Below are 461373 nucleotides of genomic sequence, written 5' to 3'. Positions count from 1 at the left end.
TTGGCTATCCAAACTGACGAAAGATTCAGGTGATGAAAGAGAAGTAATCATTGCCCACGGTACGGAAGTAATCCTTAACACGGCAGGAACAAGAGATGTAGATTCTGTAAACTTTATGAAAATTGAACAAGCGCTAAAAGAAAACTCGGAACGCTATGAAATAATAGATCCAGATAACCACGTATGGCTAAAGGCAGATGAACAAGTAAGACCTCTTAAAGCATTACTAATACCAGAAGAAAATGCAGTTGATCCTAACATTTTATTAGCTAAACTTTCCAAAGCCATTCACAATCTTGGAGGAACCCTTTTCAATGAACATGCACTATCAGTAATTACAGAAGGCAATCAAGTTTGTGGGATTGAACTGAGCGAACAGAAAATTTTTGCAAAAAATATCATTATCGCTGCAGGGGTTCAGTCGTTAGATTTATTAGATTTCGATTTAGAATTGAAAAATAAAATACCGCCAATGTTTTCAGGGTACGGTGTATCAATACTTTTAGAATTAGATGACATAGAAAATTATAACAGGGTCATTCGAACGCCAAATCGAGCATTTGCCTGCGGTTTACATTGCGTTCCTCGAAATGGGAAAGAGCTTTACATCGGTGCAACCAATATACTATCGGATATTCCAAGGAAAAATGCCTATGTATCGGATGTACAATTTTTATTAGATTGTGCAGTAGAACAATTACACTTAGATCTTTTTAATGCCGACATTAAAAAAATTCAAGTTGGAAATAGACCGATACCAGCTGATGGATTCCCGTTAATCGGTCAAATTAAATATGATGGTCTTTGGTTGGCTACAGGAACATATAGAGATGGGTTACACCAATCTCCTTTAATCGCTGAACACTTAGCTAACGAAATAAGTGGGATTGTAAACGATATTGACCTTTCTGATTTTCATCCAATTCGAAAGCCTCTCTATAATACACCAAGACATGAATTGATTGCTAAAACAACATCCGAAATGTTCGCCACTGGTTACGAATATCGTTGGGACGTGCAACCTTATTGGCATCCTATTTTAGAAAAAGGAATGCTTCATAGTTTTGAAGAAATTTTAGACGAGCTACATAAGGAATTTGCTCCACCACCTGAAATCCTTTCTCTTTACCTGACACATCCTAAATCTTCTAAAGAACAGCTAAGAACATACTACAATGCGTGGAGTGAATGATGAAGACAAAAGATGATTATATTAACTTGTTAAAAAACGCAGGGGTTTGGGACCCTGTGGGAGACTACGAAAAAATATACAGTCAATATTATTTTACAGAAGCGGGACAAAATGACCCAATAGCAGTAAAGGAATTTGAGGCAGACATTCATGAAAGATGTAATAGAATTCCGTTGGAGCATATTGTAGGCTACGCAGAACTGAACGCTAATAGATATGTTGTTGGAACAGGCGTTTTTATACCGAGAATTCAAAGTTTGGGGATCGTTGAGTGGCTGAAAGAAAATAAAGCAATTGCTCCGAGTTCTTTCGTATATGACTTATGTTCTGGTTCGGGTGCAATCGGGATAGAAATTTGGAAAATGACAAATGCAAACATTGTCTGTATAGAAAAATCAGATTTAGCTACTAAGTATCTCAAGCGAAACATTTTGCGTCATAATGCCGAGAAGGTTGACGTTTATCAAGGAGACATCAAAGAATATTTTGATGATATGCCGCAAAAAGCAGTCGAAGCAGAGATTGTTATATCCAATCCCCCATATGTACCGAAAGAAATGGCGCAACCCCCTGAGTGGGGGGTGCATCATCCAGAAGAATCGGTCTATGCAGAGCAGGATGGCCTAGATATTATTTATGCGTCAGCTTTATTTGCCAATAGAGCATTAAAAAAAGACGGCGTTGTATTAATCGAACATGATGAAAATCAAGGAGAAAGCGTCAGTGCGATATTAGCAAGCAATAATTTTTATAACATCCAAACAATCGTAAGCGAGAAATATTCTGACGAGACAGGACTCTCCATCTTTACTATAGGTTATAAGCTATAAATAAATATCCAAGAAATATCTCAAATCATAAGGGTACAATCTTTTATCTTTATAAATCGTTCTCAATTTCAGATATTTGTCTACTATTTGCTATCACGCTATATCAAAGGCATTTTAAACAGATGCTCATCTTTAGCTAGAAATTTGTAGTAACGAAATGATTTCACTAGAGAAGGAGGATTAAATAATGAAAGAAGAGTTACTTGAAGAGTGGAGAGCAGAAATCGATACGATCAACACTAAAATTGTTGCACTGTTATCGGAAAGAATGGAAGTATGCACAGAAATAGCAAAATATAAATACAAATACAATGTGAATATGATGCAGCCAAAAAGGATTGAAGAAGTATTAAAGAAAACAAGCATCGTAGCAAAAGAAAACAATTTAAACCCAAAATATATTGAGGATGTATTTAAAATTATTATTAATGAAACGTGTGCGGTTGAAGATAAGTTAATCAAAGGAATGAAAGCAAACCAATGAAAACACTAATAATAGACAATTATGATTCTTTTACTAATAATATTGCGCAATATGTTTATAGAGTAACGAATGTTTCTCCTGTTGTCGTAACGAATGATTATCCTTTTCATAAAATTAATCTATCGGAATTTACTAATATCATTCTATCTCCTGGACCTGGAACGCCAGAAAAGGATGAAGATTTTGGTATATGTAAACGGATTATTAAAGAAGTGAATATGCCTATTTTAGGTATTTGTTTAGGGCATCAAGGGATTAATCATTGTTTTGGTGGCGAGGTTGGCAAAGCTCCAAAACCAGTTCATGGTTACAAAGAGCTTATTGTCAATAGTGGTGACAATCTATTTAAAGGCTTGCCAAATAGTTTTTTTGCAGTTAGATATCACTCTTTAATCTGTACTAAACTTGCGCCTTCCCTTGAAGCAACTGCTTATACTCAAGATGGTTTAATTATGGCGATTGCCCATAAAGAGTTACCTATTTATGGCGTCCAATTTCATCCTGAGTCCATTGATTCGGAGTTTGGCGTTGAATTAATTAAAAATTTTATTGATATTTCTGCGGAAAAATCCTACGGGAGGCCATTACATGTACGAGATTTCGCTTAAAGAAAAGCTAGAGGGTGTAGGGTGCCCAATGCTTGTGGCGCCAAAGAATATTGAAATAGAGTGGGCGTCTTCTCCTATCGATATCTATGAAAAATTATTTTATGGTTCAAAAGATAGTTTTTGGTTAGATGGAGAGTTATCAAGTGAGTTTGGCAGCCGATTTTCGATTATGGGAAATTGTGATATAGATGCTGCAATTTCTTTCATGTATTATGTTCAAGATTCAAGGTTGGATATAACTGGCCCTAAAGGACAAGAGTCGGTTTATGGAGATTTTTACGAAGTTATGGATTGCATATTTTCTTTAATAACCAATGAAATGCCTAAAGAGGTGTTACATCCATTTAATGGAGGAGTCATTGGCTATTTAGGATACGAGTTAAAAGCACTTCGAGGGATACCGAATAAACATAGTTCAGATTTGCCAGATGCTGTACTTTATTTACCTAAAAATATCGTAGTGTTTGATCATCGAGATCAGAAGCGTTATGTGTGCAACTTGTGGGGTGAAATTTTAACTGTATCAGAAGCTCTACTGCAGAAAAGTGAAGAGTCTATACAAAGAAAAACGGTCCAATTTTTAATACCTCCAACAGAAGATGAGATTGACTTAGAGATATCGAGTGATGACTACAAGGACAAGATAAAACAGTGTCAAACATATATTACTGAAGGTGAATCTTACGAAATATGTTTAACGAACCGTGCTTCCCTGCCTTATAGCTTTGATCCATTGCTGCTATATAAAGAAATGAGACTTTTGAGCCCGGTAAGGTATAGCGCTTTTTTCAATACCGAACGTTTTTCAATCGTAAGTTCTTCTCCAGAAATGTTTATAAGCATTGACGAAAACGGAAAAATGGCATCGAAACCTATTAAGGGAACTAGAGCAAGAGGGACTACTGAAGAACAAGATCGTTTGGAGAAAGAAAGTTTAATGACTTCCTCAAAGGATAGAGCAGAGAATTTAATGATTGTCGACTTAGTAAGGCATGATTTTAATGAAGTTTGCCATCCTGATACGGTGAGTGTACCAGAAGCTTTTGTTGTAGAAACCTATTCATCTGTACATCAGTTAGTTTCCACAGTCGTTGGCGAATTAAATTGGGATAATGGTATTTTTAAATCGATAGGTAAATGCTTCCCTGGGGGTTCAATGACTGGAGCACCAAAACTAAGAACGATGAGAATAATAGATGAATTGGAAGAGTCTCCTCGAGGGATCTATTCTGGATCTATTGGTTGGATTGGCTTTAATGGTTATACAGATTTGAGTATTGTTATTAGAACGGTCGTCATTAAAGATCAAATTGCAACTTTTGGCGTAGGAGGAGCTATTATAGAGGCTTCAGATGCAGAGGAAGAGTTCCGTGAAACATTAATTAAGGCAAGTGTTCCGTTTCAAAGTATAAGGAGGGTTCAAAAGCACAATGAAACATGAGACAATAATAGTATTGGGGGGAAATGGGTTAATTGGGCAATTTTTATCATCATTATTAATGAAGTCAGGGCATCATCTAGTCATTATAGACAAAGAGCCGTGTGAAGGAGATTCCTTAAGAGCTGCGTGTGGTAATCTTTACTCGAACCTAGAAATTATCGTATCTGATGTACTATCTGATGATATAAATGATCTTTATTCTTCGGGGGATGCAATTATTTTTGCATTACCCGAATCCTCCTGTTTAGATGTATTAGCATCAAAAGCTCATTTGATGAAGGAAGAAGTAAAAATCATTAATACATGTTCTATACAAAGCTCTTTTTTCAAGCATGGTAAAACCTTTTTACCGAATAACCCTATGGTAGGGATTAATTTTATGTTTTCACCTACTTTGCCTTATCAAGGAAGAGCGGTAGCGATTGTAAAAGAGGAAGAGTCAGAGGCATATACGATGATGAAAACTCTAATTGAATACAATGATATGGTAGTATTTGAGTTTGACCCGCATGGCCATGATGAGAAAGTTTCACTTGTGCAAGCACTTCCTCATATTTTAACGCTTTCATTGATTAGTGTATTAGGGGAGAAACATGATTTTTCAATAAACGAAATGATGCAGCTTTCTCCACCGCCTATGCAGATGATGTTATGCTTATCAGCCAGGCTAACACAAAATTCACCCGATGTGTATTGGGACATTCAAAAGTATAATCCTTATTCCGAGAAAATTAGAAATGATGTCATCCATTCTATAACGAATCTCAATCACATCATCGAAGAGGATTGCTTCAAAGACTTTTCTGTTTTGTTGAAAAACCATGAAGAGGTTTTAGGGGAATCTTTAAATGAGCTGAAAGAAAAGTGGAACCGATATTTTAATAGCAATTAATCTTATGCTTACAGTAAAAGGAGGCATATTATGGAAGAGAAGTCTGTGAGTCCTTTTGTCACCATTGTTAAAAGTAAACCAAAACTATTGGCGCTTTTAATCATTTTATTGCCAGTTTTGAGTGTTACAATTGATAATACGATCCTGTCATTTGCCTTACCACAGCTTACATATGCATTATCACCGAGTGCTGCTCAACAGCTCTGGATAATTGATGCTTACGCTTTAGTGCTGGCAAGTCTACTTGTTACGATGGGTGGTATTGGTGACCGTAAAGGACACAAAAAAGTACTTTTTATCGGTAGTCTTGGATTTTCGATTATATCTTTTATTGTCATTTTTTCGCAAAATGCAGGCCAAATTATTGCTGGTAGAGCGGCGCTAGGTTTTTTTGGTGCAATGATTCTACCTGCTACATTAGCCTTAATACGTTCAACTTTTCTTGACCGAGAGGAGAGAAGATTAGTAGTAGCGGCTTGGGCTACTTGCTTAACAATTGGTTCTGTACTTGGACCAATTATTGGTGGTGTATTACTTACTTTCTTTTCTTGGCACGCAATCTTTTTAATTTCAATTCCTTTTTTTATTCCTGTCATATTCTTTATTCGCAATTTTATTACCGAATCACAAGAAAAGTTAACTGGCAGAGTAGATTTCTTCAGTATTGGCATGTCTTTCATTGCCATGTTTGGTATTATGTTTGGATTAAAACAAGTTGCTACTGGTGGAGAATGGCAAGTAAGCTTACTAAGCATAGGGATTGGTGCTATTTTTGCTGTGCTGTTTGTAAAACGACAGCTTGTATTACCTAATCCTTTGTTAGATATGAGTCTGTTTAGAAATAAAAGCTTTTCGTCGCTTGTCTTTATCAATATGGTCAGCTTAGGTTCATTAATAGGATTTATCTTCTTTGCAACACAATTACTTCAAATATCTCATAGAATATCGCCATTAATTAGTAGCTTTATCCTTGTACCAGGTGAAATATTAGCGATTATTTCTGGAATAGGTATCGTTGTCATCGCGCAAAAGGTTAAGCCTAATTTTATTATTAGTGTGTCCCTTATTCTTATTGCGATTTCTTTTTTAGCCGTCTATAGTTTAACACTGACACCTCTAATTATTGGTTTAGCTTTTCTGTTCATTAGTAGTGGTGTGGGCATTATTACTACAGTATCCAATGACCTTATTATTTCATCAGTTATTCCTGAAAAAGCGGGTGGGGCCTCGTCGGTAAGTGAAACGGCCTATGAAGTTGGCGTTGTCCTTGGTACGACGTTAATTGGGGGAGCGATTACGTGGTGGTATAGACAATCGTTTTTACTACCTGATTATCTTCAGACCAAGATTTCAGAAGGTTCGACAGATACGCTTGCAGGTACTTTAGCCGTAAGTGAGTCGTTACCAAAAGATTTATCGACTGATTTGCTCAATATTGCAAACTCTGCCTTTCTAAAGGGCGTTGAATATACGAGCTTAGCAGCCTTTTGTTTCATTTTACTTACTGCTATTTTAACTTTCTTTTTTATTAAGGAAGAGCATCCCTCTAATCATTGAAATTAGGGGGATTTTTTAGTGGAGAACGAATTATTGGTAGGGTGACCAACATTAATTGCTAAAATCATGGCACTTGCTGAACAACTTAAAATGAAGGAATGATGATATATGAATAACAATATCGATAATATAATTGAAATAGAAGAGACAATGATGAACTTTATAAGAAAATTTTTATCAGATCAGCAAAATTTGCATAGCCAAAAAGTCATTGAATTCTCAAACGACAATGTATTTCAAATATTGGATGATTTAGCGATACCAAATGAAGGTAGACCGATGTGCGACGTTCTATCTGATGCAGTAGAATTTATTTATAAATATAGAGCTAAGCTAAATCATCCTCGTTATTTTGGTTTTGTACCAGGTCCTGCATCACTCATCTCTTGGGTAGCTGATGTTGTAACCAATGCTTACAATATGCATGCAGGAAGTTGGATGTCAACACCTACGGCTAGTTATATTGAAAAGGAACTGATCGCTTGGTTAAATAATAAAATTGGTTACACGGAACAATCTGGAGGAATTTTTGTATCAGGTGGTTCGATTGCAAATATTACTGCGTTAACAGTAGCGCGCGATAACAAATTAAATGGCGACCTTGCCAAAGGAATAGCCTATATTTCCGATCAAACACACTCATCCGTAAAGAAAGGTCTTAAAATAATTGGTGTAAGCGATCGTAATATTCGAATTATTCAAACGGATAATTTTAAATTAAATACAATGATGTTGAATGAACAAATAAAAGCAGACTTATCATTAGGCTTAAAGCCATTTATAGTAATTGCGAGTGCTGGTTCCACTAATACAGGAAGTATTGATCAGATGGAAGATATTCATCGCATTTGCCAAAAGTTTAATCTTTGGATGCATGTTGATGGGGCTTATGGTGCGACTGTCCTTTTGTCAAAAAAGCATAAAAGTAAATTAAAAGGGATTGAAAAAGCTGATAGCGTCAGTTGGGATGCCCATAAATGGTTATTTCAGACGTATGGTTGTGGTATGATTTTGGTTAAAAATAAAAACCTATTATTTCATAGTTTTCATACTAACCCTGAATATTTAAGAGATGCACAAATAAATAATGAAGAAATCAATTTTTGGGACTTCGGTATGGAACTGACACGCCCAGCTAGAGCGCTAAAGCTGTGGTTCACGTTGCAAGTTCTGGGGTCGGATAAGATGGAGGAATTTATTAATCATGGTATACGTCTAGCAGAATATGCAGAAAGTGAAGTATTAAAGTACAAGGATTGGAACATTATAACGAAAGCGAACTTGGCAATCGTCAATTTTCGATTTTCACCACCGCATTTTGACGATGAAATCATAAATAAAGTGAATACAGAAATTTCGAGAAAAATGGTTAGTAGTGCTTATGCCGGTGTCTTTACGACAATTTTAAACGGCCAAGTAGTTTTAAGAATTTGTACGATTAATCCTGAAACAACCGATATGGAAATAAAGAAGACGATTGCACTTTTGGATAAGTACGCAAGAGCCATTTCTGTCAAAATGCTTTCCGATGTCAATAAAAGCAAGGAGCTACAGACTGTCAAAAATTGAAGATGCTGTCTATTTGTTTTCGTATCATTTAGATGAAAGGTATTTATTTAATATAAAAAGAACATGTTTTGAAAATCAAAATATGTTCTTTTCTTATGGCCAAACGCATATAAACACCTTATTAGCTGTAGGTATTATACTTGTAAAAGTAGGTGTATTATTTTAATAATCAAACAAATAATGTTAACATAGAAAGATGTATATAATTGGTAATATTTACTTTGGTATAATCTAGGTGTAAAACGGTTACAAGCGAAAGAATACTTTCAATATAGGAGGATGAACAATGGAGACAAAAGAACAAATATTACACTTGTTATTGCAAAAGGGCTTTAAGTTTAGATTTTATGAAGATCAAAATTTACTTTTCTATACAAAAGAGATTACGGAACCTGTATTTGTTAAATGGTTTGCTGAAGAACACTGTCATTTGCCTGACTGTGATTTAACGCATGTGTCGATTTCCCTTGAAATTACGGATAATCTCGAACGTGCGCAATATACTTTCTTTAATGGAATTGATAAACAATATATTTTTAAAGACTTACTAGAGTTTAGAGAAGTATTGGAAAAGCTACCTAATTTAATTGAATTACGCTAATGGATAATTTTTTAATGAAAGAGTGAGCTTAATGTCAGAAGGAAAAATGCTTTCTGTCTTTACTAGAAACAGTTTGACATTGTCCATCGTTTTCTACTTAAACCAACTCAACGTTGACTTGAAGGATATAATCATGTAAAATATTCCAAAATTAATTAATAAATATACATTCTGTGAAAAAGACAGTAATTCATTTTGAGCTGCTAAGCGAGTTAGGGATGGTGTGAGCCTAATGCAGATCGTTTGAATGAAACGCACTTTGGAGAAGTTTCCCGAAATACTAGTAGGGAATACCGGGGCGTCACCCCGTTATCAATTGAAAGTGGTCATAATAATGGCAACTAGAGTGGTACCACGGGAATGCAATGCTCTCGTCTCTTATTTGAGACGGGGGCTTTTTTATTTGTAGAGGAGGGAATGGATATGATAACAGAAATTGCGAAAAGTTTAGCGATCGCATTACATCAGCAAGTAACAGTAGAGGACATTAAAACATTACTTGAAAAACCTAAAAATAGAGCAATGGGTGATTTTGCCTTGCCATGTTTTAAACTGTCTAAACAGCTAAGTAAATCTCCACAAACCATTGCAGTTGAAATTCAAAAAAATGTAACGTGTGAATTAATTCAATCCGTCGAGCTAGTTGGCGGATATGTCAATTTATTTTTAAATCAACCTCACATCACGCAACAAGTATTAAGTAAAATGATGATAGAGCAAAAATTATATGGAACAAGTCCGATAAGTAAAGGCAATGTTGTATTTGACTTTTCTTCCCCTAATATCGCCAAGCCTTTCTCAATGGGTCATTTACGTTCAACTGTTATAGGGAATGCGCTTGCCAATTTAGCAGAAAAAAATGGTTATAAGGCTATTCGTATCAATCATTTAGGCGATTGGGGTACTCAGTTTGGAAAGTTAATTGTCGCTTATCATCTATGGGGAAACCAACAAACAATTGAAGCAGCACCAATTAAAGAATTATTGAAAATTTATGTAAAATTTCATGAAGAAGCACAACAAGATGCAACGTTAATTGTACAAGCGCGAGCGGCATTTAAAGCGTTAGAAGATCAAGATGAAGAGGCGCTTGCTCTTTGGCAATGGTTTAGAGAGGTATCATTAGAAGAATTCAAGGGACTATATCAGCTGTTAGGTATTCAATTTGATCGTTACGAAGGAGAAGCGTTCTATAATGATAAAATGGCAACGGTTGTAAGAGAATTACAAGCAAAAGAACTACTAACACTATCAGAAGGTGCATATGTGGTTGAACTTGAGGATATGCCTCCTTGTATCATCAAGAAAACAGATGGAGCTACACTGTATGCTACGCGTGATTTAGCAGCCGCCTTTTATCGACAGCAACAGTATAATCCTGAAAAAATTTATTATGTCGTGGGCAATGAACAAACATTACATTTCCAACAGTTATTTCGCGTTATTGAAAAAATGGGGTACGCTTGGGCACAAGATTTATGTCATGTGGCTTTTGGAATGATGCTTCAAGAGGGAAAAAAGATGTCAACGCGAAAAGGGAAAATGGTTCTTCTACATGATGTATTGACAGAAGCGATTGAGACTGCAAAACAAAGTATTCAACTGAAAAATCCACATTTACAAAATAAAGAAGAAGTAGCGAGGCAGGTTGGTGTAGGTGCCGTTATTTTCAATGACTTAAAAAATAATCGCATCCATGATATTGAATTTTCTATAAACGACATGATGCAGTTTGAAGGGGAAACGGGCCCATATATCCAATATACGCATGCACGCATTCACTCCATTTTGGACAAAGCAGATGGTCCACTTGAGGAAGTGTCTTTCCAACCGTTAGGACAACAGGCCTGGCAGGTCTTGTTGTTACTTGAACAATTTCCTCGTGCAATTGCGAACGTGTATGAGCAAGTTGATCCTTCCATCATAGCTAAATATGCTTTACAATTAGCTCGTGCGTTTAATAAATACTATGCAACGAATAAAATTCTAGCAAAAGATCGCTTACAAGGTTGCCGTTTAACATTATGTCATTGTGTAGCTATGATTCTAAACGAAGCATTAGCTTTATTAGGAATCGAAGCACCGAAAAATATGTGATACTTCTCTAAGTTTATTGTGCCAAAAGCACAAATAAAGCAGGATGCATATAAAAATAATGAAATATTGACGGTAAGCACAGAAAATGCTAAAAGAAGACTAGAAGAAATCGGATGTCTGATAACACTATTTATCAAGGACAATGACATAGTAGTGAACTTGGCATTAGAAAGGTATTCAACGTTATGAATAATAAACAATGGACAGCTTCGACAATCGTCGTTGTTGTCAGTATTTTTTTCGTCGCTCTCAATATGCGACCAGCTGTAACTAGTATAGGGCCACTATTTAATGTGTTAATGGAGTCTCTTCAAGTATCCAATACGCAAATGAGTTTATTAACATCCATTCCTGTCTTTTGTATGGGGCTTTTTGCACCAATGGCTGTTCCGTTACAGCGACGTCTTGGTACGAAGTTTGCGATTGCGCTACTATTAACAATTATTGCGTTAGCCAATGGACTCCGATTGTTACAAGAAAGCTATGTTTTGCTTGTGGTCACTAGTTTTGCTGCTGGTCTTGCGATCGCTATTATTGGGCCGATGTTAAATGCATTTATTAAAGAAAAATTTCCTAATCGTTTCGCAACGGTAGTTGGGGTATATTCTTTTGGCATCGGTACAGGTGCAACATTAAGTGCGGCATTAACGGTATCATTTTATAATGGGTTTCATAAAGATTGGACCATTGCCCTTGGTAGTTGGGCAGTGCTGGCTGTGCTTGCTCTTATAATTTGGTTGCTTGTTATCCCAAATCAGGTAGAGCAGTCGTCTGTACAAAAGGATGAGCGAACAAAGGAAGCTGTACGTAATCCGTGGAACAACAGCCGTGCGTGGACGATTTTACTTTATTTTGGTTTTCAAACATCGTTATTTTTCTCGATGATGTCTTGGTTAACGCCTATTTTACAAGACAAAGGCTTAACACTCGTTGCTGCTAGTTCGATGTTAACTTTTCTGTCAATCGTTCAGATGATAGGGAATATTGTTGTCCCAATCCTAATGGAAAAATGGTCAAATCGTATTCGATGGCTATTGTCATTAGGAATCATCGGTGTCAGCGGGTTTGTACTTTTATGGTTCGGGACGGGCTGGCTATTATGGATTGGCGTTTTAATTATTGGGATTGTGCTAAGTGGGTTGTTTCCTATTGGTTTATTATTACCATTGGATGAGGCACGCACGCATGAAGAGGCAAATAGCTGGTCATCAATGGTCATGTCTGGTGGATTTATGATGAGCGCAATTATTCCTACACTAATCGGTTATTGTTATGATGTAACAGGCAACCATTCGTTTACCTTCGTTATCTTTTTGTTATTAATGTCTGGGATTATTGCTACAGCACTTGTATTAAGGAAGCAATAACTAGTATGTCTTATGGATGATGCACAAAGATAGAATGAAAAAGGCAGTAACGGCAAGCAAGTCCCCATGTCGTTACTGCCTTTGCTCGTTTAAAGAGTGCTTCTAATAACACTTCGCAAAAGTGTGAAAAATGCTATGTTTCTTTAAAATAAGTAGATAAATTATTATAAATACCTTTGATTTAATTAATATAAAACAATAATTATATTATGTAAACTTGAAACAAATGACGTCGTTGTTTATGATAGTAAAGAAAGAAGTTCGATAGAAAGTATTGGTGAACAAATGCGAAAAAAGATGCTTATCGTTGGAGCGGCAACCCTCCTGTTAACAGGCTGTGGCGATCAATCCGTTGCGGAAATGTTTAACAAGGAAAAAACAGCAATTAAATCTGACAAACCCGTGGAGAAACAGGAGGAAAAGCTCATTCCAGAGGTGAAGGTTATAGGGGAGAGCGCTATTGGTGCGGGTATTATTGTGAAGAAAGACCCTTCGATGCTCTATATTGTAACAAACGGAGCGTTGGTCGCATCAAAACCTACTGCCCTTGTGCAATTTAGTAACGATAAACTTGTAGAAGCTGATGTACGCTATATATCTACTGCTTATAATATTGCTATTTTACAAGTGAAGTATCCTGCGTCCGTCAATGTTCCAACTGTTTTCAATGGCAAGTTGGATCACTTAGCAGTGTATGTCGATGGCTTACCCCACACAATTAACAGATATAGTGACAAGGTAGCTGCTTATTATATAGATGTAGACCAAGCTTTACCACCCGGTAGCCCTGTGATGGAGGCAGAAAATGGTCAAATAGTGGGCATTTATTTTAATCGACAGCAACAGGGCGTTTCACAACCATACATATTGCCACTTCAAGATATAGTACAGTTACTTGATGAATGGATTACTGACGGCATGAAGGCAAAGGACCGTTTGTCTCAATCTAAAAATTTGTATGCTTATAGTGAAGTCGGTGACAAAGAAGCGGTGCAAAAAATGCTTGAAAAATACGGGAAGAATATTTTTGCCTATAATGAGGACGAGGTAAAAATATTTATTGATACATTTCATGAGCATTTAAAGGCGGCTGTGGGGATTAATGATGCCAGTGTGATGCAGTCTGTTACTGGTGCAGAGGATTTACAGCATACGCTTGAAGATATGGTTGCTTATTATGCGTCCAAGCAAGCCAAAATCCATTTTTCTAATACGACGATTAAACGGATAGAGAAAGTAGGGCAAAATATTATTGTGCGTGCAAAAACGGAATACGTGCTGACCAATTCAGCGGGACAGGAAGCACTTGCACATTCCATCATGACCTATGAGATTTTCAAAAATGATCAAGGCGATTACAAACTAATACGCCTTACAGCAGAGGAGTGAGAAAGAGAATGGAGCAAGCAAGACAAATGCTACAGCACCACTTTGGTTACGATTCGTTTCGCACCGGACAAGCGCAAATTATTGAACAAACATTAAGTGGACAGTCGAGCCTTTGCGTGATGCCGACAGGTGGAGGAAAATCGATATGCTATCAAATTCCGGCATTAATGCTTGAGGGTTTAACGATTGTGATTTCACCGTTAATTTCCCTTATGCAAGATCAAGTCGAGTCGTTGCGAGCAGCGAATATACCGGCAGCTTATATCAATAGTACATTATCAGCACAAGAAGTGGATGAAACGATGCAGCTAGCGAGTGGAGGTTATTTGAAGCTGCTCTATATTGCACCGGAAAGATTAGAAAGTGCTACCTTTTTACAAGCATTATCACAATTATATGTACCATTGCTAGCTGTAGATGAGGCGCATTGTATTTCGCAGTGGGGACATGATTTTCGCCCCAGCTATCGCGCCATTCAAAAACTGTTTACATTATGGGCTCAACAACCGACTGTGCTTGCCTTAACTGCTACAGCAACTCCTGCCGTCTGTGAGGATATCCGTCAATTATTATCGATTGACGAAAAGGCAACACTCATTACAGGCTTTGAACGTGAAAACTTAGCTTTTACGGTGTTAATCGGTGAAAATAAAGAGCGCTATATTAAAAATTATATTGAAAAAAATAAATCGGAAGTCGGCATTATTTATGCGGCGACACGTAAATCAGTCGACGCATTGTATGACTTACTGACACGTGCGGGTGTGTCGGTCGCAAAATATCATGCAGGACTGTCAGAGAACTTGCGTATGGCTGAACAAGAACGATTTTTAAAAGATGAGGCGCGCATTATGATTGCAACCAATGCGTTTGGTATGGGAATAGATAAAAGTAATGTTCGCTTTGTCATTCATTATCAAATGCCACGTAATATGGAAAGTTATTATCAAGAAGCGGGACGCGCAGGGCGTGATGGCTTGCCAAGTGCTTGTATTTTGCTCTACGCTTCAGGGGATGTACAAACACAACGTTTTTTAATTGAGCAGACACGTGATGAAGCGCGTATCGCACAGGAATTAGAAAAATTACAAACGATGGTCGATTACTGTCATACAGAGGGCTGCCTACAAAATGCGATACTAACATATTTCGGTGAACAGGCAGGTGCACCATGTAAACGTTGCAGTAATTGTCAAGATAACCGCGAAGTAAAAGATGTCACGGAAGACGCACAAAAGGTATTAGCTTGTGTTGTAAGAATGGGACAAAAATTTGGCAAAACAATGGTCGCGCAAGTATTAATTGGCTCCAAAAATCAAAAAGTCCTTGAATTTGGATTTTCTAGACTTTCAACCTATGGCATTTTAAAAGGGCAATCTTCGAAGGAGGTTTCTAACTTTATCGAATATTTAATTGCGGAAGGATTATTAGCTGTTAAGCATGGCACATTTCCAACGATTTACGTATCGGAGGAAGGGAAATCTGTTTTGTTAGGCAAGCGAACAGTTATGCGAAAACAAGCCGTGACAGTTCGACTACTTGCAGACAATGATCCATTATTTGAACACTTACGCATATTACGCAAAGAGATTGCCGATGAAGAAAAGGTACCACCATTCGTCGTGTTCTCTGATAAAACATTGCGTGAATTATGCGATAAAAAGCCTTCAGAGCTGGAAGGGCTCAGACAAGTGAGTGGTATTGGTGAAGTGAAATTCGAGAAGTATGGCAAGCGTTTCTTTGATGCAATGCAGTCATTTAGCTTAAAGTAATGAGAAAAGAATCCATCTAGTGTTTTTCACACGATGGATTCTTTTTGTCTGATTTAGGAAACTGTATTTTGAGAATCTATTATTTTTTCCAATGTTGCGCAATAAATTCATCACGTCCTGATACTGCTCGATCTTGTTTATAATGGTCTGGTTCTTTTTTGTAATAGTCTTGATGGTAATCTTCTGCTGGATAAAAGTGTTGAGCATCACGAATTGTGGTTACAATAGGTTTATCGAAGCGCCCGCTATTTGCAAGCTTATCTTTTGATGCCTGCGCAATTCTTTTTTGTTCTTCGGAATAAGTAAAAATGGCCGTTGCATAGGATTCGCCTCTGTCCTGAAACTGACCGAAGGCATCTGTAGGGTCGATTTGCATCCAATAAATATCAAGTAACTGTTCATAACTAAAAATAGAGGAATCAAATTCAATTTCGACTACTTCTAAATGGCCTGAGTTGCCTTTTTTAACGTCTTCATATGTTGGATTTTCTAAATGGCCACCCATATAGCCTGATGTAACCTTATGTATGCCGTCCCATTCTACAAATGGCTTCACCATACACCAAAAACAGCCGCCTGCAAACGTCGCTTTTTCAATCATATTCATCATCCTTTCTTTTGTGAAAATATTATAGCATTATTTTGTTCATTACTGGCAAATAGGGTATAAAATAACGAATAGATAGATGCTGATGAGGATAGTAGGAGAAAAATGAAACTTTCCTTACTCTCAATCGTTACATTAACTATAAAAAAATAGAGGAGTTATTTTGTTATGGAAGAGCAAGACTATACAAGACGCTCGCAACGTCCTAAGAAACGTCGATTGCGTAAAGGGAGAGCACTGTTTACGTTCTTATTACTCTGTGTCATTGTCATTGCTGGATACAGCATTATGCAATATCGAAGTGGCTTGCAATTAGCCACAGACACGTTGGTACCCCAAGAAGACTTTAGTGGAGACGAAGTAAAGGACGATATTGAGAACTATTTATTATTAGGAATCGATACACGCGGTGAAGAGAAATCGCGAACAGATACAATGATGGTATTATCTTGGAATAAGAAAACAAACGATGTGAAACTCGTATCATTTATGCGGGATATTTATGCAGACATTCCAGGCTATCAATCCTATAAACTAAACACGGCGTATTATTTAGGTGGTGTTCAACTGTTAAAAGACACATTAAGTAATATGTTTGGTTTACCAATTCATCATTACGCACTTGTCGATTTTAAAAATTTTGAATCACTTGTAGACATTTTAGCACCTAATGGTGTGGAAATGGATGTAGAAAAGGATATGTCTGAAAAAATTGGTGTTACCCTTACAAAAGGTACGCATAATCTAAATGGACAGGAATTGCTTGGCTATGCAAGATTCCGCCATGATGCTGAAGGAGATTTTGGGCGTGTTGCTCGTCAGCAAAAAGTAATTGAAGCATTAAAAAATGAACTATTAGCACCGCAAAATGTATTGAATTTACCTAAATTCATCGGTGCCGCACAAGGCTATGTGACGACTGATTATTCGTCAGCAGGAGAAATCCAACAAGTTTTAAAAATGGTGTCTAAAGGGAAAGTATCGATAGAGAAAGCGACAATACCCATTGAAGGTAGCTATGATTTCCAAAACTTTAGCCATGCAGGATCTGCTATTGTGATTGATGAAAAGGCAAACAAAGCTTTTTTAAGTAAATTTTTAGGAATTTCCTTGGAGTGATACTTCGCAAAAGCTAACATTATCCTGTAAAATATAGGTGAGCATTCGGATTGGGGTGAGTAGATGAGTGAAAAAAGACCGAAGGAGCATTCAAACTTCTTTTCGACGAAGTTTATCCGCTTTTTAGGTGGTAAAAATTTATTATTTACGTTAATTATTTTATTATTACTCGCATGTGTAATTTACATGTTTGGAAAAGTTTCCTTTATATTTACCCCGCTACAAGTATTATTTGAGGTTGTTATTTTACCAGGGGTACTAGCCGTAATCGGGTATTATTTATTACGACCATTATTAGGAATACTTGAAAAGTGGCGTATCCCAAGAATTTGGGGCATTTTAATTTTATATATTGGTGTAGTTGGCGTCATTACTTTACTTGTTGTGCTGGTCTATCCATTTTTACGAGATCAATTTACGAATTTAGCGCAGGAATTCCCTGTCTATTTTATGGCCCTAACACAAAATATAGTGGAATACTTAAATAACTCACGTGTTAATGAGTATTTAGCCAATATGGATTTTAATTATGAAAAAGTCGTGATGAATTTTACAACAGATATTATTGAAACAGTAAAAGATACAGCGGCCAATTTAGCACAAGGTGTTGCAACAGGAATAACAGGTTTCCTTTCAACCTTAACAGGCATTATTTTATCGCTTGTTACGGTACCATTTATATTATTTTATTTATTAAAAGATGGCGAGAAATTACCAAAATTTGTTATGAAAATATGTCCGCCTCGCATGCGTCCAGGTTTACATGATGTTTTACATGATATGGACAAGCAAATTAGTTCTTACATACAAGGGCAAATTTTAGTGTCAATGTGTATTGGGGCAATGGTCACAATTGGCTTCTTAATTATCGGCATGAAGTATGCATTGCTACTTGGTTTTTTAGCTATGATAACAAGTGTGGTCCCTTATTTAGGACCAGTCATTGCAATTACACCAGCAGCTATTATTGCGCTTGTTAATTCGCCATTTATGCTTGTTAAACTAGCCATCGTCTGGACGATAGTACAGTTAATAGAAGGGAAGTTCATTTCGCCACAAATTATGGGGAAATCTTTGAGCATCCATCCCATTTCGATTATTTTCGTATTGCTAACAGCAGGTTCATTATTTGGTGTACCAGGTGTAATTTTAGGGATTCCAGGCTATGCGATTTTAAAAGTACTTGTCACACATTTATTTAAACTATTTAAGCAACGATATAATCGCTACGAAGATGAAGTAGTACAAAAATATGATGTGTAACAAAAAGGGGCTGGGACATAACTAAAAAAATTTAAGAAACAGACGAAAGGTGTTCATAATTTTTTGTTATATGGAGACCTTAGCTATTCTTGCTTTTGCAATTAAAAAAATTAGAAGTGTTCACTAGTTGTTGGTAGCGAAGGCGGTGACTCCAGCGGGATCAGCACATAATGTTAGACGCAACAGACCGCGCGTTAGCGAGGGTTGCGGCTTACGGTGTGCCCGCGGAAAGCACCGCCGTAGCGGACAACAACGGCATAGCAAAAAAGTGTTAGATTGATGGCAGTCAATCTAACACTTTTTCTCTTATGTCCCAGCCTCTTTATTTTAGCAATATCAAACGGAAAAGATAAAAAGCATGTGCAAGGGAATCATCCTTATCACATGCTTTATTAAATATTAGGAAATGGAAACGTTTTTTAGACGATCTACTGCTTCTTGTAAGACCTCTTTTGGCTGAACAAGTGCCAGTCGTAGGTAGCCTTGTCCTGCTGTGCCAAACACTGTTCCCGGTACTGTTACAACACCAATTTGTTCAATTAGCTTAAATGATAAATCTGTACAGTCAATATCGTACGGATATTTTGCCCATACGAACATACCACCATCTGAAGGGGCTGCATCCCAACCAAGCTCACGTAAGCCATTCATTAACGTTTTGTGACGTACTGAGAATGTTGCACGTAAGTTCTCTGTAATTTCTTCCGCGTGGTCTAAAGCAACTACCGCTGCATCTTGAATTGGTTCAAAAATACCGAAGTCTAAATTCGATTTAAGTTGTTTTAAGACAGCAATCATGTCAGCATTACCAGCAATATAGGCAATTCGTGTACCAGCTAGGCTGAAGCTTTTTGATAAAGAATTAATCTCCATCCCTACTTCTTTTGCACCTGGTGCCGCTAAAAAGCTTATCGGACCGTCACCAGTAAAGTAAAACTCTGAATACGCCGCATCATGAAGCACAATCACGTTATATTTTTTAGCAAAAGCAATGACCTTTTCGAAATAGGCAAGAGAAGGCATAGCTGGTACAGGATTACCTGGTAGATTTAAGATAAGTAGCTTTGCCTTTTGTGCAACTTCTTCTGGCACTGCATCTAAATCAGGCAAATAATCGTTTTCTGCTGTTTGCGGCATATAGTAGGGTGTAGCACCCGCTAGATGAATGCCTGCATCGTAAGCGACGTAAGCTGGATTTGTTGAGAGAACGATGTCTCCTGGATCACAAAAGGCGATTGGTAAATGAACTAAGCCTTCTTGAGAGCCGATTGTTTGAATGATTTCAGTTGTAGGGTCTAAATCGACATTGCTACGACGTTTATAATAACGGCTAACTGCATCATAAAAACGTTGTGTGCCAGTTAATGTGTAGCCATATGATTCTGCCAAGCCCGCTCTGTATGATAAATGCTCACGGATTTTTGCATGTGGTGGAAGGTCAGGGCTCCCTAAACTTAAATCGATTAAAGACATACCTTTTGCTTGTTGTTGTTTAGCAAAGTGCTTTAAATCTCCGAAAATTGCTGAGGTAAATAGAGACATTTTTTTTGATGGTACGATTTTCAAACTAGTACACTCCTTATAGTTGTATAACAGAATAGTAGTACACATTTTATCATACTAAAGCACAGAAAGGGGAAGTTATTCTGAAAAAAGAATATATTCTTGTAATGGAGAAGATGCTTGCATAGGCTAGCGGAAAAAATTAAGCTTAAATGAATGTTTTTGCACAAAATAATTACGGGTAACGATGTTAAATGATAGTAGCGATACATTTCTGCTATTATTAAGCAAGGAGGGTGGTTTTTTAGATGAAGGTATGTTCTTTAAGTGGACCAAGTGGAACAGGAAAAAGTACAAGCGCGCTCGTTTTTGCACATAAAATAGGAGTGGAAGCCATTATCGATGACGGTTTACTCATTGTCAATGGCGTAAAAGTAGCAGGGATTTCTGCGAAGTTTGAAAAAAATACGATAACTGCTGTTCGACGCGCGATTTTTTCAGAAGAAGCGCATCGTGAAGAAGTCGTCAAAGCTCTTGATACATATCATGTTCAATCTATATTACTGATTGGTACGTCTGATAAAATGACCAATAATATTGCCAAGCGCTTGGAACTAGGGCCGATTGAGACGTATTATTATGTTGAGGATATTCGCTCTCAAAAGGAAATCCAAAAGGCGCGATTTATTCGCCAAACGCAAGGAAAACATGTTATGCCAATACCGTACCGACAAGTAGAGCAAAATTTCTTTAAACGACTGGTGCAAAAAGGGAAGGAAATTTTCACACCCAAACGTGAAAAAATCGGTGAAACAACCATTGTGCGTCCTGACTTCCAACAGGAATATATTGAAATAGAGAAGCAAGTCTATGTGCAATTACTAACCTATATTTGTAAACAGCAAGATATTGTGCAAAAAGTAGAACAAATACAGTTTAGCCTTGGAGAGCAGGCAAAGGTCATCATTTCTTTGCAATTAAAGATGCCGATAGATTATTCATTACCTCGCCGCTTATATCAGTTACAAGAAGACGTACAGCATTCTTTTTACCAGCATTTTGGCTACGAACTAGATGCTATCAATGTTCAAGTGCACTCTGTTGTACAAAAACGAAAATAAAAAACAGGTACTCTAGTCGCAATAGGGCGAGTGAGTACCTGTTTTCTATTTTGATGCGCGTGTAAATTGAGGTTGACGCTTTTCAACAAAGGCACGACAGCCTTCTGTAAAATCACTGCCTACAAATGGTGTAGAACCTTGCCATAATGTTGGTACACTATCGACACATTCTTGTACAGATTGCTTTACAGCAAGTAAAGATTCTGGTGACATACCGGCTACCAGCTTACCCATTCGAATCATAAATTTATTTAAATCTTTCTCAGTTACTAAATAGTTCAGCATACCCAGTTTAAAGGCTTCATCGGCTTTAAACATACGACCTGTAAATACCAAATCTTTCGTTGTAGATGGGCCAACAAGTTGAACAAGACGCTGGGCAAATTTATTGTTTAATGTGATGCCCAATTTGCCTACAGGAATGCCTAATTTTGCTTTTTCAGAGCCGATGCGAATATCACATGCTAAAGCAAGTTCTAACCCTGCTCCCATTGCAGGACCGTTAATAACACCAATTGTTGGAATCGGCAAACGTTCAATCGTTGATATTGTTTTTTCCATATGTAGAAAAGCTTCTTCTGCCTTTTCTAAAGAAATAGCGTTGAATTCTTTAATATCAGAGCCTGCTGTAAAATTCTCACCAGATCCTCGTAAAATGAGCACTTTATTTTTAGGATTATCTAACACTTTTAGTGCAATTTTAGCTAATTCATCCCACATATTTGCGGTAAGCGCATTTTTCGCCTGTGGTCGATGGATCGTAATAATTGCGAGTCCAGCCGTTTCTTGATAAATAATTTTCGCATCCTCAGCCTCAAGACGAGTTGTTCTTACTTGCATAATTGAAAAGCCCCCTACATTTAAATTGATACTTATATTATATAACACAAAGAGCAATAAACACTAAATAATACGAATTTTCATGTTTTTTCAACCTGTTACACAAGATTAATGGCATTTTATAGAGATTGTACTACAACAGATTATTGCTATTGTAATAAAGCAAAAGATATGAGAAACTACTATAGGAACATTTGTTTCTTTATTTCTTAAGGAGCATCGTCTACAGAAAGATAAGTCTAATTGATAATTACAGATTATCCGACACTACTATTTTTAAAGATAAATAATAACTTACGCACCATAAATAGTATAAAATAAAACTATCACACGCACAGTAAACAAGGAGGGAGCATGATGGTTCCATTAAAGGAAGCATGGCAAAGTTATTTATTACTATTAAATTCTTTAAAGAAAAGTACTGCTACAAAGAAACAATACAACCTTGATGGACAGCAGTTTTTAGCTTTTGCAAGTGAGCAAAATGTACAAATGCTGGATAAACAATTGAAAGAATTATTATTTATATATAGTAATTATCTAAAAGAAAATTATGAAAATGTTAATACTTTTAATCGGAAAATAGCGTCACTCCGTAGTTTTGTAGACTTTGTATTTTTGCGAGAATGGGTTGAACCGTTTGATTATGAAAGCATTTTACAGCCAAAAAAGAGGGGCAAGGATTCCTTAAAAGTGCTGACAAAAGAGCAATTGTTAAACATTTTAGAAGTATGGCCGACCTATTTTCAATATGCTAAAACACCTGAGCATGCGTGGCTTGCAAGACGGAATGGTTGTATTGTACAAATGTTTATCGAAACTGGTTGCAAGCCTGCTGAACTTGTCCGTATGAAATGGGGACATCTTGAGATTCCATCATCACATATTTCGATTTCAAACCAGAATGGCAGAAGGGAGATGAGACTTTCACCTATTTTGATGGAAATGTTACAGCATTATAAAAATGCGACGGAGGATATACATCAAGGGAATGTAGGGGAGTGGCTTTGGGTCAGTGAAACAAGTCTTACTAAATCGATCACGACAAAAACAATTGAACGGATTTTTCAAACACTATCAAAAGATATTGGCACAAATGTACGAGCGACAGATGTTCGTTACACGGTGCTACAAAGGGCGTTACAAAGTGAGGAAACGGTTGAAAACATACAACAAAAAATGGGATATGTTCGAAAATGGGTATTAACAGAACGAGGAGAACGTTTTAAGTAAGTGTGCAGCAATTGTCTATCAAGCACAAATTGCTGCACTTCTTATTAAAAATGCGTTAACGCTTTTACTTGAACTTTTACCGTTAAATCATGTTTACCACCTGTATAGACGCCTTCGACAGGGCTAATATCGGTATAGTCACGTCCGATACATAAAATAATGTGATTTTCTAGTACTTCCACATTATTAGTTGGGTCTAACCCAATCCAACCAATACCAGGAATCATCACTTCAACCCAGGCGTGTGTTGCTATATCTCCGATTAAACCTGAATTTTCATCGACATATAAATAACCGCTTACATAGCGAGCAGGTATTCCTTTAGCGCGTAGTATAGCGAGCATAACGTGGGTGAAATCTTGACAAACTCCTCGTTTTAAGTCAAAGGCTTGGCTTGCAGTTGTCGTAACATTTGTTGCTGTTGGATCATACTCAAATGTTGAATATAAATATTGCATTAAATTAAGCGAAAACAGCACTGGATTTTCTGCGTGACCAATCGCATGAAACACTTCTTCTATCTGAACATCTGTCATATACGTAAAGTTTGTTGATTTTAAATAGGGCAAATAATGTTCATAAAAGAGTTGGGAATGAAAAATCGTCTGCATTTCGGGTGAATATTGAATGCGATGAATAAATGGTGCACGCTGTATACTAACGATGGATGTTGTTTCTATTTCTAGTACTTGATGTTGCTCCGGGATATAAAATGTACCGACTGTATTCCCCCAAATATCTGCATGCTCACGCGTTAGTGAAGATGGTGAAATCGCGATACGGTAAGACAGCAAGCGTTGACGCTCATCACCCCGAGGTTTCAAGCGGATAGTATTCAAGCTTTGATCGACTTCAGATTCATATTGAAAAATATTTGTATGTTGAATTTCAAATTTCATCGTGTCCGCTTCCTTTTGATTACTGACTTGCGTGTTGAAAGGGAGCTGTAAGTGGTTCCTTTCAAGGTTGTAGGCTGGGTTCATATAAATGATAAATTGATGAAAATGTATGACCAAAATCAATACATTGACACAATCTTTCCTCCATTGAAAATATAGCTTCCTCTAAGGAAGATGCTGATAAATCGAGCTCGCTAATGGCCGTTAACAAAGCTCGTAACGGTGTATTAAGTGCTACAAATCGAGCAGTGAGATGGTCTTTTTCAATATGCATAAATGCTTCCTCTAATTTTTTTAAACAGACCTTCACGGAGCGTGGAAAATGCGCATCCTGTAATAAATATTGCATAACACATAGTAAATTTGTTTGATGGTGCTTACGTTTATAAGATTCTGTTGCTTTTGATAAATCAAGCAAAAATATCCCATCAGCTTCTTCAATATTGCTAGTCATTGGTTGTTGCTCTAGCATTATTAATATCATACGGATCGTCTTTTCTGCACGTTCAATCCATTTGCCGACTTGCATAAAATAAAAAGGTAAATCTCGTTCCATTGAGTCTTCAACTAGTCCTGTAACCGTTAAAGATGTCTTACGTACATTGTGTAAAAAATAATTTAGGGATATTAACGGAAATGGCCGTTTCTGCACCGTTACTTCTTGCTGCATATATAAATAAAAGGCATTGTGTAATTCCCAAAGCTCAATAGGGATACTATCCCGTGTTATTCGTGCATTTTCTCGAACGGCGCGCAAAGTTGCATGCAAAGCGTTGCTATTGTTCTCAGAGAACAACAAGTACTCAATAAGAGGATTCACTCGAATGACTTCATAGCATGCTAGAAATTCTTCTTTCGAAGCACAAATATCTAAAATAGCTTCCCAATGGTCGAGATAATCATGTTCCTTACCAGATTGCTCCAGCATATTCAACAGCTGTACTTGTAATATATGTGCATTCGTTTCTGTGCGTTCACTATATCTTGCCATCCAATATAGTGCGTCTGCTACTCGACTTAGCATGCGGCAATTCCTCCTTTAATATCCACGTATCTTTTGCTCCGCCTCCTTGTGAGGAATTTACGACTAACGATCCTTCTTTTAGCGCAACACGAGATAACCCACCTGGAAGGACAAATATCTCATCACCTGTAATGACATATACACGCAAATCGACATGACAAGGATAGAATTTACCATTCTGATAGGCAGGTGCACGTGATAACTGAATGGTCGGTTGTGCTATATATTGATTTGGTTGGTTTACTATTTTTTGTCGGAAGCTAGCGATTTCTTCAGCACTGGCATGTGGACCAATCAGCATATCGTAGCCACCTGAGGCACTTACATTTTTTATAACCAGCTCGTGTAAATGTTTTAGTACCCATGCCCGCTGATTTTCATCATCAAGATGGTAGGTTGTGACATTTTCTAATATAGGATCTTCATTTAAATAAAAACGAATCATATCTGGGACATAGGCATACATCGCTTTATCATCTGCGACACCGTTGCCCACTGCATTTAGTATTGCAATATTTCCTGCCTTATAAGCCTCGATTAAATAGGGCACGCCAAGTAAAGAATCTTCTCGAAAAGCAGTAGGATCTAAAAAGTCATCATCAATGCGGCGATAGATAATATCGATTTGCTCTAATCCGTAAATGGTTTTTTTATAAACTTTTAAATTTTGCACAATTAAATCGCGTCCTTCTACAAGCTGAATATTTAGTTGTTGCGCTAAAAAGACATGGTCGTAATAGGCTGAATTATACATACCGGCTGTTAAAAGGACTGCTTTCGGTTCAACATGAGCCTTTAAATTTCGTGGTCGATGTGAAAGTAGCGCTTTTTTCATATGGGTCATTTGTTTTTCAAGGGATTGAATCGTATGTTTGGAAAAAAATTCAGGATACACTTCCTTCATAACATAACGATTTTGGAATACGTATGAAATGCCAGAAGGATTACGTAAATTATCTTCCAATACGCGGTAAACACCGTTTTGATCACGAATTACATCAATGCCAGCTAAAAAAATATGATTATTTATTGGCACTTGAACACCCAACATTTCTCGACAATAATATGGATTTTGTTCGATAAGATTTTTGGGAATAATTCCGGCCGTTACAATTAACTGTTCATGATAAATATCATGTAAAAAACAATTTAACGCTTTGACACGTTGTTTCATACCGGTCTCAATCATCTTCCATTGTGCATGTGGGATAATAATCGGTACAAAATCAAAAGGCATTGTCCGTTCTGTCCCCCCTTGGGCACCATATACAGTAAATGTAATACCTTGTCTAAGGAAGCTCGATTGTGCTTGCTGGTATTTTTCTTCTAGCTGTTCTTGAGAAAAAGCACTTAGTTTACGATGGAAGGAGCGATAATGCGGTTTCGGCTGGTCACCATCTATCATTTCATCAAAAAAAGAACCCGAATCATATAATTTCATCATGTGAACCGCCTCCGAATTTAAGGAATAGTCAAAACATGTTACACTAAAAAGAATACATAAAAGGAGCTAGTAAAAAATGATAAACATTAACTTATTGCAAGCTTACGAGTTAGACAAGCTATCGAAACTAGGTATATCTGACGAGGAAATCCTACAGACATTGCGAACTGGGGAAGTATCGTCATGGCGTACAAAGAAACCTAATTATGAATTTCAAGAAACACTGGCTCTTTATCAAGAAGGGGAGCAACAATTTTTAGACGCGCTGCATGGTAATTATCGAATAAAATATGTAACATTACCTGGCATTCAGCGTTTACTACATCTTCGCTTTCAATTAGAAGAAACGAAGGACTTTCAATTGGCAGAAACAGGTATTAAGAATTTGGTGTGCGACGAAGCCATAATCTCGAAGCTTCATAGCATGTTATCGACGAACTGGAAAATTACACAACAAATGGATGGCACATATAGCATTTTCGCTAATTAACTACAAATAACCAAAAAATTCCACGCGCATTGTGAGACGAATCGACTCGTATCATTACCCATGGAATCATTTTTCGATTCGTCTCAGCGTATAGTAGTATACTAGAGTTTAATATTCATTTTGAGACGCGTTTATGCATAAATAAATAGACCTTGCAAAAAAATTTCAAAAAAAGATGATTTTTCATACTTAGAAAATCATCTTTTTTAATTACTAAAATAAGAACATATGTTCAAGAAAGGGGAAAAGGGCATTTTTTATCAATAATGTTCCCAAATTTATATTTGGGAACGTTTTTTATGGTAAAATAGAGAAAATAGAGGTGATTTTATGCAAAAGAATCCACAACCTAAAATAATGAAAGACTTCTTAGTGTACTTAACAACAATCAAAGGAAAGTCCCAACGCACTCGAAAAGAATATGAATACGATCTCACTTTATTCTTTCGTTTTCATTTAGCTATGCAAAATGATATAGATATCGCGCAATTAAACGAAGTCGATATTGCTACTATTACAATAGAAGAAATCCGTGACATCACTTTGGAAGATCTCTATTTATTTATGGAGTATTGTGAAGTACAACGTAAAAATTCTGCTTCCGCAAGGGCCCGCAAAGTCGCTACCTTAAAATCATTTTTCAAATACATTAAAGGAAAACGACGCCTTATAGAAGAAAATCCAGCGGAGGAGTTGGAAACACCAAAGATTGGACGCAGAAAACCGATATACATGAATATGGATGAGGCGACCCAGTTTATTGAGGGTATTCAACTGCATCGCGCATCACCACGGAATTATTGCATGATGATGTTTTTCTTAAATCTTGGTATTCGCGTATCTGAACTGTGCCAACTGAATACTTCATCCTTACAAGGTCGTTATTTGACCGTAATCGGAAAAGGAAATAAAGAGCGTACGGTTTACTTAAATGATAGTTGCATGCAAGCGCTAAATAATTATGAACAGAGTGGGAAAACACCATACAAAGGGGAAGGTGAAGAGCCTCTTTTTGTTTCGCAAAAAGGAACACGTTTTACACGACAAACCGTCGCTAAAATTGTTAAGCAAATCAATAAACAATCGGGTCTACAAAAGGACAGACTTACACCACATAAATTGCGTCATACATCGGCGACAATGATGTATAAAGCTGGGGCAGATATTCGTAGCTTACAGCATATACTAGGACACTCCAGTGTCGCTACAACCCAAATCTATACCCATATTGAAGATGAGCAATTGCAACATGTTTTGGAGAATAATCCTTTTAATATTGTTGATTAATAACTAGCGTAAAAGCATACGAACAAGTAAGATGCATATATACAGAGTAGGGTCAAAACTGAAGGGGGAAAATATATGATTTCAACATATCTTGAACAATTAAGTACTACGAGAGAACAACTATTAAAGGAAATAGAAGTATTAAACGATGCACAATTTAATCAAAAACCTGATACAAACAGTTGGAGCATTGCTCAAATATGTCATCATTTAGTGCTAGTAGAAACTTCAACAATGAAGGCCATTTCATGGGGGTTAGCCTCTCAAGAAAATACCAAACCTGAACCGATCAATGTTAAACTAATGAAAGATAGAACAAAGAAGCTCGCAGCACCAAAAATTGTGGAACCGGCAGAGGAAGCATTTGCTGTCCAGCAAATGGTGACATTATTATATGAAACAAGAGCGAAACTAACGACATTTTTGCTTCAACTAGAAGAGCCATCCTTACTTGCTAAAAAAGCTGTGAATCACCCAGCCTTCGGACCATTGCCACTCAATCAATGGATTGAGCAAGTGTATTTGCATGAACAACGACACATTGAACAAATACATGAAATGAAAGGAATTGTCATTTAACTTGGACTAGGAGTTACGATGAAGAAAAGAAAACTAAAGCAGATTATGAAAAACAATTTGAAAGAACTAAGAAATTGTGCGTTTATAGAAATTATTTGGAATATCATTCTATGGATTCCGAGACAAATTTTCCGTTTACTAAAAAATATACTATAAAATTGTATCGAAACTCGAGTTCTGACGTTGATTACGCAGAAGTCGGGTTTTTTAATTTACAATTCGTTATGAATATTTACTTGACGAACAACATAATCTGTTATATATTAAATAAAAATAAAAACAACTGTTATAAAACAGTTTGTGCAGGAGGAATTGTATATGTCAAAGTATCGAGATGGTTATGAGTTTTATTGTGAAATGTGTGAACGTTATGGGCTAGAGCCAATTTCATTCCGTTATTACATTATCCAATTATCACAGCAACAACTTTCAGCTTATAATATGCAAGCAAAACAACTTGGAATTTAAAATAATCGCTACAAAGGATGTGGTTATAACGGACGCCAAAGTGAATAGTTTATGAAAAGCCCAGCCATACTAAATACATGGACTGGGCTTTGATTAATATGAAAGAAATTTCAGAAATATTATTGACTTGAGTCGATATCTGTTATATATTATTTATACAAATAAACAACTGTTATAGTACAAAGAGAAGAGGGAAATGGATGGCACATTATAGAGAAGGTTATGAGTTATATTGTAAAAAATGCGAGCAGTTTAATTTAGAGCCTATTAATTTTTATTATTATATGAATAAGTTATCTCAGGAGCAATTAGCGTGCTACAATGAAGCAGCACACGAAAGGAAGTTATTGGCATGACGGACTATCGACAAGGCTATGAATTTTACAGACAGATTTGTGATCAACATGGATTAGAACCAATAAACTTTCACTACTATATATTAAACTTATCACAAGAACAACTAGATGCTTACAATGAACAAGCAAAAATTGTGGGAGGTCAAATTGAATATGAAGTGTCTTAACATGTAAAAATGCCTTGCTGCCAGCTGTGACAGTAAGGCATTTTTAATTTTTTATAAGAATCTATTTTATTGTTTTAAAGGTAAATAGTATAACGATAGTTTTAATAGTAGGACAAATGTAATTATTGAGATTGGTAAATTGTCGAATGAAGTGCGTTTAAAGTCATTCTTTTTTGTCTAATTTATTGAAATCTATAAAATTAGATAATTGTAGATTTTATATTTGGGTTGAATTAACTGCTTTTCTAAGACTATAATATAATTACATAAAAAAGGGCCAGCTACCACAACTTTATACCTCACTATTATGTAAAGAAAAAGTACTAAACCCTCTTATTTTAATGAACGGAGAATGAAAAATGATGAATATCACGCCTGGTAGTATTAATCAAGTTAACTACAGCCTGAAAGAATTACAAGATATTTTTTCAGCAATGAATAGTTCGATCATTGTTGCTATTACAGATCGGACCGGAAAAATAACATTTGTTAATGATCATTTTTGTAAAATCTCGAAATATAAGCGTGAAGAATTAATTGGACAAGATCACCGTTTACTAAACTCAGGTTTCCATCCTAAATCTTTTTTCAGAGAAATGTGGAAATCAATTGGTAAAGGAGATATGTGGAATGGTGAGGTGTGCAATCGCGCCAAAGATGGTAGCTTATACTGGGTGAAAACAACAATCATTCCTTTCCTCGATGATAATAACAAACCTTATCAATATATTGCCATTCGAGTAGATATTACTGCACAAAAGGATATTAAGAAAATTACCCATATTGCTTATCATGATGAATTAACAGGGTTACCAAACCGTCGTAAGTTAGAACAACGTTTAGAAAATGAATTCCATCAATCTCGACGTACAGGTGAGAAGTTTGCGTTATTTTTCATTGATGTGAATCGTTTTAAAAACATAAATGATGGACTTGGCCACATCATCGGTGATATGTTCCTTGTGGAAATGGCAAATCGTATTCGTAATGTAGACTACACATCTAACTCTTTCTATCGCCACAATAGTGATGAATTCGTTATGATATTAAATGATGTTTCACGAATTGAAGAAATGGCAAAAGAAATAATTGGGGTTTTCGATGATAGCTTCATCGTAGACGCTTACGAATTTTATGCAAGTATAAGCATTGGTATTAGTGTTTTTCCGGATCATGCCAATACAATAGAAGATTTATTAAAAAATGCTGATATAGCGATGTATGCTGCAAAATCAACTCGAGGCAATCAATATCGACTTTATAGACATAATATGGATGAGGCAAATGATAAGTGGTTACTACTTGAAACCAAACTACACCAAGCATTAAAAAAAGATATACTAGAACTACATTACCAGCCAAAAATTGATTTAAAAACAGATCGAGTTGTTGGGATGGAAGCTTTACTGCGTTGGTACGATCCTGAATTAGGACAAATGCCACCAGATCGTTTTATTCCGTTTGCTGAAGAATGTGGACTTATCAATGATATTGGTGTTTGGGTATTACATAAAGCTTGTGCACAAGTATGTGCATGGAACAAAACATTTCATTCAAATTTAAGCGTTGCTGTCAATATATCACCCATTCATATTAGCACACCTGGTTTTGTTGAAATGGTACGTGATGTCATTGCAGCTACAAAAATCGATCCGCATTTATTAGAAATCGAAATTACAGAGATGAGTATGCTAGACTATACGGAAGATTTAATTAATACTATTGAACAGTTAAGAGCATTAGGGATTACTATTGCGTTAGACGATTTCGGAACAGGCTATTCATCCTTAAATTATTTAAAAAAATTCCCAGTAGATGTGTTAAAAATCGATCGCGCGTTTGTTCGTGATATTTTACCAGAGAAAACAGGGATTGCAATGATTTCCGCAATGATTTCCTTGGCTCATGCATTAAATCTCCAAGTAGTAGCAGAAGGTGTCGAAGAAGAGGCTGAATTAAATGTACTGCGAGAGCATGGCTGTGATTTCGTACAAGGCTATTACTTTAGCAAACCACTATCGGTGAAAGATTTTACCACAATCATCTTAAATCAATCGCCAACAAGTAAATCTAACTCCTAAATGGGGCTAGATTTATTTTCTTAAATATAGTTTACATAATAATATTATTGTATGAATTGTTGCTGCAAGAAATTCATGGTATAATTTGGTTCTAACAAGTTGCATTCAGGGAAATTGCTTAAACACTTAATCAATTCGCCTTTGCTCTTGCTAAAAGAACGATAGACGTGCAAACAGCAAGCTGTTATCAGCTAAGATTGCTTGCATTAAATCTAAACAATAATGAAATGGGAGTAGCTGCCAATAATATATACCTATTTTAAAATTTTTGTCTAATAAAGATGTCAAAAATGATAATAGGAGAATCATGATGATTGAATTGAAAACAGCAAGATTAAGAATACTACCGCTAAGTGCAGATAATCTAAAATTACTTATTGAGAATCCAAAGAAGTTAGACCTACAATTTTCTTTCATTGAATCAAGTAGTTTTCTAAGTATGGAACTTCAACAAGCTATGGAAATTCGACTTTCTAAGTTACTACGTGATAAGGATAATTATATTTGGTATACCAATTGGTTCATCGTCTCGCATAGTCAAAATTGTAGTGTTGGGGGGATTATGGTAAAAGGACTTCCAAACAACAATGGAGAAGTCATAATTGGGTATTACACTTTACCTGAATATCAAGGAAACGGCTATATGACAGAAGCACTTGAAACAATGAAAAATTGGTTGTTAAATCAACCCAATGTGAAGTGTGTTATTGCGGATACGGAAAAAGACAATATCGCATCCCATAGAGTATTAGAAAAGTCCGGTGCGAAATTGTATAAAGAAACAGCTGCATTATATTATTGGAAATTTACCCAAAAATAGTGACTTAAAAAAGAGCCTTCATATCAAAAAATGAAGACTCTTTTTGCTATAGCAAAATATGAAATGAATTATAAAAATAATAATGAGGTGAGCTAATGGGCAAATTTTTTGTACCGTCAAAAGGCATACTGTCGTGGAAAGAATACCTTGCAGATCCTCTAAAGCAATGGAAAAAAGGATGCTCTGCTTTTGAATTAGCTGTTAGTTGGGAGAATGCGAATAATTTGCCATACACCGTGGACAATGTATTGAAAAATAGTAACATTACTTTATTTCACAATATTGAAGTATTATTTGGGTTTCCTGAATACAAGGTAGCTTTACCTGGAAGAAATGCAAGTTCACAAACGGACCTTTATATACTCGCAAAAGCGCATAATGAACTTATCCCGATGATGATAGAAGGGAAAGTAGCAGAACCTTTTGGAAAAACTGTTGATAGCTGGTTAGGAGACAACCCAAGTGAAGGAAAAAGGAAAAGATTAGCTTATCTACTCCAATTATTTGCTTTAGAAGAAGAGTCGGTGAAAAAGATAAGGTATCAGTTATTACATCGAGCAGCATCCGCTTTAATAGAAGCAAACCGAGTAAATGCTCATAATGCCCTAATACTAGTCCATTCTTTTAGCAAGACTGCCGCATGGTTTGAAGATTTCGTAGCATTTGTTGAGCTGTTTCATATATCCCCGAAGCAAAATACGATTGTTGGTCCAATACAGTTTAATCACGTAAATTTGTATTTTAGTTGGATAACAGATGTAAAAAGTATTTAAATGGGCGCTTTTGCGGACATATCATTAGCCGCACCCCCCACTCCTATCAACTCGAAACGGCATCGGTTTTTCGAGCCATTTTGCCTACACCCGAAGACCTCTTTATTTTCAAAGAGGTCTTTTCGTTTTTAATAGATACATAGTTACTTTAACACTATCTAAAATATAAATATAGAATATTCTGTTAATAGGTGTTAAAATGACCATTATACACATATAGTACAAGTTATAAGTCATCTGGGTTCGCATTTTTTCAAGGAGGTATTCATGATAAATAAAAATGATTACGACAATGTTGCCTTTAACCAATTGGAAATGCTACGAAATGAGATTAATCGGACTACAATGAATCGAAAGTTGGTCAATAAAATTGATAACTATTATGTACTTTGTATCTACGAACAACAAAAAATAGCGAGTAATGATCAAGCGACGAAAGAAATTACGTTGACAAAAAATGTGATGTCCAACTCGTTTGTTATTTGGGATCGTACCTATAAAGAGAGTGAACAGCTATTTATGAACTTACGAATTTCTTCTAGAAATCGTGTTATCACTGAAATTGCCAAAAACATCGTTTCGTTTTTACTGCAAAAATATGAGGACCAACTAAATGAAACGCAGAAGCGGACGTCAATGCATAATAACGGACTTCATTACGAGAGATATATTCATCGAATGGAGCAAATGATTAAGGCGAACACATTTCTAGGTGAAGATAATGCGTGGGAAGAGTTTTGCTCATGGTTTCAAGTCTACTTAACAGAGTGGGTACTGGAAGAACTAGAAAGTACGTTAGGCTCTGAAAAGGTGCATCAGTTGAGCAGTCAGGAATTAAATAACTTATTTTATCAGCAAATAACGAAAAATCTAGCATCTAATGCATCGTTTATTTCAAAATATACAAATATCGTCAATCATTATATGGCGCAATGGTTTCATACTATTATTGCATTAATGAAGCTCACGGATTTAAACGCTCAAGAAATTGCTTCCATGCTTCAAATCGCAAACTCGAGTAACGAGGATACCTTACCACATAGTAAAAATTTAATTTTTTCATTAGGGGTAGAACAGCACCTCCATGTCATGAATAATGCACCGTATCAGTATGTCCGAGAAGCATTATATAAAAATAGTTTTCAATCCATCGACACTACACCTTGGCCGACTACACCATTAGTCAAAGGACATGTAGAAGGCTTAATCCAATTACGCCCGTTTCAATATAATGACGGCCCTATCGACACACATACAATGATTGAACAAGCCCAAAATCTAGCACAAAGCTTAACGGATTTAGACGTTGATATGTTTGATGCCTTATGTAGTATCTTTCTATCTAAAGCAAGGTATGTTGAAGATATTATTGAAATCCACTTTAATGATTTATTGAGGATTCGTGGTTTAAAGCCGAAATTAGGAGGCGAAGGGCGAAGAGGTGGGTATGAGCAACAACAAAAAGACAAAGTTTTGCAATCGCTTACAAAAATTCAGAGCTTATGGCTCGAATTAAATAAAGCAACGATTTATGAAAAAGGCAAGCCTGTTCAAACACAACTACAAGGACGAACATTTCTTTTTGTCGATGAAAACCGAAATGAATATAATATTGCTCGTATAGACAATCAAAAAACATTTACGGTCACAGTCGATAAAATTTTTACAAAGTATCTTTATGGCTCTGGAAGGCAAATTGCCTTGTTACCGATTCAAACGTTGCATTATAACCCCTATAGTCAAAAATGGGAAAAAAGATTGGCACGCTATTTGAGTTGGCGTTGGCGAACGCAAGCAAGAAAGGGCGATTTCTTACAGCCAAATAAAATCCGAACGTTGCTAGAAGCAATTGGAGAAAATATCAATGAACGTACACCTTCTCGCACGAGAGATCGCTTAGAAAAAGCGCTAGACCAATTACTCGAAGATGGCGTTCTTGCTGCATGGCATTATCATAAATGGGATGAATCCATCGCCAATCATAAGGGATGGGTGCGCTTATGGTTAGATGCTACGATTCTTGTTGAACCACCTGAACTTATAAAAGAACAATACCGGTCCATTGAAAAGACAAGAAATACAACACATTCTATAAGTTATATCCAAGATAGCGTACAACATAAAGACAAGGGGGCTACTATTGGCAATCAATTGCGAGCCATACGCAAACAATTTAATCTATCGCTTTTACAAGTTTCTGAAGAACTTGAAATTTCACCTTCATATATAAGTAATATCGAGCGAGGCATCAAAACCCCTTCTGTCAAAATTCAAAACAACATAAAGCGATGGCTTCAAAAATTTCATTAAAAGAATATTGTATTAGCATAAAGCGACCTATCTATCGTTTGAATACGGTATATAGGTCGCTTTTTTTATTCCCACCTATATCCGCTTCTAATCTTCATTTATAGTTAGCTCCTATTGCCATTTTTACCGTTATCCTACCCTTAAGTCGAGGTCATCGTGTGTAGAAGTCGTGGTTAATGTGTGCATTAAAGAAAATAAAAATATTTTAGCCCTTGCCTTGCCTACGCTATTTACTTATTTTTCTTTTTTTCACTCCCTAATAATTAAATTATTTTACAGCTTCTTTTTTTCCTTGTCTTTAAAACGTGTTCGATACAATGGACAACATAATCAAGTGTTTTCTATTATTCGAAACCGAGGTGAAATAATGAAGAAAGAATTAAAGGCTTATGAAACGTTAGAACCTTTGTTTAATCCAAAGTCTGTGGCAGTACTAGGCGCCTCTACCAATCCATATAAAATTGGCTATATTCAATTGAAAGCGCTAATCGATGGTGGATTTAAAGGAGACATTTATCCAATTAATCCGAAAGCTAGTGAAATAGAAGGTCTGCCATGCTACCCTTCGATCACAGCTGTACCCGATGAAGTAGATTTAGCTATATTTTGTGTAGGGGCAGAGCAAATTCAGGATAATCTCCAAGTATGTGCTAAAAAGAAGGTGAAAGCTGCCATTATTTTCGCATCTGGTTTTGCTGAAATTGGTGAAGAAGGTGTCATGTTACAACAAGATTTAGCGACCATTGCGAAAGAACATGGCATTCGTATTATTGGCCCGAACTGTGTAGGGCTAGTGAACACAACGAATGGTATGATTGGCACATTTTCACCAGCGATTTTGGCAGTGCCATTGCATGAAGAAAAAGCAGTAGGCTACGTTTCGCAAAGTGGAGCATTTGGCGTTTTAACATATATGGCCGCTGCACAAAAAGGGTTAAGCTTTAATTATTTTGCAAGTGTCGGCAACGAAATGGAAACAGAATTTTCGGATGTAGTGGAATATATGATTCATGATCCTAAAACAAAAGTGATTACAGGCTACCTAGAAGGGGCCAAAGATATTAAGAAGCTTCGACGTTTAGCAAAAGAAGCGCTGAATCGCAAAAAGCCAATCGCGTTAATGAAAACGGGCAGAAGTACAGCTGGCAGTAGAGCAGCTGCTTCACATACAGGCTCCTTAGCTGGTTCAGATTTAATTTATGATGCATTTTTTAGACAAAGTGGCATTGTCAGAGTCGATGACTATGAAGATATTATTACTTTTTCAAAATTATTTTTATCCAATCGACTCCCACAAGGGAAAAATACGGTGTTAATTACTAGTTCGGGTGGACGGGGCATTAACGAAGCAGATCGCTGTGAAGGTTTAGGCTTAAACATTATACCACTAAGTGAAAAGACGAAGACTGAGATTAAAAAGCACATTCCTTCTTTCGGAAGTGCTAGCAATCCAATCGACTTAACGGCAGCCGCTTCAGTAACCAATCCCGAGCTGTATATAGCGCCATTACGAGCACTCATTGCTGATCCAGAAGTGCATAATATTATTTTAACGGAATTTCCATTGTACTGGGAGGCGGATAATCCATACCTTCAGGAGTTTATTGAGCTATGTAAAAACTCGGATAAATTCGTTTTTATTACAACATTCCCATTGGACGGTATGTCTGTTCCTAAAGGGAAAGAGACGCTTGAGAAAAATGGCATTCCCGTTATACCAGGTGATTTAAATCCAATTAAAGGTTTAGCGAAGCTTGTAGAATATAGCGAAAGTTATCGAAAGCATCAGCAAAAAACGCACCAACAAGAGGACACGACAATCAAACGGATAGACATTTCACATATTCGTGGAACAACACTAAGCGAAGCACAAGCTACGGACATACTCGATGTCTATGGCATTCCCACAACGAAACGTACGGTGGCTACTACAGCAGAGGAAGCGGTTCAATTTGCCAATGCTATTGGATATCCTGTTGTCTTAAAAGTCGATTCAGCAGATATCCCTCATAAAACTGAGGCCGATGCTATTCGTCTTAATGTGCAATCAGCGAACGAAGTAATGAAAGCGTTTACTGAAATTTATCACAATGCGAAAACCTATAAAGCCGATGCGCAAATCAATGGTATTGCCGTACAAGAAATGCTACCAGAAGGAACAGAGGTGATTATTGGCGCGACAAAAGATCCGAATTTCGGTCCTGTCGTTATGTTTGGATTAGGCGGTATTTTTGTTGAAGTCTTTAAAGATATTTCATTTAGGGTCGCACCACTAACGAGAGCTGATGCCGTTGAAATGATAGAAGAAGTAAAAGGGAAAGCGCTTTTAAAAGGAGCACGTGGCAAAGCACAGAGTGATATCGAAGCCATTATTGATGTCTTACTCAAGGTATCGCAGCTTGTTACGGAAAATGAAGCGGTGATAGAAGAATTAGACATCAATCCTTTAATTGTTTACGAAGACGGTGTAAAGGCGGCAGACGCGATGATTGTCATCAATAAAGATGTAATAGAAAAGTCAGTAGTCGGGAGGTAAATAGATGGAACTAGATCAACGTTTAATTGGCTTAACAGGACCCCACTATGTTTTTGAAGTAGAGAAAAGGCATATTCGACAGTTTGCACAAGCAATCGGCGATCCAAATCCATTATATGTGGATGAAGCCTTTGCTAAATCAACCAGTTACGGTGGTATTATTGCCCCGCCGAGCTTTCCAGTTGCGATAGGTGCTGACAGTGGACAAGGCATTAACTTGCCATTGGATTACAGTCGCATGCTACATGGTGAACAAGAGTTTATTTATCAACGTCCAATTCGCTCTGGGGATCGTTTGCATTGTCAGATGAAGGTAACAAATGTCTATGAGAAAGAAGGCAAAAATGGAACAATGCAGTTTTTAGTAATGGATACAGAAATGAAAGATGAAAACGGGGAGCTTGTCGTCATTAGTCGCACCAATATCATTTATCGCGCATTAGCCAGTGCTAAAGCGTAACGATACTGTTGAACGAAGATTTACGCTCTTCGTTCAGCTTTCACTCGATAACTAAGGGGGAAAAATCATGCTTCAATTGAAAGAATTACAACAAGGGCAAAAGCTGGCACCACTTGTGAAGCCTGCTGTTACGAAAGTTCAGCTTGTCAAGTATGCGGGTGCATCAGGGGATTTTAATCCTTTACATACGGATGATGCATTTGCTCAAAGTATTGGAATGCCTGGCGTGATTGCACATGGAATGCTTGTCATGGGCTTTCTAGGTCAATACGTTATGGAACTTGCTGGTACATCTGCTACGCTTACGAATTTTAAAATGCGTTTTGGTGCGATGACGAGACCTGGTGATGAAATTACCTGCTTGGCTATCGTCAAAAAAATTTACCAAGAACAAGCAAAACAATTCGTTGATTTGGATTTGTATGCGGAGAAAGCACCAGGGAAAATTGTAGGGTTTGGTGAAGCGACACTACAACTGATTGAACTATAGGAAACAAGGAGGTTGGCAATATGGCTACTATTAAAGATCGCTATGCCATTGTGGGGGTAGGCGAAAGTGAACGTTCAAAAAATTCGGGTACAACACCTTTACATTTAGCATTAGATGCTGCCCGAGCTGCATTAAAAGATGCAGGTTTAGAAGCGCGAGAAATTGATGGTTTTATGAGCTACTCGGAAAATGATTCTTGTACATCACATCAACTAGCAACCTATTTAGGAGTACGACCAAAATATGTAAAAGATATTATGGGCGGCGGCAGTAGTACAGAGATGTTAATTGCGGATGCCATTGGCTTAATCGAAACAGGTCAGGTCAATACCGTACTTATTTACCGTTCAATGAATGGCCGTTCTGGCGTTCGAATGGGCGGAGGTGGCTGGGATGTCAATATGCTACAAGGTGCGATGGATGGCGGAAGCTTTTTTATTCCGTATGGAGCTGGTGGACCAGGGCAATGGTTCGGTTTATTTGCAACGCGTCATATGCAACAAACTGGACTGACACATGAGCATTTAGGACATGTTTGTGTCAGTTTTTATGAGCACGCACAACGGAATCCGAAAGCCTTTTTCTATGGTAAACCACTTACGATGGAAGAGTATTTAAAGACACCACCTTTAAGCTACCCATTCTCAAAGCATGATTTTTGCCTAGAATCAGATGAAGCCAATGCGATTATTGTCACATCCGCTGAAAAAGCAAAGGATTGCAAGTCAAAGCCTGTCTATATTATGGGTATTGAAGCGAGACGCACGGTATCACATGCGCATTATTGGACGAATTTAGATGAAGTGGCATCTGACTTTGTAGCGCCTTCTCTTTATAAAAAAGCGGGGGTGACACCACAAGATATTCAGGTCGCTTCAATTTATGATTGCTTTAGTTGGGTTGTATTACGGCAGTTAGAAGCATATGGCTTTGCAGCACGTGGCGAAGTAGGTGATTTCGTGGCGAGTGGCAACCTAAAAATGGGAGGAAAGCTACCAACGAATACAGCAGGTGGCATGCTTTCAGAAGGCTATACACATGGTATGAACAATGTGCTGGAAATTGTTCGTCAAATTCGTCATGACTATCAAGGAACAGATCGACAGGTGAAAAATTGTGAAATCGGTATTTGTACGGGTTGGTCTGGCCCTGATATTGCAGGTGCAATGATTTTAAGAAATTAGGAGGGAAAGTCATGTATCAAAAACCAATTCCACTGAAAACACAAGATAATCAACCATATTGGGATGCGGCTGATCGCCATGAGTTAATGCTACAAAAATGTCAAACATGCCGTGCCTATAACCACCCGCCAGGTCCGGCTTGTGCAAAATGCGGGTCCACAGAACTGAACTGGGAAAGTCAAGGTTGTCATATTACAGGAACTATTTATTCCTATGTGGTGTCCTATAGACCTTTCTTACCGGGCTTTCAAGACGATTTGCCAACGATTATTGCGGTCGTACAGTTAGACCATTTACAAGAGGTAAAGATTATCGGCAATGTGCTGGAGTGTCCACCAGAGGAAATAAAAATCGGCATGCCTGTGAAAATGATATGGCAAGATATTACGGAAGATCGTGCGCTTCCTCAATGGATACAGGCTTAAGTAAATCTTAAATATTTATAGAAAGGGATGATTCGATGGATTTTTCATTTACGGAAAAGGAAGAACAATTTCGCCAAGAGTTAAGAACGTGGTTGGAAGCGAACTTACCTGATGGATGGTTGCAAGGAGACGTGCAACTTGATAAAGAATCGAAAGCATACGAGTTATTTTTAAGAGATTGGCAAAAGAAACTATATGCAGGTGGTTGGGCAGCGATTGCATGGCCTAAACAATACGGTGGCCGCAATGCAACGTTGATGGAAGAAATTATTTATCAACAAGAAATGGTACGGGTGAAAGCGCCACCGTTAATTAATTATGTGGGACTCCATATGGTTGCACCGACTTTAATGCAAATCGGTTCACAAGCACAAAAAGATCAATACATTGAAAAGATTATTACGGGGGAAGAAGTTTGGTGCCAAGGTTATTCAGAGCCAAATGCAGGTTCAGATGTAGCCGCTATTCAAACGACTGCAGTAAAAGATGGGGATCGTTGGATTATTAATGGACAAAAGGTATGGACGAGTTTCGGTCATGTGGCAGATCGTTGCTTTTTAATTACAAGAACGAGCCGATTGGAGAAAAAACATAAAGGTATTACGGTGTTTTTGTTAGATATGCATCAGCCAGGAGTGGAAACGCGACCAATTGTTTCAATGGATGGTCAAAAAGATTTTAATGAAGTGTATTTAAATGATGCTGTCGCTTACGATGCCGAAATTATCGGTCAAGTAGATGAAGGCTGGAACGTTATCATTGCACTGCTAATGCATGAAAGAACGGGAATTGGTGGTCAAGTATTTACGTTAGAACAACAATTTCATGATTTAGTTACATTAGCGAAGGACGTAAGTGATGATAATGAACCACTGATCAAAAATCCATTTATTCGAAAAACAATGGTGGATCTGTATACTCGTTCTCGTGGTTCCCTGTTAAATTATTATCGTAATTTAACGAAGCAATTAAAAAATGGTCATCCTGGTGCAGAAAGCTCGATGGATAAGCTGCTTGTAAGTGAATTGACGAAAGAACTGTTTGCTCAAGCCATTTCGATGCAAGGTCACCATGGCATCTTATGGAAAGAACATGCATTGATTGATCGCTCCTATTGGCAGGACAATTATTTATACTCTTTTGGTCAGACGATTGGTGGGGGCACAAGTGAAATACAAAAGAATACCATTGCTGAGAGAATACTAGGTTTACCAAAGGATATGGGTCGATAAAATAGCGGGGGTGGCTGATATGGATTTTTCGTTAAATCAAGAACAAGAAATGTTTCGAAGTTATGTACGCAAATATTTAGATGATGTCGGTCAAACAAAAGTGGCACGTGAGTTTACAGAAGGCAACACTAGCTCATTTCAGAAGCTGTATGCTGGCTTAGCTGAGCTTGGCTGTACGAGTGTCAATGTATCTGAAGCGCATGGCGGTATGGGGCTAGGTCAGTTAGATTTAGTGCCTATTCTAGAAGAGATGGGTCGCGCATTGCTACCAGGGTTATTTTTAGAAACGAACGCTTTAGTTGTACCATTATTGGAGCAATTCGGTACAGCGCAGCAAAAAGCGAAATATTTATCAGCGATCGCGAGTGGCAACCATACATTTACGGTGGCATGGTTGGAGCCTGGCGGTAACTACAAGCCTTCTAATGTGCAAGTACATGGCACATTAGAAGGCGACGTTCTTACGTTGAATGGGGTGAAAGCGTTAGTGCCTGATGTAGAGCTAGCAAATAGCTTACTTGTTGTCGTGCGAACGGCAGAAGGGCAAGACAAGCAAGGAATATCACTTGTAATTGTTGATTGTAATGTAGCTTCTTTGCAAGTGCAATGTCAAAAAAATATGGATGAAACACGTTTGCTTGCAGAAGTGACGTTTCATAATGTGCAAGTATCAAGTCAGCAAATTGTGGGCACTGTTCATCAAGGGTGGGACGCGTTGCAAGAAGCTTTATTATCGTTTAATGCAGCGCTTTGCTCTTCAATTGTTGGCAGTGTAGAAAAAATTGTAGAAACGGCAGTTGAATATGCCACGATTCGTGAGCAGTTTAATCAACCAATCGGCAGATTTCAAGCGATTAAACATCGTTTAGTCGATATGAAAATGGATTTAGAAACAGCTCGTTCATTAGCTTATTATGCAAACTGGACGATTGAAAGGGATGCGGAAGATAAAGTTGAAGCGGTTTCAAGTGCTCGCTTATTTGCAACGGAAGCATTTATAAAAGTTGCATCTCAAAGCATTCAAATTCATGGTGGCATCGGCTTTACAGAAGAAATTGATTGTCATCTTTATGTGAAAAGAGCGCGTTTCTATGAAAATTATCTTGGCACTACACAGCAATATTATGAGCAGACAGCAGTGGCATTAGGTTGGTAGCATCAAACCGATTTTCTTGCGTCTTAACCGTTGGCAACGGCATCGTTTTCCTAATAGAAAGTAAGTCATCTTGTATTTGAAAGGGTGGGAAAAACATTGAAAACAATGCATACTTTGAAAGACTATCAAAATGTCATTAATGGGAAAGTCATTCCATCATCTTCAGGTCATAAAATGGATAGCTATAATCCAGCAACAGGCAAGGTTTGGGCAACCATTCCTTGTAGCACGGTTGAAGATGTAGACGCGACAGTGCATGCCGCACGAACAGCCCTGCCAGATTGGTCAGCTCTTTCTGCTAGTGAAAGAGCGGGTTATTTACGACGTATTGGTGATGCCATAGCCCAATATGGAGATGAATTGGCTGAACTAGAAACAATAGATAATGGCTGGGTAATACGGGAAACGAAGTACGGACTTATTCCGGTACTTGCAAATATGTGGTATGATGCGGCCGCGGCTGCTATCCATGTAGGGAGTAAAGGTGAAACCGTGCAACTTGGGCCGAATACAATAGGGTTTACAACACGGGAACCTTTTGGCGTTGTCGTCGGCATTATTCCTTGGAATTCAGCTTTATGGACATTTACGGTGAAAGCAGCGGCTGCCCTTGCAGGTGGAAACACGGTTATTATTAAACCATCAGAGTTGGCAGCAGCAGCCCCGCTTCGCTACGGTGAAATTCTTCAAAGTATCTTACCACCAGGCGTCTTAAATGTTATTTCGGGCACAGGTGCGGAAGTAGGCGATGCGCTTGTAAAACATCCAAACGTGAACAAAGTGAGTTTAACAGGATCGGGAAGAACGGCGCAGGCAATTGCGCAGTCCACTGCACAAAACCCTAAGTCGATGGTATTAGAATTGGGTGGGAAGTCACCTAATATTGTTTTCGAGGATGCAGATTTAGCGAAAGCTGCCAATGGTGTCACGGTCAATGGGATTTTTACTGGTAATGCAGGTCAACTTTGCGTTGGCGGTTCTCGTATTTTAATTCAACGTTCTGTTTTAAATCAAATGATTGCTTTGATGAAAGAGGAAATTGCTACGCATATTCAGTTGGGGGATACTTTAAACATGCAAACACCTATGGGACCCGTTGCCAATGAGATGCAATATAAAAAAGTTTGTTCGTATATTGAGCTTGGGCAACAAGAAGGCGGAGAAATCCTGATTGGTGGACGCTTCGGCGGTGCTAACTTATTACCAGGTCAAGATACATTGGCTGAAGGCTATTGGATTGAACCGACCTTAATCAAAGTAGAAGGTAATAACTTACAAGTATGCCAAGAAGAAATTTTCGGACCCGTTGCCGTGGTAATCCCATTTGATACGGAAGAAGAAGCACTGGCAATTGCAAATGATACAGAATACGGATTAGGAGCTGGTATTTGGACATCCGATTTAAATCGTGCACATCGCATGATTCGCGCAATCGAATCAGGCAATGTTTGGGTCAATACGTATCGAATCGTTGGCACAGAATTACCATTTGGCGGTCAAAAAGCGAGCGGTTTTGGGACAGACTCTGTACGCGAATTTACACGTGAAAAAACGTGCTATATCCAAATTGGCTAGTAGGAAGCCAACACAAAAATAGACAAGAAAATATAATCCGTAGAACAAGAAAAATGAAATGGGGACGAGTATGCCACAACGGAATAATGGGCTATTTTATGGCTGGTATATTGTTTTAACGAGCTTCTTGATTATGTTTTCGGCATTTTCGATTGTCAATTCTCTTCACAGTTTATTTCTTGTACCGGTAACAACAGAATTAGGCTTAACGAGGACAACGTTTTCGATTGTTCTATCAGTAGGAGGTCTAGGTGTCGCCATCGCTTCTCCCTTTATGGGCAAGCTACTTGCAAATGGCAATATGAAGTTAATCATGTCTGTCTGCGTAATTCTTGCAGGGTGCGGCTTTATGTTATATTCTCTCGCACAATCGGCCGTTTATTTTGCCGTCATTGCCTTTTGTATCGGGATATGTGTTGCTGGATTTTCGAATATTCCTATTTCCATCATGCTAACGAATTGGTTTTATGAGAAAAAAGGGCTAGCTATGGGATTAGCATTTGCAGGTTCAGGCATTGGAACAGCTGCACTTAGCCCGATTTTAACCATGCTCATTTCAAATTTTGGCTGGAGAACAACTTATATTATTGCTGGGGTGCTAATTATAGTAATCTCACTGCCATTAATCTTATTTTTCACAAAGAAAAGTCCTGCTGAAAAAGGGACGATTGCGCTTGGGGCCAATCGTGTAGAAATCGCACAGGCAAATACGGAACAATCCGGTGTCACGTTAGCACAGGCAAAGAGATCGGGCATATTTTGGTTATTTATTTTCGGTGTCATCTGCTTTGCACTTGTTGCAGGTGGCGTACAAATGCATATACCCGCTTATTTAATAGATATTGGCCATCCAGCGCTATTTGCAGGAACAATTTTCGGGCTTTTATCTTTATCCAATACCGTTGGCAAGCTTATTCTTGGTGCTATTTTTGATAAGTTTAGAACAACCGGAGGCATTCTTTTTGTAGGCAGTTGTATGACGATCGCGATGGTGTCACTGCTGCTGGCAAACGCGAAGAGTTTTGCGTTCGTATTTGCTATCGCTTACGGTTTCAGTATTGTTATTGCGACAATTGGCCCTCCATTTATGACAGATGATTTATTCGGCAAAAAAGATTTTGGAGCTATTTTCGGTGTTGTCCAAATATTCTTCGTAGCAACGAGTTCACTTGGTGTTATTGTTTCCGGTCTTATCTATGATCTTACACAAAGTTACAAAGTAGCATGGTTCATATTTTTAGGCTTATTTATACTAAGTATGTTTTGTATTCTAATAGCAAATGGTATGAAAAAGAAAAAGCACTCAACTGTTGAAGAAATGGCTATAGAAGAAAGTATGGAAGGTATTTGATTACGGTTAACTTTAATGAAGAGAGATTGCTCCATTTAAAATAAGTAGTCAATTTACTTATTTTGTTCCAAGGGGGGAACTCTCTTTTTAGTGTGCATGTACTTCTTACAGAGGAGCAACTTTGAGCTTTCTAAAAAATAAATATCGAACTATTTTTATATAAACATTCATTAAAGTTCGTCTTTCAAACTAAGAAATGCACTTTGTTCAGCGGCTGGACAGATGGGATGTGCACTAAAATACGAACATTTAAAAGAATTGACTCATTTAGGTATGTAGAAAAGACAGAAAATTGTAGCCTACTCGTAATAGACTTCGGTAGAAAAAATTGCTGGAATTAATGCAAGAAGCGGTGGTAGCCGAGTAATAACAAGTTCGGGAATAGAAAAACCGGCAAACAAAGATTGCCGGCAAGAGATGATGATTATTTTGAATTGTTTTCGTTTGCAAAACGACCAGAAGCAAATTTTTTATTTGCTTCTGCTTGTTGGATTTGTTGTTTAATTTGATTTATGTCCATTTCATTTCCAAATTCTACATCCATTGCATTCGCTGAACCAGAAGCTTGTAATTTGTTCGCTTCTGCTTGTTGAATTTGCTGCTTTACTTGATTAACATCAGTTTTATTTTGATTGTTCATTAAAAATCACCTCCTGACATTAGTTTGTACAGAAGGTGATAATCTATCCTTTATTTTTTAGTTACTTACATTTTGGTGAGTATTTGTTTTTTGGCTCTTATAATTAAAAACGAAGGTCGCCGAAATTCTCTGTTTAAATTTTGTAAATTACTTACTGCATCTTTAGTTGGTATTGGCTCCACCATTTTTTCGATTTGTAAGCCATGTTCAATAAGTGTATTTACAATAGTTGATAGTGTACGGTGATATTTCACAACATTGTCAACTAACCAATGTTGCGTACGTAAGCCTTCCAATTGATAATTATCTATTGCAAAATAGAGTAAGTTTCCTTCTGCAGTGGTTATCCAATTGTCTTTTCCCATATTAGCACTTACAATCGGATGCTCTATTGAAAATAACAACACTCCACCTTCACATAACGCGGTACTAATCTTTTTTATAAGTAACTGAAAGTCTGCAATATAGTGAAAAGCTAAAGAACTTCCTATAAAATCAATGGTTTCCGCAGGCACTGTCATCTCTTCAAATGCAACCTGTTCAAAAAATAGATTGTCATGAACATGATGCTTTTTTGCATGCGCAATCATGTTGGAAGAAATATCAATTCCTGTAACGTATTTTGCACCGAGCTTAAGACAATAAGCTGCAAAATCTCCTACACCACATCCGATATCTAATACGATTTTATTTTTAAGTGACGGTAGTAATGCCAAAAAATTGGGTTGTTCCAATAAAATATTATAATTATGTTCTCGTGCTCGTATTTCTTGATATTTTCTAAAGAACGTATTGTTATCATATATATTCTGTTTCATTTTACCCTTCTATTCATCACAACGTTATGAAGTATTTGCGCAAACTCATTATCACACGCACTATCTAAAATAAATAGACTTATATTTCATTTTTTGTTAGGATGTAGATAGAGGCATGTCTTCTTTACTAAATCTATAAAAACATATGGAAAGGCAGAAATCCACATTGATTTCTGCCTTTTATTATTCCCTTATCCAATGGATAGTTGTTGCAATGACCTTCTACATTCGTCAAATTGGATTGTTTCATCACTATAATTTTGGACGTTTTTATTCCATCCAAACGTTGATAAGATTACATAATACTACAAGTAGGAGGGATATCAATGGTTGAGGTACGTTACAAAGTAAGAGAAGTATTAGATCAAAACAAAATTGATATATTTTTGAAGCAAGCTCGAATTGGGTATCTGGGAATGGCTGACGGTCATTTGCCTTATGTTGTTCCACTTAATTTTGTTTGGACAAATGGGCTGCTGTATTTCCACGGAGCTACTGGCGGAAGACGCAATCAAGTTATGGATGAAAATCAGGAAGTCTGCTTTACAGTATGTGAAGAATATGGAACGATTACTGATCCAGTGCCCGCAAAGACGGACACTGCGTATATGAGTGTTATCGTTTTTGGGAAGGCTCAACCCATCACAGATTTGGATGAAGCTACACATATGTTGCAAGAGATGCTAAATAAATATGTGCCTGGTTATTATAATCGTCCTTTATCTGAGCAACATGTGGACAAATATCGATCAGCCGTTTTCGGTGGTCCAGTTCAAGTTTATCGGATTGATCCACAACAAATGACCGCGAAAGAAAATCCAATTGAAGTAGGGAAAATGTTTAAAAGTTAAAAACATGTTTCGTACACTATATTTAATAATCCATTTAAACGCCACTTCCTATATCCCATAGGTAAGTGGTCTTTTTGATTTAACGAAAACGAGCCGTGCTATTCATGAAATACAATCATCCGAAGTAGTGAATGATCAACATTTATGGACTGGTGAAAATGGTGTTTTTGGATGTTTTATTACAGTCCGTTATTCGTTATGCTAAGAGCGTTCATTTTAATAAAACTAACAAAAGAGGGCAGAGCAATGAAGTATCTAACTGAACAATTACCTCTATTTGAAACATTACATATAAAAGACCTAATGATGGCATTGGAAAGTCTAATACACAAATAATAGCAAATCCCCGATGTATGGAATGGACATTCTGACAGGTAAGAATCACTGGAGTTTTCAAATTTGGTTTTAAAGAATGAACGCTATTTTTATGAGTAGAGAGAAAGTGTTTGACCACTATTGGAATGAAAGGTAGGGAAAGTGTATGAATACAACATCCGTTTCACTGCGTTTGCGTGATTTGCTATCACCCACCATAGCTGCTTTTATATCTGTGTTAGTAAACTATGGAGGTACTTTTATCTTGGTGTTTCAGGCTGCCAAGGTTGCTGGCCTGAGTCCTGAAATGACTGCTTCATGGATATGGTCGATTTCCATCGGTGTGGGAGTAACTGGTATTTGGTTAAGTTATCGATACCGCGAACCGATTATTACAGCTTGGTCAACACCAGGTGTGGCATTTCTTGTTTCCGCTTTGGCGGTCACTTCTTATCCTGAAGCAATTGGCGCATATATTATATCTGCTGTAGCATTTGTTTTTTTAGGATTATCTGGAATGTTCGAACGTTTTGTCCAGCTTATTCCACCAGGCATTGCTTCAGGGCTTTTAGCAGGTATTTTATTGCAGTTTGGTATTTCGGCCTTTGGTGGTGCGAAAGTTGATCCTTTACTTGTAATTGTCCTATTTACTGCGTATATCCTATTAAGAAGATTTACATCTCGCTATGCAATTGTCGGTATCTTAGTAATTGGATTGATTTATTTGATAAGTATGGGCAAGGTAGATTTCAGCAATGTCGAATTGGCTATTGCTTCTCCAGTATTTGTTGTTCCAGCGTTTTCTCTTCATGCCTTATTAGGGGTTGCTTTGCCGCTTTTTATTATTACTTTGACGGGACAATATATGCCAGGAATGTTAGTGTTGCGAAATGATGGATTTAAAACGAGTGCGAATCCGATTTTAATTGTAACAGGATTGGGTTCGCTCCTAACAGCACCATTTGGATCACATGCGTTTAACATTGCCGCAATTACAGCCGCAATTTGTACTGGAAAAGACGCTCATGAAGATTCAACGAAACGCTATATTGCAGGTATTGTCTGTGGTATTTTTTATATAATTGTTGGAATTTTTGGGGTAACATTGGCTGCATTGTTTTTAATTCTTCCTGCAACGTTTATTGCCACATTAGCTGGATTAGCATTGCTCGGTACAATTGGTAGTAGCCTTGCTAATGCTTTAACAAACCCGAACGGACGCGAAATTGCCCTCATTACTTTTTTGGCAACTGCCGCAAATGTTACATTACTTGGCGTAGGAGGGGCATTTTGGGGCCTTGTAGCTGGTTTAGCAGCACATTTATTAATTAATGTTCCATTTCTTAAAAAACCACAAAATATGAATGGGATACCACAAAAATAGTTTCATGTGAAAACTAAGTACATGTAACGTGACAAGTTTTAAAAAGCAAAATATTGGAGTCTTGTTTGTAGAAAAAAGGGGACAGTTGTTACAGAGATGTTTAAATAGAAAACGAATCAATTGATCCTCTAGATGAGCATATAGCTAATAGTTTTCTCTAATATGAAAGGTGGTTTTTAAAATCAATACACAGCAATCGACAGAAGCATTCGAAATAGCAAAACAACTAATGCCTGGTGGTGTAAACAGTCCAGTAAGAGCATTTAAATCCGTTGGAATCGATCCTATTTTTATTAGTCATGGAATCGGGTCAGAAATATATGATATTGATGGGAATAGGTATATAGATTATATCCTTTCTTGGGGACCATTAATTCATGGACATGCAGATAAAGATGTTGCGAGTGCATTACTCGAAGCAATAAAAAAGGGGACAAGTTTTGGATTGCCCACTTTGCAAGAAAATAAGCTAGCACAATTAATCACTACTCGGATTCCCTCCATAGAGAAGATTAGAATGGTTAACTCTGGTACAGAGGCAACAATGAGTGCCATTCGGCTAGCTAGAGGTTTTACAGGCAAAAACATAATTGTTAAATTTGAAGGAAACTATCACGGACACAGTGACCATCTATTAGTAAAAGCTGGTTCAGGCATAGCAACATTAGGCCTTCCAGATTGTCCAGGTGTACCGTTAGAAATCACAAAAAACACTTTATCCGTTCCGTATAACGATATTGAAGCACTTTATAGTGTATTTAATACATTTGGTTCAGAAATTGCAGCAGTGATTGTAGAACCATTTGCTGGTAATATGGCTGGCATACCTGCTGACCCCGAATTTCTTCAAGCTATACGTTTGTTCACTACAAAATATGGGGCGCTATTTATTCTTGATGAGGTAATGACGGGTTTTCGTATTGATTACCACTCAGCTCAAGGGCTTTATAACATTCAGCCTGACTTAACTTGCTTAGGGAAGATAATCGGTGGCGGGATGCCCGTTGGCGCATATGGTGGCAAAAAAGAAATTATGAATCTAATTGCACCGGAAGGGAATATTTATCAAGCTGGCACTTTATCGGGTAATCCAATCGCGATGGTAGCCGGTTATACTACAATAAATAAATTAACCTCTGATAGTTACAACTATATTGAAGAACTATCAGACAGACTAATTCAAGGATTAAAAACAGTAGCCCGTAAATCGAATATAGCACTGATGACAACTAAAGCTGGAACAATGATTGGATTGTCCTTTACAGATAATCCTTTACAAAATTTTGATGATGCACGCAAAATAGACTCAGAGATGTTTCGGCGTTTCTATGTCGAAATGCTAAAACAAGGGATCCTTTTACCCCCATCGCAATATGAAAGCATCTTTTTATCGACTGCTCATTCAATACATGATATTGATGAAACAATTCATGCTGCAGATGTAGCTTTTCAACGAATGTCATCGTTTCTTTAGAAAATATTTTAACCATCTTAAATACTGGGTGCGTCATAACAACTATAATGATGATGAACTGTATTAATGTTCGCATCATTTAACTGGAAGTGAATGAAAATGTTAAAAATAAACCGAGAAGATAAAATTCCGATATGGCAGCAGTTGCTTGATCAGGCTATTCACCATATAACAACAGGAAAATGGCCACCAGGTGAATTACTTCCTCCATCTCGAGAGCTTGCCTTATTAGTCGGCGTTTCACGCTCAACAATACAAATTGTTTATGAGGAATTATTTAGTCGAGGCTATACCGTTACTAATTGGCGTGGGGGAACAAGGGTAAGTGATTGGGGATTGAAAGCCAACTCAGCAGAAGAAACTACTCCTTATGGACCATCTACGCCAGCATTACCTTTATTAAACGCGGCAGTTGATGAATTAAACAGTTGGTTTGGAGGCGCCGAAAATCGAAACGTAGAAATCGATTTTTGTCCTCATGAGCCTTATTTGGACGAACATTTCCAAAAAAATTGGAGACAATCTTTTTTACAGGCTTCATCCGAAGCAGATTTGACCACTTGGGGTTATGGCAACCCCTATGGTTTTACTCCGCTCCGTGAACAGATTCAACGTTATTTAACATTTGAAAGAGGTGTTCATGTAGATATTGACCAAATCATTTTAACTTCTGGTGCACAGCATAGCATTGATCTTATTGCGCAAGCACTGTTAACGGAAGGAGAAACGGTTTCTGTTGAAGATCCTGGATTCCCCGCTGCCTGGACGACCATGCAATATCGACGGATGAATGTCGTTTCCGTACCGGTTGATAACTATGGAATACAAGTAAATCGTATTCATCCGCAAAGCAAGCTTACTTTTGTTACGCCTTCTCACCAATGTGCAGTTGGTGTGATTATGTCTGAACCACGTAGACAACAGTTGCTCCAAAAGTCAGCGCAAGAGCAATTTTGGATAGTAGAAGATGATTATGATGGTGAATTTAGGTACCGTGGAGGTCCACTTCCTACTTTGTTCAGCCAACAACCACAGAATACATTGTATATGATGAGTTTTTCCAAAATGGTGGCGCCTGGCATACGCATTTCGGCAGTGATTGGGCCAAAGAATGCCATTCGTCAGCTTGCTCAAGTACAAGCCTTAACCTATCGACATCTGCCGATAATGGAACAACTAACGCTTAGTCATTTTATTGAACACGGTCATTTTATGCGTCATATGAGGAGAGCAAGAAATGTTTATCGACGCAGACATGAAGCGATGACCAAGGCCATCATGGCAACTGGACTAGCTGACCGTTTTAAACTAAGTGGCATTGAAACAGGCTTGCATATGCTTCTTGAAGCTGAAGAATCGTTTGATGAAGAGGCTATGACAAACCTAGCGCTCGAAAAAGGAATTCGTGTATATCCACTTAGTAAGTATTGTTTGGAAACGAATCGAAAAGGATGGGTACTGGGATTTGCTAAAATGGATGAGAGCGCAATTGAAGAAGGCATTAACCGCCTTGCCAAGATACTTTTATAATCGAATAATACTATTAGGTTTTAACGTCAAGCCCATGAGGAGCAAACTTTTAGGCGACCATAGCGTTGCCAAGGGCATAGCCAACGATAAAAGTCGATGCCTTCAGTATCTAATGCGAAAAGAGGGAGGGGCATTCTAACATTGGCTCTCTTGATTTTCACCATTAACAATCGATTTATGAAGATATGCAAGTTTTTTTCATATCATGTATTTAACTGTTGTATTTCAAAACATAAAATCATAATATAAGAATATAGTTATATATAGTTAAAATCACCTTTTACTCAAGGTGATTTTATTTACAATAATATATAAGCAAATGATTATATAAGGAGGGCAAATAAATGGATTATATGCTAATTGAAAAACAATTAAAGGCAGCAGCAGATTTGAATCGCATGAAATTACTTGCGTGTATGAAAAATGGAGAGGTATGTGTTTGTGATTTTGTAGAGGTTCTAGGCATTTCACAACCAGCCGTTAGTCAGCATCTACGAAAATTAAAGGAGGCAGGTATTATTACAGAACGAAAAGTAGGGACTTGGAAACATTATCGTTTAGTAGAGGAACAAACGCCACTGATGAAGGGGATTTTAGAGCATATTCAGCCTTTAACTGGGTGCAACTGTGGCACAAATGGCTGCCATGTAGGGGGAACTGATAGTGAGTAATGAGTCTTTAACGAAACAGCTGTCTTTTTTAGATCGTTACCTTACTCTTTGGATATTTGTTGCCATGGGGCTAGGTGTCGTATTCAGTATCACAATGCCCAATATTGGAGAATCGTTAGAGTCCATGTCTCTTGGTACAACGTCCATACCGATTGCCATAGGTTTAATTGTTATGTTGTACCCACCATTAGCGAAAGTAAAGTATGAGGAAATGTGGCGAGTGTTTAAAGATTGGAAAGTGCTTTTACTATCCCTTTTTCAAAACTGGTTACTTGGACCATTCTTAATGTTCTTTTTAGCCATCATCTTCTTGCGCGATTATCCAGAGTACATGGCTGGACTCATTATGATTGGCTTGGCTCGCTGTATTGCCATGGTCATTGTGTGGAATGATCTAGCACGTGGAGATCGTGAATATGTAGCTGGCTTAGTTGCCTTTAACTCGATTTTTCAAATCTTAACGTATTCGATTTTTGCATACTTTTTCTTAAATGTATTACCTGGTTGGTTTGGTTTAGAGAATTTCAATGTTTCCATCTCCATGTGGGAAATTACAAAAAGCGTACTTATTTACTTAGGTATCCCATTTGCGGCAGGGTTCCTGACACGATGGATTGGGATTCAAACAAAAGGAAAACAGTGGTATGAGGAAAAATTCTTACCGAAAATTTCTCCACTTACTTTAATTGCACTTTTATTTACGATTGTTATGATGTTTGCTTTAAAAGGTGAGCAATTGGTTGAACTGCCACTTGATGTTGTACGAATTGCTATTCCATTATTTATTTACTTTGTCGTGATGTTTGCTGTTTCATTTTTCTCTTCCCGTAAAGCTGGCGCATCTTATCCGGTTACAGCTGCTCTTTCTTTTACAGCGGCAAGTAATAACTTTGAGTTAGCGATTGCGGTAGCAGTTGGTGTGTTTGGTCTTCATAGTGGCGTAGCATTTGCGGCAGTTATAGGCCCCCTTGTAGAAGTACCCGTTCTCATAGGACTTGTATGGGTTGCTTTACGTTGGCAGAAAAAATACTTTAAAACGATTAAATTATAAGGAGCAAACACTTATGACTAACACACTTTATTTCTTATGTACAGGGAACTCATGCCGTAGTCAAATGGCTGAAGGATGGGCTAAAAAATTGTTACCTACTAATTGGACTGTGAAAAGTGCTGGGATTGAGGCTCATGGCGTAAATCCAAATGCCATTAAAGCAATGGAGGAGGTAGGGATTGATATTTCAAATCATACATCTTATTTAATTGATTTTAAGACATTAAACAATGCCACATTAGTTGTGACGTTATGCGGGGATGCCGCTGATAAATGTCCGATGACGCCTCCGCATATTCGCCGTGAGCATTGGGGATTTGAAGATCCAGCGAAAGCAACAGGTACAGATGAGGACAAATGGACTGTCTTCCAAAATGTACGCGATGCTATAGGACAACGTATTGAAAAATTTGTAGGCGAGGAGCTGTAGTAAATTGAAAAAAATTCATATCTATGAGCCAGCCATGTGCTGTTCAACAGGCTTATGTGGCCCTTCTATAGAACCAGAATTATTACGTATGTCGTTTATAATGAATAATTTAAAAAATACAAACATTGAAGCTGTAAGATTTAATCTCACGAACGATCCAAATGCTTTTATAGAAAATGAAGCAATCAATCAACTTTTAATGGCACAAGGAATGGATGCCTTGCCTGCAACGTTTGTTGATGGGGAGTTACTTTGTAAAGGGATATATCCCACTAATGAGCAATTTTCACAGTGGTCAGGGCTTTCAGAAGAAAACTTACTACAAAAGCCAAAAGTACGCTTGTCACTAAAAGGAGATGCGTAAAATGGAACGCTTTACAAGAAGTCATTTCCCTGACACCCCATTTTTGTTTTTTACAGGGAAGGGGGGCGTTGGGAAAACGTCTGTTGCTTGTGCCCTATCAATAGCCATTGCAAATAAAGGGAAAAAGGTACTTTTAATTAGTACAGATCCCGCATCTAACTTACAAGATATTTTTGGTCAAACGCTTTCGAATAGTCCAACAAAAATTGAAGGCATAGACAATCTATTTGCGATAAATTTAGACCCTGAACAAGCAGCACAACATTACAAAGAACGAATGGTCGGTCCGTACCGTGGAAAACTACCTGATGTGGTCATTCAAAATATGGAGGAGCAACTTTCGGGGGCTTGTACAGTTGAAATTGCTGCTTTTAATGAATTCGCAACACTATTGACTGATACTTCAGTGATTGGAAATTTTGACACTGTCGTGTTTGATACAGCACCAACAGGTCATACATTACGCTTATTACAACTACCTTCTGCATGGTCTACATTTCTAGATGAAAATACGACTGGCACTTCATGTTTAGGTCCTTTAAAAGGGTTAGAACCACAACGTGAAGTCTATAAAAAGGCTGTTCATCGTTTAAAAGATGCGAATCAAACAACGTTAATGATAGTGACACGCCCTGAAGAAAACCCTTTAAAAGAAGCCGCTCGTGCTTCTAACGAGTTGTATGAAATTGGTATTCAAAATCAGACGTTATTAATTAATGGCTATATGCGTAATGTCAATTCTACTGATTGTACAGAAGAAGCATTCATTGCACGTCAATCGGATGCATTAGCCAGAATTCCAAAAGAACTAAATCGATTTGAACATTTCTACTTACCGTTTGTACCGTACTCATTATCAAGTATGGAATGTTTGCAAGCATGGATGACTAATCAGAAAATTTCACATACACATGCATCAAACGAAGAAATTAAGATTCCAGAAGTCGAGGAAATGATTGCTGATTATTTAGAACGTAAACCAAAATTGATTTTTACAATGGGTAAAGGTGGGGTTGGTAAAACTACGATTGCTTCTTATATTGCCTTACGCTTAGCCGAAGAAGGTATTCCTGTACATTTAACTACAACAGACCCTGCTGCGCATTTAAATTGGACATTTGGAAACGAACAAGTCAAAAATTTAACGATAAGTCGAATAGATCCGAAAGAAGAAGTTGCAAATTATGAAGCTGAAGTGCTGGCAAAGGCAAGTGAAACAATGAACGAAGAAGGTTTAGCGTTTGTGAAGGAAGATTTAGCTTCTCCCTGTACCGAGGAAATTGCAGTATTTCGTGCATTTGCAAATGTGGTAGAAAATCATCAAGATGAGGTCATTGTTATTGATACAGCACCAACAGGGCATACGTTACTTTTACTAGATGCAACAGAAGCTTATCATCGCGAAATAAGCCGTTCACAAGGGGATATTCCTCCAGCTGTTTCTAACCTGTTACCAAGGTTGCGTGACGCTTCTTATACCAGTGTTGCCATTGTAACACTTCCTGAAGCAACACCTGTTTATGAAGCGACACGCTTACAGGAAGATTTACAGCGTGCTGGATTATCTGTTGATTGGTGGGTTGTCAATCAAACCTTTTCTTCAATCCATACAACAAGTGCCATATTAATTCAAAAACAACAAGCAGAAACAAAATGGCTGAATGCAGTACAATCCATCAGCAACAATCAATTCGTAGCCATTCCATGGATAAAAACACCACCAGTCGGAACAAAAGGCTTACATGAACTAAAAGGAGAGAAAATCAAATGAAAATGAGTCCAGAAGGCAAACATTATTTAGAACAGGTAATAGCTGATTCGGAGGTTAAAACACTTCGTTTCTTTGGTATTGCAGGCTGCTGTGGGGTTAATTTAGGTGTAGGCTTAGAAGCACCAGCAGCAGAAGATACTATTCAAACAATCGAAGGTATCCAAGTCGCAATCCATCCTGATATTGCACCACAATTAACAGATGTAACAATCCATGCCGAAGAAGAGAATGGTGAACTTGGTTTAGTATTGGAAGGATATTCTCCGACCTCTTGCTAATTAAAAGCCGACAGGAATAGGGGCTACAAAAGTTTGCTTATGTTACAAAGCAAAAAATATCTTTTATATAAGTAATTACTTATGTAAATGACTAAAAAGGAGAAGTAAGATGAACACGCTAAATGTAATGAAACAAAATACATCTTGTTGCACCCCTGCAAAGAGCATTGAAATTCAACAGATTAATCCCAATGCCAATAAAAATTTACCCGTCGTAATAATTGGCGCAGGTCCAATTGGTTTAGCTGCTGCTGCTCATTTAGTGGCACAAAAACAAGCCTTTATTGTACTAGAGGCAGGGCATGAAATAGCACATAATATGCGTAGTTGGGGGCATATTACGTTATTTTCTCCATGGCGTTATAACATCAATAAAGCAGCCAAAGCTTTATTAGAAACCTCCGATTGGGTAGAACCTAATTTAGATACATTACCAACAGGAAATGAATTAATTGATCTCTATTTAAAACCTTTGACTGAGTTAGTACAAATAAAGCCTAACATTCAATTGAACGCAAAAGTAGTGGGTATTTCACGACAATTTAATGATAAGATGAAGACGAAAAATCGACTAGAACAACCCTTTACTATTTATGTTGAACGAGAGAATGACATTCATATCATTGCGGCAAGAGCTGTTATTGATGCAACTGGTACATGGGGAAATCCAAATCCGGCGAATTCTACAGGTGTTTGGCTACAAAATGAAAAAGCATTAGCAAATCACATTGAGTATGGTATTCCTGATATAAATTCAAATGCTAAGAGATATGCAAATAAGAAGATTGCTGTTATTGGTGGTGGCCATTCAGCGATTAATACCTTATTGACACTTGCGGCACTACAAGAAGATAATCCTGCAACAAAATTAGTATGGATAATGCGGAAAAAATCTGTAGAAGAAGCCTATGGTGGTGAGGAAAAAGATGCATTAGCTGCACGAGGCGCACTGGGAATACGTATTCACGAATTAGTTGAGACAGGTAAGGTTGAGGTCGTTACACCTTTCTATATCTCACAGTTGCGTCAAGATGAGAACATCCAAATTATTGGTACTATTAACGGGGAAACAAAAGTATTAACAGGATTTGAAGAGCTAATTGTTAACGCAGGTAATCGACCTGATTTTACGATTAACAGCGAACTACGCCTTTCTATTGATGCAGCAACAGAAAGTGTGCAAGCATTGGCGCCTTTAATTGACCCGAATGAGCATAGTTGTGGAACAGTAAGAGCGCATGGAGAAGAAATACTGAGACAACCAGAAAAAGACTTCTATATTGTCGGTGCTAAAAGCTATGGTCGCGCACCAACATTTTTAATGGCAACAGGTTATGAACAAGTCCGTTCCATAACGGCATACTTATGTGGTGATACAGAAGCTTCAAAACGTGTGGAATTAGAGTTACCTGAAACAGGTGTATGTAGTGCTCAACTTGGTCAACCATCCAATACGTGTTGTTAAAAAATTGACTGTTAGCGAAAGCTAGCAGTCTTTTGCACTAGTATTAATTCCTATTGTGCAAGTTGCTGGAACCGTCTTCGGAATCCTATGTTGACGAAAAATAATGGCATAAATATAATTGACAACCAATAATGCAAAATGGTATTTTTGTTTAAGAAATTTTTAATTGAATAAGGCGACATGACTTTGGATGTCATGTTAGCGAATTGACAAAGAAAATGTTTTAATGCAGCGCCTCCTAAACTGGGGGCGCTGCTTTTTGTATTTTTTTAGAGGAGTGAAATGATGGATAAAAGAATTTACCTATTATCGACGATTGCCTTTATAGTTGGTCTAGTTGAATTAGTAATTGGAGGGTTGCTTCCACTGATTGCGGAAGATTTAAAGATTTCGTATGGCAAAGTAGGAATGTTAATCTCCATGTTTTCATTAAGTTTTGCCATATCAGGCCCTATTTTATTATCTTTAACCTCAAAGATGGAGCGCAAAAGATTATTTCTCATTGTTTTGTTTATTTTCTTTGTCTCGAATATGATCATTGTGTTGAGTGATATGTATACTGTTCTTTTGGCTGCTAGAATATTATCAGCTATGTGTGCGTCGCTTCTTGTTTCGTTATGTATCACCATCGCTTCTCAAATAAGCGATGATGCATATACAGCAAGAGCAATCGGCCTTGTATTAATGGGGGTTAGTGCTTCCCTGGTGTTTGGTGTTCCGTTTAGTTTATGGTTAGGTAGCGAATTAGGTTGGCGGGCCCCATTTCTATTTATTGCTATTTTGACATTATTGCTTATGTTAATTGTATTTTTTGCATTGGGGAAAATCGAGCCAAAGAAGAAGTTACCTTTAAAAGCACAAGTAAAGGCGTTAAAGGAACGAAAGATTTTACTTATTCATTCAATTTCCATCATATTTTTTACAGGGCATATGACTTTGTATGCATACTTAACACCATTTCTTCAGTCAACGCTACATTTGTCAGAGAAGTCTCTTAGCCTAATGTATTTAATCATTGGTATATTCTCCATATGCGGAAGTTTATTAGGTGGATATTTTACTGATCGTATTAGTGCAAAACGAACAATTTTCTCCGTACTATCCTTATTTACACTAACGATTGTTGCGATACCGTTCTTAAAATTTTCCGTCGTGCTGTTCGTTGGGGCAATATTATTATGGAGTTTACTAAGTTGGTCACTACAACCTGCGATTCAAAGTTATATTGTTTCTTCTGCATCGACTACATCAGATATCCATCAAAGTTTAAATAATTCTAGTGCCCATATTGGTATGGCATTAGGCTCCACGATAGGGGGCATAACCATTGACGCATATACTGCTGAAATAAATGCGATAATCGGTGGCACAATTGCCTGTATCGCATTGATAGTGGCCATACTAACCTTTAAATGGCAAAGAAACTAAATAAATATATGGTCAATTTTTGTCCAATTAAGCCTAAAGGATTAATACAATAAATAGAAAATATATCATATATTTGTAAAATAGATTAAAATAAAACTAGCCCCGTAACATTGCAGGCTAGTTTTATTTTGATTGTATGAAAGAAGAACTAAAGCACCATAAGTCAGTTAGGCATTTTCACATTTTCATTTGAATATATTTAAGTAATAGCTAATATGAATAGATTAAATATAATGGTGAGGGAGATTGGATGGACACTTCGACAAATACGCATCAAGAGGATGTAATCATTTCTATTATTATACCCGCCCATAATGAAGAAAAGTACATTGGAAAATGTTTAGAATCCATTTCAAAAGCGTCAAAATTACTTCAAAATCAAGTTGAAATCATTGTTGTGCTAAATCGCTGTACAGACAAAACGGAAGAAATTGCAAAATCTTATAATTGTATTACAGTAAACAATGACGATAAAAACCTTTCTAAAATTAGAAACACAGGCGTTGAAAGAGCTAGGGGCGAAATCATCGTAACGATAGATGCAGATACACAGATGAATGAGCATATGCTTACAAAGGTAGTACAAAACTTGAGCTCGGGAAAGTATATTGGCGGAGGAGTTACAGGGAAATTTGAAAGAATGTCTTTAGGGATTTTCGTTTCAACTATGTTATTAATAGGACCTTTACTTTTTAAATATGGCGCCATATCCGTGGGGATTTTTTGGTGCTACAAAGAGGATTTTAAGTCCATTAACGGATTTAATGAAGCCATGCTTATGGCGGAAGATGCTGATTTTGCCAAACGCTTAAAAGTGTGGGGAAAAAAGAAAGGAAAAAAATACGGAACAATTCAAAATGGTATGATAACTTCCAGCCGAAAGTTTGATAAACACGGAGACTGGGTGTTACTTAAACGTCCGAAATTAATTTTAGCTTATCTGAAAGGAACAGATAAACAATATGCAGATGAAGCCTATTATGAAAATCATGATCGATAATCTATCAAGTTGAGGGAAAAATAAAGATTCTGATTGTCAAGCAGCTATTAAAATTTACAGAGACGTTAATCGAAGCAGGATTAACGCTTTTTTTATTGAAATTATTTATTTATAGCTAAAAGAGAGGGGCAACAGATATGAGTAAACAATTAATCATCGGCGACGTAACGCAAGAACTAGCTTCTACACGTCGCATATTGGAACGCTTACCCGAGGAGCATATGTCATGGCGACCACATGATAAATCAATGACCCTCGGTGGACTAGCCACACATCTAATCAATCTGCTAAACTGGCAAATCACAATTATTCAGCACACGGAGTTGGATCTTTCAACAGTACCACTTCGACGAGAAGCAATAGAAAAACAATCTGACATTCTAGAAGAATTTGACGCCAACGTCTCCAAACTCGATAAGTTGCTTGCCGAATGTGACGACAAAGCGCTCGGCGATGAATGGACACTTCGCCATGGCCAGCATATTATTCGCCAAGAGCCGCGAGCACTTGCGTTACGTACTTTTGGAATTAGTCATATGGTTCACCACCGTGCACAACTGGGCGTATACTTACGCCTTCTTGATATTGCGGTGCCAGGCTTTTATGGACCATCAGCCGATGAAGAAGCCCCATTACGTAACTTGGTGTAAGGTTGTAAAGTTGAAAGAGTTGCATAATGCAGCTCTTTTTTCATTTTCTGTAGGCTGATTACTACTAAAAGGCTTTTGGGCGAGGTTTTTTTAAAATCATCCTACAGCTTTCGATTTATTTAATTTTAAAAATATTCTATTTATTTAAAATAATAGTATTTTTCTATGAGGGTAGACTCATTTTTTATGAATCGTCCTAAAATAATTGAATTCAATTAAAATCCTTTATAAAATGAAAGCGAATTCACACTTTAGTGCATGCACGCTTGTTAATTAAAATGATTTCTTACATTTAAGGAGGCATGTTAATTATGATAGCAGCAGTTGTAACGAAAGACAAAAAAGTAAGTGTAGAGGAGAAGCAACTAAGACCATTAAAACATGGTGAAGCATTAGTACAAACAGAATTTTGTGGTGTTTGTCATACGGATCTACATGTCAAAAATGCAGATTTCGGTGATGTTACAGGGATTGTATTAGGTCATGAGGGTATTGGTAAAGTGATTGAAGTTGCAGAAGGGGTTACGTCACTAAAAGTTGGTGACCGAGTATCTATTGCTTGGATGTATGAGAGTTGCGGACACTGTGAATATTGTACGACAGGTCGTGAAACACTTTGTCGCGATGTTAAAAATGCAGGGTATACAGTAGATGGTGCTATGGCCGAGCAAGTGATTGTATCAGCTGATTATGCAGTTAAGGTTCCAGCTAATTTAGATCCAGCCGCCGCTTCTTCTGTCACTTGTGCAGGTGTGACAACTTACAAGGCTGTGAAAGTGTCAAATATCCGTCCAGGACAATGGATTGGGATATTTGGTATTGGTGGTCTCGGCAACTTAGCTGTGCAGTATGCTAAACATGTTTATGGTGCAAACGTTGTGGCGTTCGATATTAATGATGAGAAGCTAGCATTTGCTAAAGAGGTAGGGGCAGATGCTATTGTCAATTTATTAAATGAAGACCCAATTGCTAAAGCGAAAGAACTGACGAATGGGAAAGGCTTAGATGCAACTGTGGTTACAGCTGTAGCTAAAACACCGTTCAATCAAGCGATTGATGTGGTAAAAGCAGGCGCACGAGTAGTAGCAGTTGGTTTACCTGTAGATAAAATGGATTTAGATATCCCTCGTTTAGTACTGGATGGCATCCAAGTGATTGGTACATTAGTAGGTACACGCCAAGACTTACAAGAAGCATTCCAATTTGCTGCAGAAGGTAAGGTAGTGCCGAAAGTAACATTGCGAAAAATCGAAGAAATTAACGAGATTATGGAAGAGATGGAACAAGGTAAAATAACAGGACGTATGGTAATTGACTTTACAAATTAATAGCTTGTTATCTATTAATTTATAAATAACTAAACTAGGCACTTCCGCTACAAAGGAGGTGCCTTTCTTTTATCTTTACAAATACCTGTGTTTTTTAGTGAAAGGAAGCAATTGACTTTCATCTAGATTCATATTTTTTATGCACAAAGGCGTTTCTAAGTTAATTGAATTAGAAAATTGCTTCTGTCATAGTTACTTAATTTTCATAACTTCAATATATCTATACATTCCTTTTAACATAACAGGGTCATCCTTTATAATTTTAAGCCTTTGTTTTTGTTGGCTAAACATTTCCTCAAAACTTCGACCAATATCAGTACCTAATAGGCTTATAAAGGGCCTTAACAGCTTTTTGGTTACAGTTATTCGTTGATGTTTAGCAGCAAATTTATCAAAAATTAGTATTTTTCCATTCAGCTTTAAAACGCGAATCATTTCTTCAAAGCATTTATGTTCATCAGGCACGACAGAAAGAATTAAACTCGCCACAATATAGTCAAATGATTCATCTTCAAAAGTCATTGTTTGCGCATCCATTTCGATAAATTGGATAGCAGAGTGCTCGAATTTACTTTTAGCGATAGCTAACATATCAGGCGAATAATCAATGGCTGTAATATCATAATTCATAAAGTCAATGTATTCTAAATCAGCTCCAGTACCGATCCCAACAAATAAGATTTTCTGCTTGCTTTGAAAAGGGACTTGTTGAAAAATCTTTTTTCTCGTCTTCAAAAAAACACCAGTATTAAAAAATCTATCATAGAAAGAAGAGCCCACTTTGTAGACAATCTTATTCCACTTATTATTCAATCGGTCATCCCATCTTTCATCCATAAAATTAAAGGAAAGTCATTTTAAATTGCTTAAGGAAGGTAACTCCGTACAGCGCAAGCATTGTCACTAAATATTCCTTGTATACTAAACTATAGCTTCGAACATATCCTCCTTAGACATCTAGAGCTAGCGACATAGGTGTCTAATAAAGTGGGATGAACACACAGATTCCAGCTATTTATTACAGAAAAAAATTGAAGACAATCTACCTTGACTTCAGTCTGAAACCAGTAATAACAACGATGCCTCCTACTTACATATGACAAAGACATTTAACTATAATCAGAACGTTATCAGTATAGAACACGCCATAAATAAAAGGTAGCGTATGATTCCCAATTTTTCCAGTTGACTGATAGTGCTAAAATTTCATCTTTTGTAGGCTTTTGCGTCATATTACGTAATACTTTTATCGAATTAATCAGACCGACATCATCAATTGGAAAAGCTGTTTGGAATCTCAGGCAGCGCATCAGCACGTAATTGGCTGTCCATGGACCGATGCCGCGTATTTGAATTAAGCTTTTTTCGGCATCTTTAAAGTTCATTGCCAGTAATTTTTCCTTCAATAATGTACCATTTTCCATCAATTTGGCAATACCAATGATATATTCACTTTTTTTTGCCGTCATTTTGATATCTGCTAGGTCGGATGGTGTTAACTGTGCAATGCGCTCGTACGTTGGGAACACCCAATATTTTTTACCTCTCCATTCGATAAAATCGCCAAAGCTTTCTACAAATTGTTTCTTTAAGGAGTAAGCAAAGGCTAAATTAATTTGTTGCCCTATAACGCCCCAGCATAAAGCTTCAAATAAATGAGGAATGCCGACTACACGCAATCCATAAAATTTTCGGGCGGGCATTTCAAGTAATGGGTCTGTAGTTGCCATGTCGTAAAATGGCGTTAAATCGTTCTCAAGGTCAAACCATTCATAAATATAGTGTACAATTTGTTGTCGTATCCGCTTATCATTCGGTCTAGAATCATTTAGGAATTGAACAATCATTTGGTTATGTTGGCTTACGCTAATCTGCACTAAGGAGCGCATTTCTCCTATCGCAATAACCTTTGTAATAACATTGTTCTCAACTTCATACAGACATTCATTTTTTTCTCGTAATAGATAGTTTAGATTTGCATTCATATCGAAATGGTTAGGTAATGGAATGACCATCTCATCATTATTTTCATGCCATCTCACTTTTGCATTCTCCTCTACAAACTTATTATTAGGAAACATACACGATTAAAATTTACTTTACCATATCATAATCGAGACGAATTTTGTTATCTTGCTATTACATTCTAAACACCTTATGTTTTTCTACTGATGCGGTTATAGTGTTAGTTATCAAGAATGCGAATAGGAGGGTGTAACAATGGTTCAAGATATTAAAACAAGAGTGGAAAACTTAGATTGGGACACCATTCAAAATGAATTAGATGCACAAGGGTTTGCAAAGCTTCCAGTGATTTTAACAAAGGCGGAATGTGAATTTCTAAAAGCGTTGTATCTTGAGAAAGAGCCGTACAGAACAACAATCAATATGAAACGCTATCGCTTTGGCCATGGGGAGTACAAATACTTTTCCTATCCACTACCTGATATCGTCCAAAGTTTAAGAGAGGTCTTCTATGTAGAATTGTCAAAAACAGCGAATCGTTGGTTGGGGTATTTACGAAAAACAGCACAGTTTCCCAACAACCTTCAAGATTTTTTGACCATCTGTAAAGAAAATGAGCAAACAAGACCAACACCTTTACTATTAAAGTATGAAACAGGGGGCTTTAATTGTTTGCATCAAGATTTATACGGCGATATATTTTTCCCATTTCAAGTAGTCTTTGTCTTAAATCAACGTGAAAAAGACTTTTGCGGTGGAGAATCGCTATTAGTGGAACAAATTCCTCGTGCTCAAAGTAGAGGACATGTTATTACTTTAGCTCAAGGCAGTGCGCTCATTTTCCCTACGAACTATAGAGTTGTTCTTGGTCAAAAAGGGTATTACAAAAATAAGGTTCGTCACGGAGTAAGTACAGTTACTTTAGGGGAACGTTTTGGTCTTGGAATCATTTTTCATGATGCGACATAAAAACTACTTCAATATCTTGCTATTCTATTTCAAGCGTCTTACATTGGGAATTTCTAAGGAGTATAGTGTAAAGAGAGGTGAGCGTAATGCTAGATAGGTTCAATCACGCGTGTCATGATAAAACTTCAAATGATATGGAACAGATAACAGATGAAAAGTGGCAAGCAATAATAAATAATGATCCAACGTATAATCATCAATTTTTCTATGCTGTCAAATCAACAGGGATCTTCTGTAAACCATCTTGTAAATCGCGCGTCCCTAAAAAAGAAAATGTCTGTATTTTTCAAAACGCAGAACAAGCTCTACGCGCAAATTTCCGGCCTTGTAAACGTTGCAAGCCAACTAATGAAAAATTACCTGATAGCGAATGGGTCGAGCTAATTACTGCCTACATTGATAAAAATTACACAGAAAAATTAACCCTAGAATCGTTAGCTACAATTTGCCATGGGAGTCCCTATCATATGCATCGCACATTTAAAAAAATTAAGGGTATAACACCGGTTGAGTATATACAACGAGTTCGCGTACATGAGGCTAAACAATTATTAATGCAAACAAATAAAGCCATCGGAGATATCGCCATCTGTGTAGGAATGATGAATACGCCTTATTTTATTACGTTATTTAAAAAGAAAACTGGATTGACACCAGCACAATTTCGACAAATGCATATAACTGGAGGAAAAGATAGTGGTAACAAACAATAAAACAACGCTCTATTGGGCTTTACTAACATTTGAAGATTGGCATTTTTATATTGCTTCCACTTCTAAAGGGTTAGTGTATGTAAGTTCACAGAACAGCGCATTCAAGGAGTTAATCGAATGGGCCAAGAAGCGCTTTCCAGGAAGTCCACTAATTGAAGATAATAAAAAGCTAGAACCCTATATGGTTGAATTGATTCAATACCTACAAGGAAAGCGAAAAACATTTACTATGCCATTTGATTATGTAGGGACACCATTTCAGATAGCAGTGTGGAATGCACTTTGTGACATTCCTTATGGACAGACGAAATCCTATTCAGAAATTGCCAATGCTATTAATAAACCAGCAGCTGTGCGCGCGGTTGGCACAGCGATTGGAGCCAATCCAGTATTAATTACTGTACCGTGCCATCGGGTAATTGGCAAGAATGGCTCATTAACAGGCTATCGAGGAGGATTAGAAATGAAAACACAGCTCCTAGAGTTAGAAAAGGGAACTTCAACTAGCTACGAGTAATTATGAATGGAGGGGGACGGTGATGAAAAGTGAATTATTCTATAAAAATCCAAAAACGATTCTGAATAAAGGAACTGGTTTTCTTGCTGGCTATACGCATTCACTAAATCCTTATACAGGCTGTTCATTTGGGTGCTCCTATTGTTATGTACGAGCAATGCCTGTGGCACTTTTTCGAGATGGTGAATGGGGCAATTGGGTCGATATAAAAAACGGAGCTGCAAATTTATTAAAAAAGGAGCTTCAGCGCGCCAAAGCTAAAGGAAATGTGACCATTTTTATGTCATCAAGTACAGATCCTTATCAGCCAATCGAGCATAAGGAAAAAGTGACAAGGTCCTTACTAGAAGTGATGGTCGCAGATCCCCCAGACTTCCTTTTAGTGCAAACTAGAAGCCCTCTTGTAAGCCGTGATATTGATTTGCTACAGCAATTTAAAGAGAAAGTTCGAGTAAGTGTAACGATTGAGACAGATTCCGAAACAATACGTAAACATTTTACGCCAGATGCACCACCAATTCAGGCGCGTTTTAAGACATTAGAAACATTAGCAGCCAACGGAATCCCGACCCAAGTGGCTATAGCCCCCATTTTACCAAGTGGGGAATATTTTCCTGAGAAATTGAAACCATTCGTCGATCGAATATGTTTGGATGACTACTTTTTAGGAGATGGCAGTGGAGGAAATCGCACAAGAAAACTTGGCATGGAGGAGAAATATGCCCAACTTGGTTTAGAAGATTGGTACGGACCACATGTAATTAATAATGTCTATAATCGATTTATTAAAATCTTTCCAGAAAGTGATGTTTATCTAAGTCAAGCAGGATTTGAGCCGTAAAAGTAATAGCACATTGGCTATCACAAATGGAGCTTTGCAAATAACGGAACGACCATTACAAGCATCCTTGCTGAATTTTACATAAACGATGCTTGTGCGCTGTGAGAGCTATCGAGATGGGCAACTGTATGTGTGGTTGAATCTCGATATGTTTTACAGTGTAATTTTTATGGGAAAATCCGTAAAAGCAATGTGTAATAATCTACCCTAATATAATTACTTTTGTCACAATTTTCTAGTTATCGAAAGTATGGAAATGGGTCCAAGCGGATTGTGGAGCATCATATAGTGCATTAAAAGGGGCTGGGACATAAGAGAAAAAGTGTTAGATTGCCATCAATCTAACACTTTTTTGCTATGCCGTTGTTGTCCGCTACGGCGGTGCTTTCCGCGGGCACACCGTAAGCCGCACCCCTCGCTAACGCGCGGTCTGTTGCGTCTAACATTATGTGCTGTTCCCGCTGGAGTCACTGCCTTCGCTACCAACAACTAGTGAACACTTCTAATTTTTTTAATTGCAAAAGCAAGAATAGCTAAGGTCTCCATATAGCAAAAAATTATGAACAGCTTTCGTCTGTTTCTTAAATTTTTTAGTTATGTCCCAGCCCCTTTTTTACAATATATTAACATACCAAAATATAAAGCATGACTTATTTAAACTATTTATAAATTTAATCCAAATCGCTTTAATTCAATGAAAACACCTTCCAACTGTTTTCCTTTGTCTGTTAACGTATATTCCAAACGAGGGGGAACTTCTGGGAAAACCTTTTTAATCAAAATCCCATGATCTTCTAGTGTTTTAAGACGGAGGGAAAGTGTTTTCGGACTAATTCCATCCATAGATTTTAATAGGTCACTGAACCGCATTGTTCCTTCTATAAGTAAATCGCGAATTATTAAAAATGTCCATTTAGTTCCAATTACATCGAGTGTTTTCGCAATGGGGCAAGCCTCACCTGGTACTCCTTTGGTCAACACTACTGGCTCAATCACACTCATTTGAAACATCCTCCCTCAAAATTTTTGAGCAATTTACCTCATCATAGCACAATAGTATACTTTCAGAAACTTAATGAATTAAATATCACTACTTTCCTAAAGGAAGTTACTATATTTATAATATTATTGTATTTATTAATTTCATCCTTAATTGAGGAGGTGCTCAAAATTATTGTCAGAAATCAACGAAATAAGCTACAGTTGCTATTACTATTTGTACAACACTAAGGGATTTTTCCCGCTGTAGCAAACGGTTAGTAGAACATTGGCAAGACACTAGGTTTGTTTTAAGAGATAACAGAATTGAAGGAGCCAGAAAAAGATGAAAAATATACTTATTATTAACGGTCATCAGAAATACAGTTCAGCTGAGGGGAATTTGAACCAAACATTGATGAACAAAATGGTTAGTTTTTTAGAAAAAAAAGAACAATGTAAAAACAACAATTATTCAAAACGGATATAAAATCGAAGAAGAACAACAAAAATTTATATGGGCTGATATTGTCATTTATCAAACACCTATTTATTGGTTCAGTGTCCCCGGCTTATTGAAGACGTATATGGATGAGGTATATGCCTATGGTTTATTTTTTAGGGGTGCTGATGAGTATGGGAAAGGTGGATTGTTGACTGAAAAGAAATATATGTTTTCGCTTACCTGGAATGCCCCTGAAAAAGCATTTAACAATCCAAGTGAATTTTTTGAAGGGAATACCCTAGAAGATGCAATAATGCATTTACATCTTATACAGAAATTTCTCGGAATGAAACCATTAAAGAGTTTCTCTTGTTATGACGTAGTCAAAAATCCAAAGATTGAAAAGTTTATATCCGAACTTGATTTACACCTGCAAGAGATATTGAATTTTTAAACTTATGTAAACGAATAAGGGGAGAGAAATATGTTAAAAGATAAAAAAGTTGTAATTATCGGTGGAAGCTCTGGGATTGGTTTGGCATCAGCTAAACAGCTAGTAGCGCAAGGGGCAGAAGTAATCATTGCCAGTCGCTCCGAAGAGAAATTGCAGAAGGCAAAAGAGCTATTAGGAGTTAGGGCAACAACTTATATTCTAGATACAACACAAGAACAGCAAGTACAATCTTTCTTTGAAAAGATTGGTCATGTCGATCATCTGGTGATAAGCGCGGCAGAAACATCCAGCGGGGCATTCCTCCAAACGGATACAGCACAAGCACGAAAACTGTTTGAAAACAAATTTTGGGGACAATATTATGCAGCCAAATACGGTGCTTCTAACATTTCACCAAACGGATCAATTATTTTATTTTCTGGCGTTGTAGCCTACAAGGCTATGGTGGGCTCAGCAATACTAGGTGCCGTTAATGCGGCTATTTCCAATTTAGGTCAGACTTTGGCATTAGAACTTGCTCCTATCCGAGTAAACATCGTTTCACCAGGTATAATTGATACACCATCCCGTAGCAAAATGCCAGAAGAAGCACGGAATCACTTCTATAATACAGTGGAAAATAAACTCCCTGTGAAACGAATAGGGCGAGCTGATGATGTTGCACAAAGCGTACTATATTTGCTACAAAATAGTTTCGTGACTGGAACGGTTCTTCATGTAGAAGGCGGCCACATGTTAACTTAAGACAGCAGCAGAATATATTTCTTAAACAAACTTTTGTAGAACTAAAACTGACCTAACAAATAAAACACCTTTCGCGTTGACTAACGAGTATTGTATATATCAATTAACGCGGAGGTGTTTAGTTAGTATTCTTTTTTACAACAGTGTGTGGACGATTTTAAGCACCAACGCCACAAATGAATAATTGCGTGCTGTACACGTAATCTCAATTTGTTAGGTAGAGGTGACTTTTACATAAAAAAAGTAGCGTCGTCACACGCTACAGCAAATTATTGAACAGTAAAGATATTGTTCAGGATGGCTAATACATAACAAGGATTTAGAACGAAATGTCCCTATTACTTTATATGTGAGCTAACAATGATAAGTGTAATTCCAGTAAATAAGCAAATAATTCTCGCCACAGGAATTTTATCAGCTAGTCCAAATAATGCAATTGCTGTTGTTACGATTAAAACTGTTGGACCAACCAATGCAAGCATTGTATTAATATAGAATGCTTTTTCTAAATTGTTCAACTTTAGCATCAACAAACCAGCACTTACTTCAATACTCCCAGACAATACACGTAAAATAACCATAGCTAGAACCGATTTTTCAATAATGGTCATCATCCTATCTTTATAGATAATATTCGCATATCTTATAAATCCATCTCAGTCTAATTATAGAATTCTGTTTGAATGAAATACTAACATCACTATATGTATCATTCGTATGAGATATGCTTGTAATCGTATGCTTGATAGTGTTAATTACTATGTTGATTATCTAGTTAAAAGTGCAAAAAATATTAATACAATCAGTTTTATAAATCTATTTTCTGTATTGTAAAATCCTAGGGAAGTTAGTACTTAAAGAGAGGTTTATCAATTTATCAAATGAGACTGGAAGGCTACGCTAAGATTTTTAAAATTTTATATTTGGAGTAGATATTTAATAAAACGTCAGCCTTATTCTCTTTTGGAACAATGGTCTTTTTTAGTTAAATGAATACACTCAGCAAGTTTATAAAATAATGAAGATTTTTCTTATTTTATTATATTCTGAAAATAAAATTGACGTAAACTTTCGTGCATGTTATGTTTAATACTAATTTCATAGCAATTATTACAAGTTTGAGTGAAATGAACTTTCATTCAATTAAAAGGAAAATGGGTGTAAATCCCATGCTGTCCCGCAACTGTAAATGAGGAGTTTTGTTTCCATTGACACAGAGTTATTACTCGTGAAGGTGAAACAAAATAATGATTCATGAGCCAGAATGCCTGCTTGTAAGAAGATTCATTGATGATCTACGAAAGATAGGGAGATGGATGGAGACTTACTTTTTGTAAGCTTATCTATCCTTATTCTTTTTGAATAAGGTTTTTTTATGCTTTCTTTTATCTAATAGTAGATGCTTTTGAACCAAGATAGGAGATAGGAGACAGAAAATGAGATTGACAAAGTATTTACTTCCTTTTGTACTTTTTTTGACTTTCGGTGTTCTTGCAGGTTGTACAAACACTGATACAGAAAAGGGAAAAACAACAACACAAACAAATGACGAAAAAATGATAACGATTGGATGGCCTTTAGATGTCGGTCCATTAAACCCTCATACATATTTACCTAATCAAATGACTGCACAAGCAATGGTCTACGAATCTTTGGTTGAGTATAACGATGATGGGACTATTACACCTAAGCTAGCAGAAAGTTGGGACATTTCAAAGGATAAGACTTCTTACATTTTCCATTTAAGAAAAGACGTTAAGTATTCAGACGGAACTGCTTTTAATGCGGATAATGTCATTCGTAACTTCGATGCCATATTAGCAAATCGGGAAATACATTTTTGGATGGGCATGGTCAACCATATTGTTGAGGTTGTAAAAGAAGATGATTATACAATTCGTTTGCAATTAGATGAACCTTATTATCCAGTATTAAACGAACTGGCCTTTGTACGTCCATTCCGTTTTTTAGGGGATAACGGATTCCCTGAAGGAGATGCGACGCAAGATTCCATCAAAGCACCAGTTGGGACAGGTCCATGGGTATTAACAGATTACAAAAAAGATGAATATGCTTTATTTAGTCGCAACGAAAACTATTGGGGGGAAAAACCTCTCTTAGAACAAATTAAAGTAAAAATCATCCCTGATTCTGAATCGATTTCGTTGGCATTTGAAAACGAAGAGTTAGATTTAATTTATGGTCGTGGCATCATTAGTTTAGATAACTATTCGTATTTAAAAGATAGTGACAAATATAAGACGGCTACCTCTGAACCATTGTCTACAAAAGCGTTATTATTCAATACGCAGTCAGGACCGTTAGCAGAATTAAAGGTACGTCAAGCCATTCAATATGCTATCAATAAGGAGCAAATGGTTGATAGTATTACACATGGTACAGAAAAAGTGGCCGACACACTATTTTGGGATGCAATTCCTTTTGCCAATATTGATTTAGAACCAATCTTGTATAATCCAGAAAAAGCGCAACAGCTACTTGATGAAGCTGGGTGGACATTACAAAAGGGCGATAAAATTCGTACAAAAAACGGACAACCTTTATCATTAGATTTAATCTATATCGCAACAGATGCCATTCAAAAGCCAATGGCTGAATTGATGCAAGGTGAACTAGCAAAAATAGGGGTACAGTTGAATCTAGAAGGTGCAGATGTAATGGTTGGCCTTCAAAAATTAATGGATAATCAGGTGGATATTAATTTTTGGCGTACAAACGGACCACCAACAGATCCACATGGCTTTGCTAATGAATCAGCTACACCAAATGCTAGTGGTGTTTATGAAGCAAAATTAGGTTTACCAAACACCAAAGAAATTGATACTAAAATTCACCAATTATTAGTTGGAACAGATGAAGAGGAACGAGTGCAGCTCTATACGGATATTTTAACTATGTTCCATGATCAAGCACTATTCTATCCGATATCTTATGAAACAAATAACGTGATTTATCAACCATATATGAAGGATTTTGTGCCTCGTGCATCTGAATATGATATTCCATATGCACAAATGGATACAGAGTAATACAAGTAGAAGAGAGAGTGTCTTACAAAGACAGCTCTCTCTTTATCATAGGATTGGGTAGGAGGTGACAGCATGTACGAATCGACATGGATGTTTTGTTTAAAAAGAATTTTAACGTTACCGTTTGTATTATTAGGGGTATCTATATTGACGTTTGTATTTATTCGCTTCGTTCCAATAGAGCCTGCGGAGGTTATTTTAAGATTGGCTAAAGTTGTGCCAACGGAAGAGGCAATCCAGGCATTACGTGAGGAACTTGGGACAGACAAACCTTTACTTATTCAATATCTGCTATGGTTAATAGGAGTTTTGCAGTTTGATTTTGGTACTTCTTTTGTTAGTAAATTACCAGTGGCACATGAGCTATTCGCTAAATTACCAGCAACTATCGAATTGGCTGTTGCTGCATTTGTGTTCATTCTTGTTTTTAGTATCCCATTAGGTATGATAAGCGCACTGTATAAGTGTGCCATAATCGATAAAATAATTAGATTGTTTTCTATCTTGAGTGTATCAATTCCAACATTTTGGTTAGGTTTTTTATTACTATATCTATTTAGCTTAAAATTTGGTATTTTCCCGACTAATGGGAAGGGGACACTTGCTCATCTTGTTTTACCTGCGCTAACACTAGCCTTACCGACAATTGGATTATTTGTTCAGTTAATTCGTGCAACGATTATTGAAGAATTGCATAAGCATTATGTTCAATACGCTCAGTTAAGAGGATTAAAAAATTCTGTCATACTCATGCAACATGTAATGAGAAATGCTGCGATAACGTTGACTACGATGCTGGGCTTGACACTTGGTAATTTACTCGGTGGTGCGGTAATTGTGGAGCAAGTCTTTAGTTGGCCAGGACTCGGTAGGTTTTTAATTGAATCGATTATTAATCGGGATTACCCGGTTGTTCAATGCTATGTTCTAATTATTGCAGTCATCTATGTACTTTCTAATTTATGCGCCGATGTATTACATCGGGTATTGGATCCTCACCTGATGATGAAGGGCAGGAGAGATTGAAGTGAGTCTAGTAAAGAAACTAAGTCATGTAAATTATAAAAAATCGTTTAGTTTAACAATACTTGTAATCATTGGTTTGTTGGGGATTTTTGCACCATTATTAATGCCCCATGACCCTTTTGCAGTCGATATTACAAGGCGATTTTTAGCTCCTACTTGGCAATATCCATTAGGAACTGATCATTTAGGAAGATGTGTCTTTTCTCGAATACTTTTAGGTATTCGCTATTCTTTAGGATCAGCTCTTTTAATTCAAATGATAGCGATTATACTAGCTATCTTTCTAGGAGCATTTGTTGCTTTAAAAAGAGGTATGATAGATTTCCTATTCATTCGGATATGTGATATTTTATTAGCTTTTCCTACACTTGTACTAGCATTTGGGCTTTTAGGTTTATTAGGTCCAAGTTTGAAAAATGTGTTAATTGCACTTATTTTTACGCAGCTTATTTATTATTCAAGAATGATAAGAAGCTTATTTATAGGGATGAATGAAAAAGAATTTATTCAAGCAGCTAGAATTAGTGGAACTACAGGAGTCGGTTTAATCGTACGTCATTATGTCCCCAATGTGCTACCTATCATCGTAACAATGGTTGCACTGGATGTAGGGAAAGTCATTTTGGAAATTGCCGGCTTTTCATTTATCGGACTTGGCGTGCAGGCCCCCATCCCTGAATGGGGAATGATGGTGAACGAAGGGAAGCAGTACATTCGCCAACATCCTGAATTAATGCTTTATCCGGGACTTGCCATTGTTCTGGTTGTTCTATTGTTTAATCGTTTAGCAAGTAGTCTAAAGAAATTTGAGTAAAGGGGAAGTTATGGACAAAGAGAAAGTGTTAGAAGTGAAAGATTTAACGGTGAAAATCGGCGAAAAAAATGTATTGTCCTCTATTAATATGACTGCCTATAAAGGGCGTGTCTTAGGAATTATCGGGGAAAGTGGTAGTGGAAAAACAATGCTTTGCCATGCCATGATGCAAACACTCCCATCTTTGGCGCAGATTACACAAGGTCAAGTTCTATATAGACAAAAAGATTTACTGGCTATGACAGCTTCTACATTAAGAGCTTATCGTGGAAGGCATTTGTCTATGATTATGCAAAATCCAGCCACTGCCTTCGATAGTATTCAAACAATTGAAAAGCATTTCCTAGAAACATTAAAAGCTCACTTTGTGATGACTAAAAAAGAAATGAGACAGATTGCAATTGATACCATGTATAAGGTCAATTTACCCAACGCAGATGAGCTATTGCACTATTATCCATTTCAATTAAGTGGTGGCATGTTACAGCGAGTGATGATTGCTTTGTCATTGGCGATACAATCCACCCTATATATTGCAGATGAGCCAACGACAGCTCTAGACACAGTCAATCAAAAACAAGTGTTAACATTATTTGATCGTATTTGCTCAGAAACGGGGGCTGCTATTATTCTTGTGACTCATGATTTAGGTGTGATTGCTGAACTGGCTGACGATGTTGCCGTAATGTATAAGGGAGAAATTATTGAGCAGGCAAATGTCTTTGATTTTTTTGATGCCCCTCAGCATCCTTATACAAAAAAACTTTTACAATCAAGAATTACTTTTTAGAGGTGAAAAATATGACACTACTAGAAGTGAAGAATATTGAGAAGTACTATTCTCAAAGACAGTTTATGTTTAGAAGAAAGCAGGAAGCACCTATAATACAAAAGGTGTCATTTTCACTTCAAGAGGGCGAGTGTTTAGGCATAGTTGGGCAAAGTGGTTCAGGAAAAAGTACATTAGGTCGCATTATTTTAGGTGTTGAGCGACCAACAAATGGTGAGGTTTTATTTCAAGGTGTCAATCTTTATGAAGCAACCAGCAAGGATAAAATAATGGTACGGAGAGATTTGCAGGCTGTCTTTCAAAATAGCTACGATTCATTTAATCCGAAGCAAACGATTTTTGAAATATTAGAGGAACCATTACTTAATTTCGAACATTACAGCAAAATAGAAAGAAAACATAAAGTGATGGAATTACTAGACTGTGTGGAATTAGCGAACACCATTGCCCAACAATATCCTGCACAGCTTAGTGGAGGACAACAGCAGCGTATCAACATTGCTAGAGCGCTTGCCTTAAATCCTAAGTTAATCGTATTGGATGAGGCAATTAGTAGTCTAGACATGATACTTCAGAAACATATATTACAGTTACTTCAAACACTACAAAAAGAAAGAAAGCTAGCATATATTTTCATTTCCCATGATTTACAGGCGACACATTTTATGTCTGATCGAATACTAGTTATGCAACACGGTCAGCTTATGGAGGAAATCCAGAAAGGACAAACATGTCAACATCCCGTTTCTCAAGAACTTTACAATGCAATTTTGCCATCGCATCCACGGGAAAGAAATAAAATGAAATATTAACAAGATGAAATAGTGAAGTATAAATCAAAAGAGCATGAAAACATGCTCTTTTGTTGTTAGGTCATTATATAAACGTTTTGGTCTTACTAAGGATTTAAAGTAAGTTGGTTAAAAATAAAAAACTTTTTCTACAAAGCATTACTGTAAAATCCCATATTTATTTTTTATTCGGTCTAGTTTTTCACTAATCGGTTTAGCTAACAATAGTAAAAAAATTACATTAGAAATACAGTAGATTATCATAAAAGGGACTGCAGAAGTCAATGCAAGTGCGTAAGCTTTCCAGCTAAAAACACCGTACATTGATATTGTTCCCCAAACATCCATACCAAACGAAAAAAATATGCCTGCAAAAATACCAAATAATATAAGTGGTATTTTTTTATGCATTAAACGAGTTTTACCTAACAAGCCAGCAATAAAACCAATCATTCCCCACATAAACATTTGGAAGGGTGTCCAAGGACCTTGTCCAAAAAACATATTGGATACTAACGCAGAAATTGCCCCTGTTAAAAAGCCTGCTTCTGCTCCAAGTGAAAAGCCAGTAATCGCTGTAATAGCTGCGACAGGTTTAAAGCCAGGTGTAACAACAAATAAAGCACGACCTGCCACTGAAATAGCAGACATCACTGCTATGACTAAAATTTCGCGTGGCTGTGGCTTTCTACGCTCAAATGAAAGGAAAAAGGGGACACACGCTAAAATCATAATGACAATCGATACAAAATAATATTTTCGATCAGCAAAAATTGTAATACCAGTATATAAAGAAAGTGGAATGAAAACTAGAATGACAATAAATGAAATAATTAATCGAATGTTTTTTTGCATAGAGTAACGACATCCTCACATGTAATCGCATTGCTCAATATATCTCTTGATATTCGATGCGCAGCAGTTGTATAAAAATTATTTCCACTATAAAATGCTCGTGGTTCGTCCTCTGATACGATACTACCATCGAAAAACAGAGCGCATCTATCGCTGTATTGTGCAGAAAATTCTATATCGTGTGTCACCATAATGATTGTTGTCCCTTTAGTTTGTAAATCTTTTAATATTTCTGCGAGCTCTTCCTTTGAATGTGCATCAAGACCTTTTGTCGGCTCATCTAGTAGCAGTATTTTAGGTTCTATTAATAAAATTTTTGCAAGCGCTAATTTTTGCTGCTCACCACCACTTAAATCATAAGGATGTCGATTTAATAAATGAGTTAAATTGAATAATTGAACAGTTTCTTGAATTTTTGCTTCTGTTACTTTATGTAATTGAGCCATGTCATTTAACTCTAGAAGTACTGTTTTTTGTACAAATAATGATTTCGGATTCTGTGGTAATACAGTTAAAAATTGTTGGTACAATTGTTTACTACTGTAGCTTTTCAGGGCTTTACTGAACAAAAATATTTTTCCATGATAAGGCTTTTGTAGCCCAGATAAAATAGCAAGAACGGTTGATTTTCCAGTGCCGTTTCCACCTATTATCGTTAAAAATTCCTGTCCCTTCACTTGCAAATTAAAATGATTGACAATATCCCTGCCTTTCTTTTCATACCGAAAAGCAACATCCTTTGCCTCTAATACAACATCTGATTTATTTTGAGTTATTGTATGAGGTGTGTGTAAGGGAGAACAGTTATATTGTTGGTTACTAAGCCAGCGTTGTCCCTCACGAATAGTAAGAGGAATAGGACCTATACCGTTTAGTAGGTGGAAAATCTTTGTAGCTGCCGGCAGTGCTGTAATCATAGCGTGATTTGCTGGTAAAGAGTTTAAAATTTCCTTAGGTGGTCCATCAAATAAAATACTGCCTTCATCCATAATAAGTACGCGATCAGCAAGAGGCAACACTTCTTCGAGACGATGCTCAATTAAAATTATCGTAATACCTAATTCTTTATTTAAACGATGCAATGTCTGTATAAACTCCAATGCAGCTATTGGATCTAATTGTGATGTTGGCTCATCTAACAGTAGCAATTTGGGCTGCATCACCATAATGGAGGCTAAATTTAATAATTGTTTTTGTCCGCCAGAAAGCTCGATTGTTTTTTGATGAAACCATTTTTCAATACCGAAGAAATTGGCCATTTCGGCTACCCTGCGGCGAATTGTTGGTGAATCTAGACCTAGGCTTTCTAGTCCAAAAGCAAGTTCATGCCATACTTTATCTGTAACAATTTGATTATCAGGATTTTGAAATACATAGCCAATGTCAGTAGCAGCTACTTCAGCATTTAGCTTCTCCAAGTCACAATCTTTGTAGAAAATATTACCCGTCACCGTGCCATGTGGGCGCAATTCTCGTTTGAAATGGCGAAGCAATGTACTTTTCCCACAACCAGATTGGCCTATTAACACGATAAACTCGCCTTGCTGAATAGTTAGATTAATATTTTTTAAAATAGGAATTGCTTCATTAGGATAAGTAAAGCTTACATTGTCGATTTTAACGATCGCCATTTTAATGCCCCCCAGATTTCAAATACTAATGGAATAGAGAGTAGAATGACATAGCTAATATAAAACAGAATGCTTGCTATATCCCATTTAACTGCTCCGAAAGTTGGATAAAAATAATATGTGGTTGTACCAATAAAGCTTGCAACTAAATTGCTAAAAAAAAGCAATATAATCATTGCCAAAACAAAGCCGTCACGACGCTCGAAAATAAAAATAGAAAAGGCAGTCCGCTTTTTGACACCGTAACCACGAGCTTTCATAGAATCAGCCGTATCAATGGCGTTATCCAATGCCCATGTAATCAAAATTGATAAAATTTGCACGGTACATTTAATACGGTGCCATAGTGAGCCAGTTGTAAAATCCATGCCAATTACTTTTTGCGCTTGTACAATTTGCGTTAACTGATGTCTAAAGCGCGGAACTAATCGCAATGAAATCGACAATGTTAATGATAAAGATGGCGATACTTTTCCAAACAGATAAATAAACTTATCAGATGTCATCATGACATTGTAGCAGCTGAACCATAGCATAATCGCTACAATCATTGTGGCGATTGCGATACCATACAAAATGGCCTCTACAGTAATGGCGTTACCATTTACATAAAGTAATACGAGTTGACCATTATGGCTAATCATTGGATTAATAATCGCCATTAAGAAAAACAAAGGTACATATAACTTCCAGTCCTTAAAGAAAAGTTGTCTGCGTAAAGCTATATTTAAGCTGATTGCTGAGAAAATTGTAATAGTTAAATAGATTGGATGCATAAAAATCATGGATAAGCCGATAGTAGCTACAAAAAAAGAAAAAAGTACGATAGGGTGAAATGTTTCAAATGTCTTCATTAGTTACCATCCCAATGATGTCCTAGGTCGCGACCTAAATCGACCGTGTAGTTCCATTCAATGACATCGCCATCTTTTAATACGTATTGATTGCAACCATAATTTGGATAAACACCATTTACTTTGTACATCCAGCCACTTAATTCACCAGCACTAAATTCATATAAATGATTAATACCTTCTATATAAACACTGTTATAAATATTTTCGTTTGCTCCTTGATATTCCATTTGAATTTTATGCTCCTTCGTTGCGCGCTGTAATACATCCCAAACAGTATCCTTCTCTGATAGTAGCTCGTATGTTGTTGTCTTTAAAATGATGCCGTTCTTGGGCACATATCTCTCACTTTGTAGGGAAGAGTCTAACTTTTCCCAATGCTTTAGTAATGTATCAACACGGATTGAAATTTTTACAGTGCGTTTTTTAGGTTCTGCATTTTTTTGCTTATCTGTAGATGAGTTAATTGTTTTTGTTTGTTGTTTATTATCAGCTTGTTTAGTAGTAGACAAATCAGTTATTGTACTTGGTAATTTGGTGTCTTCTTGCTTTTTGTCCGCTTCATGTTTTGGTTGTTGTTTTCCATCTATCGTTTCTTGCTGTGCTTTTTGCTGGGAATTTTTATCTATTTCCTCCAGTGGGGCCTTGTCATCTATCTCAGACTCCTTCACTTCCTTCTTTTCCTCAGCAGTGTCATTTTCTACTGAGGGAGTTTGTTCTTCCGCTTCAAGTTGTTCAGAGGGAGGGAGGGAGTCAGCGCTTCGGTCCTGATCTTCCATTTGCTCGAATTGCTCAACTGTTTGAATATTGCACGCAGTTAAAAATAGAGCTAACAACGATACGAGTAAGCAGTGTAAAATTTTATTCATATTATTCTTCAACAACCTTTAAGAAATTAATATACATTTTAGCTGCATGTGCACGAGTAATAAAATTAGTAGGATTAAACGAGCCATTTGCGCCCTGTGCTATGTCAAAATCATACAAGAAAGTAATTGCCTGCTGAGATTCCTTTGATAGCTCCGCAATATCATTTAATGGTGCAATGTTTGTTGGTATATAAGGTCTGCCTGTTTTATATGTATAGGCATTTGCTAGCATAACCGCTAATTCCTTACGTAAAATAGGGGAGGAAGGTGCAAACTTCTCCGACTTTACTAATAAATTTGCCTCGTAAGCAGCAGCAATCTCCTGTTTTGTTTCATCATTATAGGAGCTAATGTCTGTAAAAGGTGCATTTTTGGAACTTGTTAAATTAAAAGCGCGAACTAAAATTGATACAGCCTGAATACGAGATAAATTGTTATTTGGCCTAAATGTATTATCGTCATAGCCTTTTAATAATCCTTTAGCTACTGCAGCTTCGATATCAGACTTTGCCCAATGAAATTCAATATCCTTAAAGCTCACTTTAGTAGGGGGAGCTTTAGGATGATTTGACTGAACCTGTGTTGATGGTTTATTTGTTATTTTATCAGACGTATCATATAACTTTGTTTTGCTCTCAATCAGTCGGTTATATGCTGCTAATGTATAAGACGCCTGCTCTGTTGCCATACCATTCGATACGGATTCTGTTAATACATGCTTGAAGCCGCCATCTTTTACATTATAGAAGGTGAAAAAGCTCGTAAATAACTTATGAAAGCGCTGATCTTTGTTGGCATCAATATTTAAACTAGCAAGTGCTGTAATAACTTGTGCTACACTTTCTAAGTTTGTTGTTCCCCAGCTTTGGTAACTACCATTAGCTCCTTGTAAGTTATTTAATGTATCAAGTGCTTTATTAATAGATGCCTTAACATCCTCTCTATCCCTATAAGTTGAAAGAGCTTGAATAGCCATTGCTGTCATATCTGGATCAGCTTTCACTCCTGATAAATTCCATCCACCATCAGGCAATTGCTTTGATAGTATATGTTGAATAAGTTTTTCGCGTGTAGTTGTTGCTTTTTTAGGAAGCTCGAAGCCCCATGTGTCTAAAGCGATTAAGGCAAAAAAAGCACCATTTGTGCCTTGCCATACTACTTTGTCAAAGTCACTTAATTTTTCTACTAAATTAAAGCCGCCTACATTTGTAGGGTCTTTACCGATAGCAGTGAGTGCAATAATTAAACGAGAATAATCAGTATACTTACGATTGTGTAAATTACCCTTTACGGATTGTACATGCTTCGTGACATTTTCATAATATTTATCATAATAGCCTTTCGGAACATTATATTCACCACGTGTAAGTGCCATAATAATCCACTCATCACCAAAAGAAGGGTTTGTTGCTTTATTTACTAAAAACTGACCTGTTGTATCATAAGCATCTACTGTTGATACTTGCTGTGCAGAGACTGGAACCACAATTAACAACAAAGCAAGTACCATTATAAACATCGATAATTTTTGTTTCATTTGAAAAACAACCTCCATTCTATAAAAGATACTAACCCAAATGCTGTGATCACTTGGGTTAGTAGGGAAAATTACATGATGCCTGCGATATTTAACGTACGTTTTAAAATTTTTGCTGTTTGTCCACGTGTTAAAGAAGCACGTGGATCAAATGAACCATCCGGCTTACCTGTCATAATATCCAGGCTATTTAATAGCTCGATATAAGGCAAGTATTCAGCGCTAATATTGCTAGCGTCTGTGAAATTAACCTCTCCTGTGGCTTTCACATCAGCATTTAAATATTCTAAAATGCGTGCCATAAATGCCGCTGCTTGTTGACGTGTAATCGGTGCTTCAGGATTAAATGTTGAAGAAGTTGTGCCTTTTGTAATACCTGCCTCGAACAGAGCTTGAATATCTGTTGCATACCATTTGCCTTCTGTATCGTTAAATGGATTTTCACCTTTTGCCTGTAAACCAAGTGCACGGCTGATTAATACTGAAAATTGCGCACGAGTAATTGGTTTATATGGCTCAAACGTCTCTGGTGTAGTTCCTTTGATTACAAGACGGCTCGCTAAAAATTCAATTTCTTCTTTATTAGCTAAATGGGCAATATCGTTAAATGTTACTGTACTTTCTGTTACAACGAATGTACCACTAGATTTTGTGAAGAGAACAATTTCACCGTTCACAATTCTATGTGGAACAGGCTTGTATTCACTACCATCAAGCTGTAAAACGACCATATTCGGTTTTAACTCGTTGGCAAGTAGCGTAACTTTTAAATATTCTTTATCTATAGTAATTGACTTTGTTTTACCATTAGTAGCCTCAATACCGAATTTGACAGTGAATTGTTTATTTTTAGCTTCTTTCGTTACCGAGGCAATTATTTGCTCACTTTCTGTAAGCTTAATTCTAGTAAATATAGAAGTTGGAATTTCTATTTTGAAATTATTTTTGCTTTGAATAACAAACTTTTGTACATTCTTTTCAAGATATTCTTTAATATGTTTGGATGTAATAATTGCTTTGTTACTACCATCTTCAATAGTAATTTCAGCAACTGGATTATCTACATTTCCTCTGTTTCCTTTGTTTTCTTCATTTCCTTTATTCCCTTTATTCATTTCTTCAGCGCATTGTGTATCTGCGCCTGCACAATTCTTTTCTGTCTCTTTGCAATTTTCTGTATTTTCACCCTTGCATTTTTCTTTGTTTTCTTCAGCTGGAGGGCCACTTTTTTCGCTTCCATCTTCTACATATCCACCGACATCTTTACCTAAATCGGTCGTATAAAGCCATTCAACTGAATCACCAGGGGATAGTGTGTAAAGTGCCGCAGAATAAGAAGGGTATTGACCATTTACACGATACATCCAACCACTTAAAGGACCTCGGTCAAATTCATAAACACCCGCAATTCCGTCAATATATGTTCCATATTCTGTTTGACGATAGCTTAAGGCAACACTGTTTTCCGATGTTACTCGTTTTAAAACGTCAAAAGCAGTTTCACCAGCAAATAATTTAGTTGATGTTGATTTTAATGGCACTTCAGAAGACGAAATTCGAATTGAGAATGTCGTATAACCAATTTCTTCATTATCAGAAGGTTGTCCATCAGGGTTAGAAGGTTGATTTCCTTTATCATCAGGGTTGGAAGGTTCTTCTCCATCGCTTCCATTGTCAATATCTCCTGGATTATTTCCAGTATTATCTGACTTTGTATCTGACATATCGTAAAGAGCAGTTTGATTATTTAATAAACGGTTGTATGCTGCTAATGTATAGCCAACCTGAACCGTTGCCATGCCATTTGCTTTGTTTTCGATTAATACATGTTTAAAGCCACCATCTTCTGAGCTATATGTCATGATATTAGAAATGACTTTATTAAAACGATTATCGTTGTTAGCATTTATCCCTAAGCTTGCTAGAGCAGTCACAACCTGTGCTGGACTTTCAGCATTTTCAAAGTTATCTGACTTATATCCGCCATTAGGTAATTGAATAGCTGCTAATGTATCAATTGCACGATTAACGGCTGTTTTTACTTCTGCATTACTTTGATAGTATGGAGCGAGTGATTGAATGACCATTGCGGTGATATCAGGGTCAGCTTCAGTACCAGCATAGGCAAAGCCACCATCGTTTAATTGTCTTTGTAAAATATATTTAATTAATTTTTCACGTGTTGTTGTAGCTGTTTTAGGTAATTCAAAGTCCCATGTATCGAGTGCAATTAAAGTGAAGACGGCAGAGTTGATGCCTTGACGTGTTACAAAATTAAAATCTGTTAATTTTTCAACTAAATTATAGCCAGCGACATTTGTAGGATCTTTCCCGATAGCTGTAAGAGCTATTATTACCCGAGAGTAATCTGTTGCTTGAGAGGCGATTACGCCACTGTTTGATTTTACATGATTCTCTATATTTTTATAATATTTACTATAATAACTATTTGATAAATTGACATAACCACCACGTGCAAGTGTTAAAATAGTCCACTCTGATTGATAGACAGGCTGCGGTGAGCTTGATACTAAATATTGACCAACAGAGTTATAGGCTTTAATCGTTGTTGGTCTCAATTCTACTAATCGCTTTTGTAAAGTCTCTAGCTTATTATAATTTGATACAGATTGTTTTTCTTGAGCTGACAAATTATCATAGGCTTGTTGTGCTGCATTAACTTTCAAATGATCCGCCCATGTAACCGAGGCTATAGGGGGGAGCACGTTTATTTTAAATATCACTTCTTGAATCCGAGGGGCTGTTGTGAAAATGTTTTCTTTATCTACAAGCTCTTGATAATTATTTATTTTAGTTTTTTGATTTTTATCTAAGGCATTGTATGTTGTCCGAGCTTCTTCTAATTGTTTTTTTGTTGCCTCATCAGCAATCTGAATTGTTTCAGGAAGAGAGTCAATTAAATATATAACATATTCGATTTCTTTATCTACAAGATATTGGTAATTTGTTACATTTACTTTTTGCTGTGCTGGTATTCCTTTGTATATTTTACGAGTAGTATTGAATAGTGAACCTAACTCTTCATTGCTTATTTCTAATGACGAAATAGTAGAAATTAAAAGTCCGACGTATTTCAGTTCCTTTTCTATTAAGATAGCCTCTATTTGCACTAGTTTCTTTTTTTCATTTAGTAGTAAAGCGTTCCATTTCGTACGAGCATTTATTAATTGTTGAGCAATTGTTTCATCGAATGTATCAAATGAAGGAATAGAATTAATGAAGGCTTCTACCAGTTGGCCTTCTTTTTCACCAAGTTTGTTATTGTAATTACTTATTAATGCTTTTTTCTTTTGATCTAGTGTTAATGCACTATATGTTTTGCGAGCTGCTGTTAATTGTATAGCTGTTACCTCATCAGCAACTATAATTTCTGGGAGGCTATTCACCAAATTTATAAAGTTTTGTTCTTCAGGTGTAATAACATATACATAAATTGCCTTAGATACTTCACCAACTTTTGCGTTAATCTGAGCATCCCCAATTGAAATCGCTGTAACTAATCCTTGATTGTCAACTGTTGTAATTGTAGGAGCACTCGATGACCATTCAATTAGGGTACTATTTTCTGTTGTTGAGCTAGCTACAGCAAGTTGCGATGTTTCTCCAATTGTTAAAAATAAAGGTCCTGTGGTATTTAATTGAATATCACTAATTGTATTCGGCGCATTCTCTATTAATGGCGTCATAGTTAATTGTTCATTTGGATAGTCTAATTCTGTGTTATTTATGTCTGAAGTGTTTTGCTCGTATGTTTCTCCTTCAAGATGCTGTGCTTTGCCAGTGGCAGCAGGGGATAATAGCGAAAATATTAAAATAAAGATAATGACTAAATGTATTTGCTTTTTAAAAATATCCATTTGAAAACTCACTTCCTTTAGAGATGTTGCTAGTAATATCTAAAAAAACAATAGTACTGAAAAAGTGCATTTCTTTAAAATGGATTCACTTTTTCAGTACTTAATTACTTAGTTATTGGGTGTTACGTCAATCGTTAATGGTTCACTTGTTGAACCACCAAGTAGTGCATTTGCAGAGGCTGTAATCGAGATACCACCTTCTGCAGCTTGACCAGAAAATGTGATAACTGCTTGTTGATCTGTGTTGACAGTAATTGATTGAGCTGTTAACGCTGTAGTACCTGTGTTAATTGTCCAATTAGCAATATTAGAGGCATTTGTTAGAAATAGGTCACCCGTTAAATCCACAGTAACCTTTGGATTTATTTGTCCTACATCCACTGTGCTAGCAGTGCCCAGCTTAGCCCATGTCGTATAATAAATATGAACTTTATCATCAGGCTCTAATTTATAAGCATCTAAACCAACAGTTGGGCTAATACCATTTACAGTGTATACCCAACCATCCCAACCATTTAAGCTGCCACTAGCTCGCCCATCAACGGATTCAAGATAAGGACCATAGATAGGATGAATAGTAACTATATATGGAATACCGTTTGCTGTTAATGTATTTTCCATTAGTGATAATGCCGTAGTGCCAGTTGAGGCAATTTCCGTTGTTGCTGGTAGGATGGGACCATGCAAACCGTCAACAGATAATTGGACATCGAATGTTGCAATTTGTGCCTCTTGTTTTGTAGGTTGTAATACTGTTGTTGCACTTGCTGTCGGTGATAATAGCGAAACAGCTAAAAGAAAAGCGAACGCTATATGCCACCATTTTTTAAAAGTAACCATTTTGAAAACCTCCTAATTTTATTGTAGTGAAAGTTTTTGCGATTAACTCCAATAAAAAAGATGCTTCTCTTAAAAAAGGGAAGCATCCAAGGTAAACAGAAAAGGAGCATAATAAAATAATATGCCTGTCCATCTATTTGCCGTAAGTTCTCCTAGCTTCCGAAGAGAGTTAATACGATGGAATAAAGGCAGGTCTCCTGGCTCGTGTATCCTATTCAGAACCTTCCCATCTACTGGGGGCATTTTTCCCCGTTTGACAGTGGTATTTTCTGTAGTCATCTACACTTACAGTTGCGGAAACAGCTTCGGCTTTGCACCGAATTCCCTATTAAGCTCTTAAAAGAGCACCTTTATTCTGCAATTGCTATTCACTTGATGTTTAGTTTAACATATTTTCCTCATTTTCCAAATAGTTAAATAAAAAGGATAGATATTCCTTATCGAATAATGGAGTTACCTCCATTATTTTTGTTTATGTATATAAGTTATAATCGCAAGAAGGAACCGATAGATATCTCACTCTTCCGATTGTTAAAGCTATTACAAGTTATGTAGTAGATCGCAATATTGAGAAAAACTAGGGACAGATTTCTAAAATATTGTAGGGAAGAGAAGGGAGATAAGCTTTACTACTCAGGGAATACGAAGCTTTTTGAGGAGAAGCAGTTATCTTTAAAGATAATCCTATGAAATTTATCAATCAGGAAGTTTCTTTATTTTTTTATGATAAACAGAAGGTAAAATCATAGCATATAGTACATTTTCTTATCATATTTATTATACATTGAAGTGTAATAATGATATTTTATAAATAGATAGACTTTTCACTCAATTTAGAATAAGTAAGGAGTGTTGAATTTGATATCTTTTTCTAAACCAGATGTAGAACAGTTTTTACGAACATTTTCGATTGGTGATTTCGCGGTGAGTCCAGATGAAAAACAGCTAGTTTTCAGTACAAATTTAAGTGGCAAGTATAATTTATGGGCGATGAATTTACCAAATACGTTCCCGACACAGCTTACTTTCATTGACCAAAGCTGCCAAGGGCTTATCTATGACAAACAAGGACGGTTTATCATTGCTGGTTTTGACAGGAATGGGGACGAAAATACGCAATTTTATGGAATTCCACTTCAAGGTGGAACAATGAAAAAAATTATTTATGAAGAAGGAACTCGCAATTCTGTGCCCATTTTATCTGAAGATGGGCACAAGCTTTATTATACATCTTCGAAAGAAAATCCAACGTATTTAAATGCATATGTCTATGACTTGGTGACAGGTGAGGAAAAAACAGTTCTTGTGGGAAAAGATGCGCCCACTTTTTTACTCGATTTTAGCCCGAATGAAGAGGTAGCCCTCTACTATAAACATTTTGCTAATACGAATACACTACTATACGCTAAACGAGGAGAGGAGCATATTCTCCTGACTCCGCCAACAGATCAGCAACATACGGTCGGTGACGCAGTGTTTGTATCCGATAACCTCATCTATTTATTAACAAATTACAATGCTGATTTTACGTATTTGGCTTCCTATAATTTAGAGACAAATGAGTTTGTAAAATTGAAAGATTTAGAGAATGAAAGCTTTACTACGTTGAAATATAACAAAGAAAAGCAGTGTCTGTATGTCATCAGTGAAAAAGGTGTAGAAGATCATTTGTATAAGCATGATTTGTTATTGAATAATTGGGAAGAACTCGATTCACCATGCAGTATTATTGAAAAACTTATCGTCACAAAATCCGATAATTTGTATTTATTAGGAAGAAGTGCGACGAAGCCACATAATATCTATTATTTTAAGGAAAATGGATGGACTTCTTTAACGGAATACACAGTTCCAGGCGTAGATCAAAGTGAATTAGTGGAGCCAGATGTGATTACGTATTCTTCCTTTGATGGACTTGAAATAGAGTCCTTATTTTTCAAAGCTAACAAAGAAAATGATAATGGTGAAATCATTTTTTGGCCGCATGGTGGTCCGCAAGCCGCAGAGCGAAAATTTTTTAGAGCTTCCTTCCAATTCTTTTTAAATAATGGGTATAGCATTTTTGCGCCAAACTTCCGTGGATCAACAGGCTATGGATTAGCTTTCACAAAAATGGTAGAGGGAGATTGGGGACACGGTCCAAGACTTGATAATGTAGCTGGTCTCGACTGGCTCATTGAAAATGATTACGCGAAAAAAGGCAATATTCTATTGATGGGCGGAAGTTACGGAGGATACATGGCCTTATTGCTCCACGGTAGACACGCTGATTATTTCAAAGCCGTCGTGGATATATTTGGTCCATCTGATTTGTTCTCATTTATCAACTCAGTTCCTGAAGACTGGAAGCCCATTATGGATCAGTGGGTGGGAAACCCGGAAAAAGACAAGCAAAAACTCATTGAATACTCACCAATTACTTATTTAGAAAACATGGTGAAACCAATGCTAGTTATCCAAGGAGCCAATGACCCGCGTGTTGTAAAAGAGGAATCTGATCAAATCGTGCAGGCTTTAAAAGATAAAGGTCGTGAGGTCGAGTATATGCTTCTTGAAGACGAAGGACATGGCTTTTCTAAAAAAGAAAATGAAATTGCTGTTTATCAAAAAATCCTGTCATTTTTGAATCAGTTCGTTGAATCTAAAGTGAAAGCATAATGATACGTATGATAAAAGAAAAATAAGCCCAACTGGGAAAAAACCTAAAGAGTATTAACAATTCTTTCTTTAAGTAATGAGGGCGTAAGTTGATGGAAATATTAGTTGAAGTGAAAAAAGACTAGATTCTACATCAGTAGACCCTAGTCTTTTTTCATTTATCGTCCGTTTATAAGGGTAAAGAGAACATTGTATGTGCTAGTGCACGAATTTAAATCCTCATTCTCGGCAAATCATTTTAGTTTACATAATATAATACTAGCGAGGGAATATATGAATTGCTCCTGGAGTTACAAAGCGAAACACCTAGTTGCTGCGACTGCTTTTTTTACGTTAAACAAACGAGTACAGAGCGAGGCATAATTAGATTTTCGTATTGAAACCCCCTGACCAGCTTCAGGGGGTGTATTGACTACTAAGCATTCGCAATCCATTTCTGTTTTGTACAGCATAAAGCCGCATTCTCATGTTGAAAAATGCGGCTATTTCAAAAAAGTCGTTTGTTTGAATCAACTGTGTATAGTAGCTGAAAACTAGTTACTAATTAATGGGCGATCGACAAGGACCTACCTTTATACCAAGGGAATTGTAATGTTTTTTTATGTTGATAACGGCTTGATAATGTGTCACTTCGTCAATTAGTTGATTTATTTTATGAACATCAACTGGTTTTTTCATTAGTAGGTCATTTAAAATTTGCTTAATTTCTTTAGGGTAAACATTGCCTACCATACTGGAAAGTCCATTGCAGCCACCGAGTATTTTTTCTATGAGGTCAACATCTCCTCCAGCAAACATAATGAAATCATCGGGTAACTGTGTATTTTTATGACGCTTCACATTGTACTCTTCTTTAAGGCCGATAAGGTTCGGGTGTTGTTGAGAAACAAGTTCATTCAGGGATTCAACACTTAGGTTAAATCCAGTTCGGGCAGGATTATTATATAGCACAACTTTTTTAGTAGTATGTGTTAGCAATTCATTAACATAAGCAATGGCTTGTTTTTGTGATGGTTGAATATAAAGTGGAAACTGGACAAGAATGGCATCAAAAACAGATTTCTCAAGTGCTTGAATTAGTTTTATCGCATCTCTCGTTCTCGCACCTGAAACACCAAACATTAGTTCAATATTTTGAAAGTTTTGCTTATTAAAGTAATCAATGATTTGCAATCGTTCATCAATGCTCATTGAATTTTGCTCACCGGTAGAACCAGATACAAGTAGTGACTCAATTCCGTTATTCTTTAAATGTTCAACAATGGGGTTGAAACCTTCTAAATATAAGCTTTCATCATCATGAAAGGGGGTTGGAATAGCAACATTTAGATTTTTCATCAATTATATCCTCCAATTATTTACCCAATAATATTAATATAGAACCAACGTAATACCACCACTTTGTACGGATAAGAGGATGAACTATCTCTCCACGTGTGTTCACGAATCTGTACAAACTTATTGTCAGAGGTATGAGTAAATTCATTGCTGGCAGGAGCTTGTTATTTTACTTTTCTGGTAAAATATCATTCTTATTAGTGATATTTTCTTTAACAACATGTTTTGCTCCTGACCCAACAGGTTCTTCCAAAAACCATGTCCCCATACCGGAGACAGTAGGTACATCCTGGATAGTATAAAGAACAGCATTATCATGATCAGACGTATTGCAATGTTCGTGTGAAAGCCAAGCAGGAGATACAAATACATCGCCTTTTTCCCACTCAATTTTCTCGCCATTAATGATACTATAGCCTTCTCCTTCAAATACAATAAAGATAGCCAAATTACTGTGTTTGTGTGGGTTATTATGTTCACCTGGCGCCAATACTTGGACCACTGCGTTTATAGTAGGGGTCACACCGTATTTATCACCAGTATCTTTATTTATCAGCGAAACTGCGCCTCTGCCATCACCCATAAAATCGCTAGACAATGAATCATCTAATTGTGCCTTTATATCTGTTCCTTTCCAAATACAAGGACGAACAGTCGACTTGGTACTTTTTTGTAAAAAATCTTTGTAACTAATAATATCCGTTCTTTGATCGCTCATTTTAATAACCTCCTAGGTTTTTTGAGAATTTTTTAACCTTCCTGTGCTTCCATCGCCCTATCAAATCTTAAAGGCACCTCCTTTCAGGACTAAGTGAATTTAAAGCAATACAGCGTTGGAAAGGGAAACCCACTTTATTAAATACTGTTATAAACTGGGCTTGTAATTACAGTTTAGGGCACCTCAAACCATAGTTCAATTCAATTATTTATATAGTAATAATAGGTTAAAACTATGATACAATACATATTGCCATAAATTGATTTATGAGGGGGACCCTAGAATGGAATTAAGACAACTTGAATATTTTCGTTCAGTATGCCAGGAACTTCACTTTACAAGAGCTGCAGAAAAGATTGGAATTTCCCAACCATCTTTAAGCCAACAAATTCGCCTATTGGAGCATGAGATTGGAGCACCTTTATTTGATCGAATTGGTAAAAAGACGGCACTTACAGAATCAGGAAGACTACTTCTGAAGTATACTCAGAATATTTTCCATGAAATAGAACAAGCACAAACTGCTATAAAGGAATTAAACGGACTCCAAAGAGGAAATATTTCTATCGGAACATTGTTAACAGTTGAAAATTACCTAATTCCACCGACATTACTTAATTTTCATCGTTTATACCCTGCTATTAAAATTTCTGTGTTTGGACTACGCACGGAAGACATTAGGATAAGCTTGTTAGAAAATAAATTGGATATAGGGATTGTTTTTTTACCTATGAAAGATAGAGAATTAGAATCGATTTCTTTGTACAAGGAGGAACTGGCTCTTGCGGTACCCAATGGGCATCCATTAGAAGAACAGGAAATGGTCCATTTGGATGTTTTGCGGACAACAGCGTCCGTTTTATTTCCTGAAAACTACTTTATAAGACAACTTATCAATAAATCTTGCAATGACTTGGGATTTCTCCCTCAGCCCGCTTTTGAAATAACAACGATGGAATCGTTAATTGACATGGTTGAAAAAGGAGTAGGAGTGACTATATTGCCTAAACCTTATTTAGAGTGCCTTAGCAATAATAAAATAAGAGTCATTCCAATTGTAAATTCTAATCTTTCCCGAGAAGTAGGAATCGTCTATAGGAAAGATAAATATATGGGTGCTGCTACACGTATGTTTATTGAACAGCTAAAGGCTACCACGATTAATTTGAATTATAAAACCAATAAAGATACTGATTAAAGATTACCTAGTTGAACCTAACGAGGTGGTGTTGCAATGGATAACAGGCTAAAACAACAATGAATTCTCTTAAGGTCCATTTTTCAGGAAGTTCCAAAATCAAAACCCCCCTTGATGCTCAAGGGGGGTTTCGAATTGTTCATTTTTATCGTTTATACATGATTTTAAAGCAAAATAGATATTATAAAGGTTGTCACTTAACGATCGGAAGTGGTTAGGTTAAAAGTAGAAGACAGAAATAAAATTGGAGGTAGGATAATGGATAAAAGAGGGATGAGGAGGATGCTTTAGATGTTGTCCAGCAAACAGTGCTACCGGCGATTGAGTCCATTCATCGTGAAGCCCAAGTTCGCTTAGTGTATCCACCCAATCTCTTTGTAATTCTATACAAAAAACCACTATGCAAAGTAAAAACAATTAAAGTATAGCTTTTTTTATCAATTTTTTATTAAACTAACAAAAATACTTGCAACATCTGTTTTAGTACTATATAGTACTAATTATGACAAAAGGAAAATTAATGAATCAAAAACGTGTGATTGAAGTAGCTGCAACATTATTTTTAGAAAAAGGGTTTGCTTATACAAGCATGGATGAATTAGTTCGTGTAAGCAAAGTTTCAAAGTCTAATGTGTATTATCACTTTTCTAATAAGGAAGAATTGTTGGATGGGGTCGTCGATTATTGGATTGCAATGTATCAAGCTGCAATTGATGACTTACTATCTCAAAACCAATTATTAGTTGAAGATCGTATCCAACTTTTTTTAAAGCAATTATCACAAGGAGTACAGACGAGAGAATATAAGGGGGGATGTCCATTTATTACGCTTTATATTCAAAGCCCTACAAATGCCTCAAAAGTAAAAGAAAAAATAGGTCTTTTTTTCGTAGGATTACAAACGAAAGTTTCTCTATTACTTAAACAAGGGGTAGAGAATGGTGAATTTAAAAAGACAATTAATATTGACGAGGTTGCATCTCTTTTTATTACAAATCTTGAAGGAGCGCTATTTATTTCAGAAACACTAAAGGATGCAACTGTAATCATGAAAACAGCAGATCATTTGTTTAACTTGCTTCGATAAAAGAAGCATTTTTTTTACACCAAATTAGTACTAAATAGTACTAAAAGGAGGATTTATATGAGAACAGTATTTTTAACTGGCGGAACAGGTTTTATTGGAAAGGAATTAGTGAAGGAATTAGCCAAAGAGCAGGTTACAATTCTTCTATTAGTGAGATCGAAAAGCAAAGCAACACGCATTTATCAAGAAAGAGGCATCTTAAATGAGGCAGTTATGCACTTTATTGAAGGTGATTTGACGAAAATAGACTTAGGTCTAAGTGCTGAAGATAGGGAGTGGGTATTGAAAACGGATGTGATTATTCACGCAGGAGGCCCCATGGATATTCAAGCGACAAGCAAAGAGGCTGCTTCCGTATTTTTGAATGGTGCCAAACATATTAGTGAATTCGCTAAAAACATCCACCAATTGAAGGGATTGCAACAATTTATTCATGTTGTAGGCTATATGAGTCCCTTTGATGATAAAAATAGCAAAATTGCGATAGATGTGTTTAAAGAAGGAAACAATTTTTTGAAAATAAAAAATCCATATGAGAGAACAAAGTTTTTAGCAGATCTTTATATCCGTCAGCAGGCATCAACAATAGGTTATCCGCTTTCAGTAATTAATCCACCAACTGTAGTTGGTAGTAGTAAAACAGGGAGTACGGAGCAAACAGGAGGCTTAGGCTTGCTTGTGATGAGTATGCGAAAAGGGCTCATGCCAGTGATTCCTGGAGGTAAGAAATATAGATTACCACTTATTGCAAACGACGAACTAGCAAAGTTTATTGTGCAGGTTTTCAGATTGGAGCAACCAACTATACAAACATATACACTTGTTGAAGATAAACAACACGATCAAAATATTTCACAATTATTAGATGTTATGTCAGAAAGTATGAATATGACTGCACCTAAAATCTCTGCCCCATTGCCATTTATGAAAGCACTTATGAATAGTGGCGTAAGCAAAATAACCCAAATTCCTGCTGATGGGCTAAACTTTATTACAAATCGAACATTTTCAAATGGTTCAGTGAAAAAGATTATGGGAGAAGATTGGTTTAAGGAGACAAATGTAATGAAATTTTCCCCAGCCGTAATAGCTGATCTGGATTATCGCATGATGTATCAAAATGGCCAGCACAGTCATTTATTTAAACGAACATTATGTTACAATACTACCATTTACCAATCACAAGGAGAGGGTAAACCGTTTATTTTATTACATGGTTTATTAAGTGATGGAGAGGATTTATTTCCTTTAGGGAAAGAGCTTCATGAAAAAACGGGTCGACCTGTATGGATTATGGACCTTCCGGGTTTGGGACGTTCTCCTTTTAAACGAGAGAAAAATCTTTTAAATATCTATTTGAATGTATTGAAAAAGTTATTGGAGAAAGCTACTAATGGTGCCCATCTAATTGGCCATTCATTTGGTGCGTATATTCTTTTGGAAGCATTAGTACAAAAGCACATAGATAAGAAGTATACAATTACTTTACTTCAGCCACCTGTTGCTATAAAAAAGGCTAAATCGATAAATGTTCCTCAATTTATGAACAAATGGACATTGAAATTGGCAACTACTAAATTGATAGAGCGTTATTTATTAAGTAATGGTTTATTTGAAAGTACGGAGAGTATCCCTGAACATTACATTGAAAAAATTACTAGCAGTTTTACTTCTCCTAGAATTTTAAATACTACGGTTCAGCTTAACAGTTTACTATTGAAAAACGTTCAAGGTGATTTCAATGAAGTAACAAAGTATAACCTTCACATTATTTGGGGGGATTATGACAGAGGCTATTCTGCTCCTTCGCATCTTGGTAAGGTTGATTTTGTTCCATATGGACATCATTTTCCTCTTAACCATCCGAGTGAAACGGCTAATTTGGTAATAAAAAATAGTAGTACTAGCAGATGAGAGTGTATATCCGTATCCTAAGGTAGTAAAATGCGAATTGAACAAAGTATTGCTCTTTACGCATGGCATGTAATTACCCTTATCTTGACAAAGGATAAAGACTTTTATTATGCGCTGGGAGAGTAATCGAGATGGGCAACGGTACGCGTTTCTGAATCTCGATACGTCTCATAACTCTAATATTATTTTGAAAATTAGTAAATTACATCAATGAAATATCCCCATACGATGGTTTTGAACTTAAATCGTAAAAAACTAATAATTTTCATTTATGTTAATATTAAGGAAACTCTTTGAATATTAAATGGGGTGGAAATGTTGAAAAGATATTTTTACATAAGCATTTTATTTAGTTCATTGGCTTTATCAGGTTGTATTAATGGGGAAGCTGATAACAAAGAAGCAACTGCAGAATCGTTGACTACTAAAAATACCAAAACAATTAACATAGATGATAAAACTAAAAAGACAGAAGAAGTAAAAGAAGTTGAAAAAAAGGAACCTGTTATCTTAGATGTCACTGATATAGAGAAAGTAGCACCAATTAGAAGTTTTTATCCTATTGCGATTGATGCAGAGATAACATCTCCTATAGGTGAAAGTAAATCTTATTTTAATCATTCTGGTGATAGTCCATTTAAAATAACTGTATTAAATATTGGTACTGAAAGTTTTATATACAAAATTCAAAATGTAGATACAGAAACAAAAGTAGCAAATGGTATTTTAAAAAGTAATGAAAGTTATGAGAAGATATTTGATGGTTTCCCTAAAGGCGCTTATGTCATATCTTTCCTAATAGAAGAAGAAGGGTTGCCTACAGATATAAAGCTAAAGATAAAGGTAGAGATGCTCCGCTAACTAATTTGTTTTTTAGGTGTACAAACAAAACCTTGTTCAACTAACTGTAGCAGTAGTGAAACAAGGTGTTTCTAATGGAACTATCGCTTTAGTAACTAGGATCTTTTCTTTAATAGCATGCATATTCTTTTTCGAAATCTATTTTCCTTCTTTAACTATAACAAGGGGCTTTGTTGCACAAGTGAAAAAGTGAACACAATCGGGCGCAGTACCTTATGGAACAAGGAAAAACGTCTTTTTTACGAAAAAAGGTTGAGTTTAACGTCTTCTTTTGAAATAATTGGTACTAATCTAATTAAAGGATTAAGATTCGTTAGAAAAGAATTTTTAAAATATAGGGGGTCGCCCATGGATAAAAATGCATTAATCTCACTATTCCACAAAGAACTTCGACAAGAGGCTCGAGTAAAAGGTTACATAAGAGAGGAAACAGAACATGTCGTGCGTCACATTTCACAGTTTGGTGAAAAAGGGTTCATTATCTCATCTAATGTAAACGAAAGTGATGTAAGAGAAATTATTAAGAACGAGTTAAACTATTTTAGTAACCTTGAGCAAGATTTTGAGTGGAAGGTGTATAACTATGACAAGCCTACTAGTTTGAAAGATATTCTTGAACAAGAAGGATTCACAGTAGATGACCCTGAAGCACTAATGGTCATGAAGTTAGATGAACAGCATCCCTTGCTTAATTATGACCAAAACTTCAACTTAAAGGAAATAACAGATGAACAAGGCATTCAAGACATTATTGTTCTAGAAGATGCCATCTGGAATGTACCGCATGCTGAGCTGGGAGAAAGACTTTGGAGAGATAAACAGAATAATCCTGAATCCCTATACCTTTATGGAATTTATGAAGATGGTCAGCTTGTAAGTGCAGCTTGGATGTATTTAGAAGAAAACTCCTCCTTCGCCAGCTTATGGGGAGGTTCAACACTACCGTTGTTCCGAGGAAAAGGTTATTATACAGCACTTTTAGCTACTCGTGCAAAAAAGGCATATGAAAATGGGCATCCTTTCCTTACTGTTGACGCCAGTTCAATGAGTAGGCCTATCCTAGAAAAGAGTGGTTTTCTATGTCTTGCATACTCTTATGGCTGCCAGTCACCTTCTACCAAGTAGTAGAGCCTTGTACTTAAAAAACTAGCTAATAGAAGCTCATGTGTTATTCCGTTAAAGGGTGCGATTGTGGACTAAGCGTATTCAACTAATGGCGTGCGTTAGTATGGTACACTTTATCACACAAACTTAACAATTGACCAAATGATTGGAAATAGAAATTACCAGTGAAGGGAGAATAATTGGGTATTTGTGGTATTATATAGTGAGCGAAGAAACAGAATAAAATTTTCCACCGAGCTTCGCAAACAATTGAAATTACAAATAGGGGGTCTGCCGACAAAATTTAGAAGGATCAATCAGTTCCTACTTTTATAGAATAGGCTGAAATGGTATTTACTTAGGTTATAGTAACAGCTAGGTTTGAATAGCTGAGAATTAAAAGGAGAGATTTCAATATTTATGTTTAAAAATTTTTTTGGAAAGTGCTTAGTAACTTTTTTTGTTTTACTTTTACTTATCCCTGGTTTTACAAATCAAAAGGCTACAGCTAATTCACTACCTCAAAATGAAATGCGTGCAGCCTGGATTGCAACAGTTTCTAATATTGATATGAAGGCAGGTATGAGTAAAACCCAATATACTCAATGGGTTCAAAGTACTTTAGACAAATTAAAAGCTAATAACTTTAATACAGTTATTTTTCAAGTTAAGCCATTAAATGATGCACTGTACCCATCTAAGCTTGCTCCATGGTCATCGTATATAACAGGCAAGACACAAGGGACCAATCCGGGTTTTGATCCATTGCAAATAATGCTGGACGAAGCACATAAGCGAGGATTAGAACTTCATGCTTGGGTAAACCCATATAGGGTCACGATGCCATCGCAATCTTTGTCTAATCTTGCTGCCGATAATGTAGCCCGTAAAAATTCTAATTGGGTAGTGAAATACGGTAAACAATACTATTTAGATCCTGGTTTGCCGGAAGTTCAAAATTACTTATTATCAACCATAGAAGAATTAGTAAGCAACTATGATATCGACGCAGTACATATGGATGATTACTTCTATCCTTATAAAATAAAAGGAGAGACTTTTCAAGATCAACAAACTTTTAAAAAGTATGGTGGCTCATTCAATAATATTGAAGACTGGCGCAGAAATAATGTTAATGAATTAGTTAAAAAGGTTTATGCAAGCATTAAGGCAATTAAACCACATGTTCAATACGGAATATCTCCGTTTGGAATTTGGCGAAACAAAAAGCAAGATTCTACTGGTAGTAACACGAATGGAATGAGTAACTACGATGATCTTTATGCTGATACAAGACAGTGGATTAAAGATGGTAGTATCGATTATATTGCGCCTCAAATCTATTGGTCTAGAAATCATAAAGCAGCAAATTACTCGGTTTTATTAGATTGGTGGGGAAGAGAAGTTCAAACGTACGCAAAAGTCCATCCTGTTAATCTATATATTGGCATGGCCAATCATAAAGTTGGAAATGATTCTGATACTGCGTGGAATAATAAGACGGAAATTATCAGCCAAGTAAACGCCAACAGAGCAAATAATAATGCTCAAGGACAAATGCATTTTTCTCTAAGAAGTATAAACAATAACGCTCTTGGACATGCTTCTTATCTAAATCAGCAACTATACAATTATAAAGCTTTAACACCTTCAATTTATTGGAAAGACTCTGCAATACCTTTACGTCCAACTGATGTTAAATTGAGTAAAGAGTCTTTCGGCATGAAGCTTACTATTACAGATGAAAATAGTACTCAACCAAGGAAATATGTAATATATCGATTTGATGGAACAAAAGAAGGATCATATGAAGACGCTAAAAATATAGTGGACGTGGTTTATAACACACAAGGTAATACGATTTATGTAGATACGAAGGCAAATAAGAGTAAAGTATACACATATGGTATAAAGTCTATATCTGCTACAGGTGTGGAAAGTAAAACTGCTTTTGTTCTAAAAGACGGAATTCCTTACCAGTCAAACTGAAAAGTTTAATCATAACAACCTCGTAACTATAGCTTACGAGGTTGTTTCCATTAGTTAGTTAAACGCAGAGGAACATTTAGTTTTCCTTATTGTAAAGCAGCTCTATATACGGCCTGGAGATATATCAGTAAGGGGCAGGTTACGAACCATCAAAGGTCGTAACAGTTGCTACAAATGCTTAAAAACAAAAGAAAAGAGAATCACACCGTCACGCGTGAGAAACTTTATGTATCGTTAGTAATTAAAACCGATCTTTATGGGTAGTTGACGTATCCAAGCCCTCCTCCACGCAAAATAATTTTAGTTTACATAATATAAATTATAGGAAGTTACGTTTCATAGTTAAGTATACTTATGATAGTGAGACAGAATAGATGTTCTTGGACACCAAAGTCTAAACTTTACTTCAGTGTCAAAAAGTTTAGACTTTGATGTCTTCTTTATTTATTTCGCATAGGATTGTTTTAATGACTATAAAAATAAAAAAAATCCATGATAAATTGATTGATTAAGATCAGTTTTTAATTCATCCATTTTTTCTCGTTATTGTACTATCGGTTCTTCAAAAGCTAAATTTTTAGACATGTTGCACATCGCCATTTGTATGCATTTTTACAAGCATCGCTACTTGGTTTCGTAAATCCTTCCTATGGAAAACTGCATCAAGCTGACCATGCGCTAGTAAAAACTCTGACTTTTGGAAATCATTTGGTAATTTTTCTCTTAATGTTTCTTCAATTACACGGCGACCAGCAAAGCCAATCAATGCTTGTGGTTCTGCAATATTAATATCTCCAACAGAAGCAAAGCTTGCTGAAACGCCACCGTATGTAGGGTGCGTCATGATTGAAATAAATAATAGTCCTTCTTCACTATGACGTTTTAATGCCACACTCGTTTTTACCATTTGCATTAATGATAGAATACCTTCTTGCATGCGCGCGCCACCACTAGCAGTAAAGATAATAACCGGTACACGTAACTCAATAGCTTTTTCAACGGCACGTGTGATTTTTTCTCCTACAACGGAGCCCATTGAGCCCATACGGAAATGAGAATCCATAATTGCTACAACAATTTCTTCTCCATCAAGAGTACCTAACCCAGTCAGTACAGCTTCGCTTAATCCCGTTTGTTGTTTAGCCACTGAAATTTTTTCTACATAATCAGGGAAATTAAGTGGATTACTTGTTTGTAAATGATCATCCATTGAAACAAATGAACCTTCATCTAAGAAATAGGCTACGCGCTCCTGTGCAGTCATTTTGAAATGATGGTCGCATTTTGTACACACTTTATGATTTTTTTCTAATTCCTTTGTTAACTGAATATGACGGCATTCTGGACATTTTGTCATAAGTCCTTCTGGAAATCTCTTTTCCTGTCCGTCCTCTTTCTTTTTACTAAATAAGCTACGTATTGCCATGTTTTACTCCCCCTATGTTTGTCTAAATGCCTTGTTCAGCATTTTTGTTCGTAAGCTTTTAATGCTTCTTTTTCATAGCCAAGCTGCATCGATTTAAACGGTCACAGGCATAAACTGCTAATTGAAGCAGACTTTTAGTGAAAAACGATTATTTCTGACGTGATGATTATTTCTCGTAAAACATCCAGACAATTAGTCGTACCTCTATCTCTAGCTTTACAAAAAAACTGTCCCACACACTAGTGTTCGCAGAATCACTGTATAACTTATAGTGAATGGCTTCCTTTAAAAGAATTTGTCGTGTTAATTTGACATCCTTTTTTTGATTTTTCATCTTCTAATATAAACATTGACAATATTTCTACGATCTGATGCTTTTGTGTAGAAGCTAGAAACGTACTTCCCCTAAGTCTTGTTTCAATAAGACCTAACAACTTTAAACTTCCCAATGCCTCTATTTATAGAGGATGGCCAGACACCCTGACGTTCTGAAAGGGCTCGTTCGGTTGGTCCTTTTCATCAGCCTGTATTTTTTCCATTTTTATAAGCTGTCGTAATTGTTGGACGATATCTAAAAACACTTTCCTTTGTTCGGTTTTATTATCCATACGATTAACTCCTTGGTCAATCTATTCCCTTGGCATAATTATGTTGTCGCTTTCCTTTCGCGCTATAAACAATGCATCCAAAGGCTTTATCTTCATTCAGTAGGTGTTTGGATACCTAATTATAAAGAAACAATCTCCACCACCTTTAGATGATGGCGTCTCTTACGGAATGAATCCAAAAGTGGTCTGGCCACTTTTGGATTTGGCTTTATCTTACAAAACAATTATTTAAAAGTAAAGAAAAAACTGCATAAAATTTTATGCAATTTCTAAAATTCCTTCAATTTCATATTCTTTTCGTCGTTTGTGCATGTTTACTTTCACTTGTGGTCTACCAAAGCGCTTTTCAAGCGTTCTCTCAATGTAAAGCAATTCATCTTCTAGTAACAGCTCTTGAACAAGATGAAAAACTTTGCGGGAATAAGGTTACAGAGACCGTTCCAAACTCATCCTGAAGAGCTAATAATGACCATTTGTAAACGGCAAAGCATGTACCTGGCAACGTCCGTACGTGCCCACTGAGCCAATATTCAGGGTTATTAATCGTAACTTTTTTTAATTGTTACAACTTTACTAAATCAAGAGTTTTTCAGTATAGTTGTATATCGCGAAATATCAATAATTATGAACAAACTATCCGTATTAAAAAAACAAGGAAAGTTAAAAACTAGCTTGTTTGAAATTAACTTTCATATAAAAATCCAAATAATATCTAAACACAATTTATAAATCATCAAATATGTTTATTTTATTGGTTTATAGACTTTATGTCCTTTTCTAATAGAAAAAATAAACTCAGCTAATTGTTTAATCAACTGAGTTTATTTTGCGTTGTATTTAGTTTTTAGACAATGCTTTCATATCTGCTACGATTGTTTCAACCGGTACATCTGTCGTGCCATCATAATCTTTTACGACAACACCATCAGCATTTACTAAATAAAAACTCGACATATGTACTACTTGATCAGAATTCGGATCATTTTTTACTAATGAATTAAATGATTTTCGCGCAAATTGCTCAATATATACTTGCTTATAACCAGTCAGCAGCTGCCATTTGCTATCATCAACAACCGAGTACGTTTTTAAATAATTTTTTAATACTTCAGGTGTGTCAACTTCTGGATCTACGCTAAATGCTACGATTTGATAGTCCTTTACGCCTTCATCTTCTAATGACTTTTGCACATCTGTCATATTATATGTCATCGGCGGACAAATCGAATTGCAATTTGTAAATATGAACATGGCTAACCAAGGCTTTCCTTTAAAGCTATCAAGGTTCACTTGCTCATTGTTTTGATTTGTAAAAGAAAAATCTTGTACGTCAATACTCATTTCAGGTTCAAATTTATAACTACCACAAGCTGTTAATAAACTACTTATTACTAGTAATCCAACTAGTACGATCCATTTCCTTCTTAACAAAGTGTACACTTCCCTCCAACTTATCATCGTTTTTTATTGTATAAATTATAGATTACAAATACAAGATAATGGTCTTGAATCTTTTCCTTCTTTATGTCAAACTCCTTCATTTGTATGTTTTTGGTAGCTTTAAACCCATTTTATGCCATATTATTAAAAGTTTTTTTAAAAATTTTTTCAGCATTTTTTTACTAATTTTCTTATTTCCCAAGACATCATATAATTGTTATATAACAAGGTTTTTTTGCTATTCATTTATAGACTCTCTTTTATAGAAAAATAAGGAAAACACTAAATTTCTCTTTTAAGTTCATTTTTTCTTTTACATTCAAAATTATTATCAATAAGCTATTTCAACAATACTATTTCAAGAGTGAAATGCGTTCTCTTTCATACAGATAATTTCTATTAAATCCTTATTATTTCTACTTTATTTCGACTATCTAAATTTGACTAAAAATTTGAAAAACTAAAATTTTAGTATTGCATTATAGGATTCTTCCTCATAAAATAAGTGAATATAACGACGAGACAAAAAGAAATATGTCGTTTTAAACAGCAATATATAACTTTAGGGGGAATAATAATGGCTAACATTACTGAGAACAAAAACGTACAATCAGTTGACTATAATGCAATTGAAGCTATGGAATCGTTCAACAACTTCGTAAAAAAGAAAAATACTTTCCTTTTTTCGATCACAGCAGGGTTTTTAATTCTTTATATTTTACTACCAATCCTTGCTTTCCAGCCTGTACTACAACAAAAAGTTATTGGTAGTATTACGGGCGTTTGGATTTACTCAGCAGGACTTTTCATCATGACAATAGTTCTTTGTACAGTATATGTAAAAAAAGCTTCTTCATTCGATAAAGCTGCAGCTGCAGTTCTTGCAGAGTATCAAGCGAAAGGTGGAAAATAAATGAATTTAGTATCAGTAGGATTCTTCTTAGGAATCGTAGGTTTAACATTAATCGTTACGTATATCGCTGCGAAGCGTACTTCTTCTGCCAGTGATTTCTATACTGCCGGTGGTGGATTAAAAGGATGGCAAAATGGCTTTGCGATTGCTGGTGACTACTTATCAGCGGCTGCATTTCTAGGGGTTTCAGGTGCTATCGCATTAACTGGTTTTGATGGTTTCTTCTTCTCAGTAGGTTATGTTGTTGCGAACTTAGTTTTACTATATGTAATTGCAGAACCAATGCGTAATTTAGGACGCTATACATTAGCCGATATGTTAACAGCTCGCTTTAATGAAAAACGTATTCGTGGAGTAGCTGCTACAGGCACAATTATTATCGTTATTCTTTATATGATTGCTCAATTAGTAGGTGCAGGTGCTCTTATTAAATTATTATTTGGTATTGAGTATTGGGTTGCGGTGTTAATTGTAGGCGTTATGATGACTACTTATGTATTATTTGGTGGTATGACGGCTACTTCATGGGTTCAAATTATTAAAGCTGGACTTTTACTATTTGGGACAGGTTTATTAGCAACACTGGTATTAATGAAATTCGATTTCTCTTTAGTGAAAATGTTTGATACGATTTCAACTGATCACGGCGATAAGTTTTTAGTGCCAGGTATGAAATACTCAAGTTCAATTGATTCTGTTTCAATGATGATGGCACTAGTATTAGGTACTTCAGGTTTACCACATATCCTAATGCGCTTCTTTACTGTTAAAGATGCAAAAACAGCTCGTGCTTCTATTTCTTGGACAACTTGGATTACAGCTATTTTCTTCTCATTAACAATTTTCTTAGGTTTTGGCGCTATGCACTTTGTAGGGCTTGATAAAATCATCGCTGAAAGTAAAGCTGGAAATACGGCTGCTCCACTATTAGCTGAATTCCTTGGCGGAGATGTGCTTATGTCATTTATTTGTGCGGTTGCATTTGCAACAATCTTAGCGGTAGTTTCAGGACTAGTATTAACAGGTGCATCTGCAATTTCTCATGATATTTATGGTGAGATTATTAAAAATGGTAAATTAACTGAAAAGCAACAAGTTTTAGCTGCTCGTACAGGCTCAATTTCAATTGCCATTGTATCGATTATCCTTGCATTATTTGCACAAAGTTTAAACGTTTCATTCTTAGTATCATTTGCATTTTGTATCGGGGCTTCTGCCAACCTACCTGTTATTTTATATACAATTTACTGGAAAAAATTCAATTCAACTGGTGCGGTAACTGCCATGGTAACAGGTTTAGTTTCATGTTTAGTTCTAGGTGCTATGGGTCCGAACGTTTGGAGTCCAGTTGAAGGTGCAGCAATCTTTGTTGGAAATCCACTAGTGCCACTTGCAGTTCCAGCAATTATCACGATTCCTCTTGGCTTTATTGCTGGCTACTTAGGTTCTGTTCTTTCATCTAACAAAGTATCTCAGGCTGAGGCAGATCGTATTTACAAAGAAATCCGTGTAAAAGCAAATACAGGGGTATCTGTTTCAGATATTTCCCATTAATCAGATTAAGGTTTTAACGACCCCTTTTTATAGTAAAAAAAGACTCGACTTCGGTCGGGTTTTTTCTTTTTTATTATAAAAAATTAAACATTTTACTTATCGAACAATACTATTCTTTTTCCAAAAATAAGAAAATAACCATTTTCCACTAGAGAAATAGTGTTTATTTTTTCTAGAAAAAACGCATTTTTTCTCGGTTATTACAACTGATTTTTTGTCAAGAACCTAGTAATATCATCATCTTATAAATTTATCTGAATTTTCGAAAACCCTTTAATTTCTAGGCTTTGTCATGTATTTTCTGTTTAAAGTCTATTTTTCAGAAAATTTTTTTTACATAATTTTTCTGAAATGTATTGCAATTTCGTGAACTGTCTCATAAAATTAAGATGTGAATTCACTAAAGTAGCAAAAAATAGTATTTAAGCAGTAAAAATAAACACAAAATGGGGAATGTTTATGGCGAACAATCAAGCAAGCAAAAGCATTGTTATTGATTATGATGCAATTGCAAAACAAGAATCGTTTAAAGCACTTGTAAGAAAAAAGAATGCCTTTTTATGGTCAATCACTGTATTCTTTTTAGCAGCTTACATGTTGCTACCTATTCTTACATCTTACACAACAATCCTACACCAAAAGGCTATTGGGGAAGTCACTTGGGTATGGATTTACGCAGCAGGATTATTCATCATGACTTGGAGTTTATGTCATCTATATGTTGCGAAAGCAAATAGCTATGACAAAGAAGCAAAAGCAATTATAGCTGAATATGAAAACGGAGGTGGCCGCCTATGAGCTTTATCGCAATATTTTTCTTCGTAGCAATTGTTGGTCTTACATTAGTTATTACATGGTGGGCATCTAAACGTACTTCTTCTGCAAGTGATTTCTACACTGCAGGCGGTGGTTTAACAGGCTGGCAAAATGGACTAGCTATTGCTGGTGACTACTTATCAGCAGCTTCTTTCTTAGGGATCGCTGGTGCCGTTGCATTATTCGGATTTGATGGATTCTTCTTCTCTATTGGTTATTTAGTAGCTTACTTAGTGGTGCTATATATCGTAGCTGAGCCATTACGTAACCTTGGTAAATTTACATTAGCGGACATGATTACAGCACGTTTTAATAATTCTAAAGTTCGTGGTACAGCAGCTCTAAGTACCATTACAATTGTATTATTCTACATGATTGCACAACTAGTTGGTGCAGGCGCACTTATTCAATTACTTTTAGGAATTGACTATTGGGTTGCAGTATTAATCGTTGGTGTTATGATGACTACTTATGTTTTATTCGGTGGTATGACTGCAACTTCTTGGGTACAAATTATTAAAGCTTGTCTATTAATGTTAGGTACTGTCATTATTTCGTTCTTAGTATTAAAAGAGTTTGGCTTCAGTATTTCAACAATGTTTACAGAAATGTCTACTGCTACTGACAGCGGTGCGGCATACTTAAACCCTGGACTTAAGTATACAAACGGTATTGATACAATTTCTGTTTTAATTGCCCTTGTATTAGGTACTGCAGGTCTTCCACATATCTTAATGCGTTTCTTCACAGTAAAAGATGCAAAAACAGCTCGTTCTTCAGTTATTTGGGCTACTTGGATTGTAGGTCTATTCTATGTATTAACAATCTTCTTAGGCTTCGGTGCTGCTGCATTCGTTGGTAAAGAAGACATTATCGCTGCAAACGCGGCTGGTAACATGGCTGCTCCACTTCTTGCAGAAGCACTTGGTGGCGACATTCTGTTCTCATTCGTTTGTGCAGTAGCATTCGCAACAATCTTAGCGGTAGTAGCAGGTCTTGTACTTTCAGGTGCATCTGCCCTATCACATGATATTTATGGTCAAATTATTAAAAAAGGTAAGATTACAGAAAAAGAGCAAGTACTTGCTGCTCGTATCGGTTCTATTACAATCTCTATAGTATCAATCCTTCTTGCACTTGGTGCACAAACATTAAACGTTGCGTTCTTAGTATCACTAGCATTCTGTATTGCTGGTTCAGCAAACTTACCAGTAATTATTTACACAATTTATTGGAAACGCTTTAATACGGCTGGTGCAGTAACAGCGATGTTAACAGGTTTAATTTCTGCTTTAATACTTGTAGCTGTATCTCCAAACGTTTGGAATCCAGTTGAAGGTAAAGCAATCTTCGTAGGTAATCCGTTAATAATGTTAACGAATCCTGCAATAATTTCTGTACCACTTGGTTTCCTAGGTGGTTTCATCGGAACGTTACTTTCTAAAGAATCTGATGATGCGAAATATCGTGAAGTTGATGTAAAAGCAAACACTGGTATTTCAGTTCAAGACGTATCTCACTAATACTATCACTAAAACCCCGTAAACTTTATGCTTACGGGGTTTTACTTTTCTCCCTCTTTTCGGTAATATATTGGTAATGTGAAATGGAGGGATTAGCATGGCACTATCTAAAGCTAAAAAGAAACGTATGCATTTAAAACGGACGCAAGGTAAGGATGTTGAAAAAAAACGTCAAACTGCCCCTTTTAGTACGCATGAGCGCGTGACAAAAACGAAGCATGCTACATTAGAACACAATAGAACAAAACATAGGAAACAGCCACACGGAGACGATTACTCGCTCTAAATGTGGCTGTTTTTGTCGTGTCTTTATAAATCGTAAAATAATTTTGTGTATCGTGTCAAAGTATTGGCCGCTTCTTGCGTTGTTATACCTTTAAGCGTTGCAATGACTTCAATACTTTTAGCCATCATAGACGGCGATGTTCGAGCCTTGTCAAAAGGTCCTTCAAATGGCCAAGGTCCATCCGTTTCCACCATCATCAGTTCCAATGGATACTTTGTAATCAAATCTTGTATTTCCGCTTCATAAACACAATCAGGCGTAATGGAAATATAATAACCATTATGTATCATGCGCACAATTGCCTCTTCACTTCCCTTGAACCAATGAAAATGAGCTTTCTTTACACCATGTTTCTCAAGTAAATCACAAGCGATGAGTGCATCCTCATAAACAGCATGTAACACTATCGGTTTGTGAAGTTCTTGCGCTAACAAAATAAATTGTTCTAATAACGCAATATAAGGGCGCTCATCCAATACATGCGTCTGTTTTCGATAATAAGGTAAACCAACCTCTCCAACAGCAATCATCTCACTTGCGTGCAGTCGTATCCAATTAAATAAAGCTTCTTTCTCCTTATCATTAGGCAACGACTGTTCAGGATGAAAACCATATGCTGCCTTGACCTTCGCATAGGCTCTCGATAACTTCAGCGTTTTCTCACAAGATTGTAAGTCCGTACTGACCGCTATAACCGTTTGCGCCTCATCAAGTAGCAAAGGTACTTCTTCTTCTTGATACTGATCTAAATGAATATGTGCATCAATCAACATATGCATCGTCCTTTTCTTCCTTTAAATACTGAAAAAGTTGTTGTTTTAACTGTGTAAATTGAGTGGAATGACGAATTTCCTCGGAACGTGGTCGTGCAAACGGCACAATGATTTCTTCCTTAACCGTCGCTGGACGTTTCGTTAATACAATAATACGATCCGCTAAAAATAGCGCTTCTTCAATACTATGTGTCACGAATAGGATAGATTTTTTATGTTCCTCCCAAATAGATAACAACCATGCCTGCATTTCTAATCTTGTAAACTCATCGAGCGCTGAAAAAGGTTCATCTAAGCATAGTATCGGTTTCCCGCTGACGATAGCACGCAAAAACGATACACGTTGCTGCATGCCTCCTGATAATGCATGCGGATAAGCATTTTCAAACGAAGCAAGACCAACCTTTTCTAGCCACGCTTTGGCAAGCTCTTTATTCGGACGACGCTGCAATTCCTCAACAATCATGACATTTTCTAAAATCGTCCGCCACGGTAATAAGCAAGGTTGTTGGGGCATATAGCCAATGCTACCTGTTTTTCGTTGAATATTGTCTCCATTTAACAAAATAGCTCCGCGATCGACAGGCGTTATTCCTCCTATCAATTGAAAGAGTGTGCTTTTTCCGCTACCTGAAGGACCAATGATTGCCACAAATTCACCTTCCTGTACGGTAAAGGATAAATTATACACTACTTCAAGCGAGCCAAAGGACTTAGATATGTCTTGAATGTTCAGCATGTGCGCCCCTCCCCTTTACAACAATCTTTTCTACAAAACGAATCACACTAAATAACAATAAACTTAATAAGACAATCGCAAATATCGCTACAAAGACGCGATCCGTTCGAAACGATGATTGTGCGAGCGTCATATAAACACCAATTCCCTTTTTTGCACCAAGCCATTCAGCAATGACCGCTCCCATCACACTATAGGTCGCCGCAATCTTAATACCGGAAAAGATAGATGGATACGCATAAGGCCATTCTAATTTCCAAAATGTTTGCCCCTTCGTAGCACCAATCATTGCAAAATAATGTTTGAGCTCAGGAGAGGTTTGGCGAAACCCATCCATCGCCGCGATAACGATTGGAAAGAAGCAAACGAGACAAATAATAATCAGCTTGGGTAACAGGCCAAAGCCAAACCAAATAATTAATAATGGCGCTAAAACGAGCACTGGCACATTTTGAGACACAATAAGAATCGGATAAACAAACGCTCTAATGGTTGATGAGCGATGTAAAAATACCGCAACGCTTAAGCCACACATCACACCAATAGCAAGCCCTAATAATGCTAGCTGAATCGTGGCCCAAACATGGGGAATAAACGTTGAATACGATTCAATACCTTCAATCATAATGGCACTTGGCGCTGGCAATAGCCAATGCGGGATATCAGCTACACGTATAATAAGTTCCCATATGAATAAGAGGAAGGCGATAAAAATAATCGACCTTCCTTTCAGCATTACCTGTTTCACCCTCGATATTTCTCCGTTAATGTTCCCATTGTAATACCAGCTGGCTGATATAAAATTTTCACTTGTGTAATAACATTGATAGCGCCTAAGTCAATCATCTTTTTATTCATCTCTTCAATAATTTGTAACAAAGTGGATAATTCACCCTCCATTGTTGTTTCCAGTGGATGCACCTCATAGTGCACACCGGAAGCATCGATTACAGCAATTGCCGCATCTACAAATGGGATCACATCCTCATATTTTTCTGTTTTAGGTATGATTTGTACACTAATTAATGAATTCGCCATTTATTTTGCTCCTTTCTTTGGTAAGAAGTCGTTTGTAAATGCTTGTTGTGCATTAAAGTCGCCTTCTAAAACGTTATTCTGTGTCATCCAGTCCGCATAGTTTTCCCAAACTGCTAACTTTTGTTCTCCCCATTGCGCCGCATCATCTTGATATTTACCCGCTAACCATTCCTGACTTTTATGCACAAGCTCTTTATCCAAATCAGGTACCGCTTCAAGTAAAATATCAGCCGCTTCACTCGGATGCGCTATCGCATATTCATAGCCTTTGGCAGTAGCTGCGACAAATGCCTTTACGACATCAGGATTATCCTTTATCATTTTTTCATTCGTTGCCAATACAGGTGTGTAATAATCAAGCTGCTCACTATAGTCGGTTAAATACTGCATATTTAACTTTTCCCCACGAAGTTCTGCCTCAATACCTGTCCAAGCATAATAAATCCACGCAAAATCAATATCCTTTTGCATCATTGTGAAAAAGTCGATATCTCCCGCATTGACGATATCTAATTTGTTTATATCAGCATTTTCTGTTTGCATCAGTGACTGTAAAACAGCTTGTTCCACTGGAGCACCCCAGCCACCATAGGTTTTTCCTTCGTAATCTTTTGGTGATGTAATGCCTTTTGAAGCGAGTGATGCAAAACCTGAAGTATTATGTTGAATAATTGCCGCAATCGATACAAGTGGTACACCTTGTACACGAGCTTGTGTAATGCCTTCTTGGATGCTTACGCCAAACTCTGATTTCCCAGACGCCACAAGCTGATCAGCACCTGCATCACCTGGTAAAATAATCTCTACGTCTAAGCCTTGCTCTTTAAAATAGCCAAGCTTTTGCGCCACATAAAGTCCCGTATGATTCGTATTAGGTGTCCAGTCCAGTACAACTGATACTTTTTTTTCTGAACTGGCTTCCTCTTTTTTGTCTTCTTTTGCGCTACACCCAACTAATGTAATTAGGGCAGCAACCATAATGATTAACCATTTTTTCATGCTATATCCTCCTAGCAAGTAATTTGAAAGTGTTCATGATTGAATGTTTCACCAGAAGAAAAGCGTATGCTGTTTTTAATCCGTTTGCAGACGATGCTCATTGTTTTCTATCTACTTAAGGGAATTCATCATCCTTAAACAAAAAACGCCTAGGAATTATCCCAGGCGTTTGCAAACGGTATCAAAAAATAGTGTACGAATATTTTTGAATAGATGTTCCCTACGCTGGTACGAGCCAAATCAGGTTCAAAGGGTCAGCATCTGAACGGACGCAATCTCAGCTGGCAACTTCCAGCCCCCCTACATTCTTAACTTATGAACTTTTCGTTGATTATTATACCCCTATCTATCTTCAAATGACAAGCTCGTATTTTTAAACCTTTAAAATCAGCCTTGCTGTCGATGCCTATCATAAGCGAGCAAACTTCTTTCTAATTAGTAATTCGTTTTCCAAAGCATTTTGCTAGATGAAAAAAGCCCAGTTCTGTATAAGAACATGGGCATAATAAATTATTCTTCTTCTTTTTTCATTTTCATTACATGAGAAATGGTACCGTCTGTAGCGATATCTATTTTAAAGGAGCCATTCGAATGGCGATCTGCGCGCGTTAAACCTTTGACATCAATGATTTCTTTTACGCCTTTTTCTGTTTCAACAATGACTTGCTCCTGATCACTTGCTTTTACTACCGCAACAATACGATGTGGATTGGCTTTTAATTCGGTTAACACTTTTAAACCACGTTTTGCTCTACTTGCCATATCGACTTCAGCGACATTCATCTTCTTCACAGCACCTCGTTGGGTAACAATCACGACATACTCTGTATCAGACGGCTTTAATATTGTTACACCAACAAGTACTTCCCCATCTTTTAACGTGATACCTTTCACGCCACCCGTTTTAACACCTGTGACAGGAAGTTCTTCAATTGGGAAGCGGATAGCGTAGGCTGTATCAGTAATCAATAACAGCTCTGCCTCGTCTGAAACAATATCCGCCATGATCATTTCATCGCCTGATTTGACATTCATCGTCTTAATCGGCTTCGAATAACGTGTTACTGCATAATCTGGCAGTGGCGAGCGCTTAATTTGCCCTTCCTTTGTAGCGGTTAAAATATAGGTGTTTGGCTGTTCAAAGGAATCAAAACCATAGACGGCAATAATTGTTTCATCTTCCCCTGTTGGCACAATACTTGAGATATGCTGACCAAGATCTTTCCAACGAATATCCGGCAATTCATGTACAGGCTGATAAATATAATTCCCACGATTTGTGAACAACAACAGATGATGCTGGGTATTTAACGTTGCCTCATACAGTAAATAATCGGAGTCTTTCATGGCAAAATCTTGTCCATTAGATGCTGCATGCGAACGTGTGGATGTGCGCTTAATATAGCCATCCTTCGTCACTGTGACCACAACATCTTCACTTGGAACAAGCACGTCTAACGTAATTTTAATTTCTTCAATCTCTTGTTCGATTTTCGAACGGCGTGGTTCAGAAAAACGTTTTTTAATGTCGAGTAATTCTTGTTTAATGACACGTACAAGTTTCGCCCCGCTATGCAAAATACCTTCTAGTTTCGCAATCAGTGCATTTAATTCATCTTGTTCACGACGTAGCTCTGTAATATCCGTATTCGTTAAACGGTATAATTGTAAGCTCACAATCGCCTCCGATTGCACTTCAGTAAAGTCAAATTTCACCTGTAAATTTGTTTTTGCGTCGCGCTTATCATTCGATGAACGAATTGTTGCAATTACTTCATCTAAAATCGACAGTGCTTTAATCAAGCCATCAACAATATGAGAACGGTCTTTTGCCTTTTGTAAATCATAAATGGAGCGGTTTGTCACCACTTCTTTTTGATGGGCTATGTACGCATCAAGTAGCAGTGGCAATGTCATCATCGTTGGACGACGATTATGGATCGCAATCATATTAAAGTTATAGGCTACTTGCAAATCAGTAGTTTTAAATAAGTAATTTAAAATGCCCTGTGCTGGCACGTCTTTTTTTAACTCAATCACGACGCGTAAACCAGTACGGTCTGATTCATCTCGAATTTCTGCAATGCCTTCCAGGCGTTTATCGACGCGTTGTTCATCAATTTTCTTTACAAGATTTGCCTTATTCACATCATAAGGTAACTCTGTAATAACGATTTGCTCTTTCCCGCCTTTTAATGGTTCAATGGCTGCTTGAGCTCGAACAATAATTTTACCGCGTCCAGTTTCATATGCCTTTTTAATACCATCGACACCTTGAATAATCCCTCCTGTTGGGAAGTCAGGGCCTTTAATCACCGTCATTAGCTCATCGACAGTCGAATTCGGTTGATCTAAACGCATTAAAACGGCATCTAACACCTCATCAAGTGCATGTGGGGGAATATCTGTGGCATAACCAGCAGATATTCCTGTCGACCCGTTGACAAGCAAATTCGGAAAGCGAGCAGGCAATACTGTTGGCTCCATATCCTGATCATCAAAATTCGGTACAAACTCCACTGTCTTTTTACCGATATCACGTAACATTTCAGCTGCAATTGCTGACAATCTTGCTTCTGTATAACGCATCGCAGCAGGTGGATCTCCATCAACAGAACCATTATTTCCGTGCATTTCAATCAGCATATGGCGCGCTTTCCAATCTTGACTCATTCGCACCATCGCTTCATATACCGAACTATCACCGTGTGGATGGTAGTTACCGATTACATTCCCGACCGTTTTGGCAGACTTACGGAACGGTTTATCGTTCGTATTGCCTTCTGTATACATCGCAAATAAAATACGTCGCTGTACAGGTTTAAGACCGTCGCGCGCATCTGGCAACGCTCGGTCTTGAATAATATACTTACTATAACGACCAAATCGGTCTCCCATTACTTCTTCTAATGGTAAATCTTGAAACTTTTCCGTACTACTCATGCTTGGTCCTCCTCTTGTTGGATGAATTCATTGTCTAAAATGTTCGAATCATCCTCCATGCCGAAGTTAACATTTGCTTCGATCCATTTACGGCGCGGCTCTACCTTATCGCCCATTAACGTTGTCACGCGACGCTCAGCACGTGCCCCATCCTCAATCGTGACACGAATTAACGTCCGTGTCTCAGGGTTCATCGTTGTATCCCACAGTTGGTCAGCATTCATCTCACCAAGTCCTTTATAACGTTGTAGGATATAGCCTTTCCCCACTTTTTTAATGGCTTTTTGTAAATCATTTTCGGTCCAAGCATATTCAATGACCTCTTTTTTCCCTACACCCTTTGATACTTTATAAAGTGGTGGTAACGCAATAAATACTTTACCAGCCTCAATTAATGGGCGCATATAACGATAGAAGAATGTTAATAGGAGCACCTGAATATGTGCGCCATCCGTATCAGCATCGGTCATAATGACAACTTTATCGTAGGCTGAATCTTCTACTGAGAAATCCGCTCCAACTCCTGCACCAATAGCATGAATAATTGTGGAAATCTCCTCGTTTTTCATAATATCTTGGAGCTTCGCTTTTTCGGTATTAATGACTTTACCGCGCAACGGTAAAATCGCCTGAAACGTACGATCTCGCCCTTGTTTCGCTGAACCGCCAGCAGAATCACCTTCGACTAAATATAATTCGTTTTTCGCAGCATTGCGAGATTGTGCAGGTGTTAGCTTTCCTGAAAGAATCGTACTTCCTTTTTTACTTTTCTTCCCGTTACGAGCATCTTCGCGTGCTTTTCGCGCCGCTTCACGTACTTGTTGCGCACGAATCGCTTTTCGCACAAGCGATGCAGACAATTCCGCATTTTCTTCTAGCACATATAAAACTTGTTCAGAGACAACACTATCGACTACCGAACGCGCTTCACTTGTACCGAGCTTTCCTTTCGTTTGCCCCTCAAATTGTAGTAAATGTTCAGGAATACGGACAGAAACAATTGCTGCTAAACCTTCGCGAATATCTGTCCCTTCAAGATTTTTATCTTTATCTTTTAGTAATCCTATTTTCCGTGCATATTCATTGAAAACTCTTGTCAAGGCAGCTTTTGCACCGGTTTCATGCGTACCACCATCACGTGTACGGACGTTGTTTACAAACGATAAGATTGTTTCTGAATAACCATCGTTGAATTGGAAGGCAAATTCAACTTCGATATCGTCTTGCTCACCCTCTACATATTTGACAGGATGAAGAACATCTTTTTCCTCATTCAAATACGCAACGAAAGCTTCAATGCCGTTTTCGTAAAAGAAAACATCACCTTTGCCTTCCTCGCGTTGATCAATTAACTCAATTTTTAATCCTTTTAATAAAAATGCAGACTCACGTAAACGTTCTGCCAGTGTATCATAATTAAATTTTGTGACGGAAAAGATCGTGTCATCTGGCAGGAAATGTACAAGTGTGCCTGTTTGCTTTGTCTGTCCGATTTCTTCTAAAGTCGTCACAGGATGTCCACCGTTTTCAAAACGCTGTTTATATTTTTTGCCATCGCGATGAATCGTCACTTCTAAAAATGTCGATAAGGCATTAACAACGGATGAGCCAACACCGTGTAAGCCGCCACTCGTTTTATAGCCTCCTTGTCCAAATTTACCACCTGCATGTAAGACTGTGAAAATAATTTCAGGGGTAGGTTTGCCCATTTTATGCATACCTGTTGGCATTCCACGTCCAAAATCGCGAACGCTTAAACTTTGATCTTTATGAATTGTGACAATGATATGAGAACCAAAGCCAGCAAGTGCTTCATCCACCGCATTATCTACGATTTCATATACAAGGTGATGAAGTCCTCTGCCATCTGTGGAACCGATATACATGCCGGGTCGCTTTCGTACCGCTTCTAATCCTTCTAATACTTGAATTGCGTCATCATTATAGACGCTAGGTGACTGTTTATTCGCCAAAAGATTCCCCTCCAAAAAAACAAACGCATGTTCTGATTACGTTCTCATCCTAATAATAATAGCATTTCCTGTCAATAGCTAGTGACAGATATATATTTTTTTAATTACGCTACAACGTAATTGCTTCTATGAACTTTGTTTAGAGGCCAATCAAGGGCAGGCTGCTGTCATGAATGACGGCACTTATTTTAAGCTTACTGCCTTGTACGACCAAACAAAAATCCACGACAACTGTAGAGGCGCTATCTTCACTAAAGCGAGCATTGAACGCCTTCTAATTACTTAACATTACAGCCTACCAAAACATCATCGGTAGGCGTTTTCTGTTGAGTGATGATTTTTAATAGCTTCACAAGAGAAATTAAAGATAGACTTCTATTCTACCAAAGGAATGTATGATTGACAAAATTGCCATTTTACCTATATTTTAAGAAAGCACTTAGGTATTAATACAATACTAGTTCCGAATAACCGTACATAAGCTATCATAAGCCTGTGACTTTTGAAATCATGAAGTACTATTTCCTTTTGTATTGAATTCAAGGCTCATGATGAAATCTCCTTCATATCATTGTAGATTAAAGAGAAAAAGTGTAAAATACTTGTTACAAACTATTAGTACCAAGTGTTATTATTTGGATGAAAGGAGTCCACCTATGTTAAACGGACTTATTATTTTATGTGCCTATCTCATCGGCTCTATACCTTCTGGGTTATGGATTGGCAAAATATTTTACAAAACAGATATTCGCGAGCATGGTAGTGGCAATTTAGGGGCTACCAATACTTTCCGTATATTAGGAAAAAAAGCGGGTTTAGTGGTGACGGTGATGGATGTTTTAAAAGGAACAGCAGCCGTGTTACTAGTGACGCTACCAGTATTTGCTGATGTCACGATCCACTCACTTATTTTAGGGCTTGTTGCGGTCATTGGACATATGTTCCCAATCTTTGCAAATTTCCGTGGCGGTAAAGCGGTTGCTACTTCAGCTGGCGTCCTTCTAGGCTATTCTTGGCCTCTATTCATTTTACTATTCATCACTTTTATCGTAACATTAAAGCTCACGAAAATTGTCAGCCTCACATCCATGATTGCGGCACTCGTCGCATTAATTTATTCGATAATCTATTATTTTGTGACAGGCGACTTTGCATTAGGGATTTTAGTAGCCTTTTTATTTACCTTTATCATTTATCGACACCGAGCAAATATTTCGCGCATTAAAAATGGCACGGAGCCAAAAGTTAAATGGCTTTAAAAATGAAAGGAGTTCTCGCATGAATATCGCACTGACAGCGCAAGCTTTACAATGGTTTAAAAATGAAATGGAAGTCGAAAAAGGTGATTCAATTCGCTTTTATGCTAGATATGGCGGCTCAAGTCCATTTCATGAAGGTTTTTCCCTAGGGATGACACGTGAAGAACCGATTGAGATAGGCGTTCAAACTGTAGTAGACGATGTCACATACTATATTGACGAAAAAGATTTATGGTTTTTTAACGATTATACCTTACACGTTGATGTAGACGAACAACTTCACGAATTAAAGTATGACTATAAAAAATAACACAGTATTTCCTTTCGCTATTGAAAGGAAATGCTGTTTTTTATTTCAAAACTAAACCATCTTAAGTTGACTTGTTTTGGTTTAGCTCTCCGCAAAATTGACCATCCTCATACTAGTCAATCTATACTCTGAGGAGGAATATAAATGCCCGTTTCAGAAAACAACAATACCTCCCAACAGCCATTAACGAATTTACTGCACACTTCGCTTTCAGAAAATATTTTTACAATCAAAGAAGCACTTGGTCATAGTAATGATGTGATTATTCGTGAAATTATTATCGACAAACTTGATTGTTTATCTATCGCCATTATCAACATTGATGGTATTTCTGACAAAACTGTTATTACGGATTTTATACTTGAAAATCTACTGCTTGAAATTGACAACGAACCGGAAAATAAAATTGACAACATAAATGACTATATGAAAAAACATTGTTTAGCGGTAGGTGATGTAAAAGATCTTTTTGATTTTACCGCATTATTTACGTCCATTTTAAATGGTGAGACCGTCATTTTATTAGAAGGGCAATCCGTGGCAATTGGAACAGATACTAAAAACGCAAAAGATCGAGCCGTCACCGAGCCACAAACAGAATCTGTGATTAGAGGGCCCCGCGAATCTTTTACTGAAACATTGCGGACCAACACAGCACTCATTCGTCGCAAAATAAAAAGCCCTAATCTTTGGATAAAATCTCGGGTCATAGGAGAGGTAACCCAAACAGATGTAGCTGTTATGTATATCAATGGCATAGCCAATGACAAAATTGTACAAGAGGTGCTTGACCGACTAGATCGAATTAAAATTGATGGTGTATTAGAAACCGGCTATATTGAGGATTTTATTCAGGACTCGAAATATTCCATATTTCCAATGATTTATAATACAGAACGGCCAGATGTTATTGCCGGTGAATTATTAGAAGGTCGAATTGCGATATTAGTGGATGGAACACCTCTTGTGTTAACCGTCCCTGTCGTATTTACATCCTTTTTACAGGCTGCAGAAGATTATTACCAAAATTGGATTATTAGTTCCCTAATCCGCCTTTTACGTTTTTTTGGTATTTCGCTTGCATTAATTATGCCTTCTTTATATGTGGCTATTACGACCTTTCATCAAGAAATGCTTCCGACGCCAATGCTTATTAGTATCGCTTCACAGCGAGAAGGCGTGCCCTTCCCCGCCGTCGTTGAAGCACTAATTATGGAAGTTGCCTTTGAAATATTGCGAGAGGCAGGTCTACGGATGCCAAGAACGATTGGTCCAGCCGTATCCATTGTCGGTACGTTAGTAATAGGACAAGCTGCCGTGGAAGCTGGCGTAGTATCCGCGGTGATGGTCATTATCGTGGCATTAACAGCCATTTGTAGTTTCCTGTTTCCTTCTTACGGCTTATCAAATACGATTCGTGTCCTACGCTTCCCTCTTATGATATTAGCTGCGATTTTTGGTTTATTTGGGGTGATGTTCGGCATTATGATGATTATCCTTCATTTATGTAGTTTAAGATCTTTTGGTGTACCATATATGAGTCCATTCGGGCCATTAATTGTAAAAGACCAAAAAGATGCGATGGTCTTGTTCCCACGCAGAAAGTTATTGACAAGACCGCGATTGGTTAGTCAAAAAAATAATGTTCGAGAACAACAATATCACGAAAAAAAGAACTAAACATTAAAGTGCAAATGAGGAATCCATCATGTCAAACAGAAAGATGATTTTGTTATTCTTAATCCTCACTTTATTATTGAGTGGTTGCTGGAGTAAGCGAGAATTAAACGAATTAGCAATCGTCGTGGCACTAGGTATCGATAAGGTCGATGAGGATTTTGAAGTTTCCATTCAAGTAGTAGATCCGAGTCAAATTTCTTCAAAGCAACCATCCAGTGGACGCGCACCCGTTGTTACCTACCATGCTAAAGGAAAAAGTGTGTTTGAGGCCATTAGAAGAATGACAACGTTAACACCTCGGAAACCTTATTTTGCTCATTTGCAAATTGTCGTAATAGGTGAAGAATTAGCAGAGGCAGGCTTAAACGAACCACTAGATTTTATTGCAAGAGATCATGAATTTAGAAACGACTTTGATCTTGTAGTATCTCATAAAACAGCGGCAAAAGAAGTGCTGAATGTCTTAACACCCATTGAAAAAATGCCCGCCAATAAATTATTAAATTCGATCAAAGTGTCGGAAAAATCATGGGGCTCAACCTTATCTGTTCGCACAGATGAATTGCTCAACACCCTTAGTGGTAAAGAAAAAAGTGCCGTTTTATCAGCAGTTGAGATACAAGGAGATTTGCAATTAGGGATTGACCAAACCAATGTAGAAAGAATTAAAACACCTGTTATTTTAAAATATGCGGGTATCGCTATGTTTAAAGAGGATAAATTAGTCGGGTTATTATCAGAAGATGACAGTATTTATTTTAATTACTTGAATAACAAAATTAAAAGTACAGTAGAAGTTCTCGCGTGCCCTAAAGGTGGAGAGTTATCCACTGAAATTACGAGTTCGTCCTCCAAAATTAAAGGGACTTTCAAAAATGGTACGCCGCACATCACAATAAAAATTGATGTTACGCAAAATATTGGTGAAGTGAATTGTGCCATTAATTTAACCCAAAACCACACCATTCAACAGATCGACAAAAAGACAGCAGAAAAGATAAAAGCACATACAGAAAAAACTTTAGCTATTATTCAGAAAAATTATAAGCTCGATTTATTAGGTTTTAGCGAGGCACTCCATCGCAGCGATCCGAAAAAGTGGGAAAAGATTCATAAAGAATGGTCAACACTTTATCCAACTGTACCTGTTACGATTCATGTACAGGTCACAACCCAAGGATTAGGAACAATCCAAAACTCATTATTGTACAATTCAAAGGAGTAACTCACGATGTTTATTAGCATGATCGTCATACTTGTTTCGTTGATGATTGCTTATATTATGATTCCCCCATTGTTGAAAAAAGGCGAAAAAAAAACAATATTCGCCTTTTCTATTTTATTGTTTATAGGCGCCATTTTAAATATCGCCATTGGTTTAAAAATAAATATCCCTAGCCCATTAGATTTTATTACATTTATTTTTACACCTATTAGGAAAATGTTATTATCATTTTTTTAATAAGAATGACTAGAAAGGGTAGTGACTAATGGAAAAACAATTACTTAGTGCCAGACAATTTACAATCATTACCCTTCTCCATTCTATCGGGACGGCCATATTAATTGTGCCAGCGAGCATTACAAAGCAGCTTCATCAAGATGCATGGATTGGCGCAACTATTGGCGTCTTATTAAGCTTTTTAATTGTAAAATTGTATACAAGCCTTGGAACTCAAACACCGCACCTTACGTTTGTCGAAGCAAATGGAAAAATTTTAGGTAAATTTTTTGGAACTTTGACCTCTCTAGGGTTTATCACTCTCGCATTTTTTTCAGCTAGTGAATTGTTATATTTTATTGGCATCTTTATGCAAACAGAAGTAATGCCCGAGACACCTACTTTGTCCTTTGCTGTATTATTTACCATTATTCTTGTTTTTGCATCGTTTCTAGGCATTGAAGTGTTTGCACGGTCAGCAGAAATCCTATTTCCTATATTTCTATTTATATTTATTGTATTTCTTGTTTGTATTTCGCCTCAAATTAATATTGAAAATATCCAACCTATTTTTGAAACAAACACAACATCTTTAATAACCGGTATTCTTAAATTTATGAGTATTTTTTCATTCCCGCTCGTTATGTTACTTATGATTTTCCCTTCTGCTGTCAATATACCGAAAGCAGCACAAAAAGGATTTTATTTCGGCACGCTCTGCGGAGGAATTGTATTAATTATCATTATCGCCCTCTCAACACTCGTAATTGGTCCAACGAATACTTCCATTGAGTCATTTCCTAGCTATGCACTGGCTCAACGGATTTCTATAGGCAATTTCTTTCAACGTGTTGAAATTGTTATGGCTGTCATGTGGATTATCTCCATCTATATTCGAACTTTTCTCTATTTTTATGCTTCTGTAATAGGTATAGCACAAATCCTAAATATTAAAGATCCACGACCATTGATTTTGCCATTAGGAATGTGCATGATTGCGTTGTCTCAAATTGTTCATCCGAATATTGTGCATTCTAATAATTATAATCAAAAAATTTGGCCGCTGTATTCAGGCTTATTCACTGTCTTGTTAGCCCTCTTATTACTTGTCATTGCAAAAATGCGAAAGATAAAAAGCAAAACAGCCGGTGATTGTTCAAATCAACAAACTGACCAAAGTACATTGAACTCAAGTGAAACAACATAAAAAATCCAATTTCTCAGTATTTCGATTGAGAAATTGGATTTTTTAAATCTTCACAAAAGCAAATGGAAAGCGACAAATTAGATATGGTATTCAATTTCATCAACAAAATCCCATTCATACGGCGTTTCTTGATAAACATAGTAGTTTAGCCAATTGGAGAATAATAAATGGGTATGTGCTCGCCATGTATTAATAGGTTCTTTAGCAGGGTCATCATTTGGGAAATAGTTAACAGGCACTGCAATGTCGATTCCTTTTGCCACATCGCGACTATATTCATCGGCTAGTGTTGTCGCATCGTATTCTAAGTGCCCAGTAATCATAATATTTTTATTATCTTTTGATTGGACAATAAAAACGCCTGCATCTTCTGAATACGATAGTAAACGTAATTCCGGATGATTGCGTACTTCTTCGATTGAAACAGAAGTATACCGCGAATGTGGTGCTGTAAATAAATCACTAAATCCTCTTACTAAATCGACCGTTAAATCCGTAATCACATGTGAATATACACCCGAACACTTTTCTGGTAATTCAAATTTTCCGATGCCATAGTGATGATATAAGGCAGCCTGTGCACCCCAACAGATATGCAAGACAGATGTGACATTTTTAGCAGACCAATCCATTATCTCTGAGATTTCTTCCCAATAATTCACTTCTTCAAATGCCATTTTTTCCACTGGTGCACCCGTAATAATCATCCCGTCAAAGCGACGATGGCGTATCTCGTTAAATGTTGAATAAAAGAGTTGTAAATGCGATTTACTAACATTTTTAGACTCGTGTGTTGCCGTATTTAAAAATGTTATATTGACTTGTAATGGCGTATTTCCAAGCAATCGAAGTAATTGTAATTCTGTTTTCTCTTTTTCCGGCATTAAATTAAATATTAAAATATTTAACGGACGAATTTGTTGTGTTTTGGCACGATCTTCTTCCATGACGAATATTTTTTCCTCACGTAAATGTTCTCCAGCTGGTAAGTTTTTCGGAATATTAATTGGCATATTGTTGTCCCCTTTTCTTTCATTTTTTTCTCTCTATGTAAATTAAAAAATCCCCCTCATTCCATAAGAGCAAGAATGAGAAGGATAATTATCACGTTCACTCTTATCTCTCAAAGGAAAAATCCTTTGGTGGAATTAGCACCTTTCTAACAATGTTAGAGGTTGCTGAAGCGTCATAGGGCCAAATCCCTCAGCTTCTCTTGATAAGATTATTCAATTAAAAAGAATTGTATCATGAACAATTAAGAATTTCAATAATACATAGAATATTTTGTATTTAAACGAATGGAAGCTTATGAATTGTTAAACACTACTATCAAGTTATATTTTTGACAGCCAGTCCCAATTCTAATAGGCATACACGAAAATTAATGGAACCAATAAATCGTAATGGCAATCATAGAGGTATTATGTTAACATATACCTTTAGTAACAGAGAGGAACGTGAATATTTTGATTAAAATTGAACTCCCAAAACCAGACTTAGTAATTCGTCAACGTGAGCAAGTATTAAAACCAGGGGATGTAGAAATTACGCCTTTCCACGGTTTTATTGATTTCCATAAAATCACTCGCGAAAAAGGTGGCATTTTCTTATTTTATAATGAAAAAAATGAGCTATTATTTGTAGGGAAAGCACGTAAAATTCGCCAACGTATTAAAAAGCATTTTGAAGATAATGTATCACCAATGAAAAAATACCGTGATGAAATTTTCAAAATCGAAGTGTATGAAATTGATGATCCAATGGAACGTGAAATTTACGAAACATATGCGATTAACACATTCCGCGCAAAATATAATCTAGATAAAGTATTTTATTAAGATTCAAGCCGTTAGCATACATGATGCTAACGGTTTTTCTATTCTATAGTGGCAAAAAGAAAAACCCCAAGCGTTGTCACTCGAGGTTTTCATCATTAGAAAAATAGTTTTTCATCTTTAAATTTATGAGCTGTTAGCCAACTGACAATAACAAAGATAATCAATGAAGCTACTATCGGGATGGTCACCGTATGCATACCAAAAATCGTCGGATAAAAGCGATCAATCATAATATATAACGTCATGCCCGTAATCATGGACGCAATCGCCCCGTATTTATTGGCTTTTTTCCAATACAACCCTAGCACAACTGACCAAATAAAGACAGCCTCTAAGCCACCAAATGCAAATAAATTGAGCCAAACAAGTAAATCTGGCGGATTTAACGCAAATACAACGACTGCCAAACCAATCACCGTTGTTACCACGAAGCTAGCACGCTTAATTTCTCGATCATTGGCAGTGGGCTTGATATAGTTTAAATAAATATCCTTTACCACTGTTGAACTAACTAGCATAAGCAACGCATTCACGGTAGACATCGTCGCTGCCATTGGAGCTGCTAACACAATGCCCGCTAAAAACGGCGGCAGCACTTTTAACGTAAGCAACGGCATCACCTTATCACCAATTTCAATGCCAGGAATTACTGGACGGGCTAATACACCAATCAAGTGCATCCCGAACATAATTGTCCCAATAGCAATTGTGCCAATAATAATCGCTAAATGCATACTTTTGGAATCTTTATAGCTCATGGCGCGGACTGCTATTTGAGGAAGCCCTACCACACCAATGCCGATTAAAATCCAAAATGTTGAGACGTACAATGGTGTCAGTTCCCCTTCAGCACCAAATGGTGACACTAGGTTTGGATTTTCCGCAACAAGGGACGTCATAATTTGATCGATGCCACCACCGGCAACGATTGTCCCAATCAGTAAAATTACAGTACCAATCACCATAATGGAACCTTGAACCGTATCCGTTAACGCTACAGCACGGAATCCTCCGATAATCACATAAATTAATACTGAAACAGCAAAAATAAAGAGTGCTGCTGTATAGTTAAGACCTGTTAATGATTCAATTAAGCGCGCGCCCCCGACCCATTGTGCCATCATCGCAGAAAATAAAAAGACAATAATACTAATCGCTGACAATATAACGATGACATGGCTTTTGTAGCGTTCACGTAAAAAATCAATTAATGTAATCGCTTGATAGCGGCGAGCAATAATGGCAAATTTCTTGCCTAGTATCATCAGTACAAAATAGCCTGCTGGCAGTTGAGCCATCGCTAACAAGACCCATCCAAGCCCTTTATTATAAGCAACACCCGGTCCACCGATAAAGCTGCTTGCACTACCATACGTGGCAATCATCGTCATTGCTAGGATAAAGCCGCCCATTTCACGACCGCCAAGAAAATATTCCTGTAAAAATGAATTCGATGAACGAACATGCTTATTCGCCCATATGCCAATCCCAAAAATAATAATTAAAAAAACAAGAAGCGGAAAAATAACTTGCCAATGCATTATTCATCCACCTCCCCGTCATCAAATGGTACCTCTTTAAAAAAGAGCTTTAAGACGAGCCAGATTAATACAATCATAAAACCTGTTCCAGCGATGCAACTATAGAAAAACCACGCTGGGAAACCCAATACATACGAATACGCTGTTGGATCCCCCGAACCTAGACCATAGGCAAAGCCATACCAAATCGCAAAGTTGACAAATACAAGCCCAATGCCAATAAGCGCCTCACGATGCGCAATTTTAAAGCGTTGATCTTTCAAAATAGAATCCCCCTAACCTACTCTATTTTACTGTGATGTAGGACTAATGGGAAGCATTGTGAGAAAAGTAGATAAAAAAAGCAAAAGTTAGCGAACAATCCCTATCAACTGGGTATCTTACAAGGCTCCAATCCAAATACGCTTTCTGCCTTTTCGGACGATTGTTGTGATTTTTGTGGCGATTTCCCCCATCTTATTGGCGGTGTCGGCGTCTTTCGTGGCGATTTCGCACACCTTACCTATCTTCAAGAGCTTTTTAATTGCAATTGAAGCGCTTTTTTATCAATTTTCCCAACAATCGTTTTTGGTAATTCATCAATCATAATAATTTTTTTCGGGATTTTATAGTGACCTAAATAGCTTCGACACAGGTTTTCTACTTCGTCTACTAACGTATCTGACTTATGATGGCAGACAATAAATGCTGTGACAATTTCGCCCCAATAATTATCTGGTGCTCCAATGACTGCCGCTTCTTTTACGAGCTGATGACGAAGTATGCATTGCTCCACTTCTTGCGGATAGACGTTCTCCCCACCACTAATAATCATGTCTTTCCTACGACCGACGATATAAAAATACCCTTCTTCATCCATTGTCGCTAAATCACCAGTCCTTAACCAGCCATCTCGTATCGTATTGTCGGTTTCCTGCTGATTATTCCAATAAAATCGAAACATATGCTTGCCTCTAACGAACAGTTCGCCTACTTCATGGGCAGCGCAGCTTTCACCCGCTTGATTGATAATTTTCGCCTCATTAAATTGCATACTTTTACCCACTGCCCCCTTTTTGACATAGGCTTCTTCACGTGAGATATAAAAATTGTTCGGTCCAGCCTCTGTTAAGCCATAACCTTCTTTAAAAAAAAGTCCCTTTTTAAAAAACGCATCATATATCGGAAGTGGGCACGGTGCGCCGCCAGATAAAAACACTTTTACAGTGGGAAAACTACTTTTGTGAAAATAGTTTGTCGTTATCATGGCTTGATACATCGTTGGGACAAAAAGCGAAATCGTTGTCTTATAGAAATTAATTGCTTTGAGTGCTGTTTCCGCTTCAAACTTATCACCGATAACAACCGTCCCACCCGCCATTAACAATGGAATGGATAGTGCGTTAAGCCCACCCGTATGAAACATGGGCATATAGTTTAACGTACAATCGTCTTCACATAACCCCCAACTAATAATTGTATTAATTGCATTCCAATTTACAGAATTGAAAGACAACACTACCCCCTTTGCTTTGCCAGTTGTGCCACCTGTATAAATCATTAGCCAAGGTTCATTTAAATCCAGTTCTATTGAGCTCGCAATAGTCGCTGACGGCAGAACTTGTTGAATAGGGTACATCGTTGCAAGTTGTAAAGGGCATGGTATTCCTTGGTCATATAAAAGTAAAGAAGGTGTAGCATCTGCAACAATTTCATTTAACTCCTCTGCACTTAAGCGCCAGTTTAAAGGAACATAAATCAGCCCCCGTAATCCACAAGCAAATAATATAGCAAATAAGTGACTATTATTTCGAGAAAAAACCGCTACTCGGCTACCTGATTGTAATCCTTGAACTTCAAAAAAATGGCTCCATTTGGCGATTTCAAGTGTTAATTGCCGATAAGTCCATTGTTCATTTGTTTCTAAGTTCACTAATGCTGGCCGATTCGGTGTTAAAGATGCACGATTTAAAATCCAAGCTTGCTCTGCAAACATCTTGAACTCCTCCTTTATCACATCATAATAGCGCCATCCACATGGAGTGTATGACCGTGGACATAGGAAGCCTCTTCAGATGCTAAAAATAAATAAGCATTAGCAATATCCCTAGGTGTACCTAATCGTTGAAGTGGCACGATTGCACGCATTTTTTCCAGTACCGTTTCAGGCATCTTTTTGACCATTTCAGTTTCTGTAAATCCAGGTGCCACCGCATTTACATTGATGCCTTTACGCCCTAACTCTTTTGCCCATGTTTTTGTCATACCTACAATCGCCGCCTTTGAAGCAGCATAATTTGTTTGCCCTACATTTCCATATACACCACTTACCGAGGAGGTATTAATAATTTTTCCGTATCCAGCAGCTATCATATGAACACTAACTTCTTGCGTGCAGTGGAAAACCCCTGACAAGTTGACATCAAGTACTTGTTGAAATTGGTCTTCTGTCATTTTTGACAACATGGCATCGCGTGTTATTCCTGCATTATTTACTAAAATATCAATGCGACCAGCTTGCTCGATCACAGTTGTCACAAGCTTTTTCACACTCTCTCTATCTGCTACGTTAACCTGCACGAATATAGCTTTTTCACCTAGTTGATTGGCTGCCATTTTTCCCGCATTGTCATCAAAATCCGCAAGATATACAACGGCTCCTTCTTCTATGAATCGTTCTGCTGCAGCAAATCCTATCCCGTTTGCCGCCCCTGTAATAATGGCTACTTTATTGTTTAAGCGCATTGATTTTCCCTCCAAATTGTAAAAATGTTTCAATTTCAAATAGCAGTTGTTGTAAATCATCGATTAGCGGAGAATGCCCACAATTTTTTAAACTAACAAATTGTGCATGCTTTGCTAAATCGCCCATTGTTTCCTCATTCATTTGCTCCGTAATCACTAAGTCACGGTCTCCTCTTAACACTAAAATCGGAATGTTTAGTTGTTGTACTTCATTCGTCCCTTTCGCCACTTCATTATCTACTGCACTTAAATTAAAAGTATTTAACGCGTGGTAAACTTCGGCTAAATTTCTTTGTGTGAGCATATCGGCTACATAGGCATCATAGTGTTCAGGGTCGGGCTGACGATGGGTATAAATGAATGTATCCCAAATCGACTTCAGACCTTGGCTATTTTTTGTATCGTAGAAACCTTGTACCGTCTTTGTTTTCGACGTATCCATCAGTACTTCTTGATACGTGGCAGCTCTTTTGAATGCGGCTGGAATGCCCGTACCGAAATCACTATAAAATGGATACCCCCTTGTCGAAGCGGAAGCTAATAAAATCAGCCGTTGACAATAACCCGGATAATTTGCAACAAACTGCATGCATACTGCTCCGCCTGTGGACCAGCCAATCATGTCAAAATGGTCTAAGTCAATGGCATCCACAAATAGTTTGACATCATCACTAAAATCTTGAATAGCGCGAATAGGTTGATGATAAGATGAACCTCCAAAACCTCTTAAATCAATGGCATAAATCGTGTAGTTTGTATCTAGAGATTCCAACAGCACATCCCAATGTTTGGAGGAGGTCATATTACCATGAATACACAATAACGTTTGGTTACCTCCATCCCGCTTACGATAAGCCATTGTTTCCCCATTTTTTAGTTGAACCGTTTGTAACATCGTGCTTCCTCCCTATCCCCAGCGAATTGTTATAGCTCCCCATACATAGCCGATACCCGCACTAACAAGCGTGACAATGTCCCCATCCACAATACGCTTTTGCTCTAACGCAAGCTGTAATGATAATATTTGATCAATTTGTCCAATATGACCATAGTCTTGAAGATAAATGGATTGTTCCTCTTTCAAACCCAGTTCTGATAGGATATATGCGTGCGCAGAGCGCTTCATATGAAGCATGGCGATGTAGCGAATATGTTCTTCTTTTAATCCACTTTTCGCTAAAGATGTACGAATGACCTTTAAAAAATTATTTAAAGATTTTTGCTCAAGCCGTTCTTTCATACCGACTGGATCTAAAACATCTAATTGGTACAAGTTATTCGCTAAATCTTCTGGTGTCAGAGGCTTTTTAGTGCCTCCAACGGGGACAACAACATCCTCTGAAAAAGAACCATCTGTCATAATATCCGCCTCTAATAAATGGTTGTGCTTGTAATTTTTTTGTAAAACAATAGCACCCCCGCCAGCGCCCAAATTATACATAAAGCGTGTTCTCGGATTGCGATAATCGATAAAATCAACATTTCGATATCCTCCTGCAAGTAACACGGTGTGAATGCTGTCATCAGATTCCATTAAGCTTTTCGCTAACTTTAGTGCCATAATCGTCGTCCCACAGCGTAACTGCACATCGAATGCCCAAGCATTGACGGCACCAAGCTCTTCTTGCATTTTGATGGAAGCCGTCCAAAGTGGATATTCCTTATGTTCTTCCCCTATATACATCACGACATCAATTGTTTTAGGTTCAATCCCTGCTTTTTGTATAGCCTCTTGTGCAGCCCAAATGCCCATTTGCACCGTATGATCTTGTTCATCAGGAATTGGTTTTTCGTGTATACCCAATTTATGTCGAATAATGTGCTCAGGAATCATCGAACGCGCTGCAATTTCGGTTGCGGTCATTTTCCTTTTGGGCATATAGATTCCTGTACTGACAATACCTACAGTCATTCAAACCCCTCCTTTTCATGTGACAGGGCAGGTGGTGTTTTCCTTTTTGCTTTAAGCTTCCTTCTCCAATTCCAAATCATAAAACGGATGGAGCCTATAATCCCTTTTGGGAAAAAGATGACGGCTAAAATATAGAGAATGCCAAAGAAAATAATCCAACGTTCAAAAATTGGATAATCTCTCGCCATGCCTGAAAGTGTATGTTGTGCATACTCAATCACGGCAGCACCAAGCAATGGTCCAACTAATGTACCGACGCCTCCAATAATCGTCATTAATAATGCATCTAGCGTGATGTCCATCGTCATAACACTTGTATTAACAAATCGTAATGACAGCGCATAAAGTGAACCCGCTAAGCTAGCTACCGTCCCAGCTATAATTGATGCGATTACTTTATAATGTAAGGTCTGAAATCCTAATGATTTTGTTCTTTGCTCATTTTCGCGCACCGCGATTAAAATACGCCCGGTTGGTGACTGTACGAAGCGATAGAGCGTAATAAATACAACTACTAAACATGCGAGTACAAAGAAATAAAAGGTTATACGATCTTTAAACATTTCTGGCGCTCTAAATGTAAACCCGTCATTGCCATATGTAATGGAACGCCATTTTTCAGCAACAACTAAAAACAATCCAGAAAAAGCGAGTGTGAGCATCGCAAAAAAGTGACTTTTTAAACGCAAAGTTAGTAATCCAACAACAAAACTAACAATGCCTGCTAAAAACATCCCTACAACAATGGACAATAAAAAGATAGAAAGTGTCGTATCGACTTGCTTCAGCATGACTGCTGTTGTATAAGCACCTATTCCAAAGAACATGGCGTGCCCAAACGATACTATCCCTGTATAACCAAGCAAAATATCATAGCTCATTGCTAAAATACCAAAGATAAAAATTTGCGTTAATAAGATAATCAATGTCCTTGAATCATTGACGAATGGCAGAAGTACGAGGATGGCTAACATAAGAATAAAACTAAGATGCTTCCACGTCAGCTTTTTCATCATGTCGATCGCTCCTTCCCGATTGTAAATAAGCCTTGTGGTCGGAAAATTAGCACGATGGCCATGAGGATCATATTGACAGCAAGTGATAACACCGGTACATAATAAGCCATAAAACTACCAGCAAGCCCTACTAAAATTGCAGCGAGCAGCGAGCCTGAAAAACTTCCCATGCCTCCTATCACAACAACGATAAAGCCTAATATTGCATATTCCATCCCCATCTCGGCATAAATAACACCCGAATATGGTGCCATTAACATACCGCTCAATGCGGCTAAAGCAGCACCTACCATAAAGACATATAAGAATACTTGTTTAATATGAATACCAAGTGCTTGCGCCATTTCTTTATCCTGTACACCTGCTCGTACAATTAGCCCAATCTTTGTTCGCTTCAGCATGTATTGGAAAATCCCGAAAATCACAAAACCTACTACAATAATAAATAATCGATATTTAATTATAATGACATCGCCAAATTCCCAACTCCCTGCTAAATAGCTAGGCGTTTTCACGGACACACCATTTGGGCCAAACACGACCTTAATCATTTCTTGTAATACAAGCATTAACCCTAAAGTGATTAATATTTGTTGAATATGATTACCATATACTGGTGTAATAATAAACTTTTCTGTTAATAAACCTAAAATGGCACCTGCAACAAGCGCTCCAATAATGCCAATTAAGAAACTTTCTGTGTACATATACGTAAATATCCCTGCATAAGCACCCCAGACAAATAATCCACCATGTGCAAAATTCAAAACATCCATTAGCCCAAAAATTAATGTCAGCCCTGCTGCAAGCAAAAAGATTAACATGCCTGTAGCCAGCCCGTTAATAACCAAATTTACAATTAGCTCCAATAAACTACACCTCCTTTATCCAATGCCAAGATATTTACGCTTCAACTCTTCATTTTGAATAAGCTCTTTCATGTTTCCTGAATGTACTGTTTTACCATCATCAATTAATGTATACGTATCGCCAATTCGACTGGCCATCATAAAGTTTTGCTCCACAAGGACAATGGATGTTTGCTTCTTCATTTCAACAATGGCTTCCATCACTTTCTCCACAACAATTGGCGCAAGCCCTTTAGAAGGCTCGTCAATCAAAATCAATTGACTATCATTGATAAATGCTCTTGCCATTGATAGCATTTGTTTTTGACCACCAGAAAGATGGCCACCAGCTTTTTTCCAAAATTTCTTTAAATCCGGAAAAAGCTCTAGTACATATTGCTGTCGCTCCATAGCAGCCGTATTCTCTTTGCGCATCGCCACTTTCATATTTTCTTCTACCGTTAAATCGGAAAAGATTCCTTGGTTTTCGGGTACATAGCCAATACCTAATTTCGCCACTTTATGGGTTGGGCTTTTTTTTATCGATTGCATTTGAAATTGAACATCGCCTTGTGAAGCGGGTGTCAAGCCCATAATCGTTTTTAATGTGGTTGTTTTCCCCGCGCCGTTTCTCCCTAGCAGAACACTGACCTGCCCTGCCATCGCCTCAAAATTCACACCCTGCAAAATATGGTATTGCCCAATATGCGTATGAACATCATGTAATTTCAGTAAGGTGTTCATCATACAGACCTCCTAAATAAGCATTTTGTACGGTTTCATTTTGCATAATGGCATCTGGTGTTCCATCGGCAAGAAGCTGACCATTAAATAACACCATAATGGAATCAGACAAATCCAAAATCATATCCATCTTGTGTTCAATTAACAGAATGGTTTTATCCCCTTTATGTTTAATTGTTCGAATTACTTCTAAAATAGCTGGTACTTCTTCTAATGACATACCGGCAGTAGGCTCATCTAGCAGTAAAATTTCCGTATCCAGTGCAAGCAACATCGCAATTTCTAATTTGCGTTTTTCCCCATGCGACAGCATCGTTGTCAACGCATCTCTTTTGTTATGGAGTAAAACAAGCGTCAATAGCTCTTCCGCTTTTTCTGTAATTGCTTGATAACTTTTAAAATGACGAAACATTTGATAACGTATTTTTTCTTTAGATTGCACAGCTAGTCGCACATTTTCTAACACTGTTAAATTTGGAAAAACATTAGTAATTTGAAATGAACGGCCTAGCCCCATACGTGTTCTTTCAACCGAAGATGCTTGCGCAAGCGACTGTCCTTTAAAATACACATCACCAGCAGTGGGTTTTAACTCTCCACTAATTAGATTAAAGAATGTCGTCTTGCCTGCCCCATTCGGACCTATAATGGATTTCAAATGTTTTTCTGGCATCGTAAAGTTCACGTGATCGACCGCAATATGACCACCAAATCGAATCGTTAAATTTTCTGTTCGCAAAATAGGTTCCATATTAATCTCCTTTCCAATGTTTCTATTGCTCTTCACCTGCTCTTCCAAAGAAGAGATGAAGAGAGACAGAATGACATTGTTTTTCTGTCTCTCCAAGTAAAGGAAGGATCGTCTAATTCGAAATCGGTGGTGCCGTTTCCTCAGGACTAAGCTCACGAATTAGCACGGGCACTGGATAGTCAACACCCTCTTGTTGTTCTAAACGAATCGAATACATCGACTGTAAGGCTTGATGATCTTCTTTTCGGAAAGTCATTGTGCCTTTTGGCGTTTCAAATGACATTCCTTCCATAATGCCAATTAGTTTCTTTCCGTCCGCGTCCCCTTGCGATTTTTTCAACGCTTCTACAATCGAAATCGCGGCAGACATCCCACCAGGTGTAAATAAATCTGGCACTTCATCAAAGCGTTTTTGATGCTCCTCAACTAACCATTGATTCACATCATTTTGTGGCAACGTATGATAGTACACCGAGAACCCTTCCATTCCTATTAGCGGATTCATAAACTTTAGGGCAATAATATCTGGCGCGCCTGTAGAAATTTTAATGCCTTTCTCTTGAATTTTAAGATCGGCAATTTGATTCCAAGGCGAGTTAGCCCCAGCCCACACAACAAATAAATAATCCGGCTTGGCATCAATCACTTTTTGCAAATTAGATGTAAAATCCGTTGCTGCTGGATCGGCATATTCTTCTAAAACAATGTCTGCACCTAGTTTTTCCGCCGCTGTTTTAAATGCTTTTACCCCATCCCAGCCGAATGAGTAATCAGGAGCAAATGTTGCAATTTTAACGCCCTTGTTAGCGATAGCAGCCGCTGCAGCATATGCATCTTGTGAGGAGTTTCGCCCTGTACGGAATATATAGTCATTAAATTCTGCACCAGTAATACTATCAGCTACTGCTGGTTCAACGACCATAATTTTTTCGTATTCCTCTGCTAATGGCAGGACAGCGAGCGTATCACCAGAGCTAGATGAACCAACTAAAAAATCGACTTTATCATCTTCTAGCAGTTTGGTAGCCTTTTGTACGGCTACTTCGGGTTTCGTTTCTGTATCTTCATAGACAATTTCTATTTTTTTACCGTTTACCTCCATGCTACCGTTTGTTGCATATTCGATACCTAAGTCAAACCCACGCTGTGTTTGCTTTCCGTACGATTCTAAAGCACCTGTCAATGACGCCAGTACTCCGATTTTAATCGTGCCGCCTTGTTCTCCTTCCGCTTCCTTGGAAGCAGAACTGTCAGTGGAGCTTTCTTTTGCTCCTTCCCCATTACAAGCTGCTATCAACAAAGTCAAAACGGCTAACAGTAACACTAACCAATACTTTTTCATCCCAAAACCCCTTTCATTGTGAACTATAGAAAGCGCTTTCTTCGCCATGCATTTACTATATAAAAGTCCAGTTACAAATCAGTTACAAATTTGGGATATTAATTTAAAGAAAATAAAAAATGAGTTTGGCTCATGACCAAACTCATTCAAGTAATGTCTATACATTCCCCTCTTTTATACTAGTACTTGCGCTACAAGAAAAAAGAGCAATTCGTTTCTTCTACTCGATCTAACCATTCGCTAACAAGCACATGAAAAAGATGTGATTGTTCTATTTGGAGATTATGCCCTGCTCTATCTAAGATGGTGAATGTTGCTCTTGGGAAAAATTTAAGCAAGTCAAGGGCATCTTGATAGCCGACGACCGAATCTTGCTTGCCTACTAAAAACAGACTCGGTTGTTGGAAAGGAATGTCCTTTAAAGCAAAGGAAAACCCATAGTTTTGCAGGATTTTTTCAAGAAAAGCCTCATCTGCCAGTTGACAGCCAACTAATACTTCATTCGTATATCGATGCCAGTTATATGCATCTAAGACCACTTGATGGGTGCTGAAATCGTCTACTTCTTGTTTCGTCAATGTGGCTAAAAAAGGTTGATCAGTTGCAACAATCGTATGTGCTGGCACAATGCGATCTTGTTTTTCGGGTACAATCATCGGACAAATAAGGGCAACACCTAAAATACGATCCTCAAGTTTCTGCATTATACCTCTTGTTAAGTACCCACCATAAGATTCACCCGCTATAACAAAAGATTGACTCGGCAAAACTGTCTGGATAAATTCTACTACTGCTTCTAACATATCATCTGTATTATGGATGTGTTCATATTCTTTTGATTTACCCATACCTGGTAAATCAAGATAAATACGTTTCCATCCCTCTCGTTGCGTAAAAATCGGCTCCATACATCCCTTCATCAGTCGATGATCGGGAGTAAATCCGTGGAGCATAATAATAGGTTGTCCTACACCTATCTCTTCATAATAGATTGTTGCATTCGTTACTTGACAAAATGGCATTTGAGCTCCTCCAATAATTCGACAGATATTACGAAATTATTTAAATAACATTTACAGCTTTACCTATGCTTGCTAGCTCATTATTAAATCATACACAGCCATTGTTGATTCCAACGGCGTTGTTTTGAGCTCTGTTTGTAATTGTTGTACACATCTTTCATACCATTTCAATGCCAGTGAGCGGTTATTCAATTGGTAATAACTATACATTAAAAGACGATACCCTTCTTCCCAAAGTATATCTTCTTGAATTATTTTCTCTGCATAAAAAATGGCTTGTTTAAACTGATGTTGGCGCGTGGCATTTTGGGCTAATCGTTCAAGTACTTCAATATATAAAGTCTGTAATTTATCACGGTCTTGCGTCAACCAATCAATTTGCTTTTTTTCTGCATATAAAACATCTGTATAACTATGCGCAGCCAGTTGTAGCCACTCATCCGAAAAATGAGGGTCAAACTCCTCCATCCCTAATGCATAATAATAATAAAATCGTTCGACATCTATATGCAAAAACTGAATATGCTGTAGCTGATACATATTGTTTTTGCGATGAATAAAAAAGCTATCCTGACGGGCATTTCGCCTTGGTTCTAGCACTTTTAACAAAGTATTTAAAACAACTTTAAAATCGCGATCTACTGTCTCCACAGAACGTTCTGGCCATAACGCATGCGCAATTTCCTCTTTAGGCATATACCGTTGGCGATGACAATACAAATACACAAAGAGCTCCTTCGATTTTTCGCGTTGCCATTCTTTATCTCCCAGTTTCTTATGATTTCTGATTAAATTTAAACTACCAAATAAATTCACTTGTATGTCATCTGTAGGGTACACGATATTGCCTTCCATTTGAAAATCATTTCGCAATGTTTGAATTTCGGCATTGTCTAGCCCACAGTGTTCACTATACTGCAAAAGCTCATAAAAAATCATTAAATTTGCTGGGCCAAGAATCGATTTCCTTTGAAAAAAATAATGATAGCCATTAGCAATACAAGTACTAGCAAAGTGCTGAAAACATTGACAAAATAGATGGGCGTTTTTCTCTTGCAAGGCAATAACAGATTGATAGAAAAAAACATGCATCTCCCCATATTGATCGCCACAATCAAGAAATAGCTTATGTGCCTTCACTAATATTTGTTTGGCTTCCTGCCACTCCTGACATGAAATCATCACCTTCACTTCAGCAAGTAAAATAAGGGCTGTCATCCAAGCATCTTGTACTTGCTCCGTTTCCTGCAAACCTAAAGCTAAATATTTTCTGGCAGCAACGTTATCCCCTTGTGCATGTTTAGCAATGGCAAGTCCCATATAGGGTTCCGCCTTTACACGCGAAATATTAATGGTATTCATTAACGTAATCGCCTTTTCATAGGCTTCACAAGCTCCAGCATAATTCGGAAAATCTAATAATAGCAAGGCATGCGCTTTTCGATTGTAGCCTACTGCCTCAATAAAAATAGACTTTTCTCGCACCCCTCTTCGAATGCCATGCTGAGCGGTATACCACGCTTCTTTGCCTTGACCTAATAGGGAGAAAACAAAGGATGCTAAAAGTTCACTTTCCCTATGTGTAGCTACTAATTGCGGAGGCATTTCCAATCTTTCAATCAAAAGATTCTTTGCTTCCACTAGTTGACCCGTGCGTAATAAAATCCGTACATCTACATTTGCCCTATGCACCACAGCTTCATTTAACTTGACTTCATCTATAAATTGTTGTGCCTTTTTTGCCTTTCCTAAATTCACTAGATTCTCTGCATACTGACGTTGCAATTCTAAAAGTGCTTCCTCACTTAACGCAGCTTCCGGAGCCAATTGTAAGGCACGCTTTAAATAGGGTTCTGCTAATGCAGGTTGGATTGTATCAAGATAAATGTGCGCTAATCCAGCCTGTGCCTTTGTCATATAGAGCACATCATGATTGCTTTTAGCCATCTTTTCAGTCATTTCGTACGCATATTTAGCCTTTTCATAATAGGCTCGATATCGATGGCACTCTCCTTCAAAAAAATAGAGACGATAATACTTCACTTTTTCCGCCGCCGAAAAACGCTGAATTTTCTCTAATAGCCACTCAAACTGACCAGCTTTTACTAGATTTTCCGCATAATCTTGCAATAGTGTGCCACTAAAGTTCGAATCATTTGTTTTAAATGCATGATGTAAAATAGCATGCACATCGTTTTCTTGAACGTAAAACAAGGCAGCTTTTTCATGCAATTGAACAAATTGTTGCGGATTTTTCTGCCATTTTAATTCTAAAAATCGACGAAATAAAGCATGAAAACGGTAAAAGCCATTTTCAGCCATTGGTTGAATAAATAAATGTTTTTGCAACAACTGTTTGAATGTCTCAGCAGTTTCACTCTGATAAAACTGCGCAATTAACGCTTCGGAGAAAGTAGGAAATATCGCTAATTGAAGTAATGTCTTTTGCTCAAATTTAGGCATCTTGAAGAAAACTTCCTCCGATAAGTAAGTAAACAAGTCGTTTGAATGGATTGTTAACCAGTAGTCTAGCGCTTCATAGTTCCATTGTTCAGCTAGTAATGTGATGGAGATTGCCCAGCCTTCTGTAATGTCCAATACTTTTAGTATTTCATCTTGTGACAAGTGTGTGGCTACATAGTCTTCAAAAAACACAGCAATTTCTTCAGCAGAAAATGCTAAATCCATTTCTGTTATAAAATGAGCTTTCATCTGCATTTTTAATTTTCGAATGATATCCCATTTCGGTAGTGTTCTAGAGGCGATTATAAAATGAATATGAGGTGGCGAAAATTCAATAATTTTTTCCATAACATAGTTTATATGAAATTCATGGTCGACTAAATGATAGTCGTCAATTACTAGTAAAAAGGAGTGTTCAATCTCACATAAACTATTGACAAATATCTTATACCAACGATTCAATTCTTCAATTTTAGGAAAACGTGATACCTGATTCCAATTGTCAAATTGTACACCAAAGTGCGGTATCACTCGTTGAATACTATAAAGTAAATGTCTTAGAAAGGGTAATATATTATCATCCTCTTCGGAAACACTATACCAAGAAAACGGGCTCGATTCCGCATGTAAAAACTGTGCTAAAATTGTGGTCTTTCCGTAACCAGCACCACTATGAATAAAAGTACAGGTGTGTTCAAGACCTTTTTTTAGTTTTTTCATCAATACAGCCCGACGAATACAATGATTGGATGGAATTGGTGGAATACATTTCGATTGAATAATAATATCTGCTGTCATTTTTACACTAACCTCCCCATAAGAACGGTAAGACGGGTTGTGGAATAGACTACATTCCATTCTTTTTGAATAGTTAAATTATTGACAGTTTACCATATACTATATGTAGTTTTACATATTTCCAATAAATATTGCGACAAGCTATTATTTTATGTAGAAAATAAAAGATAGAGAAATAAAATAATCCCGATTATCATGGCTAGATAATCGGGATTGGGGCTTTATTTTTATAATAGTTCCTTACGTAATTGTGCAGCTGATTTTGGAGATAACAGACCGAACGGAATATCGAATACTGTTTTTGCACCTTTTTCACCCGCTTGACTTAAGCGGTGTGCTGCACGTGCATAAGCCACAAGGACACTTGACGTGAAGTTTGGATTACTTTCAAGTTTTAACGAGAATTCTAAAATTTGTTTATCATTAGCGCCGCTTTCACCACTACGAATAACGAAGCCACCATGTGGCATGCCTGTATGGTTGGCATTAAACTCATCTTCAGAGATAAAGTTTACAGTTGTGTTATACTCATCGAAATAGTTCGGCATTGTTACAATTTCTTGCTCTACTTTTGCCGCATCTGCACCTTCTTCAAGCACTACCCAGCATTCACGTGCATGCTTTTCACGTGTAGTAAGCTCTGGATTCTCACCATTACGAACACGTTCAACAGCATCTTTGATAGGTAATGTATACTGTACAGCATTTTTAACCCCTTCAATACGACGAACTGCATCCGAGTGACCTTGACTTAAGCCATCACCCCAGAATGTATACGTTGTACCTACAGGTAATACTGCCTCGCCTAAAACACGATTTAAAGAAAATAGACCTGGATCCCAACCTACAGAGATAACAGATACTTTACCAGATTTTTGAGCAGCAGCGTCAACCGCATCGAAAAACTCTGGAATTTTCGCATGAGTATCAAAACTATCAATTGTATTAAACCATTGCGCAAAGTGTGGACCTTGCTCAGGTAAATCTGTTGCAGAGCCACCACATAAAATCATTACATCAATGTCATCTTGAAATTTTTCAGCATCATCTACTAAATATACGCTCGCGTTACTTGCAACGCTCACTGTTGAAGGATCGCGACGAGTGAATACCGCTACTAATTCCATATCTGGATTTTGTGAAATAGCGAATTCAACACCGCGCCCTAAATTTCCATAACCGACAATACCTACTCGAATTGCACTCATTAAAATTCCTCCTCACGTTAACGTAACAATGTGAAACCTTTCACGTTAATTCTACTTACAATAATACTGTGAGTTAGAAAAATTCACAATAGTTTGAGTACGTGTTTTTCTTTAGAAATTATACAAGTTTTCTATGATTTCTATACACATATGGCATGAATGCGGTTACAAATTACTAAAAAACAAGGAGAACTGTAGCTTTTGAATATAGTTCGATTAAAAGTTAAGTTGCAAACGCTGATTTTATACAGAAAGAAGCCAACTGTTTTGAAACAAAGTTTGATTAAAACAGTTGGTTTCTTTTATTTATCTAGTTTGGCTTTTATAATAAAGATTGATTATTTCTGGATGCGAATCTTTAATTAAAGCCCCCGTTAGTTGAGTAACAACGATTTTAAATATGATGAACGTCCACTATTTCAAACCTTTGATTTTAATCTTATACCAATAATATTTTCTGCTTCTGGGGTACAATATAAAACTTCATTTGCATTACCATCAAATATACTTTCATCAGCACTAGGGGCATCAACCTAAACCACTATTCGCAAGTGTTCAATAGCTTTCTTCTCCATTCAGGCATGTACTACTTTTACTTAAAATTCAGTTGAACAAACTTTATTTGTTCTACTCATAGAAAAATCCCCTCCAAATAGGACATGTAATTGACTATTGAAAGGGTATAATACCAACCATCAGGAGTGGTCTTTAACATATTTTATAGTAGTAGGCTACTTCGTTTCACATAAATCATTCTACTTTTAGATTTACCCACCTAAATACTCTACCTCATTACTTTAATCAAAGCAGCAAGCTCTTCATTTCCGTAGCCGGCATCCAAAGCCCTTTGAAAAAGGCCTTGGGCAAACATCGGAAATTCATTGTTAATTTTAGCTTCTTGAGCTTGTGCCATGAAAAGTTCAACTGTAGTCATGCACATATTTATAGAACTCTGAGGGTTATCGTATGTTTCTGTTTGAATTACTTCACTCTCATTCTTCATAACCTCCCCAACAACTTGTGAAACATGGGCAATCATGGAACCGAAATCATCTATGCGTAGTCCATCTGATTCAAGGATTCGTGCCGCGTGGAAAAATCCTAAATATGAACCAAATAAGTATGAAAGAAAGGCTAAGTCTGTAGAAGATGCAGCACTAACTTGCTCTCCAAGATAAGGAACATTTCCAGCTAAGCATTTTAAAATTTGTTCACTCTGTTTATAGGCTATTAAGGAACCTGAAGTGAAAATTGTTGCCTCTAAATTACCTATTTGAAGTGGTGAAGCTGCTATTGCTCCATCAAGATATTTTACATTATTTTCTTGAGCCCATAATTCATTGTCACGTGCTTGCTGCGGGCTACCTGTACTCAACTCAATAAGTACTCGACCTGAGAGAGCCCGTTTGACCTCTTTTGTATCCAAAATACTAATGGAAGCTTTATAATCGGACAAACAAATAATGGACACCTCACTTGCACTTACGGCACTAGCGACACTGGTAGCTAGGATTGCCCCATCTTCTAGTAGAGATTCTGCCTTTTCTATGGATCGATTCCACACAGTCACTTGATAGCCTTTTTTTAGCAATACCCGTGCTAATGTTGCCCCCATTGATCCCAAGCCTATTACTGTTACATTATTCATCTATTGTACCTCCATATCCTATTATCATTTTTTGTGATACTTACTTTTCTTGTAAAAATTCTACGGTATTACTGATATAAAATTGTATTGCAGCTAGCTCTTTTCCATTTATTATGACTGCTAGCTTATGTTTACCTGGATAATGCTTACGGGTTGTCAAATCTTTAAAATGATGGCTCCGTATATATCGACGTTCTTCTTTTTCAAATATGCGTTCCGTCACTTTAAATAATTTTCTAGAAGTCGTTCCATTTGCTTTAACAAAATCAATCGCGTATTCTATACGAAGCTTCTGCGATTCAGAGGAATTAGTCTGAACGGAAAATGAAAAAATAAGCGTTTGTCCAATTTTCACTCTTTCCTCTTCTAGCGATAATTCAGTAACTGACACATCTGGAGAAATGTCAAAACCAAGCAGGAAAAGTACTTCCGAATCTCCCTTTCTTAATAAACCACGACATCCATGTTTAATAATCCAATCTGTAATGGCATTCTCCCCATACCAGTCGTGAGCAAGATTTTTCACTAAATCCGGATGATCTTTGGAAATATCATTCAAATTATTTGCCACACTTTTCTGTACATACACAGAAGTATCTTGTTTAAGCTGTTTTAAAATCGGTAAAATAGGTGATGGATTCAATTTAAATGCTTTCAACACAGGCGCCCAAGGTAATCTTGGGCGACACCCTTCGCTAGCTAACCGTCTAATATGATGATTGGGATGGATCGACCACTTCAACATTTGATCCATCATCTTTTCAGGATCTTTTAATATGAAAGAACGAACAGCAAACTCTGAACTGGAGAATTGCGTAAATATCTCTAAAGCATGAATGGAATCATCCCAATCACCTAGTCCATTCACTTCCACAAAATCTGGAAAGAATAAGTATTCCACTCCAATACACTTAGGTGCAATTCGAGTCAAAATGGATAATGCATCACTATAGGACATAGGTAAGGTCTTTCGTAAAGATGTGCTTATATGTCTGATACGTTGTTTGAATTGTTCCTTTTTCCAATGATTGTCGTAGATTAAACTCATAAACTTATTTGAATTAAAAGCAGGATATTCAAGTTTTACAATATACATAAATTCATTAAAAAAATCTAGTGTGTATTTACCCGCAAAAGTATCAGTCATGTTCTAGCTCCTTTCTGCTAGGTTAGTCCATCCTAATTGAGCAACGGTACTTAACTGTTTTTCACAACCCTCTACAAGTTAGTCGGGATTAAATGTCTTAGCGTAATATCTCGTGAATCAATCATCGACACAAAATTTTGAAACTCTGGTATAGACTTGAGTTGCTCCATCGCTGCCAATGCCTTTTCCATATCGCGCCAATATATTATGTCCGTCCATTGACTTTCATCTAATGTATGTAGCAATGTGCGCCCCTCAAATCCTGATATTTCAAATTTTAAGACTTTTGTAAGTGTGGCAGCTGCCTGACAAAAATGATGCTTGTCAGTCCCCTCCTTCAGCTCAAATAAAACAATTTCCATTACATATTTTTGATTTTCTGGTCCCATTTTTAGTCACCTTTCATCCTCTTATTAGTGAAGTCAACGTATTTCTAGTCTAGCTTCTCGTAGCTTCATAAACATTGACTTCTAGTTTTAATGTACGGGATAATAGTGACAACTATTGGCACTATTAATATTTTTTTAATAGAGGAGGACTATTTTATGCACAAAGCGCAAAGACTTATTCAGTTAATAATGAAGGTCAATGAACGTAAGAAATTTACCATCCAGGAGATGGCGGAAGAATGCGGTGTTTCACGCAGAACGATGATTCGCGATTTAATGGAGCTGAGTGAACTGGGTGTGCCACTTTATTCCGAAACTGGACCCAGCGGTGGTTATCGTGTTTTGCGTGAAAAAGTGTTACCACCAATAAGCTTTACAGAACATGAGGCAATCGCATTGTTTTTTGCTTGCCAATCGTTACGTAATTACAAAGCCCTCCCCTTCAAAAACGAAGTAAATACGGCATTAGATAAATTTTTCCACTATTTGTCGAATGGACTAAAGAAAAAGATTGAAAGTATGCAACAACGGCTTATATTTTGGGTGCCTCCACATGAGTTAAATGTTCCATTCTTAAAGGAACTACTTGAAGCTGCGTTGGAGCAACATGTTGTCACTATCCTGTACGAAGCTTCTATTGGCAAAAGTAGAGTAATTCAACCTCTCGGGATTTATACGATGAATGGGCTGTGGTACTGCCAGGCCTATTGTTTCTTAGCAGAAGATTATCGAGTGTTTCGTGTAGATAGAGTGAAGGATTTTTCTTTAGACGCAGACCAAAATTTGAAATTGAATATGACAAATGAGCATATAAAGTCGTGGATCATGCCAACAAATGAGGATAATATGTTAGATCTTGAGGTAGATTTAACAAAAGAGGGCGTAAGAAGATGTCAATCAGATGTATGGTTATCCCAGTGGCTTAAAGTGGAAGATGACGGATTTGGTACGATTCGAACAAAAATAAACACTTCATTTATACCCTGGATCGTTCATTTTTTCCTGGGCTTAGGTACGGAGGCCAATGTAAAACATCCCCAGGTAGTACGTGAACAAATAAAAAACAAGTTACAGGAACTAATCAAACAATACGACTGAAGACAACTTGTGGAGCGTTTTTCAGTTACTTAATTTAGTACTCTATTGGTCGATTTAAGATTGAGGGGGCATGATAATTTATTGACTGCTTTAATGTGTTGTCATGTGAAGCATGTAGGGGGCTTTGTGATGATTTAGGAATCATCACAAAAGGACTTGCATACATGAAATTCAATCATAAATGCAAGTTCTATTCTATCCTTATTAAACTAAGCACCCGTTTATTGATGTTATCACCTAAATTTCCAATAAATAAATTTCACCTTTAAAATCTATAGAGGTGAGATGTTTTTAATCACACTTTTTTATAAAGCTACACGAACTTTTAAGTTTTCGTAAAAGCCGTGTAAATCAAGACTTTTTACTCGCTAGGTCTTGTACAATATAAATAACGACGAAGGGGGCATGATGAATGAAAGGTTATGGTTTCTCACCTAGTACAACGAAGGTTTTTCTAAAAAACGATAAACAAGCCAAACAGCAATCGAACTCGGTATTCGTTAGACAATTGAGAATTCCCATTGCAACAAACATACAATGTACAGCAAAAAACCTCATCAATCACCAAACGGCACTAAAAGTAGCTTATTTTGTGAATATGCCTTTAGCACCAATAAATGACCTTCCTAACAGTGTAATAAAGAATGGTTACAAATTCCGTAACTGCTACCATAGTGAAAAGCAAATAGCCCGCTGGCTCGTTAAAAAAAGTGAGTACAACAGAGCAAGACACAAACTTCATTATTATTATTGAATTTCTTGTGCTAATTGCATCAGACGTTGCTCATCCATTATATGATAGCCGTTCTTTTTCTTTTCTAAAATGTTAGCTTCGCAAAATTGAGCAAGAACATATAGTAAATGCCGGTAAGAGACCCCTAAGTATTCACATATCTCTGTATGTTTTTCTTTATAAATGCCTCTGTCAGATGATAGCTGGATAAAGGCAGCTAACCGATTTTCCAGTGGATAAGCCTGATTTTGCGTATACTTAGATGTCATTTTGGAAGCTTTTTCCCCTAAAAAGACACATAATCGACGTAAAAACGGCGCATCTGCTAATAACATGTCTTTGCATCCCTGCGTCGCAATGGATAAACAGATTGTCTCTGTCACCGTTTGAATCCCCTTTGTATACCTCGCCTCATTCAACAATTCAATTTCTCCCATAAAACATGGCGCTTCTATATATTCAATCAGTGATACCTTTCCATTTTTATGGGTCATATACAACTTTGCTTTGCCTTCCATCATATAGTACAGCGTATCTGGAAAAGACCCTTCTTTAAAAATCCATTCCCCTTTCTCAAATTTACATATTTCTATATAAGGATGAATATTAAACGAAAAAAAATCTTCAATTTGAAAATTTTCTATATAGTAAGAACGTTCTTCACCTGTAAGTTTTTGCATTTTTTATGGACTCCTGTTCAAAATATGAGATATCTCACATTATTGTAGCGAGGAACGTGCTATTATTCAACATAGTTAAATGGAGGTACCAAATTTTATGAACAATCAACGATGGCTTTCTCAAAATTTCTTTGCTTTTTTTATTACATGGGGTATTTTCTTACCTTATTGGACAGGTTGGTTAGTCGATGCAAAGCACCTTACTGTATCTCAAGCGAGTGTTGTAATGGGCTGTGGTCTTTTAGCCCGAGCAACGTCGAATCTATTTTTCTTTCCAATCCTCGCAAAATATGTGCACAATAAACGACTGATTACGATATTAGCAATTGGTGCATTGCTGACGGCTTTACTTTACATTCCAAGCACAAGTTTTATCGCACTTCTTTTCGTTACCATTTTATTTAGTATTTTTTACCCTGCTCTATTGCCTGCGGTGGAAAGTAGTGCGGCAACACTTGTACAATATGGCAATGTCCATTACGGTAAAAGTCGCTCTTACGGATCATTTGGCTTTGTTATCGCTGTACTTATTATTAGTATGTTAACAGGTGTTTTCGGGAAGGAAATTATTTTTTGGAGCATGATTTTAGGGATTATCGGGATGTTATTCATGCAACAAATGGCAACACCAAAAGAATTGCTTATTGTACCTACGAAAGAACAACGTGCAAAATCACTATCAATGAAAACATTATGGAGCATTAAAGGGTTTCCGATTGTATTATTGATTGTTATTTTATTACAAGGTGCCCATGCATCCTACTATAGTTATGGTTATATCTATTTAGAAGATTTACACGTCGATCCATTCTATATGGGGATGATTATTAACATTGCGGTTGTTTGTGAAATTTTATATTTCATGAAAGCTGATACACTGTTTACGAAATGGCGCTCCTCTTCACTATTACTGTTAGCAGCTAGTGGATCGTCGTTACGTTGGTTACTCATCTTCCTTTTTCCAAACGTTTGGGTATTTATCGGCTCACAAGTATTACATGCCTTATCATTTGCATTAGCACACTTTGCCTTTATCGGCTATTTAACAAAGAACTTACCGAAGGAACAAATTCCTAATGCACAAGGCTTATATTCAGCACTGGCAATGGGTTTAAGCACTGCCATTCTCACATTTTTAGGCGGCTATTTATACGAAATATCCCCTGGTCTCGCCTTTGCTGCAATGCTGATTTGTACAGTACCAGCAATCGGTATATTGCTAGCTACTCGTAACAGATTCCAGTACTAAAATTAGAATAACCCCAATGGTTTGATTACCATTGGGGTTTTATTTATATACACTATTTTTCATTGATTTTATGCAAAGTAAACCCTCTAACCAATAACAGAATACCTAAGATAAAGAAAACGATACTGAAAAGAAATAATACATAGCCAGAATTAAAAAAAGAATTATAGAAAGTTTCCTGACCTACATACGTTAAATTTGAGACACTGATAGCCGTAACAATATACTGAGTTGAAATTAAAATAGCTGCAATAATTAAAAACAGGCAACCTACAATTTTGTCTTCCATAGTATCCTCCCTTTCAATGTTTAGAAAAGTGTATATTATTTTTACTTTTTTAAAAACAATATACACGAAATATTCAAAAAAAAAAAGTTGAAATTACTCTGATTTTTCTTAAAATTATTTATATATTAATTAATTTAAGGGAGGAAAATATATGAAATCTACTATTTTGACCTTATTACTAGCTTTTGCAGTATTTTCTACTACAGCACTTACTGTCTCAGCTTCAGGGAACGATAGTCCATTACAAAATATGCGTCAAACTACAAACCCAAATATTTTATATGATATGGAAACCCTTAAATACTTTGATATAAGAGAAAATGGTTATATCGACGAGATATACAGGGTTGAAGGCGGAAAAGTAGTTGAATCTATTTCTGTTGAAGAGTTTATTATAATGGAAGAAAATGATAAAAATGAATTCTCGAATACGCAAGAAGAACCTATTCCGAAAATTTCTCCTTTCGCTGTTGCTTGGAGCCATATTTACAATGAATTTAGTAACTACGAAACAAGGATATTTGGAAAACGCGCTAGTATAATTCAAGAAAATCCAGGACCTGGTTCTGATACTTTTACTCTCTCTTACGAATATACAGAAACTTTTTCTACTAGTACGAGCCTTACTCATTTGCAACTTCAATCAATAGAGAATGGAGTTTCATATACTTTTTCAAGATCTAGAAGTATTAACTCTTCACACACTATGACAATAGAACCTGGTTATTCAGGGTATTGGCGATTTGATCCAAAAGTAAGAAAATCAATAGGTAAAATACGTAACTTGCTTCATGGACAGTTTATATCAGAGACTTCCGTTACAACAATGTATCCTACCCATGTAAATGGTCAATTAGATGGGTGGTTAGTTGCTGTGAAAACTAAATTGTAAATAAAAAAAGCCTATTTAGGGCTTTTTTTATTTACATACGTATCTTATCACTAGCTATCGAATGGTAAAGTAACTCCTGCAAACAACATAGACGTAATTACTGTATATCCTATACCTTTTTTATTAATTTCATTATTAACACTCCTTGGCATTATTGGGGATTTTTCTTTTTGTAAAAAAACCCTTCGAAGGTCATATATAACGCGAGTGCAATCCAAAAGATAAATAACCATGTGTTATTTTCTTTAAGGTCTGTAAAAATTAACACTGCACCCAGCAACGTTATAAGTATTTTAATGATTAGTTTCATCAAAATAACCACTCCTCTCTATCCGATAGAAAATAAAGATATGCCCGAGCAAGTACAAATTAACATTTCCAAACGTCAAAATCAATACCATTTTCACGCCAATATTTGACGGTGTCAACGCCGAAAAATGGCGGTAATTATCCTTCTATTTGTATATCACGCCAAATCACGCCATTTAAAATGAGGATAAAAGTACCTTTTTTCAGAAAAAGTTATAATTTTATTTGACTTTTACAAAAAAACATTTCAGTTATTGAAAATAAATAATTCAAAAAAAATTCATTTTTTATCATTGCAATATCATATTAACTAGATTTTACAATTATCTCTAAATACCCTGATTACTTATAATGTTTTACAGCAGCACTTACATTATCCATTAGTTTTTTGTCCCTGCCTCAAACACGAAAAAATTAATAAAAAATTGATTTCAAGCTAAATTTTTATAATATTAATTATATATTATTCAATTTTAAGGAGGATTTAATATGAAATCTATTTTTAAACCCTTTCAACGGCTTACTACCTAGGTTCGCTGGCATGCCCAAACTAAAATCTTTTTATAAAAAACACCAAATTTCCGTTAATTTCTCAACTATTTTTATATTTACATGTTTAACCATGTATCATACCACACAAGCTATGTACCCTACTGTCATACTTTTTATTCTAATGGTGTTAAACATCTTTTCTTTTGAATATTTTTTGAATCGTAAATACGACACTCCACAAAAAAGAGCTATTCCTGCAACTTTGTATTTTATGATAACTGGTATTCTATCTATTTTAGGTTATTTATGGATAACAGATAATTTACTAGAGTAGCAGATGTCTATCCAAAGTGGTTGATTATAATTGAAAGTGTTTTGCATTGTTATTTTATCAATGCAAAACGCTTTTTCTTGTTTCAACTAACAAATTTAGTAAATTACTCCCCGTTTTTCGAATGCGACTTAGCTACTTGAACCAGCATCTCTATTCCATATTGCAATTCTTCTGGTGTTGCATACGCATATGAAAGTCGAATATGCTGTGTATCTTGCGCATCATAAATATAGCCTGGGTTAATCAGAACATTGTACTGCAATAACTTTATAAAAAATGCTTTATCCACGATTGGTGCGTGAAATTTTAGCCATATATAAAATCCACCTTTTGATTGTTCCCAACTCGCAATGGCCTTCAGTTTTTCATGTAATAACTGTTCAACAAAGTTTGCCCGCTGCTGAAGCGCTCGTCGTAAACCAACTATATGGCGTTCGTACTTTCCTGATTGGAGCCAATGCAAAACAATTTCTTGCGAGATAGCACTTGATCCATAATCTGTTTGCATTTTAATATCCGCTAAGCGTTCAATCACAGTTGTTGGCCCGATTAACCAACCGATGCGCAGTCCAGGACTAAGTGTTTTGGAAACACTGCCGATATATAAAACTTGTCCGCTATCATCCAGTGATTTTATAGATGGGGATCCTTCATTGAAAAGTAATTCATGATAGACATCATCTTCAATAATGGGAATGCGGCATTGTTTACAAGCCTCGTAGAGTTGCTTTTTTTCTAATGATGTCCATACGCCTCCAGTTGGATTATTTAGCGTAGGAACAGCATAAAAAACAGCCTGCCTTTTTCTTTTCTTGTGCGCTAATGTTTGAGCAAGCCCTTCATCTCGGTCAATCGCCACCATTTGCATCCCGACAGATTGGAATGGATGAACAGAATTTAAATAAGATGTTTGTTCCTGAAATACGATGGAACCTTGCTCTAGCAAACCAACTGCAATAAGCTGTAATGCTTGTAGTCCACCCGAAACAATGCAGACATTTTCGGGTTGTGCCTGTATGCCTCTTTTTTGTACATATTGGCAAATTGCTTCCCGCAGTTGCTTGTTACCTTGCGGAGATGAATAACCTAACACTTTCGGTAGTAAGGAGATTTCCTTTAAGGATGCTTCTATTTCTCTAGTAGGTAATAAGCTTGGTGCTAATTCTCCTGTTCCTAAGCGAATGATACTATCCCGTTGCTCATATTCGTTGATTAATTGAATCGTATGATAATTTGGTTTGTGGAGACTTGTTTCTATGTACGTCTGCCAATTCGGTTGTCTGTGTTTAATTAATGTGTGCCAAGAAGTGTTAGCAACATAAATCCCTGAGCCTATCGTCGTTTCTAGTATGCCCGCTGCCTTTAATTCCTCTAGTGCTTGCTGCACTGTACTGCGGTTAACCCCTAATTGCATTGCGAGTTGCCTTTGCGTTGGTAACTTTGTTCCTGCAACCCAATCCCCTCGTTCAATGCGCTCTGTAATCCATGTTACAATTTGTTGTTGTAATGTACGATTTCCTTGTCGAGTTGGTTGCCAGTTCATATGTTCACCTCGTAAATTGGGTGGGTAAAATACCATCCAATTGGTCGTTTTCTTTTAGTTATAGCACAGGTAGAATGTGAATGGAAAGGAGGGATTGTCATTGGAGGCATTTCTGCATGGTATGATTTTAGCATTTGGACTTATTTTACCTTTAGGTGTACAAAACGTCTTCGTTTTTTCACAAGGCGCTACGCAACAACGTTTAATATTAGCCCTACCAGCTGCTATTACGGCAGCACTTTGTGATACTTTATTAATTTTGCTTGCTGTTTTTGGTTTATCCGTTATTGTTTTGCAATTTGAATGGCTACGGCTTGTCTTAATGGGCGTCGGAATTGTATTCCTTTTATATATGGGCTATAGCATTTGGCATTCGGATTCGACAACTAGTCAAAAGAGCGAAACGTTGCCCGTTAAAAAACAAGTTTTATTCGCGCTGTCCGTATCCTTATTAAATCCACATGCTATTTTAGATACAATTGGTGTAATTGGCACCAGCGCATTAAAATATAATGGCACAGCACAAGGACTCTTTACTATTGCATGTGTGCTCATTTCGTGGTTGTGGTTTTTCGGTCTAACATTGGCCGGTGCTTCTTTCAAAAAGCTTGATGGCTCCGGCAAGCTGATGAATTTCTTCAATAAATGTTCAGCAATCTTTATTTGGGCAACTGCTATTTATTTACTGAGTGGATTACTTTAATCTAGTACATAATTTAGAGTTCATTGATTGATCAACGTTTTGCGTTTTATGAATTACGTTATAATAAACTAATCTTTTAATAAAGCTATTCATATTTATAATGTTGGTCGCTCCAAGTCGCCTATTATACTTCTTTAAATTTCATTAAGACCCCCTCGATGGAGTGGTCTTAATGTTTCAAAATCTTTAATTTACAATATATTTATTTACAAATCAATCCAAGTAATAGCTATTCTATATAGCCCCTTTTTGCTCACATTATTAATAAAATAGCTGTAGCGAGTGATAACAAAAATCATTAGCTAACGCAAAGACGGAATCTATATATTGAATTAAAACGTTTATTTTAACAATTAGAAATCTACATATGTGGTGTAAACTTTGTGAAAATCATCTCAATTTTTTTAAAATTATCTTGCGTATTTATCTAGCGAATTCTAATATATGAAAAAATATTTCTTTTATTTTACTTAGTTTTATTAAATTTAAGTATCTTCAACAGCTTTAATAAGAGCTTAGTATTTATTATTTTTCTACATTTAGAGGAAGCTACCCCCTCTTTTCATGTAATTATCTCATTTTAAAATATTATAATTTTTATAATAGTCTGACTTATCGCTATATACTTAAATTATTATAAGAGGGAGGGGTATAGAAATGAGCAACTTACAACCTATTTCTTCAGAAGAATTAGTAAAGTTTGAAGAAGTTCGTAACGGTGACAAAATTACTGTTATTCGATGCTAGTTTTAAGACACAAAGAACGAATATTATTCGCTCTTTGTGTTTTACTTTACGTTTGAGTTTTGATTAGGAAAAGTAAATTACAAATGATTTTCTTTGAAGGTTGGGGAAAATGATATTATTTTATCTATTTTTATTCTTTATAGTTTTTAATTTATATACGTATTTAAGTCTATATGTTCATGAATTTGGACATTTTATTGCTGCAAAACTTCTTGGAGCAACGCAAACAAGAATTATACTAAATATTAAAAATGTTAACCCTTGTACTACTTTCAGTTTTGGAAGGAAAATAAGCAATTTTGAAAATTGCATTATAACGCTCTCTGGGGTCATATTGCAACTAACGCTTTCCATACTGATTTTGTTACAAAACTATAGCTTATTCATAAAAATAGTTGCAGTTATTCATATACCGGCAATTTTAATTAATATTTTGCCTTTAAAACCGTTAGACGGATATTATTTATTGCCACTATTGAAAAATATAAAAGGTTCTATTATTTTCTTTTATTTGCTATTTATTTTATCTATCCTTATATCAATCTACCTCACATGGCAATATTTATTTTTACTATTCGATAGTTCATTCAATAATACATTAATTATTATGATATTACCCGCGCTAATACTATATAAAATTTTCAGAAAAATAAGTAAATATAGGAGGGTTGAATATGGAAATAACTCATAAAAAATATAAAGTAAGATATGGTAATTCCAAAATTCTTTTAACAAACGAGAACAACTCCTTATTTTGGGAATCTGAAATTTGCCATACAGAAAATACAGATAAAGAAGAAAGGAATTTCTTTACCGCCGCGGATAAAGCCTTCTTTTCCTACCCATTAAAAAAATTAGGGAATGTTCATTTATTTGGAATCCCTTTTAATAAAGGTTCTAATAAAAGTAATTCAAAAGTGAAAAATTTTGCTGCTGCTTTAAGGGAATCGAGCCTACGACTTCCAATATATTTAGATGAATATAATGAACAAACTTCAGGTATTTATGATTATTTAAGAGATAAATATTTGATGAAAAATTGTTTGTTAGTCGATCATGGTGATTTATCAATAGTCAACGATAGTTTAGAAGAAACTAATCACCAAATATTTCAAGTATTGAACTACATAGAACCTCAAAAAACAAAATTTTGTGTAGTAGGTGGAGATCATTCAATCACATATACTCTTGTAAAAAATCTAACAAAGATATTATTGAAAAGAATGCTTATTATTCAATTTGATGCTCATCATGACTGCGGATCGGATATTTTAAAAATGGATAAAGAGATTTGTCATAGCAATTTTGTTCGTTTTTTATTACAAGAGGAAATGATTGCTGGAATCATTCAAATAGGTGTTAGAGGGCTTAGATCATTAGGGCAATATTATAATCATCCTAAACTTTTTCAACTCAATTTTACTGATATAGATAAGCTTCATTCAATTGTATCTGAATTATTAAATACTGGCGATGAAATAATTGGGTATGTTTCATTCGATGTTGATGTATTAGAACCTAGAGATTTCCCTTTAGTAGATTTTCCAAAAATTGAAGGACCAAAATTACAAGAAGTTATCAATATGATACAGGAAATTTTTAAAATTGTACCTTCCATAAAAGCAGTAGATATAGTCGAAGGACAATCAGGTGGTGAGCCTGAACAATATGATTCGGTTCTTCATATTTTATTATATTTACTGGATGAATTAACTAAAAATGGAGATGAAAAGTAGTCATGTTAAAAAGTGAAGATCAAATTCAACATGATTGTATGCTGAAATTAAGTGAGGAATCGATATATGGTTCTGATTTTGATAATTTTATAGCATTAGTAAATTTATCAAAAGAACTACAACCTTTATTACAATATGATAAATTAAAAATAATACAAGTATGGGAAAAGTATCGCTTTAATAATGAAGTACAAAACTACTTAAGACAGGAGCCATTTGCTTTTTCGGGATTCAAGGAAAAAATAGGTATGGAGAATATTATTTCTTGCTTTGAAAAAGGCGGTATTTTTGCTACTTTTCATTTTGGCCATTACCGTCATGTGCCTCTTGAGTTAACAAAATCTTTGAATAAAGGTAACAATTTTTCATTGGATATTGTAGTAGACAGAGAATCTTATGATAGTGAATTAGAATTAACAAAGTGGAATGAAATTAAGCAAGAGAATAATATAAGTTACATAATAGCAGAGGAAAATATAAGTGGCTTAAAGTTGCTTCGCTTACTTAAACAAGGAGGCTCATTTCTATTATATTTGGATGGAAATACAGGAGCTGGTGAAGATTCAAAACCAATTGAAGTTCAACACATTACATCATTAATAAGGTTAAGAAGCGGTATTTTCCGATTGCTGCTGTTAACTAAAAAGCCACTGTGTCTTGTAATGGCAGATTTAAATTCGGATGGAGAACCTCGTTTGAAAGCTGAGAATCTAAGATACTTTAGAAAAGAGAACTTTGAGCAATCTGTAAATGAAATTTACACGATTTTTAGAAACACACTAATCAATCATCCTGAATTATGGAGGTTTTGGTATAGACATCATCTTTTTGTGAATAGTTGGATAGAAATAAACAATTCAATGACAAATAGTCCATCGATTGATTGGCGAAGTAATAATGGCTTAGGATTAGATATAACTACAGGAAATGTATACAAGTTAGATTATTAAACAGCAGATTATCTTAACTTAATTCAGCTAGTCAAATCTGTTCAGCATGTGGATACAAAGACAGCAAGAAACCGTTCGAAATTCTAGAATGGACTTGTCCTATTTGTCATGCATATCATGCGATATAGAAGCAAGTATCAATATTCTGACTGAGGTCTAAGAATGAAAGCCATTTGCTTAGCTAGAAATAGATACCATAGGAACTACGGAATAGCTTAGGAAATAATAGACACCACTGCAAGTAAAGACACACTTGCAAGTATGCTCTATCCCCAAGAAACGTCCACTTCAAGCGTTAAGAATTGTTATGTTTAACTGAGTGGTGAGTAGTTTACAAAGTAAAGATGACCAACCAGTAATCATTTGCCTAGGGGGACTACTATGTTTAAAAATCATAATTTTGTTTTACTGTTTTTCTCTCGTTTTTTTAGTGTATTTGCAGATGCTATGTTATTTATAATTCTATTATCTATGTTAGGCAATTTTGGTATTCGCGCTATCGGACTTTCAATTTTCTTTATTTTTTCTACACTTCCAGCAATAATATTTTCTTTGCCAGCGGGGGCAATTATTGAAAGAAAATACCTTCAAAAAGTCATGAGTTTTACTGACATAATACGATTTGTTTTAGTTGGATGTCTAGCATTAATTAACACAATTCATTTAACACCTGCTACCATTTATATATTTGTCTTTGCCATTGTCTTGTGTAATATATTTTACATCCCGGCCAATTCTTCTCTATTGCCCAAAATTGTTAAGAAGGAATATTTAGCAAATGCAAATAGTTATATCCAAATCACAATGCTCTTTGCAAAAATAGGTTCTTATAGCGTGGGGGCGTGGTCGATTAAAAGTGGATTGAGTTATTCTAATTTGCTACTTATCGTTGGCTCATTTTACATTATTTCGATGATTATGATTTTAGCAGTAAAGCCATATCACAAAAATTTATCAACCAACGAACCAAAAACTATTATACAGGACGTAAAAGCTGGATTAGCTTATATTAAAATAAATAAATTATATAGTAAGCTGTTTCAAATATTTGGTGCAGCATGGTTAGTTGGTTCGTCAGTGGATCTTTATTTAATATCGTATTTAGTGGAAGTATTGGAACGACCACATGAAGATTTATATATAATTACCACATATAGTTTGATTGGAATTGGTTTAGGATCTTTCATATCGCCTTACTTATACAAACGAATTAATCCTAAAATAGGGCTTTATGCTTCAAGTCTATTCTTTGGTATTATTATCGCTTTATTCTCATTGAAATTACCACTGGCGGTATTGTTAATAGGATTACTTTTCGGTGGATTTGCACAAGGTTTATTTTTAATTTTTATAAATACGTATTTACAAAGCAATGTAGAAGAGAAATATCTTTCACGAGTATACAGCTTATACCACTTCGTTTACACTGGAGTAAGCTTGCCAGGATATCTACTTTTCGGATACTTTATTGATCGTATCGGCATAATTAATACAGGTTTTATTATTGCATCCTATTTAATATTAATTGCTTTAGTAACGATTTTCTACTTACCATCTTTACGAGATAAAAAGGTAATCTTAGAAGAAAGGCATTCTTAAAAAAATCCAGCTATCTGTTTTTTTATTGATAGCTGGCTATTATATTATTATTCTTTTTTAAGCCTTTTTATATATGTTTGTAAGTATTCTTCATAATTTAGAGCATGATTCAAGGATTCAACCTTATGCAATATATATATTGATTCTTGAGCAAGTTCAAGACCTTGTTTATATTTTGTATGCATTTTAAATATACCAAAGTAAAAATTTAGAATTGTTTTTTCTAAAATAAAGGTTTCAGGTATATTTTGATTTTTTAATTCATATAAGTATGCTTCGGTTTCTTTCAACTTATTATGCTCCAGACATGTTCTAATAGTATTAAAATAAATATCAAATAAATTACGCTTGTAACTTAACATGTTTTTGAAATATATACTCTTTTTAATGACTTCTGATGATAGCATAATTACAACATCTATATCCAATAAATGTAACGTATTTCCATAAAGAATTATTTCATATTCTCCCCAGACCTCTACTTGCCATAAATAATCAACGAGTATTTTTAAATTTTCTTGTTTAACTTTGTTATCAGTAAGGTCCGAAATAATTGCTTCGATCATGATGCTGTTTAATTTATATGACAATACATTAGTTAGTTCAAATTTAAAAATTTCATCATTTCTTAACTTATTCAAAAACTTTAAATCTCCACGTAAATAAGATTCCTTCATGTTTATAATTAATTCTTCAAAATGCTCTACTTTAAATTCATTATTGATATAGATAAATTCTTCAAAACTTACATTAATTCGATTAAGTAACAATAATAACTTAGAAACAGTTATGCCAGTTTCATCTCTTTCAAATTTAGATAAATGAGAAACAGACATTATATCTTTTGCTGTATTATTAAGACTATAACCTTTGTGTAACCGTAACTTGCGAAAAGTATTACCTAAGTTATCCATAAAAATCACCTTTATCATGTATTAAAGTAGAAATTATTGATCAAATTGTCTAAAAAAATAATAATAAAGAAATAGTGAATAAATATTCTTTTGAACCTAATATTAAAGAATTAGCGTTCTTAATCAAAAAAGCAGGTCGTTCAATCAAAGCGCTTATACTAGGGAACCACTTTTCTGAATAGCTTACTTATATTTTCTACTTTTATTAATTTTAAAGACATTCTACCCACCCTCTTTGAAGATAAATATTATTTTTACAAATTAGTATAAAATGCCTTTTGCAAGATGAAAAGTGTCTATTTTTTGAATATTTTGTGAACAGAATTGATATATAATATAATTTAACAATAAAGAATATATACATTTTTAAAAGTAATTTATTGTTTGCTAGAGCTGATATCTTGAAAGGATTAATTATAAAAATCCTATTGAGGCAAGCTATCTATTTATCGGTGGAATATTTATAGTCTTAGATTTTTCTCAAGGTTTAATCTTCTTTCTAATAGGGGCACTTTCTACTGTTGTGGGCATTAAAGAAAACAATAAGCTTTCTTAAATAAAGAAAATATCTTAGTACTAAAACATTGTTTAATTTGTAATTATGTCTAAATATAAATAGTAAGAAAAGTCGATTAAAAGGTTTTAGCGCATCCTTTAATTGACTTTTCTTAAACTATATATAATTAGAAAATAAACGTAATCCCCATTTCCCTATCAAACAATTTCGCCTGAATCACATGTTCTCCAAATTGCACTTTCCCCGAACAAAATGTCATTTAACCATACATTAGCTTTTAATAATGCCGTATACTGTTGGATGATTTTCACTGTTTCAGCATCTGTAGAAATAGAAAGCGAGATATATTGTTCAACTGGTAACTGCCATTTTTTGCGGGTTTCTTGAATGGTACGTATTAACTCTCTTATTTGACCTTCCTGAAGTAAGTCTTCTGTTAAATATGTATCAAGTAAGACACGACATTCATTCTCTTTTGCTAACACATAATGCTCCTTCACTATGGACTCTTTTAACACATGTGTTATTTGCTGTAGGTGGTCCTTCGTAAAATACAAAGGGCTTACTAGCAGAACGATTACTGATGGATGCTTGAAACTTGAAACGTTCGTTCTTCCTCCCATATTTTACGAATTCTTGTTTCCCTTTCTACAGTTGTCTCTTTGTTGTTGTCAACTTGCATGTAAATTCCTCCTATACAGTCGTGTATAAAAGGCATACAAAAACCCCGTCCCAAGCAAGGGACGAGGTTAACCGTGAATACCACCCTAATTCTATTGAAACCCGCTCAATAGCACTTAGCAACGTACAATCATACGTGTTCACTTTAACGGTAGACACCCGAATTGGCTTAATTTATTTAACTAATCTTCTCAGAGAGGATCTTCATGAAACATTTGCACACCGACTTCCACCAACATGTGGGCTCTCTGTAGAACAAAATGTAACACTACTCTTTCTCATCAACGAATTTGTATGCTTTTATTGTGACTCACCTTAACAAACTGGCAATTACTTGTCAACTTTCAGACAATCCGCGATGCTTTGATGAAGGGCCACATATTGAGGACTGTTTGCAGTTTGAGTATAAAAACTTTTTAAAAATGATTTCCAGTTAAAGCGTAATATTCGATAGTGCCAGACATCAAGCTGTGCCTTTTGAGCAGATAGTATTTCCGTAGTTTCGCTTAATAATGTAATAATTTCTTGCGCCTGCAAACCTTGTTCTAGCATAGTGAATATAGGTACTAACAACCTTTCATCTTCATCATGAATAAAAGCATAATTTGTTTGTAACATCATTTGCCATAAAGGACGCAAAATATCTAGAAAAGAAGCTGTATTGAATTTAGGGCTTTTCACTAATTCATCTACTGCGTCCGAGACATGTGCTACACTATGCGCCCAGCCTTTATCCGGCACATATCCCCTTACATCTTTTTCAGCTAATAAATACGCGATCAACTTATGTGTTAATTCTTCTATCTTGTTCGCTTCAATAAAATCCGACTCATTATCTTTTGCTAATATTAGTGCAACTAGTAACATTGTAAAGGTTCTTGTAAAAACTGAATCGGATTCGCTCTCTCCAATGCCTTTATCTAGTAAGTCCGTTACACAGTATTGTAAAGTGTCGTTTAATAATGCAGGATGTAGTAAATCTTGTTCTACAATCATTGTATAAAAGCAACCATAGATTAGTCCGTCTCGTAGCTCACTATCAACTGAGCCAATATGCACTAGCATAGACTGTATAAGTTTATTTTGATCTACTTGTTGCCAAGCATTACTGTCATTTAGGAATGCTTGAAGTTCACATTTTAAATCCGCTTCACTAAATAATGTTTCATGTAATATCATATGTAGTAATTTCTCCTTATGTTTAGAATACATACAATTAATAACATTAATTGTACCTTAATCCATAAGAAAAAACAGCTTATCATGATAAGCTGTTTCCAAATGGTGTTAGTCTGAGATTTCAATCTTCTCCAAATTAGCAACAAAATCATATTGATTTAATGGTTCTTGCCAATTGTACGTGACATTTACACTTTGTCCAATTGCAATTTTATCCTGTACTTCCTGAAGTGGAAACCAGACTCCATTCGTGTGTTTAGTAATGATTTCTTCATTCGATAATTGCCCGATTTCCTCTTGCAATGCCCCTGTCACAACTAAAAATCGGTCTTCCTCCATAGCAACAACTGTCCCGTATTTGTATTGTGTAGAAATGTTAGGTTTAGACACGTTGTATTTGTTTTCTAAATAAGCAATTTGTTGGCCATATTTAGCAGTAAAATAATCCATCGCTTCTTTTTTCACTGCAAAGTAAGCATGCATTTGGTAACTATTTTCGTATTTTCGATAATATTCCTTCATTAGTTCTGCTTGGGCAAACCATTTAAGTGCATTTGCTTCCATATATTTATCGAAAAATTCATCTAATGTTAGATTGAGTTTTGTTAAACCATCTTTAAATACTGTACTCTCTTTATATGACTTTTCATATTTTTCTCTTTCCGCTTGCATCTGCTTCGCAATTGCCTTTTCGCTAAATTTGATGTTTTTACTTTCTGCATAAACATAATAAGCATCCAATTCGAATAATGATTGAAAAGTCATATTAATAGATTCTTGGCTTTCATTTGCCTCAATTGCATCTTGGAAAATCATATCATAGTATGTTTCATCTAATATCGGTACAGCATTTGCTGATAACTCGTCCCCATTGTTGACTTGTGTGTATATAAATAACCCTATACATATTGTCAGGATTACAGTATACATACTATACTGCCCGCGTCTCGATTTCATCGGGATAGCACGTTGTTCAATTTGCTTTACTACATTTGTCATCACACGTTTTTTACTTTCTGTTAAATCTCTTATTACTCGTACATCCATTTTACTCATGCAGCAACACCTCCCATTCAATATGCTCTAGCTTTGGCTTTAATAATTTACGTCCTCTGCGCAGCCTTGTTTTCACTGTACTGTCAGGGATCCTTAGAAGCTTCGCAATTTCAGCAACAGGCATGTCTTCAAAGTAAAAATAACTTAGTACCTCTCGTTGCTTTAATGGTAGTGAGAATATAGCATTTTCGATTAACGTTTGTTCATCTTGCTGAACGAGCATATCCCTTCTTGAGATTGTCTGCTTGGCAAAAATTTTCTGTTGCACTTGAATTTTGCGATAAGTCCAACTACGTAAATAATCTTTACTTTTGTTCATGACAAGCCTCGATAAATAAGCTTTTAATTCTCCACGTTCTTCATATTTTTGCTGATTGTCATAGAACTTAATAAACACATCCTGAACAATATCCTCTGCTTCTTGTAGGTCCTTTACATAATAAAAAGCAAGACGAATAAGTCGTTCCGTGTGCTGTTCCATTATTTCTTCTAGTTCCTTTACTTGCAACGTCTCGCGCCCCTTTCTGTACCCTATAAACGGTGCTCAGAAGCGAAAGGTTTGTTTTTTAGGGAATTATTATTATTTTTCATCAAAAAAAGGAAGAACCATCGTTTTTTCGGTTGAAGATAACACAATATTTGTAGAGGGTGTACCATAAGGCATTGCAGCATCAATAAACTGCTCTAATGTTTCGACAGAGTAAGTTGCGAGTTTAACAATATAACTAATTTCACCAGCTACTCGGTAACATGCCAAAACATCTGGATGGGCATTACAAAAGTCTGACAGGCTTTTACAGTCAATGGACTTAAACAAGACAATCGCTTGAATGGAGCGATCCATTTTCTTAAGATTTACTTTCGTTGTATAGCCTTCAATACTGCCTTGTTCTTCTAGTTTTTTAACGCGTTCGATAACAGCTGGTGAAGATAAATGAACGATTGTCGCTAGCTCCTTCATTGAGATTTTCGCGTTTAATTGTAATTGGCGTAAAATTTCTGTATCGATATTGTCCATTAGAATCCACCTTTTTTTATTAATTGTTTTTTAATTAATTCCTTTCGTTATAAGGAAAATAGACTTGATTACATTATATAACTTCTGTTATTCAGTTACTCCATTTATTACAATTAAAGCAATAAAGGAGGCATCAACCATATGAAAAAAATCTTACTACTTTTAGCAAATGGCTTTGAAGCGGTAGAAGCAAGTGTCTTTACAGATGTGCTAGGCTGGAACAAATGGGAGGGAGATGGCACAACAGAGGTTGTTACAGTAGGATTACATAACAAATTACAATGTACATGGAATTTTCAAGTTACGCCCGAAAAATTATTGCATGAAATTGCACTCGAGGACTTTGATGCGCTCGCCATTCCTGGAGGTTTTGAAGAAGCGGGATTTTATGATGATGCTTTTAGTGAAGCATTTCAACAAGTTATCCGCCATTTTAACGAACATAAAAAACCCATTGCGACGATTTGTGTAGCATCGCTGGCTTTAGGACATAGTGGCATTTTACAAAATAAGATGTCAACTACTTACAATCACCCAACAAGTAAACGATTAGGTCAGTTACAATCTTATGGAGCAGAAGTTATCAACAAACGGATTGTTCACACAGGACACATTATTACCTCTTCAAATCCAGGCACTGCGTTCGATGTCGCCTTTCACTTACTCGAAATGCTTACATCTACTCAAAATACATTAAAAGTAAAAGAACTAATGGGATTTAAATAATCTTTTTTACGAAATAGGATCAGCTTATATTGCTTTCGTCCATTCACTGTGCGAAGCCATATAAGAAGGTCCTATTTATTTTATATGACGAGTTATATTAAAAGCTATGTAAACATAACTTACTGTAAAGCGTAACGATTATCATTTATCGGATAATCGTTACTACCCGATTAAGTCAAAGAATTAGGAGGCAAATGTGAATCGTCCACTTTCCAAACAATTATTAAATGCACGATTTTTTCTGTTGCTCATGATTATTTTGTTTCTAACCCCATCTTTTTTTCCTAGTAGTGCCTGGCTCTTTTCTTTCGCAACGCCACTATTAAATCTCAATACTATATTTTTGAGTATTTTAATAGAAGCTTTACCATTTGTTTTAATTGGGGTTCTAATCGCTGGGTTTATTCAAATTTTTATTACGGAGCAACATATTCAAAAGTGTATTCCAAAAAATAAATTCCTGGCAATTATCATGAGCTGTGTCGTTGGTGCACTATTCCCCGCCTGTGAGTGCGGAATAGTACCCATTGTAAGAAGACTTGTATCAAAGGGGGTACCTATCCATGCCGCAATGGGTTTTATGTTAACGGGACCTCTTATAAATCCTATTGTCATTATTTCTACATATATGGCTTTCGGTAATGATCTAAAAATTGCAGGGTTGCGCATGATATTAGGCTTTATCATAGCCATTATCGTCGCACTGCTTATTAGTATGCTGTTTACTGGAACACAATTTAAAAAGGGTATTCGAACTAATCATGCCCAGCATGGTACAGCAAAACTATCATTCTTTAAAAAATGTTCAAACATGGTCAATCATTCGATTGATGAGTTTTTTGATATGGGCAAATATTTAATCATAGGAGCTTTTTTAGCAGCTTTTGTGCAAACCTTTGTATCTACTAAAACGCTTGTAGACATAGGCGATCATTTTACATCTTCTATGTTAGTCATGATGCTGTTAGCCTATATCCTTTCGTTATGTTCCGAAGCAGACGCCTTTATAGGTGCATCTTTTAGCTCTATTTTTCCAACGCCATCAATACTTGCTTTCTTAATTTTTGGACCTATGATTGATTTTAAAAACACGATTATGATGTTGGGCGTATTTCGATTGAAATTTGTCCTATCCGTACTAACAATCGTGTTTCTCGTTATCTTTTTTATAATATGGCTAATCGCACCTTTTCTTTAAGGAGGCAACTAATGAAATTTCACTTGCAACAAGCTGTAAAGGCCGTTATTTTATGTGCTTTCTCTGTTATGATTTTCAATTTACATGCAACTGGTGAAATAACGAAATTAATTAACCCAAAATATGAGATGTTAAGTAAAACCGTAGCGATTATATTTTTAGTACTGTTTGTAGCCCAATTAAAAAGAATTTTCTCTTTTTCTAATCATCGCAATCATAACGAGTTATGCGAGTGTTGCGCACATAACTTAGTCAACCCACCGTTTAATTGGAAAAGAGTATTATCGTATCTCATTTTAGTTGTTCCATTGTTTACTGGATTTACATTGCCTACAAAATTTTTAGATGCATCCATAGCGCAAAAAAAAGGCGCGACGCTAATGATGACCAATCAATCTCAAGCCTCAAAAAAAGATGAAGTGGCAAGTCGTAACGAAGTCAATAACGATGGTTTGTTGGTAGATCATCCTATTGATCCAAAACTATTAGAAGAAAAACAGGAAATGTCAAAAAAAGAATACGACCTTTTAAAGCAACAACTGGCCCAAAATCCAATTGTCGAGATGACAAATTATATATTCTCAGTATATTACGAGGATATTAATAATAATTTATCACAATATCAAGGCAAAAAAATACGACTAAGTGGTTTTGTGTTAAAAGAAACTGATTTACTAGAAAATCAATTCGTCATTTCCCGATTTTTAATTACGCATTGTGTTGCTGATGCAAGCATTATTGGATTTCTAACGGAAATGCCCGAAGCTGCGAGCTTACAAGAAGATAGCTGGATTGAGGCTGAAGGCACAATTGATATTGGTTACTATAATGGTGTTGAACTCCCTATCATTCGAATCGAACAATGGAAAAACATACAGGAGCCTGCTGAACCGTATATCTATCCAATTGACATTCTCATTAGTATGTGAAATCAGAACCACCAGTCTAACTGGTGGTTTGCTCTACGCGTGAAACGCTGGGGTACTGGCCCATGTCTAAAGACACACTGAAAGGTCCACCAACCGCACTCCGTTTTCACGCTACCACTAAAGTGGTTTTATTTATTTTCTCTTCTTATTTTTTATTTCCTCTCCTGTGAATGGGTCAATGAATTCTTTCATGCTCATTTGATCCTCAAGAATATCTTCTTGTAATTGATTTTTTATATATTCCTGAATAATTTTTCTATTTCTTCCCACGGTGTCTACATAATATCCTCGGCACCAAAACTTCCTGTTCCCATATTTGTATTTCAGGTTCGCATGTCGATCAAATATCATTAAACTACTTTTCCCTTTCAAATAACCCACAAATGATGAAACACTTAATTTTGGTGGGATACTCACTAACATGTGAATATGATCAGGACAGGCTGTTGCTTCAATTATTTCTACTCCTTTTCTTTCACATAACTGCCGAAGAATTCGACCAACATCTACCTTGATTTGTCCATAAATAATCTGTCTTCTATATTTTGGCGCAAAGACGATGTGATACTTACAATTCCATGTCGTGTGTGCTAAACTTTTATTATCCATTTAGATCCCCTTTCGTACGGAGTCGGTTGACCAGACCTGATTTCATTGTACGGCTGGGGGTTTTTTCTTGTCCATAGCTAGAAGCTCTTTAGAACCCCTCGCATAGCAAGGGGTTTTCAAAAAAATACAATAAAAAAAACCGACCTCCTAAGAGATCGGTTTTACTAAAATAATTATTCAGCAGCTTTCGCGCGAAGAACCATTTGTAGGATACCACCGTGACGGTAGTAGTCTACTTCTACTTCTGAGTCGAAACGAGCTAAAGCTTGGAAAGTTTTAACTGTACCGTCTTCAGATTTAGCAGTAACTGTTAAGATATCACGTGGTTTTACATTGTCAGTAATGTTTACAGAGATTTCTTCTTTACCAGTTAAACCTAGAGAATCAGCAGATTCGCCGTTTAAGTATTGTAAAGGAAGAACACCCATCATTACTAAGTTTGAACGGTGGATACGCTCGTAAGATTGTGCGATAACAGTTTTCACGCCAAGTAGGAATGTACCTTTCGCAGCCCAGTCACGAGAAGAACCCATACCATAGTCGTTACCAGCAAGTACTACTAAGCCAGTACCTTGCTCTTGGTATTTCATACATGCGTCATAGATGTACTCTACTTCGCCTGTTGGCCAGTAAGTAGTGAAACCACCTTCTGTACCAGGAGCTACTTGGTTACGGATACGGATGTTTGCAAATGTACCACGCATCATAACTTCGTGGTTACCACGACGAGAACCGTATGAGTTGAAGTCACGGATTGCAACACCGTTTTCGATTAAATATTTACCTGCAGGTGTATCTTTACCGATTGCACCAGCTGGAGAAATATGGTCAGTTGTAATTGAGTCACCGAACTTCGCCATAATGCGTAAGCCGTCTAAGCCTTTGATAGCTTCTGGCTCTTTTGCAAGACCTTGGAAGAATGGTGGGTTTTGGATGTAAGTTGATTTGTCATCAAATGTGTATAGAGACTCAGTTGATGTTTCAATTGCATTCCATTTTTCGTTTGCTGTGAATACAGTTTCGTATTCTTTTTGGAATAATTCACGGTTAACTACAGTACCTAATACAGCGTTAACTTCTTCAGTTGAAGGCCAGATATCAGCGAAGAATACTTCGTTTCCATCTTTGTCTTTACCGAATGAATCTTTTTGTAGGTCGATATCCACAGTACCAGCAAGTGCGTAAGCTACAACAAGTGGTGGTGAAGCTAAGTAGTTCGCTTTTACAAGTGGGTGTACACGGCCTTCGAAGTTACGGTTACCAGAAAGAACAGACGTTACGAATAAGTCGTTCGCTTTGATAGCTTCTTCGATTTCAGGAAGTAATGGACCTGAGTTACCGATACATGTTGTACAACCGTAACCTACAGTGTTGAAACCGATTTGGTCAAGGTATGTTTGTAAACCTGAATCTTCAAGGTAACCAGTTACAACTTTAGAACCTGGTGCTAAAGAAGTTTTCACCCATTTTGGTACAGTTAGACCTTTTTCTACAGCTTTTTTCGCAACTAAACCAGCAGCGATTAAAACGTATGGGTTAGATGTATTTGTACAAGAAGTGATAGCAGCGATTGCTACAGCACCTGTTGGAATTTCTACATCACCTTCAGCAAATTTAGCTACAGAAGTTTTTTCGAATTCATCTTCAGTTAAACCGAAACCTTGAGTTCCTTGTGGAGCCACTACTGCTTCTTTGTAACGAGAACGCATTTGAGATAGTGGAATTAAGTCTTGTGGACGTTTAGGACCAGAAAGGTTTGGTTCGATTTCAGCTAAGTTTACTTCTAATACGTCAGTGTAAACTGGCTCTAATGCTGGATCAAAGAACATGTGGTTCGCTTTTAAGTAAGCTTCAACAACCGCGATGTGCTCTTCGTCACGACCAGTTAAACGCATGTAGTTTAATGATTCTTCGTCAATAGCGAAGTAACCACAAGTAGCACCATATTCAGGAGCCATGTTAGAGATTGTTGCACGGTCAGCTAGTGGTAATTTAGATACGCCAGGTCCGAAGAACTCAACGAATTTACCAACTACGCCACGTTGACGTAAAACTTGTGTTACTTTTAATGCTAAGTCAGTAGCAGTCGTTCCGTTTGGAAGATCACCAACTAATTTAACACCGATAACTTCTGGAATTGGGAAGTATGAAGGTTGGCCAAGCATACCAGCTTCAGCTTCGATACCACCAACACCCCATCCAAGAACGCCGATACCGTTGATCATTGTTGTATGTGAGTCAGTACCTACTACTGAGTCTGGGAATGTTTCGAATGTACCGTCAGCATTTTCGTTTACGTGTACAACTGGAGCTAAATACTCTAAGTTTACTTGGTGAACGATACCTGTTGCTGGAGGTACAGCACGGAAGTTATTGTAAGCAGTTTGAGCCCATTTTAAGAAGTTATAACGCTCAGCGTTACGTTCGAATTCAAGGTCCATGTTAGCTTGTAATGCAGATGCATTACCGTATTTGTCAACTTGTACTGAGTGGTCAATTACAAGGTCAACTGGAATAGCAGGGTTGATTTTGTTTGGATCTCCGCCCATTTCTTTCATTGCTGAACGAAGAGATGCAAGGTCAACTACTACTGGTACACCAGTAAAGTCTTGTAATACTACGCGAGAAGGTTTGAATGGTACTTCAGCTTCTGGATCAGCACCGTTACCCCATTTTGCTAATTCGTTTACGTGCTCTTCTTTGATTACGTATGCATCATATTGACGTAAAACTGATTCTAATAATACTTTGATTGAGTAAGGAAGGTTTGAAACTTTTGCAACGCCAGCTTTTTCAATCGCAGCTAAGTCATAGTAATTGTAAGTTTTACCATTAACTTCGAATGATGCGCGGCTGTTGTGTAAATTACCTTGTGCCATTTGCGGATCCCCCTAAATATCTTTTTGAAAAGGCCTATGTAAAGCATCTTTTCTCCACCACCCATAATAACGTATTTATATTCATAAGTAAATTACATTAATATTATCTTTTTCAATAAGTATTTCTTATGACAAGTGATGTCTTTTATTTATTTTACATGAATGAGCGAATTTGTGACGAAAATGACATATTTCGGCCTGTTTTATTTTAGACATTTTTTAAAAAAATATGCACATTTAGTTTGCAACAATAATAAAATTAGTTGTTTACTATAAAAATACAGGCATTGAACCCCCGAAGCACCAAATAATAAAGGAAAATCAATCCATTCAGTTCGATACAGTATCCTTTGTGACCAGAGACTTTAACGCCATACTAAGCTCTTGAATTTGATCGGTTGTACTAGTCATCATTTCAAGCATTTGATGTTCGTCCTCAACCGAAAGTAAAATGTCACTAGTAGAAGCAGCATTTTCCTCCGTCATCTCATTCAACTTTTCAATTTGTTCTTGAATTTTTTCAAATTGCAAAATGGCACTACTTAATTCATTCATACCACTTGTTAAATCCGTATTGGTTATAGCAAAGGTATCTTTTAAAACGTTAAAGAAATGGCTGACATCCTGCAACAGCAATTCACCATATTGTAGTGCTTGTTCTCCATCATTCGAACGTTGTTGAGCTTCCGTTGATTTTTCGAATATTGTTTTAGTTACATTTGTAATGCTAACCGTAATGGCCGCACTTTCTTCTGCCAATTTCCGTACCTCATCAGCAACGACAGCAAATCCCTTTCCTTGTTCGCCTGCTCTAGCAGCTTCAATCGTGGCATTTAATGCAAGTAAGTTCGTCTGTTCTGCTATATGTTGGATACCTTTCAACAAGTTATCCACTGTGTGCAAACTTTGTTGCAATGCTTGGACGGTCTCGGCAGTTGAACCGATTGCATTGTTCATAACACTCATTTGAGCCATCGCCTCTTGCATTTTGCCCCACCCTGCTAATACTTCCTGTTGGAGATTACTAGATTTCGCTACCGTATCCTGTGATATGGAAAAGGTTTTATTAACAAATTGTACGGATTCCTTCATTGTTCCGTGAATCATTTGTAAACTTGAGGCTTCCTGTTGAATACTAGCCGCGATATCTTCTGTGGCTTGTAATATTTGCTTACTTGACCCCGAAATACTGTGCATAGTTTGTTGAAAACGTGTAATATGCTCATCTAGTCTATAGCTACTTTGTTCAATTTGATTGAAGGTCATCTGTAGTTGAGCGAGCGAAGCTTTTACTTCATTTTGCTGCGCCGCTGCATGTGTAATTAGCTCATTTCCCCATTTAGCCAGTAGAAAGAAAACAATCATAATGCCATTGGTAATGGCTAATAATGTAATGAATACAATAATATCGTTGAAAGGTCCCAAGAGTGATTCCGATTTCACTATATATAAAATCACGAAGCTTACGTTTAGTATGATCCCAAAAAAGATAATCAGTTCCTTTTTAAAGTACAACGCAATAATGGCAATTGTACAAAGCAAAATATAATGCTTGTTCAATGAAAAACTATCTAGTAAAAACAATGTGAAAACGATACTGGATGGGATCATGCCAAATATAAATCCTTTAATATATGTTTGGATAGGTAAAAAATAATTACATAAAGCGAAAGCAATTACCGCCAGACCAATAAATAAGAACATAATTCCTTTTGTAAGTATCATTGGGCCACAAATAAGAATAGCTAAAATTGAAATGATGGCTAAATTAACACGATGAACTTTCCGTGTATCATAGCGAATATTGACATCCATTATATTCCCCCTAAAAAATGAATAGACATTCAGTTTGTTTTTCTATTATTATATAGTATAAACATTGCTTTTTGTAGACAAAAAAGGTATTTTAGAGAGAATTTAGCTTTTTTAATCAGAAGGGAGATTTTTTAATGGAGAGCGTACAAAAAATAGCACCAAACTTTTTTTGCATTGATACGCACGATTTGAATCGGAAGGAACGCACCAGCGCTTATTTACTTATCGATGAGAAAATTGCGTTGATTGAAACATCTGCAAGTCCTTCCGTGCCCTATATAATAGAAGGTTTAAATGAATTGCAAATTACACTAGATGATATTGACTATGTCATCGTTACACATATTCATTTAGATCATGCAGGCGGGGCTGGTCTTTTTCTTCAAAGTTGCCCGAAAGCAAAATTAGTCGTACATCCCCGTGGTGCTGGGCATATGGTTGACCCAACCCGCCTAATTGCAAGTGCAAAGGCTGTATATGGTGAAGAATTCCAACGCCTCTTTGACCCAATCGTACCGGTTGCGCCTGAACGGATTATGGAAGCTAGGCATGGCGATATTTTATCATCGGGCAATCATCAACTAACTTTTTACCATACAGAAGGTCATGCCAAGCATCACGTATCCATGCATTACTCTGCGACGAATGGAATGTTTGTAGGTGATACAACAGGTGTCTGTTATCCAGAGTTGGCCGATGAAGCAATTGATTTAATTATCCCTTCAACTTCCCCGAATCAGTATGATCCGGATACGATGGAGCAATCGATTCAATTATACGAAAAACTTAACGTTCAGGAATTGTATTTCGGTCATTACGGTGCTTATCAAAATCCAACAGAAGCCTATCGTCAAGTTCGTTACTGGACGCCGTTATTTCTAGTTGAAGGAGAAAAGGCACTAGCTTCACCGGGTACTTTAGCACAGCAAGCTAAATTATTAGATACGAGATTACAAGCACTATTACATCAATATCTACAGAGAAATGGTATTGCAGAAAGCCATCCCGTCTATCAAACACTTCCTTTTGATACAGCAGTATCAGCAATGGGCATTCTTGATTATTTGCAAAAAAACAAACCATCTACTAGCAAATAGATAAAGAATCTGCTCATTTCTCACGATAACTTTGAGAAATGTTGCAGATTCTTTTATTGGTTATTTAAATGCTGAAGCACTGCCTGAAAGTCCTGTTCTTCCCCTATCGCTTGAAAATGGATCAATGGATTACCCACTCGTTTGATTCGCTCTATAACAGCAGGTATCGTAAATTGTTCCGGTGATAGTTTGTCGTTTACTTCATTCCAATGTAGAGGTGTTGCAACTAAGCCCATTTCGTTACCTCTGGTGGAAAACGGCGATATAATGGTTTTCCCTTCCGCATGTTGCACATAATCTAAATACAATCTATCTTTGCGATTTTTCTTTAAACGTTCAATCGTATATAATTCGGGTTTTTGCTCACATAAAAAACGACAGACAAACTCTGTAAAAAGGCGAACTTGTTCATAAGAAAATGTATTGAATGGTAATGGAATATAAACTTGCAAACCTTTGCCACCAGAAGTTTTAACAAAAGACTGTAGTTTAAAATAATCAAATATTTCTTTTAAGTGTAGTGCACCGCTTATGGCAAGTGAAAATGCGTCGACCGAAGGAGGATCTAGGTCAAAAACAATCTCTGTAGGCTTTTCAGTGTCAATCGTTTGAAAAGGGATGTGAAATTCTAATGCAAGTTGGTTCCCTAACCACAACAGTGTTTCAAGATTATTGCATAGGATACTATGATGTTCGCTCATTCTTTCTGTTTCGACAAATGCAGGTAGATGTTCCGGACTGCTTTTTTGATAGAAACTCTCTCCTGGTACCCCATGAGGAAAACGAATTAACGTAATAGGTCGATTTCGTAAAAATGGCAGTATAAAGGGTGATACAAGCTGTAAATAGTACAAATAGTCCTCTTTTGTAATCGCGATAGCAGGCCACACCGGCTTGTTGGGATGCGTGACTGGCACACTATCCGGTATTGGCATAAGCTGGCGTTGCATAAGTTGCCAATTACAGTACTGGTGTTCCATTTCTAATCGAAAGGCATGAAAACGAGGTTCTCTTAACTTACTACCATCAAAGTCGATACATGCGATATCAATACAGATGGATGGTTCTAATTGCCATGTTTCGTTGTTTTGTTGCCCGTTTGCTTGAAAAAATGTAATAAGGGTATTTAACTCGTCCTTTTTCATCCCATGCCTAAAAACAACCACTTCCGTTAGCACACCCTGTCGATGCACACAACCGTGAAAATATCCATTTCCTTTATCAAATTTGTTCACAATCACTGTGACAATTTTCCAATTCTTAATTTTTAGCCAATGTGTTGACCGTACAGCCTCCTGCCATTTACTCGTCTTTTTCTTGGCAATAATACCTTCACCATTATAAATTTTGATGAAATGCCACAAAGTTTGGCTATCTTCAAAAACATCAATTGCTTGTAAACGATGGTTTTCTTCATATTTAATAGCAGTCGGTAGCTTTAACGATGTAAAAAGAGTGTTTAGTTGCTGTTTTCGCGTTTTTAAATAGCGATTCATTTGACTTTCCCCTTGATAGGAAAGTAAATCAAAAACAATATAATGACAAGGAAAGGATGTGGCATGTTCAGCAATCACTTCTTTTTTTTGCATTCTTCCCCGTTGTTGCACGATTGCAAATTCACTTTTATAGTTGTTGATTAAATACACTATTTCTCCGTCAAATACTAACGGTAAAAATTCTTTGATCTGATTATAAAGACTTCTGCAATAATCAATAATTTCCGGAAACAAATGATTTAACACATTGCCATTTCTACTTTTCAAAATAGGCTCTTCACCAGTCCATTGTAATAGACAGCGGAATCCGTCATATTTCCCTTCGTAAAGCCAATCATCTCCTTTTGGCGGTTCATTTGCTTCTACTAATAACATTGGTTTAATCTTGTACACCTACTTTCTTATTTTGTACTGTTGACACTATTTTTATTTAGCATACATAAAACACATCAAATTATTACATAGTAAGAAAAACGAGGTGACAACATGCATACAGTTTGGAAAGGCAGTATTTCATTTGGTCTTGTCAACATACCAGTTAAACTACATGCTGCTACAGAAAATAAAGACATTAAATTACGACAACTTCATAAAGAATGCCATACACCTATTAGCTATAAGAAAGTATGTGAGGGTTGTAATCAAGAAGTAACGGAAGAAAATATTGTAAAGGCATATGAATATGCAAAAAATAAGTTTGTCGTTCTAGATGAAGAAGAGCTAGAGAACTTGCGTAAAGAAAACGAAGATAAGGCTGTTGAAATTATCGATTTTGTTAAATTAGGCGAAATTGACCCTATCTATTTTGAACGAACTTATTTCTTATCGCCTGATACTACAGGCAGTAAGGCATATGCCCTATTGCGACAAACATTAGAAGAGTCAGGTAAAATTGGCGTTGCTAAAATTATTATTCGTTCGAAGGAACAGCTTGCGATTGTTCGTGTTTATCAAAATGCCCTCGTAATGGAAACAATCCATTTTCCTGACGAAGTTCGTAATGTGCAAGATGTTCCAAACATCCCAAGCGAGCCAACCATTGTTCAAAAAGAATTAGACGCTGCACTGATGCTAGTTGACCAGTTAACAACTGTATTTAATCCAGAAAAATATACAGATGACTATCGCAATTCTTTAATGGAACTTATCGAAGAAAAGAAAGCGACAAATTCAGTATCTGCAAGTGATAAGCGTCCTCTACCTGACAACGTTACTGATTTGATGTCAGCACTCCAAGCTTCTTTAGATAAAACAAAAAAACCTACAACAAGAAAAAGAGCAACCAAAACGAAGAAAAATGCGTAATGCGGTGCTCACCAACCATAGAACAAAAGGCATCGAGAACTTGTATACTCGATGCCTTTTTCTTGTGATATAGCTACCCCCCCTTAAAAGGAAACGTATGTTTGTTCATCATGTTATAATTAGTATAAAAATTGATGGATGGTGTCTAATGACCAAAGTAAATATTGAGGAACGTATGAATCACTATCGTGTTCAAGGGTTAAGCCTTTTAGTAATTGAAAAGGGGCAAATTAGTCAAATAGAACATTATGGATATCTTATGGCAGGAACTAGGCAAAAAGTAAATGACCAATCTATTTTCAATGCCTGTTCTATAAGCAAATTTTTAACGAGCATGGTAGTAATGGTATTAGTAGAGCAAGGCTATTTAGATTTAGATGAGGATGTCAATCACAAACTGAAATCGTGGAAGGTACCGGAAAATCAATATACGAAGCTAAAAAAAGTAACATTACGAAACTTACTTTGTCATCAATCTGGCATTATAGATCCAGTGAATAGTTTTTCAACTTTAAACGCTGCTCATGCGAAACTGTCAATGGTAAATTTGTTAAATGGCACAACACCTTACTGTCAAAGCCCTATAGAAGTAAGTGGTGAACCTTGGCATGCATTTCATTATTCGGATGCTGGTTTTTGTATTATACAGTTATTAATAGAAGATGTAATGGCACAATCATTTGACTCGATTATAGAAGAGCATATATTTAAACCGTTAACTATGACACATAGCACACTTTCTACAACATTTGCATCATCAAAAGCACAATCTTTCGCTAGTGGTCACCACAAAAATGGAAAATCGGTGACAGATAACTACCCAATTTATCCTTACCCTGCTGCTTGTGGCTTATGGACATCCCCCGCTGATCTAGCTAAATTATTACTAGAGTTAATAAATGCTTTAAAGGGCTCTAGTAAAATCGGTATCTCTGCAAACCTAGTCGAAGAACTAATTCAACCACAAGGTGCTAAAGAATGGGCTGGTTTAGGGGTATTCCTTGAGGGCTCAGGACAAGAAGTAGAAATCTCCTCCCTTGGCTGGGGTATTGGGTTTCAATGTATGCTTGTATTTTTTCCTTATATAGAAAAAGGAATGATTGTTATGACAAATACTGATTTAGGCGTTCATCAAATGCAAGGAATCATAGGTGAACTATACAAATCACTTATCTCCTGTTCATAAACGACGTTTTTCCCTACCAAATCCAAACAAAACTAAGCAACCAGTCGTTGGTATAATACCGACAACTGGTTGGACAAATGCTTTTTTGACCGCCTTTTAGATATATCTCTTTATTGCTAAAACTTACTTAAAAAACATATGCGACAGCCAAAAAATCAACTTTCTTGTTTTACTTGATAATGCATTTGCACCATCTGTCCATAACATGTTGTCTTTATTAATTCTAGATTGATTTGCGGATTATCCTTTTTAAATAGGGCTATGCCAGAACCTAATATATGCGGGGTAATGGTAATAATGTATTCGTCAATTAGATTTTCTTTCATAAAAGCATCAAGAATCTCTGCTCCACCAACCATCCAAATATGTGCTCCTGATTGTTGCTTTAACTGTTGGGTAAACGATACAACATTTTCATTCACAAATTCCACATCGTCATTTTTGTTCTTTGCTGATTTCGAGAAAACATAACATTTTTTATCAGAATATGGAAAAGCATCAGAGTGTTCCATCACATAATCATAGGTGCGTTTCCCCATTATGATGGTATCAATTGTTTGATACATATCCATGTACCCATTATCCCCTTCCCCTTCTGATTCTAATAACCATTGTAAGTCATCATCCTCTTTCGCAATAAATCCATCTACACTAGTCGCAACAAATAAAACAATTTTTCTATTCATTAGGTGGTCTCCTTTTCTCATGAGCGTTTTGCTTTTGATTAAATCATTAGCACAAACTATACTAAACAGTAAACATGACAAGTAATGGCATGATTAAAAGAAAAGGTGAGAATATGTCTAAAGCAAAACGTTTATTAGATATTCTACTATTTGTAAATGCGAAAAGAAAATTTACAGCGCAAGAACTAGCCGATGAATTTAAAATATCCGTCCGAACTGTGCATCGTGATTTATTGGATTTAAGCGATATGGGTTTACCCATATATGCAGAACAAGGGAGGAATGGAGGATATACCGTTATTACAACACGTCTACTTCCACCTATGTTATTTACAGAAGAAGAAGTTGTATCCATTTTCTTTGCATTTCAAGCGCTCAATTATTATCGTGATTTACCTTTTGATGCTGAAATCCGCTCCGTCACACATAAATTATATCGTTCACTTCCAAAAGATGCCCAAGCAAAAGTAGATAAACTTCGCTCTTATATTGCCTTTTGGAATCCTAAGAGAACAATCGATACCCCTTTATTAAAAAATGTTTTAGATGCGTCGATTGAAGGAAGTCAGCTTCACATTCAATACCACTCAAAAAAAGCAATAACAACAAAGCATATTCGTCCTATCGGTGTATATGCTCATAATGGACTATGGTATATGCCTGCATACGACTTTCATAAAGATAAAGTTTTATTGTTTCGAGTGGATCGTGTCCATGCCATTATTTCAAGCATAAAAGACGACAGCAATTTTACAAACTTAGAAGAATGGTTTGATTCATATGAAGTAAAAACCCCTATTAGATTGCTTGTTGAACTGTCTAAAGAAGGCGTACGCCAATGTCTAAGTGAGCCAAATTTCCAAGGTTTCGTGACCATCAACGAAAATGGTACGGGTACTATCGATGCGATGATTGATGAAGGTGAGCTTCACTTTATCGCTCCTCTATTTTATAGACTAGGATTACATGCAAAAATTATTGAGCCAGAAGAATTAATCCAACATATGCGGAAACAGGCTAAAGAAATTTTAACGATGTATCAAGAAGGAAATTTATAAATGGCTCGTTCCAACTAGAATCTGCGTGGAAAATTTTTTGTTGGTCTGAAAATAAATATTTTATAGGTTATTAAAAATAAGGAAATGTAAGCAGTAAAATAGAGTTTGCGCCTTGCCCATATGTATACGATGTAACGTTGTTTGTGAAATCCTTAGCCTTGTTAATAGTAACTATACTGCCTCTCTCATTATGTATAGAGATGTTTCTTGGATAACAAGACCTTCTATGTTAACATTTACAAAAACCCCAATTAAGGAGTGAAATTATGGCGACCATTGAAGACTTTATGGCACTGGATATTCGAATCGGTACAGTTATGGAAGCGAAAGAATTACCAAAGGCACGAGTTCCCGCTATTAAAATGAGCATTGATTTTGGTGAAACATTGGGCATTAAGCAATCTTCTGCACAAATTACAAAACGATATACACCAGATGAAATCATCGGCAAACAAGTAGTAGCAGTTGTCAATTTCCCGCCACGGCGAGTAGCAGGTTTCAAATCAGAGGTTCTCGTAATCGGTGGTGTTCCAATAGAGGGAGATGTCATTCTATTAACACCCGATCAATCAGTACCCAATGGCACAAAAATTAGTTAAAGCACCCTATTCCCATTTTCACTGTCACTTTGCCATCCGTATAAAACATTTTATTTGATTGCACTGACAAATGGCTAAAGCTTGATAACTTCCTCTGCATATTCATAATAGTGTAAAGCTTAAAAAGCCTTTACAAAAACTCTCCTGTTTTGGGGTCACTTTCTTTAGGGAAGTGACTCTTTTCTATTTTTAGAATATTAAAAATCGCCCACAATAACGTACGCTTTTTTTGTTCATTTCAATTATTGATGAAGTTGTGATAGACTTGAAGTTTAGTGCCTAGAGACATCTACAATTATTTGACCAATATCAAGTGATCAATAATAGAAAAGGATGATAACCCATTGATTAACGAACAACATACCAATAAATATATATACACATATGTCCATCATGTAGATGAATACGATTTATGTAGAATGGAGATGCGCTCTTTTTTCGGTGTAGATTCCCCATCAAACTATATGATAAGCAATCTAGAAGTTGACCCTAGTCGTAGTCCTTTTATACAAGATCGACTTGCAGTGCTGTTTGAAGACCATAGCGTAGAAAATATAAAAAAATTAGTGAAGAATTTAATAGTTGGTGAAAAAACTTATAAGGTAGTTTGTTTAAATAATTTTGTTATAGGTCAAACAAAGAAAATTTCTCAGCCAGAGCGCCGACGAATAGAACGCGAGCTAGGATTATGTATCGAGGGAGACCCTGATCTAAATTATCCTGAAATTATTTTTGGTCTTATTTTAATAGATGGAAAATGGTATTTCGGTAAACATCTGAAAAGTGAGTCCATTTGGCGTAAACATTTACATAAACCAAATAGTTATTCAACAGCACTTAGTACAAGAGTTGCTCGCGCCGTTGCCAATATCGCCATTCCTCAGCCACAAAATATTCGTGCTATTGACCCTTGCTGTGGTATAGGAACGGTAATAGTAGAAGCTCTTTCTATGGGTATTGATATTGAAGGAAGAGATATCAATCATTTTGTTTGTAGCGGTTCTCGCGAAAATATAGCCTATTTTGGTTTACAAGGAAAGATTACTTTAGGTCCCATTTCAGAAGTAACAGAACACTATGATGTAGCTATTATTGATTTACCATACAATTTGTTTACGCATTCATCACGTGAAGATCAATATAATATACTTAAACACGCTCGTCGAATTGCGGATAAAGTAGTTGTCGTTACTATTGAAACAATTGATGATTTAATACATGATGCTGGTTTCATGATTGCCGATCGCTGCATTGCGAAAAAGCAGTCTTTCTTACGTCAGATTTTATTATGTCAATAAGCCTTCTCTATCACCATAAATGATTAATAACCCATTGGGGCTGATAGGAATTTCTTTCATCGGCCTGAATGGGATTTCAAAATAAACATCCCATATAGCCTATCAAAATTAAAAAGCACCTATTAGTCCTCACTAATAGGTGCTTGCTTGTTTACAATTTATTAAAAATAAGTATTATTTCTCGCCGCTTAATTCTACTAAAATTTTAGCTTGTGATTTATCGTTTGTTAAAGCTTCAAAGCCTTTTTCAACGATATCATCTAATTGAATACGGCCAGTAATAATTCCTTGAGGTTTTAATTGACCACTGCCCATTAAATCAACTGTTTGTTGGAATGATGTTGGTGTGTAAGCAATACTTGAAGTAATTTTCACACCTGTATTTGTTAAATGAATTGGATTCCATTCAATTGGACGAGCAAAGATTGATACAATAACCATAGTACCACGAGCTCTTGTTGCATCGATTGCTTGTTTAAATGTTGGCGCAACACCTGCAACTTCAAATGATACATCCACACCATCTGGAACGATTGCGCGAATTGCTTCTACACCATCTACTTCACCAGAGTTAATCACGTGCGTTGCACCAAGTTCTTTTGCTTTTTCAAGACGTGTTTCAGATAAATCTAATACGATAATTTTACTTGCACCAGCTGCTTTAGCTGCAATAGCAGTTAATAAGCCGATTGGGCCAGCACCAAAAATCGCCACAGTATCACCGAAACGTAAATTACCCTCTTTTACAGCTTGTACTGCTACAGCTGTCGGTTCAACAAGTGCACCGTCTTCAAGTGTCATTGTTTCAGGTAGTAAATAAACATTACTTTCAGGAGCATTTGCATAAGTAGTGAAGCCACCATCGCCATGTAAACCGATGAAGCTAAAACCATCATAAGCGTCCATATCTTCAGGTTTGTTACCGTGCGTTAATGTAGGGTTAATTGCAACGCGATCGCCCACTTTAAACTTAGTAACGTTTGCACCAACTTTTTCAATAGTTCCTGCAAATTCATGCCCCATAATCAGTGGAGCGATTTCACCAGTTAATTCATCTTTTTCTTTTGTTGGAATAAAGACAGGTCCTTCTTGATATTCATGTAAATCACTACCACAAATACCAGCCCAAGCTACACGAACTGTAACTTCATTATCTTTAAGAGCTTTTAATTCTCTGTCCTCAATACGAATGTCTTTTTCTCCGTACCAAACTGCTGCTTTCATAATGTCGAAACCTCCGATGGAATTTATGTCTTTTTGTCACAACTTCATTCTATCACTAAAATAAAATGATACAAATATAATGACTCAAAAAAATTATAGTAATCCTATTAATTTAGTATATAACTAAACAAAAACAATATATTGATGTTTTAAAACAAATAACACTATATATTGTATATCATAAACTTTGATATTTTCTCTATAGTAAAATACATATTTTATTAGTATATCAATAAACGTTTTAAACATTGAAATGTTTGCTGTTTAATTAGGGTGCGTTTTGCAGTGAAAAGAAGATTAACAATATGAATTGTTGTTAATCAAATCTTTTGGTTATGATAATCGAGGATTTAAGAAATGTCGTTTCCATCATTGTCGGGAGCGTTGGAAAGAATGAACACTCTCTTTCCAAATCTCGAATGAGAACGACACGAAATAATATAGTTTACAGAAGAATGATAATGCAAAAATTGTTTTCCTAATTGTCTTGCTTCTCTTTATCTTTTTTTATTTTTATCATAATCAAGGTAATGATGAAACCAACAAAAATAACAATCCAATTATCTATAGCAGAAAAAGAAAATATTTTAGATATTATAAAAAATCCTACTAAATATGCAGTAATTATAAATGAACCATAATCTGTAATAAACGAACCGAGATCTCTTCTTTTTTTCATAAGAAAAAACTTTCACATCCTGTAATTACAAAATAATTAAAATTATCGTGTTACTATATTTTTAATTAATATTTATGTGATTTTGCATATGCATAGATAGCCTATTTTCAACTAATGAGTTCTAATTAATTATTGTTTAGATATATAACAATACAGAACCAAATTTTAACAGACTGTAATATTCAATTATTATAAAATTATAAAAGTAACAAGTTGATTTAAACTCAACTTGTTACTTTTTATTATTATTTAGATCCTCTAATTACGTCATGATAAATATTAGTAGCAGATCTAAGACCAAATTCTAAAAGCATACCTGTACCAGCACCTTTTGCAGCACCTTTAAGTCCTCCACTAAATAATCCTTTTATAGCACCGCCGCCAGTTCCATATGGTGTTTCAATATTTCCATAAACAGTTTGTTGAGCTGCCTTATTAATTGCTTTTCCATAATCAACAAATACGTTACCTACTTTTTTCGCAGTACTATTAAATACTTGCCCTACTTTTGAATTATTTAATGTCTCTCCCATTGCTTTTCCTGTATTGTATGCGTCAGTACGAACTGCCATTGAAATCACACTCCATTTTAAAATTTATATTTTCCCACAGTAAAATTACATGAGTAGAATATACCTAATGATCTAATGATCCATTAGATTTTAAAATAAAATGAAAATCATATATTACAGTTATATCTTAAAATAGAATTAAATACACCCCGAGGTACTATTATGTTAATACTATACAAAAAAACTTGTCAATACTTTTTCTCTATTTTTCAAAAAAATATGTATCTTATTAACCATATTTTTTAGATAAATATATTCAAAAATCCACTATTTTTATAGTGAGTGACTTTCACGAAATCTGGTGATCCAGGGCATCAATTCAGACTAACTTCTAGTTTTTGAAGTACCCCAACGTAGTAGGAGTTTCTAACCACTAAATTTAATTGATGAATTGTAATATTAAGTGCAACACCTTTAAGACAAAATAAAAGAAACCCATAACGACCTCGTATAAAATGTAGTTACCACACCGACATTTTGAGGAGGAACCGTTATGAGCTATACTCATCTTACCATATCTGAACGCGCTAAAATAGAGGCCTATCTTGAATTAGGTTATTCCAAACGAGAAATTGCCAGGCAGCTAAAACGTAGTCCCTCCACCATTTCTAGAGAGCTGAAACGCCATACAAACTGGTCAGCTGAAGTAGCACACGATCACTATCAAACAAATAAATCGAACCTGTGGTGCGAAGTTAAAACTAACACCAACTTTAAAGGAAACGGGACACCTTTGGACATTGGGCGTTAGATACAATGGTTTCCGGACGTGGCCAAGCAAAGGGCTGTGTCGCTACATTTATTGAGCGTAAAACCCGTTGGTATACTGGCATTTTGATGCCAGACCGTTCTGCAAAATCAATGGAAGCAGCCATCAAAAAGTTACACCAACAATTGCCCAAAGGAACAATCCAAACGGCAACAACCGATCGAGGAAAAGAATTTAGCTGTTACAATGTGCTAGAAAAAGAACTAAACATCCAAGTCTATTTTGCGGATGCTTATTCTGCTTGGCAGCGTGGCAGTAATGAAAACGGCAACGGCTTACTGCGCGAGTTCTTCCCTAAGAAAACGAATTTCGATCACGTGACACTAGATGACATGAATCAAGTACTCCATTTCATCAACCATCGACCAAGGAAATGCCTTGGTTGGAAAACAGCATACGAGGCGTTTCGGGAAGAACTGTTGCACTTAATTTGACAAACAATCAATTAAAAAGCATTTCAAGGGAATAAATATCAACTCTAAAAAAGCAGAGACATAGCTAAAACTATGCATATGTCAAAAGTGTATGTATTTTTAATCAATTAACTTCCTTATATATAGAATTACCAATTGAAGATACACTGAAAAGTTTACTCCTAAAGAAGCACAATACGCGATTGATAATTTAGAATAAACTTAAACCCAAATCCAGGACTAATTTTTCCAACCTGTTCATTTCTTAAATGACAAATTAGTAATTCTTCTACTTCAGCTCTTACTGCCCGTTATTTGTATATTTACAATTCATTTTTTCATCCTTATGTACTGATACTGTGACATCATTAAAAAATTTAAGCTCCTTAGATTATCTTCCATAACAATAGTTTTTAATAAAAAGAGCCCCCGATTGTTCATATATCTAACAATCGGGGGCATTTTTTAATACCTTGTACTATATAATAGGCAATTTTTAGCTCATTACATTTACTTGATTTAATTGCTTAATATCTTGTTTACGATCCCACTCAAATGTAATTAAATCTTGACTATTTAAATTTTCAGCCATTAAGGAAACGGCTGAAATTCGACTATTGTCATACAGTTTAAAGTAATAGTTTTTACTTTGTGCACACATAGCTGAGGTATAGATGGTATAATCCGTTTTCCCCTCATTTGTCAAAACAACACCTTTTGGGATATTTACAGAAGATAGAATATGGAACAAGTTTGTTACGCCTTCTGTTTCATTTTTGGCTTTTTCAGTATATTTTTTCCAGTATGCTACCCGAAGAAAACGTGCTGACGGCGTAAAATCACCTGGTAATCCTAAGCCCCCTGCCCCTTGCCCAAACGGTGTCAAATCCAAGTCTCCCATCATAATATCTTGTGGCGGATTTGGTGTGACACCAATGTAAGCTCTTAAATTTGTCTGATGCCATTCATAGCCAGGGCTATTCGTCATGACGCCAATCGTTTTTCGATGAATGGTAATGCCTGTTTTATCCGGTTCAATAACAATCGATTCACCAGAAGCATCTGTAAATGTATAGTGAAGTGGGGGTGCAAAGCCAAGTATTATATTGGCCTCATTCAATAATGTATAAGAAGTTAATTTTTCAATAACATCATCGACAGTTACACAATTTCCTAAAACTTGAGAAATTACATACACGGGATTGATGCCTCTTGTGCCTTTTTTAGGTTCGTCAGCATAAGTCGCAAATGTAGCATAGTAAAGCATTGCGCCCATTAATCCCTTTTCGTTTACCCCATCATAGAGAACTGGTGATGTAATGTCAGTGCTTCCCATTCCAACAAAAGCATATGAATTGTTAATGACTACATTTTCTTTTTCTAACAATCGAATGCCGTAATTACGTGGGACAATAATCACTTTACTATCTGGTTCCATTGTAAAATCCATTGTGCGAGCGAATAAACTTTTATCATCTGTTGTACGAATTGATAAGCTACTGCAACCTAACATAAAAAACACTCCCTTGAAAAAGTATTTTAAAAAAATGTAACGGAATTATTTTTAAATCAACTAACGTATCTTCATAATAAAGAATTTACTTCACTTATCACGAGTACCATAATTAACTAAAAATAGATTTATTCCGCTTCCAAAACCATACTATCACTTCCATTAATGGAAATTCAAGGATAAATTTACGCCGTTTTTTGGCGGTCATACCACCTTTTTTTAAGACTGAAATTTCCAATCCCATGCAATAACGCCACATCGCGCCACATACACCGTCATTTTTTGGCGTTACTATTATTTTCTAATACTATGAAAGTAGTATTTTTAAAAAATCCACTGTCTAACAATTGACTTTCTAATAAAATTCATATTTTTATAGGCATGTATTTTTTCACTAAACTGTCAAATTTGATATACGTTTACATATATAAAAGACCCTCTTTGCTTAGCAACTGGTGCAAATATAACTATCTTTTATGATTAGGAGGTAGGTTAAAGGATATGCTATTGAATAGGTAACTTATTATGAACTACTAGTAAATTACAAAATCACCATTTAAGGTTACATTTCATAGAATGGCATTTAATTCACACGATTATTACTGACAACACTTACCAATATTGATACAATCTTAACAATGATGGCAATTATAGATTTAAGATAAAACATTACATATCTTCAATGTAATTTTTATAAATTAAAATAATAGGAGGATTTATTAGTGGGATTATTTGATATCTTTAAAGGGGACAAGGTTCATAACAAACAAGGTATGAATCCCCATTTTGCATTTGTAACTTCTTTACTTTATATGATGGGGGCAGATGGTGAATATGATAATGAGGAAATAGGTCAGTTGTTATCAGTTATTGGAGGTAAGAAAAAAGGCAGTACAGTTTATGTAGGTGGTAACAATAATGATTTAATGGACCAAGTTATTAAATACGTAAATAGAAATTCCGTAGACCAATTTTTACTTGAAGCGGCTCCAGCATTAACTGATGCTCAAAAGATGTGCATTTTAGTTAATATTATCGATTCATCTTTATCTGATGGTGAAGCTGAAATCCAAGAACAACAACTATTTGCTAAATTCTTAAAAGCTTTCGGGATTTCTGAAGAAAGATTCAAACCTTTCTTTGAAGTTATTGTTTTAAAAAATGATCGTTCAGTATTCTTAAATCCAAACCATGCGAAAAATCAAACTGGATATAAAGTAAATCTTTCAAAATAAAATCCCAGTCACTCATTTTAAATGAGTGACGTTTTTGTGTTTATAATAAAATCAAAGTTAAATTCATCTCGTTCTTTTGCTCGTGTAGATTAGGCTGCTGTATATGACAAGATTATCTTCCCTTACACAAAAGCATTTGTTGCAATAATTCCAGAACAACGTTTACACAAGTATAATTGGGCAAAAATAAATAACCAGATAATGAGCATCTGATTATTTAATCGACCCACCCGAAAATTTCATCAAATGAGTTTAATAGTATTAGATTTTTAAATTCCTGCTACTATTTAAGTGAAGTAAGAAATAAAATTTAATTACTATACTTTGATTTAAGAACGTTATTTGAAATATCTTTAAAAACCCGAGACAATATCAAAAGGCGTAGCGTATCCGTTTACTAACACTTGAACTGTGTCATATTTTGCATCACCATGAGTAATTTTAAATACGTACTGTTTTAACTCACTATTTTCTTGACTTACACTATCTAACTTTATGTCTAATATGTTCTCTCTCACTTCAAGCTGAGCTATAACTGTTTCTAAAGATTGAAAAATAATATAGGCGTCTCCCTTTTCACTATCATGAATGTATTGCAGTGTGGAATTAGGATTAATTCTTTCCGTTACTTTTGTTGGAACACTTTGAATTTCAATAATACTTAATTCTTTTGAATAACAAGCTGCTACTATGATTGCCGTAACTAACATTAAAGAAAATTGTCTCCTCAATTAAGCACCATATTTCTATTAGGTAACCTTGTTTTCACAAATATTATATAACTCAACATGCCGAAAGCGGATGGAGGACATTTTGCTCTTAACGCTGTATATCCAAATGAACAACAATAAGTATTTATTTTTTATTTTTTCGTTCTAATAGGATAGGTGCTATATTTAGTAAAATTGAAACAATGGTTAGTAACCATAACGTTTTTTCCATAGTCGGTACAACATCCAATAAAGCCGCCCAATCTTCAACTTTTACCCAATTAGATAAAAGGCTATGTTCTGCACAGAGTGTCAATGCTGTAAATGATAACCCCATTGCCATCGCAAGTTTATAATCTTTACCTGTTATATACCTATATAGATTGAAAAAAGTTGCTATTATAGTAATAAGACCTAATATTAACCACATAATGATACCTCCCTTTTTCAATATAGACACAAATTGTAATTAAATGGTTCCCACTTCCTCATTCGGACGCAGTATTGGCGTAAATTACGACACCATGGAAGGAAGATTTTAAACAACTATTTGAAAAAGAGCACCACAAAGGCACTCTTTAAAGATTCATTATTGCAGTTCAGTTGTTTCACACTTGCAAAAAGAAGCAGCAGATTAAACGATTCTCTGCACATGTACTACTTCACACTTATGTAAGTATTATAATTGCCGAAGGTATTCCCGTTACCAAGATAGCCAAAATGATCGGAGATACTCCAAAAATGGTTATGAAGGCATATGCTCAGTCGTTGGCATATGAAGAACTAAAACATGAATGACATTTGGTTAATTCCTATTTTTTACCTTTATTTGGGGTACAAACGATATTTGTACCCCTCCACTCTTGCTATATAAGCTTTTATTAGTCTATCTAAATATATTATGTTCATATAAAAAATCATAGGAAAGATCGACAAATAAATATTCGTGTTCATTAATGGCAATCGAAAATGTTCGCGTAATTTCTCCTGTCTCGATATCTCGATACAGTTCTGAAATTTCCCCATTTTGATCATTTCGCATTTTAATAATCGTTTGTAGGAAATACGGTCGCCAACTCCAATTTTTATTAATTGCATTTGGCTGTAATTCCCATATCCCTTCTACACGCATCACGTTAGGCGTTAATTGGAAACCATCCTCATTACAGATATATAATCGGAAAGAGTAATGATCTAAAAGCTCTGCTAAATGTTCTAATTGTGAAATATTATCGCTAGAAGGCTTTACTCGATGAACAATCGCTTCTAACTCTTCTCTTAATTTCTTCAACTCGAAATATTGTGCCTGAAGCATCTTCTTTTCAGATGTTATAAATTGCTGACATTCCTCTTTAAAACGTTCCTTTAATATATCTTTCTCCACAAATGTCTTTGCAGCATTTGCTAAATAAGAACCTTGATAGAATCGTCCCCCGTTTTTCCAAGCAAATTGCAATTGGTAAACAGTTCCTATTCCTTCAAACAATAAGTTAGCCCCGATTTTATAAGCTAAGCTTCCAATGGCTGAAATCATATCAGATTGTGCAGACCATGAGTCATAATTCAAATCACGTATATTAACCTTTAAAATTTGAGGTGATAATAATGCGATATGTTCTAAATGACTTTCAGCACCTACTTCTTGCACAGCAATTTTCATACCGAATGTTGTAAAATAGCGAAGAGCGTGGTGCAATTTATTAATATCGCCTAAAAATCGATGCTCGGAAACAACTAAGACAATACGATGTAAATCTTCTTCCCCTATATATTGTTGAATAATATTAAAATGACTTTCACCGAAATCTTGCATTAACAAGTTTGGATTACTTGGAATATAAATATCAATATCGGGTGCTACTGTGTCTATCTGCGTTAATGCAGCGTGTAAAATTTTATGCTCCATATCAATCCGATATTCTTCTGGAATATCTTCATTATTCACAAAATCTTTTAAATTGATTTGTTGACCTTCTATTTGTAACTGTCCGGAAATTTCGTAGGCAATCACCGTATGCGCATCAGCGCTAAATATAGGTTGAAAATACCCATGTATTTGATCTAAATTAGTTAACACTTCAATTGCGTCCATTGTCGAAACCTCCATACTTGAATAATCTATCATTATTCAAAAATAACATTACAACTACAGTTCATTTAATGAAAAAGCTCTCTGACTGTATAATAGTTTGTTTATAGGAATTTCGCAACTTCACATGCCATATTTTTGTTATTCGTTTGTTCGTTTAGACCGTCACTAATTCTTTTTCCTGTTGTTTTTGTGCGATTGTCTCCGGTCTGCGTACCCAACTCAGTCCAAGTGTTCCTTCCCCTGCATGCACACCGACACAAGCACTCAATGGCAGAACGTGAAAAATAATAAACGGATACGCTTTTTCTAGGGCTAATTTCCAATTCATCGCACCTTCTTCATTATTACAGTGAATAACAGCTACTTCTGGAATTTGATGTGAGTCTAAATCATTTATTAGAAGGTTTTCTACATATGCTTTTGCTTTTGCTAGTGCACGTACTTTTTCCTTCATGACAACTTTACCATTATCAAAAGAAATAACGACTTTTATATTTAATAGTTGACTCAAAAACGCCTGTGTCCCTGACACACGGCCACTTTTATGCAATTGTGATAAGCTCGCTGGGATAAAGGACAGCTCGCTATGATCTGCAAGTTCATTGATTTTTTCAACGATTTGTTGTGGTGGGACGCCTTCTCGTTCTAATTGCTGCCCGAGTTCTATCATTTTCATCATTGGGAATGAACCGATTTTAGAATCAACTGGATATACTTCAAATTGTGCTTGTTGTGCTGCTGTGAAAGCGCTTAAATAAGTGCCCGACAAATGTTGCGAAGTATGAATAGCAATAGCACAGTCATAGCCTTGCTGTTTTAACGATTTATATAACGCTACCACTTCACCAATGGCAGGTTGCGATGTCTTTGGATGTGTTTTAGTAGTACGAAGTTTGTCATAAAATTCATCATGTGTCATATCAACAGTTTCTCGTAATACGCCCTCTTCAAAAACAATATTGAGTGGTAACACGTGAATTTGATTGTCCTGTATGAATTTTTCATCTAACAATGCTGCTGTATCTGTAACCCATGCTATTTTCTTGTTCATTAAATGCTGTGCTCCCTGTCTATTGTAAAGTATTAATCCTTATAACTTATGCAACTATACATAGACAGAACCGTGATGAATAGTGACATTTATCATAATTGCACAATTTTTTTACAGCGTTCGACATTTTTTCGACAAAATTCACAATAAAAAACCGTGTCCTAAAAGTAAAAAATGTACACACTTCTAGGATACGGTTATTATTCGTTATTCATTCATAAAGAAATACCAGACTACTGCCGCAATCATTAACGATACAAGGACTGCAATTGTTACACGCAATGGCGAAATCGGTGCGTCTCCTCCAACACGACCTGTTTGACCATTCACCATAAATCGATAAATTTTCTCTTTATATCTAAAAGAAGAAAGCCATATTGGTAACATTAAATACTTATATGTAATGTCATCATGTGTTGTAGAAAATCGCAAATTGGAGACAACATCTGCAAATTTTTCTATACGAATCTTTGCCGTAATTTCCGCTTCTAAATGATCGTGAATTTCTCTCTTTGCTTGGTTCCAGCCATCCTGTAAACCAATACTATAGCGTTCTGAGAGAAATCCTGCTACATACTCTGGTTTATAGGATTTATTATTTAATAAGTTAAATGGCTCTATTTTTCGCATCATCTGACGATCATAGCGAGTTGTTGCACTAATTAAATAATCATCTATAAATTCCTGATAGAAACCACTGGTAGTATACCAATCTGTAACTGTACGCTGATTGCCATCCTTATCAGTGACCGTTCGATGCTTACCATAGCTTGCAGAATAGCGTGAGCTTGTTTTTGTATCAAACGTCCAATAAGGTAGATAAACACCTTTAAAAGCATCCGGCTTTGCACTAATTTTAGCAGCCTTTGGCGTAAACCATTTACTTTTAATCCACTTTTGAAAATTTTCGCCTGCTTGTTTATCTGTTACTTCAAATGTACATACGCCATTTGGTGCAAGTGTATTGGAAGCACTCGCTTCCATTACTTGATTTGAGCCACAATATGGACAGCTATCTGCTACTTGTAATGCATCATAAATCGTTTCAGCAGCACAAGCTTTACAAACAACCGTTTTTTTCTCTACACCCCAGTTAAAGTTTCCTCGCTCTTCGGCCTTTGCAAAATCCATTTCTTGGGCCACTTTTTCTTGTTCCTTTTCCGGTTTGGCAATCTCGGTTTCAAAGCCACAATATGGACAAGTTAGCTTGCCTGTTGCGGGGTTAAACTCAATTGATGCACTGCATGATGGACATTCAGCATCGAATTCTAACTTTGCCTCTTTGACGTTTTCCATTTCTTGCGTCGTCATCATCAGTCATCTCCTTACTTTAGATCATTATCATCGAAAACATCGCCACATTCAGGGCAAAATTTCGGAGGATTTGCAGGAGTTTCTGGCTGCCAACCGCATTTATCACAAGCATATTGCAATGCGCCAGACGGTTTTTTCGCCCCACATTCACTACAGAATTTACCTTTATTGATTGTGCCACATGAACATGGCCAGCCTTCTTCTACTGGCTTTGCTGCACCACAGTTTGAGCAAAACTTACCCGTATTCTCTTGTCCACATGAACATGTCCAAGCATTGGATGGGCTCGATTGTTGTGGCGTTGTTGCTTGTCTCTGTTTATTTTGCTCGCTCATTTGGAATAGTTGGCTTGCATTGACGCCACCCGCTTGTGTTGCCATATTCATCCCCATGAACCCAGCCATTGCACCGCCGTCATTGTGTGAAGCTGCAATCATCGCCTCTGCTTGTGCCCCAGTTAAATGCGCAGCCGCCATCCCAGGATCACGCATCACTGCATTGCGCTGTAGTTGTTTTATCATCGCTTCATCTTCTTCAGAAGCTTTTAATGAACTAATGCCAAATGATACGACTGCTAAACCACGTGTTGCCAACCATTTTTCAGATAACACTTTGTTAAGAGCATCTGCCAGCGCCACTGTATGCGCAGGGATTTCACTATAGCGCACGCCACTTGCCGAAATTTGAGCAAATGCTGGTTGTAATGCCGTCATAAGCTCTGTTTTCAATTGACTATCAATGGCATCCCGCGTATATTCACGCTCTACATTTCCACAGACATTTGTATAAAATAATAATGGGTCTACTATTTTATAAGAATATTCACCATGACAACGAATGGTAATATCAATATCTAAGCCAATATTGCGGTCAATGACACGGAAAGGAATTGGCGCAGGTGTTCCGTACTTATTGCCAACGATTTCTTTTTTATTGAAATAATACACACGTTGATCTTTAGCAGGCTCTCCACCAAATGTGAAACGCTTTCCAATTTGCTTAAACGTTTCCGTAATGTTTGCTGACAAATCATCCCCATACATAATAGATGGCTCTGTAGATGTGTCATAGACATATTCACCGGATTCGGAAGAAAACTCCACTACCTTGCCTTGCTCAACAATCATCATACATTGCCCTTCATTAATGGCAATAATTGAGCCATTACTAATCAGATTGTCATTTCCTTTATTTGAGCCACGTTTCGAAGTGCGTTTAATACCTTTAGCAACAAGGACATCTGCTGATAAGGACTCACAGTAGAAATACTCACGCCATTGATCTTCTAATACACCTGCTAATGCCCCAATACCTGCTTTTAATAAACCCATTCTATTTCCCACCTTTAAATAAATACTTAATGTTATTTTATCATTAAAAATATTGCCCTACCTATTGTACTACGCAAAAAAGGACAATTTGTTTCAAAATTTTCACTTGGGCATTAGGATGCTTATAACTTCCCTACTGAAAAACCGTCAAATAATTTTCCACCATATGGTGCAAGGCGAAGCCAAGCGAATTAATAATTTTCGCTAAAGGTCTTGCATAACTAATCTTTATAAGAGTTCGGAATATTCTTTATAATCATCATGTTACGATTAACTTTGCTCAACTACACATTTATTGCACATATAGTTTTAATTAATAGCAATAGAAAATGACCAAATTCAATATTAATAGAGAACTTGGTCATTTTTAAATGTTAAGTAAGTTAATCATAGTTATATTTATTTGTTAAATATAACTTCCCCTGTATCTGCTAATTTAATAATTACAGGTCTCTTATCACCTATTCCTATTTCGATATATTTGTTATTCGTCACCTCTTTCACCAATGCAACATGATATTCTTCATAGCCTTCGTCATGAAGTTCTAATCCGTTGTCTGTGTCATAAAATGTATCAATTTCGCATAAACTGGTCTGATTATTATCCCAAGTTATTTCTATTTTAGGCTTTGAAGTACTATACTCAAGTAATTTTAAAACTACATTATCAATAATCATTTTATCTAGCTCCTCATTAGGCTGTCTTTTGATTTTTATCAAAAACGACAATATCTAAATCCGAGGTCTCTATCGCCTCTCCCCGAATGACACTTCCAGCCAATAAAGCCCCATCGCAATGAGGGAAATGTTTTGTAATAAACTGAAGTGTTGCTTCGACTGCGTGATCCCTTTTTAAATAATCCAAATTGCCAACTCTTCCTGAAAATTACTGAATTACATAGAATATACTTTCTACACTTGCAGAAAATCTCCTGTTAAAGCGAATCAAATTTTTACAAAGGAATTTGTAATTAATAACAGATTGCTAAAATCATGTATAATAATATATAGCACGATGAAAAATGGTGCTAATACCGTTGTATGGTTAATTTTCTAAACAGAAAGGAGCTATAACATGGACCAACAAGAGATTTTAACGATTATGAACTTAACGAAGAGCTATGGCAGCAAAGAAATTTTAAAAGGAATTGACTTACATGTGTCAAGAGGCGAAATTATTGGCTACATCGGTCCGAATGGCGCTGGCAAAAGTACAACTGTCAAAATTATATTGGGGATTGAAGGGGAATATGGTGGTGAAATTAAGCTATTTGGGGAGGATATTAAACAAAATAGCATTGATTATAAACGGAAAATTGGCTATGTGCCTGAAATAGCCGATGTTTATGATAATTTAACTGGCTATGAGTATTTGACTTTCATCGGCCAGCTTTACGGATTGCATTTAGATGTAGCGACCGCCAAATCTAAATCATTAATGGAGTTGTTCGGTGTTGGAGAAGCCTATCATGCAAGAATATCTTCTTATTCAAAAGGCATGAGGCAAAAGCTATTAATTATCGCTAGCCTTATACATAATCCAGATTTACTGTTCTTGGATGAACCTATAAACGGCTTGGATGCGAATAGTGTCATGATTTTCAAAGAGATTTTAACGCAATTAGCAGCCCAAGGTAAAACGATATTTTATTCCTCCCATATCATGGATGTGGTCGAAAAAATCAGCAGTCGCATTATATTACTGAATGATGGAAAAATCGCTGCTGATGGAACATTTGCTCAACTACAAGCCGCTAATACGGCCGGAACGTTAGAGGGGATTTTCAACCAACTAACAGGTTTTCATAATCATAAAGAAATTGGTGAACAATTCGTAGCGGTTGTCCAGGAGGTGTAGTAATGAAAGATTTCAAAGTCCTGCAACTACTTGATAAAATGCAATTTATTTTTCGGAAAATGGGCATTGATTATTCGATTATGAGACAAATCCTCCATATTAAACTAACGATGGATGAACGAAAAGTACCAACCATCTTTAACCAAAATAAAAAAGATCAAAAAAATAGCTACTTCAAATCTTTATGGATTTACGCCCTTTATGGTCTTATACTCATTCCTTTTATGGGGTTTGGTGATAACTATCATTTTCAAATGAGCATTGCATACGGCATAGTTATCTTTATCGTGATGACTACTTTGATTTCCGATTTTTCTTCTGTACTACTTGATGTTCGTGACAGAAGCATCCTGTCAACGAAGCCGATTAATGCTAAAACGATAAATGCCGCTAAAATATTGCATATTCTTATTTATTTAACTTATTTAACAATTGCCTTAACGGCGATTCCCCTTTTAGTCAGCTTGTTTACACAAGGAATATTATTCTTTCTATTAACCGTATTCGCACTTATCTTCATCAATATTTTCATTGTCGTGCTTACAACTATTTTGTATATTGTGATTTTAAGATTTTTTGATGGAGAAATGCTAAAGGACATCATTAATTATGTGCAAATTGGCTTATCCTTAGTGTTAATGATTGGTTATCAAGTGCTTATTCGCTCCTTTGAGTTTGTCAACCTTGAAATGGTCGTAACGTTCAAATGGTGGAGTATTTTCATCATCCCTATGTGGTTTGCCGCTCCTTATGAGCTTATCTTAAATGGTAATAACTCTTACTTCACGTTAGTAGGCACTATCTTCTCCGTCTTTATACCACTTATTTCAATAGGGCTCTATATAACGTTAATTCCAAACTTTGAGCGCAATTTACAAAAGTTATTAAGTACGAGCAAATCAAAGAAGGAAAAGAAAAGTCGTTTAAAAGATTATTTCTTATCTTTTATATGCCGAACAAGTGAGGAAAAGGCATTTTATCGTTTTGCCTCTCTTATGATGAAACAAGAACGGGATTTTAAATTAAAAGTGTATCCATCATTAGGGTTTTCTTTCGTGATACCATTTATTTTTATGTTTAATATGATGCGGTCAGATCATGTTGACTACTCGACCAGTATAAGCTATTTAAATATTTATTTTAGTATGCTGATTATTCCATCTGCTGTGATGATGTTAGGTCATTCCGCAAAATATAAAGCGGCTTGGATCTACAAAGTCTTTCCAATTAAAGACTATACAGACTTACAAAAGGGTAGTTTAAAAGCCTTTTTAATAAAGCTATATATTCCGCTGTATCTCGTTCTTAGCATCGTATTTTGCTTTATTTATGGCCCGAGAATCATTCCAGATTTATTGATTGTTTTAGTAGCAAGCTGTTTGTACACAATCATTTGCTACATGGGCTTTGAAAACAAAGTTCCTTTCACGAAACCCTTTGACGAAATCGGTGATGGACAGAGTTGGAAGGCCTTAATATTATTTATTCCATTAGGTATACTTGCATTTATACACTATCTACTGGCAACAAGCATTTCTTATGGTACTTTTATTTATTTCTTTGTACTGGTCATTGTCAATTTCATTTCTTGGAAATTCTTGTTTAAACGAGCTAAGTAATACTTCAAGGAAATAGACATTGCTTATCTAGCTAGTAAAAATCCACTTTGCTTTAATGGCTCAGTGGATTTTTTGCAATTCTTTTTACAAATCGTAGCTCATAACGATTAATTCCCCTTTTATTCCCATCACTCTTACACCTTTATCGGTATAACCGCACTTCTTATATAGTCCTCGTGCCGCCTCATTCCTTACATTAACAGCCAATACAATTTCATTGATGTCACAGTAATGCTGTTTGACAAAGTCAGGTAATAACATTAAAGCTTTTTTTGCATAGCCCTTCCCTTGATGTCGATAATCTGTAGAAAAAGCTCTTATTAAAATGGCATCATCATTTTCACAATATGGCTTTACACCTTCTTTTCGATGTAACACAAAGAATACTACAAGCATCCCATCCTCAATTGCTAAAATGGCATGTCGATTGACATCCTCTTTAGCAAGCGCAATACTCTCTTGCGGTGTTCCTGTATATTCAAGTTGTTCAGCTGTTAATTGATACTGGTCAATGAACGCTTTAAAGCGATTATCGTATATGTATAGTTGCATAATTTCCCCCATCTCCATACAGAACATTCGTTCTAATCATAGCATATAACAAATTTTATGCAAGATAAAGAAACTGGGTGGATTTAACATGGTTAAAAGAAAAAAGACAGCACCAGTTATTATTCTGGTCCTGCCTTTGGCTTACTTCAATTCAATTAATGTAAACATCAAGCTGCTGATATTATTTTGTTGCCACTGCAATTTCTTTATATTTAGCATCCCAAACAGGGTCAATTTTACTTAAAGAAACAGGTCGTAATGTTTCTTTATGTGCTAGAATATGTACGGACTGTGCTGTTGCTGCAATCGTGCCATCTTCATGTAAAATTTCATAACCATATGTTGTACGTAGACGATCGTGTTTCTCTACCCAAGTACGCACGGTTGCCACCTGTCCATAGTGCATAGCAGCCTTATAGGAAATAGATAAATCCATTACTGGCGACACATACCCTTCCTTCTCTAATGCAGCGTACTCAAATCCCACATCGCTCACTAACTGCGTACGTCCAATCTCCATCCAAATGATGTAGTTGGCATGGTAGACAACGCCCATCTGGTCTGTCTCCGCATATCGAATCTCAATCTGTTTTTCACTCACAAACATTTTCTTCACCTCGTCCTACATTATAGCGTAAAAATGCTGATTTGGCGGGGTTTAGGCTCTGTGGATGAAAAATAAATAAAAATTTAATTTTACAAAATGTAGAAATTCAATTTTAATATTTTGTTTGGTAAAAAATGGTGGTATTCATTTTCACACTATGTACCCCACTTATTTGGGGTACAAATTGGGGTACACTGGGGTACAAAAAAATATAAAATAATATAGCACTGGGCAGGTGAAAAATACAAAAGTCACTCAATTTTTAGAATGAGTGACTTTTGTATGCCCTCCTAGCAATTCCTTTACTTGTGATTTCAGTGGATGCTGCGAGTACTTAAAAATCAGCCTCAATTCATCTATTTAAAGCCAAAATTAATACAACATATTTTTGTAAATTTTGTTTATATATTTTCCATTTTACGCAAGAAGGAATAACTATTTTCCAATTTGGAACTTACTTTGATATATGAGCACTTGATAGTATCAGTTGCATTGAGGGTTCAACCATCTATAAAAGATGTAAGTATTTTGAAATAATTATTGTTTTAAAAAATATTTAATTAGCGTTCCGATAACCAATATTATAATAAAAATTAAGAACCCTTTAAATGTAAATCCTTTCACTAAATTTCTTTCCGGAATCCAATTATCGTCATCATTACGTTTATTGTTATCCATGAATATGCCTCCTTTAAATAGCATGTTTTCTCCTAATTAAAATAATACATTAGAATTAGAGGATACTTAAAATTAATGTCTAATTTTTATATTATCAAGATAAGGTGAGAATTAATTTACTAAAGGAGGATCTATCATATGAAATTACTTTTATCGTTCATTTCAAGTTTAATTTTAGTAGTGTTTCTATTTATTAGTTCAAGTGCCTTAGCAGATTATAATATGGATACTTCATCTAATATACTAAAAGTTGAAGAATTTTCAACGCAACAAATATCTGATGATTTATTATTAGAATTGGCATTAGAAGGTCAATTAGTCAATAATGATTACACAACAGTAGAAGTAAAGGAAAACAGTGAAGATGATACACAAATTATTGAAATTACTAAGTTGTTAAGTAAAATGACATTGGAAGATGGTCAGGAACTTACTGAATATTCGAAGAGCGCTACAATTGTAACAAATGTATCAAATCAAACAGACGCTGCAAAAACTAATTATCCAAAAAGAACTACCCTTTTAGCAAGTGTTTCTAATCCAACAGGTGGTTCAAAATCTGAATATTCCGGAGATGGAAAGGTTAGTATTAAAGTAGATCTTAATTATTACAAAATAGTGGTGAATGGTACTAGTGCTTATAGATTAAACTTTTATAAGTTAACACCAGCAGTTAATGTTGCTCTAACTTCTATAACTTCAATTACCAGTGAGGCAAGATCCTATGGTACAGGATACTTAATAGACGGCACACCATATACAAAGACTGAAACTACGGGGATTAACACGTGGACAAATCCCACAGACTTTTATTCAATGGCAACTGGTTTTAGAAAATTTGTTATACCTAATACTTTTAGTGGTTCGGGAGCAGGCGTAAATGGTTTTGTGAATTATAAAAATACTAGATACGGTACTACTTATAGATTCCATTATAGTCTTAGTATCTAAAATATTCTTCAAACAAGCTGAAGCGATAGTACTTATGAATCCATTATTATATTTTAGTTCTCCCTTATCTTTATACTTCAGATTATATTGAAAAAACTTAATCATTTTTTACATACATAAAAAATTATCCACTCAGAAATAAACAGCATCAATTGATATAGCTATATAGACTTAATTAATTCTTAGTATAATTTTATGTTCATTTAATTTATAACTTTGTTTTTATAACAACCAACAGTTAACTACTTGCGCTGTCACTGAAATATCTGCCCTTTCACTGATTGTCAGTGTTTTAAATTACTCATTATTCTAGTTTGAGCCTTAAAGGGAATTTTTTCTTTTATCGCTTATTGCATGGATCCTTGTGAGAACATTTGCCTTCCTATACCTTTTCAAAAAGAAATTGTTGTATAAACCCCACGCTCAATTATTTGAGGATTTAGCACAGACTTTCACACTTTCCTTGTGCCGCTTCGTTTGTTAACATCTTCTAAATCCTTGTCCATCTTCGTATCATGTCCTTATACATATCGCTGTTGTATCCACTAATCGTGGTAAATCCTCGATGCCGGTTTAATTATCATTTCATGTGCACAGTGTCGTTTTGTACGTGTCCTTACTAAATACGGTAGATCACAATAATTTAAACATTCCTGTTATACCATCGTATCAGAGTTGTCGCATCTATATTTTTAATTTGTACATGTTGTAATCGCTCCGTTCTTCCACCCGGCACAAGCCCTGAGTAAAAGTGAAAGTCATTGAGATACGATTAATAGGTGCACCAATTAAATAGAAGTTTATTTTAATATAAAAAAGCCATTTCCGATTCGGAAACGACCTAAAAATTAATCGCACGAAGAACCTCCAGAATCACTGTTACTTGAAGTGGTGTCTGAACAATCATTTCTATCTGTATCTTGTAACGAAAAGACTGAACCTGATGAAATAAAATCAGTTGTATTATTTCCTGAATAGTTAGAACGGCTTCGATTGGTAGAACTATAGTTAGTACTTCTTATCTTTTTTAAGGTAATTATAATCCCTACTATCAAGACTAAAATTACTATTGCAATAAAGAACTCCCCCACGCATTACACCTCCTTTGTACAACAGTTTAATTTTACCATTTAAAAACAAATTAATCATTAGCTTACTCTCAAAAGCAAGTACCTGTAATTCAGCAGGGAGAGCTGTGGCTATATTTGCTATAATTTAATTAAAAATATTGGGAGGTATTACAATGGATTCTTCTGCTATATTTACTATTTCAATAGCGATTGCAGCTTTCTTCATTACTGGTATTAATGAAAAGAAAATTAAAAAATTAGAAAAACGAGTTGAAGAGCTTGAAAGAAACAAGGAATTTTAATTATATAATAGTATTTTAGAGCGATAGTAATCGCTCTATATTTTTTTACTTCCCCATTTGTTGAAAACCTTTGTGCTCACTGAAACCACTATGAACTTATTTTAAGAAGTCATTGCCTCCAAACTTATCAAGATTATATTTCTCAATTTGAACAAATTGACAATATTTCTGACAACACATCCACTGTCTTGAATTATGGCGGACTGCACCACTACACAACCTTCAGACGAATAGAATCATCAGTTTGAACGCCATCACTAACTATTGATAATTTTTTATATTTCCCTCTCACTAGTTGTTTCTATCAGGTATTATGCCTTGCTAGACAGTCTCACCTTTGTTTATATTTTCACTTAGTAGTTTTTCTATTTAATTTTTATTAAAAAAGACTTGGTTAATATGACTAGAGAATGTAACAGAGCATTGCATACTATAAAAATGTAATCTGCAGATTATAACTTTTTGTTTGAAGGAGGTGAATATATATGCCTTTAACTACTGGTCCAATTGAAAATACAGGTAATCTACCAGCTAATGCCTCTAGTGTGCGTGTCAAAGTTCTTAATCTAACTGGAGGTTCTCTATCTGGAGTAGTCCGCGTTTATCGACTTAATGGCACAAGACAATTACTATCTACAACTCCTTTTTTAGCCGCTGCAAATGCTTCTACTTTTGTAACACCAAGTGTAGCTGGTTCGTTCCAATATGAAGTTGAAATTGCTCCGAACCAAACTGGTGGATTATATAGCGTTTACGGGCGAACAGCATCAGGTGTTATCATTGATGCTCAAAGATTTGTGAACTCAGAATTAACACAAATTCTTTAATTTTATAAATCTAAGGGTTAAAAACGTATAAGCCCTATTTTTTACATGCTTATATTGTTGACCAAAAGGCATAAAGAAGTGCACTCTTTATGCTTTGTTATTTTTAGCTCTATTTGAACATTCCTAATGTCTTATTGGAAATATGGTTGTAAGGTCAGGAAATAAAAAAATTTCCCGGGTAAGCGCAAGAAACGACATGTTTTAGCTAAACTAGCAGAAGCATTGCTCAAGGATTCTTAAAAACCCCCTATCCCTGTTGATAAAGGCATGCAATTCTCTAAGATTCTAATGTCGATTTAGCTCACTTCTAGCATCCCGTTCCATATTTCTAGTGAATCAAAAAAGAACTTACGTTTGTTTATTACCCTTTTATCCGTAGTGAGCTTTAACTATTAATTTAAAGCAAAATTGTTAGATTGATCCACTACTAATGCCATCGCTAAAGCGTAGAATGCTCGTCGTGCTCCAGCACAGTTTGGAGATTCTTTATCAGTCGTAGTAAGGTCTGTAGCTAAATCAACAGTCCCATTTGTATTGCAAGCATCGGCTAATATATCTAGGCGGGCTAAATCCCAAAGACCTGAACGACCATGGGAAGGAAACTTACTTTGACCATGTAATGATTGCCCAATATCAAGTTGCAGTTTTATGGCCTTTGATACTTTATTATCAATGCTTGTAGAACCTTGCCCTGTAACGCCAGGATAAACATTAAATAATCCAATCATTGCTTGATTGATGCCCTCACCTTTATTAGGCATTTGCCATGGATTCTTCATTAACGCTGATGAACCCAACATGGCATTCTCAGGAATGTACATTCCCCAATATTTAGCATGGCTAAACAAATGACTAATTAGGTTATTTTTAATAATTGCATAGTTATCAAAAATAGCCTCGTAAGTATTAATTAACTGCGTAACCATAACTGCCGAATCCGAATCGTTATTAGGAACAAGACTGTTCCATGATGAAGCTGTCGGATTTTCTATTAAGCTTGCATAGATTTGCAAGAATGTTATAGCAAATGCATTATATGCTGGAGAATCGAATCGGGCACGTAACATATTATTTGTCAGGTTCACTTCAGAAAACCCATGCACTGGAAGAACCCTTTTTGCAAATAATGAATTGTTATAGGGCTCTTGCTGGAAACAACCTTTAGAGGCATTAGCCACTGAAGTATTGATTCCCCATTGAGTATAACTAAGTACATCACGAATTGCGTTTTTCAAATTATGTGCAGGTTCTAAGGAAGCTCCAGTCTCATGAACCTTTACATCATATATATGTGCTGCCATCCAACACGCAATCGCATTCAGTGAAGAATTCAGAATAAATCTTTGGTTTTTCGTATTAAAATCTGCATGATGGTTCAAATAATTTTTACTACTAGTCCCTGGTTGAATACCAGCAAACACAACCTTTCCTCCATCATCAAGAACTGTTTGTTTATCTAAGTAAGTTTTCTGTGGATCTGTTAATGGCTCTGCCGTTGTTATCCAATAGCCAATTTGACCGGCATATGGCCCCGTAGCAAAACGGTACGATTTTTCTACATCATCATATGTCCAAGCAGATGGCGTACGATAGTACATAATAATATGGTATTCTTTAGAATTTAATACTTCATTAGCAAAATGGTTTCGGTATTGCGCTAACAACGCATCTAAATTAGAAAAGGAAACATCGTTCTGTGTTTCATCTAACTTTTTTAGCATTGCTGCACCTAAATAAATTAAGCCTGCTAATTGATCAATTGGATTTGTTGGGAAATTTAATGCTTTATCGATTAGTTTTGGAATAATTATATTAACAATTTCCTTGTAAACTTCATCACGTTCTCCAGTTTGAGCCTTTTGTTGGGCGAACTGAGCACAAAACATCATTAATTGCCCAACACCTTGTTGTATTGGAGAGGAATTGAATGTTTCACTAGAACCATTTAATAAATAGTTTTGGATAAATTTTCGTACTCGTGGAAATCGACCTTTATCCTTTTTATAAGGATGCTTTAAAGTTGACGGCTCAGTAGTTAGTAGAAATGCCTCTGCGAAGGCATGAGCTTCTTGTAATGCTGTAAATTGTGTCAAATCAAATCACTCCTATTTTTTCATCGTTAATAAATATACATTTTGCCAAGATTTATAATTGTAGCGTACTGGTCAGTTATCATTCTATTATGAAGCTAATACATAAATAGAAATATTTACCTTAATACCCCTTTATTATACATGTTAAACTTATAAATCCATAATATGTAATATCATTAACCTAATCTCTCGAAGTTTTAAGCTTGACCAAGCAATACAAAAAACAGAATTAATCTATGTAGAATTAACTCTGTTTTTAAATCGAATATTTAATTCTAGCACTAGATTATAAAAGAGAAAGCGGTCGGTTTGCCCAAAATATTTCCAAACACTAGGGGTGTTATTAATTTTTATTGCGTTCCAGTTGTTTTTCCATACCAGCACGATCAATTTGAATCCAATATTCTGCTATTTTTTCATTTTCAATGCGGTATACAGCACTTGCTATTTCAATGACTGGAAGACCTGTAGGCTGAAATCCATCAACTTCACCAATATGCTTGCCAACCTGTTTCCAGCGAACATAAACTTTAAAATCTTGGACCATCAACTCTTGAATTTCTAATGAGAAGTCACCATAAGCCTCTATCATTTCTTTTACATGATCAGCGTATTCTTTAGGCGTTCTTAGTACTGTTAATTCCTCTTCAGAGATTACTTGATGGGCCAATACTTGCTCTGCCATTAATTCCACTGCGTAATCTGGATTACGCCCCGAACGTACTTCTTTAAAAAATTTCTCAACAATTTGCTTTGGTGTCATTTGAACCCTCCACTGAACTTTACTATATATTTTGGTGAAGATCATTAAATATTTCCATGATTAATCATAATGCGAACGCTTATAAATTGGAACGTTTATCTTGTTTTGTACTCAAAATCATCACTTTGTCCATTAGCAAAAGTGTTTAATATAGGAGCTAAACCATTTTATGCCTAACTTTTGATTTAAACTCTCGAATTAAAAAATGGATAAGGAATAAGATGTAATAAGGATTTTCGGTTAGGGAGGTGAAAAGATGAGTAAAAACAAGGATAATTTTACTGATCTTTTAGCGGGTATGGAAAATGATGCTGCTAAGCTAGCAGTTATTGCGGGAATTATTACTACATTAGGAGATGTCTTAGCTACTATCGCAGCAATAATGGCATTGGAGGAAGCACAGAAATCAAACAACAATAATAATAATAATTCAAACAAAATTGATGAATTAGAAAAACAAGTTCAATATTTAACAAAGGAACTACATAAACTTAAACATTCAAGAAAAGTTTAGTGTCAGGCACACAAACAATTCAGAATTGTTTGTGTGCCTGACACCCTAAAGCGTTGTTCCACGAATCGTTGCGTAACTTAATTTATTTGCTAAAATAGCGCGCTCGGCAATGATTTTTGCTTCTTCTATTGCGTTATACCAACCACTTATAAAACGCCAGCCATTTTCATTTGAGCTACCTTTTACTGGTTCTGCATACGCTAAATAATATTGTTTTAATGCGTCGTTCATCGCAGCTAACATTGCCTCTTGACTATTATATTTCCCACTTTGAATACGGAATTTCTTTGGCTCTTTGTCAATCTCAATATATTCTATTTTTTTACTTACATCTATTATAACAACAGGCTTTAAAAAAAGGGCAATTTCGTCTAGACGACGATTCACAAGCCCTTGTAGCTTTTTTCCACCAGCATTACAGTATAATAGCATTTCTTTGCTTACTTGTTCCCATTGCTTATTATTTAAATATACTAATAGGGCACTATTTCTTAAAATATATCGTCCTAAATTATATTGGAAACTTGCCAGTGCATCGTACTGATTTTGGTTAAGTGGCACTTTAACATAGTATTCAATGGTAGTAGCATGCTCTTGTGCTTGCTTTCGTAATAGTTCCCACGCATCTTCTTTTGTAATGGTTTGCCCCTTTTCAACTGCTTTGCCACTTGGCCATTTTGTTGTTCCGTAGCCGATGGTCCAAACATTGTCAGGACCTATATAGGCATCGGAGCGAAACCCTTCCCACTTCGCTATGAGATTTAGTGCATTATTTGAAATTTCCATCTATCTATTATCCCCCTTTCTTTTTCTGCACCTTCTCTAGTCTATTCAATTCTTAATATCCGAACGTTTACATAGATACAGAACAAGGAAATATAATCGTCATTTATACAATTAAGTAACAATATGAAGCTTTTGGAATACCCACATTCAAAATAAAAGCCCTCCATAATAGGAAGGGCTTTTGAAAATGTTAAAACCGCATTTTTCACTGTTTCAATATTAGTGTAAATTCAAAACTCTTTTTATATCCGACTCAATGCTTTTTGGCTTATCAGTTGGACCAAATCGAGCTACTACTTCTCCTTCTGGATTAACTAAGAATTTTGTGAAATTCCATTTAATATTACTTCCTAAGAAGCCTTTCGAATGCGTTTTTAAATAATTATAAAGAGGATGTGCTTCTTTACCATTTACCTTGATAATTTCATGCATAGGAAATGTAACGCCATACGTTAAACGGCAAGCTTCAGCGGCATCCAGCGCTGAAGACATTTCTTGCTTAAATTGATTAGATGGAAAACCTAGCACTTCTAACCCCATATCTCGATAAGTAGTATACAATTGTTCTAATTCTTCAAATTGTGGAGCTAAACCACATTTTGTTGCAGTGTTGACTATTAACAAAGCCTTACCTTTGTATTTTTCTAAACTATATTCTGAACCATCTTCTAATGTTACATTGATATCATAAATACTCATCTTTTACCTCCATGTTATTTAATTGAGTTAATAATTCATTTAAATTTTGCAACTGTGCCCTTAAATCACCGTCTATTACTGTCAAAGCATCACAATGTGCCATTTTCTCCACTAACTTTTCTGTAATCAACGTTTCAGTTGCTCTTGCCTTCTCAGTCAAAGAAATAATTACAGCACGTTTATCCTTAGACGATGTTTCTTTCGTCACCCATCCTTTATCAACAAGCTTATTTAATATTGGATTTAACGTGCCTATGCCCAAACTCAATTTTTCGCTAATTTGTTTCACCACTAGACTATCTTGTCCCCATAAAGCAAGTAGCACCAAATACTGTGGATATGTCAAACCAAATGGCTCCAGCACTTGCCGATATAACTTTGTAAATTGGTTAGCTGCCTTGTATACAGCAAAACATAGTTGATCTTCAAGTAAGAAAGCTTTAATTTTTTTCACCTCACAATATATCGCATACGATGTATTTTTATTTTATATCGTATGCGATGTATATGTCAATTTATTGAACTGTTTAACAATTGGACATTCGGATAATGGTGGAAATGCTAACTAAAAAAGACCGTTAAAACGGTCTTCGATACTGTTGAGAAAGAATTAAATTAAAGTACGGCGTATGGATTTACTTATGTTTATGCACACTTGGTTTCAAACTCTTCATCGCCTTCTTCTTGCTAGGGCTCTTTTAGCTCAATCCTTTGAAAGAGATGTAGGGTTTCTGATTACCACTGAAGATTCTTCTAAGCGGTTTTATATAGCCCACTCCACTTCATACTTGAGCTATGATAGTCTCACTGGACTTGAATGATATACTAACTCCCCTCCATCCATTTTATAAACCTCATCGCAAAGTAAGGCAATATCTTCAGGGTTATGGCTTGCTAAAAGGATGGTTATGTCCTGCTTTCTAAAGTTCAGAATCATGTCTCGCATTTCCGCTACACCCGATTGATCCAATCCATTCATCGGTTCATCCAATAATAGTAATTTGGGATTTTCCATAATTGCCTGTGCAATCCCTAACCTTTGTCGCATGCCCAATGAATACTTCCGTACCGGGCCTTTATCATTATAATCCAACCCAACTAACGTCAAAACGTTTTTGATATCTTGATCACTGATTTTATTCTGAATCGAGGCGAGTATCTTTAAGTTTTGAAAACCTGAATATTGGGTTAGAAATCCAGGCGTATCTAATAATGCACCAAAAGATTTAGGGAAATTCCCTGTGCCGATAATGTCATTAAACACTTTTACAGTACCGCCACTCGGAACATAAAGACCAGCAATTGTCTTAAATAATAAGCTTTTACCTGAACCATTTCTGCCGACAATCCCATAAATTCCAGGTTTATCAATGACTAATGTTATATTTTTCAGCAACTGACGTCCCTTTATGTTTTTATGTAAATTGTGTATTTCGAGTATGGTCATAAATACAACCTCCTTTTACCCAACTATTTTTTCTCTCAATTTAATAAAAAGGCCATAAAGCATACTATAGGACAACACAATACATAGCACGATTATAGTATTAAACCACGCAATGGATATTCCCTGTAATTCACTCAAGCCAAGCAAAAAATAAGTTAGCGGTAAAAACTTTAGAATAGGCGGAAATAAATAGCCAACAGCAACCGAAGAAATCATACTAATAATAACGAGAAACATTGCGAAGACTGCATTATTGATAATAAATAGAAAAATAGTGTGGATAATGAGTAATAACAATCCTGTTAAAATAAATAGGATAAAATGGCTCAATAGCACTTGCCATCCATCCGAATTGTGGAACAATGATAATGGTATTTCATTGTGACCCTCTATATTATTATTAATGAAGTAAACGAATATTGCTGTTACCATATACCCGATTCCAACATATCCAATCAAACTGATGCCTATCGCAATAAATATGCTATGAAAGCAATGACGATAACTTTTCATTCTTTGAATAAGATACGTTGGATGGGCACATAGCTCTCGTAAAATAAAGGAACTAAGCAATAGGAGAATAGGAATAAAGATCAACAACCAACGCAATAAGTCAAATTGGAAATTTAAAGGCATATAAAACATAAATACAATCTGATTTACATAGCCACTTAGGGTAATATCACCATATGAAGCATAAACAACAATGCTATTCAGCACAAAGATGCCAACACTACATAGAACATACTTCAGTTTAAAGAAAGAACATAAATAGTAAGTAAAGAGTGTTTTTAGCATTATTTTCGCTCTCCAATATACATATCCTTTTTATTGATACAGTAAAATCCAATTAAATAGAAAATCATAATTAACACAATCCAATATAATAGAATGGTAGATGGAAGTTCACTTATTTCAGAAATTACATTATAGGTATATTGAAAAATATTAATGTGGTCATAAAATAAATAGGAAGTCATCAGTGTTATTTTTGATAATGACACACCTATGTTGACTAGATTGACTAGAAGAACAGCTAAACAAGCTAATAAAATCCGTCCTGTAAACAAGTAGCTTATGTAAAAAAGCATTCCGAAAAAAAATAGAAACAACCATAGAAGAATGACTGACATCGCAGTCAAAACAAGAGGTGTATTGTTCTTCAATAGCTCCGTATGGTGTTTATAGTGCTGAACACTATAATTACTCCATTGGTTAGTAAAATCTAATACAAATGCAGCTTCGAATATCATGATAGCAACAAGCATTAGACAGAAATATGTAACGGACTTTGCTATTTGTAAAAGAATGACATGATACCATTGCCGTTTTGTATTAAATCGAATTAACAAATAGTTCTGCACATGCCCTAATGAAAATAACGATATTAGAATGATTAAAAATGCCGGCAAGATGAAATAAAACAGAGGATGAAATTCCGTAAGATGAAGTAATAAGTCAAAGATATTTCCTTCGACTACTTTTGTCGATTGTAATAAATTGAAAAAGTATAGCATCAACACAATATATACGAATAATACACTTTTTTTGGATAAGTATAACTTTAATCGTTTTTTACTCTTTAAACCGCTCTTCAATCTTTGCTGCCCCTCCTATAAAAAATAGTGTTATCCCTACTACAACAAGCACTACGCCATATAGAAAAGTTTGGCCTATTTGATATTGGTCAATTAGGTCCACATCAAACAATGCCATCGCATTGAAAGCAGGATGAATTTTCGCCAATACTGTGACAGAAAGAATCAAATAAATAAACGGTACAAAAATCGCAATATATTTATTTTGAATAATCGCTGATATCCCTAAACCTAGCGTTGCAAAAATTATGCCACAACAAAACATAATTCCAATCATTATAACCATCATCATCATCGGCGAACTTACACCCATACTTTGAAAAAAAACCACAGGGCCTAGTTGAGATTGGTCTCTGTGTCCTAACATCGGTACATTTAATAGAAGCTTTAACACCATTAAAAAAGCAAAAGCAATCATAGGACCAATTGCAACAGCTATTCCCCCAGTAAGTGCATTCACAGCTAAACGAATTGTCATATAGTGGCTTTTTTTCATACGGTATTGAATATAATGATGAAATCCTGTCTGAATATCTGTTCGATATGAACTAGCGAACGGCATACATGCGATTATTGGGAATGCTAGAACGATAAAGGATGCAGTTCCAGCGTTATACCCCTGCAAAAAAGAATAAACAATTGAAATCACTCCGCTATGAATCCATATTAATGATTCCAGCATACCAATAAACACGAGAAGAATAGACGTTGCCATTGTTGCCAGTCCCATTCTCGATATCAACGCTCTTCTAAACTCTTGCCTGATATACATTGTCAACGCAAACACCTCAACCTTCACCATTTAATCACTGGATTGAATGACCAAAAATTGAGTAGCTTTTTTGATTATCTATTAATTAGGTGTCCACGTTCCCACAGTATCTACTGTTTCTAATGTGCCAGGAGAAGTTGAAATATTTAAATGAACTTTCTCACCTACTAATGAACTTGCATTACCTAAATAATCCATCACAACAACTTTGCGCTCTTTGTATGCCACTTTATTCGTAACATTGCTAGTTCCCTTTTCAACCCATGACACTAATTTTCCTCTTTGAATATACGAAACTAAATTGTATGCACTACCTGTAGTTTCTTTAACAGCATCAAGGGTCTCTAAATCATTAATAATCGGAACTTTCCCTGAATACCCATGATATGTAGGGGATGCATTTGCAAATGAACCAAATCCTATAGTCAACAAACTAACAGCTACAATACTTGCAAAAAGTTGGTACTTCTTCATTTTGCTTTCCTCCAGATTGTAATTTGTTTCATTTTCGGTCATTCAATTATCTTAATTTTATTATTATTCTGTTTATTTTGTAAAGTGAATTTTATTAAAATAAATACATTTAATAGATCTAAAGATACTATTTGCTTTAAAGTTGATATATTTTCGTTTTATACAAAAACTGCTACTAATATTTAGATTAAGTAGCTGATCTTCGTTTACTCGCTTTATTTTTATATTGTTTAGCTAGTTTTACCATAGCCAATATCTAGCTCCCTGTGTAACAATAAATCTGTCCAGCCAAGTTTCAAAGTTCATAGGTAGCCTTTGAATGTCTCCTTCATGAACAAAGATAAGATAATTATCCTCCCCATTAGCAACTTTTTGAGAATCAACGAACATATAATCACCATATCCTCTATAATTACCCATCATAAACCAATTTTTATCATAGGCACTTTGATAGTATATATTGGTCTCATATTCATGGATATAATTTAATATCTGGCTTAAATTAAATATTTCAAAGAAATCATAACCAAGACCATTTTCATTAAATAATTTCGCTCCATTACTATGTTTTAAAAATAAGCACAATTCCTTCGGTAAAACATGCTGAGTTTCTAAAGTGAATTCCTGTAGTTCATGATTTGATATTGGACAATTCCAATCACAGGTTACATTTAAAATTTCTCCATTCTCCCTTTGTATGATAATGCTGTTCTCTTTATCTAACCTTTTATTTAATGCTGTTAATATTAATTCAATCGACATATTATCTTCACCTAATTTCTAATAGTTTACCCACCAAGGAGATACAGTACCTCTATGAAATGAATATGGCAAAGGAATTAAATTGCTATAATCCTTATTTCCTCCCCATTTACACGGTCTAATATGATGAATTTCATAATCATTCCAATTTAAAGATCCATAAGTTGCATCATACCATGTTCTATATGCTATCCTATCAGAGTTAGTCAAAGCACAAGAAGAACTAGAATTTGCTGACCAAGTTGTAGAAACTGGTTTAGTCATTACTTTTTTGGACTTAGGGTCTGTATATTCTGGATATTTCATTCCTTTTTTATTCAACAACCAAGGTCCTTCATTTTTAGCACTCGCACGATAAGATGCATTTGAATAATTAGCATATGCCATTGAATCAGATTTCCAATAATATGTTGAATTTATATAAGCAGAAATTGTAACTACTTGTTTCAAGGTTACTGTTTTAGTAATATTGTCCGCATTTATATATGAACCATTTTCACTTGTAGCTCTTTGAATACTTGCAATAATTGTATAATCTTTTGGTCTTGTACCTACCCCATATACTCCTGTAACCTCTGCTGAATGGTTAATTTTTGATGTTGTTGTACCAGCATTGCTAATCCACGTTTTAAATGCAACTGAATATACTAATAACGAATTATACTTACTAATGTTATCTGAATAAGCATTTCTTGAGAAAGTATTTTTTAGAGAATTGTTGTCAATTAACTCATTTATATCAATAATTTCATCAGTTTCAGTATCTAACGCAACTATATATGTTCCTTCACTTAATATATACTCATCGTTTATTACATTAAAGCTATCTTGAAATTCTGCTCTAAGATCTTCCTCAGTAATATATTCATCGATATATCCCAACTCATATAATTTTTGTAATTGAATAGCAGCTTCTAAATAATCTTCTTCATGACTTACGTGTTCTAACTCTAACACCGATGATCTTGCTAAAAAAGTTGGAGTAAATGAAACTAAAAGTAATAATATTAATAGTGATAGTGATAATACTATTTTTTTCATTTCGATTTTCTCTCTCCTTTTTAATTTTTAGTATTTTCTGAATTTATAGTTATTATTTTAGTGTGTTTATTATAGGAGGAATTTTAACCAGTGTCTGATTCATTATCACCTCAACCTTCACCATCTCTAATTAGTTGTTGAATGACCAAAATTTATTTGAACTTTCATGTTTCTATTTTTCAAACGAAACTAAATTGTAAGTACTACCTGTAGTTTCTTTAACAGCATCAAGTGTCTCTAAATCATTAATAATTGGAACTTTTCCTGAATACCCATGATATGTAGGGGATGCATTTGCAAATGAACCAAATCCTATAGTCAACAAACTAACAGCTACAATACTTGCAAAAAGTTGGTACTTCTTCATTTTGCTTTCCTCCAGATTGTAATTTGTTTCACTATTTTCGGTCATTCAATTATCTTAATTTTACTATTATTCTGTTTATTTCGTAAATTGATTTTTGTTAAAATAGATATATTTTATAGTTATAAATGTAAAATTTAAATTAAAATTACTATATTTTACCCATAAAAAAACCCAGTACCTTTTGTAGAAGGAACTGGGTTTTCTCTGTTGTTTTAATATGTTTAGCGTTTAATCTCAAATTCTTGTGGACCAGCATAGGGTGGAGCAATGTAATATTCATAGAAAAAGATGACTGGATTTCCTTGTTCATTAATATAGAAGTTTTTTGACGTATATTCGTCTATTCCACCATCTCCCTTTGAAGAATAATATTCTTGATAGTACGACCAAAGATTCTCATCGGTCTTCGCACGTTCCTTCACTTGACGCTCTATTTCTGGATCTACTATTTTTTCGTAATCTTTTCCTAGTAAATCTTCTAACGTTAGTTCCTTTCCTGTTGTTAAATCAATATTATAAAAATACTTTGTATCAAATGTTAATCCATTTGTAGTTTCTGTTTCATTAATGATAAATGACAAGATTTTTGCATTTGAGCTTTTTACTTCATAATCAAATTTGTATGTGCTAGGTGTATATTCATTAATATCCCTTGCATCCTCGCCCTCTCCAAGGAAGTTTTTCTTAAATTCCGCTGAGTCCTGTTTTGCTTTCGCAGCAAGGCTCTCAATTTTTTCCTTAATCATCGTATTAATCTGATTTTCTAATGATGGATTCCCTATATCAGAGAATTGAGGAATTTTAATATGTGCATCAATCGAATCTGTCTTTTCTATATATTCATCAATCGTAATCACTTTTACTACTGCTCCTAATACAGGAACCTTTGACATTGCCAGAGCAAAAGTCGGACTTAGATTTACAAAGAACATGAATAGTAGACAGGCCGTTAAAGGAATCACGATAAACTTCATTTTAAAAAACGTTAAAAAATCTTTCTTCTTGGGCATCGTTTCATTTTCAGCCATTGTTAATACTTTTTTTCGTATCCTTTCCTTATTTAATAAGTTTTCTTCTATAACACGTTTTAATACCTTTCGTTCATGCTGCTTCATAATCGCCTCAACCGTCCTTCCCAAACTTTTTTCGTATTTCATGAGTGGTGCGGTAAATATAATTTTTTATCGTGGATTGATTTAAATGTAGTAATTTTGCAATTTCAGGAATTGAAAGTTCAGCATAATAAAATAAGTAAAATACCTTTTGCACTTTTTGAGGTTTGGTTTGCAAAAAGCTCCAAATGTCAGATAATAATTCTTTGTTTTCTATTGCCATCTCTATCTCATTTTCATATTGCTCTATGTCCGTATCTGCATGATTATATTCTTCATCTTCTTTATTTATATCAAACAACGGTATGATACGCTTTACTTTTTCTTTTAAAGAATAATGTTGGTAGATTTTAGATTTAGCGATTCGTATGACATAAGCCTCTGGGTTCTTTAGATAATCAATGCCCTTGTCCTTTAGTATTCGATACAGCGCTATATAAGTTTCTTGTATTATATCCGGGATAACACTCGTATGATTGCATTTGCTAATGACATACACTACACATTGATGATAGGTTTTGTCATAAATTTCATTAAATTTCTCTTCGATTCTTTGAGTATTCAAAGGCTCACCTCCCGTTAAACGTTACTAGGGAATGCAATATACGAATGTTGAATAACATTGTTATTATGTCATGGTTTTATGGACTACATTCGTTTCCTTTGCACAATCAATTGCCGAAATAGGGATCGACTTTTTCACTTTTTAGCGATAACAGTTCTGATACTGTTACAAATTCATATCCTTCTTTTTTTAATGCCATTAATATTTCTGGTAAGGCTTCAGCTGTTGCTGTATGAATATCATGCATTAACACTACTGATTTATTTGCGATTTGATTTAAAATTTCGTTTTTTATAGCTGCTGGGTTGCGACTTTTCCAATCTAACGAGTCGACAGACCACATAATTGTAGTATAATTTTCTGACGCGGTATAATTTAGAATGTCTTGGTTGTATATCCCGTATGGAGGTCGAAATAAGGTTGGAGTTACACCTGTTGTTGCTTCAATAATTTTGTTTGTTTTATTGATTTCTTCTGTCATTTCATTGTGCGTCAATTTCTTTAAATTTGGATGACTAAAGGTGTGATTTGCTATTTCGTGACCTTCAGCAACGACTTGTGCCGCAATATTTGGATACATCTCAACTCTGCTTCCTAACATAAAGAATGTTGCCTTTGCTTCATGCTGCGCTAATGTTTGTAAAACGCGTGGTGTAACTTTGACACTCGGGCCATCATCAAATGTAAGTGCTATATATTTTCCGTCAGGATTCAATGCAACTGTTTCATTCTCTAATTCTTCTTCCTCTTCTTCTGTCCCTTCTTCCTCTATTACATCCTCACTATCATCATTTTCTTCAAATCTTGCCTTATCACTTGCAAGATTTTCAGCTTGCCCATGCTCTTCAACTTGTCCACCTAAAAAGTAGTATCCCGCACCTAGCATGATAGTAAAGAACAAAATGACCGCTACAAATCTTGTCCATCTAATTCTTTTCCTTGCTTTCATTCCAATACACCTTTCTTTGCTATTTTTTCTTTCTTAATATAGAAGAGAATTAGAGAGTTGAAAAAGTTTCAATGAAACTAAAAAATTTTAATTATTTTGTAGGACAATAAAAAAGCATGAAAAGTCTTGATAAATATCACGTGTTCATCATGCGCAGTGGATGCGGTCTACAGTTCGGTATATGATAGTGTGGGTAGTACGCGGCATTAATGGCGGACAGGCGTATAGTGGAAGAAGGGAAGATTAGAAGTAATGTAGAATATAAAAATGAATACTTTGCCAATCGTTTTGCCCCGTCACATGGGGTACGGGTATTAAAAAGTTGGCTCAAGGGGATGAATGCCTTTTTCGTGTTGTTCCCTTGAACCGAAGCAAAAGGAGTGAAATATGCATGAAAGAACCATCTGAACAGCTTATTGACATGCTTGGCCATCCATATAGTCCTAAAAATGTTCAAGCTTTGCTGCAATCATTCAATGTCAAGCGAATGCCTTCCCCGAACAGCTATTTCAACGACGATATTATTTGGTCTGTAAAAGCATCGATACGCATTGATATTTATCGTGCCTCAAAAATAAATGATTTGACTGGACTCCACTATACAAATCAAGATGAATGGATTATTGGTGCTATACATTTTCTTGCTCCTGGATCAGATGACCGAATTAAAAGGCCGTTTTCTGGAAAGCTTCCTAAGGGAATCACGATGTGCTCAACACCAGATGAGTCAATAAAGGCATATGGTCGACCTGAAATGGATGAAAAATGTGCGTGGCCTGGGTTCTCTGGTCAAATTTTGGCTTGGCGCAAGCCGAACATAAATATCGCAATTGAATATGCGGATAGTGCAATCGATTGCGTAATGAGAAGCTACACTGCCTGTTTAATTGGCTGCATAGGCGCATGGCGAGACGATAACCCTGAGGTCTTTTCTCCCTGATGGTCAGTCGATTACACCGTGCTACGGGTGGTAGTTCGTTCGCTCTCAAATAAATGGCACTCTTTATCAAACTTTAAGCGCATGTTTTGAAAAAAGATTTCAAAACATGCGCTTTACATTTGTTCTTGTATCAAGGTTGATATGGTTATGAAAACCTTCATTAATCCTTATGTCACGATTGAATTTTATCTTGCAAAGAATTGTCGATAATATAAAAAAGACACCGAGGTGTCTTATGTATTTTCAAGGCTTATGGACAATTTGAGAGTTAATTATAATAATGAAATGCAAAACCATCTTCTGGTTCGCCCACTTCATATCCCAATAATTTTGTAGCGCGTTTCTTAAATAATGTAATCCATTCATTCCATTCTTCTGATGGCAATTGAGCATAAAATTGTAGTCCACTTGATTCAATACTTACTTCTATCAATTTACCATCTGAACCATGCCACTGTGGACAGCCGTTTACAAAGTGGTTCCAGTTAGGCATTTCTCTATATAAACGCTCCAACTTATCCCAAACTTCTTGTGGTGCAGAATAATGAATATTCAAATTCATATTGTATATTTCCATATATTCTCCTTTAAATTTAGATTTATAAGTTGATTTGCGACTCTTTCAAATTATTGTTTTACTGTGGGTCAACTGTGATAAAAACACTTTTTAATCCGTTATCCGTATATAAAAACTCCATTTGTAAACACATATCTGCCCGTTTTGAATTTGAAGTTAAATCATAATCAACTGCAAATCCACTGTTGTCCTTGAATTCATAAAAGTTAATTTGTGCATATTCGTATTGGGGATGGAAATTACATGGAGCTCCATATTCATCAAATGAATCCAATCCATTTAAGTTTAATGTTTCTTGGACATAATGGAATAAATCACCAATATCATCCACTTTAGATTCATCCACATAATTTAATATTTTTTCATATTCTTTACGATGCATTACTTTTAATATATTGGTAATAACAGTTATGGCATATTGTTTATTTTCACTTTTCATATTGAACCTCCCAATTCTATTTTTCTTTCCATTCAACTGTATAATATCATACATTTTTGAGAAAATTTATTTGAACTGGAGATACCAGTGTAATGCCATTTTCGGTTTGCCTTAGCGAGTGTTTTAGTTGTATACGACTCTAATCAAATTTTATAAAATCTTATACTTAGTTAAAAATATTAACTCCATTTTGACAAATCTCTTTGCAAAATGGAGTATTTTCGGTTTTGCTAATAAATAAAGGTTGAAAGAATTTTTGTCATCACTCTTTATTCAACGCGCCGTATATGATTAATCAACAGCTTCTCCACCTGTGATTTAAGAGCTTGATTTGCATAACGGAGTACTACATCATTCCCTGCAGTAGCAACTTGTACGTCACTAAAGTATTCATCTATCGGTTGCCAACCTACTACTCGTATACGTTTTTGTGCAAGTTCTCGTTTGAGATTAAAATATTCTTGTCTTAGCTCCTTTAGTAATGAATCCATCATTGGAAGAAATACTGTTTTCATTTTAAACTGCTCTAATTTACAATAATCAACCTGTAATGATTTAACTGCTAGCTCTAACAAAAGATACTTATGAAGTAACTGTCTTTCATCGGCTTTAATCATAGTAATCAGCATCCAGTTGGGCTGATTGAATATTTGGGATGGGGATACTCTCCGTTTTAAGTAGCGTTTCAAGTATGAGGTCATTCGTATTCATCGATTTAACTATACCAGTCCATTGTGTGATTGTATGGTCCTTCCACACTTCTACTGTAACGGTCAACTGTTGATTAAAAGCTTGATTAATTGTTTTTTGTAGTTCTTCCAGTTCCCATTCAGTCAATTCTCTTGGCTGTTCCATATACTCTTCTTTGTACTCTCTGAGAAGCTCTAAATGTTCTGGCAACATCATCGATGCCCATTTAATCGTCCCTCTATCTTTTATCATTCCAATCACTCCTATGCCAAATGACCACCAACTAAGCGATCTCGTTTTATAGCTGTACCAGCTTTTGTATAAGAAACGGCTCTTAATATTGAGGTAGCTCCAAACCTGTTACGTATGGCATCCATTGTAGGACCAATTATCTGACGTTGTGGCTTGCGTTCATCAAATAAATCCAATTGAATGCTATGCTCTTTCTCTAGGTTGGATATTCTGACTGATAATTGTCGTGCTGGCTCTCCAGCAAAATGTTCATCCAGTAATTCAATACAAGCTTTATACATCACAAGCGTTTCACTTGTCGGCACTGCAATGGTTTTCGAACGATGAAACCCTTTGGTCATGGCATTATGACTATAGGAAAGACCTAAGCTAATTGTACGGCCAACAAACCCTGCATCACGTGTGCGCTTCATTACGTCTTCACACATTTCTAGAAGCACTACCGCAATCTCTTTTCGTGTGTGATAATCCCTCATCAGCATTTGACCCTTACCAAAACTTAATGCTCCGTTTGTTATTAACGGCTCCCCTAATTTAGATAGATCTATTCCCCATGCATGGTAGTAGAGTTGATTGCCCATTACCCCAAAGCACTTTTCTAATTCTGCTAAATCTGCATTAGCCAAACCACCAACTGTTTGTATTCCCATAGCATTTAGATTTGCCTCCATTCGTTTTCCTATGCCCCACATTTCAGATAAAGGTCGAACAGGCCACAGTTTCTTTGGAATATCCTCATACGTCCATTTAGCAAAACCTGTTTTCTTTGCTTCAAGGTCTAAAGCTAATTTGGCGATTAACATATTGGGTCCCATACCTACTGCACTAGGTATACTAAATTGGTCAAGAATAGCCTTTTGTATTTCCTTGGCCGTCTCTTCGGGTGAACCCCAAAGCTTTTCCGTGCCAGTTAAATCAACAAAACTTTCATCCACACTATACACATGTATCGCATCAACAGGTACGTAATTAGCGATCAATTTTGTAATCGTCATCGACATTTGAATAAAGAAACTCATTTTAGGCTCAAATAATCTAATGTCAGGATGTTTTGGTATCTCATAACGTCTACTGCCAGTTTTGATTTTATATTTCTCTTTCATTAATGGTGATGCAGCAAGCACTACGCTACCTGGCTGGTCAAAATTCGCTACTACTGCAACTGGTGTTTTTAAAACATCTAATCCATGTAACATCGCCACGATACTAGCGTAAAAACACTTCATATCGATACACATAATAGGTCTATTGGGCATCGCTTCATAATTCACACGACATCACGCTCTTGTGTTATAACTGGAATAATTGCAAGAACATTGCTGATAATAAAAGTACGCTTTGCTTGTCGTGTGAAGCAATATGCAGAAAAGCAGTTATTTACAACTTTTATGATTTTCACTTGCCTTTTTGTAATTTCACCGCATTTGGATACATACATCATATGAACTGACTGATTGCGTTGCATTGCTTTTATTAACTGTTCTTTCATCCAACATCCTTCTCCCCTCGTCCGTAACAAGAACGTTTGTTTGTATTTATATTTTACGCACGTACGTTCCTTTTTACAACTGGGAATTTAAAGAAATATTAAAAGTGTCAAGCACTATTTGGGTGCCTGACACTTTATGAAGTTGCCTTATTTACTTCTGACAAACAATAGTTTAAACCACTGATTAACTAAAAACGGCATAAACGATAAGCTATAAATAAAGCCTAATTGGGCGCCACTTAATGCGGCCACTTCGAAGATACCCGTAAATGATGGAACAAATAATACGGCATGTAAAGCAACAAAACCGATTAAAAATGCTAACCAAGTATATTTATTCGAAAATACACCAATGGCAAAAATCGATTGCTTCGATCTGGAATTAAAGCCATGAATTAATCTCGACAAACATAAAGTAGTAAACGCCATCGTACTAGCTGTTAAAGTATCTCCTGTTGACAATCCTATTTCAAAAGCAACAGCTGTAGCAATTGCAATTAATAAACCTTCCAGTATAACTTGCGTCGTAAAAGCTTTATTTAACAATGGTGTGCGAATATCTCTTGGCTTGTCCTTCATGGTGTTTTTATTATTTGGTTCCAGTCCAATGGCAATGGCCGGCAAACTATCGGTAAGTAGGTTAATAAATAATAGATGAACAGGTGCAAATGGAACGGGTAAACCTAATATAGTAGCATATAAAACGACAAAAATTGCCCCTGCATTTCCAGATAACAAAAATAAAATCGCATTTTTAATGTTCGTATAGATGCTTCGTCCATTCGAGATTGCTTTGACAATCGTTGAAAAATTATCATCTGTTAATATCATAGATGATGCATCTTTCGCTACTTCAGTACCGGTTATTCCCATTGCTACACCGATATCAGCTTGTTTTAAAGCGGGACCATCATTGACACCATCACCGGTCATCGCAACGACATTGCCCTTTTCCTGCCATGCTCTCACAATACGAATTTTTTGTTCCGGCGTTACGCGAGCATAAACTGAAACATCTTGAACTTTTTCTTGCAGTTCGCGATCCGTTAAACCTTCAATTTCAGCTCCTTCAATCGCTTCGGATGGGTCCTGTAAAATCCCGATTTGTTTGGCTATGGCAGTGGCTGTTATTTTATGGTCACCTGTAATCATTACAGGTTTAATACCTGCTTTAATACAGCTTTCAACGGCTGCCTTCGATTCCTTTCTAGGTGGGTCCATCATTGCTATTAATCCTACAAAAATTAAATCTCTTTCATCAAATACAGTAATTGGACGGCCTTCTCTTACTTCCTTATATGCAATGGCTAATACTCTTAAACCATTCATTGAAAAATCTCGATTCACTTCTTCGATTTTTTTTCGATGTTCTTGCGTCAGATTAACTAGACCTTGCGACGTATTCATTTTTGACATTTTGAATAGCAGAACGTCTAGTGCTCCCTTAGTAATCATAATACTTTGCTGATTAATCCGATTAACCGTACTCATAAGCTTCCGATCTGAATCAAAAGGAAGCTCTGCCACCCTTGGATAATGGTCTCTAACAAGTAATTCATCAAAATCATACTGCTTTCCTAATTTCACAAGGGCAATTTCAGTAGGATCCCCGATTTCCTTATGATCTCTTTCCAACGCATCATTACATAATAACGCCTTTAAAATCAGATCTTTCTCAATTGCATTTTTCATATATAGTTGATCGTGTGGAATCACCTTCTGATTAACGTATACATGTTGGACAACCATTTTGTTTTCAGTTAAAGTCCCTGTTTTATCTGAACAAATAACCGAAACACTTCCCAAACTTTCAACAGCAAAGAGCTTTCGTATTATAGCATTTTCCTTTGCCATTTTTTGTGTCCCAAAAGCCAAGACAATTGTGACAATCGAACTTAATGCCTCTGGTATGGCGGCAACTGCCAACGAAACAGCAAACATAAACGATTCTACTAATTCACGGCCTCGAACCAAATCAATTGTGAAAATAACAACACAAATCATTGTGATGCCTAAAGCTAATTTTTCTCCAAATTGATCTAGACTTACTTGTAGAGGCGTTTTCTTTTCTTTTGCAGTATCAAGTAAATTAGCAATTTTCCCAATTTCCGTGTCCATTCCGATAGCTGTCACAATAACAACGCCTCGTCCATTCGTGACAAAGCTTCCAGTGAAGACCATATTTTTCTTATCCGCAATGGTTACATCTTCCTTAATCGAATCGGCACTTTTTGCGACAGCTAATGATTCACCTGTCAACGAACTTTCATTAATATGAAGATTATGGCTTTCTAGTAATCTTCCATCAGCATTTATATAATCTCCAGCTTCCAAATATAGAAGATCTCCCACAACGATATCTTCAGAAGGAATTTCTATTATCTGATTATTACGCATTACTTTCGCTATGGGCGAAGACAGTGCTTTCAAATTACCTAAAGATTTTTCTGCCTTTACATGTTGAACAGTGCCCAGAACTGCATTTAAAATAATAACAATCAAAATAACAATCGTACTTTCTACTTCACCTAATAGAAATGAAATAAAAGCCGCTACCATTAAAATAATCACTAATAAATCTTTAAACTGGCCGAAAAAAACGGCAAGTGTACTTACCTTTTTACTTTCCTCTAAAACATTATACCCGTAAACCTCTTGCCTCTTTTGAACGTCATAATCACTCAATCCCTGATTGGTCACATTCAGTTTATTCATGACTTCAACGGACGACTGCTGATGATACTGTGTCATTTGATTCTCCTTCCAGTGTAAATTATTAATAATAGTTGTGTTATTCAACCTAGAGCGGACTATTGCAATAGAAGGAAAACAACTTTATCTTTATTGCACAGTCTTTTAGCTATCAAAATGTCGTTTCTATCACTTGGCCCCTTTTGACTTGTATTTTTTCTATTACAAGCCGTGATTTCTGTTACATAATAGTAAAAATTATGTGCTCTTTTGCTCTCGACTCCATATTCCTAATAGTAGAACTATAACAATCTATTCCGTGTCCTAATCCAGTATGATAATAATTGATAGAGAGATTAAATTTTTTGTCCGATTGACAAAGCTAACTTTGCTCTCGCAAATAAAATAACAAGCCCCTCTCGACGTTCAGCATCAAGAGGGGCTATGGGTAAAAAACTTATCAAGGACTAGATTTCCATAATATGTAGAAAGCTAATTACTAGTGACAGACACCTGTTATTGGCTATTAAAAATGATGACATCACGTACTTCCATTGATTTCAAAAGATTTATAATACATAAATATCACAATTATTTAGTAATCTATGGTATACTGCTTTCAGTAGCACCATCAAAGGGCACAAACCAATTCGAAGCTGTAGCGTATTTTATACGATGCAGCTTTTTTATTTTAGATTTACTCAATTCCCACTTTACAATATAATGGTTTAACTAGAAAATATTGAATACATACTTATTTAAATAACTTTACCAAATGAAAATTCCAAATCATTAAAACAACTTCGCCAAATGACAAGCAAAGGAGAAAATCCAATGAATGTAGAAAAAATCTTTGAAAGCTTCCCATTATTACATTCTAGCAACCTACAATTTAAACAAATAGAAGAAAGCCATTTAGACATGTTATTCGCTATCTACGATAATGAAAAAGTATTTCAGTATTGTGGCATTATCCCGAAACACAATATTCAAACTGTCCAAAAAATGATTAGTCATTTTGAACGTGACTTCACGAAAAGAAATAGAGTGAAATGGGGGATTTTTTATAAAGATCAACCAGATTCTTTAGTCGGTATAATCGAAGCGATGGATTTTAACCAAAAAGTAAATATGGTAACAATCGGCTACTATTTAGCAGAGGACTATTGGAATAAGGGCATTGCAACGGAATCTGTACAAACCATTTGTAAATTTTTATTTGATGAAGCGAACATTAATAGAATTCAAGCAGAGGTTATGCCGATGAACGATACGTCAAAAAAAGTGCTTTTAAAAAGTGGCTTTATGAAAGAAGGTTTATTAAGACAAGCTACATTCTGGTCTGGTAAAGGTATTGTTGATTTGGAAATTTACAGCATTTTGCACAAGGAGTACAATAAATAAATTGAAAAGGCACGCTAAACAGAACTATTCTATTTAGCGTGCTTTTATTTGTTTATCTTCATACATGTTTGTAGCGTTAAACGGTTCCATAAACCGAATTTACAATCGTTTAATATCTGCTCATCATCACCTACTATTAGTAGTTTAACAAGTCAGGCTTTGTAATCAACAAGAGTATCATATAAGCTTACCGACATTGTAAAAGCTATTGATTTCTGATGCATGTAAATCAATCTTTTCTTTATCTTTTAAAGCGTTTCTAAACGCTAAAAATCCCAATATTAGCATTGCTATACTTAAAGGCACATATAAGAGTAAAAACACCTCTTTGCTGACTTTATTTAGCTTTTTAAATAGCTAGCATTTTACAAATTTAACCAAAAGTAGCCACGCGCATATAAATGAACGTGGCTCTTCTTGTATAGCAGAACGTTATTTTAGTTAATAAATGTAGAAATCTTTCCACTATATGTAGCTAAATAACCCTTTCCCGCTGGCACAGCTCCTTGTAATCTTAGATTTCCTTTATATAAATATCCATCAATCCATTTTTCATAAGGATACAATGTTGGTATAGAGCTATTAAATGTATAGTATACTTGATGCGATGCATCTGCATAAAGATAAAAACCTCTTGGATTAATATCAGATTTAGTGATTGTCTCTGATATTATTTCGCCATCTTCATATTCTTTATTGATGTCAAAACCAAGAGGTAGTTCTGTTACTGGTTCTGCTATTGGTGTAAATTCCCCAACATCATTAAAGCTTGTTTCCTCTGCAGCTAAAGAGATTCCTGAAAATGCAAAAATTCCAAAAACTAATGTAAACGCGCACAACAAAATACTTAGTCTCTTCATTTCCTTCATCATCTCCTTTATATTATAAATCATCTTGATTATAACTAACAACCTCATTGTTTTCAATATTATAATAATTCAGACTACTATAAAAATTTACTATTGGTAAGTGTTATATTTCTTGAAATAAAAAATCCAGTCTGAATAATCTATATCACCACTTTTAAGTTAATTTCCAAAAAAATCCTCAACTATCATTGCTGAGCCATTTCCTTAGTGGCAGCTGTTATTATTTACGCCATACAGTTTAAAAAGTTCACCGGATTCATATTGTTCAAGAACTATGCCGGCATGAAAACCGGTCATATTATTCTGTTCGATTCCTGCAATCTTTTCAAGCATTTTTACAGCATCAGCTCTGCGATAGTCCACTATAATTGCATAGATACTGCAAACATATAGGACAAAAGAATTTTCATGTAAAAACAACTCATCTAACACGGCTGTTGCAAGTTCAGATGATTGCTTTAATTGATCCAAAATAGCTAGCAACGCCTTATTTGATTTATTTCCTCTTTTATAATCTCCAGTCATCTGTGTTTGTTCTGCTATTAAGGCATGTTTGATAAACTCTTCAACTAATATTTTCGTAGCTTTCATATATAAACACCTACTATATATTAGTTTAGCAAGGCTAACTTTGTATTAAATAAGCTTACCGACATTTACGAAAGCTGTTCTTTTCTATTGTATGAATACAGCCATACTACTTAGTTTTCATTCTATTTTTTAAATTTTCTTTTGATATCTGATGCATGTAAATCAATCTTTTCTTTATCTTTCAAAGCGTTTCTAAACGTTAAAAATCCCAATATTAGCATTGCTATACTTAGAGGAGCAAATAAGAGGAAAAACACCTCTTTGCTGACTTTATTAGTAACGAATAAAATTAGTACAAGGATTGCGATTGCAGTAATATAGTTTACATATTTATTATATTTGCAAGACATACGAGGCACCCTTTCTAGCTTTAAATTATTTGATATTTCAGTTAATTTAATCTAGTATATAAATTATAACACACTTAGGAGGTGCATGATATGAAATTGATACAAAAAATAACTAGTTTATTTGCCGCTTTTCTTTTATTGAGTGCAACTTTAAGTAGTGCTGCATATGCACATTCACTAGTTCCTTCAGCGGCTATTAAGACAGAAGAAATTACAGGTACTAATGATTTAATTAAAGCAAACGAAAATGGTGTTGCGGAAAATGATTTTAATATTATTAATCTACCAAGTGAGTTTGATGATGGAATTCTTCTGAAAAGTAAGGGGACCGGAGAAGATTTAAAAATTGGTGTACCGAATAATATGCAGTTAAGTAAACCTACAATTACAGAATCAGGCAGCTATGAGTATAAGAATAACGGTCCAGTAGACTTGATTTTGCAACCGACGGAATTTGGCGTTAGAAGTATTGTAAATATTAAAGATTCAAGTGCTCCAAAGGAATATAAATTTGAGTTGGATATACCAGCAGGACATAAGCTCATTTCATCTGCTGATTACTTTGGTGACGTCCCTGGAAATGAGTTAGATACAGAAGAAGTCTTTATTGTAGATGAAAATAACATTATTCAAAGTGTTTTTGGGAAAGCTTGGGCAGTTGATGCTAATGGTGTAGATGTACCTACTTATTATGAAGTGGTTGATAACACTTTAATTCAAACCGTGAATTTTAATGAAAATACTGCATTTCCTGTATTGGCAGATCCAGATTGGGTTGCGATAGGAGCATGTAGTGCAGCTTTAGTTTGGTTTGTTGGTTCAAATTTATTTGTAGCAGCTAAAATTATTAAAGTTAGAAATTATATTAAAGCTCTCGGCGGTTTTAAAGAAAGTGCAAAATTAATTGCGGGTGCTACATCTTGGGAAGAAAAATTACGTGTGGGTGGATCAGCTTTACGTAGTTTAGCAGCAGAAATTACAGGTGTTACAGGTTTGTATGCGTGTACTAGATTCTTTAATAAATGATGAAAATATTTTAAAATGACCTGAAGAAGAGTAGACAAAATCGTCTGCTCTTTTTTGTCGTACTGTGGAGGCGGAGAAGGATTACAATAATAAATCGTTATGGTTTTTTCATATTAATTGGCCTTGATTTTCCCCTGCAGTGTATGACAAACTCCAAAAACAGAACGCACATTCCCCTCTTTTATTTCTTTATCGTGAATATTTTGTATTGCATAATAAAGTTGGTGCGAGAGGATAATTTAAAACTACAAATTATAGTGTCGGATAATCTGTAGTTGTTATCTATCAATTAAATTAGCTACCATCAAAAAAAGATTGTAGATAAACCCGAATCGCAGGATTATCTACAATCAAACTGTAGCTATACTTCTATTTAATACTTTTAGCAGCTTGTTGTATAAGCGCAGCTACCATTGTATCCATTTGTGCGAAACGATCGTCCTTCGTTTGTCCGTTGACATAACGATAATAAATTTGTTGGCAAATGACCGCTAATTTAAAATAAGCAAACGTTATATAATAGCCGATTGTTGAGACATCTCGACCACTTTTCTCCGCATAGTGCGCGATAAATTCCTCTCTCGAATAAAATCCAGGATGAACCGTAATCGGTGGCTCCCCTAATGCATACAACAACATTTTTGGATCATCTGCATGCATCCAATAACTCATCGCAACACCGAGATCTGCTAACGGATCACCCACTGTTGTCATTTCCCAATCAAAAAGCCCAATCATTTCTGAGTAATCTTGTGAAAACATCGCATTGTTGAACTTATAGTCATAGTGAATAATTGTCGCTTCATTATTTGTCGGTATATTAGCCTTTAACCAAGCCGTTAGCGCTGCTACCTCTGACAGCTCAGCTGTTTTTGCTTTCTCATAACGGTCAACCCAACTAACCACTTGGCGTTCCATAAACCCTTCAGGCTTGACCATATCCTTTAAAGCCGTTTCCTTATATGGAATGGCATGGAGCGCTACAAGTGATTCCACCATTTTTTCAGACAATTGACGTGCGAGTGCTATTGTCGATTCTGTCCCTGATGGGAAACGTATGTCCAACACGACACCTTTTTTTCGTTCCGTTAAGAAAAAGTCACTGCCGATAATGCTGGCATCATCGACGTATACATATGGTTTTGGTACAACAGCTAAAAACGGATGAAGCGCCGATAAAATGGTAAATTCACGCTTCATATCATGCGCTTTTTTTGCCACTGGCCCAAGAGGTGGTCTTCGAAGTACAATTTCAAAATCCGCTATTTTTAAACAGTAAGTTAAATTAGAATGACCCGCACTAAATTGAGAAATTTCTAGTTTCCCCTCTGGTAAGTCTGGGAAATGTCGCTTTAAAAAAGCATGTAATTGCTCTGTATCGATTCGTTCACTTGCCCTTACTTGTATCGTATCCATAGGAACCCCCCTTAAATAATTGCACTCATTCCACCATCTACCACAATCACCTCGCCTGTAACATAATCCGAAGCTGCAGTTGCTAAAAATAATGCAACGCCCTTCAAATCATTTTCAGCACCTAGACGCTTTAAAGGTGTAGCCCCCATCAAATAATCTTGTCCTCGTTCTATTAAAACATTTGACATTTTCGTTGGGAAAAATCCAGGGGCAATGGCATTAATGTTTACGCCTGATGGTCCCCATTTCACCGCTAAATCTTTGGTTAACGTAATAACTGCACCTTTACTAGCGTTATAACCAATTGTATCCATAAAATCAGGGAGTGTACCACCAAGCCCTGCAATAGAAGCAATATTAATAATTTTCCCCGCTTTTTGTGCAAGCATCACTTTACCAACAGCCTGCGTCATTAAAAATGTACCGTTGACGTTCACATCAAACACCTTTTGCCATGCCTCGTATGGCATATCGACAGCCGGCGCCCCCCATGAAGCACCACTATTGTTTACTAAAATATCAATCTTACCAAAGGTCTCTAATGTTTTTGACACAACAGGGGCAATTTCCTCTGGTTTCGTCACATCACAGGCAAGCGCAAGTGTCTGGACACCTAATTGTGCGAGTTGTGTCGCCATTTCCTCACAAGCCTCCACTTTGCGTGAGCACAACACAACGTTGGCACCAGCCTCTGCAAAGCCTTGCGCAATTTGTGCACCAAGTCCACGACCACCACCTGTAACAATAGCGGTTTTCCCTTGCAAGCTAAATAGGTCAAGAACAGTCATTTTACCAGCTCCTTTTGCTTTGGGGCATGTTTTTTCAGTTCCAATTTCGCTACAGTATTACGATGCACCTCGTCTGGTCCATCTGCTAAACGCAATGTGCGTGAATTGGCCCACTGAGCAGCGAGCGTCGTATCAGGTCCAACGCCAGCAGCACCAAATGCTTGAATGGCACGGTCGATGACACGCAATGCCATATTCGGTGCGACTACTTTAATCATCGCAATTTCAGCCTTCGCCTCTTTATTCCCTACTGTATCCATCATGTATGCTGCTTTTAACGTAAGCAGCCTTGCCTGTTCAATATCAATACGTGATTCTGCTATTCGTTCACGCATCACGCCTTGGTCTGCTAGCGGTCGATGGAAGGCTTGACGCTCTAGTAAGCGGCTACACATTTCTTCTAAAGCGCGTTCAGCTGCTCCGATAAGACGCATGCAATGATGAATGCGGCCTGGGCCTAAACGACCTTGAGCAATCGCAAAACCTTTCCCTTCACCCCATAAAATATTGTCCACAGGTACTCGTACATTTGTAAACGTAACCTCTCCATGACCTTCAGGTGCATGGTCATACCCAAAGGCTGTTAACATGCGCTCTATTTTGACACCTGGTGTATCCATTGGAACTAGAATCATTGATTGTTGCTCATGGATCGAAGCCGTAGAATCCTTATGTTTTCCCATAAAAATCGCGACTTTACAGCGTGGATCGCCAGCCCCGGTTGTCCACCACTTATGACCGTTTAAAATATACTGATCACCATCTCGTTCAATGCTAGCCTCAATATTGGTCGCATCACTAGAGGCCACTGCAGGCTCCGTCATCGCAAAGCAAGAGCGGATTTCTCCACGCAATAGCGGCTCTAACCACTCTTTTTTTTGCTTATCTGACCCATAGCGTACAAGTACCTCCATGTTCCCCGTATCCGGCGCATTGCAGTTAAAGACTTCCGGCGCTATTAATGATCTGCCCATAATTTCACATAAAGGAGCATATTCTATATTCGATAAACCTGCGCCATACTCGCTATCAGGTAAAAATAAATTCCATAGCCCCGCTTCCTGTGCTTTACGCTTCAATTCTTCCATAATCGGAGGAATCGCTCCCCAACGATCCGCCATTGCTTCCACCTGTGCCGCATACAGTGCCTCATTTGGATAAATATACTGCTCCATAAATTTCGCCAGTTTTTCTTGCAGTTCTACTACTTTTTCACTATAAGAAAAATTCATATGAAAGCCCCCCTTTGATTGACAACACGAATGAAAAATGAATGATTATTCATTCTTATTCTTACATTAAATGTTACCGCTATACGGCATGTAAATCAATCATCTATTCCATAAAAATTTGAATAAAGGAGAAAATTCATATGCAAAAACAGCTAAAAAAAGCATCTCCATTATGTCTTCTTTTTACAGCCATAAAAAATAATAACTATATTAAAATATCGTCAACATTATCTTTTACTATCAAAATAATGTATAACACCATCAATGAATTGTCGGATCGCAAAGGGCAGATGTCGATTTTTTAAATACACTAAATAAACATTCCTTTGTAAATTAGGGCAATCAATTTCTTTTTGAACAATCGTCTTCGCGGTTGGCCCCTGTAAATAGTTTTCAGGCAGAATGGTAATACCTAGATTTTCGCGAACAAGGGATACAGCCGTTTCAAAACGTTCGATTTCAAATTGAACATTGATTGCTTGACCCGCTTGTTCAAATGCATTCAAAATATCCTGCCTTGTTTGAAATCCATCTGTACTAATAATGAAAGGCTCATTGCTTAAATCTGCAATGGTCAGTAAATCTTTCGTCGCTAACGGATGATGTAAAGGTAATACAGCGACAAGTCGTTCCTCATACAAACACTTCACTTCTAGCTCTTCATCGTCCATCAATTGATTGGTAATAATTACATGCGTTTTGTAGCCTTTCAGTGATTTCTTGACACGCTTGCTACCTAAAATATCGACTAAATGAAATTTCATCTGTGGATAGCGCTTTTTATATTCGACAATTGCTTTCGGTAACCAATGCTTAATCGACTCCATTACACCGATGGTCAAATCACTTGTACCATGTACAATGACCTCGTCCATTTCAATTTTTAGCACTTCCATATTTTTTAAAATAACTTTTGCTCGTTCATATAGAAGCTGACCTGCTTCGGTTAATTGCAAATTTCTTGTATTTCTTTCAAGTAAAGAAGAACCAACTTCTTGTTCTAATTTTTTAATAGCATTACTTAAAGAAGGCTGAGAAATATGCAATTTTTCAGCTGCTTTCGAGTAATTCATATGCTCAATAACAGCGATAAAATATTGTAATTGTTTTAAATCCAAAACAACCTACCCCCCATTTATAGTTTAAAACTATAGATTAATAATAATTATATATTAGTAAATATAATTATGTGAATATATAATAAATTAACACTACAAGAATAATGTTAATGGAGTTGATAAAGAGATGTATACAATGACAGATCAAAAACAATGGAAAGGTCGCATCGATTCAACTACTAATCCAAGTAGTTTCCGATTACATCAAAAAGTAAAACGATTGGCTATTAACGATGTAAGCGCTTCACAACAAAAAAATGCTGGGATTGTTGGGTTTATATGTGATGAAGGGGTACGCCGCAATCAAGGGCGTGTTGGTGCAGCGAATGGACCCAATGCACTTCGTGGTGCACTGGCAAGCTTACCGTGGACATTTGATGAGCAACAGGAAATTATCGATGTCGGTAACATTCTTTGCCTCAATCATGCGCTAGAGGATGCACAACAAGAGCTCGGTGAAATTGTTCAAGGTCTACGCGCTAAAAACATGCAATGTATTATCCTTGGTGGCGGTCATGAAACATTATATGGGCATTACTTAGGTGTTCGTGCAGCATTACAAAAAGATGCCCGTATCGGCATTATTAACATCGATGCACATTTTGATTTACGACCATATGATGAACAAACTTCATCCGGTACAATGTTCCGTCAAATTTTAGAACAAGATCCACATACAGACTATTTTGTACTAGGTATTCAACGTTATGGAAATACACAAGAGCTGTTTGATAAGGCACATGAGCTGCAAGTAAATTATGTGTTAGAAGAACAAATGACAGCAGACAACAACGCGCATATTATGAACGATCTACAGCAATTTATGGATAATCATGATTATATTTTACTTACTTTATGTATGGACGTTGTCAACACAGCTTACGCACCTGGTGTTAGTGCACCCTCTCCTTTTGGTCTAGATCCCAAAACGGTTCGAGCTGTAATTCAAAAAGTAGCATCCCATCCACATACCCATTCTTTTGATATATGTGAAGTGAATCCGTTACTAGATGAAAATGGTCAAACAGTCAAATTGGGTGCTTATTTTGTCTATGATGCACTCAACAACTTACTTAGGAGGAACGGTTCATGATCGAAATTAATCAAATTACAACAATATTTCTCGCAGTCGCGTTATTTGCATTCGGGAGCTTCCTTATTAATAAAATAAACTTTTTAAAGCGTTTCTGTATTCCAGCACCAGTTGTTGGTGGCTTACTTTTTGCAGCACTAGCCACAATATTAAAAACAACTGGCCTATTAGAAATATCTCTTGATACATCATTACAAAGCTTATTTATGATTACTTTTTTCACGACAATCGGTTTAGGTGCTAGCTTTAAACTGGTAAAACTAGGCGGTAAGCTATTAGTCATTTATTGGCTAGCATGTGGGTTCCTTGCGCTAATGCAAAACGTTATCGGTGTATCCCTTGCTTCACTAATGGGCATTCATCCATTAATCGGTATGATGGCAGGTGCAGTTTCTATGGAAGGTGGTCACGGTGCGGCGGCTGCTTTCGGTCAAACATTAGAAGATTTAGGAATTTCATCTGCTATGACAATCGGTGCGGCGGCTGCAACATGTGGCTTAGTGGCGGGAGGTCTAATTGGTGGACCGATTGTCAAATATTTAGTCGGAAAATACAATTTAACACCAGATGAACAAGAAGCAGAAGCTATTGAATATGAAAACAAACATGAACAAATTACATCGGATTCATTCTTTACACAAGTGGTAATCATCACATTTTGTATGGCTGTCGGAACGTATGTTGGAACTCTATTCTCCGAAGCTACAGGTTTCGTATTACCAGGTTACGTAGGTGCCATGTTTGTCGCTGTATTGGTCCGTAATATTTTAGATAAAGTGAAACCAAATGCCATTAACATGAAAAGTATTTCTTTAATCGGTGACGTCACATTAGGTGTTTTCCTATCTATGGCGTTAATGAGCATTAAACTATGGGAAATTGCCGATTTAGCTTTACCTCTATTTGTCATTGTTTTTGTACAAGTACTATTCATCGTTCTATTCTGTATTTTTGTATTATTTAAATTACTCGGTAAAAACTACGATGCAGCAGTTATGGTGGCAGGCTTTGCAGGACATGGCTTGGGTGCAACACCGAATGCAATGGCGAATATGTCAGCAGTTGTTCAACGCTTCGGTCCTTCTACAAAGGCATTCCTCGTTGTACCAATTGTAGGTGCATTTTTAATTGATGTCTTTGGTATTCCTATTATTATTACAACCATTAACTTATTTAAATAACATGAAAAAAGCCGTGCATAGTCTTTATAAGACCGTTGCACGGCTTCTTCTATTATAGAAAGAACTTCATAGAATGCATTATTGTAATATGTCACTTACCGTTACACATTCATAACCTTGTTTCTGTAAATAAAGAATAACATTTTCGAGCCCGTTGGCTGTCGTTTGATGAATATCATGCATTAAAATAATACTGCCATCTTTGACAGATGCTTTGACATACGTTAATATTTTATCGGCATTGCGATGCTTCCAATCGAGTGTATCAATCGACCATAAAATAGAAGGCATTGGGATAACAGAGCGCACTTGGTCATTTGTCGCTCCATATGGTGGGCGAAAAACAGTTGGATATTGACCAATAGCTGCGTAAATGGCGTTGCTTGTCCGATCCACTTCTTCTTTAACGCTTGTTTTGGCTAAATTAGTTAGCTTCGGATGATTCCATGTATGATTGCCAATTTCATGACCATCCTTATACACTTGCTCTACAATTTTAGCATTGCTAGAAGCATTTTTCCCAACCATAAAAAATGTTGCTTTTACATTGTATTTCTTTAAAATGGCTAATATTTGTGGCGTAACTTTCGCATTCGGTCCATCATCAAATGTTAAAGCCACCCGCTTTTTCGCTCCTTTTGCTACTGGTACTCCTTGGTTGTAAACTTTATTATTTACGGTTAAGTCCGTTAACTCTGAAGCCTTTATGTACCCTTTTTGATCGTCAGCTTCCACATACGCCCAGCCTGCTACTATTGTATATTGCTGCACAATGGTTTTATGCGCTAGCGTGCCTAGCACTTCACCGCTTGGGCTCGCAGTTAAATGAATAATAGCCCCTTTAGGTGTATTTACCTGCTTTTTTGTCGCAGTTGGTTTTTTCAGCGCATTTGTCGCGACATAGCCAAATTCATGTCCATATTGCACATATGACCAACCACCAGGTGCTATGCCATACACTATTAACATACTATTTTCATATAGCTGTCCAACTTTTTGTGCACTTGGACTTGGATAGGACAATAAGTTTAGGCCGCCTTTTTTCGCCACTACAGCTTTTTCTGGCGTTAGCTCTGCTAATGTTGAGGCTTCCACATACCCCTCTAACTGTTCCATTCGGATATGTATCCATTCCTCATTGAAAGCTGAGGCTTGCACAAAATTGCCTTGTTTAATATAGCCATTCACCTTGCTTTCTGTGGAAGCCTCTTCATACACCGTCGCATCCTTTAGAACTTGTTGGATAGCAGGCATACTAGCTTGAGCGGAAACATGATTCCCAATAGCCATACTACATAAAAATGCCCATAATAACGCAAAAGGTAATAATTTTTTCAATATTCTACACCGCCTTTTTACAATCACTGATGTCGTCTCCCGTGTAAAATATATACAAAACATAGGATTGAAATCTGATAATGTTATTATACCAGAAAATAGTAAGAATCAACTAGATTTGCTAATTGAAAAGTTCTGTAAGAATGATTTTTGATAATCCACATCGGCGGCATACTGTTAAATTCCTTCTTATACTTTTGCAAAAACTTTATTATTTCACTGTATTTCCATGCATACGTTAATCGCTAGCTTGCTAACCTTCACAGCATCCCCAACATATGTGCCAATCAACAGCTTCCAAGTGGTTTACTCTACTTTTGGTGCATAAGCCGTTCAGCTTGCTATGCCATATCTTCCTATAGTGCTTGATATGCAGCCATTGCATCTTCAACATGTAAAGGTGGCGTCCAAACATGCCCTTCCGCATTTGTCGTAACAAAAATATACACTTCGCCATTTTTTTCAATTAAAGAAGCTAAGCAAAGCCCTGCTTCAGGTGTATAGCCAGTTTTGCCACCAAGAATGGCACCTTCGACCCCATCCATTTTTGAAAATAAAGTGCTAGCAATCGTTAACTCATTTGGCACTTGCGTTGTGTAGCTTTTTGTCGTCATAATCTTATAAAAAGTAGGATTTTCAATCGCATATTGAAAGAGCTTGCTAATATCACGAACACTCGATATATGTGCTGGATCATGAAGCCCACTAACATTTTCGTAATGAGTATCATTTAACCCTAGTTCAAGTGCTTTATCGTTCATCAGTTCCACAAACGCTTTCTCACTCCCTGCAATGGCCGTTGCTAGCGTGGCTGTTGCATCTGCACCTGATGCAAGTAAAGTACCGTATAGTAAATCCTCGATCGTTACAAAATCGCCTGCCTGAAAGCCTGCCATCGAAGCATTTTGCGCAGTATATGTTGCAATTGTTTGTGGTGTAACCATCGTTTGCATTTGAAGATCTTTACTCGCCTCAATCGCTACAATGGCTGTCATAATTTTGGTTAATGATGCTGGATAGATAATAGCATCCGCATTTTTTTCATATAACACCTCTCCGCTATCGTTTACCAATAAAGCATTTTTACTATGTAACGAAGGTAGCTCAATATCCACTACTTGTTCTTTGGACTTATTCGTATAGAAAAAAAATGCGATGACACCAATACAACAAATTAATACAAACTTTTTCATAAAAAAACGCCTCCCACACATTATAATAGGAGGCAATTATGAATATTCCTGTAGGATATTTATGAAGAAATTCTTAAGGATTGCGCCAATATTTCTCATTACGTAATAAAAGCTACTATATATCAATAAAAATCATCGAACGCTAGAGAAATGTTTTGGATTTTCTTATCGGATAATTTAAAAAATACATCCTGTGATACATCTAACTTTAGTGCATGGTCCTTGGCTAATCCAGCATAAATGCCCCGTAAAATCCGCCCAGTTAGACCATGGGATATGACAATCACGTTTTGTTCATCTTTTACACTATCGAGCCAATCAGTCAATCTAGCAACAACCGAGTCGTAACTTTCTCCATTCGGTGCATTGAAATACCAATTATAATGGTCTGTGTTTTCTAAAAGACTTGGCCAAGACTTTTCAATTTCTTTTATTGTAAGTCCAGCCCAATCTCCAACAGCCACTTCGGCTAGTCGATGGTCCTTTACTACATCATTAAAATCATAGCCTATCGTTTCGCAAATAATTTCTGCGCTCTGCAATGCTCTTCCTAAAGAACTTGAAATAATTTTCCAATCTTGAGGATTGCCTAGTAAGCTTTTTAACATAACTGCGTTTTGTTGAACTTGTTCGATGCCAACATCGGTTAAGGGTGAATCCAACTCGCCTTGGTATCGTCCTTGTGTATTAAAAACCGTTTCTCCATGACGAAGTAAATAAATAATTTGCCTCAATCCCGTTCCTCCTCTATCTCTCTATTGCCAATTGCTAGTCAGATTGTACAAGCAAAGTTAAAAAAGTACAAATAAATACACTAAAGAAATGAAGAGACAGAGTGGGCTATACAACCATGTATCATTTCTTGCAAACTGTGAATGTTTTATTTTTTTAAAAAATCCTACATATTTAAAGTCGCCTATTGCTCGTATCAAGAATATAACTGCACAAACCGTACAACCAAGTGTAAAAAAGTTAAATTCTTGCACATTCCGTAAGTAAATCCCTTTTATTAAGAGTAGGAATGCTGCTACCACAAGAAGGAATGCTACTAATAACGTTCCTATTTTACGAGGAACGAAAGCCGGTTCTTGGCTGCCTTTCTTTATAGGGAGTACTACCATCACACCCCAACGACCACCAAATGCCCAATAGACGTGTATTATGCTTATCAAAAACAGAACACATACAACGAGTAGTAAACTGATCATTACCTATTCCCCTCCCACTTTGTATACTACATACCAAAACATACGATAACGTATGTTTTGGTCATTTATTTGTCCCTTAAGTTACTCAACTGCAAGGGACATGTTTCTTTTCTTGTTATATCTTTAGTAATAGTTCAAGCATTTTTCCTATCGTAAAATTAGGATTTTCTGTAAACCTTGTCATCCATCCTATATACGTTAAATAAGCAAGTCTTGCTCGTTCGACCGCTTCTAATTCATCACTTCCTTTTTTTTGATATAAATGAGCAATACAACGAATTCGCTGTTCCTCAATGTCGACTAACCGCTTTGCAACAACTTGGTTATATTTAGCCCAAGTATAAATGCCTATTTCAATTTTTTTATCACTACTAAAACTGATTGTAAAAAGCTCTTCTAATGACGAATCTTCCTGCTCCATACTATGAATAATGCGCTTTGTAGCAACCATTTCCCAATAATTGAACATAGCATCTAACAGTTCTTGATGGTCACGAAAATGGTGATAAAAACTACCTTTACTTATGTTCAGTATACGTGCGAGCGTTTCAATACGAACTTTATGTATGCCTGCGTCCGCTAATTGATGTAAACCAGCCTTTATCCAGTCTTCTCTTGTTAATTGCATCATTTCACCCTCCAACATACGCTATCGTATGTTTTCAACAGAATATAACATATTGTAAATTTTGTCAAACAACATTGGTACAGAATTTAAATGAGGATGGGACATAACTAAAAAATTTAAGGAACAGAGGAAAGGTGTTCGTAAATTTTCCCTATTATAGGAACTTGACTATTTTAAAAAAATAGAAGTGTTCACTAGTTGTTGGTAGCGAAGGCGGTGACTCCTGCTCAGAACGCATACAATGTAAGACGCGGGCATTCCGCGCGTTAGCGAGGGTTGCGGCTTACTGTGCTGAGCGGAAAGCAACGCCGAAGCGGACAACAACGGCGCAGCAAAAAAGTGTTAGATTGACTGCCATCAATCTAACACTTTTTCTCTTTTGTCCAAGCCTCATCGCATTCATATAAATAGCTAATCTTCTTTCTTACTACCCTTGTTGACATTGATGTTGTTATTAAAGGTGATTGTAATGTGTAAAAATGTTGGTAAAACACACCCAAGTAACAATAGTAACGGCACTATTTTTTTCATCAAACTCTCCCTACTATATAAAAATCATCTATTCACTATATGAATCGTTCATAGTGAATATGATGAATGCTTATAGGTCGTCAACTTCCTAGCTATTAAAACGTACTATCAAAAAGATTTTCCGCAATCGCTTGTTCAATATCTGAAGCCGTAAATTCCATCAGTTCATTTCTTGTAATAGTAGGCTGTTGGATTAAACGATTCGACTGGATTGTTACCAGCTTTTCAAAGACATTTCGGATATAACGTCCATTTGAAAAGTTCGGGATGGATTCAACAGGAATTTGAGTTAATTGTGCTTTCATATAGTGGGTAAAAGTATCACCATAACGATAATCGTTATTTTTACAGAGCATCGCAAAAATTTCATACAGCTCATCCGTAGTAAAATTATCAAACTGCACAAAATGATTAAAACGCGATTTAAAACCTGGATTGGCTTGTAAAAATGCCTCCATCAGCTCGGTATAACCAGCTACAATAATGACTAAATCATCCCGTAAATCCTCCATTGCCTTTAATAAGCTATCAATGGCCTCTTTACCAAATGCATCTTGTTTATCATGAATTAATGAATAAGCCTCGTCGATAAATAACACACCACCGGTCGCTTTTTTCACTACTTCCTGTACCTTTAAGGCGGTTTGACCAACATAACCTGCTACTAATCCCGCTCGATCGGTTTCAACAAAATGCCCACTAGACAATACACCAAGATGTTTGTATATTTGCCCAATAATGCGCGCAACAGTCGTTTTGCCTGTTCCAGGGTTACCGGAGAAGACTAGATGATACGTAATTGGAAAACTCGTTAAGCCATGATCGACACGTAAACTTTGAATTTTAATAAAGTTGATTAAATTATGTAATTCCTTCTTGGCATTCGGCAGCCCGACAAGGCCATCTAATTGCGCCTGTAGCTTGTTAATCTCTCTCTCTACTTCAGGCGTAATACGTAAACGTTCTCCGTGGATAAACTCCCCGCTATAGATAATTTTACCAGCCTCATTATAATAATCCCCGCGACCATGCTTTTCCCCATTTACAAGGTCGCCAATATAAGATGCCTGTCCATTGGCATAATAAAGAGTGCCTTTCCCTGTCATCGCATCCTCTTTAAATTGACCTTCTGCTTCTAGCACACCCTGTCTTGAATACACTTTTCCTTTACCATGCTTCATATCTTCAAAAAAATACCCTTCATAGTAAAGGGGGGTTAAAGCAGATTCAATTTCCACTGTGCTTGGTGTTTCGGGGGCATAGTTCAGCTTCCCTGCCCCTTGCATATGGTTCCACATAAAATCGCCTTCATATTGTAAAAAACCACTTGGGTAATATTGTGTACCTTTCCCTTTTTTCATGCCATGTACAAATTCACCTTCATAATGTGGTCGATTTAAATGCGGATATTGCGCCCGTATTTCTTTAAAAGGTGCAATGACAGTCTCTTCAAAATACAAAATACCATAGCCATCCATTAAATCATTGCGAAAATGGCCCTCGTAATAAATCTTTCCACCTTTATATAAAATACCATTGCCTTGTTTTTTATTTTGAATAAATTCGCCTTGATAAATCATTTGTCCCTTTAAATACATGATGCCGTTACCTTGCTTCATATGGTTAACAAATTCACCTTCAAATAATCGTTCACCTTCTTGATCAAAAATCGTCCCCTTGCCATCGTATATATCATGACCAAAATCATTTTTCTTAACGCCACCACGGTACATTAATGTCCCATCTGGGTAAAAAAGCTCTTTTTCTTGATGATTATCGTTCATTTTATTGCCATCCTTTATCATTTCAGTATATGCTCAATTATAGCGTGGAACAGAATACATATGTGCGAATTTTTAGAATTTAAGGAGAACAATATGAAAAAAAGATATAAAATACTTTTCACGATTCTATTACCCCTTATCATCCTTTATGTGGCGACAACTTTACTTACTCGAGATTCTACTTTTAATAAGGAAGTAATCGAACAACTCGATATTGAACAGATTAAGGAAATTGAAATTATCCGAGCATCTGATGAGAAAACAATTACAATAACAGATACAGCGAAAATCGATGAAATGATGCATTTGCTCGAAGATAAAGCGATTCGCAAAGTGCTTTTTGCCAAGTCTGACGTAAAAGAGGCATACTGGTTAACATTCAAGATTAATGATAATCGTGAAATCGGCATACGGATTGATGATTCAACCCACCTTTTTGTATATTTATATGAAGAAAATTATATGAAAGACTATAAGCTATTAGATAAATTGGACACGACGTATATTGAAAAATTATTTTAATATGACATAAAAATTAGCAAGAAGACCTAGTAACAGGAACAGCATATGTAGTAAGACGCAAACTGCGCCATCCAAAATATTGCGTCTTACACTGTACCTTAATATTTCCTTATTGACGTGATTAAACTAACTGTTTAACCATCGTGAAATAGCTACTTCCAGGCGGATAATCTTTTATTTCCCCAACAACTAGATAACCTCTTGCTTCATCAAATGTTCGCGCTTGAAAATCATAGGTAGTTAACAATGCCTTTTTAGCGCCCATTTTGATTGCAGTGGCTTCTGCTTGTAAAAGCAATTTTCCACCCAAGCCCTGTTTTCGATACTCCTTGCTAAACCAAAACTTATTGATTTCTAACCAATCCCAATAAACCTCTCGTTGGAAACAATAATATTTAAAGGCTGCACTGCACCCTTCTTTCGTATTTCTTTATGATAAGATGAATGTTCATCATTAAACTCTCTTAACTTAGTATTTAGAAATGTAACAAATGCTTCATGATTTTCTAATAAAACTTCTACATTGTCATTCATCTTTTTCACCCCAACTTAAAAAATAGTGACAATTGCGGTACCTATCGTTCTTTACGTTTCTTCATTGCCACGACCGTGACCATAATGACGCCCAATTTTACTATTAAAATAAGCACGTAGATACTAAAAGAAATCATCGCTGGCAACAGCACCAACCACCACGACCATGTTATAACCTCTGTTAGCTTGAGCACAATAAAAATAACCGTTAACACTTCTGCGATCCCCATGTTGTCACCACCATTGCTACTTATTATTGTAAAAAGTATAACCGTTTCCCTTTGTATTTTGGCATTGTATGGAACATAGCTTACCAAAAAATCGTTTGCATTCTATAGATAGGAGGTACTGTATGGAAGTAAATTCAAATCTAGCATCCATGGTACTATTCATTTGCACCCTCCTTTTATTTTTTATCATCAGTTCATCTGCCACATATTTAAATTTTTTTATAACTTACTTTCATTTTCACCCTTTAAGCGCTGTATTGCTTATGACAATCACTTGTTTTTTTCTAGCACTGATTGGTTTGAAAGATGTCAAAAATATACAGTCATTATTTTTAAGCTTTATACTAATCACATTAACCCTGATTTTTGCAGGAATCATCTCTTTTACATTATTCATTGGGCATATGTTCAGCTAATAGCCCCTGTTGTTTTAAAAAGACTAGTTTTAGTCTCCCTTCTATTCATTTACAATATAAGCGAAATAGACAAAAAAGGAGCTTGCAAATGAAAATTACACAGCTAGATCATTTAGTTTTAACTGTAAAAAATATTGAAGAAACATGTACTTTTTATCAACAAATATTAGGAATGGAAATCGTGTCATTCGGAGAAGGAAGAAAGGCACTTCGCTTTGGCCAACAAAAAATAAACTTACATGAAGTAGGTAAAGAATTCGAACCTAAAGCCATTAGACCTACATCAGGCAGTGCTGATTTATGTTTCATTACGGATGTACCTTTACCCGCTGTCATAAATCATTTACATCAATTTGCTATTCGAATAGAAGAAGGACCAATTAATAGAACAGGAGCTCTTGGCCCCATTACTTCAGTCTATATTCGTGATCCTGACAACAATTTAATCGAAATTGCTAATTATTAATTTGAGGATACAAACAACGAGGTATTTATGATACACAGAGTACACCGGAAAATAATTGCTATGCTGATATAGTTATAAGGCCAATCCTTTATTTCAAATATTGAATAAATCTTCAACTTACAATGACTTTAAACAGCACAGGAAAAATGAGCTTGGAATTGATTGTCCTAGCTCATTTTTTAACAAAGGACAAGTTGTTCTCTTTTTCTATAGTTACACTTTGTTTTACTATAAAAGCATAGTTATAGTCTTCGTCCTCACCCATTCACCACTGTAAGCTCCCAGGTAGTTGAATTCTCCATTGCGGATCATAACTCACAACCTCCTGTTAAATGTTCAACTGGCTTATTTAGCAAAATTCTAATATTGAAGGATGTCCCTCATCTTTTCAATCTTAGGGACTCTTGACACACCACACTCGAACATTAATAAAAATCACAGTACACAATCCAATCCCCTTTTTCTGGATTGTAGAAAAAATAAAAACTACCACTATCTATAATATTGAAGCGAGCCTTTTCATCAGAACTTATTTGAAATATAAATGGGTATTCTTCCCCGAAAGAAACGCCACTTTGAGTAAAAGAAGGATACCCGCCAATTTTATGCGTGGCATATATTTTTTCAACAATGTCATCGTAATATTCAATGTCCTCCTCAAATTCAAGCCGTAAAATTTCATTTTCAATTGCTGGGGTAATACTATCCGAATCTTCCCAAGCAGGTGCATCATTATTAATGAATACAGGGGTTAAAGGAAAAGGCTTTATTTTCTTAGATTGTTTATTTACCTTTTGTAATTCATCCAGTTCCGTATAACAATTTATCTTAAAAAATGAAACTAAATCATCTCTATCTAGATTATTGAATACATCGAAGTCCATATATAGGGTTAATAATTGATAACTTGTTAATTCCTTTGGTACATAAGGTAAATTATATAAAAACATTGTACAAATAGGGTCGAAATTAGATGGAATAGTTTCTCCTTCTTTTTCCCATACAACTTTGCCAATCCAACTTTCACCTAATTCCTCTGTTGGTCGGTATCCTCCTGTTTGAAAGATAGTAGCTTTTTTAAATAGTGCATGTTTAATTTGTGCAATATTCAATAATTTCACCTCCTAGTATGTTTGTTATCTATTATATTAAATATCCTAGAAATTCGAAAAGCCTTTTTACTGTTGTCTAACTATCCCGCTTCTGTAGAGACATGAAAAAATTTAATCTAAATGTTAATGACCTAAATATTAACATTTATCAGTATTGTATTTCCATTTATTGTTTTACAGTGATAAAGAGGTACTTATTAAATAGTAAGTATCAATAAATAAAATAGTAAAGGAGGTTCCTTGGTCGGAAGCATTCAATTTATCATCGAGGTAACTCGCACAAAGTACGTATATACTAGGAGGAAGATACATGACAACTCAACTAATTCGAGAAAAATTTTCGTTTGCAGATTTACCAGCAGTGAATTCAAGTTATGACAAAGTGAGAGAAGCATTCAAGGAAAAATTCAAAGTCAACCCTGATGGAATCGCCGTCAATAGTGAAACGTATTTTAAGGGGGTTAAGCCTGCAATCACTGAACAATATGGTCACCCATGTTTCAAAACACTTGGTGATTTTTCTTATACAAAAGGAGATGGGGCACCACCTAAGTCAGTCATTGTTGGGAGCAATATCGCAGTAAATCATGGAGATGAAGCAGCTACGATGACTTTAGAAGTTCAAGGTAGCTGGCAAAGTCAACAAACATGGTCTTCTGAAAGTACAACTGGATTAAATTTTTCCTCCAAATTTACGATTGAAGGAATTTTTGAATCAGGCATGGAGTTCTCTTTTAGTACGACTACAGGAGAATCAAAGAGTGAAACAGAATCTAAAACAGCCACTGCAAAAATTGAGGTGACAGTACCCCCAAGAAGTAAGAAGAAAATTGTAATTGTTGGTACATTAAAAAAAGAGACGATGCATTTCCGTGCACCTATTTTTGTCAACGGCATGTTTGGCGCAAATTTCCCAAAGAAAGTACAAGATCATTACTTTTGGTTCCTTAATGCAGCAAGTGTCCTAAAAAATACTTCCGGTGAAATAACTGGAACAATTCGAAACTCGGCTGTCTTTGATGTGCATACGGAGATTGGTCAAACAGAACCATTAACAGTTGAAGAATTAAACGAATTCATGGCATTGAACTAAATAGCTGGAAACTTTATCGGTGGGATCCTTCAACCCACCGATTTTCCATTAGTAGCCACTATCACCTTAGCTTCTTAGTTTACGATAATCGCCTTGTTATGCTATGATTTTTTTGTATTTTTAAGCATAAGGAGGAGAGATTATGTCAAAAAACACCATGATATGGACCATTATTACTGCTGTTCTGACTGCTATGGTATACATAGATGGCTATTACTTGTGGGGTATCTTTTTTGTCACTATTCCTTTAGCGGTTGTATCAGCTATCATTTCGATGGTTGTTACATATAAAGAACAACGACCTGTCTATATGCTTGTAAATGTATTGTTCAATTTTATTGCGATTATTGGTTTTTTTGTTTTACACAAATAACTTGAGGTAATAGCTATCTTAGCGCGTACACCCACTCGTAGAATTTAACTACTGCAGTTGATTTCCGCTACGTGCGGACGCTTCTCATTCAACATAGCGTTAGCCGCAACCCTCTGCTTGTAAGCGGTTTGATTGCGGCTAACGCTGTGTGTATTTTCCCTACTCTCCGCTAAAATCTCATGACCTTTTTCAGAAGAAGGTTAATCCTTTCCGTTCTTTGTCTACAAACATCATATACTCACCTACTCCAACCGTTCCAAATGAATCCTCATCAGCGCTATTAATTTGCCATATTCTATCAATTTCACCCTGTCTATTAAATGTTTGTAAAACTGTTAGCAAGAAGCTTAACAATTTCTCCAATGTATATCAAAAGGGCCTCTATACCAGCGTTTCTAATCGTTAAATTTTATCGTCCCTCCATCACTTTTTCATAAATGTTTACGGTGTCCGCACAAATTTTGACGGTCTCCGAAAGCAAAAATTTCGGAATCCCACCATTGTAATGTCGGAATTTGTAATGATAGGATTAAATTAACTCGAGGGTATATCTATTGCTGTTGCAGCAAACTTATGAAATATACAGATTCTAGCGATTAATAAAAATTTACATTGCTATTATTTTTCATCTTTCCATAAATTCGTGAAGGAAGGTTCGTGTGAGAGATTTAAAAAAGGGCACTATTTATGCAATTATTTCAGCTTTATGCTTTGGCATAATGCCTATTTTCGCAATAAAAGCATATAGCTTTGGTATGTCCGTTTATACATTACTCGTTTTAAGATTTTCAATAAGCTCTTTATTATTTTTTATATTTCTAATATGGAAAAAAACAACGTTTAAAATAGGCAAAAAGGATTTCAAGTTACTTTTTCTATTAGGTGGTGTGTTATTTACACTGCTTTCAGTCTTGCATTTTGAATCATTAAAATATCTAACATCATCGATGGCCGTCTTATTATTATTTTCATTTCCTATATTTGTATCAATTTTTTCTTTTTTTATCTACAAAGAAAAGTTAAAGATACAATCAATCATCGCTTTATTATTCACCTTTATTAGCATGATTTTTTTATTAGGGGTTTCTTTTCAAGGTATAAATATGAAAGGTGTAGCTTTAGCGTTACTAGCAGCTATTGTCTACGCACTTTATATGATCCTTGGAAAAAAAGTCACTGATAATAACTCCCCAGTCGTAACAAGTACGTATGTTACCTTATTTGCTGCACTAGGTGTAATTTTAATTGGCCTAATTAGAAATGAACTACATTGGAATTTTACTTCAAATGCATGGATTTACGTATTCTACATTGTTGTTATTTCAACTATTATTGGCGAAATAACGTTATTTAAATCTCTACAGATTCTTAATTCAACAAATGTTTCGATGATAAGTATGGTCGAACCGATATTTACTTCTATTTTTGGCTTACTATTTTTGCAGGAAGTTATGCAACCGCTTCAATTATTAGGAGGCTTATTTATCTTAATCGGATTAACTTTTTTAATATATTTTCAAAACAAAATTTAGTTCAATTCAATTACTCATCGAAAGGAAGATTCTAACATGGTTTTAAATCTAAGTGAACAGAAACTATCCATTCCTGAAGGAACCGAAGATGTTTTAGGGCTTGATATGAGATATCGAGAACACATCATCAATATTATTAAAGAAGTATATGAAAACTATGGTTTTAATCCACATAAAACACCTATTTTAGAATACTTAGAGACATTTAACGGACACCACGGAGAAGGAGAAAAGTTATTTTTTCATATAAAAGATAAAAACGACAAGGATTTAATTGCTCGCTATGATTTAACCGTTCCACTGGCTAGAGTAGCAAGTATGTATCCAGATTTACCAAGACCTTATAAAAGATATCAAATTGGTCCCTCTTTTAGAGATGACGAGCCTGGAAAAAGTCATTTTAGAGAATTTACCCAATGCGATGCTGATATAATTGGCGCAGACAGTTTATTAGCTGAAATCGACATTACAGTAATGGCACATGAATTACTAACTATATTAGGCATAAAAAACTTTGTTTTAAAAATAAACCACCGACTACTTATACAAGCTTTAGCACTAAAAGTCGGTTTGCAAAGCAAAGAAGAGCACCTCGGATTACAAAGAGCTTTAGACTATGCTGATAAAGTGTCTAAAGATGGATTACAAGGTGTTAAAAACAAACTATTAGAAAATAATATTCCTTTAAATATCGCAAATCAAACCCTAATGGAAATTGAGAGTTTTGCTAACCTTTTAACGCAATTTGATGATTTACAAAATCAAATCAATCAAATTGAAAAGTTCTTTGATAACTGCCCTTCCGCAGCAAAGGCGGCAGCCGATTTGAAATTTATCATGTCTTATTTGCCAAAAAATGTTCAATCCAATATAAAAATAGATTTAACATTAGCAAGAGGAGCAGATTATTATACAGGTTATATATTAGAGGGCGTTGCAATCGATACTGAAATCGGAGCAATTTTAGGCGGTGGACGATACAATCAGTTAGTTTCAGCTGTGGGCAATGCAAATGAAGCAGGCGTTGGCTTAGCCTTTGGTTTAGAAAGACTGTTATCCGTTTTGAAAAGCTTAGATTATATTGATAAAAATATCGAGCTACCTTCCAAAATATTGTTAGCTAATACCAACGTAGAATTCCATCCAAAACTATTTGTGATTGCTCGGGAATTAAGAAAATACTATGATGTGGATATTTATTATAATCAATCTCCATTTGGTGACATCGTCCATTTCGCTCAACAAAATAAGCATCAAATGATTATAGAACTTATTGGAAAACAACCATTAATTCACGCTGTCATAGAGAATGAGACCATGCAGTCGAAAGTGACTGATATTTTAAATAATTTAGACTGTATCTAATGATAACTACAAGATGTTAGGAACACGATTGTTAAACAACTTTTCTTGAACGCCAATTACTAAACATCCCCCCATGAAAATATTGATACTAGGATTGTTACGTTAACTTTTACAAGACGTAGCAATCCTATTTATATGTCATAAATGTCAATTCATAACCAAAACTTCACAAGGCATACTAAAGCTAGCCATGATTATTAATTAGCCACTTTTGCCGTCATTCACTGCGTAATTCCACTCATTTGGTATAACATAATTCTTTAAAATTACAGCCCTTACAGCGCCATTCATCCGTCGTTTGCTGAAAGTCTTCAATATCCACTGGCTCGTTCGTCAGAATATCTGCTTGAAACTTAATTTAAGCTCTCATACAGGTTCTGAGTAAATCAAAACCTTTATGTAACAACGGTTTTCAATTATAGCATTATCATTATTAATCGCTAACTGTTACTGTAAATCGTTTTTGGTCGCTTTTTAGTCACTTATTTTATAACGAAAGACCATTCATTCTCCCGGAGTGTTCTGTTCTATTAGCGTTACTCACGCCCCTATAAATTCAGTGTTTTTGATATTTCTAACAAATTTAAATATATTAATATCGGAATTAAGAAAAATTAAAATGAGGTTTCAAAATGAACAAACTAGAACAAACAACCCAAGAATTACTGAAAGTTGGTTATACGCTTGAGGAAATAATTGAACAAACTATTATGCAGCATGGAACCGCTAACTAATTAGTTGTCTGTTTTTTATATACTTTCCACTCTTTATTTCCTACAATAGGAACAGAGAAGGAGGATAAACAAACTCATGAAATTAAACAATAATATCCATATGAATAAATTCCGCATAAGAAGATGGGTAAACTTGCACCGTGAGCAAGAAATCCTTATTACAAGTGAACATTATAATCGTTTGGGTGATATAGGATTGCTGAAAATTATAAAAATAGCTTCATATAAAGATAAAATCATTTCATACGACCCGCAATTATTTGAGGTTATGCAATCTAATGTTGACCCTACATCTCTTTCAAAACTTACTAGAGACTACACACAATACACTAGAGAACGTTATTTAAATAATCAGAAAAAATCAACTCATTATATTTGAAAAAAGATTGAGGCTGAGACATAACTAAAAAAATTTAAGGAACAGAGGAAAAATGTTCATAAATTTTTGCTATATGGAGCAGAAAGCACCACCGAAGCAGACAACTACGGCGCAGCAAAAAAGTGTTAGATTGACTGCCATCAATCTAACACTTTTTCTCTTTTGTCCCAGCCTCTAGTTATTTATTTTGATGACTTAATAATAAGTACTCAACTTGTGTTTTAAGGGCTTGATTAACGTTCTGTGTTGCACTAATTTATACTGCACCAGTGATTTCTTTATAAACTCAAAAACTATTTACCTCAGCTATTAAACTGTCTACAAATTCGATAATTTGTTCCATTTTTACTTTTAGACATAGTGAAGGACCACTTTCTGATGCTCTATGACTATTCTTCTCCCCTGCATCTAATACAAAAATTAATCTATAATAAGGCTCCCACTCATCCCTTTCATGTTCGGGTACTTGAAGAAAACCATGTCCAGGATAATAATAATTACCAAATAGAGGAATGTGATAAATACACAAACCTGGATCGTGAGGCTCTAGCATACTTAGGTGCATAATATCAATTTGTTTTAAATCATCTAATAACCTTAAGAAATCTCTTTTTAAGCAAGCGATTTCTGTATGTACCTCTGGAAAAGCAGGTCCGTAGCGGAAATGAATGTAGAATTTTACACTCTCATCATTAACTAATTTTAAATTTATTTCAACTTCACAGCTAGGTTGACCACCATAATCTTTTAATAAAGCCATAAATAATTCCCCTTTACCCTTATTAACATTTGGTTATACTAGATAAAACACAACAATCTACAGTTACTATACCATGGCAGCCGAAATATAAACTTTAAGATTATCCAGGAGCAACTAGCTCACTCATATATAAAAATGATGCGTGCGACTATTTAAATTAATTGGTCTCTTGCGGTCACTCGCTCCATATTCCACTCATTTGGTATAACATAATTCTTTAAAATTACAGCCCTTACAGCGCCATTCATCCGTCGTTTGCTGAAAGTCTTCAATATCCACTGGCTCGTTTGTCAGAATATCTGCTTGAAACTTTTTCATTTCCAGTACACTACGTCGAAATGTATGTAAAATAGTGTCCATATCAAATGATGTAAATGTATATTGCTTTCGCTGCCCCGTTAGTAAATATTCATTGTATACCTCAATTTTCTCTAACGTTACCCCGTATTTTTGTTGGACGTAATAGGCATAGAGCGCTAACTGCTGACGATCATCATCGGATTTTCCTCCGGTCTTCCAATCGATAATAATCCATTTATCGGCCATATCATCGTAATAATGAAAGTCCATCACCACAAAAACCTGTGTATCCTCAATTTTCATTGAGCGAAACTGTTCGGGTTCACCAACCCGTAATGAACCTGTTTGCGCAGTTATTTGCATAAACGTCTCACTTAGAAGAAAGTTTGTAAATACTGCGTCCAACCTACTTTTATAGTCTGTTATCAATTCAGCATTTAGTTGACCGTCATAGTAAATTTCCTGCATCATGTAATACTTATTAGGCTGATGTCGCCACAAGTCTCCATGACGGGTTGAATCAATAAAGGCGGCATTTAGTTGACCACGAGCACGATTAACAAGCTCCGCAACTGACGGCACTGCCCCCGTTTGCAAATAATCAATAATGGTTTGTTCGATGAGCCGGTGAACAATTTGTCCAAATAAAATAGGCATCGCTTGCAACTTTTTTAAGCGATACACATGCTGATGAAAGGGCTCAACTTGATAGCTCAACCAGCCATTATGAGCAAAATAATATTCATATCCATATTTTCTGGCGCAGCTCGTTAACGTTTTATGGCGTGAAAATGACCAAGAAAAAGCTGGAAATGGTGATATGTCAAACATGGAAACCCTCCTTATAACTGGTGGAAGAAATCATAACAAAGTTGCAAAATCAACACAATTGTGACAACGCGTAACAGAATTTTTACTTGATTCGCTTTTACCTTAGTAGCTAGGATAATGCCTATTTGTGCACCAATAATGGAGCCTATCATTAAGACAATTGTTAGCGGCCATTCAATTTTTCCCGTTGCAATATACGTAATAGCTGCCCCAGCACACATGGCAAAAACGCCTACACGAGACAAACCTACTGCTTTTATATAGGAAAGTTTTTCATGGGCATAAGTATATAACGCTAACGTACTACTACCCGGACCAAATAACCCATCATAAAATCCTACCCCAAGCAAAATGGGACCTGTTTTTCGATTCATTTTAAAACTGTCCACTTCACCAAAATCAGCCCCACCGATAAAGGACATGATTAGTGCAAAGCCTAGTAAAATAATAGCAATTAGTGTTAACGTCTGACCATTCAGAAAGGAAGCAAAAAGCCCACCTAATGTTCCCCCAATTAAAGATACAAGCAAAACGGAACGCATTTCCGCCCATGACAATTCCTTTCTTCTATAAATCGTATAAAAGCTAGAAAAAGCACTGACCATATTGGAAACTTTATTTGCCCCAATCGCTGAGTGAACCGGCACGCCCATCAGCATCATCGTTGGCAATGTGATTAAACCCCCACCGCCGACTAATGTACCAATTAGATTTCCTGCAATACCGATCACTAAAAATAAAACGTATTCCATCTAATCCTTCTTTCTACATCCAAATGATGTTAATCTTATGTTACAGTATAACAGAATCCTATTTTGAAAGATGAACATATTGAGGTGATCTTCATGCATGCACAACAAAAAACACCCATGCCGCGGCTTTGTAAACAACTAACGATTGTTGTAGCAACCATTTTTACTGCTAGCATTACTGCAACGTTAATTCAATATCGTAAGCTCCCCTCATCCATTCCTGTTTTACAAAGCTTTACGACTGACCATGCACAGTTTGGCCCTAAAATCGCCATTTTCTATTTACCCTTTGTAGCGTTAATGCTTTTTTTACTTTTACACTACTTAGAAATAAAGGCTGCTTATCCAGTAGTACGAAAACACAAGCCATTCCTTTCTCATCTGGAGCGACAAAATGGTATGATTACTTTTTGTCTTATTAAAAACAGTATTTTGCTATATTTTACATATTCACTTTTTAATGATTTAACAGTGGCAATGGGACATCATCGTATTTTACAACAATGGCATGCATATGCATTTCTTGCTTTGTTATTCGTTATCTTTATCGCCGGCATTATTCGCGGGCTATTACTTCAACATAAAGCAAAAAGCTAGCTGCACAATCACCTTTGCGCACTAGCTTTTTCTTATAATAACACAGTGCCTAACTACTGATTTTAGCGCCCCTTTTTCCTTATCAACTATTAGCAAAAAAATAATAAAATTTCCCCATAAAACCATTGACCGAGAATGATTCTCAATGATAAAATTTCCGTAAAAAAACGACAAAGGAGGACGACTTATGTCGAGTTGGGGATCAAGTATTGTAAATGCTGCTAAAAAAACGGCTAAAGATCAGATTTGGCCCGTTACAACTATCGCTAGTGCGGTGGGTGGTGGATTGCAGGGTGCAAGTATTGCTAGAGAAACAGCCAACCAAAACAAAGCAAATGCACACATAAAAAATGTTGCTAATGTTCACTTACCAGTTAAAAATGTTGCCAAGACTGTTGTTTCAACAGCAGTAAAAACAACTGGTATTGGCTTAGGCGTAACACTTGGCGTAAACTTTGGCTATCGTTTAGGGCAAGAAAGAGGATGGTGGAAATAATCGCTTCTTTCAAACTTAATTTTTCTGAAAATATAAAACATTTGGATATTTGCTACAAAATACATGATGAGTTATTGACTCAACAATGCTTTTATAATGAAGTAAAAGAATATTGGGAAGTAAAGATTGAAAACTTTCCTAACAATACATTATATTACTTTCAAACAAAGGATAACTACTTTTTAGATCCGAGCAATCCAATAATTCACCAAGATGGGCAAATGATTTATTCTGTTTATACAGAAAAGCAAAAAACACAACAAGTTAATATGACAGCAAGTGTTACTATAAACAATCAAAAAATAGATGGTGTCAATATTACACCTACAGTATTTGTAAATGATGTTTTTATTTCATTGTCAATCACATTGCATTTCAATAAAATGGCGCAAACAACAGCGCATATTATCACAATTGAATGGATTAGTCCTGAAGAAACGTACTATATAATGGACAACCTTTTACGATTCGAAAAAGGCGCAACTAAAGTTCAGGCAAATCCTCATTTACGAATTGACCCTTCTACTATGAAACTAGGTATTTGGCATGTAAGAATTTTAATTAGTAACATTCTCGTGCAAAAAGTACAATTCAAGTTATCAACCATTTCATACTTCAAGGAAAGTTGGTGAAGTATTATGTGGTATTATCAATCACTCGCTTATTTTTTATATTTTACTTTAATAATATTTATACCTTCATTTGTAAGGGGTTCGCCTTACAAAGAGACCCCGAAGTCTTCTTATACAAGAAGGTTACTAGCCTCTATGGTAGTGGCTCTTATCATGACATGTATTGTTACTCTTTTAGATATAAGATTTCCTTTTGGATTTGATTAACTCACTCAATTACTACCCGATAATGCTAGGTATCTATTGAGGAAAGATTGGTATGCCAGCTTCTTGTGCAAAAAGTACAATTCAAGTTATCAACCATTTCGTACTTCAAGGAAAGTTGGTGAAGTATTATGTGGTATTATCAATCACTCGCTTATTTTTTGTATTTTACGCTAATTATTTTCGTATCTTTATTTGTAACAGGTTCGCCTTACAAAGAAACACCAAAATCCTCCTATACAAGAAGGTTATTCACGACTATGGTATGGGCTCTTTTCTTAACATGCATAGTTACACTATTAGATATAAGATTTCCTTTTGGATTTGACTAGTACTGCCCTTACTATGATGATAGTTTAAATACATTGCTATTGCATGCATCTTCTTCAAACAATCAGGAGGTGTTTCCAATTAGGAATACGTCAAAAAAAGATAAAGTAATAATCGCATCAGGCTTTTTCTTTCTTGTTTTTTTCATAAAGTTAGTGAAGGAAATGGATGATTTAAGTTTACTGGATTTACTAGCATCTTTTCTTTTAGCAGTAATAGGTACTGGGATATTTTTCATTCTTAAATATCCATTTAACAGCAAATAATCTCATTTTATACGATAATCAACCATAAAAAAGTCGATTGCATCCTAAAATTTTGGACCAAACGACTTTTACAATTTATATTACATCATTCATTTTCTTTTTATTGTGGGAGAAGATACTTTCAAAATATAAATTCATTAATATCAGCCCTAATGCAAAAGCAATAAGACCTCCACTAATAAATGCAAGTAACAGTTTATAAAATAATCCAAAGTCAGCTGTATATTGATAATAATTTAATATTAGAAAAATGCCTATTGTGCCAATAATCGAAGTAAAACTAGAAATACAATATGCCCATATAAATTGTTTTCTACTGTACAAAATATTCCCACATCCTTTCAATGTGCTTGTATATATTAGAATGAGAAAAATAAAGCAAAAATATGCATTTTATAAACATTTATTTGAAAATAACAAAGGTTTGTTTTTATTATAGAAATAGAAAGAAGCAGTACTTAACGCTCCCCCAACAAATTTTCCGTTTTTTGTACTGGGTTTCACAAATTACGGAAAATAGATTATACTGGAACTAACTATTAACAATCTTATTCAAAAAGGGGAATCTCCTATGACAGAAAATAATCAGACAGAAGCACCAAAAAAGAAAATGAGTCTGCAAGAAGCAGTAAAACAACAACTAGAAAATAAAAAGAACAAAAATGCTGCGACTAAAGGGAAAATGAATGGCGATACTTCTACAAAAAAAATGAAAAGTCAGCAAACTAAAAAAGCAAGTAATACGCGTAGAAAAATGGGCGTTTAGTGGACATAGCACGCTAGATCAACAATCATTGATAATTCCAGATCCACTATAAAAGAAAAAGCATTCAAGGAACGGCTATGTTCCCAGAATGCTTTTTCTCTTCTTAAATCTCTTGGCGTAAAGATTGAACTTCTTCAAGTGATAAGTTTGTTAACTCGATTATCTCTTCATTGCTGTTACCTTTTCTAATCATCTTTCTTGCAATGCCTTCTATACCTTGTTTCATTCCTTTTTTCATGCCTTTTTCTATGCCCTTTTCTATGCCTTCCTGTTCTGCATGATATTTTGCATCTTCGATATTAGCAGCTTCATCTAGCATATATTTGACCCTTGATTGATAAGCAAGAATGGTTTCGGGATCTTGACTAATTTCTTGCCATGCTTGAAACGCTTTACGTATGTTTTCATCTGTCATTGCGATGTCCTCCAATGCATTGTATATATCTTGACGAACTATCTTTTTACTGTCATCTACCATACCTAGCAACAGTAACCACCTGTCTAATTTATTAGAAGGATGTTGTTCCTTTGCCCATACCTTCAAAAACTTATCCATTTCAATAAAATGAATTTCTAACACATTGTCTTGTATACGTTGTAAAGAAATATCGTCATATAAATGATAGGTGCTATGATAATGGGCTGCATTTGGAAAAAAAGTAAAATCACAAATATTAATTGTAATGGTCGGGTTCAATGTATGGTATCCCTTTCCCTTTTGTAACTGTAGGTTGTACAATCTTGACCAATAAAATAAAGTACGTTTAAACATGTCTTTTTTATTGTTTATCCTCTATATATTCGCCACTGACTTCTTGAGTAATAAAAGTCACTTCATTTATAGGTACTCTGCCAGTACGTTGTAAAATAGCATTTAACAATGCGATTGTAAATTGCTTATTTCGTTCACTACCGAAAAGTTGCTTAAAAGCAAAATCGATCTTTAAATCCAATAATTTTAAAAGCGGAACTTGACTAAGTGTATTCAAATTATCATTCACCTCTGTATCGTTTGCTCTCAATGTTCTCGATTACTAGCTTGAACAGTTAAGACAAAGACGTTTTACTGAACTGAACGAATATTTGTATTAATCATAATTCGTAATAATATCGTCGAACAAATTATTATTCCCGCATACGGGTAAAATAACGGTACATGAATAAAACCCATTAAAGTCAAAGCAATGATGACGCCACAAAGCACTAAAATTAAGGAAAGAATGTTTTTCATTATTGATTGCCCCCTTTCTGTTTTGCTTGCATTGATTCTGTTACTGCTAGAGTAACTTGCCCATAACCGACATTTCAACCGACAATATTTTTGTCGGTTGTCGTTCTATATCGGAAGTACATCCTCATCTCTATTGCTAAATTTTGTAACATTCATTTTTTCTAATTTTTTATTATTGAATTCAAGTACCTCATCGCATATCAATTCAATATCTTTTGACATATGGCTCGTTAGAAGAATCGTCACACCTTTGTTCTTCAGTTCAAGTAATAATGTACGAATCTCTCGCACACTCGTTTTATCTAATCCGTTAAATGGCTCGTCAAGGATTAATAAATCAGGATCCTCCATAATAGCCTGAGCAATCCCTAATTTTTGTTTCATACCTAAAGAGTACTTTTTTACAGGTTGTCTACTTTCAGGATTTAGCCCTACCTTTTCAAGTGTAGACTTAATCGTTGCATCATTTATTTTATTTTGTATTGCAGCTAAATAGCGTAAATTATTAAAACCAGAATAGTCATCAAGAAAATGAGGCGTTTCTATCATGATGCCTGTATTTTTAGGAAAGTCTATTTCTTTTCCGAGCGTTTGTCCAAATACTTTTATTTCACCACTATCAGGGGAAAGAAAACCACTCAGTATTTTAAACAAAATTGATTTACCGCAACCATTATGACCGATAAAACCATACGCCTTACCCTTTTCCAATGAAAAAGATACAGCATGAAAAATGCACTGCTTTTTAAAAGTTTTTGAGATATTTTTTACTTCTACAATAAACTGTTGCATCATTTAACCCCTTTCCGAAAAAATTAACATATTTTTTTGGCTAGAAATGGAGAGATAGATCACGCTTCCTCCTATTACCAGTAACTGTGTTATCAGAAAGCGTATGTAAGTTACGTAATCTACTAGTATATTTGCAACAAATGTATGCTGTCCTATTATTATTGGGAAAACTAATTGTAAAAAATAGAGGATAACTACAAAAATAAACCCACTACTTAGTCGGTTAAATTTAATTGATACCGCAAGTTGCACACATGCAACACAAAAAGTACCGATAAATTGTCCAACAAATGCAGGAAGTATTAGCTTTAGAAACATGTTCTCTTGGGGGATTTCTATACCTGAGAACAGTGATTCAGTAATTGGCATTGAATGGTCATACAGCGTAAACGAACTAATCCATAATATGATTTGATAGACAAATAACACCAACCATAGTACAAAAGCGAGGGATACAACATGCGAAATAATAAATAGGTATCGCTTTTCTATTCTTAGCATACTAAAAATAGCTTGCTTCCCCATCATATGCGCTATGTATACATCTACTATCATGGCAATTCCAAAGTAGGGAAGCAATAGAATGAGGATTTGTATAACATGTAGCTTCTCCATTTGTATCATCCCTATACATACTAAATAAACATCTATCGCCGAATAGTTAGTATACCCCTGGTTATATAAAGTATGGAAAATCAAGGTTGCTGTTATCCAGCCTAAGAAAAGGAATACTCGTTTAGAGATAAAACGAATATTGTATCGTATAATCGACAACAAATGGAAAAACAACGTTATAAATTCACCCCCTTAGATAGATGCAACGCAAGAAAAAGAAGTCCAATACTTAAAAGACTTAGCGGAGCCTGTGACCTGAACAGCTGGAACAAAATTGAATTATCTTGCGGGTTCAAATAATAGATACTTACAAAACTTAAATCTAAAATATTCAAAAAAGGGATGTGATGAAAATTTACAATAGCATTAAAAAGCAGGAGAAAAAACATGATGCTCACGCCTAATCTACTGGATTGCCTTTTCGTTATACTTTGCCAATACAAATAAAAACTCCCTAGAAAAATAATTGTCATAAAAAACTTTATCGCAAAAAAGCTACTTATAAGCATCGGTGACAATTCCAAAGGAAAAAACGTATAAGGATCAAGTCCGAATGCGGTTTCGTTGCTCCATGCAAATGTTCCCCCAAGAATTAAAATAGCTTCTATAATAACAACGACAAAAACATAGATAGTTAGAAAGAAGCCATATAAAATCATTATTTTAATTTGAACTTTTATTATCGTAGCTTTTGTAAGTAACCTCCCCGCACAATAACGTAGGTTTCCTTCATTTGCAAGATCATATAGAAAAATAAGAAACACAGGCATAATGAATAAAAAATAGAGATACCTATTGCCAAAGATAAAAAATAGACCATTCCAATTGTTACTATCAACTGACCAGTCATTCATCAGCAAGACTATGAGGGGAAGAATGAGTAAATAAATTAAAATACATAGAAACTTTCTACTTTTTAAAATTCTTTTACAAGTGATTTTAAAGAAATTAGATACCATTTTTTAACTCCCATTGTCTATTTAAATAAAATGCTACTGTTCCTAAGAAGATTAAAAATAGATGCATCATCACTACATCATTCCCTTGTAAGTCTATACTTGACATGACGTAATAAATTTTAGTTAATGCGAATTTTTCTAGTCCATTAAAATTGGAAATAAAAATATCAAATGTTAAGTAAAGGGCAAAAGAAATAGCATAAACGTAAACAATTTTTGAAAAGAAACTTGTTATCCCCATAGCAAAAATAGCTATCGAAAAACCTAAAGAAAAATGCAAGGCTAAAACAAACAGAATATAAAACAAAGGAGTCGTAGCAAATAAATCTCCTAATAATCCGTCTGGTTGAAATTCAAATGGATAGAGAATTTTATTTTCGAAAAATGCACTCGTCCCTAAGAAAAAAAGAGCATTTGGTATAAATAATGCCAAACCACCAGCAACGCCATTGGCAAATAATTTAGTAAAACGATATTTTATATGCCCCATACGGATAACAGAAAAATAATGAAAATGTCCTCTTTTCTCATCTACAAAAGAGGCAGCGTAAGGATAGATGGCGGCTAATACAAATACTATTTGTGTATAATGGAAACCATTCAGCCAAATATGAAATGTATTCCCCCCTACTTCAAGAAGATGTTTTAGGCTTTCAGGTGTTAAGTCATTTGCATCCCTATCAATAAAAAAGTGTGAACTTAATAGATAACTATAAGCAGAAAAACAGGATAAAATAAACATAATTATAATAACTAAAACCATTCTTTTATTGAAGACAGCACGCCTTAATTCCCTCCTCAGCATAATCATCACCACCTATTTAAAAATAGTAGGCAAAAAGGTTTTCCTCCATGAAAATATGGAGGGAAACCTTTTTGTTAGATTCTAATAGGAATCAGGATTCCAGGCCCCCCTGACATTGTACCGATTATACCAACTTCCATCATCTGTTTGTATGCCCATCCGATATTGATGATTTTGAGCCATTCCTAGATTATTCAATAAACTAGAAGTAGCACTACGAGTTGTCAAAGTTGAGCTTCTGGCATCACCATTGGAATTAACAACTCCAAATTTTGTCCGTACACTCGATTCAATAAAATCCACTCTTAAAAATGGATCTTCGTCTTTTGTATACTTGTACGCTGGAGAAGTATAGACTTTTCCATTGAAAAGACCTGTATTCATATCAAAACTAAATTTAGCATTATATGCACTTACTCCTGTTACCCCCAAAAACATCATTACAGATACTCCTAATACTGATAAAGCTCTCTTCTTATTCATGAAAACTCCTCCTTATTAGCTCAGCGAATATTTTTTGATACTGCTGTTATCATATAGTTGTCATCTTGTTAATGAGTGGCTATAAAATTCGTCTTTTATTCTGTCCAGATATAAATTACTATCTTCCCCATCTTCTTGAGGGTAACGCGCCATTAAAACAGGCATTAGCTTATCCCATAATGTGTCCATCACATAAAAATCTCGATCAAAGCTATAATCTAATTTATAAAGAGATATCCCCAGTGCCTTTGCGTAGCGTTCCTTTTCTGGCAATACGATATCCGCAACATTTGTAGCAATATATTGATTGACTTCATCTTGGGAGATACTTACACCATAAATCGCTTTCGCAATTCGTATCGCATCTATATACCTTTCTGTTTCCTCTACAGCGGCTTTTTCCAAGTAAGCATTGTCATGTTTCAAATGACTCATTTCATTATGAACTTTTAATCTAAAATCTGCTTTTCTTTTATCCAACGATTCTTCTACTAAAGCTAAACCACTTTCTTTAGTAGTTTCTTGAAGTTTATGGGCTATATCAGGCATTTCGTCTAATACTTTAGCTACAGCATATTCATGCTCAATCCTCTCCCTACTTACAGCATTTTGTTCTTTACCAAATACAATTTTGCTACTAATGCCGATTGTTAACAGAAGTGCATAGACAGCAATCATAATTCTTTTCTTAGGGCATACAAATTTCTCCTTTCGATAAGCTGTTAAATTAATTTTATCTTGTCCATAACCGACATTTCAACCGACAATATTTTTGTCGGTACCGTCATAATTTCTGTCGGTCACGATTAAATTTCCTTTCTTAACAGTCTTCTAAATACCCCAAGTTCGAGCTTTTTCGCTTCTAGTAATTGCTAATGGCAAGTGATGACGTGCAATTGAAAAAACTAAAAAAGTGCCGATTTCCCTCGACACTTTTTATCATCAATTATCTTTCATTTCATTAAGCAATTGTTTCTCTTTTGCAACCTCAACCGCTTCTAATCGTGTAGACACACCTAATAGGCTAAAAAGCTGTGTTAAATGGCGTTCTACCGTACGTACAGAAACATTGCATATTGCTGCAATTTTCTTATTTGGGTAGCCCTTCATTAACATCTGCAGCAATTTTAGTTCTCGATGCGTTAACTTTAAATTAGCATATCGATCATTTATTTTGTCATTTACATAATCTAAAAAATCGGTTGGAATCACAATCTTCTCTTGAATGCTTAAACGAATTGTAGAGATGATTTGATCAAAAGGAGCGGTTTTTACAAGAATGCCCTCCACTTTTTTCTCAACTAATAGGGAATAATACGAACGAACACCATCAGTCGTATATAAAATAATAATTGCTTGTTCCTGCTTTGCTTTAATTTCTGTCATAAGTTCTAGATTGTTATTGGTGGCAATACAAGCATCAATTAAATATACCTGGAATTCTTCCTCTTGCATTCTATCAAGAACCTTATGAGGATTCTTCTCAATTTCAAAATTAAGATCTTCTATCTCCAGTGACAACGTTTTTAACCCTTTTAAAACAATTGGATGATCATCCACAACTAAAACTGAAATCAATCGTATCCCTTCCTTCGAAAAGTTTCATTTAAAGTTGCGACACATTTACAGTATCAACCACATTTTTTATGTAGTATTTCTATTATTATTTACTTACCAATCTTACTTAAATAGTATCTAGCATTAGCAAAAAAGATCGTTCCAAAAAAGAACAACATACAAATAATCCAACTAGCAATGGCTGAATAACGACCACCTAACATAAATTCACTAATCAAATTTACAAAAACAATAAGCATCATCATTACATATAAAGCGATTAAATATTTCATTTTATCCACCTCTAATTAAATTCATCGTAAGTCTAGTACATAACTTTCATACAAATTTTTCTAACCCCATAACATGTGAGCTTAGAAAACACGAAACGAATAAAAAAACAGTCAATTAAAGGGCTTTTACCTTCTCAATCGACTGTTTTCTTGTTTTCACACGCCATCTTACAATGTTAAGACATGGGATAAATTACGTTTCCAGCCTATTGATTGAATTGAAATTGTGAATACAAACATACCTATGTACTTGCCTCAACCTCTTCATAAGAATTAAACCTACTGTAACTTCTTGCGCATCCTTCTTGAGTATATAAAGCCTGCCCCAATAAAGAAAACGAGCATCATTCCTTTTATAATTGGAAACATAAATAGCTTACTTACAATAAAAATAACAAGGATATAATAGACGACCATGGCTATTAAAAATAATGTGAGTTTATTCAATCCATTACCTACTTTCTTTTAATGCCGCTTCTATTGCTGCGAGTGCTTTGGGGCCTATTCCATGTAGATTTTTTAATGTCGCTAAGTCGACCTCTTTTAATTGTTGCAATTGTGTATAGCCAGCAGCATTTAATGCTCGAATAGCTGGCTTAGCGACGCCTTTGGGCCATTCCGTCATAGAAGTACCACCCTTTCTTTTTCCGATGAGTCAGCTGTATTTAAGTATGACTACCATAGCCATATCTTAATCAAGAGTTTAAACATTGACAGTCTTTCTTAAGACTTATTATGCAAGTGGTCCTAATGAAATGCAATGATGTACTTAGTTTAGTATTGCTTTATTTCCTGTTCTACTAACTGTAATAACATGAATTGTTCAAGCGCCATCAAAATATTTTTCCCCTTTCGTATCCATTTTCCACCTGCTTGTCCGAGGTGATTCAGACAGATCCCCTTTCTGACATAACAAATACCCAATAAAATGAAATCATTTTCTGTTTTGCATAAAGATATCGCGTTTGAAATTTCTTTTTGTGCTTTTGAATATTTTTTATCTTGTATTAATAGCAAAGTAATATTCATCGAAATATTAATTTTCAAACGTGAAACATGACGAAAGTTTTTATACAAAGCAATATGCCGTAAAGCAAATTGTTTAATTTGAAGAACTGTTGGTAAAGGGAATAAAAATAAAATGGCATTTAACATATATAAATCCGCTACAAAAAGTTGGTTATATTTAGATAAGTCTTGCCAAACTGGTTCAACAATAGCCCTCGCTTGCTCCAAATCACCTGCTTTAGCTAGAATGATTAATCCATCTAAAATAGTAGAAATATGAATAATCTGTTGATCTTCCCTAGCTTCTTTTAAATAAAGTCTACATTTTTCCTTCAGTCTATAAAGTACTATTTCATTGTTATAGGGTAAACGAAAAAATTGGATGATTATATCATCCCGTTTACTATATTGATAGCCATTTTGAATATAAAAAAATTCCTCAAATGTAATACCTAGTTGATTTACTATCCCATGCATCGAGGCAAAGGTGATGTCCGTATTGTTATTCTCAAACTTTGAATACGCACCCTGTGTTAAAAAATGAGCTGCCACATGTTTTTGCGTATACCCTTTGCTAATCCTTATTTGTTTTGTAATCTCACCATAACCTTTCACGTTACCATTCACTCCTTACAAAATATTCTTTTATGAATATTTTTCTAAAATGATTGAAATGTATGTAATGATGTAGTTAACAAGGGGGTATTTAAATTGATCAATGAGGTCAAGATGGAAATAACAACTTCAACACTTTGGTTAATCGGTACTGGGAGAGGAGGCTAATTTGAAGAAAATCAAACTATTCTTAAAACCACTCTCCCCTGTTTCAAAATCGAGTAACGTACCAAATCTACCTTTATTGTACAATTAGCGTTTTTTTGTTGTCCATTAATAAAAGCCTTGCAAACCTCTTGAAAGAAAGGGGCTTGCAAAGCGTATTAATGGAAGTCAGAGCTTTCGCTCCATCAATTCGAATATTCGATTTTTTTCTTTTGTTCACGACCTAATACTTTTATTGAGACTAATGCAGTAACGACAGTTAGCAAGCCTAATATCCCCATAACAAGGTTTGGATTAATAGAATCTAATAACACACCCGTAAAAACTTGTCCGATTGGAATGGATATTAATAAGGCAGCACTTAAAAACCCAAAAAATCTTCCTTGCTTTTCAACGGGAATTTTTCTTCTATACATTATGCCAAAATAAGTATTCCCCATACCAAATGCTATTCCAGATAAAAAGTAAAAAATCGTTAGCACGAGTGGCGTATTAGCTAGACTCATCAATATATTAAAAAACCCCATGACCGCACAATATATAAAACCGTAAATAAATATGCTGGATTGTACTTTCCATTTCATTGACATAAAAGCCCCAATGATTACCCCAACAGGTGAGCCAACAAAAATAAGGCTCCACCATAATGAGCTTACTTCCATATTAATAACGATTACTCGTAGTGTTAACATAATTGCTGCACCTAAAATATTGATAATAGCCGCGCTAAAAAGAAAGGTTTTTAATATCTTATCTTGGAAAAGAATAGACACGCCTTCCTTTAAGTCTACTAGAAAAGATTGTTTCGCTTTAGCTTTATGCTGTTCTGTAATATTTGAAGTTAACAATATAAGAAGAGAAAGAACGAAGCACAACCCATTAATAAGAAAGAAGTTTCCTGGACTAAACACGCTAAATAACAGACCACCTAACGTTGGCGCTAAAACGCTCTCTAGCTGATTCGATGTTTGTCTAATAGCTACAGCCTCCTGTAGCTCATCATCATTGACAATAATTGTGAGCGCAACATTGGCTGCTGGTGAATGTAACGTACTACCAAATGAATAAACAATAAAAATAAGGAGTATATATAAAAAATCAAAATAGCCCAAAATTGTAATAACGGCAAGTAAAATCAATAACAAACAGCGTATACTGTTTGCGACAAGCATTAAATTTTTTTTATATAATCTATCGACAAAAGTCCCCATAAACGGAGAAAGAATCACGATAGCAATTGTACTGCAAGCACTTAAAATGGAAACGAAGATGGATGATCTTGTTACTTCTAAAATCCATAGAGGTAAAATAAAGAGGATAATTTTATCTGCCAGACCTGATAGAAATTGTGCATAAAAAATTTGTGTGAATTGTTTATTAATAAAATAGACTTTCGGAATGAATTTCATACTTACTCACTCCTCGATTTTCTCTACTTCATTTATATTTCAAAAAACTTCTACTACATTATGCCTAACCTCCCTTCCCCCATCATCCTGTACTAAATCTATCATGTTAAGTTTCTTTATTTATACAAATATACAAAAATTTTAACCCATATAATCAAAATATTCCTAAAAGAATACTAGAAAATAATATTCCATCTCTTCTTTCCTCCCACTATAAAATCGTAGGAACTTATCTTTAAATATTCTTTTGCGAATATTTTGAAATATCTAATCAATCATCACTTATTATAAAAATATCAAAATGAGGATATTAGTTAAGTCATCAATATCCAAATCTATCTAGAAGTCAGTTCTTAAGATTATTTGGAGATAAGAAAGGGTGATTGAAATATTAAAAAACGCATTTTAGTTGTCCTTGTTATGTTGTTACTAGCGTTCCTTATAGGTTATTCCATTCAAAAGTTTGCTCGATATGAAGACAGTGCAATTTGGGGGTATCATGCGATTCATTCAACTTCTGGAAAGAGCGAAAAACCAACTAATAAAAAGATTAAAGTAGCGATATTGGATAGTGGTATTTCCCATCATGCTGCTTTAAAAAATAAGATCGTTGCGTCGTATAACGCTATCGAAACGGACCAAGAACCAATTGATGAGTTAAACCATGGGACAGCCATTGCCGGGATTATCGGTTCATCTCATAATAAAATGGGCTTTTCTGGAATCGCAAAGGATAATGTAGAGATTTATAATGTCAAAGTTTTAAATACCCAAGGTAAAAGTGACTTTCAAACAGTTATCAACGGTATCGAATGGAGTATCAAAAATGATGTAGATATTATCAATATCAGCTTTGGATTTGAAACAAATAATCTGGAATTTGAAAAGGTTATAAAGAAAGCTTTAGCCGAAGGAATTATTATTGTAGCAGCTTCTGGTAACACACTAGGATTAAGGGTTGATTACCCAGCGAAATACGAAGGTGTCATTTCAGTTTCTGCATTAAAACCTGATTTCACAAGCTATAGCTACTCTGGAAAAGGCAAAATCGATTACGCCGCACCAGGTAAAAATATCTTATCTACTGACAAAAATGGTGGCTACAGCATATTTAATGGAACATCTTTTGCGGCAGCTTTCGTTACTGGCTCTATTGCTTATTTACTTGGAAACACTAATGAAAAGATTAATAGTACTAATTTAAATAGCTTTCTAGCACCTTACGTGAAAGATTTAGGACTACCTGGATTTGATGAAGAATACGGACATGGTTTTATACAACTTAATTAGGAAAAGGAGTAATGAATGATGAAAAAATTCTTAATTAAATTAATTGTAATAACAATGCTAATTTCACTTGTACCAAGTGTTGATCCACTCAAATCTTACGCAAATGATGAAGCGAACACGATCGAATATAATACGATTGAAGTCGAAAATGAAATACTACAAGAGCTCGGAATCGATGATACTGAACAATTTGATTTACATGTCGAAGAAGATAATGATTTGGTCACAGTATATACTGACATAAATACAACAGATGTTCATGTATCCACTGTAATATATTATGATACAATTACCGAATCCATTTTATTGCATGGTACAGTGGAAGAAGATGGAGAAAAAATCTCCCATGAATATGAAGTAATCGTTCATACAAATGAAGGACAGGAGTTCTCAGCAACTTTTGTCGATCAAACTGATGGCGAAATTTATGATATCGATACACTAGAAGCCCAATCTTCTGCTTTACCAGTAGTCATTATAGCCGCCGTAGCAAGATACGGTATTTCATATGCTATAAAAAAATACGGTAGAAAAGCTACAACGAATGCGATTCGCAGTAGAAATTTTGATAAAGTATTGTCTTCTGTATCAAGATTAGATGCTAATTCACGCAAGCACATCCTAGATCCAAAACATGATTGGCATAAAGTAACGAAGAATAATTGGGATGATGTAGCAAAGGTCATGTCCCACGTCATGCGTTACGGCAAAGAGGATCCTTATAAGAGCGCAAGAAAGAAAACGTTAATGATGAATGGTCATACTATAACAGTAACTTTTGTAAGAGAAAATGGTAAAATAAAAATAAGTAATGGGTGGGTGAATAAATGATGTTAAAAAATTTGGAAAAATTAATTTTGTCTGTCAATTTTAACGAAGCTGAAAAATTATATCAAAAAAGCGATTTCGAACAATTTCATAGTGAATTAATCTCCATTGCTTATGACAACCGCAATATGATTTACTATACTTTTTTGCATTATCTTATAATGAAGAAAGAAACCGCGGAGTTACATACTCTTGCCTTTTCATTATTTGTAAACTCTTTAACACCTATTGAAGGTGCCTATCATTGTGCTCTCTATCACGCACAAAGAGCTGTAGAACTGACAAATGAACAAGATGCAGGTGACTTAGAGAATTTATTATTTCTTAATATCGTTCCTGATAAATTAGTGAGTGATCAAGAAGCGATTGACATTTGCCATAAAATTTTAGCGTTAGACCCCTCTAATAAAATTGCGAAAAGTTCCCTTAAAGAATTACAACGTAAAACTAAGTAAAATATCGATTACATTTGTAAATAGATTTACAAGCATGAGGTTAAAACGAATCCTCGTTTTAACCTCATGCTATTTAAAAAGTTCAAGCACACTTCTTATAATGATGTTATATAAGTTTGAAACACCTATTGAAGGCGCCTATCATTGTGCCCTCTTTCACGCACAAAGAGCAGTTGAATTAACAAATGAACAAGATACATTTAGCTTAGAACATTTATTATTGCTTAATATTGTGCCCGATCAATTAGTGAGTGATGAAAAAGCGATTGACATTTGCCATAAAATTTTAGCGTTAGACCCTTCGAATAAAACTGCGAAAACTTCCCTTAAAGAATTGCAAAGTAAAATGAAGTAAAATTATTCATTACATTTGTGAAAAGACATACAAGCACTAGGTTAAAACGTTATAAGGATTCTTTTTAACCTAGTGATATTTAAAATGGTTAAGAGCCCTTCTTATCTATTTATGCGATTTAAAATGTTTAAATAGCTAAAAATTAGTAATATGTAGGTGTTGATTTCATGTTAAAAAATCTAGAGCATCAAATTCTATCATTCAACTTTAAAGAAGCTGAAGCGTTATATCACAAAAGCGATTTCGACCAATTTCAGAGTCAACTAATATCGATCGCTTACGATAACGGCAATATGATGAATTATACTTTTTTGCACTATTTATTGATGAAGGAAGAATCTGTTGAATTACACAATCTTGCATTATCTTTATTTATATGTTCTTTAACGCATATAGAAGGTGCCTATCACTGCACCCTCTTTCACGCTGAAAGGCTAGTAACTTTGCCAAATGAACAAGATCCCGATACGTTAGAACACTTATTATTCCTAAATTAGGTGCCCGATAAGTTAGTGAGTAATGAAAAAGCTCTTGAAACTTGTTATAAAATTTTAGCATTAGACCCTGCGAATAAATACGCTAAAGAAACATTGAAAAAATTAACAAAGAAAAATAAAACTTCTCTTAATGTGCTACAACGTAAGCTTAAGAAAAAGTTTTAATGCATCTACTTAAAATTAATTAATAAAAATGGAAAACTATAATACAAGCAATCTATTGAGACATGTCATTTCAATGTGTCAATAGAGTGATGCGCTAAAATTTTAATTTCTCCAATCACAATTGCCATTTAAACATGCTTCACCCTACTATAAAGCAATTTTCCCACCATGATAACAATAGTACGTGTCAGCTTGAAGGTTTTGAATTTTACGCAAAGAGTGTTTTGCGTTGTCCATGTTTAAACAAAAGTGTGGATTTGCAATAACTAATTGTTGATTTTCATTAGCAGCAGCATCCCCTGTAATAACACTATTTAACTTTGGAAAATATAATGAAATATGCCCTGATGTATGCCCAGGTGTTGCAACTACTCGACATTCGTTATGTAAAATCATGTCACCGTCATGGACCTTTTGATTGATTGCAATATGCTTTAAATCCTTTAGTTGTTTGATAAACCATTTGCCAAATTCCATTTCTTCAAGTGGCATATTTTCCAGTAATTCCTCCGCCTGAACTAATCTCTCAGACTTCATTTCGCCACTAATATATGATGATTCTATTTCACTAGCAATAATGTTTATCCAAGGATATTTTTCTTTGAAATCATGTAAAGAGCCGATATGATCATCATCATAATGCGTAATGATAATATTCTTTAAATATTTCATTTCATAGCCACGTTTAATAATTTCATTTTCAATCAATGGTAAAAAATTTATATACCCTGTATCGACCAATGTTAGTTCATTGTTCCATACAATTAAGCTAGGATATATCGTGTTCCTTTGTCCGTTAAATTCAAATTCAATCGGTAATTCTAAAATCTCCATTATCTTTTTCCCCCATACTGTCCGCTTCTATAAGAATCAATAGCATAATTTATACATTTATAATGCATTTGGATTTTTGCAAAGACAACTTGCATAAAGAAATGTACATTATTTTTTATTACCTTTCGCTAGATATAGTACCATTTGTCATCGTCTCCTTGAACTCATAAAAAAAGAGAGCCATTATAGCCCTCTTTTAGTTTCTTTTAAAAATTTTTACTTGCTCATATTTATGAACATAATCTTCTGGTAAAGGAAGTCTTCCGTTTTCATCCATTTTATACTCTTTCCCTTGAATTAAAAAAACTGTATTTTCGTCGTGACCATATTTGCGCCAATCTTGTTCGCGCATTCCTTTACTTTCTAAATCAACATTGTGCAAAATGCCGCTCGGACTAATTCGATATCGTTTAGACCCATTATTTATGGTAAAGGGTTCCTCAGTCGTAATGCCAAAACTTTCAAAGCCCTGTAAAATCTCACTATTATCTCTTGCAGTGTGTAACCATGAAGAACTACCTGTATGAATAAAAGTTTGGATGTCCTGTAACAATTGCCGTTTTCGCTCTAAATGAACACGTTTGTGATCGGATATTTGATTATCATAATGTAATAACTTTACATATCTAGATGACCCATCATCAATAAACTGATAATTAATAATCCCATAATCAGTTGGAATACCATAAACTTGATTGTTTTTGATAGTCAAATTAAAATTTGAATCGACATGGAGAACCTTCGCTTGGTATTGATTGTGAAAATTACTTTCTCTTGATGGAGATTCTATTATATTTGAGTTTAATTTAGTCTGTTTTTTTTGAATATGTAACTCCATTTTTTTCAAAGCTGAATCTACACTTCCTAAACTTTGAAACCCCTTTAAAACCTTATTCTTATCTCTTACACTATTTAGATAAGCAGGATTACCGGTATGAATATAATTTTGTATGCTCGCTAACATTTGGCTTTTTCCCTCTAAGGAGAAGCGTTTATAATTATTTGGATTACCTACAACTGGATGTTTCTCGATGGTCAAACGATTATCCCGCTTATGGTGATGTACTTCCCGTAATTGTGAGCCTAATTGATTTGAGTTTAAAGGAGCCTGTTGTTCTTTACGAGAAAACACCATTTTTGGATAAGATGGAGAGTTAAAAGTTTGTCTTTGAGAAATTGAACGTAATGAGTGCAACATGTTTAAATCCTCCTATTATTTCATTTCCCGTTTATAGCTTATTAAAACAAAGGGTTGTAAAGTATAGGTTCCCGGTAAATCGAAAGAAGCAGAGTATTTAAATGCATAAGGTTGCTTTACTTTTATTTGAGCATGCTTTGGAACAGCATCTAATTGTTTTGGATTATATAAAGGGAACGTAGCATCAATCCAAGAAAAACTAGATGTTGGACGAAGACTTCTCTTGATTGAATACAAACTAACTAAATAGCGATTTGTCTCCTTACCGCCTATTGTAAAATCTGTTAAAATAGCATCGTCAGGAATACTGCTAATATTCGTTAAATCAAAATATTGAATATCACTCGTTGTTTTTCTTGAAGATATAGAAGAAGTACGTAAATCTACTCGATAGCTTGGATTAGCATAAAGATAGACTGGCTCCCCTACAATTGTTCGTAAACTATAAGGATAATTATTTCTTCCATCTTCCGAAGGTTTAATTTGAATATAATATTCACCAACAATACTTGTTTCAAATTCTACTTGTCTATTACCCTCGTCCCCTAATCCCGTTTCTTGAACGATTCTATCACCATTTGGATCTGTAATAGTTACATCAAATGTTTTTCTAGTTACCAAGGTTAATTTCTCGCTTCTGTTCATACCAAGGGCAACTTTATAAATTTTACTATCCCCATCTCCCATGATTGATGTTAAATCGCTTTTTTCAGGAATAGAAAAGTCGGTTCTATCATTACGCTGAAGTTCTATGGCCTCTTCAGAAAGATCATTTGCGTTAGTGACCAAGGGCATAAATACAAACAAAGATAAAATAAACAACAGAGAGAAAAATTTCTTCATTTCTAATCATCCCATCCTTCTATTCTTTTTTATTGAAAATAACTATACAATATTTTTGGTTAAATCATTTAAAATATTCCTAATTGAATATTAAGAGAATGTAAACCATATAGTAGCGTCGATTTCAACACTTATAGATTGTTCCAAGCAACTCTTTTGGTTTTATCTTTATAACCACTCAATATTTAAACATGAAAAAAAAGCGCTTATCCCCTGTTGTAGGCAATCAAGTGCTTTTAATTTATATCTTCTCTTATGTAATAACAATCGTGATTTTTAAAATGCTCATAGTATTGACCATATGAATCTTTTATACCACATGTTAATTATGCTTAAACCATTCAACTTACATAAACTGGTTGTTTGTTTCTTGTGCAAATCAATCTCTTATATGTAAAAATAAACCTTATCCTGTTCTTGCTCTTATTGCTTTATTGTAAAAATAGCACTTCTCAATCGTGTAGGCTAAATGAGTCAAATACAAAGGGCTTATAGCGCACTCAATATCAATTAGTACAATGGTAATTTTCCAATCTTACAAATAGTCATAACTTTTACTATAGTGTCTTTTAACAAAATATAAATTTGTTCAAATAGGGCTTATGATTTAATTGTATTGCAACATTATATGGTAATCTTGCTTTTTTAGCAATTCATCTTATTTTTCACTTAAATTTTTCCAAATCATAATAAGGATTAGCAATATTCTCGCCAACTTCATTTATTGTTTCCTGAATTTCATCTAGGGTTGATTTATCTATAGTATTATAATGCCCCAGTGATTCTTTTATTTTCTTAAAACAAATTTCTAGCCCCAAATTTACTACAATAGAAAGAATAGTATCTACTTCATCATATGAATCTGTCTTCCATAATCTAGAGAGAGTTCTATCAATATCATTTCTTATATCACTTCTTAATAACTCGTATGTCATAGTTTGCCTGTCTGTTAGTTGACTAAGGGTTAATAAAAAATTATCTTTTTTAATTTCATTATTTTCAAATTGATTTAATGCATTTTGAAACATCGATATAAGTGTTTTAGTTGGTACTCTATCAGGTAGATTCTTAATTTCATTTATATCCATTATTTCTCCTTCTCCAGAAGTATTTGAGAAAACTAGAAGACATACTCTCTTCTCAATAATTCAATAGGATACTTTAAGCAGTATGTTTGTCCTCATAAATCGATTTAAATAACAATTACCTTCTAAACTTATGAAAGTGATACATGAAAAGCACTTGCTTCCTGCTAGTGACAAACAAGTGCTTCTTTTTAAACTTAGAAAACTTTTACAAACTAAATTCACTTCACACTTGAATCTTCTATTCCGGAACAACCCCCTATTAAATCACTTCAAAATTAAACATTTTTATTTCTTCTTTAATCTTCACAGCGGGGTGCTCCTACCACGTCCCATTTCAGTAACGTTCAGAAAATCGCTCATCTAATTCATTACAACAAATTTTTTTGCCTAAAATAATGCCTGCTCATTCCATGCGGGGAGAACTTGGGCACCAGCATATTTCTCGTTTACTTTGCAAAATGTATGTTGGTAATAAGTGATGTAACTCTTTCTTTATCATATTTAACCTAAGCTTTTTAACCACCTATAATAATATTTAAGCTGGTCTTCAATTTTAACAAACTTCAAATCATCTTCACACTCAAATATATCAACTATATCTTCTGATATAGCGGGTTTTCCAAATTTTAATTTATATGCCAAACGTCCACTCCCCATCGAAAGTTGCATTTGAGATGGATAGATATTTAGCGCAGCTCCATTACACATAATCTGTATTTTTTTCTCTTCTAAATTTTGACGCAAACTTTGAAGCGCTTGAAAAAAGTTCTCATGTTGATAACTTATTGTGTGCCCCAAAATAGATAACACTATTAAAACCATCTCTTCATCATCTGGAGATTCTTCATATAATGTTAAAATTCCATCAAAAATCTTTCCATCATTCATATATAGTTTGATATTTTTATTTTCACAATTCACAATAGCACCTTCCAAATAAAATATTAAGAATAGATTTACAAATCTGTATCGCATCCATTTTTACATGTGCTCTAACTGTTCCATTTTAACTGAATCTATGGATATTTTAATGTTTATAGGATTCACAATAAATCTTCTATTAAGCGTCGAACGTAAAGGGACAACTTTATTTGTTTATCTAAATAGCCTTCCTTTTCAATTTAAAGAATAAAACAAAAACCTTCTTTAACTTCTATATAGAGATACTAAGGCTAACTCTTTATGGATAACGCTCAAAATCAAGCGATTACCTCCTTAACTCCAATGATATCTTTGAAACAGACATTCTTCCATCCATTTATCATCCAATTCCTAACGGACACATTAATCCAATACTTCAGCTAATTGAAAAATAAAGTTTATTTTCTACAGTATTTGCGGCAATGAGTCTTAAATTAATCCCTTTATCATGTACATACTGCTTTTTGGCTTTTCATACATGTAACTTTTGTGACTATATCAATTAACTTTTTGATAAGGTACTTCAACACCTTCATCGATAAATAATTGATTCTCGATATTTACATAACTCATCGTATTACGTATCCAATAATACGACTCATCTATTTTATAAAGCGGCACAGGCAACTGATGTTCAAATGAAATCATAAATTGTCTTTCTTTGATAATCGTAAATCTTGTGCCATGTTCATCTCCTAATTCATATCGACCCGTAATATCATCATTTTTAGAGAGCGATAATATGTCGATATGTTTTGGTGCTTCAACAGAAGATTGTATTCCCATTAAGTAATTCATAATTTCTTGTTCATATTGAGGAAACACTTCTTGATTCGTTGCTAAAACGATCAATTCCGATGTGGATATGTTAATAAAAGCTTGTGCTGAACAACCAAGCCATCCTCCTGTATGACCAACCCAATCATCTTGAACAATAAAACCATAGCCATAATTATCAGCTAATTCTGTTGGGGTTAACATCAATTGGACATGCTCTTTGCTAATGAACTGACCTTGCAAAAATGCCTTTAAAAACTTAGCCACCTCTGCCACTGTTCCATAAATACCACCGTCACCATATGCATTATTATATTTTTCAATTTGATGAAAATACGGGTCATCAGAAACGTTTCTATATCGTTGCTCCTCATAATCATACGTTTGACCATGCGCTTCCCATTGTTTGGCAGGTTGAGTTGTTGTATAGGTAAGATTTAATGGTTCTGCAATATATTGTCGTAAATATGTTTCATATGATAAATTGCTAACTTTCTCAATTATTTTCGCAAGCAAAACATAATTCGTATTACTGTAATACCAGTACTCCTTTGGCGCAAATTGTGGTAGCCCTACTTCAATAAATGTTTCAACGCTTATTGTTGTATCTTCTACTATGTACTCTGGTATACCGGATGTATGTGTTAGTAATTGTGCTACTGTTACTTCGGTAAAATAAGGTGCATAAAACCAATTTGAAATTTTATCTTCTAACTGTAACCGTCCTTTTTCTATTAGCTGGAACGTCATTACGGCAGTAAACATTTTACTTAATGATGCTAAATTAAATTGTGTATTTTGGTTAATATTATGCTTCTTTTCGAGTTCTTGATATCCATCATAATAGTGCTTGATTTGTCCGTTTTTTTCATAATACACTGCACCTTTAAAAGCGATATTTTTAAGTATAATCTTCATTTGTTAACCTCCTAAATAAATTAGATATCTAACATATTTGGTATGAAGAAGCTTTATAATAACTCCTTCATCGAAATCTCCTTCAATTTTTCAACAATCCGTTCTAATTCATCTAACTCATCTGATGAAAGTTTGTAATAAATTTTATCAGCAATTTGTCGTTCTACATAATCTTGCTTCGAAAAATACTCTAAGCCATTTTCAGCTAACGTTATAAATACTTCACGCCGATTTTGTAAATTAATTTCTCGCTTGATATAATTATTCTTTTCCAACTTCGCTATTAATTGGCTAACTGCGCTAGAGCTAATATTCATTTCAATCGCAATTTCACCGACCGTAATACGTTTAGATAAGTATACAATATCTAATACAACCGCTTGTTGCGTTGTAATACCGCTATTTAAATATTGCTTATAATGTTTATAGATCAAACGGTTTATCGTATATTCTGCTTCATTAATGCGCTTAACCTGTTCGTATAAAGACAAAAAACCACCCACTAATATGTTAGATGTCTAATATATTAGCAAGTATTTTGTCAAACGTCAACTTTATATAGAAATGTCTTACCGTTAGGGCATACAGGAGGTAAAAGGCTGATTTAGTGATAAATGTCTTGTCACAATTATGTAGTACGTGTTGCAAAACGAAGGCCATAATCCAGGAATAACATGATTAATCAATCCTTTAATCTTTGCTCTTTTGATAAATGCTGTATATAAAAACTTTTCTTTCTTAGAGTTTATGAACGCCTTATCCATTCTAATCCTTTAAATTCTCAAAGATTACGGCCCAACCATCCATTGGGCTGCCATATCCCCATAGAGGCCCCGTCATTTTATCCAATTGATGAATCTTTTCCTGATATTGTTTCACCATCGCTTGACGCTCATCTTGTGTGTACGTATTCAAACGTTTTTCTCTTACTTTATGTCGCATATTGTGCAGGAAGTTAATCATGTCACAATAAAGTGAATTATCCTCAAATGTTATGAAATCTGGAAAAATTGCATAAACTTCGTCAAAAGCATGCTGCAAATGAAGCAAGCCAAATTTCGCCAAAACCTCTGATATATGCGGTACGAGTTCAGACTGATACGCAAAGATATAGTCCCAACCATCCGACTGCCAGTTGCCAATCGTATTGATGGCAATGTGAAGTTGAAATAACTCTGGCGAAACCTTCTCTTTAATCGTGTCCAGTCCGCCAATTCCCCATATTTTATCAGATAGCTCCACTAAAGCCATTTCATCTGCTGGGATTTCCCCATCCCATATCTCTTTCAAGCCAATACTCATCGTAACACCACTCCTGAAATTATAATTTTACTCGTTCGCACTGTGCTATTTTCATAGCCCTCCATAAATTCTTATCTTTGCTTTTTCAATCACTGTTTACATGTTCAGTTCTGCTATAATTTCCTTACAGTGTTTTGCAATTTCTCTCATATCATCTTCAGAACAAAACTCAGCCAAATCATAATGTAAAGGGTGATGAACAAAATCCTCTACTATTCCCCTTAACAGTGCAAGCTCTTCTTTTTCTACTTTTAAAGAAATAACAGCATTTTTGTCCAAGCTACCTCCATCCAAATCCACAAGACGAACCTTTTCGTTTTTTTGACATTCAACTATAATAGCCGTAACATCCATTATAAAATTGATTGCACAACCTATATCCTGACGATGACCGTTATCGTAACTAAAGTAAATGTCCTTCGTTTGACGAAAGTCTTTTATTTCCCGAGCATTAGTCAGTTGGAAGTCTTGCAACAAATTTTTAACGTCTATCTCTACGGGGATTTCTATCTCAAATTCTCTGTTAACCAAATAATCAATTAAAGTGCAAGTATCATCTGTTCCGCCAATATATTCTCCCCACCATCGTTCAATGTACATCCTCGCTTCCATTCTGATTCCCTCCAAAGCCTTGTTATTCAAAGTAGTTCTACAAATAGCCTATTACTGTCCACTATTACCTTTGCTTTGCATGAAGATGTTACAACCATTGCACCTTAAGAGGCAGATATCCCTCTACCATTTACAAAACGAAAAAAAATTATTTATTAACCGTATAAGTAATCAATTAAATTATCAGCGTATTCCTCTTTTTTCAAAATACTAATCAAAGAAGACTTTAACTTTTCAACAAAATCATCGTAGATTTCGAAAGTTTCTTCATCCATTATTTCTCCTTTGAATTTTTCATGTATTATTTCTAATGTCACCGAAAGAGCATCTAGAAAGACAGAAAAAGAATCCGCGATTGGAAATAAGGCACTCGTTTCATAACTTGCAAAAACAGGTGAATTTTCTTGGTTTGTGACAACTACAATTGGATCATCATCCTTATCTGCAACTACAAGCCAATTCGGATTCCAATTTGGATTTTCTTTTTTTTCGGTTCCAATCCAACGAAATCCTTCTTGTCTACGAACCAATTTATCTGCGGCATACAGAAAAAGGAGGCTATTTCCTAAATCAATATCTGTACAATCTAATTGATAGCCATCAGGACGTATATTACAAATTATTTCACACTGTTGATAAAATAATATTAATTCAGGAGAAAGATAGATTTTTTCATCTACATCAAGTTTTGCTAATTTGGACCTATAACGGACTCCTCCGTTTTTTTCAACGGGGGAGTCTTCTTTTGGATATTCATTCAACGCCTCTATGAATTTAAATATTGATTTTTCTAGTTGTTTCATAAAAAGCCTATCCTTTCGTTTCTATTTGATGTATTGCTACATCATTTTTTAATGGTCTTTTATTTTGCATTTTTTAACATATTCAAATAAGTTAAATCTTTCAAATCATGGTCATTTCCAAGTCGATATATATACATGAACAACACACCTTTTTTGTAAATAAAAAACATATGTAACGAAAGCGTTTTTAGCGTTTTCTTTACATATGTTTAAAATACTTATCCTTATTTTACCATAAAATTTTAAATATCTCTATTTGTACAGTGATGTTTTTATTTCTTTGTAGTTGCGCTATATTAACTAATTTTTCTCTGGGCTAATTATAATAACATTCTTTGAATTACGAACCTCTATACAATTGTATTTTTGATTTAAAATCCCAATTGTTTTGCCATACTTCATAATTGTGATATCTTGGATAACCAAAAAAGGTAAACTATTCAGTTTTTCTCTTATATCGTTAATAGAAAGGTTCAAATTAAAACATTTTCTTAGTTCCATAATAAATTTATTTGCTTCATTTGGTTTTCTGACTATATAAACTTTTACCTTATCTATCAAATCAGGTTCGTCAAAAGTCAAATAACAATGACCTAGTCTATTTTATTATTGTAATACCGTAATGATTAGCGTAAATAGATAATTACCTAAAAAAATTAAAGCATATATACTGCGTAAATCCCTTTTCAACCAGCATCTTTTGCTGATGCAAAAGATTCATTCTAGTTAGTTTAATTATATTAATATAATTTAAACATTATGAATACCACTCATCGTCAGAAAATTTCTCGTCATCTTCACTAGGCTTTATATTGTTTAAATCTATGAATCTTTTTATTTCTGACCTCAACAACGGCAAATCCTTACTCTCAATCACAAAGCCCCTATGGTTATGCCAACTCATATCAACCTCTATATTTATATCTAACTCACGACACCATTCAATAAAATCATACATCATCATCGTAAAGCACACGTTAAATTTATGAACCGAAACCCAAATACCTATTTTTCCATCTACAAAATCTTGTTGCCGTACTCTTAAAGCTTTATTTACGAACCACTTAGTATGTTGTTGTTGTTTCTCCTCAAACATTAATTTGTATCCCCCTATTCTTTATTCAAAATTGTAAGTGCAATCTATTTTTCACTTGTTCTTACACTACTATAAATAGCTTCTTCCCACGAACTATACTGATTTATATTAGCATTCCCTTTCTACAAAGATTGCTGTACGCTAATACATAAGTAACTGACATATAAAAAGCGCGTTTTTTGTATTTTTTAAAATGTCATGGAGGTTTTGATATGGACGATTTTATATTTCCTATTCACAATAATGAGGCGAAATATAAGCAAATTTATCAGCAATTAAAGACTTTAATTGAGCAAGGAATCTTAAAGTCCAATGATTGCCTTCCTTCTATTCGGCGATTGGCGGAGACGTTACAGGTCAGTCGTAATACGACATTAACTGCTTATGAACAGTTGGTAGCGGAAGGCTACATACGTGGTGAAGGTCGTAAAGGCTATTTCGTTAATGTATTGGAACAAGTGTTTTTACAGGAAGAGGAACAAACAAGAAGGACAGAAAAAATACAGCAGGTGTTGCCAGCTATAAAAATTGATTTTCGGGCTGGTGCTGTCGATCAATCCCATTTTCCGCTAAAGACTTGGCGACAATTTGCTAATCGAGCACTCCAGTTAGCAGATAGTTTTGTGTATGGCGATCCTTTTGGGGAGCCTGTATTAAGAGAGCAGCTTGTTCACTACTTACTCCAAGCACGTGGGGTGAAATGTGAGGCGGACGATATTATTGTTGGTAGCAGTACACAGCAATTGTTATTGTATCTCGGTTTTATTTTGAAGCATGATTTTACAAGTGTAATTGTTGAAAATCCAGGTTATGTTGGTGCACGTCAATCATTTACATTAAATGGTTTTGAGTTGGAAGCACTACCTGTTTTGGCGCATGGCGCTGAACTTCAGCTATTGACACACATGCAATCACGGCTTTTATATGTAACCCCCTCACACCATTTCCCTTACGGTGTTTCAATGTCTATTCAACAAAGGCAATTGATGATTCAATGGGCAAAAAGAGTACGTGGTTACATTATCGAAGACGATTATGACAGTGAATTTCGTTATACGCAGCAACCATTTCCGGCACTTGCCTCTATCGACCATTCGCGCGTTATTTATATGGGAACTTTTTCAAAATCTTTTTTACCAGGTATTCGATTAAGCTATATGGTATTGCCTAAGTCACTTACCCATCGTTACAAAGAACAATTTGATCAATTTGAACATAATGCCTCTTCTCTCCATCAATTAACGATGGCGGCATTTATGGAAAAGGGTGAGTGGACACGTCATATTAAAAGAATGCGTATTATTTATAAACATAAAATGAACTGTCTTGTAGAACAACTTAAAAAGCATTTCGGGCACAATATGACGATATTAGGGGAGCATTCAGGTCTTTATGTATTGATTAAGTTGCATGTGCAGCAAACCGAAGAAGAGCTACTCCAAGCTGCTGAGCATTGCGGTGTAAAAGTGTACCCAACTAGCCCGTATTATCTGCAACAGATAAACACTGAACCAATATTACAGTTAGGATTTAGTATGTTGTCAATCGAGGATATCCAACAAGGCGTTCAATTATTATCACAAGCATGGCCGTTGCTACGTTCCAAACAACATTAAAACGCGGGCTTTCAAAAACCCACGTTTTTTTACTATGTATCATTTTTGAGCGTATTTTTGCAAATGCTTTGGTATTTCCCGTAAATCCATTAACAACGGCATCATCATCAGTAAGGTCAATAAATAAATAGCAATTCCTATTGCCACAGCCGAACTTTTCACTTCCTCCTCAACAACATAGGGCATTGTAATATAAGGTACAAAGACCAAAAGTAAAATAGAAATACGAGTCATTGAAGTGAGCATTTGTTTTTTTGCGCAATAAGGACAACTGATAAATCGCGAAAATGTCACAATGGAACGCATCGATTGCTTCCAAGTCCATTTCTCCTTACATTCAATACATTTTGGCATACAGTGCATCCCCTCCATTCACTAATTATGCCATATTCTTTCACAAAGAAGCACTCCATTAAAGCAAAAAAAGAATTGCACAGGTTTTCCCTGCACAAATTCTTTTAAAAATAATCTATAAATGTCGGGATACCTACAGGTAGAACAGCTTCTAAAAGGGCCAATTCAATTGCTTCACCTTGTAAGCGCTCGATTTTTTCTAAATAGCTAGGTCGTTTATAGCCCAATAGCATCGTAGCTAACGTCTGTACGGTTAGTTGTATAGCATTTTCGGATAATTGTTCGCTCACCTTCTCAACAGATACTTCTCCGCTTTGCACTGTGACAACAAAGGTACCATTATTCCAAGCGACAATACGGTCAGTTACCGCAAAGCGCAGTTGGAAGTCACTTCCTATAAACGGATAACGCATTAAAAATTCCTTTACGTCCACAATGCGTGCCATAAAGTAAGGAGAAACCTTTTGAATAATTTCACTATCCTCTAGTAAAAAAGCGACTGCTTCATTGCCCGTTGTTTTCCCATACACGTTATAGACCATTGAGCTATGGGCAGAGACAAAGTTCCATAACCCTTTACGAGCTTCTTCCTGCATATAAACAATCTCATCAATATAGAAATTTTCTTCCATTATACGGTAGAACATATAACCTTGTGCCACATCGTCCTCATCGTAATAGATTGCAGCTTGTAGTTTGACATCACTGTCTATAAACTTTTCTTCCCAAAAGTCTTCTTGAAATTTTTCATTCCACGCAATACTATTACGCACCATAACGCCATGTGTTTTTTTGGCATAGCGTGCATAAATAGCGACTACATCCTCATCTTTTGGATCGACTCGGCGAATTTTACCGTTTAGTCCGCCATAATGAGGGAGTTGCGTATCTTTTACTTGAAACTCCACAATATCGCTCATAATTTCCCAACCCTTTTTGCGATAATATGGAATGGAATAAGGAAATAAATAAGAAATATATCGACCTTCCTCTCGCATTTGTTCGAGGCATTTCAAAATAAGACTTTCCATCAAGCCGTGTCTAGAATATTCTGGATAGGTACCAACAGCCGTAATACCACCCATTTCATAAAATTTCCCATGTACATTTACTTGAAAAGGTAAATTTAATATTTGTGATACTAGTTGAGAGCCGTCAAACCAGCCAAATGCATGCCCTTCATCGAACTGTTTACTTTTGGCATTGACGAAACGACGATCCTTATGAATGGACATAGACATTTGAAATACATAATTTAGTAAATCAATTGACTGAGCCATCTCATCAAGTCGTATTTCTCGCATTACTAAACCTTTTCGTTGATTCATGATTCTCTCTCCTCATCAAATAGCTCTGCAAAAATAGTGTCTGGTGCATTTAAAAATCGCTTCGTTACAATATAATGTATAGTGTCTTCGTATCGAATCGATTCAATTCCCCCATCGTCAAAACTGTAAATGGTCGCATTCGGATAACCAAGTAAAATGGGCGAATGGGTAGCAATAATAAACTGAGCTTCATGCTCTAAATCTTTCATGATTTTAAGAAGACTAAGTTGTCTCGTAGGTGATAAAGCCGCTTCAGGCTCGTCCAATAAATAAATCGCCTTGCCTTTAAAACGGTTCATAAATAGCGATAAAAAGGACTCGCCATGTGATTGGTGGTGTAGAGATTTGCCACCAAATGCAGCATACTTATTCGGATGTTCTAACAAATCAATATGACTTGCAAATTGATAAAACGTCTCCGATCTTAGAAAAAAGCCGTTCGTCACTTTAGGCCACCAAGATAAGCGAATATAATCTCCTAATGCCGATTCCGCCTTATGTACTTCATAGGTATTTTGACGTCCCCCACCTGCTGTATTAAATTCACAGCAATCCGCAATAGCTTCCAGTAACGTCGATTTTCCAGAGCCATTTTCCCCAACAAAAAACGTTACATTCGTTGGAAACGCTAACTCTTGTAAATCCTGCAAACTAGGTATATTAAAAGGATATAGGTGTTTTTCCTCTATGTTGTCCTGTAAAACTTTGCATGCTTTTAAATACATCCTCATTTCCCTCCCTTTTACTATTATAACTCCCAATAGCTATTGTGAAACGGTCTTCTTTTCCAAATACAATTAAAAAATACCTGCTAGCTATAACAGCATAATGCCAACTAGGGAAATAGGTGACCAGACTAGCGTTAAACAGAAATAAAAGTCAGAATATTAAAATAAAGCATAAACTCATCATTTCTTTTAATACCGAACAATACCGAATGCCTACTTGTCATACCTATATCGGAAACACGACATCCCTTTCCGTTACAGTAACTACCTACACAATATTTCCCGAGAAATATTTCAGTTATCCAGCGCAAATTACTAATAAAGATAATAAAATTATGCCATTATAACGATTTGAATAAGAAGGGGTGGTAATTCCTATACTTGATTGGCGTTCAACACTTAGCTCATAAAGCGTAGAAACTACAAGTGCTAGCAGTCCTATCATTGATACGTTATTGTTTGTTATGATGTGCATATAGCCTCCTCTACTTTTCATTATTTCTTATATTAAAAAACTCCATCTCCCAAAAATAGAGAGACGAAGTTATCCGCAGTACTACTTTGATTACATAAAGGCTTCCTTTAACAATATCAGTAGGCTGACTATAGCTATCTTATTCAGTACAAAGACGCTTGAACGAGTTCTCGAATTGTTTACCAGCAGCCACCGTGTAAACATTCCCCACTATTATTTCCAAGTCAAGTTGCTATGTTAAATATCCTGTTGAATGGATCTACCAGGATAAAACTTCATTTGTCCATTATCTTGATGTGCTTTAGCGGTCATCGTTATTGGTTTCAATTTTAGAACAATCGTTTTACTTCCTAAAGAAGATTGATACTTCTCAACATGTGCTTTTGATAAGGGCGCTTGATAGTAAGCTGGGACATATTTATCTAGCATTGCTTGCATTGCTGCCGTTGCTTCGTCTAAATTTGTTACTACTTCGATGATACCGTTTGCGATAACGCTCATATAAGCAGTATCTGTATTAGCAGGAATCGGATCGGCAATTGTTCCGTAATTTTCACTTATGGTCATACAAGCATTTGAATTCGTATGTAAGATGGTGATTTTTCTTCCTTCATTTGCGCCATGAATATAAAAAATCCCTTCTTTGAATACAAAATTAAGCGGAATGACATATGGCATGTTATGATCTACCAAGCCAAGAAAAGCTGTTTGAGCTTCTCGTAAAAAGTTATAAATTTGCCCTTCATTTGTACACATTCGATCCGCCTTACGAATATTAGTTTCCATCCATATCACTTCTCCTTACCTATGATATTGGAAGTTTATAATAGAACCGTGCGATTAAGAAGGGACAGTTTTGGGAATATCCATGGGTACAAGAAACTGTTAAAAAACCAGCACGTATTTAAAATTACGTGCTGGTCTAATATTTTTGGATAAATAATTGCCCATTCGATTGGATTTCAGCATAGAATACTTCTTCAATATTTTCGATAGACATCTTTTTCAGTTCATCTTTTAACCATTGTCGATTTTTCCCAACTTCTAATAAATTTCTTTTTAATAATTTTCCATCTGATATTATTTCAATTGGCAAAAAAGGTGGATTTTCTGGTGAGATGTTTATATCTATTTTTTGGGTACCTTGAAATGGCGGTTTCTTAAGAATACTAAGCGTACCATTCGGTTCTAGAATGGCAAAATCTATTTCATCAATTGAAAAAACTTGATATTGTCTAATCATCATCGTTAAGTCATCAATATTGACACCGGTTCGCTTCAATGCTTTTCGATCGATTTTGCCATGTTTTATAACAATTGTAGGCTGACCGTCAAGCAACATTCTTATTTTCCCTGATTTCAAACTAATATAGCCGATTAGTGTCGTCAACGAACACCAAATAATTAAGCTTACCAAATCTTTCATGTAATCTTTAGTACTTAAAACAATCATATTTGCGGCAATCGAGCCAATTGTGATTCCTGTTACGTAATTGAAAAAAGTAAGTTGACTTAATTGTTTTTTCCCTAAAAAACGTGTGAGGGCAAGAAGTACGAAAAAAGTTACAACTGTTTCTATGGCTATTTGTAAGTAGCTTACATCTTTCATATCACCACTCCTATCTATACAATAGAATGCGTTATGCAGTCCATAACATACACTCAAAACTAGGTGCATTCCTTGTTCTCACCACTAGCTTGCTTCTAGAAGAAGTATTTGTAAGGCATAAATAACCCCTAAGGTTAATTTCAGTGCTATTTTTTATTAGATTGATACATAAAATACAATCCATTTAGATTGGCAATTGGTGTATGATTTAGATATTCGATTTATAGGAAATATTTACATATAATTTGTCTTTTTGCTCAAATATAAAATCGGAGGTATGTCGCATGAAAAAAAGGAAAAGTTGGTATCGTATGTGGAAAATACTTTCCTTCGCTTTTTCCATGTTGTTGCAAGTTTATTGGTTTCGCATTCGAAAAAAATCGGAACCACAATGGGAAATGCTCTGGGAAAAGCTTGGTCGACAATTTCGAGAAACGTTATTTGAACTCGAAGGTGTGTTGATTAAAGTCGGACAACTTTTAAGTATTCGCGAAGATTTACTACCAAAAAGTTTTATTAGCCAAATACAGGATTTAGTAGATCAAGTCCCTCCCTCTCCTTGGGAAGACATTCAACTTGTTTTGGAAAAAGAATGGGGTAGTCCTGTTGACAATGTACTTCTTTCAATCGAGACAAAAGCTGTCGCTTCCGCATCCATTGGAGAGGTTTATCGCGGAAAGTTAAAGGATGGTACGAATGTAGCAACTAAAGTACAGCGACCCACGATACCAACTATTATGCGAACGGATTTTCGTTCGCTAGCTATTATTATGTGGTTTGCGCAATATATTGCTCCAGTACCTAAAGGCTTTATTAATTTTAAATTGCTTTTTAATGAAGTCAAACATGTCATCAGTAGGGAATTAGATTTTAATAAAGAACTAGACACCATGACACATTTTCGCGAACGCTTTGCATCGATTGATGAACTTAAGATTCCTAGTGCGTATCCCGAACTTAGCACCTCTCAAGTATTAGTAATGGAATGGATAGATGGTGCAAGAATAACAGATAACGCATTTTTAACTTCCAATCAAATTGATAAAGAAGCATTATCTGAGCGATTAATGCGCATTTTCTTACCACAATGGCTAGAGGCTGGGCTATTTCATGCTGATCCGCACGCTGGCAATGTGCTAGTAACGGAGGATGGTACAATTGTCCTTCTTGATTTTGGTATGGTTGGCGAAATATCAAGAAAAGATGCAGCCAATTTTCAAATTTTAATGCAGGCTATTTTATTAAAAAATTATGCTCAAGCGGCGGAAGCATTAAAAAATTTAGGATTTTTACTACCAGGAGCGGATTTAAAAATCATTGAAAATCTTCTAAGAGAAGTACTACTATTGGATTTAAACAAAGTAAAGGAAATGGATGTATTTGCTGTCAAAAAAGAAATGAATGACATGATAAAATTACTTCCTATACAAGTTCCTACACGATTTATCTTTTTAGGGCGCTCGTTTGTGACAATTGAAGGTATGTTGCTGACCCTTAATCCAGAGAAAGAAATTTTAGACATTATTAAACCTGTATTTTCAGATTGGATCAAGCAAGGAAGCTCAAATAATTGGAAAACTGTTTTACAATGGCTTAATGCGCTCCCAATTTTTAAAGTATTCCATTCCCTGCAAGACCTTGTGGAGACACCCCAGCGAATGTTAGTACAAAAAGATGCATTGCAGCAAAGGGATTTTGTCTTTGCAATCTATGAAAATCAAAAAAAGCAAGCCTTTATCATTAGTGTACTAGCATTAGGCGCAGTTTTCTTTGGCCTGTATTTACAATATGCCCTCCTTATAAAAGCATCGAGTGGCGTATTAGCACTTTCTAGTCTTTTTTATATCGTAAGTAGTTGGAAACAAAAAAGATGGTTACAACGGCTCTCCAAAAAAACGCTATAGATAACATTAGCCTCCTAATTCTAACGTTTAGGAGGCTTTCCTTATGCTTTCCAATGGGATTTTCATGCTATTCGTCCTGTTATACCAACTGTTCTATAATCAGCCAGTTACTCATAAATTGACTAAAATACAAAATAAGGAGAACTGCGAAAATGCATGTTGTTCATTTTTATGAAAATAAGATTTCCGTTTTGAATCAGCTATTAATTCGCATTCCAACTATTGATGAAAACATCCAAATTAAAGGTCGAAAAGCAAAAGTAGTGGACGTTATTCAAATGAATGAGCGCCAGTATCATGTCATTGTGCTTTTTGAAAAAATATCAAAAAAACAACCTTTAACAAAAGATCTTGGGAAGAAGAAAAGATAGTTCTTCCCTTTTTTATGTTTATCAACATACAAGGTGTGGGTAGACAAAAAACATAACAGTACTCGCAATAATAATTGATTTTTTTGAACAAAATGCGAACTATTCTCATTAATAGTATTTTTATTGAGCAGAACAATTGACTTTTTAATTGATAACAATTATCATTATCATATAGATTATTTCTTTTCTCTAAACTGTTTATTTCAGAATCCCCCCTTATTTTTTGAAATAAACATGCATTAAACGGATATTCTTACATCACACTAAGAATATCCGTTTTTTAGTTACATAAATTGAAGGAGCTGTTCTCAATGGATTATCGTATTGAAAAAGACACTATGGGTGAGATCAAAGTACCTGCCAATAAAATTTGGGGTGCTCAAACCCAACGTAGTAAAGAGAATTTTCAAATTGGTACTGAACACATGCCGATTGAATTGATTCAAGCTATGGCGATTTTAAAGAAAAGTGCAGCAATCGCAAATAATAAATTAGGAAAGCTTTCGGATATTAAAGCCAATGCAATTGTGCAAGCGGCAGATGAAATTTTAAATGGTCAATGGGACGATCAATTCCCACTTGTTGTCTGGCAAACTGGTAGTGGTACCCAATCGAATATGAATGTCAACGAGGTGATTGCGCATCGTGCAAACCAAATTTTACAAGATGCTGGTGAAGCTGACCGCATTCACCCAAATGACGATGTCAATAAATCTCAAAGCTCGAACGATACGTTTCCAACTGCGTTGCATATTGCAGCCGTACTAAAAGTAGAAGACTATCTACTGCCTCGCCTTCGTTTATTAAAGGCAACATTGGATGAAAAAGCAGAGCAATTTAAAGATATTATTAAAATTGGTCGTACCCATTTACAAGATGCTACCCCGCTGACATTGGGACAAGAAATTAGTGGCTGGTCTGCTATGCTAGGTAAATCCGAGCAAATGATTAAACATAATGTGGACTACATGAAAGAGCTTGCGATTGGCGGTACGGCTGTCGGGACGGGTATTAATGCACATCCTGAATTTGGTGAGCGTGTAGCAGCTGAAATTAGTGAACTAACGGGCAAACAGTTCACTTCCGCAGCAAATAAATTCCATGCTTTAACAAGTCATGATGAAGCAGTTGTGGCACATGGTGCATTAAAAGCACTTGCTGCTGATTTGATGAAGATTGCCAATGACGTACGTTGGCTAGCAAGTGGTCCACGCTCTGGTATTGGTGAAATTACTATTCCAGAAAATGAACCAGGCTCATCCATTATGCCAGGTAAAGTGAATCCTACGCAAAGTGAAGCGATGACAATGGTTGTTACGCAAGTAGTTGGGAACGATGCAACAATTGCCTTTGCCGCTTCGCAAGGTAATTTTGAACTGAATGTCTTTAAACCTGTTATTATTTACAATTTCCTACAATCGACACGTCTGCTAGCAGATACGATGAAATCATTTAATGATCACTGCGCTATCGGCATCGAACCAAACAAAGAAGTACTGGATCATAACTTGCAAAACTCGCTAATGCTTGTAACAGCCTTAAACCCTTATATTGGCTATGAAAATGCGGCAAAAATTGCGAAGAAAGCACATAAAGAAGGCACGACTCTAAAAGAAGCGGCCATCGCTTCAGGCTTATTAACTGAAGAACAGTTCGATGAATATGTTGATCCAGCTACAATGATTTATCCGAATGCATAAATACAAAAGGCACCAAGAAGTTTTGAACTCTTGGTGCCTTTATATTTTGATGGTCGTGTAAATACTGCCATCGTTGAATTCCACCCCTATTAGCAGTTCGTGGTGGTTTACCCGCGATTTACACTGGTTTATCAGCGATTTAATTCGCCTTTTCAACTACATAGCTTTCAGGAACGAAAAATGTGCTGTAAAGGTCAGATTCACTATTAAACGTCACTGCATAATAGTTACCAATTTTAAAACCTGCACTTTTAAGAACAGTACCTGTTGGCAATGGACGTGCAAGTCTTTGATAATAATCGTTATTGTTAATTAAATATGGTTTAATATGCTGTACCGTATCTTTTGTGACAATAAATAATATATCCTTATTCACAACTTGCGGTTCGATTAGTTGAATATCTGTTGGATCAATTGTTCGCTTTTCAATACCGCCACCTACAAAACTCATATCATACGTATTGACAAGTTCCCCCTGTTCAAAGATAAAATTCCCCCATTTATTTAGATAGGTATAATAAGAGTGTGCATGCGTTGCCAAACTATCACTCTCATTATAAAACGAGTAAAACGGTTTATCTCTATTAATCCACATATAGGCAGGATTTTGATAAAATTTTACACGTTGTTCAAACGGAATCGCTTTAAATACAGTTAAATCGCTTGCTTGTACACGATATCCAGAGCTCATCCAATAATATGTTTGTTTATTATATTTTTCAATATTATATACACGGAAGTAATTTCCCTTTTTGACTAACATCGATTCAAACTGACCATTGGCATTTTTCTTATACACTTTTACATCTTTCGAAAACGTTAGCTTCCCTGTTTGCCCTTTGACAATTTCTACGCCGTCATAGATTACTTTCGCTTTGGATGTTGATGGATTAACCATTAATACTACAAATGCTGCAAGTAACATTAGAAAAATTTTTTTCACTATTCTCCTCCTACTTCTTGATTCAATTCTACTAATCTAATAAATAGATTTAGCGTCAAAAAACTATCAAAAAATCAAAATAAGTGCCAGTCACCGAAAATATTTAGAATATTCAGTTTTTAACATAGTAAAAAAACCCCTCCATTGTACTTTGGAGGGGTTTGGGACATGTTATTGCATTAATTCTTCAAAAAATTCAATAGGTACATACGTTTTCGTTGGTTCTAATAACGCAGGTGCTACTTTAAAGTAACGAAGTGCTTTATTGTAGCCGTATGCTTTTTCACCACGTGTAATTGTGTAGGATAGCGCCCCTTTTGAAACAATAGCGCCAGTACCTGTTGATTCCACTTTAAAGCCTAATTCTTCTGCAATTAGACGTAATGGCACCATTGTTGTACCTTCCACTTCATAAAAATCTGTTTTAATAATTTCTTGTACTGCTGCATTAGCTGAAGCTTCCTCTGTTCCTTCACCTTGTTCTTTCGCTGTAGCATCTAACACAATGACTTTTGTTGGCGGTGTTTGTGCAGGAATACTTCTTGTTGTAATTGTATAGAACACAAGTAAATGTTGTTCGGCTAAATCTTTAGCTGAGACTTCTTTAGCTGATTGGCTTTGGATCACCGTTTCTTTGCCAACATTTAATTTTAAACTGTTATCCGTATTGACTAAATCCTTATTGAAAAAGTCAACAGTGACACTCCCCATTTCCTTTGTTTCCACGATTATAACTTCTGGATTATACTGTGGTGGATATATCATTAGCATTGGCTTATTTGCATACGTATATGCTGTTACTTTATCACCTTTTTGTAGCTTTACTTCTTTTCCCGTATTATCAAAAATAAGTGTGTCCTTATTTACGACAAAGACGTTCGTATTTTCGCCATCTTTCGTTGTGTAATACGTTGCATTATTACGTTCTTCCACGCTTTCAATTGTACCGGCTACTTTAATAAAAACCGGCTGCACTTGTGGCGTTTGTTCATCCTGTTGGGCATTTGTGACAACTGCTTCTCCTTCATTTGCTGATGCAGTTGGAGCGATTGCAACGCCCCCTAATAATAATGCTGTCATTGCAAATGGTACGACCTTTGTCATTTTCATAAAAAATACATCTCCTTCATTTCACGAGTTCATTGAAGTAGTCGATTGTAAAAGGAAATGGTTACATTATTACCATATTATTTTCAAAAAAATTTCAAAAGAGAATAATTGCCACTTCACAGAGCTAAAAGATGAATGATAATCGATTTAGGACGCGTTGTAGAAAGTATTGCTGTTCACTTTGTTTTGCTCTTATCTCTAACGCTATATCTGGATGATCTGTAATTACGCCCGAAACGTTTTTCTCAATAAATTCCTGTAAAGAACGATCCTTATTTAAAGTCCAGATAAACAAATCTAGATGTTGAGCATTGAGTTCTGCAATTAAGCTCTCGTCCACCCACGATGCTTCTAATGCAATGAAATCTACAGTTAAATGATCCATCGGTCCAATATTCAGCGCATAAACAATTCCTACACGCAAATGAGGTGTTATATTTTTAAGTTGTGTCATCAATTGCGCATCTGAGGACTGTACATAGTACGTATCAAGCACTTTATAGGCGCGTAACTTTTCTACTAATCGAGGCAATAGGTCTTCTCTTTCTTTCCCATGTACTTTTAACTCAATTAATAATGTAACATCTAGCGCCTTGGCAATTTCGATAAAATCATCCAATGAAGAAATTTTATCGCTCATCCCATTCTCATAAATTGTAATGGTTTTTAATTCACTTAGCGTCATATTGGCAATAACCCCATTTTTCCCTGCTAGACGCCTTAATGTACGATCATGAAAGACCACAAATTCTCCATCTACTGTTTGCTGAATATCTAGTTCAATTAAGTCTGCACCTGCACTCGCTGCACTAACAAGCCCGCTAATTGTATTTTCCACATTGCCTGCTGTATAACCACGATGTGCAATAATTTTAGTATCTGGTGCGTACACACTTTTCTCTAACGAAAAAATATTGATTATGCTTAAAATTGAAAAAATAACACAAAGCACTAATGGCAAAGGAAAATAGCGTTTGTTTTGATAAGCGTTTCTTGTTAGAGCCAAAACACGCGTATTATACGTAATGGCAACCATGACTTGTGAAAACATAGCTTGCAACAGACTAAACAGCACAATAAAGGCCATTTCAAGAAATGCCAAAGTAAATCCTGCTGTTAACAGCGCTGTGCTTGGCATAAATCGTTCCAGGAAAAATAGTGGTAGTATACCGACTACTGTTACAACGATTAAAAGTAATAAATGAATCGTTAAAACCATTGCCAATAATACAAGTAGTTTAAACAAGCCCCGTCTTGAAAAACGCCAACTTTGGAGAAATGATTGCCTTAGTGAAATTTTTGGCTGTATTGTAAAAATAGGCAATGTCAACATACTCCTTATTCCAACCATCACTAAGATACTAGCAACAGCAGCATACAGTATTCTACCTGTAGGTGTACCCATTATTTCATTTGTCATAAAGTGTGGAATAGCTATCCCCTGTGTTAGCCAAAGAGGGAGTACAAATGAAGCTAATGGCAATAAAAGAGCTATATAGACAATTAAATAAAGAACTTGTAAGCTATAAAAATAAGGAAGTTTTCGATTTAGTTGTTGCCACATTGTCAAAAAACGATAACGAGTACCCCTTTGCTGATTAAAAGCCATTATAAACAGAAAACCCATCTCATAGTAAATAAAGAGCAATACGACCATTACTAAAAGGATCATCATCGCTATGACAAAGGGGTGCATTAAAAAACTTTGTAAATTTTGTTCCGTTATATGCGTGTAGCCCGTTACATTAAGCATTACATTAAAAACGAGTGTTGACACCGGTATTATTAGTGAAAATTGAAATACACGAATCATAACGAAAACCCGTATATAGTCGATACGATACGTATAAATGTTATAGATGGCTTGTCGCATAATTTGACGAGCTTTTTGCATTCCCTCACCCCAGTTTCGTACTATCCCATTCCCTAATTGACAATTTGCTATCCGTTTTAAGTTATTTCTTCTTACTAACGTATGATAGATATTGTAATTCAATTTACTCTCAACATAGAAAATGTTATCCATTACGGCTGTATGGAATGGCACCCAGACTTTTCATGCGACTTGTAAGCGCATTTAAACATCTGCGGCATTTTATTTATGCCTTTATTTGAGGCAATTGTCATATTTGTATGCAATGTTCGTTAAAAAATTGAAACTTTTTACTTGCCCATCCAGTAAATACAGATAGCAAATAAAATTAGGAGGGGAAATCCAGTTGCAACTACATATTGGGGACATCATTAGTACTATTTTTATTCTTCTCATTTTTCTTGCTATGTTTTTCGTTATGATAAAAATGATTAAAAATGTAAAGTCTACAGCCGTCCTTCCTTCTCGAGACACACTACAACAACATGTGGATGAACTGACAACACGTGTCCGAGATTTGGAGGAACAAGTGCACAATTTATCAAAAAGACAATAGGAGAAACATCAAAAAATCGTTGTGTGGCTATGCCTCACAACGATTTTTTGTCTGTTCATAAACGATACGACCATCGACAACTGTATATGCAACTTGAATATGTGGGATTTTTTCAATATCAACTGTAAAAATATCATCGTCGAACACGGTAAAATCAGCACTAAATCCTTCTTTTATCTTACCTCGCCTATGCTCCTGACCGATGATTTCAGCAGACCCAACTGTATACAAACGCACCGCTTCAAAGCGCGAAATTTTCTCCTGAGGACCAAAGCCTTCATGACTCTCTCCAAAATTTCGTCTTGCCACGGCAGCATAAATTCCGTATAACGGATTCGGCACTTCAATGGGTGCATCACTACCTCCTGCTACAATCAGCCCTCTATCTAAAAGAGATTTTAGTGGATGTAGACCTTGTGAACGTTTCTCACCTAATTTTACTATTTCAGCTAAATATTCGCCTTGTACAAACTGTGGTTGCATATCTACGGCTATCGGTAATGCTGCCAACTTGTCTAAAATCGCTTCATCAACTAGGCTACAATGAATTAAACGATCTAATTGCCCCTCAAGAGGTGGATATGCCGCGAAAACATTTAGTATTGTCTCAATGGCTAAATCTCCGATTGCGTGCACAGCTACTGTTTGTCCATAGCGCCGTGCAAGTTGCACATATTGCTCTAATTGGGCTGTCGAATGTACAAGTATGCCATAATTATCTGGATCATCACAATAAGGCTCGCGCAGTGCAGCAGTATGGCCACCAAAAGCACCATCGACGAATATTTTCATAGCACCAAATTCCACATACGGCGTGGATTGTTCCTTTAACAAAGCAACTTCCTCAAAAACGGAATGGTGCTGTAATAAATGCACTTTAAAAGATTTTTCGGCATCCACAATTTTACGAAAAGCTTGAATTGGTTGACTCGGTGGCCCAAAGTAGCTTAAATCTTCTGAATGCCCTCCAACTAAACCATAAGATTGAAGAGATGCAACAGATTTTTGAAGCGCTTCCTCTATATATGCAGGCGTATAATAAGGCATGTTGTTAACAATCAAGTACAATGCTGTATCTTTTAAAACTCCTGTTAATTGACCTTGTTTTTTTTCAATAATGCCACCTTCTGGAGAAGGTGATTCATTAGTAATCCCTGCAAATGCAAGTGCTTTAGAATTAGCTAAAATTAAATGATGGCAGCTTCGTTTAATAATTAAATGGGCTTCACCAAGTGCGTCAAGCTCCGACAAAGTTGGAAAAATGGGCTCTGTATACGCTGTTTCATTCATACCAATGGCAACAACCCATTGCTCTGCAGAAACGCCTTCCATACGCGCACCAATGATATGGAGCAGTTCATCCTTACTAGTTACGTTTGAAACATCTATATGCAGTAACTTCTCTCCATAGCCAATAATATGTAAATGGCTATCGACAAATCCTGGGTACATAAAGTTCCCTTGCAAATGCTGGATAGTAGTTGCCTGTGGTAATAGGGTATCTACCGTTCCTACTGCCACAATTTTCCCGTCCTTCTCAAGAACAGCTTCAACTGTTTCACCAGCTCGTTCCATCGTATAAATTGTTCCACCTGTCCAAAGCGTTGCCATCCTTTATAACCCCCTATGCTACTGCTTCAATTAAATGTGCACTTACTAAGCGTCGACGTACAACAACACCAAGCCATGCAGCAAGTACTGCTTTCAGAACACCCACAATAATAAATGGTGCGGCTCCTCCCATAAATGCTGCAGTCCATGTTAAATCACCAACAATTTTTAACCATACTGTACCGAATGCCAATGTTACAACCATGCCGATAATGTTGGCAATCATTGCTTGTACATAAGTAATACCAAATTTATCTAAGTATACCCCCATTAAAACAGCCGCTGCAAGGAAGCCTACAATATATCCACCTGTTGGACCTATGATAATACCATATCCCCCTGACATACCACTAAATACAGGTATTCCTGCTGTGCCAAGTAAAATATATACAAGTACAGATAGTGTACCAAGCTTTGTACCTAATATTGTGACAACTAAGCCTACTGCTAAAGTTTGTCCTGTAATTGGAATCAATGGTAGCGGTATCGTAACCTGTGCAAGAACTGCGATAATAGCCGCTCCGAATGCCGCTAACACATAATTGTAAGTACTACTCTTCTTCAAACGAAAATCCCCCTTTAGTTAACCTATCTTTAAAATAGGTTAACCAAAAGATAAAGCAAATAAAAACAGTTGTCAATCGATTTTGACAAATTCATATAAAAAGAGACTTTTATATTTCATATCGTCCTTTAAAAACTTACCACAAGGGTTCATTGCTAGGGTCATCTTCCTGTAGTTTTATGACAACAGGAATTAAAATATAAAGATAAATTGCTACACTTACAATATAAAAACTAATACCCATTAAAAGATTACTAAAGAAATAATTGATAAAAACCATAAATGGTATAGGTAAATTAGTGAATGCGTTTAATTGTACCGACTTTTTTGTGCGGTAATGTACTTTTTGACAATGTGGACAAGACATTTGTCCATTTTTCCAATAATATTTTCGGACTAGCTTAGCCGTCCATACTTCTCCACACGCCATACATACTGGCAAACCATATCCTTTTTTTAGCAATATACGCTTGATCCACAATGCAATAGTGACAAATAAACTTAAGAGCACTAGTCCTTTTATCCAATCATGTTCTAAAAGCATCCATAAGCTCCATCTATTTGTCTCTTGCTGTGAAGCCGCTCCTTGCATTGTCCTTGTAGGATGTTCCGTTTTTAGTGTGACAAGGACGCTAAAACCAATGGCAAGCAATGTAAATGTTGCTAACACAATACGATACTGCCGCTGGCTATTCTGTTTTTGTCTATTTCTACCCCTAGCTTTTTGTGCAATCTGTTGCTTTTTTTCAGCGGACAGCTTTACATGCTGTAGCTCATTTAACACGTTTTTTTTAAATTGATTCATAACGTAACACCTCCCAATCATCGTCACCAATTATTGATGCTAGTTGTTTTCTTGCCCGCTGTAACCTTGTTCGAATCGTTGCTTCTGGGCAACGAACTAGCTTGGCAATATCTACAGTGGTCATTTCCTCAAAATAATAGAGAATTAGTACTTCTCTGTATGGCACTGATAAAGTGAATAAAGCTGTTACTAGCTCCTGTTTAGTCGTTTTAGCGAGCAATTCTTTTTCCGGCGTAATGGTCGTTGCGCGTCCTATTATTTTCTCAAATAATGACAGCCGTTTGCTTTTCCAACTGCGTAAATAATCATGACTGCGATTGACTGTCATTTTGACCAAATATGTACGTAAAGAGGATTCTTGTCGAAACTGCTGTTGCTTTTGATAAAAGGCAATAAACACATCTTGAACTATGTCCTCTGCAGTTGCTTCATTCTTCACATATAGATAGGCAACCTTCAGTAGATAATCCCCGTGCTCTGCAATTATTTGTTCAATCTCCATTGCTGCCTCACCTTCTTTCTACACTACTGACGTTTACCAAAGACCTTCCGATTCACGATTGATAAAATATTTTTTCTCTTGTTACTGACGTTAACTCTTGATTACTTACTGCTTAATTGGTTTGCAAACGAATAGTAGCACGTGAAGCACACTGTACTACACTCAACTTTAGTTTTTATGTCAACAAAAAATCCGCTCGCTTTTTATGGACTTTACAAAACCTTACACCTACTAGTAAGGTATTACATTGTTTTGTCCTTTGAAAGGTCACGGATGTTTATACACGATTGAAAGTACAGACTAGTAAATATTTTCCTTTATTTACTATTTCCCGCATCGTTATATTGGTTATAGAGTGTTATTTGGTTACGTCCATTCCGTTTTGATGTATAAAGTGCACTATCAGCATTATGGATTAATTGTTCGAGTTGCGTAATATAACCATGTTCATTCGTGCTTACACCTATACTAAATTCTAATTGCACGACAGCTTCATTGACTGTCAATACCAGTGAAGTTAATGAATGATATAGGTTTTGAGCTATTATAGAGATTGACTCCCCTTCTCTTAGATGAAGGAGAACAATAAATTCATCACCACCAAAACGTGCGACAATGGATTCGTACGGTTGAAAAAACTGCTGCAATGTGGTCGCTGTAATGGATAATGCATCGTCTCCAAATAAATGACCATTTGAATCATTGATTGATTTAAAATGATCTAAATCAATCATCAAAAGAGCAAGTAGCTTTTGATTGCTTGCTGCACTTTTCACCATTTCTTTCGCCTGTTCATCAAAATAACGTCGGTTATAAATATTTGTAAGCGGATCTATATAGGAAGTTCGCTCAAAGTGTTTTTTCTGATCGTTATACTCCATTTCGAATAGTACCTGAGTATAATTCTCCCTTTGTATTTCTAATAAAATATTAATATATTCCTTTTGTACAGCGCTTAAAATAATTTTATTCCCTTGTTCTTCAATAAGCTTAACTAATGAATTGTAAATTGTCTGTAACAAAGATAGATCATTATTTTGCAATGCATAATGCTTTGATTTTTGATACATATCAATTGCTTCACCAATACGACCCTGTTTTTCATATAGTAGTGCTTGCGCATTGAACACCTCTAATTGTGCCTTATTATAAGGAGGGTCTTTTATTGTCATCAATAATTCCTGTAAGAGCGTATTCGCTTCTTCAAATTCCTCCAGCCAAATATGGGCAATAGCTAAATTAGTCTTGGCATGTATAATACCCTTATAGGGGGAATCGTGCTTCAAATCAAATTCATTCGTATAGAATAAGCTTTTTAAGGCAAGTCGCTTTGCCTTTGCATATTTACCGAGTTCAATTTCTAAACCACTTAGATTGTTATAAATTTTCCCCATGCTTTCAATATGTTGAATACGCTCTGCAATTTCTAGCCCTTTCATTAAAAGCTCTTCGCATTTTTTTTGTTGTCCGAACGTTCCCCAATAAATGGAGGCAAGTGAATAATATTGAATGACGTCAATATCATTCCCATATAAAAAAGTCAGTTCGCGGTATTTTTCTAATAAATTGATGGATATTTGTAGATCGCCCACTTGATAATAGCTCATACAGCTATAGCGCAATAAATGCATTGCCTTATCATACAACGCTAGTGCATTGGCACTTTCAATAGCGGGACTGCTTAACTCAATATATTCTAAATAGCGATTTGCACTATATAATTCATTTAGGGTAATCCATAGTTCTTCAAATTCTTGTAAATCCATACCGCATCCTCCTTTTTCTTTTCCTACTCCCTTAATACTACATTCGCTTCTAAAATATTACAATTCTTTATCCTTATTTATTTTCCATCATATGAGTAATTTAACCTAATTTAGGAATTTAAAAAACAAGCCTCTTTAAAAGAGACTTGTTTTAATTTATATATTTTTAACATTTTCTATTTTTAGCTCTTTCTTAACTTAGTTAAATTTCATCGGACTCCTGCGTATGAAACGAAAGTGAACGCCCCTAACCATCCAATAAAAAAAGAAAATCCACTTCAAATAGTAGTGGATTTTCTCTTTTTTAGATAAATCGTTTAACGATCGTCTCATATATTGCCACTATGAGTATGCCACCGAGTAACGGAATAAGAGAACTAAAGCTAAAATAAAAACCTTCATTATTGTATTCACCTAGAAATTGAAATTGTAGCCATGGAACGCTATACGTTTCACCAACACCGTATAAAAACCCAGTAGCAAATAAAAATAATGCTATGCACTTTATAAAATTCGCCTTTTGCACACCGTTCACCTCACTGAACATTGGTCATTTCCTCGGCATATGCTAAAATTTCTTCTTTAGTAAATTCAGGATTTTCACTTATAATGTTATATTGGTAGCCATCTTCAGACCAAGAAATAACAAAAAGTTCTCCTAAATCCATGCATGTGCCTTTTTTGCCTCGTACTTGTATTTCTTCTTCATTCCCAAGATTACCAAATTCCTCATTACTAGCTTCTTTAAGAACTGAAACTGAAAATGCAGGTTGGTCATCTTTTTCAAATTCAAAAGAAAATTCTGGGCGCTCTTTCACTTTCATATCGACGATTGAGGATATGGACAAGCCATTCACCTCAGGTACCATTAAAAAGTTACCCAGTTGTTCCTTCACCTCTTCGATTGTTGCCGTTGATGTTTGATTTTGGGGATCTATTTTTTCTACCGTTGCATCTTTTGGAATATCAAAAGTAAACAACTTATCCTCCATTTTTTTATTAACATCGAACTTAGAATATTCTTGCGTCGTCACATTACCTGCGTTCGTCGTAATTGTTTTTAACGTCAACCACGTTTTTTTATCAATCCATACTTCAACATCACCTAATAATGTATTCTTTTTTTGTGCTTTCGCTGTAATATGATACGTATCTCGACCAGCAATTGATTCTTCTCCAGCAATGGTTATATCGTGAGAATCCTTTACTAAGTTTAATAATACTTGGGCGCTGTCTTTTGCCGATTGCCCCATAAAATCTCCTAATTCTCCATTTTCAAATGAAATAATCGTTGCCTTGTTTTCTTTTTTACTATAGGAAATAATTTGTTTACCGTCATTAACAGCAATAACATGATCGCCATCAACAGACATCTCAATCCGACGCTTGCCATCCTTCATCCATTCTTTTACGTTAGCGACTCCGGATTCATCTATATCCAAAGTATATTCTCCATAATAACTTGCTAGCTCTTGTGTTTCTTGTAATGATTGGTCTATAATCTCTTGCGGGGAATAAGATGTCTCTGAATTACAACCAACTAAACTCAATGTCATCAGCGTTATAAGTCCCCCAACTCGTATTGTTTGTTTCCAGTTCATTTGTCATTTTCTCCTTTGTAAGGCGGTAACCAACACAGTACTGCTGTGCCAACTCCACGCTTGGATACCATATTTATTGTTCCACCATGTTTTTCAATAATTTGTTTCGCTATGCTAAGGCCTAGCCCTGTGCCTCGTTGTCCTGTCTTTGTTCGGGCATGATCTGATTGGTACAATGGTTCAAATAATTGCTCGATTTCTTGTTCACCTACACCTGCTCCACTATTTTGCACAACTAAATACATGCCGCTTTTTTTTGTGAGCGCCTCGTTCACAAAATCAAAACCCCAATCGAGTTTTTGATTGCTGATAGCTGCTAAATAAATAGTCGTGCCTAAAGTGCCAAAATGAGTTGCATTACTCATCAGATTGTCAATCACACGTTGCATTTGTGAGGGATGAACAGCAAAGGTACCCTCTACATCACAAAACGTTTGCAATGATAGCCCTTTACTTTGACAAAGTGGTTCATAATCCGAGATTGCCATATCAAAAAATTCCTGTCCTTCTACTGGGACCAGTGTTACATCATAGGTTGTCGATTGAAGCAACGTGTACATAAGTAAATCTTCTAGCATTTGCTTCATATCCATTGCCTTTGTTAAAATCACTGCCCGATATTCTTCCTGCATATGCGCAGTGAGGGAAGCATTTTGTAGACTCTCTGCATATGCTTGAATTGCTGTTAAGGGTGTCTTTAAATCATGTGAAATACTGGCAATCATCAGTTCCTTCTGCTTTTGCTCATTTTTTAAATGGACACGTGCGACCTCAATTTCCCTTTGCATACTTAAAAAAGTATTTGTAAGCTCCCCGATTTCATCTTTTCTTGTAGCCATCACAGCGTCAACATGTTGTCCCTTCCCAAATGCATCCATTTGTTGCATTAATGCTTGTAACGGTCGATGTAATTTACGGTTAAGCAACAAAATGACTGCTGTATAAACGGCTAGAAATAACGTAATCGCGCTCGCTATCACGAGCCATGAACGCCTCTCTACACCTTGAACCCAGTCCTTTCTGATAAGTTGAATTTCATAAATGCCAACTAAATCGCCTTGTTGAAAAACGGGTTCCTTATATGTAAACGCATTGTATTTTTGCTGTAATACATATAAGTTTTTTAACACATTTTCTCTTGAAACAAATCCGGAGGTTAACGGATTAGATGAATAATAAACAAAGCCAGATTTTGCGTATAGCGTAATAGCTAGTTGATCACTCGTAAGTACTTTTACTTGTTGTATATCTGCATCTTTGGCATATAATGTTGGATCGTTCAGGACCGACTTGACATCGTTTAGTGTCGTCCATTTCTCAATATATTCTGCAAAGCTTTTATCATGGTAATAGGCATTGATCCATATATATAAGCCATACGCCCCGCCAATTGGCACAATCATCACAATAAAAAACATCATCAGTAGCCAAGATTTTATTTTCATAACGGTTCTCCTATGAAGCGATAGCCCTTGCCCCAAACGGTTTGAATATAATGTGGTGTTTTAACCGGATCCTGTAATTTTTCTCGTAATGCTTTAATATGCACAGTGACTGTATGTGTCTCGTCTACACTCGCTTGTTGCCAAATATGCTGATATAACTCTTCCTTTGAAAATAGTTGGCCTGGATTTTTAGCCAATAGCTTTAACAGGGCAAACTCTTTTTGAGTTAAGGCTAGTTCTTTGTTTTCCAGTGTTGCTAGTTCTTTATGCCAGTCAATTGCTAAGCCAAATGTAAATGTAGCGACATGTTCTGTCACTTCTATTTTCTTATAGCGTTGCCATCGACGTAAATGGGAGGCAACACGTGCCTTTAATTCTGCTAAGCTAAAAGGCTTTGCTAAATAATCATCAGCACCTTGTAAGCCTTCCACTTTATCAGCCTCGTCTTTTCGGGCGCTCATCATTAAAATGGGCACATCACTTTCCCAACGAATATTTTGACAAACAGTAAGGCCATCCATTTCAGGTAGCATCCAATCGACTAATACTAAATCAAATGGTTGCGCTTGAAAGTCTGCTAGCCCTTCTAAGCCTGTAGTTGCCCATGTGACGAAGTATCCCTCTTGCTCTAGTGTATCTTTGACGATACGACCTATTGCGTGATCATCCTCTATTAGTAATAGCTTTTCATTCATCGTTTTCCTCCTGTTACATAACCTTACTATGGATTGATGTATTTCTTCTGAACTTTATACTTTCTTTATAATTACCATAGATGGACTCACATGTATTAACAAGGGCAAATTCAAAGCAAAGAAAAAAGAATGCACATAAGTTGTGCATTCCTTCACTATTTTAGAAAAATAAGCTTAAAATAAAGTAAATTGTAGCAGCCATTACGGCAGAGATTGGCATTGTAATTACCCAAGTCGTAACAATTTTACGTGCCATACCCCATTTCACACCTTTGACACGGTGTGCAGTACCTACGCCCATAATAGAAGAAGAGATTACGTGCGTTGTCGATACAGGTAAATGAATTAACGTCGCACCAAAGATGATCGAAGCAGATGCTAAGTCCGCTGCTACACCATTCACTGGGCGTATTTTCATAATTTTACCACCGACTGTTTTAATTATTTTATAACCACCAACCGATGTTCCGAGACCCATCGCACAGGCAGCTGCAAAACGAACCCAAAACGGAATATCGTCACCTTGGTGTAAACCACCTGCAATTAATGCAAGGGTGATAATCCCCATCGCCTTTTGCGCATCGTTCGTACCGTGTGTAAATGATTGCAATGCCGCTGTACCGATTTGCATCGTTCGGAAGCCTTTATTTGTTCGATATAAATTCATATCTTTAAAGATTACTTTAAACAGTGACATCATGAAAAAACCAGCTACAAACGCAAGTAATGGAGAGAAAATAAGCGCCTGAAGGATTTTAATAAAGCCTGTGTAATTTAGAATATCAAATCCTGCCGCAGCAATTGCCGCCCCTGCAACTGAACCAATTAAAGTATGGGACGAACTAGACGGTATCCCAAAATACCATGTTAATAAATTCCATGTAATAGCTGACAGTAAAGCTGCCAAAATAACCACTGACCCTGTAATATCACCGTCATACGTATTTAGTGTAAACGGGTCAACAATATCTTTCGTTAATGCTTTCGCAACTCCAACAAATGTAATAGCTCCGATAAAGTTCATTACCGCAGCCATGTACACAGCAGTACGTGGCTTTAGGGCACGCGTTGATACAGATGTTGCAATAGCATTGGCTGTATCATGGAAGCCGTTAATAAAGTCGAACACAAGTGCGAATATAACGACTAATATTGTTATCAGTAATATTGTATCCATTTAGTACACTCCATCTTACGCATTTCGCATAATTATTGTTTCGATTGTATTCGCTACTGTTTGACAACAATCTGCAATATCTTCAAATTGTTCGTAAATATCTTTGAATACGATAATGCGCATTGGATCTTTTTCTTGAATAAATAATTGCTTCATAGAAGAACGGAATATCTCATCACATTCACGCTCATAGTCTTTAATTTGAATGGCATGTTTACGCATTTCTACAAGCTTTTTACTATTTAGTAGCTCCATTGCTTGTACCATTTCATCTGTACTTTTAGCAATGTACGTTAGGAATTGACGCATCGGCTCTGTTACTTCTGTTAAGTTGTACATATTAAAATGGGCAATACAGCCTTCCATCCCGTCAATTACATCATCTAATTTATTTGCTAGCGCTAATATATCTTCTCGTTCAATAGGTGTCATAAATGATTTATTAAGCATAACAATTAGCTCATGAATCAGCTTATCACCGCTTGTTTCATATTGTTTCATTGTATCGGCGATCTCTTTTAATGCATCGATATCATGAATACGCGCGTTATGAGCGAAGTAAATACCTTCTTTCACATTTTGAGAAATTTTTAATAAAGCCTGAAAAAATGGATCTTGCTTACTTGAGTTGAACATTATGTTCCTCCTGTTGAATAAATATTGTCGATTTCTGCAACTATCATAACAAAATCTTTACATAATTCTACATAACTTTAAAGATAAATAAATTGAATTTACAATAATGTAATATTAAAATTGCCATATTTCATTCAAACATACGTAAACAAGTTACAAACGTTGGAAATCTTCTAATAAAAAGACGTTTTTTGCTGTTGAATGTAACGTTTTTTCTTTAATTTTTATAAAAATACTTGAAAAAAATTTTTTCTTATAATTTTACAATGTAAAGGAATTGTAAATTTTAAATCCACAAAATATACAAACACCATTGTTATTTTTAGCCATAAGCAGTACGCTTACAAGAAAACATTGTATGATGCAAAAGGATGGTTATTTTCATGGATATTCATTTACTTTCACTTAGTACATTATTAGTATTTGGCTTTATCGCATCCTTTTTAAATGCCATTGTTGGTGGTGGAGGCTTGATTTCTTTACCAGCATTAATGGCGGTAGGATTACCACCAAGTACAGCCATTGCAACGAATAAACTAGCGAATACCATCAGTAATGGCACTAGCATGCTGACTTTTTTGCGGGCAGGTAAAGTCGATTTTAAAAAGATTGGAAAAATCTTACCTTTTATTTTTTTAGGCTCTTTAATTGGTGCATACACTGTGCACCTTGTATCACCTTCGATTTTAAAGCCACTTATGCTTGTTATGCTCGTACTAGTCGCAACTTATACAGTTTTAAAAAAAGATTGGGGACAACAGCCAAAGCAACGTATGTTAAGTATAGGAAAGAAAATAGCCTTTCTTTGTGCGTTTACGGTGGTAGGCTTTTACGATGGTTTTTTTGGCCCAGGGACAGGTTCTTTTTTTATTTTCATCCTTTTAATGATGGGAAATGATTTTTTGCAAGCTGCTGGGAATGCAAAAGCATTTAACTTCACATCGAATTTGGCTGCACTTGTAATGTTTTTAGTATTAGGACAGGTCAATTTTTTATATGGCTTGCCGATGGGCTTCGTTATGATATTCGGTGCTATTTTAGGGTCTAAATTTGCGTTAACACGGGGGACGAACATGATGCGTCTTATTTTTATTGTCATGACGTGTATCTTAATTATCAAAAATGCATGGGATTATGTTGCGCATTTTAACTAGTAGATAGCGAGAAAATATCGCTATCTTTTTTAACGGTCTATATAGACAGAATTTTCAATCAATTGACAATATTTATAAGCATGCTATAATACTTTTGGGCTTCACCGCATTGAAGCGCAGAAGTAATTGTTAGGAGGATTCGTATGTTTCGCATTGAAGCAAAAAGTAACCCTCGATTTATTGAGGCTTGCTTCATTACACTTTTAATTATTGCCACAATGGCCATTAGTATTGGCTATTTAAAAGCAACGCCACATATCCCCATTATTTTAGTAATCTCACTTTTAATTGCCTATGGACTATTGAAAAAAGTACCTTTCCGTGAGCTTGAATCTGGGATGGTTGCTGGTGCCAGTGCTGGTTTAGGTGCTGTCTTTATTTTCTTCTTTATCGGTATTTTAATTTCGAGTTGGATTATGGGCGGCACCATTCCAACGCTGATATATTACGGTTTTTTAACTGTTTCACCTAGCTTTTTCTTTGCCATTGTTTTTCTTATTTGTAGCATTGTCGGGATTTCCGTTGGTAGCTCTTTAACAACAGTTGCGACAGTTGGCGTGGCCTTTATGGGAATCGCTGGCGCAATGGATATTTCGTTAGCCATCACGGCTGGTGCTATTGTTTCCGGCGCCTTTTTTGGCGATAAAATGTCACCGCTATCTGATACAACTAATTTAGCATCGGGTACAGTAGGTGTTGATTTATTTGAGCATATTAAAAATATGGGTTGGACGACTATTCCTGCCTTTGTGATTTCGTTTGCTTTGTATGCCTTGCTATCACCGTCTGGTGCCAATACTTCTTTTGAAACGGTTGAACAATTTAAAATAGGATTACTTTCTACAGGCCTTATTCATTGGTACACATTACTACCAATCGTTGTTCTGGTTATTATGACCTTATATAAAGCACCTGCTCTTATTACACTTGCAGTTGTTTCAATCGTTGGCGTTGGACTTGCTTACATACAAGAACCACTGGCCCTGTCCCACGTATTTGACATGCTGTTTAATGGCTATGTATCCGATACAGGAATTAAAGACGTAGATGCTCTGCTTACTCGTGGTGGATTGAATAGTATGCTCTTTACAATCGCTTTAGTATTACTTGCACTTACAATGGGCGGATTATTATTTACACTTGGTATTATTCAAAGTATTTTAGCAAAAATTGAAAGCATATTTACAAGTGCTGGCTCCGTTATTACGGGTGCTGCGCTAACAGGAATTGGCGTCAACACATTAATCGGTGAACAATATTTGTCCATTTTGCTTACTGGAGAGGCATTTAAAGCGCAGTTTGCAAAGGTTGGACTTGCGCCGAAAAATTTATCGCGTGTCATGGAAGATGCAGGTACTGTTGTGAACCCGCTTGTACCATGGAGCGTGTGCGGAATTTTTATCGCTAGTGTACTAGATATTCCAACAACTACTTATCTACCATTCACCTTCTTCTGTTTGCTTGGTCCAGTTTTAACAATACTATTTGGCTGGAGCGGCAAAACGCTCACAAAGCTTTAATTATTGATATTACCTTAAAAGAGTCTGCTCGTTTACTACGAATTACCCGTAGAGCGAGCGGATTCTTTTTCTTTCTATCATTCCAAATTGGAATCAAAACAGCCCTTTTTTCGAATTTTCGTTCCACACCTCTCTTTGTTATGCTAAAAAACAAAGGAGATGGTAGACAATGACAACAAAATGGAATGCAACTCTTTACGATCAAAAGCATGACTTTGTTTCAAAATTTGGAGAAAGTTTAGTCAACTTACTTGCACCACAAAAACAAGAACATATTTTAGATGTTGGCTGTGGCACAGGAGATTTAGCCAACGAAATAACGCAATGTGGTGCAGTTGTACATGGCATTGATGCTTCACATGATATGATTTTAAGCGCTCAACAAAAATATCCTACGCTTACCTTTAACACACAAGATGCAGCTACTATGGACTACACCCATCAATTTGATGCAGTCTTTTCCAATGCAGCGCTTCATTGGATGAAACAACAAGATAAAGTGATTGACAATATCTATCGTGCACTAAAACAACAAGGACGTTTTGTTGCAGAAATGGGCGGCCACGGGAATATCGCTTCTATTGTCGGAGCACTTAGAACAAGTATGGAGGCGCTTGGGCTGCCATATGAAGAGCAGTATTTCCCATGGTATTTTCCAGCAGCTGACGAATATCAAACGATGCTCGAAAAAGTGGGCTTTACTGTAAAAATGATTACTTTATATGAACGTCCGACGCCACTTCAAGGTGACGATGGCTTACGGAATTGGCTTGTTATGTTTAGCAACAACATTCTCCAGCATGTAAGTCAGCATGAAAAAGAACGCGTTTATGCAAAATGTGAAGAACTGTTGCGACCAACCAATTATCGAGATAAACAATGGATTGCTGATTATTGGCGCTTACGTTTTGTTGCAACAAAGGGCTAAAAAATGATTAGCGTCACGAAAAGGTCATGATACGCCACAAAAACAAATGCTAGCGCCACTAATCTTTGAGAAACGTCCCCCGTAGTGGACAACTTCGTTCACAGCAAAAAAGTGTTAGATTAATGACCGATAATCTAACACTTTCTCTCTATTATGAACGCGGCATTAACATAACCATGACTCCAATAATACAAATACCAGCACCAACTAAATCTAACATGTCAGGCTTTTGCTTATCTATGCCCCAGCCCCACAAGATGGACAGCACAATAAAAACTCCTCCATACGCTGCATAGACTCGACCAAAAGTCGGAAATGATTGAAAAGTCGCCACCACGCCATATAAAGCTAATGCAATCCCTCCAAAAATGCCCCAATAAAATGGTTTGCCTTCCCTTAACCAAAGCCAAATTAAATAGCCACCTCCGATTTCACCAATACCTGCTAATAGAAATAATACGATTGCATAAATCATATGTTCCCTCTTTCCTTTTTACAAATAAAAATAGAGACTGTCCTTACAGCAACAGCCTCCAAATTGTTCCACTCAAGCGCAACGTACTTCTTTTTCATATCGTTATACCCCAATAGGTAATAGTGTCCATTACGCCAATCATGATTAAAATGATACCTGCTACGATTTGTATTACTCTTCCCATTTTCATACTTGTTTTCATAATGGCGCGTTTTGTATCAAATATTTGAATCAGTACCAACATTAAAATAAGTGGCATGGAAGTCGCAAGACCAAAAACCGCTGGCAAAACCAATCCATAGGAAGTAGTAACAACTGTAGGCATCAGCCAAACGAAAAATAGCACAAACATCGTCGGACAAAAGGCAATGGCAAAGCATGCCCCCATTAGAAATGAACCTGCCTTCCCTTCTTTCAATACAAGCGGGATATGGGATGATATTTGATGCAGCCATTTTAATTTTAAAATGCCGATTAGGACAAGACCTGTTAACAACATAATGGGTCCTATCGTCTTACGAAATATTGGAAAATAAGTAGTTATTGATGTTTCAAATGATTGTCCAAATAGCCAAGCTAATAAGCCAATTAAACTAAAGACAGCAACCTTACCAATCATAAAAGCCATTACTTCGCTCCAATTATTTTTCATTTGAATGGTACGATGACCATAGAATGTTATGGCGCTCAAGTTGCCGGTTAATTGACAAGGTGCTAGTGCGCCAACTAGGCCAAGAAGTAACGCGATAACAAGTGGAGAATGTTCGTAGGAATTTAAAAATAACGTGATGGGTCCACTAACGACTCGACTTATTTCTGACATCATATTATACATGCAAATATCACCTTCTCTTCTAGTAATAGCTCCCTCTGTTTTGATAGACAGCATCACAAACCGTAAAAAAAGCTTCAATATCAGCCGTTACGTACTTTGATAAAAAATAAGTGTTGGACACAATATGCGAAAATTCCTTTACCGAATAACTATGGAGCGATTGCTCATCATAAGCAGCTTCAATAACACTTTTCGGTAAAAAGGCAATTCCTAGCCCTTGTTTGACAAAGTTTTTTATAACTTCTGTTTGGTTAACCTGCATGCTTTTATAGCTTGGCAATTGCTGAAGTACTTGTTGTACTTCTTGCCAATAAGACGCGTATTCATGTGTTAAAATCGTTTCTTGTTGTAAAAGCGTCATTGGATCAGTCCATTTTTTCCCTATCGGTACGATAAGTTGGAGTGGCTCTTGGGCAAGCATTTTCGTGTGCACCGCACGGGTGGAGGTTAATTTCGAAATCCCTATATCTATAGCTCCCCCATAAACCGCTTCCCCAATTTCATTAGATTTTAACAGTTCAATAGAAAGATGAATGGTAGGGTTTTGTTGCTGAAAACGATCGATAATAGCTGGTAATGTGGAATTTGCTATTTGAGGTGCTACACCTATTGTTAATTTCGAAGTAAAACCACTTTTCATCAATTGTGTACTATGTACTGCTTCATCAACGATTTCTACCACTTTTTCAGCTTGTTGTAAAAAGTGTGCACCAATTCGATTGAGTTTGACATGCTTTGTTTGACGTTCAAAAAGCGTTGTCTGCAATTCCTTTTCTAAATGCTGAATATGTTTGGATACCGTCGATTGTGTGATAAAGCGTCTTTCCGCCGTCTCACGGAAATTTTCCGTTTTCGCCGCAACGATAAACGTGCGTAACCATTCTGTTTCCATATACGCGCCTCTTCTAGTTTTCATTTATTATATCGAAATGTGATGTGACATGAAATCTTTTCTACAATTTTTACATAATGAACGTTGATGCTTAAGCGCTATGAAAAAGAGAGCCCAAAATGCACGTTGGCCCTCCCCTTACCATTTTAAAATCAAGTTAAAAATTGCTTTAATGCATCTATTTGTTGCATCGCTTGCTGATAGCCCATGTCGTAATTTTTACGCATTTGCACTGTATCTTTCTCAAAGCTATTAAGTGCTTGTGTTGGGCGGAATATAAATGCCTTTCCTTGTGCCTCTAATTGTTCACAATAATCAAGTGAAGCGTTATAATGGTCTGCACGTTTTTGCATGCTTTTTACTAAATTCGGATAACGTTTAGCTAGTAGTTTCATAGCCCATTTACTTTGCCGATCTAGCTGTTTACGGTAGCCTTTAGGTCGGGTTAATACTAGTACATGCTTTTTAAAACCCGTTTCAACACCATGCATAATCGGAATTGGCTCTGCTAAGCCACCATCGTAATATGGCGTATTATTTAGTTTGATTTCTGGAAATAAGATTGGTATAGCACAAGTTGCACGCAACATCGTACATTGGCGATCCATTTCCTTTGCATCCATATATTCAACTTGTCCTGTTGCTGCATTTGTTACGCCAAAAAGCAATTTCCCATCATACTGCTTGTACGTATCCCAATCAAAAATATCTAGCTCATTTGGAATCACATTATACGCAAAATCCAAGCCAAATAAGCTTTTTTCTTTAAGGAAATTTTTCAAGCCCATGTAGCGCTTATCATGGCGATAATCCATTAATACACGTAAAGACCGTTCCTTTTGCTGTGATACATACGAACATGCATTGATTGCACCTGCTGAAATAGCGACAACATAAGGCATCATAATGTCATGCTCTAAAAAAGCATCCAAGACACCAGATGTAAACAATGTACGAAACGTCCCACCCTCTAATATTAAACTTGAATCCTCCACATTTACCTGTAGCATGCCATCACTCTTTCACTCTATATTCTCTTTAGTTTACAGCAAACTTAAATAAGTTTCTTGATTTTTGCGCATGTATCATTTACGAGATTAATAATATTTACTTTTTAAATAAATATATATTCACAATATGAAGTATAAATTTCTCAAGTGTAATTTCATAATATGTTGTGTATTCTCTATGTATCACATGACTAGCATTTAGAACTTTAGTAACCATACTTATTTCTGATATTTTAACATGATAAAGAATTATTCAGCGCGCATTAAAAAGCACCTCCGTTCGAAAGGAAGTGCTTAGATAATCACTATTATTAATATCCCTCTCTTACAATTTTCCATTCACGTAAAAATCCTATAATTATTTTTAAAAATATTGATCCCCATAATGCAATTGTAACGATTAATAACAACCGTAATATGCCGTCAATTGACATTTCAAAAAAATTATTGCCTATTCTTAAAAAATTGATATATAAAGAAACTGCAAGAGTTATTAGCAAATAACCACTTATGCCTAAACTCATCAATAATGATTTTTTCAGACTACGAAACCTTTCATTAAGATCATACATAAATGCAGGAACCATCTCTCCTTCTTTATAAGGCATTGCCCAAATCGAGTAATGCATCCATGTTAAATTAGAAGAAAATTTTAATTGCCAACCTATCTCCTTATGAATGGAGAAGAAAGTACTATCTACTTTCGGTTCAAAGCATACTTCATATGCAATATTTTTTCTACCTGTTTGACGAAATGTAAATAGGGGTCCAAAAACACGTTCAAGTTCAAACCCTTGTTCTGCTTGTACTTCAAGCCATTCCTTTGTTTGTTGCGGCAAGTACATCCAACCTAGCTTTATTTTGTGTAATTTCCTACCATTAGCAATGACCTGAATACCAAAGTCCATTTCCTTCTTTTCAAACTTTCGATAAGCTCTATAGACAAACATTGATAAACTTATGAAAAGGGTAAGAATAAAAAGCGGAATGACAATCCCTAACCAACTGATATCTCCCACTGTTCTCGATGTAATGGTAGTCATTAGTAACACATTTATCTGTCCTGCCATCAAAATAATGGCCAATAAAATAAATAAGTACGTATGCATTCTCGCTCGTCTTAAGATAGTTTCACGTGTTGGATAGACAGCGACGTCTGATGATTCATTCTTCACAAACTGCCAACTTTTCGACGATGCTACCATGTGCCAACCTTCCTGCTGCAAAGCACTTGGTAATGCATTGTTATCCAAGCGAATCGCATAGATAGCATTTCTCGGTTCCCCCTCTTCAAAAGTAAATGCACGTGTTACTGCATTAAAATCACATAAATGATAGCCTTCCCTTGCCATATCACTTAGCCATTTCTCTGTTCTATTTACTTGATAGCTCCACAGCCATCGCAGTTTTTTCATGAAAAATCCTCCTCAAATCGTAATACATGTGCATGTAATTCTTTTAAACGAGTCATTTCCGCTTGCATCACCTGTTTCCCAAGTTCCGTCACTTCATAAATTGTTTTTCTACGATCATCCGCAAAAACTGTAATCATTTCATCCTTTTGCATTTTTGTTAGCGTGCCATAAATCGTACCAGAACCTAACTTGATTCTGTCATTTGTTAATTCAGCAACGCACTTAATAATACCGTAACCATGGCGTGGTTCAGTTAGTGATAATAATATATAAAATGAAGTCTCAGTCATTGGTACATATTTTTTAATTAATTTATCCAATTTCCCACCTCCATATGTCGCACCGTGACTATGTCATACCTAGACTATATCACGTTGCGATATAGTTTTCAATTATTTTGAGAAAAATCTTATTTTTATACAATCTTCTAATAACAAGAGGAGTTAATCAGCTATATTTAATGCTAAAATCATATATAACAAGAAGTCTTAACTGAGGAGGGCTCAATGTCATCGGTAAAAGGAATAAATGATACAGTCTCAAAAAACATTCCGTAAAAGCATGCAAGCAGATTGTCAAAACTGCTTTGGCTTATGCTGTACAGCACTAACTATTACCGCATCTTGTCATTTTGCAATGAATAAGTCCGCTGGCAGACCATGCACCCATTTGCACTCTAACTTTCACTGTCAAATACATCGTGACCTTAGAAGCAAAGGTTTTAAGGGGTGTACCGTCTATGATTGTTTAGGGGCGGGACAAATGGTTGCTCAAATAACATTCAATGGACAGAATTGGCGAGATAACGCTGAAGTGACTGAAAAAATGTTTCAAGTTTTTCCGATTATGGAGGAGTTATTTGAAATGATCACCTATGTTGCAGAGGCAATGGCATATCGGATATCACCTAAATTATACGACAAATTGCATAAACAATTAGAGACATTACTAACTCTTTCTAAATTAGAGGCAACAGCATTAGTGGTTCTAGATATTCCTCCAATCCGACAACCTGTCAACAACCTATTATTAGAAACCAGTGCACAAATTCGCAATAAGCTTGTATTCAACACTGTAAGTAAAAAAATGCGCCTCACCATAGAGGGGCAAATTGGATTGGACAAAATTTAAAGGGGAAAGATTTAACAGCAACAGACACTGCGATGTTTTTAACGCAAATGCAAATCAATTCGGCAATCGGTAATCACCAAACAAAACTACCATTTTATTTGCGTATGCCTTCGCATTGGCATACTGCACCATAAAAAAGGGGCTGGGACAAAAGAGAAAAAGTGTTAGATCGATGGGAGTCAATCTAACACTTTTTTGCTGCGCCGTTATTGTCCACTTCGTCTACCAACAACTAGTGAAGCCTTCTATTTTATTATTCATTGCAAAAGAAATAATAGAAAATATATTCTATATATTTTCTTAGCAAAAATTTATCATAACCAATGTACCTCTATTTAAGATTTTAAGGTTATGTCCCAGTCTCTTTTTTCGCTATTTTGCTTGTTTCTTTTTATAGATAATAGTTGCTACTACTAGCACAAGTAAAATCGCTTGCCCTATCATTGTTTCTAGTGTTGGATAGAAGCCAATTAAGCTAATGACTGGCAGGCCATCCACAATGGTCGTTGGTACACTATCTCTTAGTTGTAATGTATGCAAGCTGACACCGATGATTTTAAATGCTAACACATAAATTAACACAGTTGCCACCGCAAAAAGCTTATGAATGGCTATTTTACCACTCGCTTTGAATAAGACGATTGCGATAACAGCTAAGATGACAAGCGCCAAAACAATACCGAGTATAAATTGAGAGGTCGCCATTTTCGGTGCAATTCCCGCATAGAACACAAGTGTTTCTGCTCCTTCTCGGAACACCGATAAAAAGCTGACAGCAGCCATAGCAAATACGGAACCACTTGAAATAGCATTGCCCATTTGTTTTGAAATATAACGATTCCAGCTCGCAACGTTGGACTTACTATGAAGCCATATCCCGACTCCTATCATCATTGCAGCAGCTACAAGACCGACATAACCTTCCATTATTTCTCGGTTTGTATCGACCGTTGCTGAATGAAAGATCGTTGACATTAATACTGCCGCTACAGCCGATAATACTACCCCAGCTAAAGCCCCGATATAAATCCATTTACGTAACGATGTTTGTCCTGATTTATTTAAAAATGACACTAATGCAAGGATAATCAATAATGCCTCTAAGCCCTCACGCAACAAAATAAGTGCTGAATCCCAAATGGAATAATCGGCATTACCTTGTATTAATTCAATTTCGGTACGGAACTGATTAAGTTTACTTTTAATGGTCTTTTCATCGACCTGAGTCTTTAATAAGTCACTTACTATAATCGGCATATCACTTTCTATTTTAGTATAAAGATTACCGTTGCGTGTTGAAATTTCAATCTCTACACTTGGCCAAATCGTAATAAATTCGCGTATTTTATCAGATGCTGCCTTGTAGTCACCATCGTCTATCAAATCGTTAGCTTCATCTATATACGCAATTAAAGACGCTAAAGAATATTCACCTGCTACAATTTGTGCTGTTTCGTTACCTGCTACAAAATCTTCAATCGTTTTCTTTAGTTCTGCAAATTGTGATTGCATTAATGTTACATCAGGCTGTTCTGAAGAAATTGTAATACGTAAAAAAGCCATTTGTGTTTCAATTTGACCGTACATTGCAATACTTTGTTCACGTACTGGTCTTTCATTTTTATTCCATTTCATATTAAACTCTTTGTACGCAGCGTCAATCGTTGTTATATCACCACTTGCTAATGCTTGCTCAAAGGCAGTCATAATTGGTTTCATTTTTAGACCAAAGTCAGCTCGTTGCTCCGCTTCATCTACTGGATTTTCGAGCTTTTCTAATGCACGTAATGCATTCGATAGAGCCGACAATGCAGTTAAACGCTCTTCTTTTGAAGAAGCCTTTACAGCTTGCTCAAGTATTTGATCAACCTTTTCTTTTGCTTCAGTTTGTTGTGAATTTACAGTCGCCCAGTCCGTTGCAAATTGTTCAAGTGCACGCGTTGCTTCAGCTTGCTTGTCTTGCTTCGTATTCATCAGAGCGTCACTAATGGAAATGTACAAGTGACTATAAGATTCTGCTGCTTGTACTGGTACCGCAAGTGCCAATAATAAGCATACTATAATGCTACAGCGCGTTAAAAAGTGCTTCACCTAAATAACTCCCTTTTTGTACTCCAGGGAAGCAAGCAAAAACGGCACTGCCTCGATGAGTAATATATTCATTCATTTTGTCCATTCGTCCTAGACTGTTTTGCACTGTTGTAAACTGCGCCGGATCTTTTTGGAAAGAGATAAATAGGAGCCCTGCATCGTGCGCTCCTGTATTCGACATAACGCCTGATGCGTAAGAATAAGAGCGACGTAGTATGCGAGCACCTGATTTACGTGCTAAATGGACATGCGATGTATCGGGCATAATATACTCGCCCTTGTTATCTTTTGCTTCTACATCAAAATCATCGAATTCCTTCGTTTTACCAAATGGCGCACCACTATCGCGATAACGCCCAAACGTTGCTTCTTGATCCTTTAACGATGTACGATCCCATGTTTCAAGATGCATTTGGATTTTTCGAGCCACTAAATAGGAGCCACCCTTAAGCCACCCTTTATCGACCCATACTACTTTGTTTAAGTCTTGTTCATCTTTAATAGAAGGGTTGACTGTACCGTCCTTGAATGCAAATAAATTTCGAGGTGTCCCCCCTTCAGCAGGGAATGAGTTAAAGCCAGCTTGGGACCATTTAATCTCCACTTTGCCAGAAGCAGCGCGTACTAAATTGCGTACAGCATGGAACGCCACTTGGGGATCGTCCGCACAGGCTTGAATGCAAAGATCTCCACCTGTATATTCCTTTTGTAGTTGGTCTTTCGGAAAATGTGGTAAGTCCGCTAATTCGGCTGGTTTTAAATGTGCCATGCCAAGCTTATCGAACAGTGAAGGACCTACACCAAACGTTATGGATAAATTCGAAGCATCTAAGCCTTCTGCTTCTCCGGTATCACCCGTTGGAACTCTAGTATTTGTTGTTAAATCTACCATTAATTCACCATTCATTAAACGAACAACAAGAGGTGTCCATTTCTTGAACAACTCTTGTAGCTCCTCTTTTGATGTCACTAAAACCGTTAAAGAAGCAAAATATATATGTTTTTGAACGGGTGTATTAATGCCAGACTGATGTTTACCATAGAAATTAACTTTATTTTTTGCTGTTGTGCTATCAGCGACAGGTTCAAACATATCGTAACCCATCGCTTTCATTACACCACCAAAGCCAGAAGCACCTATCGCAATGCCAGCCACGCCCATGCCTGTTAGTTTTAACATGTCACGGCGAGATATTTTTTTATTTATCCATTTTTCATCATTAGACGTTGTCATTCTTTATCACTCCAAAATAATGCCCATTTGACTTAATGGCTCACCTAGTTGGTTCACTGCTGCTGCTAATGCTTTTGTATTTTCTTCTGTTAAATCTTCGTAAGAAATATAACCGCCATCAGCTGTTGCATGTAGTGCTAATAAGTCATCCACTGCTTTAAATTTTTCATCTAACGCTGCAACTAACTCTTTGTCTTTTGCTTCTAATTTTGGTCGAAGAATTTCAAAGATTTTTTCTGCCCCTTCAATATTCGCTTTAAAATCATAGAGGTCTGTATGTGAATAAATTTCTTCTTCACCCGTAATTTTTGAAGTAGATACTTCATTCAATAAATCAACTGCACCTGTAATCATTAAATCAGGTGTTACTTCTACTGTTTGAACAAGTGCATGTAATTCTTTAGCGTCTGCTAGTAGCTGATCTGCCACTGCCTCATAGCCCTTTGTTGTATTTTCTACCCAAAGTGCATATTCAAGCTTATGGTAGCCAGTCCACTCTTCTTTCCCTTTACCTTCTTCTTCAATATCGGCTAAACGACCATCAATACGTGGATCAAGGTCACCAAAGCTTTCTGCAATTGGTTCAGAACGCTCGAAGTACATACGTGCTGGCGCATACGCTGCTTTTGCACCTTCCATATCACCCGCTTTAAACAGGTTGACGAACTTTTCTGTATCTAGCAAGAAATGATCCATCTGTTCTAATGCAAATTGTTGATAGGCTGATAGTTCAGTAGTCAAATCTACCGCTGCCGTTTGTGCTGCTTGCTCCGTTGCTGGTTTCTCTTCTTTTTTTGTGTCTTCTGTATTGCCACAGCCCGCCATAATTATGCCACCTGCAACTAACACTGATAATAATGATTTGTTTTTCATGCTAAATACCTGCTTCCCGAATTAGTCTCTATTGTGAATGATAATCATTATCATATTTGATTGCAAGAAGTATTTTTAATTTAAGAAAAAAACGTCATTTTGCAGTTGAATTTTATTTCCAACAAGCAAAAAGACGTTTGTTCTACAATATAATGATTATAATCTACTAAATATTGACTTGTTTTACTTTTTCATATTTCCCATATAAGACATAATAGAGCACGATTGAAAGGAAAATTACCGCTACCATCGATAAAAATATAGCGCTGTAACCAATCGTCGGTGCAAAAAGCCCTAAGAAATAAGGCCCTACACCTAATCCTAAATCGTACAAAATAAAATACGTTGAAGTGGCGAGCCCTAAACGCTCGTGTGGTGTAACCTTAATAGCTATTGCTTGGGCTACTGAGTTAAAATTACCATAACCAATACCAATAAAAGCCGCAGCTATTAAAAATACAACAGTGCTTGTCGCTGTACTAAATGCATACATGCCCATTGCAAACAAGATTAGACACGGATAAATAATAATATTCGCGCCTCTTGCATCAAGTATTTTCCCTGTAAATGGACGAGTTGCTAAAATAACAAGGGCATAAACGATAAAGAAGTAACTGCCTGCTGTGACCAAATGAAGCTCTTTTGCGTAAAATGTCATAAACGACATCACACCTGAATAAGCAAAGCCAATAACAAGAGCTACAACAGCGATAGGCAGTGCACGCAATTCAATAAAGCTGGATAGCTTGAAGCCCGCTTTCTCTGCCATTATCTTTGGATTTTTTGGCGCATCTGGCACGGTCACCATAAAATACATCATGAAGCAAACTACTGCTAAAACCGAATCGACCGCAAAAATCATACGATAATCTTCAAACAACTGCGTTAATAATATACCGATAAACGGACCTATTGCAGTTGCTAAAATCGCACTTAAGCTGTAATAGCCAATCCCTTCACCTCGTCGCTCTGGTGGTAAAATTTGTGCAATAATCGTACCTGTAGCCGTACTCGCTACACCGAGCGCTATCCCCTGCATTAAACGATTCATCATCAGTAACGGAAGATTTAAAGCAATAAAATAAGACATAGTCGATAGCATAAATAATAATAAGCCAATGAATAATGTTTTTTTACTGCCTAAATCACCGATAATTCGTCCTGTGCCAAGTCGTCCAAATAGTGTCCCGATAATAAAAATACTTGACACTAGACCAGCCGTACTTGTTGAAGCGTCAAATTGCTCCACTGCATAGCCAGCTATTGTCACCATTAATAAATAAAAAATTAACGTAATCGTAAAATTAATTAAAGAAACAACTAAAAAGTCTTTTGTCCATAATTTATGTCTTGTTGATTCCACTTGTTTTTCTCTCCTACTGATGAATATTCATACATATGGTCGCTAAAACCCGAGAAGCCGTTTCAATATCCTGTGTCGGCACACCTGCTAGTGCTTTTTCTAAAAATGGTTTTAAGTGCTCCTGCACTTCTTGCACGATGTTTTCTCCAAATGGCGTTAATTGTACCACTTTTTCTCGCTTATCTTTGCCTGCCACTGTCTCCACATAGCCAAGTTCTACAAGCTTTTGTACAAGCCTCGTTACGCTCGGCTTTTCAATTGACATAAAGCTCGCAATTTCAACGAGCGAATGTGGCCCTTTATCAATTAAAAAACGCAATACTGCCCACTGTGAACTATAAAGTTGAAAGTGTTCCAGTTGCATATTGAGTTGGTTAGTAAACGGTCGGTACATTAAGCGATACTCATTAAAAAACTGCTGTTCAATCGTCATATTACCCCTCCTTATATAGTTAGCCTAGCTAACTATATAGCACTTTGTTCTTCTTGTCTAGATAGAAGCTTAAATATAGAAGCGATTCCTAGGCTTTACCAACAAAGATGGATTCAAATGGAAAAGCTTCTCTTTCTTTTTAGTTATACGCATGATATGATAGCAACGAATCGATATTGATAATCATTATCATTTAAATGATTGAACTATCCAATAAGGATATACAATACTTTTCCAATAAATTTTTAAGGATGTGGCGATACAAGTGCAAGATTTATATGATGTAACGATTATTGGCGGTGGACCTGCAGGTTTATATAGCACCTTTTATAGTGGATTAAGAGGCTTGAAAACAAAATTAATCGAAAGCCAAGAACAGCTAGGTGGAAAGGTGTTACTTTATCCTGAAAAGTTAATATGGGATATAGGCGGTCACCCGCCCATTTTAGGCGAACAATTTGTCAAACAATTAATTGCGCAAGCCAAAACATTTAAACCAACAATGCTAACAAGCACAAAGGTTGACTTTATCGAACGTCAAGGAGATTTATTTGTAATACATACAGCACAGGGAGAAAAACATTATTCGAAAACCGTTCTGTTAGCTGTTGGTGGTGGTATTATTAATCCGCAAAAACTGACGTTAGAAGGTGCTGAAAAATACGAAATGTCCAATTTACACTATACAGTCCAGTCTTATAAACGCTTTGTAAATAAAGATATTATTATTTCAGGAGGCGGAAATGCGGCACTCGACTGGGCAGTAGAACTTAGCCCGATTGCCAAAAACGTAACGATTGTCTACCGTAAGGACACGCTTTCAGCACACGAAGCAACCATACAAGAGGCGCTAGATGTTGGTGTACAAATCGAATGTAATACAACCATTACAAAACTATCTGCCAATCCAGATAAAACAGCGATTCAATTCGTTACATGTGAAAATTCTCGGACCAACCAAAGCTATACACGCCAAATTGATGAAGTCATTGTAAGTCACGGTTATAATCGCGAAGCCTCGCTCACATTTGATGAAGCCATTGCCATTCCTAAAAAAGATGACTATTATTTTGAAGGAAAAGCAACTGGCGAAACAGCACAACCAGGAATTTTTGCAGCAGGTGATATTTTATCGTTTGAAGGGAAAATTCATCTTCTACTTGGCACATTTCAAGATGCAGCAAACGCCGTTAACTCCATTAAAACGTACTTGGAACCAACGGCTCATCGACATGCAGTAGTATCCTCTCATAACGAAGTATTTAAAGAAAAAAATCGCTCGATTATCGAAAACAGCTTATCGAAATAAAGTAGATAAACAAAAGTGTTAGATTGACAGCCGTCAATCTAACACTTTTGTTGATACAAACTTGGTGCCCGTTTTTAGAGCGTATTCTTAGGGTTTACTGGCGATACTTGGGCTTTTAATGGCGATTTTCATAAAAAAGAGAATAAACGCGCCAAATTAAACGTCTATCCTCTTAAAGAAGAGTACAATAATTCCCCTTATTATCTAAATAGACTTAATAAAGACCCCATTTGCCTTAGCATATTAACCCCATTCGTTATTGTTCCTGCATGGCCCATCATTGCCTGTAAATTATTTGATAAATTTCCAAAGCGAGAAGTTTGGGGTTGTTGATTGTTGAACGTAAAAGGTTGTGGACTATTAAAATTGAAGGGTTGTACGCGTCTACCTTGATTCATAGGATCAAAACTTTGTCTATATCTTCTTGGGACTGGTCTCCTTCTAGGATTTTGCGAATAATATTGCATCAATTCACCTCCTATACATAAAACGTTTATATAGTATACGTTTAGAAATTTTTTATGTTTAGACTTTTGAAGAACCTACATCAAAATAAATAGTATAGAAGCGTTCGATGGAAACCTATTGAAAACTTATAATTAGACATTTCGTTTTGCTTTTTATCCTATCGTTCGTTTCATTCCTCCACTAGGAACCATACTATTTTTCTTTTCATATCATACAAACAAGAAGAAAAAAGAAGGTGATCGTTATTCAAAAATCCAAATATCTCGAATTTTTATCTAAATTTGGCGTTGGCGGGGCACATCCTGGGGGCATGGCGTTAACAAAGCAACTTTTGAAAAATGAGAACATTACCAAACACTCTCAAATACTAGATGTAGGCTGTGGTACAGGACAAACAGCCGCCTACTTAGCATCTCATTATAAAGCAAATGTTACAGGCATTGATAACAATGCCATTATGGTTGAGAAGGCTCAAAGCAGAATGGCAAAACACTCCCTACCAGTTCAAATTATTAAAGGTTCCGTTGAACAACTACCTTTAGCTAAACAACAATTCGATTTCATAATTGCGGAATCTGTTCTGTCCTTTGTCAACAAGCACAAAGCGCTCAACGAAATTTATCGTTTATTGAAATTTGGTGGTCAGCTAATTGCGATTGAATTTACGATACAACAAGAACTTGACGACTTGAGTGCGGAGGAAATCAAACAATTTTATGGCTTTGATCTGTTGTTCACGAAAAAAGATTGGGTAACACTATTTAAACAAACTGGTTTTCAGACGATTCACATTCGCAAAAATAAATCTTTTTCTTCAGCGCCTGAATTTCACTACTCACAGCAGATTGAGCCTGAATTGTACAAAGTCATGGAGCAAAACATTGAGATGAATGTAAAATACGAAGGGGTATTGGACTATCGAATTTATTATTGTACGAAGTAAGTTAAGGCGCGTATACTTTTCTTCTAAATAAAGAAAAGCATACGCGCCTTTTAAATAATTATGGAGATGTGCCCCTTATGTAGCGCATAGCTATTTTAAATAGGTGTGAGGAACAAAGCTGTGGAATGTAGCTATTCTGCTATTTTATCAGTTCTATAAAGTGTTTTAAAATTCGGGCGGTTAAACCCCAAATCGTGTATTGCTCATAATCAAAAAACCATTCTTCCATTGACCGCGTTCGCCATTTATACTGCGCACCATTAACAATTTTATCAAATGGAAAATCGATTGAAGGCATTGGTTCAGCCGATACTAAATGCATATATGGCTCATAGTTTAATAACCAGTCAATTGGTACGGTCAATACTTCTTCCACTTCGTCTTTGTTGTATTCATGAATAATTTGATTGATATCAATAATCGCTACAAATGGGTACGTTACAAATGAAGAAGATGTAATATATGGACTTAATGGTCCTACAACATGTACCGTTGTTGGATCGATGCCTAACTCTTCATGCGTTTCCCGTAACGCTGCAGCTAATGGAGATGCATCTGTGGCATCAATTCGCCCACCTGGAAAACTAATATCTCCTGGTTGCTTTCTCATTGTCAATGACCGTACTTCAAAAAGAATATGCCACTTGTCATCCACTTGTACTAATGGAATTAAAACGGCCGAACGAAAAGCAGTCTCTTCTCCAATAAATAGCGATTGATTTTGCTGTAACTGATGCTTCAATTTATCTAGAAACATGAGATTGTGCTCACCTCAATAGTTCATATTGTATTTTATCGTATCATGAATTAGTAGTTGGATAAACACTATCATATTCCAACTTTCAAATATGATAGTGTTACAATATCAAAGTAAAGGAGACAAGCAATCCTCCATCTGCATTGTTTAAGGTTGTAATAATATCTTACCGATACTTTTGCGACTTTCCAGTAAAGTATGTGCCTGAGCACCGTTTTCAAGAGCAAAAATAGTCGGCTCAGAAATTTTTATCTTACCATCTATAATCCAGTCGAACAGTTGTTGTGAACGTATTTTTCTTTCCTCAAAGGAAGTCAGTACATTCCAAAGGTCTCCCCCCGTTAACGTTTTCGAAGTATCCATTAACAGACGAGGATCCACCGCCACAGGATCTCCCCCTGACATGCCAAAAAACACCACTGTTCCACCGATTTTTGTTGCCTCTAAACTATCTTGCAGTGTAGAGCCTACCGATTCGTACACAACATGAACCCCTTGACCATCAGTAGTATCCTTCACATGTTGCACCCATTGCTCTTTATATAAAAAGATATGGTCCGCCCCGATGGCGTATGCTACTTGCGCTTTTTCTGTTGAAGATGTGAGACCAATGACGTTAGCCCCTTTTAACTTAGCCATTTGGATTAAGTTTTGACCAACACCACCTGCCGCTGCGTGAATTAAAACCGTATCACCTGGTTGAATCGCATAGCTATCTGTCACTAAATATTGTGCCGTTAACCCTTGTAATAATATGGCAGCCGCCATTTCAAAAGATATTTCAACTGGTAATAACATCACTTTATCATGTGGCACTGCCACTAATTCAGCATTCGCAAAGGGTACGTCCGCAAATGCAATGCGGTCGCCTACTTGGATATTGTGTATATTTGCACCGACTTTTTCAACGACACCAGCCCCTTCATAGCCTAAAATAAATGGTGGCTGACCTGCTAAATGATAATTGCCTTTCCGTCGATAAATATCAGCAAAATTTAACCCAACGGCCTTTGTTCGTACTAAAACTTCGTTATCTGTCAAAATAGGATCAGCTACTTCTTGATATTGTAATACTTCTGGTCCACCAAATGTTTCAAAAACTAATGCTTTCATTTTCTAACCCCTTGTTAAATGTATGTAGCACTATATTACGCTAAAGAAAAAGGTCAATACAACTCTTTAAGCTTGAAAAAAAGCCAGTAGTGAAAGCATTCACTACTGACTACTTGCCTTATTACTTTGCTGTTAACGTGACATTATCAGCAGTTGCCCAATTGTTAATGGGTAGCACTTTATATGTGCCACCAGCCTTTAATGTTTGGTCCTTTACATCAAATATCCCGACAGCACCTTTACGAGATGAATAGCGATATTGTGCTTGTAAAGTCGAGCCATCTTCAGCCTGCAATTCGACACTGCGACCTGCAAATAACTCCATACCAGGGTCCTGATCGAGTGTCACTTGGAATGATGTAGCATCAATTGGTTCAACCGACTTAATCGTTAAAGGCGCTATGTCAGTTGCTTTGAAGGTTGGATTTTTTATAGTTGCCCAGTCAGCTGACACGGTATAGTTTGTCCCCGCCTTTAACGCTTTTCCTTCTGGCAAGCGGAATTTTGGTGCTTGTCTGCCATCTGCAGCTTGTGTAAACAACACATAATCAGCTTGTAACTTTTCACCATTTTCTGCAGTCACTGTTACGACACGATCCCGTAAAGAGGAAATGACCTGATACTGCTTACCTTTTTCGTCCTTATTGTCATCATTCAATTGGAACGACAAGTCACCTCTCGCCTCTTTATAGGCTTCAATAATATTCGAATAATCAGTTACACCTTCATCTTTAAATGATTCAATTTCAAAAGTATCATTTGTCACTTGTTTCGTTTGGCTGAGCGTTATTTTTTCATCGATGCCATCAAAGGCCTTTGTTTCACCATCTTTGTATCTTAGTGTGTAGTTTGTTCCTGCCTTCTGCATAGTGACTGGCACAATATACGTACTTGTAGCACCAATTTTCAAGCGTGGCACATTGACAATACTTAAATCATGATTGAATGAAAAGGCTTTTTTTATTGTATCTAAATTTTCTACTTTCACACCTTCTTCGGACAATGGTTCAGAAAAAGTGACTTGTAAAGTCATGATGTTTATTGGCTTTATTTCTGTGATTTGCACTGCTTCTTTTGCTATCTCGTTTTTTGTTTCTTGTTGTGCTTGCCCTTGCTTGGATGTCTCCTGTTTATTGAGAAAATTACAACCTGTTAGCGTTAGCAACCCTGTTAAAAGAATGGGTATCATAATGCTTTTTTTCATAGTCAATTGGCTAACCCCTTTCGAATTTTTTGCACACGAATCCTTCAACATCGCAATTAGTTGGTCTACCTCCGTTACCATTCTTGCCCACTCCGTAAGATTGTTATACGTAGGGGTTTGTTACTCATTGCAAAGATTTCAAGTCAAAAAAAACTAGTATGCTAGGAGAAATTTTTAGCATACTAGTTTAAAAGGTTTTTAGTTCATGTCATTTGTCGGTTTATTTTTATTCATTGCTTTCATCGCGAATTCAACGAATGCGACAAGTATTAAAGATAGGCCAAATAACGGCATCATAACACCTAATAGAACGATTATCACGATAAAAGGAATCGAGATTTTCTGTGATAATTGAGGGGGTGCTGATAGTAGGCCTTTTTTCTTGCGCAATAACCATGTACGGAATCCCCAGAAAATAACACCTAAAAAGGCTACACAAACGAGTAAGTTAATTAGCTTATTTGGCCAACCAAATAAGTGACCTTCATGTAACGGAATTCCCCATGTGAACCATTTTGCCAAAATGCCATAGTCATCATAGTTTACCTTAGAAATAAAGTCACCACTATATTGGTCAAAGTACATTGTCGCTTCGTCATAAGGGCTCACATCGAGTCCTGTTACCCCTGTATTACTTGATTTAGCCACGGTAAAAACACCGTCATCACTTGTCGGATAAATAATGGAATATGGCTTTGTAATGCCATTAGCCTCAATTTGTTGTTGTAAACTTGCCACATCTAACTGATTTTCGTTTCTGCTTGTACTTGCAGCACCCATTCCATGGTGTGCATGTTTAGACGAAGATGGTGCTTCTTCCTGACGTGTTGCCCACGGAATTTCACTCATATCAGATGTCGGCGGTTGTTGTTGTAATAACGGAATACCGAAGGACGGATTATCTTGTGCTGCTGTATATATAAAGTTCCCCATAAATGCAGACCAAGGTAATCCAGTAAAAATGATAATAACCATTGGAATTGTAATAATCGTTCCAAGTAGGGCGTGCCATTTTCTATTTTTTTGTCGTTTATTTGCTTGTTTTACTTTCTTTAATACTTTTCCTTTAAAGGTCATGTATAGACCTGATAGCAATAAAAAGATTGCCCAACATGCCGCTAATTCTACTAAATAATTGACTACCGTTCCCCCAACAAACAAGGAGCTATGTAAGCTTCTTAACACATTAGAAAATGTGTATGTAGGGTCTTGATGACCAACAATTTGATTATTATCATCTAAAAACACATAGCGTTGATCGCCTTCACTATTTGACAGTGTTAATCGTGTATTGTAAGGCTCATCTAACTCAATAATTTTGGTTGTTGTATAACCCGCAAATGCCGCTTCCGCTTGTTGAACCCCTTCGTCGATTGTCAATACTTCGGTTTTGTTACTATTGCCAAAGAAGTAGTCCTCATATAAATGATCTTCTACATCTGTATAAAACAAGTACCCAATGCCACTTAATGTCAGTGTGATTAGAAGTGGTGTAATAAATAATGCCGCATAAAAATGCATTCGCCAAAAACTTGAATAAGTTGCATTTTTCATCTCTAGTTCTCCAATCAATTTTATATTAAAAGCAAATTTATTATATAAAATAAAAGTGAAATAAGAATGAAGTCCTAGAAAAAAATTAATAAAATAAAAAGACTACTCTCGCATCCCTTTAATGGGTTGTCGAAAGTAGCCTACGCTATTTTTAGCCGATTATTTCTTTTCTAACATTGCAATAAGCTGTATAAATGTCTGAATGATGCGCTTCATCTTGCCCAAAAAATTGTTCGACAAGCTCATTTAACGTTTTTCTAGCTCCATCAAACTGCTTTTGCATAATTTCATATTTAAAAAGATTTTCATAATACTCGATAACATGTGGATTCATGTGATACACTCCTTCATTTTTAGCATAAAAAAACATCTTTCCTTCTTTAGAAAGATGCCTACTATGACAAATACACGACATAATACGTCGATGGCCATGACAGAAAAAGCATTCTATTATGCATAGAAGCTACCCTTTTGACAATCGTCGTACTATGAGCATGCAGAAGAAATTCTCTAGTCACACTCAACACCCCCTATCCTCGTAGGTTTTTTGGTTGTACTAGATAAAGGCAGGTCTCCTGGCTTATGTTCATCACACGTTTCACCTTCCCATTACACAAACGTAACAGTGGTTTTTTGAAATGTGCTCCCATTTACAGTTGCGGGACAGCGTCGGCTTTTCACCGATCTTCCCTTTTAAACAAATCGAAATTCAATTTGTACCTCTATCTTATTATTCCGTTTTTATTATTATACCATAAAGAATTATGTACGTTGACATGTGTATATTATTTCGTGAACATGATACTTATCATGTAGCAAATATGATTGTAAGTTGGTACTATTTAAAGCCAAATATCATAAGACCCTCCTTCACATTGGCAAAGTTTTAGTCATGTAGGATTGTTCAACCCCTTAGTTTTTCTTTTTGAATTAAATGACCTCTTTAAAGCCTATTCGATGAATGATCAGACGATAGTCAGCGTATCCTTCTTCGGTCAGATACTGCTCATATTCGCCATAGACAATTACAGGCATATTGTTTTTATATGCGTGCTTCAAATTGCTAAGAAGTTTTTCGTTCACGTCAGAATTAGCGCCCTTATAGTGACAATTTACAAGCACAGAGTATTTACTTAGATAAAAAGATTTAGTGCCATCACTATGCTCTTTGAGTCCATCTGAAAGAATACCGGCTGTCCACAATAGAGGAAAATGTATTGCATAATAACTATCCTGCATGCCTAATTCTTTCAGCAGCACATTTGTATATTTATCTTGATCCTCAAAAGTAGAGTCCAGCTCTAACGTATCAAGACGTATTTCTCCTACGTTGTCATACTTTTCAAAACTCGAATCTTCTCCGTCTAAAATGTCCGACTCTTGAAGTTCTACTACCGTTGCTTGATTTTCTCCGATAGCAGTATGCTCAGGTGGTACTATATAATCTGCGCCGCCCCGCTCCTCTATTCGTTCTTTCGCTGCCTCCAAACTATCTTCACTGAACATAGACTCTACCTGTTCTTGCGTATAAATTTCCTTTTCCACTTCGCCCATAGATGCTTCTTCTGGCTGCGAACTACACCCTGCAATCATTAAAAGTAAAGGTGCGAAAATTGTTATAACTACGCTTGTTATTTTCATATTACATACTCCTCTCTCGTTCAATTTTATTCGAACTCTTTTATAATACCTCAAATAAAGTATATTTGGACAACTGTTTCCATTTGTAATAAAAATAGCCAATTCTCCAAAGTAGGTCTATTTTATATTTAACCAATTATAAAAAAGCGCTGGACGTTTCAATAAGGAATAGCTTCTATTAAAAAGATGAGCCCCTACAAGTATATGGCTTTTAACGTGCTTACTTTAATATCTACAGCAATTGAAATAGGCCAATACAGTTTGACCTGTGCTGCTCATACAACTTTATGCAATTCATGTTTCAAGTCATAACATCTGTCTATTTCCATCAAACCATTTCCTTTTTATATAATAAAAGCCCATCACAATCAGCTGTGGAAGGCAAAAGAACTAGTCCTCTTTAATTAATTTTTATAATGAATTTGCTAAAAAACATACCACTTGTTCCAATTCGTCTGTTAAAGAATTGTGTACATTGACACTATTCAAATAGATTACTAATATCTAGCATAGTGGCAAATTTTACATTTAATACATATTAATGCAATATTCATATATCGTTGTATAGCTTACTAAATCGAGTTGCAACAAAGTCAATTTTTTTTGCAACAAATCGAAAATTCATGGTAAGAACAAACCGGTGTTGCTACGATTAAAACTGAAAGGAGAACAACATGAAATTCAACTTTATTTGGAAAAACAAACAACCGTCATGTGAAATTGACATTATTAGTAACCCATCAAATCAAACATTACTTTCTACATTGGAACAGCATTTTTTACAATCTATACCATTAAGTGCAACAGATTTTAAAACAAATCGGCAGGTACTGATTGACCTCCATACTATCGAAGCCATTGAAGCAGCTGGTCATTTTACTAAAATCTTTTTAATAGATGGTACTGAACTATTACTGAATAAGATTTTAAAAGAACTAGCTTACTTAGAATCTTTTAGATTAGTACGCATTAACAATTCAATGATTTTAAATTTGAATCAAATCCAGTCGTTTGCTTCAGGAAGCCACGCAAGACTGGAAGTTATAACAAAACAACAAAATAAGTATATTGTCAGTAGACATTATGCAAAATCTATTAAGGAGAAATTGATATGATCAAAGACTTAAAAAATAGCTTTTTGTCCACTTCATTTTTGGGATTGATTTGGATTGTGTTTTTAATAACACTTTTTAATTTACATAAAGAACTGGTCAACTTTTATTATATTTGGAATTTAATTGGTATTAGTGTACTACTTGGTATCGTTTTTGGTATCGCCTACCCTTACTTATGGAACTACTCCACTTTAAAAGGTACGTTCAAAATTATCATTAGTACGTTTTTAAATTTTTTCTGTGGCGTAGGCATGGTCTACCTTTTTTCAGGGCAAATGTTAGCATTTATTCAACCTTATTTGTTGCTGATTTTCGCCATCACGTTGATAGGTCATATCATCGGGTTTTACTTTTACTCAAAATATGAAAATAAAAAACTAGCAGATAGTTTGAATCAATCGCTAGAACATGAAGGAGACAGAAAATGAACATTAATACTAGCTTACACGTACTTTTAAATGATATTGCGCAAAAACAAAAGAAGGGCCTCCCTTTTATTATGGCTTCCCTCTTTATTTGGGGAGTGATTACAACAATCGCATTACTTCCTATAGATTTAATGATTAAAAATATTGGCATTTTATCTTGTGGTGCTTTACTGTTTCCCGTTTCAATTGTTTGTGCCAAAATAGTAAATGTCGATTTATTTTATAAAGAAAATCCATTGATTAATGGTCTACTGATTGCGACAAACAATCAAATTTTATACTTAATCATTTGTATTCTTCTATTAATTAAAGCACCAACGTTGGTTTTACCTGCATATGCAATTATTTACGGTGCCCATTTGTTACCCTATGCATTTTTTTACCAATCAAAAAACTATCAATATAGCGCTATCTTTATTTGTATAGCCATTTTGGTCAGTATGCTATTCTTCCATTTAAATAGTATGTATATCCCGATAATCGTAGAGGTTGGTGTACTTTTCTTATTTTTAATGTTAAAGAAGGAAATAAAAAAACATAGGGAGCTCTAGTCTTCCTATGTCTTCATATTATTTATCTGTTTGTTCTTGCTTCTTTTTCAAATACTCCGCACGTATTTTTTCAATTTGCTGCTTTTTATCAAATTTGGCAGGTTTGTTTTTTTCATGATACTTTGCCACAGCTACCTTACCTTTAGTATCCAATTGATATTTCCCCACGCTTATTCACCTTCTTTACTCGTCCTTAACAAAATCTACTCAACACATATACTATACCTTATTTTACTGAAGTAAACCTTATTCGGGTACTGCTAGCCCTGCATATATCCATAAAAACAGAATAATTTACTTAAAATAATTCATTACTTAAAATAATTCATTACTTAAAATTACCGATTATTATAAAATCATCAATCAAATCTTTAATTTTGTCCAAAATAAAAACTACCCTTCTAGTTATTTGTTACACATAACAAAAAGAGAGTCTGCTTTTGAAATATAAAATAATCGTATCATAAAACTAGTACTAACAATACAACTTAGACACTGGTATGACTGCGTTTTATATTGAAGTTTCTAATAACAGCGGATGAAAATGCATAAACCGTCACTAATGTGTAGATCATCCCCGCTAGAATATACACATTCACGATTCCTATTTTATCCGCAAGGAAACTACCAAGAAATAAAGCAAAAGCATAAAAAAATTGAATTAGTATATTTCTAACAGCAAATACTCGCCCTAAAATTTTGTTTTCAGCATATTCTTGAAGTAAAGACTCCTGTACTATATTTCTTATTTGATATGGTAAACCCGTAAAAAAGGAAATTACTAATGCGATAATAGGAATAGTGTTTAATCCGTATGCAAAAGTAATTAATGCAACACCTAAGGAAGAGTAAATAATCACTTTTCCACCAAAAAGACGAATTCGATCTGCATACTTGGCAGTAATTAAACCTCCCACTATTGATCCAATAAGAAACGTGGCACCCTGATAGCCCCACCATTTTTCACTTGAATCTAGAATTTCTACAGTAAAGGATAAAAGGAACGTTGAAGCCCAAACAATATTTGCAAATGCTTCTCCTATATCCATCATAGTTATCGATTTTAAAACTTTATTTTTCCATAAAGTATTTAAACCTGTTTTAAAATTGTAGATAAATGAATAGCCAACAGGAATAACGTTGTCTTCTTGCTTTTCAACTGATAAAAACATAATTAAAACTGTTGAAATTAAGAATGTAAAACTTATTAGATAAATACTAAGAATGGAACCAAACGTTAAAACAATTGGTATTGCGACAATCCAACCCGCTGTTGTAGTAATTTGAATCACACTTACTAAAAAGCTGTTTGCCCGAATAAGCTGTTCTTTCTGTACGATGTTTGGTACTATAGCTGATCTTGCTGGTATAAAGAAGCTACTTATAATCGTTGTTAAAAAAGTCGTGATATATACAACAATAATATTTATTCCAATATAAGAAACTATTAATGCTAAGAAAAAAACTAAAATACAACTAAACAAATCTGAAAATAACATAATTTTCTTATGGCTGACTCTATCTAGAAAGTTGCTTGCAATAAAGCCTCCAACAATCGAAGCAATGGTATTTAGAACTAATATAAAAGAAGCACTTGCAATAGAGCTAGTAACTGTATAAACAACTGATATTACAGCTACATTTAGTAATAATCCACCAAATGCATTAAACACTAGGCTTGTTAATAGAAGAATAAAATTAGCATTTTTAAGCACCATTTGATTGTCTTTCATATAAGCCCCCTAAATAAGAAAATAAATGATTTTAAAAATCTTATAGCAAATAAGTATTTTGTTTTTATCATAATACTAAAAATTCAGAAAAAATAAAATAATATTTTTTTACTTGCTTTTAGTATTATTTTCAAAAATAATTATCAAAAATTTAATTTAAATTTAATAAATTTCAAGATATTATAATTTTCTTAATTCTGAAATACTAGCTTTTATAATATTTTTTTATGTTCACATTAATTTATTGATTTTAATAAAATAAATTTAATATTAGCATTTATAAAACATATAACAATTTTGCATAGTCTTAAAAAACCCCCTAAGCACTTTTACGCTTAGGGGGCTGTCTCAATTAGTACGTTGATTGTTGGATTTGTTGACGCAATGTTTTGGTAGCTGCCACCATATTGGCAAGTGCCGCAATAGTTTCTGGCTCTTTTCTCGTTTTCAACCCGCAGTCTGGATTGACCCAAAATTGATTAGTCGATAATACTTGTAGGCTATCTTGCATGATTTTTAACATTTCTTGTTCATTCGGTACACGAGGGCTATGAATATCGTAAACACCTAATCCAATCCCTTTTTCATATGGACGGATGTGTAGCGATGCAATCAGCTCTCCATGGCTACGAGACGTCTCAATAGATAGTACATCAGCATCGAGTGCACTAATTGGTTCTATAAAATCATTGAACTCACAATAACACATATGTGTATGAATTTGAGTTTCATCCTTTACGTTCGCCGTTGCTAGCTTAAATGCATTCACGGTCCAGTCCAAATAAGCGCCCCAATTTTCCGTGCGTAATGGCAAGCCCTCACGCAAAGCAGGTTCATCGACTTGAATAATAGCAATACCGGCCGCTTCGAGTGCCTCTACCTCTTTCCTTAAAGCAAGTGCTATTTGATAGGTCACATCTTTCCGTGGAATATCATCCCGTACAAAGGACCAGTTTAGGATTGTTACTGGCCCCGTTAACATTCCTTTCACGTAGCGATTTGTTAAACTTTGAGCATAGGCTGTTTCTTTCACTGTCATAGGTGTCGCCCAAGCAACATCTCCGTAAATAATCGGTGGCTTCACACAGCGGGAGCCATACGATACGACCCAAGCTTTTTCTGTAAAAGCAAACCCTGTGAGTTTTTCACCAAAGTATTCCACCATATCCGTACGTTCGAATTCACCATGCACAAGTACGTCGATCTCTAAATTTTCTTGTATTTCAATCCAACGTTTCGTTTCTTGTGCGACAAATGTTGCATAAGCTTCATCGGACAACTGTTTCTTCCGCCATGCACTACGTGTCCGTTTTACCTCATCCGATTGAGGAAAGCTACCTATTGTAGTCGTTGGGAATAACGGTAATTGAAGTGCCTGTTGCTGAATTCGTTGACGCGTTTTAAAATCACTTTGCCGTTCAAAATCCTGTGTTGACACTGTTTGCACTGCCCTGTGAACAGCCTGATTATTTCGAACAGGATGTTTTTTTAACGCTTCGATCGCCTTCATACTTTCTGAAATAGTGTAATTTGTTGCATGATTTTTTTCGTTTAAATACTTTGCTACCTCTGTTAGTTCCACTAATTTCTCATCTGCAAATGCAAGTGCATTTTTTAAGACTGGCTCTAATTTTGTTTCTAGTGCTGTGGAGATTGGCACATGCTGTAAGCTGCATGATGATTGAATCCATAGCTCCTCGGCACTGGTCAGTTGTTCAATTGCTCTAACTGTTGTACTAACCTCTGCTAAATTAGCGCGCCAAATATCTCGTCCATTAATAACGCCGGCTGCCAATACTTTATCCTGTGGAAAACCAAATTGACGTAGCGCCTCCATATTATGCGTATAGCCATGCACAAAATCTAAACCAATTCCTTTTACTGGTAGTTCGATAAGCATTTTATAAGCTGATAATGATTCAAAATAAGTTTGTAGCATGATGTTCGCCTCGGGGACAGTTGCTGCTAATTGTATATAGATTTCTTGCACTAGTTTAACCTCTGTCTCATCTAATGAGGTAACTAAGGCAGGCTCCTCCAATTGAATCCAATTAGCACCGGCTGTAACGAGTTCTTTGATAACCTGCGTATAAAGTGGTAATAGTGCTAAAATAAATGCAACTTGCGATACTTTATCGTAGCCTTTTGTTAGCTTACAAAAGGAATAGGGCCCAATCAGCGTTGGTTTGGCTGTAATACCAAATGCTTCTTTCACTTCAAGGAAATCCGCAAGAATTTTATTTTCTGTTAACTCCAGAGCTTGCCCTTCAAATTCTGGTACGATGTAATGATAGTTGGTATTAAACCACTTTGTCATTTCGCTGGCGACTGCATCCTGATTACCACGCGCGATTCCGTAATATGTTTGTAATTCCACTTTGCCTCCTTGCCAACCAAAGCGCTTGGGAACTAAGCCAAACATTACTGCTGTATCGAGCATTCTGTCATATAGTGTGAAATCCCCAACAGTCACAATATCTAAGCCAATACGGAGCTGCTTATCAATACGAGCAAGACGAATTTCCTTCATTTTTTGTAAAAAATCAATTTCTGTCAGCTCATTTCTCCAAAAAGCTTCTAATACTTTTTTCCATTCACGTTCTCCCCCTATATATGGGTAACCAATTGCTGTCGTTGAATACGTCATATCCTTCTCCCCTTTAATTAAAATAAAAAAACCATCTTCCTTTTCAGGAAAATGGTAGTCATTGTCAATACAATTTAGCTATGATGAAACGATACGATAAAGGTTGATTATCGTATAAAGATTCGTTGTCGCACAGTGCCAATTGGGTCACATCTCACCACCTATTTCCACGTAGGTTATTTGGTGTGTACTAGATATTGGTAGGTCTCCTGGCTTCTCATCAACACGCCTCACAGCCTTCCCAGTCTCCCAGTGGCATTTGTGAATTGCTCCGATTTACAGTTGCGGGACAGCGTCGGATTTGCACCGACTTCCCTTTTAAGCCAAACTTTCATTTGGCACCAACTCTTACACAATATTTAATTATGTTGTTACTATAACACACATTTTTCTGAAAAGTATAACTTTTCTAAAATCAATTTATTGATTAAGTACTTATTTGCTGTCAAAATAAACGATACTTGTTATTAAGGAAATATTATTCTAATAAACGATAGACTTATTATCATACTTTAGAAGGTATTCCAAGTAGTGAAGCGAAGTATATAGTTATACGTAAATATAAAGGAATTAAAGGAGGATTATGATGATTGTCGGTTTACATCACGTACAGCTTACCATTCCAAAAGATTGTGAGGAACAGGGGAAAGCGTTTTATTGCCATGTACTGGGGCTAAAAGAAATAGAGAAACCCACCTCCCTTCAAGGACGTGGGGGCTTTTGGTTACAAGTAGGAAATCAAGAAGTACATGTTGGGACAGAGGACGGGTTTGATCGATATACAACAAAAGCGCATATTGCCTATCAAGTTGACAACGTAGCGCATTGGAAGAACGTCTTATCCGAACACCAAATCGAAATACTTGATTGCGTTCCAATTCCACATGTTGAACGCTTTGAATTTCGAGACCCTTTCGGTAATCGAGTAGAGATGATGCAACCCATCTAAATGACAAAAGCAGCCAATATTGCAAAGTGGCTGCTTTTATTGTTTATAATTTAAAATGCTGTACTTCTTTGTTTAAACGTTCAGCCATCGAAGCGAGATCATCTGTATTTTTTGAAATTTCATCCATCGTTACGACTGTCTCGTCGATTGTTGCAGTCGTTTGCTCTACACCTGCTGCGGACTGTTCGGATATAGCAGCAATTTCATCAATAGAACGATTGATGTGCTCTGTTGTTGTTGAAATACCTTGTAAATTTTCTGTTATTCCTTGAATATTACTAAACATACTATTAACCGCAGAGGCTATTTGTTCAAAGGTTGTATTGGTATTCGTAATTTGCTCTGTTCCTCTTTTTACTTCTTCATATCCCGTTTGAAGGGAAGCTGTTACACCAACCGTTTCGTTTTGAATGCGCCCCACAATGGATGATATATCTGTGACCGAATAAGAAACCTGTTCCGCAAGTTTGCGCACTTCAGCAGCTACAACTGCGAAGCCTTTTCCCTGTTCTCCAGCCCGTGCCGCCTCAATTGCAGCATTTAACGCTAATAGGTTTGTTTGATTGGCAATATCGTCAATAACTGATACTAACTTAGAAATTTCTTGCGATTGTCTATTTAACCCTGCTACTTTTGCAACAGCCTCTTGCACGATCGTATCAATGGCAAACATTTGCTGTGTCGATGTGTTCATTAATTGTTGACCGCTTGTCGTAAGTTGTAATACTTCACTTGAATAGCCTTGTAAATCAATGCCTTGTGCATTTGCTTGTTGGACATTTACTTTAAATGTATCAATTATTTGCGCTAAGTCACTTGCATTATGTGCTTGGGATTCCGAACCACCCGCTAACTCAAGCATCGTCAATGCTATTTGTTCTGCACCTGTTTTTACATCTAGCGAAGATTGTGCAAGCTGCTCACTATTTGCAGCTACATTCCCCGCAACAACATGGATTGATCCAATAATTTCATGAAGTTTTTGATTGAGCGTGTTTGTCGATTGTACCAGCAAGCCAATTTCATCTTTCATTCTTTCTGGCAATGGAGGCTGACTTATATCGCCATCTGCCATTTGCGATATTTTTTCAATTACCGCTTTTATCGGATTAGCAATCATATGCGCTGATATGTAAGCGGTTACAATTGCGATTAAAGTTATCATCACGCCTATTGCTAACCCTACATTCAGTGACTCTTTCGATTGGGCAATCATTGCCTGTCCTAGCTCATTAATAGAAGCTTCTCTTGCCTGCGCAAGCCCCTCATAACCTTTTCTAACCTCTGTAGCAAGCGAGTCAATAGAATTTAAGTTTTGTATAGCCAATTCTACATTTCCTTTATCATATTCATCAAACACTTTCGTTTGCACAAAACCTCGCCATTCCCTTGCTTTTTCTACAGTTTTCGATAGATTTGTATCAGTTGATAATTCCGTTAATAGTTTATTATTTTCTTCAGCAATTTTTACGTATGCTTCAAATTCTTTTTTATATTTCTGATCACCAGTCAGAACATAGCTTTTTGCAGCAGTTGTTCGAACACTGATTGTGGATGCTAACTTTTCATTTGCTGTTAACAACTGTAATTCTTTATAAACAATTTCTTCGCCAGCAGAAATGACACGCTTATTGGCAAAGTAGCTATACGTGTTAAAACAAGCAATAAAAAATACAACAATGAAAAATGCACTCAAAATTTTTGCTCGAATGGTTTTGAACCTCAGTTTCTGTAACATACCATTTTCCCCTTTCGTTAGTGAAATTATATCAATTACTTCTACGAAACAACATTTTTCGCTAGCTTTTGAGGATGAAAGTCTTGCTTGTTTTCTCCCTAAATATAACATATTATCCCTTTAACTCCCATGACTCGAACTATGTATTTCATAACAAAAGATGATAAGAAATAAGGTTGTAAAGCGTGCTTATATAAGCATTATTCGAGAAAAAAAGTTATTTTTCTATCATAAAATATTCTTAATTTGATTTATAAAATTCGTATGGCAGTACGCTCTATTGCCACATTGCTTATCATTTTTTAAGTATTCTGACTTCCTTTTAAATTCTATTGTAATGTTATTTAATATAGAAAAAGATCCGATTGTTTATAACACAATCCTACTTTTATCATCACAAACTGAAACATTTGTAATGAAACTGTAAATTCAAGCGATAAAGCCTTTACTATCAAGGTTTTCAGGTAGGTTAACGTGCACTGTGGAAACATTTACCTAGCAGAACCCCGTGTTTTTCATGCTACGATTATTGCAATGGCAAGCAAACAGAAAAATTTACTGCTCGCTTACAGGAGGTAAAAAACAGCATGAAAAAACATTTTTTAACAACTACATTAGCATTGTCGATTGGGTTTAGCTCATTCGGAATCGTTCAAGGGACATTTGAACCGATAAAAGTGGAGGCAGCGACGACAAATGCGCAAAATAATGACCAGGCCGTTGCAGCAAAGGCCGATCAACTGATTCAAACAGGGAAAAGCTTAATTGGTAAGGCTACATACAGTAATAGCGTGTACAAGTCTACATATCCTTACAAATTTTCTTGTGCTTCATTCCTTATGTATATTTTTGAAAAGAATGGTGTAGATCTTGGTACGTATAATGAAAATTACATGATACAACAAGGGACATATGTTGCAAGAAACCAATTGCAAAAAGGTGACTTAGTATTCTTTAAAAGTAAAAAAACAGGCACGGATCCTGATCATGTAGGCATGTACATTGGTAATAACAAAATTATTCATATGGCTGATTCCAAGCAAAATATTGTCATTTCAGATATGAATAGTAAGCCATATTATAAAGACAATTATGTATCTGCTCGCAGAGTATTACCAACATTATTATCTGCCAACCCCGCAACAAAGGGCGATAAAATCGTAGAAAATGCGATTACTTATAAAAATAAAGCAACAATTAGTTCCACAATTAATGAACAAAGTTTACGTTTTACAGCACCTGGTTTCGTTGAATATGTCTACCGTAAAAGTGGCGTAAAACTTGGTACTACAAACTTAAAAGAACTTATGGCGAAAGGAACTACGGTGTCACGTGCCAATTTGAAAAAGGGTGACTTAGTATTCTTTAATGGTGTGAAAGGTTCGAAAAACCCATCGCTTGTAGCTATCTACGCTGGCGATCAACGTCTCATTATCCCAACTTCAAGCGGTGTTACGACAAGAGTACTATTTGTTGATTATTATAAGGAACATTATTTAACAGCAAAACGAGTATTTTAAAAGACATACAATCTGGCAATAAACAATTGAATGACTGCTAGCAAATATATAAACATAAACATAGCATACAAAGCAGTGTCATTGACACGTTTGTATGCTATGTTTCGCTTTAAATGGTTGGATGAATTTTACATCGTTAAAGTCTTGCTTGTCATTGCTACCATAAAGATTGCCCTGCTATGCTGTTAGATTTCCTTTAGATGATTGGCAAATTCAATCATGGATCTACTCGACATTGGGCCTTTTATAAGCACAATCGTATCTTGGTCAAGTTTTGGTTTGAGTAATTCTAAAACTCCTGCAACATCTTTAAAAACATGAACTTCCGCAGTAGTGCCATCTTTTTTTGCTTGTTCTGCTATATGTTCCGCTCTTTTTCCAATAGTAATCAGCATTTGAATATTTCGCTCAGCCACCATGGAGCCAATCTCACGATGATACTTCTCTTCGAAAAGACCCAATCGCTTTATATCACCTAATATAAGGATTATTTTTTTATCTTTTCCTATCGTATCTAAAACTTTCAAGGCTGCTTCAACCGATGTAGGATTATTCGTCCATGTATCATCTACGATAGTACTTCCTTTAAGACCGGTTGACATTTCTAGATGCCTTGCCATCGGTTTAAATGTTTTTAAACGTGAGATTGCATTCTGAATGGACATGCCCATTTCTTTTGCAGCAACGATGGCCGCTAATGCATTATATACTTGGTGTTCTCCATAGCCAGGTACAAATACTGTATATTTTTCCTTAGCTACTTGCAGGGTAAATTTCATACCGTTGTTTATAAATTGCATGTTCGAAGCTTTATAATCGGCTTTTCCCTGAACCCCAATCGTAATAATTTTCCCTTTAAACGTATGCAGAGGAATTTTTTTTGTGTTTTCATCATCTGCATTGATGATTAACGTGCCATCTTCAGCTATTCCTTCTAAAATTTCAGATTTAGCTTTTATATAGCCTTCAAGATTTTTACAGCCATCTAAATGATGGACACCGATGTTTGTAATAATACCAATCGTCGGTCGATAAATCATACATTGATGCTTAATATTCCCCGTATTCCCTAGCCCTAATTCAAAAACCGCTGCTTTTGTCGTTTCATCGATGCCTATTAAATAAGGTAAAGATTGGCGAGGTTCATTTTTGCTACTAATAGATGCCTGCACATTCCAGTCTTTGCTCGCAATATGTTTAATCATTTCTTTTGTAGTTGTTTTTCCACATGTACCCGTTAATGCGACTACTGGTATGTCAAATAGCCCTCTATAATACTCAATAAACTTCCAGTATGCCTGCAACGTACTTTTCACTCGAATAACTGTTGTATTCGGTAGTGCTTTTTTTAGTTCTTCTAAAGGTTTATCTGAAATAACGAGGGATGGTCCCTTTTTATCGATTTCTTCCCAATTAATGGTCTCACTTCTATTGATAAACATGAGTGTATTCTTTTGCGTCAAATCATGGCGATTATAATAGATGGCATGTTTGATAAACCATTGCTCAGAACCATTTACTAAATCCCCTTGTAGTAACTTTCTAACCACAGTCACGCGAATATTTTGCACGTGAACTCCTCCCCCCTCTCAGTATAGTATGAAATATAATCACTAGAAGTGTGGGTAATGAAGAACCATTCTACCCTATTTCTAGTAACAACTATTATTTGATGACATGCTTTATCCTTTATTTAAAGCGCTCCTTTCTAGAAGATTACTATACAATATTATGATATGACTTTATGCGACACAGTCTTTAACCAGCTTTCATGACAAGTGCATTATTGCCTAGAATCATTTTCTTTTGGCAACGTTTTTTTAACTTTTAAATCAGCGGCCAGTTGGGAAATTTGCTTACTATACATATCTCCTTTTATTAGAATAATCGTATTCTCATCTACTATTTCATGTAATAACTTATAAACGAGAATATTATTATTAAATATATAAACGGGCTTACTAAAGCCTAATTTTACTGCACGATCAGCCATAATTCGGGCGTGCTCTCCAATAGTAATAAGAACATCTACACCAATTTTATGGATTAATTCTCCTGCTTGCTCATGGATAATATACCCCCAGGACCCTAAATCCGTAATCGTTCCGATAATGGCAATTTTTTTCTTGCCTTCTCCTAATGAATTTAAGACCTTTAAAGCAGCTTCTAAGGACGTTGTTGTTAAGCTCCAAGTATCGTCGATCAATATAGAACCATTGATTCCTTCAAAAAGTTGTAGTTGCTTATTCACTTTCTTGAATGTCGCTAATTGTTTAATCGCTACGGAAATCGGTACACGTAATTCATGAATGGCCGCAATCGCTCCCAATGCATTATAGACTTGATGTTCTCCAAATCCAGGAACGAAAACTTCATATTTTTTCTTTTTATAATGCAATGTAAACTGCATACCATTTTCTACATAGCGAATATGACTTGCTCTATAATGGCATGATGCTTGCTGGCCGATGTAAATAATACGTCCTTTAAATTTCGATAAATCAATTTTTCGTATATTGACATCTTCTGCATTGAGAATTAATGCACCTTCTGGATTCACTATTTCAACCATTTCACCTTTCGCCTGTATATAACCTTCCAAAGTTTTACAGTAGTTTAAATGGTGCGCGCCGATATTGGTAATAATACCGATTGTCGGTTTAAAATACTTCCCTGCTTTTCTTACATCTCCTGGTGATCCAACAGCTGTTTCAAAAACTGCTACTTCTGTTTCCTCTTCAATACTAAGTAAATACTGCAATGAAGCGGTTCTAGAATTACTACTTAAAGTCGTAGCGGTTACTTCTTTTTCAGCAGAAAGAATATGTTTTATCATCTCTTTTGTTGTAGTTTTTCCTGATGTTCCAGTAATTGCAATAACAGGGATTTCAAATTGACTACGATAATAATGTACAAACTTCCAGTAGGCCTCATCTGTATTTTCTACTTGAATAATTATTACGTGTTGAGGAATTTCATGCTGACTATACACCCACTCTGTAACAAGCACTAGAGGAGCAAGTGATTCAAGACTTTTCCAGTTTACTATGCGTTTGTCTGTAAATAGAGCTGTGTACGGTTTTTTCACTTGTTTTAGCCGATATGCGCCATACTGGATCAGCACCTCATCCGACCCTTGCAATAATTTACCTGCAGTAATCGCTGTTAAATTCTTCACCGATAGAGGCTTCATATCATTTCACACTCCTTTCTTCTCTATTATATGAAGCACTTTAAAAGTTGCTTGGATGTAAACATGATACATAACTAGAAGAAAACTATTTCACAGCATATATATAAGGTGTATATTAATAATCCAAGTGCCAATTGAAGGAGTGATTTCACTGAAGGCAATTATATTTATCGGTACAAACAAATCTGGGTCTAGTCGTGAAGCGATAAAAGCAGCAGAAAAATTGGGCTACTTGACAATACTGTTCACAAGCAATGAAAAACAATTACAACAGAGAAAAGCCTATCCAGACATTCATAAAATGATTTTTATCGATACTTCCAATATAGAAGATATGATAGAGGAAATTCATGATTTGCTTGATACCGGTTTAGAGATAAAGTCCATTGTTAGTTTTGTAGATCCATTTGTTCATATTGCCTCTATTTTATGTGATGAATTTTGCCAAAACTATACTTCATCAGCAGCAATTGAAATGATGGAAGATAAAGAGAAAACAAGAAATCTATTAAAGGATCAGCCATACTCCCCAAAATTTTTCCTAAAAAAACCGCATGAATCATTTTCAAATAACATGGTATTTCCATTGATTGTTAAATCTCCTAAATCAACAGGTTCAAAAGACGTACTACTGGCGACAGATAAAAACCAACTCGATTCACATCTTACATTTCTCCAAAATAAAAACCCTGGTGAAACCATCATGATTGAGGAATATATTGATGGACCCCAATACTTAGTTGAAGCAATGGTCTATAAGCGACAAGTTCACACAATCGGTATTATTGAACAAGAGATTACACAAGGTAAACGATTTATTATTACAGGCTATGGTATACTCGCGGAAGTACCTTCTGATATTCAAAAAGGGATTGAAGAAGTGCTACATTCTATTGTCAAAGTATTTGATATTGAAAATGGAACATTGCATCTAGAGCTTCGTTTAACAGAACAAGGATGGAAGCTCATTGAGATTAACCCTCGAATTTCAGGTGGCGCTATGAATAATATGCTACATGCGGCTTTCGGATTTAGTTTAGTGGAAGAAACACTGAAATTATTTTTAGGGGAACAACCAAATGTCCAACCTAGGCATAAAAAATTCATCTTTACAAAATATGTCATAGTAGAGAGCAAAGGTGTGTTAGAAAGAGTAATTGGTAAAACAAGGGCAACAAAAGCACCTGGTGTTGTCGATGTATATGTAAAACCGCGAAAAGGAACATTGTTAACCCCACCGTTATCGATGGGTCATCGCTATGCCTATGTCATTGCCGAGGGTAAAACTTTAGCTCAAGCGAAAACCAATGCTATAACCGCCGCCAAAGAAATCAAATTTCTATTAAAAGCGCTCTAATTTGGGGGCGACTGCTGCTTATCGTTCCAACTTAATCTATCTTCTTAGTAAATATGCTGTAGTTGCGGATGTGGCTTTTGCTTCATCCGCTTTACTATGAGCAATTTAGGCAATAGCGCGCTGGATACATCGTTTTACTTTATTTGCATTCACAACAATCAACCCGAGTAATTGCCCTATCCAATGGGCAACTACTCGGGTTTTCCTCGTTATGCTTTAAATGTTTGGTCTAAAAATTTAACAGTTTCAAACATATTCGTTTTACTAGCACCTTTGACAAGAATCGTGTCATGAGGTTCGATTATTTTCTCTAACAGCGCATGCAATTGATCTTTATTCGTAAAATGATAAATCTTGTTTGAATCCATGCCTTTTGCTATGGCCGCTGCTCCTATTTCTTCTGTCCTAAAGCCATAGGTAATTAAAAGATCAATGCCTTGTTCAACAATAAATTCGCCTAATTTGCGATATTCTTCTTCTCTTAAATCACCTAGCTCACGCATCTGCCCAATTATTGCCACACGCCGTTTGTTGCTAACATTTGTTAGCACATTTAGGGCTGCCCTTACGCCTTGAGGATGGGAGTGAACAGTATCATCAATGACCGTTATATGATCGCGGCAGTTATACACCGTCAACCTTCTTGGCGGCTTTTTAAAATGCAAACCTGCTTTTATTTCCTGTGGCGTAAACCCTAAATAATCTGCAACTGCGACCGCATTCAGAGCATTATAAACGTGATGTTCTCCTAAAATCGGAATAAATAATTGGATTTCCTGACCTTGCAGTTCCATCTTAAATGCCATGCCATTTTCTTTATATTGTATGTCGTATGCTCGATAGTCCGCTTCTGTGTGAATACCAGTAGTCAGGATTTTCCCTTTAAATTGATCGGTCAATAAATAGTTTGAATTGTCGTCATCTTTATTTAAAATAAGTAACCCTTGCTGATCCATACCTTGAATTAATTCTGACTTAGCTTTCGCTACTTTTCGAACATCTCCATCAAAATTCCCAACATGCGCAAGTCCAATATTTGTAACGATACTTATATTCGGTTGGATAATGCTACAGTGGTTTGTAATGATACCTGGATAAGCCATTCCATATTCGAGCACAACGGCTTGGTGAGAATCGTTGATTTCTTCTGCATGTTTTTTAGTATGTTCAGTCGTATTCCAGTAATCCTTCGACTCAAATACATTCCATTTTTTAGACAATATAGACCCTAAAAAAGCCTTAGATGTGGTTTTTCCTGCACTACCAGTAATCGCAATTATTGGTTTATCGAATTTTCCATGCTTCGATTGTGCTGTTACTTCGACTTGCTTTGGTTTTGAATCTGTAGGTTTTGGTACCACTGTTTTTGTGTTTGAAGTTGCAGGTTTTGCTTTTGGTTTTTTTATCGGTTGTTGGGTTTCTGCTAAGTACTTTGCATAACGAATCGAATGAATAACAACATCTAATTCTAAGTAAAACGCCGGCGGACAACCAGGACGCCAGTTTACCTCGTAGATCCATATTTTTTGTTGCGCATCGAGCCCGACATCTATTCCAATCTCATCAATGACCTCTCCAAACTTCGTCATCTGAATGTCATCTAAATGGCGTGCCAAAGATAATGAGAAATGTTCCAACATCCGACGAATATTAAAGGCTTCTTCTTTAAACTCTTGCTCTAAAAATGGATCCAAATAATTTGTATAACCGCCATTGTTGATGTTTGGAATAATTGAGCCATGTGGTGCAATACGTGGATAAACTGTTGTCACCACCCATTTACCTTCCCCATTTTTTTGAACATGTAGACGAAAATCATAAACTTGACCCGATTTCATTTTCGATTGAATATACGGTTGCATAATAAACGTACCCGTTTCAAGAAGTTCATGGATTAATGCATTTAACTGTTGCTTTGAGTACATACGATTCTCGCTATTTTGCCGTACCTCAAAATGGTCTCCTATTTTGATAATAAAATAGATTCCTTTTCCTTTCCTGCCGTCAATCGGCTTAAATACGATTTTTTTATGGTGGGCTATATAGCTATGAAAGACATCTGTGTTTTTTACTATTTCTGTTGGAATAATGTATTTATCAAATTCTTTCGCCTCTTTAAGTCGCTCCATAACATTCCATTTATTACCGATTGAATGTGTAGTAAACGGAATCTCCTTTTTCAATCTCTCTATTATTTTTTTTGACACCGCTAATTTTTCTGGACTTCCAGCATTATAAATTACATCTGGAAAGGGCATCACTCTTTCATGCCATTGCCCATCTTCTAATACCTGCCCATTGATCGTACGATTGTCAAAGTTTACCTTTTTAGGTGTAAAGTAAAAAAATTCTACTCCTTCTGCTTTTGCAACTGCTGCATATGCATATGACTTGATAACAGTTTTAGGATCTAGACGATGATGCAACATTCCTATAATTGTCATGCGTTAATCTTCCTTTCTATAGACTCTTTCTATTAAATTCAGATTACGCAGCTTGCATATGGACAGATGCTCTAGTTCTGCAATTATTTTAGTAGTTTTATAGGTAAATCATCTATTTTACCATTTAGGCTCAATGATAAATTTCTTTTTTAATAAGTCTGGATTTAATAACTGAATAGCTGATATACTGCCTAACTCAATTGATTTTTCTGTCGATGTTCTTTCTAATCTCACAACATCAGCAATTACATTTGTTTCATTGCCTTCATAATCATAGGCTCGTAACAGCGAAATAGTGCCTCGACAACGATCTATATCAATCGCTTCTATACGAAAAAACTCTGTTTCAAACTGTTTAACTGTATCTATTAATCGTAAATGTGCTCCATTATGCGTTATTAAAAAAAAGGGAATGGTATCACTACCAATTATTTTTACAAGAAGCTGACCATAATATTTTGAATGAAAATCTGTTATGATATCCTGTAGTGCTTTTATATCGTATAGCGCTTCGCATACAAAGTGCTTTCTTCCTTTTTCAATACCCAACGTTCCCAGCCCCTTCCTATTGCGTTTTAGCAATGGCTCCTTACTCGAACGATAGCAAAATCATTATTTGACCTATCTCGTTATAATATGTCCGTTTTTAAAATATGACGACATGATTTGTAAGGGGAGCTCTAAAAAAATAACAACTTCTTACATAAAAATAAAATACTTATGAAGCCGTACGCTTTACCCGCGGAAAAGCGGGATGTACCAGCGAAATATCGCACTTTACCCGCGATTCATCGTGATTTACCCGCGAATTAACCCACTTTACCCGCGATTCATACAAATGCTTATAATAAACCTGCATTTTTCAAAAATGCCCTAGCTACATCCTCACTATTTTTCCCTTCCACGTTAACTTGATAATTCATTTCACGCATTTGATCATCCGTGATTTGATTGGCCAGTTTCCCTAACACCTTTTCAAGCTCAGGATATTTTTCAAGTGTTTCCTTTCTTAATAATGGCGCGCCTTGATACGGGGGAAATAACTGTTGATCATCCACTAATACAGTCAAATCATATTGGCGTAATTCGCTGTCAGTTGAATAAGCATCCAATAAATCGATATTACCTGATTGGATGGCTTGATACCTTAGCTTTGGTTCCATTGTTGTAACAGAGGCAATATCAATCCCATAGCGCTTCTGAATGCCTACGTAACCATCCTCACGATCATTGAACTCCAACGTAAATCCCGCTTTAATCGACTCTTGCATCGCCTTGATATCAGAAATCGTCTGTAATTGATAAGCTTCCGCTAGTTGTTTTGAAACGGCCAAAGCATATGTGTTGTTATACTGCATTGGACTGAGCATAACCATATCAAATTTCTTCAACATACCTTCTTTTGCCTGTCGATATACTGCTACTTGATCGTTACTTACCGCTTGTTCTTTTAAAAACTCTGCGATTGCCGTACCTGTAAATTCTGGATATATATCAATGCTTCCTGATTTTAGGGCATTAAAAACAAAGGATGTCTTGCCGAGTCCAGGTTTTAATTGAACATCTAAATCTGTATCATTTTCAATCAATAATTTATACATATTAATCAGGATTTCTGGCTCTGAACCAAGTTTACCTGCAATGACGATATCTGCTTTGTTATTAAAGTTTAGGAATGGCATTGCAACCATCATCATAGCCGCAACACTAATGGCAAGTAATACCGAAACTGTTCGTTTAAAAGATAGTGATTCTAGCTTTTTCAAAAGATAATCGAACACTAATGCTAAAATGGCCGCTGGAACTGCACCTAATAGGATGAGCGAAGTATTATTACGATCAATACCAAGCAAAATAATATCGCCTAATCCTCCAGCGCCTATTAATGCAGCTAATGTAGCCGTTCCAACTATTAATACCATGGCTGTGCGAATGCCTGCCATTATAACGGGCATTGCAAGTGGCAGTTCCACCTTCACTAATCTTTTTGCTGTATTCATCCCCATTGCCATTGCCGCTTCCTTTAAAGACGGATTGACTTCGTTTATGCCTGTAAATGTATTGCGTAAAATGGGCAGGAGGGCATAGACCACAAGAGCGATTATAGCAGGCGTTTTCCCAATGCCGAGTAACGGAATTAACAATCCTAACAACGCTAATGAAGGGATTGTTTGTAAGGCTGCACTAATGCCAATTATACTTTCCGCTATTTTCTTTTGATGCGTTAAGTAGATACCCAGTGGGATGGCAATGACTACTGCAAAAAATAAGGCAATAAATGATATTTGCATATGCTCTATTAACGATGCAATGAGTTGACCTTTGCGTTCATCCAACACATGTAAAAAATCAGTCATTTGCCTCACCCCGTTCCGTGGAATGGTTGGCTAAAAACTGCAACATTGATTGCCTTGTAATAACTCCAATAACTTCCTCTTCGCTTTTCACTGCCAGACACTCATAGTGCGCCAATTGTTGTAAAATGACTTGTAAAGTAGCCTGATCACCAACACTATGTATCACATAACTTTGATGTTTCGCCTCTACAAACGGTTCAATCACTTGTTGAATGGTAAACACATTCAATGCATCTTCCTTGACCCCAATAAATTTTCGAACAAAATCATTGACGGGATTTTGTATTATTTCCTTTGGTGTACCAATTTGTACTATTTCTCCATCTTTCATCACACAGATGCGATCCCCTAGTTTTAACGCTTCTTGCATATCGTGTGAAACAAAGACAATCGTTTTATTTATTGCACGTTGAAGCTCAAGCAGGTCATTTTGTAATTTTGTTCGACTAATTGGATCCAATGCACTGAATGGCTCATCCATTAATATAATTTCGGGATCTGCTGCCAATGCGCGGACAACCCCAACCCGTTGTTGTTCCCCACCCGACAGTTCATTTGGCTTTCTGTCACTATATTGAGCTGGTTCTAGCCCTACCATTTCTAATAATTCATGAACTCGTTGTTGAATTTTTGTCGTTTCCCATTTTTTCATTTCAGGAACAATGGCGATATTTTCAGCTATTGTCATATGAGGGAAAAGTGCAATTTGTTGGAGCACATAGCCAATATTCCATCGTAGTTCATGAATATTATAATCGCTAATTCTTTTACCGTTAATTCGTATTGTTCCTTCAGTCAATTGAATTAATCGGTTAATCATTTTTAGTAATGTCGTCTTGCCACAACCACTAGGGCCTATAATGACAAAAAACTCCCCTTTCTGTATCTCAAAATTAATGGCATTTACTGCAATTTGGTTATTATCGTATTTTTTTGTAACATTTTCAAATGCAATCATTGACTAAGCTCCTTATAAATTTGATAGATTAAATGTCCGTGTTCTTCCCACTAGTATATCTTTCCACATATTCAAACGGTTAAACTAACAATAGGACAAAGCGATTTTAATAGATTTATAGTTTCATGTACATCTTAGACGCGCTATATGAAACTTTTTCATATGAAAGTTCGTTGTATTAATTATGAATTCTAGTGAAAAACGATGCTTTTTTTTATCTAGTTGTTTTACAATATGAAAAGAGTAAGCGATTTTTTAAGAGAAAAGAAAGGAGGAAGGTGTTGCATAGATTCAACATCTATAACTACATGAGATTATTCAAAAAACTATTAATCGGAATGATTGTCATAGCGTCTGTTATCAGTATTTCCACTTATTTTTTGATTCAGCTATTGAAGCCAACCGACACTGCCGTTCAAAAATATGTAGATGAAGGCCCAAGTGTGGAAGAATTTATTGGCTCTATTGCAGAAACAGCACGACAACTCGGTGCTGAAAATGACTTATATGCATCTGTCATGATTGCGCAAGCCATTTTAGAAAGTAAGCATGGGCAAAGTGGTCTTAGTTCCACTCCTAATAACAATTTATTTGGTATGAAAGGCAAATTTCAAAATGATTCCGTGACACTTGAAACAGTTGAGGATGATGGCTCTGGTAATCTGACAACAGTGATGGCTGAATTCCGCAAATATCCTTCCTACGAAGAATCCATGAAAGATTATGTCCAATTACTCCGCAATGGTGTGTCTTGGAACAAAAATTTTTATACAGGTGTCTTTAAAAGCAACACAACATCCTATGCAGATGCGACAAAATTTTTAACAGGCTCTTACGCAACAGATTCAACTTACAATGAAAAGTTAAATAGTCTAATTGCAAAATACGACTTACAACAATACGACAGCCCTGTAAAAAATAAAAAAACCATTACAGTTGCGGATGGTGACTCGCTGATGCATATCGCACAGACGCATAATGTTAAAGTAACATCCATTAAACAATGGAATCAATTGCGTTCAGATAATATTGAAGCTGGACAACAGTTAAATATTTATCAATATTAGCGTAAACATACACAAGGCGAGGTATTCGACGATGCAACTACCGTCAAATGCCTCGTTTTTTTGCATCCATTTTTCTTCAAGCATTACATACATTTAAAACAAGCTTCCGATTGCGGTAATAGTCGTTGCTAAATCTTGGCGATATAACGGATGTTGTTCATCAAGGCTATTGACATTGACCTCATTGCCACCAAGTGAGGCATGAACATAAAGAGTCTGCCCTAGATACAGTGCTACATGCCCTGGGAAAAATAGCAAATCTCCTTTTTGCATACGATCAATTGTTATCTCCTTAATTGGAAAACCTTCTACAATTCTAGCATCTCGGAAAATAATTACGCCATTTAGCAGATAAGCCATCGAACATAAGCCCGAACAATCTATGCCTAGCGGTGACTTACCTCCCCAACGATACGGTGTGGCTATATAGCTTAGTGCTGTTTGTACAACATTTTCTCGAAACGCATGCTCTTCAAAAGTATGTTCAGCAATTTTAGGATGCAACCATTGTGAACGTAAATAGCCAATTTCGCCCGTCGCTAATTGAACGGCAGTCCATGGCGTGTTTGATGTCGTGTCGGAATCTACATTGTATAAAATAGAACCTTTTACCAATGTGATGATTTTGGTGCTTTGTATTTTCGGTTCTTGTAAAACATCTGCGAAACGCTGTCCAATAACATGTTGAGCCTTTTGAATCCATGTATTTGTAATCGCATCATCGAAAAGGACATGCTTTCGCTGACAATAACCTTCATAGCGATAGGCAGTGCGAACGTACAGCCAATCATTTTCTAATTGTTCTATAATTTGAACAGGCATACCGTAAAGTATTTCATCAACAAGCTCAGCATGACGATTGGGTTCAGCATAAAGATTAGCCATCATAGCAATGACAATTGCGTTCATGTTGTCTCTCCTTTCACTCCTATCATCTTGTCATAGACTACCTTTGAAAGACGACCGATTAATTGTCGAGCGACATCATTATGCTTGACCTCTGAGATAAAAACGCCAATACCATAATCTTGTACGTGACTGTAAACAATGCCAACATCATGGTCAACGGTATCAAGACCACCTGTTTTATGGGCGATTGTCACATCATCGACGATGTAACGGCGCAAGCATTCATGAAAACGCTGACGACACAAGATATCAATAGCAAGCTGGCTTAACACTGGAGATAGCAGATTTTGCCTATAAATTTGGCTAAATAGATGCGCCATATCGCGCGCTGTTGTTATATTATCAATGCCTTTTGCAAGTCGCTCAAAGTCCATCATTTTTCTTTGTAATTGTGTATGGGTCAGTCCGATTTTATGAAAGTACTTATTTAGCGCTTCCATACCGATTACATCAATTAACACATTTGTCGCAGTATTATCACTTGTCGTAATCATCCAAACGCACAGTTCATAGATTGTGCAGGATGTTACTCTCTGTTCACTAATCACACTAAAATCAACCGAATCGCTAGGGCTAATGGCTATTACTTGATTGATAGGTATATTGCATACATCTATATAATCGAAAATAGCAATGAGTATAGGCACTTTAATTAAGCTAGCACTGGAAAAAGCTTCATCTAGACACTCGTTGATAACAAAGTCATTTGTCTTAAAATCTTTTACAAACATATGCACTTTATATGGAGCTTCCTGTATAATACGTTGAATCGTTGGCTGCATCATGCACCTACCCTACCACTGTAATGCTTTGCGTTTCCGCATCTATGGTTACGATACGACCTAAAGGCAGTGACATCGTTGGTAAACAGTGACCACAAGCAAGATTTGATAAAATAGGTTTCTTCAAAGGTGTTAAGATTTCCTTAAAAATGGTGTTTAAGGATAAGCTCTGTTCTGGCTGCTTCGGGTTTTCAGGCCCGCAATTTGTCCATGCCCCTAATAGTAAACCTACTGCATCATCAAGCTTCCCAGCTAATTTTAACTGTGTCAGCATGCGATCTATACGCTGCTCACTCTCATCTATATCTTCTAAAAATAAAATTTTACCTTTTGTATCAATTTCATATGGCGTGCCAAGTGACGCTGTAATCAATGTTAAATTGCCCCCAACGAGTTGACCTGTTGCAGTCCCTGTTAGGAGTGTAGTCATTGGTTGCTGTGGAGGATTTTCCAACAGAAACGGCATGGTATCTGTTGCCATCACACAATTCAAAAATGAATTCCATGTATAATGATCCATATTTTGTTGAATAAATTCTGTTGAAGGCATTGGTGTATGATACGTCACTAAATTACAATTTTGATTAAAGGCGATATGTAGTGCAGTCACATCGCTATAGCCTGCGAATACTTTGGGATTTGCTTGTATCATCTCATAATCTAGTCTTGGTAAAATTTTCGTTGCCCCGTATCCTCCACGAATACAAAAAATGCCGTTCACATGGGGATTGCGGAACATTTCATTGACATCATATGCGCGCAGTTCGTCTGAACCAGCTAAATATCCATGTCTAACACGACATGTTTCCCCCACAATGACGTTAAAACCAAGTTTCTCAATACTAGTAATGGCGGGAGCTAGCTTTTCTGGTGGTGTAGCACCAGAAGCACTAAGTAGACCAATCGTATCCCCTTTTAGCAAAGCTTTAGGCACAATCATTCGCTCACCTCTACTTTTCGTAATGTACGATAATTGGCTATTTCCTCTTCATTAGCTAAAACATAATGCCCTTCTTCTATTTCTGTAAATGAAGGAGGCGCTAGCTCATATTGATGCTGTAACGGGTTGTAAATTTCTACGACCTTTTCTCGCTCCTTATACGGATTGGGTTCTGGCACTGCTGATAACAATGCTCTTGTGTACGGGTGAATTGGATTAGAAAAAAGTTTTTCGGTCTCTGCTAACTCCACAATTTTGCCTTTATAAATGACTGCCGTACGGTCTGTAATAAATCGAACAATTGATAAATCATGGGCAATAAATAAATAGGTTAAGTTGTTTCGTTGTTGAATCGTCGATAATAAATTGAGCACTTGCGCTCGTATCGATACGTCGAGGGCTGAAATTGGTTCATCCGCAATAATAAACTCTGGCTCCATTACTAATGCACGTGCAATGCCAATCCGTTGACGCTGACCGCCAGAAAATTCATGCGGAAAGCGACTCGCGAACTCGGGTAATAAGCCAACATCTAAAAGTGCGTTTTGTACTTTTTGCTGACGCTCCGCTTCATCTTTAAAGTTTTTCGTATTAATCAGACCTTCCGATATAATATAATCCACCTTTGCCCGTTCATTAAGCGAAGCCATCGGGTCTTGAAAAATCATTTGGATTTTTTGCGTTATTTGTTTGTCCCAATCCTTCGAGATTTTACCGTTAATGTTCTTTCCACGGTACAATATTTGACCACTCGTTACTTCATTGATGCGCATTATAGCGCGGCCAATAGTCGTTTTACCAGAGCCCGATTCGCCAACTAATCCGAATGTTTCACCTTTATAAATATGAAAGCTGACATCATCTATTGCCACAAATTTATGTTTGCCTTTACCAAACACAATGTGCAAATTTTTCACTTCTAATAATACTTCTTTATCGCTCATTGGCGTACTGCCTCCCTTCTTCAAAAAAAGCTTGTAACGCTGCTGGAGGCTCCACTTTGGGCGCACGGGGATCCAACAGCCAAGTGCGCGCGAAATGTGTATCGCTTACTTGAAAAAATGGCGGACGTACTTCGTAATCAATTTTTAAAGCAAATGGATTGCGCGGGGCAAACGCATCACCTTTAATTTTTTTAAAAAGATTGGGTGGCGTCCCCTTAATCGAATAAAGCGGTTGCCCTTTTAACCCAAGTTGTGGTAGTGACGAAAGAAGCGCCCATGTATACGGATGTTTTCCATTAAAAAACACTTCATGTGTACGACCAACTTCGAGTATGTCCCCTGCATACATGACCGCGATACGGTCCGCAACTTTTGCTACAACGCCTAAATCATGTGTAATATAAACGATTGTTAAGCTATATTTTTGCTGAAGGCTTTTTAGAAGTTGCAAAATTTGTGCTTGTATAGTTACGTCCAATGCGGTTGTTGGCTCATCACAAATTAAAATTTTCGGTTTACACGCGAGCGCAATAGCAATCACAATTCGTTGCCGCATGCCTCCTGAAAATTCATGAGGGTATTGCTTGTAGCGTTTCTCTACATCACCAATACCGACGTCGGTTAATAATTTAAGTGTTTCAGTATAAGCTGCTTTGCCCTTGAGCCCTTGGTGTAACACCACACATTCCTCAATTTGTTTGCCAATCGTTTTCAATGGATTCAATGATGTCATCGGATCTTGTGTAACGATTGCGATTTCTTTTCCTCGAATAGTTAACCATTGTTGTTCTGTGTTAAATAGCGCTAAATCCATACCATTGTATATAATTTGACCTTGGGCAATCGAACCATTTTTATCGAGCAAGCCCATAATTGATTTCATTAGAACAGATTTTCCTGAACCTGATTCACCAACAATGGCTAGACTTTCTCCTTTATATAAATCAAGAGAGATTCCCCTAATAGCTGTTAGTACTTGCCCTCGTAGTGTAAATGTAATGACTAAGTTTTCAATCGTTAAAATACGGGAATTTATTTGCTTCACAAACAATCATCTCCCTTCTATACATGATTTTTTGGATCTGCTGCATCTGCAAATGCATTCCCAATAATATAAAATGCTATCGTAATAATACTTAGTACAATACTTGGGAAAATTAACTGATACCTTAAATCAGGTGACATCATCAAGACACGCCCTTCATTAATTAAATTCCCTAATGATGGTTCACTAATTGGTAGCCCTAAACCGATATATGTTAAAAACACTTCTGCGCCAATCGCAAACGGAATCGCTAAACTCATGCGAAGCATAATAACTGAGATTAAGTAAGGTAATAAATTTTTTATAATAATTCGATAGTCTGATGTCCCCAAACATTTCGATGCTAAATTGTATTCCCGATCTCGTAAAATTACGATTTGATTTCGAATAAAGCGCGCCATTTCTACCCACCCCGTAATGCACATAGCAATAATTATGGTAGAAATGCTCGGACGTAAAATATAAGACATTAAAATAAGGACAATTGTTGTCGGGATATTATCTACAACGTTATAAAGCTGTGTAATCGGCATTTCTAGCTTACGAGAAAAGCCCCACAGTGTTCCGATTGTAATGCCGATAAACGCTTCCACCAATGCGACCACACAGCCAATCATTAACGAGGTCCTTGTGCCAGCCCAAATTCGGGACCATAAATCTTGTCCAATGGAGTTTGTACCAAACCAAAACTCGGCATTGGGGGCAATATTGCGTGCCTGTAATCCCGTTTGGTCATCGAGATAGATTTCGGTCGGAGATTTTTGTGCTGGCAAATACGGCTGAAAAATGGTGAACGCCACAATAATGCAAACCATTACTAATAAGAAAACAGCCACTCGATTTTTTAAAAATGATTTCCAAGTGGAGCGCCAATAAGAATAATTGGAGTAGGCGGTGCCTTCTGCCTGACCATCAGTCGCTTCTACAAAGTCAAATAGTTGTGCACGAGACTTGTCTGATATATGATCGATTTCCTCTGTATACATGCTCATTAGCGCACACTCTCCCCTTTCCCTAATTTAATCCGTGGGTCCACGAGCGCCATCGCAATATCACCTAAAATTAAGCCAATAATTCCAAATGATGAAAAAACTAGTACTAAACCTTGTACAATCGTATTATCCTGTCGTTGAATAGCATCCACGAGTAATCCACCCATCCCTGGAATAGAATATAAAGATTCGATATAAATGGAGCCTGTAATCGTAAAAAGAATCGTCGCTGGCAAATATTGTGCCATTGGAATAAAAGCATTGCGTAATACATGACTAAACATTAAGGTACGCTCTTTCACGCCTTTCGCACGTGCAAGCTTAATGTAATCTTTGTTTAATTCATCTACCATGTACCGGCGCATCCACATCGCATAGGAAGCAGTCGGTGCTAGTGCCATCGAAGTAAGCGGTAATAGCCAGGTGATTGGCTTATATTCATCAAACAACATCGGCAAACGGAAAATATCTGTAATATACATTTGAATAACTAAGTAATACACTGCTGCTGGTACTGCAACGACAAAAACTATATAGCCAGTTCCTAACCGATCCAGCCAGCGCCCCTTCATTTGTGCCATTAATATTCCGAGCGGTACACCGATTAACAGCGATATGCCAACTGCTCCTAACCCAAAGAACAATGAATACATGATTTTATCTGCAAGTATTGTCACAACAGGCACATCCGTACGATATGTAACGGATTTGCCTAAATCACCTTGCAATAAATCCGTATAAAAATTCCCCAATTGAACAAGCAATGGATCACGTAATCCTAAATTCGTTAAATACACTTCTTTTTGTGCGGGTGACATTTTCTCTGCCGCTGCCCCTAAGTAGCCTTCTTCTGGCATTAATCGTAGTAATGAGAACACAATTGTGATAATAATAAATAGCGTAACAATGGATTGTAACAAGCGCTTTCCTACATACCAAAGCATTTAAGCATCCTCCCTCCAGTAAAACTGTTACAAAAGCAGGAAGGAGATGCCGAATCAGCATTTTCGGTCATCTCCTCGATATTGAAAAATCACCACTATACGCCTACGGATTGCATTTTGGCAATGATTATTCCTTTCTTTTATTTGGCTGCGTTCGCCAATGCATCCATACGTTCTTGCTCCCACTGTGCCAATGCTTTCTTAAAGTCATCATTACTCATTGGCTTTGCTAACACTTGCTGTCCTTTAAACTTCTCTGCTGTCACACCAAATGGTGAGTACTGGGCTTCAAATGGATTTAATTTTGAAGCAACATAACCGCTACCACCTACAGAGTATGGAATAACAAAGGCCTCTTCAATTAAGAAAGCTTCTGCTTGAGCAAAAAGGTTATAACGCTCGGCCGTATCGATTGTCGCTTTCGCCTTTTCTAATAAATTTAAGTAAACAGTTTGACCATTTGCTTCCTTATAGCCTTCAGCTAATTCTGGCTTATTGTAAGTACCATCCACACTAAATGGTTCTGTATACGTTGACGGGTCTGCATAATCTGGCCCCCAGTTCGCTTCTAGTAATGCAAATTTACCAGGGCGTCGAACTTCTGATAAGAAACCTGTCGAAGGACCTGCTTCAACGATAATATCCACATAGTCAGTACCTAATAATTTTTCGACTTGTTGTTCAATGACTTGGGTACGATTGGCCCAGTCAGGCATTCCGGCGTTATATGGCATTAATACCTTTACTGGGAAAGTCGCTTTCCCTTCTAATGCCGCCTTCGCTTTGTCCCTATACTGTAAAGCTAAATCTTTATTAAAAGAATCATTGTTTGTAATCGCCGCTAATGAATCAAGTTGTGTATAGTCGACTCCTTCAACATCAACAAAGTTTTTCGGTGTGATCGTATTGCTTAGTAAATCTTGAGGGTTAAATGGTTCCACCGTTAGCATCGCTGATACACGATCAAGCCCATGGAAAAGCGATTTTCTGAAATCTTTATTATTAACGGCAATCTTCCAGTTTTCAGGTTCATATTCCGCAGCGAATTGCGGGTCAAAGTTTAGGGCATAAAAATACGAATAAAAATTATTTTGCGTTTGACGTACTTGGGATTTTTTCTTATCATCCTTCAGCCATTCGTCAATGATCGAAGTAGGAATCGTTGCTGTGTCGATTTCGCCCCGTAAAAATAGTTCGGGCGCAACGGTTGCTGCTTCTTTGTTATATTTATACCGAATGCGATCAATCAGCACGTTGTCTTTATCCCAATACGTATCATTTTTTACAAGAACACGCTCATTTTGAGGTTCGAATTTGTCTAATAGATAGGCACCGTTATACAGGAAATTTTCACGTGTAGTTCCAAATTGCTCGCCCTTTTCCGTTAAAAACTTCCCATTTACAGGGAAGAAACATACATAGTTCAACATCGACAGAAAATAAGGTGTAGGAGCCTCCAGCGTGTATTCAACCGTATGTTGATTGATTGCTTTGATGCCCACTTTTGAAAAATCAGTTAGCTCACCGTTATAAAACGCCTCCCCATTTTTGACTACCATGGCACTCCAGACGGTCGAAGATTCATTTTTTGCATCGAGCACATACTGCAAACCATCCACAAAGTCTTGTGCCACTAAATCTGCATATTCCTTTCCATTATGGGTAACCCATTTTACATCATCACGTAGCTTAAATGTCCAAACAGTCGCATCTTCATTTGACGACCATTCTTTCGCTAAGCCTGGTTGCACAATCCCATACTTATCATATTCAATGAGGCCATCCACTAAATTGGCAGCTACAGCAAATTCATTTGTTTCAGAGGTTTTTAAATAGTTTAATGTTTTAATCTCACCTGAATAAACGACCCGATACTCTGATTTTTTCTCGTCAGAAGAATCATTACTACAGGCTGCACAAAGAAAGACGACTAGACATACTAAAAGAAACCATTTCCTTTTCCTCATAAGCATCCCCCTACGTATTTTTATCTTGAAAATCCTATTCCATTTGCATCCGTCATTGTGATTCGATCATTGTTAAAAATAGGACCACCTGCAATAGGATCTTTCAAACATAAACTTGGTCCGTCTAAATCTATCATTGTGATATTTTTTTGTGATGCAGCAAAATGTGCAGCCGCACTCACACTAATTTTTGTTTCAAGCATGCAGCCCATCATACAAGCAATGCCATGCGCTTCTGCAATATGGCAAATCTTTTGCGCATGAAAAATGCCACCTGTTTTCATTAATTTAATATTGATGAAATCAGCAGCACGTCGTTCGATAATAGTGAGGGCATCTTTTGCCGAAAAGACACTTTCATCAGCCAATATATTTGTCAACGTATTGGCTGTTACATATTGCATACCCGTTAAATCAGCATAGTGCACAGGCTGTTCCACTAATTCGATATTGCTATTTGCATCTTCAAGTGCACGAATTATCCGAACCGCTTCTTTTGGCGTCCACCCTTGATTGGCATCTACACGTAATGTAATGGCTTTGCCTACTGCATCCCGTATAGCCGTCACGCGCTGGACATCTGTCGCTGGATCCTTGCCAACCTTGACCTTCAATATTTGAAAGCCACGTTCCACCGCTGATAGGCTATCTTTTATCATGTCCGCTACGCTATTCACGCTAATTGTAATATCTGTTGTTAATGCCTTGCGATAGCCCCCTAATAATTTATACAATGGCGTCTTGTGATGCTGTGCCAATAAATCATAAAGCGCCATATCTACCGCCGCTTTCGCACTCGTATTTTGATAAATACTGTTGTCCATTCGCTCCATCACAACGGCTATTTCTTGTAAATCCATACCTACTATGGCCGGCTTAATATAGTGTTCAATAGCATCTCTAATCGAACCTAAAGTTTCCCCTGTAATAACAGCAGTTGGCGCAGCCTCACCTATGCCAATTTGTCCGTGCTCACTATGAACGTAAACGGCAATATTTTCAATGCTACGCACGGTTCTTAATGCTGTTTTAAATGGCACAATAAGGGGGGCTTCTACCGTTGCAACAACAATATCTTTAATCTTCATGCATTCACCTACAGTCTATTCTTAAGTTAAGAACTGTAAAATTCGAAGTACTTCAAAATAATCATCCGTGACAAATTCAACCGTGTTGTGGGGCTTAAACGTTGCACTTGGATAAAAGGAATTGCGGTAAGCGCGTGTATGGTCACGGTAAATTATTTCCACTATAAATCGCTGAGGCAATGTCACTTGTAAGTCATCTCGGGAGACCTTCATAGAGGCTTCCACAAGTCGTTTCGTTTCAGCAATTGCCAATTGAGGACTGACACTTATTGTGGCATTCCCCACCCCTTCCTTGGTAGCAAATGTCACAATATTGCGATTGAAGGATTGAATTTCTTCTGTTAGTCCAACATCTCCACTAACAAATGAAACAGGAACACCATGTAAAGCAGCGGCATACGTATTGATAAGAAACTCACTTGCGTATTCACCATTAATTTTAATATCAGCAGTAACACATAGCGTGTGTGCTAATGGATTACGTTCACTGCCTCCTTTACTGTGATAGCCGATGAAAATAGCACGGTCAAAACTACTATCAAGTCCGGCTACCATACACATCGGATCATATGTCCATCCGCGAATGACCTTACAATTAACTGGCAAATTCGAAATATCAAGATTACGAGCTGAATCATGCGCATCCTTTAGTAAAATTTCTGTGGCGCCTCCTAAAATGGCACCTTCAATTGCTGCCTCCACTTCCTTCGTCATCTGCTTTTGAAAAAAATAATAGTCAGGCGCATTCAGTTCCGTTTCACTCCAAGATGTTGTGCCTGTAATGCCTTCAATATCTGCACTAATATAGACTTTCATAAATATCGATACTCCTTTATCAAATTGTCATCAATGTGTGCCTCTATTGCACCGTAAAAAGCTTGTTTGGCATTTATCCTTCTTGCCCAAGCTATATTGTGTAAATCATAATGCCACCATTCCTCAGCATAATTCGTAAAGCCAACTGCCGTCATACAGTGATACAAAAGACGCCGATGAACACAGGCTTCCTTATTTTCATTAGGATGCTGTTCAAAATAACGGGTCGCAGATTTCTCACTAAGCTCATCAAATGCTGTACCAAGATTTAACGCTTTCCCTTTACTATTTGCGAGCGTTAAATCAATGGCACCTCCCGTTAAATGTGGTAGTAGATGCTCTTGCCCCTCCCTTGGAAAAGCGACAAATTTTAATGTCTTGTTAAAAATTTCTTCTTTTGTGAAGTTTGGGTGTTGGTCTTTGAGTTGCGCAGCAAAATGTGTAAATAAATATTGTTGCACTTGTAGCGGCCGGTATCCGTCATAGACAATCAAACTATAGTTTTCAGGTAATAGTAATAAAGCTTGTTGTAATCGCTCATATACTGCTTGGCGCAAGTAAATGGATTGTAAGCTACTAGCAATTTGTTGTTTATAGTACACGGGCTGGGTAAAGATTCTTGGGTGTAGGTGGTCAATGTTCATCAATGGCTCACAACTGTTAAGCACAATAGGATTGGATGGATTTGTCGGTGTCTCGTGTGCAATTGGCAGCAATAATTTTTCATGCATTCGCATCACCTTTTATCGTAAAGAATGTTAAATTATTAGATAATTCAGTATTTTCATTGAATATTAACACACCGCTTCATAGTTGACTAGATAAAAAAACAATAATTACATAATAATGGTTATTATCTAATCGTTATACAAAATTTGCTATGCAGCGCTTAAACACTACAATATATGGTCGAAACATTTATTTTTTTATACGACTTTAGCGATTAAGTAAACTTTAAAAATAGACATGATTGCCCAAATATCTTAATGAAAGGGAAGTTTTTATGGAGGTGATACAATGGTAATTATTAAGAACAATATGGTTCAATACTCGCTACAAAATCGAACTGATACACTCCAAATACCGTATGGGCTTATTAAAATGAAATCCAATCGGCATACAACGAATCCTTTTGTGGCACCATCACTTTCCGTTCATCGCATAGAAATCAATTACGAAAAATATAAAACCATTCAGATTTCCCCAAAAGATAGACAGGCATTTGTAGAAGCGTTGTAGCAAAAGAACCCATCCATTCGCCTTAATAATTGCATCTAGAATTGTGGCATGCGTCTGAGCTCTTCATTGAACTTTTTCTATTTCTGGACGTAAACCTAGTTTCATTGCTTGAAATAAGTGCAATCTGCTCTGATTTTGTTTTTCATTCTACAAGTTGTATTGCCCTTACACATTATGCTAGGAATGTTAGGTAAAGAATGTACCTCTTGAAGCAACATAAAGGTGTCCTCTATCCAGTTACCCGACCTTCTAGTTAGTAAAATAGTACCGCGTGGATAGCATAAGAGTTGATGTATGTATTAGATGATTATCAGGTGTATTTACACTAAAAAGAAAACACTATAGAGACTTTTTTTGGCAAGCGTTCAACATGTAAACAAAAAAGCTATTGAAACATTTGAATGTTCAATAGCTTTTCGTTTATTTTTTAAATGAATAGGCTTCTACTACGTGTCCGTCTCGACCCGTTGTTGTTTGCGCTTGTGACAGGGAATTTAAAATAGCTTCTTCTGTTGCTTCCGCAGCAGCGGTAAATAAATGATTCATAAGAGGATGATCTTCACGTAGCTGTATACGTGTCTCCAAATGTTGGGACGAATGATGCGCAATATGGTGTGCCGTTGTAAAGCCGATGACAATATCACCACTTCCATGAGAGAAATGGCTACCTGTTCGTCCAAGCCCTATACCACAACGTTTAATAACACGTGTTAATTGGCGACTACTAAGCGGTGCATCTGTTGCTAACACAATAATAATGGAACCATCTGTTGGTGAGAACGCAGCATTGCTATTAGAATTTGGCAGATTGTAACGCTCAGCTATAAACTCTGAGCTATGACCGAAATTACTTAGCACGATAATCCCCACTGTATAGCTAATTTTATCTTGTTCTAGAGTCACTATGCGCGATGCAGAACCTATTCCGCCCTTATAGCCGAAACAAATCATGCCTTTTCCCGCTCCAACTGCACCTTCTTTAGCGGTATTTTCGGACGCATTACGAATTGCTTGGAGCGCGTGCTCTGGTGTGATTGGGCAAGCTCGAATCGAATTTAAATAACTATCATTACATTCCCCAACAACCAAATTAATTGTCCCTGTAGAAAGACCAATATCCTGATTAGAATTTAACATATATTGCAATGTTCCTTGCGTTACTGCGGGCACCCCAAACGTATTTGTTAGCATAATAGGAGCTTCAATAACACCTAGTTCATTGACTTGCACGAGTCCTGTCGTTTTGCCGAAACCATTTAGCACATAACTAGCACCTGTAACTTTTTGTTGAAACAAATTGCCACCATGTGGTAAAATCGCCGTCACCCCAGTACATGCATATGCCCCCACATCATCTAGCTTTTCATCCAGTGTGACATGCCCAACTTGAACACCTTGTACATCCGTAATGCAATTTTTTTTACCGACTGGTAATGTGCCAATGATCATACCCAACTCCCGCACTTTTTGTGTCATTTTTTCACCCCTTCTCAATGCTTTTTACTCTTTTAATGCATGTTCTACAGCAGCAAGCGCATGAATAATAGTCGTGTCGAAAACAGGGACTTGGACATCTTCTTGTTGTATTAGTAAACCAATCTCCGTACAACCTAAAATAATTCCTTGCGCACCTGATTTCACAAGGCGCTCAATAATTTGTAAATAGTTTTCTTTTGAAGTTGGTTCAATCTTCCCTAAACATAATTCCTCATAAATAATTTGATTAACCATTGTTCGTTCATCCTCGTTTGGCACCATTACATTTATGCCAAACTGTTCAATTCTATGTTTATAAAAATCTTGCTCCATCGTATATTTTGTGCCAAGCAACGCAATCGTTTGCAGACCAGCCTGTTGAATTTGAACGGCTGTTGCATCGGCAATATGTAAAATCGGAATAGTCAAACGCGCTTCCATAAATTCTATGACCTTATGCATTGTATTCGTACAGATCACAATGAAATCGGCACCTGCTTTTTCTAAAGACCAAGCAGCCTCTCCTAGTATTTCTCCTGCATTTTGCCATTGTTCATTTGCTTGATAGTATTCAATTTCTTGAAAATCGACACTATATAAAATGCATTTTGCCGAATGTAAACCACCCAATTGTTGCTTCACTTGCTCATTTAGAAGGCGATAATACATAGCTGAAGATTCCCAGCTCATACCACCAATTAAGCCAATCGTTTTCACATCATCCACTCCCTATTCTATTAATCGTCATTTTTAAATAAACTGCTCTCGATACATTTTCATGTATTCAAATTAAAGGTATAAAAGAAAAAGCAAGTTGAATACTAATTTGGAAAAAGTATTGTGTTACCACAACGGTGAACTATATCCATTTTACCTTTTCTATATATTACCACCACACAGCAAATCATTTCGAGAAAAATATCTTTTTATTATTAAGAATTTTTAAAAATTTGATATTTTATAAAAAAAGAGTGTAGACTAAAACTTATTAAAAAAAGGAGGAATATAAATGGAGTGGATATCAAATATAGTAGATAATACAAATAATATTCTATGGACGTATCTTTTAATCATATTATTATTAGCTGCTGGATTATATTTTTCATTTGGCTCTAAATTTGTACAAGTACGTCTTTTCCCAGAAATGTTTCGTTTAATAACAGAAAAAAGAGATGGTGAGTCGGGGGTTTCTCCGTTCCAAGCTTTCACGATTAGCGCAGCGTCTCGTGTAGGTACGGGTAATATAACAGGTGTTGCACTTGCTATAGGTGTCGGTGGTCCTGGTGCCGTATTTTGGATGTGGATTATTGCCATTCTTGGTATGGCAACCGCTTTTATTGAAAGTACACTTGCTCAAGTGTATAAAGTAAAAGACGGCGATACTTTTCGTGGTGGCCCTGCCTATTATATAGAAAAGGCATTAGGTCATAGAAAGTTAGGGATTGTTTTTAGTATCCTTTTAACATTAAGCTTTGGCTTTATTTTTAACGCAGTACAGTCTAATACGATTGCGACTTCTGTAGGTGAAGCATTTAATATTAGACCATTTATTATCGGCATTGTATTAGTAGTGTTAACGGCTATGATCATTTTCGGTGGTGTACATAGAATTGTTAAATTTACACAAGTAATTGTACCTGTAATGGCCGTCTTTTATTTACTCGTTGCACTTTATGTCGTTGTAACAAATTTAGGGGAAATCCCAACCGTGTTTAAACTTATTTTCTCTCAAGCGTTCGGTCTTCAAGAAGCTGCGGGCGGTGCCATTGGGGTAGCCATTATGCAAGGTGTTCGTCGAGGCTTATTTTCCAATGAAGCTGGTATGGGGAGTGTGCCGAATGCAGCAGCAACTGCCAATACATCACATCCTGCTAAACAAGGACTTGTGCAAAGTTTAGGCGTATTTTTTGATACAATTATGATTTGTTCTGCCACTGCATTTATCATTATTTTAGCGGGCTTATATAAAACAGGTGAAAGTAATGGAATCGTCCTTACACAAAATTCTCTAGCAGTGCATGTTGGTGACTGGGCTCCTTATTTTATCGCCATCAGTATTATTTTCTTCGCATTCAGTTCTGTTATTGGTAACTATTATTACGGTGAATCCAATATTGAGTTTATCAATGCTCATAAAAGCTGGATGACCGTTTATCGTCTACTTGTGCTGGCCATGGTAATGTTCGGCTCCGTAGCACAAGTTCAACTTGTTTGGAACTTAGCGGATTTATTTATGGGTCTTATGGCGCTCATCAATATTACGGTAATTATGATACTTGGTAAAATAGCTTTCCGTGTATTAGATGATTTTACACTACAACGAAAAGCAGGAAAAAATCCTGTATTTTACGCAAAGTCCATCCCAGGTTTGAAAAATACAGACTGTTGGGAAGATCATCGCTCATAAGAAAACGCCATTCCCTCAAGGACTACTTGAAGGAATGGCGCTTTTTTTGGTGCCTGACACCCAAACAATTTTGAAAATTAAAAATTAGCTTTTTTTCATCGCTTCTGTAAATAGCTGCGATTGCCCTCTTGGAATACTCAATGTTTTCCATTCTTCCCCTTTTATTTGCTTCCCAACATAGATAATTTGCCCAACATGTGCTGCATAATGGGCCATCTGTCTTTCTATCGCATCAATCACTGTATGTTGTTGTCCTCTTATGAAGACATGTGCCATTAAATCCATCTCGGTTAAGCTTAGTAGTGAATCTAAGAAGACTTGCCAACCCTTTTCCCAAATAGTTATTAGCTCTTCTTTAGTATCAATACTATCAATAAATTCTTCATCACGATTTCTTGTTGTTTTTTCTCCATCTGTCGTTAAAAAGTCTGTCCATCTTGAAATCATGTTGCCACTTACATGTTTGACAATGACTGCAATACTATTGGACTCTTCATTGAAAGCCCAGTGCAATTGCTCAATATCTAATTGTGCGATCGCTTTATCACCGTCCGCTTTAATCGTTTTAAATCTTTCTCGTACAGCTTTTAAATATGTTTCACCTATGCTCATTTCTAACTACCTCCCCCTTGTGCCAGTCACCCAAACAATTCCCAATTCTCAAACTATTTCTCTGTGGATACAAGTTAATACCCGCGGAAAGCATGGTATTACCCGCGATTTACCACTGAATACCCGCGAAAAATCATGAAATACCCGCGATTTAACCTTAAATACCCGCGAAGTATTGTCATCATGCTACAAAAAAGCTAGCGCTATGTCAATGTAGCACTAGCTTATCATGTTATAAGTTTTCATCTATATACGTTTCTAAATCCGAAACAATTGTATCGATTGGAACATCGTTTGCATCTTTTGCGTATCCGTCATATTGTTTTACAAGAATTCCGTCTTTATCCACTAAGAAAAACTGAATACCGTGGATTACTTGATCTGAATTCGGGTCGTCTTTGACAAGTAATTTTGTTGATTTCACTGCATATTGCTCAATATATGACTGTGAATATCCTGTAAGGAGATTCCATTTAGATTCGTCAGGTACAGTGTATCTCGTTAAATAATCAGCTAGTACTTCCGGCGTATCCACCTCAGGATCTACTGAAAAAGCGACAATATTATAATCCTCTATCCCTTTTTTCTTCAGCTTTTCTTGCACTTGCGTCATGTTAAACGTCATTGGTGGACAAACTGAATTACAATTCGTAAATATATACATGCCCAACCAAGGTTTCCCTTTTAAACTGTCTAGTGAAACAGTTTCTCCTCGTTGATTAATATGTTCAAAATCCTGCATTTCCAAACTATAATCAGCTTTAAACTTTGCGTTCCCGCATGCACTAAGTACAGTCACTAAAGTCAATAGTAGTACAAACCACATTACTTTATTTTTCATCTTTACACACTCCCTACTTACACTACCCCCATCTTATCGAATGATGTAAGCGTTGACAACCACCTGTCGTGACAGCTTTCGTACATCTTTGTGAAGTCAACTTCACTTAAGTGAAACAATCACATCATGAATCGCATCAAGCTTAACCTCTACTCGATGTAATAAGTAAAACGACATGAGGATAGGAAAACCAATATCAGATAACATTGTCAGCCATTGTTCCATACTGCCCTCTCCTTTCGACATGCTTTGCTTGTCTTAAAAATGGTCTTTGCAACAACTGCAAAGACCATTTCATTCATTCGTTCATGTTAAACGCTGAAACTTGACGATCAATCATACGTGCACCTTTTATGCCAACCAAAGCACCTGCTTGTCCACCAAATACATTACTCATAATGATTGTTTGCATCACTTGTTGAATTTCAGCAGATGTAACATGTGGCTTCGGTGCATCAATGGCAATCGTCGCCGTTTTTCCTAATGCTGTATGAAATTGCAACTCTAAAACTTTTGCCATCAGTCCTACCTCCTTTTTTATTGTAATGACGACAATTCTGTTATTTCTTGCTTACTAATACTGTCAAGTGGCTTTGATGAAAGACTCGCAATCGCTTTCGCTACCGTTACTAACGCTGTTGGTGTATGCGTGTCGTTTACATTACGGTAGGTTTTAATTACAAATTTCGGCTTATTTGTTTCAGTATGTCCCACCACATACTTTAAGCGAAGTGATGCATCTAATAATTGGGTTTTTGCCATCCGTAACACCCCCTTTCTACACAATATATACAGCTATTTGTAAAAATAGGGACATGTTTCTCTTGAAAATTTAACGTAGAAAGCCATCAGCGACTGGGATAGGCATCGAGCAGTCCGCTGCTACCTGAAAAAACGCTTTTTCCACCTTCATTATTCCTACATAAAAAAAGCCCAGATACTCATATCTAATGAGCATCTGGTTGTGGCATCATCACCACTCGTTGCAATACGAGCATGTAATTTTTAACCTTCACTACTTACAAAATATCTAACCATGTTTTAATAGCTGTACCTAAAATTAATACTGCTAAAATTGCTTGTAGTGCTTTTGTATTGAGCTTGCCACCTATTTTTGCGCCAAGTGGAGCTGCAAGTAAACTTGCCACAATCATGATTGCTGCTGGCCCATAGTCGATTTGACCTGTCATAATTTTCCCTACTGTTCCACCGATTGATGAAATAAATGTTATCGCTAAGCTAGTGGCAATCGTCATACGTGTTGGGATTTTCAAGACAACAAGTAAGATTGGTACTAATAAAAATCCACCTGCTGCTCCAACAATCCCTGAACCAATCCCAACGACAAACGCTAAACCCGCTGCTAATGGTTTACTAAATGTAATCTGATCTAACTGCTTATCGTCAATTTGCTTTTTCGGAATAAACATCATAACAGCAGCAATTAAGGCTAAAACACCATATACAATATTTACTGCTGCTTCTGGTAACATGCTGGATCCAAAACTACCGATAAAACTACCTATTAAAATTGCTATACCCATATTAAGAATTAGCGATTTGTTTAAATAGCCACTTTTGCGATATGCCCATACTCCTGCAATCGATGCAAAAAACACTTGAATAGCACTAATACCGGATACTTCATGTGCACTGAAAGCTGCTAACCCAAATAATGGTGGAATATATAAAAGCATAGGGTATTTAATAATGGATCCCCCAACGCCTACCATTCCTGATACGAATGATCCGACAAAACCAATTAAAAATATGACAACGATGAATGAAAACTCCATCGTCACACCTTCTTTCTACCTTATTTTCTTTAAGTATAGAGTGTGAATTGCTTTAAAAATATAGGGGGAAGCCCCTATCCTTCAGAAGAAAAGGCGATTATTTATTGTCGATAAGAGGAGGAAAACGATAGATATAACACTCTAGATAGAAAAAGCGATAAAGCAGATTGCTTTATCGCTCAGGGAAGATATATAGAAGGTTGTTCCATTACAAAACGTCAGACTTTAGAAAGAAAAAGACTTTATTGGGCAGCCCACGTATGCTACGTAATATACTTATTTGTAATACCGTATTGAATAAGCTCAGCCTTGCTTTTTAAATTTAGCTTTTGCATAATGTTGGCTTTATGGTTTTCTACCGTTTTAGCACTAATAAATAGCTTTTCTGAAATTTGCATATTCGTAAATCCTAAAATGGTTAATCGAACAATTTCCTGCTCACGTGTAGATAAGATATCGGCATTGTTTTTACCTTTTTTCTTAAATAACTTTTCTAGTTGACCTTTTGGTAAGCCCACTTCATAGTAGCGACGGCCGGTATAGACACTTTGAATCGCTTCGTACATTTCGCCACCTTGACTATTTTTTAAAATATAGCCATCTGCTCCTACTTCCATCGCTTGTTGAATATAGGCTATCTCATTATGCATTGTCAGCATAATTATTTTCGTGTCAGGTAAATTTTTTTTAATTTCCTTTGTCGCAGTAAATCCGTCCAACCCATTTGGAATTGATATATCCATTAAAATCACATTCGGCTCAGTCTGGTAGGCAAGCTGAATCGCCTCTTCTCCATCACTTGCCTCTCCTACAACTGTCATATCTGAATAATTCCCTAAAAGGAGCGCAATGCCCTTCCGTATTAAAACATGGTCATCGACAAGTAATATTTTAATCATATTGCGGCCTCCATCTTGGAATGACGATATCGATACATGTCCCTTGTCCTACTTTTGACAGAATTGAACAAGTACCACCCAACTGATCGACCCGTTCCTCCATATGCTTTAACCCTAACCCTGCATTTTGAATCTTGTCCCGTTCAAAGCCAATCCCATTATCTTGAATGGTCATATAAATATGCGTATTGTCCTTTTTAATATGGATATGCACTTGGGTTGCTTTTGCATATTTAATAATATTATGCAATGCTTCTTGTGTAATTCGATATAAATTAATCTCAACTGCTGGGTCACATCGATCAAGACCACGTGTCGTTAATTGAATATCTAAACCCGTTATTTGTTTTTTTATCGCATCAATTGTCGCCTGAATAGTCGGCTCTAAGCCTAATTGGTCTAAACTGTGCGGTCGTAATTGGTGAGAGTATGCGTTAATGTCATTCATAACTTTTTGCAGTTCCGCACGCACCTCGGAAATATACTCATTCAACTGCGCATTATCTTGTACAAAAGATTCAATCGCTTGTAGCGCAATAGATACCGAAAATAAAGATTGGCCAACTCCATCATGTAGTTCTTGTGCTAAGCGTTTATGTTCTGATTCCTTTGCTTCGATTAATGCTCGAATCATTTTTTTATTAATGGCAGCCTCTTGTGCTTTTTTTAATGTTTCCTGATCACGTAAGACAAGTAAATATTCTGTTTCCCCTGTATTTTCATTAGCATAAATAGCGGCTGTGCTCATTTCGACATCAATCTTTCGACCATGATAAATGGGCATTTCCGATAAAAATGAAGGCACTTCATTGTTTGCAATTAAATAGCATGTTGGTTCACTCTGCTCCCTTTTACGAGTCATACAATAAGAACAATACGGCACAAAATCACCTTTTTGCCAACCAGTTAAGCGTTGTGCAGCAGGGTTCATCATAATGATTTCCCTGCTTTCCTTCATAATAATAATCCCATCTTGAATATGCTCATAAATTTGCTGTAAATACTCATTTTGAAGCTGGGAATGCATACTTTACACCTCCTTATACATCATTCCTTTTACTTTACACGGTCTTTTCATCATCGTGTAGCTATTTACACTATACCCTTTTTTTCGTAAAAAGCGGCTAGCCAGATTTAAATCCATTTGACTCTCTACTATCAGATGGACAGGGCGATTTTCGATTTGTTTATAAAAACGTGGTAAATAGCCGTATGGAATATGCTTACTATTATAAACTAAACAGCCGGTTGTATTGTAATCCCGTACATCAAGTATTTGATGTCCTCCAGCTACTTGACGGTACGGTATATCTTTCACCTGTTTGACAGGGACAAAACGAATATAATAAGCCCGTACTAAAACAATGGCTAGGGCAACAATTAGAAAAATGATCATAGAAACCTCCAAAAAGAGTGCCTCACATGGAAGGCACTCTTTGCACTAATTACTTTATTTTACTTCTTTCACCCATTGACCGTAGCCGCCAGTCATATTGACTAAATTGTGGAAGCCATTTGCTTTTAATACACTTGCTGCAATGGCTGAACGACCACCTGCTTGACATTGAACAATGAGTTTTTTATTTGGTACTTCGTCTAAACGATTTTTTAATGTACCAACCATTATGTGCTGTGCACCTTCAATATGTTCTTCATTATATTCTGTCAGATTACGCACATCTAATACAGCTACATCTTCTGCGTCCATCATCGCTTTTGCCTCAGAAGGTGTAATATTTTCATATGAATCTAGTTCATTCGCTTGCTCAATCATCGCTTCTACATCGGCATAACCTAGTACTTGGTCAATACCGATTGAGCGAAGTGCAATTAACATGTCTGGCATTTGAGCAGGGTTAGCAAGTAAATATAACGGTTCCTTGTAGTTAACAATCCAGCCCATCCAGTTTGTGAAGGAGTTATTAAATGGCACGTTCATCGTTCCTTTAATATGTCCTTGTGAGAAGGCTTGAGCATCTCGCGTATCTACTACTTGCTGACCAGCTGCAATCAATCCTTCAATTTCTTCAACAGTAGTAATGGCTTTTACCTCTGGTAAATTTTTAATTAACTCAATGCCAATTTTATTAACTGATTTCATCACTGCAAAGTAATAAGGTGGTTCTGGTTGACCATCTAATAAAGCTTTCACAAAGTCTGGCTCGTTGTCGAATTGCATTGCCCAGTTGAATTGTTTTTCATAGCCTACTGTTGTCGATGGTACTGCACCAAGTGCTTTCCCACATGCGCTACCTGCACCGTGTGCTGGCCATACTTGTAAATAGTCTGGTAATTGTTTAAAGCGCTCTACAGATGTATACATCACTTTTGCTCCTGCATCAGCAGTCCCTTTAATACCAGCTGCTTTTTCTAATAAGTCTGGTCGGCCAATATCCCCCGCAAATACAAAGTCACCTGTAAATATTCCAATTGGTTTATCTGCTGCTGCACCATCTGTTAATAGGAATGAAATAGATTCTGGCGTATGACCTGGCGTATGCATCACTTCGAAAGTAAGTTTACCAAGTTCAAATTTGTCACCATCTTTTAATAGTACGTGTTGAATGCCATCTAAGTTTTGATATTTCCAGTTTTCATCGCCTTCATCAGAAATGTACATCGTAGCACCAAAACGATCAGCTAATTCACGAGAACCTGCTACAAAGTCAGCATGGATATGCGTTTCTAATGCTCCAACGATTTTCATATTTTCCTTTTCAGCTACTTGGATGTATGGCTCAATGTTGCGCATTGGATCCACAATCACTGCCTCGCCTTTTCGTTGACAACCTACCATGTAAGAAGCATGTGCTAATTTTTCATCATAGAAATAACGTAATAACATAAAATTCTCTCCTTTTAATTGGATTGTTTATTTAAAATTTGGATTGTTGCTTGTACATATTTCAGTGACTTTTGAACACTCGGGTCTTTTAACCACTTCATAATCGTAAAGAGTTTAATTGGTTCTGTTGTTGCTTCTGCTTGTTGTTGTATATCTTTGACGAGCGAGTATCCTTGTTTTCCTTTTTCTACAATCGGTTCTGTGTAAGATTTAATACTTGCTGTCGCATAATCAATTGTTTGCTGATCGGCTAACACAGCTGTTACAAAATCCACTATATCCTCTAACTGATTGATCATTTGTAAAAGCTTCGGCAATTTTTCTAGTAAGCCAACTAATGCTTCCACCGTTTCGAGATTTACGTTATAGCTTCGTACAAGTTCATCATATTTTTGAATGGATTGCTGATCTTGCAATACCGCTTGTCCAAAACTTACAACATTCCCGATGGCTTGTAAGTTTTTTTCATATGTTGGCAATTGACGTAGCAATGATACGAGCGCTGCTTCAATATCCGGCTGCTTTAGTTGCTCTAGTAACGGATTCGTTTCCATCACACATGCCTCCTTTCTACATCGTTCCTTTTAACATGCCATCCCAATACATGATTGGTAATAAATCTTTTTTCATCATATACATGCTTGCACGTTCCACCGCTTGGTTAAATGGCATCGATTCAGCAGGCTCTTTTTTATAGTCGAACTCTGCTAAAATTAGCTTGTTGTAGCCTGTCACGATTGGACAAGACGAATAACCGTTATATGTGTTGTCCATTGTTTGATTGCGCATACATGCCACAACATTTTCAGCTACCACAGGTGCTTGTTTACGAATGGCTGCTCCCGTTTTAGATGTTGGCAAGTTTGCACAGTCGCCAATGCCAAAAACGTTTGCATATTTCTTATGTTGCAATGTGTACATATCCACATCAACCCAACCATTGTCATCCGCTAAAGGACTGTTCGCAATAAATTTAGGTGCATTCATATAAGGTGTGACATGAATCATGTCATATTTCAATTGCTCTTTTGCGCCAGTATCTAGATTTTCAAAAATGGCGATTTTTTCATCCGCTTTAATCTCAATTAGGTTACGTCTGAATCGTGCATCAATTTGTTTGCGTTCCACTACTTTTTCTAACGCTTCACGGTATTTCAGTACATCAAAAATGGCTGGATTGGCAGAACCAAATACAACTTGCATATTTTGACGAACACCTGTTTTTCGGAAGTAATCTTCTGCTAAATGCATAATTTTTTGTGGCGCACCACCGCATTTTACAGGTGAATTTGGGTGTGTAAATAAGGCGGTACCCGATTTTAAATTGCGTATCGTTTCCCAAGTATAATCAACATGTTCAAATGAATAGTTACTGCAAACAGATTTTGTACCAAGTGCTTCTTTTAAGCCTTTAATGGCACCCCAGTTAATTTCAATCCCTGCTGCTACAACTAAGTAATCATATGAAATAGATGTTTGATCTCCTAGGATGACTTCGTTTTGTTCAGGTTTAAATTCAAGTACGGGTTGTTGGATCCATACTGCACCTTCTGGAATAAGAGATTCCATAGAACGTTCAGAATCTTCTTTTTTAGCAGCGCCTCCACCAACTAACGTCCATAACGGTTGATAATAATGTTTTGAGGCTGGATCTATTATCGCCACTTCATGATTGAGGCTTGGCGATTTTCGTAATAAGCGGGCAGCAACAGATATACCAGCTGTTCCCCCACCAACAATGACAATTTTGAAAGAATTTTTCATGCTTCTTCCTTCTTTCTGCATTTTGTGTTTGAAACTTACACTCTCATCATAGTGAAATCTATATGTAAAAAATATAGGGGTTTTCCCCTAAACAATGATTGTTTTAAAGGAAAACCCCTAATTTTAGTTGTGGATGTAACTTTTAAGGCAATTCAAACACTATTCACTAAAGAAGTGGATTACGCTACTGTCCATTAAGATGTTCTCAGCATCGGGTGAAACAACAGTTGATGCATTCAACCAACAGCAAGTATTCTACACAAACGCATAGAAGTGCAAATACGGCTTACAATAAGGAGGATCGATACGCGGAAGTTGACATCACGAAAAAACTACTATACAAAATGTGCAATCGTTATTTGATATAACGCTATCATTCAGTAAGTATACGCTGATTAGTTTGACCTCTTGAATAATCTACATGGAAATTGCATTATGTAGATTCCCCATCACGTAATGACATTTCCGTTCTAATTGTTCTTTTTTTCAATCTGTATCGTCATATGATGCAATGCAAATTCGTCGTGTAACAGATTTTGTATTTTTCGTAATACAATTTGTTCATCTGCTGCTTGATTTACCACTACTTGACAAGTTAAAGATGGGAAATCCATTGTAATTAACCAAATATGTAAATCGGTAATCTCTTCGACTTCCTCAACAGTCATTAACTTCGCTTTGACATCATCCGTTGGCAAATTTTCTGGAGCACTCTCCATCAAAATATTAAAGGAGTCCCGCGTAACACGATAGCCGCTAATAATGATAAGAAACGCCACAATCATACTTGCAATAGGATCGGCTAAATTCCATTGAAAAAATAAAATAAGCAATGCTGCCGTAATAGCTCCTACAGAGCCGAGAATATCACCTAAAACATGCAAAAAAGCACTTTTCACATTGAGATTATCATTATCCCCTCGTTTAAGGATAAACGCTGCGCCAATGTTGACCAGTAAACCAAGTGTTGCAACGATTAACATACCCGTACTTGCCACGGCTGGTGGTTCTGAAAATCGGCGAAAAGCTTCATAAAAAATATAAAGCGAAATGGCAATTAACGTAAGACCATTTATAAAAGCGGCAAATATTTCAAACCGACGATAGCCATACGTTTTTCGATTTGTTACGGCTTTTTGACCAATGGATACAGCAATATAGCTTAACCCTAACGCTGCTGCGTCACTTAACATATGGCCTGCATCTGATAATAGCGCTAAACTGTTTGTCATGATGCCACCGATCACTTCGACAATCATAAACCCCGCTATAAGAAAGAAAGTCCATTTCAAGGCTATTTTATTTTTACTCCCATCCTGTTGCCCATGATTATTAAAATGTGACAAATTCATCATCCATTCTTTAATTTTTATATATTTTAAGCTGAAGCACTAGAGCAGTTGGAGACCCTCACTGTTCCATTGTGGAATTTTACCTTGCTATCATTATGCCGCTCAATGGCTCTGCTATACACTCCTTTATCTAGCAGTTTCGCTCGTCCATTCAAGTATGTTTTTTGAATAATGTTTAGAGCTGTCAAAAAAATATCATTTTGTAGACGATTTAGACAAAAATACCAGCCACTCCCTTTTAAATGAGTGGCTGGTTCTATATTTTATGGTTGGTAGCCCATTATAGAAATACTTTTTTACTACGTCTTGCGTTTTTTGATAGAAATGAATGATTTGCATGATAGATAGAATGCCTCTGACAGTCAAATATTTTACATATTTTTTCTAATACAGCACAGAGCAATAAACCAAATAACCAACAGAAAACAATAGTAAGTTCTAACCACTTGGCTAGTTCCTTCTGTTTTATAACCCACCACCTATCAACTGTCTAAAGAATAACCGATTATATTTCATAATTCAATATATTTTTATCGAAATACAATATATTTTTGAAACTAGTATTTGAATTAAATATTAGTCTCTCTTCTGACAAGCAGCTTGTAATTTGCAGGTTAATGTATATTTATTAAATACTTCGGAATCCTTATTTATAGATGAGTTAGAGTTAAAACGCCGATAGAAAAGTCAGGCTCAATATCACTCGGGTATTCAGACTTAACTTCTAAAACTATTAGTTCATAAAGAGTTTCCTAAAAATTTTTAAAAAAATTATTTTAAAATATGTATACTTTTTTAATACTTATTCGTTATACAAATGTTAACACAAAAGAACAGGTGGGCCACATGACAGTTCAAACTTTAGAAGAGTTGTATAAATTAAAGTTTCATTTGATTTATCGATATTTATTAAAAATCGGATGTACACGAGAGGATGCTGAAGACATAGTTCAAAACACATTTTATAAGGCTATTTCTAAAATGATTCATTTAGAAACTGAAAACCCTTCTTCTTGGCTATTTAAAGTTGCTATTCACAACTATTATGACTTATGTCGAAAACAAAAACGGCACCCTAAAGTAGAAGTAAACGATGAATTTATTGAAAATCTTTTTGCAAATGTAGAATATGGTGAAGTATTTATTATCAATAAAGAAAATAGAGATGATATTCAGGCAATTCTAGAACGACTTAAACCTCTTCATGCAAATTTGCTATTACTGAAATACGAAATGGACTTTACCTATGAACAAATAGCCAATCTTTTAAATATGAAGGTTGATACCGTACGTACGACACTTTATCGAGCCCGCAACCAATTTAAAAAAGAATGGAGTGAATCCTATGGAAGAAGATGAAATTTCAGAGGATATTTTTGAATTTAATAATGAAAAAAATATAATTAAAAAGGCTAAACGACATAGTTATATACGAATAACATTAATAAGTGGACTTGTATCCATTATTGGAATAACATTTTTAATAATTTTAAAACTACAGATAACTCCTTTTTTGTTAAACAAGGAGATTTTAGCGAAAGATGCTTATTATCAAGTATACGGTGCAAACTCATATTTAAGCCCTTGGAATACAGATATTGCATTAATAGGATCAACTGCTACATCAACTCAATATAAACTGTTAAATGGTCACCCTGTATTTAAAAAACTAATCACATTAGATACAACACCACATGAAACGTATATTGAATCTGCTCCAAATAAAACGTTTACCTACTATGGACAAAATGTCATGAACTTTTACCATCCTAAAATTGACTATGAGAATGTAGCACATGACGATTTGTTACAAAATAAAACGTTAGACGACAAATTATTTGAATTGGGCATTTCTTTTGATAAAGACTACACAATATCTGAGATAAATGCCATGATCCCAAAAGGGTTAACAATACAATGGTATTGGCTAGATACATTTAGTAATGAAGAAATTTCAAACATGCAAAGTTCTGTTCAAACAGATACTAAAATTTCTGGATACGTATTTAAGGAAGATGAAGTTATTGGAATAAAAACTTTTTCCAATACAGGAGAAAAATACAGCAATCCCACTAAAGAATTTGTAAACTCTATCCAATATTTAATAGAAAATAATAGAGCATATAAAACAGATATGCAGGTTATTTTAGACTCAATCACCACAAATAAAGAGTTAGATAAAAGTAAAATTAACATAATTGGAGCTGTAGTTGTTGGGAATGCAACAACATTATCTAAACTTGCAAAAGAACCGTTCGTTCGAGCTTCAAGCTTTGGAGCGAATATTGATTCATATTAAAAGGAGAACATACACATGAATAAACCTATTCAATATATAATTTGGTCACTTATCTTCACTGTAGTTAATTTATCCGCAATTCAAATTGCTTCTTTTTCGTTGTTCACAACAACAGAAGGTACTTCAATTTTCTCACTTGATTATCTGATTGCATTTACAATTCTACTTGTAGCGAACTTTACTACTATCCAACTATTTTTAGCTATTAGAAAAAGTCATTATAAAGGATTAATAATTGGTTTAATAATTGCTGCATTACAAGCAATTGGGTTATATATCTTTATTTATACCACAATGTTTAATTTCGGATTAATCCTTAGCGTGATATCTGTATCTGCCGCTCTTGTTTTATTAATTTTTGAAATAAAAAAGCGATAGGTTAATATATTTTCTTTTAAAACTTATCTTTGTTTTAATAATAAAACTGGATAAAATCGTGTAAAAAGTACGAGAAATCATTTAGAAACATTGATTTCCCGTGCTTTTTCTTATTCTTTACTAGCAAGTGACCATTAGTCATCATTGTAGAAACCTTCAAGTTAGAAACAGACATACACCTTAATCCTGTGCAATAAAATTTATCTAATCCTACATTTGTGTCCACCTGCATCTTACTATGTTACGATTCTTGTAGATAAAATTTTTTAGCTAGTAAAAAAAGCATTACTTTTAAGGGAGAATATGTCATGAAGAAAATAGTATTTCAATTGTTGATAATTGTATCGTGGATATATTGTTTGGGGTATATTTTATTCGATTTCCCTACTGATCACTTTGTCATGCGGGCGGTTAAAGGTGTACTGTCTATTGTTTTTTCTTGTAGTCTACTGTTGTTTGTATTTAAAATTATTGATACTAAGAAACAGAAAAAAAGAGATGATTGAAGCTTTCAATCAATCCCTGCAACAGAAATGGCAAATTAACTGTAGCTCCTGCATCCATTCATCGCTCATTTCATTTAATTTGTGAGGTACGCTTTACAGCAAGACATTAATGCGTATTGTTTTTTTCTCCCCACTCACATAACTGTTCCAAAACAGGCAATAACGTTTCCGCTTTAGTTGTAAGACTGTACTCCACTTTAGGTGGAATCTGCGGATACTCTTTTCGACTGACTATTCCATCTGCTTCTAATTCTTTCAGTTGTGCACTTAATGTTTTAAAGGTAATTGCACCTATTTTGCGTTTCAAATCATTAAACCGAACCGTTTGATGTTCCGCCAAAATATAAATAATTAGCATTTTCCATTTACCACCAATTACTGATAATGTATAGCCAAACGGGGTTTCTTGGATAGTCCCCGTGTCTTTGTAATCAGCCAAACCCATATTTACACTATCCTTTCTGATAGTACCTTTCAAAAAAGTGCGTACTATTTTTTTGTTCGCGTTCATTTTATACTGACATTACTTTAAAGTAAAGGAGAGAAAAAAATGAAGAATATTACAATTTATAATCACGATCTTTGGGATCACGGTATTTCACAGGGCTACAGTGTCAACGGCACTATCTACATTTCGGGGCAGTTTTCCCATGATACGGAGGGTACATTCGTTGGCGATGGCGATATCGAAGCACAAGCACAGCAAACGCTTAAAAATCTAGATGGCGTTTTGGAAAAATTCGGTGCAACAAGATCTAACCTTGCTTATATGGAAATCTATTTAACAAATGCGGAAGCACATACTGAACCAGTCCTTCGACTATTCAAGGACTACGTTGGGCAACATCGACCAGCCGGTAGCCTTATCGGCGTGACTTACTTGGCATCACCAGAACAACTAATTGAAATCAGCGCCATCGCACATACCAACTAAGGAAAGGCATGTTGTGTCAGCGAAAGTAAGCTTCGGCTTCGGACCATTAAGTTAGGAGCCCGCTTATAACACTAACCCCGAGCAAAGAACCTTTCAAGAAAAGCGGAACTATTCGGGGTTTTGTGTTTTTGAAAGGAATTTGCCATTCCATCACTACTAATTAAAACCTAGAAATTTTGTTGCAAGCTCTTTCTCTATAACTTTATCATCATCATCATATACTTTATACGCTTTGGCATTAGGTCTTGAACTTACAATAGTATGGATTTCCTGATCAATGAAATGGATGGCAACACCGTCATCCGTTGCAAAACCGGGTTTAATTTTTTTATTAGTAATAAGCTGTTGATACGAAGGTCTTCTATCCGATTCTCCATCATAATGGGGACAATTACTCCCTTCTAGGAAACCTAAACACTGTAAAGGTTCCAATCCATCCCCATAAGAATCTGTCACCCCTTCCTCGAACCAGCAAATGGAGCCCGCGCTAATACCAGCGAGTATTATTCCTTGCTCCCACGCTTTTTTCAAAATAGTATCCAATCCCCATTCTTTCCATAGCACTAATAAATTCTTTGTATTCCCCCCACCAACATAAATAATATCTTTGTCCAGTAAGAAGCTTTCTATATTTCTTGTAGGTGGGTTAAATAATGATAAGTGCGAAGGCTGACAATCCTGTTTTTCAAAGAATTGATAAAATCGACAAATGTAATTTTCTGAATCTCCACTTGCTGTTGCAAGAAAGCAAATTTTCGGATTTTTTTTCATAGATTGCTGAAGAATATATTGATCCAGCAAAGGATTTTCTGGCTCCATAGAAAAGCCACCGCCCCCAAGTGCTATAATTTGTTTCATAAGTCTACGTCCTTTCTTGTTTAATACGTTATACATTTTTTAACTTTTATTACCTATATTATTAAATAGTACCACTGAACAATAAATATCCCCATTGTTTTTAAGAAAAAAAGTTGGACAAACCATGATTGAACCGATGAATAGAATATGTTACACTCAATGAACGCTTATATTGGAGTGAGAAAGATGATACACATTTCAAGTTCACAAAACCTATATTTATTTAATCAAAACCTTTGACTTAAAACGAGTCAAAGGTTTTTGTTGCTTTTAGGAAAGAATTTTATTGGAGGTATACATTTATGAATCAAAGCACAAATTCCAATACTACAATCGTTGCTGGATGGATTAGTTTAATAAGCAACATCGTTTTAACTATTTTAAAAATAGCAGTTGGTACTATCTTCCACAGCCCCGTTCTTTTAGCTGATGGCTATCATAATGCAGGTGATGTAATAGCAAGCGGTGCCGCTTTAACATCTATGCGTATTTCTAAACGTCCTGCCGACGAAGATCATCCATACGGACACGGAAAAGCAGAAGTAATTAGTTCCGCCATTGTAGGAATTATATTAATAATGGCAGCTCTTTATATTGCTTATGAATCCGTTACAGCATTCTTTCAGGAACCTGAAAAAGCAAGTTTAATTGCCTTTATTACGGCTATCATATCACTTGTTTGGAAGCTCCTTTTATACGTATATACGATAAAAATTGGCAAAAGAACAAATAGTAAAGGCTTAATTGCCACTGCTTATGATCATCTTGCTGATGTATATGCTTCATTAGCAGCCGTATTAGGAATCGGGCTTGCACTTGTTGGGGAAAATTATCATATTCATATCCTTACATATGGTGATCCCATTGCGGGTATCATTGTGACCATTTTAGTTTTCAAACTTGCCTATGGGATGTTATTAGAAGCTATCGACACACTTATGGAGAAAAGCGTAAGTCCTGATACACTAGCTAGTTTCAAAACGTTAATCCTCACTATTCCTGAAGTAAAACGAATAGATCGTCTACGAGCGAGAGAACATGGGCACTATGTATTAGTCGATTTGCGTGTGGGGGTACCTGCTGATTTAACAATCCAAGAAGGACATGATATTATCCGTAAAATCAAGAAAACGATAATGGAGAAACATCCGAATGTAGAAGAAGTTCTGATTCACCTAAATCCTTGGTACGATCATAATCAATAGAAGGAAAATCATTTGCACCTCCTAACGAAGCTTTATTCGTTAGGAGTTTTTTTAAAATTACAAGCAATGTTCTATGTAATAAACAAAATTTTTCACTGCAAATTGGCATATATCTACAATTGCAGGAGTATGGTAAGCTTGGTAAATGAGCTAAAAGTTTTTGTTAATCATATAGTTAGAAAGATGGTGTTCCATATAATTGGCTAGTGTAAATCATTCAATCGGGCAGTATGTAAATTCTCCCAAAAAGCTGAAAAAAATGTATAAAAGGGTTTTAATTGTAGTTAGTTTATCGCAAATTTTCGGTGGAGCAGGTCTTGCTGCTGGTATCACGGTAGGCGCTCTCTTAGCCCAACAAATGCTTGGCACGGACGCATTTGCCGGATTACCCTCTGCCCTATTTACATTAGGTTCAGCAGGGGCCGCTTTTATAGTGGGAAGACTTTCGCAACGCTATGGTCGCCGTATAGGGCTCGCTACTGGTTTTATCACTGGTGGTCTTGGCGCTATTGGCGTTGTTATCGCAGCATTAATTAACAGTGTTTTTTTACTATTTGCTTCCTTACTTGTTTATGGTGCAGGCACAGCAACAAATTTACAGGCTCGATATGCCGGAACAGACTTAGCAAATAACAAACAACGCGCAACGGCCATTAGTACTACGATGGTTATGACCACATTCGGGGCCGTAGCAGGACCAAATTTAGTGGATGTCATGGGCAAATTTGCGCTTTCTATCGGTATTCCTTCATTAGCTGGTCCATTTCTATTATCTGCCATTGCATTTATATTAGCAGGTTTGGTTCTTTTCATCATGCTTCGTCCAGATCCTTTACTGCTAGCAAAATCGATAGAAGCTCACCAACATCAAATCGTATCTGGAGAAGCTCTTCATCAGGCGCCTCCTTTAATGAATAAAAAAGGTATCATCGTTGGCGCAGTTGTGATGATTCTTACGCAAATCGTTATGGTAGCCATTATGACAATGACGCCCATCCATATGCAACATCATGGACATAGTTTAGGTGCTGTAGGAATCGTTATTGGTTTCCATGTTGGTGCCATGTATCTTCCTTCTCTTGTCACAGGTATCCTTGTTGACAAGATTGGTAGAACAGCCATGAGTATTGCTGCTGGTGTTATTTTACTGTTTGCAGGTTTAATAGCGGCCTATGCACCAAGTGATTCTATGTTTATGCTAATCGTGGCTCTTTCTTTATTAGGTATAGGATGGAATTTCGGCTTAATTAGCGGAACTGCTCAAATTGTTGATGCCACAGAACCTTCAACACGCGCTAAAATCCAAGGCACAATTGATGTTTTTATCGCATTGGCAGGTGCTTCAGGAGGGGCACTTTCGGGGATGATAGTAGCGAATTCCAGTTACGCCACTTTATCATTAACCGGTGGACTATTATCTTTATTATTAATCCCTGTGATTATCTGGTACCGTCAAGCAAAATCATGATTCAATCGACCGATCCAGGCTCTCAGTTTAATGAGACCTGGTTTTTTTGTCGATGTTAACCATCTATTCATCCCAAACTTGTCAGCAAAACCATCATGCCATTCGTTAAGCCGTGAATGATAATGGAAGGCCAAATAGAATTCGTGCGTTCATATGCTAAAGCAAAAATAATGCCACTAAAGAAGTTGACGGGCATGACATTATAGGTGGGGATATGAGCAATCGTAAAAATAAATGAGCTAAGGATAATGGCACCGACCAATCCTAAGCGTGTACGTAACCAGCGATATAAAAACCCTCGATAAAAAATCTCTTCGTATATTGGTGAAATAACAGCCGCAGAGAGAAAGGCTATTAGTACCGTAAAGAAGGTTACGTTCTGCTGTATGGCCTGTGTTTTGCTATTTTCCACCGAAAACCCAATATAACTTGTTAGCACAACGATTAGTAAGGCGCCAATCATTAACAGAACCGAATAGCATAGTATCGTTTTCCATTGCTTCAACGAAATTGATGTTATTCCTACTTCACGCCATGAAAGCTTTTTAGGGCGTAGCGCTATAAAATAAACACCAAAAACAAGCGTAATTGCAATCGTGAACCCTGTTAATGTTCCAGCATATAGCTCATTACGAAACAAGTGAGCATACATTGGTTTCACTAGCCATTTAATAATGCCGATGACAACAACAAACTCTACTAGCAATAATAAAATAAATTCTCTCCATCCCCAATTATCTTGATTTTTCCAGTTCATTTGTTTCGTTTCCATTCTCTATCCTTCTTCCTTTATATGATGTAATCTAAGTGTATGAGATGACGTAACGTCACCTGCAATCTTTTTTTCAGGAGGAATGAAAATGAAACAATGGACGACTGGAGAGGTAGCGAAACAGCGAAATATTTCCATTCGCACACTTCGGTATTACGATCAAATTAATCTGCTTACACCAAGTTTTAAAGATGATTATGGACGACGATACTATTCAGAAGAAGACTTGTTTAAATTAGAGAAAATCATCATTCTAAAAACGCTGTCACTTCCACTCGATAAAATTCGTGATTTATTAGATAAACTTTCCTATAAACAAATTTTAATTTCACATCACAATTACTTACAAGAACGACTTGCTGAACTGCAAACAAGTATCTCTCATACGACATCATTGATTAATATGATGGATTTAGAAGAATCATTATCGTGGGAACATGTGGCGGAACTCGTTCAACGTTCTCAAAGCACCTCTAAAAAATGGGTGGACTATTTCCAAGAGCATGAACAAACATTTTTACAACAAACTATTCCAAACCTCAGTAGCAATGACATAATGACACAGCAATATATTGGATTACTACGACAAATTGAATGGTGTATCAAAAACAATATTCAAGCTGAATCAGACGAAGGCTTTCAAATTGGTTCCAAAATAATCGAATTATCAAACGATACGTTTCAAGGCGACACGGATTTAATGGATCAATTTTGGGAGGTTCGAAAACTCCCTACAGAGAAAACAGGATTATACCCGATTTCAGCAGAGGTACTAGCGTATGTGGAACGTTGTATTGCTTATGTAACAGCTTGAAAGCAGGCAAATAAAAAGCTATAGGAGATAGCGTCCCCTATAGCTTAGGCAAGTCTTACGATAAAGTTAATCCATCTAAAAAAGCTTCAATCTCTTGTTGTGTTTTACGGTCCTTACTAACAAAGCGGCCAACTTCATTGCCTTTATCATAAGCTAGAAAACTTGGAATACCAAATACATCTAATGCAACACATAAATCGATGAAATCATCGCGGTCAATTTTCACAAAATGATAATTGCTGTAATTTTTTTCAATTGTCGGCATAATCGGATCAATAAATCGACAATCTCCACACCAGTCTGCTGAAAAAACAAATATTGTACGTTCACCTTTTTTTAAGTTTTCAAATTGCTCTATTGAGAGTAAATTTTCCATTAAAACAATCCCCTTTTTCACAGTTATTAATTCATCATAACATTTATTAAAATATGGTTAAACAATCATGCTTTGCATGTCTAGCGCAATAAAAAAGATGCCTCTCGTTATTTTTTACATCGCTTTGCCATTTGCTCTGCTATTTGTTTTGAATTTGGTGTTGCTTCATTATTCAATTGTGCAATAATATTTCCATAGTCTGCATCATTACGGTTTTGACTTAATTTATAGGCAGCCTGTATATCGCTAATCTTTATTTTAAATCCAACAATACCTTTCATTTCTTTTTCTAAAAGCTCTGGTGAAAGGTTTTCCCATAAAACAGGTTGCTCTCTATGCTTCTCATATTTTTCTAACAGCCACGTTAAATCTTCGCTTAATTCATCTTTATCTAAAAGTGTTGCTGTGCCATAAATATGGACCGCCTGATAATTCCACGTTGGCACATTTTCGTGCGAATACCAAGAAGAAGAAATATACGCATGGGGCCCTTGGAACATCACGAGCACATCCCCACAAGATGCAAATGTTCTCCACTGTGGGTTCCCATATGCCATATGGCCAGTAAGATACGTGTCCTCGCCTTTTTTATGTAACATTAACGGTAAGTGAGTGGCAATTGGTGTGCCTTGTTTTGTTGTGACAAGTGTAGCAAAAGAGTTCATTTGAATAAACGCTTCAATTTCATGAACATCTGTCACTTTATAGTATTTAGGAATATACATAATCGTCCGCCTTTCCAATTTAGTGATTTGTATTTACTTTTAAATAGCCCGCAGCGTCTTCATCGAAATAAATGAAATAAAATTGGGAACCACGATTCACTAGTTCCCGCTCCAATTGTTGAGGGGAAATGCTCTATCCAAATAGGCTAGCATATTTTCAGGCTTATTTTGTTTGCTATATGTATCCTGAAACGTTTCAATACTTTTTTCTCGGAGTACATGTACATCTTCAAGCTTGCACTTTTTGATTTGTATAGTCATTTGATATACAGCCCCTTTATAAATCTTATTTCCTTGATACAGCATGAAAACATAGCACGGAAATCTGCCATAATTCAAATACCAAAATCCTAACTTTATTCTAGAAAAAAGACTTCACATGCTTTAAGTTACACAAATGCGACACATATGTACTGTTCGTTCTGTAAGCTTTCAAGGTGATGGCTTTCGATTTCAGCAATATGGATACGACGGCTTTTTAATGTTCGGTCATATTCTCCTGCCCAAAACCTAATTAAGTCCACGTTTTGCTCCGGTTTGATATGTTGCTTTAAATAGCTTAATAAATCATCTAAAAATTGCGGGCCCCAATTGCCCTCAATGCCATATACATAACTTTTTTCATTATACAGCGCTAAATCATAGGGCGGATTATTCCATTCGAAAATATGCAATTGACCGAAAGCTGATTCATCTGGTGCATAGACAAGCCTTGCGTCATCATCCATCGAGTGCCAAGGCTGTTCTGGCGTATCCCCTGTTATCGGATGTAATTTTTTTAATTCTCTTACAGTGATTTCAGTAATTCCTGTACAATCTACTGTTTGTAATTCGCAATCTGCTACTAGAACGGAATATAACGTCATCTCTTTGACTCCTTCTATTTGCTCAAAACTGGCTTATTTAGTCTTCTACATTATAGTAAGTTACATAGAATTCAATTCATCCTATTTCGACACGCTTGTAATGAATCCCTTTTTACTTCCACTTTAACAAAAAAAGAATTTCCTAACTATTAGGAAATTCCCCTTGTTATCTCTTAACCTATTGTTTTGGTTGTAAATCCTCAATGGAATCGATATCCATATATGTAGGAACAACAAATCCATTTTTGGTCCCTGTTAAATTCTCTCCTAAATCAACAAAGTCATCTTTGTATTTTGCATAAAAGGAGCTATGTGTCGTTGGTAACCAAGCAGCGACAGTTGCATCGGCTACTCCTGATGCGATTGCTTGAAACATGATGGCAGGATCAACTGGGGTGATTGTGACTGTGTATCCAAGTTCTTCAAATACTGCTTGTAGTACACTGCTTGAAGCTCTTTCTGAATCCCATGGAGTGGATGCTAATTCAATTTCTTTGCCTTTCACTTTTGTCATCCCTTTTGTCCATTCATTTACCTTCTCTTCGTTTTGTGCGATCCATTTGTCTGCCGCCTCTTCAAAAGAAGTTGTTTGAGCTTCATACATTACAGCTTCCATATCTTCTGGTTCCCAATAGAATTGATCTAGAAGTGTATAGGCATCGGGTAAGTCTTTAGCCAAATCTTTGCGCACAAGTGTATTAATATTTTCCGTTCCACCTAATGTCCCTTGAGGGTCCTCTAAAAATTTTAAATCGTAGGATGAAAACATCCAATGCGGTGTCCATCCTGTAATAATAATAGGCTCTTCATTTCGAATAGCTTGCTCTAATGAACCTAACATCCCAGGTGTTGAACTTTCCTCCAGTTCCCAACCTTGCAAATTTTGATATTCCGCTAGCGTGTTTTCCGAAAGCTCCGTCAATCCTGCTCCTGGTTCAATCCCTATAATTTTATAATCAACCTGCTCACCTATGCTTTTGGTCTTGCCTGTTGCATCTCCATCATTTTTATCACCACATCCTGCTAATAGTAACGAAACAGCTATTCCAAAAGTAAGTCCTACTGTTTTCAACTTGACCATTTTACATCCCCCTTAATTAGAAGAGACTTTCCTTGTCTCTAGACCTTTGACCAACTTTATATAAGTTTATCCGGTTCAAAGTAACAACTTGATTTTAACAACAAGTTGTTACTTTTGTCAATTAAGGCAAATTTATATTTCCTTTTAAAGGGATGTAAAAATAGCCCTGTTGGCTTTACTTTGCCCCTTCGATTTAATTTTTAAAATGGGCATCTTGTATCTTCCTTTTTAGAAATAACGAAAAAGACGATGACCTAAAACGTCAATCATCGCCTTATGTTCGAGTGTTCTGAAAAATACATTCATTACGAACCCCCTGTGCAGTATTTAGCCTAATCCTTGAGGAAAACTAAAGACATTAAACGGATCATACTTTTTATTTACCTGATGCAAGCGTTGTGCATTACCTCCAAAATATTCTTTGTCATAATTTGAGAGATGATTGATTGGAAAATTTACATAAGAGCCTTCCGTAATGGTTTTAATAAATTCAAAACGTTGACGCACCCATGCTTCATTTTCCTTTGCGTATTGATCTTCTGTCCACACAGACTGAATACCCATAATATACTTAGCATTGCGATAGAAAAATGCGGTTTCCGCTTTGCCAACTTGGCTAATTTCTCCGCCTAATGCATAAAAAGATATAGCCGTATACACGGAACCTTGTGGAGGATTATTTAGTAGCGCAACGGTGTTTTGAAGCTCCGCAAGTGTATAATGTCTTTGAACAAATCTACCTGTTGACTTAAATTTTTCATATGGTGGATAGGTTGCTTCTACCTTTTTAACCGCTTCTAAAAATGATAGTTGTGCTAGCTCTAGCTGAAACCCTTCTACCTCAGCAAAGGGTTGTAAAATTTTCTTAGCCATCTCCGAAGGTCCGTAAAAAAATCCGCTAGCAAAAATACCTAACCCTTCGCCTTCCGCATTATAAAAGCTTGCAACCACTGTCATTCGTTTATCTAACTGTGGCAACCAGTTTTGCCAAATATTCATTACTTGCATTTGCTTAGCTTGCGTTGTACCTACATAAAAAAATCTAATAAGTGTAATAGAAGCATTGATAGGCTTTGGCAACTGAAATGTCATACTGACCACAACTCCAAAGTTACCTCCCCCTGCCCCACGACACGCCCAGAAAAGATCCGCGTTACACTGTTGATTTGCTTTAATAAGCTTTCCTTCGTAATTAATTAACTCAAATTCAACTAAACTATCACATCCCAAACCGTATAGTCGACTAGAAAATCCCCAGCCTCCTCCGAGCGTAAACCCTGCTACACCAACAGTTGGGCAAGTACCACCTGGAAAAGTATATCCATTCGTACCAATAAACTTATACACCTCAGCATTTTTTGCTCCGGCTTCTATTTTTAAGCGATGACGTTTTTTATCCATTGTCATCGCATTCATTCGACTAATATCAATAACCAATACATAATCACCTGTAGAATATCCTTCATAATGATGTCCACCAGATCTGATTCGAATAGGTACACAATGTCTACGTGCCCATCGAATAGCATTGATAACATCTTGCTTTCTTTCACAATAAACGATTACAATTGGATACTTTTGTATTGCACGATTCCATTCCTGTCGTGCCTCATCATAATTCGCATCTTTTAACGTGACAACTTCACCAGTCAGCCCTTTAAAAAACAATGAATCCTGCTCCATTTCTTCACCTCTAGTAGTCCGCGTTGTTTAAACTAGTATATTCGTTGTAGGGTGATAGGTTTGGGTATAAGGAAACTTACTGACTAGAAATAAATTAAGAGACTTAGATTCTTCTGAATATGGGCAGCAGCTCATCTTGCTTGCTCATCAAGCCCAACAACATACTGTGCCAAACTTAGTAACTTTTTTCACTAGAGTGCAATACTTACATTTATTTAAACGATTTATAAAAAGAGGCACAATAAGGATGAATTTTTTTGTTGAAGCTTTTATAATAGAGTGAGAGAAGACAAAGAGGTGAACGATTTGTTAGATGGTTGGTTTTTATGGTTTATTTTATTTTGGGTAGTCGTCCTTATTTCGCTAATGGCTATTGGCGGATTTTTCATGTTCCGCAAGTTTTTAAAGGCTTTACCAAAGCAGGATGGGAAATCAGATTTAGATTGGCAGGAATTTTACTTAGATAAAACGATTCATCTATGGGGACAACCTGAGAAGGAATTTCTATATGAGTTGGTGAGCCCAGTACCTGAGCTATTTAGACAAGTGGCGAAAGAAAAAATTGCAGGTAAAATTGGCGAGCTCGCTTTAGAAGAAAAGGCGACAGCTATAGACAATGATTTAATTATACGCGGTTATATTCAAGCTACGCCTAAACGTGACCACAAATTTTTACGTAAAAAATTAGATCAAATGCAAATTGATGTTACCCCATATGAGCATCTTTTTGACTAATAGGATGCAAAAAAGCCGCACTGCAATAGGTGCGGCTTTTTTTGATATAGAACGATTTAATTAGTTTAGCGATTTATGCTTTATTTAAATAAATGATCAAGCGCTTGGTAATCTTGTTGATAGCGCCCACCGTCTGCCACTTCTGCATGATACAGTGCTTTTAATGCATAGTTTTTTTGCAAATCCATATCCGCCATTAGCTCTTTTAATCGGTCATGCAATTCACGGTTTTCTTTTACAAGCAACTGCATCTGTGGTTTAAAATATTTCATCTAAGTAACTCCTCATTTTTTAACATGGTTCCTAGTATACCACGTTGTCGATTAGAAATCGCTTATTGCACCATATCCTCTTCATACAAAAAATGATTGTATACGTTAAAAAAACTACAACAGCAAATGTGCTAGTGTAGTTTCTTTTCTTTACATATTTTTTAATGGAATCGTTTTCTTGATTTTTTTAAATTGAATCAGCATTGCAATTCGCCAAGGCAATAGCATCGCAAATGCTAAAATCCAAAACATACCTGCTAACTCCCCGACATCTATCGAGCTACTTAAAATCATTTTTGCCACAACACGGAAGATTAACAGCCCAACTAAAATAAATACAAACGCTTTTGAACGTTTTAAATAAATATCGTGGCCTTTTACTTCAAATTTCGAAGTAGCAATTAAAATGGTCGAGAACACCATACCTACCGCAGCAGCTTCTAAAATCTGCATAGGTGGCACTCGAAATTGTGCAAATAAAAACATTAACGCACCTGATGACATGGCAATAGGTGGAATGATAATTTTCTTCTCATTTGTAGGTTTTTTGGAAGCTCGCATACGTAATACCATCACAAAGCTACCCATTATAATGGCCATTATAGTCGAACCTATAACATAATATTGAGAAGGGATATTGCTTAACATAAAGAATCCTCCTCTGATGTTAAATTAGCAACTTTGACCAACTAGCTGGTCTGCTACAGCTCTTAATTTTTCTGGCTCGAAAGGCTTTGTAATAAAATCTTTCGCTCCACTTTCAATTGCTTCTACAATTAATTTTTGTTGTCCTAATGCTGTAATCATAACTATCTTTGCATTAGGAAATTCTGGGATGATTCTTTTTACAGCCGCAATACCTGTCATAACGGGCATCGTTACATCCATTGTTACAAGATCTGGTTGTAACTCTCGATACAGCTCTACAGCTTCTTTACCATTCACTGCATTGCCAACTACCTCATAACCCCATTCAGTAAACATATTACTGATTGTAACACGCATAAATAGCGTATCATCCACTACTAAAACTGTAGGCACGTATTCATCTCCCTCCACGTTAAAGTATGGTATGCCCTTTAGTTTAGCAGATTAGAAGCCAATAAATCCACCGAAAATAGGCTGCAATAATCGCGTGATATATGTTAAACCATCAAAGAATAACAATATCCCCACCGCAATCATAATATAGCCGCCAACTTTTACGATTTTTTGACTGTGTTTGCGAATCCAATTCATACGTGAAATGAAGAATGATAACACAAAGAATGGAATGGCAAAACCTAAATAGTAAGCAAACATATAGCTAAACCCTGAAGAAGGATTTGCTCCAGCTAACGTAATAATGGACATTAGAATTGGACCTGTACATGGTGTCCAACCCGCCGCAAATGCGATGCCGATTAATATGGAACCTATATAGCCGGATGGTCGATTTTTGAATTGAAATTTTCGATCTTTCATTAAAAAATCAATTTGCAGTAACCCTACAATCATTAACCCAAAGATAACGATTAAAATGGCGCCAACTTGACGCAATAATGTTTGATAGTTTAGGAAGAATTCCCTTGCTAATGATGCGCCTAGACCAATCATAATAAAAATAATTGAAAATCCTAATAAAAAGAATAGCGTATGCAAAATAGCACGCCTTTGCATCATGCCACGTTCAGATTTTAGCTCATCCAAAGTCATTCCCGTTATGTATGATAAAAATGCTGGATACAGTGGCAGAGTACACGGTGAAATGAAGCTTAAAAAGCCCGCTCCAAACGCTAGAAAAACGTTAATATCAGTTTCCATATTTTTCATTCTCTCCTTACAGTTACTGCCTCCATCGTACCAAAAAACAATGGAAATTGCGCCCTTAATGCTTGTGAACGTTTCTTGACGAAAAGTTGTAGAAACTGCGAAATCTTATTGCTTTGCAAAAGGCACTTCTGAATTATGCGCCCGCTACGTTTTTCTGTCAACGAAATTTGCAATAATACAAGAATTTAAAATAAAGCCCTTTTATGTTTGCTAATCAGAAAAAAGGTACTGAGAAAGCGATTCTCAATACCTTTTACTAAAAAATTCACTGCTCTATGGAATCATCCAAGATAGGACATTACTTTGTAAAAAGGTTAGTATACAGATAAATAATAGCAACATCACACTATACTTTAATGCGAAGCGCAGCAATTCTGATTCTCTCCCTACAAGTCCAACCGCGGCGGCGGCGACTGCGATAGATTGTGGTGAAATCATTTTACCGGTTACACCACCCGATGCATTCGCTGCAAGAGCAAGCACCGGTTCCATTCCAACAGAATCAGCCGTCACTTGCTGGAGCTTGGCAAATAAGACATTTGAAGATGTATCAGATCCTGTAATAAATACACCGAGCCAACCTAGCACAGGTGAGAAGAATGGGAATAATACACCCGTCTTCGCTAAAACTAGCGCAAGCGTTGTCATCATACCTGCTGTATTTGTCACATAGGCATAGGCAACGACACTACAAATCGTAATAAGCGGGTACTTAATTTCATTTAATGTTTCAAAAAATGTTGTTCCCCAATTGCGCCACGAAACGTTAAAAATAAATTTAGAAACAATGGCAGATAATAAAATAGCTGTACCTGCCGCACCTAGAAGTTCTACCTTATAGAAAGCTGCAATTGCTTCCCCCGTTGCGCCACTCACTACTTGATTATGTAAAAGCGGTACTTCAGCCGTAAATGTCATCGCTTGCCCCACTAAATTTATCCCTTTTAAAATAACATTTGTACCGTCATAATTTCCCGTTAAAGCACTTTTGACTACAGGAATCCCCCAGCAAGAAATAAAAGCCGTCAAAATAATAAATGGTGACCAAGACTTTATGATTGTTCCTCCGCTGTACGACTCTTTTTTAGACATTGTATCAGCTGTAATCTCTTGTTCGGAAGCAAAACGATAAATCGTTTTCGGCTGCCAAAACTTCATGAAAACGGCAAGTGCAAAAAGTGATACTAGAGCAGATAAAACATCCGGTAATTCAGGACCGAGAAAATTCGAACTTAAAAATTGTGTGACAGCAAATGAAATACCAGATACTAAAATGGCTGGCATCACTTCCCAAGCTTTTTTAAAACCAGTCATAATAAAAATTAAGAAGAATGGAATAAAGACTGCTAAAAACGGTAATTGACGTCCAACCATTTTTGAAATTTCAAATGCGGCGATACCCGTTGGTCCTTCCATAGCCGTAATTGGTACACCGATGGCACCAAATGCAACTGGGGCTGTATTTGCAATTAAACAAAGACCTGCAGCATATAACGGATTAAAACCAAGACCTACTAATAATGCTGCTGAAATAGCAACCGGTGCGCCAAAACCAGCGGCTCCTTCTAAAAATGCACCAAATGAAAACGCGACGAGTAACGCTTGAATACGGCGGTCTTCGGTTATCGATAAAACAGAATAACGGATAATATTAAAATTCCCTGTTTTAACCGTGATATTGTATAAAAAAACCGATGTAATAATAATCCAACCGATTGGTAGTAGACCATACACAGCCCCTTGTGTGGCGGACATTACCGCTGTCCCTAGCGGCACTTTAAATGCAATGGCAGCCAATAATAAAGAGACAAGCAGAGTTGTTAAACCTGCCATATAGCCTTTCATTTTTTTTATGGCTAACGCCCAGAAAAAATAAAGTATTGGTATAACAGCGACGATTGCCGACCACGTCAAACTATCCCCCACAGCAGTAAAATTTTGTGTAAATGTCAAATTGCATACCCCCAAAATAAAAAGTTCTCCCCAATCATGACAATACGGCATTAACAGATTGTTGATGTTTTCAGTTACAGTCTAATAGAAGCAAGACACGACCATCACGAGCCTCTTGCTCCTCCAATGCTACATCTTCGTTTTGTCAAACTTGTAAAAACGTCAATTGAAGTTATCTTGTAACTAAACATTCAACACTTTTTTGCTAAGCTGGTTTACGCCCTCCAAACTTAAATAGATTAGGTCATCTGATGACTATATGTTAAAATTATATGAACTAAATTTTAAAAATTCAATATATTTTTAAAATAAAATTTCCATTTTAGCTACTTTAAGTAGCAATTACTAGCAAAACTGTACAATATTTTAATACTAAACGCCCAAGAAAAGTATTCATGAGAAACAGTGAGTAAATTAGCATTCTTCATGTATAATATACTTATATAGAGCAATTGATTGAGATGAATGAGGTGTAGCTCCTTGGAATTAAAGAAAATTAAACCGAAAAAAATATATGAGGAAGTATCAGAAATGCTCTATGAAAAAATTCGAGCTGGCGACCTGAAACCAGGAGATCGTCTTGACTCTGTCGAACAACTTGCTGAACAATTACAAGTAAGTAGGTCTGCCATAAGAGAAGCCTTATCTGCACTAAAAGCAATGGGCTTAATCGAAATTAAACAAGGTTCCGGCACTTTTGTTAAGAGCACTCCATCCAAACAACTTGACTTCCCACTTTCAACACTCACATTAACAAATAAAAAAGATGTCTCCCATCTATTAAAAGTACGCAAAATTATTGAAGTGGGTGCCGCTGCCAGTGCTGCCATTCATCGGACAGATGAAGATATACAAACAATGTTGCGTATTTTAGATGACATGAAACTAGCACAGGGTGATGGAGAGCTTGGTGAAAAAGCGGACTTTCAATTTCACGCGGCAATCTCTGCTGCCTCTCAAAACCCCCTACTGGCAACAATTTTAGACCAAGTATCCGGTTTAATGATTGAAACAATGAAAGAAACGCGTCGTATTTGGTTGTATTCTAAAAAAACGACAAGCGAAAAATTATATGATGAACATATGCAAATTTTTCTTGCCATTAAACAACAAAACGAAGAGCTAGCAAAGCATGCAATGTCTTCTCATTTAAGCAATGTAGAGGAAGTTTTAATGCACTATTTCGACACAACCGAATCTACAAAGGAATAAAATTCATAAATTGCCAGAGCTGATGTTATCGCAAAAAGTGCTAGATTGATTAAACACAATCTAGCACTTTTCTTTTTTGTCCCTCCCCTATTTTTTGAAAATTTGCAAATAGCACTTCCACCCATCTTATAGGTTGTAGTATGATAAAAACAATCTAACTGTCCACCAAGTCATCTGATGACCAGTTGATTAATCAATTGAAATTGCAAATCCATACAAAAGGAGCGAAAAGCATGAAAGTAACATTGTTTGCGACTTGTTTAGTCGATATGTTTCAAGGTGAGGTAGGAAAAGCAGTTGTCGAAGTTTTAGAAAGACTCGGTTGTGACATCGACTTTCCAGAAAATCAAATTTGCTGTGGACAGCCTGCTTATAATAGTGGTTATGTACAGGATTCGAAAAATGCGATGAAAAAAATGATAACTGCTTTTGAACATGCACAGTACGTCGTCTCCCCTTCTGGCTCTTGTGCTTATATGTTTAAAGAATATCCTGAAGTATTTAAAGGGGACCCTATATGGGAAGCGAAAGCACAGGCGTTAGCTGCTAAAACATATGAATTCACGGAATTTATTGTAGACATTCTACAGATTGAAGATGTAGGTGCACATTTAGAAGGTAAAGCGACATTCCACACCTCTTGCCATATGACTAGATTGCTCGGTGTGAAAGAAGCACCAATGAAATTATTAGGAAATGTTAAAGGTTTACAATACGTAGAACTCCCAGGAAAAGACCGCTGTTGTGGTTTTGGCGGCACATTTTCAGTAAAAATGGGGAATATTTCTGGAGAAATGGTCAATGAAAAAGTACAAAACGTGGAAGAAACGGAAGCAGATATTTTAATCGGTGCGGATGCGGGCTGCTTAATCAATATCGGGGGGCGTATTGAGCGACAAGGCAAACCCATTAAAGTGATGCATATTGCGGAAGTACTAAACTGCCGATAAGTGGCTTTTAGAGGAGGATAATCGAATGGCAATGAAAACAAGCGATGATAGGTTTAACAAGCGAGTATCGAAAGAGCTAGAAAATACCTTTATGCGAGGTGCGGTATCCAGTGCACAAGAACGCTTTCAAACGCGCCGATTACAACAAGCAGATGAGCTTGGGCACTGGGAAGAATGGCGTTCACATGGTGAGGAAATTCGCCAGCATATTCTCGCCAATTTAGATTATTACTTATATCAACTGAGTGAAAATGTAGCAAATCGTGGTGGACATGTATATTTTGCTAAAACTGCCGAAGAAGCTACTAGCTATATTCAACAAATCGCCGAAAAAAAACAAGCGAAAAAAATCGTCAAATCTAAATCCATGGTAACAGAAGAAATCAATTTAAATCCCGCGCTCGAACAACTGGGCTGTGAAGTGATTGAAACAGACCTTGGCGAATATATTTTGCAAGTTGGAGATCATGAACCCCCATCGCATATCGTCGTACCAGCATTGCATAAAAATAAAGAGCAAATTCGCGATATATTTAAAGAAAAACAAGGCTATGAGCAAACAGAAAAACCAGAAGAACTAGCCCTTTATGTTCGTGAAAAACTACGAAATGAGTACTTAACAGCAGATATTGGCATTACTGGCTGTAACTTCGCTATCGCAGAAAGTGGCTCCATCACACTCGTTACAAATGAAGGAAATGCTGATTTAGTAACCGCCTTACCTAAAACACAAATTACTGTGATGGGCATGGAACGAATTGTGCCCACGTTCGAAGAAATGGAGGTCCTCGTTAGTTTATTAACGAGAAGTGCTGTTGGGCAAAAGCTAACAAGCTATATTACGACGTTAACTGGTGTAAAAGATGAAGGCGATACGGATGGGCCAGATGAATTCCACTTAGTTATTGTCGATAATGGCCGTTCAGCTATTTTAGGGGGGGAATTCCAACCAATTTTGCAATGTATTCGCTGTGCAGCTTGTGTTAACGCTTGCCCTGTATACCGTCATGTTGGTGGACATACGTACGGTTCAATTTACTCAGGTCCTGTCGGTGTTGTGTTGTCACCATTGCTAGGTGGTTATGATGATTTCAAGGAGTTACCATATGCCTCGACTTTATGCGGCGCTTGCACAGATGCATGTCCTGTCAAAATCCCATTGCATCAACTGATTCATCGCCATCGTCAGGTCATCGTTGAAAATGAAGGAAGAGCCCCGGTGTCCGAAAAGCTTCTTATGAAGGCGTTTGGCTTAGGTGCTTCCTCCCCTACTTTATACAAAATGGCAACGAAAATGGCAGCACCAGCCATGTCTCCATTTACAAAGGATAATAAAATTTCAAACGGCCCAGGACCATTAAAAGCGTGGACAGAAGCAAGAGATTTCCCAGCTCCGAATAAAGAAAATTTCCGAAGCTGGTTTAACAGCCGTACAAAAGGAGGTTCTGAATAATGGCAGGAAGCATTGTAAATAGAGATGCATTTTTATCGAATATTGCCAAGCAACTTGGACGAGCACCAAAAACACAACTAACAAAACCAGTTTGGCAATACCAACCTCAAGACCGTGTGTTAAAAGATGCTACGAAAGATGAACTCGTTGCTGTCTTAGCGAAGCAATGTAAAAATATTAATACTGATGTTATAGTTACTACTACAGAAAATCTAGCAACGGATTTACAAAAAGTCGTAGAGCAATACGGTGGTCGCTCTGTCATCACATGGCAAGACGAACGCTTTGAAAATTATGGTTTAGCTCAATTGATGCATACACAATGGCCACAAGTCGATATTGAACTTTATGTATGGGATGAAACACAGCCAGAGGAAAATATCCGACAAGCCGAAAAAGCAAATATCGGTTTGACAATTAGTGAGATGACTTTAGCCGAATCTGGAACAGCCGTCCTATTTAGCGATAAATATAGAGGGCGAACGATAAGCTTTTTACCAGAAAAGTCGATAATTTTGATGCCAAAAAGCACCATCGTTCCACGCATCACCCAAGCAGCTCGATGGATGAGCCAAAAAGTTCAAAATGGGGAGCATATCGCTTCTTGCATTAACTTTATTACAGGTCCTAGTAATTCCGCAGATATCGAAATGATTCCTGTCGTTGGTGTCCACGGCCCGATTAAAGCCACTTATATCGTTATCGAAGATCAATAATGATGGAAACAGGCATGCCAGATGTACTGCATGCCTGTTTTACTTTATATTGAATCGATCCGATAGTGGTTATCGCCACTAAATCCCCCGTTTTCGCCACTGCTAGAATTCTACCTATTTGGTATTAGTTTGCTATTCTTTGCTAGCGTTTTGTCATCGTAAAATTCAGGATGCGCTTCCTTTAAAACTGACCTCCGCAGTAATATAAGTGTCATTATCACTATAATTATACTTGTCACTAGCAATATACCGGTTGCTGGGAGAGAATCGTATAGTACTCCATAGACAAGCATACCAATTGGCATCATGGACATCGCCATTGTTTCCATTAGTCCAAATACGCGTCCGCGATACTCCTCGGAAATAAGCTTTTGCATAAAAACGCCTAGAGGCATATTTACACCCATTTCAAAAATAGCAAAAATAAAATACAACCCAATATAAAAGATAACAATCATTGCATACGATAGATTCGTCACTAAAGGGATTACCGCAAAACTTAAGCTATTTGAAAGCAACAATAAACTTATTTTAGAAAAACGAAGTGGCACTTTTATTTCGGCACGTGATGCAAAATAGATGGAAGCCACTAACATACCACCTGCCCCCGCTGCTTCAATAAAACCAAAATGGGTAGGTTCAACCTTTAGTAATTCGATAATGATATACGTTCCACCAACGACAATGGCAGAGAAAAATAAATTAATCCACAACGATAGCCACATCACAACTTTAATGACCTTATGTTGTTTGATATAGCTAAAGCCTCCAACAAGTCCTTGCCATATCTTTTCCGCTTTAGCAGTGTCCCCTCGCGTACTATACAAATTAAAATTCATCGTGGCCTCTAAGCAAAAGGCTATCGCATACGCTACCAGATGAACAATTAAAAATACTTCCATAGAGAAAAAGCCGTACATCATCCCACCGATAACAGGTCCCCCAACAGCCGCTACAGACACCGACATTTGGTTAAATGACATTGCCCGCTGTAAACGTTCTGGATTAACGAGTGTTGCAATTGCTGAAGTAAAGGTTACGCTCGAAAATGCTGAACAAAGCGTATAAAATACGGTAGTCACATAAATCGCATTAACAGACATACCAATTGTCTCTGTATAAAACAATAAACTTGCCATCGTTAAAATCGTTCCAGCTTGTGCTATTAATATTGTTCGTTTCTTTGAATAATTATCTGCGACATATTCTGCTAATGGCGCAACAAGTGCTCTAGGTAATATGGAACAAATCATATTTGTTGCAAAGCTGGTAGCGGAACCCGTCATCGCTAAAATATACAAACTAATACCAAAAGACAATACATGCGACCCTAACATTGCAATCATTTTACTGGCGGTAAAAGTCCACAAATGATAGGTCGCCTTTTTATATTTTGCCGCTTCACTCATTAAAAAACCCCTCCATATTTTAATTTAATTTAAAAGTTTAATTTTATTAAACAAAATATAACACGATTCCCACTTTTCGTGCAATAAAAAGTTTAATATAATTAAACAATTAGGTGGCATCGAGTTTCTCTTTTGCTTTTGGCAAAATGTATAGACTTTACAAAGATTAGTGATTATTGTTAGTAGTAAAGAAAGGAGGCGGGGCAGTGGACTCTTTAGGCACGCGAATTCGCAAATTACGAAAAGAACGAAAATTAACATTAGAGGCGCTTGCTGCCGATCGTCTAACAAAAGGTATGCTCAGCCAAATAGAAAACGATAAAGCGAAGCCATCAATGGAAAGCTTAGAATATATTGCGGAACGACTTGGAGTCAAAGCAAGTGAACTACTTGAACAAGTAGCATCCTCTGATATACGTCAGTTGCTGGAGCAAGTAGAAATTATGTTTGCTGAAGTAAGACGAGGAGATGCGGATAACCATCAGCAAATTGTTGATATCATTCAACCTTATATAGAAGATTTCCCTCTTAGCTATGAAGCAGGACGTTTACTGTATATCTATGCTGATGCCCAATATGAGGCAGGTTTATTGACATGGGAGGCGCCGCTACAACAAGCACGGCAAATATTTAGAGAAATTAATTTATTAAGCCATTGGTTAAAAACTTATATTCTACAACTCGCTATTTTGTCAGAAAATCGTCGATACAATGAGGCTTATCGCTGTATTCTACAAGTAAAAGAAGAAGTTGCACATGAAAACTATCAGTTAGATTCCCGAGATACTGCAAAATTAGCTTATTATATTTGTATTTTTCAACTAGCCATCGGTGAACATGAAGCTGGTAAACAACTCATCAAAGAAACGATAGAACATGCACATCAAAATCAATTGTTTTATCATATCGATGATTTATACCGTATTGGTGCCTATTGTGCGATGATAGATGGTGACTTCAAACAGGCGGATAAAATGATTATGAAGTTGGAGCAATATCGCATGTTTGTTGAACAAGCTGATGTCGACGCCTTTATATACGTCTTAAAAGCCCATTATTATAACAATTATACACATGATTATAAGCAAGCATTAGTTGAAATCGAACAATTCCGTGCACTTACTGGCTCCACTAAACTAGATTCGAATTTTTATTACGCTGAAAAGGGAAAATCGTTGTATTTACTTGGTCGTTATGCGGAATCACTTGAGGCCTTTAACCACTTTACAGAAATCCCTATTTTCATCTCACATCCTTATGATTTGCTTAGTATGAATGAATGTTTTTCCTATAAAGCTCTTTGCTATGCACAGCATGGTGAATTGACGACTGCCTATGAAATTGCCAAAAAAGCTTATATTGACTCAATCGATTTAATTGACCTTCCATATAAGCAAAAAATTGAGGAAACCTATTTAACGATTAAAGCACAAATCGATTCGAGGTAATAAACGAAGAACGGGACATTGAAAAAAGTGTTAGAATGACCGCTGTCAATCTAACACTTTTACCTTATGTTACGCAGATTTATGATGTGCTTTTCTTATTTCTAAAATTTTTGAACCAGAAAACAATAATAAGGCTATCCAAATAATACTGAATGCCAACAGCTCTACTGGACTGAACGGTTCCTTATACAGAACGACACCCAAAATTAACACGATGGTCGGTGCCACATATTGTATAAAGCCCAATAAATAAAGCGGAATATTTTGAGCACCTTTTGCAAATAAAATTAAGGGCACTGCTGTTACAATCCCACTCACGACCATGAGTACATCCGTTTGGATATTGACGTGTAAAAATGACGCTTGGCTTGTTGTAAATAAATAGACGTAATATCCTAGTGCAAACGGCAGGATAAATAGCGTTTCAATGGCAAGTCCCCTTGTTGCATCCAGGGTAATTTTCTTCTTCAATACCCCGTAAATAGCAAATGATAACGCAATAAGAATTGCCACCCAAGGCACTGTTCCATAGTTTACCGTTAATATGATGACCGCAATAAAGGCAATTGCTGTTGCAACCCATTGTGCACGACTCAAACTCTCTTTAAAGAAGACCACACCAAAAATAACCGACAATAGTGGATTAATATAATAGCCAAGGCTTGTCTCTATTAAATGTTCATGTGTTACTGCCCAAATATATAAGTACCAATTCATTGAAATAACAAAGGAAGCACAAGCTAGTTGCCAAAAACTCTTCTGGTGCGTCCATAAATATTTTAAATCAGCTATTAAATCTTTACGCATACCGACAATAATCACTACTAATACTGTAAAGACGAAAGACCATATGACACGCCCTAATAATATTTCCATACTCGGCACATGCTCAAGCAGTTTCCAATAAAGTGGGAATGCTCCCCAAATAGCATAAGCTAAAAACGCTGCCCATACTCCTTTTTTCTCGTTTGACATTGTCTTGAATTCTCCTACTCTTCTTAAATCACTTACGATTTCTCGTATTTCCACATGATGACATTCATAATGTAAAGAATAGACTAATTATAGGACTTTGATTGGCAACTGTAAATGCACAAAATTACTATGGACGTGTTGTTTATCGCTTAAACACGTTTTGTTACGCTTTATTCTCACTTTCTAGCTCAGAAATATATTTTCGCACCATACTATAACTTATATCAGGATTAATTTGACGTTTTATACGAATATGAATTTCTTTAATGCCTACACCTTGCTCTCGCATATCTCGAATCATTGATTTTAATGGGCCTGATAGCGATTCCTTTGAAAGCGCTGTATATTTACTAAGCTCAATTAGCAAGTCGGTATTCTGTCGACGGAGTTCCTTCAGCTCATCGATTACACAATTATATTCGGTAAGCTTTTTTTGTAGCACCGCATTTTGCTGCGTTAGTTTTTGTATGTCTGCTTCAAGCGTTGTGTTTTGTTTTTTTAAACTTTTCTGTTCTTGCTCCAAAACAAGTTGCTTCTCATCTACATCAAGATGCATGTCATTTAATAATTTTTCAAAATGAAGTAATTCCTTATAGCGACTTTGCGTTAACACCATGAGCGTTTCCGTCGTTTGAACAGCTAGTGTACCATCTTGCATTTTTTCCCATGTTAATGCTGATTGATCCATTTTGCTCATCACTTATATCTCACTCCATTACTAAATTGTTCGTGTAATGGGATTACCTTGTTCAACATCTTTCAGCTTCCTTCGTTATGATAATCATTCTCATTTACCTTATCATAATGACAAAAGTCTTTTTTGTCAAAATAAAAAATACAGGCTTCTTAAATTTAAGGAACACAGCAATCCAGCCCAGCCAGTTAGTTTACTAGAGACATCCATCTTAGTGTTGCTTTACAGTCCATAATAAAAAGAGAAATTGCGCAGTGCAATTTCTCTTTTTGTTTGAACTGATTGTAATTATAAGTCACCCTCGGTAACTTCATTATTATTGTTATTACCTTTGCCATTACCGTTACCATTTCCATTTCCATTTCCATTGCCGTTACCGTTACCTGGCTTTACAACCAACACATCAAATGTTAGTGTATGCTCACCATACGTTACTGTAATCGTCGTATTCCCTTGACCTTTTCCTTTTACGGCACCTGCTTTTACAGTAGCTATTTTATCATTTGCTACTTCGTATGTTGCCAGATTTGTTACATCTTTTTCTGTCGTTTTACCTTCAAAAGTAGTAACTTCCGTAATTTTAATCGCAACCTCTTTACCAATTCTTGTTTCTACCTGCGCTTGGTCAATTTCTAATGTGACAATTGGAGTTTCTACATTAGGTGCTTTCACTGTCACATTCATCGTCACTTCATTCGCACCGTATGTCATAGTAATTGTCGTTGTGCCTTCCCCTACTGCCGTTACTACGCCATTGACTACAGTGGCAACATTTTCATCTCCAACAACATACGTAGCTTTAGACGTTACATCTTGCACTGTTGCTTCACCTTCTGCAGGTGTTGACGTTTCTGTTAGCGTTAGTTGTGCTGTTTCTCCAGTTGTTAGGTTGAGCTCAGTTGGATTTACAGAAAGTGTCACTACTGGCTCTACCACTTCTTTTTCATAGATCACTGCTTCCCCAACATTCCCCGCAGCGTCATTAATTTTTACTGTAACCGCATTCGTTTCTGCTGTTACTGGGAATGTAAAGCTACCGTCTTGATTTAGTTCAAATGCAACTGGCGCTTGTACTTCCCCATTTACCGTCGCAATATAGGAAGCTTTTAATTTATCATTTAAATTGTAATTTAAACCGTATGCACTTAACGCTACATTGTAATCAATATACTTATCTGTTATCTGCCCAGTAGCAACGCCTTGCGCTACTGAACCAGTAATTTCTGGTTTAGTCGATTTGACAAAAATTGGTCCAACATAGTCTGACACTACGCCTGATGCTGCAAGACCAGTAAAGTCAATTGTATACACACCATCTGGAATCGTTGTGGCAGGTGCCGATCCCCATGGTTTGTATTGCCCACCTACTTTTAGCGTATAAGAACCTTTTCCTAGTGCAGTCCCTGCATGTATATAGCCAATGTAGCCATCTCCATATTCTCCGCCTTCTGGATTCATAATATCCCAAAGCTCAATATAGTTCGTTGTTACATCTCCAGTTAATGTGAATGATAGTACAGCCGAGTCTTTCACTCCATCTCCGTTAAAGGAAAGATCCGTTTCTGTAATAGTCAAGTCTTTCACTTCAGTTGTTGCCTCTGCGCCAAAATCGGCTGCAAATGGCAATGAAATTTCTGTAGCTCCATTACCGATGTAAATATAACCTAGTAATTCAGAGCCGTTTGGAGCGGAAGCTTGCGAAGCTGTTAACGTAATATTTAAAACTTGCTCACCTACTAGATTAAATGTTGGCTGGTCTACTGTAACAGTTGCATCACCAAATGTTTTTGTTACATCAACTGAAACATTATAGTTACCGCCGTTCCCTTTGATATCTTTTACTAATACTTGTTTCGTGACAGAAATATCTCTATCTTTAAGTGATTGTGGACCGAAAGTAACGGTACCTTTCAAGTTTTCTGCCACTGCACCCGTTCCATCTAAAATTGCGCTATCAAGTGCATAAGCAAGAATTTCCGGATGAGCTGCAGCATATGCATTGACACGACCTGCCCCTTGAGAAAATACATCGTATTTTGTCTTATCTAAAACTTTTGCTGTATTAGAAAGCGCTACTTTTACATCGAACGCACTCCAATCAGGATTTGCTTGTTTAACTAACGCCGCAATACCTGCGATATGTGGTGTTGCCATAGAAGTACCTGTTTTACGAGCATATGCTTCAGCATAATTGGCATTAGGGAAATCTTTTTTATACATTGGAATCGTAGACATAATATTTGTTCCAGGTGCACTTACATCTGGTTTAATATCAAAGTTTGGTGTAGATGGACCACGTGAACTAGAAGAGTTTACCTCATCGCCCGTAGTATTTGTTGAAGCAAATTTACTAAAGCTTACTTTTCCTACGCCACCTGCTAAAGCAGCGCGAATGGCAGCACCATCTGTTTGGGACATATCAAATGTTGGTAAAAACTCAAATGAATCACCAAGGAATGTGCCTGAAATGTTTGGTGCATTCGTTCCACCAGCAAAGTTATGAATAATTGTTGCAACTGCTCCATTTGCCTTTGCATTGGCGATTTTATCAACGAATGCGATACCGCCTCGAGAAATCAAGGCTACTTTCCCCGCCACATCGATTCCTTCATAGTCTTTTACTTCACCGTTTCCAGGGACAGCTACTAAATCAAATTCCCCTTGCAGCTGTGTTGCTACATTTTTCCCAAAAGTCGTACCCATTAACGGAAGTTGTTTTGTTAAGTTGTAATTGCCAACGGTAACTTTGACTTCCCCGTTATACATTGTTTCAGGATTCGTTGTGTTCCCTACAGCAATTCCTAAACGAGCCGTTGCAGGCGTACCCATTGTTCCGCGATTTGGACCAGAGTTTCCTGTTGCAATGACTCCGATTGTGCCAGCTATCATTGCGTTATTAATCGCAAATGAACCAGCGTCTGTTTCAGAGTTTGCTCCCCCGCCAAGCGAAAGATTGATAATGTCCATTTTTTCTAATACAGCCGTTTCAATTGCTTTTACAATACCGGATGTAGCACCACTTCCGTAAGCCCCAAGAACACGGTAAGCATAAAGGTCTACTTTTGGTGCAATTCCTTTAATACCGTATTGATTAGCTCCGATTGCTGCAATTGTTCCCGCAACATGTGTACCGTGAGAAGTATAGAATGCGCTTCCTTTTTCATTAAACTCCGGTGTTCCAACTGGACGCTCCGAAGGTAATGTTTCTGATGCATCGTTATCTGCACGAGGCTTCGAGTAAGTTGATGAATATGGAATAAAGTTTTTTCCACCTCTATAAATTCCAGCAAATTCAGGGTGATCGGCGTCAATACCCGTATCTAATACGGCTACCTTAATGCCTTGTCCTTCCAATCCTTCGTTCCAAAGCTGTTCAATGCCAAGGAAAGAATTACTTGTATTCATTTGCGCTTCTACCTGATCTTCCTTAACCAGTTCCGATGATTTCATCGTATCATCTTCTGATGCGTAAACAATGGCATCTGGTTCGATTAATGTAATGCCTTCGATTGTAAGCAATTTTGGAAGATCATTTGCTTTTACAGTTGCTGCGAAGCCATTTAAAACTGTATCGAATGTGTAGCCTTGCGTCATCTGAACATTTTTAACAGCTAACTCTTTTTGTACTTGTGCTTGTTGTTCTTTTACATTAGAGCGAGCTTCATTTGCCTGAGCTTTAGAAAATCTTTGGCCTTTAAGTTGGCTTATTCCTTGCTCTAGTGCCACAGGCATTTCAGATAAATGAACAATAACTGCCACCTCTTGATTGCCTGATACATTTTGTAAGCTTTCATGGAGCGTTGGACCATCTTTAGACAAGCTTAGCTGTTCAGCGATAGCCGCCTTTAATTGAATAATACTTTCGCTTTGACCATCCTGCTTGAATGGTTTCGATTCTTCAGCACTAGCACTCGATAATGGAGCCAAGAGAGAAAGCACCATAATGAAAGCTAAAATACTACTTAAAAATGTCGTTAACTTAAACTTTTTCAAATCTCATTTCCCCTTCCTCCTTTAATTGTCACACTTTTCAGTTTAGTGTGATATTTCCAATTTATCACAAATAAACTAATTCGAATATCGTAATATTTGAATATTTTGAAATATTGATAGAAAGTAGCATTTTCAATTAGTTAGGTTATATCTATATACCTAGTAATTTATTAAAAATTAGAACTTAAAAAGGATAAATGAATTATAAAATTCATATTCAATTAATCCTATAAAGATAGGAATTTTATATCAGATAGTTTAGTTGTTTACAGAACATCAGGAGAGTAGGGAGGGGGAAATCGAGTGAACATTAAAATAGCTGGCGATTATTAAAAACCGCCAGCTAATAGCATCGTAATAGAAGATAATGGAATGTCCTTATTTTGTTTCATTTGTTGCAGCAGCTTGAATTTCATAGAAAGCCCAGTGATTGTTTGGAATATCCTTAAAGATTGGTACTGTGCTATCTGTCAATACTGGACGATCGAAAAGTCGATTTAGGACTTTTACCGCCTGTGCACGTGTTAGTTTCTCTTCAGGTCTAAATTGACCATTACCTGAGCCAACCATAATACCCATTGCGCTTATGCGTTGGATTTCCTGTGCAGCCCAATGCGTAGATGCCACATCACTGTATGTTTCGCCGTTTGCTGTTATTGCACAATACAGCGTATCTGTAGTTCCTTCTGCACATTGCTTATCAATCCACCTTACAGCAATGACCGCCATTTGGGCTCTCGTTATCATATCGTTCGGACCAAATGAACCATTTTGACGACCTTGCATAATTCCTTCGGTACGAACATACTCTATATCATTTTTTGCCCACGAAGCAGCTGTATCTGCATAAAAAACATTAGATGCTTCTGGTACATTATGATTACTTAGGTTGCTTGCTAGCATTGCTGCCATTTGCGCACGTGTGACATAGGCATTCGGACGGAATGTACCATCTGCGTAGCCTTGAATATAAGAAGCAAATGACTTGCTATCTTCTGTAGGTTCCTTTTCGGGTTCCTCTTGTTGTGCTTGTTCTACATATAGTAAAGTAAAAGTAGAAAAATGCTGCACATCAAAAGCAATCGCTGTTTGCCCTTTCGCAAATTCTACAATACGTCCACGGATGATTTCGGCTGAACCATTACTATGCTCTACGTAAACCATCAATTGTTCCCGTTGAGCTGAAGTTAAATTCGCTGGTAATGGTAGTAGCACTGTTACCGGACGATTTTGTAGATTTGTGTCAATCGATATTGATTGACCAACAAGCTTTACATTAGCGCCATGACTCTGTTGTAACACTATTTCCGCTTGTTTCGCTCGGTCTTCGATTGCTTTTTGCCTTAGGGCATCCTTAATCGGAACGATTCGGAAGTAAATATCTTCATTGAAGTCTGTCATAGAAGTAAAGGGAACATCTATTTTGACCATCGTCATATCAATACCAAAATAGGATTTACTCTCTAGTAATCGTTTAGCAGCCTCTTTAGCAAGTATCACCTTTGTCTCACTTGCTGGTTGCGCCATCTCGGGAATGACAAGTCGAGATTTTTTATCTTCTTGATTTGCTAATTTTCGAAGAAACTCGTTTGCATTTGCCACCGTAAAATGCACGCTATCTTGGAAACTACCGTTACGAAATACACGTGTTAACACGGTTTGTAAGAGTACCTCGTTTGGCTTACGCGGATCTACTATATTCACCATAACTTGATTACTTGGTACAACGGGGTCAGGACTTGCTGTTGATGATCCCCCATCTCCTGGTACATAGTTTGCTGACCATAGCGCATACAACACGAGGTTCCCTTTCCCCATTTGAAGCGTTTGCCCTGCTTTATAAGTAACGCCTTTTCCATCAGCTTTCGTATTCCAACCTACGAATGAAAAGCCAACTTTGTTTAAATTCCCATGATTTAACACCGTTATTGTTTCCTGCGTTTTATAGCGCTTCGAATCGATAGGCACGTTCCCCCCATCCGCTCCGTTGCTGTCATAGATAACGGTGTACGTTGGCAATGCGCTCGTTGTAAAATGCCAAGTCGTAGTATTCGTAATGCCGTCATACACATTACCAGCCAAATCAATAAATGCTCCTGCATCAATTTGAATGCTATAAGCCGTGTTATTATTTAAATCCTTTGTAGGATTTATTGTCACGCTGTGATTCGCGATTGAAACATTGGCATGCGTAACGTCAATCGTTTCAACAATTTGATTTGTAGAAGCATTGCGAATTACAATATTTTTATTCGTAACTGGCAAGATCTTTTCATTAAACGTTAGCACAAGATTATCTGTAGGCTGTACATTCGTTGCCTGATGCGCTGGGAAATAGGTTGTTATTTCAGGAGCCTTTTTATCAAACACGACAACTGTTCCTAATGAAACGTCTGTCACTTGTAAGCCATCATTCCCCGCTAAATCTTGATAATCCATTGTAAAAGGAATCGGTCCCTCTGCATCTACTGACTGAAGCGTATAGCTTGCTTGCCATGTTTTAGCATCCCCATCACCTTTATCGCTTACATTTGCTGTTTGTCCTAGAATCGTAACATTTGGCGATTGAATTGCCTCACTTGTCTCAAAGTCGATTGTAATACTATCATTAACCTTAGCAACTGTTGGATTAGCATTGTTTGACACCATAGTACCCTTCTTTACAGTTGGCTTTATGCCATCAACTGTAACAAAGCTGCCATCCGTTACGTCCGTTATCTCTATGGCTGCATTACCTAGCACATCTTTGAAATTGATGGTAAAAGGTGCTATGCCTTCTAAATCACCATGCGCTATCACATAAGTCGCCTGCCAGTTCGTTGAAGCGCCACTTACAGTAGCTGGTTTTCCGGCAATGGTAACAGATGGTGTTTGGATCGTCTTATCTGTTTTCATTGCTAAAGTGATGGTATCGCCTATTTTCGCCTTTGTCGGATTTAGATTAGTCGATTTAATGGTCACTTCTACTGCTTGTGGCACAACTTTATCAATCGCAAAAGTAACGGTAGTCGTGTTACCTGCGCTATCTGTTACAACCAAAGTATAATTTCCAGTTGACTTTACAATAGTGCCACTTGTGAAGGAAGCTCCATTCAAAGTAGCAGTTCCTTCATTAAAGCTTATCGTTACGTCGGTGTTGTAAACCCCACTATTTGCAACACCTGTTATAACTGGAGGCATTGTATCGAGCACAATCGTATCTGAAAATACATTCGATAGATTACCAGCCGTATCCTTTAGTTGCATATAAACCGTTTTATTACCATCCCCGCTTGATAATGTCCAACTTTTTGTTGATACGTTTGGCTCCCAACCGGACCACGTAATCCCATCATTCGAAAAGCGCATTTCTATCGCTTCTCCTTCTGTATCCGTTGCCGTCATTGTTAAGGTAACGTTAGGAGTACTTGTAGATGCTAGTCCATTATGAATAGTCATTGTGCCTGTAGGTGCATGATTTTTAGTAACTTGGATTATAAACTCCTTATCAAACGTATTGCCAGCCTCATCTGTTACGCTTATCGTAATCTTATAACTATTTTTCGTATCGTAGGCAAATAACGCATTTGTCTTCAATACATTTCCAACAATCGTAAAGAAGCTTGTATCCCCTGACTGTAATGCATATGTGAATGTTGGTGAACTTCCTGAATCTGTTGCTGTCAGTGTCCCAACTGTTGTACCAATGGGCGCCTTTTCTTGTACAGTCGTATTACTAAGCGCAATATTGGTAGGTGGTGTAGCATCATAGATTATTTGCAATTCATTTGAAGCTTTATTGAATGCACCACTACTATTCGTAACAACTTTTTCAGGAATTTTAATTTTCACAGCTCCATCTGCAATCGGTGATATTTGTGCCGTATATGTGGTACCGCTTCCTGATAGAGATATAGCATTTCCATTTGTAACAGCTATATCATCCACCGTAAAGCCTGTTACTGACTCACTGAATACCGTCGTTATAAGAATTGGATTGCTATTAGTTGGGCTAGTCTTATTTGATGAAATGGTCACGTTAGGGCGTGCTTTGACAATAAGGTTCATCGTATAGACACCGCTATCATTCATACCATCGCTTACCTTAAATGCAAACGTTGAAGCAGTACCATTGTCGGTAATGTATTTTAACTTACCTGCATCTAAGTCAACTTTACTAACTGTCATACCATTTGCAATGGCTTCGGCAGCATCGAACTGCCCATTCAGATTGCTATCAAGGAAAAGTTGGCCACTAGTTGGGATTGCAGAGATTTGAATCTGTTTTAACGTGTCGCCAGCATCTTCATCAGAAAAAGCAAAAGAAGTAGAATTAAATGTATACACTTGACCTTCATTAACATTTACCGTTCCATTATTGGATGTAGGTGGTTTATTTAATGTAAGTGTTGTGACCTGCTGCATCGAATAGGCACTCTTGGAGCCATCAGCATCTTTGACAATAACATTGAAATAATAGCTTGTATTGGCAGTAAGTCCTGTAACATTATAGGACGTAATATCTTTAGCATAACCGCTTCCTAGAGCTGTTCCATTGGATTCAATGGCACTAACCGTATCAATATTATTACTACTAGATTGATAGACACGGTATTCTAAATCACCTTGAGCTGTTAAATCGTCAGATGCTTTCGCCCAGTCCAACTGTACTCCTGATGCAGTGATAGTTGAAGGCGTAATTGCGCTATTGGTAACGGTTGGCGGATTATTAGGAATCTCGATTGTAAAGTGTGTAAATGTTACATCCCATATCCCCGCCTGTACAGTAGCTATATACTGTACACTGACAGTAATGACAAATGAGTGAATGCCCTCTAAATTTACCGGAATATCATAAATCGGTTCATGAAAGGCAACGGTCTTAAAGGTTACGGGACTTCCTTTTGGATTTCCTTCTTGATCATATCCTTGAATCGTTAAACTTAGCGCATCGTTTGCGTTATGTTTATTAATCGTATTAATCTTTAATGATTTTAAATTAAAGACACCGCCCGCAAAGTTTTCGCCAGCGGAAATTCGAATTGATTTTGGTAGCGAATGTTCATCTGCATCGATATAATACCCAGCAGGATACTGTGTCCCATCACTATACTTTAGTAAATCAAAACCATCATCACCAGTACGACTTACTACAAAGCCATTATTCGTATCAGCTAGCCATGTAGGTTGTGTTAAATCTTGTGTACACTTAGGAAAATTCGGTGTATCACAACTAGCCGCCTCTACTTGAACAGGTGACAAAAAACTGATCCCAGTTAATTGGCTAAACGTAATCAACAGCAAACATAGCATCATTATAAAAATCTTTTTTCCCATTTTGGTTCTCCTTTTTAGTTGATTCACACCCTTCGCCAAAATCATTCCTAGTTTCTAGAAGGAAACTCTCCAAATAAACAAATAATGAAATTCAACCCTAAATACGGTTGCATATTATTATGTGGTTGACTTCCACCTGCTTGATCGATCGTCATCGCATTCATGGTTGTATTTCCTGAAACTGAATAAGCAGGGAGTGAGCCCCTACCTTGCTGTTCGGTCCAAATCGCTCCCGTTGGCTCATTACTTGTTGTTGGTACATTGTTACAAGCGGCCAGATGATGATGACTTGGCATTTCTGTTGTTAGTAATGTAACAGTAGCAGAACCTCCAGTTGTTCCGATATTTCTTGGCGTTAATCCTGCACCTGTTCCTTGATGAATCGCTGCCCTCCCACTTAAATTGGGTAAAGCAAAGGTTGTCTTTCCATCTCCTCCATAAGTATTACCTATGATGGCAAATAACGTACTATTCGAAGCTATGCTTAGTAACTGACCATTACAAAATGCCCAATTTTGTGGCGCAAAATTACCACCAAATATTCTAATTTCTCCCGTGTAGGCTTCTGACATGATTTCTTCACTTCCTTTTTCTTTAATTTCTTGGTGGATAAATGCCAACTAAAGCTATGCAATAATTCGCCACACTGTATGGCTGCATATTTTGATGCGGCTGTGAATTGCCAGATGATGATAAAGCTTGTGCATTCATATTCGTATTTGGCTGATTAACTGAATAGATCGTATCAGTGGATGTGCCCCATACATTACCAGTAGGCACTTTCAATGAAGCATTTTCCGAACTAGCCGTGACAGCATGGTTATGCGTCGGCATTTCATTCAAGGTTAACATATGTGTTTCTTGTCCAGCTTTTTGTCCTCTTGTCACACCATTACCTACATGAACTGGAACCCTTCCTCTTAAATCAGGTAAGGCAAATGTTCGAATGCCATCACCTCCATAAGTTGTGCCCAATAAGGAGTACAAGGCTTGATTTGTATTAATTTGTAATAATTGCCCATTACAGTATGCCCATCCATTTGGTACGCCTGCAAAGCTAAATAATTTGATTTCTCCTACAAATGCTTCAATCATCTTTTCTTCCTCCTAATTAAATGATGGGTACATACCGTAAAGAGCGATGATATAACTAATGGTTAAAAAGGGCATTACATTGTCATGAGGCGCATTTCCGCCAACACTTGAAATGCTTGTTGCCTTCATTGTGCTATTTGGTGGTTGTGTCGAATATTGTATGTTTTTCGCCCAAACAGCATTTTCTGGACTAGGTGTTGTACCAGCAAGAGAAGAAGCTTTCACTAGGTGCGTATGAGCTGGAAGTTGGGATGTACTTAAAGTAACAGTCTCCGTTCCCCCCATTTGTCCCATTATATAATTAGTCCCAGTTATTGGGTTTTGTCCTTGGTGAACAACGACTCTACTTTGATAATTTGGCAAAGCAAAATTCGATTGTCCATCTCCTCCATAAGTCGTACCAATTAAAGAAAAGAGCAATTCATTTTCTGCAATAGGTAAGAGCTGACCATTGCACAAGCTCCATCCTTGTGGAGCATAGTTACCTGCAAACATTCGAATTTCTCCGACATATGGTTCCATCTAAAACACCATCCTTTAAATTTTTTAACTTCAAACATTACATTACTGTAAAATAGATTAATTTGGTTAAAATTTTAGAATATTTACATAAAATAATATAATATACCTATAATTAACATTTTTATTTCAACCATATCGATTAGCCTATTATGTAGTGGTGATTTATCACTCCTTCATGGCAAAATTAAAAATGTACGTATATAAACGACAATGCAAGCCTGCTAAGGTTGACAGCATGCCATTGCAAGATATTAATTTTCTCTCATATAAATACATTCAAATTAAAAATACTAAAAAAAGAAACTACCTAATACTGACAAATGTTAATAGTTAGAAAATTAACATTAAAGAATAGATGATCTATGACCTATACATAATGAAATTGCTATGAGAACAACTTCAGGTTGTATAACTTGTAATTTTTGTAAAACCTATTATCTTTGTATAACATTTGAAATGCCATACATACTACAGTGAGATTCATTTATCCTCATCCAACTTTTAAAGGAGGTTTTACAAGACGATGTACGATGCAGATAATATTGATGTCAAGCTAAAGCAGGGATTTCAATCATTATTCCCTGAATATGCTACCTTGTTAAATCAAGCTATTTCTCAAGAACAAATAATTAGTTTGCATAATTCTTTTATTGAAGAAAGAAAAAAAGCATTAGCAACAGCTATAAAGGCAACTAATATATCAGACAGTAGGAATCCTAAGTCCCCCATTGCGTTAACACAAGAAGAATACGAAAACCTAATTAATGCAACAGGTGATGATATTAAATACCGAATTCAAGCTTTGCTTGATGGTCTTCAACGATTAAAGGGCATGGAGAATGATCAAATAGAACATGTAGCCGCACAAATGATTGTCACTGGTATATTAGGCATTGGCGTAGAATCCACTACAGCAGCACTAGCGATTGCAGGCGGAGGGGAAATCATTGAAGCTTACATTGCTCTTGCAGCCCTTACATCTACTACCGTAGCAGTAGTTATTGCTGTCGTTTGTCTTGTGATTATTGCCATTATTATTCCACTTATTTATTTTATGGAGAAGCCCGCAAATGCACTTATACTATTAATTAATGAATTGGACAAACCACTTGTATTTGCTAACGATTTTAATGTGCATGGAAAACCCACATATCTCACAGAAACAATTAACAATGCGGTTATATTCCCAGATCGTAAGTTTGTAACAGCAGGATTTATTGGCAGTCAAAAACTAGACAGCGCTTTATATGGCACACAATATGGCTTTACAATGAAGTATGGACATACAGACACTCAATTTACTTTTGGAGTAGAATGTCCTTTAAGCTCCTTGTATACTGACAATAACTGTTTTTGTGCCTTTGATAAAAATGCACAAGAAGCTGCTGAATTAACGGCTCAAAATAATAAACAGTTTTGGGAAACCGAAAAAGATGGTATTAAATTAAGCATTCGTTGTAATTCAAAAAGTGGCTCATTGGCCTACTACGTCGCTCGTGCCTATCACGTTTAACGATTTCCATCATGCGATCGGATCATAACGCACAGTTGTAAACACTTAAATGCCAATGTAACGAAATAAGCCGATGCGCTGCTATCTGATGTCCATCTGTCTAAAAAACTGATAGCAGCGCAATTATTGTGCTGTATTTAAATAAAAATACGCTACTCGGTATAAGTAGCGCAGAATATTAGAGCACATGCTCTTCGTCAAATGTAATTATTTAGTCGTATTAATCAATTCTTTCATTAATGCCTCATTCATTGGCCCTTCAATGATATTTACCATGTTTCCTTTTGTATCAATTATATAAGTCGTTGGCAGCGTAATAACTTGATATTTACTTCCTACAAACCCTTCTTCATCTAATATAATGTCAAAAGTTAAACCATGTTCCTTCACAAATTGAGCAACCACTTCTTTTCCCTTATCTTTATTTGTTACGTTCACTGCTAAAATTTCTACCCCTTGATTTTGATATTCTTCGTAAATCTTTTGCATATGTGGCACTTCTTCTTGACACGGTGGACACCACGTTGCCCAAAAATTTAAAAATACCTTTTTACCTACATAATCGGATAAGTGGACTGTTTCACCTTTTAACGTTTGCAACTCAAAATCGGGTGCTCTATACTCTACTTGATTTTGTGTTTCCTCTGTTGCATGTGGAGCACTGGTTTCAGTTTGCGCTGTTTCTTCTGTTTTCATTGTTTCTTTTTCATTGATCGGCTTTTTCACATTAATAGCAACAATGATTATTAAAGTGATAATAATTATGATGGAAATCATATTTTTAACCACAAAAGTAATACCTCCAATGTAAATAAGGATAATAGATGGCTACAAATAATCACACAAAGCGAAAACTCCTATCGTGATTTGTCTCAACAACAAATACGATACTGGAGTTTTCGCTTTCTATTTAGTCTCAATGACAAACGTATATTACGGCGCTATTTTATCAACCTCATATTGATAATTCATGCCCTTATTATTCGTTTTCGTATATTCCATAATATTTTCTAATTTTTCAGCCACTACATGTTCTTTGCTCATACCTAAGTAGTTTGCTGCACTTGATAAATCAGAGAAGTGGAATAGTTTCCATCCCATAATGCCTTTAGCTGTTTCGCTACTATTAAATTTTACCGTTATCGCCTTTTCAACATCAATCCAGTTATTTGTGCGTGGTGCTGTTGCGCCATAATCTCGAACATATTTATTCGTAAATGCTAAACCATTTGAATGTTCTTGATGGTACATACATCCAATTCGACAAAAATAATGCGTATATCCTTCTTGGTCAATTGCTTTGGCAGCGTACACTTTATTTGGGTCAGTATTATGTAGATCCATACGGCAAACTTCACAATGAACCCCCGTTTGTGTTACTTCTGTAAATTCAGAAATGCCATCGATTGTAATTGTTTTTACTGCTTTATTGCCTAATTTATCTTCTGCGTATACTGTATAAACGCCATTTTTCAGCGCAATAATTTTATCTTTTTGTTTTTCATTTTGCAAAGTGGCAATTTTTGAACCTTTATCTATAAAGTATTCGACGTCTTTATCTCCATAAGCCCATTTCTGATTTTGGATTTCATTATCATCTGTGGTAAGAACTTGTATTTTTTTACTAACCGCTGTTACATCGCTTTCAGGGATTGACAATGTAATGGTTGGTGCCGCTTTATCAATATTTGTGATTGTTATGGATTTCGTTCTTTTGTTCCCATTATTGTCTATAGCAAAAACCGTATACGTTCCATTTTCACTTACTGTAAATGCGTTCTCTGTGAATGTTGTGTCGGTTTCTGAAAATTGATTTGCTGGCTTTGTACCCTTTGCCCACTGTTTCAAGATTACTTTCTCATTATCTGTAACAGCTACATTCACTGTCACATCTGTCGTCGTCGGTGTTGTTTTACTTACATTCAATACAAGGCTAGGTGCTTCTTTATTATATTTTTCCTCAGCACTCGCTTGAATCGTACTGAATTTAACTTTTTTCAAAGTACTATTATTTTTCTCTTTATACGCCTTAATATAATTATCTGCCGCTACTTCTTTTGCGAAATAAATATTTTTTAATGCATTTAATTTAACGATTGTAACCGAATCTAACGGAACCCATCTTTTTGTACTATAATCCTTTACATTTTTCGTGCGTGTTACCCCTTCATTTAATTCATCATATAATGCTGAAAACACATCTTTATAATAAACGACTTCTCCATCTTTAATCACTTGCACATCAGTCATCGCTGCAAGGGCAGTTGAATGTTGATTACCAGTTAAAAACGCTATTACCATAACACATATAAGCAATCCGAGGCGTAAAATTTTTTTCATTTTTAATATGTTCCTTTCACAATTAAGCTCTTTTCTATATACCTATTGATATTTTTCAATGCTCTCTTTTTGTACGGTTTTAAACGAAACAATTTCTGTATCTGAATGTTTGGCAACATAGGCCTTTGCATCAGATGCTTTTGCAAAACAGATAAACCCATCGTCCATTGGGGATGCTAGCGTAGTTCTAACATACGTCGCCTTTTCAGCTTGCACCCACTTTAGTGTATTGAAATCACGAACATACTTTTTATAAGTTGCTTTATTTTTTACTTCATCATATAAAAGGCACCCAATGTCGTCGTAATAAACTACCTTCCCTTTCTTCTTTATAGCCTGTCCTGAAAAAACACCCATTTTGTCTTTTTTTTGGTACACAACCATATTACAAAATGCACAATTTGTATTATTAGGTACATCCTTTTCTAAACTAGACTTAGCTGCCTCTGCATTCAGGTCGTGCTTATTGTCTATAAAATTGATAGCGAGAATACTTAACAAAATCATTCCTAAAACGACTAGTTTTTTCATTGTTTCCAATCTCCTTTCAATTCACCATGATACGGTAAAAATATGAAATAAGTTGAAAATAACTGTGAAATAAATGAAAAATTTCATCGGAATGGGAGTTTTTAAGGGGATTTCCACTCAAGAGAGCCACATGTAGTTTAAATATTAGGGAAAATAAAAAAACTGTAGGCAAACTTGAATTTTGTACAAGTTTGTCTACAGTCTTCTGTTTTATTATTACATTTTTTTTAGTTTTTCGTATTCAAGTTGTAGTTTTTCAATACGTTTACGGCCTTCTTCGCGATTTCTTGCTGTTTCTGCTTGAATTTGTTTTGTCTCTTGAATGCCTGCCATAATTGTTTGCCATGTTGTTTCAATCGTTTCAATTTTAATGCTTGGGCTACCTGCGGCACGGGCAATATTGACGCTGTTTTTACTAATGTTTTCAGCATTGCGAACAAGCATTTCATTTGTACGACGATCCAGCTCACTCATAGAATCTGAAATTAGCTTTTGACGCTTTAATGTTACAGCGTGAATTAGACCTTGTTTAAAAATTGGAATTGTTGTAACAAAGGCTGAGTTGATTTTACCGATTAAATGGTTATTACCTTGTTGCATTAAGCGAATTTGCGGTGCCGATTGGAATGATACTTGCTGCGCCATCTCTAAGTCATAACGTCGTTGTTCCAATAATTCTATAGCACGTTGCATCGTTTCAAATTCCATAGCTGCTAGTTGGTCACCTGTTTGCGCTTTTTGCTCTAACATAGGTAAAGCTGAACGTACTTCTTCTGCCTTGACTTCAATAGCTGCAATAAATTTACTTAACGTTTGGAAATAGTTTAAATTTTGGTCATATAAATTTTCTAGGTCGATTGTATTTCGTTTCATTTCAACTTCATATTTTTGAATTTCACGGTAAATGACATCGACTTCTTTATTCATGCTGTCATATTTCGATAAAAATCTTTCTAATTGTTCTTTACCTTTACTAAACAGCTTTGTCAGGAAGCCGCCTTTTTTCTCTTCCGCAAAATCTTGCGGGTCAAATTTATCCATTACTTTATTTAAATTATTTAATAAGACACTGGATTCTTCAAGTTTGCTAGCTCTCATTGTTGCCAACATTTTATCTGAAAATGTAGAAATACCATTCGCTGTTTCTTTGCCTAGCTCTAACATGGCGATTTGGTCTTTCACATCAATTTTTTGCGCAAGTGCATGCACTTCAGGATCTTTCTTTAATGCTAATTGATTTTGTGCAATTTGTGATAACTCTTGTTCAGAAATAAGTGTTGGTGTTTGTACTGATTCAGCCTGCAACAACGGGTTAGGTTGTAGCAGTGGATTTTCGGTTGCGAATGGATCTTTTGATTTTAACAAGTCGTTGTTCATTTCAGACATAAGTAATACCCCCTGCGATTTATCTCTTTTATTACATACGATTACGAGATGAAAAAGTTTCATCTATCTCAAGCGTTTACGTGAAAGTTAAGTTAGATTGCGACACTTATCGCATCTTCAAAAAATGACTACTCTCCAAATTATAGCTTGTTTGAACTAAAAATTCGACTGATTCTTCATTTCACCTTACATCTTTTCTAAAAATTAGTATATTGATGTCGAAAATAGTCACATCCTAGTAACTATCAGACTGCTGACTACAATAAATATGGTGTATTTTTATGAATGTTCCCTCGTTTACTCTATGTGTAGAAACAAATTATTGCAGTGAAAAGCATGACACTCCAGCAGGAACAGCACGAGTGGAAAATCCATTTTTGTGGCGTCCGCCGCAAAAATTAGTTGGAGCCGTGCTTGCAAAAAGGGAGCGCATGGAACGGAAATCAACGTTTTTTATATTATTTAAAAAAGCAGCTACATGTAAATAGCTGCTTTCCATCATTATGTTGTTACTTTTAAAACAGTTTTAAACTTTTGAATTACGCCGCCTGTGCTATACGTTAAGACACTGCGTTTATAGAATGATAAGCTAAATAAATAAGCCACAATAATCGTCACCAATAAAATACCAAGGGACAGTAATGGTTCGATCATGCCAATATCCGTTGCACCAATACGCATTGGCATCACCATTCCAGAAGTGAACGGAATATAAGAGAAGACTTTAATAATAATTGTATCTGGATTGCCAATACCTGAAAGCATCACATAGAAACCGATTAATGTAATCATCATTGCAGGCATCAATACTTGACCTGCTTCCTCTACTTTCGATACTAATGAGCCGAATAATGCACCGACTATTAAATATAAAATAATTGTTAATACTAAAAATAGCATCGCATATAACACATAGCCAACTGATAGCTCCTTCACAATGCTTGTCGCCATTTCCCAAATCACACCGTTTTTCGCGAATTTTGCATAGATAAGGAAAACTACTGCAATGATGCCCATTTGCGTCAAAGCTAGCAGCAAAACACCTGCAATTTTCGCTTTAAAATGTGTTGCTGGTTTCACACTTACTAATAGCATTTCCATCGCACGTGAGCCTTTTTCAGAAGCAATTTCAGTTGTAATCATTGATAGGAAAGTAGAAATAAAGAAGTAAATTAAAATACCGACAGCATAGGATACCCAAAGCCCTGATTGCTTTTCTTCCTCGCTTTTTCCGCCAGTAGATTCTGCATTTAAATTTTTATTTGAAATAACCGTTTTTGCTGCCATAATTTGTGCCGCTTGTTCTGAAGTTAGAGATAGCTTTTGCACAGCATAATGCTGACCTGCATATTGCAATAAAGATGATATCGTCGATTGATCATTTAGTTTTAACGGTTGAAATGTTGAAATTTCCGCATGCAATTGACCGTTCTGATCACTTACTTCAATAAGTGCTGCGAGCTTCCCGTCCTTGACTTGTTGTTCCAACTTTTTAATATTTGATTCATCCTGAATAAATGTCATATCGCTATTGGACACAAAAATGCCGCTTAAATCTGCACTCGTATCATTAACAATTGCAATTTGCTGCGCCTCATCATCGCCTGTAAAAAGCTCCTTAATATCCGACCAAAAAATAGCAACGGACATCGCAATTACATATAGAAGGGTCATTGATATAAATGATTTGGATTTTAATTTGGATTTGTATAATTGCTTCATTAACAAACTAAACTTCGACAACAGTACCACCTACCTTATCTTTAAAGATTTCGTCCAATGTTAAATAATCTAAACTAAATTTTTCAATATATTTGCCCGCTGACAACTGTTGGAAAATACTTTCTGCAAAACGTTCATCTTCAAGCAATAACACTGTTTGCTCTTTTTCTACACGCACATCTTTCACACCTTCGAGCTGAAGTAATTCCGTAGTAGACCAATTGCTACGCACAGACAGCTTTGTTTTCCCATATTGTTTCTTTAAATCTAATAAACTGCCAGAAAATAAAGAGACGCCCCGCTTTAGTAAACATAAATGATCGCAAAGTTCTTCCACATTATCCATTTGGTGACTTGAAAATAAAATAGTTGTACCTTGTTCTTTTAGTAGTAAAATAGCATCTTTTAGTAAATCTTTATTGACTGGGTCAAGACCACTAAAAGGCTCATCTAAAATTAAAAATTGGGGTTTATGAATAAAGCTTGCAATCAACTGTACTTTTTGCTGGTTGCCTTTTGATAGTGTTTCTGCTTTATCTTTACGCTTCTCTTCTAACTCAAAACGACTAATCCAAAAATCAATATCTTTTTTAAGCGCTGCTTTTTTCATGCCTCGCAGTTCTCCAAAGAAGTATAATTGGTCCTCTACTTTCATCGTAGGAAAAATCCCACGCTCCTCTGGTAAATAACCAAGTACATCTCGGTTAATCGAATTGACAGGCTTTCCATTCCATGATATCGTACCAGCAGTTGTTTCCTGTAAATCTAAAATCATACGAAAAGTCGTTGTTTTGCCCGCCCCATTTTGACCAATGAGCCCGAAAATTTCACCTTTCTCAATAGTGAAATTTAAATTATCAACCGCTGTAAAATCTTTATATTTTTTTGTGACATGCTGTAATTGTAATGTCATCTTTCATCCTCCCTACCCCTCAAATATATGTAAATCATGTTCCAAATGCTTTTTACGTCTTTGAATTTTTCGAATCGGTACATACATGAACAGCGCCATCACCATATTCAAGATGCCAAGATTAATAGACATGAACGCTACTGGAGACGCTGTAAATCCCGTAATGATATTAAAAATGCCAATGATAATATTGAGCAACGCAATTGGGATAAACAATCTAGTGATTGATTTTAAATATTGTATTTTAGAAGGTGCGTCTGAGAATAATTCAAAGTCCCCATCGATCGCTTCTTTTCGATAATATGCCCAAACGCCGAATTTAGAAACGCATTCAATATTCATTGATTCCAAAAATTCATAATAATCTTTCTTTTTACCTTCAACTAATTCATTGCGGTAAATATACTTTCCTGGCTCGCCTTGTTCAAATACAAAGAAACTAATTATGTTCTTTTGTAAATGCCATCCTTGTGCAGCCAAATCATTTACCCATGCCTCTTCTTTTTCATAATCTAAAAAAAAGCGAAATTTAATTTTTTTCATGTCAACACCTCCTACATGCAAATGCGCTTTTAAGCTTTTCCATTCGTTATACGGATACCATTGTCAAAAAGTTCCCTTAATCTCAAAATTTCGTAATCAACCACTTTCTTTCCATTTTCTGTAATTATATATTCCTTCTTGCGTCCATCATCTTCTAGTGCCTCAATCCATTGTCGCTCCAACAATGTTTTGATAGCTCCGTATATAGTACCTGCGCCAAGACGAACACGGCCTTTACTCATTTCTTCAACTAATTGCATAATGCCATAGCCATGACGCGCCTCAAATAATGCCAACAAAATATAATAAACACCCTCAGTTAATGGAGGATATTCCTGTGTCATACTAAAACCTCCCTCAATATATCGTCTAACAATATATCGACTGACGATATAATTAAAATATATCAACGTCCGATATAGTTGTCAACAACGATAATAGAATAGTATGGCATAATAATTTAAATACCAACCCCTTTTACAATTTAGCGCTTTATTTTTATTGCCAATCTAAATCGTGCATGGTAGCATGTAAGTAACTACTTGCATAGGAGGACTTAGTTTATTGGCAACAAAAGAAACAGCACAACGCATAATAGATGCAGCCTTACAATTAATTAGCGAAAAAGGTTATACCGCAGCCACAACAAAGGCAATCGCCGACTTAGCACAGGTCAATGAAGTCACTATTTTTCGCCATTTTGGCAATAAGGAGGGGCTCTTAAAAACGATTGTAGACAAATTTTCTTACAACCCAATTTTGCAAAAAACAATGCGTGAAGAGGTTACATGGGATTTAGAAACGGATTTAACCCGCTTTTCAATGCAATATTTCGAGTATATGATGTCTATCAAGGACTTTGTGATGATTGGCTTTAAGGAATCGATGCAATTTCCTGAAATAAATGCTGAAATAGCAAATGTTCCTTTACTCTTTAAAAATGAACTAATACATTACTTTAAGGAAATGCATCATAAAGGAAAAATTCGTGAGGTCAACTTTGAAGCGGCTGCACTCTCTCTTATAGCCCTTAATTTTGGTCACTTTATTTCACGCGCTCGATTAGGTACAATCGTTTCTACCCTTCCAACAGAAGAATTAATAAAGACAAGTGTTGCAATTTTTTCTAGGGGCTTAACTTCCTAGAAAAAATTTTTCCCTCTATGCAAGCAAGTACTTACTTATCAGGAGGCAATAAGAGGATATGACAAAAGGATTACAAGCATTATTTAAGATTCGTGAAACCTATATTGGCATTGTCGCTACAATTGCATTTCAATTAATATTCTTTTCTATTTGGATGACTGCATATGATGGCATAAATGATCGAACAGATAACTTAACAATCGGCTATATTAGCGAAGATGCTGCCTTTGGGCAAGAAGTGATAGATGGGCTTAAAAAGTCATTGCCCTTTGCGTCAAAAGATTTTACCTCCATCGATAGGGCGGAAAAGGATTTGGAAAACCGTTATATTCATATGATTATTCATATACCAGCAGAATTCACTGCTCAGCTCAAAGCAGGTAAAGAAGCAAACATTATTTATTTTATTAATCAAGCGAACGCAAGCCTTGCCAAAACAATGATGGAAGGTGTAGCAAAACAGACTACAAATGAAGTTAATCATCAGTTATATCCTGTACAGCAAGGCGAAATTGTCAAGGCGTTTTCCCAACAATTTTCTCAACTTCCAATGGAACAAAATAGCGCCTTGCTTGTTCAGGACACTGTCACGACAACCATTATGGGTGTAAAAGATCGTATCGTTGAATCGACTATTATTAAAACAAATGATGCGAAAGGGTTTGCTGCGAATTTCGTCCCGTTAATGGTGATTATTTCTTCATTTGTTGGTGCGATGGTGATGATTATGCAACACCAACAAGCAGCCCAAATGGTTCAAGATAGCGTTTCGAAATGGTCTTTATTCTTTGCACGGCAACTGCTCAATTTTGCTGTTGCATTTATTTTGCCCTTACTAACAATTGGTTTAATGCAGCTATTTGCGATTTCAAGTGATGAAAGTTTATTCACTATTTATTTTTTCCAAGCGTTTATGTTTTGGGCTTTCCTATGTTTAGCACAAGTTTTTGTTATTCTATTTGGTAATCTTGGCATGATCTTTAATATTTGTGCACTGTCATTACAACTTGTTACATCTGGTGTCCTCGTACCGAATGCGATGCTTTCAGATTTTTACCATCGCGTCGCTTCTCTTTTGCCAGCGACATACGGTGCTGACGGTTATTATACAATTATTTTTGGCGGTAACACTGAAAGCTTGATAAGTAATAGCAGTGCATTAGGTATGATTATCGTTGTTACACTAGCAATCGCAATCATAGCAGTTGCACTTAAAAAACCTAAAGTCCTACAGCTCAATAATTGAACAAAAGAGAGAAATGTTAGATTGATGGCTTTCAATCTAACATTTTTTTGCTAGTTTATGATTATTTCAAGTATAGTGGCGTTTCCCAATGTTTAATGGCTATTTCCACTATTTTCTTCAAAACGTAAAATGGCAGCGAGTTGCTTGTTTAGTTCACTGGCACTTTCCACAAAATCATGCCGATACCACTCAATTATTATGCCAATTATGGCATTTGCTTGATAAGCACTATAAAAATCCGTCTTTATTTCCCCAATTTTATTTTGCGCTAAATCTCTTTTTAGTAACGATTGTATTTCATCAAACAACATATAATAGTAGGTTAGCGGAACATTTTTAGAAAAAACAATGCGATAAAATAGTTTAAAACGCTCTATATGATGAAAAATCTGGATCGTATTTGGATCTAGCTCGTTTTTAATAATAGTCGATGCTGCACGATAAGGTTCCTCATAAGCATGATATAAATCCTCAACAATTTCCTGAAAATATTCTTCAAACAACTTCTCCTTTTGTTCGTAATGTAAATAAAATGTCCCCCTATTCACTTTTGCCACACGACATATTTCAGCAATCGATATATTTTCTAGCGGTTTGTCACTTAGCAACGTGAGCAATGCATTATGTAACGCCTGCTTTGTTTTGACTACTCGTAAATCGTTCACGGTCAATTTTTTCTACCCCTTACTAAACAATTTTTTTAAATGTGTTGCTTACTGAACAGTTCTACGAATTATGCGTATTGAAATCGCTTACACGGATATTATAATATTTTAATGAACACATGTTCAATAATTAATCGTTAGAATAGGAGGTCTTTTGACATGAGATTAGAAAATAAAGTAGCAATTGTTACAGGTGCAGCATCAGGTATGGGGAAAGCAATCGCAGAAGGTTATGCTAAAGAAGGTGCGAAAGTCGTTGTTTCAGATTTAAATTTAGATGGTGCGCAAGTTGTTGTGGATGGTATTCAGGCGGCTGGTGGCACAGCTATCGCTATACAAACAAACGTTGCTCTAGCAGAAGACTTGCAACGCTTATTTGATGAGACCAAAAACAATTTTGGTAAACTAGATATTTTAGTTAACAACGCGGGTATTATGGATGGTATGGAGCCTGTCGGTGAAATTTCCGATGAGCGTTGGGATAAAGTATTTGCTGTCAATACAACAGCTGTTATGCGCTCTATGCGTATGGCAACAGAAATTTTCCTTGAGCAAGGGCATGGGGTCTTTGTTAATAATATTTCTGCTGGCGGACTTTATGGTGCTCGCGCAGGCGCTGCCTACACTGCCTCTAAACATGCCGTCGTAGGCTTAACAAAAAATACAGCTTTTATGTATGCCAATCAAAATATTCGTTGCAATGGGATTGCACCAGGTGCTGTTATGACTAACATTGGCTCAACAATGACCAATATGAGTGAAGTCGGGGCGGCTCGTCAGGCACTTGGCTTAGCCATTAATCCTCGGGCTGGACAACCAGAAGAAATTGCCCAACTTGCTATATTCTTAGGTTCAGATGAAGCGAGCTTTGTAAATGGTCAGGTTATTGCCGTAGATGGTGGTTGGACTGCCTACTAAGGGTAATAAAATGCACGCAATGGAATTTGACCATTGCGTGCTTTTTTTCAATTTTCTTATACTTTTTCAGTGGCAATGCGAACACCAATGCCTACTAACATTACACCTGTTATTTTATTAAACATTGCTTGTACAGTCTGCTTCATAAACCATTTGCGAATTACATTCATCACAAGAATGACAATGCCTAGCCAAACAATGGATAAGGCAATTAAAATGCCTGCTAACACTATTAATTGCGCGTTAATATTAAAATTTGGTTGAATAAATTGAGGCATTAATGTTACATATAATAACAATGTTTTTGGGTTTAATAAGTCCGTTGTAATGCCTTGTGTCATGCAACTAAGCGGCACATTTTTTTCTCCATTTTCTTTGATAGTAACCTCTTCTTGCAACATCATATTTTGTGCCCTTGCACGCCATGATTGAATGCCTAAATAAATTAAATAAGCTGCACCCGCATACTTGATGACTAAAAATACGACCATTGATTTTGATATAATCGTTGCAAGGCCAAGTACTGCTAAAGTTGTCCAAACTAGTAGTGCTAGGACAATCCCTACCATTGTAAAAAAGCCTGCTTTTTTGCCATGTACGATTGTATTTTTTAAAACTAGTAGTGAATCTACTCCAGGCACCATAACAATCATTAGCGCCACTGCTGTAAACATCCAAAGTTCGTGCATTTGCTCACCTTCTCCTTATCACAATCATAAGTAACATTATAAATTAAATTGAATAAATTTTCTGCATATATTATTTTCGTATATAAAAATAAGAAAAAGTGTTAGATTGACATTCAATCTAACACTTTTTTATTAAGTAAATCACTAAAATGACAAAACTAGTGAATGATTTTCGTTTGTTTAGAAGGCAAAATCAAGCCAATCACAACACCGATCATAGCCGGTAATATCCAACCTAAACCGATATCATATAGTGGTAAAACATCGGAAAATAGTTGCTCTACTGTGTCTAACAAGCTTAATTGTGCTCCAGGAATACTAATAACAAGCGCTTTGTAGCCATCGATTAGACTAACGAAAAACGTCAAAAACATAGCCGATGCGTATACAGCCTGCTTATTGTTAAATAACGAAGAGCTTAAAGCAAGTAAAATCAGAACAATTGCAAGTGGATATAAGAACATAAGCACTGGAATAGCAAATTGTATAATATTATTTAAACCAAAGTTCGCAATAGAGAAGGACACGACACACAATAATAGAACAAACATTTTATAGCTAACCTTTGGAAACACTTCATGGAAAAATTCACTACAAGAAGTAATTAAGCCAATACTCGTTTTTAAACAAGCTAGCACAATAATGACCGCTAATAAAATTGCACCAAATGAGCCAAAATAATGATCCGCAACCGCTGCGAAAATTAAACCACCGTTGTCAAATGTTCCAATAGATTCAATACTAGATGCGCCCATATACGTAATAAGTCCGTAAATTAACGTCATTAGTGCCATCGCAAAGATGCCTGATTTCCATGTTGCCTTAGCAATTTCTTTACGATCTGTAATCCCTGCATTTTTAATGGCATTGATAACTACAATACCAAACGCTAGCGATGCTAGTGCATCCATTGTATTATAACCTTCTTTAAAGCCAGTCATAAAGGAAGATTGAATATAGTCACCGATTGGCTGTTGGAAGTGCCCCATCGGCTTTACAATACTAATAATAATTAAAATAAATAATACCACTAAAAAGGCTGGTGTTAACACCTTACCGATATAATCCATAATCTTCGCTGGATTTAACGAGAAATAATAGACAATGGCAAAAAATATAAAGCTAAACAACGCAAGTAACATGGTTGTATGTTCCGCATTAATATACGGTTCAAAACCAACGACAAATGGCACTGTTGCCGTTCTTGGAATCGCAAAGAAAGGACCAATTGTTAAGTATAGCGCTAATGAAAAAATAACGCCGAATAAAGGATGAATACGACTCGCTAAATCACGCAGTCCATTACTGCCCGATAAACCAATCGCTAAAATACCTAAAAACGGTAACCCGATTGCCGTTACTAAAAAACCGACAAGGGCAAACCAAAAGTTAGTCCCTGCTAGTTGTCCAAGTTGAATTGGAAAAATTAGATTTCCTGCTCCAAAATACAGTCCAAATAGCATCGTTCCAATGACTGCATATGTAGAAAAAGGTATTTTCTTTTGCATAATTGATGTACTCCTTAGATGTGTTTGACTATAGCAAATCAATTACGCCTTGGCGTAATTGCGTCCTGATTTTTTTCGAGCTTGCTCGAAATGCTCCATATAGAATGGAAGAGATTCAATGGAGCTTCTCTTACTACAGCTAGAGTTCGACCCCCTACGCAATTCAGTGATTTTATCACATTCGTTCATCACTAATAAAAATAAAGCGTTTTGCTGAAATAAGTTAAATCGAATGAATTTTCACTACAATTTCATTATGGTAACAGGCATTTATTATAAAAACAATAGTTTTTTCTAAGATAAATGCTAATAGTACAGTTCCTAGCTTATTAAGTAAAAATTAACAACTAAAAAGAGCTGTCAGACGACAGCTCTTAGTTTGCAACAGACCACTCTATATGGTTTAAAAAATTATACACGTCTTCATACACTTTATCACGTTCTTTATCTAACGTAATAATATGACCAGAATTTTCATACCAAATAATTTCTTTATCATCTGTTTTAACTGTATCTAAAATAAACGGAGCGCTTTGTTGATATAGCTCATCGTCTAGTAATCCTTGCAATACTAAAGTTGGTGCTTTAATTGCAGGTAAATCTTCACGTGTTTCTTCTGTTAAGCGTGTTACGCCATCTAAAGAATCTTTTGGTGAAATACGTAATTCGTGTAGTTCAGAAATAATTTGATCTTTGGACTTGTTTTCAAAGTGTTTGTAAAGTCTTGCATAATTGTATAAACGTGTAAATAATCCTTTTGAGCTATCACGTGTTATCGGCGCACACATGGCAACAACTCCTTTAACAGGAAATTGCTCTGCTACTTTTAATGAAAAAACTCCGCCAAGTGAAATGCCTACTACTGCGATTTCTTCATATCCTTTATCTTTTAGGAAGTTGTAGCCTTCTACTACATCGTTCCACCAGTCTTCAGGTTTTGTTTCTAGTAGGGCTTCCGGTTCTACCCCGTGCCCACTATAGATAGGTGCATGAACGGTATAACCACGTTTGGATAAAAATTCCCCTAGCTTTTTCACATCTTTTGTGCTACCTGTAAATCCATGCAGTAATAGTACGGCTTTTTTGCCTCCCTCAATTGTTAGAGGTTGCGGCTTTGATAACTTCATTTTATAATATCCCCTTCACGGAAATTTGTATTTGTGTATTTTATGTGTCTATCTTAACACCCTTTATTCATAATGTACAATTTATAGTTTTTATCGTTTCGATACGTTTTATGCATGAATGGTGTAAGGTTGATGCCTTCTGTAATCACCCTTTAGAGGTACTTCTAAATGTAAAAAATTCATTTGTTTAATTTCCGATGAGCTACCATTTAAAATTTTCCCAAGTTGCCTATACTTCCTATCCTTTTACCGTTATAATGCAGGTAACTAATATCCATACTATTATTAGAGGTGAGTGAAATTGGAATGGCAACAATTGGAATATTTTGCAACAGTAGCGAAGCTTGAACATATGACACGTGCAGCAGATGTTTTAGCGATTTCACAGCCTGCACTTAGTCGTTCGATTGCAAAGCTTGAGGAGGAATTAGGTGTTCCTTTATTTGACCGCCAAGGACGTTCAATCATGCTAAATCGCTACGGAGAATTGTTTTTATACCGTGTGCAACGTATGCGTAAAGAATATGAAAAAGCTGTTTTAGAATTACAGGAACTCAATAATCCTGAGCTTGGAGATGTGTCACTAGGCTTCTTACATACACTTGGCACAAGTATTGTTCCTGATTTGATCCGCGCCTTTCGTCAGCAACATCCGCATATCCGCTTTCATTTCACACAAAACTATTCGCACTCACAGCTTAAACAATTGCTGGCAGGTGAGCTAGATCTTTGTTTGCTTGCAGCGATTGATACAGAACCACCTGTTTGTTGGAAAGAACTATGGAGAGATGAGCTTTATATCATGGTACCCATCGATCATCATCTAGCCAATCGTAAAAGTATAACGATGAAGGAACTAGAACATGAAAACTTTGTCCTTATGAAAAAAGGCTATGCATTACGCCGTACTGCTGATCGACTGTTAAGTGCTGCGGGCATTAAGCCTAAAATTACGTATGAAGGTGATGAGGTCTCTACCGTTGCAGGCTTTGTTGGAGCCGGTCTAGGGGTATCCCTCCTACCTGATGATGAAGATCTTAATCCAAATAAGGTTGTAAAAATACATGTTGAAGATATGGTATGTGAACGTATAATTGGGATGGCTTGGATTGAAAATCGTTACCTCCCACCATCCGCACGTCAATTCCAGCAATTTGTTCTTGATTATTATGAGAAGATGGGCCCTTCGAGAGAACGCGACTAAAGAGGCTGGCACTCAAAATGAAGGAACAAAAAGATGGGTGACCTCTGCTCAAAAAGTAAGATGCGAACAACATAACAAAAAGAGGATGGGACATAACTAAAAAATTTAAAGAACAGAGGAAAGATGTTCATAATTTTTTGTTATATGGAGAACTTAGCTATTCTTACTTTTGCAAAAAAAAATTAGAAGTGTTCACTAGTTATTGATAGCGAAGGCGGTGACTCCAGCGGGAACAGCACATAATGTTAGACGCAACAGACCGCGCGTTAGCGAGGGTTGCGGCTTACGGTGTGCCCGCGGAAAGCACCGCCGTAGCGGACAACAACGGCATAGCAAAAAAGTGTTAGATTGATGGCAGTCAATCTAACACTTTTTCTCTTATGTCCCAGCCTCTTTTTCTCTTTTACGATTACCTTATTGCCCGATATAGTTTATTTTATATGCATTTATATCCGTTGTGTCACCGCTTATTTCAAACAATCCTTGTTGAGCCAAGTAGAGTAATCGATTTTCAATAAATGTTTCATTTATATAGTCGTCCGTTATATTTACCATTTGCCCGATAACATTCACTGGTGAAAGCCATTGCTCCTTGTTGCTAGCTTGTAAATATATTGCACTGTTAATAATATTTATATCAAACTCACTCTCTTCTACATGAACAATACCATTTTGCCATACTCGCAATATACTTTGATTTCGCTTGAGCTCGTCCCATTCTTTAGCTAGACGCTGACACTCCTCAATTGTAAAACGCTTCGCTTCTGGACGTAACTTCATTAACATATCTGATGATAACTCACCGGTATAACGAATGGCCATGTCTTGTTGTATGCGCTGTAAACCAGCCGTCGCATCTATACCAAATACCATGCTGCATTTATTGACAAACTCACTCATCACATAACGTAAAGCAATTTCTTCATGCGCATTTTGACTATACCAAATCCAAACATCCATATCACATGGGATGCCAGCTATCGCTTTTGTCCACTTGTTGTGGATGTCTTCATATAATTCTCGTTCTTCTACATCCTTAAAAATATGTGTATCCAACCATTTTTTTCGCTCTTCCATCCTTGTAAGTGGTCCAATGGAGAAATTATCATGAATACAAATCACCGACTCTTCCCGCTGTAGATGGTTTTGTCGAATCGCGTGTTTAATGGACCCTTGTGTAGACAAGCTAAAGGTAATATGTAAAATAGCCATAAAACCTCCTCCTTTTATTGTTTACTAAGTGCGATTTTTATACCGATAAATGTAAATAGTACACCTTGTATGATATTCAGACGTTTTGCTATAGTAGGTTTACCTATAATCATTTCCCTTACTTTCCCAGCAAAAACACTAACTAATGAAAATAGAATCAGTGCCTGCACTAAAAATACCATACCCAAAATAAGCATTTGTAACGCCACATGTCCAAGTAACGGATTTACAAACTGTGGCAATAGTGCTAAGAAAAATAAAGAAACTTTTGGATTTAAGATATTCATTAAAATTCCTTTTCGATATAGCAAAGCGAACGTATGAATATTTTGGTGCTCCAATGTAAATGCATCATTCTTCGCTCGAAATGATTGCCATGCTAAGTATAATAAATAGGCAGCCCCAGCAAATTTGACAATCGAAAACATAACGGTCGATTGATAGACAATGGCTGAGATACCTAAAACTGCAGCTCCGATATGTACCAGTAAGCCCGTACATAAACCTAGTGAAGTCGCAATTCCAGCCTTTTTATCTTGTGTAATGCTTTGTGCAAGGACAAATAAATTGTCCGGCCCCGGCATTATAGTTAAAATAATAGCTGCACCTAAAAATGCTAGTAACGACGAAAGTTCCAATTTTACCCTTCTCCCCCGCTATTTGTTAGAAAAAACCATAATTACAATGGTTGTATTTACATTATACTACACGCCACTTGTAACTTTATGACTATATATAAAAAATTTTATAAAAAATTATTATCCTTTTTAATGCTCGTTCGCGCAACATTTTCCTTTGTTTATGCATTATAATAGAATTCAACACTATGAATTCAATCCCTATTGTATTAAGAAAGAGGTGATTCGTCGATGGCAGTAAGTGATATTGTACAAGAATTCGAGGACGAGCAAGGAAATGTCTTTTATAAAATGAAAACACACGATATCGAGGTTCGAGCAATGCATTCTGCTGGCTTAGCACCCGTTATTACCTACTGGATTGGCGAAAAAGATATTACGGAAGATATTCGAAATCTACGTTTTAGCCCAAGGCCCCCATCTAGTTATATTCAAGATTATGATGAATTTCAATCAATGCTCTATGCAAAAGAGCAACGTGCTATTAACGAACTCTATGAAAAAATGAGTATTAAACCTAAAAACATGACAACAGGGAAACAAATTTTGTGGAGTTTCTTTGTGATGATATTGGCGATGCTCCCTTTACTCGTTGCCATTTGGTGGTTAAAATAATGGTCACTTCCCAGTATTCAACTAATTATTGGCGGTTGCAAACCTCTGCAATTTATCCTTATTTATACACAATTTTTCTATTCAGCTTGACAGACACAAAGAAGTAGTGCATTCTTTATTCAATTAGTAGTACGAAAGAGAACTTGTGGTTATACTCTATGCCATAATCTCTCCAAAATACATGATACACATAAAACGAACGAAGATTAGTATGTAGAAACTGATTGGTAAGAGAGCGATGTCCATCGGCTGTAAGACATTGTACAAAAAAGACTACAGAACCTACTTCGTGAAACGTCCTAGCCAAACTAGGCGCAGTCTCAAGCGTTATGAGGAAAGTGGAATATCTCAAGATATTCAATGTAGGTGGTACCACGGAAAGCAACCTTTTCGTCCTAGTTTTTAGGACGAAAAGGTTTTTTTTATCTTTATTCAGCAATTTGTGGCTTAGGCGGTAGGAATGCTCCCAAATGGTGAACTGGAGGAATTAGGATGGAAAGAAAAAGAATTGTTGTAAAAATCGGCAGTAGCTCTTTAACAAATGCAAAAGGCGAAATTGATAAAGTACGCTTAATGGATCACGTGCAAGCTATTGCGGAATTAAAAAAATGTGGACATGAAGTATTACTAGTTTCGTCTGGTGCTGTAGCAGCAGGCTTTAAACAACTCGGCTACCCTTCTCGCCCTGTGACAGTAAAAGGGAAACAAGCAGCAGCAGCAGTCGGCCAAAGTTTGCTTATCCAAACCTATCATGCACTATTTAGTATTTATGATATAATGCCTGCTCAGATTTTACTTACACGAACTGATTTTTCAAAAAAAGAACGCTATAAAAATGCCTATGCAACATTTGAGGAATTGCTTGAGCGCTCGATGCTCCCAATTATTAATGAAAACGATACGGTATCGGTCAGTGAATTAACATTTGGCGATAATGATATGCTATCCGCACTTGTCAGTGGGCTTGTCCACGCAGACCAGCTTATTATTCTAACAGACATTAATGGTTTATACGATGCCAATCCCAATAAAAATCCGCAAGCAAAACGCATTGATCGGTTAACTGAAGTCACAGATGAAATGCTAGGCTTCGCTGACGGTGCTGGCTCTAAAGTTGGCACAGGTGGTATGGAGTCCAAACTATTAGCAGCACGTGCAGCTTTAAATGCAGGCGTTAAAGTATTTATCGGGACGGGCTACGGGGCTCAAAAGCTAATCGATATTTTAGATGGGCAAGGCGATGGGACATATGTAGAGCATGAAGCACTCGCTGTCTTAACAAATAATAAACAGTGGATTGCACTAACGGAAATTTCTGGTAAAATTTTTATAGATAACGGTGCGGAACATGCATTATTAGAAAATGGCAAAAGCTTACTGCCTGCAGGTGTCTATCGTGTTGAAGGAGACTTTGAACAAGGTGATGTTGTCGAGGTTTACAGCCATAATAAACTGATTGGGCGCGGCGAAGTATTATATTCATCACTTGAGCTAGCACACGCCATGGGAAAACGAACTGATGAATTAACCAATTACCCGATAGAGGTTATTCATCGGGATAAATGGTTAAAAATACAAACGAAATAGGAGGAATTCAAATGACAAGTGAAGTATACCAAAAAGGAAAACGAGCAAAAGCGGCAAGCTATGTTTTAAATATTAAAACAACATGCGAAAAAAATGATGCCTTAACAAAAATTGCGGAACAATTACTAATCGATCAAGATATACTAATTTCAGAAAATTTAAAGGATTTAGCAAATGGGAAAGAAAAAGGCATGGCTACTTCGACACTTGATCGTATTATGCTAAACAAGGAACGTATTACAGCAATGGCTGATGCCATTCATTTACTGGTGAAATTAAATGATCCAGTCGGAACTACGCTTGAGCATATTGAAAAGGATAACGGCTTACTTATTGAGAAGCGTATGGTGCCAATTGGGGTTATCGGCATGATCTATGAGGCTAGACCAAATGTTACGGTGGATGCAGCCACATTATCATTGAAAACGGGTAATGCAGTACTATTACGTGGTAGTTCCTCAGCCAAATTTTCAAATATTGCCCTTGTTTCAAGTATCCACCGAGCACTTAAAAAAACGTCGATCCCAGTCGATGCAGTGCAATTAATCGAAGATACAAGTCGTGACACAGCAAAGGAATTATTCCATTTAAAAGAATATCTTGATGTACTGATTCCACGCGGTGGTAAAGCTCTCATTGATTTAGTTGTTCGAGAAGCTTCCGTGCCTGTGCTTGAAACAGGCGCAGGCAATTGCCATATTTATGTGGACCAAACTGCCGATTACATAAAAGCAGAAAATATTTGCCGAAATGCAAAAACACAACGTCCTTCTGTTTGTAATGCAGCAGAAAGCTTACTGATTCATCCGGAGTGGTTTAGTGAACACGGTATACAGTTGCTAAATGCACTACATGAAGCAGGCGTGACAATTGTAGGTGATGCGACAGTTTGCCAAGCGGTAGATTTTGCGCAGCCCGCTACAGAGGAAGACTTTGCAACGGAGTACTTAGATTTGAAGATTAGCGTCAAAATTGTTGAAAACGTTTATGAGGCTATCGAACACATTAATCAATACGGTACGAACCACTCAGAGGCCATTGTTACTGAAGATCAGCTTGTGGCAGATACATTTTTAAATAATGTAGACGCAGCGGCGGTTTATCATAACGCTTCTACTCGCTTTACAGATGGCTTTGAATTCGGCTATGGCGCTGAAATTGGGATTAGTACACAAAAATTACATGCCCGTGGACCAATGGGCTTACCCGCATTAACATCTACAAAGTATTTCATCCATGGAAATGGACAAATCCGTGAGTAATCGTTTTCTAATGATACAAGAGCCGACAGTAGACAACGCTGTCGGTTTCTCCATTATTGTAATAGCTAAAAAATAGTAGCCATTTCATTACTACTAGAAAGCAGGTTTGTTATGAATGTCTCAGCAATCATAAAACTTACAGTGTCTATGGCCATTTTTGGCTCCATCGGCTTTTTCACAATCCATACTGGCTTACCCGCTACAGAGCTAGTCTTTATCCGCTGTGTTTGTGCAACGCTCTTTCTTGGCGCTTTATGGCTAATAACGGGCGGGCATAAAACGGAGGTGTGGAACAAAAAGGAACTATTGCGCACCCTTCTTTGTGGTGTCTTTATCGTCTTAAACTGGGTATTTTTATTTAAAGCTTTTGAGGAGATGTCGATTTCGATTGCCATTTCAATTTATAATTTAGCACCTATTTTTGTGCTTATTTTAGGGGCGTTATTGCTTAAAGAAAAAATGACTGTACAAGCCCTTGTCGCAACGATAACTTGTTTTATCGGCAGTATTTTTATTATTGGTTTACAAAACTTTATTTCATTATCTGAATTTATGCAGTCAGGCTTTGTGTGGGCATTGCTCTCAGCTTTATTTTATGCATTTACGATGTTAACAAGCCGAACGATAAAAAATTTAAGCGCCTATGCCTTAACATTTATACAAACGGCGGTAGGTATTGTGATGCTAGTACCGTTTGTAGATTTTTCATTATTTGAAGGATTGACAACAACGAATTGGCTTTATATTTTAGGGACAGGCTTTATTCATACCGGATTCGTTTATTATTTATTTTTTGATAGTATTCGTAGCCTATCTACTATACTAGTGTCTGTTTTAGTATTTGTAGATCCCGTTGTCGCTATCTTATTAGATATGCTACTGCTTGATTTCATGCCTAGCCCTATTCAAACGCTTGGTATCTTACTCATTTTTGGTGGGATTTTTTATACTATTTATATTCCAAAGCAAAAAGCTCATTTGCAGGAATGAAGCATTGATTGGACAAGGAGGTATTGTATGCGAAAACTGTATGCAATTGGTGAGCTCTTAATTGATTTTACGCCCGCTGGACAAAGTGGTTCGCTTTTATCGGTCGAACAGTTTACGAAAAATGCGGGTGGTGCACCGGCGAATGTAGCAGCAGTCTGTGCAAAATTAGGCCAACCCGCTGCCCTACTAACACAGGTTGGACAAGATGCATTTGGGGACTTTTTGATTGCTACCGTGAAACAAGCTGGTGTAGATACACAATATATTGCACAAACAACTGAAGGTGAAACAAGCCTTGCCTTTGTGTCCTTGACTGCGGATGGTGAACGTGACTTTTTATTTTATCGAAAAAATGCGGCTGATTTATTGTACAGCCCAGCACAATTGCCGACAAATTTACTAACAGCCCATGCTATCCTCCACTTTTGCTCGGTGAACTTGGTGGATAGTCCAATGAAGCAAACACATCAGGCGATTATTGAGCAAGCGCATGCTACGGGGAGTCTTGTCTCTTTTGACCCGAACGTACGACTCCCCCTTTGGCATGACGCTAAAGCATGCCGGCAAACGATTTTAAACTTTATTCCGCGTGCGCATATCGTGAAGCTCTCTGATGAGGAATTATCGTTTTTAACGCATATAGACGATGAGCAGCAAGCCGTGCAGTCATTATTTCAAGACAAGGTACAAGTCATTTTCGTCACGCATGGTGCACAAGGAGCTAGTCTTTACACGAAGCAACAGCATGTAAAAGTTGCTGCTGAAGTTGTACAAGCGCTTGATACAACAGGTGCAGGTGATGCCTTTATCGGTGCCATTTTAAGTACGTTGTTGCAGAAAAACATTACAGTAGAGTCGCTCGAAGCCTTTTGCGAAACATTTGCTACGCCCCTTCTTACCTTTGCCAATCGTTATGCCGCTACATCCACAACAAAACATGGTGCTATCACATCTTACCCAACATTACAGGAAGTCCCTATTCCTTTTTAAATTAAAGACTCCATTTTGACATACGCAAAATGGAGTTTGTTTTATATAGTTAAAGGTCTTCCATATTTAATCTCGATGCGCGGGTATTTCTATATTTTTCGCGGATAAAGCCACTCGATTCGCGGGTAAATGCTCCACTTCCGCGGGTAAAAGCACTCATTCCGCGGGTATTTAACCTACTACACGTTAAGCCTTGTTAAATTGCTTTTTCATTAAAACATGTGGAATGCCTGCGTCCAAATATTCCTCTCCTGTGCGACGATAGCCAAACTTTTCATAAAAGCCCTCTGCATATACTTGTGCACTAAGTTTTGATTGCGTTAAACCTTTCTCCTGTGCCAACCCTTCAAGCTTGTCAATGATCACTTTTCCGAGCCCGCATTTACGAAATGGCTGTAAAATACAAATTCGTTCCAGTTTGCCATAGCCGTCTACTACACGTAATCGAGCTGTACCAACGGGTTGTTCATTGATATACACAAGAATATGTTCACAAGACGTAGCAAGTGTATCAAATTCATCGTATTCTTCGGATGCTGGAATTTGTTGCTCTTCTATAAATACAGCTTTGCGAATAGCTAAAGCCGTTTGCAAATCGCTGTCTGTTGTAATAATGGTTGCGTTCATTAATAATAGTCCTCCTCAGTTATGAGCATATAATTACTATAGTATAGAACGTTTTATATTACATTGCCAATCACTAAAACTATTTGGAGCGGGGGTCCATATAATCCCTCACAGCATTACTCAACATATACAACCCTAGCACTAATAGAGTAATAGCTCCACCTGGTGCAAATGTATACCACGAAGCTTTTACTAAATACGCTTGCGAATCTTTTAACATACGACCCCAACTAGGATTTGGTGGTTGAACGCCAAGCCCTAGATAACTTAGTGCTGCTTCAGCAAGCATGGCCGTCGCAAAAGTAACCGTTGCTGCCACAATAATTTGGGATGATATATTAGGTAAAATATGACGAAACATAATGTTATAAGGTTTGACACCAATTAATTTAGCGGCTAGTACGTATTCGGCATCCCGATGTTGGACAAAGCCACTGCGTGCAATTCGAGCAATGGCAGGTATGGCAATCACACCAAGGGCAATTGCGGTATTGACTACGCCAGGCCCGAAAACAGCTACTAGCATTAACGCTAAAATTATGCCTGGAAACGCCATTAGCGCATCCATTAAGCGCATAAATAGTTCATCGACCCAGCCACCTAGAAAACCTGCTAGTCCACCGATTAAAATACCAAATGATGTACCGATAATGACCGTTAATAAACCTACCGCAAAGGCTGTTTGTGTCCCCTTCATCATCCGACTAAAAATATCACGTCCAAATTCATCTGTACCAAATAGATACTTACTACTTGGGCTGTGTAATTTTTCGGGAATATTCATCATATTCACATCATATGGCGTATAAAAGAAGCTAGTAATCATAACAAGTAAAAACCCGACGATGACGAGTAGACCAATGAGTAATTTTATATTTTTCATATATCGTTTCACAATGTCCATTGCATCCACCTCTCATCGTAATCGGATTCTTGGATCTAACACAGAATATAAAATATCGACGATAAAATTAATAACAACAACGGCTACCGTAATATACATCACGATGCCTTGCACTAGTGGGAAATCGCGATTACTAATCGCTGTAATCAATAGCTGTCCAACACCTGGCAAGGAAAATACCTGCTCTACAATAATCGTTCCTGCCACAACTTCTGCCATTATCAAACCAAAAACGGTCAAAATCGGAATCATAGCATTTTTTAACACATGCTTATACATCACATTTTGTTCCGACATCCCCTTACTGCGAATTGTCCGTACATAATCAAGTTGCATTTGTTCTAAAATGGCCGTACGCACGTAACGGAAGTTGACAGCAATTTGAGGTATAGCGATAGTTAATGCCGGCAGAATAAGCGTACTTAACGCCCCAGCAACACTTTGTGACCACGGAATATAGCCACTAATTTTAAAAAAACTAAACTGCATACCCACATATAAAATCAGCATCATCCCAAGCCAAAATGAAGGCACCGCCATCCCAATTTGTGTCAATGTCGATAAGGATACATCACTCAGCTTATTTTGGCGTCTCGCAGCAAACATGCCAAGTGGCAAGGAAACCATTAATACAATGGTTAATGTCAGGACAGCTAGTGACATCGTGACAGGCAATCTATCCAACAATAAATCTTTTACAGGCATGGAGAAACGAATTGAATGACCTAATTCTCCAGTCAATAGTCCCTTTATCCAATCAGTGTATTGTTCATAAAGGGGACGGTTCAAACCAAGCTCAGACCGCAAGTTTTCAATTTGTGTTGCATCCGCTTCTGTTCCTAACATTGTTCGAACAGGATCTCCAGGTAAAATTTGAAAAACGCCAAACGTAATCATCGACACTAGAAGAATCGTTGTCATTAACAGGATGAATCGACGTATCATATACATCATTTGCAATCATCTCTTTCTAGTTTGAGAATTTTACCTCGGACATATCATGGAACCAGAATGGATAGCTCTTTAGCCCTGTTACTTGCTTGTCAGAACCCCAGACGATTTGGTAATCCGCTACATAAACCGACACTGCCTGCTCCGCTAAAATTTCTTGTGCACGTTGGTAATAAGCAATTTGCTTTGCCGTGTCTGTTTCCTTTAAAACGTCAGCCATGATGTTGTCGTATTCCTCATTCTTAAATAAGAAGAAGTTTTCACTGTCATTGGTAGAAATATAGTCATTTAGAATTTCATAGGCAGAGGCACGACCTGTTAAATCAATCGTCGTCATAGTATAGTCGCGACCAAAGTACACACGATCAAGCCAAATCCCCCATTCCACCACTTCAATCTCTACATCTACACCAATTTCTTTGAGGTTAGCGGCAACAATTTGCGCTATATTGGAATAAATATCGTTATGAGAAGATACAGTAATTTTGGTTTTAAAGCCGTCTGGGTACCCTGCTTCAGCTAATAATGCCTTGGCCTTTGCCACATCAAGCTTGTACTTATCTTCTAACCCTTTCTTTTGATAGTCTCCCATTGCTGGACTCATGTTCGAGCCAAGTGGTACAGCATAACCAGCAAAGACAGAATCAATAATATCCGCTTTACTGATGGCATAGTTCATGGCCTGACGCACTTTGATATTATCAAACGGTGCTTTTGTTTCATTAAACGTGACAATTAAAGAAGAGTTATTGTTTTGATGCGATAAATGATGACTATTTTCCACCTCATTTACCCGTTGCCAAGGGACACTTGTTAAATCAACTTCATTTGCCATTAAGCTCATAATGGCTGCTTGATCATCGGATTGGAACGTAAAAGTTACTTTATTTAAGTAAGGCAAGCCTTCTTTCCAATAGCTTTCATTCTTTTTCAACACTAAATTTGAGCCTGGAGCATATTTCACATAAGCAAAAGGACCAGTCCCGATTGGGTTTTCATTATGCTTGCCGTCATTACTTTTCGGTATAATGGCGGCTTGGCGAGCAGTCAAGGAATAGAGGAAATTGGAATTCGGTTCTTTTAACTTAATGACAAAAGTCGTTGTATCTGGGGCTTCGGTAGATGCTACATTATCAAAGTTATTCGACATTTTTTCGCCACCATTTTTGCCCATTAAGCGATCAAACGAATATTGAATATCTTCTATTGTTAAATCCTCGCCATTATGAAATTTCACACCTGAACGAATTTTAAACGTATAAGTTAAACCATCCTGTGAAATTTCATAGCTTTCCGCAAGCCCTTCTTTTAAGGAGCCATCTGTTTCGGGTGCCATCAATCCTTCAAAAATATTAAGAATCATCTGATAGGAAATCGAGGCTGTTGCTTTATGAGGATCTAAAAAATCCGGGTCGTCATTAATGCGGACTACAATTTCTTGCGGTGTATCTGTTGTTACTGGCGCATTTGTCGGTACTTTATTTGTATCTTTTTTGTCATTATCATTTGAACATGCGCTAAACATCACCCCTAAAAGCAATAACAACATTAGGAAAACCCAATTTCTACTCTGCTTCAAAGTATTTCTCCCCCTTTATGCTGTTGTTGAATACTTATATAACTTTCTACGTCCTCTAATTGAGTAGCACCTTTAACACCAGCAATAATCGCTTCCTCCACGACCTTTGTTGCTAAGTGTCCAATATAGTCGACTGGATACGATTGCTGTCCTGTGCCTAAAACAAAAATCGTATCGCCGTCTAGCATAGTATGGACAGGATAAATTGTACGTGCTAAGGCATTTTGTGCTAGTTGTGCGATTTTTTTCGCCTCTGCCTTTGTTAACTTTGCATTCATCGCAACAACGCCAATGGTCGTATTGGTACCAGCGAGTGCCTGAGATTGACCATGCTCTTCTAAATAGGAACAACTATCCAGCCATTGCCCTGTTGCTCGGTTACGCGCCCCAGCAATCGTTGTTCGAGTAGTAGGGTCCTTTACATCGCCTACTGCATTGACCGCTACCATAGCGCCTACGATAAGCCCATCCTTCCCTATAAGTGAACTACTGCCTAAACCACCTTTCATACAAAATTGTGGACCTGCTAATTTCCCAACTGTTGCACCATAGCCTGCGCCAATATTGCCATTTACAAAAGCACCAATCTTGGCATTTTTCGCTGCTTCATAACCCATCTGAGCTGATGGTCTTATATGTGCGTCACCAATAAATAAATCAAATAATACTGCACTAGGTACAATTGGTATTTTGGTAACACCCGCATCTACCCCTACACCTTGTTCCTCTAAGTAATGCATAACACCTGTTGCGGCATCCAAACCAAATGCACTGCCACCTGCTAGACAAATGCCATGCACTTGTTGAATTTCATTAATAGGATCCAATGCATCTGTTTCACGTGTGCCTGGTGCAGAGCCTCGCACGTCGACACCACAAACAGCACCATCTTCCACTAAAATAACGGAGCATCCCGTTATGCCTTCTCTATCTTCCGCATGCCCTACTTTTACGCCTGGTACATCGGTAATATTGCCAAACATTAACCCACCCCCCTTTGTAAAAATTGAATATTCTGATTATTTTTCGTATAAAAAGCACGCTACTTGCTGATGCTCATTTTTTTGTTGCAATGGAGGCCGCGCTAGCCGACATTGCTCCATGACAAACGGACAGCGTGTATGGAACACGCAACCAATCGGTGGATTCATCGGGCTTGGTAGCTCCCCCTGTAATGGGACTAATTGCTTCGGTTCATCAAAATTCACAACAGGAATCGCAGAAAGTAACGCTTGTGTATATGGATGAAGTGGATGTGCATACAATTCTTTTTTTGTGCCTACTTCCACAATCCTTCCTAAATACAGCACTGCAACACGATCGCTAATATGTTTGACAACACTTAGATCATGGGAAATAAATAAATATGTTAATTGAAATTCATCCTGTAAATCCATCATCAAGTTTAATACTTGTGATTGTATGGAAACATCTAAAGCAGAAACTGGCTCATCTGCTATGATAAACTCCGGATTGATGGCAAGTGCTCTGGCAATGCCTATTCGTTGTCTTTGCCCACCTGAAAATTCATGGGGAAATTTGTGCATAGCATCTTCCGGTAAACCAACCTTTTGTAATAGTTCTCTGACCCGTTTTTTACGCTGCTCTTTCGTTAATGGCAATTGTAAAGCCATGGGTTCCTCAATAATGGCGCCTATACGCATGCGTGGATTTAATGATGCAAAGGGATCTTGAAAAATCATTTGCATTTGGTTGCGATATTTTTGCAATTCGCGCCCCTTCAAATGATGAATGGCGTGGCCTTTATACAAAATTTCTCCAGCTGTCGGTTCAACAAGCTTTAAAATCGCGCGCCCAAATGTTGACTTTCCAGACCCTGATTCCCCAACAATACCAAGTGTCTCCCCACGGAAGATGTCAATTGAAATATCATCAACAGCCTTAACGACTTTTTTTGCTTCTTTCATAGACTTACGTTTCACAGGAAAATAAGCTTTTAAATGATGAATTTCAAGTAATACTTCTTTGTCCGTCATTTACCAACGCCCCTTCCTCCGTGTATAAATGACACCTTACATGATGTTGATGCTGCAACAACGTAACTTCTGGTAAAACATGACGGCAATGCTCCATCACAAATGGACAACGTGGTGCAAAACGACAGCCTTCTGGTAATGCATAGGCAGGTGGTACAGTGCCTGGGATAGATGGTAACCTTTTTATATCAGTTTCTAAGGTAGGCATCGTTTTTAATAAGGCAATTGTATAGGGATGTTTCGGTTCGAGAAATAACGCACGAACAGGCGCTTGCTCCACAATTTGCCCAGCATACATCACCATGACGCGATCTGCGGTTTCAGCAACAACACTCATATCATGTGTTATAAACAAAATGGCTGATTGCTGTTCTTTTTTCAGCTTCATCATTAACGTTACAATTTGTGCTTGCACCGTAACATCCAATGCCGTTGTCGGCTCATCTGCAATCAATAGTTGGGGGTTATTGGACATGGCAATAGCAATCATTACACGTTGTCGCATGCCACCGGATAACTGATGCGGGTATTCAGTGAGAACCTTTTCTGCATTGGCGATACCCACTTCTTTTAATAGTTGTAGTGACTTTTCTTTCGCTTGTTTTGTAGATATTTTTTGATGCCTACGAATCGCTTCCATCATTTGATTGCCAATGGTAAAAACGGGGTCAAGTGATGTCATCGGTTCTTGAAAAATCATGCTCACTTCATTGCCTCGAATCTTACTCATTTCTTTATTATTCATATCGAGTAGATTTTTATCGTTTAATGTAATGGTACCAGCGGATATTTCTCCAGGAGGCATCGGAAGCAAGCGCATGATTGACAGCGATGTTATACTCTTGCCACTGCCTGATTCCCCTACAAGTGCTACCGTCTCACCTTTATAAATAACAAAGCTAACATCCTCGACTACTTTTGCCTTTTTCCCATTTTTCAAATGAAATTGGACGTGTAATTGCTTTACTTCCAACAACACTTGCTTGTCTTGTGCTTGTTCCACATGCTCCCCCCTGTTCACGTACGCTCAGGTGTTGCATAGCGTATCGCAATATTTTTCATTTGGGTATAATTTCTTAGTGCCACAAAGCCTTTTTCACGACCGATTCCGCTCTTTTTATAACCACCAAACGGCATTTGAATCCCACCTGCTGCGCCGTAATTATTGACAAATACTTGTCCTGCCTTCACTCGACTAGCCACATAATGAGCCGTGTCTAAATCTTTAGACCAAACACCAGCTACTAATCCATAATCCGTACCATTGGCTAAGGTAATTGCTTCCTCCACTGTTGAAAATGTCAATATAGTTAACACCGGTCCGAAAATTTCCTCCTGCGCCAGTTCAGCGTCGGCATCTACGCCATCGAGAATCGTTGGTTGGATATAGTAACCTTTTTCATAGCCTTTTATTGTTAGCGTGTCGCCACCCGTGATCACATAACCATCCTCTTTTGCTTGTTGCAACAGTGCGGAAATCTTTACATATTGCCGTTCATTTAATAAAGGGCCCATATCAACATCAGCTTCCCCCGGGCCAATCTTCAAAGTTTGAAACCTGTCAACTAACCGCTTGATAAACAACGCTTTTGCATCTTCTTCAATTAGTAAGCGCGCACCAGCAGAGCATGTTTGCCCCGCATTTTGAATAATGGCACGGACTACGCCTTCTAATGCCTGTTCCATTGGCGCATCCGCAAACACAATATTCGGGGACTTTCCACCGAGTTCTAATGTGACAGGTACGATGTTTTGGGCTGCTGCTTTCATCACTTCTATACCCGTAGCAACAGAACCAGTAAATGTAATATGATTAATGTCAGGATGCCTCGTTAACAACGGGCCTACCTCACGACCTAATCCCGTAATATGTTGAAAAATCCCTTTTGGGAATTTTCGGGCAAACCATTGTGTCATCGCATGGGTTGTCAACGGGGTATCTTCTGCACTTTTGACTATGACTGCATTTCCTGTTGCAATTGCTGCGGCAACGCTTCTTGCCGTAATTTGTAAAGGATAATTCCACGGTACAATATGGACGGTAATCCCTACAGGTTCTAGCACGACAGCATTTAATATACCGTCTTCGATAGGAATCGTGTCTCCCATAAGCTTATCGGCAGCCCCACCATAAAACTCAAAGTAACGTGCTGCTGCTTCAACATCGGCACGTGCTTGTGTTAAGGGCTTTCCAACATCCCGACATTCTAGCAAACTCCATTCTTCAGCATGCATGCGAATATACTGTGCCAGTTCGAGTAATAGCTGACCACGCTCAAAAGCTTTCACTTGGCGCCACTCTTCACTTTCAACCGCAATACGTGCAGCTTGTACCGCCTCATCTACCTGTGCCTTACTAGCATTTTTTAGTTGCGCGAGTACTTCACCAGTAGAAGGATTGACAACATCTATAAACGCCTGACCATCTCCTTGTACCCACTTTCCATTTATTAGCATCGGTATAATTTGCATCGTACTCCTCCTATAAGCCACGGCCTCCGTCTACATGTAACGTTGTCCCTGTTACCATGCCTGCTGCATCTGATAGTAGGTAACTTACAGCCCCTGCAATATCAGATGGGTCGACTAAACGGCCAAGTGGCACTGATTGTATAAAAACATTGTGCTTTGCATGTTCAGCATCTGCATTATGTGCAGTAAACTGCGCTAGCATTTGCGTGTCTGCTGGTCCTGGATGAATGGTATTGACCCGAATTTGATGGGAGGCAAGCTCAATTGCCAGCCCACGTGTAAAGCTTTCCGCCGCTCCTTTAGAAGCAATATACACCTGCAAACCGGGACGAGGACGCACCGCAGAAATCGATGCAATGGTCACAATCGAACCTTTTTTCCGCTTCTTCATATACGGCACAATGGCCTTTGTTGTAATAAACAGACTTTTCACATTTACGTCCATTAGTCGATTCCAATCATCCATTGTTACTTGCTCAATCGGCGTCGCAGCCTGTGCAATGCCTAATGCATTGACCAACCCATCAATTCGTCCATACTTGGCGTAAACTTCATGGACAATGGCTTGTATGCTATCTTCTTGCAAAACATTGACTTCATATGTTTGCAAAGATTGTTGCGCTAGATGTGCGAGTGAAGTAACCGATAAATCAAGACCTATCACAATATGCCCTTTGCGCAGTTGGTCTTCTATGATTGCCTTCCCCATTCCTCCCCCAGCACCTGTCACAATGATTACTTGCTGTGTAACTGCCATCTTACACACCCCTTGCTGTTTGTTTAATATTTTCAAGCGCCAGACAAATGGCATCCCCCATTTGTGTAGTTGTTGCCTGTCCGCCAATATCCGCTGTTTGCACGGCTCCCTCGATTAACACTGCTTCAATTGCCGCAACGATTCGCTTTTCTAAATCAGGTCTTCCAATATGCCCAAGCAATAACGCAAGTGACCAAATTTGCGCAATCGGATTAGCAATCCCTTTCCCTGCAATATTGGGTGCAGAACCGTGCACTGGTTCAAACATTGATGGAAATGCTTTTTCAGGATTTAAATTTGCCGAAGGAGATAACCCTAGCCCTCCAACAAGTGCCGACCCTAAATCCGATAAAATATCGCCGAATAAATTCGATGCCACCACTACTTCAAAATCTTGCGGCCGCTCTACAAAATAAGCGACTAATGCATCGATATAGAGAGATTCCAACGTTAAAGTTGGCGAAGCTTGTGCCACAACATCTTTCGTCATCTCATCCCAAAATTTCATAGCATAGATAATGGCGTTTGATTTCGTTGCACTGGTAATTTTCGACTTGCCATTTTGATGAGCATAATCACACGCAGCTTGTACAATTTTTTCAACACCGAGCCGTGTCATTATCGTATTTTGAATCGCCATTTCCTGTGGCTGGTTATGATAAATATGTCCACCACTATTCGAATATTCCCCTTCTGTATTTTCACGGAAAATAACCATATCGATATCTTTGCTATTCGCCAATGGTGAAGCAATGCCCTGTAGTGATTTGACTGGTCTAAAATTGACATATTGCTGGAATTGCTTACGAATCGGCATAATAAATTCCCATATCGTAACATCATCTGGTACACGCGCATCACCAATCGCACCGAATAATATCGCATCATAGTTTCTTAATGTAGTGAGCGCATCTTTTGGCATCATACAACCATGCTGTACATAATAATCCGAGCTCCACGGAAAAATGGTCGTTTCAATGTCTAAAGATGGTTCATCTTGGCGCAGTTGTGCAAGCACTTTTAATGCTTCTGCCATCACTTCCTTACCAATACCGTCTCCAGGAATAACTGCGATTTTGACCATTATGCATCACCTGCTAAAAACTTTAATGCTGCTAAACGATAAATAGCCGTCGTTTCTGCAAGCTCTTCAATATCGACATATTCATCAATTTGATGCGGTAGTTCACGGTCACCCGCCCCAACAGTGACGATTGGTATACCATGTACATGGAGGAAGGTTCCATCCGTAGCACCTGGCACTCCGTTATAAATTGGCTCTTTTTGCGTCACCTCTGCGACCGCTTCGTAAATAGCTTGGACAACTGGCTGTTCTTTTGCAGTAGCGGTTGCTGGGCGATTATCCAGCACCGTAAGCTCCACTTGAAAGTCTGGATCATCTGCTTGGAGTCGTTGAATAATGGCATCGATTTTGCCTAATAATTCATCATGATCCTGGGCTGGAACGGTGCGAATATCTAGCGTCGTCATACAATGATCAGGGATTACATTAATTTGCGCATCCCCTTTTACTGGTGCACGTAAAATCGTTGGTGTAATGGATGGCCAGTTAAGCATTGGATCACGACCTAAACGCGCTTGCTCTTCTTTTTCTAACTTTTCAAGCTCCACAATCAAACGTGCCATCCGCCAATTCGGATTAATGCCACTCCAAGAAATCGCGCCATGTGCCATTTTGCCGAAAATATCGACCTGTAAGCGAATAGCACCGCGTTGTGCAATGCAAACATTATTTTCTTGTGGCTCACAAATAATGGCACCATCTACGCCATCCGCCCAGCCATTGCGAATAAAATGTTTTATGCCTAACATGAGCCCTTCTTCATCACATGGGATACATAAAATAATTTTGCCCGTAAATTCCTCGCCATCTAGTAGCAATGACTGACAAGCTGTTATCATACAAGCAAGATTACCTTTTGTATCATTCGTCCCGCGTCCATACATACGTCCATCAATAATTTCCGCACCGAAAGGATCATATGTCCATGCTTCACGATTGCCTTCGGTTACAACATCTGTATGTCCTTCAAAAAGTAGCGTTTTCCCTGGCTTTCCCGAATCAATAATGCCAATAACATTCGGTCTACCAGGTACAACTTCTTCGACAAACGTTTCAATACCGCTAGCCCGCAAATATTGCGCCACGTAATTGGCTACTTCCTGTTCATTGCCATGCGGGTCATTTTCGCGATAGACACTTTCAATCCGCACGAGCTTTTGTGTTAAGGCAATAACAGTTTCCCGATCTCGTTGATACGTTGCCGTTGTCTTGATAGTTGGTTCAAGCATGTATAAAGCCCCCTTTATATTAGAAAATATTTACAATTTATATTTTCATATTGTATATTTACTAATATATTGGACAAAATGATAATCATTCATAGAATCACACGAACTTTTTTTACCGCTTTTTCCCAATAGAAAACACTCGCCCAAAACGCAATAAAAGTTACGTTTTGAGCGAGTGCTTTTGTATTTTAATTTCTAGCTTTTACGCATACTTAATAAAATCCATCGTGTGCTTTTGATACTAGTGCGCAATATCTTCGGTAATTAAGGTGGATGCTATTAGCTCCAATAGTCGATTTCTTTCCTTTCAGATAGGTTTTTAATAAAGGTAGACATTCACTATCATGTTCTATAAAAACATCTTATCAATTTCCGCTCTGTCATAGTCTAAAATCCAGTCATTCTGCTTCTTGTAAATATCTTTTATTGCAGCGGGAGAAGTTGCCAACAAATCACAACCTCTGTCATCGTAGACGTGAAAAATGGTTTTCCTATTAATATTTATGAAGTAAACATCATAGTAAATCTGCGGTTTCAATCCCAAGTCTTGATTGCAAATGGCTTTTAACAGTGGAATATAGTTAAAATCGAACGTTTTACATTGTAAAGTAAAACGATGCGTTATTAATTTCCCATCTTCATTATCTTCAGGGAATATATACGGTAACGCTTCATGCTTTAATTTCAACAATAAAGATTTGTTCACATAACTTGGAAAATTTTTTAATTTACGTTTTAAGTTTCTATTATTTTTAACATCATGAATATCCATCACTACAAAAATCTCTTCATTTGGACTATGCAGTGCTTCAAATAAAGTAATCGCTCTTTTATAACATCCTAACACATAAGGGTTATTTGGATAATCATATTCTCTTTTCCAATTAACCCCAAGTTCAAAACGGATCCCTATATGCCAATTATAAAATAAAGGTGGTCCAAGTAGTAAATTGGGGTAATTTTCGTGCATAAAGTCATGTAACTGCATTTTATCACCTCTCATGATTATCTCTTCAATATTTCGAATATCTGGGAAACACAAACTACTATGTTTCAAATAACTATAAATGTTAGTATATTAGCTCCTTCCCAAATAAACAGTGGTTTGTAATAACTTACACGCGCCCAAAACGCTTTAAAAGCAACGTTTCAGGCGCGTGTTTGTGTTCATATATTATATTAATAACAACTTCGAACATCTCTATTTACTTAACTTCCAGCTAATAAATAGTATTCATACTTATTAAAGTCCATTTTATGCTTGATTTTCTTTTGGAAAAACTTCGCATTGTCCTCTGTAATTTTATAAGAGCCTGTAACCGGATGAATAGAAGAGAGTTGAAAAATAGTTTGCAACTCCTCTAAAGAAATATCTTTTAATATTTCCCTACCTTGAATAAATTTACTCTTATCTTTAAGTAAGCTCCACGTCACTTCCCGTATAACATTTTTTTCGGAAAGATAATAGGGTGACATCATTTGCTCTACAAAAAGATGCTGACGAGCAAATTGTATCGCTTCCTGTCGTATACTGTTTGCTCCAATAAATAGATAATAGTCATAACCGAACTGGACAAAGAAATCCTCCGTAATCAGTTGACAATAAATATACTCTCTCAGCGTCATTTTACAGACAATAGGAATTTGAGCAATGGTTACTAGCATATCTTCTGCCAACGAAATCGTATCAAACGCAGCATCATATAAAGGAGAACTTTTATCCACGTCAGACAGACCATATGTCTCAAGATGGATTAGTCGGACATTCTCAATTTGATAAACCTCAAGAAATTTCATTACCGTATCTACATACGCATTCTCGACCTGTAAATAGTCCTCCAACGTCAATATTTCCCCATGAAAAGATTTTCCTATTTCTGAAGCGCTTGTCCACTCATCTCGCAAGTAATGGCCTTCTGCATTTCGATAAGCAGGATTGTACTTAGTAATACGCCATTGATAGTCGATTTCTCTATGCACAAATATATACACCTCCATTTTTAAAATATTAATTAGATATTATCAAAAACTAATCACGAATTCTTTTCAGAACTGCATCATAAGTACCTGATCTTCGAGTTGGACTAGCTAAGTCTTCAATCTTATTAGCTCCTTTCCAAACGCCACCACCGTGGCTAGTTCGATCGCGTGCTATATACCTAGGTCCTTTCACCGCATCTCTTGCTGCTCTCTCAAATACTGCTACCCTATGAGATAAATAACCTGTATCCCTGTAACCTAATTCATTTGCCACTTGTCTTGCTAATCCATCTGTGGGTAATTTTGTTCTTGCTGCGTTACTTGCTAATGCTTGTGTAACTCTAGCTGCCCCATGCTTTGCAATAGCTCTAGCAATAGAATACCTAGCGATAGTAGCCAACACAACTACAAGTGGAGCGACAGAAGCTTGAACTTTTTCAGAGTTAATATAGATTTCTTCTCCTGTTTCTTTATCAATGAAAAAAGCTCTAAAGTCTTCCCCCTCAATTGTAAGAAAATAAACATCATATTGATTTTCAACTATATTATTTGTTTTATCATCTAATAAATTTTGAAGCACAATCTCGTTAGTATCTAAATCGATAATTAACTCACTTTTTGCAAATAATTCTTCATTTTCTAAAGTTGCCGTTATCACAGCTTCATTAATATATACTTTTTCATTAATCGTAATATCATCGTTAACTTTATGTGTAGACTGCTCTAAAGGTTCATTATTTGTTTGGGCATAAGAAGGCAAAGTATATGAAATAAACAACATAAACACTAAACTATAAATAAGTGATTTTTTCATAAGTTATCTCTCCTAATTATTGAATTTGTAATAAACCCTCCCCAAAAATATCCTTATTGTGCAAGTCTTTAGTTGTAATTTCAATATTTGGTTCTGCTAAGCCAAGTGACATGATGCCAGTAGCATAGGCGGTTGCAAATGAAGTTCCACTTTCTATACTCCTTTCTCCCATATGATTAATAACCGGAACATTCACTCCTGGTGTAACATAATCAATCTTTCCTTTTGCGGCTAGTTTATATTTATTAAAATCTTTATCAATTGCAGATATTGAATATACACCTTCATATTTTGCAGGGAAATCAGTAGATAAACCTAATGTATTTCCTGCTGATGCTACAATAATGATATTTTTAGATAAAGCTAAATTAATTACTTTTTTTAATCGCGGATCATCTTTTGAAAAACCAAAACTTAAGTTGATAATATCTACGTTTTTTTCAATAGACCAATTTATTCCTTTTACGATATGCTCAATTTTCCCTGTTCCTTTGTTATTCAACACTTGAACATCATATAGTTCCACATTAGGATTAACCCCTATAATTGTATGTGGATTAGGATTTGATGCAATGATGCTTGCAATCATTGTTCCATGTCCAAATTCATCTTTGGTAAAAATAGCATCATCAATAGCGTTATATGACTTTGTTACTTTTCCTTTTAATATATCAAGCTGACTATTTATACCACTATCAAGTACTGCTATTTTTACATTTGGCCTATTTGTATTTTTTACGTAAGAACCATTGTAAATTAAACAGATAGCCCAATTTTGTTTACAGTCTTCCTTAGAAAACGCATTGTGTGGACTATCATCGCCACGAATCAGATACAGCAATAAAACTATCATAACAACTGAACAAAAATACAATTTTTTATTTAAAACAACATAACCACTCCTTTCAACATTAGTAACAATATATATAGTTTTGAATTTTCAGATTTTCAAGAAACTATTGGTTGCAAAGTGGTGTAAACTATTAGTTGCATATATACTTTCCAAGGAAAAGAGGGAATTATATGAAAACAGAATTAAAAGATCGCTTAAGAGAATTAAGACGAGAAAGAGGTTATTCTCAGCAGGATATAGCTCGTGAATTAAATATTTCTAGGCAAGCTATTTCAAAATGGGAGAATGGGAAGAGCTACCCTGATTTGGATAATTTATTTTTGCTAAGTACGTTCTATAATGTGCCTCTAGATCACTTTTTTTGTAGTGATATTAGACAAAACAAAGTAAAAAGCAAAAAAAAATATATTATTTTATTTATTGGTATAATAGCAGGTTATTTTATGTCACCATTCGGTGTAATTATCTTACTCATCCTCTTTTTTTATACAAAAAAAGCAGACAATTATCGTCTGCTAATTTATATATTTTTATTTATTGCCTTACTTAGAAATTTTAATGATTTATATGATCTATGGATATTTAATTCACCACAAAATCGTATTTATGAACTTGAGGAAATCGTTGAAGAATAATTTATTCAATTATTAACTGCTTTCCATAAACTTTAACATTTACAGTCGTTTCAAGGCTTAATAAACCTATTTTTCTTTCAAATACACACGTCGCTTGGGTTTTTGTGTATGTAAGTGAATTTCTTTTAATACTTCCTTTATAAAGTTCAATTGATAATCGATTTACATTAGTAATATAGAAACCACTATCTATACTTACATAGTAAGTTACTTTCCATTGCCCTGGTAACGAGGTTATTATTTTATATGTCCCTTCCCCATTTAAATTAATTAAAGAACCCAATAGTACTTCACTATTAGAGTCAAAATCTTTTTCAACACTTATAGCAGATTCTCTATCTTGATATTCTAATTGAGCTGAAACATTATCACCACCAACAGAAATCAAATCACTTTTAAGTACTAAAGATATAACGATAAAACAAAACATTAATAAATACACTTTTTTCATAATTACAACACACCCTTTTAATTAAAAATCAATTAAACTAGGATAATTATAAATTCTGAAAATACTACATTTATTACAATAAGAGAAAAACAGGGATCAACTAACTTCGAAAAAACAGTGCTAAACTACTGCACCTCCCTACCACCTATTGACTTCTATTCTCCAAAATATCTTGAATTGTATAGTCTGCCAGTACCGATTGAAACGTTTTTTCGGCTTTTGCAATAACCATAGAGATAAAACGTTCTGAACCGGTAGATGGCACCGACCAATAGGGTGTTTCATTGTCATTTCCTAACACTTTATAAATATCTTGCATCGTAATTTGCGCTGGTGTTTTATTGAGACAATAGCCCCCATAACGACCACTATGCGCCTGTACATAATCCTGTTCTGCAAGTTTGGCGAGCATTTTTCTAATGAATGTAGCATCTTCCCCTAGTGTCTCGGCAATGACATTACTTTTTAGTAGTTCGTTCGATTCCGCCATGAGGACAATTGCTCGCAATGCGACATGGAACCATTTTGGCCCAAGATCACCCGATTGGATAAGTAACTGCATTGTCATTCCCCCAATTTTCTAAATACTCTTTTTTTCGTTTGACTTCTCTTAATCATTGTACTATATTTTAATTGTGATATTTTAATCACAATTAAAATATAGTTTCAATATAAGGAGGGCATGCAAGTGGAAAATCGAGTACACCCTGAATTAAAAACGTTCTTATCAGCTATGGAAGATTTGCATTTAACAAGAGAGAATATTGCACAGTCGCGTGGTGCAATGAATGAAATGCTTAGCGGTGACGAAGTAAAAATGGAGAATGTTATGATATCAGAGCGCTTTATTGCTAGTCCTAACGGGGCCCCAGACGTTCGTATTCGAATTTATGAACCAGTTGAAAAATATGGCGCTGTACCTGCTATTTTATATATTCATGGTGGGGGATTTATCATTGGCTCAATCGAAATGTTTGATGCAAGTTGTCAAATGCTTGTTGCTCAATTAGATTGTGTTGTCGTTTCAGTTGGCTATCGCTTAGCACCTGAACATCCTTACCCTGCTGGTGTAGAAGATTGCTATACAGCCCTTGAATGGCTAGCGGCAAATGCTTCTGAACTAGGGATTGATTTAACACGGCTTGCAGTCCATGGTGCAAGTGCTGGAGGTGGATTAACTGCCGCGGTTTCCTTGTTGGCAAGGGATCGAAAAGGGCCGAAAATTGCTTTTCAAATGCCACTTTATCCAATGATTGATAATCGTTGTATTTTACCGTCAAATAATGAAATTACTGATGCTAGAGTATGGAATGGTCCGCAAAATCAGCGTGCATGGGAAATGTATTTAGGGCCTCATTATGCTAGTGAAGCGCCTATTTATGCAGCTCCTCTGCATGCAGACGATTATGCTAATCTTCCTCCTACGTATACATTTATCGGCGATTTAGATCCATTCCGTGATGAAACTATTGAATATGTTGCGAGGCTTACAAAAGCGGGTGTACCGACCGAATTTCATCTATATCCTGGATGCTTTCATGGCTTTGAACACATGGTCCCACAAGTAGAAATTAGTCAACGAGCAATTAAAAATTATATGTATGCCTTTAAGAAAGCATTTGAAAAAGCGGCTTCACCTACTACTTAAATTACTTTTCCACGCCTGATTAGCGATACTGGAGAATTTATTGATGATTTCGGATGCTTTAGTGGCGATTCTCTTGATTCTAGCAGCGAAAAATACAACAAGAGCATCGAAATTAGATGCTCTTGTAATGACTTTTATGCAATTATTGTTGACGTGATTCGGTCATTTGCTTCCACACTGAGCCTTTTGCTTCTTCTCCTTGCTCAATACGGGCAATCGCCATTTTCACTTGAAGTTTTACTTCAAATTCTTTGTCATCTTCGACTGCCTTTAACGCTTGTAAAGATTGCTCTGTTCCTACTTCATACAGGTACATTGCTGCGCGCCAGCGGACAAGTTTATTTTTATCTTGTAATGCTTGTTGCATTGCCTCTTCAAACTCCACAAAGCCTAGGTCACTCATACAGTCTCCTGCCGTACGGCGCACCGCAGCACTTTTATCACGCAATGCTTTTTCCAAGTATGGTACTACTGCTACATCTTCAATCATGCCTAAGTAGACCGTTGCCAAACGACGGATGGACATTTGCTCATCTTGCAACGCTAAATCTAAAAGTGGTAAATCATCAAGCTCGGGATCTGCCATTTGATCAAGTAATTGGAAACGTTTTTCCCATTCAGGCTGTTGGAACTGTTCCACCGTTATTTTTAACTTAGCTGGTTTTTGATTGGTCTTTTCTGTATCATTCGCCGTTGCAACAATATCAGCTAAACGTTGTACAGAATAGGTCACATCGATTTCCTGTTTGACCGCTTCCGCAATTTCCTCAAGCTCACCATAACGAACGCCATAGTCAATCCATTTACGTAGGAAGATGTAGTTTTCATCGACATCTGTAGCAATAATGTTATTAAATGCATCGACAAAACGATCACCACAGCTCACACGGTATTCTCGCTGATTGTCAAATACTTTTACTTGTAACGGCACTTGCTTGTAGAACTGGACATGGACATAAACTTCACCGAAAAATTCATTGGCAATTTGGATGTCGCTAGCCTCCGCTACATCTTCCCCCAATACTTGTCGAATGCTCGATAAAATACTTTCCCAGCCGTACTTTGCATTACGTTCGACTGCAAAGAAGTCCGCTACATGATAGACGCCTTTAACCCCTTCTATGGCTAAAATAGCTGCCGCTTCTCCTGTCGCTTCGTCTTTGTTGTCCTTTGTAAAGTTAAAGCTTTTGCCAAACGGTAACTCCGTATCGACGATAATCTTCATTGAATTAGGACTTGGTGTCGGTTCAATTGTAAGTATTTTCATGTAATACACTCCTTATCCGTTTACGATTTCATCTAAGTACGACCATCTTTCAATGAGATGCTCATAATGTGCATTTAGTTCATCTAATTTCGCCGTTAACTCCTGCAATTTAGTAAAATCAGCGCCAGCGTTTGCAATCCCTGCCTCGGTTTCCATAATCGTTGTCTCTGTTTTTTCGATCTCATCTGCAATGGTTTCCCATTCTTTTTGTTCTTTAAATGACAGTTTTTTCTTGTCAGATTTCGGCTTATCAACCTTTTGTTTCTCCACTTTTGGTGCTTCTACCTTGACAGATGTTTCCTGCTCACGCTTTTGTAAATAATCGCTATAAATATCAAGCGACTCATCGACATGTCCTTGCCCGTCTAATATCCATAGCTTTTTAGCTATACGATCAAGGAAGAAGCGATCGTGGGAAATGGTGATGACGACGCCTGGGAAATGTTCGATAAAGTCTTCTAATACTCCTAGCGTTTCAATATCTAAATCATTTGTCGGCTCATCCAATAACAGGACATTTGGTTGTTCCATTAAAAGTCTTAATAAGTGCAGGCGCTTCCGTTCTCCACCGGATAATTTACCGATTGGTGTACCGTGTGCATGCAGTGGGAATAAAAAACGCTCCAACATTTGGGCAGCGGAATAGCGTACACCTTCTGCATCGGTAATGTCATTTGACGCTTCACGAATATATTCAATCATGCGCTCATTTTCATTCATTTTCGGTAACGTCTGTTTAAAATGGGCAAGTTTGACGGTAGAGCCAACATGAATCTCTCCCTTATCCGGTGAAAGTTCACCAGCTAGCATATTAAGTAAAGTGGATTTACCAACGCCATTGGCACCGATAATACCAATACGATCGCCTTGTTGCAGTAAAAACGTAAAATGCTCAACGATTTTTTGTGCACCAAAAGCCTTTGATATATTTTCAGCCTCTAATACTTTGCGTCCAAGGCGTGTTGTCGCTAAGCCCAATTCCAGTGACACATCATCTGACTTGCGTTCTAAGTTGTCTTCCAATTGTTCGAAACGCTGAATACGAGCTTTTTGCTTTGTGGAGCGCGCCTTTGCACCGCGACGAATCCATTTTAACTCCGAACGATAACGATTGCGATCTTTTTGGGCTGAAGCCGCGGCCATTTCCTCACGAATCGCACGAGCCTCTAAAAAGTCTCCATAGTTGCCTGTATGTCGATATAGCGTTTGGTCGGCAATTTCATATATATGGGTTGATAATTCATCTAAGAAATAACGATCATGGGTAATGAAAATAACAGCACCTTTTAAGCGCAATACCATTT

445 protein-coding genes, 6 pseudogenes, 6 riboswitches and 2 other annotated features (2 of these 459 running past the window's edge) are annotated in these 461373 nt (G+C 36.4%); of the genes and pseudogenes, 175 read left to right on the top strand and 276 right to left on the bottom strand.

Going from position 1 to position 461373, the window contains the following annotated elements:
* From T479_RS10695 to recQ, 13 genes are all read left to right on the top strand, one after another.
* Positions 1-1192, top strand: the 3' portion of a protein-coding gene (locus T479_RS10695) for an FAD-dependent oxidoreductase (RefSeq protein ID WP_025219536.1). The gene continues 248 nt to the left of window position 1, outside the view; 1192 of the gene's 1440 nt are visible here — the last part of the coding sequence; the start codon falls outside the window, past its left edge; it ends in the stop codon at positions 1190-1192.
* Positions 1189-2022 carry a N5-glutamine methyltransferase family protein gene (locus T479_RS10690; protein ID WP_227665442.1) on the top strand — a complete coding sequence of 278 codons (834 nt, stop codon included), beginning with the start codon at positions 1189-1191 and terminating at the stop codon, positions 2020-2022. Before T479_RS10695 ends, T479_RS10690 begins: the two co-directional genes overlap by 4 nt.
* Positions 2023-2209: 187 nt before the next feature.
* Positions 2210-2506, top strand: coding sequence for a chorismate mutase (locus tag T479_RS10685; protein ID WP_024361673.1), 297 nt, complete (start codon positions 2210-2212; stop codon positions 2504-2506).
* Positions 2503-3114 carry an anthranilate synthase component II gene (locus tag T479_RS10680; protein WP_025219535.1) on the top strand — a complete coding sequence of 204 codons (612 nt, stop codon included), beginning with the start codon at positions 2503-2505 and terminating at the stop codon, positions 3112-3114. The genes T479_RS10685 and T479_RS10680 overlap by 4 nt, the downstream gene beginning before the upstream one ends.
* On the top strand, positions 3095-4555 hold the full coding sequence (pabB, locus tag T479_RS10675; protein WP_024361675.1) for an aminodeoxychorismate synthase component I: 1461 nt from the start codon (positions 3095-3097) through the stop codon (positions 4553-4555). Before T479_RS10680 ends, pabB begins: the two co-directional genes overlap by 20 nt.
* Positions 4545-5447: a prephenate dehydrogenase dimerization domain-containing protein gene (locus T479_RS10670; RefSeq protein WP_025219534.1), complete on the top strand. Its 903-nt coding sequence runs from the start codon at positions 4545-4547 to the stop codon at positions 5445-5447. Before pabB ends, T479_RS10670 begins: the two co-directional genes overlap by 11 nt.
* Before the next feature lie 30 nt (positions 5448-5477).
* Positions 5478-7004 (top strand): MFS transporter, encoded by a 1527-nt coding sequence (locus tag T479_RS10665; RefSeq protein WP_024361677.1) that lies wholly within the window; start codon positions 5478-5480, stop codon positions 7002-7004.
* A gap of 108 nt (positions 7005-7112) precedes the next feature.
* Positions 7113-8573: a pyridoxal phosphate-dependent decarboxylase family protein gene (locus T479_RS10660; protein ID WP_025219533.1), complete on the top strand. Its 1461-nt coding sequence runs from the start codon at positions 7113-7115 to the stop codon at positions 8571-8573.
* A 286-nt stretch (positions 8574-8859) separates the two neighbouring features.
* Positions 8860-9174 carry a hypothetical protein gene (locus tag T479_RS10655; protein ID WP_025219532.1) on the top strand — a complete coding sequence of 105 codons (315 nt, stop codon included), beginning with the start codon at positions 8860-8862 and terminating at the stop codon, positions 9172-9174.
* Positions 9175-9338: 164 nt separating this feature from the next.
* Positions 9339-9556: a binding site (T-box leader), on the top strand.
* Positions 9557-9597: 41 nt separating this feature from the next.
* Positions 9598-11271 carry an arginine--tRNA ligase gene (gene argS / locus T479_RS10650; protein ID WP_038509651.1) on the top strand — a complete coding sequence of 558 codons (1674 nt, stop codon included), beginning with the start codon at positions 9598-9600 and terminating at the stop codon, positions 11269-11271.
* Positions 11272-11456: 185 nt separating this feature from the next.
* Positions 11457-12638, top strand: coding sequence for an MFS transporter (locus T479_RS10645; protein ID WP_025219530.1), 1182 nt, complete (start codon positions 11457-11459; stop codon positions 12636-12638).
* 285 nt (positions 12639-12923) lie between these two features.
* A complete protein-coding gene (locus T479_RS10640) occupies positions 12924-14027 on the top strand; it encodes a TcaA NTF2-like domain-containing protein (protein ID WP_025219529.1) in 1104 nt (367 codons plus the stop codon).
* Positions 14028-14035: 8 nt separating this feature from the next.
* Complete coding sequence (gene recQ, locus T479_RS10635; RefSeq protein ID WP_025219528.1) at positions 14036-15799, top strand: DNA helicase RecQ; 1764 nt, start codon at positions 14036-14038, stop codon at positions 15797-15799.
* Between the two features lie 79 nt (positions 15800-15878).
* On the opposite strand, the gene msrA is transcribed toward recQ, so the two are convergent.
* Positions 15879-16400: a peptide-methionine (S)-S-oxide reductase MsrA gene (gene msrA, locus T479_RS10630; RefSeq protein WP_081769887.1), complete on the bottom strand. Its 522-nt coding sequence runs from the start codon at positions 16398-16400 to the stop codon at positions 15879-15881.
* 174 nt (positions 16401-16574) lie between these two features.
* Here msrA and T479_RS10625 point away from each other — a divergent pair, with 174 nt between their 5' ends.
* Positions 16575-17525, top strand: a complete 951-nt coding sequence (locus tag T479_RS10625) for an LCP family protein (RefSeq protein WP_025219526.1) — start codon at positions 16575-16577, stop codon at positions 17523-17525.
* 63 nt (positions 17526-17588) lie between these two features.
* Positions 17589-18788 (top strand): AI-2E family transporter, encoded by a 1200-nt coding sequence (locus T479_RS10620; protein ID WP_024361686.1) that lies wholly within the window; start codon positions 17589-17591, stop codon positions 18786-18788.
* 399 nt (positions 18789-19187) lie between these two features.
* Here T479_RS10620 and T479_RS10615 read toward each other — a convergent pair whose 3' ends face one another.
* The gene (locus T479_RS10615) at positions 19188-20354 is read right to left on the bottom strand and encodes an aminotransferase class I/II-fold pyridoxal phosphate-dependent enzyme (protein ID WP_025219525.1); all 1167 of its coding nucleotides are present in this window, start codon (positions 20352-20354) and stop codon (positions 19188-19190) included.
* 245 nt (positions 20355-20599) lie between these two features.
* Here T479_RS10615 and T479_RS10610 point away from each other — a divergent pair, with 245 nt between their 5' ends.
* Positions 20600-21412, top strand: a complete 813-nt coding sequence (locus tag T479_RS10610; RefSeq protein ID WP_025219524.1) for a hypothetical protein — start codon at positions 20600-20602, stop codon at positions 21410-21412.
* Between the two features lie 45 nt (positions 21413-21457).
* On the opposite strand, the gene T479_RS10605 is transcribed toward T479_RS10610, so the two are convergent.
* Positions 21458-22252, bottom strand: a complete 795-nt coding sequence (locus tag T479_RS10605) for an enoyl-CoA hydratase/isomerase family protein (RefSeq protein WP_025219523.1) — start codon at positions 22250-22252, stop codon at positions 21458-21460.
* Between the two features lie 354 nt (positions 22253-22606).
* On the opposite strand from T479_RS10605, the gene T479_RS10600 reads away from it, so the two are divergent.
* Complete coding sequence (locus T479_RS10600; RefSeq protein ID WP_227665441.1) at positions 22607-23485, top strand: tyrosine-type recombinase/integrase; 879 nt, start codon at positions 22607-22609, stop codon at positions 23483-23485.
* A gap of 44 nt (positions 23486-23529) precedes the next feature.
* On the opposite strand, the gene T479_RS10595 is transcribed toward T479_RS10600, so the two are convergent.
* The 3 genes from T479_RS10595 to T479_RS10585 all read right to left on the bottom strand — a co-directional run bounded on the left by T479_RS10595 (position 23530) and on the right by T479_RS10585 (position 26852).
* Positions 23530-24384, bottom strand: coding sequence for a transglutaminase family protein (locus T479_RS10595; protein WP_025219522.1), 855 nt, complete (start codon positions 24382-24384; stop codon positions 23530-23532).
* 61 nt (positions 24385-24445) lie between these two features.
* Entirely contained in the window at positions 24446-25408 is a 963-nt protein-coding gene (locus T479_RS10590) for an alpha-E domain-containing protein (protein WP_081769886.1), read from the bottom strand.
* Entirely contained in the window at positions 25362-26852 is a 1491-nt protein-coding gene (locus tag T479_RS10585; RefSeq protein WP_025219520.1) for a circularly permuted type 2 ATP-grasp protein, read from the bottom strand. The genes T479_RS10590 and T479_RS10585 overlap by 47 nt, the downstream gene beginning before the upstream one ends.
* Positions 26853-26928: 76 nt before the next feature.
* Here T479_RS10585 and T479_RS10580 point away from each other — a divergent pair, with 76 nt between their 5' ends.
* From T479_RS10580 to T479_RS10490, 19 genes are all read left to right on the top strand, one after another.
* A complete protein-coding gene (locus tag T479_RS10580; protein WP_025219519.1) occupies positions 26929-27342 on the top strand; it encodes a hypothetical protein in 414 nt (137 codons plus the stop codon).
* Positions 27343-27672: 330 nt separating this feature from the next.
* Positions 27673-28629 (top strand): tyrosine recombinase XerC, encoded by a 957-nt coding sequence (locus T479_RS10575; protein WP_024361695.1) that lies wholly within the window; start codon positions 27673-27675, stop codon positions 28627-28629.
* 75 nt (positions 28630-28704) lie between these two features.
* Positions 28705-29208, top strand: coding sequence for a DinB family protein (locus tag T479_RS10570; protein ID WP_025219518.1), 504 nt, complete (start codon positions 28705-28707; stop codon positions 29206-29208).
* 318 nt (positions 29209-29526) lie between these two features.
* Positions 29527-29676, top strand: a complete 150-nt coding sequence (locus T479_RS10565) for a hypothetical protein (protein ID WP_024361697.1) — start codon at positions 29527-29529, stop codon at positions 29674-29676.
* A gap of 200 nt (positions 29677-29876) precedes the next feature.
* Entirely contained in the window at positions 29877-30032 is a 156-nt protein-coding gene (locus T479_RS10560; protein ID WP_024361698.1) for a hypothetical protein, read from the top strand.
* Entirely contained in the window at positions 30029-30199 is a 171-nt protein-coding gene (locus T479_RS10555; protein WP_024361699.1) for a hypothetical protein, read from the top strand. The genes T479_RS10560 and T479_RS10555 overlap by 4 nt, the downstream gene beginning before the upstream one ends.
* A gap of 359 nt (positions 30200-30558) precedes the next feature.
* Positions 30559-32280, top strand: a complete 1722-nt coding sequence (locus T479_RS10550) for a sensor domain-containing protein (RefSeq protein ID WP_025219517.1) — start codon at positions 30559-30561, stop codon at positions 32278-32280.
* A 307-nt stretch (positions 32281-32587) separates the two neighbouring features.
* Positions 32588-33100, top strand: coding sequence for a GNAT family N-acetyltransferase (locus T479_RS10545; protein WP_227665440.1), 513 nt, complete (start codon positions 32588-32590; stop codon positions 33098-33100).
* Between the two features lie 95 nt (positions 33101-33195).
* Positions 33196-33873: a DUF6946 family protein gene (locus tag T479_RS10540; protein ID WP_025219515.1), complete on the top strand. Its 678-nt coding sequence runs from the start codon at positions 33196-33198 to the stop codon at positions 33871-33873.
* Between the two features lie 267 nt (positions 33874-34140).
* Positions 34141-36183: a helix-turn-helix domain-containing protein gene (locus T479_RS22825; protein ID WP_025219514.1), complete on the top strand. Its 2043-nt coding sequence runs from the start codon at positions 34141-34143 to the stop codon at positions 36181-36183.
* Positions 36184-36550: 367 nt separating this feature from the next.
* On the top strand, positions 36551-38719 hold the full coding sequence (locus T479_RS10530) for an acetate--CoA ligase family protein (RefSeq protein WP_025219513.1): 2169 nt from the start codon (positions 36551-36553) through the stop codon (positions 38717-38719).
* Between the two features lie 4 nt (positions 38720-38723).
* Positions 38724-39179, top strand: a complete 456-nt coding sequence (locus T479_RS10525; RefSeq protein ID WP_024361705.1) for a MaoC family dehydratase N-terminal domain-containing protein — start codon at positions 38724-38726, stop codon at positions 39177-39179.
* A 67-nt stretch (positions 39180-39246) separates the two neighbouring features.
* Positions 39247-39669 (top strand): MaoC/PaaZ C-terminal domain-containing protein, encoded by a 423-nt coding sequence (locus T479_RS10520; protein ID WP_024361706.1) that lies wholly within the window; start codon positions 39247-39249, stop codon positions 39667-39669.
* Between the two features lie 20 nt (positions 39670-39689).
* Complete coding sequence (locus tag T479_RS10515) at positions 39690-40853, top strand: thiolase C-terminal domain-containing protein (protein ID WP_025219512.1); 1164 nt, start codon at positions 39690-39692, stop codon at positions 40851-40853.
* 11 nt (positions 40854-40864) lie between these two features.
* Entirely contained in the window at positions 40865-41278 is a 414-nt protein-coding gene (locus tag T479_RS10510) for a Zn-ribbon domain-containing OB-fold protein (RefSeq protein ID WP_025219511.1), read from the top strand.
* 35 nt (positions 41279-41313) lie between these two features.
* Positions 41314-42510: an acyl-CoA dehydrogenase family protein gene (locus T479_RS10505; RefSeq protein WP_025219510.1), complete on the top strand. Its 1197-nt coding sequence runs from the start codon at positions 41314-41316 to the stop codon at positions 42508-42510.
* Positions 42511-42529: 19 nt separating this feature from the next.
* Positions 42530-43666 carry an acyl-CoA dehydrogenase family protein gene (locus T479_RS10500; protein WP_025219509.1) on the top strand — a complete coding sequence of 379 codons (1137 nt, stop codon included), beginning with the start codon at positions 42530-42532 and terminating at the stop codon, positions 43664-43666.
* Between the two features lie 105 nt (positions 43667-43771).
* On the top strand, positions 43772-45241 hold the full coding sequence (locus T479_RS10495; RefSeq protein ID WP_038510314.1) for an aldehyde dehydrogenase family protein: 1470 nt from the start codon (positions 43772-43774) through the stop codon (positions 45239-45241).
* Positions 45242-45311: 70 nt separating this feature from the next.
* Positions 45312-46592, top strand: coding sequence for an MFS transporter (locus T479_RS10490; protein WP_025219507.1), 1281 nt, complete (start codon positions 45312-45314; stop codon positions 46590-46592).
* Between the two features lie 424 nt (positions 46593-47016).
* Here the strand turns inward: T479_RS10490 and T479_RS10485 are convergent, their stop codons facing one another.
* On the bottom strand, positions 47017-47232 hold the full coding sequence (locus T479_RS10485; RefSeq protein WP_024361713.1) for a gamma-type small acid-soluble spore protein: 216 nt from the start codon (positions 47230-47232) through the stop codon (positions 47017-47019).
* A 65-nt stretch (positions 47233-47297) separates the two neighbouring features.
* Entirely contained in the window at positions 47298-48050 is a 753-nt protein-coding gene (locus T479_RS10480) for a class I SAM-dependent methyltransferase (protein WP_025219506.1), read from the bottom strand.
* A 326-nt stretch (positions 48051-48376) separates the two neighbouring features.
* Between T479_RS10480 and T479_RS10475 the strand changes: the two genes are divergently transcribed.
* The 15 genes from T479_RS10475 to adhP all read left to right on the top strand — a co-directional run bounded on the left by T479_RS10475 (position 48377) and on the right by adhP (position 64040).
* A complete protein-coding gene (locus tag T479_RS10475; protein ID WP_038509643.1) occupies positions 48377-48901 on the top strand; it encodes a pyridoxamine 5'-phosphate oxidase family protein in 525 nt (174 codons plus the stop codon).
* A 481-nt stretch (positions 48902-49382) separates the two neighbouring features.
* The gene (locus T479_RS10470; RefSeq protein WP_025219505.1) at positions 49383-50600 is read left to right on the top strand and encodes a benzoate/H(+) symporter BenE family transporter; all 1218 of its coding nucleotides are present in this window, start codon (positions 49383-49385) and stop codon (positions 50598-50600) included.
* Positions 50601-50781: 181 nt separating this feature from the next.
* Positions 50782-52074, top strand: a complete 1293-nt coding sequence (hemL, locus tag T479_RS10465) for a glutamate-1-semialdehyde 2,1-aminomutase (RefSeq protein ID WP_025219504.1) — start codon at positions 50782-50784, stop codon at positions 52072-52074.
* 99 nt (positions 52075-52173) lie between these two features.
* A complete protein-coding gene (gene pdxR / locus T479_RS10460) occupies positions 52174-53604 on the top strand; it encodes a MocR-like pyridoxine biosynthesis transcription factor PdxR (protein ID WP_025219503.1) in 1431 nt (476 codons plus the stop codon).
* A gap of 344 nt (positions 53605-53948) precedes the next feature.
* On the top strand, positions 53949-54275 hold the full coding sequence (locus T479_RS10455) for an ArsR/SmtB family transcription factor (protein WP_024361718.1): 327 nt from the start codon (positions 53949-53951) through the stop codon (positions 54273-54275).
* Positions 54268-55326, top strand: coding sequence for an ACR3 family arsenite efflux transporter (gene arsB, locus T479_RS10450; RefSeq protein WP_024361719.1), 1059 nt, complete (start codon positions 54268-54270; stop codon positions 55324-55326). The genes T479_RS10455 and arsB overlap by 8 nt, the downstream gene beginning before the upstream one ends.
* A 13-nt stretch (positions 55327-55339) precedes the next feature.
* The gene (arsC, locus tag T479_RS10445; protein WP_025219502.1) at positions 55340-55756 is read left to right on the top strand and encodes an arsenate reductase (thioredoxin); all 417 of its coding nucleotides are present in this window, start codon (positions 55340-55342) and stop codon (positions 55754-55756) included.
* Positions 55757-55760: 4 nt separating this feature from the next.
* Entirely contained in the window at positions 55761-56120 is a 360-nt protein-coding gene (gene arsD / locus T479_RS10440; RefSeq protein WP_025219501.1) for an arsenite efflux transporter metallochaperone ArsD, read from the top strand.
* A 1-nt stretch (position 56121) separates the two neighbouring features.
* A complete protein-coding gene (gene arsA / locus T479_RS10435) occupies positions 56122-57891 on the top strand; it encodes an arsenical pump-driving ATPase (RefSeq protein WP_025219500.1) in 1770 nt (589 codons plus the stop codon).
* Positions 57888-58169 (top strand): Fe-S cluster assembly protein HesB, encoded by a 282-nt coding sequence (locus T479_RS10430; RefSeq protein ID WP_024361723.1) that lies wholly within the window; start codon positions 57888-57890, stop codon positions 58167-58169. The genes arsA and T479_RS10430 overlap by 4 nt, the downstream gene beginning before the upstream one ends.
* A 109-nt stretch (positions 58170-58278) precedes the next feature.
* Positions 58279-59634, top strand: coding sequence for an NAD(P)-binding domain-containing protein (locus tag T479_RS10425; RefSeq protein ID WP_025219499.1), 1356 nt, complete (start codon positions 58279-58281; stop codon positions 59632-59634).
* Positions 59635-59919: 285 nt separating this feature from the next.
* Positions 59920-61062, top strand: coding sequence for an MFS transporter (locus T479_RS10420; RefSeq protein ID WP_038509638.1), 1143 nt, complete (start codon positions 59920-59922; stop codon positions 61060-61062).
* Positions 61063-61312: 250 nt separating this feature from the next.
* Positions 61313-62062, top strand: a complete 750-nt coding sequence (locus T479_RS10415) for a glycosyltransferase (RefSeq protein WP_024361725.1) — start codon at positions 61313-61315, stop codon at positions 62060-62062.
* Between the two features lie 137 nt (positions 62063-62199).
* Positions 62200-62712, top strand: coding sequence for a DinB family protein (locus T479_RS10410; protein ID WP_025219498.1), 513 nt, complete (start codon positions 62200-62202; stop codon positions 62710-62712).
* A 311-nt stretch (positions 62713-63023) separates the two neighbouring features.
* Complete coding sequence (gene adhP / locus T479_RS10405) at positions 63024-64040, top strand: alcohol dehydrogenase AdhP (protein ID WP_024361727.1); 1017 nt, start codon at positions 63024-63026, stop codon at positions 64038-64040.
* 192 nt (positions 64041-64232) lie between these two features.
* On the opposite strand, the gene T479_RS10400 is transcribed toward adhP, so the two are convergent.
* Positions 64233-64853 (bottom strand): class I SAM-dependent methyltransferase, encoded by a 621-nt coding sequence (locus T479_RS10400; protein ID WP_024361728.1) that lies wholly within the window; start codon positions 64851-64853, stop codon positions 64233-64235.
* Between the two features lie 317 nt (positions 64854-65170).
* Positions 65171-66082: a DNA-3-methyladenine glycosylase family protein gene (locus tag T479_RS10395; protein ID WP_025219497.1), complete on the bottom strand. Its 912-nt coding sequence runs from the start codon at positions 66080-66082 to the stop codon at positions 65171-65173.
* A gap of 178 nt (positions 66083-66260) precedes the next feature.
* On the opposite strand from T479_RS10395, the gene T479_RS10390 reads away from it, so the two are divergent.
* The 4 genes from T479_RS10390 (at position 66261) to T479_RS10375 (ending at position 69045) form a co-directional block, all read left to right on the top strand.
* Positions 66261-66974, top strand: coding sequence for a 2OG-Fe(II) oxygenase (locus tag T479_RS10390; protein WP_025219496.1), 714 nt, complete (start codon positions 66261-66263; stop codon positions 66972-66974).
* 86 nt (positions 66975-67060) lie between these two features.
* Positions 67061-67687 (top strand): bifunctional transcriptional activator/DNA repair enzyme AdaA, encoded by a 627-nt coding sequence (locus T479_RS10385; protein ID WP_025219495.1) that lies wholly within the window; start codon positions 67061-67063, stop codon positions 67685-67687.
* A complete protein-coding gene (locus T479_RS10380) occupies positions 67671-68204 on the top strand; it encodes a methylated-DNA--[protein]-cysteine S-methyltransferase (RefSeq protein WP_025219494.1) in 534 nt (177 codons plus the stop codon). The genes T479_RS10385 and T479_RS10380 overlap by 17 nt, the downstream gene beginning before the upstream one ends.
* 22 nt (positions 68205-68226) lie before the next feature.
* A complete protein-coding gene (locus tag T479_RS10375) occupies positions 68227-69045 on the top strand; it encodes an SPL family radical SAM protein (RefSeq protein ID WP_025219493.1) in 819 nt (272 codons plus the stop codon).
* A gap of 663 nt (positions 69046-69708) precedes the next feature.
* On the opposite strand, the gene T479_RS10370 is transcribed toward T479_RS10375, so the two are convergent.
* Entirely contained in the window at positions 69709-70047 is a 339-nt protein-coding gene (locus T479_RS10370; RefSeq protein ID WP_025219492.1) for a winged helix-turn-helix transcriptional regulator, read from the bottom strand.
* A 322-nt stretch (positions 70048-70369) separates the two neighbouring features.
* Between T479_RS10370 and T479_RS10365 the strand changes: the two are divergent.
* A pseudogene (locus T479_RS10365) lies at positions 70370-70922 on the top strand (NAD(P)H-dependent oxidoreductase).
* A 30-nt stretch (positions 70923-70952) separates the two neighbouring features.
* A complete protein-coding gene (locus T479_RS10360; protein ID WP_025219491.1) occupies positions 70953-71666 on the top strand; it encodes an SDR family oxidoreductase in 714 nt (237 codons plus the stop codon).
* 338 nt (positions 71667-72004) lie between these two features.
* On the opposite strand, the gene T479_RS10355 is transcribed toward T479_RS10360, so the two are convergent.
* Positions 72005-72280, bottom strand: a complete 276-nt coding sequence (locus T479_RS10355) for a YqhV family protein (protein ID WP_024361739.1) — start codon at positions 72278-72280, stop codon at positions 72005-72007.
* Between the two features lie 483 nt (positions 72281-72763).
* A riboswitch (cobalamin riboswitch) is annotated at positions 72764-72956 on the top strand.
* A 146-nt stretch (positions 72957-73102) separates the two neighbouring features.
* On the opposite strand from T479_RS10355, the gene nikA reads away from it, so the two are divergent.
* From nikA to T479_RS10330, 5 genes are all read left to right on the top strand, one after another.
* Positions 73103-74716 carry a nickel ABC transporter substrate-binding protein gene (nikA, locus tag T479_RS10350; RefSeq protein ID WP_025219490.1) on the top strand — a complete coding sequence of 538 codons (1614 nt, stop codon included), beginning with the start codon at positions 73103-73105 and terminating at the stop codon, positions 74714-74716.
* 72 nt (positions 74717-74788) lie between these two features.
* On the top strand, positions 74789-75742 hold the full coding sequence (gene nikB / locus T479_RS10345; RefSeq protein ID WP_025219489.1) for a nickel ABC transporter permease: 954 nt from the start codon (positions 74789-74791) through the stop codon (positions 75740-75742).
* A gap of 1 nt (position 75743) precedes the next feature.
* On the top strand, positions 75744-76556 hold the full coding sequence (locus T479_RS10340) for an ABC transporter permease subunit (RefSeq protein WP_025219488.1): 813 nt from the start codon (positions 75744-75746) through the stop codon (positions 76554-76556).
* 10 nt (positions 76557-76566) lie between these two features.
* Positions 76567-77346 carry an ABC transporter ATP-binding protein gene (locus T479_RS10335; RefSeq protein WP_024361743.1) on the top strand — a complete coding sequence of 260 codons (780 nt, stop codon included), beginning with the start codon at positions 76567-76569 and terminating at the stop codon, positions 77344-77346.
* Positions 77347-77357: 11 nt separating this feature from the next.
* Positions 77358-78158, top strand: coding sequence for an ABC transporter ATP-binding protein (locus tag T479_RS10330; protein ID WP_025219487.1), 801 nt, complete (start codon positions 77358-77360; stop codon positions 78156-78158).
* A gap of 138 nt (positions 78159-78296) precedes the next feature.
* Here the strand turns inward: T479_RS10330 and T479_RS10325 are convergent, their stop codons facing one another.
* The 7 genes from T479_RS10325 to T479_RS10295 all read right to left on the bottom strand — a co-directional run bounded on the left by T479_RS10325 (position 78297) and on the right by T479_RS10295 (position 88601).
* Complete coding sequence (locus tag T479_RS10325) at positions 78297-78992, bottom strand: ECF transporter S component (protein ID WP_025219486.1); 696 nt, start codon at positions 78990-78992, stop codon at positions 78297-78299.
* Entirely contained in the window at positions 78971-80623 is a 1653-nt protein-coding gene (locus T479_RS10320) for an ABC transporter ATP-binding protein (RefSeq protein ID WP_025219485.1), read from the bottom strand. The genes T479_RS10325 and T479_RS10320 overlap by 22 nt, the downstream gene beginning before the upstream one ends.
* Positions 80596-81477 (bottom strand): energy-coupling factor transporter transmembrane component T, encoded by an 882-nt coding sequence (locus tag T479_RS10315; protein ID WP_024361747.1) that lies wholly within the window; start codon positions 81475-81477, stop codon positions 80596-80598. The genes T479_RS10320 and T479_RS10315 overlap by 28 nt, the downstream gene beginning before the upstream one ends.
* Positions 81477-82346, bottom strand: coding sequence for a DUF4430 domain-containing protein (locus T479_RS22820; protein ID WP_025219484.1), 870 nt, complete (start codon positions 82344-82346; stop codon positions 81477-81479). Before T479_RS22820 ends, T479_RS10315 begins: the two co-directional genes overlap by 1 nt.
* A 1-nt stretch (position 82347) precedes the next feature.
* Complete coding sequence (locus tag T479_RS22815) at positions 82348-83883, bottom strand: S-layer homology domain-containing protein (protein WP_025219483.1); 1536 nt, start codon at positions 83881-83883, stop codon at positions 82348-82350.
* A gap of 71 nt (positions 83884-83954) precedes the next feature.
* Positions 83955-87761 carry an S-layer homology domain-containing protein gene (locus T479_RS22810; protein WP_025219482.1) on the bottom strand — a complete coding sequence of 1269 codons (3807 nt, stop codon included), beginning with the start codon at positions 87759-87761 and terminating at the stop codon, positions 83955-83957.
* 108 nt (positions 87762-87869) lie between these two features.
* Entirely contained in the window at positions 87870-88601 is a 732-nt protein-coding gene (locus tag T479_RS10295; protein WP_025219481.1) for a DUF4430 domain-containing protein, read from the bottom strand.
* Positions 88602-88771: 170 nt separating this feature from the next.
* Positions 88772-88968, bottom strand: a riboswitch (cobalamin riboswitch).
* A gap of 491 nt (positions 88969-89459) precedes the next feature.
* Here T479_RS10295 and T479_RS10290 point away from each other — a divergent pair.
* Positions 89460-91259, top strand: a complete 1800-nt coding sequence (locus T479_RS10290; protein ID WP_025219480.1) for a S9 family peptidase — start codon at positions 89460-89462, stop codon at positions 91257-91259.
* A gap of 540 nt (positions 91260-91799) precedes the next feature.
* Here the strand turns inward: T479_RS10290 and T479_RS10285 are convergent.
* On the bottom strand, positions 91800-92597 hold the full coding sequence (locus T479_RS10285; RefSeq protein WP_025219479.1) for a dihydrodipicolinate synthase family protein: 798 nt from the start codon (positions 92595-92597) through the stop codon (positions 91800-91802).
* Between the two features lie 169 nt (positions 92598-92766).
* Positions 92767-93315: a cupin domain-containing protein gene (locus tag T479_RS10280; protein ID WP_025219478.1), complete on the bottom strand. Its 549-nt coding sequence runs from the start codon at positions 93313-93315 to the stop codon at positions 92767-92769.
* Positions 93316-93598: 283 nt separating this feature from the next.
* Between T479_RS10280 and T479_RS10275 the strand changes: the two genes are divergently transcribed.
* The 6 genes from T479_RS10275 (at position 93599) to T479_RS10250 (ending at position 101468) form a co-directional block, all read left to right on the top strand.
* Positions 93599-94513 carry a LysR family transcriptional regulator gene (locus T479_RS10275; protein WP_025219477.1) on the top strand — a complete coding sequence of 305 codons (915 nt, stop codon included), beginning with the start codon at positions 93599-93601 and terminating at the stop codon, positions 94511-94513.
* A gap of 520 nt (positions 94514-95033) precedes the next feature.
* On the top strand, positions 95034-95600 hold the full coding sequence (locus T479_RS10270) for a TetR/AcrR family transcriptional regulator (RefSeq protein ID WP_025219476.1): 567 nt from the start codon (positions 95034-95036) through the stop codon (positions 95598-95600).
* 57 nt (positions 95601-95657) lie between these two features.
* Positions 95658-97514: an alpha/beta fold hydrolase gene (locus T479_RS10265; protein WP_025219475.1), complete on the top strand. Its 1857-nt coding sequence runs from the start codon at positions 95658-95660 to the stop codon at positions 97512-97514.
* A 315-nt stretch (positions 97515-97829) separates the two neighbouring features.
* Positions 97830-98375, top strand: coding sequence for a hypothetical protein (locus T479_RS10260; protein WP_025219474.1), 546 nt, complete (start codon positions 97830-97832; stop codon positions 98373-98375).
* Positions 98376-98723: 348 nt separating this feature from the next.
* The gene (locus T479_RS10255; RefSeq protein ID WP_025219473.1) at positions 98724-99500 is read left to right on the top strand and encodes a GNAT family N-acetyltransferase; all 777 of its coding nucleotides are present in this window, start codon (positions 98724-98726) and stop codon (positions 99498-99500) included.
* A gap of 399 nt (positions 99501-99899) precedes the next feature.
* Entirely contained in the window at positions 99900-101468 is a 1569-nt protein-coding gene (locus tag T479_RS10250) for a glycoside hydrolase family 10-like protein (RefSeq protein ID WP_025219472.1), read from the top strand.
* Between the two features lie 577 nt (positions 101469-102045).
* On the opposite strand, the gene accD is transcribed toward T479_RS10250, so the two are convergent.
* The 3 genes from accD to T479_RS10235 all read right to left on the bottom strand — a co-directional run bounded on the left by accD (position 102046) and on the right by T479_RS10235 (position 104960).
* Positions 102046-102894, bottom strand: coding sequence for an acetyl-CoA carboxylase, carboxyltransferase subunit beta (accD, locus tag T479_RS10245; protein WP_025219471.1), 849 nt, complete (start codon positions 102892-102894; stop codon positions 102046-102048).
* A 458-nt stretch (positions 102895-103352) separates the two neighbouring features.
* Positions 103353-103502, bottom strand: a complete 150-nt coding sequence (locus T479_RS23710; protein WP_158497880.1) for a hypothetical protein — start codon at positions 103500-103502, stop codon at positions 103353-103355.
* An 837-nt stretch (positions 103503-104339) separates the two neighbouring features.
* Positions 104340-104960 carry an SCO family protein gene (locus T479_RS10235; protein ID WP_029747163.1) on the bottom strand — a complete coding sequence of 207 codons (621 nt, stop codon included), beginning with the start codon at positions 104958-104960 and terminating at the stop codon, positions 104340-104342.
* Between the two features lie 559 nt (positions 104961-105519).
* Between T479_RS10235 and T479_RS10230 the strand changes: the two genes are divergently transcribed.
* The 5 genes from T479_RS10230 (at position 105520) to T479_RS10210 (ending at position 110034) form a co-directional block, all read left to right on the top strand.
* The gene (locus T479_RS10230) at positions 105520-105855 is read left to right on the top strand and encodes a DUF485 domain-containing protein (RefSeq protein WP_024361773.1); all 336 of its coding nucleotides are present in this window, start codon (positions 105520-105522) and stop codon (positions 105853-105855) included.
* Entirely contained in the window at positions 105856-107409 is a 1554-nt protein-coding gene (locus T479_RS10225; protein ID WP_024361774.1) for a solute symporter family protein, read from the top strand.
* A gap of 459 nt (positions 107410-107868) precedes the next feature.
* On the top strand, positions 107869-108207 hold the full coding sequence (locus T479_RS10220; RefSeq protein ID WP_024361775.1) for a DUF485 domain-containing protein: 339 nt from the start codon (positions 107869-107871) through the stop codon (positions 108205-108207).
* Positions 108204-109748, top strand: coding sequence for a solute symporter family protein (locus tag T479_RS10215; protein WP_024361776.1), 1545 nt, complete (start codon positions 108204-108206; stop codon positions 109746-109748). The genes T479_RS10220 and T479_RS10215 overlap by 4 nt, the downstream gene beginning before the upstream one ends.
* Before the next feature lie 97 nt (positions 109749-109845).
* Positions 109846-110034, top strand: a complete 189-nt coding sequence (locus tag T479_RS10210; RefSeq protein ID WP_024361777.1) for a ribosome rescue factor BrfA — start codon at positions 109846-109848, stop codon at positions 110032-110034.
* 23 nt (positions 110035-110057) lie between these two features.
* On the opposite strand, the gene T479_RS10205 is transcribed toward T479_RS10210, so the two are convergent.
* From T479_RS10205 to parE, 7 genes are all read right to left on the bottom strand, one after another.
* Positions 110058-110807 (bottom strand): TatD family hydrolase, encoded by a 750-nt coding sequence (locus tag T479_RS10205; RefSeq protein WP_038510305.1) that lies wholly within the window; start codon positions 110805-110807, stop codon positions 110058-110060.
* Positions 110797-111546, bottom strand: a complete 750-nt coding sequence (locus tag T479_RS10200; protein WP_024361779.1) for an ABC transporter ATP-binding protein — start codon at positions 111544-111546, stop codon at positions 110797-110799. The genes T479_RS10205 and T479_RS10200 overlap by 11 nt, the downstream gene beginning before the upstream one ends.
* A complete protein-coding gene (locus tag T479_RS10195) occupies positions 111521-112282 on the bottom strand; it encodes an ABC transporter permease (protein WP_052599576.1) in 762 nt (253 codons plus the stop codon). The genes T479_RS10200 and T479_RS10195 overlap by 26 nt, the downstream gene beginning before the upstream one ends.
* Before the next feature lie 8 nt (positions 112283-112290).
* Positions 112291-112584, bottom strand: coding sequence for a thiamine-binding protein (locus T479_RS10190; RefSeq protein WP_024361781.1), 294 nt, complete (start codon positions 112582-112584; stop codon positions 112291-112293).
* Positions 112585-113583, bottom strand: coding sequence for an ABC transporter substrate-binding protein (locus T479_RS10185; RefSeq protein WP_024361782.1), 999 nt, complete (start codon positions 113581-113583; stop codon positions 112585-112587). It lies immediately after the preceding gene.
* Between the two features lie 200 nt (positions 113584-113783).
* A riboswitch (TPP riboswitch) is annotated at positions 113784-113895 on the bottom strand.
* A gap of 198 nt (positions 113896-114093) precedes the next feature.
* Positions 114094-116526 (bottom strand): DNA topoisomerase IV subunit A, encoded by a 2433-nt coding sequence (parC, locus tag T479_RS10180; RefSeq protein ID WP_025219468.1) that lies wholly within the window; start codon positions 116524-116526, stop codon positions 114094-114096.
* A complete protein-coding gene (gene parE, locus T479_RS10175; RefSeq protein WP_024361784.1) occupies positions 116523-118499 on the bottom strand; it encodes a DNA topoisomerase IV subunit B in 1977 nt (658 codons plus the stop codon). Before parE ends, parC begins: the two co-directional genes overlap by 4 nt.
* Positions 118500-119155: 656 nt before the next feature.
* Here parE and plsY point away from each other — a divergent pair.
* The 6 genes from plsY (at position 119156) to T479_RS10145 (ending at position 124396) form a co-directional block, all read left to right on the top strand.
* Positions 119156-119758 (top strand): glycerol-3-phosphate 1-O-acyltransferase PlsY, encoded by a 603-nt coding sequence (gene plsY / locus T479_RS10170; RefSeq protein ID WP_024361785.1) that lies wholly within the window; start codon positions 119156-119158, stop codon positions 119756-119758.
* A 19-nt stretch (positions 119759-119777) separates the two neighbouring features.
* Complete coding sequence (locus T479_RS10165; RefSeq protein WP_024361786.1) at positions 119778-120068, top strand: HesB/YadR/YfhF family protein; 291 nt, start codon at positions 119778-119780, stop codon at positions 120066-120068.
* 144 nt (positions 120069-120212) lie between these two features.
* Positions 120213-121748: a spore germination protein gene (locus T479_RS10160; protein ID WP_025219467.1), complete on the top strand. Its 1536-nt coding sequence runs from the start codon at positions 120213-120215 to the stop codon at positions 121746-121748.
* 28 nt (positions 121749-121776) lie between these two features.
* Positions 121777-122973, top strand: a complete 1197-nt coding sequence (locus tag T479_RS10155) for a Ger(x)C family spore germination protein (protein WP_024361788.1) — start codon at positions 121777-121779, stop codon at positions 122971-122973.
* Between the two features lie 6 nt (positions 122974-122979).
* On the top strand, positions 122980-123210 hold the full coding sequence (locus T479_RS10150) for a hypothetical protein (RefSeq protein WP_024361789.1): 231 nt from the start codon (positions 122980-122982) through the stop codon (positions 123208-123210).
* Positions 123211-123238: 28 nt separating this feature from the next.
* Positions 123239-124396: a GerAB/ArcD/ProY family transporter gene (locus T479_RS10145; protein WP_025219466.1), complete on the top strand. Its 1158-nt coding sequence runs from the start codon at positions 123239-123241 to the stop codon at positions 124394-124396.
* A gap of 77 nt (positions 124397-124473) precedes the next feature.
* Here the strand turns inward: T479_RS10145 and metA are convergent, their stop codons facing one another.
* Positions 124474-125409, bottom strand: a complete 936-nt coding sequence (gene metA / locus T479_RS10140; protein ID WP_024361791.1) for a homoserine O-acetyltransferase MetA — start codon at positions 125407-125409, stop codon at positions 124474-124476.
* 100 nt (positions 125410-125509) lie between these two features.
* Positions 125510-125619, bottom strand: a riboswitch (SAM riboswitch).
* Positions 125620-125862: 243 nt separating this feature from the next.
* Between metA and T479_RS10135 the strand changes: the two genes are divergently transcribed.
* Positions 125863-126234: a nucleotide excision repair endonuclease gene (locus tag T479_RS10135; protein ID WP_024361792.1), complete on the top strand. Its 372-nt coding sequence runs from the start codon at positions 125863-125865 to the stop codon at positions 126232-126234.
* A 95-nt stretch (positions 126235-126329) separates the two neighbouring features.
* On the opposite strand, the gene panF is transcribed toward T479_RS10135, so the two are convergent.
* The 17 genes from panF to T479_RS10050 form a co-directional block, all read right to left on the bottom strand.
* Positions 126330-127775: a sodium/pantothenate symporter gene (gene panF / locus T479_RS10130; protein WP_025219465.1), complete on the bottom strand. Its 1446-nt coding sequence runs from the start codon at positions 127773-127775 to the stop codon at positions 126330-126332.
* A complete protein-coding gene (locus T479_RS10125) occupies positions 127775-128038 on the bottom strand; it encodes a YhdT family protein (RefSeq protein ID WP_024361794.1) in 264 nt (87 codons plus the stop codon). Before T479_RS10125 ends, panF begins: the two co-directional genes overlap by 1 nt.
* 245 nt (positions 128039-128283) lie before the next feature.
* Positions 128284-129750 carry a class I adenylate-forming enzyme family protein gene (locus T479_RS10120; protein WP_025219464.1) on the bottom strand — a complete coding sequence of 489 codons (1467 nt, stop codon included), beginning with the start codon at positions 129748-129750 and terminating at the stop codon, positions 128284-128286.
* Between the two features lie 17 nt (positions 129751-129767).
* Positions 129768-130499 (bottom strand): 3-oxoacyl-ACP reductase FabG, encoded by a 732-nt coding sequence (gene fabG / locus T479_RS10115; protein WP_025219463.1) that lies wholly within the window; start codon positions 130497-130499, stop codon positions 129768-129770.
* Positions 130483-131394: an intracellular short-chain-length polyhydroxyalkanoate depolymerase gene (gene phaZ, locus T479_RS10110; RefSeq protein ID WP_025219462.1), complete on the bottom strand. Its 912-nt coding sequence runs from the start codon at positions 131392-131394 to the stop codon at positions 130483-130485. The genes fabG and phaZ overlap by 17 nt, the downstream gene beginning before the upstream one ends.
* A 12-nt stretch (positions 131395-131406) precedes the next feature.
* Positions 131407-132411, bottom strand: a complete 1005-nt coding sequence (locus tag T479_RS10105) for a 3-oxoacyl-ACP synthase (protein ID WP_024361798.1) — start codon at positions 132409-132411, stop codon at positions 131407-131409.
* The gene (locus T479_RS10100) at positions 132408-133427 is read right to left on the bottom strand and encodes a branched-chain amino acid ABC transporter permease (RefSeq protein WP_025219461.1); all 1020 of its coding nucleotides are present in this window, start codon (positions 133425-133427) and stop codon (positions 132408-132410) included. The genes T479_RS10105 and T479_RS10100 overlap by 4 nt, the downstream gene beginning before the upstream one ends.
* Positions 133424-134296 carry a branched-chain amino acid ABC transporter permease gene (locus T479_RS10095; protein ID WP_025219460.1) on the bottom strand — a complete coding sequence of 291 codons (873 nt, stop codon included), beginning with the start codon at positions 134294-134296 and terminating at the stop codon, positions 133424-133426. Before T479_RS10095 ends, T479_RS10100 begins: the two co-directional genes overlap by 4 nt.
* A gap of 15 nt (positions 134297-134311) precedes the next feature.
* On the bottom strand, positions 134312-135019 hold the full coding sequence (locus T479_RS10090) for an ABC transporter ATP-binding protein (protein WP_024361801.1): 708 nt from the start codon (positions 135017-135019) through the stop codon (positions 134312-134314).
* Positions 134994-135770, bottom strand: a complete 777-nt coding sequence (locus T479_RS10085) for an ABC transporter ATP-binding protein (RefSeq protein WP_025219459.1) — start codon at positions 135768-135770, stop codon at positions 134994-134996. Before T479_RS10085 ends, T479_RS10090 begins: the two co-directional genes overlap by 26 nt.
* 112 nt (positions 135771-135882) lie before the next feature.
* A complete protein-coding gene (locus T479_RS10080) occupies positions 135883-137112 on the bottom strand; it encodes a substrate-binding domain-containing protein (protein ID WP_025219458.1) in 1230 nt (409 codons plus the stop codon).
* Between the two features lie 191 nt (positions 137113-137303).
* Positions 137304-138134, bottom strand: a complete 831-nt coding sequence (locus tag T479_RS10075) for an alpha/beta fold hydrolase (protein ID WP_025219457.1) — start codon at positions 138132-138134, stop codon at positions 137304-137306.
* Positions 138135-138206: 72 nt separating this feature from the next.
* Positions 138207-141395: an AfsR/SARP family transcriptional regulator gene (locus T479_RS10070; RefSeq protein WP_025219456.1), complete on the bottom strand. Its 3189-nt coding sequence runs from the start codon at positions 141393-141395 to the stop codon at positions 138207-138209.
* 227 nt (positions 141396-141622) lie between these two features.
* Positions 141623-142603: a diaminopimelate dehydrogenase gene (locus T479_RS10065; protein WP_024361806.1), complete on the bottom strand. Its 981-nt coding sequence runs from the start codon at positions 142601-142603 to the stop codon at positions 141623-141625.
* 784 nt (positions 142604-143387) lie between these two features.
* Entirely contained in the window at positions 143388-144251 is an 864-nt protein-coding gene (locus T479_RS10060; protein WP_025219455.1) for an NAD(P)-dependent oxidoreductase, read from the bottom strand.
* A 40-nt stretch (positions 144252-144291) separates the two neighbouring features.
* Positions 144292-145398 carry a DNA alkylation repair protein gene (locus tag T479_RS10055; protein ID WP_025219454.1) on the bottom strand — a complete coding sequence of 369 codons (1107 nt, stop codon included), beginning with the start codon at positions 145396-145398 and terminating at the stop codon, positions 144292-144294.
* A 71-nt stretch (positions 145399-145469) separates the two neighbouring features.
* Entirely contained in the window at positions 145470-145787 is a 318-nt protein-coding gene (locus tag T479_RS10050) for a hypothetical protein (protein WP_025219453.1), read from the bottom strand.
* Positions 145788-145943: 156 nt separating this feature from the next.
* Between T479_RS10050 and T479_RS10045 the strand changes: the two genes are divergently transcribed.
* Both T479_RS10045 and T479_RS10040 read left to right on the top strand, forming a co-directional pair.
* The gene (locus tag T479_RS10045) at positions 145944-146885 is read left to right on the top strand and encodes a helix-turn-helix transcriptional regulator (RefSeq protein WP_025219452.1); all 942 of its coding nucleotides are present in this window, start codon (positions 145944-145946) and stop codon (positions 146883-146885) included.
* A 412-nt stretch (positions 146886-147297) separates the two neighbouring features.
* Positions 147298-147639: a hypothetical protein gene (locus tag T479_RS10040; protein WP_025219451.1), complete on the top strand. Its 342-nt coding sequence runs from the start codon at positions 147298-147300 to the stop codon at positions 147637-147639.
* Here the strand turns inward: T479_RS10040 and yeiL are convergent.
* On the bottom strand, positions 147633-148298 hold the full coding sequence (yeiL, locus tag T479_RS10035; RefSeq protein WP_025219450.1) for a transcriptional regulator YeiL: 666 nt from the start codon (positions 148296-148298) through the stop codon (positions 147633-147635). The two genes, T479_RS10040 and yeiL, sit on opposite strands and share 7 nt — an antisense overlap.
* Before the next feature lie 97 nt (positions 148299-148395).
* Here yeiL and T479_RS10030 point away from each other — a divergent pair, with 97 nt between their 5' ends.
* Positions 148396-149547, top strand: coding sequence for an MFS transporter (locus T479_RS10030; RefSeq protein ID WP_025219449.1), 1152 nt, complete (start codon positions 148396-148398; stop codon positions 149545-149547).
* A gap of 52 nt (positions 149548-149599) precedes the next feature.
* On the opposite strand, the gene T479_RS10025 is transcribed toward T479_RS10030, so the two are convergent.
* Positions 149600-149836, bottom strand: coding sequence for a hypothetical protein (locus tag T479_RS10025; RefSeq protein WP_025219448.1), 237 nt, complete (start codon positions 149834-149836; stop codon positions 149600-149602).
* A gap of 151 nt (positions 149837-149987) precedes the next feature.
* Here T479_RS10025 and T479_RS10020 point away from each other — a divergent pair, with 151 nt between their 5' ends.
* The gene (locus tag T479_RS10020; protein ID WP_025219447.1) at positions 149988-150728 is read left to right on the top strand and encodes a hypothetical protein; all 741 of its coding nucleotides are present in this window, start codon (positions 149988-149990) and stop codon (positions 150726-150728) included.
* Between the two features lie 151 nt (positions 150729-150879).
* On the opposite strand, the gene T479_RS23705 is transcribed toward T479_RS10020, so the two are convergent.
* Positions 150880-151041, bottom strand: a complete 162-nt coding sequence (locus tag T479_RS23705; protein ID WP_158497879.1) for a hypothetical protein — start codon at positions 151039-151041, stop codon at positions 150880-150882.
* Between the two features lie 925 nt (positions 151042-151966).
* Positions 151967-153406: an aminotransferase-like domain-containing protein gene (locus T479_RS10015; protein WP_025219446.1), complete on the bottom strand. Its 1440-nt coding sequence runs from the start codon at positions 153404-153406 to the stop codon at positions 151967-151969.
* 100 nt (positions 153407-153506) lie between these two features.
* Here T479_RS10015 and T479_RS10010 point away from each other — a divergent pair, with 100 nt between their 5' ends.
* The 4 genes from T479_RS10010 to T479_RS09990 all read left to right on the top strand — a co-directional run bounded on the left by T479_RS10010 (position 153507) and on the right by T479_RS09990 (position 159141).
* Positions 153507-154109: a LysE/ArgO family amino acid transporter gene (locus tag T479_RS10010; protein WP_025219445.1), complete on the top strand. Its 603-nt coding sequence runs from the start codon at positions 153507-153509 to the stop codon at positions 154107-154109.
* 1421 nt (positions 154110-155530) lie between these two features.
* Entirely contained in the window at positions 155531-156592 is a 1062-nt protein-coding gene (locus T479_RS10000) for an arginase family protein (protein WP_024361814.1), read from the top strand.
* A gap of 2 nt (positions 156593-156594) precedes the next feature.
* Positions 156595-157542 (top strand): hypothetical protein, encoded by a 948-nt coding sequence (locus T479_RS09995; RefSeq protein WP_025219444.1) that lies wholly within the window; start codon positions 156595-156597, stop codon positions 157540-157542.
* A gap of 381 nt (positions 157543-157923) precedes the next feature.
* On the top strand, positions 157924-159141 hold the full coding sequence (locus T479_RS09990; protein WP_025219443.1) for an MFS transporter: 1218 nt from the start codon (positions 157924-157926) through the stop codon (positions 159139-159141).
* A 47-nt stretch (positions 159142-159188) separates the two neighbouring features.
* On the opposite strand, the gene T479_RS09985 is transcribed toward T479_RS09990, so the two are convergent.
* From T479_RS09985 to T479_RS09960, 6 genes are all read right to left on the bottom strand, one after another.
* Positions 159189-160055, bottom strand: coding sequence for a helix-turn-helix domain-containing protein (locus T479_RS09985; RefSeq protein WP_025219442.1), 867 nt, complete (start codon positions 160053-160055; stop codon positions 159189-159191).
* Between the two features lie 714 nt (positions 160056-160769).
* Positions 160770-161090, bottom strand: coding sequence for a DUF5915 domain-containing protein (locus T479_RS09980; protein ID WP_407080995.1), 321 nt, complete (start codon positions 161088-161090; stop codon positions 160770-160772).
* Between the two features lie 218 nt (positions 161091-161308).
* Positions 161309-161547: a binding site (T-box leader), on the bottom strand.
* Positions 161548-161583: 36 nt separating this feature from the next.
* A complete protein-coding gene (locus T479_RS09975) occupies positions 161584-162432 on the bottom strand; it encodes a DUF2785 domain-containing protein (protein ID WP_025219440.1) in 849 nt (282 codons plus the stop codon).
* 108 nt (positions 162433-162540) lie between these two features.
* Positions 162541-163488 (bottom strand): DUF3221 domain-containing protein, encoded by a 948-nt coding sequence (locus T479_RS09970; RefSeq protein ID WP_025219439.1) that lies wholly within the window; start codon positions 163486-163488, stop codon positions 162541-162543.
* Positions 163481-163996 (bottom strand): sigma-70 family RNA polymerase sigma factor, encoded by a 516-nt coding sequence (locus T479_RS09965; RefSeq protein WP_025219438.1) that lies wholly within the window; start codon positions 163994-163996, stop codon positions 163481-163483. Before T479_RS09965 ends, T479_RS09970 begins: the two co-directional genes overlap by 8 nt.
* Positions 163997-164068: 72 nt before the next feature.
* Positions 164069-164506: an Lrp/AsnC family transcriptional regulator gene (locus T479_RS09960; protein ID WP_024361823.1), complete on the bottom strand. Its 438-nt coding sequence runs from the start codon at positions 164504-164506 to the stop codon at positions 164069-164071.
* Between the two features lie 141 nt (positions 164507-164647).
* On the opposite strand from T479_RS09960, the gene T479_RS09955 reads away from it, so the two are divergent.
* The 3 genes from T479_RS09955 to T479_RS09945 all read left to right on the top strand — a co-directional run bounded on the left by T479_RS09955 (position 164648) and on the right by T479_RS09945 (position 167359).
* Complete coding sequence (locus T479_RS09955; RefSeq protein ID WP_025219437.1) at positions 164648-165232, top strand: DJ-1/PfpI family protein; 585 nt, start codon at positions 164648-164650, stop codon at positions 165230-165232.
* Between the two features lie 196 nt (positions 165233-165428).
* Positions 165429-166430, top strand: a complete 1002-nt coding sequence (locus tag T479_RS09950) for a permease (protein ID WP_024361825.1) — start codon at positions 165429-165431, stop codon at positions 166428-166430.
* A gap of 11 nt (positions 166431-166441) precedes the next feature.
* Positions 166442-167359: a TIGR03943 family putative permease subunit gene (locus T479_RS09945; RefSeq protein WP_025219436.1), complete on the top strand. Its 918-nt coding sequence runs from the start codon at positions 166442-166444 to the stop codon at positions 167357-167359.
* A 132-nt stretch (positions 167360-167491) separates the two neighbouring features.
* On the opposite strand, the gene tnpA is transcribed toward T479_RS09945, so the two are convergent.
* The 3 genes from tnpA to T479_RS09930 form a co-directional block, all read right to left on the bottom strand.
* A complete protein-coding gene (gene tnpA, locus T479_RS09940; RefSeq protein ID WP_025219435.1) occupies positions 167492-167968 on the bottom strand; it encodes an IS200/IS605 family transposase in 477 nt (158 codons plus the stop codon).
* A 173-nt stretch (positions 167969-168141) separates the two neighbouring features.
* Positions 168142-170847 (bottom strand): aconitate hydratase AcnA, encoded by a 2706-nt coding sequence (acnA, locus tag T479_RS09935; RefSeq protein ID WP_024361827.1) that lies wholly within the window; start codon positions 170845-170847, stop codon positions 168142-168144.
* Positions 170848-171177: 330 nt separating this feature from the next.
* On the bottom strand, positions 171178-172662 hold the full coding sequence (locus T479_RS09930; protein WP_025219434.1) for a methyl-accepting chemotaxis protein: 1485 nt from the start codon (positions 172660-172662) through the stop codon (positions 171178-171180).
* Between the two features lie 134 nt (positions 172663-172796).
* Between T479_RS09930 and T479_RS09925 the strand changes: the two genes are divergently transcribed.
* Positions 172797-173759, top strand: coding sequence for an MBL fold metallo-hydrolase (locus tag T479_RS09925; RefSeq protein WP_025219433.1), 963 nt, complete (start codon positions 172797-172799; stop codon positions 173757-173759).
* A 53-nt stretch (positions 173760-173812) separates the two neighbouring features.
* Here the strand turns inward: T479_RS09925 and T479_RS09920 are convergent, their stop codons facing one another.
* Positions 173813-175639, bottom strand: a complete 1827-nt coding sequence (locus tag T479_RS09920) for a DNA ligase D (RefSeq protein WP_025219432.1) — start codon at positions 175637-175639, stop codon at positions 173813-173815.
* A gap of 102 nt (positions 175640-175741) precedes the next feature.
* Here T479_RS09920 and ku point away from each other — a divergent pair, with 102 nt between their 5' ends.
* Positions 175742-176560, top strand: coding sequence for a non-homologous end joining protein Ku (ku, locus tag T479_RS09915; protein WP_025219431.1), 819 nt, complete (start codon positions 175742-175744; stop codon positions 176558-176560).
* A gap of 148 nt (positions 176561-176708) precedes the next feature.
* Positions 176709-177746 (top strand): serine hydrolase domain-containing protein, encoded by a 1038-nt coding sequence (locus T479_RS09910; protein WP_025219430.1) that lies wholly within the window; start codon positions 176709-176711, stop codon positions 177744-177746.
* 155 nt (positions 177747-177901) lie between these two features.
* Here T479_RS09910 and T479_RS09905 read toward each other — a convergent pair whose 3' ends face one another.
* Positions 177902-178432, bottom strand: a complete 531-nt coding sequence (locus T479_RS09905; protein WP_025219429.1) for a dihydrofolate reductase family protein — start codon at positions 178430-178432, stop codon at positions 177902-177904.
* 113 nt (positions 178433-178545) lie between these two features.
* Between T479_RS09905 and T479_RS09900 the strand changes: the two genes are divergently transcribed.
* From T479_RS09900 to T479_RS09890, 3 genes are all read left to right on the top strand, one after another.
* Entirely contained in the window at positions 178546-179490 is a 945-nt protein-coding gene (locus tag T479_RS09900) for a helix-turn-helix transcriptional regulator (protein WP_025219428.1), read from the top strand.
* Between the two features lie 266 nt (positions 179491-179756).
* Positions 179757-180089: a chaperone CsaA gene (gene csaA / locus T479_RS09895; RefSeq protein ID WP_025219427.1), complete on the top strand. Its 333-nt coding sequence runs from the start codon at positions 179757-179759 to the stop codon at positions 180087-180089.
* Positions 180090-180433: 344 nt separating this feature from the next.
* Positions 180434-181387, top strand: a complete 954-nt coding sequence (locus T479_RS09890; RefSeq protein WP_407080994.1) for a TRM11 family SAM-dependent methyltransferase — start codon at positions 180434-180436, stop codon at positions 181385-181387.
* Between the two features lie 174 nt (positions 181388-181561).
* On the opposite strand, the gene T479_RS09885 is transcribed toward T479_RS09890, so the two are convergent.
* From T479_RS09885 to T479_RS09875, 3 genes are all read right to left on the bottom strand, one after another.
* The gene (locus tag T479_RS09885; RefSeq protein ID WP_024361837.1) at positions 181562-182611 is read right to left on the bottom strand and encodes a 2,3-butanediol dehydrogenase; all 1050 of its coding nucleotides are present in this window, start codon (positions 182609-182611) and stop codon (positions 181562-181564) included.
* Positions 182612-183089: 478 nt separating this feature from the next.
* Positions 183090-183290 (bottom strand): hypothetical protein, encoded by a 201-nt coding sequence (locus tag T479_RS09880; RefSeq protein WP_025219425.1) that lies wholly within the window; start codon positions 183288-183290, stop codon positions 183090-183092.
* Between the two features lie 245 nt (positions 183291-183535).
* Positions 183536-183862, bottom strand: a complete 327-nt coding sequence (locus tag T479_RS09875; protein ID WP_025219424.1) for a hypothetical protein — start codon at positions 183860-183862, stop codon at positions 183536-183538.
* Between the two features lie 493 nt (positions 183863-184355).
* On the opposite strand from T479_RS09875, the pseudogene T479_RS23180 reads away from it, so the two are divergent.
* Positions 184356-185065: pseudogene (locus tag T479_RS23180) on the top strand (IS30 family transposase).
* 142 nt (positions 185066-185207) lie between these two features.
* Positions 185208-185264: pseudogene (locus tag T479_RS24340) on the top strand (Ltp family lipoprotein); the annotation flags it as partial.
* A 276-nt stretch (positions 185265-185540) separates the two neighbouring features.
* Here the strand turns inward: T479_RS24340 and T479_RS09865 are convergent.
* Positions 185541-186557 (bottom strand): bile salt hydrolase, encoded by a 1017-nt coding sequence (locus T479_RS09865; protein WP_024361838.1) that lies wholly within the window; start codon positions 186555-186557, stop codon positions 185541-185543.
* A gap of 722 nt (positions 186558-187279) precedes the next feature.
* On the opposite strand from T479_RS09865, the gene T479_RS09860 reads away from it, so the two are divergent.
* Positions 187280-187792, top strand: coding sequence for a tellurite resistance TerB family protein (locus T479_RS09860; protein WP_025219423.1), 513 nt, complete (start codon positions 187280-187282; stop codon positions 187790-187792).
* A 353-nt stretch (positions 187793-188145) separates the two neighbouring features.
* Here the strand turns inward: T479_RS09860 and T479_RS09855 are convergent, their stop codons facing one another.
* From T479_RS09855 to T479_RS23170, 8 genes and pseudogenes are all read right to left on the bottom strand, one after another.
* Positions 188146-188502, bottom strand: coding sequence for a peptidylprolyl isomerase (locus tag T479_RS09855; protein ID WP_227665439.1), 357 nt, complete (start codon positions 188500-188502; stop codon positions 188146-188148).
* 145 nt (positions 188503-188647) lie between these two features.
* Positions 188648-188932: a hypothetical protein gene (locus T479_RS09850; protein ID WP_025219421.1), complete on the bottom strand. Its 285-nt coding sequence runs from the start codon at positions 188930-188932 to the stop codon at positions 188648-188650.
* A gap of 456 nt (positions 188933-189388) precedes the next feature.
* Positions 189389-190594 carry an EAL-associated domain-containing protein gene (locus T479_RS09845; protein WP_024361843.1) on the bottom strand — a complete coding sequence of 402 codons (1206 nt, stop codon included), beginning with the start codon at positions 190592-190594 and terminating at the stop codon, positions 189389-189391.
* Between the two features lie 154 nt (positions 190595-190748).
* The gene (locus T479_RS09840; RefSeq protein ID WP_024361844.1) at positions 190749-191645 is read right to left on the bottom strand and encodes a fatty acid kinase binding subunit FakB; all 897 of its coding nucleotides are present in this window, start codon (positions 191643-191645) and stop codon (positions 190749-190751) included.
* 207 nt (positions 191646-191852) lie between these two features.
* Complete coding sequence (locus T479_RS09835) at positions 191853-192956, bottom strand: TFIIB-type zinc ribbon-containing protein (protein ID WP_024361845.1); 1104 nt, start codon at positions 192954-192956, stop codon at positions 191853-191855.
* A 14-nt stretch (positions 192957-192970) separates the two neighbouring features.
* On the bottom strand, positions 192971-194290 hold the full coding sequence (locus tag T479_RS09830) for an SPFH domain-containing protein (RefSeq protein ID WP_025219420.1): 1320 nt from the start codon (positions 194288-194290) through the stop codon (positions 192971-192973).
* Between the two features lie 399 nt (positions 194291-194689).
* Positions 194690-194968 carry a YxxD family cognate immunity protein YxxD gene (locus T479_RS09825; protein WP_025219419.1) on the bottom strand — a complete coding sequence of 93 codons (279 nt, stop codon included), beginning with the start codon at positions 194966-194968 and terminating at the stop codon, positions 194690-194692.
* A 31-nt stretch (positions 194969-194999) separates the two neighbouring features.
* Positions 195000-195155: pseudogene (locus tag T479_RS23170) on the bottom strand (nucleotidyltransferase domain-containing protein); the annotation flags it as partial.
* Positions 195156-195365: 210 nt separating this feature from the next.
* Here T479_RS23170 and T479_RS09820 point away from each other — a divergent pair.
* Both T479_RS09820 and T479_RS09815 read left to right on the top strand, forming a co-directional pair.
* Positions 195366-196148 (top strand): ABC transporter ATP-binding protein, encoded by a 783-nt coding sequence (locus T479_RS09820; RefSeq protein WP_025219418.1) that lies wholly within the window; start codon positions 195366-195368, stop codon positions 196146-196148.
* A 2-nt stretch (positions 196149-196150) separates the two neighbouring features.
* Complete coding sequence (locus T479_RS09815; RefSeq protein WP_025219417.1) at positions 196151-197767, top strand: hypothetical protein; 1617 nt, start codon at positions 196151-196153, stop codon at positions 197765-197767.
* Positions 197768-197851: 84 nt separating this feature from the next.
* Here the strand turns inward: T479_RS09815 and T479_RS09810 are convergent, their stop codons facing one another.
* The 3 genes from T479_RS09810 to T479_RS23700 all read right to left on the bottom strand — a co-directional run bounded on the left by T479_RS09810 (position 197852) and on the right by T479_RS23700 (position 199604).
* Complete coding sequence (locus T479_RS09810) at positions 197852-198319, bottom strand: GNAT family N-acetyltransferase (protein ID WP_025219416.1); 468 nt, start codon at positions 198317-198319, stop codon at positions 197852-197854.
* 181 nt (positions 198320-198500) lie between these two features.
* Positions 198501-198926 carry an acyl-CoA thioesterase gene (locus T479_RS09805; protein WP_025219415.1) on the bottom strand — a complete coding sequence of 142 codons (426 nt, stop codon included), beginning with the start codon at positions 198924-198926 and terminating at the stop codon, positions 198501-198503.
* 537 nt (positions 198927-199463) lie between these two features.
* Positions 199464-199604: a hypothetical protein gene (locus T479_RS23700; protein ID WP_158497878.1), complete on the bottom strand. Its 141-nt coding sequence runs from the start codon at positions 199602-199604 to the stop codon at positions 199464-199466.
* A gap of 138 nt (positions 199605-199742) precedes the next feature.
* Here T479_RS23700 and T479_RS09800 point away from each other — a divergent pair, with 138 nt between their 5' ends.
* The 3 genes from T479_RS09800 (at position 199743) to T479_RS09795 (ending at position 202754) form a co-directional block, all read left to right on the top strand.
* On the top strand, positions 199743-200555 hold the full coding sequence (locus T479_RS09800; RefSeq protein WP_025219414.1) for a hypothetical protein: 813 nt from the start codon (positions 199743-199745) through the stop codon (positions 200553-200555).
* Between the two features lie 1243 nt (positions 200556-201798).
* The gene (locus T479_RS24190) at positions 201799-201927 is read left to right on the top strand and encodes a hypothetical protein (protein WP_255313812.1); all 129 of its coding nucleotides are present in this window, start codon (positions 201799-201801) and stop codon (positions 201925-201927) included.
* 485 nt (positions 201928-202412) lie between these two features.
* Positions 202413-202754 carry a hypothetical protein gene (locus T479_RS09795; RefSeq protein ID WP_025219413.1) on the top strand — a complete coding sequence of 114 codons (342 nt, stop codon included), beginning with the start codon at positions 202413-202415 and terminating at the stop codon, positions 202752-202754.
* Positions 202755-203146: 392 nt separating this feature from the next.
* On the opposite strand, the gene T479_RS09790 is transcribed toward T479_RS09795, so the two are convergent.
* Complete coding sequence (locus tag T479_RS09790; RefSeq protein ID WP_025219412.1) at positions 203147-204847, bottom strand: hypothetical protein; 1701 nt, start codon at positions 204845-204847, stop codon at positions 203147-203149.
* A gap of 343 nt (positions 204848-205190) precedes the next feature.
* The gene (locus tag T479_RS09785) at positions 205191-205610 is read right to left on the bottom strand and encodes an ester cyclase (protein WP_025219411.1); all 420 of its coding nucleotides are present in this window, start codon (positions 205608-205610) and stop codon (positions 205191-205193) included.
* A 256-nt stretch (positions 205611-205866) separates the two neighbouring features.
* Between T479_RS09785 and T479_RS09780 the strand changes: the two genes are divergently transcribed.
* Positions 205867-206124 (top strand): hypothetical protein, encoded by a 258-nt coding sequence (locus tag T479_RS09780; RefSeq protein ID WP_025219410.1) that lies wholly within the window; start codon positions 205867-205869, stop codon positions 206122-206124.
* Positions 206125-206169: 45 nt separating this feature from the next.
* On the opposite strand, the gene T479_RS22795 is transcribed toward T479_RS09780, so the two are convergent.
* The 14 genes from T479_RS22795 to T479_RS09710 all read right to left on the bottom strand — a co-directional run bounded on the left by T479_RS22795 (position 206170) and on the right by T479_RS09710 (position 216696).
* A complete protein-coding gene (locus T479_RS22795) occupies positions 206170-206910 on the bottom strand; it encodes a lysozyme (protein ID WP_024361866.1) in 741 nt (246 codons plus the stop codon).
* Positions 206911-207129: 219 nt separating this feature from the next.
* On the bottom strand, positions 207130-207609 hold the full coding sequence (locus T479_RS09770; RefSeq protein ID WP_025219409.1) for a glutathione peroxidase: 480 nt from the start codon (positions 207607-207609) through the stop codon (positions 207130-207132).
* A complete protein-coding gene (locus tag T479_RS09765; protein WP_052599475.1) occupies positions 207596-208063 on the bottom strand; it encodes a MarR family winged helix-turn-helix transcriptional regulator in 468 nt (155 codons plus the stop codon). The genes T479_RS09770 and T479_RS09765 overlap by 14 nt, the downstream gene beginning before the upstream one ends.
* A gap of 339 nt (positions 208064-208402) precedes the next feature.
* Complete coding sequence (locus T479_RS09760; protein WP_025219407.1) at positions 208403-209056, bottom strand: ABC transporter ATP-binding protein; 654 nt, start codon at positions 209054-209056, stop codon at positions 208403-208405.
* Between the two features lie 15 nt (positions 209057-209071).
* Entirely contained in the window at positions 209072-209854 is a 783-nt protein-coding gene (locus T479_RS09755; protein WP_025219406.1) for a hypothetical protein, read from the bottom strand.
* On the bottom strand, positions 209854-210654 hold the full coding sequence (locus T479_RS09750) for a hypothetical protein (protein ID WP_025219405.1): 801 nt from the start codon (positions 210652-210654) through the stop codon (positions 209854-209856). The genes T479_RS09755 and T479_RS09750 overlap by 1 nt, the downstream gene beginning before the upstream one ends.
* A complete protein-coding gene (locus T479_RS09745) occupies positions 210632-211432 on the bottom strand; it encodes a hypothetical protein (protein ID WP_137036894.1) in 801 nt (266 codons plus the stop codon). The genes T479_RS09750 and T479_RS09745 overlap by 23 nt, the downstream gene beginning before the upstream one ends.
* Positions 211433-211507: 75 nt before the next feature.
* Complete coding sequence (locus T479_RS09740; RefSeq protein WP_025219403.1) at positions 211508-211900, bottom strand: hypothetical protein; 393 nt, start codon at positions 211898-211900, stop codon at positions 211508-211510.
* A 240-nt stretch (positions 211901-212140) separates the two neighbouring features.
* The gene (locus tag T479_RS09735; RefSeq protein ID WP_025219402.1) at positions 212141-212662 is read right to left on the bottom strand and encodes an SMI1/KNR4 family protein; all 522 of its coding nucleotides are present in this window, start codon (positions 212660-212662) and stop codon (positions 212141-212143) included.
* A gap of 18 nt (positions 212663-212680) precedes the next feature.
* Positions 212681-213703 carry an HNH endonuclease signature motif containing protein gene (locus tag T479_RS22790; protein WP_025219401.1) on the bottom strand — a complete coding sequence of 341 codons (1023 nt, stop codon included), beginning with the start codon at positions 213701-213703 and terminating at the stop codon, positions 212681-212683.
* Between the two features lie 172 nt (positions 213704-213875).
* Positions 213876-214070, bottom strand: a complete 195-nt coding sequence (locus tag T479_RS09725) for a hypothetical protein (RefSeq protein ID WP_025219400.1) — start codon at positions 214068-214070, stop codon at positions 213876-213878.
* 221 nt (positions 214071-214291) lie between these two features.
* On the bottom strand, positions 214292-215185 hold the full coding sequence (locus T479_RS09720) for a DUF3298 and DUF4163 domain-containing protein (protein ID WP_025219399.1): 894 nt from the start codon (positions 215183-215185) through the stop codon (positions 214292-214294).
* 7 nt (positions 215186-215192) lie between these two features.
* Positions 215193-215747, bottom strand: a complete 555-nt coding sequence (locus T479_RS09715; protein ID WP_024361871.1) for an RNA polymerase sigma factor — start codon at positions 215745-215747, stop codon at positions 215193-215195.
* A 106-nt stretch (positions 215748-215853) separates the two neighbouring features.
* Complete coding sequence (locus tag T479_RS09710; RefSeq protein WP_024361872.1) at positions 215854-216696, bottom strand: polysaccharide deacetylase family protein; 843 nt, start codon at positions 216694-216696, stop codon at positions 215854-215856.
* 391 nt (positions 216697-217087) lie between these two features.
* Here T479_RS09710 and T479_RS09705 point away from each other — a divergent pair, with 391 nt between their 5' ends.
* The gene (locus T479_RS09705) at positions 217088-217636 is read left to right on the top strand and encodes a hypothetical protein (RefSeq protein WP_025219398.1); all 549 of its coding nucleotides are present in this window, start codon (positions 217088-217090) and stop codon (positions 217634-217636) included.
* A 268-nt stretch (positions 217637-217904) separates the two neighbouring features.
* Here T479_RS09705 and T479_RS09700 read toward each other — a convergent pair whose 3' ends face one another.
* From T479_RS09700 to T479_RS09670, 7 genes are all read right to left on the bottom strand, one after another.
* Entirely contained in the window at positions 217905-218213 is a 309-nt protein-coding gene (locus T479_RS09700) for a hypothetical protein (protein WP_025219397.1), read from the bottom strand.
* A gap of 58 nt (positions 218214-218271) precedes the next feature.
* Positions 218272-218652 carry a DUF7668 domain-containing protein gene (locus T479_RS09695; RefSeq protein ID WP_038509625.1) on the bottom strand — a complete coding sequence of 127 codons (381 nt, stop codon included), beginning with the start codon at positions 218650-218652 and terminating at the stop codon, positions 218272-218274.
* 269 nt (positions 218653-218921) lie between these two features.
* Positions 218922-219269, bottom strand: coding sequence for a YhjD family protein (locus T479_RS09690; RefSeq protein ID WP_024361876.1), 348 nt, complete (start codon positions 219267-219269; stop codon positions 218922-218924).
* On the bottom strand, positions 219262-219594 hold the full coding sequence (locus T479_RS09685) for a YolD-like family protein (RefSeq protein ID WP_024361877.1): 333 nt from the start codon (positions 219592-219594) through the stop codon (positions 219262-219264). The genes T479_RS09690 and T479_RS09685 overlap by 8 nt, the downstream gene beginning before the upstream one ends.
* Positions 219595-219605: 11 nt before the next feature.
* A complete protein-coding gene (locus T479_RS09680; RefSeq protein ID WP_024361878.1) occupies positions 219606-220865 on the bottom strand; it encodes a Y-family DNA polymerase in 1260 nt (419 codons plus the stop codon).
* Positions 220862-221083 (bottom strand): WYL domain-containing protein, encoded by a 222-nt coding sequence (locus tag T479_RS09675; protein WP_024361879.1) that lies wholly within the window; start codon positions 221081-221083, stop codon positions 220862-220864. The genes T479_RS09680 and T479_RS09675 overlap by 4 nt, the downstream gene beginning before the upstream one ends.
* Before the next feature lie 147 nt (positions 221084-221230).
* Positions 221231-223834 carry a cation-translocating P-type ATPase gene (locus T479_RS09670; protein ID WP_025219395.1) on the bottom strand — a complete coding sequence of 868 codons (2604 nt, stop codon included), beginning with the start codon at positions 223832-223834 and terminating at the stop codon, positions 221231-221233.
* A 774-nt stretch (positions 223835-224608) separates the two neighbouring features.
* On the opposite strand from T479_RS09670, the gene T479_RS09665 reads away from it, so the two are divergent.
* On the top strand, positions 224609-225178 hold the full coding sequence (locus T479_RS09665; protein WP_025219394.1) for a GNAT family N-acetyltransferase: 570 nt from the start codon (positions 224609-224611) through the stop codon (positions 225176-225178).
* Positions 225179-225615: 437 nt separating this feature from the next.
* Here T479_RS09665 and T479_RS09660 read toward each other — a convergent pair whose 3' ends face one another.
* Positions 225616-226038, bottom strand: coding sequence for a hypothetical protein (locus T479_RS09660; protein ID WP_025219393.1), 423 nt, complete (start codon positions 226036-226038; stop codon positions 225616-225618).
* Positions 226039-226251: 213 nt separating this feature from the next.
* Positions 226252-226638 (bottom strand): hypothetical protein, encoded by a 387-nt coding sequence (locus T479_RS09655; RefSeq protein WP_025219392.1) that lies wholly within the window; start codon positions 226636-226638, stop codon positions 226252-226254.
* Positions 226639-227078: 440 nt separating this feature from the next.
* On the opposite strand from T479_RS09655, the gene T479_RS23520 reads away from it, so the two are divergent.
* A complete protein-coding gene (locus tag T479_RS23520) occupies positions 227079-228014 on the top strand; it encodes a hypothetical protein (RefSeq protein WP_025219390.1) in 936 nt (311 codons plus the stop codon).
* Positions 228015-228383: 369 nt separating this feature from the next.
* On the opposite strand, the gene T479_RS09640 is transcribed toward T479_RS23520, so the two are convergent.
* The 4 genes from T479_RS09640 to T479_RS09625 all read right to left on the bottom strand — a co-directional run bounded on the left by T479_RS09640 (position 228384) and on the right by T479_RS09625 (position 232568).
* A complete protein-coding gene (locus T479_RS09640; RefSeq protein WP_025219389.1) occupies positions 228384-229430 on the bottom strand; it encodes a phosphotransferase family protein in 1047 nt (348 codons plus the stop codon).
* 11 nt (positions 229431-229441) lie between these two features.
* Positions 229442-230218: an SDR family oxidoreductase gene (locus tag T479_RS09635; RefSeq protein WP_025219388.1), complete on the bottom strand. Its 777-nt coding sequence runs from the start codon at positions 230216-230218 to the stop codon at positions 229442-229444.
* Positions 230215-231450: an acyl-CoA dehydrogenase family protein gene (locus T479_RS09630; protein ID WP_025219387.1), complete on the bottom strand. Its 1236-nt coding sequence runs from the start codon at positions 231448-231450 to the stop codon at positions 230215-230217. Before T479_RS09630 ends, T479_RS09635 begins: the two co-directional genes overlap by 4 nt.
* Positions 231451-231677: 227 nt before the next feature.
* Positions 231678-232568, bottom strand: a complete 891-nt coding sequence (locus T479_RS09625) for a LysR family transcriptional regulator (RefSeq protein WP_025219386.1) — start codon at positions 232566-232568, stop codon at positions 231678-231680.
* Positions 232569-232695: 127 nt separating this feature from the next.
* Here T479_RS09625 and hutG point away from each other — a divergent pair, with 127 nt between their 5' ends.
* Together hutG and gltS are read left to right on the top strand one after the other, a co-directional pair.
* Positions 232696-233661 (top strand): formimidoylglutamase, encoded by a 966-nt coding sequence (gene hutG / locus T479_RS09620; protein ID WP_025219385.1) that lies wholly within the window; start codon positions 232696-232698, stop codon positions 233659-233661.
* The gene (gltS, locus tag T479_RS09615) at positions 233658-234842 is read left to right on the top strand and encodes a sodium/glutamate symporter (RefSeq protein WP_024361893.1); all 1185 of its coding nucleotides are present in this window, start codon (positions 233658-233660) and stop codon (positions 234840-234842) included. The genes hutG and gltS overlap by 4 nt, the downstream gene beginning before the upstream one ends.
* Positions 234843-234920: 78 nt before the next feature.
* Here gltS and T479_RS09610 read toward each other — a convergent pair whose 3' ends face one another.
* From T479_RS09610 to T479_RS09585, 6 genes are all read right to left on the bottom strand, one after another.
* On the bottom strand, positions 234921-236180 hold the full coding sequence (locus tag T479_RS09610; protein ID WP_025219384.1) for a polysaccharide deacetylase family protein: 1260 nt from the start codon (positions 236178-236180) through the stop codon (positions 234921-234923).
* 356 nt (positions 236181-236536) lie between these two features.
* Positions 236537-237373, bottom strand: coding sequence for a D-alanyl-D-alanine carboxypeptidase family protein (locus T479_RS09605; RefSeq protein WP_024361895.1), 837 nt, complete (start codon positions 237371-237373; stop codon positions 236537-236539).
* A gap of 122 nt (positions 237374-237495) precedes the next feature.
* On the bottom strand, positions 237496-238107 hold the full coding sequence (locus T479_RS09600; RefSeq protein ID WP_024361896.1) for a histidine phosphatase family protein: 612 nt from the start codon (positions 238105-238107) through the stop codon (positions 237496-237498).
* Positions 238108-238164: 57 nt separating this feature from the next.
* Entirely contained in the window at positions 238165-238581 is a 417-nt protein-coding gene (locus T479_RS09595) for a DUF3995 domain-containing protein (RefSeq protein ID WP_038509620.1), read from the bottom strand.
* 115 nt (positions 238582-238696) lie between these two features.
* Complete coding sequence (locus tag T479_RS09590) at positions 238697-239209, bottom strand: TetR/AcrR family transcriptional regulator (protein ID WP_024361898.1); 513 nt, start codon at positions 239207-239209, stop codon at positions 238697-238699.
* A 626-nt stretch (positions 239210-239835) separates the two neighbouring features.
* Complete coding sequence (locus T479_RS09585; protein ID WP_025219382.1) at positions 239836-241524, bottom strand: AAA family ATPase; 1689 nt, start codon at positions 241522-241524, stop codon at positions 239836-239838.
* Positions 241525-241617: 93 nt separating this feature from the next.
* Between T479_RS09585 and T479_RS09580 the strand changes: the two genes are divergently transcribed.
* Positions 241618-242046: a hypothetical protein gene (locus T479_RS09580; RefSeq protein WP_025219381.1), complete on the top strand. Its 429-nt coding sequence runs from the start codon at positions 241618-241620 to the stop codon at positions 242044-242046.
* 121 nt (positions 242047-242167) lie between these two features.
* On the opposite strand, the gene T479_RS23160 is transcribed toward T479_RS09580, so the two are convergent.
* From T479_RS23160 to T479_RS09565, 3 genes are read right to left on the bottom strand one after another with little or no spacing between them, the layout of a single operon-like run.
* Complete coding sequence (locus tag T479_RS23160) at positions 242168-242356, bottom strand: N-acetyltransferase (protein WP_227665437.1); 189 nt, start codon at positions 242354-242356, stop codon at positions 242168-242170.
* 44 nt (positions 242357-242400) lie between these two features.
* The gene (locus T479_RS23155; RefSeq protein ID WP_036204891.1) at positions 242401-242580 is read right to left on the bottom strand and encodes a hypothetical protein; all 180 of its coding nucleotides are present in this window, start codon (positions 242578-242580) and stop codon (positions 242401-242403) included.
* A 41-nt stretch (positions 242581-242621) separates the two neighbouring features.
* Positions 242622-242810 carry a hypothetical protein gene (locus tag T479_RS09565; protein ID WP_025219380.1) on the bottom strand — a complete coding sequence of 63 codons (189 nt, stop codon included), beginning with the start codon at positions 242808-242810 and terminating at the stop codon, positions 242622-242624.
* 122 nt (positions 242811-242932) lie between these two features.
* Between T479_RS09565 and T479_RS23515 the strand changes: the two genes are divergently transcribed.
* Positions 242933-243226, top strand: coding sequence for a hypothetical protein (locus T479_RS23515; RefSeq protein WP_024361902.1), 294 nt, complete (start codon positions 242933-242935; stop codon positions 243224-243226).
* 88 nt (positions 243227-243314) lie between these two features.
* On the top strand, positions 243315-243692 hold the full coding sequence (locus T479_RS09560) for a VOC family protein (protein WP_025219379.1): 378 nt from the start codon (positions 243315-243317) through the stop codon (positions 243690-243692).
* A gap of 425 nt (positions 243693-244117) precedes the next feature.
* On the opposite strand, the gene T479_RS09555 is transcribed toward T479_RS09560, so the two are convergent.
* Positions 244118-244813 (bottom strand): DUF1963 domain-containing protein, encoded by a 696-nt coding sequence (locus T479_RS09555; RefSeq protein WP_227665436.1) that lies wholly within the window; start codon positions 244811-244813, stop codon positions 244118-244120.
* 301 nt (positions 244814-245114) lie between these two features.
* Between T479_RS09555 and T479_RS09550 the strand changes: the two genes are divergently transcribed.
* The 5 genes from T479_RS09550 to T479_RS09530 all read left to right on the top strand — a co-directional run bounded on the left by T479_RS09550 (position 245115) and on the right by T479_RS09530 (position 250280).
* Positions 245115-245897: a hypothetical protein gene (locus tag T479_RS09550; protein WP_025219377.1), complete on the top strand. Its 783-nt coding sequence runs from the start codon at positions 245115-245117 to the stop codon at positions 245895-245897.
* Positions 245898-246039: 142 nt separating this feature from the next.
* Positions 246040-246270, top strand: a complete 231-nt coding sequence (locus tag T479_RS09545; RefSeq protein ID WP_025219376.1) for a hypothetical protein — start codon at positions 246040-246042, stop codon at positions 246268-246270.
* A gap of 659 nt (positions 246271-246929) precedes the next feature.
* Positions 246930-247802 (top strand): DMT family transporter, encoded by an 873-nt coding sequence (locus T479_RS09540; protein WP_025219375.1) that lies wholly within the window; start codon positions 246930-246932, stop codon positions 247800-247802.
* A gap of 36 nt (positions 247803-247838) precedes the next feature.
* Complete coding sequence (locus T479_RS09535) at positions 247839-249167, top strand: histidine--tRNA ligase (protein ID WP_024361908.1); 1329 nt, start codon at positions 247839-247841, stop codon at positions 249165-249167.
* A gap of 810 nt (positions 249168-249977) precedes the next feature.
* A complete protein-coding gene (locus tag T479_RS09530) occupies positions 249978-250280 on the top strand; it encodes a hypothetical protein (RefSeq protein ID WP_024361909.1) in 303 nt (100 codons plus the stop codon).
* Between the two features lie 286 nt (positions 250281-250566).
* Here the strand turns inward: T479_RS09530 and T479_RS09525 are convergent, their stop codons facing one another.
* From T479_RS09525 to T479_RS09515, 3 genes are all read right to left on the bottom strand, one after another.
* Positions 250567-251040 carry a hypothetical protein gene (locus tag T479_RS09525; RefSeq protein ID WP_025219374.1) on the bottom strand — a complete coding sequence of 158 codons (474 nt, stop codon included), beginning with the start codon at positions 251038-251040 and terminating at the stop codon, positions 250567-250569.
* Between the two features lie 195 nt (positions 251041-251235).
* Positions 251236-252171 (bottom strand): PD-(D/E)XK nuclease family protein, encoded by a 936-nt coding sequence (locus T479_RS09520; protein WP_025219373.1) that lies wholly within the window; start codon positions 252169-252171, stop codon positions 251236-251238.
* An 11-nt stretch (positions 252172-252182) separates the two neighbouring features.
* Positions 252183-252923: a sulfite exporter TauE/SafE family protein gene (locus T479_RS09515; protein WP_024361912.1), complete on the bottom strand. Its 741-nt coding sequence runs from the start codon at positions 252921-252923 to the stop codon at positions 252183-252185.
* Positions 252924-253016: 93 nt separating this feature from the next.
* Between T479_RS09515 and T479_RS09510 the strand changes: the two genes are divergently transcribed.
* The 3 genes from T479_RS09510 (at position 253017) to T479_RS09500 (ending at position 254648) form a co-directional block, all read left to right on the top strand.
* Positions 253017-253520 carry a hypothetical protein gene (locus T479_RS09510; protein ID WP_025219372.1) on the top strand — a complete coding sequence of 168 codons (504 nt, stop codon included), beginning with the start codon at positions 253017-253019 and terminating at the stop codon, positions 253518-253520.
* A gap of 187 nt (positions 253521-253707) precedes the next feature.
* Positions 253708-254016, top strand: a complete 309-nt coding sequence (locus T479_RS09505; protein ID WP_025219371.1) for a hypothetical protein — start codon at positions 253708-253710, stop codon at positions 254014-254016.
* Positions 254004-254648, top strand: coding sequence for a hypothetical protein (locus tag T479_RS09500; RefSeq protein WP_025219370.1), 645 nt, complete (start codon positions 254004-254006; stop codon positions 254646-254648). The genes T479_RS09505 and T479_RS09500 overlap by 13 nt, the downstream gene beginning before the upstream one ends.
* Before the next feature lie 875 nt (positions 254649-255523).
* Here the strand turns inward: T479_RS09500 and T479_RS09495 are convergent.
* Complete coding sequence (locus tag T479_RS09495) at positions 255524-255772, bottom strand: hypothetical protein (protein WP_024361915.1); 249 nt, start codon at positions 255770-255772, stop codon at positions 255524-255526.
* 247 nt (positions 255773-256019) lie between these two features.
* On the opposite strand from T479_RS09495, the gene T479_RS09490 reads away from it, so the two are divergent.
* Positions 256020-256214 carry a hypothetical protein gene (locus tag T479_RS09490; RefSeq protein ID WP_024361916.1) on the top strand — a complete coding sequence of 65 codons (195 nt, stop codon included), beginning with the start codon at positions 256020-256022 and terminating at the stop codon, positions 256212-256214.
* Positions 256215-256317: 103 nt separating this feature from the next.
* Here the strand turns inward: T479_RS09490 and T479_RS09485 are convergent.
* The 14 genes and pseudogenes from T479_RS09485 to T479_RS09430 all read right to left on the bottom strand — a co-directional run bounded on the left by T479_RS09485 (position 256318) and on the right by T479_RS09430 (position 266146).
* A pseudogene (locus T479_RS09485) lies at positions 256318-257215 on the bottom strand (Rpn family recombination-promoting nuclease/putative transposase).
* Positions 257216-257277: 62 nt separating this feature from the next.
* On the bottom strand, positions 257278-257445 hold the full coding sequence (locus T479_RS23695) for a hypothetical protein (RefSeq protein WP_158497877.1): 168 nt from the start codon (positions 257443-257445) through the stop codon (positions 257278-257280).
* Positions 257446-257550: 105 nt separating this feature from the next.
* Complete coding sequence (locus T479_RS09475; protein ID WP_407080993.1) at positions 257551-258240, bottom strand: ABC transporter ATP-binding protein; 690 nt, start codon at positions 258238-258240, stop codon at positions 257551-257553.
* Entirely contained in the window at positions 258241-258852 is a 612-nt protein-coding gene (locus T479_RS09470; protein ID WP_137036895.1) for a hypothetical protein, read from the bottom strand.
* Positions 258853-259028: 176 nt separating this feature from the next.
* On the bottom strand, positions 259029-259811 hold the full coding sequence (locus T479_RS09465; RefSeq protein WP_025219365.1) for a hypothetical protein: 783 nt from the start codon (positions 259809-259811) through the stop codon (positions 259029-259031).
* Entirely contained in the window at positions 259801-260616 is an 816-nt protein-coding gene (locus T479_RS09460; protein WP_137034859.1) for a hypothetical protein, read from the bottom strand. The genes T479_RS09465 and T479_RS09460 overlap by 11 nt, the downstream gene beginning before the upstream one ends.
* Positions 260617-260697: 81 nt before the next feature.
* Positions 260698-261099, bottom strand: coding sequence for a hypothetical protein (locus T479_RS09455; protein WP_024361922.1), 402 nt, complete (start codon positions 261097-261099; stop codon positions 260698-260700).
* Positions 261100-261159: 60 nt separating this feature from the next.
* A complete protein-coding gene (locus T479_RS09450; RefSeq protein ID WP_025219364.1) occupies positions 261160-261777 on the bottom strand; it encodes a hypothetical protein in 618 nt (205 codons plus the stop codon).
* A gap of 264 nt (positions 261778-262041) precedes the next feature.
* Complete coding sequence (locus T479_RS09445; RefSeq protein ID WP_025219363.1) at positions 262042-262677, bottom strand: response regulator transcription factor; 636 nt, start codon at positions 262675-262677, stop codon at positions 262042-262044.
* 89 nt (positions 262678-262766) lie between these two features.
* A complete protein-coding gene (locus T479_RS09440; protein ID WP_025219362.1) occupies positions 262767-262949 on the bottom strand; it encodes a hypothetical protein in 183 nt (60 codons plus the stop codon).
* A gap of 279 nt (positions 262950-263228) precedes the next feature.
* Positions 263229-263396, bottom strand: coding sequence for a hypothetical protein (locus T479_RS23920; protein WP_167331266.1), 168 nt, complete (start codon positions 263394-263396; stop codon positions 263229-263231).
* Positions 263397-263400: 4 nt separating this feature from the next.
* Entirely contained in the window at positions 263401-263574 is a 174-nt protein-coding gene (locus T479_RS23915; protein WP_167331265.1) for a helix-hairpin-helix domain-containing protein, read from the bottom strand.
* Between the two features lie 149 nt (positions 263575-263723).
* Positions 263724-264572 (bottom strand): helix-turn-helix domain-containing protein, encoded by an 849-nt coding sequence (locus T479_RS09435; protein ID WP_025219361.1) that lies wholly within the window; start codon positions 264570-264572, stop codon positions 263724-263726.
* 350 nt (positions 264573-264922) lie between these two features.
* Entirely contained in the window at positions 264923-266146 is a 1224-nt protein-coding gene (locus T479_RS09430) for an MFS transporter (protein WP_052599473.1), read from the bottom strand.
* A 420-nt stretch (positions 266147-266566) separates the two neighbouring features.
* On the opposite strand from T479_RS09430, the gene T479_RS09425 reads away from it, so the two are divergent.
* From T479_RS09425 to T479_RS23690, 6 genes are all read left to right on the top strand, one after another.
* Positions 266567-267436, top strand: coding sequence for a S8 family peptidase (locus T479_RS09425; RefSeq protein ID WP_081769876.1), 870 nt, complete (start codon positions 266567-266569; stop codon positions 267434-267436).
* A 15-nt stretch (positions 267437-267451) separates the two neighbouring features.
* The gene (locus tag T479_RS09420; RefSeq protein WP_081769875.1) at positions 267452-268267 is read left to right on the top strand and encodes an SAR2788 family putative toxin; all 816 of its coding nucleotides are present in this window, start codon (positions 267452-267454) and stop codon (positions 268265-268267) included.
* Positions 268264-268719 (top strand): hypothetical protein, encoded by a 456-nt coding sequence (locus T479_RS09415; protein WP_227665435.1) that lies wholly within the window; start codon positions 268264-268266, stop codon positions 268717-268719. The genes T479_RS09420 and T479_RS09415 overlap by 4 nt, the downstream gene beginning before the upstream one ends.
* 100 nt (positions 268720-268819) lie before the next feature.
* Positions 268820-269074 carry a hypothetical protein gene (locus T479_RS09410; RefSeq protein WP_025219357.1) on the top strand — a complete coding sequence of 85 codons (255 nt, stop codon included), beginning with the start codon at positions 268820-268822 and terminating at the stop codon, positions 269072-269074.
* Positions 269075-269241: 167 nt separating this feature from the next.
* Positions 269242-269571 (top strand): hypothetical protein, encoded by a 330-nt coding sequence (locus T479_RS09405; protein WP_052599470.1) that lies wholly within the window; start codon positions 269242-269244, stop codon positions 269569-269571.
* A 15-nt stretch (positions 269572-269586) separates the two neighbouring features.
* Entirely contained in the window at positions 269587-269736 is a 150-nt protein-coding gene (locus T479_RS23690) for a hypothetical protein (protein ID WP_158497876.1), read from the top strand.
* Positions 269737-269883: 147 nt separating this feature from the next.
* Here T479_RS23690 and T479_RS09400 read toward each other — a convergent pair whose 3' ends face one another.
* The 12 genes from T479_RS09400 to T479_RS09345 all read right to left on the bottom strand — a co-directional run bounded on the left by T479_RS09400 (position 269884) and on the right by T479_RS09345 (position 280128).
* Positions 269884-270570: an MBL fold metallo-hydrolase gene (locus T479_RS09400; RefSeq protein WP_025219356.1), complete on the bottom strand. Its 687-nt coding sequence runs from the start codon at positions 270568-270570 to the stop codon at positions 269884-269886.
* Positions 270571-270766: 196 nt separating this feature from the next.
* Positions 270767-271768: a hypothetical protein gene (locus T479_RS09395; RefSeq protein WP_025219355.1), complete on the bottom strand. Its 1002-nt coding sequence runs from the start codon at positions 271766-271768 to the stop codon at positions 270767-270769.
* 15 nt (positions 271769-271783) lie between these two features.
* Entirely contained in the window at positions 271784-272611 is an 828-nt protein-coding gene (locus tag T479_RS09390; protein ID WP_025219354.1) for a hypothetical protein, read from the bottom strand.
* A gap of 665 nt (positions 272612-273276) precedes the next feature.
* A complete protein-coding gene (locus T479_RS09385) occupies positions 273277-273699 on the bottom strand; it encodes a hypothetical protein (RefSeq protein ID WP_025219353.1) in 423 nt (140 codons plus the stop codon).
* A 501-nt stretch (positions 273700-274200) separates the two neighbouring features.
* The gene (locus T479_RS24050; protein WP_202974237.1) at positions 274201-274620 is read right to left on the bottom strand and encodes a hypothetical protein; all 420 of its coding nucleotides are present in this window, start codon (positions 274618-274620) and stop codon (positions 274201-274203) included.
* Positions 274621-275118: 498 nt separating this feature from the next.
* Entirely contained in the window at positions 275119-276315 is a 1197-nt protein-coding gene (locus T479_RS09375; RefSeq protein WP_025219351.1) for a serine hydrolase domain-containing protein, read from the bottom strand.
* A 53-nt stretch (positions 276316-276368) separates the two neighbouring features.
* Positions 276369-276806: a MarR family winged helix-turn-helix transcriptional regulator gene (locus T479_RS09370; protein WP_025219350.1), complete on the bottom strand. Its 438-nt coding sequence runs from the start codon at positions 276804-276806 to the stop codon at positions 276369-276371.
* Between the two features lie 274 nt (positions 276807-277080).
* Positions 277081-277617 carry a hypothetical protein gene (locus tag T479_RS09365; protein ID WP_025219349.1) on the bottom strand — a complete coding sequence of 179 codons (537 nt, stop codon included), beginning with the start codon at positions 277615-277617 and terminating at the stop codon, positions 277081-277083.
* A gap of 96 nt (positions 277618-277713) precedes the next feature.
* Positions 277714-278229: an imm68 putative immunity domain-containing protein gene (locus T479_RS09360; protein WP_025219348.1), complete on the bottom strand. Its 516-nt coding sequence runs from the start codon at positions 278227-278229 to the stop codon at positions 277714-277716.
* A 155-nt stretch (positions 278230-278384) separates the two neighbouring features.
* On the bottom strand, positions 278385-279032 hold the full coding sequence (locus T479_RS09355; RefSeq protein ID WP_024363655.1) for a hypothetical protein: 648 nt from the start codon (positions 279030-279032) through the stop codon (positions 278385-278387).
* 300 nt (positions 279033-279332) lie between these two features.
* A complete protein-coding gene (locus T479_RS09350) occupies positions 279333-279614 on the bottom strand; it encodes a hypothetical protein (protein WP_025219347.1) in 282 nt (93 codons plus the stop codon).
* A gap of 175 nt (positions 279615-279789) precedes the next feature.
* Positions 279790-280128: a hypothetical protein gene (locus T479_RS09345; protein WP_025219346.1), complete on the bottom strand. Its 339-nt coding sequence runs from the start codon at positions 280126-280128 to the stop codon at positions 279790-279792.
* Between the two features lie 212 nt (positions 280129-280340).
* Here T479_RS09345 and pdxR (T479_RS09340) point away from each other — a divergent pair, with 212 nt between their 5' ends.
* Positions 280341-281744 (top strand): MocR-like pyridoxine biosynthesis transcription factor PdxR, encoded by a 1404-nt coding sequence (pdxR, locus tag T479_RS09340; RefSeq protein ID WP_025219345.1) that lies wholly within the window; start codon positions 280341-280343, stop codon positions 281742-281744.
* A 39-nt stretch (positions 281745-281783) separates the two neighbouring features.
* On the opposite strand, the gene T479_RS09335 is transcribed toward pdxR (T479_RS09340), so the two are convergent.
* The 5 genes from T479_RS09335 to T479_RS09315 all read right to left on the bottom strand — a co-directional run bounded on the left by T479_RS09335 (position 281784) and on the right by T479_RS09315 (position 286238).
* Positions 281784-282098 carry a TIGR04104 family putative zinc finger protein gene (locus T479_RS09335; RefSeq protein ID WP_025219344.1) on the bottom strand — a complete coding sequence of 105 codons (315 nt, stop codon included), beginning with the start codon at positions 282096-282098 and terminating at the stop codon, positions 281784-281786.
* A gap of 104 nt (positions 282099-282202) precedes the next feature.
* Positions 282203-283426 carry a GNAT family N-acetyltransferase gene (locus T479_RS09330; RefSeq protein WP_024363646.1) on the bottom strand — a complete coding sequence of 408 codons (1224 nt, stop codon included), beginning with the start codon at positions 283424-283426 and terminating at the stop codon, positions 282203-282205.
* Positions 283423-284151 carry an AAA family ATPase gene (locus T479_RS09325; protein ID WP_025219343.1) on the bottom strand — a complete coding sequence of 243 codons (729 nt, stop codon included), beginning with the start codon at positions 284149-284151 and terminating at the stop codon, positions 283423-283425. The genes T479_RS09330 and T479_RS09325 overlap by 4 nt, the downstream gene beginning before the upstream one ends.
* A gap of 715 nt (positions 284152-284866) precedes the next feature.
* Complete coding sequence (locus T479_RS09320) at positions 284867-285415, bottom strand: pyridoxamine 5'-phosphate oxidase family protein (protein ID WP_024363644.1); 549 nt, start codon at positions 285413-285415, stop codon at positions 284867-284869.
* Between the two features lie 136 nt (positions 285416-285551).
* Positions 285552-286238, bottom strand: a complete 687-nt coding sequence (locus T479_RS09315) for a DUF421 domain-containing protein (RefSeq protein ID WP_024363643.1) — start codon at positions 286236-286238, stop codon at positions 285552-285554.
* Positions 286239-286522: 284 nt separating this feature from the next.
* Here T479_RS09315 and T479_RS09310 point away from each other — a divergent pair, with 284 nt between their 5' ends.
* The 3 genes from T479_RS09310 (at position 286523) to fumC (ending at position 290213) form a co-directional block, all read left to right on the top strand.
* The gene (locus T479_RS09310) at positions 286523-288142 is read left to right on the top strand and encodes an ABC1 kinase family protein (protein WP_025219342.1); all 1620 of its coding nucleotides are present in this window, start codon (positions 286523-286525) and stop codon (positions 288140-288142) included.
* A 152-nt stretch (positions 288143-288294) separates the two neighbouring features.
* A complete protein-coding gene (locus tag T479_RS09305; RefSeq protein WP_024363641.1) occupies positions 288295-288513 on the top strand; it encodes a hypothetical protein in 219 nt (72 codons plus the stop codon).
* A 311-nt stretch (positions 288514-288824) separates the two neighbouring features.
* Complete coding sequence (gene fumC, locus T479_RS09300) at positions 288825-290213, top strand: class II fumarate hydratase (protein ID WP_024363640.1); 1389 nt, start codon at positions 288825-288827, stop codon at positions 290211-290213.
* Positions 290214-290352: 139 nt separating this feature from the next.
* On the opposite strand, the gene T479_RS09295 is transcribed toward fumC, so the two are convergent.
* From T479_RS09295 to T479_RS09285, 3 genes are all read right to left on the bottom strand, one after another.
* The gene (locus T479_RS09295; RefSeq protein WP_025219341.1) at positions 290353-291156 is read right to left on the bottom strand and encodes a hypothetical protein; all 804 of its coding nucleotides are present in this window, start codon (positions 291154-291156) and stop codon (positions 290353-290355) included.
* 171 nt (positions 291157-291327) lie between these two features.
* A complete protein-coding gene (locus T479_RS09290; protein ID WP_025219340.1) occupies positions 291328-292266 on the bottom strand; it encodes a stalk domain-containing protein in 939 nt (312 codons plus the stop codon).
* Positions 292267-292390: 124 nt separating this feature from the next.
* Positions 292391-294160, bottom strand: a complete 1770-nt coding sequence (locus tag T479_RS09285) for a glycerophosphoryl diester phosphodiesterase membrane domain-containing protein (protein WP_025219339.1) — start codon at positions 294158-294160, stop codon at positions 292391-292393.
* Between the two features lie 325 nt (positions 294161-294485).
* On the opposite strand from T479_RS09285, the gene T479_RS09280 reads away from it, so the two are divergent.
* Positions 294486-294695: a hypothetical protein gene (locus T479_RS09280; RefSeq protein ID WP_024363634.1), complete on the top strand. Its 210-nt coding sequence runs from the start codon at positions 294486-294488 to the stop codon at positions 294693-294695.
* Between the two features lie 27 nt (positions 294696-294722).
* On the opposite strand, the gene T479_RS09275 is transcribed toward T479_RS09280, so the two are convergent.
* The 11 genes from T479_RS09275 to T479_RS09225 form a co-directional block, all read right to left on the bottom strand.
* Positions 294723-296306: an amidohydrolase gene (locus T479_RS09275; protein ID WP_025219338.1), complete on the bottom strand. Its 1584-nt coding sequence runs from the start codon at positions 296304-296306 to the stop codon at positions 294723-294725.
* A 13-nt stretch (positions 296307-296319) separates the two neighbouring features.
* Positions 296320-296871: a biotin transporter BioY gene (locus T479_RS09270; RefSeq protein WP_025219337.1), complete on the bottom strand. Its 552-nt coding sequence runs from the start codon at positions 296869-296871 to the stop codon at positions 296320-296322.
* A gap of 136 nt (positions 296872-297007) precedes the next feature.
* A complete protein-coding gene (locus T479_RS09265) occupies positions 297008-297676 on the bottom strand; it encodes a TIGR04104 family putative zinc finger protein (protein ID WP_025219336.1) in 669 nt (222 codons plus the stop codon).
* Positions 297663-298178, bottom strand: a complete 516-nt coding sequence (locus T479_RS09260) for a sigma-70 family RNA polymerase sigma factor (RefSeq protein ID WP_024363630.1) — start codon at positions 298176-298178, stop codon at positions 297663-297665. The genes T479_RS09265 and T479_RS09260 overlap by 14 nt, the downstream gene beginning before the upstream one ends.
* Positions 298179-298495: 317 nt before the next feature.
* On the bottom strand, positions 298496-299944 hold the full coding sequence (locus T479_RS09255) for a tetratricopeptide repeat-containing diguanylate cyclase (protein ID WP_025219335.1): 1449 nt from the start codon (positions 299942-299944) through the stop codon (positions 298496-298498).
* 304 nt (positions 299945-300248) lie between these two features.
* Positions 300249-300491, bottom strand: coding sequence for a hypothetical protein (locus T479_RS09250; RefSeq protein WP_227665434.1), 243 nt, complete (start codon positions 300489-300491; stop codon positions 300249-300251).
* On the bottom strand, positions 300481-301545 hold the full coding sequence (locus T479_RS09245) for a LolA family protein (protein ID WP_025219334.1): 1065 nt from the start codon (positions 301543-301545) through the stop codon (positions 300481-300483). The genes T479_RS09250 and T479_RS09245 overlap by 11 nt, the downstream gene beginning before the upstream one ends.
* The gene (locus tag T479_RS09240) at positions 301542-302990 is read right to left on the bottom strand and encodes a sensor histidine kinase (RefSeq protein ID WP_025219333.1); all 1449 of its coding nucleotides are present in this window, start codon (positions 302988-302990) and stop codon (positions 301542-301544) included. The genes T479_RS09245 and T479_RS09240 overlap by 4 nt, the downstream gene beginning before the upstream one ends.
* A complete protein-coding gene (locus tag T479_RS09235; RefSeq protein ID WP_025219332.1) occupies positions 302987-303685 on the bottom strand; it encodes a response regulator transcription factor in 699 nt (232 codons plus the stop codon). Before T479_RS09235 ends, T479_RS09240 begins: the two co-directional genes overlap by 4 nt.
* A gap of 160 nt (positions 303686-303845) precedes the next feature.
* Complete coding sequence (locus tag T479_RS09230; protein WP_024363624.1) at positions 303846-304862, bottom strand: inorganic phosphate transporter; 1017 nt, start codon at positions 304860-304862, stop codon at positions 303846-303848.
* A 15-nt stretch (positions 304863-304877) separates the two neighbouring features.
* A complete protein-coding gene (locus tag T479_RS09225) occupies positions 304878-305498 on the bottom strand; it encodes a DUF47 domain-containing protein (protein WP_025219331.1) in 621 nt (206 codons plus the stop codon).
* A 383-nt stretch (positions 305499-305881) separates the two neighbouring features.
* Here T479_RS09225 and T479_RS09220 point away from each other — a divergent pair, with 383 nt between their 5' ends.
* From T479_RS09220 to T479_RS09210, 3 genes are all read left to right on the top strand, one after another.
* On the top strand, positions 305882-306652 hold the full coding sequence (locus T479_RS09220; RefSeq protein WP_080653353.1) for a sulfite exporter TauE/SafE family protein: 771 nt from the start codon (positions 305882-305884) through the stop codon (positions 306650-306652).
* 143 nt (positions 306653-306795) lie between these two features.
* Positions 306796-308172 (top strand): Na+/H+ antiporter NhaC, encoded by a 1377-nt coding sequence (nhaC, locus tag T479_RS09215; protein WP_025219330.1) that lies wholly within the window; start codon positions 306796-306798, stop codon positions 308170-308172.
* A gap of 169 nt (positions 308173-308341) precedes the next feature.
* Positions 308342-309100: a class I SAM-dependent methyltransferase gene (locus T479_RS09210; protein ID WP_025219329.1), complete on the top strand. Its 759-nt coding sequence runs from the start codon at positions 308342-308344 to the stop codon at positions 309098-309100.
* Positions 309101-309251: 151 nt separating this feature from the next.
* On the opposite strand, the gene T479_RS09205 is transcribed toward T479_RS09210, so the two are convergent.
* The 6 genes from T479_RS09205 to T479_RS09180 form a co-directional block, all read right to left on the bottom strand.
* Positions 309252-309575 carry a YnfA family protein gene (locus T479_RS09205; protein ID WP_025219328.1) on the bottom strand — a complete coding sequence of 108 codons (324 nt, stop codon included), beginning with the start codon at positions 309573-309575 and terminating at the stop codon, positions 309252-309254.
* Between the two features lie 94 nt (positions 309576-309669).
* Entirely contained in the window at positions 309670-310410 is a 741-nt protein-coding gene (locus tag T479_RS09200) for an urease accessory protein UreH domain-containing protein (RefSeq protein WP_024363618.1), read from the bottom strand.
* 19 nt (positions 310411-310429) lie between these two features.
* The gene (locus T479_RS09195; RefSeq protein ID WP_025219327.1) at positions 310430-311302 is read right to left on the bottom strand and encodes a LysR family transcriptional regulator; all 873 of its coding nucleotides are present in this window, start codon (positions 311300-311302) and stop codon (positions 310430-310432) included.
* 152 nt (positions 311303-311454) lie between these two features.
* Positions 311455-312312: a patatin-like phospholipase family protein gene (locus T479_RS09190; RefSeq protein WP_029747330.1), complete on the bottom strand. Its 858-nt coding sequence runs from the start codon at positions 312310-312312 to the stop codon at positions 311455-311457.
* A gap of 311 nt (positions 312313-312623) precedes the next feature.
* Positions 312624-313727 (bottom strand): DUF2812 domain-containing protein, encoded by a 1104-nt coding sequence (locus tag T479_RS09185; RefSeq protein ID WP_025219326.1) that lies wholly within the window; start codon positions 313725-313727, stop codon positions 312624-312626.
* Positions 313724-314017 carry a PadR family transcriptional regulator gene (locus T479_RS09180; protein WP_052599571.1) on the bottom strand — a complete coding sequence of 98 codons (294 nt, stop codon included), beginning with the start codon at positions 314015-314017 and terminating at the stop codon, positions 313724-313726. Before T479_RS09180 ends, T479_RS09185 begins: the two co-directional genes overlap by 4 nt.
* 472 nt (positions 314018-314489) lie before the next feature.
* Here T479_RS09180 and T479_RS24045 point away from each other — a divergent pair, with 472 nt between their 5' ends.
* Positions 314490-314858, top strand: a complete 369-nt coding sequence (locus T479_RS24045) for a hypothetical protein (RefSeq protein WP_227665433.1) — start codon at positions 314490-314492, stop codon at positions 314856-314858.
* Between the two features lie 372 nt (positions 314859-315230).
* Here T479_RS24045 and T479_RS09170 read toward each other — a convergent pair whose 3' ends face one another.
* The 5 genes from T479_RS09170 to T479_RS09150 form a co-directional block, all read right to left on the bottom strand.
* Complete coding sequence (locus T479_RS09170; protein ID WP_025219324.1) at positions 315231-316949, bottom strand: FTR1 family iron permease; 1719 nt, start codon at positions 316947-316949, stop codon at positions 315231-315233.
* On the bottom strand, positions 316924-318183 hold the full coding sequence (gene efeB, locus T479_RS09165; RefSeq protein ID WP_025219323.1) for an iron uptake transporter deferrochelatase/peroxidase subunit: 1260 nt from the start codon (positions 318181-318183) through the stop codon (positions 316924-316926). Before efeB ends, T479_RS09170 begins: the two co-directional genes overlap by 26 nt.
* A gap of 6 nt (positions 318184-318189) precedes the next feature.
* Positions 318190-319056 carry an iron uptake system protein EfeO gene (efeO, locus tag T479_RS09160; RefSeq protein ID WP_025219322.1) on the bottom strand — a complete coding sequence of 289 codons (867 nt, stop codon included), beginning with the start codon at positions 319054-319056 and terminating at the stop codon, positions 318190-318192.
* 166 nt (positions 319057-319222) lie between these two features.
* A complete protein-coding gene (locus T479_RS09155; protein ID WP_025219321.1) occupies positions 319223-320419 on the bottom strand; it encodes an MFS transporter in 1197 nt (398 codons plus the stop codon).
* A gap of 13 nt (positions 320420-320432) precedes the next feature.
* Positions 320433-320852 (bottom strand): MarR family winged helix-turn-helix transcriptional regulator, encoded by a 420-nt coding sequence (locus tag T479_RS09150; protein ID WP_025219320.1) that lies wholly within the window; start codon positions 320850-320852, stop codon positions 320433-320435.
* Between the two features lie 265 nt (positions 320853-321117).
* Here T479_RS09150 and T479_RS09145 point away from each other — a divergent pair, with 265 nt between their 5' ends.
* Entirely contained in the window at positions 321118-322161 is a 1044-nt protein-coding gene (locus T479_RS09145; RefSeq protein WP_025219319.1) for an NAD(P)/FAD-dependent oxidoreductase, read from the top strand.
* Between the two features lie 200 nt (positions 322162-322361).
* Here the strand turns inward: T479_RS09145 and T479_RS09140 are convergent, their stop codons facing one another.
* Entirely contained in the window at positions 322362-322628 is a 267-nt protein-coding gene (locus T479_RS09140; RefSeq protein WP_024363609.1) for a hypothetical protein, read from the bottom strand.
* A 236-nt stretch (positions 322629-322864) separates the two neighbouring features.
* Between T479_RS09140 and T479_RS09135 the strand changes: the two genes are divergently transcribed.
* Positions 322865-323572: a class I SAM-dependent methyltransferase gene (locus tag T479_RS09135; protein WP_227665432.1), complete on the top strand. Its 708-nt coding sequence runs from the start codon at positions 322865-322867 to the stop codon at positions 323570-323572.
* 139 nt (positions 323573-323711) lie between these two features.
* Here T479_RS09135 and T479_RS09130 read toward each other — a convergent pair whose 3' ends face one another.
* The 6 genes from T479_RS09130 to T479_RS09105 all read right to left on the bottom strand — a co-directional run bounded on the left by T479_RS09130 (position 323712) and on the right by T479_RS09105 (position 329841).
* On the bottom strand, positions 323712-324329 hold the full coding sequence (locus T479_RS09130; RefSeq protein WP_025219317.1) for an NUDIX hydrolase: 618 nt from the start codon (positions 324327-324329) through the stop codon (positions 323712-323714).
* 147 nt (positions 324330-324476) lie between these two features.
* Positions 324477-325442, bottom strand: coding sequence for a quinone oxidoreductase family protein (locus tag T479_RS09125; protein WP_025219316.1), 966 nt, complete (start codon positions 325440-325442; stop codon positions 324477-324479).
* 121 nt (positions 325443-325563) lie between these two features.
* Positions 325564-326646, bottom strand: coding sequence for a hypothetical protein (locus T479_RS09120; protein WP_024363605.1), 1083 nt, complete (start codon positions 326644-326646; stop codon positions 325564-325566).
* A gap of 198 nt (positions 326647-326844) precedes the next feature.
* A complete protein-coding gene (locus T479_RS09115) occupies positions 326845-328200 on the bottom strand; it encodes a PepSY-associated TM helix domain-containing protein (RefSeq protein WP_025219315.1) in 1356 nt (451 codons plus the stop codon).
* 151 nt (positions 328201-328351) lie between these two features.
* Complete coding sequence (locus T479_RS09110) at positions 328352-328534, bottom strand: hypothetical protein (protein ID WP_024363603.1); 183 nt, start codon at positions 328532-328534, stop codon at positions 328352-328354.
* Between the two features lie 214 nt (positions 328535-328748).
* Positions 328749-328939, bottom strand: a riboswitch (cobalamin riboswitch).
* Between the two features lie 191 nt (positions 328940-329130).
* A complete protein-coding gene (locus T479_RS09105) occupies positions 329131-329841 on the bottom strand; it encodes a hypothetical protein (RefSeq protein ID WP_024363602.1) in 711 nt (236 codons plus the stop codon).
* A 674-nt stretch (positions 329842-330515) separates the two neighbouring features.
* Here T479_RS09105 and T479_RS09100 point away from each other — a divergent pair.
* From T479_RS09100 to T479_RS09090, 3 genes are read left to right on the top strand one after another with little or no spacing between them, the layout of a single operon-like run.
* Positions 330516-330956, top strand: coding sequence for a LytTR family DNA-binding domain-containing protein (locus tag T479_RS09100; RefSeq protein WP_025219314.1), 441 nt, complete (start codon positions 330516-330518; stop codon positions 330954-330956).
* Complete coding sequence (locus tag T479_RS09095) at positions 330953-331384, top strand: hypothetical protein (protein WP_025219313.1); 432 nt, start codon at positions 330953-330955, stop codon at positions 331382-331384. The genes T479_RS09100 and T479_RS09095 overlap by 4 nt, the downstream gene beginning before the upstream one ends.
* Positions 331381-331935 carry a DUF7010 family protein gene (locus T479_RS09090; protein ID WP_025219312.1) on the top strand — a complete coding sequence of 185 codons (555 nt, stop codon included), beginning with the start codon at positions 331381-331383 and terminating at the stop codon, positions 331933-331935. The genes T479_RS09095 and T479_RS09090 overlap by 4 nt, the downstream gene beginning before the upstream one ends.
* An 18-nt stretch (positions 331936-331953) precedes the next feature.
* On the opposite strand, the gene T479_RS23910 is transcribed toward T479_RS09090, so the two are convergent.
* The 3 genes from T479_RS23910 to metE all read right to left on the bottom strand — a co-directional run bounded on the left by T479_RS23910 (position 331954) and on the right by metE (position 336315).
* Positions 331954-332103, bottom strand: coding sequence for a hypothetical protein (locus T479_RS23910; RefSeq protein WP_024363598.1), 150 nt, complete (start codon positions 332101-332103; stop codon positions 331954-331956).
* Positions 332104-332423: 320 nt separating this feature from the next.
* Positions 332424-333668, bottom strand: coding sequence for an MFS transporter (locus T479_RS09080; RefSeq protein WP_025219311.1), 1245 nt, complete (start codon positions 333666-333668; stop codon positions 332424-332426).
* 352 nt (positions 333669-334020) lie between these two features.
* Positions 334021-336315: a 5-methyltetrahydropteroyltriglutamate--homocysteine S-methyltransferase gene (gene metE / locus T479_RS09075; RefSeq protein WP_025219310.1), complete on the bottom strand. Its 2295-nt coding sequence runs from the start codon at positions 336313-336315 to the stop codon at positions 334021-334023.
* A 182-nt stretch (positions 336316-336497) separates the two neighbouring features.
* A riboswitch (cobalamin riboswitch) is annotated at positions 336498-336676 on the bottom strand.
* Between the two features lie 225 nt (positions 336677-336901).
* Here metE and T479_RS09070 point away from each other — a divergent pair.
* Positions 336902-337264, top strand: a complete 363-nt coding sequence (locus T479_RS09070) for a VOC family protein (RefSeq protein ID WP_025219309.1) — start codon at positions 336902-336904, stop codon at positions 337262-337264.
* A 43-nt stretch (positions 337265-337307) separates the two neighbouring features.
* Here the strand turns inward: T479_RS09070 and T479_RS09065 are convergent, their stop codons facing one another.
* Positions 337308-339002, bottom strand: coding sequence for a methyl-accepting chemotaxis protein (locus tag T479_RS09065; RefSeq protein ID WP_024363595.1), 1695 nt, complete (start codon positions 339000-339002; stop codon positions 337308-337310).
* Between the two features lie 587 nt (positions 339003-339589).
* Here T479_RS09065 and T479_RS09060 point away from each other — a divergent pair.
* Positions 339590-340522, top strand: a complete 933-nt coding sequence (locus T479_RS09060) for a C40 family peptidase (protein WP_024363594.1) — start codon at positions 339590-339592, stop codon at positions 340520-340522.
* A 185-nt stretch (positions 340523-340707) separates the two neighbouring features.
* Here the strand turns inward: T479_RS09060 and T479_RS09055 are convergent, their stop codons facing one another.
* Complete coding sequence (locus tag T479_RS09055; RefSeq protein WP_025219308.1) at positions 340708-342093, bottom strand: UDP-N-acetylmuramoyl-tripeptide--D-alanyl-D-alanine ligase; 1386 nt, start codon at positions 342091-342093, stop codon at positions 340708-340710.
* Between the two features lie 212 nt (positions 342094-342305).
* Positions 342306-343715 carry a Mur ligase family protein gene (locus T479_RS09050; protein ID WP_025219307.1) on the bottom strand — a complete coding sequence of 470 codons (1410 nt, stop codon included), beginning with the start codon at positions 343713-343715 and terminating at the stop codon, positions 342306-342308.
* A gap of 151 nt (positions 343716-343866) precedes the next feature.
* Here T479_RS09050 and T479_RS09045 point away from each other — a divergent pair, with 151 nt between their 5' ends.
* Positions 343867-345072 carry an ATP-grasp domain-containing protein gene (locus tag T479_RS09045; RefSeq protein WP_024363591.1) on the top strand — a complete coding sequence of 402 codons (1206 nt, stop codon included), beginning with the start codon at positions 343867-343869 and terminating at the stop codon, positions 345070-345072.
* A gap of 209 nt (positions 345073-345281) precedes the next feature.
* Here the strand turns inward: T479_RS09045 and T479_RS23150 are convergent, their stop codons facing one another.
* The 4 genes from T479_RS23150 to T479_RS09025 form a co-directional block, all read right to left on the bottom strand.
* Positions 345282-347516: a YheC/YheD family protein gene (locus T479_RS23150; RefSeq protein WP_025219306.1), complete on the bottom strand. Its 2235-nt coding sequence runs from the start codon at positions 347514-347516 to the stop codon at positions 345282-345284.
* 117 nt (positions 347517-347633) lie between these two features.
* Positions 347634-348065: a hypothetical protein gene (locus tag T479_RS09035; protein ID WP_024363589.1), complete on the bottom strand. Its 432-nt coding sequence runs from the start codon at positions 348063-348065 to the stop codon at positions 347634-347636.
* Between the two features lie 293 nt (positions 348066-348358).
* Complete coding sequence (gene opuFB / locus T479_RS09030; RefSeq protein ID WP_025219305.1) at positions 348359-349873, bottom strand: osmoprotectant update ABC transporter permease/substrate-binding subunit OpuFB; 1515 nt, start codon at positions 349871-349873, stop codon at positions 348359-348361.
* Complete coding sequence (locus tag T479_RS09025; RefSeq protein ID WP_025219304.1) at positions 349866-350831, bottom strand: ABC transporter ATP-binding protein; 966 nt, start codon at positions 350829-350831, stop codon at positions 349866-349868. Before T479_RS09025 ends, opuFB begins: the two co-directional genes overlap by 8 nt.
* Positions 350832-351112: 281 nt before the next feature.
* On the opposite strand from T479_RS09025, the gene T479_RS09020 reads away from it, so the two are divergent.
* A complete protein-coding gene (locus T479_RS09020) occupies positions 351113-351898 on the top strand; it encodes a glucosaminidase domain-containing protein (RefSeq protein ID WP_227665431.1) in 786 nt (261 codons plus the stop codon).
* Positions 351899-351991: 93 nt separating this feature from the next.
* On the opposite strand, the gene T479_RS09015 is transcribed toward T479_RS09020, so the two are convergent.
* From T479_RS09015 to T479_RS08965, 11 genes are all read right to left on the bottom strand, one after another.
* Positions 351992-352807, bottom strand: a complete 816-nt coding sequence (locus T479_RS09015) for an SH3 domain-containing C40 family peptidase (protein WP_025219303.1) — start codon at positions 352805-352807, stop codon at positions 351992-351994.
* A complete protein-coding gene (locus T479_RS09010; protein ID WP_227665430.1) occupies positions 352804-353592 on the bottom strand; it encodes a serine hydrolase in 789 nt (262 codons plus the stop codon). The genes T479_RS09015 and T479_RS09010 overlap by 4 nt, the downstream gene beginning before the upstream one ends.
* Before the next feature lie 4 nt (positions 353593-353596).
* Positions 353597-354529, bottom strand: coding sequence for a S66 peptidase family protein (locus tag T479_RS09005; protein WP_025219301.1), 933 nt, complete (start codon positions 354527-354529; stop codon positions 353597-353599).
* On the bottom strand, positions 354526-355473 hold the full coding sequence (locus T479_RS09000) for an ATP-binding cassette domain-containing protein (protein WP_024363582.1): 948 nt from the start codon (positions 355471-355473) through the stop codon (positions 354526-354528). The genes T479_RS09005 and T479_RS09000 overlap by 4 nt, the downstream gene beginning before the upstream one ends.
* Positions 355463-356518 carry an ABC transporter ATP-binding protein gene (locus T479_RS08995; protein ID WP_282957535.1) on the bottom strand — a complete coding sequence of 352 codons (1056 nt, stop codon included), beginning with the start codon at positions 356516-356518 and terminating at the stop codon, positions 355463-355465. Before T479_RS08995 ends, T479_RS09000 begins: the two co-directional genes overlap by 11 nt.
* A 17-nt stretch (positions 356519-356535) precedes the next feature.
* Complete coding sequence (locus T479_RS08990) at positions 356536-357510, bottom strand: ABC transporter permease (protein ID WP_025219300.1); 975 nt, start codon at positions 357508-357510, stop codon at positions 356536-356538.
* Positions 357510-358454, bottom strand: a complete 945-nt coding sequence (locus T479_RS08985; RefSeq protein WP_025219299.1) for an ABC transporter permease — start codon at positions 358452-358454, stop codon at positions 357510-357512. The genes T479_RS08990 and T479_RS08985 overlap by 1 nt, the downstream gene beginning before the upstream one ends.
* Before the next feature lie 140 nt (positions 358455-358594).
* A complete protein-coding gene (locus T479_RS08980) occupies positions 358595-360421 on the bottom strand; it encodes a peptide ABC transporter substrate-binding protein (protein ID WP_025219298.1) in 1827 nt (608 codons plus the stop codon).
* A 20-nt stretch (positions 360422-360441) separates the two neighbouring features.
* Entirely contained in the window at positions 360442-361509 is a 1068-nt protein-coding gene (locus tag T479_RS08975; protein WP_025219297.1) for a dipeptide epimerase, read from the bottom strand.
* 21 nt (positions 361510-361530) lie between these two features.
* Positions 361531-362325 carry a M55 family metallopeptidase gene (locus T479_RS08970; protein ID WP_025219296.1) on the bottom strand — a complete coding sequence of 265 codons (795 nt, stop codon included), beginning with the start codon at positions 362323-362325 and terminating at the stop codon, positions 361531-361533.
* Positions 362322-363056 carry a M15 family metallopeptidase gene (locus tag T479_RS08965; RefSeq protein WP_025219295.1) on the bottom strand — a complete coding sequence of 245 codons (735 nt, stop codon included), beginning with the start codon at positions 363054-363056 and terminating at the stop codon, positions 362322-362324. Before T479_RS08965 ends, T479_RS08970 begins: the two co-directional genes overlap by 4 nt.
* 286 nt (positions 363057-363342) lie before the next feature.
* Between T479_RS08965 and T479_RS08960 the strand changes: the two genes are divergently transcribed.
* Positions 363343-363564, top strand: coding sequence for a PH domain-containing protein (locus tag T479_RS08960; protein ID WP_052599469.1), 222 nt, complete (start codon positions 363343-363345; stop codon positions 363562-363564).
* A gap of 420 nt (positions 363565-363984) precedes the next feature.
* Here T479_RS08960 and T479_RS08955 read toward each other — a convergent pair whose 3' ends face one another.
* On the bottom strand, positions 363985-365040 hold the full coding sequence (locus T479_RS08955) for a DmpA family aminopeptidase (RefSeq protein WP_025219294.1): 1056 nt from the start codon (positions 365038-365040) through the stop codon (positions 363985-363987).
* A gap of 24 nt (positions 365041-365064) precedes the next feature.
* On the bottom strand, positions 365065-365757 hold the full coding sequence (locus T479_RS08950; protein ID WP_025219293.1) for an aspartate/glutamate racemase family protein: 693 nt from the start codon (positions 365755-365757) through the stop codon (positions 365065-365067).
* A 292-nt stretch (positions 365758-366049) separates the two neighbouring features.
* Between T479_RS08950 and T479_RS08945 the strand changes: the two genes are divergently transcribed.
* Positions 366050-367447 carry an alanine/glycine:cation symporter family protein gene (locus T479_RS08945; RefSeq protein ID WP_024363572.1) on the top strand — a complete coding sequence of 466 codons (1398 nt, stop codon included), beginning with the start codon at positions 366050-366052 and terminating at the stop codon, positions 367445-367447.
* An 84-nt stretch (positions 367448-367531) separates the two neighbouring features.
* Here the strand turns inward: T479_RS08945 and T479_RS08940 are convergent, their stop codons facing one another.
* The 13 genes from T479_RS08940 to T479_RS08885 all read right to left on the bottom strand — a co-directional run bounded on the left by T479_RS08940 (position 367532) and on the right by T479_RS08885 (position 377556).
* On the bottom strand, positions 367532-368059 hold the full coding sequence (locus tag T479_RS08940) for a DUF1572 family protein (RefSeq protein ID WP_025219292.1): 528 nt from the start codon (positions 368057-368059) through the stop codon (positions 367532-367534).
* 232 nt (positions 368060-368291) lie between these two features.
* Positions 368292-368900 (bottom strand): SCO family protein, encoded by a 609-nt coding sequence (locus T479_RS08935; protein ID WP_025219291.1) that lies wholly within the window; start codon positions 368898-368900, stop codon positions 368292-368294.
* Between the two features lie 102 nt (positions 368901-369002).
* Positions 369003-369125 carry a YvrJ family protein gene (locus T479_RS23145; RefSeq protein WP_080653352.1) on the bottom strand — a complete coding sequence of 41 codons (123 nt, stop codon included), beginning with the start codon at positions 369123-369125 and terminating at the stop codon, positions 369003-369005.
* Positions 369126-369198: 73 nt separating this feature from the next.
* Positions 369199-369420 (bottom strand): DUF2922 domain-containing protein, encoded by a 222-nt coding sequence (locus tag T479_RS08930; RefSeq protein WP_025219290.1) that lies wholly within the window; start codon positions 369418-369420, stop codon positions 369199-369201.
* A 17-nt stretch (positions 369421-369437) separates the two neighbouring features.
* The gene (locus T479_RS08925) at positions 369438-369662 is read right to left on the bottom strand and encodes a DUF1659 domain-containing protein (protein ID WP_024363568.1); all 225 of its coding nucleotides are present in this window, start codon (positions 369660-369662) and stop codon (positions 369438-369440) included.
* A 257-nt stretch (positions 369663-369919) separates the two neighbouring features.
* Positions 369920-370696 (bottom strand): sulfite exporter TauE/SafE family protein, encoded by a 777-nt coding sequence (locus tag T479_RS08920; RefSeq protein WP_025219289.1) that lies wholly within the window; start codon positions 370694-370696, stop codon positions 369920-369922.
* Positions 370697-370959: 263 nt separating this feature from the next.
* The gene (locus tag T479_RS08915) at positions 370960-371595 is read right to left on the bottom strand and encodes a response regulator transcription factor (protein WP_024363566.1); all 636 of its coding nucleotides are present in this window, start codon (positions 371593-371595) and stop codon (positions 370960-370962) included.
* A complete protein-coding gene (locus tag T479_RS08910; RefSeq protein ID WP_024363565.1) occupies positions 371588-372622 on the bottom strand; it encodes an ATP-binding protein in 1035 nt (344 codons plus the stop codon). Before T479_RS08910 ends, T479_RS08915 begins: the two co-directional genes overlap by 8 nt.
* Before the next feature lie 3 nt (positions 372623-372625).
* Complete coding sequence (locus T479_RS08905) at positions 372626-372991, bottom strand: rhodanese-like domain-containing protein (protein ID WP_025219288.1); 366 nt, start codon at positions 372989-372991, stop codon at positions 372626-372628.
* 54 nt (positions 372992-373045) lie between these two features.
* Positions 373046-374440 (bottom strand): MBL fold metallo-hydrolase, encoded by a 1395-nt coding sequence (locus T479_RS08900; RefSeq protein ID WP_025219287.1) that lies wholly within the window; start codon positions 374438-374440, stop codon positions 373046-373048.
* Positions 374441-374454: 14 nt separating this feature from the next.
* Complete coding sequence (locus T479_RS08895) at positions 374455-374994, bottom strand: helical membrane plugin domain-containing protein (protein ID WP_024363562.1); 540 nt, start codon at positions 374992-374994, stop codon at positions 374455-374457.
* Between the two features lie 16 nt (positions 374995-375010).
* The gene (locus T479_RS08890) at positions 375011-376204 is read right to left on the bottom strand and encodes an NAD(P)/FAD-dependent oxidoreductase (RefSeq protein WP_105928913.1); all 1194 of its coding nucleotides are present in this window, start codon (positions 376202-376204) and stop codon (positions 375011-375013) included.
* Positions 376205-376674: 470 nt separating this feature from the next.
* Positions 376675-377556, bottom strand: coding sequence for a cation diffusion facilitator family transporter (locus T479_RS08885; RefSeq protein ID WP_024363560.1), 882 nt, complete (start codon positions 377554-377556; stop codon positions 376675-376677).
* Positions 377557-378402: 846 nt separating this feature from the next.
* On the opposite strand from T479_RS08885, the gene T479_RS08880 reads away from it, so the two are divergent.
* Genes T479_RS08880 through T479_RS08870 form a run of 3 tightly spaced genes read left to right on the top strand, consistent with a single transcriptional unit; the run spans position 378403 to position 380233 of the window.
* Positions 378403-378915, top strand: a complete 513-nt coding sequence (locus tag T479_RS08880) for an RNA polymerase sigma factor (RefSeq protein WP_025219286.1) — start codon at positions 378403-378405, stop codon at positions 378913-378915.
* Positions 378902-379855: an anti sigma factor C-terminal domain-containing protein gene (locus T479_RS08875; RefSeq protein WP_025219285.1), complete on the top strand. Its 954-nt coding sequence runs from the start codon at positions 378902-378904 to the stop codon at positions 379853-379855. Before T479_RS08880 ends, T479_RS08875 begins: the two co-directional genes overlap by 14 nt.
* A 15-nt stretch (positions 379856-379870) precedes the next feature.
* Positions 379871-380233: a hypothetical protein gene (locus tag T479_RS08870; protein WP_025219284.1), complete on the top strand. Its 363-nt coding sequence runs from the start codon at positions 379871-379873 to the stop codon at positions 380231-380233.
* Between the two features lie 612 nt (positions 380234-380845).
* Here the strand turns inward: T479_RS08870 and T479_RS08860 are convergent.
* Entirely contained in the window at positions 380846-381184 is a 339-nt protein-coding gene (locus tag T479_RS08860) for a winged helix-turn-helix transcriptional regulator (protein WP_025219282.1), read from the bottom strand.
* Positions 381185-381289: 105 nt separating this feature from the next.
* Here T479_RS08860 and T479_RS08855 point away from each other — a divergent pair, with 105 nt between their 5' ends.
* Complete coding sequence (locus tag T479_RS08855; protein ID WP_025219281.1) at positions 381290-381673, top strand: RidA family protein; 384 nt, start codon at positions 381290-381292, stop codon at positions 381671-381673.
* A gap of 156 nt (positions 381674-381829) precedes the next feature.
* On the opposite strand, the gene T479_RS08850 is transcribed toward T479_RS08855, so the two are convergent.
* The gene (locus T479_RS08850) at positions 381830-382531 is read right to left on the bottom strand and encodes a Type 1 glutamine amidotransferase-like domain-containing protein (protein ID WP_025219280.1); all 702 of its coding nucleotides are present in this window, start codon (positions 382529-382531) and stop codon (positions 381830-381832) included.
* Between the two features lie 302 nt (positions 382532-382833).
* On the opposite strand from T479_RS08850, the gene T479_RS08845 reads away from it, so the two are divergent.
* Both T479_RS08845 and T479_RS08840 read left to right on the top strand, forming a co-directional pair.
* On the top strand, positions 382834-383736 hold the full coding sequence (locus T479_RS08845) for a cation diffusion facilitator family transporter (protein WP_024363555.1): 903 nt from the start codon (positions 382834-382836) through the stop codon (positions 383734-383736).
* A gap of 259 nt (positions 383737-383995) precedes the next feature.
* On the top strand, positions 383996-385204 hold the full coding sequence (locus tag T479_RS08840) for an MFS transporter (RefSeq protein ID WP_080653360.1): 1209 nt from the start codon (positions 383996-383998) through the stop codon (positions 385202-385204).
* Between the two features lie 67 nt (positions 385205-385271).
* Here the strand turns inward: T479_RS08840 and T479_RS08835 are convergent, their stop codons facing one another.
* Complete coding sequence (locus T479_RS08835) at positions 385272-385976, bottom strand: CPBP family intramembrane glutamic endopeptidase (RefSeq protein WP_024363553.1); 705 nt, start codon at positions 385974-385976, stop codon at positions 385272-385274.
* Between the two features lie 88 nt (positions 385977-386064).
* On the opposite strand from T479_RS08835, the gene T479_RS08830 reads away from it, so the two are divergent.
* Positions 386065-386790, top strand: coding sequence for a MerR family transcriptional regulator (locus tag T479_RS08830; RefSeq protein WP_025219278.1), 726 nt, complete (start codon positions 386065-386067; stop codon positions 386788-386790).
* Positions 386791-386845: 55 nt separating this feature from the next.
* Here T479_RS08830 and T479_RS08825 read toward each other — a convergent pair whose 3' ends face one another.
* From T479_RS08825 to T479_RS08800, 6 genes and pseudogenes are all read right to left on the bottom strand, one after another.
* Entirely contained in the window at positions 386846-387166 is a 321-nt protein-coding gene (locus tag T479_RS08825; RefSeq protein WP_024363551.1) for a thioredoxin family protein, read from the bottom strand.
* A gap of 107 nt (positions 387167-387273) precedes the next feature.
* Entirely contained in the window at positions 387274-387891 is a 618-nt protein-coding gene (locus T479_RS08820) for an FMN-binding negative transcriptional regulator (protein ID WP_025219277.1), read from the bottom strand.
* Between the two features lie 25 nt (positions 387892-387916).
* Positions 387917-388152: pseudogene (locus T479_RS24040) on the bottom strand (GNAT family N-acetyltransferase); the annotation flags it as partial.
* A gap of 128 nt (positions 388153-388280) precedes the next feature.
* Positions 388281-388757, bottom strand: a complete 477-nt coding sequence (locus tag T479_RS08810; RefSeq protein ID WP_024363548.1) for a hypothetical protein — start codon at positions 388755-388757, stop codon at positions 388281-388283.
* A gap of 178 nt (positions 388758-388935) precedes the next feature.
* A complete protein-coding gene (locus tag T479_RS08805; protein WP_025219276.1) occupies positions 388936-389838 on the bottom strand; it encodes a glycine betaine ABC transporter substrate-binding protein in 903 nt (300 codons plus the stop codon).
* A 327-nt stretch (positions 389839-390165) separates the two neighbouring features.
* The gene (locus tag T479_RS08800) at positions 390166-391521 is read right to left on the bottom strand and encodes an FAD-binding oxidoreductase (protein WP_025219275.1); all 1356 of its coding nucleotides are present in this window, start codon (positions 391519-391521) and stop codon (positions 390166-390168) included.
* Between the two features lie 306 nt (positions 391522-391827).
* On the opposite strand from T479_RS08800, the gene T479_RS08795 reads away from it, so the two are divergent.
* Complete coding sequence (locus T479_RS08795; RefSeq protein ID WP_025219274.1) at positions 391828-392256, top strand: DUF2621 domain-containing protein; 429 nt, start codon at positions 391828-391830, stop codon at positions 392254-392256.
* Between the two features lie 80 nt (positions 392257-392336).
* Here T479_RS08795 and T479_RS08790 read toward each other — a convergent pair whose 3' ends face one another.
* The 5 genes from T479_RS08790 to T479_RS08770 form a co-directional block, all read right to left on the bottom strand.
* Entirely contained in the window at positions 392337-392528 is a 192-nt protein-coding gene (locus tag T479_RS08790; protein ID WP_024363544.1) for a hypothetical protein, read from the bottom strand.
* Between the two features lie 150 nt (positions 392529-392678).
* The gene (locus T479_RS08785) at positions 392679-393176 is read right to left on the bottom strand and encodes a CcdC family protein (protein WP_024363543.1); all 498 of its coding nucleotides are present in this window, start codon (positions 393174-393176) and stop codon (positions 392679-392681) included.
* A gap of 24 nt (positions 393177-393200) precedes the next feature.
* Complete coding sequence (locus tag T479_RS08780) at positions 393201-393587, bottom strand: response regulator (protein WP_029747323.1); 387 nt, start codon at positions 393585-393587, stop codon at positions 393201-393203.
* Between the two features lie 33 nt (positions 393588-393620).
* The gene (locus tag T479_RS08775) at positions 393621-394331 is read right to left on the bottom strand and encodes a cytochrome c biogenesis CcdA family protein (protein ID WP_024363541.1); all 711 of its coding nucleotides are present in this window, start codon (positions 394329-394331) and stop codon (positions 393621-393623) included.
* 282 nt (positions 394332-394613) lie between these two features.
* Positions 394614-396293, bottom strand: a complete 1680-nt coding sequence (locus T479_RS08770; protein WP_025219273.1) for an L-lactate permease — start codon at positions 396291-396293, stop codon at positions 394614-394616.
* 480 nt (positions 396294-396773) lie between these two features.
* Between T479_RS08770 and T479_RS08765 the strand changes: the two genes are divergently transcribed.
* The 4 genes from T479_RS08765 (at position 396774) to T479_RS08750 (ending at position 400624) form a co-directional block, all read left to right on the top strand.
* Positions 396774-397505 (top strand): FadR/GntR family transcriptional regulator, encoded by a 732-nt coding sequence (locus T479_RS08765; RefSeq protein ID WP_024363539.1) that lies wholly within the window; start codon positions 396774-396776, stop codon positions 397503-397505.
* A 233-nt stretch (positions 397506-397738) separates the two neighbouring features.
* A complete protein-coding gene (locus T479_RS08760; RefSeq protein ID WP_024363538.1) occupies positions 397739-398455 on the top strand; it encodes a lactate utilization iron-sulfur protein LutA in 717 nt (238 codons plus the stop codon).
* Between the two features lie 25 nt (positions 398456-398480).
* Entirely contained in the window at positions 398481-399908 is a 1428-nt protein-coding gene (locus tag T479_RS08755) for a LutB/LldF family L-lactate oxidation iron-sulfur protein (protein WP_025219272.1), read from the top strand.
* Positions 399908-400624, top strand: coding sequence for a LutC/YkgG family protein (locus T479_RS08750; protein WP_025219271.1), 717 nt, complete (start codon positions 399908-399910; stop codon positions 400622-400624). The genes T479_RS08755 and T479_RS08750 overlap by 1 nt, the downstream gene beginning before the upstream one ends.
* Positions 400625-400734: 110 nt before the next feature.
* Here the strand turns inward: T479_RS08750 and T479_RS08745 are convergent, their stop codons facing one another.
* Complete coding sequence (locus T479_RS08745; RefSeq protein WP_025219270.1) at positions 400735-402033, bottom strand: MFS transporter; 1299 nt, start codon at positions 402031-402033, stop codon at positions 400735-400737.
* 206 nt (positions 402034-402239) lie between these two features.
* Between T479_RS08745 and T479_RS08740 the strand changes: the two genes are divergently transcribed.
* The gene (locus T479_RS08740) at positions 402240-403481 is read left to right on the top strand and encodes a helix-turn-helix domain-containing protein (protein WP_025219269.1); all 1242 of its coding nucleotides are present in this window, start codon (positions 402240-402242) and stop codon (positions 403479-403481) included.
* Positions 403482-403550: 69 nt separating this feature from the next.
* On the opposite strand, the gene rarD is transcribed toward T479_RS08740, so the two are convergent.
* From rarD to T479_RS08705, 7 genes are all read right to left on the bottom strand, one after another.
* Entirely contained in the window at positions 403551-404456 is a 906-nt protein-coding gene (gene rarD / locus T479_RS08735; RefSeq protein ID WP_025219268.1) for an EamA family transporter RarD, read from the bottom strand.
* A 163-nt stretch (positions 404457-404619) separates the two neighbouring features.
* Entirely contained in the window at positions 404620-405153 is a 534-nt protein-coding gene (locus tag T479_RS08730; RefSeq protein ID WP_227665458.1) for a hypothetical protein, read from the bottom strand.
* Positions 405154-405438: 285 nt separating this feature from the next.
* Positions 405439-409143: a S8 family serine peptidase gene (locus T479_RS08725; RefSeq protein WP_025219267.1), complete on the bottom strand. Its 3705-nt coding sequence runs from the start codon at positions 409141-409143 to the stop codon at positions 405439-405441.
* A 378-nt stretch (positions 409144-409521) separates the two neighbouring features.
* Positions 409522-414459: an S-layer homology domain-containing protein gene (locus T479_RS08720; protein ID WP_025219266.1), complete on the bottom strand. Its 4938-nt coding sequence runs from the start codon at positions 414457-414459 to the stop codon at positions 409522-409524.
* 47 nt (positions 414460-414506) lie between these two features.
* Positions 414507-415031 (bottom strand): phage tail protein, encoded by a 525-nt coding sequence (locus tag T479_RS08715; protein ID WP_024363529.1) that lies wholly within the window; start codon positions 415029-415031, stop codon positions 414507-414509.
* Between the two features lie 22 nt (positions 415032-415053).
* Entirely contained in the window at positions 415054-415554 is a 501-nt protein-coding gene (locus tag T479_RS08710) for a phage tail protein (protein ID WP_025219265.1), read from the bottom strand.
* Between the two features lie 12 nt (positions 415555-415566).
* Entirely contained in the window at positions 415567-416076 is a 510-nt protein-coding gene (locus T479_RS08705) for a phage tail protein (RefSeq protein WP_025219264.1), read from the bottom strand.
* Between the two features lie 523 nt (positions 416077-416599).
* Between T479_RS08705 and T479_RS08700 the strand changes: the two genes are divergently transcribed.
* Positions 416600-417589: a hypothetical protein gene (locus T479_RS08700; RefSeq protein ID WP_025219263.1), complete on the top strand. Its 990-nt coding sequence runs from the start codon at positions 416600-416602 to the stop codon at positions 417587-417589.
* 207 nt (positions 417590-417796) lie between these two features.
* Here T479_RS08700 and T479_RS08695 read toward each other — a convergent pair whose 3' ends face one another.
* The 8 genes from T479_RS08695 to T479_RS08655 form a co-directional block, all read right to left on the bottom strand.
* Positions 417797-418378, bottom strand: a complete 582-nt coding sequence (locus T479_RS08695) for a TlpA disulfide reductase family protein (RefSeq protein WP_025219262.1) — start codon at positions 418376-418378, stop codon at positions 417797-417799.
* 144 nt (positions 418379-418522) lie between these two features.
* Positions 418523-419929 carry a nitrous oxide reductase accessory protein NosL gene (locus T479_RS08690; RefSeq protein ID WP_025219261.1) on the bottom strand — a complete coding sequence of 469 codons (1407 nt, stop codon included), beginning with the start codon at positions 419927-419929 and terminating at the stop codon, positions 418523-418525.
* A 42-nt stretch (positions 419930-419971) separates the two neighbouring features.
* Positions 419972-420460: a nitrous oxide reductase accessory protein NosL gene (locus tag T479_RS08685; protein ID WP_024363523.1), complete on the bottom strand. Its 489-nt coding sequence runs from the start codon at positions 420458-420460 to the stop codon at positions 419972-419974.
* Positions 420461-420676: 216 nt separating this feature from the next.
* Positions 420677-421846 (bottom strand): toxic anion resistance protein, encoded by a 1170-nt coding sequence (locus tag T479_RS08680; protein WP_025219260.1) that lies wholly within the window; start codon positions 421844-421846, stop codon positions 420677-420679.
* 501 nt (positions 421847-422347) lie between these two features.
* Positions 422348-423598 carry an ABC transporter permease gene (locus tag T479_RS08670; RefSeq protein ID WP_227665428.1) on the bottom strand — a complete coding sequence of 417 codons (1251 nt, stop codon included), beginning with the start codon at positions 423596-423598 and terminating at the stop codon, positions 422348-422350.
* On the bottom strand, positions 423576-424481 hold the full coding sequence (locus tag T479_RS08665; RefSeq protein ID WP_024363512.1) for an ABC transporter ATP-binding protein: 906 nt from the start codon (positions 424479-424481) through the stop codon (positions 423576-423578). Before T479_RS08665 ends, T479_RS08670 begins: the two co-directional genes overlap by 23 nt.
* Before the next feature lie 12 nt (positions 424482-424493).
* Entirely contained in the window at positions 424494-425024 is a 531-nt protein-coding gene (locus T479_RS08660; RefSeq protein ID WP_025219258.1) for a DUF2812 domain-containing protein, read from the bottom strand.
* 29 nt (positions 425025-425053) lie between these two features.
* Entirely contained in the window at positions 425054-425368 is a 315-nt protein-coding gene (locus T479_RS08655; RefSeq protein ID WP_024363510.1) for a PadR family transcriptional regulator, read from the bottom strand.
* A gap of 220 nt (positions 425369-425588) precedes the next feature.
* On the opposite strand from T479_RS08655, the gene T479_RS08650 reads away from it, so the two are divergent.
* Both T479_RS08650 and T479_RS08645 read left to right on the top strand, forming a co-directional pair.
* Positions 425589-426170 carry a TetR/AcrR family transcriptional regulator gene (locus tag T479_RS08650; RefSeq protein ID WP_024363509.1) on the top strand — a complete coding sequence of 194 codons (582 nt, stop codon included), beginning with the start codon at positions 425589-425591 and terminating at the stop codon, positions 426168-426170.
* A gap of 58 nt (positions 426171-426228) precedes the next feature.
* The gene (locus tag T479_RS08645; protein ID WP_024363508.1) at positions 426229-427416 is read left to right on the top strand and encodes a YhgE/Pip domain-containing protein; all 1188 of its coding nucleotides are present in this window, start codon (positions 426229-426231) and stop codon (positions 427414-427416) included.
* A gap of 92 nt (positions 427417-427508) precedes the next feature.
* Here the strand turns inward: T479_RS08645 and T479_RS08640 are convergent, their stop codons facing one another.
* A complete protein-coding gene (locus tag T479_RS08640; RefSeq protein WP_024363507.1) occupies positions 427509-428087 on the bottom strand; it encodes a TetR/AcrR family transcriptional regulator in 579 nt (192 codons plus the stop codon).
* A gap of 153 nt (positions 428088-428240) precedes the next feature.
* On the opposite strand from T479_RS08640, the gene T479_RS08635 reads away from it, so the two are divergent.
* Positions 428241-428999, top strand: coding sequence for an SDR family oxidoreductase (locus T479_RS08635; RefSeq protein ID WP_025219257.1), 759 nt, complete (start codon positions 428241-428243; stop codon positions 428997-428999).
* 56 nt (positions 429000-429055) lie between these two features.
* Here T479_RS08635 and T479_RS08630 read toward each other — a convergent pair whose 3' ends face one another.
* The 3 genes from T479_RS08630 to T479_RS08620 form a co-directional block, all read right to left on the bottom strand.
* On the bottom strand, positions 429056-429688 hold the full coding sequence (locus tag T479_RS08630; protein WP_025219256.1) for a LysE family translocator: 633 nt from the start codon (positions 429686-429688) through the stop codon (positions 429056-429058).
* A 158-nt stretch (positions 429689-429846) separates the two neighbouring features.
* Positions 429847-431196, bottom strand: coding sequence for a branched-chain amino acid transport system II carrier protein (gene brnQ, locus T479_RS08625; RefSeq protein WP_025219255.1), 1350 nt, complete (start codon positions 431194-431196; stop codon positions 429847-429849).
* Between the two features lie 374 nt (positions 431197-431570).
* Positions 431571-432323, bottom strand: a complete 753-nt coding sequence (locus tag T479_RS08620) for an alpha/beta hydrolase (RefSeq protein WP_024363503.1) — start codon at positions 432321-432323, stop codon at positions 431571-431573.
* Positions 432324-432624: 301 nt separating this feature from the next.
* Here T479_RS08620 and T479_RS08615 point away from each other — a divergent pair, with 301 nt between their 5' ends.
* A complete protein-coding gene (locus T479_RS08615) occupies positions 432625-433527 on the top strand; it encodes a LysR family transcriptional regulator (protein ID WP_025219254.1) in 903 nt (300 codons plus the stop codon).
* Between the two features lie 414 nt (positions 433528-433941).
* Here the strand turns inward: T479_RS08615 and T479_RS08610 are convergent, their stop codons facing one another.
* Together T479_RS08610 and T479_RS08605 are read right to left on the bottom strand one after the other, a co-directional pair.
* Positions 433942-434739: a DUF1835 domain-containing protein gene (locus T479_RS08610; RefSeq protein ID WP_025219253.1), complete on the bottom strand. Its 798-nt coding sequence runs from the start codon at positions 434737-434739 to the stop codon at positions 433942-433944.
* 14 nt (positions 434740-434753) lie between these two features.
* A complete protein-coding gene (locus tag T479_RS08605) occupies positions 434754-435377 on the bottom strand; it encodes a LysE family translocator (RefSeq protein WP_025219252.1) in 624 nt (207 codons plus the stop codon).
* A 231-nt stretch (positions 435378-435608) separates the two neighbouring features.
* Between T479_RS08605 and T479_RS08600 the strand changes: the two genes are divergently transcribed.
* The 5 genes from T479_RS08600 to T479_RS08580 all read left to right on the top strand — a co-directional run bounded on the left by T479_RS08600 (position 435609) and on the right by T479_RS08580 (position 440821).
* Entirely contained in the window at positions 435609-435992 is a 384-nt protein-coding gene (locus tag T479_RS08600) for a hypothetical protein (RefSeq protein ID WP_025219251.1), read from the top strand.
* Positions 435993-436484: 492 nt separating this feature from the next.
* Entirely contained in the window at positions 436485-437579 is a 1095-nt protein-coding gene (proB, locus tag T479_RS08595; RefSeq protein ID WP_024363498.1) for a glutamate 5-kinase, read from the top strand.
* Positions 437580-437590: 11 nt separating this feature from the next.
* Entirely contained in the window at positions 437591-438841 is a 1251-nt protein-coding gene (locus T479_RS08590) for a glutamate-5-semialdehyde dehydrogenase (protein ID WP_025219250.1), read from the top strand.
* A gap of 111 nt (positions 438842-438952) precedes the next feature.
* Positions 438953-439831 (top strand): DMT family transporter, encoded by an 879-nt coding sequence (locus tag T479_RS08585; RefSeq protein WP_024363496.1) that lies wholly within the window; start codon positions 438953-438955, stop codon positions 439829-439831.
* Positions 439832-439858: 27 nt separating this feature from the next.
* Positions 439859-440821, top strand: coding sequence for a carbohydrate kinase family protein (locus tag T479_RS08580; RefSeq protein WP_025219249.1), 963 nt, complete (start codon positions 439859-439861; stop codon positions 440819-440821).
* 186 nt (positions 440822-441007) lie between these two features.
* On the opposite strand, the gene T479_RS08575 is transcribed toward T479_RS08580, so the two are convergent.
* The 15 genes from T479_RS08575 to T479_RS08505 form a co-directional block, all read right to left on the bottom strand.
* Positions 441008-441448, bottom strand: a complete 441-nt coding sequence (locus T479_RS08575; protein ID WP_025219248.1) for a GNAT family N-acetyltransferase — start codon at positions 441446-441448, stop codon at positions 441008-441010.
* 79 nt (positions 441449-441527) lie between these two features.
* Positions 441528-442352 carry an ABC transporter permease gene (locus T479_RS08570; protein ID WP_025219247.1) on the bottom strand — a complete coding sequence of 275 codons (825 nt, stop codon included), beginning with the start codon at positions 442350-442352 and terminating at the stop codon, positions 441528-441530.
* A gap of 12 nt (positions 442353-442364) precedes the next feature.
* Positions 442365-443306 (bottom strand): ABC transporter permease, encoded by a 942-nt coding sequence (locus T479_RS08565; protein ID WP_025219246.1) that lies wholly within the window; start codon positions 443304-443306, stop codon positions 442365-442367.
* 16 nt (positions 443307-443322) lie between these two features.
* Complete coding sequence (locus tag T479_RS08560; protein ID WP_038510272.1) at positions 443323-444852, bottom strand: ABC transporter substrate-binding protein; 1530 nt, start codon at positions 444850-444852, stop codon at positions 443323-443325.
* 26 nt (positions 444853-444878) lie between these two features.
* Positions 444879-445865, bottom strand: coding sequence for a P1 family peptidase (locus T479_RS08555; RefSeq protein WP_025219244.1), 987 nt, complete (start codon positions 445863-445865; stop codon positions 444879-444881).
* A gap of 36 nt (positions 445866-445901) precedes the next feature.
* Positions 445902-446879: an ABC transporter ATP-binding protein gene (locus tag T479_RS08550; protein ID WP_025219243.1), complete on the bottom strand. Its 978-nt coding sequence runs from the start codon at positions 446877-446879 to the stop codon at positions 445902-445904.
* Positions 446854-447882: an ABC transporter ATP-binding protein gene (locus T479_RS08545; RefSeq protein ID WP_025219242.1), complete on the bottom strand. Its 1029-nt coding sequence runs from the start codon at positions 447880-447882 to the stop codon at positions 446854-446856. Before T479_RS08545 ends, T479_RS08550 begins: the two co-directional genes overlap by 26 nt.
* 14 nt (positions 447883-447896) lie before the next feature.
* Entirely contained in the window at positions 447897-449351 is a 1455-nt protein-coding gene (locus T479_RS08540) for an aldehyde dehydrogenase family protein (RefSeq protein WP_025219241.1), read from the bottom strand.
* A gap of 10 nt (positions 449352-449361) precedes the next feature.
* On the bottom strand, positions 449362-450108 hold the full coding sequence (locus T479_RS08535) for an SDR family NAD(P)-dependent oxidoreductase (RefSeq protein ID WP_025219240.1): 747 nt from the start codon (positions 450106-450108) through the stop codon (positions 449362-449364).
* Position 450109: 1 nt separating this feature from the next.
* Entirely contained in the window at positions 450110-451192 is a 1083-nt protein-coding gene (locus tag T479_RS08530; protein ID WP_025219239.1) for a tartrate dehydrogenase, read from the bottom strand.
* Positions 451192-452421, bottom strand: a complete 1230-nt coding sequence (locus T479_RS08525) for a M20 family metallopeptidase (protein WP_025219238.1) — start codon at positions 452419-452421, stop codon at positions 451192-451194. Before T479_RS08525 ends, T479_RS08530 begins: the two co-directional genes overlap by 1 nt.
* A 349-nt stretch (positions 452422-452770) precedes the next feature.
* On the bottom strand, positions 452771-453409 hold the full coding sequence (locus T479_RS08520; protein WP_038510269.1) for a DUF3885 domain-containing protein: 639 nt from the start codon (positions 453407-453409) through the stop codon (positions 452771-452773).
* Between the two features lie 221 nt (positions 453410-453630).
* A complete protein-coding gene (locus T479_RS08515; RefSeq protein ID WP_025219236.1) occupies positions 453631-454401 on the bottom strand; it encodes a DUF7683 domain-containing protein in 771 nt (256 codons plus the stop codon).
* Between the two features lie 49 nt (positions 454402-454450).
* Positions 454451-455215, bottom strand: coding sequence for an SAR2788 family putative toxin (locus T479_RS08510; RefSeq protein WP_025219235.1), 765 nt, complete (start codon positions 455213-455215; stop codon positions 454451-454453).
* A 16-nt stretch (positions 455216-455231) separates the two neighbouring features.
* The gene (locus T479_RS08505; RefSeq protein ID WP_052599564.1) at positions 455232-456068 is read right to left on the bottom strand and encodes a S8 family serine peptidase; all 837 of its coding nucleotides are present in this window, start codon (positions 456066-456068) and stop codon (positions 455232-455234) included.
* Between the two features lie 170 nt (positions 456069-456238).
* Between T479_RS08505 and T479_RS22775 the strand changes: the two genes are divergently transcribed.
* Positions 456239-456703, top strand: a complete 465-nt coding sequence (locus tag T479_RS22775) for a type II toxin-antitoxin system RelB family anti-toxin (protein WP_025219233.1) — start codon at positions 456239-456241, stop codon at positions 456701-456703.
* A 1-nt stretch (position 456704) separates the two neighbouring features.
* Here T479_RS22775 and T479_RS08495 read toward each other — a convergent pair whose 3' ends face one another.
* Together T479_RS08495 and T479_RS08490 are read right to left on the bottom strand one after the other, a co-directional pair.
* Positions 456705-457154, bottom strand: coding sequence for a DUF5626 family protein (locus T479_RS08495; RefSeq protein ID WP_025219232.1), 450 nt, complete (start codon positions 457152-457154; stop codon positions 456705-456707).
* Between the two features lie 145 nt (positions 457155-457299).
* Complete coding sequence (locus tag T479_RS08490; RefSeq protein WP_024363481.1) at positions 457300-457716, bottom strand: Rrf2 family transcriptional regulator; 417 nt, start codon at positions 457714-457716, stop codon at positions 457300-457302.
* Between the two features lie 126 nt (positions 457717-457842).
* Between T479_RS08490 and T479_RS08485 the strand changes: the two genes are divergently transcribed.
* Positions 457843-458802, top strand: coding sequence for an alpha/beta hydrolase (locus T479_RS08485; RefSeq protein ID WP_024363480.1), 960 nt, complete (start codon positions 457843-457845; stop codon positions 458800-458802).
* Positions 458803-458944: 142 nt separating this feature from the next.
* Here the strand turns inward: T479_RS08485 and T479_RS08480 are convergent, their stop codons facing one another.
* Together T479_RS08480 and T479_RS08475 are read right to left on the bottom strand one after the other, a co-directional pair.
* Entirely contained in the window at positions 458945-460069 is a 1125-nt protein-coding gene (locus T479_RS08480) for a conserved virulence factor C family protein (RefSeq protein ID WP_025219231.1), read from the bottom strand.
* Between the two features lie 12 nt (positions 460070-460081).
* A protein-coding gene (locus T479_RS08475) for an ABC-F family ATP-binding cassette domain-containing protein (protein ID WP_025219230.1) crosses the window boundary here: on the bottom strand, positions 460082-461373 show its 3' portion. Its footprint extends 595 nt past the window's final position; the window shows 1292 of its 1887 coding nt (coding positions 596-1887); the start codon falls outside the window, past its right edge; the stop codon is at positions 460082-460084.

Origin of the sequence: Lysinibacillus sphaericus, assembly GCF_000600105.1 — a bacterium.
Taxonomy (GTDB): Bacteria; Bacillota; Bacilli; order Bacillales_A; family Planococcaceae; genus Lysinibacillus; species Lysinibacillus sphaericus.
Note: the sequence above shows the minus strand (reverse complement) of the source record. Positions and strands in the feature narration are given on the sequence as shown.

Excerpts from the sequence above, each read along its gene's own strand:
- T479_RS09240 (WP_025219333.1), bottom strand. The coding sequence starts at position 302,990 with ATGAAAATAAAATCTTGGCTACTGATGATGTTTTTTATTGTGATGATT.
- T479_RS09705 (WP_025219398.1), top strand. The coding sequence starts at position 217,088 with ATGAAAGAACCATCTGAACAGCTTATTGACATGCTTGGCCATCCATAT.
- T479_RS09720 (WP_025219399.1), bottom strand. The coding sequence starts at position 215,185 with ATGAAGCAGCATGAACGAAAGGTATTAAAACGTGTTATAGAAGAAAAC.
- T479_RS10205 (WP_038510305.1), bottom strand. The coding sequence starts at position 110,807 with ATGTTGATTGATGCACATATTCATTTAGATCAGTATCAAGAAGAAGAA.
- T479_RS10000 (WP_024361814.1), top strand. The coding sequence starts at position 155,531 with ATGGAAATAACTCATAAAAAATATAAAGTAAGATATGGTAATTCCAAA.
- T479_RS10390 (WP_025219496.1), top strand. The coding sequence starts at position 66,261 with ATGGTTCAAGATATTAAAACAAGAGTGGAAAACTTAGATTGGGACACC.
- T479_RS09455 (WP_024361922.1), bottom strand. The coding sequence starts at position 261,099 with ATGAATAAGAAGAGAGCTTTATCAGTATTAGGAGTATCTGTAATGATG.
- T479_RS09605 (WP_024361895.1), bottom strand. The coding sequence starts at position 237,373 with ATGAAAAAGTTTGTATTAATTTGTTGTATTGGTGTCATCGCATTTTTT.
- T479_RS09845 (WP_024361843.1), bottom strand. The coding sequence starts at position 190,594 with ATGGACGCAATTGAAGTGTTAACTAATTTAGATCAAATACATGGGTAT.
- T479_RS09510 (WP_025219372.1), top strand. The coding sequence starts at position 253,017 with ATGCATGCACAACAAAAAACACCCATGCCGCGGCTTTGTAAACAACTA.
- T479_RS23150 (WP_025219306.1), bottom strand. The coding sequence starts at position 347,516 with ATGACAATTATAGGAATGTTGCATCATCGTCTAGATCCTAAAACTGTT.
- T479_RS08520 (WP_038510269.1), bottom strand. The coding sequence starts at position 453,409 with ATGCAGTTACATGACTTTATGCACGAAAATTACCCCAATTTACTACTT.
- T479_RS09865 (WP_024361838.1), bottom strand. The coding sequence starts at position 186,557 with ATGTTAGGTTGCAGTAGCTTATCAATTCGTACAACAGATGATAAAAGT.
- T479_RS10220 (WP_024361775.1), top strand. The coding sequence starts at position 107,869 with ATGGCGAACAATCAAGCAAGCAAAAGCATTGTTATTGATTATGATGCA.
- T479_RS10335 (WP_024361743.1), top strand. The coding sequence starts at position 76,567 with ATGGACAAAGAGAAAGTGTTAGAAGTGAAAGATTTAACGGTGAAAATC.
- panF (WP_025219465.1), bottom strand. The coding sequence starts at position 127,775 with ATGCATTGGCAAGTTATTTTTCCGCTTCTTGTTTTTTTAATTATTATT.
- T479_RS10625 (WP_025219526.1), top strand. The coding sequence starts at position 16,575 with ATGGAAGAGCAAGACTATACAAGACGCTCGCAACGTCCTAAGAAACGT.
- T479_RS09245 (WP_025219334.1), bottom strand. The coding sequence starts at position 301,545 with ATGAACTGGAAACAAACAATACGAGTTGGGGGACTTATAACGCTGATG.
- T479_RS09200 (WP_024363618.1), bottom strand. The coding sequence starts at position 310,410 with ATGTATAATATGATGTCAGAAATAAGTCGAGTCGTTAGTGGACCCATC.
- T479_RS08800 (WP_025219275.1), bottom strand. The coding sequence starts at position 391,521 with ATGGAGCAGGATTCATTGTTTTTTAAAGGGCTGACTGGTGAAGTTGTC.
- T479_RS08590 (WP_025219250.1), top strand. The coding sequence starts at position 437,591 with ATGACAAGTGAAGTATACCAAAAAGGAAAACGAGCAAAAGCGGCAAGC.
- T479_RS10430 (WP_024361723.1), top strand. The coding sequence starts at position 57,888 with ATGAAAATGAGTCCAGAAGGCAAACATTATTTAGAACAGGTAATAGCT.
- T479_RS08885 (WP_024363560.1), bottom strand. The coding sequence starts at position 377,556 with ATGAATTTGTCACATTTTAATAATCATGGGCAACAGGATGGGAGTAAA.
- T479_RS09100 (WP_025219314.1), top strand. The coding sequence starts at position 330,516 with ATGAAATTCAACTTTATTTGGAAAAACAAACAACCGTCATGTGAAATT.
- T479_RS10455 (WP_024361718.1), top strand. The coding sequence starts at position 53,949 with ATGGATTATATGCTAATTGAAAAACAATTAAAGGCAGCAGCAGATTTG.
- T479_RS10375 (WP_025219493.1), top strand. The coding sequence starts at position 68,227 with ATGAAAAGTGAATTATTCTATAAAAATCCAAAAACGATTCTGAATAAA.
- T479_RS08830 (WP_025219278.1), top strand. The coding sequence starts at position 386,065 with ATGAAACAATGGACGACTGGAGAGGTAGCGAAACAGCGAAATATTTCC.
- T479_RS08805 (WP_025219276.1), bottom strand. The coding sequence starts at position 389,838 with ATGGTCAAGTTGAAAACAGTAGGACTTACTTTTGGAATAGCTGTTTCG.
- T479_RS10030 (WP_025219449.1), top strand. The coding sequence starts at position 148,396 with ATGAACAATCAACGATGGCTTTCTCAAAATTTCTTTGCTTTTTTTATT.
- T479_RS10670 (WP_025219534.1), top strand. The coding sequence starts at position 4,545 with ATGAAACATGAGACAATAATAGTATTGGGGGGAAATGGGTTAATTGGG.
- T479_RS08840 (WP_080653360.1), top strand. The coding sequence starts at position 383,996 with ATGTATAAAAGGGTTTTAATTGTAGTTAGTTTATCGCAAATTTTCGGT.
- T479_RS09910 (WP_025219430.1), top strand. The coding sequence starts at position 176,709 with ATGACCAAAGTAAATATTGAGGAACGTATGAATCACTATCGTGTTCAA.
- T479_RS09290 (WP_025219340.1), bottom strand. The coding sequence starts at position 292,266 with ATGAAAATGACAAAGGTCGTACCATTTGCAATGACAGCATTATTATTA.
- T479_RS10210 (WP_024361777.1), top strand. The coding sequence starts at position 109,846 with ATGGCACTATCTAAAGCTAAAAAGAAACGTATGCATTTAAAACGGACG.
- T479_RS09830 (WP_025219420.1), bottom strand. The coding sequence starts at position 194,290 with ATGGGTTTATTAAAAGCAGGTATTGGGGCATTAGCAGGTGTATTAGAA.
- T479_RS08760 (WP_024363538.1), top strand. The coding sequence starts at position 397,739 with ATGAAAGTAACATTGTTTGCGACTTGTTTAGTCGATATGTTTCAAGGT.
- T479_RS09755 (WP_025219406.1), bottom strand. The coding sequence starts at position 209,854 with ATGCTAAAAACACTCTTTACTTACTATTTATGTTCTTTCTTTAAACTG.
- T479_RS10655 (WP_025219532.1), top strand. The coding sequence starts at position 8,860 with ATGGAGACAAAAGAACAAATATTACACTTGTTATTGCAAAAGGGCTTT.
- T479_RS10225 (WP_024361774.1), top strand. The coding sequence starts at position 105,856 with ATGAATTTAGTATCAGTAGGATTCTTCTTAGGAATCGTAGGTTTAACA.
- T479_RS09090 (WP_025219312.1), top strand. The coding sequence starts at position 331,381 with ATGAACATTAATACTAGCTTACACGTACTTTTAAATGATATTGCGCAA.
- T479_RS09550 (WP_025219377.1), top strand. The coding sequence starts at position 245,115 with ATGACAACTCAACTAATTCGAGAAAAATTTTCGTTTGCAGATTTACCA.
- T479_RS09405 (WP_052599470.1), top strand. The coding sequence starts at position 269,242 with ATGTTAAAAAATCTAGAGCATCAAATTCTATCATTCAACTTTAAAGAA.
- T479_RS08550 (WP_025219243.1), bottom strand. The coding sequence starts at position 446,879 with ATGACGGACAAAGAAGTATTACTTGAAATTCATCATTTAAAAGCTTAT.
- T479_RS08540 (WP_025219241.1), bottom strand. The coding sequence starts at position 449,351 with ATGCAAATTATACCGATGCTAATAAATGGAAAGTGGGTACAAGGAGAT.
- T479_RS09475 (WP_407080993.1), bottom strand. The coding sequence starts at position 258,240 with ATGATGCAACAGTTTATTGTAGAAGTAAAAAATATCTCAAAAACTTTT.
- T479_RS24045 (WP_227665433.1), top strand. The coding sequence starts at position 314,490 with ATGGTTGCTCAAATAACATTCAATGGACAGAATTGGCGAGATAACGCT.
- T479_RS10410 (WP_025219498.1), top strand. The coding sequence starts at position 62,200 with ATGAGTAAACAATTAATCATCGGCGACGTAACGCAAGAACTAGCTTCT.
- T479_RS09500 (WP_025219370.1), top strand. The coding sequence starts at position 254,004 with ATGGTGGAAATAATCGCTTCTTTCAAACTTAATTTTTCTGAAAATATA.
- nikB (WP_025219489.1), top strand. The coding sequence starts at position 74,789 with ATGTACGAATCGACATGGATGTTTTGTTTAAAAAGAATTTTAACGTTA.
- T479_RS09060 (WP_024363594.1), top strand. The coding sequence starts at position 339,590 with ATGAAAAAACATTTTTTAACAACTACATTAGCATTGTCGATTGGGTTT.
- T479_RS09960 (WP_024361823.1), bottom strand. The coding sequence starts at position 164,506 with ATGGACAATATCGATACAGAAATTTTACGCCAATTACAATTAAACGCG.
- T479_RS22820 (WP_025219484.1), bottom strand. The coding sequence starts at position 82,346 with ATGAATAAAATTTTACACTGCTTACTCGTATCGTTGTTAGCTCTATTT.
- T479_RS08755 (WP_025219272.1), top strand. The coding sequence starts at position 398,481 with ATGGCAATGAAAACAAGCGATGATAGGTTTAACAAGCGAGTATCGAAA.
- T479_RS22775 (WP_025219233.1), top strand. The coding sequence starts at position 456,239 with ATGAAAACAGAATTAAAAGATCGCTTAAGAGAATTAAGACGAGAAAGA.
- T479_RS10555 (WP_024361699.1), top strand. The coding sequence starts at position 30,029 with ATGACGGACTATCGACAAGGCTATGAATTTTACAGACAGATTTGTGAT.
- T479_RS09700 (WP_025219397.1), bottom strand. The coding sequence starts at position 218,213 with ATGGAAATATACAATATGAATTTGAATATTCATTATTCTGCACCACAA.
- T479_RS09025 (WP_025219304.1), bottom strand. The coding sequence starts at position 350,831 with ATGATTGCATTTGAAAATGTTACAAAAAAATACGATAATAACCAAATT.
- T479_RS10520 (WP_024361706.1), top strand. The coding sequence starts at position 39,247 with ATGCTTCAATTGAAAGAATTACAACAAGGGCAAAAGCTGGCACCACTT.
- T479_RS09220 (WP_080653353.1), top strand. The coding sequence starts at position 305,882 with ATGGATATTCATTTACTTTCACTTAGTACATTATTAGTATTTGGCTTT.
- T479_RS09735 (WP_025219402.1), bottom strand. The coding sequence starts at position 212,662 with ATGTCGATTGAATTAATATTAACAGCATTAAATAAAAGGTTAGATAAA.
- T479_RS10600 (WP_227665441.1), top strand. The coding sequence starts at position 22,607 with ATGATGGTTCCATTAAAGGAAGCATGGCAAAGTTATTTATTACTATTA.
- T479_RS08875 (WP_025219285.1), top strand. The coding sequence starts at position 378,902 with ATGGAAGAAGATGAAATTTCAGAGGATATTTTTGAATTTAATAATGAA.
- metA (WP_024361791.1), bottom strand. The coding sequence starts at position 125,409 with ATGCCAATTAATATTCCGAAAAACTTACCAGCTGGAGAACATTTACGT.
- T479_RS09820 (WP_025219418.1), top strand. The coding sequence starts at position 195,366 with ATGGACCAACAAGAGATTTTAACGATTATGAACTTAACGAAGAGCTAT.
- T479_RS09195 (WP_025219327.1), bottom strand. The coding sequence starts at position 311,302 with ATGGAAACAGAATGGTTACGCACGTTTATCGTTGCGGCGAAAACGGAA.
- pdxR (WP_025219345.1), top strand. The coding sequence starts at position 280,341 with ATGGACGATTTTATATTTCCTATTCACAATAATGAGGCGAAATATAAG.
- T479_RS09515 (WP_024361912.1), bottom strand. The coding sequence starts at position 252,923 with ATGGAATACGTTTTATTTTTAGTGATCGGTATTGCAGGAAATCTAATT.
- metE (WP_025219310.1), bottom strand. The coding sequence starts at position 336,315 with ATGACGTATTCAACGACAGCAATTGGTTACCCATATATAGGGGGAGAA.
- T479_RS08710 (WP_025219265.1), bottom strand. The coding sequence starts at position 415,554 with ATGATTGAAGCATTTGTAGGAGAAATCAAATTATTTAGCTTTGCAGGC.
- T479_RS10250 (WP_025219472.1), top strand. The coding sequence starts at position 99,900 with ATGTTTAAAAATTTTTTTGGAAAGTGCTTAGTAACTTTTTTTGTTTTA.
- T479_RS22790 (WP_025219401.1), bottom strand. The coding sequence starts at position 213,703 with ATGAAAAAAATAGTATTATCACTATCACTATTAATATTATTACTTTTA.
- T479_RS09810 (WP_025219416.1), bottom strand. The coding sequence starts at position 198,319 with ATGCAACTATACATATACGATAATCGCTTTAAAGCGTTCATTGACCAG.
- T479_RS09825 (WP_025219419.1), bottom strand. The coding sequence starts at position 194,968 with ATGATTATTGATAATGTAGTTTTAAAATTACTTGAGTATAGTACTTCA.
- T479_RS10280 (WP_025219478.1), bottom strand. The coding sequence starts at position 93,315 with ATGAGCGATCAAAGAACGGATATTATTAGTTACAAAGATTTTTTACAA.
- T479_RS10595 (WP_025219522.1), bottom strand. The coding sequence starts at position 24,384 with ATGAAATTTGAAATTCAACATACAAATATTTTTCAATATGAATCTGAA.
- T479_RS23695 (WP_158497877.1), bottom strand. The coding sequence starts at position 257,445 with ATGAAAAACATTCTTTCCTTAATTTTAGTGCTTTGTGGCGTCATCATT.
- T479_RS09875 (WP_025219424.1), bottom strand. The coding sequence starts at position 183,862 with ATGGCAGTTCGTACTGACGCATACAATACAGGAAAAGCAATGGGAGAG.
- tnpA (WP_025219435.1), bottom strand. The coding sequence starts at position 167,968 with ATGGATAATAAAAGTTTAGCACACACGACATGGAATTGTAAGTATCAC.
- T479_RS10685 (WP_024361673.1), top strand. The coding sequence starts at position 2,210 with ATGAAAGAAGAGTTACTTGAAGAGTGGAGAGCAGAAATCGATACGATC.
- T479_RS10420 (WP_038509638.1), top strand. The coding sequence starts at position 59,920 with ATGGATAAAAGAATTTACCTATTATCGACGATTGCCTTTATAGTTGGT.
- T479_RS10620 (WP_024361686.1), top strand. The coding sequence starts at position 17,589 with ATGAGTGAAAAAAGACCGAAGGAGCATTCAAACTTCTTTTCGACGAAG.
- T479_RS09565 (WP_025219380.1), bottom strand. The coding sequence starts at position 242,810 with ATGGGGATCGCAGAAGTGTTAACGGTTATTTTTATTGTGCTCAAGCTA.
- T479_RS10025 (WP_025219448.1), bottom strand. The coding sequence starts at position 149,836 with ATGGAAGACAAAATTGTAGGTTGCCTGTTTTTAATTATTGCAGCTATT.
- T479_RS10690 (WP_227665442.1), top strand. The coding sequence starts at position 1,189 with ATGATGAAGACAAAAGATGATTATATTAACTTGTTAAAAAACGCAGGG.
- T479_RS10590 (WP_081769886.1), bottom strand. The coding sequence starts at position 25,408 with ATGCTAAGTCGAGTAGCAGACGCACTATATTGGATGGCAAGATATAGT.
- T479_RS10510 (WP_025219511.1), top strand. The coding sequence starts at position 40,865 with ATGTATCAAAAACCAATTCCACTGAAAACACAAGATAATCAACCATAT.
- T479_RS09460 (WP_137034859.1), bottom strand. The coding sequence starts at position 260,616 with ATGCTGAGGAGGGAATTAAGGCGTGCTGTCTTCAATAAAAGAATGGTT.
- T479_RS09185 (WP_025219326.1), bottom strand. The coding sequence starts at position 313,727 with ATGAAAAAACTGCGATGGCTGTGGAGCTATCAAGTAAATAGAACAGAG.
- T479_RS09990 (WP_025219443.1), top strand. The coding sequence starts at position 157,924 with ATGTTTAAAAATCATAATTTTGTTTTACTGTTTTTCTCTCGTTTTTTT.
- T479_RS09585 (WP_025219382.1), bottom strand. The coding sequence starts at position 241,524 with ATGAACGATAATCATCAAGAAAAAGAGCTTTTTTACCCAGATGGGACA.
- T479_RS10050 (WP_025219453.1), bottom strand. The coding sequence starts at position 145,787 with ATGGGACCAGAAAATCAAAAATATGTAATGGAAATTGTTTTATTTGAG.
- T479_RS09560 (WP_025219379.1), top strand. The coding sequence starts at position 243,315 with ATGAAAATTACACAGCTAGATCATTTAGTTTTAACTGTAAAAAATATT.
- T479_RS09805 (WP_025219415.1), bottom strand. The coding sequence starts at position 198,926 with ATGTTTGTGAGTGAAAAACAGATTGAGATTCGATATGCGGAGACAGAC.
- T479_RS09905 (WP_025219429.1), bottom strand. The coding sequence starts at position 178,432 with ATGAATAGAAAAATTGTTTTATTTGTTGCGACTAGTGTAGATGGATTT.
- T479_RS10230 (WP_024361773.1), top strand. The coding sequence starts at position 105,520 with ATGGCTAACATTACTGAGAACAAAAACGTACAATCAGTTGACTATAAT.
- T479_RS09995 (WP_025219444.1), top strand. The coding sequence starts at position 156,595 with ATGTTAAAAAGTGAAGATCAAATTCAACATGATTGTATGCTGAAATTA.
- T479_RS10275 (WP_025219477.1), top strand. The coding sequence starts at position 93,599 with ATGGAATTAAGACAACTTGAATATTTTCGTTCAGTATGCCAGGAACTT.
- T479_RS10155 (WP_024361788.1), top strand. The coding sequence starts at position 121,777 with ATGTCAAACAGAAAGATGATTTTGTTATTCTTAATCCTCACTTTATTA.
- T479_RS08660 (WP_025219258.1), bottom strand. The coding sequence starts at position 425,024 with ATGAAAAAAATTAAATTTCGCTTTTTTTTAGATTATGAAAAAGAAGAG.
- T479_RS08925 (WP_024363568.1), bottom strand. The coding sequence starts at position 369,662 with ATGGCAAAAACCCAATTATTAGATGCATCACTTCGCTTAAAGTATGTG.
- T479_RS10480 (WP_025219506.1), bottom strand. The coding sequence starts at position 48,050 with ATGAAACAGAATATATATGATAACAATACGTTCTTTAGAAAATATCAA.
- T479_RS09785 (WP_025219411.1), bottom strand. The coding sequence starts at position 205,610 with ATGACACCAAAGCAAATTGTTGAGAAATTTTTTAAAGAAGTACGTTCG.
- acnA (WP_024361827.1), bottom strand. The coding sequence starts at position 170,847 with ATGGCACAAGGTAATTTACACAACAGCCGCGCATCATTCGAAGTTAAT.
- efeO (WP_025219322.1), bottom strand. The coding sequence starts at position 319,056 with ATGAAAAACAAATCATTATTATCAGTGTTAGTTGCAGGTGGCATAATT.
- T479_RS08620 (WP_024363503.1), bottom strand. The coding sequence starts at position 432,323 with ATGAAGTTATCAAAGCCGCAACCTCTAACAATTGAGGGAGGCAAAAAA.
- T479_RS09840 (WP_024361844.1), bottom strand. The coding sequence starts at position 191,645 with ATGAACAAGAAAATAGCATGGGTTACAGATACAGCAGCATTGTTAGAT.
- T479_RS09115 (WP_025219315.1), bottom strand. The coding sequence starts at position 328,200 with ATGAAAAATGCAACTTATTCAAGTTTTTGGCGAATGCATTTTTATGCG.
- T479_RS09355 (WP_024363655.1), bottom strand. The coding sequence starts at position 279,032 with ATGAAACAACTAGAAAAATCAATATTTAAATTCATAGAGGCGTTGAAT.
- T479_RS09595 (WP_038509620.1), bottom strand. The coding sequence starts at position 238,581 with ATGATCAGTTTACTACTCGTTGTATGTGTTCTGTTTTTGATAAGCATA.
- T479_RS10610 (WP_025219524.1), top strand. The coding sequence starts at position 20,600 with ATGAAGGTATGTTCTTTAAGTGGACCAAGTGGAACAGGAAAAAGTACA.
- T479_RS09400 (WP_025219356.1), bottom strand. The coding sequence starts at position 270,570 with ATGGAGATTTTAGAATTACCGATTGAATTTGAATTTAACGGACAAAGG.
- plsY (WP_024361785.1), top strand. The coding sequence starts at position 119,156 with ATGTTAAACGGACTTATTATTTTATGTGCCTATCTCATCGGCTCTATA.
- T479_RS09525 (WP_025219374.1), bottom strand. The coding sequence starts at position 251,040 with ATGGCTTTATTAAAAGATTATGGTGGTCAACCTAGCTGTGAAGTTGAA.
- T479_RS09925 (WP_025219433.1), top strand. The coding sequence starts at position 172,797 with ATGGAGAGCGTACAAAAAATAGCACCAAACTTTTTTTGCATTGATACG.
- T479_RS08705 (WP_025219264.1), bottom strand. The coding sequence starts at position 416,076 with ATGGAACCATATGTCGGAGAAATTCGAATGTTTGCAGGTAACTATGCT.
- T479_RS09260 (WP_024363630.1), bottom strand. The coding sequence starts at position 298,178 with ATGGAGATTGAACAAATAATTGCAGAGCACGGGGATTATCTACTGAAG.
- T479_RS08570 (WP_025219247.1), bottom strand. The coding sequence starts at position 442,352 with ATGGACATTGTGAAACGATATATGAAAAATATAAAATTACTCATTGGT.
- T479_RS09505 (WP_025219371.1), top strand. The coding sequence starts at position 253,708 with ATGTCGAGTTGGGGATCAAGTATTGTAAATGCTGCTAAAAAAACGGCT.
- accD (WP_025219471.1), bottom strand. The coding sequence starts at position 102,894 with ATGGCAATACGTAGCTTATTTAGTAAAAAGAAAGAGGACGGACAGGAA.
- T479_RS09180 (WP_052599571.1), bottom strand. The coding sequence starts at position 314,017 with ATGACTGAGACTTCATTTTATATATTATTATCACTAACTGAACCACGC.
- T479_RS09330 (WP_024363646.1), bottom strand. The coding sequence starts at position 283,426 with ATGAATCAACGAAAAGGTTTAGTAATGCGAGAAATACGACTTGATGAG.
- T479_RS10550 (WP_025219517.1), top strand. The coding sequence starts at position 30,559 with ATGATGAATATCACGCCTGGTAGTATTAATCAAGTTAACTACAGCCTG.
- T479_RS09065 (WP_024363595.1), bottom strand. The coding sequence starts at position 339,002 with ATGTTACAGAAACTGAGGTTCAAAACCATTCGAGCAAAAATTTTGAGT.
- T479_RS10385 (WP_025219495.1), top strand. The coding sequence starts at position 67,061 with ATGCTAGATAGGTTCAATCACGCGTGTCATGATAAAACTTCAAATGAT.
- T479_RS10190 (WP_024361781.1), bottom strand. The coding sequence starts at position 112,584 with ATGGCGAATTCATTAATTAGTGTACAAATCATACCTAAAACAGAAAAA.
- T479_RS09770 (WP_025219409.1), bottom strand. The coding sequence starts at position 207,609 with ATGAGTATTTATGATATCAATGTAACATTAGAAGATGGTTCAGAATAT.
- T479_RS08555 (WP_025219244.1), bottom strand. The coding sequence starts at position 445,865 with ATGTTTGGCAATATTACCGATGTACCAGGCGTAAAAGTAGGGCATGCG.
- T479_RS08530 (WP_025219239.1), bottom strand. The coding sequence starts at position 451,192 with ATGGTCAAAATCGCAGTTATTCCTGGAGACGGTATTGGTAAGGAAGTG.
- T479_RS10525 (WP_024361705.1), top strand. The coding sequence starts at position 38,724 with ATGGAACTAGATCAACGTTTAATTGGCTTAACAGGACCCCACTATGTT.
- T479_RS09675 (WP_024361879.1), bottom strand. The coding sequence starts at position 221,083 with ATGAAAGAACAGTTAATAAAAGCAATGCAACGCAATCAGTCAGTTCAT.
- ku (WP_025219431.1), top strand. The coding sequence starts at position 175,742 with ATGCATACAGTTTGGAAAGGCAGTATTTCATTTGGTCTTGTCAACATA.
- T479_RS09470 (WP_137036895.1), bottom strand. The coding sequence starts at position 258,852 with ATGGAGAAGCTACATGTTATACAAATCCTCATTCTATTGCTTCCCTAC.
- T479_RS08860 (WP_025219282.1), bottom strand. The coding sequence starts at position 381,184 with ATGGGTTTGGCTGATTACAAAGACACGGGGACTATCCAAGAAACCCCG.
- T479_RS08750 (WP_025219271.1), top strand. The coding sequence starts at position 399,908 with ATGGCAGGAAGCATTGTAAATAGAGATGCATTTTTATCGAATATTGCC.
- T479_RS08730 (WP_227665458.1), bottom strand. The coding sequence starts at position 405,153 with ATGAGCAAAATGGATCAATCAGCATTAACATGGGAAAAAATGCAAGAT.
- T479_RS09255 (WP_025219335.1), bottom strand. The coding sequence starts at position 299,944 with ATGGATTTACAAGAATTTGAAGAACTATGGATTACCCTAAATGAATTA.
- T479_RS09070 (WP_025219309.1), top strand. The coding sequence starts at position 336,902 with ATGATTGTCGGTTTACATCACGTACAGCTTACCATTCCAAAAGATTGT.
- T479_RS09710 (WP_024361872.1), bottom strand. The coding sequence starts at position 216,696 with ATGAAAGCAAGGAAAAGAATTAGATGGACAAGATTTGTAGCGGTCATT.
- T479_RS09425 (WP_081769876.1), top strand. The coding sequence starts at position 266,567 with ATGTTGTTACTAGCGTTCCTTATAGGTTATTCCATTCAAAAGTTTGCT.
- T479_RS08690 (WP_025219261.1), bottom strand. The coding sequence starts at position 419,929 with ATGAAAAAAATTTTACGCCTCGGATTGCTTATATGTGTTATGGTAATA.
- T479_RS08575 (WP_025219248.1), bottom strand. The coding sequence starts at position 441,448 with ATGAACGCAACCATTATTACAACAGACAGCGATTTGCAAACGGCTTTA.
- T479_RS09265 (WP_025219336.1), bottom strand. The coding sequence starts at position 297,676 with ATGAATCAATTTAAAAAAAACGTGTTAAATGAGCTACAGCATGTAAAG.
- T479_RS10415 (WP_024361725.1), top strand. The coding sequence starts at position 61,313 with ATGGACACTTCGACAAATACGCATCAAGAGGATGTAATCATTTCTATT.
- T479_RS10235 (WP_029747163.1), bottom strand. The coding sequence starts at position 104,960 with ATGATAAGTTGGAGGGAAGTGTACACTTTGTTAAGAAGGAAATGGATC.
- T479_RS10485 (WP_024361713.1), bottom strand. The coding sequence starts at position 47,232 with ATGAACAATCAAAATAAAACTGATGTTAATCAAGTAAAGCAGCAAATT.
- T479_RS09815 (WP_025219417.1), top strand. The coding sequence starts at position 196,151 with ATGAAAGATTTCAAAGTCCTGCAACTACTTGATAAAATGCAATTTATT.
- T479_RS08895 (WP_024363562.1), bottom strand. The coding sequence starts at position 374,994 with ATGGAAACGAATCCGTTACTAGAGCAACTAAAGCAGCCGGATATTGAA.
- T479_RS10150 (WP_024361789.1), top strand. The coding sequence starts at position 122,980 with ATGTTTATTAGCATGATCGTCATACTTGTTTCGTTGATGATTGCTTAT.
- T479_RS08905 (WP_025219288.1), bottom strand. The coding sequence starts at position 372,991 with ATGATCATTTTTCTAATTGTTGCCCTAGCCATTGTTTTAGTACGGGCT.
- T479_RS09855 (WP_227665439.1), bottom strand. The coding sequence starts at position 188,502 with ATGTTAGTTACGGCAATCATAGTAGCAGCTTGTTATTCAAAAGAATTA.
- T479_RS09545 (WP_025219376.1), top strand. The coding sequence starts at position 246,040 with ATGTCAAAAAACACCATGATATGGACCATTATTACTGCTGTTCTGACT.
- T479_RS09225 (WP_025219331.1), bottom strand. The coding sequence starts at position 305,498 with ATGTTCAACTCAAGTAAGCAAGATCCATTTTTTCAGGCTTTATTAAAA.
- T479_RS09725 (WP_025219400.1), bottom strand. The coding sequence starts at position 214,070 with ATGAAGAAGTACCAACTTTTTGCAAGTATTGTAGCTGTTAGTTTGTTG.
- T479_RS08745 (WP_025219270.1), bottom strand. The coding sequence starts at position 402,033 with ATGAGTGAAGCGGCAAAATATAAAAAGGCGACCTATCATTTGTGGACT.
- T479_RS08480 (WP_025219231.1), bottom strand. The coding sequence starts at position 460,069 with ATGAAAATACTTACAATTGAACCGACACCAAGTCCTAATTCAATGAAG.
- T479_RS10330 (WP_025219487.1), top strand. The coding sequence starts at position 77,358 with ATGACACTACTAGAAGTGAAGAATATTGAGAAGTACTATTCTCAAAGA.
- T479_RS09365 (WP_025219349.1), bottom strand. The coding sequence starts at position 277,617 with ATGAGTATTGGCTTGAAAGAGATATGGGATGGGGAAATCCCAGCAGAT.
- T479_RS10470 (WP_025219505.1), top strand. The coding sequence starts at position 49,383 with ATGAATACAACATCCGTTTCACTGCGTTTGCGTGATTTGCTATCACCC.
- T479_RS09005 (WP_025219301.1), bottom strand. The coding sequence starts at position 354,529 with ATGATTGTGCCTAAAGCTTTGCTAAAAGGGGATACGATTGGTCTACTT.
- T479_RS10090 (WP_024361801.1), bottom strand. The coding sequence starts at position 135,019 with ATGAACACCTTACTGAAATTACATGATGTTCATACGCATATTGGGCAA.
- T479_RS09795 (WP_025219413.1), top strand. The coding sequence starts at position 202,413 with ATGCCTTTAACTACTGGTCCAATTGAAAATACAGGTAATCTACCAGCT.
- T479_RS10495 (WP_038510314.1), top strand. The coding sequence starts at position 43,772 with ATGCATACTTTGAAAGACTATCAAAATGTCATTAATGGGAAAGTCATT.
- T479_RS08910 (WP_024363565.1), bottom strand. The coding sequence starts at position 372,622 with ATGCATTCCCAGCTTCAAAATGAGTATTTACAGCAAATTTATGAGCAT.
- T479_RS09655 (WP_025219392.1), bottom strand. The coding sequence starts at position 226,638 with ATGAAAGCTACGAAAATATTAGTTGAAGAGTTTATCAAACATGCCTTA.
- T479_RS10075 (WP_025219457.1), bottom strand. The coding sequence starts at position 138,134 with ATGCCATTTTGTCAAGTAACGAATGCAACAATCTATTATGAAGAGATA.
- T479_RS10425 (WP_025219499.1), top strand. The coding sequence starts at position 58,279 with ATGAACACGCTAAATGTAATGAAACAAAATACATCTTGTTGCACCCCT.
- T479_RS10320 (WP_025219485.1), bottom strand. The coding sequence starts at position 80,623 with ATGGCGATCGTTAAAATCGACAATGTAAGCTTTACTTATCCTAATGAA.
- T479_RS09315 (WP_024363643.1), bottom strand. The coding sequence starts at position 286,238 with ATGAAAGATGTAAGCTACTTACAAATAGCCATAGAAACAGTTGTAACT.
- T479_RS08915 (WP_024363566.1), bottom strand. The coding sequence starts at position 371,595 with ATGATTAAAATATTACTTGTCGATGACCATGTTTTAATACGGAAGGGC.
- T479_RS08490 (WP_024363481.1), bottom strand. The coding sequence starts at position 457,716 with ATGCAGTTACTTATCCAATCGGGTGATCTTGGGCCAAAATGGTTCCAT.
- T479_RS08810 (WP_024363548.1), bottom strand. The coding sequence starts at position 388,757 with ATGACGTTATATTCCGTTCTAGTAGCAGATTGCGAATTACAAACAGTA.
- T479_RS08580 (WP_025219249.1), top strand. The coding sequence starts at position 439,859 with ATGCGAAAACTGTATGCAATTGGTGAGCTCTTAATTGATTTTACGCCC.
- T479_RS09685 (WP_024361877.1), bottom strand. The coding sequence starts at position 219,594 with ATGATAAAAGATAGAGGGACGATTAAATGGGCATCGATGATGTTGCCA.
- T479_RS08880 (WP_025219286.1), top strand. The coding sequence starts at position 378,403 with ATGACAGTTCAAACTTTAGAAGAGTTGTATAAATTAAAGTTTCATTTG.
- recQ (WP_025219528.1), top strand. The coding sequence starts at position 14,036 with ATGGAGCAAGCAAGACAAATGCTACAGCACCACTTTGGTTACGATTCG.
- argS (WP_038509651.1), top strand. The coding sequence starts at position 9,598 with ATGATAACAGAAATTGCGAAAAGTTTAGCGATCGCATTACATCAGCAA.
- T479_RS09635 (WP_025219388.1), bottom strand. The coding sequence starts at position 230,218 with ATGACTGTTCTTGACCTATTTAGCTTGCAAGGGAAAACCGCTATTGTT.
- T479_RS09390 (WP_025219354.1), bottom strand. The coding sequence starts at position 272,611 with ATGAAGAAATTTTTCTCTCTGTTGTTTATTTTATCTTTGTTTGTATTT.
- T479_RS23915 (WP_167331265.1), bottom strand. The coding sequence starts at position 263,574 with ATGACGGAATGGCCCAAAGGCGTCGCTAAGCCAGCTATTCGAGCATTA.
- T479_RS10295 (WP_025219481.1), bottom strand. The coding sequence starts at position 88,601 with ATGGTTACTTTTAAAAAATGGTGGCATATAGCGTTCGCTTTTCTTTTA.
- T479_RS10580 (WP_025219519.1), top strand. The coding sequence starts at position 26,929 with ATGATAAACATTAACTTATTGCAAGCTTACGAGTTAGACAAGCTATCG.
- T479_RS08715 (WP_024363529.1), bottom strand. The coding sequence starts at position 415,031 with ATGTCAGAAGCCTACACGGGAGAAATTAGAATATTTGGTGGTAATTTT.
- T479_RS09670 (WP_025219395.1), bottom strand. The coding sequence starts at position 223,834 with ATGACACAGTATCATCAGCAGTCGTCCGTTGAAGTCATGAATAAACTG.
- T479_RS08510 (WP_025219235.1), bottom strand. The coding sequence starts at position 455,215 with ATGAAAAAATCACTTATTTATAGTTTAGTGTTTATGTTGTTTATTTCA.
- proB (WP_024363498.1), top strand. The coding sequence starts at position 436,485 with ATGGAAAGAAAAAGAATTGTTGTAAAAATCGGCAGTAGCTCTTTAACA.
- T479_RS09345 (WP_025219346.1), bottom strand. The coding sequence starts at position 280,128 with ATGTTTGAGGAGAAACAACAACAACATACTAAGTGGTTCGTAAATAAA.
- T479_RS08835 (WP_024363553.1), bottom strand. The coding sequence starts at position 385,976 with ATGGAAACGAAACAAATGAACTGGAAAAATCAAGATAATTGGGGATGG.
- T479_RS08720 (WP_025219266.1), bottom strand. The coding sequence starts at position 414,459 with ATGGGAAAAAAGATTTTTATAATGATGCTATGTTTGCTGTTGATTACG.
- T479_RS09930 (WP_025219434.1), bottom strand. The coding sequence starts at position 172,662 with ATGGATGTCAATATTCGCTATGATACACGGAAAGTTCATCGTGTTAAT.
- T479_RS09630 (WP_025219387.1), bottom strand. The coding sequence starts at position 231,450 with ATGAATTTTTCTTATAGTGAAAAAGTAGTAGAACTGCAAGAAAAACTG.
- T479_RS10145 (WP_025219466.1), top strand. The coding sequence starts at position 123,239 with ATGGAAAAACAATTACTTAGTGCCAGACAATTTACAATCATTACCCTT.
- T479_RS08560 (WP_038510272.1), bottom strand. The coding sequence starts at position 444,852 with ATGTTGTTATTGCTTTTAGGGGTGATGTTTAGCGCATGTTCAAATGAT.
- T479_RS08850 (WP_025219280.1), bottom strand. The coding sequence starts at position 382,531 with ATGAAACAAATTATAGCACTTGGGGGCGGTGGCTTTTCTATGGAGCCA.
- T479_RS09430 (WP_052599473.1), bottom strand. The coding sequence starts at position 266,146 with ATGAAATTCATTCCGAAAGTCTATTTTATTAATAAACAATTCACACAA.
- T479_RS10065 (WP_024361806.1), bottom strand. The coding sequence starts at position 142,603 with ATGAGTGCAATTCGAGTAGGTATTGTCGGTTATGGAAATTTAGGGCGC.
- T479_RS09985 (WP_025219442.1), bottom strand. The coding sequence starts at position 160,055 with ATGGATAACTTAGGTAATACTTTTCGCAAGTTACGGTTACACAAAGGT.
- T479_RS08585 (WP_024363496.1), top strand. The coding sequence starts at position 438,953 with ATGAATGTCTCAGCAATCATAAAACTTACAGTGTCTATGGCCATTTTT.
- T479_RS08870 (WP_025219284.1), top strand. The coding sequence starts at position 379,871 with ATGAATAAACCTATTCAATATATAATTTGGTCACTTATCTTCACTGTA.
- T479_RS10515 (WP_025219512.1), top strand. The coding sequence starts at position 39,690 with ATGGCTACTATTAAAGATCGCTATGCCATTGTGGGGGTAGGCGAAAGT.
- T479_RS10640 (WP_025219529.1), top strand. The coding sequence starts at position 12,924 with ATGCGAAAAAAGATGCTTATCGTTGGAGCGGCAACCCTCCTGTTAACA.
- T479_RS09590 (WP_024361898.1), bottom strand. The coding sequence starts at position 239,209 with ATGCAATTAACAAGAGAAGACTGGATAAAGGCTGGTTTACATCAATTA.
- T479_RS09205 (WP_025219328.1), bottom strand. The coding sequence starts at position 309,575 with ATGATTTATGCAATCGTATTATTTCTATTAGCAGGTATTGGTGAAATC.
- fumC (WP_024363640.1), top strand. The coding sequence starts at position 288,825 with ATGGATTATCGTATTGAAAAAGACACTATGGGTGAGATCAAAGTACCT.
- T479_RS10080 (WP_025219458.1), bottom strand. The coding sequence starts at position 137,112 with ATGAAAAAGTATTGGTTAGTGTTACTGTTAGCCGTTTTGACTTTGTTG.
- T479_RS08985 (WP_025219299.1), bottom strand. The coding sequence starts at position 358,454 with ATGCTTTGGTATGTAGGAAAGCGCTTGTTACAATCCATTGTTACGCTA.
- nikA (WP_025219490.1), top strand. The coding sequence starts at position 73,103 with ATGAGATTGACAAAGTATTTACTTCCTTTTGTACTTTTTTTGACTTTC.
- T479_RS08565 (WP_025219246.1), bottom strand. The coding sequence starts at position 443,306 with ATGATGTATATGATACGTCGATTCATCCTGTTAATGACAACGATTCTT.
- yeiL (WP_025219450.1), bottom strand. The coding sequence starts at position 148,298 with ATGCAAAAACTTACAGGTGAAGAACGTTCTTACTATATAGAAAATTTT.
- T479_RS09320 (WP_024363644.1), bottom strand. The coding sequence starts at position 285,415 with ATGGAAACTAATATTCGTAAGGCGGATCGAATGTGTACAAATGAAGGG.
- T479_RS10560 (WP_024361698.1), top strand. The coding sequence starts at position 29,877 with ATGGCACATTATAGAGAAGGTTATGAGTTATATTGTAAAAAATGCGAG.
- T479_RS09530 (WP_024361909.1), top strand. The coding sequence starts at position 249,978 with ATGAAATTAAACAATAATATCCATATGAATAAATTCCGCATAAGAAGA.
- T479_RS09080 (WP_025219311.1), bottom strand. The coding sequence starts at position 333,668 with ATGAAAGACAATCAAATGGTGCTTAAAAATGCTAATTTTATTCTTCTA.
- T479_RS09415 (WP_227665435.1), top strand. The coding sequence starts at position 268,264 with ATGATGTTAAAAAATTTGGAAAAATTAATTTTGTCTGTCAATTTTAAC.
- T479_RS23145 (WP_080653352.1), bottom strand. The coding sequence starts at position 369,125 with ATGGAACAATGGCTGACAATGTTATCTGATATTGGTTTTCCTATCCTC.
- T479_RS10565 (WP_024361697.1), top strand. The coding sequence starts at position 29,527 with ATGTCAAAGTATCGAGATGGTTATGAGTTTTATTGTGAAATGTGTGAA.
- T479_RS09120 (WP_024363605.1), bottom strand. The coding sequence starts at position 326,646 with ATGAAAAAAAGCATTATGATACCCATTCTTTTAACAGGGTTGCTAACG.
- T479_RS09150 (WP_025219320.1), bottom strand. The coding sequence starts at position 320,852 with ATGACGATTGAACAGCAGTTTTTTAATGAGTATCGCTTAATGTACCGA.
- T479_RS08610 (WP_025219253.1), bottom strand. The coding sequence starts at position 434,739 with ATGGCTATTTTACATATTACCTTTAGCTTGTCTACACAAGGGTCCATT.
- T479_RS10195 (WP_052599576.1), bottom strand. The coding sequence starts at position 112,282 with ATGCTGAAAGGAAGGTCGATTATTTTTATCGCCTTCCTCTTATTCATA.
- T479_RS09385 (WP_025219353.1), bottom strand. The coding sequence starts at position 273,699 with ATGGATATAAATGAAATTAAGAATCTACCTGATAGAGTACCAACTAAA.
- T479_RS10255 (WP_025219473.1), top strand. The coding sequence starts at position 98,724 with ATGGATAAAAATGCATTAATCTCACTATTCCACAAAGAACTTCGACAA.
- T479_RS09275 (WP_025219338.1), bottom strand. The coding sequence starts at position 296,306 with ATGGCAACGCTTTGGACAGGTGGAACAATTTATACGATGGAACGAGCT.
- T479_RS09885 (WP_024361837.1), bottom strand. The coding sequence starts at position 182,611 with ATGAAAGCAGCAGTTTGGTACGGAGAAAAAGACATTCGTATTGAGGAC.
- T479_RS09105 (WP_024363602.1), bottom strand. The coding sequence starts at position 329,841 with ATGAAAATAACAAGCGTAGTTATAACAATTTTCGCACCTTTACTTTTA.
- T479_RS10355 (WP_024361739.1), bottom strand. The coding sequence starts at position 72,280 with ATGATGACCATTATTGAAAAATCGGTTCTAGCTATGGTTATTTTACGT.
- T479_RS08970 (WP_025219296.1), bottom strand. The coding sequence starts at position 362,325 with ATGAAAGTCTATATTAGTGCAGATATTGAAGGCATTACAGGCACAACA.
- T479_RS09660 (WP_025219393.1), bottom strand. The coding sequence starts at position 226,038 with ATGAAGAGACTAAGTATTTTGTTGTGCGCGTTTACATTAGTTTTTGGA.
- T479_RS10040 (WP_025219451.1), top strand. The coding sequence starts at position 147,298 with ATGAAAGGTTATGGTTTCTCACCTAGTACAACGAAGGTTTTTCTAAAA.
- T479_RS23520 (WP_025219390.1), top strand. The coding sequence starts at position 227,079 with ATGAAATTGATACAAAAAATAACTAGTTTATTTGCCGCTTTTCTTTTA.
- T479_RS08600 (WP_025219251.1), top strand. The coding sequence starts at position 435,609 with ATGGCAGTAAGTGATATTGTACAAGAATTCGAGGACGAGCAAGGAAAT.
- T479_RS08700 (WP_025219263.1), top strand. The coding sequence starts at position 416,600 with ATGTACGATGCAGATAATATTGATGTCAAGCTAAAGCAGGGATTTCAA.
- T479_RS09465 (WP_025219365.1), bottom strand. The coding sequence starts at position 259,811 with ATGGTATCTAATTTCTTTAAAATCACTTGTAAAAGAATTTTAAAAAGT.
- arsA (WP_025219500.1), top strand. The coding sequence starts at position 56,122 with ATGGAACGCTTTACAAGAAGTCATTTCCCTGACACCCCATTTTTGTTT.
- T479_RS09900 (WP_025219428.1), top strand. The coding sequence starts at position 178,546 with ATGTCTAAAGCAAAACGTTTATTAGATATTCTACTATTTGTAAATGCG.
- msrA (WP_081769887.1), bottom strand. The coding sequence starts at position 16,400 with ATGATTGAAAAAGCGACGTTTGCAGGCGGCTGTTTTTGGTGTATGGTG.
- T479_RS10325 (WP_025219486.1), bottom strand. The coding sequence starts at position 78,992 with ATGCAAAAAAACATTCGATTAATTATTTCATTTATTGTCATTCTAGTT.
- T479_RS23155 (WP_036204891.1), bottom strand. The coding sequence starts at position 242,580 with ATGAATGACAATGTAGAAGTTTTATTAGAAAATCATGAAGCATTTGTT.
- T479_RS09410 (WP_025219357.1), top strand. The coding sequence starts at position 268,820 with ATGATGTTATATAAGTTTGAAACACCTATTGAAGGCGCCTATCATTGT.
- T479_RS08975 (WP_025219297.1), bottom strand. The coding sequence starts at position 361,509 with ATGAAGATTAAAGATATTGTTGTTGCAACGGTAGAAGCCCCCCTTATT.
- T479_RS08900 (WP_025219287.1), bottom strand. The coding sequence starts at position 374,440 with ATGTTATTACGTTATTTCTATGATGAAAAATTAGCACATGCTTCTTAC.
- T479_RS09095 (WP_025219313.1), top strand. The coding sequence starts at position 330,953 with ATGATCAAAGACTTAAAAAATAGCTTTTTGTCCACTTCATTTTTGGGA.
- T479_RS08825 (WP_024363551.1), bottom strand. The coding sequence starts at position 387,166 with ATGGAAAATTTACTCTCAATAGAGCAATTTGAAAACTTAAAAAAAGGT.
- T479_RS10045 (WP_025219452.1), top strand. The coding sequence starts at position 145,944 with ATGCACAAAGCGCAAAGACTTATTCAGTTAATAATGAAGGTCAATGAA.
- T479_RS08920 (WP_025219289.1), bottom strand. The coding sequence starts at position 370,696 with ATGGAGTTTTCATTCATCGTTGTCATATTTTTAATTGGTTTTGTCGGA.
- pabB (WP_024361675.1), top strand. The coding sequence starts at position 3,095 with ATGTACGAGATTTCGCTTAAAGAAAAGCTAGAGGGTGTAGGGTGCCCA.
- T479_RS09110 (WP_024363603.1), bottom strand. The coding sequence starts at position 328,534 with ATGAATCCACATGTTATCGAGTATTATGAAAATCTTTTTAAATATGAA.
- T479_RS09420 (WP_081769875.1), top strand. The coding sequence starts at position 267,452 with ATGATGAAAAAATTCTTAATTAAATTAATTGTAATAACAATGCTAATT.
- T479_RS10120 (WP_025219464.1), bottom strand. The coding sequence starts at position 129,750 with ATGTTTGCAGAGCAAGCTTGGATTTTAAATCGTGCATCTTTAACACCG.
- T479_RS09395 (WP_025219355.1), bottom strand. The coding sequence starts at position 271,768 with ATGTTGCACTCATTACGTTCAATTTCTCAAAGACAAACTTTTAACTCT.
- T479_RS09535 (WP_024361908.1), top strand. The coding sequence starts at position 247,839 with ATGGTTTTAAATCTAAGTGAACAGAAACTATCCATTCCTGAAGGAACC.
- T479_RS08930 (WP_025219290.1), bottom strand. The coding sequence starts at position 369,420 with ATGGCAAAAGTTTTAGAGTTGCAATTTCATACAGCATTAGGAAAAACG.
- T479_RS10070 (WP_025219456.1), bottom strand. The coding sequence starts at position 141,395 with ATGACAGCAGATATTATTATTCAATCGAAATGTATTCCACCAATTCCA.
- T479_RS09140 (WP_024363609.1), bottom strand. The coding sequence starts at position 322,628 with ATGCAATATTATTCGCAAAATCCTAGAAGGAGACCAGTCCCAAGAAGA.
- T479_RS08960 (WP_052599469.1), top strand. The coding sequence starts at position 363,343 with ATGGTAATTATTAAGAACAATATGGTTCAATACTCGCTACAAAATCGA.
- T479_RS09695 (WP_038509625.1), bottom strand. The coding sequence starts at position 218,652 with ATGAAAAGTGAAAATAAACAATATGCCATAACTGTTATTACCAATATA.
- T479_RS09335 (WP_025219344.1), bottom strand. The coding sequence starts at position 282,098 with ATGCCAAAATGTATTGAATGTAAGGAGAAATGGACTTGGAAGCAATCG.
- T479_RS08790 (WP_024363544.1), bottom strand. The coding sequence starts at position 392,528 with ATGAAATATTTTAAACCACAGATGCAGTTGCTTGTAAAAGAAAACCGT.
- T479_RS10185 (WP_024361782.1), bottom strand. The coding sequence starts at position 113,583 with ATGAAAAAATGGTTAATCATTATGGTTGCTGCCCTAATTACATTAGTT.
- T479_RS10020 (WP_025219447.1), top strand. The coding sequence starts at position 149,988 with ATGAAATCTACTATTTTGACCTTATTACTAGCTTTTGCAGTATTTTCT.
- T479_RS10085 (WP_025219459.1), bottom strand. The coding sequence starts at position 135,770 with ATGGAACCTATTTTGCGAACAGAAAATTTAACGATTCGATTTGGTGGT.
- T479_RS09375 (WP_025219351.1), bottom strand. The coding sequence starts at position 276,315 with ATGAAGATTATACTTAAAAATATCGCTTTTAAAGGTGCAGTGTATTAT.
- T479_RS10645 (WP_025219530.1), top strand. The coding sequence starts at position 11,457 with ATGAATAATAAACAATGGACAGCTTCGACAATCGTCGTTGTTGTCAGT.
- T479_RS10680 (WP_025219535.1), top strand. The coding sequence starts at position 2,503 with ATGAAAACACTAATAATAGACAATTATGATTCTTTTACTAATAATATT.
- opuFB (WP_025219305.1), bottom strand. The coding sequence starts at position 349,873 with ATGACTGATTTTTTACATGTGTTGGATGAACGCAAAGGTCAACTCATT.
- T479_RS10160 (WP_025219467.1), top strand. The coding sequence starts at position 120,213 with ATGCCCGTTTCAGAAAACAACAATACCTCCCAACAGCCATTAACGAAT.
- T479_RS08535 (WP_025219240.1), bottom strand. The coding sequence starts at position 450,108 with ATGGCAGTTACACAGCAAGTAATCATTGTGACAGGTGCTGGGGGAGGA.
- T479_RS09580 (WP_025219381.1), top strand. The coding sequence starts at position 241,618 with ATGAAAAAAAGATATAAAATACTTTTCACGATTCTATTACCCCTTATC.
- fabG (WP_025219463.1), bottom strand. The coding sequence starts at position 130,499 with ATGCGCTTAAACAATAAAGTAGCCATTATTACAGGGGCGGCAAACGGG.
- T479_RS09975 (WP_025219440.1), bottom strand. The coding sequence starts at position 162,432 with ATGATATTACATGAAACATTATTTAGTGAAGCGGATTTAAAATGTGAA.
- T479_RS09015 (WP_025219303.1), bottom strand. The coding sequence starts at position 352,807 with ATGAACGCAATTGTCATTGCTATGATGGCTAATCTTTATGCTGAACCC.
- T479_RS09235 (WP_025219332.1), bottom strand. The coding sequence starts at position 303,685 with ATGAATGAAAAGCTATTACTAATAGAGGATGATCACGCAATAGGTCGT.
- arsC (WP_025219502.1), top strand. The coding sequence starts at position 55,340 with ATGACTAACACACTTTATTTCTTATGTACAGGGAACTCATGCCGTAGT.
- T479_RS09285 (WP_025219339.1), bottom strand. The coding sequence starts at position 294,160 with ATGCAAAAAGCTCGTCAAATTATGCGACAAGCCATCTATAACATTTAT.
- brnQ (WP_025219255.1), bottom strand. The coding sequence starts at position 431,196 with ATGCAAAAGAAAATACCTTTTTCTACATATGCAGTCATTGGAACGATG.
- T479_RS09310 (WP_025219342.1), top strand. The coding sequence starts at position 286,523 with ATGAAAAAAAGGAAAAGTTGGTATCGTATGTGGAAAATACTTTCCTTC.
- T479_RS08775 (WP_024363541.1), bottom strand. The coding sequence starts at position 394,331 with ATGGAAACTGATATTAACGTTTTTCTAGCGTTTGGAGCGGGCTTTTTA.
- T479_RS09835 (WP_024361845.1), bottom strand. The coding sequence starts at position 192,956 with ATGACGACGCAAGAAATGGAAAACGTCAAAGAGGCAAAGTTAGAATTC.
- T479_RS08635 (WP_025219257.1), top strand. The coding sequence starts at position 428,241 with ATGAGATTAGAAAATAAAGTAGCAATTGTTACAGGTGCAGCATCAGGT.
- parC (WP_025219468.1), bottom strand. The coding sequence starts at position 116,526 with ATGAGTAGTACGGAAAAGTTTCAAGATTTACCATTAGAAGAAGTAATG.
- T479_RS09520 (WP_025219373.1), bottom strand. The coding sequence starts at position 252,171 with ATGTTTGACATATCACCATTTCCAGCTTTTTCTTGGTCATTTTCACGC.
- T479_RS08645 (WP_024363508.1), top strand. The coding sequence starts at position 426,229 with ATGACAAAAGGATTACAAGCATTATTTAAGATTCGTGAAACCTATATT.
- T479_RS09250 (WP_227665434.1), bottom strand. The coding sequence starts at position 300,491 with ATGTTCAGTGAGGTGAACGGTGTGCAAAAGGCGAATTTTATAAAGTGC.
- T479_RS09125 (WP_025219316.1), bottom strand. The coding sequence starts at position 325,442 with ATGAAAGCATTAGTTTTTGAAACATTTGGTGGACCAGAAGTATTACAA.
- T479_RS10055 (WP_025219454.1), bottom strand. The coding sequence starts at position 145,398 with ATGACTGATACTTTTGCGGGTAAATACACACTAGATTTTTTTAATGAA.
- T479_RS08990 (WP_025219300.1), bottom strand. The coding sequence starts at position 357,510 with ATGAGCATGTATACAGAGGAAATCGATCATATATCAGACAAGTCTCGT.
- T479_RS09450 (WP_025219364.1), bottom strand. The coding sequence starts at position 261,777 with ATGATTGCTGTCTATGCACTTCTGTTAACAATCGGCATTAGTAGCAAA.
- T479_RS09190 (WP_029747330.1), bottom strand. The coding sequence starts at position 312,312 with ATGCTACAGGTAAATGTGGAGGATTCAAGTTTAATATTAGAGGGTGGG.
- T479_RS09640 (WP_025219389.1), bottom strand. The coding sequence starts at position 229,430 with ATGGATACGATACAAGTAAGGGCAAGTGAACGAATCGATACAGAGCAA.
- T479_RS08505 (WP_052599564.1), bottom strand. The coding sequence starts at position 456,068 with ATGATAGTTTTATTGCTGTATCTGATTCGTGGCGATGATAGTCCACAC.
- T479_RS08980 (WP_025219298.1), bottom strand. The coding sequence starts at position 360,421 with ATGAGGAAAAGGAAATGGTTTCTTTTAGTATGTCTAGTCGTCTTTCTT.
- T479_RS23515 (WP_024361902.1), top strand. The coding sequence starts at position 242,933 with ATGGAAGTAAATTCAAATCTAGCATCCATGGTACTATTCATTTGCACC.
- T479_RS10570 (WP_025219518.1), top strand. The coding sequence starts at position 28,705 with ATGATTTCAACATATCTTGAACAATTAAGTACTACGAGAGAACAACTA.
- T479_RS09945 (WP_025219436.1), top strand. The coding sequence starts at position 166,442 with ATGAAATTTCACTTGCAACAAGCTGTAAAGGCCGTTATTTTATGTGCT.
- T479_RS09880 (WP_025219425.1), bottom strand. The coding sequence starts at position 183,290 with ATGAAAAAAAGAAGAGATCTCGGTTCGTTTATTACAGATTATGGTTCA.
- T479_RS08495 (WP_025219232.1), bottom strand. The coding sequence starts at position 457,154 with ATGAAAAAAGTGTATTTATTAATGTTTTGTTTTATCGTTATATCTTTA.
- T479_RS08655 (WP_024363510.1), bottom strand. The coding sequence starts at position 425,368 with ATGACACAGGAATATCCTCCATTAACTGAGGGTGTTTATTATATTTTG.
- T479_RS23710 (WP_158497880.1), bottom strand. The coding sequence starts at position 103,502 with ATGGATAATAAAACCGAACAAAGGAAAGTGTTTTTAGATATCGTCCAA.
- T479_RS09490 (WP_024361916.1), top strand. The coding sequence starts at position 256,020 with ATGACAGAAAATAATCAGACAGAAGCACCAAAAAAGAAAATGAGTCTG.
- T479_RS09665 (WP_025219394.1), top strand. The coding sequence starts at position 224,609 with ATGAATGTAGAAAAAATCTTTGAAAGCTTCCCATTATTACATTCTAGC.
- T479_RS10545 (WP_227665440.1), top strand. The coding sequence starts at position 32,588 with ATGATGATTGAATTGAAAACAGCAAGATTAAGAATACTACCGCTAAGT.
- T479_RS22825 (WP_025219514.1), top strand. The coding sequence starts at position 34,141 with ATGATAAATAAAAATGATTACGACAATGTTGCCTTTAACCAATTGGAA.
- T479_RS10665 (WP_024361677.1), top strand. The coding sequence starts at position 5,478 with ATGGAAGAGAAGTCTGTGAGTCCTTTTGTCACCATTGTTAAAAGTAAA.
- T479_RS09800 (WP_025219414.1), top strand. The coding sequence starts at position 199,743 with ATGAAATTACTTTTATCGTTCATTTCAAGTTTAATTTTAGTAGTGTTT.
- T479_RS10315 (WP_024361747.1), bottom strand. The coding sequence starts at position 81,477 with ATGAAGACATTTGAAACATTTCACCCTATCGTACTTTTTTCTTTTTTT.
- T479_RS10265 (WP_025219475.1), top strand. The coding sequence starts at position 95,658 with ATGAGAACAGTATTTTTAACTGGCGGAACAGGTTTTATTGGAAAGGAA.
- T479_RS09690 (WP_024361876.1), bottom strand. The coding sequence starts at position 219,269 with ATGATTAAAGCCGATGAAAGACAGTTACTTCATAAGTATCTTTTGTTA.
- T479_RS08935 (WP_025219291.1), bottom strand. The coding sequence starts at position 368,900 with ATGAAAAATAAAGTAATGTGGTTTGTACTACTATTGACTTTAGTGACT.
- hutG (WP_025219385.1), top strand. The coding sequence starts at position 232,696 with ATGTATACAATGACAGATCAAAAACAATGGAAAGGTCGCATCGATTCA.
- T479_RS10165 (WP_024361786.1), top strand. The coding sequence starts at position 119,778 with ATGAATATCGCACTGACAGCGCAAGCTTTACAATGGTTTAAAAATGAA.
- T479_RS10530 (WP_025219513.1), top strand. The coding sequence starts at position 36,551 with ATGAAGAAAGAATTAAAGGCTTATGAAACGTTAGAACCTTTGTTTAAT.
- T479_RS10585 (WP_025219520.1), bottom strand. The coding sequence starts at position 26,852 with ATGATGAAATTATATGATTCGGGTTCTTTTTTTGATGAAATGATAGAT.
- T479_RS10475 (WP_038509643.1), top strand. The coding sequence starts at position 48,377 with ATGGTTGAGGTACGTTACAAAGTAAGAGAAGTATTAGATCAAAACAAA.
- T479_RS10215 (WP_024361776.1), top strand. The coding sequence starts at position 108,204 with ATGAGCTTTATCGCAATATTTTTCTTCGTAGCAATTGTTGGTCTTACA.
- T479_RS10105 (WP_024361798.1), bottom strand. The coding sequence starts at position 132,411 with ATGACTGTAGGTATTGTCAGTACAGGAATCTATATGCCCAAAAGGAAA.
- pdxR (WP_025219503.1), top strand. The coding sequence starts at position 52,174 with ATGTTAAAAATAAACCGAGAAGATAAAATTCCGATATGGCAGCAGTTG.
- T479_RS10500 (WP_025219509.1), top strand. The coding sequence starts at position 42,530 with ATGGATTTTTCGTTAAATCAAGAACAAGAAATGTTTCGAAGTTATGTA.
- T479_RS10260 (WP_025219474.1), top strand. The coding sequence starts at position 97,830 with ATGTTGAAAAGATATTTTTACATAAGCATTTTATTTAGTTCATTGGCT.
- T479_RS09130 (WP_025219317.1), bottom strand. The coding sequence starts at position 324,329 with ATGTTTCTAGATAAATTGAAGCATCAGTTACAGCAAAATCAATCGCTA.
- T479_RS09780 (WP_025219410.1), top strand. The coding sequence starts at position 205,867 with ATGAGTAAAAACAAGGATAATTTTACTGATCTTTTAGCGGGTATGGAA.
- T479_RS10540 (WP_025219515.1), top strand. The coding sequence starts at position 33,196 with ATGGGCAAATTTTTTGTACCGTCAAAAGGCATACTGTCGTGGAAAGAA.
- T479_RS10360 (WP_025219491.1), top strand. The coding sequence starts at position 70,953 with ATGTTAAAAGATAAAAAAGTTGTAATTATCGGTGGAAGCTCTGGGATT.
- T479_RS09010 (WP_227665430.1), bottom strand. The coding sequence starts at position 353,592 with ATGATGCAGCCAACGATTCAACGTATTATACAGGAAGCTCCATATAAA.
- T479_RS10060 (WP_025219455.1), bottom strand. The coding sequence starts at position 144,251 with ATGAATAATGTAACAGTAATAGGCTTGGGATCAATGGGGGCAACATTA.
- T479_RS08525 (WP_025219238.1), bottom strand. The coding sequence starts at position 452,421 with ATGCTTGAACCAACTATCAAGACAACGGCAACGTATCAACGAGATCGG.
- T479_RS10015 (WP_025219446.1), bottom strand. The coding sequence starts at position 153,406 with ATGAACTGGCAACCAACTCGACAAGGAAATCGTACATTACAACAACAA.
- T479_RS09740 (WP_025219403.1), bottom strand. The coding sequence starts at position 211,900 with ATGAAGAAGTACCAACTTTTTGCAAGTATTGTAGCTGTTAGTTTGTTG.
- T479_RS08665 (WP_024363512.1), bottom strand. The coding sequence starts at position 424,481 with ATGACATTACAATTACAGCATGTCACAAAAAAATATAAAGATTTTACA.
- T479_RS10285 (WP_025219479.1), bottom strand. The coding sequence starts at position 92,597 with ATGAAAAATCTAAATGTTGCTATTCCAACCCCCTTTCATGATGATGAA.
- rarD (WP_025219268.1), bottom strand. The coding sequence starts at position 404,456 with ATGTCAAACGAGAAAAAAGGAGTATGGGCAGCGTTTTTAGCTTATGCT.
- T479_RS22815 (WP_025219483.1), bottom strand. The coding sequence starts at position 83,883 with ATGAAACAAAAATTATCGATGTTTATAATGGTACTTGCTTTGTTGTTA.
- T479_RS10575 (WP_024361695.1), top strand. The coding sequence starts at position 27,673 with ATGCAAAAGAATCCACAACCTAAAATAATGAAAGACTTCTTAGTGTAC.
- T479_RS08965 (WP_025219295.1), bottom strand. The coding sequence starts at position 363,056 with ATGCATGAAAAATTATTGCTGCCAATTGCACACGAGACACCGACAAAT.
- T479_RS08785 (WP_024363543.1), bottom strand. The coding sequence starts at position 393,176 with ATGTTAAGCAATATCCCTTCTCAATATTATGTTATAGGTTCGACTATA.
- T479_RS24190 (WP_255313812.1), top strand. The coding sequence starts at position 201,799 with ATGGATTCTTCTGCTATATTTACTATTTCAATAGCGATTGCAGCTTTC.
- T479_RS08680 (WP_025219260.1), bottom strand. The coding sequence starts at position 421,846 with ATGTCTGAAATGAACAACGACTTGTTAAAATCAAAAGATCCATTCGCA.
- T479_RS09230 (WP_024363624.1), bottom strand. The coding sequence starts at position 304,862 with ATGGATACAATATTACTGATAACAATATTAGTCGTTATATTCGCACTT.
- T479_RS08855 (WP_025219281.1), top strand. The coding sequence starts at position 381,290 with ATGAAGAATATTACAATTTATAATCACGATCTTTGGGATCACGGTATT.
- T479_RS08820 (WP_025219277.1), bottom strand. The coding sequence starts at position 387,891 with ATGTATATTCCTAAATACTATAAAGTGACAGATGTTCATGAAATTGAA.
- gltS (WP_024361893.1), top strand. The coding sequence starts at position 233,658 with ATGATCGAAATTAATCAAATTACAACAATATTTCTCGCAGTCGCGTTA.
- T479_RS08630 (WP_025219256.1), bottom strand. The coding sequence starts at position 429,688 with ATGCACGAACTTTGGATGTTTACAGCAGTGGCGCTAATGATTGTTATG.
- T479_RS09050 (WP_025219307.1), bottom strand. The coding sequence starts at position 343,715 with ATGAAGCCTCTATCGGTGAAGAATTTAACAGCGATTACTGCAGGTAAA.
- T479_RS09325 (WP_025219343.1), bottom strand. The coding sequence starts at position 284,151 with ATGTATTTAAAAGCATGCAAAGTTTTACAGGACAACATAGAGGAAAAA.
- T479_RS08685 (WP_024363523.1), bottom strand. The coding sequence starts at position 420,460 with ATGAAAAAACTAGTCGTTTTAGGAATGATTTTGTTAAGTATTCTCGCT.
- T479_RS09210 (WP_025219329.1), top strand. The coding sequence starts at position 308,342 with ATGACAACAAAATGGAATGCAACTCTTTACGATCAAAAGCATGACTTT.
- T479_RS10270 (WP_025219476.1), top strand. The coding sequence starts at position 95,034 with ATGAATCAAAAACGTGTGATTGAAGTAGCTGCAACATTATTTTTAGAA.
- T479_RS10200 (WP_024361779.1), bottom strand. The coding sequence starts at position 111,546 with ATGCTGAACATTCAAGACATATCTAAGTCCTTTGGCTCGCTTGAAGTA.
- T479_RS08940 (WP_025219292.1), bottom strand. The coding sequence starts at position 368,059 with ATGAGCATAGGTGAAACATATTTAAAAGCTGTACGAGAAAGATTTAAA.
- T479_RS09955 (WP_025219437.1), top strand. The coding sequence starts at position 164,648 with ATGAAAAAAATCTTACTACTTTTAGCAAATGGCTTTGAAGCGGTAGAA.
- T479_RS08945 (WP_024363572.1), top strand. The coding sequence starts at position 366,050 with ATGGAGTGGATATCAAATATAGTAGATAATACAAATAATATTCTATGG.
- T479_RS08955 (WP_025219294.1), bottom strand. The coding sequence starts at position 365,040 with ATGACACAAAAAGTGCGGGAGTTGGGTATGATCATTGGCACATTACCA.
- T479_RS09760 (WP_025219407.1), bottom strand. The coding sequence starts at position 209,056 with ATGACCATACTCGAAATACACAATTTACATAAAAACATAAAGGGACGT.
- T479_RS08890 (WP_105928913.1), bottom strand. The coding sequence starts at position 376,204 with ATGAAAAATTCTTTCAAAATTGTCATTGTTGGTGGGGGAACAGCTGGT.
- nhaC (WP_025219330.1), top strand. The coding sequence starts at position 306,796 with ATGTTTCGCATTGAAGCAAAAAGTAACCCTCGATTTATTGAGGCTTGC.
- phaZ (WP_025219462.1), bottom strand. The coding sequence starts at position 131,394 with ATGTTACAAACGGTTCAACTAAAAAATGGGGAAACAATGGCTTATCGT.
- T479_RS10100 (WP_025219461.1), bottom strand. The coding sequence starts at position 133,427 with ATGATGAAAAAGCTGACGTGGAAGCATCTTAGTTTTATTCTTATGTTA.
- T479_RS23700 (WP_158497878.1), bottom strand. The coding sequence starts at position 199,604 with ATGGATAACAATAAACGTAATGATGACGATAATTGGATTCCGGAAAGA.
- T479_RS10490 (WP_025219507.1), top strand. The coding sequence starts at position 45,312 with ATGCCACAACGGAATAATGGGCTATTTTATGGCTGGTATATTGTTTTA.
- T479_RS09440 (WP_025219362.1), bottom strand. The coding sequence starts at position 262,949 with ATGAAATATTTAATCGCTTTATATGTAATGATGATGCTTATTGTTTTT.
- T479_RS09850 (WP_025219421.1), bottom strand. The coding sequence starts at position 188,932 with ATGTGGTTAATATTAGGTCTTATTACTATAATAGCAACTTTTTTCAAT.
- csaA (WP_025219427.1), top strand. The coding sequence starts at position 179,757 with ATGGCGACCATTGAAGACTTTATGGCACTGGATATTCGAATCGGTACA.
- T479_RS08845 (WP_024363555.1), top strand. The coding sequence starts at position 382,834 with ATGAATCAAAGCACAAATTCCAATACTACAATCGTTGCTGGATGGATT.
- efeB (WP_025219323.1), bottom strand. The coding sequence starts at position 318,183 with ATGACAACGTCTAATGATGAAAAATGGATAAATAAAAAAATATCTCGC.
- T479_RS22795 (WP_024361866.1), bottom strand. The coding sequence starts at position 206,910 with ATGGAAATTTCAAATAATGCACTAAATCTCATAGCGAAGTGGGAAGGG.
- T479_RS10605 (WP_025219523.1), bottom strand. The coding sequence starts at position 22,252 with ATGCAAGTAAGAACAACTCGTCTTGAGGCTGAGGATGCGAAAATTATT.
- T479_RS09000 (WP_024363582.1), bottom strand. The coding sequence starts at position 355,473 with ATGAGCGATAAAGAAGTATTATTAGAAGTGAAAAATTTGCACATTGTG.
- T479_RS10370 (WP_025219492.1), bottom strand. The coding sequence starts at position 70,047 with ATGAGTGTGATTGAGCCAGTAGTGTTGACCAAAGGAGTACCAGGTGAG.
- T479_RS09360 (WP_025219348.1), bottom strand. The coding sequence starts at position 278,229 with ATGGAAGCGAGGATGTACATTGAACGATGGTGGGGAGAATATATTGGC.
- T479_RS10660 (WP_025219533.1), top strand. The coding sequence starts at position 7,113 with ATGAATAACAATATCGATAATATAATTGAAATAGAAGAGACAATGATG.
- T479_RS22810 (WP_025219482.1), bottom strand. The coding sequence starts at position 87,761 with ATGGATATTTTTAAAAAGCAAATACATTTAGTCATTATCTTTATTTTA.
- T479_RS10505 (WP_025219510.1), top strand. The coding sequence starts at position 41,314 with ATGGATTTTTCATTTACGGAAAAGGAAGAACAATTTCGCCAAGAGTTA.
- adhP (WP_024361727.1), top strand. The coding sequence starts at position 63,024 with ATGATAGCAGCAGTTGTAACGAAAGACAAAAAAGTAAGTGTAGAGGAG.
- T479_RS09970 (WP_025219439.1), bottom strand. The coding sequence starts at position 163,488 with ATGAGTAAAATGGATGTACGAGTAATAAGAGATTTAACAGAAAGTAAA.
- T479_RS09305 (WP_024363641.1), top strand. The coding sequence starts at position 288,295 with ATGCATGTTGTTCATTTTTATGAAAATAAGATTTCCGTTTTGAATCAG.